Annotated in this window: 418 protein-coding genes, 9 tRNA genes, 1 other RNA gene and 2 riboswitches (2 of these 430 running past the window's edge); of the genes, 236 read left to right on the top strand and 192 right to left on the bottom strand. The window is 49.5% G+C overall.

Translation table 11 applies throughout. The features are described 5' to 3' along the window. The 7 genes from NDA01_RS02380 to NDA01_RS02350 all read left to right on the top strand — a co-directional run. Positions 1-163, top strand: the 3' portion of a protein-coding gene (locus tag NDA01_RS02380) for an ATP phosphoribosyltransferase regulatory subunit (protein WP_348226730.1). 1,067 nt of this gene lie to the left of the window's left edge; only the last 163 of its 1,230 coding nucleotides appear in the window; its start codon lies beyond the left edge, outside the window; its stop codon occupies positions 161-163. Positions 164-250: 87 nt separating this feature from the next. After that, complete coding sequence (locus NDA01_RS02375; RefSeq protein ID WP_190414753.1) at positions 251-475, top strand: 4Fe-4S dicluster domain-containing protein; 225 nt, start codon at positions 251-253, stop codon at positions 473-475. A 169-nt stretch (positions 476-644) separates the two neighbouring features. Continuing rightward, a complete protein-coding gene (locus NDA01_RS02370; RefSeq protein ID WP_190554696.1) occupies positions 645-1,376 on the top strand; it encodes an ABC transporter ATP-binding protein in 732 nt (243 codons plus the stop codon). 81 nt (positions 1,377-1,457) lie between these two features. Continuing rightward, positions 1,458-1,937, top strand: coding sequence for a M67 family metallopeptidase (locus NDA01_RS02365; RefSeq protein WP_348226729.1), 480 nt, complete (start codon positions 1,458-1,460; stop codon positions 1,935-1,937). A gap of 50 nt (positions 1,938-1,987) precedes the next feature. After that, positions 1,988-3,160, top strand: a complete 1,173-nt coding sequence (gene moeB / locus NDA01_RS02360) for a molybdopterin-synthase adenylyltransferase MoeB (protein ID WP_348226728.1) — start codon at positions 1,988-1,990, stop codon at positions 3,158-3,160. A gap of 939 nt (positions 3,161-4,099) precedes the next feature. Next, positions 4,100-5,125, top strand: coding sequence for a zinc-dependent alcohol dehydrogenase (locus NDA01_RS02355; RefSeq protein WP_348226727.1), 1,026 nt, complete (start codon positions 4,100-4,102; stop codon positions 5,123-5,125). An 88-nt stretch (positions 5,126-5,213) separates the two neighbouring features. Continuing rightward, positions 5,214-5,804 (top strand): hypothetical protein, encoded by a 591-nt coding sequence (locus NDA01_RS02350; protein WP_190433770.1) that lies wholly within the window; start codon positions 5,214-5,216, stop codon positions 5,802-5,804. 20 nt (positions 5,805-5,824) lie between these two features. Here the strand turns inward: NDA01_RS02350 and NDA01_RS02345 are convergent, their stop codons facing one another. After that, complete coding sequence (locus NDA01_RS02345; RefSeq protein WP_348226726.1) at positions 5,825-6,169, bottom strand: Dethiobiotin synthetase; 345 nt, start codon at positions 6,167-6,169, stop codon at positions 5,825-5,827. 426 nt (positions 6,170-6,595) lie between these two features. Between NDA01_RS02345 and NDA01_RS02340 the strand changes: the two genes are divergently transcribed. From NDA01_RS02340 to glmU, 7 genes are all read left to right on the top strand, one after another. Further along, the gene (locus NDA01_RS02340; protein WP_348226725.1) at positions 6,596-7,783 is read left to right on the top strand and encodes a DegT/DnrJ/EryC1/StrS family aminotransferase; all 1,188 of its coding nucleotides are present in this window, start codon (positions 6,596-6,598) and stop codon (positions 7,781-7,783) included. 4 nt (positions 7,784-7,787) lie between these two features. Next, entirely contained in the window at positions 7,788-8,687 is a 900-nt protein-coding gene (gene crtB, locus NDA01_RS02335) for a cyanoexosortase B (RefSeq protein WP_348226724.1), read from the top strand. Positions 8,688-8,718: 31 nt separating this feature from the next. After that, on the top strand, positions 8,719-9,561 hold the full coding sequence (locus NDA01_RS02330) for a cyanoexosortase B system-associated protein (protein WP_348226723.1): 843 nt from the start codon (positions 8,719-8,721) through the stop codon (positions 9,559-9,561). A 180-nt stretch (positions 9,562-9,741) separates the two neighbouring features. Next, on the top strand, positions 9,742-11,013 hold the full coding sequence (locus NDA01_RS02325; protein WP_190554687.1) for a polysaccharide biosynthesis/export family protein: 1,272 nt from the start codon (positions 9,742-9,744) through the stop codon (positions 11,011-11,013). 107 nt (positions 11,014-11,120) lie between these two features. Beyond that, positions 11,121-13,316: a GumC family protein gene (locus NDA01_RS02320; protein ID WP_190433775.1), complete on the top strand. Its 2,196-nt coding sequence runs from the start codon at positions 11,121-11,123 to the stop codon at positions 13,314-13,316. A 418-nt stretch (positions 13,317-13,734) separates the two neighbouring features. Continuing rightward, positions 13,735-14,769: an HD domain-containing phosphohydrolase gene (locus NDA01_RS02315; protein WP_190433776.1), complete on the top strand. Its 1,035-nt coding sequence runs from the start codon at positions 13,735-13,737 to the stop codon at positions 14,767-14,769. Positions 14,770-14,819: 50 nt separating this feature from the next. Continuing rightward, entirely contained in the window at positions 14,820-16,187 is a 1,368-nt protein-coding gene (gene glmU / locus NDA01_RS02310) for a bifunctional UDP-N-acetylglucosamine diphosphorylase/glucosamine-1-phosphate N-acetyltransferase GlmU (protein WP_348226722.1), read from the top strand. A gap of 73 nt (positions 16,188-16,260) precedes the next feature. Here the strand turns inward: glmU and NDA01_RS02305 are convergent, their stop codons facing one another. After that, entirely contained in the window at positions 16,261-17,208 is a 948-nt protein-coding gene (locus NDA01_RS02305) for an isoaspartyl peptidase/L-asparaginase (RefSeq protein WP_348226721.1), read from the bottom strand. 90 nt (positions 17,209-17,298) lie between these two features. Then, the gene (locus tag NDA01_RS02300; RefSeq protein ID WP_348226720.1) at positions 17,299-17,463 is read right to left on the bottom strand and encodes a DUF2256 domain-containing protein; all 165 of its coding nucleotides are present in this window, start codon (positions 17,461-17,463) and stop codon (positions 17,299-17,301) included. Positions 17,464-17,596: 133 nt separating this feature from the next. Here NDA01_RS02300 and NDA01_RS02295 point away from each other — a divergent pair, with 133 nt between their 5' ends. After that, entirely contained in the window at positions 17,597-18,451 is an 855-nt protein-coding gene (locus tag NDA01_RS02295) for an RNA methyltransferase (RefSeq protein WP_348226719.1), read from the top strand. A 236-nt stretch (positions 18,452-18,687) separates the two neighbouring features. Beyond that, the gene (locus tag NDA01_RS02290) at positions 18,688-20,517 is read left to right on the top strand and encodes a serine hydrolase (RefSeq protein ID WP_348226718.1); all 1,830 of its coding nucleotides are present in this window, start codon (positions 18,688-18,690) and stop codon (positions 20,515-20,517) included. Here the strand turns inward: NDA01_RS02290 and obgE are convergent. The 4 genes from obgE to NDA01_RS02270 form a co-directional block, all read right to left on the bottom strand. Next, positions 20,504-21,604, bottom strand: coding sequence for a GTPase ObgE (gene obgE / locus NDA01_RS02285; protein WP_348226717.1), 1,101 nt, complete (start codon positions 21,602-21,604; stop codon positions 20,504-20,506). The genes NDA01_RS02290 and obgE overlap by 14 nt on opposite strands. Positions 21,605-21,759: 155 nt before the next feature. Then, entirely contained in the window at positions 21,760-22,020 is a 261-nt protein-coding gene (locus NDA01_RS02280; protein WP_190433782.1) for a hypothetical protein, read from the bottom strand. A gap of 114 nt (positions 22,021-22,134) precedes the next feature. Beyond that, on the bottom strand, positions 22,135-23,763 hold the full coding sequence (locus NDA01_RS02275) for a C39 family peptidase (protein WP_431193295.1): 1,629 nt from the start codon (positions 23,761-23,763) through the stop codon (positions 22,135-22,137). A gap of 357 nt (positions 23,764-24,120) precedes the next feature. Beyond that, the gene (locus NDA01_RS02270) at positions 24,121-24,558 is read right to left on the bottom strand and encodes a peroxiredoxin (RefSeq protein ID WP_190433784.1); all 438 of its coding nucleotides are present in this window, start codon (positions 24,556-24,558) and stop codon (positions 24,121-24,123) included. Positions 24,559-24,871: 313 nt separating this feature from the next. On the opposite strand from NDA01_RS02270, the gene NDA01_RS02265 reads away from it, so the two are divergent. Beyond that, complete coding sequence (locus tag NDA01_RS02265; protein WP_190433785.1) at positions 24,872-25,123, top strand: hypothetical protein; 252 nt, start codon at positions 24,872-24,874, stop codon at positions 25,121-25,123. 77 nt (positions 25,124-25,200) lie between these two features. Here NDA01_RS02265 and hypB read toward each other — a convergent pair whose 3' ends face one another. Genes hypB through NDA01_RS02250 form a run of 3 tightly spaced genes read right to left on the bottom strand, consistent with a single transcriptional unit; the run spans position 25,201 to position 27,564 of the window. Further along, positions 25,201-25,923, bottom strand: coding sequence for a hydrogenase nickel incorporation protein HypB (gene hypB / locus NDA01_RS02260; protein WP_348226716.1), 723 nt, complete (start codon positions 25,921-25,923; stop codon positions 25,201-25,203). 51 nt (positions 25,924-25,974) lie between these two features. Beyond that, positions 25,975-26,364, bottom strand: coding sequence for a hydrogenase maturation nickel metallochaperone HypA (gene hypA, locus NDA01_RS02255; protein ID WP_348226715.1), 390 nt, complete (start codon positions 26,362-26,364; stop codon positions 25,975-25,977). Positions 26,365-26,367: 3 nt separating this feature from the next. Continuing rightward, positions 26,368-27,564: an agmatinase family protein gene (locus NDA01_RS02250; protein ID WP_348226714.1), complete on the bottom strand. Its 1,197-nt coding sequence runs from the start codon at positions 27,562-27,564 to the stop codon at positions 26,368-26,370. Positions 27,565-27,652: 88 nt separating this feature from the next. Then, a riboswitch (guanidine-I (ykkC/yxkD leader) is annotated at positions 27,653-27,789 on the bottom strand. A 212-nt stretch (positions 27,790-28,001) separates the two neighbouring features. Between NDA01_RS02250 and NDA01_RS02245 the strand changes: the two genes are divergently transcribed. The 4 genes from NDA01_RS02245 to NDA01_RS02230 all read left to right on the top strand — a co-directional run bounded on the left by NDA01_RS02245 (position 28,002) and on the right by NDA01_RS02230 (position 30,892). Further along, complete coding sequence (locus NDA01_RS02245) at positions 28,002-28,412, top strand: Npun_F0494 family protein (RefSeq protein WP_348226713.1); 411 nt, start codon at positions 28,002-28,004, stop codon at positions 28,410-28,412. Between the two features lie 47 nt (positions 28,413-28,459). Continuing rightward, positions 28,460-29,929, top strand: a complete 1,470-nt coding sequence (cobQ, locus tag NDA01_RS02240; protein WP_348226712.1) for a cobyric acid synthase CobQ — start codon at positions 28,460-28,462, stop codon at positions 29,927-29,929. Between the two features lie 176 nt (positions 29,930-30,105). After that, complete coding sequence (locus NDA01_RS02235) at positions 30,106-30,345, top strand: 2Fe-2S iron-sulfur cluster-binding protein (protein WP_190433797.1); 240 nt, start codon at positions 30,106-30,108, stop codon at positions 30,343-30,345. Positions 30,346-30,478: 133 nt separating this feature from the next. Then, positions 30,479-30,892, top strand: coding sequence for a hypothetical protein (locus tag NDA01_RS02230; RefSeq protein ID WP_348226711.1), 414 nt, complete (start codon positions 30,479-30,481; stop codon positions 30,890-30,892). 145 nt (positions 30,893-31,037) lie between these two features. On the opposite strand, the gene NDA01_RS31815 is transcribed toward NDA01_RS02230, so the two are convergent. Beyond that, entirely contained in the window at positions 31,038-31,247 is a 210-nt protein-coding gene (locus tag NDA01_RS31815) for a hypothetical protein (RefSeq protein ID WP_431193294.1), read from the bottom strand. A gap of 39 nt (positions 31,248-31,286) precedes the next feature. On the opposite strand from NDA01_RS31815, the gene NDA01_RS31810 reads away from it, so the two are divergent. Continuing rightward, positions 31,287-31,472, top strand: a complete 186-nt coding sequence (locus tag NDA01_RS31810; protein WP_431193293.1) for a hypothetical protein — start codon at positions 31,287-31,289, stop codon at positions 31,470-31,472. A 23-nt stretch (positions 31,473-31,495) separates the two neighbouring features. Here NDA01_RS31810 and NDA01_RS02220 read toward each other — a convergent pair whose 3' ends face one another. The 3 genes from NDA01_RS02220 to NDA01_RS02210 are packed head-to-tail and all read right to left on the bottom strand — an operon-like array spanning position 31,496 to position 32,696. Next, positions 31,496-32,134, bottom strand: coding sequence for a hypothetical protein (locus NDA01_RS02220; RefSeq protein WP_348226710.1), 639 nt, complete (start codon positions 32,132-32,134; stop codon positions 31,496-31,498). Positions 32,135-32,139: 5 nt separating this feature from the next. Continuing rightward, the gene (locus NDA01_RS02215; protein ID WP_348226709.1) at positions 32,140-32,466 is read right to left on the bottom strand and encodes a hypothetical protein; all 327 of its coding nucleotides are present in this window, start codon (positions 32,464-32,466) and stop codon (positions 32,140-32,142) included. After that, positions 32,442-32,696, bottom strand: a complete 255-nt coding sequence (locus NDA01_RS02210) for a hypothetical protein (protein WP_348226708.1) — start codon at positions 32,694-32,696, stop codon at positions 32,442-32,444. Before NDA01_RS02210 ends, NDA01_RS02215 begins: the two co-directional genes overlap by 25 nt. 238 nt (positions 32,697-32,934) lie before the next feature. On the opposite strand from NDA01_RS02210, the gene NDA01_RS02205 reads away from it, so the two are divergent. The 4 genes from NDA01_RS02205 (at position 32,935) to darG (ending at position 35,903) form a co-directional block, all read left to right on the top strand. Continuing rightward, complete coding sequence (locus tag NDA01_RS02205; RefSeq protein ID WP_348226707.1) at positions 32,935-33,309, top strand: helix-turn-helix domain-containing protein; 375 nt, start codon at positions 32,935-32,937, stop codon at positions 33,307-33,309. A gap of 35 nt (positions 33,310-33,344) precedes the next feature. Continuing rightward, the gene (locus NDA01_RS02200) at positions 33,345-34,217 is read left to right on the top strand and encodes an ImmA/IrrE family metallo-endopeptidase (protein ID WP_348226706.1); all 873 of its coding nucleotides are present in this window, start codon (positions 33,345-33,347) and stop codon (positions 34,215-34,217) included. 84 nt (positions 34,218-34,301) lie between these two features. Further along, entirely contained in the window at positions 34,302-34,877 is a 576-nt protein-coding gene (locus NDA01_RS02195) for a DarT ssDNA thymidine ADP-ribosyltransferase family protein (protein ID WP_348226705.1), read from the top strand. A 3-nt stretch (positions 34,878-34,880) separates the two neighbouring features. Further along, positions 34,881-35,903 carry a type II toxin-antitoxin system antitoxin DNA ADP-ribosyl glycohydrolase DarG gene (darG, locus tag NDA01_RS02190; protein ID WP_348226704.1) on the top strand — a complete coding sequence of 341 codons (1,023 nt, stop codon included), beginning with the start codon at positions 34,881-34,883 and terminating at the stop codon, positions 35,901-35,903. A gap of 117 nt (positions 35,904-36,020) precedes the next feature. Here the strand turns inward: darG and NDA01_RS02185 are convergent, their stop codons facing one another. From NDA01_RS02185 to NDA01_RS02175, 3 genes are all read right to left on the bottom strand, one after another. Further along, entirely contained in the window at positions 36,021-36,464 is a 444-nt protein-coding gene (locus tag NDA01_RS02185) for an SRPBCC family protein (protein ID WP_348226703.1), read from the bottom strand. 66 nt (positions 36,465-36,530) lie between these two features. Further along, positions 36,531-38,006 carry a 9,9'-di-cis-zeta-carotene desaturase gene (gene zds / locus NDA01_RS02180; protein WP_348226702.1) on the bottom strand — a complete coding sequence of 492 codons (1,476 nt, stop codon included), beginning with the start codon at positions 38,004-38,006 and terminating at the stop codon, positions 36,531-36,533. A 56-nt stretch (positions 38,007-38,062) separates the two neighbouring features. Then, positions 38,063-39,691 (bottom strand): DUF6930 domain-containing protein, encoded by a 1,629-nt coding sequence (locus NDA01_RS02175; RefSeq protein WP_348226701.1) that lies wholly within the window; start codon positions 39,689-39,691, stop codon positions 38,063-38,065. Positions 39,692-40,139: 448 nt separating this feature from the next. On the opposite strand from NDA01_RS02175, the gene NDA01_RS02170 reads away from it, so the two are divergent. From NDA01_RS02170 to NDA01_RS02150, 5 genes are all read left to right on the top strand, one after another. Beyond that, positions 40,140-40,493, top strand: coding sequence for a HesB/IscA family protein (locus NDA01_RS02170; RefSeq protein WP_190433816.1), 354 nt, complete (start codon positions 40,140-40,142; stop codon positions 40,491-40,493). A gap of 118 nt (positions 40,494-40,611) precedes the next feature. Beyond that, complete coding sequence (locus tag NDA01_RS02165) at positions 40,612-41,034, top strand: tetratricopeptide repeat protein (protein WP_348226700.1); 423 nt, start codon at positions 40,612-40,614, stop codon at positions 41,032-41,034. Between the two features lie 192 nt (positions 41,035-41,226). After that, entirely contained in the window at positions 41,227-41,421 is a 195-nt protein-coding gene (locus NDA01_RS02160; RefSeq protein WP_190554661.1) for a hypothetical protein, read from the top strand. A 126-nt stretch (positions 41,422-41,547) separates the two neighbouring features. Continuing rightward, positions 41,548-41,793 carry a DUF8620 family protein gene (locus tag NDA01_RS02155; protein ID WP_348226699.1) on the top strand — a complete coding sequence of 82 codons (246 nt, stop codon included), beginning with the start codon at positions 41,548-41,550 and terminating at the stop codon, positions 41,791-41,793. An 86-nt stretch (positions 41,794-41,879) separates the two neighbouring features. Further along, the gene (locus tag NDA01_RS02150) at positions 41,880-42,620 is read left to right on the top strand and encodes an SIMPL domain-containing protein (protein WP_348226698.1); all 741 of its coding nucleotides are present in this window, start codon (positions 41,880-41,882) and stop codon (positions 42,618-42,620) included. An 89-nt stretch (positions 42,621-42,709) separates the two neighbouring features. On the opposite strand, the gene metK is transcribed toward NDA01_RS02150, so the two are convergent. The 6 genes from metK to psbB form a co-directional block, all read right to left on the bottom strand. Beyond that, on the bottom strand, positions 42,710-43,966 hold the full coding sequence (gene metK / locus NDA01_RS02145; protein ID WP_199298975.1) for a methionine adenosyltransferase: 1,257 nt from the start codon (positions 43,964-43,966) through the stop codon (positions 42,710-42,712). A 149-nt stretch (positions 43,967-44,115) separates the two neighbouring features. Next, complete coding sequence (locus tag NDA01_RS02140; protein WP_348226697.1) at positions 44,116-44,862, bottom strand: HAD family hydrolase; 747 nt, start codon at positions 44,860-44,862, stop codon at positions 44,116-44,118. A gap of 169 nt (positions 44,863-45,031) precedes the next feature. Beyond that, positions 45,032-46,048, bottom strand: a complete 1,017-nt coding sequence (locus NDA01_RS02135; protein ID WP_348226696.1) for a 30S ribosomal protein S1 — start codon at positions 46,046-46,048, stop codon at positions 45,032-45,034. A gap of 225 nt (positions 46,049-46,273) precedes the next feature. Continuing rightward, entirely contained in the window at positions 46,274-46,837 is a 564-nt protein-coding gene (gene nrdR / locus NDA01_RS02130; RefSeq protein WP_348226695.1) for a transcriptional regulator NrdR, read from the bottom strand. A 188-nt stretch (positions 46,838-47,025) separates the two neighbouring features. Next, the gene (locus NDA01_RS02125; RefSeq protein ID WP_190433832.1) at positions 47,026-47,121 is read right to left on the bottom strand and encodes a photosystem II reaction center protein T; all 96 of its coding nucleotides are present in this window, start codon (positions 47,119-47,121) and stop codon (positions 47,026-47,028) included. A 125-nt stretch (positions 47,122-47,246) separates the two neighbouring features. Continuing rightward, the gene (gene psbB, locus NDA01_RS02120) at positions 47,247-48,776 is read right to left on the bottom strand and encodes a photosystem II chlorophyll-binding protein CP47 (protein WP_190433834.1); all 1,530 of its coding nucleotides are present in this window, start codon (positions 48,774-48,776) and stop codon (positions 47,247-47,249) included. A 525-nt stretch (positions 48,777-49,301) separates the two neighbouring features. Between psbB and NDA01_RS02115 the strand changes: the two genes are divergently transcribed. Beyond that, a complete protein-coding gene (locus tag NDA01_RS02115) occupies positions 49,302-49,607 on the top strand; it encodes a 2Fe-2S iron-sulfur cluster-binding protein (RefSeq protein ID WP_190433836.1) in 306 nt (101 codons plus the stop codon). Positions 49,608-49,780: 173 nt separating this feature from the next. Next, on the top strand, positions 49,781-49,900 hold the full coding sequence (psbM, locus tag NDA01_RS02110) for a photosystem II reaction center protein PsbM (RefSeq protein WP_190433838.1): 120 nt from the start codon (positions 49,781-49,783) through the stop codon (positions 49,898-49,900). 156 nt (positions 49,901-50,056) lie between these two features. Here the strand turns inward: psbM and NDA01_RS02105 are convergent, their stop codons facing one another. Continuing rightward, positions 50,057-51,019 carry a DNA-methyltransferase gene (locus NDA01_RS02105; protein WP_348226694.1) on the bottom strand — a complete coding sequence of 321 codons (963 nt, stop codon included), beginning with the start codon at positions 51,017-51,019 and terminating at the stop codon, positions 50,057-50,059. A 148-nt stretch (positions 51,020-51,167) separates the two neighbouring features. Further along, positions 51,168-52,013, bottom strand: a complete 846-nt coding sequence (locus NDA01_RS02100; RefSeq protein ID WP_190433841.1) for a universal stress protein — start codon at positions 52,011-52,013, stop codon at positions 51,168-51,170. A gap of 414 nt (positions 52,014-52,427) precedes the next feature. On the opposite strand from NDA01_RS02100, the gene NDA01_RS02095 reads away from it, so the two are divergent. Next, positions 52,428-52,922 carry an acyl-CoA thioesterase gene (locus NDA01_RS02095; protein ID WP_348226693.1) on the top strand — a complete coding sequence of 165 codons (495 nt, stop codon included), beginning with the start codon at positions 52,428-52,430 and terminating at the stop codon, positions 52,920-52,922. An 11-nt stretch (positions 52,923-52,933) separates the two neighbouring features. Here NDA01_RS02095 and NDA01_RS02090 read toward each other — a convergent pair whose 3' ends face one another. The 4 genes from NDA01_RS02090 to NDA01_RS02075 all read right to left on the bottom strand — a co-directional run bounded on the left by NDA01_RS02090 (position 52,934) and on the right by NDA01_RS02075 (position 56,268). Beyond that, the gene (locus NDA01_RS02090; RefSeq protein ID WP_348226692.1) at positions 52,934-53,185 is read right to left on the bottom strand and encodes a hypothetical protein; all 252 of its coding nucleotides are present in this window, start codon (positions 53,183-53,185) and stop codon (positions 52,934-52,936) included. A gap of 56 nt (positions 53,186-53,241) precedes the next feature. Continuing rightward, on the bottom strand, positions 53,242-54,438 hold the full coding sequence (dxr, locus tag NDA01_RS02085; protein ID WP_348226691.1) for a 1-deoxy-D-xylulose-5-phosphate reductoisomerase: 1,197 nt from the start codon (positions 54,436-54,438) through the stop codon (positions 53,242-53,244). A gap of 116 nt (positions 54,439-54,554) precedes the next feature. Then, a complete protein-coding gene (locus NDA01_RS02080) occupies positions 54,555-55,043 on the bottom strand; it encodes a DinB family protein (RefSeq protein WP_348226690.1) in 489 nt (162 codons plus the stop codon). 145 nt (positions 55,044-55,188) lie between these two features. Continuing rightward, on the bottom strand, positions 55,189-56,268 hold the full coding sequence (locus NDA01_RS02075; RefSeq protein WP_348226689.1) for a DUF8606 domain-containing protein: 1,080 nt from the start codon (positions 56,266-56,268) through the stop codon (positions 55,189-55,191). A gap of 133 nt (positions 56,269-56,401) precedes the next feature. Here NDA01_RS02075 and NDA01_RS02070 point away from each other — a divergent pair, with 133 nt between their 5' ends. The 11 genes from NDA01_RS02070 to NDA01_RS02020 all read left to right on the top strand — a co-directional run bounded on the left by NDA01_RS02070 (position 56,402) and on the right by NDA01_RS02020 (position 65,056). After that, positions 56,402-56,614, top strand: a complete 213-nt coding sequence (locus NDA01_RS02070; RefSeq protein WP_348226688.1) for a hypothetical protein — start codon at positions 56,402-56,404, stop codon at positions 56,612-56,614. 5 nt (positions 56,615-56,619) lie between these two features. Further along, positions 56,620-57,543 (top strand): ABC transporter ATP-binding protein, encoded by a 924-nt coding sequence (locus tag NDA01_RS02065; protein ID WP_348226687.1) that lies wholly within the window; start codon positions 56,620-56,622, stop codon positions 57,541-57,543. Further along, complete coding sequence (locus NDA01_RS02060) at positions 57,536-58,309, top strand: ABC transporter permease (RefSeq protein WP_348226686.1); 774 nt, start codon at positions 57,536-57,538, stop codon at positions 58,307-58,309. Before NDA01_RS02065 ends, NDA01_RS02060 begins: the two co-directional genes overlap by 8 nt. A 99-nt stretch (positions 58,310-58,408) precedes the next feature. Beyond that, complete coding sequence (locus tag NDA01_RS02055) at positions 58,409-59,065, top strand: class I SAM-dependent methyltransferase (protein ID WP_348226685.1); 657 nt, start codon at positions 58,409-58,411, stop codon at positions 59,063-59,065. Between the two features lie 165 nt (positions 59,066-59,230). After that, complete coding sequence (locus NDA01_RS02050) at positions 59,231-60,169, top strand: alpha/beta fold hydrolase (RefSeq protein WP_348226684.1); 939 nt, start codon at positions 59,231-59,233, stop codon at positions 60,167-60,169. A gap of 159 nt (positions 60,170-60,328) precedes the next feature. Then, entirely contained in the window at positions 60,329-60,550 is a 222-nt protein-coding gene (locus NDA01_RS02045) for a DUF3285 domain-containing protein (protein WP_348226683.1), read from the top strand. A gap of 43 nt (positions 60,551-60,593) precedes the next feature. Further along, complete coding sequence (gene ybeY, locus NDA01_RS02040; RefSeq protein ID WP_348226682.1) at positions 60,594-61,187, top strand: rRNA maturation RNase YbeY; 594 nt, start codon at positions 60,594-60,596, stop codon at positions 61,185-61,187. 24 nt (positions 61,188-61,211) lie between these two features. Next, a complete protein-coding gene (locus NDA01_RS02035; protein WP_431193292.1) occupies positions 61,212-61,709 on the top strand; it encodes a diacylglycerol kinase family protein in 498 nt (165 codons plus the stop codon). Between the two features lie 67 nt (positions 61,710-61,776). Continuing rightward, positions 61,777-62,391, top strand: a complete 615-nt coding sequence (locus NDA01_RS02030) for an anthranilate synthase component II (RefSeq protein WP_348226681.1) — start codon at positions 61,777-61,779, stop codon at positions 62,389-62,391. Between the two features lie 176 nt (positions 62,392-62,567). Continuing rightward, positions 62,568-63,344 carry an MBL fold metallo-hydrolase gene (locus NDA01_RS02025; protein ID WP_190561539.1) on the top strand — a complete coding sequence of 259 codons (777 nt, stop codon included), beginning with the start codon at positions 62,568-62,570 and terminating at the stop codon, positions 63,342-63,344. 104 nt (positions 63,345-63,448) lie between these two features. Next, the gene (locus NDA01_RS02020) at positions 63,449-65,056 is read left to right on the top strand and encodes a peptide ligase PGM1-related protein (protein WP_348226680.1); all 1,608 of its coding nucleotides are present in this window, start codon (positions 63,449-63,451) and stop codon (positions 65,054-65,056) included. A 65-nt stretch (positions 65,057-65,121) separates the two neighbouring features. On the opposite strand, the gene NDA01_RS02015 is transcribed toward NDA01_RS02020, so the two are convergent. After that, a complete protein-coding gene (locus tag NDA01_RS02015) occupies positions 65,122-66,501 on the bottom strand; it encodes a S1C family serine protease (RefSeq protein WP_348226679.1) in 1,380 nt (459 codons plus the stop codon). A gap of 503 nt (positions 66,502-67,004) precedes the next feature. Continuing rightward, positions 67,005-67,101, top strand: a riboswitch (TPP riboswitch). 6 nt (positions 67,102-67,107) lie between these two features. Between NDA01_RS02015 and thiC the strand changes: the two genes are divergently transcribed. Then, positions 67,108-68,481, top strand: a complete 1,374-nt coding sequence (gene thiC / locus NDA01_RS02010; RefSeq protein WP_190433867.1) for a phosphomethylpyrimidine synthase — start codon at positions 67,108-67,110, stop codon at positions 68,479-68,481. Positions 68,482-68,591: 110 nt separating this feature from the next. On the opposite strand, the gene pyrE is transcribed toward thiC, so the two are convergent. Continuing rightward, positions 68,592-69,212 carry an orotate phosphoribosyltransferase gene (gene pyrE / locus NDA01_RS02005; protein ID WP_348226678.1) on the bottom strand — a complete coding sequence of 207 codons (621 nt, stop codon included), beginning with the start codon at positions 69,210-69,212 and terminating at the stop codon, positions 68,592-68,594. Positions 69,213-69,330: 118 nt separating this feature from the next. Between pyrE and NDA01_RS02000 the strand changes: the two genes are divergently transcribed. Further along, positions 69,331-69,795, top strand: a complete 465-nt coding sequence (locus NDA01_RS02000) for a hypothetical protein (RefSeq protein ID WP_348226677.1) — start codon at positions 69,331-69,333, stop codon at positions 69,793-69,795. 137 nt (positions 69,796-69,932) lie between these two features. Here the strand turns inward: NDA01_RS02000 and NDA01_RS01995 are convergent. Continuing rightward, a tRNA-Ile gene (locus NDA01_RS01995) sits at positions 69,933-70,005 on the bottom strand. Positions 70,006-70,179: 174 nt separating this feature from the next. On the opposite strand from NDA01_RS01995, the gene NDA01_RS01990 reads away from it, so the two are divergent. Both NDA01_RS01990 and NDA01_RS01985 read left to right on the top strand, forming a co-directional pair. Then, positions 70,180-70,872 carry a hypothetical protein gene (locus NDA01_RS01990; protein ID WP_190561529.1) on the top strand — a complete coding sequence of 231 codons (693 nt, stop codon included), beginning with the start codon at positions 70,180-70,182 and terminating at the stop codon, positions 70,870-70,872. Between the two features lie 39 nt (positions 70,873-70,911). Continuing rightward, positions 70,912-72,435 carry a hemolysin family protein gene (locus tag NDA01_RS01985; protein WP_348226676.1) on the top strand — a complete coding sequence of 508 codons (1,524 nt, stop codon included), beginning with the start codon at positions 70,912-70,914 and terminating at the stop codon, positions 72,433-72,435. On the opposite strand, the gene queC is transcribed toward NDA01_RS01985, so the two are convergent. Further along, positions 72,423-73,109 (bottom strand): 7-cyano-7-deazaguanine synthase QueC, encoded by a 687-nt coding sequence (gene queC, locus NDA01_RS01980; protein ID WP_348226675.1) that lies wholly within the window; start codon positions 73,107-73,109, stop codon positions 72,423-72,425. The genes NDA01_RS01985 and queC overlap by 13 nt on opposite strands. A gap of 130 nt (positions 73,110-73,239) precedes the next feature. Further along, positions 73,240-74,649 carry a hypothetical protein gene (locus NDA01_RS01975; protein ID WP_348226674.1) on the bottom strand — a complete coding sequence of 470 codons (1,410 nt, stop codon included), beginning with the start codon at positions 74,647-74,649 and terminating at the stop codon, positions 73,240-73,242. 220 nt (positions 74,650-74,869) lie between these two features. On the opposite strand from NDA01_RS01975, the gene NDA01_RS01970 reads away from it, so the two are divergent. Further along, a complete protein-coding gene (locus tag NDA01_RS01970; RefSeq protein ID WP_190433877.1) occupies positions 74,870-75,937 on the top strand; it encodes a Gfo/Idh/MocA family protein in 1,068 nt (355 codons plus the stop codon). A gap of 62 nt (positions 75,938-75,999) precedes the next feature. Here the strand turns inward: NDA01_RS01970 and NDA01_RS01965 are convergent, their stop codons facing one another. Then, positions 76,000-77,025, bottom strand: coding sequence for an SGNH/GDSL hydrolase family protein (locus tag NDA01_RS01965; RefSeq protein WP_431193291.1), 1,026 nt, complete (start codon positions 77,023-77,025; stop codon positions 76,000-76,002). Positions 77,026-77,340: 315 nt separating this feature from the next. Here NDA01_RS01965 and NDA01_RS01960 point away from each other — a divergent pair, with 315 nt between their 5' ends. From NDA01_RS01960 to NDA01_RS01945, 4 genes are all read left to right on the top strand, one after another. After that, complete coding sequence (locus NDA01_RS01960; RefSeq protein ID WP_348226673.1) at positions 77,341-79,155, top strand: ABC transporter ATP-binding protein; 1,815 nt, start codon at positions 77,341-77,343, stop codon at positions 79,153-79,155. Positions 79,156-79,322: 167 nt separating this feature from the next. After that, positions 79,323-80,444 (top strand): hemolysin family protein, encoded by a 1,122-nt coding sequence (locus NDA01_RS01955; RefSeq protein WP_348226672.1) that lies wholly within the window; start codon positions 79,323-79,325, stop codon positions 80,442-80,444. 135 nt (positions 80,445-80,579) lie between these two features. Next, positions 80,580-80,661 (top strand) — tRNA-Tyr (locus NDA01_RS01950). 47 nt (positions 80,662-80,708) lie between these two features. After that, positions 80,709-80,780: transfer RNA gene (locus NDA01_RS01945), tRNA-Thr, on the top strand. Between the two features lie 331 nt (positions 80,781-81,111). Here NDA01_RS01945 and NDA01_RS01940 read toward each other — a convergent pair. Continuing rightward, positions 81,112-81,184 (bottom strand) — tRNA-Arg (locus tag NDA01_RS01940). Positions 81,185-81,675: 491 nt separating this feature from the next. On the opposite strand from NDA01_RS01940, the gene NDA01_RS01935 reads away from it, so the two are divergent. The 3 genes from NDA01_RS01935 (at position 81,676) to NDA01_RS01925 (ending at position 84,999) form a co-directional block, all read left to right on the top strand. Beyond that, the gene (locus NDA01_RS01935) at positions 81,676-82,341 is read left to right on the top strand and encodes an Npun_F0813 family protein (protein ID WP_190554630.1); all 666 of its coding nucleotides are present in this window, start codon (positions 81,676-81,678) and stop codon (positions 82,339-82,341) included. A 118-nt stretch (positions 82,342-82,459) separates the two neighbouring features. Beyond that, positions 82,460-83,506 carry a hypothetical protein gene (locus NDA01_RS01930; protein WP_348226671.1) on the top strand — a complete coding sequence of 349 codons (1,047 nt, stop codon included), beginning with the start codon at positions 82,460-82,462 and terminating at the stop codon, positions 83,504-83,506. Positions 83,507-83,766: 260 nt separating this feature from the next. After that, positions 83,767-84,999: a transposase gene (locus NDA01_RS01925; protein WP_348226670.1), complete on the top strand. Its 1,233-nt coding sequence runs from the start codon at positions 83,767-83,769 to the stop codon at positions 84,997-84,999. A 55-nt stretch (positions 85,000-85,054) separates the two neighbouring features. On the opposite strand, the gene NDA01_RS01920 is transcribed toward NDA01_RS01925, so the two are convergent. Next, entirely contained in the window at positions 85,055-85,558 is a 504-nt protein-coding gene (locus NDA01_RS01920; protein ID WP_431193290.1) for an SRPBCC family protein, read from the bottom strand. Between the two features lie 463 nt (positions 85,559-86,021). Here NDA01_RS01920 and NDA01_RS01915 point away from each other — a divergent pair, with 463 nt between their 5' ends. Continuing rightward, a complete protein-coding gene (locus NDA01_RS01915; protein ID WP_348226669.1) occupies positions 86,022-87,812 on the top strand; it encodes a mechanosensitive ion channel in 1,791 nt (596 codons plus the stop codon). 83 nt (positions 87,813-87,895) lie between these two features. On the opposite strand, the gene NDA01_RS01910 is transcribed toward NDA01_RS01915, so the two are convergent. Both NDA01_RS01910 and NDA01_RS01905 read right to left on the bottom strand, forming a co-directional pair. Beyond that, positions 87,896-88,975, bottom strand: a complete 1,080-nt coding sequence (locus NDA01_RS01910) for an ATP-dependent 6-phosphofructokinase (RefSeq protein WP_348226944.1) — start codon at positions 88,973-88,975, stop codon at positions 87,896-87,898. Between the two features lie 108 nt (positions 88,976-89,083). Beyond that, positions 89,084-89,236 carry a hypothetical protein gene (locus NDA01_RS01905; RefSeq protein ID WP_348226668.1) on the bottom strand — a complete coding sequence of 51 codons (153 nt, stop codon included), beginning with the start codon at positions 89,234-89,236 and terminating at the stop codon, positions 89,084-89,086. A gap of 4 nt (positions 89,237-89,240) precedes the next feature. On the opposite strand from NDA01_RS01905, the gene era reads away from it, so the two are divergent. After that, positions 89,241-90,176, top strand: a complete 936-nt coding sequence (gene era, locus NDA01_RS01900) for a GTPase Era (protein WP_190433894.1) — start codon at positions 89,241-89,243, stop codon at positions 90,174-90,176. Next, positions 90,176-91,108 (top strand): ADP-ribosylglycohydrolase family protein, encoded by a 933-nt coding sequence (locus tag NDA01_RS01895; protein WP_348226667.1) that lies wholly within the window; start codon positions 90,176-90,178, stop codon positions 91,106-91,108. The genes era and NDA01_RS01895 overlap by 1 nt, the downstream gene beginning before the upstream one ends. A 107-nt stretch (positions 91,109-91,215) precedes the next feature. On the opposite strand, the gene hisC is transcribed toward NDA01_RS01895, so the two are convergent. Both hisC and aroB read right to left on the bottom strand, forming a co-directional pair. Continuing rightward, positions 91,216-92,265: a histidinol-phosphate transaminase gene (hisC, locus tag NDA01_RS01890; protein WP_348226666.1), complete on the bottom strand. Its 1,050-nt coding sequence runs from the start codon at positions 92,263-92,265 to the stop codon at positions 91,216-91,218. 159 nt (positions 92,266-92,424) lie between these two features. Continuing rightward, positions 92,425-93,534, bottom strand: coding sequence for a 3-dehydroquinate synthase (gene aroB / locus NDA01_RS01885; RefSeq protein ID WP_348226665.1), 1,110 nt, complete (start codon positions 93,532-93,534; stop codon positions 92,425-92,427). Positions 93,535-93,702: 168 nt separating this feature from the next. On the opposite strand from aroB, the gene petL reads away from it, so the two are divergent. Next, a complete protein-coding gene (gene petL, locus NDA01_RS01880) occupies positions 93,703-93,798 on the top strand; it encodes a cytochrome b6-f complex subunit PetL (RefSeq protein ID WP_190433902.1) in 96 nt (31 codons plus the stop codon). Between the two features lie 199 nt (positions 93,799-93,997). On the opposite strand, the gene NDA01_RS01875 is transcribed toward petL, so the two are convergent. The 6 genes from NDA01_RS01875 to hemE all read right to left on the bottom strand — a co-directional run bounded on the left by NDA01_RS01875 (position 93,998) and on the right by hemE (position 101,740). After that, positions 93,998-94,837: a carbohydrate ABC transporter permease gene (locus NDA01_RS01875; RefSeq protein ID WP_190554619.1), complete on the bottom strand. Its 840-nt coding sequence runs from the start codon at positions 94,835-94,837 to the stop codon at positions 93,998-94,000. 1 nt (position 94,838) lies between these two features. Next, positions 94,839-95,639, bottom strand: a complete 801-nt coding sequence (locus NDA01_RS01870) for a class I SAM-dependent methyltransferase (RefSeq protein ID WP_348226664.1) — start codon at positions 95,637-95,639, stop codon at positions 94,839-94,841. A gap of 140 nt (positions 95,640-95,779) precedes the next feature. Then, a complete protein-coding gene (locus tag NDA01_RS01865; protein WP_348226663.1) occupies positions 95,780-97,369 on the bottom strand; it encodes a B12-binding domain-containing radical SAM protein in 1,590 nt (529 codons plus the stop codon). A 130-nt stretch (positions 97,370-97,499) separates the two neighbouring features. Beyond that, positions 97,500-99,104 (bottom strand): B12-binding domain-containing radical SAM protein, encoded by a 1,605-nt coding sequence (locus NDA01_RS01860; protein ID WP_348226662.1) that lies wholly within the window; start codon positions 99,102-99,104, stop codon positions 97,500-97,502. 443 nt (positions 99,105-99,547) lie between these two features. After that, positions 99,548-100,549: an NAD-dependent epimerase/dehydratase family protein gene (locus tag NDA01_RS01855; protein WP_348226661.1), complete on the bottom strand. Its 1,002-nt coding sequence runs from the start codon at positions 100,547-100,549 to the stop codon at positions 99,548-99,550. Between the two features lie 126 nt (positions 100,550-100,675). Beyond that, on the bottom strand, positions 100,676-101,740 hold the full coding sequence (hemE, locus tag NDA01_RS01850; RefSeq protein WP_348226660.1) for a uroporphyrinogen decarboxylase: 1,065 nt from the start codon (positions 101,738-101,740) through the stop codon (positions 100,676-100,678). 167 nt (positions 101,741-101,907) lie between these two features. On the opposite strand from hemE, the gene NDA01_RS01845 reads away from it, so the two are divergent. After that, complete coding sequence (locus tag NDA01_RS01845; protein WP_348226659.1) at positions 101,908-102,936, top strand: hypothetical protein; 1,029 nt, start codon at positions 101,908-101,910, stop codon at positions 102,934-102,936. A 141-nt stretch (positions 102,937-103,077) separates the two neighbouring features. Next, positions 103,078-103,638, top strand: a complete 561-nt coding sequence (locus tag NDA01_RS01840) for a phycobiliprotein lyase (RefSeq protein WP_190433917.1) — start codon at positions 103,078-103,080, stop codon at positions 103,636-103,638. A gap of 75 nt (positions 103,639-103,713) precedes the next feature. Here the strand turns inward: NDA01_RS01840 and NDA01_RS31805 are convergent, their stop codons facing one another. From NDA01_RS31805 to NDA01_RS01820, 4 genes are all read right to left on the bottom strand, one after another. Next, a complete protein-coding gene (locus NDA01_RS31805; protein ID WP_431193289.1) occupies positions 103,714-104,724 on the bottom strand; it encodes a hypothetical protein in 1,011 nt (336 codons plus the stop codon). A 203-nt stretch (positions 104,725-104,927) separates the two neighbouring features. Then, entirely contained in the window at positions 104,928-107,804 is a 2,877-nt protein-coding gene (locus NDA01_RS01830; protein WP_348226658.1) for a DUF3769 domain-containing protein, read from the bottom strand. A gap of 95 nt (positions 107,805-107,899) precedes the next feature. Beyond that, the gene (locus NDA01_RS01825; RefSeq protein ID WP_190433921.1) at positions 107,900-108,016 is read right to left on the bottom strand and encodes a photosystem II reaction center protein I; all 117 of its coding nucleotides are present in this window, start codon (positions 108,014-108,016) and stop codon (positions 107,900-107,902) included. A gap of 246 nt (positions 108,017-108,262) precedes the next feature. Then, positions 108,263-110,098: a hypothetical protein gene (locus NDA01_RS01820; RefSeq protein ID WP_348226657.1), complete on the bottom strand. Its 1,836-nt coding sequence runs from the start codon at positions 110,096-110,098 to the stop codon at positions 108,263-108,265. A gap of 114 nt (positions 110,099-110,212) precedes the next feature. On the opposite strand from NDA01_RS01820, the gene NDA01_RS01815 reads away from it, so the two are divergent. From NDA01_RS01815 to NDA01_RS01805, 3 genes are all read left to right on the top strand, one after another. Continuing rightward, on the top strand, positions 110,213-113,407 hold the full coding sequence (locus NDA01_RS01815) for an alpha-mannosidase (protein ID WP_348226656.1): 3,195 nt from the start codon (positions 110,213-110,215) through the stop codon (positions 113,405-113,407). Positions 113,408-113,447: 40 nt separating this feature from the next. Beyond that, positions 113,448-114,869 carry an S-layer homology domain-containing protein gene (locus tag NDA01_RS01810; RefSeq protein ID WP_348226655.1) on the top strand — a complete coding sequence of 474 codons (1,422 nt, stop codon included), beginning with the start codon at positions 113,448-113,450 and terminating at the stop codon, positions 114,867-114,869. Between the two features lie 140 nt (positions 114,870-115,009). Beyond that, the gene (locus NDA01_RS01805) at positions 115,010-116,713 is read left to right on the top strand and encodes a potassium channel family protein (RefSeq protein ID WP_348226654.1); all 1,704 of its coding nucleotides are present in this window, start codon (positions 115,010-115,012) and stop codon (positions 116,711-116,713) included. On the opposite strand, the gene NDA01_RS01800 is transcribed toward NDA01_RS01805, so the two are convergent. After that, on the bottom strand, positions 116,710-117,582 hold the full coding sequence (locus NDA01_RS01800; RefSeq protein ID WP_348226653.1) for an MBL fold metallo-hydrolase: 873 nt from the start codon (positions 117,580-117,582) through the stop codon (positions 116,710-116,712). The genes NDA01_RS01805 and NDA01_RS01800 overlap by 4 nt on opposite strands. A 390-nt stretch (positions 117,583-117,972) precedes the next feature. Between NDA01_RS01800 and NDA01_RS01795 the strand changes: the two genes are divergently transcribed. Both NDA01_RS01795 and ftsH4 read left to right on the top strand, forming a co-directional pair. Continuing rightward, positions 117,973-118,164 carry a DUF2949 domain-containing protein gene (locus tag NDA01_RS01795; protein WP_190433933.1) on the top strand — a complete coding sequence of 64 codons (192 nt, stop codon included), beginning with the start codon at positions 117,973-117,975 and terminating at the stop codon, positions 118,162-118,164. A 92-nt stretch (positions 118,165-118,256) separates the two neighbouring features. Next, positions 118,257-120,140, top strand: a complete 1,884-nt coding sequence (gene ftsH4, locus NDA01_RS01790; RefSeq protein ID WP_190561476.1) for an ATP-dependent zinc metalloprotease FtsH4 — start codon at positions 118,257-118,259, stop codon at positions 120,138-120,140. Between the two features lie 89 nt (positions 120,141-120,229). On the opposite strand, the gene NDA01_RS01785 is transcribed toward ftsH4, so the two are convergent. Continuing rightward, positions 120,230-120,664 (bottom strand): hypothetical protein, encoded by a 435-nt coding sequence (locus NDA01_RS01785; protein ID WP_348226652.1) that lies wholly within the window; start codon positions 120,662-120,664, stop codon positions 120,230-120,232. A 173-nt stretch (positions 120,665-120,837) separates the two neighbouring features. Here NDA01_RS01785 and NDA01_RS01780 point away from each other — a divergent pair, with 173 nt between their 5' ends. Beyond that, the gene (locus NDA01_RS01780) at positions 120,838-121,215 is read left to right on the top strand and encodes a histidine kinase (RefSeq protein ID WP_190433938.1); all 378 of its coding nucleotides are present in this window, start codon (positions 120,838-120,840) and stop codon (positions 121,213-121,215) included. A gap of 109 nt (positions 121,216-121,324) precedes the next feature. After that, positions 121,325-121,564 (top strand): hypothetical protein, encoded by a 240-nt coding sequence (locus NDA01_RS01775; RefSeq protein WP_348226651.1) that lies wholly within the window; start codon positions 121,325-121,327, stop codon positions 121,562-121,564. A 32-nt stretch (positions 121,565-121,596) separates the two neighbouring features. Here NDA01_RS01775 and NDA01_RS01770 read toward each other — a convergent pair whose 3' ends face one another. Together NDA01_RS01770 and NDA01_RS01765 are read right to left on the bottom strand one after the other, a co-directional pair. Beyond that, positions 121,597-124,218, bottom strand: coding sequence for an ATP-binding protein (locus NDA01_RS01770; RefSeq protein WP_348226650.1), 2,622 nt, complete (start codon positions 124,216-124,218; stop codon positions 121,597-121,599). Continuing rightward, the gene (locus NDA01_RS01765) at positions 124,218-125,273 is read right to left on the bottom strand and encodes an ABC transporter substrate-binding protein (protein ID WP_348226649.1); all 1,056 of its coding nucleotides are present in this window, start codon (positions 125,271-125,273) and stop codon (positions 124,218-124,220) included. The genes NDA01_RS01770 and NDA01_RS01765 overlap by 1 nt, the downstream gene beginning before the upstream one ends. Before the next feature lie 346 nt (positions 125,274-125,619). On the opposite strand from NDA01_RS01765, the gene ffh reads away from it, so the two are divergent. The 6 genes from ffh (at position 125,620) to NDA01_RS01735 (ending at position 130,338) form a co-directional block, all read left to right on the top strand. After that, positions 125,620-127,074: a signal recognition particle protein gene (gene ffh / locus NDA01_RS01760; protein WP_348226648.1), complete on the top strand. Its 1,455-nt coding sequence runs from the start codon at positions 125,620-125,622 to the stop codon at positions 127,072-127,074. 236 nt (positions 127,075-127,310) lie between these two features. Beyond that, positions 127,311-127,559, top strand: coding sequence for a 30S ribosomal protein S16 (rpsP, locus tag NDA01_RS01755; protein WP_190433947.1), 249 nt, complete (start codon positions 127,311-127,313; stop codon positions 127,557-127,559). Then, the gene (locus NDA01_RS01750) at positions 127,552-127,962 is read left to right on the top strand and encodes a KH domain-containing protein (RefSeq protein ID WP_348226647.1); all 411 of its coding nucleotides are present in this window, start codon (positions 127,552-127,554) and stop codon (positions 127,960-127,962) included. Before rpsP ends, NDA01_RS01750 begins: the two co-directional genes overlap by 8 nt. 106 nt (positions 127,963-128,068) lie before the next feature. Next, positions 128,069-128,242 (top strand): 30S ribosomal protein S21, encoded by a 174-nt coding sequence (gene rpsU, locus NDA01_RS01745; protein ID WP_190433951.1) that lies wholly within the window; start codon positions 128,069-128,071, stop codon positions 128,240-128,242. A 219-nt stretch (positions 128,243-128,461) separates the two neighbouring features. Beyond that, complete coding sequence (locus NDA01_RS01740; protein ID WP_190433953.1) at positions 128,462-129,415, top strand: PhoH family protein; 954 nt, start codon at positions 128,462-128,464, stop codon at positions 129,413-129,415. A 53-nt stretch (positions 129,416-129,468) separates the two neighbouring features. Continuing rightward, a complete protein-coding gene (locus NDA01_RS01735; protein WP_431193288.1) occupies positions 129,469-130,338 on the top strand; it encodes a DUF6816 family protein in 870 nt (289 codons plus the stop codon). Here the strand turns inward: NDA01_RS01735 and NDA01_RS01730 are convergent. Together NDA01_RS01730 and NDA01_RS01725 are read right to left on the bottom strand one after the other, a co-directional pair. Beyond that, positions 130,263-133,238: a PAS domain S-box protein gene (locus NDA01_RS01730; protein WP_348226646.1), complete on the bottom strand. Its 2,976-nt coding sequence runs from the start codon at positions 133,236-133,238 to the stop codon at positions 130,263-130,265. The genes NDA01_RS01735 and NDA01_RS01730 overlap by 76 nt on opposite strands. Before the next feature lie 290 nt (positions 133,239-133,528). Then, the gene (locus tag NDA01_RS01725) at positions 133,529-133,963 is read right to left on the bottom strand and encodes an SRPBCC domain-containing protein (protein WP_348226645.1); all 435 of its coding nucleotides are present in this window, start codon (positions 133,961-133,963) and stop codon (positions 133,529-133,531) included. A gap of 142 nt (positions 133,964-134,105) precedes the next feature. On the opposite strand from NDA01_RS01725, the gene NDA01_RS01720 reads away from it, so the two are divergent. Beyond that, the gene (locus NDA01_RS01720) at positions 134,106-135,497 is read left to right on the top strand and encodes a malic enzyme-like NAD(P)-binding protein (RefSeq protein ID WP_348226644.1); all 1,392 of its coding nucleotides are present in this window, start codon (positions 134,106-134,108) and stop codon (positions 135,495-135,497) included. An 87-nt stretch (positions 135,498-135,584) separates the two neighbouring features. Here the strand turns inward: NDA01_RS01720 and NDA01_RS01715 are convergent, their stop codons facing one another. Further along, positions 135,585-135,998, bottom strand: a complete 414-nt coding sequence (locus NDA01_RS01715; RefSeq protein WP_190433961.1) for a hypothetical protein — start codon at positions 135,996-135,998, stop codon at positions 135,585-135,587. A gap of 444 nt (positions 135,999-136,442) precedes the next feature. Here NDA01_RS01715 and NDA01_RS01710 point away from each other — a divergent pair, with 444 nt between their 5' ends. Further along, entirely contained in the window at positions 136,443-137,330 is an 888-nt protein-coding gene (locus tag NDA01_RS01710; RefSeq protein WP_348226643.1) for an SDH family Clp fold serine proteinase, read from the top strand. Positions 137,331-137,429: 99 nt separating this feature from the next. Here the strand turns inward: NDA01_RS01710 and NDA01_RS01705 are convergent, their stop codons facing one another. The 3 genes from NDA01_RS01705 to NDA01_RS01695 all read right to left on the bottom strand — a co-directional run bounded on the left by NDA01_RS01705 (position 137,430) and on the right by NDA01_RS01695 (position 141,857). After that, on the bottom strand, positions 137,430-138,398 hold the full coding sequence (locus NDA01_RS01705) for a glycosyltransferase family 2 protein (protein ID WP_190433964.1): 969 nt from the start codon (positions 138,396-138,398) through the stop codon (positions 137,430-137,432). Positions 138,399-138,777: 379 nt separating this feature from the next. Further along, a complete protein-coding gene (locus NDA01_RS01700) occupies positions 138,778-140,310 on the bottom strand; it encodes a carotenoid oxygenase family protein (protein WP_348226642.1) in 1,533 nt (510 codons plus the stop codon). Between the two features lie 56 nt (positions 140,311-140,366). Continuing rightward, positions 140,367-141,857: a folate/biopterin family MFS transporter gene (locus tag NDA01_RS01695; RefSeq protein ID WP_431193287.1), complete on the bottom strand. Its 1,491-nt coding sequence runs from the start codon at positions 141,855-141,857 to the stop codon at positions 140,367-140,369. 125 nt (positions 141,858-141,982) lie between these two features. Here NDA01_RS01695 and NDA01_RS01690 point away from each other — a divergent pair, with 125 nt between their 5' ends. Then, positions 141,983-142,966: a putative 2-dehydropantoate 2-reductase gene (locus tag NDA01_RS01690; RefSeq protein WP_348226641.1), complete on the top strand. Its 984-nt coding sequence runs from the start codon at positions 141,983-141,985 to the stop codon at positions 142,964-142,966. Here the strand turns inward: NDA01_RS01690 and hisB are convergent. Next, positions 142,933-143,610: an imidazoleglycerol-phosphate dehydratase HisB gene (gene hisB, locus NDA01_RS01685; protein WP_190554594.1), complete on the bottom strand. Its 678-nt coding sequence runs from the start codon at positions 143,608-143,610 to the stop codon at positions 142,933-142,935. The two genes, NDA01_RS01690 and hisB, sit on opposite strands and share 34 nt — an antisense overlap. Before the next feature lie 109 nt (positions 143,611-143,719). After that, positions 143,720-144,535, bottom strand: coding sequence for an enoyl-ACP reductase FabI (gene fabI, locus NDA01_RS01680; protein WP_431193286.1), 816 nt, complete (start codon positions 144,533-144,535; stop codon positions 143,720-143,722). A gap of 350 nt (positions 144,536-144,885) precedes the next feature. Here fabI and ntcA point away from each other — a divergent pair, with 350 nt between their 5' ends. From ntcA to NDA01_RS01665, 3 genes are all read left to right on the top strand, one after another. Next, complete coding sequence (gene ntcA / locus NDA01_RS01675) at positions 144,886-145,551, top strand: global nitrogen regulator NtcA (RefSeq protein ID WP_431193285.1); 666 nt, start codon at positions 144,886-144,888, stop codon at positions 145,549-145,551. Positions 145,552-145,813: 262 nt separating this feature from the next. Continuing rightward, positions 145,814-147,433: a DUF3084 family protein gene (locus NDA01_RS01670; RefSeq protein ID WP_348226640.1), complete on the top strand. Its 1,620-nt coding sequence runs from the start codon at positions 145,814-145,816 to the stop codon at positions 147,431-147,433. A gap of 81 nt (positions 147,434-147,514) precedes the next feature. Further along, positions 147,515-147,958, top strand: coding sequence for a pre-16S rRNA-processing nuclease YqgF (locus NDA01_RS01665; protein ID WP_190433971.1), 444 nt, complete (start codon positions 147,515-147,517; stop codon positions 147,956-147,958). Between the two features lie 8 nt (positions 147,959-147,966). On the opposite strand, the gene NDA01_RS01660 is transcribed toward NDA01_RS01665, so the two are convergent. From NDA01_RS01660 to psbH, 5 genes are all read right to left on the bottom strand, one after another. Further along, on the bottom strand, positions 147,967-148,230 hold the full coding sequence (locus NDA01_RS01660; RefSeq protein WP_348226639.1) for a DUF3146 family protein: 264 nt from the start codon (positions 148,228-148,230) through the stop codon (positions 147,967-147,969). A gap of 9 nt (positions 148,231-148,239) precedes the next feature. After that, complete coding sequence (locus NDA01_RS01655) at positions 148,240-148,551, bottom strand: hypothetical protein (protein ID WP_348226638.1); 312 nt, start codon at positions 148,549-148,551, stop codon at positions 148,240-148,242. A 188-nt stretch (positions 148,552-148,739) separates the two neighbouring features. After that, complete coding sequence (gene pth, locus NDA01_RS01650) at positions 148,740-149,378, bottom strand: aminoacyl-tRNA hydrolase (RefSeq protein ID WP_348226637.1); 639 nt, start codon at positions 149,376-149,378, stop codon at positions 148,740-148,742. A 53-nt stretch (positions 149,379-149,431) separates the two neighbouring features. Then, entirely contained in the window at positions 149,432-149,752 is a 321-nt protein-coding gene (locus tag NDA01_RS01645; RefSeq protein WP_190554591.1) for a TatA/E family twin arginine-targeting protein translocase, read from the bottom strand. A gap of 152 nt (positions 149,753-149,904) precedes the next feature. Then, entirely contained in the window at positions 149,905-150,108 is a 204-nt protein-coding gene (gene psbH / locus NDA01_RS01640; protein WP_190433979.1) for a photosystem II reaction center phosphoprotein PsbH, read from the bottom strand. 84 nt (positions 150,109-150,192) lie between these two features. Here psbH and psbN point away from each other — a divergent pair, with 84 nt between their 5' ends. Both psbN and NDA01_RS01630 read left to right on the top strand, forming a co-directional pair. Further along, complete coding sequence (gene psbN, locus NDA01_RS01635; protein ID WP_190433980.1) at positions 150,193-150,324, top strand: photosystem II reaction center protein PsbN; 132 nt, start codon at positions 150,193-150,195, stop codon at positions 150,322-150,324. Between the two features lie 412 nt (positions 150,325-150,736). After that, complete coding sequence (locus NDA01_RS01630; protein WP_348226636.1) at positions 150,737-151,753, top strand: tetratricopeptide repeat protein; 1,017 nt, start codon at positions 150,737-150,739, stop codon at positions 151,751-151,753. Between the two features lie 9 nt (positions 151,754-151,762). Here the strand turns inward: NDA01_RS01630 and NDA01_RS01625 are convergent, their stop codons facing one another. From NDA01_RS01625 to NDA01_RS01615, 3 genes are all read right to left on the bottom strand, one after another. After that, on the bottom strand, positions 151,763-152,734 hold the full coding sequence (locus NDA01_RS01625; protein WP_348226635.1) for an Npun_F2552 family protein: 972 nt from the start codon (positions 152,732-152,734) through the stop codon (positions 151,763-151,765). Positions 152,735-152,874: 140 nt separating this feature from the next. Continuing rightward, complete coding sequence (locus NDA01_RS01620) at positions 152,875-153,177, bottom strand: hypothetical protein (RefSeq protein WP_190433987.1); 303 nt, start codon at positions 153,175-153,177, stop codon at positions 152,875-152,877. Between the two features lie 154 nt (positions 153,178-153,331). Next, on the bottom strand, positions 153,332-154,756 hold the full coding sequence (locus NDA01_RS01615) for an aspartate ammonia-lyase (RefSeq protein ID WP_431193284.1): 1,425 nt from the start codon (positions 154,754-154,756) through the stop codon (positions 153,332-153,334). Between the two features lie 279 nt (positions 154,757-155,035). On the opposite strand from NDA01_RS01615, the gene NDA01_RS01610 reads away from it, so the two are divergent. From NDA01_RS01610 to NDA01_RS01590, 5 genes are all read left to right on the top strand, one after another. Beyond that, positions 155,036-155,752 carry a methyl-accepting chemotaxis protein gene (locus NDA01_RS01610; protein ID WP_348226634.1) on the top strand — a complete coding sequence of 239 codons (717 nt, stop codon included), beginning with the start codon at positions 155,036-155,038 and terminating at the stop codon, positions 155,750-155,752. A gap of 192 nt (positions 155,753-155,944) precedes the next feature. Next, positions 155,945-156,766, top strand: coding sequence for a tetratricopeptide repeat protein (locus NDA01_RS01605; protein WP_348226633.1), 822 nt, complete (start codon positions 155,945-155,947; stop codon positions 156,764-156,766). 63 nt (positions 156,767-156,829) lie between these two features. Beyond that, complete coding sequence (locus NDA01_RS01600) at positions 156,830-157,636, top strand: tetratricopeptide repeat protein (RefSeq protein ID WP_190433993.1); 807 nt, start codon at positions 156,830-156,832, stop codon at positions 157,634-157,636. Positions 157,637-158,136: 500 nt separating this feature from the next. Next, the gene (locus tag NDA01_RS01595) at positions 158,137-159,231 is read left to right on the top strand and encodes a tetratricopeptide repeat protein (protein ID WP_348226632.1); all 1,095 of its coding nucleotides are present in this window, start codon (positions 158,137-158,139) and stop codon (positions 159,229-159,231) included. A gap of 603 nt (positions 159,232-159,834) precedes the next feature. Further along, positions 159,835-162,258 carry a sucrose synthase gene (locus NDA01_RS01590; RefSeq protein ID WP_348226631.1) on the top strand — a complete coding sequence of 808 codons (2,424 nt, stop codon included), beginning with the start codon at positions 159,835-159,837 and terminating at the stop codon, positions 162,256-162,258. Between the two features lie 94 nt (positions 162,259-162,352). Here NDA01_RS01590 and NDA01_RS01585 read toward each other — a convergent pair whose 3' ends face one another. Both NDA01_RS01585 and cax read right to left on the bottom strand, forming a co-directional pair. After that, the gene (locus tag NDA01_RS01585; RefSeq protein ID WP_348226630.1) at positions 162,353-163,507 is read right to left on the bottom strand and encodes a WD40 repeat domain-containing protein; all 1,155 of its coding nucleotides are present in this window, start codon (positions 163,505-163,507) and stop codon (positions 162,353-162,355) included. A gap of 419 nt (positions 163,508-163,926) precedes the next feature. Then, the gene (gene cax / locus NDA01_RS01580) at positions 163,927-165,045 is read right to left on the bottom strand and encodes a calcium/proton exchanger (protein WP_190434003.1); all 1,119 of its coding nucleotides are present in this window, start codon (positions 165,043-165,045) and stop codon (positions 163,927-163,929) included. A gap of 618 nt (positions 165,046-165,663) precedes the next feature. Between cax and NDA01_RS01575 the strand changes: the two genes are divergently transcribed. Continuing rightward, positions 165,664-168,402: a DUF3536 domain-containing protein gene (locus NDA01_RS01575; RefSeq protein WP_431193283.1), complete on the top strand. Its 2,739-nt coding sequence runs from the start codon at positions 165,664-165,666 to the stop codon at positions 168,400-168,402. A gap of 66 nt (positions 168,403-168,468) precedes the next feature. On the opposite strand, the gene NDA01_RS01570 is transcribed toward NDA01_RS01575, so the two are convergent. The 4 genes from NDA01_RS01570 to yidD all read right to left on the bottom strand — a co-directional run bounded on the left by NDA01_RS01570 (position 168,469) and on the right by yidD (position 173,134). Beyond that, on the bottom strand, positions 168,469-169,419 hold the full coding sequence (locus NDA01_RS01570; protein WP_348226629.1) for an RsmB/NOP family class I SAM-dependent RNA methyltransferase: 951 nt from the start codon (positions 169,417-169,419) through the stop codon (positions 168,469-168,471). 95 nt (positions 169,420-169,514) lie between these two features. Continuing rightward, the gene (gene mnmH / locus NDA01_RS01565; protein WP_348226628.1) at positions 169,515-170,573 is read right to left on the bottom strand and encodes a tRNA 2-selenouridine(34) synthase MnmH; all 1,059 of its coding nucleotides are present in this window, start codon (positions 170,571-170,573) and stop codon (positions 169,515-169,517) included. 25 nt (positions 170,574-170,598) lie between these two features. Next, the gene (selD, locus tag NDA01_RS01560; RefSeq protein WP_431193282.1) at positions 170,599-172,902 is read right to left on the bottom strand and encodes a selenide, water dikinase SelD; all 2,304 of its coding nucleotides are present in this window, start codon (positions 172,900-172,902) and stop codon (positions 170,599-170,601) included. Beyond that, a complete protein-coding gene (yidD, locus tag NDA01_RS01555; protein WP_348226627.1) occupies positions 172,883-173,134 on the bottom strand; it encodes a membrane protein insertion efficiency factor YidD in 252 nt (83 codons plus the stop codon). Before yidD ends, selD begins: the two co-directional genes overlap by 20 nt. Positions 173,135-173,297: 163 nt before the next feature. On the opposite strand from yidD, the gene rpsD reads away from it, so the two are divergent. Continuing rightward, positions 173,298-173,906: a 30S ribosomal protein S4 gene (gene rpsD / locus NDA01_RS01550; protein ID WP_190434012.1), complete on the top strand. Its 609-nt coding sequence runs from the start codon at positions 173,298-173,300 to the stop codon at positions 173,904-173,906. Between the two features lie 123 nt (positions 173,907-174,029). Here rpsD and moaA read toward each other — a convergent pair whose 3' ends face one another. The 3 genes from moaA to NDA01_RS01535 form a co-directional block, all read right to left on the bottom strand. Next, positions 174,030-175,019 (bottom strand): GTP 3',8-cyclase MoaA, encoded by a 990-nt coding sequence (gene moaA, locus NDA01_RS01545; protein ID WP_348226626.1) that lies wholly within the window; start codon positions 175,017-175,019, stop codon positions 174,030-174,032. A gap of 60 nt (positions 175,020-175,079) precedes the next feature. Continuing rightward, complete coding sequence (locus tag NDA01_RS01540) at positions 175,080-176,612, bottom strand: MFS transporter (protein WP_348226625.1); 1,533 nt, start codon at positions 176,610-176,612, stop codon at positions 175,080-175,082. 213 nt (positions 176,613-176,825) lie between these two features. Beyond that, positions 176,826-177,374, bottom strand: a complete 549-nt coding sequence (locus tag NDA01_RS01535) for an STAS domain-containing protein (protein ID WP_348226624.1) — start codon at positions 177,372-177,374, stop codon at positions 176,826-176,828. 192 nt (positions 177,375-177,566) lie between these two features. Between NDA01_RS01535 and cbiD the strand changes: the two genes are divergently transcribed. Beyond that, positions 177,567-178,694: a cobalt-precorrin-5B (C(1))-methyltransferase CbiD gene (gene cbiD, locus NDA01_RS01530; protein ID WP_348226623.1), complete on the top strand. Its 1,128-nt coding sequence runs from the start codon at positions 177,567-177,569 to the stop codon at positions 178,692-178,694. Between the two features lie 137 nt (positions 178,695-178,831). Next, positions 178,832-180,439: a glutamine-hydrolyzing GMP synthase gene (gene guaA / locus NDA01_RS01525; RefSeq protein WP_190554577.1), complete on the top strand. Its 1,608-nt coding sequence runs from the start codon at positions 178,832-178,834 to the stop codon at positions 180,437-180,439. 332 nt (positions 180,440-180,771) lie between these two features. Here the strand turns inward: guaA and cdf31 are convergent, their stop codons facing one another. After that, entirely contained in the window at positions 180,772-181,677 is a 906-nt protein-coding gene (cdf31, locus tag NDA01_RS01520; RefSeq protein ID WP_348226622.1) for a CDF family zinc efflux transporter Cdf31, read from the bottom strand. Positions 181,678-181,810: 133 nt separating this feature from the next. Between cdf31 and NDA01_RS01515 the strand changes: the two genes are divergently transcribed. Both NDA01_RS01515 and NDA01_RS01510 read left to right on the top strand, forming a co-directional pair. Continuing rightward, complete coding sequence (locus NDA01_RS01515) at positions 181,811-182,161, top strand: hypothetical protein (protein WP_348226621.1); 351 nt, start codon at positions 181,811-181,813, stop codon at positions 182,159-182,161. A gap of 58 nt (positions 182,162-182,219) precedes the next feature. Continuing rightward, positions 182,220-182,618 carry a hypothetical protein gene (locus NDA01_RS01510; RefSeq protein ID WP_190561403.1) on the top strand — a complete coding sequence of 133 codons (399 nt, stop codon included), beginning with the start codon at positions 182,220-182,222 and terminating at the stop codon, positions 182,616-182,618. Between the two features lie 109 nt (positions 182,619-182,727). Here the strand turns inward: NDA01_RS01510 and NDA01_RS01505 are convergent, their stop codons facing one another. Together NDA01_RS01505 and pdxA are read right to left on the bottom strand one after the other, a co-directional pair. Continuing rightward, positions 182,728-182,949, bottom strand: a complete 222-nt coding sequence (locus NDA01_RS01505) for a DUF4327 family protein (protein WP_190434031.1) — start codon at positions 182,947-182,949, stop codon at positions 182,728-182,730. Positions 182,950-183,382: 433 nt separating this feature from the next. After that, entirely contained in the window at positions 183,383-184,498 is a 1,116-nt protein-coding gene (gene pdxA, locus NDA01_RS01500; RefSeq protein ID WP_348226620.1) for a 4-hydroxythreonine-4-phosphate dehydrogenase PdxA, read from the bottom strand. A gap of 93 nt (positions 184,499-184,591) precedes the next feature. Here pdxA and petM point away from each other — a divergent pair, with 93 nt between their 5' ends. Further along, positions 184,592-184,696 (top strand): cytochrome b6-f complex subunit PetM, encoded by a 105-nt coding sequence (gene petM / locus NDA01_RS01495; RefSeq protein WP_190434035.1) that lies wholly within the window; start codon positions 184,592-184,594, stop codon positions 184,694-184,696. 58 nt (positions 184,697-184,754) lie between these two features. Here petM and NDA01_RS01490 read toward each other — a convergent pair whose 3' ends face one another. Continuing rightward, positions 184,755-185,174, bottom strand: a complete 420-nt coding sequence (locus NDA01_RS01490) for an ArsR/SmtB family transcription factor (protein ID WP_348226619.1) — start codon at positions 185,172-185,174, stop codon at positions 184,755-184,757. Between the two features lie 107 nt (positions 185,175-185,281). After that, positions 185,282-185,455 (bottom strand): hypothetical protein, encoded by a 174-nt coding sequence (locus tag NDA01_RS01485; protein ID WP_348226618.1) that lies wholly within the window; start codon positions 185,453-185,455, stop codon positions 185,282-185,284. A gap of 152 nt (positions 185,456-185,607) precedes the next feature. Between NDA01_RS01485 and NDA01_RS01480 the strand changes: the two genes are divergently transcribed. The 5 genes from NDA01_RS01480 (at position 185,608) to NDA01_RS01460 (ending at position 190,348) form a co-directional block, all read left to right on the top strand. Then, complete coding sequence (locus NDA01_RS01480; RefSeq protein WP_348226617.1) at positions 185,608-186,597, top strand: SDR family oxidoreductase; 990 nt, start codon at positions 185,608-185,610, stop codon at positions 186,595-186,597. Positions 186,598-186,999: 402 nt separating this feature from the next. Further along, positions 187,000-187,917, top strand: coding sequence for an NAD(+) kinase (locus NDA01_RS01475; protein ID WP_348226616.1), 918 nt, complete (start codon positions 187,000-187,002; stop codon positions 187,915-187,917). Positions 187,918-188,209: 292 nt separating this feature from the next. Continuing rightward, complete coding sequence (gene nblR, locus NDA01_RS01470; protein ID WP_190434045.1) at positions 188,210-188,905, top strand: response regulator transcription factor NblR; 696 nt, start codon at positions 188,210-188,212, stop codon at positions 188,903-188,905. Next, entirely contained in the window at positions 188,886-189,572 is a 687-nt protein-coding gene (locus NDA01_RS01465) for a DUF192 domain-containing protein (protein WP_431193281.1), read from the top strand. The genes nblR and NDA01_RS01465 overlap by 20 nt, the downstream gene beginning before the upstream one ends. Positions 189,573-190,156: 584 nt before the next feature. Continuing rightward, entirely contained in the window at positions 190,157-190,348 is a 192-nt protein-coding gene (locus NDA01_RS01460; RefSeq protein WP_190434047.1) for a DUF2949 domain-containing protein, read from the top strand. Between the two features lie 220 nt (positions 190,349-190,568). Here the strand turns inward: NDA01_RS01460 and NDA01_RS01455 are convergent, their stop codons facing one another. From NDA01_RS01455 to lpdA, 4 genes are all read right to left on the bottom strand, one after another. Then, positions 190,569-191,798 carry a coiled-coil domain-containing protein gene (locus NDA01_RS01455; RefSeq protein WP_348226615.1) on the bottom strand — a complete coding sequence of 410 codons (1,230 nt, stop codon included), beginning with the start codon at positions 191,796-191,798 and terminating at the stop codon, positions 190,569-190,571. A gap of 177 nt (positions 191,799-191,975) precedes the next feature. Then, positions 191,976-192,227: a DUF5340 domain-containing protein gene (locus tag NDA01_RS01450; protein WP_190434051.1), complete on the bottom strand. Its 252-nt coding sequence runs from the start codon at positions 192,225-192,227 to the stop codon at positions 191,976-191,978. Between the two features lie 163 nt (positions 192,228-192,390). After that, a complete protein-coding gene (gene trpC, locus NDA01_RS01445) occupies positions 192,391-193,308 on the bottom strand; it encodes an indole-3-glycerol phosphate synthase TrpC (protein ID WP_348226614.1) in 918 nt (305 codons plus the stop codon). A gap of 92 nt (positions 193,309-193,400) precedes the next feature. Further along, positions 193,401-194,834 carry a dihydrolipoyl dehydrogenase gene (lpdA, locus tag NDA01_RS01440; protein ID WP_348226613.1) on the bottom strand — a complete coding sequence of 478 codons (1,434 nt, stop codon included), beginning with the start codon at positions 194,832-194,834 and terminating at the stop codon, positions 193,401-193,403. A gap of 386 nt (positions 194,835-195,220) precedes the next feature. On the opposite strand from lpdA, the gene NDA01_RS01435 reads away from it, so the two are divergent. Further along, entirely contained in the window at positions 195,221-195,466 is a 246-nt protein-coding gene (locus NDA01_RS01435) for a hypothetical protein (RefSeq protein ID WP_348226612.1), read from the top strand. A 30-nt stretch (positions 195,467-195,496) separates the two neighbouring features. Here NDA01_RS01435 and NDA01_RS01430 read toward each other — a convergent pair whose 3' ends face one another. After that, the gene (locus NDA01_RS01430) at positions 195,497-196,300 is read right to left on the bottom strand and encodes a TrmH family RNA methyltransferase (RefSeq protein ID WP_348226611.1); all 804 of its coding nucleotides are present in this window, start codon (positions 196,298-196,300) and stop codon (positions 195,497-195,499) included. A gap of 330 nt (positions 196,301-196,630) precedes the next feature. Beyond that, positions 196,631-196,714 (bottom strand) — tRNA-Leu (locus NDA01_RS01425). Positions 196,715-196,909: 195 nt separating this feature from the next. Between NDA01_RS01425 and murA the strand changes: the two genes are divergently transcribed. The 3 genes from murA to NDA01_RS01410 all read left to right on the top strand — a co-directional run bounded on the left by murA (position 196,910) and on the right by NDA01_RS01410 (position 199,434). Then, positions 196,910-198,301 carry a UDP-N-acetylglucosamine 1-carboxyvinyltransferase gene (gene murA / locus NDA01_RS01420; RefSeq protein WP_431193306.1) on the top strand — a complete coding sequence of 464 codons (1,392 nt, stop codon included), beginning with the start codon at positions 196,910-196,912 and terminating at the stop codon, positions 198,299-198,301. Between the two features lie 197 nt (positions 198,302-198,498). Further along, a complete protein-coding gene (locus NDA01_RS01415; protein WP_348226610.1) occupies positions 198,499-199,374 on the top strand; it encodes a M48 family metallopeptidase in 876 nt (291 codons plus the stop codon). Next, a tRNA-Leu gene (locus tag NDA01_RS01410) sits at positions 199,353-199,434 on the top strand. Before NDA01_RS01415 ends, NDA01_RS01410 begins: the two co-directional genes overlap by 22 nt. A 257-nt stretch (positions 199,435-199,691) precedes the next feature. Here the strand turns inward: NDA01_RS01410 and NDA01_RS01405 are convergent. The 3 genes from NDA01_RS01405 to NDA01_RS01395 all read right to left on the bottom strand — a co-directional run bounded on the left by NDA01_RS01405 (position 199,692) and on the right by NDA01_RS01395 (position 201,938). Further along, positions 199,692-200,981, bottom strand: a complete 1,290-nt coding sequence (locus NDA01_RS01405; RefSeq protein WP_348226609.1) for a WD40 repeat domain-containing protein — start codon at positions 200,979-200,981, stop codon at positions 199,692-199,694. Between the two features lie 184 nt (positions 200,982-201,165). Beyond that, complete coding sequence (locus tag NDA01_RS01400; RefSeq protein WP_348226608.1) at positions 201,166-201,462, bottom strand: hypothetical protein; 297 nt, start codon at positions 201,460-201,462, stop codon at positions 201,166-201,168. A gap of 305 nt (positions 201,463-201,767) precedes the next feature. Then, positions 201,768-201,938: a hypothetical protein gene (locus NDA01_RS01395; protein ID WP_348226607.1), complete on the bottom strand. Its 171-nt coding sequence runs from the start codon at positions 201,936-201,938 to the stop codon at positions 201,768-201,770. Positions 201,939-202,224: 286 nt separating this feature from the next. Between NDA01_RS01395 and ald the strand changes: the two genes are divergently transcribed. Further along, a complete protein-coding gene (gene ald, locus NDA01_RS01390; protein WP_348226606.1) occupies positions 202,225-203,313 on the top strand; it encodes an alanine dehydrogenase in 1,089 nt (362 codons plus the stop codon). Between the two features lie 68 nt (positions 203,314-203,381). On the opposite strand, the gene topA is transcribed toward ald, so the two are convergent. Then, a complete protein-coding gene (gene topA / locus NDA01_RS01385; protein WP_348226605.1) occupies positions 203,382-206,105 on the bottom strand; it encodes a type I DNA topoisomerase in 2,724 nt (907 codons plus the stop codon). Positions 206,106-206,754: 649 nt separating this feature from the next. Between topA and NDA01_RS01380 the strand changes: the two genes are divergently transcribed. Together NDA01_RS01380 and cobJ are read left to right on the top strand one after the other, a co-directional pair. Continuing rightward, the gene (locus NDA01_RS01380) at positions 206,755-208,359 is read left to right on the top strand and encodes an NAD(P)H-quinone oxidoreductase subunit N (protein ID WP_348226604.1); all 1,605 of its coding nucleotides are present in this window, start codon (positions 206,755-206,757) and stop codon (positions 208,357-208,359) included. Between the two features lie 108 nt (positions 208,360-208,467). Then, positions 208,468-210,447 carry a precorrin-3B C(17)-methyltransferase gene (gene cobJ / locus NDA01_RS01375; RefSeq protein WP_348226603.1) on the top strand — a complete coding sequence of 660 codons (1,980 nt, stop codon included), beginning with the start codon at positions 208,468-208,470 and terminating at the stop codon, positions 210,445-210,447. Here cobJ and NDA01_RS01370 read toward each other — a convergent pair. Continuing rightward, positions 210,431-210,778: a phage holin family protein gene (locus NDA01_RS01370; protein ID WP_190434076.1), complete on the bottom strand. Its 348-nt coding sequence runs from the start codon at positions 210,776-210,778 to the stop codon at positions 210,431-210,433. The two genes, cobJ and NDA01_RS01370, sit on opposite strands and share 17 nt — an antisense overlap. Positions 210,779-210,844: 66 nt before the next feature. Between NDA01_RS01370 and NDA01_RS01365 the strand changes: the two genes are divergently transcribed. Then, positions 210,845-211,339 (top strand): pentapeptide repeat-containing protein, encoded by a 495-nt coding sequence (locus NDA01_RS01365; protein ID WP_348226602.1) that lies wholly within the window; start codon positions 210,845-210,847, stop codon positions 211,337-211,339. A gap of 91 nt (positions 211,340-211,430) precedes the next feature. Here NDA01_RS01365 and NDA01_RS01360 read toward each other — a convergent pair whose 3' ends face one another. Further along, a complete protein-coding gene (locus tag NDA01_RS01360) occupies positions 211,431-212,291 on the bottom strand; it encodes an FkbM family methyltransferase (RefSeq protein ID WP_348226601.1) in 861 nt (286 codons plus the stop codon). Between the two features lie 130 nt (positions 212,292-212,421). Here NDA01_RS01360 and NDA01_RS01355 point away from each other — a divergent pair, with 130 nt between their 5' ends. The 4 genes from NDA01_RS01355 to NDA01_RS01340 all read left to right on the top strand — a co-directional run bounded on the left by NDA01_RS01355 (position 212,422) and on the right by NDA01_RS01340 (position 216,768). Continuing rightward, on the top strand, positions 212,422-213,642 hold the full coding sequence (locus NDA01_RS01355; RefSeq protein WP_431193280.1) for a 5-(carboxyamino)imidazole ribonucleotide synthase: 1,221 nt from the start codon (positions 212,422-212,424) through the stop codon (positions 213,640-213,642). Positions 213,643-213,706: 64 nt separating this feature from the next. Then, positions 213,707-213,894: non-coding RNA, 6S RNA (gene ssrS / locus NDA01_RS01350), on the top strand. Positions 213,895-214,063: 169 nt separating this feature from the next. Then, complete coding sequence (locus NDA01_RS01345; RefSeq protein WP_190434082.1) at positions 214,064-215,332, top strand: insulinase family protein; 1,269 nt, start codon at positions 214,064-214,066, stop codon at positions 215,330-215,332. A gap of 116 nt (positions 215,333-215,448) precedes the next feature. Beyond that, positions 215,449-216,768, top strand: a complete 1,320-nt coding sequence (locus NDA01_RS01340) for a M16 family metallopeptidase (protein WP_431193279.1) — start codon at positions 215,449-215,451, stop codon at positions 216,766-216,768. A gap of 63 nt (positions 216,769-216,831) precedes the next feature. Here NDA01_RS01340 and sipA read toward each other — a convergent pair whose 3' ends face one another. The 7 genes from sipA to NDA01_RS01305 all read right to left on the bottom strand — a co-directional run bounded on the left by sipA (position 216,832) and on the right by NDA01_RS01305 (position 222,345). Beyond that, entirely contained in the window at positions 216,832-217,131 is a 300-nt protein-coding gene (gene sipA, locus NDA01_RS01335) for a regulatory protein SipA (protein WP_348226600.1), read from the bottom strand. 38 nt (positions 217,132-217,169) lie between these two features. Further along, a complete protein-coding gene (locus tag NDA01_RS01330) occupies positions 217,170-217,784 on the bottom strand; it encodes a hypothetical protein (RefSeq protein WP_348226599.1) in 615 nt (204 codons plus the stop codon). Next, positions 217,785-219,068 carry a glycoside hydrolase family 10-like protein gene (locus NDA01_RS01325; protein WP_348226598.1) on the bottom strand — a complete coding sequence of 428 codons (1,284 nt, stop codon included), beginning with the start codon at positions 219,066-219,068 and terminating at the stop codon, positions 217,785-217,787. A 61-nt stretch (positions 219,069-219,129) separates the two neighbouring features. Continuing rightward, the gene (locus tag NDA01_RS01320; protein ID WP_348226597.1) at positions 219,130-220,191 is read right to left on the bottom strand and encodes a sirohydrochlorin chelatase; all 1,062 of its coding nucleotides are present in this window, start codon (positions 220,189-220,191) and stop codon (positions 219,130-219,132) included. A gap of 508 nt (positions 220,192-220,699) precedes the next feature. Further along, positions 220,700-221,125, bottom strand: a complete 426-nt coding sequence (locus NDA01_RS01315) for a peptidylprolyl isomerase (protein ID WP_190554550.1) — start codon at positions 221,123-221,125, stop codon at positions 220,700-220,702. Positions 221,126-221,268: 143 nt separating this feature from the next. Beyond that, positions 221,269-221,742 carry a TspO/MBR family protein gene (locus NDA01_RS01310; protein WP_348226596.1) on the bottom strand — a complete coding sequence of 158 codons (474 nt, stop codon included), beginning with the start codon at positions 221,740-221,742 and terminating at the stop codon, positions 221,269-221,271. A gap of 126 nt (positions 221,743-221,868) precedes the next feature. Beyond that, positions 221,869-222,345, bottom strand: a complete 477-nt coding sequence (locus NDA01_RS01305) for a TspO/MBR family protein (protein ID WP_348226595.1) — start codon at positions 222,343-222,345, stop codon at positions 221,869-221,871. On the opposite strand from NDA01_RS01305, the gene NDA01_RS01300 reads away from it, so the two are divergent. After that, complete coding sequence (locus NDA01_RS01300) at positions 222,344-222,469, top strand: hypothetical protein (RefSeq protein ID WP_348226594.1); 126 nt, start codon at positions 222,344-222,346, stop codon at positions 222,467-222,469. The genes NDA01_RS01305 and NDA01_RS01300 overlap by 2 nt on opposite strands. Before the next feature lie 99 nt (positions 222,470-222,568). Here NDA01_RS01300 and NDA01_RS01295 read toward each other — a convergent pair whose 3' ends face one another. The 3 genes from NDA01_RS01295 to NDA01_RS01285 form a co-directional block, all read right to left on the bottom strand. Then, on the bottom strand, positions 222,569-223,558 hold the full coding sequence (locus tag NDA01_RS01295; RefSeq protein WP_190561358.1) for a cysteine synthase A: 990 nt from the start codon (positions 223,556-223,558) through the stop codon (positions 222,569-222,571). A 149-nt stretch (positions 223,559-223,707) separates the two neighbouring features. Next, on the bottom strand, positions 223,708-224,343 hold the full coding sequence (locus NDA01_RS01290; protein WP_190434103.1) for a peroxiredoxin: 636 nt from the start codon (positions 224,341-224,343) through the stop codon (positions 223,708-223,710). Between the two features lie 102 nt (positions 224,344-224,445). Further along, positions 224,446-225,399 carry a DMT family transporter gene (locus NDA01_RS01285; RefSeq protein ID WP_348226593.1) on the bottom strand — a complete coding sequence of 318 codons (954 nt, stop codon included), beginning with the start codon at positions 225,397-225,399 and terminating at the stop codon, positions 224,446-224,448. A gap of 203 nt (positions 225,400-225,602) precedes the next feature. Here NDA01_RS01285 and NDA01_RS01280 point away from each other — a divergent pair, with 203 nt between their 5' ends. From NDA01_RS01280 to NDA01_RS01270, 3 genes are all read left to right on the top strand, one after another. Further along, a complete protein-coding gene (locus NDA01_RS01280) occupies positions 225,603-225,923 on the top strand; it encodes a hypothetical protein (protein WP_348226592.1) in 321 nt (106 codons plus the stop codon). Positions 225,924-226,029: 106 nt separating this feature from the next. Next, positions 226,030-226,389: a cupin domain-containing protein gene (locus NDA01_RS01275; RefSeq protein ID WP_190554545.1), complete on the top strand. Its 360-nt coding sequence runs from the start codon at positions 226,030-226,032 to the stop codon at positions 226,387-226,389. Between the two features lie 40 nt (positions 226,390-226,429). Next, positions 226,430-227,539: an S-(hydroxymethyl)glutathione dehydrogenase/class III alcohol dehydrogenase gene (locus tag NDA01_RS01270; RefSeq protein ID WP_348226591.1), complete on the top strand. Its 1,110-nt coding sequence runs from the start codon at positions 226,430-226,432 to the stop codon at positions 227,537-227,539. 4 nt (positions 227,540-227,543) lie between these two features. Here the strand turns inward: NDA01_RS01270 and NDA01_RS01265 are convergent, their stop codons facing one another. Beyond that, positions 227,544-229,082 carry a GTP-binding protein gene (locus NDA01_RS01265; RefSeq protein ID WP_431193278.1) on the bottom strand — a complete coding sequence of 513 codons (1,539 nt, stop codon included), beginning with the start codon at positions 229,080-229,082 and terminating at the stop codon, positions 227,544-227,546. 263 nt (positions 229,083-229,345) lie between these two features. Here NDA01_RS01265 and NDA01_RS01260 point away from each other — a divergent pair, with 263 nt between their 5' ends. Then, positions 229,346-229,915 (top strand): peroxiredoxin, encoded by a 570-nt coding sequence (locus NDA01_RS01260; protein WP_348226590.1) that lies wholly within the window; start codon positions 229,346-229,348, stop codon positions 229,913-229,915. A gap of 69 nt (positions 229,916-229,984) precedes the next feature. Then, the gene (locus NDA01_RS01255; protein ID WP_348226589.1) at positions 229,985-230,434 is read left to right on the top strand and encodes a hypothetical protein; all 450 of its coding nucleotides are present in this window, start codon (positions 229,985-229,987) and stop codon (positions 230,432-230,434) included. A gap of 16 nt (positions 230,435-230,450) precedes the next feature. Here NDA01_RS01255 and NDA01_RS01250 read toward each other — a convergent pair whose 3' ends face one another. Further along, positions 230,451-231,290: a prephenate/arogenate dehydrogenase gene (locus NDA01_RS01250; RefSeq protein WP_348226588.1), complete on the bottom strand. Its 840-nt coding sequence runs from the start codon at positions 231,288-231,290 to the stop codon at positions 230,451-230,453. Between the two features lie 120 nt (positions 231,291-231,410). On the opposite strand from NDA01_RS01250, the gene NDA01_RS01245 reads away from it, so the two are divergent. The 8 genes from NDA01_RS01245 (at position 231,411) to NDA01_RS01210 (ending at position 239,862) form a co-directional block, all read left to right on the top strand. Then, positions 231,411-233,000, top strand: coding sequence for a pentapeptide repeat-containing protein (locus tag NDA01_RS01245; RefSeq protein ID WP_348226587.1), 1,590 nt, complete (start codon positions 231,411-231,413; stop codon positions 232,998-233,000). A 201-nt stretch (positions 233,001-233,201) separates the two neighbouring features. Then, complete coding sequence (locus NDA01_RS01240; RefSeq protein ID WP_190434124.1) at positions 233,202-233,801, top strand: DUF1517 domain-containing protein; 600 nt, start codon at positions 233,202-233,204, stop codon at positions 233,799-233,801. Between the two features lie 105 nt (positions 233,802-233,906). Next, positions 233,907-234,788 (top strand): hypothetical protein, encoded by an 882-nt coding sequence (locus NDA01_RS01235; protein ID WP_348226586.1) that lies wholly within the window; start codon positions 233,907-233,909, stop codon positions 234,786-234,788. A 166-nt stretch (positions 234,789-234,954) separates the two neighbouring features. Next, positions 234,955-236,562 carry an ATP-dependent DNA helicase gene (locus NDA01_RS01230; RefSeq protein WP_348226585.1) on the top strand — a complete coding sequence of 536 codons (1,608 nt, stop codon included), beginning with the start codon at positions 234,955-234,957 and terminating at the stop codon, positions 236,560-236,562. 120 nt (positions 236,563-236,682) lie between these two features. Continuing rightward, a complete protein-coding gene (locus tag NDA01_RS01225; protein ID WP_190434128.1) occupies positions 236,683-236,895 on the top strand; it encodes a DUF2839 domain-containing protein in 213 nt (70 codons plus the stop codon). Between the two features lie 429 nt (positions 236,896-237,324). Further along, positions 237,325-237,669: a DUF1815 family protein gene (locus NDA01_RS01220; protein ID WP_190434131.1), complete on the top strand. Its 345-nt coding sequence runs from the start codon at positions 237,325-237,327 to the stop codon at positions 237,667-237,669. Between the two features lie 154 nt (positions 237,670-237,823). Then, positions 237,824-238,699 (top strand): alpha/beta fold hydrolase, encoded by an 876-nt coding sequence (locus NDA01_RS01215; RefSeq protein ID WP_348226584.1) that lies wholly within the window; start codon positions 237,824-237,826, stop codon positions 238,697-238,699. 353 nt (positions 238,700-239,052) lie between these two features. Further along, complete coding sequence (locus NDA01_RS01210) at positions 239,053-239,862, top strand: FHA domain-containing protein (protein ID WP_348226583.1); 810 nt, start codon at positions 239,053-239,055, stop codon at positions 239,860-239,862. 40 nt (positions 239,863-239,902) lie between these two features. Here NDA01_RS01210 and NDA01_RS01205 read toward each other — a convergent pair whose 3' ends face one another. Continuing rightward, positions 239,903-240,505 (bottom strand): thioredoxin family protein, encoded by a 603-nt coding sequence (locus tag NDA01_RS01205; protein WP_348226582.1) that lies wholly within the window; start codon positions 240,503-240,505, stop codon positions 239,903-239,905. Positions 240,506-240,803: 298 nt separating this feature from the next. Between NDA01_RS01205 and NDA01_RS01200 the strand changes: the two genes are divergently transcribed. Next, positions 240,804-241,211: a hypothetical protein gene (locus tag NDA01_RS01200; protein ID WP_190434138.1), complete on the top strand. Its 408-nt coding sequence runs from the start codon at positions 240,804-240,806 to the stop codon at positions 241,209-241,211. A 29-nt stretch (positions 241,212-241,240) separates the two neighbouring features. Here the strand turns inward: NDA01_RS01200 and NDA01_RS01195 are convergent, their stop codons facing one another. Together NDA01_RS01195 and NDA01_RS01190 are read right to left on the bottom strand one after the other, a co-directional pair. Then, positions 241,241-241,564, bottom strand: coding sequence for a DUF2973 domain-containing protein (locus NDA01_RS01195; protein WP_348226581.1), 324 nt, complete (start codon positions 241,562-241,564; stop codon positions 241,241-241,243). 145 nt (positions 241,565-241,709) lie between these two features. Next, positions 241,710-242,045 (bottom strand): DUF2605 domain-containing protein, encoded by a 336-nt coding sequence (locus NDA01_RS01190; RefSeq protein WP_348226580.1) that lies wholly within the window; start codon positions 242,043-242,045, stop codon positions 241,710-241,712. Positions 242,046-242,249: 204 nt separating this feature from the next. Between NDA01_RS01190 and thrS the strand changes: the two genes are divergently transcribed. Both thrS and thrB read left to right on the top strand, forming a co-directional pair. Then, positions 242,250-244,073, top strand: a complete 1,824-nt coding sequence (thrS, locus tag NDA01_RS01185; RefSeq protein WP_431193277.1) for a threonine--tRNA ligase — start codon at positions 242,250-242,252, stop codon at positions 244,071-244,073. Between the two features lie 199 nt (positions 244,074-244,272). After that, positions 244,273-245,205, top strand: coding sequence for a homoserine kinase (thrB, locus tag NDA01_RS01180; protein WP_348226578.1), 933 nt, complete (start codon positions 244,273-244,275; stop codon positions 245,203-245,205). A gap of 33 nt (positions 245,206-245,238) precedes the next feature. On the opposite strand, the gene NDA01_RS01175 is transcribed toward thrB, so the two are convergent. From NDA01_RS01175 to psbO, 3 genes are all read right to left on the bottom strand, one after another. Continuing rightward, on the bottom strand, positions 245,239-247,731 hold the full coding sequence (locus tag NDA01_RS01175; RefSeq protein ID WP_348226577.1) for an HD family phosphohydrolase: 2,493 nt from the start codon (positions 247,729-247,731) through the stop codon (positions 245,239-245,241). A gap of 221 nt (positions 247,732-247,952) precedes the next feature. Next, a complete protein-coding gene (locus NDA01_RS01170; RefSeq protein ID WP_348226576.1) occupies positions 247,953-249,044 on the bottom strand; it encodes an ADP-ribosylglycohydrolase family protein in 1,092 nt (363 codons plus the stop codon). Positions 249,045-249,279: 235 nt separating this feature from the next. Further along, positions 249,280-250,119, bottom strand: a complete 840-nt coding sequence (psbO, locus tag NDA01_RS01165) for a photosystem II manganese-stabilizing polypeptide (RefSeq protein ID WP_190434151.1) — start codon at positions 250,117-250,119, stop codon at positions 249,280-249,282. 454 nt (positions 250,120-250,573) lie between these two features. Between psbO and NDA01_RS01160 the strand changes: the two genes are divergently transcribed. Continuing rightward, positions 250,574-250,939, top strand: a complete 366-nt coding sequence (locus NDA01_RS01160) for a hypothetical protein (protein WP_348226575.1) — start codon at positions 250,574-250,576, stop codon at positions 250,937-250,939. A gap of 270 nt (positions 250,940-251,209) precedes the next feature. Continuing rightward, positions 251,210-252,274 carry a GGDEF domain-containing protein gene (locus NDA01_RS01155; protein ID WP_348226574.1) on the top strand — a complete coding sequence of 355 codons (1,065 nt, stop codon included), beginning with the start codon at positions 251,210-251,212 and terminating at the stop codon, positions 252,272-252,274. Between the two features lie 16 nt (positions 252,275-252,290). Here the strand turns inward: NDA01_RS01155 and NDA01_RS01150 are convergent. Together NDA01_RS01150 and NDA01_RS01145 are read right to left on the bottom strand one after the other, a co-directional pair. Next, positions 252,291-252,361: transfer RNA gene (locus tag NDA01_RS01150), tRNA-Gly, on the bottom strand. Positions 252,362-252,457: 96 nt separating this feature from the next. Continuing rightward, on the bottom strand, positions 252,458-253,675 hold the full coding sequence (locus NDA01_RS01145) for a TonB family protein (protein ID WP_348226573.1): 1,218 nt from the start codon (positions 253,673-253,675) through the stop codon (positions 252,458-252,460). 98 nt (positions 253,676-253,773) lie between these two features. Here NDA01_RS01145 and NDA01_RS01140 point away from each other — a divergent pair, with 98 nt between their 5' ends. Beyond that, positions 253,774-254,571, top strand: a complete 798-nt coding sequence (locus tag NDA01_RS01140) for a glycoside hydrolase family 19 protein (RefSeq protein WP_348226572.1) — start codon at positions 253,774-253,776, stop codon at positions 254,569-254,571. Positions 254,572-254,606: 35 nt separating this feature from the next. On the opposite strand, the gene NDA01_RS01135 is transcribed toward NDA01_RS01140, so the two are convergent. Further along, positions 254,607-258,305, bottom strand: coding sequence for a response regulator (locus NDA01_RS01135; protein WP_348226571.1), 3,699 nt, complete (start codon positions 258,303-258,305; stop codon positions 254,607-254,609). After that, positions 258,302-258,565 (bottom strand): hypothetical protein, encoded by a 264-nt coding sequence (locus NDA01_RS01130; protein WP_348226570.1) that lies wholly within the window; start codon positions 258,563-258,565, stop codon positions 258,302-258,304. Before NDA01_RS01130 ends, NDA01_RS01135 begins: the two co-directional genes overlap by 4 nt. Positions 258,566-259,059: 494 nt before the next feature. Here NDA01_RS01130 and NDA01_RS01125 point away from each other — a divergent pair, with 494 nt between their 5' ends. Together NDA01_RS01125 and NDA01_RS01120 are read left to right on the top strand one after the other, a co-directional pair. Then, complete coding sequence (locus NDA01_RS01125) at positions 259,060-259,683, top strand: GNAT family N-acetyltransferase (RefSeq protein ID WP_190434166.1); 624 nt, start codon at positions 259,060-259,062, stop codon at positions 259,681-259,683. A 559-nt stretch (positions 259,684-260,242) separates the two neighbouring features. Next, positions 260,243-260,848, top strand: a complete 606-nt coding sequence (locus NDA01_RS01120) for a hypothetical protein (protein ID WP_190555023.1) — start codon at positions 260,243-260,245, stop codon at positions 260,846-260,848. Here the strand turns inward: NDA01_RS01120 and NDA01_RS01115 are convergent. Further along, the gene (locus tag NDA01_RS01115; RefSeq protein WP_348226569.1) at positions 260,845-261,498 is read right to left on the bottom strand and encodes a YqiA/YcfP family alpha/beta fold hydrolase; all 654 of its coding nucleotides are present in this window, start codon (positions 261,496-261,498) and stop codon (positions 260,845-260,847) included. The two genes, NDA01_RS01120 and NDA01_RS01115, sit on opposite strands and share 4 nt — an antisense overlap. 168 nt (positions 261,499-261,666) lie before the next feature. Here NDA01_RS01115 and NDA01_RS01110 point away from each other — a divergent pair, with 168 nt between their 5' ends. From NDA01_RS01110 to NDA01_RS01100, 3 genes are all read left to right on the top strand, one after another. Next, entirely contained in the window at positions 261,667-262,575 is a 909-nt protein-coding gene (locus tag NDA01_RS01110) for an SDR family oxidoreductase (protein ID WP_348226568.1), read from the top strand. 119 nt (positions 262,576-262,694) lie between these two features. Continuing rightward, positions 262,695-263,876 carry an ATP-grasp domain-containing protein gene (locus NDA01_RS01105; RefSeq protein WP_348226567.1) on the top strand — a complete coding sequence of 394 codons (1,182 nt, stop codon included), beginning with the start codon at positions 262,695-262,697 and terminating at the stop codon, positions 263,874-263,876. A 127-nt stretch (positions 263,877-264,003) separates the two neighbouring features. Next, a complete protein-coding gene (locus NDA01_RS01100) occupies positions 264,004-264,894 on the top strand; it encodes a succinate--CoA ligase subunit alpha (RefSeq protein WP_190555028.1) in 891 nt (296 codons plus the stop codon). A 12-nt stretch (positions 264,895-264,906) separates the two neighbouring features. Here NDA01_RS01100 and NDA01_RS01095 read toward each other — a convergent pair whose 3' ends face one another. The 4 genes from NDA01_RS01095 to NDA01_RS01080 form a co-directional block, all read right to left on the bottom strand. Continuing rightward, entirely contained in the window at positions 264,907-266,733 is a 1,827-nt protein-coding gene (locus NDA01_RS01095) for an ABC transporter permease (protein WP_348226566.1), read from the bottom strand. Continuing rightward, complete coding sequence (locus NDA01_RS01090) at positions 266,723-268,309, bottom strand: ABC transporter permease (protein WP_348226565.1); 1,587 nt, start codon at positions 268,307-268,309, stop codon at positions 266,723-266,725. Before NDA01_RS01090 ends, NDA01_RS01095 begins: the two co-directional genes overlap by 11 nt. Before the next feature lie 80 nt (positions 268,310-268,389). After that, complete coding sequence (locus NDA01_RS01085; RefSeq protein ID WP_348226564.1) at positions 268,390-269,340, bottom strand: ABC transporter ATP-binding protein; 951 nt, start codon at positions 269,338-269,340, stop codon at positions 268,390-268,392. A 162-nt stretch (positions 269,341-269,502) separates the two neighbouring features. After that, positions 269,503-270,750: a DUF2252 domain-containing protein gene (locus NDA01_RS01080; protein ID WP_348226563.1), complete on the bottom strand. Its 1,248-nt coding sequence runs from the start codon at positions 270,748-270,750 to the stop codon at positions 269,503-269,505. 436 nt (positions 270,751-271,186) lie between these two features. On the opposite strand from NDA01_RS01080, the gene NDA01_RS01075 reads away from it, so the two are divergent. The 10 genes from NDA01_RS01075 to NDA01_RS01030 all read left to right on the top strand — a co-directional run bounded on the left by NDA01_RS01075 (position 271,187) and on the right by NDA01_RS01030 (position 278,380). Further along, entirely contained in the window at positions 271,187-271,585 is a 399-nt protein-coding gene (locus NDA01_RS01075) for a hypothetical protein (protein WP_348226562.1), read from the top strand. 156 nt (positions 271,586-271,741) lie between these two features. Beyond that, positions 271,742-272,833, top strand: coding sequence for a 3-isopropylmalate dehydrogenase (gene leuB / locus NDA01_RS01070; protein WP_348226561.1), 1,092 nt, complete (start codon positions 271,742-271,744; stop codon positions 272,831-272,833). Positions 272,834-273,003: 170 nt separating this feature from the next. Continuing rightward, on the top strand, positions 273,004-273,267 hold the full coding sequence (locus NDA01_RS01065; protein WP_190434193.1) for a hypothetical protein: 264 nt from the start codon (positions 273,004-273,006) through the stop codon (positions 273,265-273,267). A 109-nt stretch (positions 273,268-273,376) separates the two neighbouring features. Next, positions 273,377-274,198: a prepilin peptidase gene (locus tag NDA01_RS01060; protein ID WP_348226560.1), complete on the top strand. Its 822-nt coding sequence runs from the start codon at positions 273,377-273,379 to the stop codon at positions 274,196-274,198. 81 nt (positions 274,199-274,279) lie between these two features. After that, positions 274,280-274,498 carry a hypothetical protein gene (locus NDA01_RS01055; RefSeq protein WP_348226559.1) on the top strand — a complete coding sequence of 73 codons (219 nt, stop codon included), beginning with the start codon at positions 274,280-274,282 and terminating at the stop codon, positions 274,496-274,498. A gap of 224 nt (positions 274,499-274,722) precedes the next feature. After that, a complete protein-coding gene (gene accD, locus NDA01_RS01050) occupies positions 274,723-275,646 on the top strand; it encodes an acetyl-CoA carboxylase, carboxyltransferase subunit beta (RefSeq protein WP_190561286.1) in 924 nt (307 codons plus the stop codon). 213 nt (positions 275,647-275,859) lie between these two features. After that, positions 275,860-276,348: a photosystem II cytochrome c-550 gene (gene psbV, locus NDA01_RS01045; protein WP_190434201.1), complete on the top strand. Its 489-nt coding sequence runs from the start codon at positions 275,860-275,862 to the stop codon at positions 276,346-276,348. Between the two features lie 141 nt (positions 276,349-276,489). Beyond that, the gene (psbV2, locus tag NDA01_RS01040) at positions 276,490-276,984 is read left to right on the top strand and encodes a photosystem II cytochrome PsbV2 (protein ID WP_348226558.1); all 495 of its coding nucleotides are present in this window, start codon (positions 276,490-276,492) and stop codon (positions 276,982-276,984) included. A 143-nt stretch (positions 276,985-277,127) separates the two neighbouring features. After that, positions 277,128-277,463, top strand: a complete 336-nt coding sequence (gene petJ / locus NDA01_RS01035) for a cytochrome c6 PetJ (protein WP_370527470.1) — start codon at positions 277,128-277,130, stop codon at positions 277,461-277,463. A 203-nt stretch (positions 277,464-277,666) separates the two neighbouring features. Further along, positions 277,667-278,380, top strand: a complete 714-nt coding sequence (locus NDA01_RS01030) for a rhomboid family intramembrane serine protease (protein WP_190434205.1) — start codon at positions 277,667-277,669, stop codon at positions 278,378-278,380. 101 nt (positions 278,381-278,481) lie between these two features. On the opposite strand, the gene NDA01_RS01025 is transcribed toward NDA01_RS01030, so the two are convergent. Together NDA01_RS01025 and glgP are read right to left on the bottom strand one after the other, a co-directional pair. Then, the gene (locus NDA01_RS01025) at positions 278,482-279,339 is read right to left on the bottom strand and encodes a Tab2/Atab2 family RNA-binding protein (protein ID WP_431193276.1); all 858 of its coding nucleotides are present in this window, start codon (positions 279,337-279,339) and stop codon (positions 278,482-278,484) included. A gap of 259 nt (positions 279,340-279,598) precedes the next feature. Then, positions 279,599-281,812 carry an alpha-glucan family phosphorylase gene (gene glgP / locus NDA01_RS01020; RefSeq protein WP_348226557.1) on the bottom strand — a complete coding sequence of 738 codons (2,214 nt, stop codon included), beginning with the start codon at positions 281,810-281,812 and terminating at the stop codon, positions 279,599-279,601. Positions 281,813-282,196: 384 nt separating this feature from the next. Between glgP and NDA01_RS01015 the strand changes: the two genes are divergently transcribed. Together NDA01_RS01015 and rimM are read left to right on the top strand one after the other, a co-directional pair. Then, a complete protein-coding gene (locus tag NDA01_RS01015; protein WP_348226556.1) occupies positions 282,197-283,480 on the top strand; it encodes a valine--pyruvate transaminase in 1,284 nt (427 codons plus the stop codon). 9 nt (positions 283,481-283,489) lie between these two features. Beyond that, a complete protein-coding gene (rimM, locus tag NDA01_RS01010; protein WP_348226555.1) occupies positions 283,490-284,110 on the top strand; it encodes a ribosome maturation factor RimM in 621 nt (206 codons plus the stop codon). A gap of 9 nt (positions 284,111-284,119) precedes the next feature. On the opposite strand, the gene NDA01_RS01005 is transcribed toward rimM, so the two are convergent. The 6 genes from NDA01_RS01005 to NDA01_RS00980 all read right to left on the bottom strand — a co-directional run bounded on the left by NDA01_RS01005 (position 284,120) and on the right by NDA01_RS00980 (position 290,193). Further along, positions 284,120-285,490, bottom strand: coding sequence for a sensor histidine kinase (locus NDA01_RS01005; RefSeq protein WP_431193275.1), 1,371 nt, complete (start codon positions 285,488-285,490; stop codon positions 284,120-284,122). Between the two features lie 411 nt (positions 285,491-285,901). After that, on the bottom strand, positions 285,902-287,287 hold the full coding sequence (locus NDA01_RS01000) for a sensor histidine kinase (RefSeq protein WP_348226554.1): 1,386 nt from the start codon (positions 287,285-287,287) through the stop codon (positions 285,902-285,904). A gap of 374 nt (positions 287,288-287,661) precedes the next feature. Continuing rightward, positions 287,662-288,039: a low temperature-induced protein gene (locus NDA01_RS00995; protein ID WP_190555044.1), complete on the bottom strand. Its 378-nt coding sequence runs from the start codon at positions 288,037-288,039 to the stop codon at positions 287,662-287,664. 178 nt (positions 288,040-288,217) lie between these two features. Continuing rightward, entirely contained in the window at positions 288,218-288,514 is a 297-nt protein-coding gene (locus NDA01_RS00990) for a hypothetical protein (protein WP_348226553.1), read from the bottom strand. 63 nt (positions 288,515-288,577) lie between these two features. Further along, positions 288,578-289,669, bottom strand: a complete 1,092-nt coding sequence (locus NDA01_RS00985) for an ABC transporter permease (RefSeq protein WP_348226552.1) — start codon at positions 289,667-289,669, stop codon at positions 288,578-288,580. Positions 289,670-289,680: 11 nt separating this feature from the next. Then, positions 289,681-290,193, bottom strand: a complete 513-nt coding sequence (locus NDA01_RS00980; protein ID WP_190434225.1) for an adenine phosphoribosyltransferase — start codon at positions 290,191-290,193, stop codon at positions 289,681-289,683. A 330-nt stretch (positions 290,194-290,523) separates the two neighbouring features. Here NDA01_RS00980 and NDA01_RS00975 point away from each other — a divergent pair, with 330 nt between their 5' ends. Both NDA01_RS00975 and NDA01_RS00970 read left to right on the top strand, forming a co-directional pair. Then, a complete protein-coding gene (locus tag NDA01_RS00975) occupies positions 290,524-291,129 on the top strand; it encodes a DUF3038 domain-containing protein (protein ID WP_206755423.1) in 606 nt (201 codons plus the stop codon). Further along, positions 291,126-292,616, top strand: a complete 1,491-nt coding sequence (locus tag NDA01_RS00970) for a DUF4335 domain-containing protein (RefSeq protein WP_348226551.1) — start codon at positions 291,126-291,128, stop codon at positions 292,614-292,616. The genes NDA01_RS00975 and NDA01_RS00970 overlap by 4 nt, the downstream gene beginning before the upstream one ends. A gap of 34 nt (positions 292,617-292,650) precedes the next feature. Here NDA01_RS00970 and NDA01_RS00965 read toward each other — a convergent pair whose 3' ends face one another. Then, positions 292,651-293,346, bottom strand: coding sequence for a hypothetical protein (locus tag NDA01_RS00965; RefSeq protein ID WP_348226550.1), 696 nt, complete (start codon positions 293,344-293,346; stop codon positions 292,651-292,653). A 377-nt stretch (positions 293,347-293,723) separates the two neighbouring features. On the opposite strand from NDA01_RS00965, the gene NDA01_RS00960 reads away from it, so the two are divergent. Further along, positions 293,724-294,629, top strand: coding sequence for an OmpA family protein (locus tag NDA01_RS00960; protein ID WP_348226549.1), 906 nt, complete (start codon positions 293,724-293,726; stop codon positions 294,627-294,629). A 33-nt stretch (positions 294,630-294,662) separates the two neighbouring features. Next, positions 294,663-295,673, top strand: coding sequence for a methionyl-tRNA formyltransferase (gene fmt, locus NDA01_RS00955; RefSeq protein ID WP_348226548.1), 1,011 nt, complete (start codon positions 294,663-294,665; stop codon positions 295,671-295,673). A gap of 2 nt (positions 295,674-295,675) precedes the next feature. Here the strand turns inward: fmt and NDA01_RS00950 are convergent, their stop codons facing one another. From NDA01_RS00950 to NDA01_RS00940, 3 genes are all read right to left on the bottom strand, one after another. Then, the gene (locus NDA01_RS00950; RefSeq protein WP_348226547.1) at positions 295,676-296,032 is read right to left on the bottom strand and encodes a DUF6464 family protein; all 357 of its coding nucleotides are present in this window, start codon (positions 296,030-296,032) and stop codon (positions 295,676-295,678) included. A 130-nt stretch (positions 296,033-296,162) separates the two neighbouring features. Beyond that, positions 296,163-297,254 carry a sensor histidine kinase gene (locus NDA01_RS00945; RefSeq protein ID WP_348226546.1) on the bottom strand — a complete coding sequence of 364 codons (1,092 nt, stop codon included), beginning with the start codon at positions 297,252-297,254 and terminating at the stop codon, positions 296,163-296,165. Between the two features lie 162 nt (positions 297,255-297,416). Continuing rightward, a complete protein-coding gene (locus NDA01_RS00940) occupies positions 297,417-297,998 on the bottom strand; it encodes a hypothetical protein (RefSeq protein ID WP_431193274.1) in 582 nt (193 codons plus the stop codon). A 77-nt stretch (positions 297,999-298,075) separates the two neighbouring features. Here NDA01_RS00940 and NDA01_RS00935 point away from each other — a divergent pair, with 77 nt between their 5' ends. From NDA01_RS00935 to NDA01_RS00900, 8 genes are all read left to right on the top strand, one after another. Continuing rightward, complete coding sequence (locus NDA01_RS00935; protein WP_348226545.1) at positions 298,076-299,119, top strand: hypothetical protein; 1,044 nt, start codon at positions 298,076-298,078, stop codon at positions 299,117-299,119. Positions 299,120-299,196: 77 nt separating this feature from the next. Next, the gene (locus NDA01_RS00930; RefSeq protein WP_348226544.1) at positions 299,197-300,666 is read left to right on the top strand and encodes a hypothetical protein; all 1,470 of its coding nucleotides are present in this window, start codon (positions 299,197-299,199) and stop codon (positions 300,664-300,666) included. A gap of 378 nt (positions 300,667-301,044) precedes the next feature. Further along, positions 301,045-301,506, top strand: coding sequence for a ribosome maturation factor RimP (gene rimP, locus NDA01_RS00925; protein ID WP_190434242.1), 462 nt, complete (start codon positions 301,045-301,047; stop codon positions 301,504-301,506). Positions 301,507-301,678: 172 nt separating this feature from the next. Beyond that, positions 301,679-303,016 carry a transcription termination factor NusA gene (gene nusA, locus NDA01_RS00920; protein ID WP_348226543.1) on the top strand — a complete coding sequence of 446 codons (1,338 nt, stop codon included), beginning with the start codon at positions 301,679-301,681 and terminating at the stop codon, positions 303,014-303,016. A 93-nt stretch (positions 303,017-303,109) separates the two neighbouring features. Further along, complete coding sequence (locus NDA01_RS00915) at positions 303,110-303,400, top strand: YlxR family protein (RefSeq protein WP_348226542.1); 291 nt, start codon at positions 303,110-303,112, stop codon at positions 303,398-303,400. 497 nt (positions 303,401-303,897) lie between these two features. Further along, a complete protein-coding gene (gene infB / locus NDA01_RS00910; protein WP_348226541.1) occupies positions 303,898-307,071 on the top strand; it encodes a translation initiation factor IF-2 in 3,174 nt (1,057 codons plus the stop codon). Between the two features lie 179 nt (positions 307,072-307,250). Then, complete coding sequence (locus NDA01_RS00905; protein WP_348226540.1) at positions 307,251-307,856, top strand: low-complexity tail membrane protein; 606 nt, start codon at positions 307,251-307,253, stop codon at positions 307,854-307,856. 224 nt (positions 307,857-308,080) lie between these two features. Continuing rightward, complete coding sequence (locus NDA01_RS00900; RefSeq protein ID WP_199300162.1) at positions 308,081-308,323, top strand: hypothetical protein; 243 nt, start codon at positions 308,081-308,083, stop codon at positions 308,321-308,323. Between the two features lie 4 nt (positions 308,324-308,327). On the opposite strand, the gene NDA01_RS00895 is transcribed toward NDA01_RS00900, so the two are convergent. Next, positions 308,328-308,876: an alpha/beta hydrolase gene (locus tag NDA01_RS00895; RefSeq protein ID WP_348226539.1), complete on the bottom strand. Its 549-nt coding sequence runs from the start codon at positions 308,874-308,876 to the stop codon at positions 308,328-308,330. A gap of 500 nt (positions 308,877-309,376) precedes the next feature. Here NDA01_RS00895 and NDA01_RS00890 point away from each other — a divergent pair, with 500 nt between their 5' ends. Next, positions 309,377-311,080, top strand: coding sequence for a DUF1565 domain-containing protein (locus tag NDA01_RS00890; protein ID WP_431193273.1), 1,704 nt, complete (start codon positions 309,377-309,379; stop codon positions 311,078-311,080). A 320-nt stretch (positions 311,081-311,400) separates the two neighbouring features. Here the strand turns inward: NDA01_RS00890 and NDA01_RS00885 are convergent, their stop codons facing one another. Continuing rightward, the gene (locus tag NDA01_RS00885; protein WP_348226538.1) at positions 311,401-311,697 is read right to left on the bottom strand and encodes a DUF3493 domain-containing protein; all 297 of its coding nucleotides are present in this window, start codon (positions 311,695-311,697) and stop codon (positions 311,401-311,403) included. 116 nt (positions 311,698-311,813) lie between these two features. Here NDA01_RS00885 and NDA01_RS00880 point away from each other — a divergent pair. The 9 genes from NDA01_RS00880 to NDA01_RS00840 all read left to right on the top strand — a co-directional run bounded on the left by NDA01_RS00880 (position 311,814) and on the right by NDA01_RS00840 (position 319,600). Continuing rightward, positions 311,814-311,885, top strand: a tRNA-Thr gene (locus NDA01_RS00880). A 323-nt stretch (positions 311,886-312,208) separates the two neighbouring features. Next, positions 312,209-312,439: a hypothetical protein gene (locus tag NDA01_RS00875; protein ID WP_348226537.1), complete on the top strand. Its 231-nt coding sequence runs from the start codon at positions 312,209-312,211 to the stop codon at positions 312,437-312,439. Positions 312,440-312,605: 166 nt separating this feature from the next. After that, entirely contained in the window at positions 312,606-312,884 is a 279-nt protein-coding gene (locus NDA01_RS00870; RefSeq protein ID WP_348226536.1) for a hypothetical protein, read from the top strand. A gap of 96 nt (positions 312,885-312,980) precedes the next feature. Next, positions 312,981-313,160, top strand: coding sequence for a hypothetical protein (locus tag NDA01_RS00865; protein ID WP_348226535.1), 180 nt, complete (start codon positions 312,981-312,983; stop codon positions 313,158-313,160). Between the two features lie 453 nt (positions 313,161-313,613). Continuing rightward, complete coding sequence (locus NDA01_RS00860) at positions 313,614-314,387, top strand: ABC transporter permease (protein ID WP_348226534.1); 774 nt, start codon at positions 313,614-313,616, stop codon at positions 314,385-314,387. A gap of 5 nt (positions 314,388-314,392) precedes the next feature. Further along, positions 314,393-315,334 (top strand): ABC transporter ATP-binding protein, encoded by a 942-nt coding sequence (locus NDA01_RS00855; protein ID WP_348226533.1) that lies wholly within the window; start codon positions 314,393-314,395, stop codon positions 315,332-315,334. 223 nt (positions 315,335-315,557) lie between these two features. Next, entirely contained in the window at positions 315,558-317,393 is a 1,836-nt protein-coding gene (locus NDA01_RS00850) for an ATP-binding protein (RefSeq protein WP_348226532.1), read from the top strand. A gap of 92 nt (positions 317,394-317,485) precedes the next feature. Next, entirely contained in the window at positions 317,486-319,057 is a 1,572-nt protein-coding gene (locus tag NDA01_RS00845; RefSeq protein WP_348226531.1) for a bifunctional metallophosphatase/5'-nucleotidase, read from the top strand. Positions 319,058-319,120: 63 nt separating this feature from the next. Then, positions 319,121-319,600: an ureidoglycolate lyase gene (locus NDA01_RS00840; protein WP_431193272.1), complete on the top strand. Its 480-nt coding sequence runs from the start codon at positions 319,121-319,123 to the stop codon at positions 319,598-319,600. Here the strand turns inward: NDA01_RS00840 and NDA01_RS00835 are convergent. Next, complete coding sequence (locus NDA01_RS00835; protein WP_348226529.1) at positions 319,597-320,154, bottom strand: GNAT family N-acetyltransferase; 558 nt, start codon at positions 320,152-320,154, stop codon at positions 319,597-319,599. The two genes, NDA01_RS00840 and NDA01_RS00835, sit on opposite strands and share 4 nt — an antisense overlap. A 112-nt stretch (positions 320,155-320,266) precedes the next feature. Here NDA01_RS00835 and NDA01_RS00830 point away from each other — a divergent pair, with 112 nt between their 5' ends. Beyond that, on the top strand, positions 320,267-320,953 hold the full coding sequence (locus NDA01_RS00830) for an HAD family hydrolase (RefSeq protein WP_348226528.1): 687 nt from the start codon (positions 320,267-320,269) through the stop codon (positions 320,951-320,953). Positions 320,954-321,257: 304 nt separating this feature from the next. On the opposite strand, the gene NDA01_RS00825 is transcribed toward NDA01_RS00830, so the two are convergent. Beyond that, positions 321,258-321,629 carry a hypothetical protein gene (locus NDA01_RS00825; protein WP_190561219.1) on the bottom strand — a complete coding sequence of 124 codons (372 nt, stop codon included), beginning with the start codon at positions 321,627-321,629 and terminating at the stop codon, positions 321,258-321,260. A 222-nt stretch (positions 321,630-321,851) separates the two neighbouring features. On the opposite strand from NDA01_RS00825, the gene NDA01_RS00820 reads away from it, so the two are divergent. After that, positions 321,852-322,382, top strand: a complete 531-nt coding sequence (locus NDA01_RS00820; protein ID WP_190555065.1) for an orange carotenoid protein N-terminal domain-containing protein — start codon at positions 321,852-321,854, stop codon at positions 322,380-322,382. 60 nt (positions 322,383-322,442) lie between these two features. Here NDA01_RS00820 and NDA01_RS00815 read toward each other — a convergent pair whose 3' ends face one another. Continuing rightward, entirely contained in the window at positions 322,443-322,748 is a 306-nt protein-coding gene (locus NDA01_RS00815; protein WP_348226527.1) for a (2Fe-2S) ferredoxin domain-containing protein, read from the bottom strand. Between the two features lie 65 nt (positions 322,749-322,813). Continuing rightward, positions 322,814-323,182 carry a cyclic nucleotide-binding domain-containing protein gene (locus tag NDA01_RS00810; protein WP_190434277.1) on the bottom strand — a complete coding sequence of 123 codons (369 nt, stop codon included), beginning with the start codon at positions 323,180-323,182 and terminating at the stop codon, positions 322,814-322,816. A 402-nt stretch (positions 323,183-323,584) separates the two neighbouring features. Here NDA01_RS00810 and NDA01_RS00805 point away from each other — a divergent pair, with 402 nt between their 5' ends. Beyond that, positions 323,585-323,842 (top strand): ribbon-helix-helix domain-containing protein, encoded by a 258-nt coding sequence (locus tag NDA01_RS00805; RefSeq protein WP_190434279.1) that lies wholly within the window; start codon positions 323,585-323,587, stop codon positions 323,840-323,842. Between the two features lie 84 nt (positions 323,843-323,926). Here the strand turns inward: NDA01_RS00805 and NDA01_RS00800 are convergent, their stop codons facing one another. Beyond that, a complete protein-coding gene (locus NDA01_RS00800) occupies positions 323,927-324,601 on the bottom strand; it encodes a histidine phosphatase family protein (RefSeq protein ID WP_431193271.1) in 675 nt (224 codons plus the stop codon). A gap of 180 nt (positions 324,602-324,781) precedes the next feature. Between NDA01_RS00800 and NDA01_RS00795 the strand changes: the two genes are divergently transcribed. Beyond that, a complete protein-coding gene (locus NDA01_RS00795) occupies positions 324,782-324,976 on the top strand; it encodes a hypothetical protein (protein ID WP_190434281.1) in 195 nt (64 codons plus the stop codon). Positions 324,977-325,058: 82 nt separating this feature from the next. Here the strand turns inward: NDA01_RS00795 and NDA01_RS00790 are convergent, their stop codons facing one another. Both NDA01_RS00790 and sufR read right to left on the bottom strand, forming a co-directional pair. After that, a complete protein-coding gene (locus NDA01_RS00790; protein ID WP_190434282.1) occupies positions 325,059-325,316 on the bottom strand; it encodes a hypothetical protein in 258 nt (85 codons plus the stop codon). A 135-nt stretch (positions 325,317-325,451) separates the two neighbouring features. Beyond that, on the bottom strand, positions 325,452-326,138 hold the full coding sequence (gene sufR / locus NDA01_RS00785) for an iron-sulfur cluster biosynthesis transcriptional regulator SufR (RefSeq protein ID WP_190434284.1): 687 nt from the start codon (positions 326,136-326,138) through the stop codon (positions 325,452-325,454). A gap of 163 nt (positions 326,139-326,301) precedes the next feature. On the opposite strand from sufR, the gene NDA01_RS00780 reads away from it, so the two are divergent. From NDA01_RS00780 to NDA01_RS00760, 5 genes are all read left to right on the top strand, one after another. Next, positions 326,302-326,667, top strand: a complete 366-nt coding sequence (locus NDA01_RS00780; RefSeq protein ID WP_348226526.1) for a ferredoxin thioredoxin reductase catalytic beta subunit — start codon at positions 326,302-326,304, stop codon at positions 326,665-326,667. 142 nt (positions 326,668-326,809) lie between these two features. Beyond that, complete coding sequence (gene sufB / locus NDA01_RS00775; RefSeq protein ID WP_190561213.1) at positions 326,810-328,246, top strand: Fe-S cluster assembly protein SufB; 1,437 nt, start codon at positions 326,810-326,812, stop codon at positions 328,244-328,246. Between the two features lie 118 nt (positions 328,247-328,364). Next, the gene (gene sufC / locus NDA01_RS00770; RefSeq protein ID WP_348226525.1) at positions 328,365-329,156 is read left to right on the top strand and encodes a Fe-S cluster assembly ATPase SufC; all 792 of its coding nucleotides are present in this window, start codon (positions 328,365-328,367) and stop codon (positions 329,154-329,156) included. Next, the gene (gene sufD, locus NDA01_RS00765; protein ID WP_348226524.1) at positions 329,153-330,496 is read left to right on the top strand and encodes a Fe-S cluster assembly protein SufD; all 1,344 of its coding nucleotides are present in this window, start codon (positions 329,153-329,155) and stop codon (positions 330,494-330,496) included. The genes sufC and sufD overlap by 4 nt, the downstream gene beginning before the upstream one ends. Before the next feature lie 4 nt (positions 330,497-330,500). Beyond that, a complete protein-coding gene (locus NDA01_RS00760; protein WP_348226523.1) occupies positions 330,501-331,763 on the top strand; it encodes a SufS family cysteine desulfurase in 1,263 nt (420 codons plus the stop codon). 47 nt (positions 331,764-331,810) lie between these two features. On the opposite strand, the gene NDA01_RS00755 is transcribed toward NDA01_RS00760, so the two are convergent. Then, the gene (locus tag NDA01_RS00755; protein WP_348226522.1) at positions 331,811-332,602 is read right to left on the bottom strand and encodes a tetratricopeptide repeat protein; all 792 of its coding nucleotides are present in this window, start codon (positions 332,600-332,602) and stop codon (positions 331,811-331,813) included. A gap of 394 nt (positions 332,603-332,996) precedes the next feature. Here NDA01_RS00755 and fghA point away from each other — a divergent pair, with 394 nt between their 5' ends. Next, the gene (fghA, locus tag NDA01_RS00750) at positions 332,997-333,845 is read left to right on the top strand and encodes an S-formylglutathione hydrolase (RefSeq protein ID WP_348226521.1); all 849 of its coding nucleotides are present in this window, start codon (positions 332,997-332,999) and stop codon (positions 333,843-333,845) included. Between the two features lie 157 nt (positions 333,846-334,002). Here fghA and NDA01_RS00745 read toward each other — a convergent pair whose 3' ends face one another. Continuing rightward, positions 334,003-334,182, bottom strand: coding sequence for a DUF4177 domain-containing protein (locus tag NDA01_RS00745; protein WP_190561201.1), 180 nt, complete (start codon positions 334,180-334,182; stop codon positions 334,003-334,005). A gap of 161 nt (positions 334,183-334,343) precedes the next feature. On the opposite strand from NDA01_RS00745, the gene NDA01_RS00740 reads away from it, so the two are divergent. Then, positions 334,344-335,216: a ChaN family lipoprotein gene (locus NDA01_RS00740; RefSeq protein WP_348226520.1), complete on the top strand. Its 873-nt coding sequence runs from the start codon at positions 334,344-334,346 to the stop codon at positions 335,214-335,216. Positions 335,217-335,532: 316 nt separating this feature from the next. Here the strand turns inward: NDA01_RS00740 and NDA01_RS00735 are convergent, their stop codons facing one another. Together NDA01_RS00735 and NDA01_RS00730 are read right to left on the bottom strand one after the other, a co-directional pair. After that, complete coding sequence (locus NDA01_RS00735; RefSeq protein ID WP_348226519.1) at positions 335,533-336,342, bottom strand: inositol monophosphatase family protein; 810 nt, start codon at positions 336,340-336,342, stop codon at positions 335,533-335,535. Further along, a complete protein-coding gene (locus tag NDA01_RS00730; protein WP_348226518.1) occupies positions 336,342-337,778 on the bottom strand; it encodes a BCD family MFS transporter in 1,437 nt (478 codons plus the stop codon). The genes NDA01_RS00735 and NDA01_RS00730 overlap by 1 nt, the downstream gene beginning before the upstream one ends. A gap of 256 nt (positions 337,779-338,034) precedes the next feature. Between NDA01_RS00730 and NDA01_RS00725 the strand changes: the two genes are divergently transcribed. Then, the gene (locus NDA01_RS00725) at positions 338,035-338,985 is read left to right on the top strand and encodes an aldo/keto reductase (RefSeq protein ID WP_348226517.1); all 951 of its coding nucleotides are present in this window, start codon (positions 338,035-338,037) and stop codon (positions 338,983-338,985) included. 103 nt (positions 338,986-339,088) lie between these two features. Here the strand turns inward: NDA01_RS00725 and NDA01_RS00720 are convergent, their stop codons facing one another. Beyond that, on the bottom strand, positions 339,089-340,381 hold the full coding sequence (locus NDA01_RS00720) for a hypothetical protein (RefSeq protein WP_431193270.1): 1,293 nt from the start codon (positions 340,379-340,381) through the stop codon (positions 339,089-339,091). A gap of 505 nt (positions 340,382-340,886) precedes the next feature. On the opposite strand from NDA01_RS00720, the gene NDA01_RS00715 reads away from it, so the two are divergent. After that, a complete protein-coding gene (locus tag NDA01_RS00715; RefSeq protein ID WP_348226516.1) occupies positions 340,887-342,278 on the top strand; it encodes a UDP-N-acetylmuramoyl-tripeptide--D-alanyl-D-alanine ligase in 1,392 nt (463 codons plus the stop codon). 220 nt (positions 342,279-342,498) lie between these two features. Here NDA01_RS00715 and mutL read toward each other — a convergent pair whose 3' ends face one another. Then, complete coding sequence (mutL, locus tag NDA01_RS00710; protein WP_348226515.1) at positions 342,499-344,235, bottom strand: DNA mismatch repair endonuclease MutL; 1,737 nt, start codon at positions 344,233-344,235, stop codon at positions 342,499-342,501. 194 nt (positions 344,236-344,429) lie between these two features. On the opposite strand from mutL, the gene NDA01_RS00705 reads away from it, so the two are divergent. Next, positions 344,430-344,981, top strand: a complete 552-nt coding sequence (locus NDA01_RS00705) for a rhodanese-like domain-containing protein (RefSeq protein ID WP_348226514.1) — start codon at positions 344,430-344,432, stop codon at positions 344,979-344,981. 222 nt (positions 344,982-345,203) lie between these two features. Continuing rightward, positions 345,204-345,584 (top strand): rhodanese-like domain-containing protein, encoded by a 381-nt coding sequence (locus tag NDA01_RS00700; RefSeq protein ID WP_190561185.1) that lies wholly within the window; start codon positions 345,204-345,206, stop codon positions 345,582-345,584. A gap of 19 nt (positions 345,585-345,603) precedes the next feature. On the opposite strand, the gene NDA01_RS00695 is transcribed toward NDA01_RS00700, so the two are convergent. From NDA01_RS00695 to trpB, 3 genes are all read right to left on the bottom strand, one after another. Further along, entirely contained in the window at positions 345,604-346,233 is a 630-nt protein-coding gene (locus NDA01_RS00695) for a ribonuclease H-like domain-containing protein (RefSeq protein WP_348226513.1), read from the bottom strand. A 90-nt stretch (positions 346,234-346,323) separates the two neighbouring features. Next, entirely contained in the window at positions 346,324-346,893 is a 570-nt protein-coding gene (locus NDA01_RS00690; protein WP_348226512.1) for a CAP domain-containing protein, read from the bottom strand. Positions 346,894-347,180: 287 nt separating this feature from the next. Beyond that, positions 347,181-348,464 carry a tryptophan synthase subunit beta gene (gene trpB / locus NDA01_RS00685; RefSeq protein WP_431193269.1) on the bottom strand — a complete coding sequence of 428 codons (1,284 nt, stop codon included), beginning with the start codon at positions 348,462-348,464 and terminating at the stop codon, positions 347,181-347,183. Between the two features lie 398 nt (positions 348,465-348,862). On the opposite strand from trpB, the gene NDA01_RS00680 reads away from it, so the two are divergent. The 4 genes from NDA01_RS00680 to NDA01_RS00665 all read left to right on the top strand — a co-directional run bounded on the left by NDA01_RS00680 (position 348,863) and on the right by NDA01_RS00665 (position 353,844). Continuing rightward, entirely contained in the window at positions 348,863-350,980 is a 2,118-nt protein-coding gene (locus NDA01_RS00680; protein ID WP_348226511.1) for an FAD-dependent oxidoreductase, read from the top strand. A gap of 82 nt (positions 350,981-351,062) precedes the next feature. Continuing rightward, the gene (locus tag NDA01_RS00675) at positions 351,063-351,416 is read left to right on the top strand and encodes a hypothetical protein (RefSeq protein ID WP_348226510.1); all 354 of its coding nucleotides are present in this window, start codon (positions 351,063-351,065) and stop codon (positions 351,414-351,416) included. A gap of 13 nt (positions 351,417-351,429) precedes the next feature. Then, the gene (locus NDA01_RS00670) at positions 351,430-351,792 is read left to right on the top strand and encodes a translation initiation factor (protein WP_348226509.1); all 363 of its coding nucleotides are present in this window, start codon (positions 351,430-351,432) and stop codon (positions 351,790-351,792) included. A gap of 192 nt (positions 351,793-351,984) precedes the next feature. After that, positions 351,985-353,844, top strand: a complete 1,860-nt coding sequence (locus tag NDA01_RS00665) for a glycoside hydrolase family 10-like protein (RefSeq protein WP_348226508.1) — start codon at positions 351,985-351,987, stop codon at positions 353,842-353,844. 180 nt (positions 353,845-354,024) lie between these two features. Here NDA01_RS00665 and NDA01_RS00660 read toward each other — a convergent pair whose 3' ends face one another. The 3 genes from NDA01_RS00660 to NDA01_RS00650 all read right to left on the bottom strand — a co-directional run bounded on the left by NDA01_RS00660 (position 354,025) and on the right by NDA01_RS00650 (position 358,402). Continuing rightward, positions 354,025-354,822, bottom strand: a complete 798-nt coding sequence (locus NDA01_RS00660; RefSeq protein WP_348226507.1) for a dienelactone hydrolase family protein — start codon at positions 354,820-354,822, stop codon at positions 354,025-354,027. 103 nt (positions 354,823-354,925) lie between these two features. After that, positions 354,926-356,533, bottom strand: a complete 1,608-nt coding sequence (locus tag NDA01_RS00655) for an NAD(P)H-quinone oxidoreductase subunit 4 (RefSeq protein ID WP_348226506.1) — start codon at positions 356,531-356,533, stop codon at positions 354,926-354,928. A 723-nt stretch (positions 356,534-357,256) separates the two neighbouring features. Continuing rightward, complete coding sequence (locus NDA01_RS00650) at positions 357,257-358,402, bottom strand: tetratricopeptide repeat protein (RefSeq protein ID WP_199296205.1); 1,146 nt, start codon at positions 358,400-358,402, stop codon at positions 357,257-357,259. Positions 358,403-358,654: 252 nt separating this feature from the next. On the opposite strand from NDA01_RS00650, the gene NDA01_RS00645 reads away from it, so the two are divergent. From NDA01_RS00645 to NDA01_RS00635, 3 genes are all read left to right on the top strand, one after another. Continuing rightward, entirely contained in the window at positions 358,655-358,981 is a 327-nt protein-coding gene (locus NDA01_RS00645; protein ID WP_190432100.1) for a YbjQ family protein, read from the top strand. 613 nt (positions 358,982-359,594) lie between these two features. Beyond that, positions 359,595-360,248: a hypothetical protein gene (locus NDA01_RS00640; protein ID WP_348226505.1), complete on the top strand. Its 654-nt coding sequence runs from the start codon at positions 359,595-359,597 to the stop codon at positions 360,246-360,248. Positions 360,249-360,467: 219 nt separating this feature from the next. Next, the gene (locus NDA01_RS00635) at positions 360,468-361,118 is read left to right on the top strand and encodes a thylakoid membrane photosystem I accumulation factor (RefSeq protein WP_348226504.1); all 651 of its coding nucleotides are present in this window, start codon (positions 360,468-360,470) and stop codon (positions 361,116-361,118) included. Positions 361,119-361,217: 99 nt separating this feature from the next. Here NDA01_RS00635 and egtD read toward each other — a convergent pair whose 3' ends face one another. The 3 genes from egtD to egtC form a co-directional block, all read right to left on the bottom strand. Further along, positions 361,218-362,273, bottom strand: a complete 1,056-nt coding sequence (egtD, locus tag NDA01_RS00630) for an L-histidine N(alpha)-methyltransferase (protein ID WP_348226503.1) — start codon at positions 362,271-362,273, stop codon at positions 361,218-361,220. A 217-nt stretch (positions 362,274-362,490) separates the two neighbouring features. After that, positions 362,491-363,807, bottom strand: a complete 1,317-nt coding sequence (gene egtB, locus NDA01_RS00625) for an ergothioneine biosynthesis protein EgtB (protein WP_348226502.1) — start codon at positions 363,805-363,807, stop codon at positions 362,491-362,493. Beyond that, positions 363,776-364,564, bottom strand: coding sequence for an ergothioneine biosynthesis protein EgtC (gene egtC / locus NDA01_RS00620; protein WP_348226501.1), 789 nt, complete (start codon positions 364,562-364,564; stop codon positions 363,776-363,778). Before egtC ends, egtB begins: the two co-directional genes overlap by 32 nt. 232 nt (positions 364,565-364,796) lie before the next feature. Between egtC and NDA01_RS00615 the strand changes: the two genes are divergently transcribed. Next, positions 364,797-365,249: a hypothetical protein gene (locus NDA01_RS00615; RefSeq protein ID WP_348226500.1), complete on the top strand. Its 453-nt coding sequence runs from the start codon at positions 364,797-364,799 to the stop codon at positions 365,247-365,249. A gap of 124 nt (positions 365,250-365,373) precedes the next feature. Beyond that, positions 365,374-366,336, top strand: coding sequence for a pentapeptide repeat-containing protein (locus NDA01_RS00610; protein WP_348226499.1), 963 nt, complete (start codon positions 365,374-365,376; stop codon positions 366,334-366,336). Positions 366,337-366,397: 61 nt separating this feature from the next. On the opposite strand, the gene NDA01_RS00605 is transcribed toward NDA01_RS00610, so the two are convergent. Next, entirely contained in the window at positions 366,398-367,087 is a 690-nt protein-coding gene (locus NDA01_RS00605; RefSeq protein ID WP_348226498.1) for a DUF2834 domain-containing protein, read from the bottom strand. 323 nt (positions 367,088-367,410) lie between these two features. Between NDA01_RS00605 and NDA01_RS00600 the strand changes: the two genes are divergently transcribed. After that, the gene (locus NDA01_RS00600) at positions 367,411-368,325 is read left to right on the top strand and encodes a pentapeptide repeat-containing protein (RefSeq protein ID WP_348226497.1); all 915 of its coding nucleotides are present in this window, start codon (positions 367,411-367,413) and stop codon (positions 368,323-368,325) included. Here the strand turns inward: NDA01_RS00600 and NDA01_RS00595 are convergent. Continuing rightward, positions 368,322-373,217 carry a translocation/assembly module TamB domain-containing protein gene (locus NDA01_RS00595; protein WP_348226496.1) on the bottom strand — a complete coding sequence of 1,632 codons (4,896 nt, stop codon included), beginning with the start codon at positions 373,215-373,217 and terminating at the stop codon, positions 368,322-368,324. The genes NDA01_RS00600 and NDA01_RS00595 overlap by 4 nt on opposite strands. Positions 373,218-373,528: 311 nt before the next feature. On the opposite strand from NDA01_RS00595, the gene NDA01_RS00590 reads away from it, so the two are divergent. The 5 genes from NDA01_RS00590 (at position 373,529) to NDA01_RS00570 (ending at position 379,160) form a co-directional block, all read left to right on the top strand. Then, the gene (locus tag NDA01_RS00590) at positions 373,529-373,909 is read left to right on the top strand and encodes a DUF3110 domain-containing protein (protein ID WP_190432112.1); all 381 of its coding nucleotides are present in this window, start codon (positions 373,529-373,531) and stop codon (positions 373,907-373,909) included. A 5-nt stretch (positions 373,910-373,914) separates the two neighbouring features. Then, entirely contained in the window at positions 373,915-374,892 is a 978-nt protein-coding gene (gene murQ / locus NDA01_RS00585) for an N-acetylmuramic acid 6-phosphate etherase (protein ID WP_348226495.1), read from the top strand. Between the two features lie 175 nt (positions 374,893-375,067). Further along, positions 375,068-376,594 (top strand): site-2 protease family protein, encoded by a 1,527-nt coding sequence (locus NDA01_RS00580; RefSeq protein ID WP_348226494.1) that lies wholly within the window; start codon positions 375,068-375,070, stop codon positions 376,592-376,594. A gap of 116 nt (positions 376,595-376,710) precedes the next feature. Beyond that, positions 376,711-377,517, top strand: a complete 807-nt coding sequence (locus tag NDA01_RS00575; protein ID WP_190432116.1) for a PIN domain-containing protein — start codon at positions 376,711-376,713, stop codon at positions 377,515-377,517. A 155-nt stretch (positions 377,518-377,672) separates the two neighbouring features. Beyond that, entirely contained in the window at positions 377,673-379,160 is a 1,488-nt protein-coding gene (locus tag NDA01_RS00570) for a DUF8738 domain-containing protein (RefSeq protein ID WP_348226493.1), read from the top strand. Here the strand turns inward: NDA01_RS00570 and NDA01_RS00565 are convergent. Genes NDA01_RS00565 through NDA01_RS00550 form a run of 4 tightly spaced genes read right to left on the bottom strand, consistent with a single transcriptional unit; the run spans position 379,113 to position 382,654 of the window. Beyond that, positions 379,113-380,057 carry an alkaline phosphatase family protein gene (locus NDA01_RS00565; protein ID WP_348226492.1) on the bottom strand — a complete coding sequence of 315 codons (945 nt, stop codon included), beginning with the start codon at positions 380,055-380,057 and terminating at the stop codon, positions 379,113-379,115. The two genes, NDA01_RS00570 and NDA01_RS00565, sit on opposite strands and share 48 nt — an antisense overlap. Positions 380,058-380,062: 5 nt before the next feature. Beyond that, complete coding sequence (locus NDA01_RS00560) at positions 380,063-380,875, bottom strand: ABC transporter permease (RefSeq protein WP_431193268.1); 813 nt, start codon at positions 380,873-380,875, stop codon at positions 380,063-380,065. Positions 380,876-380,885: 10 nt separating this feature from the next. After that, entirely contained in the window at positions 380,886-381,674 is a 789-nt protein-coding gene (locus NDA01_RS00555; protein WP_348226491.1) for an ABC transporter permease, read from the bottom strand. Then, on the bottom strand, positions 381,671-382,654 hold the full coding sequence (locus tag NDA01_RS00550) for an ABC transporter ATP-binding protein (RefSeq protein WP_190432121.1): 984 nt from the start codon (positions 382,652-382,654) through the stop codon (positions 381,671-381,673). Before NDA01_RS00550 ends, NDA01_RS00555 begins: the two co-directional genes overlap by 4 nt. Positions 382,655-382,833: 179 nt before the next feature. On the opposite strand from NDA01_RS00550, the gene NDA01_RS00545 reads away from it, so the two are divergent. Beyond that, positions 382,834-383,421 (top strand): DUF2135 domain-containing protein, encoded by a 588-nt coding sequence (locus tag NDA01_RS00545; RefSeq protein ID WP_190553851.1) that lies wholly within the window; start codon positions 382,834-382,836, stop codon positions 383,419-383,421. Positions 383,422-383,443: 22 nt separating this feature from the next. On the opposite strand, the gene NDA01_RS00540 is transcribed toward NDA01_RS00545, so the two are convergent. From NDA01_RS00540 to NDA01_RS00525, 4 genes are all read right to left on the bottom strand, one after another. Further along, positions 383,444-385,315, bottom strand: a complete 1,872-nt coding sequence (locus NDA01_RS00540) for a putative bifunctional diguanylate cyclase/phosphodiesterase (protein WP_348226490.1) — start codon at positions 385,313-385,315, stop codon at positions 383,444-383,446. Positions 385,316-385,460: 145 nt separating this feature from the next. Beyond that, a complete protein-coding gene (locus tag NDA01_RS00535) occupies positions 385,461-386,333 on the bottom strand; it encodes an aldo/keto reductase (protein WP_348226489.1) in 873 nt (290 codons plus the stop codon). Positions 386,334-386,500: 167 nt separating this feature from the next. Further along, on the bottom strand, positions 386,501-386,782 hold the full coding sequence (locus NDA01_RS00530; RefSeq protein WP_348226488.1) for a TIGR02450 family Trp-rich protein: 282 nt from the start codon (positions 386,780-386,782) through the stop codon (positions 386,501-386,503). Positions 386,783-386,893: 111 nt separating this feature from the next. Further along, a complete protein-coding gene (locus NDA01_RS00525; RefSeq protein WP_348226487.1) occupies positions 386,894-387,751 on the bottom strand; it encodes a class I SAM-dependent methyltransferase in 858 nt (285 codons plus the stop codon). A gap of 141 nt (positions 387,752-387,892) precedes the next feature. Between NDA01_RS00525 and ndhN the strand changes: the two genes are divergently transcribed. From ndhN to NDA01_RS00500, 5 genes are all read left to right on the top strand, one after another. Further along, positions 387,893-388,348: an NAD(P)H-quinone oxidoreductase subunit N gene (gene ndhN, locus NDA01_RS00520; protein WP_190432127.1), complete on the top strand. Its 456-nt coding sequence runs from the start codon at positions 387,893-387,895 to the stop codon at positions 388,346-388,348. A gap of 176 nt (positions 388,349-388,524) precedes the next feature. Beyond that, positions 388,525-389,127, top strand: a complete 603-nt coding sequence (locus tag NDA01_RS00515; RefSeq protein ID WP_190432128.1) for a VWA domain-containing protein — start codon at positions 388,525-388,527, stop codon at positions 389,125-389,127. A 14-nt stretch (positions 389,128-389,141) separates the two neighbouring features. Continuing rightward, positions 389,142-389,552 carry a salt stress protein, Slr1339 family gene (locus NDA01_RS00510; RefSeq protein ID WP_348226486.1) on the top strand — a complete coding sequence of 137 codons (411 nt, stop codon included), beginning with the start codon at positions 389,142-389,144 and terminating at the stop codon, positions 389,550-389,552. Between the two features lie 245 nt (positions 389,553-389,797). Then, positions 389,798-390,979: a circadian clock protein LdpA gene (gene ldpA / locus NDA01_RS00505; RefSeq protein ID WP_348226485.1), complete on the top strand. Its 1,182-nt coding sequence runs from the start codon at positions 389,798-389,800 to the stop codon at positions 390,977-390,979. Between the two features lie 33 nt (positions 390,980-391,012). After that, positions 391,013-392,980 (top strand): R3H domain-containing nucleic acid-binding protein, encoded by a 1,968-nt coding sequence (locus tag NDA01_RS00500; RefSeq protein ID WP_370527438.1) that lies wholly within the window; start codon positions 391,013-391,015, stop codon positions 392,978-392,980. Between the two features lie 11 nt (positions 392,981-392,991). Here NDA01_RS00500 and NDA01_RS00495 read toward each other — a convergent pair whose 3' ends face one another. The 6 genes from NDA01_RS00495 to NDA01_RS00470 form a co-directional block, all read right to left on the bottom strand. Continuing rightward, positions 392,992-393,477: a chemotaxis protein CheW gene (locus NDA01_RS00495; protein WP_348226484.1), complete on the bottom strand. Its 486-nt coding sequence runs from the start codon at positions 393,475-393,477 to the stop codon at positions 392,992-392,994. Between the two features lie 15 nt (positions 393,478-393,492). After that, the gene (locus NDA01_RS00490; protein WP_348226483.1) at positions 393,493-396,426 is read right to left on the bottom strand and encodes a hybrid sensor histidine kinase/response regulator; all 2,934 of its coding nucleotides are present in this window, start codon (positions 396,424-396,426) and stop codon (positions 393,493-393,495) included. Positions 396,427-396,490: 64 nt separating this feature from the next. Continuing rightward, complete coding sequence (locus tag NDA01_RS00485) at positions 396,491-399,277, bottom strand: PAS domain S-box protein (RefSeq protein ID WP_348226482.1); 2,787 nt, start codon at positions 399,275-399,277, stop codon at positions 396,491-396,493. Between the two features lie 80 nt (positions 399,278-399,357). Further along, positions 399,358-399,855, bottom strand: coding sequence for a chemotaxis protein CheW (locus NDA01_RS00480; RefSeq protein ID WP_348226481.1), 498 nt, complete (start codon positions 399,853-399,855; stop codon positions 399,358-399,360). Between the two features lie 100 nt (positions 399,856-399,955). Then, complete coding sequence (locus NDA01_RS00475) at positions 399,956-400,318, bottom strand: response regulator transcription factor (RefSeq protein WP_348226480.1); 363 nt, start codon at positions 400,316-400,318, stop codon at positions 399,956-399,958. A 127-nt stretch (positions 400,319-400,445) separates the two neighbouring features. Continuing rightward, entirely contained in the window at positions 400,446-400,934 is a 489-nt protein-coding gene (locus NDA01_RS00470) for a response regulator transcription factor (protein ID WP_431193267.1), read from the bottom strand. Positions 400,935-401,714: 780 nt separating this feature from the next. Here NDA01_RS00470 and NDA01_RS00465 point away from each other — a divergent pair. From NDA01_RS00465 to NDA01_RS00435, 7 genes are all read left to right on the top strand, one after another. Then, positions 401,715-406,523, top strand: coding sequence for a PAS domain S-box protein (locus NDA01_RS00465; RefSeq protein WP_348226479.1), 4,809 nt, complete (start codon positions 401,715-401,717; stop codon positions 406,521-406,523). A 194-nt stretch (positions 406,524-406,717) separates the two neighbouring features. Then, a complete protein-coding gene (locus NDA01_RS00460; protein WP_348226478.1) occupies positions 406,718-408,319 on the top strand; it encodes a CheR family methyltransferase in 1,602 nt (533 codons plus the stop codon). A gap of 61 nt (positions 408,320-408,380) precedes the next feature. Then, a complete protein-coding gene (locus tag NDA01_RS00455; RefSeq protein ID WP_348226477.1) occupies positions 408,381-409,412 on the top strand; it encodes a chemotaxis protein CheW in 1,032 nt (343 codons plus the stop codon). A 419-nt stretch (positions 409,413-409,831) separates the two neighbouring features. Then, positions 409,832-411,244, top strand: coding sequence for a CHASE3 domain-containing protein (locus NDA01_RS00450; protein ID WP_348226476.1), 1,413 nt, complete (start codon positions 409,832-409,834; stop codon positions 411,242-411,244). A 141-nt stretch (positions 411,245-411,385) separates the two neighbouring features. After that, on the top strand, positions 411,386-413,986 hold the full coding sequence (locus NDA01_RS00445; RefSeq protein WP_431193266.1) for a hybrid sensor histidine kinase/response regulator: 2,601 nt from the start codon (positions 411,386-411,388) through the stop codon (positions 413,984-413,986). Then, positions 413,987-415,075, top strand: coding sequence for a chemotaxis-specific protein-glutamate methyltransferase CheB (cheB, locus tag NDA01_RS00440; RefSeq protein ID WP_348226475.1), 1,089 nt, complete (start codon positions 413,987-413,989; stop codon positions 415,073-415,075). A gap of 187 nt (positions 415,076-415,262) precedes the next feature. Continuing rightward, positions 415,263-416,051, top strand: a complete 789-nt coding sequence (locus tag NDA01_RS00435) for a response regulator (protein ID WP_348226474.1) — start codon at positions 415,263-415,265, stop codon at positions 416,049-416,051. Positions 416,052-416,166: 115 nt separating this feature from the next. On the opposite strand, the gene NDA01_RS00430 is transcribed toward NDA01_RS00435, so the two are convergent. Beyond that, a complete protein-coding gene (locus NDA01_RS00430) occupies positions 416,167-416,571 on the bottom strand; it encodes a response regulator (protein ID WP_190432155.1) in 405 nt (134 codons plus the stop codon). Positions 416,572-416,894: 323 nt separating this feature from the next. Here NDA01_RS00430 and NDA01_RS00425 point away from each other — a divergent pair. The 3 genes from NDA01_RS00425 (at position 416,895) to NDA01_RS00415 (ending at position 419,090) form a co-directional block, all read left to right on the top strand. After that, positions 416,895-416,966: transfer RNA gene (locus NDA01_RS00425), tRNA-Gln, on the top strand. 92 nt (positions 416,967-417,058) lie between these two features. Then, positions 417,059-417,865 carry an HAD family hydrolase gene (locus NDA01_RS00420; RefSeq protein WP_348226473.1) on the top strand — a complete coding sequence of 269 codons (807 nt, stop codon included), beginning with the start codon at positions 417,059-417,061 and terminating at the stop codon, positions 417,863-417,865. A gap of 10 nt (positions 417,866-417,875) precedes the next feature. Next, positions 417,876-419,090 (top strand): DNA double-strand break repair nuclease NurA, encoded by a 1,215-nt coding sequence (locus NDA01_RS00415; protein WP_348226472.1) that lies wholly within the window; start codon positions 417,876-417,878, stop codon positions 419,088-419,090. Positions 419,091-419,182: 92 nt separating this feature from the next. Here the strand turns inward: NDA01_RS00415 and xseB are convergent, their stop codons facing one another. Together xseB and xseA are read right to left on the bottom strand one after the other, a co-directional pair. After that, positions 419,183-419,476, bottom strand: coding sequence for an exodeoxyribonuclease VII small subunit (xseB, locus tag NDA01_RS00410; RefSeq protein WP_348226471.1), 294 nt, complete (start codon positions 419,474-419,476; stop codon positions 419,183-419,185). Further along, positions 419,473-420,741 carry an exodeoxyribonuclease VII large subunit gene (gene xseA, locus NDA01_RS00405; RefSeq protein ID WP_348226470.1) on the bottom strand — a complete coding sequence of 423 codons (1,269 nt, stop codon included), beginning with the start codon at positions 420,739-420,741 and terminating at the stop codon, positions 419,473-419,475. Before xseA ends, xseB begins: the two co-directional genes overlap by 4 nt. 305 nt (positions 420,742-421,046) lie before the next feature. Between xseA and recA the strand changes: the two genes are divergently transcribed. After that, complete coding sequence (recA, locus tag NDA01_RS00400) at positions 421,047-422,120, top strand: recombinase RecA (RefSeq protein ID WP_190432165.1); 1,074 nt, start codon at positions 421,047-421,049, stop codon at positions 422,118-422,120. A gap of 78 nt (positions 422,121-422,198) precedes the next feature. Here the strand turns inward: recA and murG are convergent, their stop codons facing one another. Next, a complete protein-coding gene (murG, locus tag NDA01_RS00395) occupies positions 422,199-423,293 on the bottom strand; it encodes an undecaprenyldiphospho-muramoylpentapeptide beta-N-acetylglucosaminyltransferase (RefSeq protein ID WP_348226469.1) in 1,095 nt (364 codons plus the stop codon). A 150-nt stretch (positions 423,294-423,443) separates the two neighbouring features. Between murG and NDA01_RS00390 the strand changes: the two genes are divergently transcribed. Then, positions 423,444-424,349: a DUF8623 domain-containing protein gene (locus NDA01_RS00390; protein WP_348226468.1), complete on the top strand. Its 906-nt coding sequence runs from the start codon at positions 423,444-423,446 to the stop codon at positions 424,347-424,349. Between the two features lie 38 nt (positions 424,350-424,387). Further along, positions 424,388-425,164 (top strand): SDR family oxidoreductase, encoded by a 777-nt coding sequence (locus tag NDA01_RS00385; RefSeq protein WP_431193265.1) that lies wholly within the window; start codon positions 424,388-424,390, stop codon positions 425,162-425,164. 186 nt (positions 425,165-425,350) lie between these two features. Here NDA01_RS00385 and NDA01_RS00380 read toward each other — a convergent pair whose 3' ends face one another. Further along, positions 425,351-426,967, bottom strand: coding sequence for a 2-isopropylmalate synthase (locus NDA01_RS00380; protein ID WP_431193264.1), 1,617 nt, complete (start codon positions 426,965-426,967; stop codon positions 425,351-425,353). An 81-nt stretch (positions 426,968-427,048) separates the two neighbouring features. Then, positions 427,049-427,573 carry a LabA-like NYN domain-containing protein gene (locus NDA01_RS00375; protein WP_190432173.1) on the bottom strand — a complete coding sequence of 175 codons (525 nt, stop codon included), beginning with the start codon at positions 427,571-427,573 and terminating at the stop codon, positions 427,049-427,051. Between the two features lie 794 nt (positions 427,574-428,367). On the opposite strand from NDA01_RS00375, the gene NDA01_RS00370 reads away from it, so the two are divergent. Further along, a complete protein-coding gene (locus NDA01_RS00370) occupies positions 428,368-430,797 on the top strand; it encodes a CHASE2 domain-containing protein (protein WP_348226467.1) in 2,430 nt (809 codons plus the stop codon). Between the two features lie 19 nt (positions 430,798-430,816). Here NDA01_RS00370 and NDA01_RS00365 read toward each other — a convergent pair whose 3' ends face one another. Continuing rightward, complete coding sequence (locus NDA01_RS00365) at positions 430,817-432,676, bottom strand: FecR domain-containing protein (protein ID WP_348226466.1); 1,860 nt, start codon at positions 432,674-432,676, stop codon at positions 430,817-430,819. A gap of 316 nt (positions 432,677-432,992) precedes the next feature. Here NDA01_RS00365 and NDA01_RS00360 point away from each other — a divergent pair, with 316 nt between their 5' ends. Next, positions 432,993-434,423, top strand: a complete 1,431-nt coding sequence (locus NDA01_RS00360; protein ID WP_348226465.1) for a hypothetical protein — start codon at positions 432,993-432,995, stop codon at positions 434,421-434,423. 25 nt (positions 434,424-434,448) lie between these two features. Here NDA01_RS00360 and NDA01_RS00355 read toward each other — a convergent pair whose 3' ends face one another. The 3 genes from NDA01_RS00355 to NDA01_RS00345 form a co-directional block, all read right to left on the bottom strand. Next, positions 434,449-435,294, bottom strand: coding sequence for a sulfurtransferase (locus tag NDA01_RS00355; RefSeq protein ID WP_348226464.1), 846 nt, complete (start codon positions 435,292-435,294; stop codon positions 434,449-434,451). A gap of 32 nt (positions 435,295-435,326) precedes the next feature. Beyond that, positions 435,327-436,490: an SGNH/GDSL hydrolase family protein gene (locus NDA01_RS00350; RefSeq protein WP_348226463.1), complete on the bottom strand. Its 1,164-nt coding sequence runs from the start codon at positions 436,488-436,490 to the stop codon at positions 435,327-435,329. 137 nt (positions 436,491-436,627) lie between these two features. Then, on the bottom strand, positions 436,628-436,963 hold the full coding sequence (locus NDA01_RS00345) for a DUF4870 domain-containing protein (protein WP_190432180.1): 336 nt from the start codon (positions 436,961-436,963) through the stop codon (positions 436,628-436,630). A 265-nt stretch (positions 436,964-437,228) separates the two neighbouring features. On the opposite strand from NDA01_RS00345, the gene prfC reads away from it, so the two are divergent. The 3 genes from prfC (at position 437,229) to NDA01_RS00330 (ending at position 442,556) form a co-directional block, all read left to right on the top strand. Beyond that, a complete protein-coding gene (gene prfC / locus NDA01_RS00340; RefSeq protein ID WP_348226462.1) occupies positions 437,229-438,893 on the top strand; it encodes a peptide chain release factor 3 in 1,665 nt (554 codons plus the stop codon). Positions 438,894-438,929: 36 nt separating this feature from the next. Then, a complete protein-coding gene (locus NDA01_RS00335) occupies positions 438,930-441,389 on the top strand; it encodes a M48 family metalloprotease (RefSeq protein WP_348226461.1) in 2,460 nt (819 codons plus the stop codon). 675 nt (positions 441,390-442,064) lie between these two features. Then, positions 442,065-442,556, top strand: coding sequence for an RNA recognition motif domain-containing protein (locus NDA01_RS00330; protein WP_348226460.1), 492 nt, complete (start codon positions 442,065-442,067; stop codon positions 442,554-442,556). Positions 442,557-442,713: 157 nt separating this feature from the next. On the opposite strand, the gene NDA01_RS00325 is transcribed toward NDA01_RS00330, so the two are convergent. Beyond that, a complete protein-coding gene (locus tag NDA01_RS00325) occupies positions 442,714-443,229 on the bottom strand; it encodes a hypothetical protein (protein ID WP_348226459.1) in 516 nt (171 codons plus the stop codon). A 78-nt stretch (positions 443,230-443,307) separates the two neighbouring features. Between NDA01_RS00325 and NDA01_RS00320 the strand changes: the two genes are divergently transcribed. From NDA01_RS00320 to NDA01_RS00310, 3 genes are all read left to right on the top strand, one after another. Then, entirely contained in the window at positions 443,308-444,225 is a 918-nt protein-coding gene (locus NDA01_RS00320) for a histone deacetylase family protein (RefSeq protein WP_348226458.1), read from the top strand. A 153-nt stretch (positions 444,226-444,378) separates the two neighbouring features. After that, positions 444,379-445,293: an RnfABCDGE type electron transport complex subunit D gene (locus tag NDA01_RS00315; protein ID WP_348226457.1), complete on the top strand. Its 915-nt coding sequence runs from the start codon at positions 444,379-444,381 to the stop codon at positions 445,291-445,293. Positions 445,294-445,338: 45 nt separating this feature from the next. Next, positions 445,339-446,655 carry a DUF2330 domain-containing protein gene (locus tag NDA01_RS00310; RefSeq protein WP_431193263.1) on the top strand — a complete coding sequence of 439 codons (1,317 nt, stop codon included), beginning with the start codon at positions 445,339-445,341 and terminating at the stop codon, positions 446,653-446,655. A gap of 176 nt (positions 446,656-446,831) precedes the next feature. On the opposite strand, the gene hpsE is transcribed toward NDA01_RS00310, so the two are convergent. Both hpsE and uvrB read right to left on the bottom strand, forming a co-directional pair. After that, a complete protein-coding gene (gene hpsE, locus NDA01_RS00305) occupies positions 446,832-447,803 on the bottom strand; it encodes a hormogonium polysaccharide biosynthesis glycosyltransferase HpsE (RefSeq protein WP_348226456.1) in 972 nt (323 codons plus the stop codon). Between the two features lie 802 nt (positions 447,804-448,605). Next, positions 448,606-450,603 carry an excinuclease ABC subunit UvrB gene (uvrB, locus tag NDA01_RS00300; protein WP_348226455.1) on the bottom strand — a complete coding sequence of 666 codons (1,998 nt, stop codon included), beginning with the start codon at positions 450,601-450,603 and terminating at the stop codon, positions 448,606-448,608. Between the two features lie 668 nt (positions 450,604-451,271). Between uvrB and NDA01_RS00295 the strand changes: the two genes are divergently transcribed. From NDA01_RS00295 to NDA01_RS00285, 3 genes are all read left to right on the top strand, one after another. Beyond that, positions 451,272-451,454 (top strand): CsbD family protein, encoded by a 183-nt coding sequence (locus NDA01_RS00295; protein WP_190432190.1) that lies wholly within the window; start codon positions 451,272-451,274, stop codon positions 451,452-451,454. A 289-nt stretch (positions 451,455-451,743) separates the two neighbouring features. Continuing rightward, positions 451,744-452,181 carry a hypothetical protein gene (locus NDA01_RS00290; protein ID WP_348226454.1) on the top strand — a complete coding sequence of 146 codons (438 nt, stop codon included), beginning with the start codon at positions 451,744-451,746 and terminating at the stop codon, positions 452,179-452,181. A 118-nt stretch (positions 452,182-452,299) separates the two neighbouring features. Next, positions 452,300-452,818, top strand: a complete 519-nt coding sequence (locus NDA01_RS00285; RefSeq protein WP_190432194.1) for a hypothetical protein — start codon at positions 452,300-452,302, stop codon at positions 452,816-452,818. A gap of 312 nt (positions 452,819-453,130) precedes the next feature. Here the strand turns inward: NDA01_RS00285 and rpe are convergent, their stop codons facing one another. Then, positions 453,131-453,832, bottom strand: coding sequence for a ribulose-phosphate 3-epimerase (gene rpe, locus NDA01_RS00280; protein ID WP_190432196.1), 702 nt, complete (start codon positions 453,830-453,832; stop codon positions 453,131-453,133). A gap of 130 nt (positions 453,833-453,962) precedes the next feature. On the opposite strand from rpe, the gene NDA01_RS00275 reads away from it, so the two are divergent. The 3 genes from NDA01_RS00275 to NDA01_RS00265 all read left to right on the top strand — a co-directional run bounded on the left by NDA01_RS00275 (position 453,963) and on the right by NDA01_RS00265 (position 457,766). Continuing rightward, positions 453,963-455,579, top strand: a complete 1,617-nt coding sequence (locus NDA01_RS00275) for a S8 family serine peptidase (RefSeq protein WP_431193262.1) — start codon at positions 453,963-453,965, stop codon at positions 455,577-455,579. Continuing rightward, on the top strand, positions 455,555-456,307 hold the full coding sequence (locus tag NDA01_RS00270) for a hypothetical protein (RefSeq protein WP_348226453.1): 753 nt from the start codon (positions 455,555-455,557) through the stop codon (positions 456,305-456,307). The genes NDA01_RS00275 and NDA01_RS00270 overlap by 25 nt, the downstream gene beginning before the upstream one ends. 169 nt (positions 456,308-456,476) lie before the next feature. After that, on the top strand, positions 456,477-457,766 hold the full coding sequence (locus NDA01_RS00265; RefSeq protein WP_348226452.1) for a serpin family protein: 1,290 nt from the start codon (positions 456,477-456,479) through the stop codon (positions 457,764-457,766). Between the two features lie 19 nt (positions 457,767-457,785). On the opposite strand, the gene NDA01_RS00260 is transcribed toward NDA01_RS00265, so the two are convergent. Continuing rightward, positions 457,786-459,027, bottom strand: a complete 1,242-nt coding sequence (locus NDA01_RS00260; protein WP_348226451.1) for an AI-2E family transporter — start codon at positions 459,025-459,027, stop codon at positions 457,786-457,788. 166 nt (positions 459,028-459,193) lie between these two features. Here NDA01_RS00260 and NDA01_RS00255 point away from each other — a divergent pair, with 166 nt between their 5' ends. Continuing rightward, positions 459,194-459,871 (top strand): SOS response-associated peptidase, encoded by a 678-nt coding sequence (locus tag NDA01_RS00255; RefSeq protein ID WP_348226450.1) that lies wholly within the window; start codon positions 459,194-459,196, stop codon positions 459,869-459,871. Here NDA01_RS00255 and NDA01_RS00250 read toward each other — a convergent pair. Continuing rightward, positions 459,858-461,373, bottom strand: the 3' end of a protein-coding gene (locus NDA01_RS00250; RefSeq protein WP_348226449.1) for a response regulator. Its footprint extends 1,931 nt past the window's final position; 1,516 of the gene's 3,447 nt are visible here — the last part of the coding sequence; the start codon falls outside the window, past its right edge — the gene reads right to left on this strand; it ends in the stop codon at positions 459,858-459,860. The genes NDA01_RS00255 and NDA01_RS00250 overlap by 14 nt on opposite strands.

The following is a 461,373-nucleotide window of genomic DNA, read 5'->3' as shown; positions in this document are numbered from 1 at the left end:
TGCCCAAAAGTTGCGGGAGTCGGCTGAGTTGGTGCGGGTTGAGGTAGATTTGGGCGATCGCCACTCCCCAGAAGCGGTGCGGGAATATGCGCGCGATCGCCGGATTGCCCAGGTGGTTTGGATTAAGGTGGATGGTTCTGCTGAGGTAGAGTCACTCACCTAATCTCGTCCTGAATCTTTAGGTTGATCCTGATAGCTTAGAAGAAGCAATCAGATTGATTTGTTTTGCGTTTTTGAGAGAGAGAACACTGTGCCACATACGATTGTTACGAATACTTGTGAAGGCGTTGCCGATTGTGTAGATGCTTGCCCAGTGGCCTGTATTCATGAGGGTCCTGGTAAGAACACGAAAGGGACTGATTGGTATTGGATCGATTTTTCTACCTGTATTGACTGCGGGATTTGTTTGCAGGTTTGTCCGGTGGAGGGGGCGATCGTGCCGGAGGAACGGCCTGATTTGCAGAAGACGCCTTAATTGTTAGTTCCTGACTTGAGGAAGCCGAACCCTTGGGGGCGCTTGCCCCCAAACCCCCGCTGAGGGACGGTTGCGTCCCCCAGGCCCCCTCCAAAAGGGGTTTAATTTAGCTGACAACCTCTAACTTTCTACTCTCTAATCCCTATCCCCTAACTCCTAACGCCTACCCATGACCCATTCTGCTCCTTTGCTTGAAGTTGAAGATGTCTATGCAGGTTATGTGAAGGATCTGAATATTCTGCAAGGCGTGAATATGCGGGTGTATCCGGGGGAATTGGTGGCGGTGATTGGGCCAAATGGGGCGGGTAAGTCTACCCTAGCGAAAACGGTTTTTGGGTTGTTGACGCCAAATAGTGGCAAGATTACGTTCCAGGGGGAGAGTATTGCGGGTCTGAAGTCGAACCAGATTGTGCAGCGGGGCATGTGCTATGTGCCGCAAATTTCTAATGTGTTTCGATCGCTGAGTGTGGATGAAAACTTGGAGATGGGGGCTTTTATCCGCAATGAGCCGTTGGATGCAACCAAGGATCGCATTTACACCATGTTTCCTGACTTGGCAGGGCGGCGGCGGCAGCGGGCGGGCACTCTGTCGGGTGGTCAGCGGCAAATGCTGGCGATGGGGCGAGCGTTGATGCTGCAACCGAGTTTGATGCTGTTGGATGAGCCTTCGGCGGCGCTATCACCGATTTTGGTGAACAACGTGCTGGAGCAAATTAAGCAAATTAACCAGAACGGTACGGCAATCGTGCTGGTGGAGCAAAATGCTCGTAAGGCGCTGGAGATGGCCGATCGCGGTTATGTATTAGAGGCAGGGCGCGATCGCTTTGAAGGTCCAGGACGTGACTTGCTTTATGACCCGAAAGTGGGTGAGCTGTATTTAGGGGCAGGCAAAGCGCACTAAATCTCACTTCATCGCTCAGGTGGGTTGATTCTGACTTAGAATAAATAATCTAGCTCAGCAAAAATTTTTGACGACTGGTTCGTGATTCTGCAACTCGACCCTCATCACATTCAAGCGATCGCGGCTCACGCTGAGCGCACTTACCCGGAGGAGTGCTGCGGTTTGCTGTTGGGGAAATTGGGTTCAGGCTCTAGCGAATCCAGAATGGTGGTCGAAGTTCGTGCCACTGAGAATATTTGGACTCAGGATTTAGGGGACGCGATCGAGTTACCCAGTGATTGGGATGTGACCCAACACAAGCATTTTTGGATTGATCCCCGCGAGATGTTGCAAGTGCAGCGGGAAGCCCGCGATCGCCACCTCGACATTATTGGTGTGTATCACTCCCATCCCGATCATCCTGCCACACCTTCGGAGATGGACCGAATGTGCGCCTGGGCGCACTACTCGTATATTATTGTTTCCGTTCAACACGGTAAAGTTATAGATCTGCGTAGCTGGAGCCTGACCGAAGACCATCGGTTCCAGTCAGAAGATATTTGGATTGCTGAGGCTGCTTAGTTTTAGCCTCTCCCAACTCGCCTATCCCATCTCTCCTTGCATTCATTGCTATGCTCAATCCCAATTTGGATGAGATCCAACTCACAAAAGACGAATACGAACGGTATTCCCGTCACCTGATCCTGCCAGAAGTCAGTCTAGAAGGCCAAAAGCGCCTAAAAGCTGCCAGCGTTCTCTGCATTGGTACGGGTGGTTTGGGTGCGCCGCTGCTACTCTATTTAGCCGCAGCAGGAATTGGCCGCATTGGTATTGTGGACTTTGACGTGGTGGACCACTCAAACCTCCAGCGTCAAGTGATTCACGGTACTTCCTGGGTCGGTAAGCCCAAGATTGAATCAGCCAAGAACCGGATTCTCGAAATCAACCCCAACTGCCAAGTTGATTTGTATGAGACTCGCTTAAGTTCCGAGAACGCCCTCGATATCGTTGCGCCTTACGACATTGTGGTGGATGGCACCGATAACTTCCCCACTCGTTACTTGGTCAACGATGCTTGCGTGTTGCTGAACAAGCCCAACGTCTACGGCTCCATCTATCGCTTTGAAGGCCAAGCGACGGTCTTCAACTACGAAGGTGGCCCCAACTACCGCGACCTCTATCCCGAACCCCCACCGCCAGGACTTGTACCCTCCTGCGCTGAGGGCGGCGTTCTAGGAATTCTGCCTGGAATCATTGGCGTAATTCAAGCCACCGAAACGGTCAAAATCATTCTAGGTAAAGGGACAACGTTGAGCGGTCGTTTGCTGCTTTACAACGCCTTGGAGATGAAATTCCGGGAGTTGAAGCTGCGGCCCAATCCGGTGCGACCCGTAATCGAGAAGCTGGTAGATTACGAAGAGTTCTGTGGCATTCCCCAAGCTAAGGCAGCGGAAGCCCAGCAACAAGCGGAAATCCCTGAAATGACGGTGCAAGACCTGAAGCAACTGCTCGACAGCGGTGCTGATGACTTCGTGCTGATCGATGTCCGCAACCCGAATGAGTACGAAATTGCTCAGATTCCTGGCGCGATTTTGGTGCCTCTCCCCGACATTGAAAGCGGCGAAGGCGTGATTAAAGTCAAAGAAGCCCTGAATGGTCATCGTTTGATCGCTCATTGCAAAATGGGCGGGCGATCGGCTAAGGCTCTCGGCATCCTGAAGCAAGCAGGCATCACTGGAACCAATGTGAAGGGTGGTATTCAAGCTTGGAGTCGGGAAATCGATCCTTCTGTGCCTGAATATTAAACGCCTGAGTTCTCAACTCTTCGCAATTTACTAAATCATCGCCTCCTCACTTCCGCTGCAATCCTTTCTTAGAGTTTGGATTAGCCGAGGTAGAGGGGGCGATCGCTTTTTTGCTAACTCGTTTTCCCGAATCTGTCTGCTAGTGACGATCGTTACTTTCCTAGCACCAAACTCGTGCATTAATGTTAATTGTCCATTGTGATTAGCTTTCTAGAGCTGAAACTCAACTAACGCTACATTGAGTGCAATGGACCTTGATTTATCTATCTGGGGATCAATCTCTACACTGGATACTTAAACCAGGTTTCTGAAATTTGTCCCGACTGTAAAAAACAAAAATTTTGTGCTAAAAAATGCCGTTTCACGACTGACAATTTAATTTGTCTCCCAAGATGGATGGCGGGGATCGCCCAGTAGCTCTACCTTAGAGTTCAGAGAACCTAAGTTTTTAGCTTTTGCTTCAGACATCCTTAAATCCCAGGCCAGGGGTAACAGACCGAATAGCTAAGACTAATTGAATGAACCAATTAAGCTCAGCCCTTGTATTTCTTTAATTAACAATTTTTAAACTGTTTGGAGAGCTAAGTGCCATGAATAGCGATGTTAATAAGTGCCCTTATTGCGATAGTCCTTTGCTACGGCACGCGCGTCAAAAAGGAGTCTATTGGTTCTGCACCTCCTGCTGGCAAGAAGTCCCTTCCCTATCTAGTGCAGTTCTGCGAAGTGAGACTCCTATGACTGCTTTAACCCCGAACAAAGCAACCTCTGCTTATCGCTCTGGACAATAAAAGAGATTTTTAGGCAGACCGAGTTTGAGTCGCATAGAGCCATTAGCCCTGTCTTTAGTATTAAGGCAGGGTTTTCTGTTGAGCCAGCAGGCAGATTGCTGGAACCCAATCTTGTAAGATTGAGAGAAATCAAGGGTTTTAGGCAATTCCTGTGCTAGCAGCTCTCCTCTACGGTCAAGAAGATTTACGGTTAGAACAAGTCCCCGATCCCACGCCCGCACCTGGAGAAGTGGTGATTCAAGTGGCAGCCGCAACCACTTGTGGCACAGACCTCAAAGTCTGGCGACGGGGAGGTCATGCCCGAATGCTGCGTCCTCCAACTCTATTTGGCCATGAAGCTGCTGGGGAGATTGTGGCCATTGGGTTAGGGGTGACAGGCTGGAAGATTGGCGATCGCGTAGTGGCCAATAACTCCGCCCCTTGCCTCAACTGCTTTTTCTGCCACCGTCAAGAATATTCGCTTTGCCCCAACTTAACGTTTAACAACGGCACCTTTGCGCAGTACCTCAAAATTCCCGCGCCGATTGTCCAGCAAAACTTACTGCCGATTCCGGAAGATTTGCCAGCAGAGTTGGCTGCGATGACCGAGCCTCTAGCTTGTGTTTTGCATGGCGTGGCCCGCTCTAACGTTAAACCTGGCGATCGCGTGGCTTTGCTAGGAGATGGCGCGATCGGACTGATGTTTGTGGCAGCTTTGGCGAACCAAGGCGCAGAAGTGTTTTTGTTTGGGGGTAGTGACTCACGCCTGCAAGTTGGCTCCAAGTTTGGCGCTGCCCAAACTTTCAACTATCGACAAGTGACTGACCTGCCGACAACCGTGCGGGAACTAACCGATGGCTGGGGTGCGGATGTGGTGATTGAAGCGACAGGAGTGCCTGCAGCTTGGGAAACGGCGATCGCCTGTGCTCGTCCAGGAGCGACCGTGAATCTGTTTGGCGGCTGTCCCCGTGATACCACCATTACCGTCAATACCGAGCAGCTTCACTACAGCGAACTAACGCTAAAAGGTGTTTTTCACAATACGCCTCATTATGTCCGGGCGGCTTTGTCCCTGCTAGCTAGTCGCACCGTACCGTTTGAATTATTGATTAGCGATCGCCAACCCCTTGAACAACTTGAACAAGTGTTTCAAGACATGAAAGATCGCAAAGTGATTAAAGTCGCGATCGCAAACTGATATATTTAGGGCGCAAATCGCCAATACTAGGGCATTACCCATTCCCAATTACCTGGGGCGGTTGTCATGTGTCAACAAGAGGCTTGTGATGAGTAGAGTGCAACTGGGAGCTGTTCTGTCTTTTGGATTGATGCTAGTGCTAGGAGGCGGGCGAGCGGAGGCGCTACCTGGGCAAACGACTGAAGAAGTTGGAGCTTGGATTCAAGCTCACCCGACTCTGCGGCCTGCCAGTGGGGAAAAGCTACTGGTGCGTAAGAACGATAGCGCCGCTCAACGGTTTACGTTTCAAGCTTCTGTGCTTGCTCCTGGTAAAGTAATTCCGGCTGGAGACCCCAGTATCATTCGCTCTGAGCGTCTGTCCATCTTTGACATGATCAATGGCGTGACTCGCAATCGCCTAGACGAATCACTGCGAGTGATTTATGGCCTAGATGTGTATCAAGACTACGAGCGTGCCAATCTGGTGTACAGCTATCCCGGAGAAGCCACCGCGTACCAAGCTCGCCGCCGTGCTACCCCTCTGATGTCAGCTTTGCAGGGAGAACTCCGCACGGGCAATCGTTATGCCTATTGGACCGAAATCGCTCAAACGCGAAATGGAAGTGCCTACGCAGGTCACGTTGTGGTTTTTCTTAAGAGTGACCTCAACAAACTAGAAACTGAACTGCGAAATCGCTAGGTTGATCGCCGATGCCTGAGCTAGGCTGATTTCCACTCATCTGAAAAAATATTTTTTACGGCAGTTGAAATTCGCGTAACGTCTTCATCGAGCAGGGGTGGCCAAACCACTCCTAATTTGCGCTGAGAATCGTACTGTCGTCGGCTTTCTAGTGCCAATATATGCAAGGTATAAATTAATTCTCGGTCTAGGCTCGGGGCGGCTCGCAGTGCCTCAAATACCACTTTCAGGGCGAGTAATATGGACGTGACTTGCCCTGGGATTGGCGGTTTTCCTTGCTGGAGACGAGATAAAAACGTATCTTGATTTGGGTTAAGCAATCGCGCTTGATTGATTAAAAAACTACGAGCGGTTTCGTAATCCATGCCGTTCAAAAAATGATAGAGCTTGTCACTGAATTTGCTGATTTAAGGAGTTGGACTTCGATTAAACATCGCTTCTGCCAGGAATGCTGTTTAAGAGTGCCCACCTAAAAACTGCAAAGCAGCGGAATTGCTGTAAAGCTATCGTATCTGGCGATCAATGCCAAGTTCTCAGCAAAACCTGTTACTTAAAAAATCAATAAAGTTAGTTTGAAATTAACATGATCTTCCGGAGCTTTCACCTTAATTGCAGCGGTGCGATCGCGGAAGTTATTGGAAGTTCATTGATTACCTAGGGACATTCATAGACTCTTCACCGTTTCACTATGTTCAAAATTCAGTAATTCGCCCATAACTAGAGTAGACCTGTACTGATTCAGCTCAGTTTCTAGATTTCGTCCCTACTCTCCCTCTTGAATATTGCCGTTTATGAATATCGCCGCTGCAACCATTCCATTTGTCGATCTCACCCTTCAGCACCAACCCATTCAAACTCAGATTGAACAAGCGATCCAAGCAGTAGTGCGGCAGGGAGATTATGTGTTGGGTCAAGCACTGACAGAGTTTGAATTGGCCTTTGCCACTGCTTGTGGCGCTGAGCATGGAATTGGAGTTGCTTGTGGTACCGATGCGATCGCCTTGGGTCTACAGGCCTGTGGCGTTGGGCCAGGTGACGAGGTGATTCTACCAGCCAATACCTTTGTTGCCACGTTGATTGGAGTTTTACGGGCAGGGGCAACTCCAGTCCTGGTGGACTGTGAACTAGAAACAGGGCTGATGGATTTAGCTGCTGCTGCCAAAGCGATCACGCCGAAAACCAAGGTGCTGCTGCCAGTACATCTCTACGGTCAGATGGTGTCGCCTCGGCAGCTTTTAGACTTGGCTGATGCCCATAATTTGCTAATTTTTGAGGACGCCGCTCAAGCTCACCTAGCAGAGCGGGATGGTTACCGAGCTGGCTCTGTGGGCATTGCCGCAGCCTTTAGCTTCTACCCTAGTAAGAACCTAGGAGCCGTAGGAGATGGTGGCATGGTCGTGACGCAAGATGCGAGTGTGGCCCAAACCATGCGATCGCTGCGCAACTACGGAGCACCCCGCAAATATTTTCATACGGAATATGGCACCAACAGCCGCCTAGACACCTTGCAAGCGGCTGTGCTCAATGTGAAGTTGCCTCACTTGGCTGAGTGGAACCGCGATCGCAATCAGATTGCTCAGTACTATGATGCTTTGTTGCAGCCGCTCCACTCAATGGGTTTAGTTCCGGTCACGAATCAAAGTAGCAGTGGTCATGTGTACCACCTCTACGTCCTGCGTGTGCAAGACTGCCCCCTGACTCGTGAGTTAATTCAAGAAGAACTTTCAGCCCAAAATATTCAGACAGGCATTCACTACCCGATTCCCTGCCACTTACAACCTGCTTTTCAAAACTTAGGTTATAAAATGGGTGACTTTCCTCAAGCAGAGCAGCTCTGCCAAGAAATTCTTTCCCTGCCTATGTATCCTGGTTTGACTCCAGCTCAAGTAGAGCGAGTCGTGGCTACCTTGAAAGATTTACTCCAAGCGTATCCTCCGGCGGCCAACACCCAGTTATGTACTCCAGTAATGGCAAACTAAAACCATGCTAATCAGGCGTAAAGTTCCCATTGCGATCGAGCGCTATGTCCTCAATGGCGCAATTCTAGGTCTACTGGCGTTGCTCTACGCTCCCTTACTGTGGCATTGGGTAGATGGCTGGCTCAACAAAAGTATCAGCACTGAACATGAATACTTTAGTCATGGGCTGATTGGCTTACCCTTTGCTGCCTACATTGCCTGGAACCAACAAAACGAGTGGCGGCGCTTACCCGAAGCCAACCATCCGCTCGGAATTGCCTTCTTGAGTTTAGGAGCCGTTTTCTACCTCAGTGGTCTCTCAGATCTAGTCAATTTATCCTTACCTGCCATCTTGGTGGGGTTGTGCTTGTGGCTAAAAGGCATGCCAGGCTTGAAGCTGCAAGGTTTCCCATTGATCTTAGTCCTGCTTGCCACCCCCACTGAGTTACCTTACCTAATTGCGCCCTACACCTTGCCGCTACAACACTTCATTGCCGCGATCGCCGGGTTTATTCTCAATCAGTTTGGGATGGACGTAACGGTTGAGCAGATTTATCTATATGTAGGCGATCGCATTGTGGAAGTAGCGCCCTACTGCGCTGGCTTAAAGATGCTGTTTACCAGCCTCTATGTTGGCCTGATGCTAGTTTACTGGACAGGCACTTGGACATCACGAACCAAAACTAGCTTGTTTTTCCTTGGCACCGTGGTCATTAGTGTCAGCGCCAATATTTTGCGCAACACACTTTTGACCTTTTTTCATGGCACTAGCCAAGAAAAAGCATTTGAGTGGTTGCATGCAGGCTGGGGCGGTGACTTGTATTCTGCCTGTATGCTAGGGCTGACTGTCCTGCTCTTGACCAAAATTGATCAGTTTTTCTCCAGCAACCCTGAAAGTGATGGTGCTGAGGGCGTTGCTGAGTAACACTGTATTCCTACCTTGAGTAATTGCAAAAGTGACTCATTCCCCGGCCATCATGCGGTTCTTACCTAAATCCTTCCAGCAGATGCAGTTACCCAAACTTGCTCTATTACTGCTGTTGTTATTGCTGCTAGGAATTGGAGCCGCCCCCAGCTACTTGACTGGTCACTGGCGGTGGGCTCACCCGCCTAAGGATGCAGCCTTTAAACAACTACGGAATCTAGAGAACACAGAATTAAACTTACCTGGCTGGAAGACCCGGAAGCGACAAACAGTACCCATCGGCGGGCATGAATGGCTAGCTCAAGAGATTGAAGCTGAATCCCTGGTGCTATCACCGCCTCAATCGCTTAATAGTACAGCGAGCCGCTTATCCGCCCCTGAGCCTGCAAGAGCAGTATTACTACTCACCGCTCCTAGAAGTGAAAAAAACCAACCGGAAGTCGAGTGGATGGACATCAATGGGTTTCAGCGCTGGACCACAGACTCAGCTCGGCTGTCCCGATTTACCGTAGACGTAGAAAATTCTGCTGCCGTTAAGTTGGGTTCAGATAGTAAAACTTCAGCAAAGTCTCCCATTCCCGTGAAAGCCCGGTTTTTACGCGGCTGGAATCAACAACAAACCTTTGCGGTTTTGCAATGGTATGCTTGGCCCGCAGGTGGCAGTCCAGCTCCGAGTGATTGGTTTTGGGCTGATCGAGCTGCCCAACTACGGAATGCTCGCCAACCTTGGGTCGCTGTCTGTCTACTGATTCCTATTGAACCTCTCGGTGAGATTGATACTGTTTGGCCTATGGCGGAATCACTCGCTCAAACGGTGCAAGCTGCCTTAATCAAAGGCCCCCTCACGGCTGAGCCGCGATCGCCAGGTAAGTAGTAATAAATACTCTAGGTATGGGAACCGAAAAAATCTCACTTCGTCGTCCTCTCCTAAACTAGGTCAAGTCTCCACTAGACGACCAGCCAAACTCAAAGTTCAATTCTTGCTTTGCCCTAACGTTTTTAGTGACCTCGCTCCAATCGCAATATAAGAACGCTCGCAACTCTTTCAAGCCCTATGTCCCAAGCCTGTTTTCGGATACGTCAGTTTCGTGCCTTCACCCTAACCGGTCTGTACTCCGTCGCAACTACGGCATCGTTTACAGCTCTCTTGTGGGCGGCCAATGCTAGATTTTTGCCAGAGGCAGCAATTGGGCAGACCAATCAACCAGCCAGCGATCGCCAAACTTTACCTACGGTTGTCCCAACAGTTCCGGTTAACCCAGTTGTACAACCGCTGCCTAACTCGTTTCCCCCACCCCCACTATCCAACACCTTCCCAGCCACGCCACCCAACGCCAGAACCCAGTTCGACTTATATCGCTTAGGGCCTGGAGATGGAATTGCTGTAAACGTCAATCGGTTTCCAGATTTGAGTTTCACGGCCAACGTCAACCCCGAAGGTAATATCACCGCACCCTTGCTAGGTACGATTTCTGTCAGGGGTCTCACTTTAGAAGAAGTTCAGGAACGGCTACGGGTTGGCTTTAATCGGTATGTGATCGATCCAATGGTGATCGTCACTTTAGGAAATCAACGCCCGGTGCAAGTAACCATCCTAGGAGAAGTTACCAAGCCAGGTTTCTACCCAGTAGCTGGAGCCCAGCCCCGGATCTCGAACGCCCTACTCGCTGCGGGGGGAGCTACGAATCGAGCCGATTTAAGGGAAGTGCAAGTGCGTCGGACCTTGATTGACGGCACAGTTATTGAACAAAGAGTTGATTTGTTTACTCCCATCGCCAATGGCGGACAACTGCCAGATCTGCGCCTGGAAGACGGAGATGCGATCGTGATCCCTAGACTGGATGTGGGTGAGGACAAGGATTACGACCGTAGCTTGGTCGCTCGTTCTACCCTTGCCAAACAACAAATTACGGTGCGAGTTCTAAGTTATGCCGGTAATGGCATCGGCAACATTAATCTACCCAATGGCAGTACCTTTTTAGATGCTTTAACTGCCATTAGCCCTAATTTGCAGAACGCCAGACTCAAGAAAATTGCTTTGATCCGCTTCGATCAAGAGCAAGGGAAGGCGATCGCCAAAGAATTAAATGGCAAGAAAGCCTTGATGGGTGATGTTTCGCAAAATGTTCCACTTCAAGATAACGATGTCATTATTGTGGGTCGTAATTTGGTGGCTCGAATTACCTACGCTCTCAATACATTTACTCAACCGTTCCGCGATGTCTTAGGATTTCTATTGTTCTTTAGCGAAATCTCCGATAGTGCCAGCGACCTTTTCGGCCCGGGTTCTAACGATGATGACAATAATGACGATGATGATGATTAGGTAACAAAGCGTAGCAAAAGCTGCAATTCACCGGAAATGCTAAGTTACCTTATAAGCTAACCTGCTGTTTCAGCGCCCCCTTCCCATCTACGCGTTTTCCTGCTGCTATGACTCCCCCCTTTGTTAAACGTTATCTCATTGCTCTGGATCGACATAAATGGGCTGGACTTGCGGGTTTTGCCCTGATTATGGGTGCCTCTGTATTGGTGGCAGCCCAACCAGAAGAACCACCGACTTACGTGGCCCAAGGAACGCTAGCGAACAATCGCCCGCCTGTAACCTTTTCTGAGACAGGCACTCAGATCCAAGCTGAGGGACAGGTCCTGAGTCCAGAAATCTTACTAGCAGATAACGTGGTTGAGGCCGCTGCTAAGCAGGTTGATGCTGAGCCAGACGAGGTGCGACGCAATGCAACAGTAGAAGAACCCAAGAAGGAGAAGGGCAAAAACGATAATGCAGGTGCCGGTTCGTTCATCATCACCTATCGTGACGGAAACGATCCTAAGCGGGCGGCTGAAACGGCTAAGGTGCTGATGGATGGCATGGTGGAGCAGAGCCGCCTCATTAATACAGCACGCTTACGGGCGATCATTCAGGAACTGAATCAGCGTCTACCCCAAGCAACTAAAGACCTCAGAACCGCGGAACAGCAGCTAGAGCAGTACGACCGGAGAGAAGGTCCTGCCCTAGTAGCGGCTCAGAATGGCAATGTGATTACAGCGATTCAAAATGCCGAGGAGCAGCAACGGCAACTCCGCTTGGCAATGGAAGGAACGATGGCTCAAATGCGGAGCCTACAACAAAGATTAGGGCTGAATCCTGAGCAGGCCTATGCCTCTTCTGCCCTCAGTGCCGATCCAATCATTGCCAATTTGCGATCGCAGCTTTATCAAAACGAATCCCAGATAGCGCTGCTTAGTCAGTCATTGCGGCCCGAACACCCAACGATGATCGAGTTGCGAAATCAGCAACAAGCCTATGAAACATTGTTGCAACAACGCGCCGGTGAAGTCGTAGGTGGCAACCAAGTTGCAGCTCCCTTAGTCGGTGGCAACCAAATTCGCAGAGATAGTAGCTTGGACCCAGCTAGGCAGCAGCTAGCCAACCAACTTACTAATTTGCAAACTCAACTAGATACAATGCGGCAGCAGATGGCGTCGGCAGCTCGCACCGAGCAAGAAATGCGCCGTGAATATGCAGTTCTACCAAACAAACAGCTAGAGCGCACTCGCCTAGAACAACAAACAATTCTAAAGCGCACCTTTTACGACCGGATGCAGGCTGCTTTGGTAGATGCCAAGGCCGCTGAAGCAGAAACCGCTAGTAGCTTGACGATCGCGAAAGCGCCAGAGGTGTCTCAGGATGCCAAACCTGCGAAAAATGCTCCTTTAACGCTCGGCATTGGGGCGCTAGTCGGGTTGATCGTGGGTGGTGGATTAATCTTGCTGCTGGATTCCCTGGAAGGCAAGTTCTACACCCTCGAAGACGTGCGAGAAGCATTGCGTCAGCGAGAAATTGCGATTTTGGGTGTCTTGCCGCTACTACCCAACCTTGATCCTTATAGCGACGACATTCCCGTTGTGGTCGATCCTGAGTCTCCTTATGCGGACTTTTATGAGCGGCTGCGAAGTAATCTACGCCGTGCCGAAGGTAAGACGTTAAAGGTCATTTTAGTGACGAGTGTGGTAGGTCAAGAAGGCAAGACTTTGAGTGCTTATAACTTAGCGATCGCCTCCGCTAGAGCTGGCAGACGAACTCTACTAGTAGAAGCAGATTTGCGGTCACCTTCCCAAGCCAAGTCTCTCAAAGTCGCTCCTGACCCAGACAGCGCGATCGAGCCACTACGCTACTACGGACAATTCGGTGACTGCATCCGCTTGGTTCCCGATGTCGAAAACCTCTATATCGTTCCTAGCCCTGGCCCCCAGCGTCAAGCCGCTGCCATTTTGGAGTCAAGCGAAATTCGTCGCCTCCTAGAGGATGTGCGGGGTCGCTTCGATATGGTGATTCTCGACACCCCTTCACTCAGCCTCTGCAATGATGCCCTCCTTCTAGAACCCTATAGCGATGGCATGCTATTGGTGACTCGGCCAGGTTATACCGAAGACAGCCTGCTAGCTGAAGCTACTGACCAGTTAGCGGAGTCAGATTTCCGGCTGCTTGGAGCCATCATCAATGGGGTAGACATCCCTGTACAGTCAGTTGAACCCTTACTCGATGAGGAATTGACTGCTCATGCACTTGGCGAGGACATGGCTGAAGACTTAGGAGAAGTAGCCACTAGCACCAGAGACTACCGCTAGTTCTTGCTAACTTTCAAGAATTTAGAGCTTTTTTGAAACCTCTGTAGCTTTTAGGACTCTCCATCCTGCTACAGAGGTAAGCTATTAGTTGAGGTAGTTGAAGCAAAATCAGTAAGAACTTTGACCTTAGAGTGGTCGGTTATCGGCAAGAACTCTACTGCACTGCTCAACTCACTAAACTCGTTAAATCTTAATTTAATCTCCGTAAAAAGCCCGATTTCCCGATCGGGACAATTGCACATACTGATAAGCATGGCACTCCACCCGATCAATTTATAAACTCTTCACAAGCGGATAGACATCTAATTTCGGTAGGGTTCAGCACAGGAATTGAATCCCAGATATTAAGCTGACCCCTAAATGCTCACCCGCTTAACTTGACTGGGTTTATCTACCCCCCTTTAACATGAGGTTTCCAGTGAACGGTCTTGACCTAGAACGACCTAAAATTCTGGTCGTAGATGACCACCCAGCAAGTCGGATGACTGCTGTGGCCCTGCTCTCAGTGGAAGGATATGACGTTTTAGAAGCAGACAGTGGCCCAGCAGCTTTGACTTGTGTCACTGAGGGCAATCCTGACTTGATTCTCCTGGATGTAATGATGCCAGGAATGGATGGCTTTGAAGTCTGTCGTCGCTTAAAACAAGATGAGCAAACCCGACTCACCCCAGTTATTTTTATTACCGCCCTAAACGATCGACGAGCTCGTTTAAAAGGGATTGAGGCAGGGGGGGATGATTTTCTCACGAAGCCATTTGACCAATTAGAACTATCGGCTCGTGTGAAATCTTTGGTGGGTCAGAAGCGCCTGAACGAAGACTTAGACCACGCAGAGCAAGTCCTTTTTTCCATTGCTCGCACTGTAGAGAGCCGCGACCCTAACACTGGCGACCACTGCGAACGGCTAGTGATGCGGGTTAAAGCCTTTGGAGAATACCTAAATCTATCTCGGAGTGAGGTGCGAGACCTGATGTGGGGCGGGTACCTGCACGACATCGGAAAAGTTGGAATTCCAGATGCCGTCTTGCTCAAAACAGCGGGCTTTACCTCCGAAGAATGGGAAGTGATGAAGCAGCATGTGCTGATTGGAGAACGAATCTGTCAGCCACTGAGAACGATGCGGGGTGTGTTGCCAATTATTCGTAATCACCATGAGCGCTGGAACGGCTCAGGCTACCCAGATGGGCTGGTGGGTGACGACATTCCCTTGCTGGTGCAGGTCTTTCAATTGATTGATATCTACGATGCCCTGACTCACGAGCGACCTTACAAGCGAGCTTATACCCCAGAAGAAGCTCTCGCTATTTTGCTGGAGGAGAGAGATAGAGGCTGGCGGAATCCTAAGTTAGTGCAGCAGTTTCAGGACTTTATCCATCAAAGTGAGATTAAGCCGTTGCTCTCAGTGCCTCGAACTGAAGTGGTTGCTCACCCTGTAGAATCACCTGTGAGTTAATCGTGTAGAACCGCGGTATACTCCGGTGGAACAGATGGAATCTGAAGGGAATGGTAGCGGTAGCAATCTTAGCGGCTGGACGTGGAACACGCATGAAGTCGAACCTACCCAAGGTTTTGCATGGTCTGGGTGGGCGATCGCTGGTGGAACGGGTTCTGAATAGTTTGTCTGATATTGAGCCATCTCGACGAATCATTATCGTCGGCTATCAAGGGCATCTTGTCCAGGAAGCTTTAGCATCTTTTAGCGATGTCGAGTTTGTGGAACAGGCAGAGCAAAAGGGCACAGGGCATGCAATTCAGCAGCTGTTGCCTCATCTAGCAGGGTTCCAAGATGACTTGCTGGTGCTGAATGGAGATGTGCCACTTCTGCGGCCAGAAACATTGCAACAGTTGTTAAAAACACATCAGCAGCACCAAAATGCCGCCACAATTTTGACGGCTCAACTGCCCAATCCTAAAGGATATGGGCGGGTTTTCTGCGATAGCCAAAACATTGTGAAGCAAATTGTAGAAGACCGAGACTGTAGTCCTGCCCAGAAGCAAAATCATCGCATCAATGCGGGAGTCTACTGCTTCCGGTGGCCTGACCTAGAGCGGATACTGCCCCAGCTCAAAGCAAACAACGACCAACAAGAGTACTACCTGACAGACACCGTAAGCTTCCTAGAGCCAGTCATGTCGGTAGATGTAGAAGATTATCAAGAAATTTTGGGCATCAATGATCGTAAGCAGTTGGCGGGCGCTTATGAGATTTTGCAGGCCAGGGTAAAAGACGATTGGATGGCTGCCGGAGTCACATTGGTAGATCCAGACAGCATCACCATCGATGAAACCGTACAGATTGAACCGGATGTAGTGATTGAACCCCAAACCCACTTGCGCGGCAAAACCACCATTCGTGCAGGCGCTCGTATTGGCCCTGGTAGCTTGATTGAGAACAGCGAGATTGGTGAGAATGTAACAGCGCTCTACTCAGTCGTGACGGACAGCACCGTGAAATCTGGGGCTCGGATTGGTCCTTATGCTCATCTCCGGGGCCATGTGGAAGTAGGCTCTGGCTGCCGTATTGGTAACTTTGTCGAGATCAAGAGCAGTACTGTGGGCGATCGCACCAACGTAGCTCACCTGTCTTACATCGGTAACGCGACGCTAGGTGAACGAGTGAATATTGGTGCGGGAACGATTACCGCCAACTACGACGGAGTGAACAAGCATCCGACCGTGATTGGCGATCGCACCAAGACAGGCTCCAATAGCGTACTAGTAGCTCCCGTCACCTTGGGGGCAGATGTCACTGTGGCAGCAGGTTCCGTCGTGACCAAAGATGTCTCCGATGATTCGCTGGTGATTGCCCGTGCCCGTCAGGTAACGAGAGCAGGTTGGCGGATGAAACCGCAGGCTGAAAGTGAGGAGTAAGGAGTGAGGGGTAAGGAGTCTGAAGTCTTGACTTCCTTCATCTTTCCCCCCACTCCTTACTCCCCGCCTCTCTTCACGTCGTACCTACCACCATTCCAGACGCTAATTCTAAGGTATCTCCGATGCGATCGCCGTTGTGATAGGCAGCCAAAAGTACGTCACTGGTTTTGCCCCAAGCGATCGCACCATTGGCATCAATTCCAATGGCACCCAAGTCGCGCTGATTTTGTTGAGACTCAGTAAAGGAGCGCTCAAAGGCAGCTTGTAGGGGTAAGCCGTCGGTAACCCGCACGACAATCCGCGCGGCGAGGCACTCGTCAATAATGTCTTCCCCAATGCCAGTACAGCTAATGGCTGCATGAGTGGTGGCGTAGTTGCCCGCAGGCATGGCAGAATCGCTGACTCGGCCCACCCGCTCGAAACCTTTGCCCCCGGTTGAGGTGCCAGCTACTAGATGACCTTGGTTGTCGAGCGCGACCACTCCAATCGTGCCGCGCCCCGCATTGCTATCGGCAACAAGTTCCTCTGCGACGACACCCGCCATTGTTTTGGAAAAGTTGCCTTGCCGCTCCTGAATCCACTCTTGTAGCCGTAGCTCCGTTAAAGGCTCATGAGGAGGAATTTGCAGTTCGCGTAGTAATTCAGCAGCTCCATAATCAGAAAGCACGCGATCGGCAGCGCTTTGTAAGGTTTCAGCCAGATTGATTGGATTTTTTACCCGAGAAACGTTAATCACACCACTAAAGCGTTGAGTTGCGCCATCCATGAGCGCTGCACTCATGCGAATTTGACCATCGGATTGCAGCACCGAGCCAGTGCCAGCATTAAAACGGGGATGGTTTTCTAGAAGCTGACAACCCCGAACCACAGCAGTTTGGGCGCTGGCTCCTTGATTGAGGAGGCCATAAACTTCTTCCACGATGCCGTAAAGAATTTGTCGTAATGCGTCTGCTCCTCCCTTACCTTTCAAGGAGCTACCTGCTCCTCCATGAATAATTAGCTTTGGCTGCACCCGTGACATAACTAGCACCTTTATTAAATTAGATAAGACTCAACTGGCTCAAACTGGCGAAACTGGCGCGATCGCTAGCCCACCCGACAACTCCACGATCTATGAATCTAGCGACTGAGCTTGACTACGACGACGGCGACACCGCTCTGAACAGTATTTGACTTCATCCCAGCAGCCTTCCCACTTCTTTCTCCAGGTAAAGGGACGTTGGCAAACCGGACAAATTTTAGTCGGTAAATCGGACTTAGAGCGAGCACGTCCCATAGTTAAAGCATCTAGAAATCAAACGGTGAGCCGTAGGGTACGGTTGTAGATTAGGCTGTTTTAGGAAATAACCTATAACTCCAGGCTTAGTCTACTAAAACCTTGGCTACTTACCCTCTATTCCTGGTTTTACATGTCTGAAAGTGCCTTAACCAAAGTCCGAATTGTCTTGGTGGAACCCGCAGGTCCGCTCAACATAGGTGCGATCGCCCGTGTGATGAAAAATATGGGTCTGCAACAGTTGGTGTTAGTTAATCCGCATTGCGATTCCCTAGGACCAGAAGCACGCCAGATGGCCGTTCATGCAGTAGATCTTCTCACCACAGCTCACGTAGTCCCAAATTTGCCGACTGCTCTCCAAGGATGCCAGCGGGCGATCGCAACCACAGCCCGGAGTCGCACCTTAGAAACTGAGTTGGAGCATCCCCGAACCGCTCTCCCTTGGCTATTACCCGGAGCTAGGGAAGTTGAAGAAGCAGAGCCGGAAAATAGCTCACATGCAACACCAAGGGATACTTGGCAATCAGCCTTAATTTTTGGGCCAGAAGATCGCGGGTTGAGTAATGAGGAACTGAACTACGCACAGCGCTTCATTCGCATTCCCTCCAGCCCAACTTATCCGTCGCTGAACTTAGCTCAAGCAGTAGCAGTTTGTTGTTATGAGCTATATCAATCTATTCAGATCAGCGCAGAACTCAGTGGAATCCCGCCAATCGCCCCCAAACCAACCGCCCTAGCAACGCCTGAACCCGCAAACACCCCAGTGATGGCTCCCCTAGAATCCTTAGAAGGGTATTACCAACAGTTAGAAACTTTGCTCTTGAAAATTGGTTATCTTTACCCGCATACTGCAACCAGTCGCATGGAGAAGTTTAGGCGATTATTTAATCGAGCTGAGCTTTCGGCTGCTGAAGTAGCGATGTTGCGGGGTATTCTCAGTCAAATGGAATGGGCGCTCAAGCAAAGTCAGAAGTACGAAGAAGTATAAGCCGAAGGCTCTCTTGGAGTCCTCTCAACATAGGCACAACCTAGACAAGAGGGAGCGATCGCGAGTCATGAGGTGCAGTTGCAGCCGAACAAGGTTAAAATTCATCCAAATTTGTGCAATTAACCGCAAATACGATTAACCTAACGGCAGCGTTGCTCAACGCCCGCAATGAGAAATGAGGGGATTGGTGTGGCTAGAGGTTTACAGTTTAATGTGTTGTGTCGGGAGGCTCGCTAATGACAGATCAAGGTAGCACTATGAGCCGTCGGCACCGTCGTCGCCAAATGTTGCAGGCATCGCAGCAACAAGAAGTTGCGAAAAGACTGCCTAGCCAACCCGAAAATTTGCTTTCCGCTCAGGGCACCATGCCTAAGGCTCCTACGCAATCGCAGCAGCGGGCTAGCCATCGAGCGGGATCTCAGTCACACTTACGTCTCAACTTAAAGCAACTGTTGTCAGGCCAACCAGAGCGGCGTTTACTGCCCCCCGCTAGGACAAACGGGCAACTGGTCGTATCGCCATCAAGAAGTAGCGCGATCGCACCTACAACCCGACGTTCAGCCAGAGAAAGCGGTTTACGCACGTCTAACAATGCTCAGCGTCTCCCCGGACCGCGAGATTCTAACTCAATCGACGATAGTCTTTGGCGCGATCGCTTACTGCCACTCACCCCCAAAGCAGCAACCAGAGAAGCAGCTAGAGGAATAGGCGCAAAAAATTCCCCCCTCTCGGAGCGACAAACTCAAGTCAGCAGCCCCATTCCAGGCAATTCATCGGGTTCCAGAACTCGATCAGGCAAGCGCACTCGACAACGCAGTCCTAAACTGCACCGCTCCCAACCCACAGCTCAGTCAATTGCTGAGTTGAAGCGCAAGGCAGCTCAGCGATCGCAGCTTCGGCGGTCAGTATCTCCTTTGCTGTATGGCACTCGCCTGTTGATTTTGGGCTTAGGCATTGGGGTAATTGCTGGCACTTTGCTCTCTACTCTAGACCCTAGCCGCTTTATGGCTGGAGCCTCTCAAACGGCTATCAACGCTAAGAGCCAGACTGAACAACAGGCAAAAGTGGGTAACTCAGCTAAACTTCCGATGCCGTTGAAGTTAAGCCAAGAAGCTGCCCCTCTGAAAGCTGAGATTCAAGGGTTAACCAGACAAACCTCCGGTTTAACCCCAGGCGTGTTTCTGATCGATTTAGATACGACGACCTATGTAGACCTGAATGGAACTGCCGTCTTTCCAGCAGCTAGCACAATCAAAGTTCCAGTCTTAGTAGCCTTCTTTCAAGATGTGGATGCTGGCAAAATTCGCCTAGACGAGCTTCTGACGATGAAGCCTGAGTTGATTGGCTCTGGGTCAGGCGATATGCAGTATCAACCTCCAGGGACAAAATTTAGTGCCCTAGACACCGCATCCCGAATGATCACGATTAGCGACAATACAGCAACCAACATGCTAATTGCTCGCTTGGGTGGGGTTGCTGCGCTCAATCGACGCTTTCAATCTTGGGGCCTCACAGCGACGGTAATTAACAACCCCCTACCTGACTTACAAGGCACTAATACAACCAGCCCTAGGGATTTAACCACCTTGATGGCCTGGGTAAATCAAGGGGATTTGGTGTCGATGCGATCGCGCGATCGCATGCTTGACATTATGCGGCGCACCGTAACCGATACCTTGCTGCCCCGCGGTTTAGGAGAAGGTGCCACCATTGCCCATAAAACTGGAGATATTGGTTCGCTGATTGGAGATGTCGGTTTAATTGACATGCCCAACGGTAAGCGATACGTCATTACCGCTTTGGTCAAACGTCCCTTCAACGACGGGCAAGCTTCAGAGTTAATTCGCCAAATTTCCCGCGTCACCTACAACAATCTCAGCCAATTGGGGGGAGCTGCGAACACTCTGCCGGGGTCCACTATGACTCCGGGGCCCGGAGTGGGTATGCCTAGCCCAGCAGGAAATATGCCACTGGGCAATCCCGCCAATGTCCCAGGTCAAGGCCGTCCCATGGCTCCTGCTGCTCCCAGCACTTTTAACCAACCACCAGGGTTTAATCAGCAATAAGACTTTCCGAGAGGCTTTGGGAAAGATCTTCAGCCAGCTCCGGGGGGAGATCCTCCAAGAGACTTGCTGCTTCCTCCGCTGCCATTTGGTCTAGAGTCTGCCAAATCTCTTGCAGCAGAGGCTCTAGACCGATGCGCGCTACGGCTGAAATCAGAAAAACCGGAACTTGACTCAGTTCTCTTAAGTGGGCTGCAACAGCCTCCAAGGTTTGTGCAGCTTCCTCCTGATTCTGGATGGCATCCATCTTATTGAGGGCAATAATCTGCGGGCGATCGCTGAGCCCCCGACCGTAAGCTTGCAACTCATCTTGAATGACGTGATAAGTCGCGATCGGATCTTCAGTAGTTGCGTCAATGAGGTGGAGTAAAAGTCGAGTCCGCTCAATGTGGCGCAGGAAGTCGTGGCCCAAACCTGTACCCAAGTGCGCTCCTTCAATTAAGCCAGGAATATCGGCAAACACTGTGCCATCTCCCGTTGGTTTACGCACCACGCCTAAGTTGGGCACCAAGGTCGTAAAGGGATAGTCGGCAATTTTGGGTCGGGCAGCAGATAACACCGAAATCAAAGTAGACTTGCCCGCATTGGGTAAGCCAATAATCCCTACTTCCGCCAACAATTTTAACTCCAGTCGCAGCAAGCGGGACTCCCCAGGTAAGCCAGGCAAGGCTCTTTCTGGAGCGCGGTTATGGTTGCTGAGGAAGTGCTTATTACCCAGCCCGCCTTTGCCACCTTGAGCAATGCAAAAGGTTTGCCCAGGTGTAATCAAGTCGCCCACTATTTCATCCGTCACGGCATCATAAATCATTGTGCCGCAAGGAACTTCAATGATTCTGTCATCCCCTGATGCCCCTGTGCGGTTGTTGGGTCCACCTCGCTCGCCATCTTCCGCCTTAAAGATGTGTGCGTATCTAAAATCAAGCAGGGTTTGCAAGTTCGAGTCTGCCTTCAGAATCACGGAGCCGCCTCTACCACCGTTGCCACCAGAAGGCCCCCCTGCGGGTACATACTTTTCACGCCGGAAGGCGACTAAGCCATCACCGCCGTTACCCGCCTGAACTTGAATTTCTGCTTGATCAATGAATTGCATGGGGATGAAAACTGAAGCGTTTATCTATCCATCATAGGTAACTACTTCTCCCTTGAGTTGACTTAATTTCAGCTCGAATTGTCTGTACCATGACTGTCTCTCCTGAGCGTAACAATCTCAGCGGTGATGGCGATCGTCTCTTCAGGCTAGATCACTTAGCCATGTTCGTTGACCTGTTGTTGTAGCCACCCATCTACAGGTTGACCGTCGCGCCGCTTCAGCTCAATTTCGACCACTAAGACTTCCTGGGAACCTGGAGGGGCAGGCTTTTGATGAAACAAAATCTCGTAGGCAGCAGGATCTTCGTTGCGCTCCCGTAGCCAGTCTTGCACCTTCATTGTGGCAAAGAGCGATTGACCCTGCTCAAACATGCGCGTAATTTGCATTTGCAGGGTGTAGGGGTTGTACCGAGGCATCGCTGACTCCGATCGCTGAACAGTACCCAGATTTTAGCTTGGGGAGCGATGGCGGTTATGGAGTAGCAGTTAGCCAAATTCAACCGCTAACAAACAACCACCAATCGCTATAAATTACCGAGCAATGAAGTGCGCCCAAACATTGCCATCTGGACCTGCGACTCGATCCATGTAGCTGTAGGGGTAAAGCAGCTTACGGCCTTCGGTGTCGTAGTAACCAGACAGAGCATCGCCCCAGGGGTCGTTTACGATGAAGCCTTGCGCCGTGTAACCTACCACGCAAACAATATGGCCAGTCGCTGTGAAGTCTCCCCCCATGACCACTGGGCGACCATTGATCAGTTCATCCTTTACGGCTGCCCAGTTGCGGGTAGTGCTAAAGCTGGTTTTGAAGCCATAGGCCTTAATCATTTCTGAGAGAACCGCATTATCGGTTTGCGATCCTTGCCCGTAGCGGTTGAGACACCATTGCAAGAGTTCATCCTCTAATTGGCCGCCTTGCGATCGCCGTCCGTAATAGTAAAAAATCATCGCGATCGAGGTGACGTTGCAAGTCGCCCAGGAATAGCGGGGGTTGTCTCGCTGGGAAAAGTAAGGAACATTCAGTTCCACCTGGGGAGGCATCGGGTTGAAAGGCTTGGTGCCCCGCTTCATCTGGATAAAGTCAGGGAAGAGATAACCCGTGTTGCCAAACTGAGGCAACTCTTCGGTGAGGGAGGCTTTGATATGGCCATCGGCGATCGCGTAACCTGCCACCCCGTAAACACTGCCTGCCGTTAGCGCGAACTTTTCTGAAGCTTGCAGACTGGCGGAATCAACCGGACGTTTTTTGAACACAGTGGTTTTGAGCACCGTGGCTGTGAGGGCGTCTGGGTCAAAAGACACAACTTTATTGTTGTGCTTGATCTGAATGTGCTCCCAATAGATATAGCCCGTTTGACCCAAACCCTGAATTGGAGTAGCCAGAGACACCCGGAAGTGACCTTTGATCGCAGCGTATCCAGTAATTTGTAAAGTTTGGCCCTGTAACAACTCAGCTTTTTGGTTGGCTGCTAATGAGGCAGAATCAGCAGGCTGAGCCTTAATTAAGGTGGTTTGCGTAACCAGAACCTGAGCGCTTAAAGGTGTGTTAGGAACATCGCTAATATTAAACTTGAAAACCTGTGCTCCCTTGCTGAGCTGCACATGCTCCTCAAAGAAATAGCCAAATTCTCCAATCGGGGCAATGGGCGGGTCAAGCACCACTTTGAGATGTCCATCCACTGACCCATAGCGACTAACCTTGAAAGTTTGGCCTGCCTTTACAGCTACCTTCTGCTGAGCGTTGAGGCGAGCTGAGTCGATGGCACGAAACTTAAATAAGGTATCTCGCAAGACTTTTAAGGTTAGCGACTGGCCTACCGTCATCGGGTCGGTGCTGACAGTCAGGTAAATCACTTCATCGTCAACCAGCTTGCCAGCGCTGTCGGTGCCTTTGAGTTTTAACCAGCGAGAGCCTGCCGCCTTAAAGCCTTGGTTTAAGTTCACCTGCCAAGTGCGCTTTTGAGCATCCACCGTCACTTCCAAGGGATACTTGTCTTCTGCGGCTAGTGAGACTTTGGCAATTCGCAACGGGTCGTAGGTTCCCTTCAAAACTACGGCTTGATTGATTAAAACCTCTCTGGGGCCACTATAGGTAAGTGCGGGTGGGGCAGAAGCAACGGCTGGAGTACTGGGGGGATTCTGGGCTTGGGGGTTGGTCATAGTGTCCTCAGTCGGTGGATGACTCTTTCTTCTAGTCTTCTGTCTAGAGTGGCGACTTCATCCTATGGAAGTGGCACCCTTCAACTTGAATTCTGAATAGCTATGCTTCTGATTGCTCACTCGAGGCAGGGGCAGAGGCAAAGCACTTAGGGCAACTACAGTTGGAATGGAATACTTTCCGACACATGCCAAAAATTAGGTCAGGCACTCCTAGCGCTAAGCTACTTGTTGCTGCTCTGACACCCATCTGGCAGAAGGCTGAAAAGAAAAGTCCCAAGATGATGGCAACCTTGGGACTTAACAACATAAATGAAATTAAACAGTACTAATCAAAAATCACTAACGCAGTGCTAGGGGCTATACACCCAAGTCAGCCAAAATATCAGTTGCATGGGTGTCGGTCTTCACAGTGGTGTAGACATTGCTGATGGTGCCGTTGCTGCCGATGACGTAGGTGACACGCTTGGCATAACCACCCCCATCGACATCGTAAGCTTTCGTGATGGCACCGTTGACATCGGCGAGGAGAGGGAAGGGGAGATTAAACTTCTCTGTAAACTTCTGGTGAGAGGTTTCGTCATCAATGCTGACACCCAGCACCACAATGTCTTTGCCTTGATACTGGCTGTAGTTGTCTCGGAAGCTGCAAGCTTGTTTGGTGCAACCGGGCGTATCGTCTTTGGGGTAGAAGTACAGCACAACCGCCTTGCCTGCAAAGTCAGACAGCGAAACAGTATTACCGTTGGTGTCTTTGGCTGTAAATGCGGGGGCAGTATCGCCAACAGATAAAGGCATAGATTTGGCTTCCTTCTGGTTTCTAGGTTCAGTTCCAGATTGTAACTTACCGAGCTTTTTACAGCCCTAGCGGGAGTGATTCCAAAAGGGGGCGATCGCTGCCTATTCCTTGAGGTTGAACCGTAAAACGTAAAGTTATACTTCAGGCGCTTGATCAAGTACTTTGATATTCTGTAGTCTTTGTTACAGAAATATTTTTTAGTTCTTAGCGGGAAAGTCGCTTAGCTGATAGCAATTTGCCAGTTGATTTAGCAGTTGCTACTCAATCTCAGACTAAAGCCCAGGTTAAGACTCAAATTAAGGAAACTGACTTATGAAAGCTCAAATGCAATATTCCCAAACTGCTTTTGCTCAGACTGCTAACTTTTGCTGGCTCCCTGGTCTGGCTCCTGCCCCTACCGAAGCCGAAGCTTCTACTTGGGTGCATTTGCTCCAGCCTCCCAGCACTTTTAGCTATGACGAAGCTTTGCTAATTTGTCAGCAGTCTGAAGATGAGTGGCTAGCTTGGGTACCTGAGCATGGTGAAGTAGTGTTACACGTAAACCAGTTTTATCGCGCTGCTTAACTCGTTCAGGCTCCACAGGAATTGCCTACAGTCGACTTGAAGCGACGCGATCGCCTCATCCAAGGCTAAATTCGATGCTAATGAGTAGCAGCTAGCTCTACATTTTCCGAATCACTGACACTGGGTTTAGGGAGCGCAACTTGGGTGCGTACCCACTCAAACCAGGCCTCCAAGCCTTCCCCAGTTTTGGTGGAAACCGGAATGATTGTGGCGTGAGGATTCATCTGCCGTACATTTGCCACAATTTGCTGAATATCCACTTCCAAGTAGGGCGCTAAATCCATCTTGGTAATCAGCAAGCAGTCAGCTTCTTGGAACATCACCGGATATTTCAGTGGCTTATCTTCACCTTCGGTGAGGCTGAGCAACGCGACCTTGGCATGTTCTCCCACTTCAAACTCGGCTGGGCAAACTAGATTCCCCACGTTTTCCACCAAAACCAAATCGAACTCATTGGGGTTGTATTGGTGAGAAAACTGATGCAAACCGCCTGCTACCATCTTGGAGTCGAGGTGGCACGAGCGCCCTGTGTTGATGGCAATGACTGGAACGCCATACTGCCGCAAGCGATCGGCATCTAGTTCGGTGGTCATGTCACCTTCAATCACTGCAATTTTTAGCTCACTGGTTAAAGCGGCTAGAGCCCGTTCTAGTAGGGCTGTTTTGCCAGCACCGGGACTGCTCATGAGGTTGAAACAGGTGATGCCCCACTGATCAAAATGAGCCCGATTGTGGTCGGCTCCAGCTTGGTTGGCGTGGAGTAGGTTAATGCCGAGGGCAGCGTCGAAGGTTTGGTGCATGAGTTTCAGTGAGAGGTAATGGGGTGAGGAGTGAGAGGTCAGAAGGAAGGGTTAGGCGATCGCTACATCAGCCGGGTCAGAATCAGCCGTATCGGAAGAGTATTCGATGCGGTCAATTTTGAGTTCGCGGCCAGAGCGGATGTCTTCCATTGGGGATTGGCATTGGGGGCAGGCATATTGCAGGCCAATTTCGGGGGCGTATTCCGCCTGGCAACGGTGACAGAAAGCAATCAGGGGTATCTCTGCGATCGCCAGTTCTGCGCCTTCAAGAAAGGTGTTACGAGTCTGCACTTCAAAGGCAAATTGCAGACTGACAGGTTCCACACAAGTGCATTTGCCCACAGTTAGGTGAACTCGGCTTACCTTAGGTTGTTCTGGCTGCGCTTCCCACCAGTCCTTAACTGTGAGAATTAGCGCCTTGGTCATATCAGTTTCGTGCATACCTTAGCTCCACTCCGCGACCAATTCTGGGGTTGCCTCGGGATGAATGAAACTAGCCTTTTCTTTGCGGGGTAGCTGCCCGGACAGGACCAAATGAGCCATTGTGTCGCAAATGACGCGAGTCGCCATGAGAGAGGTGATGTCGCTGATATCGTAGGGAGGCGAAACTTCTACGATTTCAAGGCCGCAAACGGGGGCACGCTGGACAATTTTGCCTAGAAGATAGAGGGCTTCGCGCGGCATGAGGCCACCGGGTTCGGGCCAGCCTGTACCAGGGACGAATCCAGCATCAATGCAGTCAATGTCAAAGCTAATGTACACGCAGTCAGTGCCATCCATAGCCCGCTCTAGAGCAAACTCTACGGCTGCATCTAGGCCCATTTCCATAATGTCTGTGACAGTCAAGATGTTGGTGTTCCGCTCGCGGCAAACTTTCACGCCTTGCCGAGGCACTTGCCAGCCTCCAATGCCTAACTGCACCAAGTTTTTAGGGGGTGCATTCTTGATGTTATTGGCATGAAACCAAGGGCAGGTATGCATGCGCTCGTCTAGGTCAGTCTCTTGGGTATCCACATGGCGATCGAAGTGAATAATGCCGACTTTCTTGTCTCCCAAGTGACGACAAATTCCGCGAACAGTGGGATAACCAATTGAATGATCGCCGCCCATAATGATGGGAAAAGCGCCCGAGCTAAAAACGTGGGCAATCCCCTTGGAAATCTGATCGAATGATTTCTCGTTATTCGCAGGGATGGTGAAAATATCCCCTACATCACAGAGTGTAATTTGCTCTCTGAGGTCAATGCCCAGTTCAAAGTTGTAAGGAGTATAGAGCGCTGAAATTCGGCGAATTCCTTGGGGGCCAAAGCGAGTTCCGGGGCGATAGGTCGTACCCGAATCATGGGGCACTCCTACGATCGCAACATCATATTCTCCGACTCTTCTCACATCTTCTAAATAAGGCGCTTTGAGAAAAGTATTGATGCCTGCATAGTGCGGCAATTCTCCGCGAGAGAAAGTGGGGATGGTGCGATCGCGAATACTTTCGGCAGCTTCTAAACCATACTCCAAGCCTCTAGAGACTTCTTGTTGCCAGCCAGTCAGGGGCAACTGTGTCTCTAGTTCCAGGGCACGATTGGCTTCAGTTTGGCGCTGCGGTGAGTCGCCATTAGGACTTCGAAAAAGTGAATCTTCAGTCATGGTTTGTGGCGATGCGAGTGGACTAAAAAACAGAGAAAACTGCAACACAAAAGCCCAGGAGAGCCATAGCAGTTCAACGCTGCTACGTACCTCCCGGGCTTTTTTCCCGCCGTGTGACCAGCTAGTGTTTCTACAAAATTGCCGAAATACTAAAGACTGGTTGCCTCTCTCGGACCAGACGTTTGAGCCATCAAAACTAAAACCGGAACCCTAGAAGCAATTAAATTGTTGTGATAGTTCTAGCAACAGCACAAAAGCAATTGTGTATTGGAAAATACAAAGTTTTGCGATCGCGAAACCTGAAGGCAATCTGACAGACCTTCCGGACTGGTGGCGATATCGCTGAGAATCTAAGATTAGGAGATAATGCAAGCAACTGTAATTTCAGCTAGCTGCGTTACAGCTTGATCTTTGACTCAACATCCTTGTGCTTCTCAATGACTGTAGTCAATCCCAACCGTTCTAGAACCATTCACTATCCCAGCCGAACCATCAAGCGGGCTAAGCAGGCCATGCGTTGTGCTCCATTTCGGGGCTACTTGTTTGTCACCATGCACCAGCAAAGCGTCTCCCTACAGGCGATCGCGGGGTCCACTGGAGTACAGCAGCAATATACACGCCAGCCACTATCAGAATTGAAGACTGAGAGTGCTTTGCTATGGTTAATCCAAGTGGGAGTGCTACGGCGAGAAGTAGATGGGCAGGGTTTGACGGATAGTTTTCGGCTCACGCCCCTCGGTCGGCAAATCGTAGAGCAGTGGCAACTGCAAGGAGGAAATTGGCCTAGTGCAACGCTATGGGACCACCTCTATAACGCCTTGAACCGTTGGGCAAGACTACCTATTTAGTCGGTGCTGATGAATGATTGAAATGGGATAGCCAGCGAGGACCTCGGATGAAAGCCATTATGATCGTGGGCACTACGTCCCACGCTGGAAAATCGCTACTGACTGCGGCTTTGTGCCGAATTCTGAGCCGTCGCGGTTGGCGGGTTACTCCTTTTAAGGGCCAGAACATGGCTCTTAACGCTTACGTAACCTCAAGCGGAGGGGAGATTGGCTACGCTCAAGCCGTACAAGCTTGGGCCGCAGGGGTCAGCCCTCGCATTGAGATGAACCCAATTTTGCTCAAGCCTCAGGGAGATATGACTTCCCAGGTGATTCTCAAAGGCAGAGCGGTAGGCAAAGTTAGTGCAGCCGACTATTACGAGCATTACTTTGAACCAGGTTGGCAGGCGATTGAAGAATCGTTGCGACGGCTGGGCGAAGAATTTGACTTAGTGGTGTGCGAAGGAGCAGGCAGTCCTGCCGAGATCAACCTCAAGCACCGCGACTTGACTAATATGCGGGTGGCAAAACATTTGAATGCGTCCACCATTTTAGTTGTGGATATCGATCGCGGTGGCGCTTTTGCCCATATCATCGGCACTTTAGAACTCCTAGACCCTGATGAGCGCGCTTTAATTCGTGGCATTGTCATCAATAAGTTTCGCGGTCAGCGATCGCTCCTGCAATCCGGGATCGATTGGCTGCAGGAGCGCACAGGCATTCCTGTCATCGGTGTGATTCCGTGGATGGAAGACTCTGGTTTCCCAGCCGAAGATTCACTAGATTTGTTCGAGCGTCGTACCAGCCAGAGCAATCGTGATCTAACAATCGCCGTGGTCCGCCTGCCTCGGATTTCTAACTTTACTGACTTTGACCCACTGGAGTCAGAATCAACCGTCACCGTGAAGTACGTGGGTCCAAAAGATTCTTTAGGCTATCCAGATGCGGTGATTATTCCTGGCTCTAAAGCCACGATCGCTGACTTGCTGACTCTGCAAAAAACTGGCATGGCCGAAGAAATTCAGAACTATGCTGCAGCCGGTGGCACCGTCCTCGGAGTCTGCGGTGGCTTCCAAATGCTGGGTAAAATTTTGGCAGACCCCGAAGGGCTGGAGGGGCATGAAGGTCGCTATAAGGGCCTGGGGCTGTTACCCCTCAAAACCGTGATTACAGGGCAAAAAGTAGCTCGCCAGCGTCTAGTCAGTTCCAACTTTCCTCAAACTGGACTGCCTGTTTCAGGTTATGAAATCCATCAAGGCCGAACCCAGGTGATGGAAGGGGAAGGGGTACAGTTGTTATTTGAAGATGCCAATTTGGGAGTAGTGGACAAGAGCTTGTCTGTATGGGGCACCTATCTGCATGGCTTGTTCGACAATGGCCCCTGGCGGCGAGCTTGGCTAAATCGCCTCCGACAGCAGCGCGGTCTGAAGTCTTTGCCAACCGGAATTTCCAATTACCGAGAACAACGAGAAGCCCTTTTAGATGCTCTGGCTACTCAGGTTGAATCACACTTGGATTTAGGCCCCATTCTTCCCTAGAGAGGCACAGTCAGCCTTTCTCTGAGCAAGCTAAAAAAATAAGCGCACCCTCTATTCAAGGTGCGCTAAATGTCCCTAACCCTTTGGGTGCAACGTACCCATTTGTCCTTAAGCTATACAGTAAAGGCTGGCTCGTCAGAATGCCGTTAGATTTAGCTTTATTTTAGGGTTTTGTCATGAGTGTTTGCATTCGCTTTCTACCAGACGATGTCACGATTGAGGCAGAGCCAGGAGAATCATTACTGGAAGTGGCTGACAGAGCGGGCGTTGACATTCCCACGGGGTGCCTGATGGGGTCTTGCCACGCCTGTGAGGTAGAAATTGAAGGCGGAGAAACGATACGGAGCTGTATCTCAGCAGTCCCACCAGGGCGATCGCAACTCACCATTCAACTATTCTCCGATCCTAGCTGGTAAATTCTTTTTGCAGAGAAAGTATCTCCTTGGGGAGATGCCAAACTAACAATCACTTGCCTCTCCTGAGAGACGTAGGAATATTCTTTGCTGCTTACCCTAATTGGTAACAGTACTAATCAGGAGATCAAGAATCATGATTCCCAGGGGTTTCGCCATTTTGGGAGCAAGTTTACTCACCCTAAGCTTCTTGCCTGCGGCTTCTGCCCAACCTCCTAGGCAAGTGGCGACTAGTAACTTTACGCTCTCCGGAGAATCACTACGCGGTGTTCAAGGTCGTAGCATCAGCCAAGATTTCCCCGTTGGGCGATCGCCTCGACCGTTAGTTTCATCCACTGGCTCCAACACTAATACCACTTCTAGCCCCCAAGCAGATCTAGCGCTAGAACCACTACCGAGAAATTGGACCGTAGGCGATCGCGTGGACGTGATTCTCGATCGCTCGTCCGGTGCGGTAGTTGAAACCACGCCTCTGCTGGTTCAGGATGCACCCGCTACCGAGTCACCAGAGTTGCGAGTGCAGTATCAACTGTTGCAAGAAGATCAATAACCTACGTTTGGACGGCAAATGCTTCTAGATCAATACCCCAACTGACCCATTAAATCACTGAGTGACGCAGGGTTATGAAGCGGGAAACTGGCTAGAGAGCGATCGCAAACAACGGAGCAACAGCGTATAGAACGTTGAGGTGTGGTTACTTGTTCTTGGTCTGAGTCTTTGCTTGCTCAATCGCGATTTCGCGCATGGCTTGGAAGGAACTGACATTTGCTGCGCCTTCAATCGCTTTGACTGCCAAATCCTGAACCTGTTTGAGGGCAGCGCTAAGCTGTTGCGAGAGAGCATGAATCCGGGTCTCCTGTAGGGATTGGATGCGTAATTCATAGTTGCGCTTGTTCCCTTCCATGTCTTTGGCATACAAATCTGCTTTGACCTTGGCTTGGTGATGAGCAATGCCCTTGCCTTCTTCCTTGGCGCGTTAGATCGCCGCCTCCAACTCTTTGGGGAAGCCTTCCACCTTTTCCTTCAACTCGGCAAATTGTTTCTTATATTCAGCGATCGCCATTTCTTGCTCGGTCCGCTGTTTTTCGTGCGATCGCTGACGTCATTTCTTGCGCTTACGGCTCTGTGAAGTGTGAGTTTCCAACCAATTTGTCAAATCAGCCTCACTATTGAAATCCAGAGAGCTGTGTCTAAACTCCAAAGTACGTTGGTAGAAAGGCGAGAAACTTGCTGTTCTAAGGCTGGTTCCAGGCTTCCGAGTTGATGTTGTAACCGTTGCAGAACTCGATGGCGTTGGTATTCTGCTTCAGTTGTGAAATGATGAATTTCTGGCTCAATAACTTTGTAATCTAGCGTCACGATCGCCTCTGTGATTCCAGAAATCTTTGCGTCTGGATCGTCCCACCAGGGAGGCTCAAACATCACGAGAAAGTAGTAATACTTTTCACCATTTCTCAGCACTTGAGAGGAAAGCTCTAGTTTTTGAAATTTAGGTTTTTGGTGGCTCATTCGATGAATGTAGGCAGATGCTACGTCAATCACAGCATCAATGCGAACATCTAAAGGAGATTGACCATTCCAGGCATAAGTTCGGTGTTCATCGCTGACATAAAAGGTATGTTCCACGATCGCCTCATTGCGATGTGAGGTATGACCGCAAAGTAATTGCTTCATGAATTGCACCAAGATCGATGGCTTATGGAGAAATCTTTGTAGGGGCGAAGCATTCGATAGCAGCATTAACTCAACGACCAAAGAATTGTGGTCGAATGCTTCGCCCCTACGGTGCATAATATTTAGGCACTCATGCGATTGAAGGAGCTTTCAAAGGCACGCATGGCCAGGTCTTGAGCCTGACGCATTGCAGCTTGAAGTTGATTTGAAATTTCGGTGATTTGCTCCGTTTGTCTTTGGCTTTTAGCTTCGAGAGATTGGATTTGCAGTTCGTAGGATTGCTTGGTGGCTTCCCATTCTTTCTCGAACAAATCCGCTTTGACCTTCGCGTCTTGCTTAACTTCGCGAATACCTTCTTCTCTAGATTTCTTAATCGCTTCCTCCAGTTCTGTGGGGAAAGATTCGGCTTTTTGGCGATAAGTTTCTAGCTGCGTTTGGTTCGCTGGCAAAATCCGCTCCCGCTCTGACCAATTTTTTTCTTTGGCCTGAGCTGTTTCGTGCAGTTCTCGCTCAATCTGGCGTTTCTTGGCTTCGTAATCGTCGGTGGCAATGGTGCGCGATCGCTCAACTTCTTCTTCCTTGGTGGTGACCTTGGACTCACGGTTTGCCGCTCCGCCAAAATCTGTTGAAATACTTCTAAAATCTTGGCTTTGCTATCTTCGACGGCACCTGAGGTCATGAAACATCTCCTAGAACTAGAACTTGAATCACTGAATCTGGAAAGAACTTGTTTTGAACTAACTCAAACTCGCGGCGGGAAATGTTTCGGAGGGATTTCTGTTAAAGTGAAATCAGGATTGCAAACTGTGGTTTACATTTCCTGAACACTATTATGGCATTTACTTCGAAAAATGTAAAGCCAGTAGACTAAATTTGCAAACTATAGTTGTCAAAACCTTGTCCTAACTGTCAATGCAATGGAAACTGATGACTTTGGTAAGAAGGTGCGCGATCGCCGCCGAGAAGAAAAACTCAGCCAGGAAGAATTGGCACAGCGAGTAGGAATTTCCCGCAACTACCTGTCGCAAATTGAGCGCGGGCAGGCCACCAATCTGTCCTGGCAAGTGATGGAACGCCTCACCTCGATGCTAGGGCTGAAACAGGAGCAAACGGGAACCTTGGAGGCAATGGCAGATTTGCCGTCGAGCTTGGCGGAGTTTGCCCAAACCGCAGACCTCCCCCCGGATGATGTGTTAATGTTGGCGCGGCTCAAGTATCGAGGCCAGCAACCCACCACCCCAGAAAAATGGGAACTGCTCTATAACGTGATTAAAATGACCGTTGGTAAGTAGCGCCAGTAATCCAGTGAGTGAGGCAAAACGGTTCCATGCAGTACAGGCATCCTGGAAAAGCTTTCCTGTCCCGTCATGGGCTGTTGCAAACTGAGCAGGATGTGTTCCGCTATGTCGAATTTCTGCGGCAATCAGCAGGGTTGAGCGACGAACCACCGATCGATCTCTTACGCATCTATCAAGGATTTGGCATGCCTACACCTCTGCGGGCACCGTTAGCTGATCAGCAAGGCATTTTGGTAGATAGTAATGCAGGCTTGATTCTGATCAAAGAAGATGACCCTCTGGTACGGCAGCGCTTCACCGAAGGTCATGAGCTAATGGAGTTGTTGTTTGATGCTCAGGAGCGGTTATTGCAAGGCATCAACACTCAACTACCCTGGCAGGCTGAGCAAAAAGAGCAGTTGTGCGATCGCGGAGCCGCCGAGTTGTTGATGCCTACCTCTTCGTTTTTGCCCCAACTCCGTAGTCTCGGGTTTTCCCTCCGCACCGGACAAATTCTGGCAAATCTCTACCAAACCTCGCTGCTCGCCACTTTACTCCGCATGGTGCAACACGAATCTGGAGCTTACGCGGTAGTAATGTGGCACCGGGCTCTACGCCGTCGGGAAGCAGAAGGTTGCCTCCCCACGAAACCACAACCCAAAAAGAAACTGCGCGTGTGGTGGCGGGCCAAGGCTCAAGGTTGGAGCAGCGGCTTCATTCCCAAAAACAAGTCAATCCGCCACGACTCCCTCATTGCTGAAGCGTTTCACAGTGGACAGCCTCAGGCAGGATCTGAAACTTTAGATCTGGGAGATGGGCTAATTCATTGTTACGTAGAAGCGATACCTATACAGTTAGGGAAGAAGCTGTGCGTTTTATCCTTATTACATTTACTTAATAGTTTTGATTCTGAAATAATCTAGAAGTATAGGCTAAAAGGATTCTACGATTCAAGTAATGAATTAGTTTAATTAATTAAAAACAAGAAAAATTCTTTTTACTTGGTTATGTCCATCAAATCCAAAAAACTCCTATATCACTTAACTTCACTCGATAATCTTTTATCTATATTAGAAAATGGTTTATTGGCGCGCAATGAACTTGAGAAATTTGATGATGTAGCCGATCCAGACTTGATTGACTTTAGTGCAGAACATGGATTAACGAAGTATATCCGCTTTCATTTCTTTAGCCAAAACCCTTTTGATGGAGATGTTCAAAAAAGAAATCCAGAGAAAGAGTTTATTTACATCTGTATTCATCGTGAATTCGCAAAGAAAAGCAATTTTAAAATCATCCCCAGGCATCCTAAGTCAATGAATGTTTTAACCCTTTATGACTACACAGAAGGCATTGATTTAATAGAGTGGGATATAATGGATCAAAGGGATTATTTAGATAGAAATTGCAGAAATATATGTATGGCAGAATGCATATCTCCAGTATCAATTATGCCAACTGAATTTCACTCTATCTATGTTAGAGACGATGATTTAGAAGAATATGTGAGAGATATGGCTAATGAGATTATAGGTGCCATTCCATTTCACATAAATGTCAACCCCTGCATGTTTTTGGACTAAGGTATGTTGCAATTCACCACTGGCAACATTTTAGAATCCACAGCGGAATGTTTAGTTAATACAGTTAACTGCGAGGGCTATATGGGTAAAGGAATAGCCTACCAGTTTAAGTTGAGATTTCCTAAAAATAATAGTGAATATATTAAGGCATGCAAGAGTGGAGAGCTCAGAATAGGTAAAATTCATTATTACTGTGAAGACAATAAGCTAATTTTAAATTTTCCTACCAAGAACAAATGGAGGGAAAAATCTAAGCATGAATACATTCATCAAGGATTGTCAGAGTTAATAGATTTAATTGACAGTTTGAGTATCAAATCCATTGCCATCCCACCATTAGGATGTGGCAATGGCGGACTGAACTGGTCCGATATTAGGCCAGTCATACTTGAATATCTTGAACCCCTTTCCAACTCAGTTGATGTTTTTATTTATGAACCATCTACTTACTTTAAGGCTAGAGGTGTAGAGGCTCCGAAGTTAAATGTGTCCCATGTAGTTCTAATGAAGTTCAAATTAAAACTAAAACGTTTTAACAAGCTAAGACTTCAGAAGACTGCTTATTTTATGAATATCTTCTTGGGAAAAAATTACTTCAAGTTTTACAAACATAAATATGGACCTTACGCCCACTCTATTGATATTTTGACTAAAGACATTAAAGAGTTTCAGGATTTTTACCAAATACCTACTGAAGAAGCACTCAAGCTAGTACTAAATATAGTTACTAGCAAAGCTACAGATCAAAAGATGAAAGACTTTGGTGAGCCGATTGAACAAGCCACTGATTTCGTTAATGAGATTTCTACTGATAAACAGTTAGAACTTATTGCAACAATCTGCTCATTGTTAGAGCCAGATAAAGAGCTGACATTCAATAATATTATTAAAGAAATCAAGGCCTGGTCAGACGAAAAAGCTAACAAGTTTAATGAGGCAGAAGTTTTAGAAGCGCTCGAATTCTTGATGGTTAAAAATATTGTTCAATTAAACCTGATGGGTCTTTATAACCTAGTTAGACCATAGTTGGACTTCGGTAAGATAAGGTTATTTTTTAGGCGCTCCAGCCACAAATATTAAATTCTTCAAAAGTAAGTCGAGAATCTACTACTTCACTCTAGATCAACACAATTAGGCTTCTATCTATGTTTTAGCTTGCAGTAGTGCGTATTGCTTGAAACGCTCTAGATCGGCTTGAATGGTAGATTCCACCACTCTTCCCAAGAATAGATTGTCCATCAATTTGCCAATGATGCCAGGGATAGCGTAGGAAACGCTGAGTTTGACGATGCTGCTGTTACCGCGATCGTAAAAGCGAATCGCGCCTCGGTTGGGCAAGCCATCCACCGATTCCCACTGAATAATTTGCTGCGGCACAATTTTGACGATGCGCGATTGCCAACTAAACGTCCAACCGCCTGTGGCTAGCTTCCAGCGAGACAGATCTGGGTTGTCCTCCTGCACTTTCACCGAGTCAATCCACTTCATCCAGCGGGGCATTTGCTCCAGATCAGACCAGAGGCTCCAGGCCAACTCAATGGGGACATCGACTTCAACTTGGACGCTATGTTCTAGCCAATCAGACATGCTCGGATCTCGCTGATGAAGGTGAGTTAGATCCCCCCAACCCCCCTTATTAAGGGGGCTAGTGAGTTAAGCGTTAACTGCGATAGGTTGGCGGTTCTCAGCCACTTGAGAAAAACTAGCCAAAATTGCTTTAGCGGCTTGTCCCCCGGACAGTGTGGCTCCTTCCATGCTGTCGATGTAGTCTTGCTGGGTGTAGCTCCCTGCCAGGAAGAAGTTGGCGATCGCAGTTTTTTGAGGTGGACGGTAGGGATCCATGCCTGGGGCTTCGCGGTACAGCGATTGTGCCAATTTGACGACACTATACCAGGTCATGTTCAGTTCTCGCGAGGAGGGGAACAGATCATGCACTTGCTTGAGGACGTGCTGAGCGATCGCCTCGTTACTCTGTTTAATAAACGGATCGCCCGGAGTCAACACCAACTGCAACAATGACCCTTGCCCCGGACGGTAGTAATCGGCAGGACTAGACAGCGCCAAATCGGAGAAGCAAGAAAAGTCTGCATCAGCCGTGTAGAGCAGGTTATCAATTCCGGCGGCGTGCTCTAATTGTTTACGAGCTTGGGGGTCTTGTAGTTCCGTCACCCAACCATCAAACCGCAGTTGAACCGTCGCTACAGGAACCGCATCGAGCTTGTAGATATTGTCGAACTCGGACCATTGCCGCCATTCGGAAGGTAGGAGGCGTTGCACCCCCGGTACATCGCAGGCGCAGAGATAAGCATCAGCGGTAACAGTTTCTTCGTTATCACCGTTGGCGATCACTAACCCAGTGACTTTGGTTTGATCGCCTGCGTCTTCAAACAGGACTTTGCGGACACCCCGGCGGGTATGAATTTTGGTGCCGCGCGATTCCAAGTAATTCACAATCGGCTTGAGCAAATACTCGTGGGGAGAACCTTTCAGCATATTCAGCTTGGAGGCTTTAGTTTTGGTTGCAAACATCTGGAAGATCGTCAGCATGCAGCGAGCCGAGATATTTTCCGTGTCGATGAAACCCAGAGCGTAGGCGATCGGGTTCCACATCCGCTTCAGACTGCCATTCGAGCCACCATGACTACGGAACCACTGGGCAAAACTGACGCGATCGAGTGCCCGAATTTGTTTCATGCCGCCTTCGTAATCGACCAAGCCACGAATCATCGGGCTGGTGCCGAGGGCGATCGCATTTTGCAGCTTATCGAGAAGCGACAACTGTCCGGTGGTGAAAAAGGCTTTCAGGCCATTAAAAGGTGCGCCAATTGGGAAGCGGAAATCAAGGTTTTTGACAATACCGCCGCGATTGACGAAGGTATGCGTGTGTTGCTTGGGTAGCAGGTTCTCAAATGCGCCAACCTTTTTCATCAACGCAAACAGATTGGCGTAGTTAAAGAAGAACACATGCAGGCCCATCTCGATGTGGTTGCCGTCAGCATCTACCCAACTGCCAACTTTGCCACCGACAAACGGACGAGACTCAAAAATCTCTACTTCATGCCCTGCATCGACTAAATCGACGGCTGCGGCCATGCCAGCAAGCCCCGCCCCAACGATCGCAACTCGCATTCTGCCTTTCCTGATAATTGCTTTACATATTTTAAGACAGAGTGAGCAAGTGAGGTTCAGACCCAATCGATCTCTAACTTCAGCTCCATTGGGCCAATGCCTAGTTCTTCGGCGGAGAGCGATCGCGCTTCCATCAACGCCAGCATGTCTTTGACGGGTGGTTGGCCACGGGAAGCCCCAGTTACTCCTTTAGCAATCACTAAGCCGCAATAGCCTTTCGTTTTTTTACAAACTCGCTCCCATTTCTTGCGGGCGGCTGTGTAAGCAGCATTTTCCTCAATAAACTCTTCAAATAGGTGCAATTCTCCGTTGTTAGTTTGCAGAACCCCTAAGTCGTAGGTTGTCCCCGCGAACGGATCTTCACCAGGGTTAAAACAAATAGCGTTCAGGCCACCTGCCGCTTCTAGGCCTTGGATTAAAGCTTTGGCTTTAGGCTGCGAGGTTTGAATGAAGACGACAGGGAGACCTTCACCTACTGCTTCAACGCGGGTATCAGCGAGCTGATAAAAGCCTGAGTCTTTTCTCAAAAGTTCGACGGTTTCCCAAGGCAAGATTTCTAACCAGCGTAGACAATCCTTGGGCACCAAATCGTCGCGCAGCACTGGAAAGTCTAAATCCTCGTCTTCGTCATCTGTCAATGCCGCTAATTCAGCAGCAACATCGGGCAAGGTAGAAACTTGGACGGAAATCTGTGATTGCTTGGATTTTATGCCTAGTTCAGCCAACGGAATGCGGTAGCGGCTACTAATAGCCGGGAAGTGATCGAGCGATAGTTTTTTGCCATGCTGACGAAAAAAGCGATGGAGCGCTTCTGCGGCAATTGAACAGGCGATCGCTTCTTCCTCATACAAATACGATCGCATGCGCTCCAGTGGGTGCAAATTGCCAAAGCTAGGTTGTACTTCCGAAGGTGGCAATTCTGACAAATCAAGCGTTTCGTCGTCAGTTTCATCTTCCGTCTGCTCGAAGGTGATAAACATGCAATCTTGCTTTAGGAACGCAGATTCCATGTGATCGCTTGAGTCTTGGTTTAGGATCTGTTGACGAAATTGCTTCAGGGAATCCAGCGAACGATAGAGCAGAATGCCATATTCCATGCCCATCATGCCCATGACGCAAGCATAGAGCGTTTCTACATCCCATTGATTAATCTCAATCGCTAGAATTTGGTGCTCGCCTAAAATTTCCCAAGGCTCACCGTCCCAAAGCTCATAAGCTTTTTCAGTCAAAGCTTTGGCATAGGCTGGAGGCAGTTGAGGAGGGCGGACGCTAGCAGCTTCTTGAAAGCCCTTAAAGATTTCATCAATCAGGGGTAGGTCTGGCACATAATCAATCACAATGTCCAGATTTTGGAGAACACCCCGGAGGAAAAACTGAAGTTCGCGATCGCGCACCACAATCTTTTGCGGACGACCTGGTAAGGCAGGGCTATGAGGATGCTCCATTGCTTGCAAAAGGGCTCGAACCACCGCCTCTGCACCTGTTTCTAAGGGCACAATATCCATCGCTCGCACCACTGCCTGCGAACCGTCTACCCAGAGAATGCACTCCCCTTCCCCTTTCAGCTCTGCCCCAACACTTGCCGCTGCGCTATCAGTCAATGGACGGCGATCGCCCTCCCAAACACTAGGAATTTGTTGCAAGTTTTGCAGGCGACGACAGGTGGGGGGAGTCAGAGTAGTCATAGACCGAACCAGTGATTATAGAAGGCTAGGACAAAGGGGAAAGCTCAATGGTAGCCATATTAAAGCTGAAACGTGGGGCTCATCGGGCAGAGCTGAGAAGCAAGCAAAATTCAGGGGTTGTTGCCCAGTCAGCCTTGCAGCGCCAATGGCAATGCCAGCGACCTATGCAAAAAACTTCTACTAGAGAATTTATCGTACTAAATCTGACTTAACCTAAGCCATTAAGGGCACAACGGAAAAGCACAGCAGACATGGCTAGTTTGCAATCGCTCAGGTGCGATCGCGTTCGAGCAATCGGCTATCGAGGTTAAGATCTAGAGTAGAACCATCACACCGAGTTTGAGGGGTTTGGCTGGTACAACCAATTTAGCTGAAATACCCTTCAGAAAATAGACTGAAAAGCTGAAGCAATCTACGTTTTAAGAAGCATAAGGAGTCACACCAAGCAATGACACAAGCAACTCAGTCTCAACAAGGAATTTTGCTAACGGAAAATGGCCTCCGCCAAGTGCTTGCGCTACGAGAAAAGCAAGGTAAGGATCTGTGCCTGCGGGTAGGAGTCCGGAATGGCGGTTGTTCTGGTATGTCTTACCTGATGGATTTTGCTGACCCCAAGGATATTCGTGAAGACGATGACGTGTTTGACTATGACGGTTTCAAAGTCATCTGCGATCGCAAGAGTTTGCTCTACTTATATGGTTTAGTGCTGGACTACAATGATGCCTTAATTGGCGGTGGCTTCCAATTCACCAATCCCAACGCTTCTCAGACTTGTGGTTGCGGGAAGTCATTCTCAGCTTAATTAGCCAGCTTTGAGTTTAGAACCGTAGCCCAAAATTAGTCCAAAACTACGAACCATGCTCCCCTCAGCATGGTTTAATTTATTGCTGCCATCTCAACCATTCAAGTTTTGAACTGATATGACTCAGACCATTGAAGATCTTTTTGATGCAAGCATTGAACGCTACAAGGCAGGAGAAGGCCCAGACACCTTAATTCCTGTGTTCAAAGACATTTGCGAGCGGGCCCGCAAAAGTAGCCCTGCTTGGACTTGCTTGGCTTGGCTGTATCTCTTAGATAACAAACATACCCAGGCTTACAATGCAGCGCAAAAAGCAGTCAAACTCAATCCGCAAGATCCGCAAGCCCAAGTGAATTTAGCGATCGCCATGCTGGAAACCTCCAAAAAAGGCGTCCGTGATCATATCGAGTTAGCTCAACAGATCATGATGGTGGCTAAAGAATTAGAGGACGAAGTTAAAGAAAATCTTGAAGAAGGATTAAGCAGAAAACCCGATTGGAAGAGTTTGCAGCGAGTTCAGCAGTGGCTATTCGAGGCCTAGGAGCTTCATGTGGTAATGAATTGAGCGTTTAGAGATATAAAACTCTCTGTCTATTTATATCGCTCAACAATTACTCAAACAACTTAACGATAAATCCGAAAATCTAATGATAAGATTTTATGAACTAAGCGATAAGCTGAGCTTTTAGCTTTATCGCTGGTTCATTTTTAACATTCACGGAGTTAGGCCGCCATGATCATTGAGAATGTCGCTGTTAAGCCAGAAACTCGGAATCACAAAGGATTTTTTGTCCAAGAAACTTCTTACAGGCTGGTTGGGATGGATCAATCAGGCTGGGCTTTGATTTGTATTGATGATGCAGTTTGCCACTATGTAGATCCAGATGATCTGAGCATTCCCGGAGAAGCAATGAATGATCTGGACTAAGCAGACTTTTTAGATAGTTAATTTCAAAATTATCAATTCTGCTTCTACAATTGTGGCTGTACTCATTGCAAGTACGGCCATCTTTTTTTGTAATCTATTTTTTGTGGCTCTCAGCCTAAACAATTGATGAAAGACAACCTTTTAAAGTGGATTAATCTAGCGCTTGTTGCTGATTTATTTTTAGTTTTATTTAGCTTTTTCTGGCTCGCGATCGCAGTGATAGGCCGTTCTGCGGGCGTTCCTCTAGGCTTAGATTTGTGGTACAAGCTCTGGGACCCTGTGTTTACCCCAGCGCTAGGAATTCTGATGGCAGGAGCTTTAGTCAGTGGAGCCACTAGCTGGATTTCGCAAAAACTGAACCCCAAGATCTGAGGTTTCCAAAACTGTAACTTGCCACCCTGCCCAAGGACGCCAGTGACACAGTAGACATATTCGCTCGATTCAAGTGTTGAGGATATATGAACTGTGCCCCTCTCAGTCGTTCTAGAGCCAGAAATCATTACTTAAAAGCTGCATTCCTGTTACTGGGTGTCATCGGATTAAGCGCTTGTCAAGCCCCATCAAACACCAGCCCACTCACCAGAACCTTAATGGTTTCAGGTAAAGGTGAAGTCAATATTCCAACCACCCTCACCCAAGTACAACTGGGAGTAGAAGTCCAGAATCAGACGGCTGAGGCTGTGCAACAACAAGTGGCGCAGCGATCGCAAGCTGTGGTTAAGCTCCTCCAGTCTCGCCAAGTCGAAAAGCTAGAAACCACTGGCATTCGGCTCAGTCCTCAATACAGCTATAAAGATGGAGAACAGAGCATCAAAGGCTATTCGGGGGCAAACATGGTCAGCTTCCGGATGCCAACAGACAAAGTTGGCACCTTACTAGATGATGCCGTCAAAGCAGGCGCAACCCGGATTGATAGCGTTTCCTTTGCTGCCTCCGATGAAGCGATCGCCACAGCGCAACAGGATGCAATTCGGAAAGCCACTGCCAAAGCTAAAACTCAAGTGAGTGCAGCTTTAGGTGCTTTAGATCTCCAACAACGAGAAATCGTCAACGTTCAGGTAACAGGGGATAACCAAATGCCCCCGCCCATGCCAATGGCGATCGCCGGAGAATTAACTCAAAACAGTAAAGTACCTACGCCCATAATCGGCGGAGAGCAGGAAGTTGCGGCAATTGTGACGCTACAAGTCCGTTATTAGCAGCCTTAACACTGAAAACCTGAATGCTGAAAAGACAAAGCGATCGCGACCCGATGAAGAGTGGCGATCGCTTTGTAACAAGTTCAAGATTAGGCTAAAGCACTAGAAAGGGTAAGAGCTTCCTTTAGTAGATCTGCCTTATCGGTTTTCTCCCAAGGCAACTCTAGGTCAGTGCGGCCCAAATGACCATAAGCAGCCACATCTTGATAGAAGCGACCACCCCGCTCAGCTGGAAGCTTTTGCAAATTAAAAGCTTTGATGATGCCTGCTGGACGCAACTCAAAGTGCTGTTGCACTAGCTCTAGGAGTTTCTCATCATCTACCTTGCCCGTACCAAAAGTCTCCAGCATGATGCTGACCGGGCGAGCCACACCAATGGCATAGCTCAACTGCACTTCACACTTCTCCGCTAGTCCAGCCGCCACGATGTTTTTAGCGACATAACGGCAAGCATAAGCAGCACTACGGTCTACTTTGGTGGGATCTTTACCCGAGAAAGCGCCGCCACCGTGACGAGAGTAACCACCGTAGGTATCTACAATAATTTTGCGTCCCGTCAGACCAGAGTCACCCTGAGGGCCACCAATGACAAACTTGCCTGTAGGATTTACGAGGAAGCGCGTGTTCTCATCGGGTTCCACAGAAATATCTGCAAAGATCGGTTCTACGACCAAAGACCAGAGATCTTCCTTGATCTTGGCTTGCACCGCAACCTCATCAGTGATGTCACCGATGGTAGCTGTATGCTGCGTAGAGATCAAAATAGTATCGATGCCAACCGGACGGCCATCTTCGTAAGCGACCGTGACTTGAGTTTTACCGTCTGGGCGTAAGTAAGACAGTTGTCCAGTTTTTCTAACGCTTGCTAAGCGGCGGGCAATTCGGTGAGCCAGACTGATCGGCAAGGGCATCAGTTCTGGTGTTTCGTTGCAAGCAAAACCAAACATAATGCCTTGGTCGCCTGCTCCGGTGACATCCAGGTCTTCTGTACTGGACTCTTCACGGCGCTCCTGTGCCGCATTCACACCCTGAGCGATGTCGGGGGATTGCCGATCTAAAGCTACTAAGACGGAGCAACTATTGGAACAGAAGCCGTTCTCGGCACCTGTGTAGCCAATCTCGGCAATTTTCTGGCGAGCTAGCTCAATGTAGTTGACGTTGGCTCTGGAAGTAATTTCGCCAGTAATCAAAACCAAACCTGTATTGACAACCACTTCAGCCGCAACTCGGCTAGTGGGATCTTGAGCCAAGAGGGCATCTAAGATAGTGTCCGAGATTTGGTCGCAAATCTTATCGGGGTGGCCTTCGGTAACTGATTCAGATGTAAAAAGGTAGCGACGAGACAAGGAAATATCCTCTCTTTAGCTAAACGGACTAGCGCTCAGGGGTTAAGTTCCGGAATTATACCACTTGTGGTCATGCTCGTAGCCCCCCGACCTAGGCTCCCATAACCAAAGTGCTTCTCTGACTGAGATCAATGGTTTGCAAGCAGTTTTTATTCTGCGCTCAATACTTCAATTTCTTCCCACCGCGCGATCGCTACATCTGCATCTGGTAAATCGAAGGACTCAGCCCATCCCCAGGTTGCCCCAATCCCACCTGCTGCTCCCGCTGCTTTCGCCATCACCAAATCCGCACTGGAATCACCCACCACCAGCGTTGCCGCAGGCTCTACCTCCAACGCTGCGCAAGCCTGCTGAAGCAATCTGGGGTCAGGTTTCGTGAGCCCTAATTCAGTGCCCATTAGTAGATCAAAATACGGCTCTAACTCATACCTTTGAGCAAAATCTTCGACATTATCGGTGCTATCTGAGGAAAGAATAGCCGTCTTCACGCTAAAGGTTTTGAGCGATCGCAAGCAAGGCAATGCATCTGGATAAACGGCTGTGTAGTCAGCCTTACGCTGAAAATGCTGATCTGCTGCTTTGAAGGCTGTCTGAGCGATCGCCAACGACTGCACCCAATCTCGACCCGTGGCCGCAACATAAGCGGCGGCAGCAATTTCATTCTCGCGGCGACTGCCCACGGCTAAAGCGCCCGCAGGGTTGAGGTGACCGCCTACTAACCCAAACATTGGCAACAGCGATGCTTCTATGCCTGCGACTTCTAGATTTAGCAGGTGCGATCGCATCTGACCTAACTTGATCAAAAAAGATTCTGAATTCGCCAGCGTCCCATCCTTGTCGAAAATCACCGCTTCAATATTGGTGAAGGTTAAGTGCTGGCAGCGAACAATTGCCAAATCTATCCCTCCTGCAAACTCGTTAAAACAATAGAACTAAGACAATAAAAATGAAGAGGAGTCAACCCCCTCTTCATTCAAAAACACTTAGATAATTGATTGCTAGCTCACAGAGGAAAACAATCTGTAGCAGCACTAGCCCTGTAACTGAAATCTAGTCGTTGAAAGTCTAGATTTCTACAGCTGAAGGTTGCTCTTCTACGACTTCCTCAGGAACTGCTGCTTCTACCACTTCTTCCTCAGCTTCCTCAACTGCGGCAGGAACCTCTTCGATGGTCACGCCCTCTTGCTGCGCTCGGAGTTGCTCACGATACTTAGCGGCCATTTCCTCTGCCTTTTCATAGACAACCTGAGGATTCTTTACCATGTCGCCGGGTTCTGGTTCCAACTGCTTAGTGGAAAGGGAAATCCGACCACGCTCAGCATCCAAGTCAATGATCATGACCTTCACTTCATCATTGACGTTGAAAACACTGTGGGGGGTGTCAATGTGATCGTGAGAAATTTCAGAGATGTGCAACAGACCGCTCACACCACCGATATCGATAAATGCACCATAAGGCTTAATACCGCGCACAGTACCAATGACCACCTCACCAACTTCCAGGCGGTTCATCTTACGCTCAACCAGCGCCCGACGATGACTGAGGACTAGGCGGTTACGATCTTCGTCTACTTCTAAGAATTTTAAGGGTAGCTCTTCGCCAACCAGCTCTTCTTTAGGCTTACGAGTACTGATGTGAGAACCAGGAATAAAGCCGCGCAATCCTTCAATTCTGACCAGCGCGCCACCCCGGTTGGTCGCAAATACGCTAGAACGAACCGTCGCATCTTCTGCTTGCAACTGACGGACCCGCTCCCAAGCTCGCATGTATTCAATTCGACGAATAGACAGAGTCAACTGTCCATCTTCATTCTCATCCGTCAAAATGAAAAATTCGCGAGTTTCGTTCGACTGCAATACTTCTTCGGGAGCGTCAATTCGGTTAATTGACATTTCCTGAATGGGAATATAAGCAGCCGTCTTAGCACCGATGTCAATCAGAGCGCCCCTCGGTTCCAAGCTGAATACTGTGCCGGCGACCACATCGCCAGGGCTGAAATGATAATCGTATTTGTCGAGTAGGGCTGCAAAATCGTCGTGTGTAAAGCCAATGTCCTTAGCCGTTGTTTCCTGATTGACCATGCTAATTGTTTCCCAGTGTCTAATCTATTTGGTAGTTTCGTCTCCTATCGATGTACACGCACGTTTACTAATGTGCAGCCTACACCTGTATCCCCCCCAAGCACTATTGTAGGAGATCTGCTCTAGATGGTTTGTGGGTTCAGAAGAACTATCATAACGCAATAGCTTCCCCCGCTAATATCTTTAGAGGGGTTTTTATGAATTTCTATAACAGTTTTATAATTCTTAGGAATGGGTCATAAAGGCAGCGGGTGTTTCTTGTTCAGATCCTGCCTCAGCACCAGCTACAACATCAATGCTGCTCTCAGCAGCCTCACTAGTCCCCTCTCCTTGATTGAGACATCCTTGCAGGTGATTGAGCGTATCAATGAAGTCTCGAATCCCTCGAAATTGGCGATAGACCGAGGCAAATCGAATATAAGCAACTTCACTCAAAAACTGTAGACGCTGTAGTACCAACTCACCAATCTCAGTGCTCGGCACTTCGCGGACTGCTCTTTGCTGTATTTCAGCTTCGATTTCATCGACCAAGGCTTCTAAGCGGGCTGAACCAACGCCTGTTTTTTCGCAAGCTCGTACAATCCCTCTGAGCAGTTTGGAACGGTCAAATGATTCGCGATCGCCATCTCGCTTGATGATTGCGATCGGCACGTACTCAATGCGCTCGTAAGTCGTAAAACGGCGACCACACTTCAAGCATTCCCGCCGCCGCCGCACACTTTGACTCGCCTCCGCAGAGCGAGACTCAAGAACGCGATTATCGGGGTGCTGGCAGAAGGGACACCGCATACTTACCCAATCCTTTGAGCAGGAAAAGAATCAAAGGTGAAAACCTGAGCCGCTTCAACTGCAAGCTGTTCAGAGGAAGAGAAGTAAAACTCTTTAAGAACAGCGCCGAGGCTCAGGTCATCAAAAACTTTGAATTGTTGCTTCTGGGAGAATTTTACATCAGTAATGTAATTTTACTGAATCTGAAGCTATTTACCGATCCGGGGTGGCTCGCGGAAAGCGATCGCAAAGAACAGCACTCCGATCGCCAAAGTCAAAATCAAAATGTAAGCAACGGCTTCCATGTCAAAAATTCCTGAGCAATCTAGCTAACTATTAGTTTATCAACAGAAGGAGAAGAACGGCCTAACGAATTAACCTCTATAGGTTGAGACGTCGTTAGACCATTCTCAGCAATTTCTCCAGAGTCTTAGACAGCTTCCTTCCGGCGGGTACTCTTGTCACCCACTTTCTGGAACAGACCCCACTCAACTTGCTCCTCAAGGTCAGCCTCAACCCCAGCAAACACGTCGCGGAACAGAGTCCGCGAACCGTGCCAGATGTGACCGAAGAAGAACAAGAGCGCAAAGACGGCATGTCCAAAGGTGAACCAACCACGAGGGCTAGTCCGGAATACCCCGTCAGAGTTTAGAGTTTCGCGATCGAACTGGAAGGGCTCACCCAATTGAGCCGCACGAGCATAACGCTTCACAGTCGCAGGATCATTGAATGTTTGACCATCCAATTCACCACCGTAGAAGCTGACAGTTACACCAGTCTGCTCAAAGCTGTATTTAGATTCAGCCCGACGGAATGGGATATCTGCCCGAACTACACCTTCGCTGTCAGTCAAGACAACTGGGAAGTTCTCAAAGAAGTTAGGGATACGGCGCACAAACAGCTCGCGACCTTCAGAGTCGGTGAAGACAGGGTGGCCTAGCCAAGTCTGAGCGATTCCATCACCTTTGTTCATCGGACCTGTACGGAACAAACCACCCTTCGCAGGGTTGTTGCCCACATAGTCGTAGAACGCTAGCTTCTCAGGAATCTCTGACCAAGCTGTTTCGAGACTGCCGCCTCCAGCAACAGTGGCTTCAACACGACGGTTGATTTCTTGGTGGAAGTAACCTTGGTCCCACTGATAACGAGTTGGCCCAAACAGCTCAATGGGGGTGGCAGCATTGCCATACCACATCGTACCTGCAACCACAAAGGCAGCAAAGAAAACAGCCGCAATACTGCTAGAGAGTACAGTCTCGATGTTACCCATCCGCAGCGCTCGGTAGAGCCGCTCTGGAGGACGAACACTGAGGTGGAATAAACCAGCAATAATTCCAACCGTTCCAGCAGCAATGTGGTGAGCCACAATACCACCAGGGTTAAAGGGGTTAAATCCAGCAGGTCCCCACTCTGGAGCTACAGGCTGGACACTGCCTGTTAAGCCATAGGGGTCGGAAACCCACATTCCGGGTCCAAACAAGCCTGACAAATGGAATGCACCAAAGCCAAAGCAGAGTAAACCCGACAAGAACAAATGAATGCCAAACATTTTTGGCAAGTCGAGGGCAGGTTCACCAGTCCGAGGATCTCTGAACAGTTCTAGATCCCAATAAACCCAGTGCCAGCAGGCAGCGAGGAATAGCAGACCGGAAAGGATAATGTGAGCAGCTGCAACACCTTCAAATGACCAGATACCAGGATTGGCTGCCGCTTCACCTGCAATGCTCCAGCCACCCCAGGATTGAGTGACACCCAAACGAGCCATAAAGGGTAGAACAAACATGCCCTGACGCCACATGGGGTTCAGGACAGCATCGCTAGGATCGAAAATAGCCAGTTCATATAACGCCATTGAACCGGCCCAGCCTGCCACAAGTGCAGTATGCATTAGGTGTACAGAAATCAGTCGCCCTGGGTCATTCAGAACGACTGTGTGTACTCGGTACCAGGGTAGTCCCATTGACTACGCTCCTCCTCTAGATATTCCTACTTCAACGCTTCTTTCAGCATTTTGTTAAGGTGCCGGATACTGATAAACCTACCAGATCTAGAACCGCTGTAACTCTTTTGCCGTTTAGCACTGTCTACCAAAATTGCCTCTAAACAAGACAGCTTAAGCAGTTTGACAATGCGCTTATAAAGATGAAATGTATAAAGAAGTGTAACCAGTGTTAGAGCCTAATGCAAGCAAAGTTGATGGTTCCGCAATAGTCCTTCGTGACTTGTAACAGCCTTCAAGATCCTGACATCTTCCGGTTTCTAACTAAGAGCTGGCAGAAGGGGCCTCCTGGATCAGGTCAGCAGCAAGTCATTTGTTAGCTTAGAAACGGGCAGCTTTGATTCTGAGAAAGAATTTGCATTTCTTGAACCTTGAATGGCTAAGCTGATACATTTTTGCTGCAATGCCCATGCCACTTGGATAGAGCAGCTTTTGTGATGATGGGTGAATGTAACGAAGGGACAAAGAGGGAAACGGGTATCGGGTATGGGAAATATTAAATTCATCAAAGAGAATAAAGAGATCATCGCAGCGGATGGAGCCAACCTGAGATTTAAGGCGATCGAGAATGGGATCGATATTTATACCTTCATTGGTAAGATGACGAACTGCGGCGGGTATGGCCAATGTGGTACCTGTATCGTCGAGGTTGTGGAAGGGCTAGATCATCTCTCTCCTCGCACTGAGGTGGAAGATCGCAAACTCAAAAAGAAGCCTGATAACTATCGACTAGCTTGCCAAGCCCTCGTAAATGGGCCTGTGAGCGTGAACACTAAGCCTAAAAGCTCTTAAGGAGAGATTGAGGGTAGGTGTTGGCAGGCAACCCATCTGTGATACAAGATAGACAGAGCACTGAAGGCTCTTTCAAAGCCCAGTTCTAACAACAGCATTGCCAGTGGCGGCAACTTGTTTACTTGAGTGAGCTGGGCCTGTTAGTAACTTTGAAATGAATTTGAGGCTGGGTAATGGAAGTTAATGAATTAGGCTTTGTCGCAAGTATTCTGTTTGTGTTGGTTCCAGCAGTCTTTTTGCTGATTCTCTATATCCAAACTGCCAGCCGACAATCAGCAGACCAAGACAAATAGTTTGCTGGAGAGATCGAGGGACGTTGGGTTGTGCTTTTACTTTCCTCTCGACGGCTGCAAAACTTGGGTTAATTTACGTTTCCGATCAACTGAATTGGATTGATACTGCTAAGCGCCTACTTGTTATGGAGTGTGGCGCTTTTGCTATGGCTGCGATCAAACTCTCCTTTTGAGAAAAGTTCTTTGGTGGGGTAGGCTATTGCGCTCCCAGAAGACACGATCGCAGTAGCCCTGAATGTGGCGATCGCTTTCTGCTAGAGCCAAACGTTTAGCTGCCAAGCAAGCATAGTACTCGTCTAGTTCAATTCCGACAAACTGCCGCTCCAGCTTTTTCGCGACCACAGAAGTCGTTCCAGAGCCAAGAAATGGATCGAGAACCACAGCACCCACGGGTGAGCTAGCCAAGATAATTTTGGCAATTAGCTTCTCTGGTTTTTGGGTGGGATGGTCGGTGTTTTCCGGCATGGACCAGAAGGGCACGGTCATATCGGTCCAGAGGTTGGAGGCTGCGGTCAACCGAAAGTTTCCCTCTGAGGTATTTTGCCAATCTTTGGGTTGCCCTGACCCATCTGTGTAAGGAGCGCGAACTTGACGCTTCAGTTGCACTGCCTCAGCATCGAAGTAGTAGTGTTTTGAGACGGTACAAAACCAGATATCTTCGGCACAGTTTTTCCAATTGGCTTTGGCTCCCCGACCTTTTTCGCGCTCCCAAGTGATGCGATTGCGAACTGTGAGATAGCGCGAGGCGATCGCATAAAGGGCGAGAGAAGATTGCCAGTCGCCACAAAGATAAACCGAAGCTGTGGGCTTCAGCACCCGCACTAGGCGAGACAACCAGCTATCTACCCAATCACTGTAGTCTTCTAGCGATCGCTGCTTCACCCATTGCTGATTAAATTGCTTGGTGAGGTTGTAGGGAGGATCAACCACCAATAAATCCACAAATTGCTCTGGCAACCAGTCCAAAACTTGGAATAAGTCTTGGCAGATGGTTTGGTTAAGGACTGCATCAGCGGTAACTGGACCACTTAACTGCAACAGTTGGGATTGGTAATGCGATCGCTCCGCTTCTGTCAACGTCAGGGTACGATTTCGAGCGGCTCTGACTCTCTCTGCCACGTTTCACCCTCTAAAACAGGCTTGGCTCTAGAGTAGCGTCTGAAAAACCGCTCAGAAGTTTTGCTTCACAAAGCAACAACCTGGACTAGATCTCAGGAGTGACTGCCTCTAGCCCAGGTTGGTTGACTCAACTCAATTAACTGCAAACTTAACCGACTGTACGCTCTAGCAGCACCGGGCAATTGGCATAAACCCGCACGTAATCAGATAGGGAGCCGCCTAGCAGGCGATCGAGATCAGGCAAGCCTTTGCCAATTGCAGGACGGCGATCGGGAGAGCCTAACATCAACAGGTCAACGCTCATCTCTTCGGCTAAGCGACAAATTTCTTCTCCGGGCTTACCGCTGGTGGAAATGCAACGGTAGGCAATGCCCCACTTTTTCGCCGCTGCTACAGCAGGAGCCAAGACAGGATCTTGCTCTGGATTGTGCATGGTCACACCGGATCTTTCTTTCTTGGGATTAACGTGAGTTAGGAGCAATTGTCCTCCCTTCACATCGCGCAACAAGAAGGTCGCTAAGTCAAGTGACTTTTTAGCCGAGTCAGAGTTATCCATCGCCACCATGACACGATGGATTTGCTTCACATAAATGTCGTCCTTGACGAACAACATGGGACGAGAAGAAGCTTGGAACACATACTGGCTGACAGAATCTTCTAAAATTGCCTCTAGGCGCTTGAGGCCACGGGAACCCATAATCACGAGATCGGCATCAATCTCGTCAGCGACGCGGCAGACTTCATCCTTAGGATTGCCTTCCCGTAGAATCGTCGTAACATGGCCCGAATCAAGGTGCAGGGATTGCACAGCCGCCTCTAGGAGCTGTTGGCCTTGCTCCCGCTTTGCAGCCATTGCTTCAGCCGTAATTTGGGGCTGCACTACGTGGAGAACTGTAACGGATGCCCGTTGCATGGACGGAATGGCCATTAAAGCCTTGAGCATCTCTTCAGAGTGTCCATTTCCGGAGTCAGCTAGCAGAATTCTCTCAATCATGGTTTCGCCTCGTGCCCAACAAAATTGTCTAGTTTCTTAAATTGATGCCTGAACAGTTCAGTGATTGGTAACACCTTTTAATCATTCATTAAGTTGAATGATCGAATGGCTCAAAAACTTTAGCCTTCTTCTTACAAGATCATCATATCTACCGATAGTGAATGGTTCTATTCTCTTAAAGATTTGTGATTCCAACTTCTTGTTAAGAAGTGTCACGATTATTAGGTCAAAAGTATCTGTGTAAAGGATTTGTAGTGATCAAACTCAGTTTTCATTCTGGGAGGGAAGTAAAAATCGACAGTTTGAATTGATTCAGCAAAATTAGGCCTAGGCGAACTTAAATAATCTGAACAATTAGTGTAAAAATTAGTTTAGAAATTAATGTAAAACTTAGATTTTTTAGGCAATCGCAACGTGTCGGAAAGTAAACAAATACAACCTCAAGTTCCTGCTTCGGGAGCAATTCAAAGCCCACCGTTGTTCGCATCGGGAAGTTGGTTTGAGTACCCGGTGCGGGTTCATCCTAACCATACTGACTATGCTGGAGCCGTTTGGCACGGTGCCTATGTAGCTTGGATGGAAGAAGCTCGGATTGAATGCCTACGCGCAATCGGCATTGATTATGCTGACTTGGTCGCGCTGGGTTGTGACTTGCCTGTAGTGGATCTGTCAGTGCGCTATCATCGCTCCCTCCGCCTGGGGATGTCGGCGCTCGTGAAAGCTCGGATGGCCGATGTGGATGGAGTGCGAATCAACTGGGATTATCAGATTCAATCTCCGGACGGGGCGGAACTGTACCTGACAGCGCGGGTGATCTTGGTAGCGGTTGATCGGGAAAAAGGCAAAATTATGCGGAGACTGCCGCCCGCTGTCAAAGATGCCTTGGCTCGATTGGTAGGTGTGAGCTAACGAGCTTGCAATTAGCTGTCAAACAGGAACTGCCAAACAGCCTGAACGATTTGGAGAACTTGATTCCATACTTCTTGGAAACCAATACCAAAGAGCAGTTGCAGCGCCAAAATCACTAAAGCGACCAAGATGGCCGTTTTGACTGTGGTTTTGACCAGGTTGATTAAAGCCGTAAAAACCAGTGCCGCCACGATGAGGGCAGCGAGGATCAGGATCAGTTCTCCACCCATCATGTCACCTCCAATTTCCAAGCGATCGTCCAAACTTAGATTCAGCCTAAGCTTGCCTGTGGCTAATGAATGACTGGAATGAGTCGATGTTAGCGCAGAGAGATCAGGCGATCGCCTTGGTTCAGTTCCTCAGTAGCTTGCAGAACGGCTTGTCTAGCCCATTGGTCAGCGGCCACAATGTTTTCTAAGGTTGGAGTCGCTGAGTTTTGGGTTTGGTAGCGATCGCAAGCGGTTTCGATTAGGCGAGGGATATCTAAGAAGCGAACCTTTTCGTCGAGGAACAGGGCTACTGCTTGCTCATTTGCAGCGTTGAGAACCGCTGGCATCGAGCCACCCGCACGACCCGCAGCATAAGCCAACTGCATACAAGGATACTTCTGGTGATCAGGAGCGCGGAAGGTGAGGTCGCCTGCTTTCACCAAGTCGAAGCGTTCCCAGTTGGTGTAGATGCGATCGGGCCAAGAGAGAGCGTAGAGTAGAGGTAGGCGCATATCGGGCCAACCAAGCTGGGCCAAGACAGACGTATCTTGCAGTTCAATCAGCGAGTGAATAATGCTTTGGGGATGGATGACGATCTCGATGTCGTCGTAGTCCATGTCGAAAAGGTAGTGCGCTTCAATGACTTCCAAGCCCTTGTTCATCAAGGTGGCAGAGTCTACCGTAATCTTCCGCCCCATTGACCAGTTGGGGTGCTTGAGTGCATCGGCTACCGTCACCTGGGGCAGTTTCTCGACGGGCCAATCCCGGAAAGCTCCACCGGAAGCAGTCAACAAAATCCGTCGCAGTCCACCCTTGGGAACCCCTTGTAAACATTGAAAAATGGCGGAGTGTTCCGAGTCGGCAGGCAAGAGCTTAATGCCATGCTTCTCGACTAAGGGCAGCACAACTGGGCCACCTGCAATCAGAGTTTCTTTGTTAGCGAGGGCAATATCTTTTCCGGCTTCAATAGCCGCGATCGTGGGTAGCAAACCTGCACAACCAACAATTCCAGTGACTACGGCTTCTGAGTCGCCATAGCGTGCGACTTCCACAATTCCTGCATCCCCGGTGAGCAGGATCGGTTGAGGGTTGAGGTCTGCGATCGCCTCTTTCAGCTCTTGGAGTTTCTCCTCGTCACACAGGGCCACAATTTCTGGCTTAAATTGCCGAATCTGTTGCGCCAGTAGTTCGACATTCCGTCCCGCCGCTAACCCAACAATCCGAAATTGATCGGGATATTGAGCTACGATGTCTAGCGTTTGCGTACCAATCGAGCCAGTGGAGCCGAGGAGAGTAATTGCTTTCACAATCGCTTAAGAATTGACTGCAATTCCACTATAAATGGCGATGGACACGTTCTAACCAACCAGAAGCTGGGTTTATTTCTGCTCAACTCATGCTGGCTTTATGTAGGGCGATCGCGCTACGAACCCTTAGCCTCTCGGAGCATCATTAAAAGGTCAAGGGATGTGGGTTCAGCAACACCGAGGATGGTGAGGATGGTATGAGCTTGACCACGATGGTGAGTCTGGTGATTAAAGAAGTGAGAGAGAATTTCGCCCAGAGGTTGACGGTGAGCTGCTCCGTCGAGCGTGTGATAGCTCAACTCTTGATTAAGCTCTGCTTCAGTTAATCCTTCAATAAATTGCAGAATGCGATCGTCTTCGGCTTCTCTGGCGGCTTGGAGGGAAGGCAAGTCATCAAAGGCGATCGCGTTCAACTTGTCAGGATGCTCTCCGGTTCCAGTCATGCGCCGCATCCAAATGCGATCGGCAGTGAGGATGTGGTTGAGAGTTCCTTGTAAGCTGCCAAAATACGCGCCCACGTTTTTACGATAGGCTTCATCGGGCAATTCACGAGCCATTTTGTAGAGTCTGGCATTCACCCAAGCATTGTATTTCGCGATCATCATAAAATGCGATTTTAGATTCACAAATCTCCTATGAAATAGAAGCTTTTCTTGAGATTGTAGACAAACTCCTGAAAAGAAATTACTTGGCATCGAAACTGTACTTTAAGGTTCAAGCGTCAATTCAAGCTTTTCACTTTTCCACAGGCTAATCATCTAAACCGAAATGCTTTGACAGCTTTTCTATCGTAAAGCTGCTAGTTAATCGACATGCTGTATGTTGAATAGCAAACAGTCCTTTTTCCCAATGGGCCTCATTTTTTGGCAAGGTTTTAATCCATTCAACCCGAACAATATACTCACATAAATCCAAATCATCAGCCTTCGCTCCCATATTTAAAGCTTTAAGAGGAACATTCAGAATTGGAAGTTCTTGGTTATCAACAACCACCTTAAAATCCTTGACAGGGAGAGGACTATCTTTCACTGTTCCAACACCGACGTAGCCTGCTTTGGGTATATTCACAAATACCCTAGCACCGGGAAACAAAAGCTTTAAGGTTTGGCTGTACCACTTGCCCTGTCCACCTGAGATAAAGCCATACTTTTGGCAATCATCCCAAGTCCTGTGGTCACCTTCTCCAAGACTGATATAGAAATCTCGACCATTCCAAGATTCGCTGCTCTTCCTGCTTTTTGATTGACTAGCCTTCCGTTCAGCCTCTTTAGGATCAATCAGCCAAGTTCGGGCTAAATAATCACGATCATCATCTCGGAAAAAGCGAAAAAATACTGCATTGACTGGCACACCATAATTGTCTGCAAGGTAGCCGATAATTCGTTCTGTACTGGTATCCAGCTCTGATGCAACCACCACCAACTCATGTCTTTGATTTATCTGCTCTGGCAAACTTATACCAAAAGTCTCATCAAACCCCTCTTCTAATTTTTTGCCATTATTTTGATCTGAATAAATTTTAGACACCTCATCATAGGAAAGTGCTTGCACCCAAGAAGCGTAGTCAAGTAGTTGAGCTATTACTTCACGAGGGGTTCGATCTTTTTTTAGCTCAATGATAGATAGGTTTCCTGACATATCCATTGCGAGAATATCAATAAACCCTCCATATAGGGTTCTAATCTGTCTGCCAATCAGCATTAGTTGTGGAGATAAAATTGATAGATCCTTGGTGAGAGCATCTTCAAGCCTTATCTCAGAGTCAATGGCGGACATAACAACTTTCTCTGGCTTATCTCCTAATCGCCAAATTCCAACTTCAATAGGCATCTTTTCTCCTTATAAAATCTAGCTACAGAAATTATGTCCTAATCTATCCTCAGTAAGCTGACTTAGAGAGGCGTTTTGGGTTGATATAGTAACAAAGCGGGTCGCAACCCTAATCCTTATTGGCTTCTCGACCATGTCCTCGGTGGATTCTTCACAGCAGACCATTTCTGTCACCTTAGATACAGCATTAGTGCAACAGGTAGATCAACTGACCAGCGATCGCGATCGCGCTATTGCAGAAGGCTTGCGTTGGTGGTGCGAAAAGCAATCCGCTCAACAACGGCTAGCGTTTGCACAAGCTCGACACGAACGCCATGAACGCGACGAAACTGGGTGGCTAGTGTAAGCGACATGATTGCACTCGAAGCCGACAACCTGAGCAAAACCTATCGCGATCGCGGCAAACAGATTCAAGCCGTGCGCGACGTTTCCTTAACCATCAAACCCGGAGAAGTTCTCGCGTTTTTAGGGCCAAACGGAGCAGGCAAAACCACCACCATCAAGATGATTGCAGGCTTGATTCGGCCTGACACTGGCTTTGTCAAAATTGCTGGCAGCGACCCCCACCGCGACCCTCGCGCCTTAAAGCTGCTCGGTGCAGTATTAGAAGGCAACCGTAATGTTTACTGGCGACTCAGCCCAGAAGAAAATCTGGAATACTTTGGCATGTTGCGAGGGTTGGATCAACGTCAGGCGAAACGATATGGGCGATCGCTGCTAGAACGCTTTGGCTTGATGGATAAACGTCGGAGTCCAGTGCAAGCGTTGTCACGAGGAATGCAACAGAAACTAGCGATCGCCGTGGCTTTGGTGCATCAACCGCAGCTTTTACTATTAGATGAACCCACCCTCGGCCTCGACGTAGAAGCCACAGAAAACGTCAAAGCTTTGGTGCGCGAGATTGCTCAAGAGGGACGGGCCATTCTGCTCACCACCCACCAACTCGACGTTGCCGAACAGCTTTCCGATCGCGTGGCGATTATTCAAGCAGGTGAAATTATTGCTGAGGAACCTACCCGTGAGTTAATTCGGCAATTCTCTGGGTCTGCTTACACCATTGAACTCGAAAGCCCATTGGATGCCAAGCAGAGTCAGGCGATCGCAGCCTTGGGTGCAGTCGTTAAAACTGAACAAACCGTATATGTTCAGGGTGCTGAAACGTTGTATCAGGTGTTTGCTATTTTGCAGCCCTTGCCGATTCTGCGGGTGAAGAAAGACCAAGCTGATTTGACAGGCATCTTTTTGAAACTGGTGCGGGAGGGGCGAGATGCTTAATTTATTTTGGGCCGAGTTACGGCGGAGTTGGATTCAGTTCATTCGTTACCCTGCCGACGCGATCGCCGGACTCTTGATCACCACATTGGTCTTCTACGGGCTATTTGCCAGTGCCCGTTACATTGCTGGGCCTACCGTCCAGTTTGGCGATCGCTTAGATGCGATAGTCATTGGATATGTGCTGTGGACGCTGTTGATCTTCATCATGAACGACATCGCCGTTGGTTTACAGGCAGAAGCCCAAACCGGGACGCTAGAGCAGTTATTCCTATCTCCCTTCGGAGCCTCACGAGTCTTCTTGATGCGGGCGATCGCAAGTCTCACTCTCCGCTTATTCCTGACTCTCGTAGGGCTGCTGATCATCATGGCAATTACAGGTAGTCGGCTCAATTTCAGCTTCAGTTTATTTTTACCGCTCAGCACCATTCTGCTTGGAGCCTACGGTTTATCTTTTGCGCTCGGAGCCTTGGCGTTGCTGCTCAAGCGGGTACAGCAAGTGTTAGGCATTTTTCAATTTGCCCTATTGTTCCTAATTTCAACCCCCACTGAAGATTGGACAGGTTCACTGCAAATGTTATCAAGAATCTTACCGATGACCGCTGGGGCAGGTGTACTGAGAGAACTAATGGCAGAAGGGCAAGCCCTAGATTGGAACGAGTTGGCGATCGCCTTTATAAATGGAGCCGTGTATTTGGTGGTAGGAGTATTGCTATTTTGGCAAGCCGAACGCCAAGCTAAGCAACGAGGTCTGCTAAGCGGATATTGACAGTCTAAAATATTAGCTCTGGCGGCTGAATCTCGCTTATTATTAACAAACAAATTCTACCTGTTAGAACTATCCTTATCATCTTCTCGTGAGGACAAAATGAATCTCTGGCAAGATTTTCTAACTAACGACCAAAAGATCATTCATAAATGGGTGCATTACTTTCCCATTTACGAGCGTCATTTTTCTGGCTGGAGGAATAAATCTCTTACTTTTCTTGAAATTGGTGTTTCACGAGGTGGTTCCCTGCAAATGTGGCAACGTTTTTTTGGCCCACTTGCAAAGATTGTGGGAATTGACCTGAATCCGGAATGTCAAGAGCACGAATCACCAGGGATTTTCGTCCGCATTGGCGATCAATCAGATCACTCTTTTCTTCAAAGTGTAGTTGATGAGTTTGGCATTCCAGATATTGTGTTAGATGACGGAAGCCATCAAATGAATCATATTACAAGTTCATTTCAGTTCTTTTATCCAAAAATGCCTAAGAATGCAATCTATATGGTTGAAGATCTACATACTGCCTATTGGGAAGAATATGGGGGAGGATTAGAAAAACCTAATACTTTTATCAATATTGCTAAGGATTACATCGATAGACTGAATGCAGACCATACACGAGGAAAAGTTACGCCAGATTTGATTACGAGAGAAACATTTGGTATCAGTTTTTATGACAGCATCGTGTGTCTTGAAAAAGGAGAAGTTTTCTGGAAGCAAGCTCCTATGATTGGAGGTCAGTCTGAATTTGTTTAGCGCTAATTTGTCAAGCTAATCTTAATCACCTAACCACCTGAAAGAGCTCTCTAGCAACGCCCTTGTGTATTGGCTGTCGTCTTTTTTGTCTATGACAAGCCTATACGTATGAACCGTCGTATCTTTAGCGTGGAGAGGGCTTCAAGACCCTATCCATAAACTGTTATGCAACCTCAAACTACCTCGACTACCGCACAAACTATTTTACCCACGCAGTTCTACACCTGGAAAGGATATCGTTGTGCTTACGAGGTACAAACTCCTACCGCTCCATCCCCAGGAACTAAAACGCCTCTGTTGTTGATTCATCCGATTGGAGTGGGGTTGTCACGGCATTTTTGGCAGCGCTTTGGGAGAGAGTGGTATCAAGCGGAGCATCGTAACCCTATCTACAACCCTGATCTGCTGGGCTGTGGCAACAGTGATATGCCTCACGTGACTTATACCCCCGAAGATTGGGCGGAGCAGTTGCAGTACTTTTTGCAAACAGTGATTCAGCAGCCTGTAATTCTGGTGGTGCAGGGAGCTTTATTTCCAGTTGCGATCGCCCTTACCCAACTGCAAAAAGAGACAAATTTAATTCGTGGGTTAGTGCTATCTGGTCCTCCCGCTTGGCCTGTGATGACTAAAGCTTCTAAGTCTTGGCAGCGACGACTCTCCTGGAATCTCTTTGACTCTCCCCTGGGGGCAGCCTTCTTCCGATATGCCCGTCGCCCCCAATTTTTGCGATCCTTCTCTACCAAACAGCTGTTCGATCGCGCCGAAGCGGTGGATCAAGAATGGGTAGATATGCTGGTACGGGGCGCTCAAGATCCCGCCAGTCGTCATGCGGTGTTTGCTTTCCTCGCGGGCTTTTGGCGGCAAAATTACGAGCAGGCGATCGCCTCAACTCAACAACCCACTCTGGTAGTGGTTGGGGAAACTGCCTCCAGCATTAGCCGCTCTGGCAAACAGGAAACTCCCGATCAACGCATTGCTGACTACCTCGCCCATCTTCCTCAAGGCCGTAGCCTCAAGATGACAGGTCGCAATGTCATGCCCTACGAAACAACCACCGAATTTGTCCAAGCGATCGCGCCCTTTGTGCAGGAATTGTCCCAGTAGAGGCAAAGTGCTTAGTTAGGAGTTGTTGCCTGAGCAACAATGATTGTGATCAATCTGCAAACAAATTGTTACATTTAGGCAATAGGCTGGTGGCTGTTTTACAGGTCACCCCTAGTTTTACAGTCACTTGAACTGGCACACATTGCTTTGACGAGCCCTATGAATTCAGATTCTTTGCCTGCCGAACCTAGTATTCCGCCCGCTACTGATGCTGGAATTGACAACGCATCACCGGAAGCGGAAACTTCTCCGAAGCCTAGTTACGTCAAATTAGCCATGCGTAACATGGTGCGCAAACGGGGTAAGTCCTTGTGGCACTTCACCTTGACCACCGTTGGTTTATTCACCGTTCTGATTGGTTTGGCTTATCTGACCCGCTAAAGAATTTTTATCCACTGATTGGGATTGATGGGGAGACTCAAGCGTGCAAGTTGAAGTGAGTGTTCAGGATTGCTTCTACTCATCTCCTGAGCCTGAAAGTGCCGAGCTAGAGTCCAAATTGCCAGAACTGGATCATCCAGAAGCGAATCAAACTGGGGCGATCGCCAATAGCCCCATTGCGATTGAAAAGTGGGACATTTGGTTTCAGAGTTGGCTGGAAGCTTTGAGTCAGGTAGATCAAGCAGATCAAATTCCGCTGGAGCTAGACCAAGCTTATGAATTGAGTTTGAGATTGACTGATGATGCTGAAATCCAAACTCTGAATGCTCAGTATCGCCAAATCGATCGGCCAACCGATGTGCTAGCATTTGCCGCCCTAGAAGTAGACAGCCCGCAGTCGGAGGAGATGCGATCGCTACCTCTGTATCTAGGAGACATTGTAATTTCTGTAGATACTGCTCAGCGCCAAGCAGAACAACAAGGGCATGAGGTGACTTACGAGTTAGCGTGGCTAGCCGCTCATGGCTTATTGCATCTCTTAGGCTGGGACCATCCTGACGATGACAGTTTGGTGCGAATGTTAAGTCAGCAAGAAACTCTGTTGCAAGTGGTTGGTTTTGCTACTAGAACAGGATAGACTGCTACTCCAAAGGAGAGCCTGTTGCCCAACTCCACTAACACCTGTGCTTCCCTGCCTATGTCCCCAGATCTCTCAACTCAAACCTCTAACAAAGTGAGTGATAAGGTAATTGCCAAACCGAATCGGGATCTATCCTGGCGGGTTGCTGCTAATTTGTGGATTAGTTTCAAATATGCTTGGGCGGGTTTGAGCTACGCCTTCCGCACCCAACGCAACTTTAGAATCCATGTCATCGTCGGCAGTCTAGCGATCGGCTTGGGTGCTTTTTTACGGCTGAGTGCAGTAGAGATGTCAATCATTAGCTTGACGATCGGAGCTGTACTGGCGATGGAACTGCTCAATACAGCCCTAGAGTCAGTGGTTGACCTAACGGTGAAGCAGTCCTACCATGAACTCGCTAAAATTGCCAAAGACTGTGCGGCAGGTGCAGTACTGATTTCGGCGATCGCTGCCATTTTGGTCGCAAGTTCCCTGCTGTTGCCGCCACTCCTAACCTTGCTGCAATCTACTTTACGCTAGAGATCGGCAAAACCAGCGGCAGTTGGTTAGCTAATGCATCCCTAGTTCTTACTCCTAGGAGTCAATCTTGATTCTTGTTATTGATAACTACGACAGTTTTACCTACAACTTGGTGCAGTACCTAGGTGAACTTGGTGCCGAATTACCTGTCGCGGCTGAAGTCCAAGTCTATCGCAACGACAAAATTTCCCTAGAGCAAGTGCAGCAACTCCAACCTGATGCAGTGGTGATTTCTCCAGGGCCAGGTCGCCCAGAGGATGCAGGCGTTTCGCTAGAGCTGATTCGTCAGTTAGGCCCCACCCTACCTATTTTGGGAGTTTGCTTAGGCCATCAAAGTATTGGTCAAGTGTTTGGCGGCAATATTGTCCGCGCTCCAGAGTTGATGCACGGCAAAACCTCGCAAGTTCATCACATAGGGCTAGGAGTTTTTCGGGACTTAGAAAATCCCTTGACGGCAACCCGATATCATAGCTTGGTGATTGAGCCACAAACCTGCCCAGACACGCTAGAAGTCACAGCCTGGGTGGATGACGGCACGATTATGGGGGTGCGACATCGGAACTATCCTCACATCGAGGGCGTCCAGTTTCATCCAGAGAGTATTCTGACTAATTCGGGTAAGCAGTTATTGCGGAACTTTCTGTTGTCGGTTGGCGATCGCCAATTAGCGCTTAGCCACTAACGCTTAGCAGTTAAGGCCAGAAAATCTTGTAGCCTATTTACGGAGGCGAATTGAGGAGCACTAATCCTTAATCCTGCTCCAGCGATGGCGCTAAGCTTACCCACGAATCGCTAACAGCTATTAACTAATTGCAAATTGGCGATTTAGATGCACACACAGGGGACGTGAGGAGAAAGATGAAACGGCGACAGTTCATGCGCTACGCGCAGGCGGGTTTGTTGGCTGCTGGAGGCCTGGGTTTAGCTTCTGGTTTTGAAGCTTATCAAGCCCAAACCAGCAATGGCTTGTCAATTAAGTGGCTAGGGCATACCGCATTTTTATTTACAGGTAGCGGCCAGCGCATCCTGACTAATCCGTTTCGACAACTAGGTTGCACAGCAGGCTATCGCAGCCCAAAAGTGAGTGCGGATTTAGTGTTGATCAGCAGTCAACTTTTGGATGAAGGAGCCGTTGAGGAACTTTCCGGTAACCCCAAGCTGTTGTATCAACCAGGGGCTTATCAGGTAGCGGGTCTTCAGCTCCAGGGCATTAGCATTGACCACGATCGCCGGGGAGGAAAGCGCTTTGGTACTAATGTGGCTTGGCGCTGGCAGCAAGGCGGCATCACTGTTATGCATCTTGGTGGAGCAGCGGCTCCCATTTCCATTGAGCAAAAAATTCTGATGGGTCGGCCTGATGTGTTGCTGATTCCAGTCGGGGGTGGCCCTAAAGCTTACAATCCACAGGAAGCTAAGCAGGCAGTGCAGATTTTGAATCCGAAGGTAATTATTCCGACTCATTACCGTACGGCTGCTGCCGATGGCGCAAGCTGCGACTTAACTTCTGTAGATGAGTTTCTGGCCTTGATGGAGGGCGCTAATATTCGCCAAGTGCAAAATGATGCCATCACCATCAAACCGGGTGATCTGCCCCCAGAAGGTTCTGTCGTCCGGGTTCTGAGCTATAAATTTTAGCGTTTCATCACTTCTGCCAGTCGATTGATAGAGGTGTAATTTGCCTTATCCAGCTAAAATCGCAGGTGTAAGAATCGCTGAGGCAGGGCAAGCCTTAGAAGCTCATGCAAACTCTTGATTTTTCCTCCTCCGAGCAGGCAGAGCAGTTTCGTCATCTACAGGCTTTGTTGTCCGATCGCTGGCAGGCGATAGAATCGTTTGATCCCAGCGATGCGGATATTATTGTCATTCCCTCCCTCAGCTTAGATCAGCGAGAGTTGCTAAAGATTCAAGGGGTACACCACTACGAAGAGCGGTTGTTGTTCTCACTAATTCGGCTGCGTAACCCCCGGACTCGTTTGATCTATGTCACGTCGCAGCCGCTGCATCCCAGCATTATTGATTACTATCTACAACTGCTGCCTGGGATTCCCTTCTCCCATGCTCGCGATCGCCTGTTGCTGTTTTCGACCTACGATTCTGCGTCCACTTCGCTGACTCAGAAGATTTTGGAGCGTCCGCGCTTGATGGAGCGGATTCGGCAGGCGTTGCGGCCCGACAAGACCTTTATGATCTGCTACAACTCCAGCCCCTTGGAGCGGGATTTGTCTTGTCAGCTTAATGTACCCCTGTATGCCCTTGATCCAGATTTGTTGTACTGGGGGACAAAAAGCGGCAGCCGCCAAATCTTTGCGGAATCTGGGGTTCCTTGCCCAGATGGCAGCAAGTTAGTACGGAGCGTGGATGAACTAGCCGCGGTGGCGGCAGAGTTGTGGGAGCGCCAACCTCTCTTAAAGCGGATGGTAATCAAGCTGAATGAGGGTTTTTCAGGTGAAGGCAATGCCCTGCTAGATCTCCGTCCCATTCTTAGCTTGGCTCCGGGACAGGCAACTCACGCCGAAAGAGTGAGTGCTATCCGCGATCGCTTTGAGGGCATGAGCTTTCAAGCAAAGTCTGAAGTCTGGAGCAACTTTAGTAGCCGCATTCCAGAACTAGGAGCGATCGCTGAAGCATTTATTGAAGGAGAGGAAAAGCGATCGCCCAGCGTACAAGGTCGCATTACTCCCACGGGCGAGGTGGAAATTCTCTCGACCCATGACCAAATTCTCGGTGGCCCTGATGGACAAATTTATCTAGGTTGCAGCTTTCCCGCCGATGAGTCTTACCGCTTAAAACTGCAAGAGTTAGGACGGCAAGTAGGCAAGAATCTAGCGGCCAAAGGGGTTCTAGAACGATTCGGGGTTGATTTTCTCGCGGTGCCACATCACGACCCCAAAACCGAACAAACCCAATGGGATTTGCAGGCGATCGAGATCAATCTGCGTAAAGGGGGAACGACTCACCCTTTCATGACCCTCAAGTTTCTTACCAACGGTCGTTATGACCTCTCTAGTGGCTTGTTCTACAGCCAACAAGGGCGACCTAAGTATTACATGGCCACCGACAACCTGCAAAAAGAACGCTATCGTGGGTTGCTCCCCAACGACCTGATGGACATCATCGCTCACCATCAGCTGCACTTTGACAGCAGCACCGAAACGGGAACTGTATTCCACCTCATGGGAGCGTTGTCTGAGTTTGGCAAAGTGGGAGTCACCAGCATCGGCAACTCGCTTCAGCAAGCCGAAGACATCTACAACCGAGTGGTCAAAGTTTTAGACGAAGAAACCCAAACCAGACCCTCTGCCAATTGGCCCTCTCAACCTCACGTGCCGATCACTTGGCAGCGATAAAAAGGCAGCCATAGGGTAGCGATAGGGCAGCGATCGCGCTCAGCTAGATTACTCAGCCACAGCCCCTACATCGCCATAGAACCTACAGATCTCGATGGTTTCACAAACACATCTAAATTCTGCAAGGATTCGCTGATCGGGAGGGCAAAGCCTAGTCCTTCAATGCCTCGACTCACCATTTTTTCGGTCACAATCCCGATCACCGCTCCCTGTTGGTTGAGGAGCGGACCGCCACTGTTGCCAGGGTTGATAGCAACATCGGTTTGAATCAGGTCTCGGCTACCGATAGTCCGAATGCCACTAACAATGCCTTTGGTAACGGTGTTGGAATAAGCGATAGGATTGCCGATCGCCACTACTTCCTCCCCTACCTTGACCGCACTAAGATCGGCGATCGGCAAGGCGGGAATATGGCTAACGTCCCCTTCAAGTTTAACCAACGCGACATCAAAGGCTGCGTTGCGCTTCAGCACTCGTCCCGTTTGGGTGGAGCCATCGTACAGCTTTACTTTGACTGAGAACGAGGAACCTACGACATGTTGATTGGTCAAAATCAAACCCGATGAGTCAATCACAAAACCTGTACCGCGTCCCGTTGGCGTGCGAATCCAAACCACAGAAGGAATTGTATGGCTAGCAATTTGCTCTGTAGAAAGCGGTAGTTGCGAGCTAGGCAGAGCCGCAATTTGGTAAGTTTTGGCGGAAGTTGGGGCTAAATCTCGTCCCACAGCCTGCTGGAGTGAGGTTGTGAAACTGGGTTGAGCGAGGAGGGTCTTAAAGCTGGCTCGAATTGCTTCATAGGTGGCCGCAGGATTATCAATGCCCTCAGCTTCAGCTTGACCTGTGGTTGCCTGTCGCACAATCACTTTGTTGGTGTCGCGATCGAAGATTTCCCACTGAATCGTTCTTTGGTCTGCCGTTCTACTGTTGAAGAAAGAACTGTAAGAATTCAGTTCTACTTTGGTAATCTTGCCACCCACCAGAAATCTAACTGGTTCAGACTCCTCCATCAGTTGCTCATCAAACACCGAATGCTGCTCTGATCTACCCACGTTGTAGCCAGCATCCACCAGTTCATCCTCGATCGCTTGTAAAGCTGCATCTTCTAGCTGTTCATCCAACTGCCCAGAAGCGGTATAGCGTTGTTGCAGAATTTTGAGAACGCCTTCGTGATGTCCCCCAATGACAACACCGGGGAGAATGCCAGAGCGAATTCGAGCTACGCCAATGCGAGGCAAAACTTCAGGATTGATGCTAATAGCTGCTGCCAATGGTTCTGAAGCGATCGGACTTTGGAGCTGTCTAGGACAATTGCTCTGAGCAAGACTCTCAGAGGTGCTGCCTTGAGCTTGACTCAGCACCGCAGTTGGAGATGCAAAGGTTGGTAACGAAAATGACCAAAGTAGGAGTAGCGCAAGTAGCAGGCTCCAAAGTCCTTTCTTCATTGTGATTTTGGCTTACAGGTAGCTGGAGTTGTCCTCTAGCGATCGCGCTGACTCTGGTACTGATCCGCTCTCGGTTGCAACGACTAAAAAGCAAATATCACTTCATGCGGTTTCAGGGGGTAGCAATCACGCAGAAGTGGCTTTCAGGGGCCGAGGGCAAATAGACGCTATGAGGGTCGCGATCGCGCTAGAGGTCTAGAGCGATTCCAAAACTTTTTACACTTAGAAAATCTGGAATGTACTGAGAATAACAAATATTTATGTTTTTGATCTCACAGCTTTCACGAAATCATCTACCCGTAGGTAGAGATGACTACCGCTTTATACAACATGCCAAAAATAAATTTAGTAAAAGATTATACTTAACCTCAAATAAGCCGTAGAGGCTCAACCAAAATAGGTTGACAAAAAATGAGTGGCGATCGCACTTGATTACAAAACACTGAGGTTTTCGTAGATTTGAGAACTCGGCGATCCGTCCCAGACCCAGGTGATACAATCGTTAACCAAGCTAGGGGTGCCTGGAGCGACAGGCTGAGATCAGACCCTTAGAACCTGAACCTGGGTAATACCAGCGGAGGGAAGCTGTTTATCGAGGAACTTAATATGCGGACAGAATGGGTCGCGAAGCGTCGCGGGCAGAGCAATGTGTCTCAAATGCACTTTGCCCGTCAGGGAATGATCACGGAAGAAATGAACTACGTCGCCCAGCGCGAAAATCTTCCAGCAGACCTAATTCGGGATGAAGTGGCACGGGGTCGGATGATTATTCCGGCGAACATCAACCACACCAACCTCGAACCAATGGCGATCGGCATTGCCTCCAAGTGCAAAGTCAACGCCAATATTGGTGCATCGCCCAACTCCTCCAACATGGACGAAGAAGTTGCCAAGCTGCACCTAGCAGTGAAATATGGCGCTGATACCGTCATGGACTTGTCCACCGGAGGCGGCAACTTAGATCAGATTCGCACCGCCATTATCAATGCTTCGCCCGTACCCATTGGTACCGTTCCCATCTACCAAGCATTGGAATCGGTCCACGGCAATATTGAGCAGCTCACCCCCGATGATTTCCTGCACATCATCGAGAAGCACGCCCAGCAGGGTGTGGACTACATGACGATTCACGCCGGAATTCTGATTGAGCACTTGCCTTTGGTGAGAAATCGGATTACGGGAATTGTGTCGCGCGGTGGCGGTATCTTGGCTCGGTGGATGTTGGCGCACCACAAGCAGAATCCCCTCTACACCCACTTCGACGACATCATTGAGATCTTCAAGCGATACGATGTCTCCTTTAGCTTGGGCGACTCGCTGCGTCCCGGTTGCGCCCACGATGCCTCCGATGAAGCACAGCTAGCTGAGCTCAAAACCCTAGGCCAACTGACTCGGAAAGCTTGGGAGCATGATGTCCAGGTGATGGTAGAAGGTCCTGGTCACGTACCGATGGATCAAATCGAGTTCAACGTCCGCAAACAAATGGAAGAGTGCTCAGAAGCGCCCTTCTATGTACTTGGCCCTCTCGTTACCGATATTGCCCCTGGTTACGACCACATCACCTCCGCAATTGGAGCCGCAATGGCGGGTTGGTACGGCACAGCCATGCTTTGCTACGTCACCCCCAAAGAGCATTTGGGCTTGCCCAACGCTGAAGATGTGCGGAATGGCTTGATTGCTTACAAAATTGCAGCGCACGCAGCGGATATTGCTCGTCATCGTCCAGGTGCCCGCGATCGCGACGATGAACTCTCTAAAGCTCGCTACAACTTCGACTGGAACCGCCAGTTCGAGTTGTCGCTTGACCCCGAGCGAGCCAAAGAGTACCACGACGAAACTCTCCCCGCCGACATTTACAAAACTGCTGAGTTCTGCTCCATGTGTGGGCCTAAGTTCTGCCCCATGCAGACCAAGGTCGATGCGGACGCGCTCACCGAGCTAGAGAAGTTTCTCGCCAAAGAACCCGTGACTCAAGGCTAATTAGCCTGTTCAATACATTACGTCTCACGTAGGGGCAGGTCTCGTGCCTGCCCTTTTTCTTTGCAGCAATATTGATGTGAAGAGGGTACCTACAAGGAGCACCCCTACGGTTATGCCTGCAATTGTTTCCAGTGGACTTGGAGGTCTTGGATTGTAAATACCGCCTGGAACTTTAAGCCTTCGCGCTCGTATAGCTCCCCTCCCCCCTGCTGGCGATCGACCAGAGAGATTACTTCTTCAACGACATAGCCCGCATCACGTAGCCGCTCCACAGCTTTCATGGCCGAGCCACCCGTCGTCACTACATCTTCTAAAACTACGACAGAACTATTAGCAGGTAGGGTTAAGCCTTCAATATAAGCTTGAGTGCCATGCCCTTTGGCCTCCTTACGAATAATCAGCGGCGCGATCGCCCGTCCCTCGTAGGCTGCGACCACACTCACTGCGGTCACAATTGGGTCTGCTCCTAGCGTTAATCCAGCGACAGCTTGGGTATCCTCTGGGAGCAATGAAAGTAAAATTCGACCCACGCCAACCGCTCCATAAGGGTGAAGCGTCACCTGCTTGCCATTGATGTAATAAGAACTCTGCTGCCCTGAAGAAAGGGTGAAATTGCCTTCTTTGTAAGCAACTTCACATAGGATGTCTAACAACTGCTGACGCACTTGGGGTAAATCAGCAGTGACTAGTGAAGAAAACTCGCGAGTTTGCACTAAAATTCCGTCAGTCATGGTATGAGCAGGTAAAGTTGAAGAACCGTAAGATGCAGCAGATCACCAAGGTCTGTAGCTAATGATCTTAAACTCAAGGGTGAGTTAGTATTTAACCGAAAAATTGAGGAGTAGTGCTATGGGTATGAGGTTTAAAGGTCTAGTTAGTCTATTAGTGCTTGCTACAGCGTCCACAGTCTTTACCTCTGCCGCAGTGGCGCAAGAGCAGGTAACAGTTAGCGATCGCATTAGCACAGAAAAGCTTAACGATGCTTTTAATCGAGTTCTTTACACCAATTCAGGTAACTTTTTTAGAGAGCAAGGATTACTCAACCAGACGAATACGATTCTAGGTCAAGGGTCAATTGTTCGTAACTCTTTTGCCGAAAATCGGATTGCCCGGGACGCCCGACTCGTTAATATTCTGTATCGGGATGCGTTAGAGCAACAAGCTTCTGACGGCCCTTTGATTCGCACTCCAGACTTACCAAATCCGTACACTACATCGGTACTGGTCAACCCGACTATCTACGTCAACCGCCTGACTTCTGATGCTCTTCCTCAGGGTGGCGAGTTGCAGTTTGAAACACTGCCTCCTCGCTAAGCTATAGGGTTTGGCAAGGGAGATTCGGCAATGACACAGACGTTGATGCTGAATCTTCCTCTGAAAGGCTGCAACCTCAACCCATTAGAAATCCATACCCAAGCAGTTGCAGTGGGTTTAGAAATAGGATTTATTAATCCAGGGTGCAGGGGTCGAACCTGCCTATCGCGAATTATGAGTTCGCTGCCTCAACCGCTCGGCCAACCCTGGTTAAGCTTTTTGATTGTATCCTGATACCTAACCTTCTGTACCGAAGCCTTTGGTATCTTCTATCCATATTATGTTATGAAATAATCTTTCTCTCAATTCGCATCTTGTTTTACTTCTTCTAACGTATTTTTTCAGTGGCATCCATCTTGTAATCACATACCCCCATCATTAGCAATGAAATTAAATGCAAATGTGGCACTTACCTTAGTTCTGCTAACTTTGATGTTTGGAGCAGGCTTAGTTAGTGCTGCTTGGGGATTTGCGCTTGGTCGTCAAGCCCTCAGGGGAATTACTCAACCCGATGTCCGACCAACAAGCAAGTTGGTGGGTCGAGATAAAAATAAGCCACTGCGCCGGGAAGAGGTGATGATTCTCAAAGAAGAAGACATCTTGAAACGGGTTAAAGGTCGCATTGAGGGCAAGGATAAGGCGGAGGATGCCCCTGCTAACAAAGACCGCAGTAAAGCGTTGAGTGATGGAGCTAGCTCTGATTCAGGCTCTAAGACTGCGATCGCCCAGCCTGGATTCCCAGTTGTGGGTCGAGATCAAGATGTCAGCTTAGAAGTCGATACCGTACAGAAACAAGGTGGTTCTTTGCTGCTAAACGTCAAGATGCGGAACGAGGGCAAGCAAAACGTGCGGTTTCTTTACAGCTTTTTGAATATAACGGATCAGCGGGGACGAGCTTTGAGTGCTACCGCTGAAGGGTTGCCAGAAGAGTTACCACCCGCTAGTGGTCCATTTTCTGGTACTGTAAGTGTCCCCATGTCTTTGTTAGACGGAGCTGACAAGCTCTCGATGACTTTAACTGACTACCCAGAGCAAAAACTACAGCTGAAGCTATCTAGTATTCCAATTACCAGGTAAGTTTTGGAGTCGCTATAGCCCGTTGGTCCGGTTTTACAGATGATTGCCCCTATTGTCTTTGCGCTGGCGACGAGTAATCCCCTACCTGTCACAGGGCGAGAGGCCCTGCTACGCTTGTTGGCAGTTTTGTTGCTAATTGCGATTAATGGCTTTTTTGTTACGGCTGAGTTTTCGATTGTCTCTGTCCGGAGATCGCGCATCAATCAACTGGTAGGTGCAGGGGATGTGCAGGCTAAGACGGTCCAGGATCTGCAAAGAAGTATCGATCGCCTACTCTCCACTACCCAACTCGGCATTACGTTGTCTAGCTTGGCCTTAGGTTGGATTGGTGAGAGCACAATGGCCGTTTTAATGGCAGATTGGTTAACTCAATTACCTGTCCCTGTAGCCCTGCGCCAAACGCTAGCTCATTCTTTTGCGGTGCCAGTGGCTTTTCTACTGATTGCTTATCTGCAAATCGTATTGGGAGAGTTGTGTCCGAAGTCGGTAGCGTTGCTTTATTCGGAGCAACTTGCTCGATTTCTAGGTCCACCAAGCTTGGCGATCGCGCGCTTCTTTAATCCTTTTATCTGGGTTCTCAATCAATCGACTCGTTGGCTACTGAAGCTTGTAGGGATTCAATACACTGGACAAGGTTGGTATAACCAAGTCACCCCAGAGGAGTTGCAACTGATCATTGCTACTTCGTCAGAGTCAACGGGGTTAGAGGCTGAGGAACGGGAACTGCTCAACAATGTGTTTGAGTTTGGTGAAGTCTTGGCGGAAGAAGCAATGGTGCCTCGAACCAGCATTGCCGCTATTTCCTGCGATGCCACCTTTCAAGCAGTTCTAGAAGAAGTCGCTGCATCCAGGCATTCTTATTATCCGGTCATGGGAGAGTCCTTAGATGACATTCGCGGCATTCTTTCCTTCAAGGAATTAGCCGAACCGATGGCTCAAGGATTGCTTACTCCTGAAACTAAGATTGAGCCTTGGATTCATCCGGCGCGATTTGTCCCCGAGTACATGCTGTTGAGCGAGCTGTTGACCATGATGCAGCGATCGCGGCAAATGATGGTGATGGTGGTGGATGAGTTTGGTGGTACCTCTGGTCTGGTCACCTTAACCGATTTGGTGGCTGAGATTATTGGTGAAACGCCTGAATCTGAGAGCAGTGAAGACTTAACGGTGCAAATCTTAGAAGACCAGACGTTTTTAGTCCAGGCTCAGATGGATCTCGAAGAAGTAAATGAACTTCTGAATCTGAGCTTGCCGCTCACAGATGATTACCAAACCTTGGGCGGCTTTTTGATTGATCAAATGCAGAAAATTCCTACGGAAGGTGAGGTGCTGCTGTACAAAGGCTTGGAGTTGTCTGTGGTCTCGGCTGAAGGCCCTCGCCTGGACCAAATTCGGATTCGGCGGTTAGAAGAACCGGAAACGGAGCAATTCTTGGAAGAGCTGAATGAAGCGATCGCGGCTTCAGAGACGGCAGCAGACGAAACGCCCCGTTCCAGTCGTCAGGTAGATAGACCAAACTCAGATGCTTCCGGTCAAGAGTTTGGTTTCGATCAAGACAATTGAGCTTTGTAAGGAAGTGGATCAGCTTGTCCCAGCTCGGAAAAAGCCGCTAAACGCAAGCGGCAAGAATCGCAGATGCCACAAGCTACTGCTTCACCCGTGTAACAAGACCAAGTTTTTTCCCAAGGCACTCCCAAGCGATCGCCTAACTGGATAATTTCAGTCTTTTTTAGCTCAATCAGGGGTGAGACAATTTGAATCGGTTGTCCTTCGCGCCCCTGCTTCGTGCCTAAACGAAAAACTTCTTGCATAGCTTGAATATAGTCGGGGCGGCAATCTGGATAGCCAGAATAATCCAGGCTGTTCACCCCGATGTAAACTCGTTCTGCCTCTATAGCTTCGGCATAAGCCAGGGCAAAGCTCAAGAAAATGGTGTTGCGGGCAGGCACGTAGGTGACAGGAATGTGAGAGGCCATCTCTACTAAGGAGCGATCGCTCGGTACCGCAATGCTGTCATCCGTGAGAGCAGAGCCGCCCCAAAGACGCAGATCAAAACTCACTACCTGATGCTGGATTGCGCCTGCAACCTGGGCGATCGCAGCAGCCGATTCCAGTTCTCGGCGATGTCGTTGTTGGTAATCAAAGGAAATGGCATGACAATCGCAGCCATCGGCTTTGGCTTGATACAGCACAGTGGAGGAGTCTAACCCTCCCGACAACAAAATTACAGCTTTCACAGTCAATCTCTGCACCTCGCATTCAACCATCTCAACTATGATTCAGCATCAGTAGCTCTGGCGGAAGTAATTTTTGAGGGTTATGACAAGTTGTGGCAATCTCTAGATGCAGATGGCTAGATGAAGGAAATCATCTCCTCGTCTTGGGGCTGGTACTTTCGTTGACCACTACGGCGATCGCTGCGGTTGAGGAGATTTGCGTGGTATCAGGAACCTCAACCACGATCATATAACCGGAGAAGTTTTTGCCGCCTGTTGCGGTTAGGGCAGCCAAAATCTTGGGCATATCAGCTTGTCGCAGACGACCAGACTCGTCATAGGTCTCTAAAGCAGATAAGCAACCAATCGTTGGGTTCCAATCAGCACTCGCAGGATAGCGTTCCTTGCCGCTGAAGAAATTAGTCGCTTCCCCACTGCCATGAATGCGGAACAGCGATCGCCCTGCTTTCCCAGCCCAGTAAGTTTGCTGAATGGGAAAATAGTTACGCCAAGCAGGTGGCAGTAAAGCTTGATAAGCAGCTAACGTACCCGTGAATCGTCCTTTCTGACCAGGAAGAAACGACCGCACGCCTGACTCAAAAGGCACGAATAGTTTTACTAAAGCAAACTGACCATAAGCGCCGAAAAAATCAAAATCTGGTTGCGGCACCACGCCTTCAATCCGGTAAATCCCTTGTGGCGTTTCCCCGCGTTCAAAGTTCCAAGCTAAATCGTGGAGCGATCGCGACAACAGAGGCACCGACCAAAGCTGACCAGACTGCTGCACAAATTGCCCCGATTGATCTTTCAAAACGGCCCGACAGAGTAAGCCGCGATCGCGAGGACAGAGCACATACAGATGAGGTTGTTGGGACGCGATCGTCCATTGCAATAAATCTCGTAACGGCGGCATAGCAGGAGGATTAACGCGCTCCGCCACGTCTCGTAAAGTAGTTTGCAGCCACACATCCTGCGACCACCGAGGAAAACGTTGCCGCACGCGATCGCTGAGTGATTGCAATTCTTCTGGAGCTAAGTCTCCCTGAGCCAGAGCAGATAGCGCCATTGCTACCCACTGCGGGTCAGGGCTGCGCTCAATTGTTTGGCGAAATGCCGACTCTAAACTACCGTACCGAGCCGGGAAGTGCAGATACATCTGCGTTCCTACCTGCATAGCCATATCTACGGTACGCATTTGTGGCTGTGAGAGCTTGGGGCGACTGGTTAGAGCCAAAATTCCCTGCAACGCTTGGGCTACCTGGGCTGGTTGCGGTTCTCTCAGCGCCATAGCCCAAAGCACTGTGCGCCAATGCCGCTCATTCGCATCGGTGACGGGGTAGCGGTTGAGGTCGTAGTTTTCTGGCTGGACTAAGCGGACCTGCTTTTGCCGTTGCTCTACTCTGGCAGTGGCAGTGGCTTTCGGAACTGGGTTGGTAGTAGCGATATGAGTAGTAGCGATCGCGCCAACTCCAGGCAGCAAGCTCAAAAACATAGCCCAGACTACGAGGAGCGAGCGTTGCTTCACTGGATACAGCCACTTTGACCGAAGAAAAGCGTGCATTCGTGCCTTTAAAGATAGCCAGGGATTGCCAAATTCTACTATGCACGATAGAAAAGCACGATTTGAGCAAAACTTTACCTGAGTTTCAGGAACCTAGATTAAACTTTGGAATTCTTCATAAAGAGAGCCGCTGTGCTACTATCTGGATGGTTTGAGGCGGCTCAGTGTAGCCAATCTGCTTGATCCCTGTGGTGGTGGAGGTATAGGAGTGCAGAACAACATGTCATCGACGCATTCGAATGTCGGTTCGCAACGCAACCAGCCAGAACCCATTCGTGTGGGGGTGATTGGGGTTGGCAACATGGGACAGCATCACACCCGCGTCTTGAGTTTGCTAAAAGATGTAGAACTGATCGGTGTGTCTGATGTCAACGTGGAGCGAGGCTTAGACACAGCCAGTAAATACCGAGTAAGGTTTTTCGAGGACTACCACGACTTGCTCCAGCACGTAGATGCAGTTTGTGTGGCTGTGCCCACCCGACTCCACCATGCCGTGGGCATGGCCTGTTTACAGGCAGGCGTGCATGTGCTGATCGAAAAGCCGATCGCGGCCAGTATTGCAGAAGCTGAGTCTTTAGTGAATGCGGCAGCAGACTCTCATTGCATCTTGCAAGTAGGGCATATTGAGCGGTTTAACCCAGCCTTCCAAGAACTCAGCAAGGTGCTCAAAACCGAGGAGCTGCTGGCCCTAGAAGCACACCGCATGAGTCCTTACTCAAACCGCGCCAATGACGTGTCCGTAGTGCTGGACTTGATGATCCATGACATCGACTTGCTGCTTGAGTTGGCAGGTTCTCCAGTAACTAAGCTGACGGCGAGTGGCAGTCGCGCCTCTGACTCTGGCTACCTCGATTACGTCACAGCCACACTAGGTTTTGCTAACGGCATCGTCGCAACTTTAACCTCTAGCAAAGTCACCCACCGCAAAATTCGGCGAATTGCTGCCCATTGCAAAAACTCGCTCACCGAAGCAGATTTCCTCAGCAACGATATTTCCATTCACCGCCAGACCACCGCTGACTACATGACCGATTACGGTCAGGTGCTGTACCGCCAAGATGGTTTAATAGAGAAGGTATACACCAGCAATATCGAGCCGCTACATGCTGAGTTGGAGCACTTTGTTGCTTGCGTCCGGGGCGGCAACCAACCTTCTGTCGGAGGCGAGCAAGCCCTAAAAGCCTTGCGTTTAGCGAGCTTGATTGAGCAAATGGCTTTAGATGGTCAAGTTTGGCAAACCCAGGAGTTAGAACTAGAGCTTTCCCCCTCCTCCGCTGTGCCTGTTTAGTTGCAACTCCTGTAGAGGAGTCACATAGTACGGGCAGTAGAACTAGAGACGATCGCGGGTTTTTACGATTCTGGGTCGCTGTAAGTTTGGGAAGTTGAGCGGTCCAGAATTGTTTGTTGGAGCGATCGCTGCATCGTTTCACTCACCAGTTGATTTCCGGTTGGGCTGAGGTGAATGTGATCTCGGTAGAGCGTTTCTGGTTGGGCTACAGCATTAAAGCTGGGTAAGAAATCAACGTAGATAATCTGTTCACGCTCAGTGAAGTCTAAGAAGCGCTGCCGAGCCTTTTGTTCGTAATCACGGGGACCACCTTTGGCGGTGGTTTCTCTCAATAAAGGTGTCATAGCTAGCAATAATTGCCCGCCCTGGCTTTGGACTAAGCTGTGAATCTGTTGAATCGCAGTTAAGTTAAAGCCCACGCGATCGCCAGATTCTGCTTGCACAGCTTTGAACTTCGCTTTGAAATCTGGATTGGGCGCAGGTGGAAAGAGGTAGCGCCGCAAGACTTCTGCCAAGGCTAAAGGCGGTTTACGGTCTGGGTAATTGATATCATTACCCACTTGCAGTGAACTGGGAGCTGTAGCAAACAGATCATCCGTGTTCAGCAACAGCACAACGACTTGAGCCTCAAAGCTGCCAAAGCGTTGGAGGTAAGCCAATTCATTGCGCGGTCCCCAAGAGTTAGCCGAAGCATTCAACACTTCTACCTGCTGCCAACGGGTGCCCTGCAAGTCTGACTGTAGTTGCTGCTGCAAAATTTCGGAAATGATCTTGGTTTGGTCAGTCCACCAACCACCATTGGCCACGGAATCACCTAAGAGCAAGATTCGCAGCGTGGAGGGTGCAGCACTTGGCGCGATCGCGGGACTCCGCATGGAATATTGGTTAATGGCGATGCGATTGCCAAAGCGACGAGTTTGTTGGTTCGGCGTTAGCAGATAACCAATGTCTGGATCGGCGAGATAAATCAAGGGCTTACCAAAGCCAAAGAGTAAGCGCAAGCCAAGTTCCAATAGAATGATCAGCCCCACGAGCCCTGCCAAAAGCAGTCCTGCAATGTTCACGGTGGAAAGTTCTATTTGCAACACGAATGATTGTAAGTGAGCCAAGTTTAAACAGACCCAGCATAGACCAGAAAATTCTGAGATGCCTGAATCTCTACTTGAATGACCACGAGTTGCGATCGCCTCTAGGGATTACAACATACTACATATCATGCTACAATCCGTAGGCTCAAGTGAATCATCTCATCGTCGCGCTGCTTATTTGCCCTCACAGTTTTTTAGCCTTTGGACTAAGTAGCTGAGTAAATCATTGCTCAGCTTATTCGTACGACTTTTTCAGAGCTTGTTCATAAAATTAAGGCTCTGAAAAATCATTTTGCAGTTTCTCTAGGAAAAGTCATGGCCACCTTCCGGGATGTCCTCGGCTATTACCGTCGCTATTGGCCTACAGCCGCCTTTAGTATCACTGCCTCCAGTGCCTTCGAAATTATTGATCTTGGAGTGCCCTACGCGATCGGCCAAATTTTGAATGTGCTCTCGCAGGAACCGCTAGATCCCTTTATGCAAGATCTGGTGGCGCTTGTCGCCAGCTTAGTGCGCCTACCTGACCAGCGCTTCCTAGAGTTAGCAGTGCTGTTGGGTGTCATCTTCATCATTACAGTGGTACGAGCACCCATCCAGCCCTGGATTGGTAGTTGGTTTCATTGGGATATTGCGCTCCGTAGCCGCCGCGATCACTCTAGGGGGGTGCTGGAAAAAATTCTGACCCTGCCGTTAGAGTTTTATGACGAAAACAATCCAGGCCGCATTGCGGGTCGGGTGGCAAGAGGCTTAGCAAACCATACCTGGAGCTACCCAGAAATCGCTGGGCAACTAATTCCTAAGTTGTTTCGGGTGCTGGGCATCTTTGTAGTCATTTGGTTGATTGAGTGGCGCATTGCGATCGCCTTCTTGGTCTCGTTTATTTTTATTCTGAGCTTCACGTTTGCTCATCTAGAACGACTGATTCAGCGAGAAGAAATTCTCGATCGCTACCAGGAGAACACAGAAAGCCGAACTTCAGAAGTAATCACCAACATCAAAACGGTGAAGGCATTTGCTACAGAAGCAACCGAGCTAAAGCGACAGTCGCAACGCCTAGACCGAGAGCTAAAAGTGGTAGAGTACCGCATTCACGAGGGTTATACCCGTTTGGGAACTTGGCAGCGCCTAGTAGTGCAAAGCTGCGTGTTCTTTATTCTGGCTTTTACGCTAGTGGCAACGGTGGGCGGCAAAATTTCTCTAGGGCACTTTGTCACTCTGCTAACCGTTTCTAGCATGGCTTACTCAGAGCTAGAACCGATTAGTAACTTGGCCGAGACCTTTGCGCGGCGCTATGCCTCCATGCTGCGATTCCATGAGTTTATGCAGTTACCCGTTGGGTCTGATGCAGGCAGTTTGCAGCCCCCGTCCGAGCAAGATGCGGCTTACTCATTTACAGGCAAAGTGGAGTTTTCCCATCTCACCTTTGGCTATCATCGCGATCGCCCTGTGCTGCAAGACATTAACTTGTTGATCGAGCCTTACCAAACCGTGGCGCTAGTCGGTCGCTCTGGTTCTGGTAAATCCACTTTGGTCAAGCTGCTCTTTCGCTACTTCGAGCCGAGCCAAGGCTCTGTGTTGATGGATGGGGAGAACATCAGCACATTGGATGTGACTCAGTACCGAAAACGGTTGGCGATCGTGCATCAAGAAGTAGATGTTTTTAATGGCACCTTGCTCGACAATCTGCTTTACGGCAATCACCAAGCCAGTTTTGAACAAGTACAAGAAGCTTGTCGCATCGCTCAGTGCGAAGAATTTATCCAGCAATTACCGCAGCGTTACAAAACAATCGTGGGAGAGCGAGGCATGCGGCTCTCTGGCGGTCAGCGACAGCGCTTAGGCATTGCCCGTGCCCTCTTGGCTGAACCAGATGTCTTGGTCTTTGACGAAGCTACCTCTAGCCTCGACTACGAATCGGAGCGAGCCATTCAACTGGCTATGCGATCGATTCTCGGCACCCGCACCACCATCATCATTGCTCACCGTCTGAGCACAGTGCGAGAGGCAGACAAAATTGTAGTCCTCGATCAAGGCTGCATTGTGGAAATGGGTAGCCATGATGAACTTCTGCAACAAGCAGGAATTTATCGCCGTTTGCACTCCTTGCAAGAAACCGGAGAGCTAATTTAGCCAAGGGTCAGTTAAGCACAAACTAGACAAGAACCGCTAGAAGCGATCGCCCAGGCTCATCGCGCCATTTTAATGAAAGGGAGAGAAAGGAGGAGGTTATCATCAACTAAATAGCCTCCACCTTTGCTTTAAAAATCTTTGATTCATACTTCGCCTTAGGGCAACTTGTGATTGTTTTGTTTGCTCCAACTCATCCCTTGGCGATCGCCGAACCTGGTCCCCTCTTAGGGAATGTGCAATTCGACCTGGCCATTTTGGTAGTCATGCTGCTGTTATCAGCCTGCTTTTCTGGCTCTGAAACAGCGATTACTGCCCTTGATAACTTGAAGCTACGAGCTTTGATCAAAGAGCAAGGCGACCCCGATCGCCTTTTTCGCTTAGTTCTGGAGAAGCGGGCTCGCTTTATTACCACCCTGCTGGTGGGCAATAACTTAGTTAACAACTTCTCTGCAATTCTCACCAGCAATCTATTTGCCATTTGGCTAGGGAATGCTGGGATTGGGGTCGCTACCGCTGTTGTCACTTTCCTGGTACTAATTTTTGGCGAGATTACGCCAAAATCCATCGCTATTAATAATGTGATGCCAGTATTCATCTTGGCCGTTCGGCCTATTTACTGGCTCTCAGTGATTTTGCTGCCCATCATTTATTTTTTTGAGGCGATCGCTCAAAGCGTGGTGCGCTTGTTCCAGGAAAGTTCCGCCCAGCAAGGCGAGTCACTTCAAGATTTGCAACTGATGATCGAGATCTTGGGCGGCAAAGGTCAACTCGATCTCCACAAACATCAACTCCTCAATAAAGCTTTGATGCTCGATCGCGTCACGGCACGAGACGTAGTTAAGCCGCGAGTAGACATGCAAACGATTTCTCAAGCAGCCACGCTACAAGACTTGGTGAATTTTTGCCTAGAAACGGGCTATTCACGCATCCCAGTCCAAGAAGAGTCGAAAGATGAAATTGTTGGCATTGTGCATCTAAAGCGGGCTCTGCAACAGTTGAAACAACTGCGAAAAGCAGGGCAGGATAATGGCCTAGTTACAGAAGCGATGGACCCGCCTGTTTACATTCCTGAGAGCAAGCGAGTCACCGACCTGCTGAAAGAGATGCTGCAACAACAGTTTCACATTGCCATTGTGGTTGACGAGTATGGCGGCACAGTAGGCTTAGTAACCTTGGAAGATATTCTGGAGCAGTTGGTAGGGGAAATTTACGACGAAAGCGACTTTCCCGCCCGCTCTAAGGCAGCTAAAAGGCTAGGTCTCCTTTCCGGCAACCGTTCTAGTTCTTAGAGCAATGGCAGAGAATGAATAACGCCCATCTCGATGAACTCTAGGCATTCCAGTTCGGCTACAGTCTACGGAATTTTTTTAAGAAGTACTTGATTTCCCAAATCGTTGTGTTAATATAGGTTTCCGTGGGTGAACGGGTCGGTGCCCGAGTGGTTAATGGGGGCGGACTGTAAATCCGCTGGCTACGCCTACGCTGGTTCAAATCCAGCCCGGCCCATCCACGGAACGCACAAACCAAGTTCTTGATCTTGTGCGTTTACTAATGCCCGTGTGGCTCAGTGGTAGAGCACACCCTTGGTAAGGGTGAGGTCACGAGTTCAATCCTCGTCACGGGCTCTTTAGCTAAATATCAAAAAGTTGCGGCAGAGCAAATTTGTTTCTGCCGCAACTTTTTGCTGGCTGATAGTTTTTTGTACGTCGCGCAGGCATCTCGCTTTATGGTTTAGACCAATTCCTAAAAATCGGGCTACAAATGATTGGCTGTAGGGGCGAACGGCCGTTCGCCCCTACGAATATCTGTAAATAGAATTTAGAGAATTGGTATCAGATGCTTATAGCTATGTGAGCAAGCTAATTAAGCTAGAAAACCGCATCAGAGGCGCAAAAGGCGATCGCCCACTGTGGCCTTTTGCACTTTCGTACAAGATGCAAAGAACTTTACTAAAAGCGCCCCAGGTAGGATTCGAACCTACGACCATCTGCTTAGAAGGCAGATGCTCTATCCACTGAGCTACTGGAGCTAGCAACAATCAAGTTTGGCATTCGCCACAACATCAGACTGCAAGTTTCTGACAGCCCTAAAGTAATAGTATCAGAAGGAGTCACAGTTAGGTCGTGGGACAACTCGTGAACCTTAATTTAGATGCTCAGCTAATCGTTCATGACAAAGCTTGATCTAAATACACCAGCTCACGTAAATTTTATCTGTATTTTAAGGGAAAGCTAGAGTCGAGCAGCTTAACCGCTCGATGGGGTAGCACCTAGAACGGATTGATAGTAAATGTACGCTAAAAACCAGATAATGAAGCGTTGACTGAGGTAGTGTGTTAAGCAACGCGATCGCCACCTATGACCTTGGCCGCTATGACATTGGCATAGTAGGATGTCGTGACTAAGAAATGCATCGCCTGTAAGCCATCATTTCTGCACTAGCATGCTGTATATCAAAAGAGTTGCTCGGTTATTCCCCGCACAGCATCCCCGACCCGGATAGGAGTCAATTGGCAGCGTCATGTTTATTCTAAAAAGGCAGGATGTTGAAATATCAAGCGTTCAGCATCCCAAGCGGGATCAACAGATTCTGATTCTCCATTATCAGGGGCAAACCTTTCGCTTGATTAGTGTCTTTAATGCCAGTCAAGAAGAAGAGGCAAAAGCCTTTTGGCGAGACCTCACTGACAACCGTGGCAAAGCTTGTGTGCTGCTAGAAGAACCAGAGCGATATAGTGTCTGGGGCAAAGTTCGCATAGAACAGTTGGCAAGCGAGGGCGCTATTGCGGGAGATGCGACCGCCTCTTTCTTTACTCAAGCAGGCCTGCTAATTTTGCAAGCTCTCTACATTGACATTGAAGACTTGCTAGGGAGCCGACAAGCAGGCCTATTCCAAAAAGATATTACGGAAGTTTTGCGCCAGTGGCGGTTCCCCCAAGCAGAATCCCCAGAAGCAATCAATTATTTGCTGACTATGGACCCTGTGAGTGCCTTGCAACTACCACCTTGGCAAGAGCATCATCTCAATACACTGATGCAGGAGCTGCATCGCCTTGGCAAAGCCTATTTCGGTAATGCTACGTTTGCAGAGCGGGCTTTAGAGGCTTTGCAGGATATGTCTGCTGGAGACCGTGGTCAATTTCTGCAATGGCTGGGCCAGTCTCCGGTAGGGAAATTGTGGCAATAGCCTTAAGAATGTTTGATCACAGCCCCATAACCGACAGGGATGTGCGACGCTTGCAGACAATCTCGGTATTGCTGCCCTTTCCATTATTCAATTGCCAGTTACCCGGTTTTGACCTTCCATGAGCAGCCCTTCAAATAAGTCCGTTAGCCCTAAATCCCTCCTGTCAGTCCAAACGATTGTTCTCAGTGCGGTGAGTTGGGCTGTGCTAGCCCTCCTCTTCTTCTTACTGTTCAGCACTTCAGCACCCGGAGAAGAGCGCCCAGCTTGGTATGCCATTGGGACTTATATTTTTGAAGAGGTGGCCTATCTGGGAGCGGCGGTACTGTGCCTGAGAAATTGGCGCAGTCCCCAAATCGTGAGTGGTCGCAATGTCTGGCTAGGGATTGGCCTAGGGATGCTGTCTTATTTTCTGGGAAACTTGGTGTTGGGCTATTGGGAACTGGGCCTGAAGCAAGATCCTACGGTGTCGCCCGGTGACTTATTTTTTGTAGCGACTTATCTCTTCCTTGGTTGGGGCATGCTGTTAGCGGTGCTCTCCAGACGCTTGAACTTAGAGAATTGGCAGTGGATAGTCGTTGGCGCGATCGCAGTTATTGGTGGATTGTTGGCTTGGCTGATCGCTGCACCTACCCAAACGGCTCAATCATTCCTGATGCCGCCTGCGATCGCGCAAACCGCCCCAGCCCCAAAAACTGCTGCACCACCCAAAGCGGTGAAGGCACCTGCGCTAAAGCCAGGTCAATCCGCAGCCCCAGCGTCAACGCCTGCTCCAGCCACTTCGTCAACGCCAGCCACAACCGATCAGAAGGATGTACCTGCTTGGGTGACGAGCGTAGAGGAGACGTTAGCTCCTTTAGAAACTATCTTGGGCTGGTTCTATGTCGTCAGTGACTTGGCTTTGCTGATCATTGCCACTGTTTTGCTACTGGCGTTTTGGGGTGGGCGTTTTTCGCAATCTTGGCGCATGATTGCAGCTGCAGCCTTCTCGCTTTACATTGCTGATATTTGGCTCGGATATGCTCAAAAACACATCCCCAATTACCAAACAGGTAGCTTGCCGGAAGTATTTTGGGTGTTTAGCGGGGTGCTATTTGGCATTGGGGCAGCGCTAGAACATGACTTATCTACCCGATCGCGGCGAACCGGAGGCCGAAGACGAGCTTAACCACAGCTCCTAATCAATCCGGACGTAAAATGGTGGCGATCGCATCTAGAATTTATCTCCCTCTGTCGTCAAGGTACGACATAGAATAGATGAAGCTAGTTCTGTCATGAACAGCACACTCAGCTTTGCTAGGTTGGCACCGAGAAGGTGCATCTTTTCTAGCTAAGCGAGCGCTCCGTTGGAGAGCAAAATATTCCTTCCTCTTTTAATGTTGATGGCTAAACAATTTAGCCAGTGATTTTTCTTTCTGAAGCGGTGGCATGACTCCAAGAAAACTGTCTGAGTCGGATAAACAAAACATCTTGCATCTGTATCGGCATCCAGGAGAGACAACTTCGACCCTGGCAGAGCGCTATGGAGTCAGCAACACGACAATTAGCCGTGTTTTAAAGAGTCTGTTGCCTGAGCATGAATATGAAGCACTCGTGCAACAAAAGCGAGCGGCCCGTCCTCAAGCAGGCTTTGCAGAATTTGCTGCGGAACTAGCCTTTGAGGAATTTGAAACAGCGCCTGTAGAAGAGCCTGTTCAAGAGCCTATAGAGGTGAGTGAAGCTGCGATCGCTCAACCAGACATTTCAGTAAAAGCCGTAGAAGTAACCACAGAAGTAGAAGTAGCTGTAGAAGAGTTTATAGAGGTAAGTGAAGCCGCGATCGCTCAGCCTAAAATCTCGGTAGAAGCTGTAGAAGTAGCCGCAGAAGTAGCCGCAGAAGTAGTGCCTGTGGAAACGGTAGAAGCAGTTGCCACTTCAACGCCAAAGCCAGCGATCGCACCACCGATTACGCGACGACAGCGTAAACGTTCCGGTGCTGTTGATGAAATATCAGCAAACGAGTCTGAGCCTACTTCTGAACCACCGGAAGTAGTAGAGGCGCAGCTACAGCTTTTAGAAGTTCCTTCGGTTGCGCCGGAAGTTGAGAAAAAACCAACGAAAGCGCCACCCATAAAAGTCGCGGCAGCGCCAATAGAAGCTGAGCCGAATCTAGGGTTTACAGAAGCAAGCTTGTCGGCAGATCTGCAAGCGCAGGCCGCTGAGTTGGTTGACTTAGACGACGATGATGATCTTGACGACGACGACCTCGATGACGATGACCTCGATGATCTTGATGACGAGGATGAAGACGACGATGACGATGATTTAGATGATGCTGATGCCTTCATGGGAGGGCAGCTTCAAACTCAAGCGTTTGTACGAGTTTTGCCGTTAGCGGATGCCTCGATTCCCAAAACTTTCTACTTAGTTGTAGATCGAATGGCGGAATTGATTACTCGACCCCTCCGGGAGTTTGGAGATTTAGGACAGATTCCTAGCGAAGATGTTCAAGCGAAAACCTTGCCCATCTTTGACAATCACCGAATTGCTCGTCGCTTTTCTAAACGCAATCAGCGAGTCATCAAAGTTCCTGATGGCAGAGTGCTACCGAAAGTTAGCGTCTATTTGCAAGCGAAGGGCATTACTCGCCTGCTGATTGATGGCCAGGTGTACTCGCTCTAATAGATTACTGAGTTAATCGTTTAGTCAGGCACGGTCTAGTTCCACTGGATCTCACCTAAGTATGCAATTTTTGGTGCAGCTCTTCTGCGACCCGTTTTAGGCGTCGGAGTTGCGCCTGCATGTCTTCTTGAGTCCAGGTGGCGGCAAAGGTGTTGAAGCCGAATCGCACGAAGGCGTTAGGGATTTCGAACTCAAAACGATTGAGCAAATAGGTACCCCGGTCATTCGGATTACACTCCCAGCGATCGCGGCCATGAAAAAAACCGTCGAACTCCCAAACTACTAAACCAGGTTCGCGAGCAGCAACTACGCTACTCAAACTAGGCTGTAGGAAAGGAATCTGAATCACAAAACGGCTACGGCTACCAACGTCCGTACTCCACTCGCCTACGGGTTCGCAGCGCAGAGCAGGATTGAGCCAACGGTGCATCAAGCTGAGATCTGTAATGCATCGCTCTACAGCGGTGGCACTGGCGTTGATTTGAACAGACTGCTCGAAACTTTGCTGAAATGGCATTCGGCGCTGATTGGTCTTTTTCAGGGTGGGAATAGAACGCATCCTACCGCTATTACTAAACGACTTAAACATTCAGAAGAAGCAAGCCACCGATTGGCTCCAGCAACTGTTGACTCGTCTACTCTAGCGAGAACCCACCTGCTTCAGCACGCACGACCATTTCATCGAACTAGTTCACTAAATAAGTTCACAGTTGGTTGTTATCTGCGTAAAGATTGTCAATCAAACTCACCTTTGCCTAAGGTTTTTGGGCTAAGTCTTGAATAATCGTTAAAAATCAACGAATCCTAGCTTTTTACGTCTTAATTCTCCATATAGATAGATGAAAAAGCCAGAATTGGAGCTTACTTTATCAATGTTTAGTTCTACGTCGCCCAGCTTGTACTTTGCTAGCCGGATGACAGTAGAAACGTGGGGTGCTACGTAAGCTAATTCTCACAAATGAATCTATCGTGCAAAAGTCGTGTTCTTACTGGACTGAGGGGCTAAAGCTAGCTCAGGAATTATGATTAGAACTTGGCAAGAATTTACACAAATCGTCAACACATCTGTACCAATACCGCAACTTAACCTCCTATTGGCACAGGCTCCAGCGACTTCTCCCCCAGCGACAACTACAGCACCACAAGCGGACCCAGGGGCTTACCCCACGGGTGCAGACAGTTTCCTCCAGGGAATTGGCCTGAGTTTGGGCACTTCAATTCCAGCTTTAATCAAAGCTCTGCTGATTTTGGTAGTGGGGCTGCTCATTGCAGCGCTGGTCGCAGCCGTGGTTCGGGGCTTATTGAACCGCACCGATATAGACAATAAATTAGCCGCGCGTGTCATCCGCCACCAACCAGGAGCGCGACCACCCAACGTAGAAAAATGGGTAGGAGACGCTGTTTTTTGGCTAATCGTCGTGTTTACGGTTGTGGCCTTTTTACAGGCGCTCAACCTAACCGCTGTTTCTCAGCCTTTAAACACCTTCCTCGACCAAATTTTGCGCTTCCTGCCTAAGCTGGCAGGGGCTGGGATTTTGCTGGCGATCGCTTGGGCGCTGGCAACGGTGGTCAAGCTGATTGTGACGCAGGGACTCCATGCATTTGGCTTAGATCAACGGTTGGGTGAACAAATCAATGAACCACCCGCTAACCCAGATGCCCCGGATGCACCTGGTGCCACTCGACCGATTGCACCGCCGCCGTCTGATCCGCCATTTTCGTTGAGCGAAACGATTGGCAACGCGTTGTACTGGTTTATCTTTCTGCTGTTTCTCCCAGCGATCTTAAATACGCTGGAGTTGCAGGGGACGTTGCAACCTGTACAACAACTGTTGAATGAGATTTTGGCGATCCTGCCCAATATCTTGGCCGCAGTTCTGATTGGAGCAGCGGGTTGGCTGATTGCTCAGGTAGTTCGCCGGATCGTGACGAATCTGCTGGCAGCGGCCGGAACCGATCGCATTGGGACGCGCTTTGGGTTGAGAGGCACGACTGGGACTGGTGGCCAATCGCTGTCTTGGATTATCGGCACGATTGTCTATGTTTTAATCTTGATCCCAACGGCGATCGCGGCTCTGAATGCGCTGCGGATTGATGCGATTTCTCAGCCAGCCATTTCGATGCTGACTCAGATCCTCAATGCCATCCCCCAGATCTTCACGGCAGCCTTGATTCTGGCGATCGCTTATGTGATTGGGAAGTTTGTAGCTGATCTGGTCACTAATATCCTGACCAGCCTCGGCTTCAACAACATCTTCTACTGGCTAGGGCTACAACCAACTCCCTACTCAGCACCTCCAGTTCGTCCGACAGATGAATCCCCTGTGATTCAAGAGTTGGGTCAAGTTAGCCCCACTACTCCTAGAACTCGGACTCCTTCGGAAGTGGTTGGGATTGTAACGTTGGTTGGCATTTTGTTGTTTGCCACGGTGGCAGCGACAAATGTCCTCAACTTTGCAGGTCTCACCCTGATTGTGACTGGGTTACTAGTGGTCTTTGGCCGCATCTTGTCTGGTTTGGTGGTGTTCGCCATTGGTCTTTACTTAGCGAACTTGGCCTTCAACTTGATCGCAAGCTCTGGCAACGCTCAAGCTAGAGTTTTGGCGCAAACCGCTCGGATTGCCATTATTGCTTTTATTTCGGCCATGGCTCTACAACAAATGGGTATTGCGCCGAATATTGTCAACTTGGCGTTTGGTCTGTTGCTAGGAGCCGTTGCCGTGGCGATCGCACTGGCCTTTGGTCTGGGTGGTCGAGACATTGCGGCTCAACAAACCAGAGAGTGGTTAGATTCGTTCAAGTCGAAACGCTAACGATTACCTAACCCCCAACTCCTTCCCTATACGGAAGGGGTGCTAAATGAAAGCCCCTTTCCACACGGAGAGGGGTTTGCTATTTAGTCACCCAGGTAAATGCCTAAGCCCCGAGCGGTTTTGACTAAGGTGCCGCTAGGATCGACGGCTTGGTATTGGGCGATCGCCTCAGGAATGGGGACACTGACGACCTGGCGATTTTGCCAAGTGACCATGTGATCATATTTCTCCTCAGCGATCAGATCGACCGCAGCCACGCCAAAGGCTGACGCGACCAGGCGATCGAGCGGTGAAGGCGTTCCACCCCGTTGCACATGCCCCAGCACCGTCACGCGAGTTTCAGCGCCACTACAGTCACAGATGCGATCGGCTAAGTAGTCGCCAATTCCCCCATAGCGACATTGGCCTAGGCGATTGGTGATCACCACTGGGTCTCCTGCCTCCGTCCGCACCGCTTCCGACACGATCACCAGCAAATAGTTTTTCCCTTGTTCTTGGCGTTCTTTGATTTTGTGGCAGATGTTGGCGATGGTGTAGGAAATTTCGGGGATTAGGATCACATCAGCACCCCCAGCAATACCTGCGGTAATGGCAATATGGCCTGCATCGCGCCCCATCACTTCTAGAATCATGACGCGGCTGTGGCTAGCGGCGGTAAAATGCAGGCGATCGAGGGCTTCGGTTGCGGTATTAACGGCGGTATCAAAACCAATGGAGTGCTCTGTTACCCCGACATCGTTGTCAATCGTTTTGGGGATCGCCACTAGATTCAGGTTGCCTTGTTCGGCAATGCGTCGCAGAATTGCCATGCTGCCATCACCTCCGATGCCGATGATCGCATCCAGACCCAGTTGATGGTAGCCAGCAATAATGTCTTCTGAGCGATCGCAACGGGTGCCGTCAGGCATAGGAAAAGCAAAGGGATCACCTTGGTTAGTCGTGCCGAGCATGGTGCCACCCGCAACCCGCAGAGAGTCAACATTTTCCAGTTCTAAGCGAATTGCCTGGGGTGGGCTGTGCATGAGTCCTTGGGTCGCTTGCCGAATTCCCAGCACTTCCCAATCGTAGGTACCCACCGCTCGACACACCACCGCTCGGATGGCAGCATTGAGTCCAGCACAATCGCCTCCACTGGTCAGAATCCCAATCCGCTTTTGTCCCATATCGCCCACCGTCGCCTCAACGACAAATAAGGTCAGGCTGTACAGTACTGCTAAGCGGTGGCGTTTCTAAAGAATTCCAGGTTGGCTTTAGGTTTGCTTACATCTACTTCACCCTTTGATGTACAAGCTGCATGGTTGCTTGGGATATAGCGATCGCTCGGTCGCATTCAGGCGAATAGGACTAGCGCTGGCAACGCTACTATGGCAATATTGCGCTTCTCGGCAAATCAGCAAACGGTGAACAGGCGCAGGCAAAATCATACTTATGTCAGACCTATCAGATCAGTGGAGCATTCCAGTTGCGCCAGAAGGCTTTAAATCAGGCTTTGTGGGCATCATTGGCCGTCCTAACGTCGGCAAGTCAACCTTGATGAATTATTTAGTAGGGCAGAAGATTGCCATTACGTCGCCTGTGGCTCAAACCACGCGCAATCGGCTCTTGGGCATTCTGACCACACCAGATACACAGTTTATTTTTGTGGATACTCCTGGCATTCACAAACCCCACCATCAACTCGGCGAAGTGTTGGTCAAAAATGCTCAAATTGCCATTCACTCGGTCGATGTCGTGCTGTTTGTGGTCGATAGCTCGGTCGATGCGGGTGGGGGCGATCGCTACATTGCCGAGCTAATGAGCAAAACCGAAACTCCAGTGATTTTGGGCCTGAACAAAAGTGATCAACAACCCGCCGAAACAGAAGCACTAGACGCTAGCTATCGGGCCTTGGCAGAACCTTACGGTTGGCCGATCGCGAAATTTTCAGCACTGACCGGGGAAGGGTTAGAACCGCTGCAAACTTTGTTGGGCGATCGCCTGGAACCTGGCCCTTACTACTACCCACCAGATCTCGTCACAGACCAGCCAGAACGCTTCATCATGGGGGAACTGATCCGCGAGCAAATTTTGCTGCTGACTCGCGAAGAAGTGCCGCACTCGGTGGCAATCTCCATTGATCGAGTTGAAGAAGAACCAACGATCACCCGCTTGCTGGCAACGATTCATGTCGAACGCCAATCACAAAAAGGCATCGTCATAGGTAAAGGCGGCAGTATGCTGAAGGCGATCGGCAGTGCCGCCCGTGAGCAAATGCAGAAGTTAATCGCCGGAAAAGTGTACCTAGAGTTGTTTGTGAAAGTCCAACCGAAGTGGCGGCAATCACGCACTCGCCTCGCAGAATTGGGTTATCGGGTGGAGGAATAGTGGAACTCATTGAGCGCTATCGCGGAGCCTTGCTAGGACTGGCAACGGGGGATGCAGTTGGCACGAGTCTAGAATTTGAGCCACCGGGTTCCTTTGCCCGCATCACGGATATGGTTGGTGGTGGCCCCTTCAACCTCCAGCCCGGACAGTGGACCGACGACACCTCAATGGCGCTTTGCTTAGCTGAAAGCCTGATCGAGTGCCAAGGCTTTGATCCCAAACATCAACTAGAAAAATATAACCGTTGGTATCGCGAAGGCTATCTCAGCAGCACCGGACGCTGTTTCGACATTGGCAACGCCACCCGCGCCGCCCTAGAAGAATTTGTCACCACAGGAAATTCATACTGCGGTTCTACTAATCCTCGCGCTGGGGGCAATGGCTCAATTATGCGGTTAGCTCCGGTGCCATTGTTTTATGCCACGCAGCCAGAGGAGGCGATCGCTAAATCTGCTGAAAGTTCTCGCACCACCCATGCCGCCCCCACGACGATTGATGCTTGCCGTTATTTAGGCGCACTAATTGTCGGTGCGGTTCAAGGAGCCAGCAAAGAAGAATTGCTGGCAGACCATTACAGCCCGATTTCAGGTTCCTGGGAGGCTAATTCGCTCGTCCCTGAAATTGCTGAAATTGCCAGTGGCTCTTTCAAGCAGCGACACCCACCGGAAATTCAAGGCTCTGGTTATGTGGTGAAATCTTTGGAAGCAGCGCTGTGGGCGTTCTACAATAGCGATTCTTTCCAGGAAGGTTGTTTGCTGGCAGTGAATTTGGGCGATGATGCCGACACTACTGGAGCTGTTTATGGGCAACTGGCTGGTGCTTTTTATGGAGAGGCAGGAATTCCGGCGGAGTGGCGATCGCGCTTGGCATACCGAGAATTGATTGAATCCCTGGCTGAGAAACTATTGGCTCTCTCGCGAGCATTTTTGTGAGTATCGTCGAATAAAAGCAGACCTCTCCCCAAACCCCTCTTCTAAGAGGCGAGGGACTTTGAATTTGTCTCCCCTTCCCTACCAGGGAAGGGGCAGGGGTTAGGTTCCTAAGCCAATAACTCTGTCAATGCAGAAATGAGGGCTTGGTTTTGTTCCTCGGTGCCCACGGTAATTCGCAATTTGTCGTCGAGGCGGGGTTGCTTAAAGTAGCGCACCAAAATGCCCCGTTCCTTCAGGGCTTGATAGAGAGCGCCAGCCTTGTTATCGGGAGCTTGAGCCAGAACGAAATTGGCTTGTGAAGGACCGACGTTAAAGCCAAGTTGAGTCAGGTCAGCGGTGAGCTTGGCGCGAGAAGCCTTAACCCTCTCGGCGCCGGCGTTTTTGTGTGCTTGGTCTGCGATCGCCGCAGCTCCCACTGCACAAGCCACCGCATCCACGTTGTAGCTATCCTTAACTTTAATCAGCCCCGACAATAATTTTGGATTGGCAACGCCAAAGCCTAATCGTAAACCTGCCAAGGAATAGCCCTTAGAGAAAGTGCGGAGGACAATCACGTTGTTGTGCTCTTTCACCAGTTCCAAAGCGCTGTAATCGGCAAAATCAACATAGGCTTCATCGATCGCTAGCACTCCAGACAAATGGCTGGCTAACTTACTGAGCACATCTAAAGGAACTAGCGTTCCAGAAGGACTGTTGGGAGTAGCAATGAAGGTGATCGCTCCATTCGCGGCAATCAGTTGCTCGACGGGGAGGTTGTAGTCGTCATCGTAGGGAACCTCAACTACTTTCGTGTCTTGAATTTCCGCCAACGTTTCGTAGAGGACGTAAGTGGGGGTAGGATAGACGATTTTGCGATCGCCTTCCGTACAAGCCCGCACCAGCAAATTTAGAATGTCATCACTGCCATTACCCGCCAAAATCCAATCATGGGGAATGCCTAAAACCTGGCTCGCAGCGTGACGGAACGAATCGGCCATCGGATGAGGGTAACGCCGCAACAGTTCGCCATCGAAGCCACGCAGGACTTGCAGGGCCGCCTCCGAGGGAGGGTAGGGGTTTTCGTTGGTGTTGAGCTTAATGACTTTGACGCCTGGGGCTGGCTGTTCACCGGGTTGGTAGCCAGTCATCGCATCAACGCTAGGACGGAAGTAACTCATCGTTCTGCTTCAAGAATGAAATGTTGAGATTAGTGCGTGGTCAATATTCTTGCTAACCCCTCGCCAACTCCTCCCCGACGCAGAGAGGAGCTTTCAAGCCTTTAACTTCCCTCTTCCCTCGAAGGGAAGGGGGTTAGGGAGTTAGGTCTCAGGTTAGCTCTATTGCATAGTGTGAAGCACTTGCCGAATCGTATCCGCTGGAACTTCATCGGTAATGGTGACGGTGCCAATTTGGGTGGGTAGGATGAATCGGACTCGACCGTCTTTGACTTTTTTATCGGTTAGTAAGCTAGCTGCGATCGCCTCAATATCCAATCCTCCGGGCAACTTAGTGGGGAGGCCAGTTTTCTCAAGTAGGGCAAGCTGGCGATCGCTGGAAGCTTGCTCCCACATGCCTAAAGCTACTGCGATTTGCCCCGCTGCTACCATGCCGATCGCCACTGCTTCGCCGTGATTGACTACTTTGTATTTAGTCTCACTCTCGACAGCGTGACCAATCGTGTGCCCGTAGTTAAGGATGGCTCTTAGCCCTGATTCTTTTTCATCTTTGCTGACGACATGAGCCTTGGCTTGGCAGGAACGGGTTAGGATTTCTTGAAGCAGGTCGTCGCTAAGATAGCGCAGTTGGTCAAGTCGCTGGCTTTGCTCTAGTTTTTCAAAGAGTTCCGCGTCCCAAATGATGCCGTATTTGATCACCTCGGCCATGCCTGCCCGAAATTCTCTGGCTGGCAAGGTTTTTAGAGTTTGAGGATCGATCAAGACTAGCTTGGGTTGATGAAATGCCCCGATCAAGTTTTTGCCTTGAGGATGGTTAACCCCTGTTTTGCCACCAATCGAGGCATCGACCATTGCGAGCAGAGTAGTGGGGACTTGCACGAAGTTGATGCCCCGCAGCCATGTGGCAGCGGCAAAGCCTGCCATATCGCCAATGACGCCACCGCCTAATGCCAGAATCGTGGAGGAGCGTTCTAGACGGTTTTCTAGAGCTACATCGTAGATTTTTTGTAGGGAGGCAGGAGTTTTGTAGCGTTCTCCGGCGGGCAGAATGCACTGAGCGACGGTAAAGCCTGCTTGCTCTAGAGAGGCGATCGCTTGAGTTCCGTAATGCTTAAAAATCGGGGGACTGGAAACAAGGAGAATTTTTTTGCCGAGTTTGAGTGGCTGTGAGCCATGTCCGATGAGCCAGTTTCCTAGCTGCTCCAAACCACCGGATGCGATCGCAATATCATAAGACTGTTGTGGTAATTCGACAGGAATTACAGACTTCATTGGTTTCGTGCTGCCGCGATTAACAAATGCCCGTGGGCTGTATTCTACTACTTCACCACATCGGATGGTGGGGCTGGCGCAGCCTGCCTAGCCCATAAAACCAATGTGGTGGAATACTACTCCACTAAATGATTCAATAGTTTTGTTGGGCTTTGTGGAGAATTGTCAATGTCTGGTGTAATTACTTACGTGTTAGTGCTCGGTTCGTTCTATGCTGCGGCTCTTGGTTTGTTTTTTGGCCTGCGGGCTGCCAAGTTGATTTAGAACTGAGCCTTTGGGAGTCAGGTGTCCTCACCCATTTAGGTTTCAACCAAGCACGTCTTTACTAAGGTTCCAGCTTCTGCTCCCCAAGCAGGTAAGAGGCTAGAACATTGAGAATCCTATTCATTGAGTACAGACTTCACTTAGAAACCTACATGGGTGCGGGGCAGGTACTCGGCAGGTACCCTTAAGGGGTTTGATTCTACCCCTTCATCCCACTCCCCGCCTCAGTCGGCACAATATAATGCTGCATCACCAAAAAGAAGAATAAAATCGGCGCGATCGAAATGACAGAACCCGCCGCAATCAAGCGCCAATCCAGGGAAAACGTTCCTGCTAGCGTTGCGACTCCCAGCGGCAACGTATAGTACTCCGGGCGATCGAGCACGATTAAAGGCCAGAGGAAATCGCTCCAGGAACCGATAAATACAAAAATTGCTAGCGTCACCAGCGCCGGGCGAATTGAGGGTAGCATCACATGCCACCACAACCCCAGTTCTGAGCAGCCATCCATGCGGGCGGCTTCTTCCAACTCTTTAGGCACACTCTGAAACGCTTGCCGTAACAAGAAGATGCCAAAGGCCGAGGCGATCGCGGGAAAAATTAGTCCTAGATAGGTGTTTCGTAGCCCCAACTGTACGGTCAAGATGTACAGCGGAATCATCACGATTTGAAAAGGAATCATGATCGTTGAGACGACGAGGGTGAAAATCGCATCTCGGCCCCGAAAATTTAGCCGCGCTAATGGATAAGCTGCCAACGAACAAAACAGCAAGTTCAGCGTAACTGTCAGTATGGCCACCAGGGTGCTGTTGAACAGGTAGCGACCAAAGGGATTAGTTTGCCACACTCGAACGAAATTTTGCCAAGTGGGTTGGCTCGGCCAAAGTTGCGGTGGAAACTGAAAAATGTTCTCGGTTGGAGACTTGAGCGAGGTACTGACCAGCCACATCAAGGGCAACAGCATTATCAGCGCGATCGCTCCTAGCAAGCTGTACATGCCAGCTCGTTGCCATAAAGCCCGCCGCTTAGAACTATTCATGTTATTTAGTCGCTACTACTGCAATATTCCAAGCAAATCGCTTCATTAGGGGCAATTTCTTCAAGCTTTGGTCTGCTTTTTCCAACTTCAAATAAGTTGGTCTCAAGCGTTCATGCTCTAGAATAATTTTTTTCCAATATCGCTCTTTGTTCGGATCAACTTTTTCTACTAAGTAAAAGCGTAGAAAAATCCAAAGAGTAGCTAACCAAAAGGTGTCATATTCCGTTTTTGTAAATACAGATTGGACAAAGTTGACAATATTAATATCGAGGGGAGTTTCGTCCTCAGTCCGTACCTTAGTCGCAATGCGGCGGTACACATTAATCACTGGATTGTGTTTCAGCGGGTCCCAAAAACAAGCTTTACCACCTGGTTTCAGGACTCGATACATTTCCCGGATAACTGTTTTTGGCTGAGGAATATGGTGCAGTAAATTAGAGGCGTAGATAATGTCAAAAGTGTTGTCGGGAAACTCAATTTCCATCGCATTAATAGTGCGGCCTTCCACTGCAACATGGTTGCTGGCTGCTAGCTTGAGCGCGACATCTACCATGCCTGGGGAGTAATCAGCGGCAACACAGCGTGCCCCTTTGGTCGCAAAATAAACGCTGTTTTCCCCAGCCCCACAACCTAGGTCGAGTAGATATTTCCCTTTGACATCTCCTAAGTGCTTGAGGATAAAGCGATTCTCTGGAGCAGTGCAGGCTTCAAAATAATCTCGAACTTGAATTCCTTCGATGTCAATGGCCGCAGCCCACAGGTCGTGAAATTCGCGTTCGCGCTTGAGGAGGTCGTCTTGCATGACAGTTGTACTGACTGGAATTCCAGCATTATGCCAACTGGGAGATTGTTGGGCAATCCTATCGCGCTATAGAAACTCTTCGCTCCTCGCTTCCGGCTTCTGCTCCCTCCTCTTTCCTTCTGAGCCTGCGTCCTGCTTTTTTAGCTAGCGATCGCTTCAACATTCGCTGTACTAGCAGCCTGCACAGTTTTTTGCACCTCTGCTTCGGCGGTTAGGTATTCGGTAAGTTGCGCTTCGATTTCGTCACAGACGATTTGGCGATATTCGCTAAAGTGCTCGTTGTGGGCACAGACGGTCAGGTAGCGATCCCAGACTTTGGGGTTGTGCTTGAAGATGTTCCAAAGGTTACGCCAGAACTGGAAGCGGGTACTCCGAACCACGCCTTGCCGCCAGCAGACAGTAAGTAAGGCGCGGATATCAACCCAGGCTGGCATTTTTCCAGGGGCTTTGAACTTGGGTGATCCCATGATCAGGTGGTGGCGGTACACGCGATCGAGGAATTTTTCAGGGTCGTAAAGCTCGGAGAAGGCGCGCATGTATTCGCGGGCGATTTCTTCCAAGGGGCGGGTGGGGACGAAGTTCATCAAGGTAGTTTGGTTGATGTTGCCTGCTTCGCCGCGTAAGCGCCCTTCTTTTTTCAGGCGGTGCCAAAGGCCAGTGTCGGGAAGGACTTGCAACATGCTGAAGAGGGCGGTGGGGATCGCGGTTTTCTCAACGAATTGCACAATGCGATCGCCTGCACCCGGTTTTTCGTTGTCAAAGCCAATAATGAATCCCGCCATGACGCGCAGACCCACTTTAGTGATGGATTCCACGGCCTCGCTGAGAGAGTCGCGGGTGTTTTGAAACTTTTGGGTGAGGGCTAGGCTGTCTTCGTCTGGGGTTTCAATGCCTAAGAAGACGGCAGTAAAGTTGCACTCCACCATCAACTCCATCATTTCTGGGTCTTGGGCCAAGTCTACTGAAGCTTCGGTGAAGAAGGAGAAGGGATACTGGTGGTCTTCCATCCAGGTTTTGAGTTCTTTGAGGAACAACTTCACGTTGCGTTTGTTGCCGATGAAGTTGTCGTCCACCATGAAGATGCTACGATCCCAGCCGAGTTCGTAGAGGTAGTTCAGCTCGGCTAAGAGTTGTTGCGGAGCCTTAGTGCGGGGTTTGCGTCCGTACAGAACGATAATGTCGCAGAATTCGCACTGGAACGGGCAACCGCGTGAGAACTGCACCGCCATGCTGTCATAAGCGCTAAAGTCGAGCAGTTCGAAGCGGGGGATGGGTGTGGTGGTAACGTCTGGCTTCACCCCATTGGAACGAAAGACTCCCTGGGTTTCGCCACGCGCGATCGCTTCAATAAAGAGCGGCAAAGTGATCTCGCCCTCATCCAAAATCATGTAGTCAGCCGCTTGAGCTTCTTCCGGTAATGCGGTGGGGTAAGGGCCACCCACTGCTACGGGTTTACCTCGGCGCTTGGCTTCCTGAATCTGGGCCAAGAAATCCTCTTTCTGCACAATCATGGCAGAAAGAATTACCAAGTCAGCCCAAGCCCACTCGTCTTCTGTGACAGCGCGGACATTGCGATCGACCAGCTTATATTCCCATTCCTGAGGCAGAATGGCCGCCACGGTAACCAAACCTAAAGGTGGCAGTAAGACTTTGCGATCGACCAGTTCTAGAGTTTTTTCAAATGACCAAAAGCTTTTAGGAAACAGGGGGTAGAGGAGTAAAACTCGCATTTAAATTTAGCCTCACAGGTTAAGAGCCCGGTCAAAAAAAGCTTGGGCGAACTGCTGGATGGTTATTCACTTTTCCCGGAGAAGCTTCCACAAACCGGGCAAAAGTGGAGAATTCAGTTTAGCTCGCGATTTAGCTGGCGATCGCGTTCATGTTAGCGGTGACGGCTGATTTTGCAGTTTGAGCCTGCAACTTTGACTCAGCAGCTAAGTACTCTGCTAATTGAGCCTCGATTTCGTCCCGCACCGTTTGACGGTACTCCAAGAAATGCTCACTCAAAGCACAATTGCTCATATAAGGCACAAAGACGCTAGGATTGTGCCGCAGAATCGCAAAGAGCTGCCGCCAAAACTGCCAACGAGTGCTGCGTTTAATGCCCTGCCTCCAGAAAATGGTGAACACAGCCCGAAGTTCTACCAGTTCTAACATCCGAAATGGCACTTTGTGAGGCGATGGCTTTTGCTGGATGAAGTTGCGATAGACCCGTGATAAATAGCGACTGGGTTCGTACAACTCCCAAAAACAGCTTAGGTACTCACGGGCCAACTCTTCTACCGGACGGGTGGGGATAAAGTTGGTCAGCGCCATCTGGTGGCCCTGCGTTTCTTTGTTGGCCTCTAGCATCCGACCTTCTTTTTCTAGTCGGTTCCAGAGCGCCGTGTTGGGCAGTGCCTGGAGTAAACCAAACATCGCCTTGGGAATCGAGGTAGCTTCGACAAAATCGATGATGCGTTGACCCGCTCCTGGTTTCTCGCCATCGAAGCCCAGGATAAAGCCAGCCATCACATTCAGGCCCGCTCGATTAATCGTTTGCACCGACTCCACTAACGAGGTGCGGGTGTTTTGAAATTTGTGAGTCAGCGCCAAACTATCGGTATCAGGAGTTTCAATACCGATAAACACAGAACCAAAGTTGGCATCAATCATCAAGTCCAGCAGTTCTTGATCTTGGGCCAGATCAATCGAGGCTTCGGTAGCGAGGCGGAAGGGATAGTTATGAGCTGCCATCCAGGGGCCAAGTTCACGCAGCAACAGCTTGACATTACGCTTGTTGCCAATAAAGTTGTCATCGACCATAAAGATCGATCGCCGCCAGCCTAAGTCATAAAGGGTTTGCACTTCAGCAATGAGCTGAGCTGGAGTTTTGGTGCGAGGCTTCCGCCCATAAAGCACAATAATGTCGCAAAACTCGCACTGGAATGGACATCCGCGCGAGAATTGCACCGACATCTCGTTATAAGCCTTGAAATCTAGCAAGTCGTAGCGCGGAATTGGAGAAGTAGTGACATCTGGCTTTACCTCCCCAGCCCGGAGGACGCCCGAAGTTTTGCCTTCAGCGATCGCCTCAACCAGCATGGGAAGAGTAATTTCACCCTCATCCAATACCAGGAAATCAGCTCCAGCTTCCTGAGCTGCATCTGGGACAGAGGTGACATAAGGGCCACCCACTGCAACTAACTTGCCACGTTGCTTAGCCTGCTGAATCAAATTCAACATATCTGGCTTTTGGACAATCATGCCAGAGATAATCACCAACTCTGCCCAATCCCAGTCAGCTTCCGTCTCCAGCCGCACATTACGGTCCACCAGGCGAAACTCCCACTCTTGAGGCAGGATCGCAGCAACCGTAATCATTCCCAGCGGAGGCAGCGAAACCTTGCGCCCAATCAGTTCTAGAGCCTTGTCAAAAGACCAAAATGACCGAGGAAAAAGGGGGTAGAGAAGTAAAACTCGCATTAATTGTTAGCCTCTTATCTAAATGACGGCCTGTTCTCAGATATATTGATATGTCTATCTATCCTGAAAACTCTCACGATAAAAGCTTTCAGTCAATGAACAACGATTGACCAAATCAACTCGACGCGAAACAAGCCAATCCTCGCAATAAAAAGTGTATTCCTTCGAGCAAAGATCAAGGAACTTCCTATATCACTTGTACTGGAGTTTAACAGACGCAACTCAAAAACGTATGCTTTGAGCGATTCCAGGAGCAGCAAGTAGCACTAAAGACCAAAAAACTAGCTGTAGCAAGAGAAAAGCCAAAGTATCGAAACACCCACCCTCAGATTCTTCTGGAGGGAGCCTGAGGGACGTAGCCGTCCCTTAGCGGGGGTTTGAGGGCGAGTGCCCCCAATGGTTCGGTTCTTGTTTCAACAGATGTGATGCAGCCGAAATATGGGTTATTCAGCGATCGCCCGTTCTTTAGCTTCAACAGCCCTCACCCCACCCTGCCCAGGCACCCCACTAACTTTCAACACATCTCGAAATGTGGCGCAATAAGTCGGCAAATTGAACGTAGCTGGATTCACCACATTCTCGTAAGTGAAATGCCGATACTTCAAACAGAAACGGTCCCAAGCTGCCATCTGAATCCGAAATACTGCAATCAGCACATCAGCCAACACAGGCAACAGCGGAATCTGAAACTGAATTTTCTTCCCTAGATAATCACAAACTGTCTCTATCGCTTCGTTCACCGTCACCCGAGCATTTCCCAGCACCAACTGCCGTGGTTGGCCTAGTTCTGGCGGATGCTCTACTAGATGCTGCACCACTTGGGCAATATCACGCCCGTGAACGAAATGGAAACTACCATCAGCTTTGAGGAAGCGAATTAAATTAATCCACTTGACGACCTCTGGAATCCCAGATGTTACGGCTGAGGAAGGCTTATGCTCATCCCCACCAAACACCAAGGTAGGGAACAAAGTAGTAACTTTAGGAGCGATCGCCAGCTTTGATAACTGCTGAAAACAAGAGTACTTCGAGCTAATGTAGTCGGTTCCCAGTTGCCCTGCTTCTTTGAGCAAGTGGTTTTTGCGATCGAGAATACTGGCAGTTGAGAAGTAAACTACTTGTTCGCAGCGCTCTGGATCGAGCAAGCTCATCAACCGCAACGTCTTTAAAACGTTTACATCATAGGTTTCTTGAGCATTCCCCCAAGCAGTAGCCACCAAAATCGCCACATCCATTGATGCCAATAAGTCTTCCATGCGGTCAACATCCCGCATATTAGCCTTAATGATGTGAATCCCAGGACGAGCTTGGTAGTCAAACTTCAGCTTTGCAGGGTCTCTAACCAGCAGATGTAATTCATGCTCAGTGGACTGAATCAAAGCTTCCGCGATGTAGTGACCAATGCAGCCACTGGCACCCGTCATGAAAATTCGCTTGGGGAGCATGGAGGTATGAATGAATAGAGAGTTAAGGAGTGGAGCCGAGACCCCAGCTCCCATTACGCATGGGTAGTTCTAGACAGGTAATAATTTTGAGTAGTACACCACTCAAAATTATTACCTGTCTACCACCTACGCATGAACCGCTAGAAGTTTGTCAACTTGCTTTGCAGTTTCAAAGAAGTGAGCCACATTCTCCTCAAGAGTGCCTTGCAGCACCCCATGACCGAGGTTGAGAATGTGGCGACGATTGCCCGCTTTGCGCACTGTATCTAGAATGCGATCGCGGATGAAGTCTTTGGAGCCAAACAGCACACAGGGGTCAATATTCCCTTGCACACCAATGTTAGCGCCGAGACGCTGACGAGCTTCGGCTAGATCGACTGTCCAGTCCACACTGACGAAATCAGCGCCAGTTTGTGCCATCCGCTCCAGCACTCCAGCACTGCCATTGATGTAGAGAATCAGGGGCACATCAGGATGCGCTGCCTTAATCTTGGCAAATACCTGCTTTTGGTAAGGGACAGCAAAGGCATCAAAGTCTTGGGGGCTAAGCTGACCTGCCCAAGAATCAAACATTTGGATTACCTGCGCCCCACATTCAATTTGGTAGCACGCATAGGTAGCGATCGCGTCTGCAATCTTAGCCAGAAACTTATGCAGCATTTCTGGCTCGCTGAACGCCATACCCTTGATGATGGTGTAATCTTTAGAGCTTTTCCCTTCGATCGAGTAAGCGGCCAAGGTCCAAGGTGCGCCGACAAATCCGAGCACCGCTGCTTCATTGCCAACTTCTTGGCGCAGGGTTTGCAGAATCGTGCGAATAAAGGGCATCGACGCTTCTGGGTCGATCTCATGCAGATTGTTGATCTGCTCTAGGCTACGAATTGGCGGATCGATAATTGGTCCCCGGCTCTCCACGATGTCGAACGGAATGCCAATACCGGGTAGCGGCGTCAAAATATCAGAAAACAGAATCACGCCATCGGGCCGAAATGCCCGGAAAGGTTGCAAGGAAATTTCAATTGCCAGATCAGGATTCTCGGAGCGCTCCCGGAAGGAGGGATATTTGTCGCGCAAGTCTCGATACACCTTCATGTAGCGACCCGCTTGTCGCATCATCCACACGGGTGGCCGATCTAGAACTTCTCCACGAGCAGCCCGCAACAGATAAGGAATTTGGGTCGATCCGGCCATTGAAGCTTCACCATTCATTTCTTAAATGCATTTGTTAGCTTATCATTCCCCGATCCCCCTTTCTCGCTGTGAGTTTGAGAAAGCGACGGAATTAACCAGGTAATGGTGACAAGATCGGGCAGGATGGTGTCAATGCTTGTTTTGCTTGGCTTACCGTTACAAAACTTATGCAATTTGACCCTAGCTCATCAGTCCCTCCAGCACTAGCCCCACCCGCGCCGCAGCCTTTTCTAATTCCACCTGCTAAGCGACTAAGTTTTATTTGCGGGTTGACGCTAGCAACTGTCCTGGCTGGTTTGGTAGAGCTGGCTTTTAAGCGTGGCGTTGCGGGGGCGATCGCGGTAGACACACTCAGCGATTTTGCTGCCGCAATTTGGCGGTATATAGATTGGGCCATATCCAGCTTTGTCTTGGGGCTGGCTCAGTGGGTGATTTTACGCCAATATGGACTGACTCATCTCTGGATCGTAGCGACGGGCGTGGGTGGCCTCATCGCCCAAGCGGTAGGATTCGGGTGGCAAGCTAAGCTAGGGCTTGTCCTGAGCCGCCTAGGCTATGTTTGGTTGGGGTTAGCGCAAGGGTTTGTCTTACGACGTGATGCCAGGTCTGCTTGGCTTTGGCTATTCGTTCCTCCGGTTACGTTTGTGCTCTCTAACTTGCTGTTTTTGGTCATGCTAGGGCAGACCCCGACAGGAATTGCCGTAGGATTGCCAGGACCGTCCTATGTAGCATTAATTCCAGCCTTAACCCTTCAAGGATTGCTGCCCGCGATCGCACTCTGTGGCCTCCGACAAAAAGGTACTTCTGCCCATCGTCAGTCTAGTGATGCTGCGTTCCAGGCCACAGCAGAAATCACTGACTTAACCCAATTGCGATCGCTGGCTCAACAGCTACAGGCCCAGTTGCATCAAACGACTATTGCTGAGATGGCTGGGGATCAAGATCTGATTTACCTCGTAGATGTGACCGAAGATGGCGCGATCGCGATGTATCAGCCTGTAAACCAAGCCGCATTTGACTACGCAGATCAAACCCCACTCCCAGCTTTAGCTGAGGCAGAGCTAGCAGGGCAGGCAAGTCAGGCAAGCCGAGAAAAGTATGGGTTTGAGGCAGCCACCTTAGTGCGGTTTCAAGTGATTTTTCAGGCCACGGGTGACATCACGATTCGGTCCTCAAATGGGGAACCGTTGAGCTAAGCGAGGTCTCGTGGCAACAGTGGTAGGTGCACTAACCGCACTACAGCAATCAAGTGGTGGTTGATAAAATTTCTTCGTTTTGCACCTTAAACTTAGTAAAGATGACGATTAGAAATTGTGGGCAATAGGATCGTTTAATTCATGAATATTGTGGAGTTTTTCCAGCAGAGTGCTGGCAAGTGGTTTTCCCAGCGCACCAGTCACCACTTGGCTTTTAAGCAATCAGAAAGTGGCAAATCAGATATTGTGATTGAGATGTTGCCCAGCGATAACCCCGAAGTGGTAAAGCTGTGCGAACAATATGAAATTGATCCCACGCTGGCTCTCTGTGGTGCTCGCGTCACCTGGAACGGCACGATGGAATGGGACGAAGAAAAACACACTGGCTCCACAGTGTTGGTTCCGATCGCTGATCCAGAAAACCCCAAGGAAGGCAAGTTGTTGCGCGAAATGGGCTATGCCGAAAAGGCTCCTGTCGCCGGTCGTTACAAAATGGGCGACGACGAAGCCCTAACGCTGATTACCGAGTATGAATCTATGTACTCTGAAGAGCGCCTGTGGTTCGCTAGTCCCAACTTACGCTTGCGTAACAGCATCCTAAAACGCTTTGGTGGTTTCAGCATGGCCACCTTCTGCTCAGAAATTCGCATGGGTGGCACGCAACCTCAGGCCGAAGCTGCCAGCTCTACCACTAATACCTAGTAGGTTAAGGGTGATCGCGGGTTAATTAGTAAATGCCCTCATCTAGGCATGATGTAGGGCAAGCTCAAACATTTTTCAGGCCCGCTGACTCTTGGTTTCGCTAGGACTCAAGGGTTCGGATAGAACGAGGGAGTTTTCTTGGGGTTGAGCCACAGCCTTGAGCTTGCTATAGAACTCAGAGGATTCCGGCGGGGGTACAAACTGATGAATCGGTTCGGGTTTAGCTTGGCCTGCTTGAGCCATTTCTGAGCTAGAAGCTTCGCTGCCTGCGATTGATAAGTCAGAGAGCAGGCGATCGGCTTCTTCTAGAACAGATTCTAGGGCTCCATCCGAAGCCATGTCTGACTCAACTGCCATTTCAGCAAGGTAGGAGCTGGAGGTGAGAGGCAATGTCGGGTTAGATAGAGCGTTGGATTCTGCAACAACTTCAGACTCATCGATGCTCGGCCCTAGTGCCATTGATATCGGCTCTGCGGCCACAGCATCCATTGGGGCATAGCTTAAGTTGGAACCTGACGCGGCCACGGTTGGTTCGGAAGCGTTTTCTAACCTAGTAGCCCCAACCTGGTCTGGTTGCTCCTCCCCAGCGACAGACGCAAGGTTTAGTCCTTCATTTTGGAGCGGTGGCGAGGAGATTGCAATGGAGGGCAACTCGGTCGCCGCTACCTTAACCGGAGCCGTAGATAGGTTGTCAGTCTGGGTGACCGCTGCGGGCAGCAAGTAGCGCCAGTGAGACTGGGGCGGAAACTTGGGGGGTGGCAAAGCCACAATTTCCCTTGCAGTAGCAGGTTTGGGCACTAGCACCTGCGGGAATTTACTGCAAACAATGCGTTCAAATTCATGGTTGAAATGATAAAGCGGTTGCCCTCGACGTAGCCACAACGCCAAGATTTGCTCAACCGAAATCCCCTTGTAACGCCCTTGATACAAGGCTTCAATGACGGCTGAGCGTATCCAAAGCGGTTGGTAGATACCTGTCCAAGCAGCCACTAATTCATCAGCAGTGTAGCCATTGAGGTCAAAGCTGTAGTGAATCAGCAGAGCCGCTGCATTTGCGCTCACAGAGTCTTTTACTGATTCTGTCATCTCAATTGTTTACTGCATCCCCCTTTCAAATTAGCTTAGGCAAACTGCGATCGCTTTTCGCAGGAGGGTGGGACCTAGGTCTAAGCTGATTGACAACGGATCTTCGGCCCCAACGCAGTCTACAAAAGTTAGCAGACTGGAGTAGCGACGGATTTTGCCATTAAACCGCAAATCGCCCTTAGATTCAAATGACTTAAGGAGGATTAGTCGTTGGTGGGCCGCACCACACCCCCCTCTACGGGGCGGATACCAGTGCCCGCAAAGGGTTCTGTTCCGCCGCTCCAGTTGAAGTCACTGATGCGTAAGCCAATGGAACCAATCGATAAAACTGGGTTGTAGCGTGCCGTCACTCCATAGGTGCGGCGGCTGTATTCTAAGATGTAATCCGTACTAATTTCATTGCCTGTATCCACATTGATTGCAGTCTGAAATCCGAGGCGGAATGGGCCGTAAATTTGCTGCAAAATCCCAGCGGAGACGACTTTATCATCCACGACTCGATCGAATAAGAAGGGAGATTGACCGCCGATCGCACTTTGCGAGTAGCTGAGATTGAAACCTGTGTAGTCAAAGAAGCGCCGAGAAAAATGACCTACCTGTCCTTGCAACCCAATGGTGCCAGTTAGAGTCGTTTGGCTGTCGCCACTGGTATAGCCGTTGGCAACCCCTCTGACTCCAGTAAATAGTTGCAAATAAGGCACTACCGGAGCGGGAGTATATCGTAGACCTTCGGTAGCAGTGGGCGGTAAAGCTTTGCCTTGCCAAAGGGAGAATCCTTTATTCAGAGCAGCGCTGGCCTCAAAACGTCCCAAGCTCAACCGATTGTTACTGCGATTGACATCAAGTAAATCCAGGCGATCGCTGTCAGCCGTGACAAATTGGGCTCCCGCTTGGTAGCTCAGGCTGATTCCGGTATTTCCTAAAGGCACCACCGGAGAAATCAAGAAGGCACCCAAGCTACTCTGCACATCCTGATAACCCAAAGAGCCATTGAAGAGGCGATCGCGGTAGCTATAGTCAAGCGCTAAGGTGTGGTTGCCTGCGACTTGGAGTTGACGCAAACGCACATTCGCTCGTGCTTCTTCATCAAAATCGCTGGGATCTAAGCTGTTCAGTGTTACGGAGCTGGTCAGCGTGGTGCGAGGGCTGAGATTAGCCGTCAACTTGGTTTTTAAGCCATACACAGAAGGATCAAAGATGGCCCCATTACTATCTGTCAGGGCTTTTTGAATAAAGAACTGAGGCGTGACGCTAAAGCGAATCTTCTCGTTAGAAATCGGCTCAAACGTACTTTGGACAAACAAGCCGCCCCGATCTTCCTCGTCGTAGCCAAACTGTAGTAGAGCAGGATCGCGTTCCCGGCGATCGAGTATCACCCGCGATCGCAGCAGCGGTAGAGAGAAGCGTTGGTCAAACACTAGCCGAGGCCGTTTGGCTCTCACTTCATCCCGGAGTGGAGAAAGGTTAGTCAGTGTCGCCTCATCCGCACGTAACTCTAGTTCGGGGGGCGAGAACGGGTCATTGGTAATTCGGACATTCTGGGCTTGCCAACCTCTCGGGTTGAAGGCGATTTGCCCCGCCTCAAACCGCAGCCGCCGCACAGAGCCTCCCTGAACCGCAGTGGGTGCATCTTGACCCACACCTGTTCCTACATTGATTCCCCCAGGGCTAGAAACATTTTGAGTCGGCTGAGCTGCGGTAACGCGATCGCTCAACGGGCGGTCATAGGTGACGCCAGCACTCACATCCGTTGGCAATGTGGGGGCAAAATCGGTGCTTGCCGACGGCAAGAAAATCTCACCCTTCGCACCTGCAATCGTGCCTGTGTTTTGCACAAAGTTGTACTCAAAGCGATCGCCGCGTAGAACTTGCTCGCCACGAGTGAGCGCTACGTTACCTTCAGCGACTGCTAGACGATTCGGAATATTGACTTGGAGGCGCTCGGTATCGAGGACGGCTCCTCGAAATCGCATCAAAACGTTGCCTTCAGCCGTGAAGACCCGCCGTTGTTCGTCATATTCCTGGCGATCGGCACTGAGTTCGATCACGCCACTGGTGGCAGGGTCAGCGCTGGGCTGCGTACCAGGGTTGGGAGGCGTGACCACAGGTGCCGATTGGGGTGGCACGGCTGGCGGTCTGGATTCTGGTATGACTAAGGTCGGCGTATCCGATGGAGAAACAGTAGGCTGAGGGCGAGCAGGCGGAGTGGCTGGGGTGCTTGGAGCAGTCGCAGGAGTAACCTCAGGAGCCGTTTCTAGAGCTGGCTGAGGAGTAGGTCGCTCTTTGACAGGTTGAACGGGAGGCTGCTCAGCGGGGGTGACTGGAGGAGGTGTTGGTTTTGCCGGACTCAAGGAGGGCAGCTTGGGGCCAGAACTCGGCTTGCTATTGCTCGCAGGAGGCGTAGCCACAATCGACCAACCGGATGGCGCAGGCGGAGCGAGCGCCACAGTAGATGGGGTTGGGCTAGAAACTGGAGTCTTGAGCGGGGGAGTGGGTGCGATCGCCGCAGAGCCGGACCTAGCCGTAGAACGGGGACTAGATGAAGCCGTAGGGCTAGGGGTGAAGGTTGCGATCGCCGTAGGTTGCTTGACTGCAACGCTGTTAGTGTAGCGAGGCGGCAGCGCTGGAGCTGTAGCGTTGATGTGAACGTCAGAGTGGCGATGGTTAGCAGATTGGGCAGGCTCAGTGAATGAATTGGTCTCTGAAGCTGCAACCGATGTATCTCCAATCTCAACAACTTGAGGCGAGCCTAAGGCCGCAGCCGACTCAGCATGACTTTCCGCAGCAGGCGGGAGAGCTTGAGGAGCTGCTATCTCAAGTTCGGCTGCTAATACCGCAGGCAAAGCAAGCTCATCGGAAGGCTGATCAGCGGCAGAATTTTCAGGAGCAAAAGTTTCTGGTGGGGTAGGGGCGCTTAAGGTCCCTACCACGACAGACTGAGCAGCTTCAGAAACATTTTCCGATGCATGGAATGCAGGCTCAAGTACCGTCGCTGCAACCGTCACTGAGGATTTGTGTTCCTCAGGCGGCAAGGAATTGATAATAGCGGGCGGCTCAGGGGGTAGGACCGGGTAGGGCATACTTTAGCAGAATGATTCCGACAAGACAGCCCGGACACGTTACCTCAACCGTCTCAGAGGCAATTCTATGGCCTGAGGAATGAATCAGTAGCTGCTTATTCCAAATCCCGCCGACCAGGGTTGCGAGTAGGATCGCTGGATAGAAATCCAAACACAAATAAGCAGATAAAGAGTGTAACGACGATATAGACCACAATCTTGAGGGTTGCCATACCAGGACCTTGAGAGACAAGTCTCTCTAATCATATCGGAATGCTGCCTCAATTTTGAGTCTACTCAGCCGTCTTAGTAATCCTCAGTCTGGCTCCAGGCTTCAGTCAGCTTTGACGCCATTCCTGACTAGACGTTCCCAGCGGTTGAGACTAACCGATTTACAGCAGGGACTGCTTGGTTACATTAAGTCTTTTTGGGGCCTTCCTACAACTAGGTAAATGTAATTACTTTCATCAAAACCAAGACTACTTGCACCACAACTGTTGTAACCATTGCCCAGCTAAGAGCATGACTTCTTCAAACCAAAGCATGGCGCGATCGAGCCAGCCGAGAATCCGCTCTAGAGGATGCTTGACGTAACCAAGCGTAGTGGCTTCTGCCTCAATCCAGGTATTGCTAAGTTCGCCGTAATCTTCAGAACGAGCCGCTAGCTCTGCACCGGACATGGCTAAGTTACTAGCGGTGAGCTGATCCCTGGTTGCAGTTGTGACAGAGCTTACATGGGGCAATCCTGTTGCCGTAGGGGTGCTGTGAGTCGCCCTAGCCCTACGGCTCTGCAACGGAGTCACAGCACTTGTCTGAGCAGATTGAGGAACTAAATCCTGGGATGAGCCGAGAGTTGCCACGATCGCGCCACCATCAGCTCGTGCATCACGATGCCAAAATCGGTTCATCAACCCAGCCCATAAATTCTTGGCTGTCGTCATGGGCACTTGCAGCGCTGGCGACAGAGGAGCGGGGGAAACGATCGCCTGTTCGGGTAAAGCTTCTAATAAAGCATTCGGGGCAGCCGGGGGGCGATCGCGCTTAGCTCTTAGAGTCTGACCGAAAACATCCTCATAACTCAACCAAGGATCGGGGTGCCAGTCATAGTCGCCCGTCAACAAGCGATCGCGGGTGGCCTGATCCCCAATCATTTGGGTTGGGTGAGATGGATTGCCTGTTCCTGACAAGCCTAGATGGCGATCGCCAAAGAAATAGTCAACTGCCGCCCGCAGCAAACTTTGTAGTGGCATGGGTGCCGCTGCAACTTGGGGAGCCATCTCAGGGTCCACAGTAGAGCGATTGAGGGTGGGGAGCGAGGCTAGCTTGGCTCGTACCGTGCTGAGTAACCCTTGCCCTCGTTGCACTAACCCATCAGTCAGTGTCAGCACTGGCGGTAAGGAGTGAGCCTCTAGCTGAGCGATCGCTTGGTCGAGAGGCGCTAGCGCTTCGTAGGGAATGGGTGGAATAGGCAAGATTCCAGCCGTGAAAGTCGCAGAACTACTAAAGTATGGCTCCTCTAAGTGGATGGGCTGGGCTACCGCAGTCGATTCTTGAAACCAGTTGAGCGCGATCGCCACAGGCCCAGTTTGTACCCAAGCCATCATCTGCCGCACCAACCGCATTGGCGGTAAAACTTTGGAGTCGTCGCTGGGAAGCGGGAGCGGGGAACGCGATCGCTGGCGAACCAATATCTGTAAGTAGCGTTGATAGTGGCTGACTTCCCAAACAATGCGTTGGTAGAGCTGTTGTTGTTGCTCCAGCGTCAAAATATTCAGAATCTGGTTTTGGCAGGTGACTAAAACCAAGGTTCGAGTTTCTAGAGCTGTAGCCACCCCTTGAATTGCGATCGCTGACTGCTGACCTAGTGCAACTGAAGTCTTGGTCGCACTGAGAGTTGCAGCAGCGGATGATTGGCTGGAGCGCACCACAGCCTGGTCCCGAGAAACCGCTAAACTGCCATTAGCTGCGATTGGGGGTATTACAACTTCCGGTAAGGCAAACGTTTCGACCACCTGTAAGACGTTACAAACTACCTGGTTCGCCGAAGGTGGTCCTGAGCTTGCATTGCTTGCCGCTGCCTGGGCTGCATCTAGAAAGGGTCGTTCCATCTCAACCGAGGTTTGAATCTGCTTACCCACCAAGCGGGTGGCTTGAAACATAGCGTAGATCGGGTAAAGCAAAATTTGCGCTCCCCAAACCGTCGCGACTTTGGCATGTCGGAAGGCGCGATCGCACTGATCTACAAGCTCACGCGATTGCCGAGAGAAAAAGTTGAACAACCGACTTTGATAGCGACCAGAAGAGGCGGAGGACATGGCAGTTGTCAGCGGGGCGGCTGCTGTAAAGTGAGGATGGTGTACAGGCTGCCACGGCGTAGCGACTTCAGCGTGAATCAGGCTGTACAGCTAGTGACCTGATTCTATCTAAAGATGGCTGACCCAGCGAAACTCCAAGCCCAAATCTCTGAGGCAATTACTCAACTTCGGCAACTCACGCAGCTTAACGTCCAGACAGGCTGGCATCTGTGCGGGGAGGATTTAGCGATCGCTGAGGCCAATCAACCGCAGCGCTGGCAGTCTTGGCCTTTGGTAACTCTCAATGCCAGAGAGCATGTTGCTTGGTCCGAGGGACGACAGGTCTTGTGGCTAGGTCAGAGCTTGGTGATTCCTGTTGACTTGCAAGGCTACCCACTGGAGGGGCTAGTTTTGCGTTTGGCCCTAACTTGGTGGGCTGAATCTGCCCAGATTTTTGTCAATGGGCAGTTGGTGCAAGAAGGTGATTTGTTTGACTGCTCGGCCCGGATTTTGTTAAGTGCTGCGGCCCAACCTGGAGAAACCATCACCGTAGCTCTGCGCTTAGTTAGTCCTGGGCATGACGATGGAGCCTTGGTGCGCTCGCTTTGCGTCTATGAGGTGGCATCTGGCTCAGCAGCCTCAAGTTCCGCAGTCTTGGGCGATCGCGTGGAACCAAGCTTCGTCGCTGATGAACTGATGGTTCTCCAGCAGTATCTCACCGCTTTTGCGCCAGAGAAATTAGTAGATTTGGCAGCGGCGATCGCAGAGCTGGATTGGACCGCTCTTAGCCAGAGCGATCGCTCACCCAGCCAGTTTGACCAATCTTTGCAGCAACTCCGCCAAACCTTGCAGCCGTATAGTGATTGGATCAAGCAACGCCAAATTTGCTTGTTGGGTCATGCACACCTCGATTTGGCTTGGTTGTGGCCTGTGAGCGACACTTGGGAAGCCGCTGAGCGCACCTTCAAGTCGGTGCTGCAACTCCAGCAAGACTTTCCAGAACTGATTTTCTGTCATTCCACTCCGGCGCTCTACGCCTGGATCGAGACCAACCGCCCTGCGCTGTTTGCTGCTATTCAAGCGCAAGTAGCAGCGGGACGATGGGAAATTGTGGGTGGCTTATGGGTGGAACCAGAACTCAATGTGGTCAGTGGGGAATCGATTGTGCGTCAAGTGCTGTACGGACAGCGCTACACCCAAGAAAAGTTCGGTCAAACTAGCCCAGTGGCTTGGCTACCCGACACCTTTGGCTTCTGTTGGCAGTTGCCCCAAATCTTAAAGCAAGGCGGAATTGAGTCCTTCGTCACCCAAAAGCTGCGTTGGAACGACACCACACAATTCCCCTATGAAGCCTTTTGGTGGCGATCGCCGGACGGCACCGAAATTTTTAGCTTGATGTCCGCTGCCATTGGCGAAAGCATAGACCCCATCAAAATGACCCAGCACGCCTCAATGTGGGAAGCCAAAACAGGCAATCTCGAAACGCTGTGGCTACCAGGAGTGGGAGATCATGGCGGTGGCCCCACGCGAGACATGCTAGAAATGGCCCGACGCTGGCAAACCTCGCCGTTCTTGCCGCAGTTGAAATTTGCCACAGCAGAGGAGTATTTGGAGAAGGTGAGGAGTGAGGGGAGAGGGGAGAGGAGCCCCACCTGGAACGACGAACTTTACCTCGAATTCCACCGAGGCTGCTACACGACACACGCAGAGCAGAAACGCTGGAATCGTCGCTGTGAACAGTTGCTTTACCAAGCAGAATTGTTTGCCTCATTGGCAACGCTGACGGCTGGCATTGCGTACCCCAAAGCAGAGCTAGAGGTGGCGTGGAAGAAAATGCTATTTAACCAATTTCATGACATTCTGCCAGGGTCGTCGATTCCAGAAGTATTTGTCGATGCTAATCAGCTTTGGCAGGAAGCAGAGCAGACGGGACAGGATGTATTACAGGAAAGTTTGCAAGCGATCGCCGCTTCCATTCAACTACCCGAACCGCCGATTCCTGATGCCCGACCAATTGTGGTGTTTAATTCCTTGAATTGGTCGCGATCGCAAGTGGTTTCGATTCCAATTCCATCGGGCATCGAATCAGGCTGGCAAGTACACAACTCAGCGGGTGCAGTGGTGCCTTGCCAGGTCACAACCTATAACGAGCAAGGCGAATCAAACCCCACCCTACTGTTCTGGGCAGAACAAGTTCCTAGCGTGGGATATTGCGTTTTCTACTTAAGTCCGCAAGCCATCGCCGAACCCTCTATAGCTGCTTTGCCCGCTGGTGAATGGGTTTTAGAGAATGCAGCTTTGCGCGTGACCGTTGATCCAGAAACAGGCGATCTAAAGAGTGTTTGGGACAAAGTCCAGCAGCGAGAAGTGTTGAATGGCGCAGGCAATCAACTCCAGGCTTTTCAGGACCAAGGGCAATACTGGGATGCTTGGAATATTGACCCCAACTATACCCAACACCTATTACCACCCACCAAGCTGCAATCAATTCAGTGGCTCGATCGCGGCATATTGTTACAGCGAGTGCGAGTGATACGGCAACTGGGCCAGTCGGAATTTTGCCAAGATTATGTGTTGCCAGCCGACGCTTCGGTACTCAAGATTGCTACCCAGGTTGACTGGCAAGAACGGCATGTGATGGTGAAAGCCGCCTTTCCCTTGACCGTGGCATCAGAGCAGGCCACTTACGAAATCCCTTATGGCGCGATCGCCCGTCCCACCAACCCCACAGAACCGAGAGATAAGGCCAAGTGGGAAGTACCCGCTCTCCACTGGGCTGATTTGAGTACTAATGACTATGGGGTGAGCCTGCTGAATGATTGCAAATACGGCTACGATGCTCAACCGAATCAGCTCCGCCTTACCCTGCTACGTGGGGCTACTTGGCCCGATCCGGAAGCCGATTGCGGCCAGCATCAGTTTACCTATGCCCTCTACCCTCATGCAGGAACTTGGCAAACCGCCCAAACCGTTCGCCAGGGTTATGAGCTAAACATTCCTTTGCAAGCGATTTGGTTAGAAACTGAGCGATCGCTAAATTCCTCAATAACCACACTGCCTGCTGAAGGCCAGTTTTTAGATCTGCAATCTGAAAACCTGATTTTGAGCGCTTTCAAGCAATCCGAAGATCATCCGCAACGGTGGATCTTGCGGTGCTACGAGTGCCACGGCCAACCCGCCGAGTTAAGGCTAAAAAGTGATTTAGGCTTAGCGATCGCTCATCCCGTCAATCTTTTGGAGCAAGCGATCGAACCGGAGAACTCATCAGGAACGCTGCAATCCACCCAGATTGCTCCCTGGAAAATTGCTACTTTCAAAGTCTCTACCTAACCTAGAATACCTGTGTGACTAGCTTGGCAAGGAGATTGGTGTGGTTGTTGCACGCAGAAGGCCAGTAGGGTTGAGTTTAGTTGCTGCTTTAGGGGTAGCAGTAAATGCGATCGCGCCATTTAGTGGCCTGTCTAGTGCGATCGCCCAAACAACTGGTTTTAGTGATGTACAGCCAAACAATTGGGCTGCTGCTTGCATTGGAGAATTAGCGCAACGGCAGATCATTAAGGGATATCCAGATGGTCGGTTTCGTCCGGCTGATCCAGTAACACGAGCAGAGTTTGCGGCGCTATTGCGGCAAGGTTTTCCGAATCAACCGCAAGTCAGAGAGGCCATCGGGTTTGTGGATGTCCCAAGCAACTATTGGGCTGCCGCTGCCATTCAGGAAGCTTATCGCCGGGGGTTTCTTTCCGGATATCCTGATCGCAAGTTTATCCCGACTCAATCAATTCCCCGTGTCCAGGCTCTCGTGGCGCTAGCGAGTGGCCTAAAGTATGCAGCAACACAGCCAACAACAACAGTTCTAAATGCGGCTTATGCGGATGCGGGAGCGATTCCAGCCTATGCACGCAATGCCGTAGCAGCCGCCACCGAGAAGAATTTGGTTGTTAATTATCCTAAAATTCAACAGCTAGAGCCTACCCGCTTCGCTAGTCGGGCGGAAATAGCCACATTTTTATGTCAAGCGCTTCAGCCTGGATTGGTGCCAACGCAATATATTGCCAACACTCAGCAATTTTCGACGGAGACCAAGACTGCTGAGGAGGGAAATGTCCGGGTACAACTGACCTATCGACCCCGTGAGCCTTTAGCTGACAATTTTCGGATTCAAATTAGTCGCAGCGGTCAGACAGTTCTAGAAGCAGCGATACCAGTGGAAGAAGGATTACAGCGCTTTTCTAATCTGGAAGTGCGGGATCTGGATGGCGATCAGGAACCGGAAGTCGTGGTGGATTTATTCAGTGGTGGCGCTTACTGTTGCACGTCTTCTTATATTTATGGCTACAATGCCACCCAAAACGCCTATCGGAACGTCAAGCAATTTTGGGGCAGTCCCAGCTACAGGCTAGAAGATTTAGATCAAGATAATTTGCCTGAATTTGTCAGTGGTGACCCTCGCTTTGATGCTCAATTTACCGCTCACGCGGCTTCCGGGCTGCCGATTCAGATTTGGCAATATCGGCGATCGCAAATGCAGAACGTAACGCGCAATTATCCTAAATTGATCTACGAAGATGCCGTGCAACATTGGCAAAACTACACCTTTAGCAAAGACCTTGGAGCCAGCGCCACTCGGGGGTTTTTAGCGGCTTATTTGGCCGATAAGCACTTGCTCGGTCAAGGACAAGAGGGGTGGCAGTTGGTGCAGCAGGCTTATCCATACGACGATCGCCGCCAATATTTCATTGACTTAAGAGATTTCCTGCAAAAGAACGGCTACATCACTACCACGTCTCAGTAAAGCGTGCCAAGACGAAGCATTCCAAGCCTCAAGAGCTGGCAAATCAACATTTTGTAAACCCGTACTTTCAGCTACAGTCTTACGCCTGGTCCTAGCCAAGAATAGGAACTCAGACAGCTCTGCCAAGCTCCGGGTTCGCTATGGAATCTCGCATTATTGTTTGTAGTCTGGGTCGAACTGGCTATCAAATTTTCTCTTTGTTGCGGCAACAGGGCATCCCAGTGGTTGGGATTCATGATCAACCCCTGAGCTTCGCCGACCCAGATGTGATTGTCGGGGACTTAAAGGCCACGCCAACTCTGATGGCTGCGGGCATTGAACAGGCGCATACGCTAGTGATTGCCAGCTCAGATGATGCTTTGAATCTGGCCATTTTGATGCAGGCTAGAATCTTGAATCCTCAAATTCGCGTGATCAATCGCTTGTTCAACACTAGTTTGGGCGATCGCCTTGACCACACGCTCACGCATCATGTCAGCCTCAGTGTGGCAGCTTTAGCGGCTCCTGTGTTTGCCTTTGCCGCGTTGGGCAGCCGAGCGATCGGGCAGTTGCGATTGTTTAACCAGACTTGGCCGATTCACGAAGAATACATTGATGAATACCATCCTTGGCAAGGCCGCAAACTCAGCGAGCTGTGGGATGAGCGATCGCGCATGTTGATCTATTACCTGCCTGCCGACAAACGGATGGACTTAGTCTCTGCGGTCATTCGAGGACAAGTTTTGCAAGTCGGCGATCGCTTAATTATTGGCAGTCAGCCGAATGCTAGCGTTCAAGCGGTGCGACGATCCTGGCGACAGCGTGGCACTAAGCTGGTGAATAACTTACGCCAATTTCAGCGCTACGGTCAGTCAATGGTTGTCGTCACCTTGGTTTTGCTAGTGACGATTTTGATTGCCACACTCACCTATGTTTGTTTCAATCGCCATACCTCCATCATTGATGCCCTCTACTTCTCCGTCGGCATGATTACAGGGGCAGGCGGTGAAGAGCAAGTTATAGAGCAGGCTCCTAACAGCATTAAAGTTTTTACCGCGTTAATGATGTTATTAGGAGCGGGAGTGATTGGGATTTGCTATGCCCTACTTAATGACTTTGTGTTGGGCACTCGCTTTCGCCAGTTTTGGGATACGGTGCAAGTTCCGGCTCATCATCACTACATTGTCTGTGGTTTAGGCGGAGTTGGAATTCAGATTGTGCAGCACTTGCGGAGTTGTGGCTATGACGTAGTGGCGATCGAGCAAGATGCCAACTGTCGGTTCTTAAGCATTGCTAGAGCCTTGAAAGTGCCAGTTATTTTAGGCGATGCCAGTTTACCGACTACGCTCAAAGCAGCAAACCTGGCTCATGCCTCTGCCTTACTAGCCGTGACTAGCAACGATACTGCCAATTTAGAAATTGCCCTCACTGCTAAGGGTCTAACTCCCAAAAGTACTGCGATCGTGCGTTACCAAGATCCTACCTTTGCCCGGATGGCCCATCAAGTATTTGCCTTTGAAGCCGTCCTCAGTCCCACAGAACTGGTAGCTCCCACCTTTGCCGCTGCGGCCCTGGGAGGCAGAATTCTAGGCAACGGCATGACAGGGCATAGTCTGTGGGTAGCGTTGTCAACCTTGATTACGGCTGGACATCCTTTTTGCCACCGAGTTGTTAAAGATGCCGCTATGGATGCGGATTTCGTCCCGCTGTATCTGGAAACCGGGCAACGCAGAGTGCATGGTTGGGACTTACTCAACACCTGCCTTCAAGCGGGAGATGTTCTGTACTTAACGATGCCTGCCACTCATCTCGACCAGTTATGTTCTGTCCCAGCCCCAGAAATGTCAGAAATGATGGTGTATTAGACCGCATCCATCCAAGCTAAACATTTTTGCATCTGCTGCTGCATGGTGGCGCGATCGCTGTGGTAGCGACGACCATGCCCAGGCAACACCCACTCAAAGTCATATTTAGCTAACTTGTGCATCGATTTCACCAGTTCTGGCCAGGAGTACCAGCACACATCCCTAAAAGCCACTAACTGCTGCCGGGACTCAGACCAAGCTAGATGATCGCCTGTGAACAGGAACCTATGGTCATAGAGCAGAACGGTATGACCTTTCGTATGCCCTGGCACAGCAATAATCAGCAAATCAGGAGCTAGTTGCACAGGTTCCGCACCTTTGAGCTGGATTTCTACATCCTGCGTCCCATGATTAATTTCATCTTGGTGCAAGATGCGATCGCAGCCAAAGTGGTCATGAAACTTACGATGGTCGGCCACATCATCTCGATGGGTTAGGTAGAGATAACGCACACCACCAAGTTCTTCCAGTCGCTTTACCAATGGCGGCGCAAACCGGGGAGAGTCTACTAACACGTTGCCTTCGGGTCGCTGAATTAAGTAACTAGCAGCCCCATAGGAGCTTTCTGCGTGGTAGCCACAGTGGTAGACATTGGCTTCTAACTGGATTGGCAAGCTATGCTGAGCGGTTTTAATATCTGTGGGCTTCTCTACGGTGCCAATGGATGAGGTGGGGCAAGAGAGCAGGGCTTGCATGGCCCGCAATCGCTCAGTTTCATCAACAGGCTGGTGATAGACTACTGACTGCTCATCTTCGCGATGAAACACTTCCGGGGTCATCCAACGGCAGGTATCGCAGTCAATACAAGTTGTATCAACATAAAAATCACCGTTGATATTTTGGGGGTGGCGCTGCTGCAAATGAGCCATAATGGCACCTCACCGGGTCGGGTTATCTCTAGGCTAGATGGTGGAGTGAAGTTTGCGCTCCTGACTTCTGACTCCTCACTTCTCTCCCCTCACTCCTCACTAATGAAAAATGAGAGACCTGTTTACAAATTAGATACAGGAACCTTAATTTCTCAGTTCTGTCTCTTGGATGGGAATAGGACTGATCTAGAGGAAGAGTCGAGGGCTATTGCTGCTACAGTACATTGCAGTTCAAGCAGTTAGCGGAGCTGAAGTACGGAGATCCCCTCTACCTTTGTGCTCCTGAAAGGCAACTGTTTCTTGTATAATTCAGCCATCAATTCTGAAAAATACTTTTCAATACTTAATATTTTTCTTCACATCCTTTAACAAAAAATCGTAAAAACCGTTATGGAAACTAGAAGATTGGCCCGATTGATTAAATTTCTGCGAGAGGAGTTGGCAGTACCCGCCGCTGCGATCGCGATTGGGTTACGCCATCGGGAGCAAGATATGAGTCAGCTACCGATGATTCTTTGGCAGTACGGGTTGATTACCCTTGACCAGCTCAATCGCGTATTCGACTGGATGGAAACGGTATAGCGGATAACCACCCCTTCAGCAGGTTTACCCGGACGCTCTTTGACTTCTAGAATTCAAGCAATTGCTTTAAGAGAATTCAAGAGCTTTCAGAAATGCCAATTAAAAAAGATCAGCCTCAAGCTCCCCGTTCTCGCCAAATTGGCAATATCTTGCTATTGCTATCAGGCTTATTTTTGTTGGTAAATCTATTTTTCCCAACTTTATTTGCCTCCCAAGTACCTCGAGTTCCATACAGCTTGTTCATTCATCAAGTTGATGAACAAGAAGTCGCTAGAGCTTCCGTAGGCCAAAACGAAATTCGCTATCAGTTGAAAGGAGAAGGTGACCAACAGGGTCAAGTTCTCAGCACTACGCCCATCTTTGACCTCAACTTACCTAAGCTTTTAGAAGAAAAAGGAGTTGAGTTTGGTGCGACTCCACCACCTAAGAATGGCTGGATCGGTACCCTCGTCAGTTGGGTGATTCCCCCGCTGATCTTCATCGGCATCTGGCAGTTCTTTATTGCCCGGAGTGGTGGTGGTTCTCAAGGCGGCGTCCTCTCCATTGGCAAGAGCAAAGCCAAAGTTTATGTGGAAGGTGAGTCTGCCAAAATCACATTTGCGGATGTGGCAGGCGTAGAAGAAGCCAAAACTGAACTGGTTGAGATTGTGGACTTCCTCAAGACTCCCGATCGCTTCCTGCAAATTGGCGCTCGCATTCCCAAAGGTGTGTTGCTCGTCGGCCCTCCCGGTACAGGTAAGACTCTGCTGGCTAAAGCAGTTGCAGGTGAAGCTGGAGTGCCTTTCTTCAGCATCTCTGGCTCTGAGTTTGTCGAAATGTTTGTGGGTGTCGGTTCTTCCCGTGTCCGTGACTTGTTTGAGCAAGCCAAGAAACAAGCACCTTGCATCATCTTTATTGATGAATTAGACGCGATCGGTAAGTCCCGCGCCTCCGGCGGTTTCTACGGTGGCAACGACGAGCGCGAACAAACCCTCAACCAGTTGCTCACTGAAATGGATGGCTTTGCGGCGGGTGGCGCGACTGTGATCGTTCTAGCTGCCACTAACCGTCCTGAGAGCCTAGATCCAGCGTTGCTACGCCCAGGCCGTTTCGACCGTCAAGTGTTGGTCGATCGCCCAGACTTATCGGGTCGTGAAGAAATCCTCAGTATTCACGCCAAGAAAGTGAAGCTAGGTCCAGATGTGAATTTGCGAGCGATCGCCACTCGGACTCCTGGCTTTGCGGGTGCTGACTTGGCCAACTTGGTCAACGAAGCTGCTCTCCTCGCCGCTCGTCAAAATCGTCAAGCTGTAGCGCAAGAAGATTTTGCAGAAGCGATCGAGCGGGTGGTAGCAGGCTTAGAGAAAAAGAGCCGCGTCCTCAACGAAAAAGAGAAAAAGATTGTGGCCTACCACGAAGTCGGTCACGCTTTAGTTGGTGCTCTTATTCCTGGCAGTGGTCGCGTGGAAAAAATCTCGATTATTCCACGCGGTATGGCAGCGCTGGGTTACACCTTGCAGCTCCCTACTGAAGATCGGTTCTTGATGGATGAAGGAGAACTGCGCGGTCAAATTGCCACGTTGCTGGGAGGTCGCTCCGCTGAAGAGATTATCTTTGGCAGCATTACCACAGGCGCTTCCAATGACCTTCAACGCGCTACCGATTTGGCAGAGCGTATGGTCACAACCTACGGTATGAGCAAAGTACTTGGGCCGCTCGCCTATGACAAAGGTCAGCAAGGCATGTTCCTAGGGGGCGAGGGCATGAATCCTCGCCGCATGGTGAGCGAAAAAGTGGCCGAAGAGATCGATCGCGAAGTTAAGGACATTGTCGAAACGGCTCATCAACATGCCCTCGACATCTTGAACCAAAACCGAGACTTATTGGAGGCGATCGCCACTCAACTCCTCGAAACAGAAGTGATTGAAGGCGAAACGCTGCACAAGCTTTTAAGTCAAGTCAAGTCAGCCGACAGAATCCCTGCTGGTGTTGCTTAAGGCTTTTCTAGTTAGCTAAACCTAATAACTGATCCGAGGCTGAACTACCAAGAATTAGGTAGTTCAGCCTTTTTCTGTAACCACCAGTTCTAGCTGGAATAGTTGGAATAGTTGAACAGCTCTAAGATCTCGCGGCAAAATCCTTTTAGTTCTTGAGCAATTTCGGGCACAGGCTGAGTCGTTCCTTCAAACGCCCAGTTTTCTATCGTCGAAAGCCGCCACTGTTTACCTTTATGGTCGAACCCGACTGCTTCCACCCCGATCGCTCGCCGGATTTTCGTCAGCGGGTCTTGATACAACCGGATTTGCACCAAAATACTGCGACTTTGAAACAAACGACTGCGCCCCGGAAAGTGAAACCCAATGTCAATTGAGTCCGGGTCTACTAAGTCCCTGGTATCGGAATCATTCGCCCAAGGCTTGAGATCAGCTCTGGCATCAGGAAACTTTAGCTTAAATAAATTAACCACCGTTGCGATTTTGCTGGCGGTTTCAAGGTCGAGGGCCTGTTCGGCTGCGTTCACCTGAACCACTCCTTCCGACATACCAAAGGGACGAGAAACAATAGGAACTTGGTAAGTAATAGTGCCAATTGTTCATCAATGGGCAGACTGAACTTGGCAAAACTGCGATGCTAGGTTCATTTGCAGCTCTGTATATAAGCAGTTCAACGCCGAACTATCAGGAGTTCAACCACATGGCTACACCCTGTCACATCATCGTAGAAGGTAATCCAGCAATCATCTACGCCAGTAGAGAAGGAACTCCCACGAAAATTTTGCCTCGGCTTCAGCCTTTCTTAGCAAAATTTTGGCAGGAAAGAGACAGCTCTGGAGAATACTGTGATACGCCAGAGTGTTTAGTGGCTCAGTTGGTCGTGAGATTTGGGTATGAAATGTGTGAGGATGACTTCTCCCATCTACGCGTAGGACTCACCTATCGCCCAGAAGTTGATTACCTTTACTACATTGCTACCAACCGCACTGTACGTATCTGGGTTCCTAGCGCGGCTTATCGCAGCACTCCCAGCTTAGGGCTCCAAGGCTGCGAGCTGCTAGTCAATGAATTTTGTTAACTACTAAAAATAATTCTGTCAGCATAGCCTTCTGAGTGCTCTTTATGACCAAAGGGGCAGGGCTCTAGATCAGTAGCAAGTTTACATTTAAAAATAAAACTTACTTACTATGTTTTCTGAGTCCCCTTCAGTCAAAAAACTCTACGAGCGTCTTTCCCAGAAAATCAAAGTTGTTTCTCAAAATATTGACGACAAAGTTCAGAGCGCCATTGCAGATCGGGTTAGCGCTCCCTCTAATAATTTGAATCCACCCACTTACTTGGATGAAATGCTCATCCTACAAACCCTCAAGACCATTGAGAGTAAAGCCAAGGACCAGATAGAGCAGTCTGACAACTCTTGGTCGTAGTATCGCGATCGCCCACAACCCAAAAGCCATGCCTAGGTTTGGCGCAAAGGAATTTCAATCAAAAACTCGGTGCCTTTTCCTGGGGCAGAATTACAGTGCAGTACTCCCCCATGTTTATCAGTCACAATCTGGTAACTAATTGACAACCCCAACCCTGTTCCTTTGCCGATAGGTTTGGTCGTAAAGAAGGGGTCAAATAATCGCCGTTGATCGGCTTTAGCAATGCCAGGACCATTGTCAGCAATCCGAATTTCAACGGATTGGGAGCCTAGCTGGCGGGTGTGAATTACAATCGTGGGGGTTTGCGGAGGTTCAGAAGCTGGAGTTTGGCCATCCTCTAAAGCATCGATCGCATTGCTGAGCAAGTTCATAAAGACTTGGTTGAGTTGCCCCGCATAACACTCGACGAGCGGCAGATTTCCGTAATCTTTGACCAATGCAATCTCAGGGCGATCGCTCTTGGCTTTGAGCCGATTTTGCAAAATCATTAAGGTGCTATCAATCCCTTCGTGGATGTCCACCGCTTTCATCTCGGCTTCGTCCATGCGGGAGAAGTTCCGCAGAGACAAGACAATCTTTTGAATCCGGTCTGCGCCTACTTTCATGGAAGCGAGAAGTTTGGGCAAGTCTGCTAGCAAGAAATCAAGGTCAATTGCTTCTATTTCCTCAGCAATTTCAGGAGTAGGGTGCGGGAACTGTCGCTGATAAAGCTTCAATACCCCAGTCAGGTCTTGAATGTACTCTCCAGCGTAGTTGAGGTTGCCGTAGATGAAATTCACGGGGTTGTTAATTTCATGAGCTATGCCTGCCACAAGCTGGCCTAGGCTGGACATTTTCTCGCTTTGTACCACCTGAGCTTGGGTTTGTTGCAGTTCACGCAGCGTCTGTTCTAGCTCTTGCGCCTTCTCTTGCAGTTCTGCGCTAGTCTTTTGCACTTCCGCAAACAAGCGGGCATTATCCAGAGCAGTGGCAATTTGGCCAGCCAAGGTATTGAAGGTTTCTAAATCCATTGGGCTGAAGCGATCGCTCTGCTTATCCTCAATGTTGAGCACGCCTAGCAAAGAGCCGCGCGTCACCAAAGGCACTACCACTTCGGAACCTAAAGTTGCTGAGTAGACACCTTTTACCTCAGGGTTGGAATTCGCCTGATCCACACAAATAATCTTTTGGGTGCGAGCGGCAGTGGCAATCAAGCTTTCGTCATCATCTAAAGCAATTCGAGTTGGTTGCCCTAGTCTCGTAATATCTTCCTGGCTAGACTCAACTTCCTTATACAAAACTTGTTTATCAGGGTTGAGCAAGTAGATTTGGATGTAGTGCAGGTTGAAACGACTTTGCATCAGAGCGATCGCTTCTCGTAACAAGCGTTTGGGGTCCAAGACTACCCGCGACAGCTCGGTGACAGCCCCCGTCACTTGTTGGCTCACTTCTAGCTCTTGTGTTCGTTCCTCTAAATTTTGCAGCAGCTTACCTACTTGCTCGGCCATTTGGTTGAAGCTACCTGCTAGCACCCCAATTTCATCTTCGGTCTGGATGGTACTACGAGCTTTCAGGTCACCCGCTGTAAAGCTGGTAACGATGCTAGTCAGCCCAATTAGGGGTTTTGTGAGCAATTCGCTGAGGGTAATGGCAGCAGCTGCGACTAAAACTGCGATCGCGATCGCCAACAACAGGGTTGCCCGGATTTGAGCTTGGATAGGCCCTAGAAACAAACTCTGTGATTCAACAAAGACGACCGACCAAGGCTGAGTTTTTAACTTCGTCACCGCTGCTGAATTTAACTCATCACTATTAACGGCTAAAGGAGTTGTAAAAAAAGCAGATTGATTAGTATTCTTAAGTCCCTGCTCAAACGCTGGCAAGTTAGTCGCTAGCTCTGCTGGAGTTCCCTGCGGTAATCGTCCTGCTGCTTGTAGCGCTTTAACTTGTGCCGCAGGCAGCGGCGTAACCGACTTAAAAACCAACTCCGGAGCATACCCTTGCGCCAAACGAATCTGGTTCTCGTCTAATAAAATTGCAAACGAGCCTTTGCCGCCCGCCACTAGGGCACTGTTTTGCGCGACTAATCTTTGAATGGCATTGGCGTTGTAACGCACTCGTAAAATGCCGATCGTCTTGCCCAATGCATCACGGATGGGACTCGTGAAATATAAGCTAGCTACTCTATCACTGGCTGAATATTGGATGGGCGAAACGTAAGGCAAACCAGTTTTGAATGGTTGCTGGAAGTAGGGACGGTCCGTTTCGCTATTGCCTATATTGACTGTGTAAGTATCAATTACATTTTGCCCTTGTGCGTCAAGTAAGGCATAGGACAGGATGTTGAGCGTATCTTTACGACCTAAAGCTAGCAAGGTAGTTTCCACCTCAGTTCTCATGGCCGTTCTTTGTACAGCAGGCAGACTCAGATACTTAGCTAGAATAGGGAGCTGGGCTTCAACTCGGACTGCATCAAGATTGGTTTTGATGAACGAATCTAGGCTCAGGGCCGTTTGGGAAGCAGCGCCCAAGAGAGCCAAGTTAGCATTATTAGTTAGAGCTTTTTGGGTCGATCGCTGGTTCAGCAGGGCCAAGATTAAGATCGGCAATAGTGCGACACCCAAAAGCGAAAAAATGAGTTTGCTACGCAGTGTGGAGAATTTGAGGAAGTTCATTATGGCTGTTCCTGACTGAGCGCCTGCACAAATGAGGGAACAATTAACTTCTCAACTTCGGGGGCAGTACTCAATCCACCAGTACGAATAAAGAAGTCAGCATACAACTGAGCTGTGTAGTAAAGAGACTCGGTGGTGGTACCGGGGGTCAGTGCTTTGAGATTTTTGGGTAGCGTCATCAACTGCACCCCTGCGGTGGAGACATCTGCTGTCTTGAGTTTGAGCGCTTGGGCAATTAAGGCCGCTCCTTCTTGAGGATGCGTTAGCCAGTAGTCCTGAGCCTGAAACCAAGCCTTCATAAAGGCTTTTAGCTCTTGGGGGCGATCGCGAATCACTGAGCTGTGAAACACAATGCCACTGGGAATCAAGCCTGGTGTTTCCTTGCTAGTAAACAGAGTATGAGCACCCGTTCGGACGGCTTGGGTGGCATAAGGGTCCCAGGTGTGTCCTGCTTGAATATCGCCGCTTTGCAGTCGAGCTGGTACTGACTCCCCTTCCATATTCACCAGAGTAAAATCATCGGATGTCAGGTTGTGAGCTTCCATTAACTGCCTGACAAACAACTCGCCAAAATCCCCCAACTTGGCTCCAATTCGCTTGCCCTTCAGGTCTTTTGCACCAGTAATTTCAGGCTGAACCACTAAAGCATCAGAACCCGCAGACTGATCGGTGAGCATGACCATTTGAATATCTGGGTTCTGCCCAATGATGCCCATTAAGCTACCCATTGCCAGTGTCACCCCATCGGTTTGGCCTGCACTAAAGTTAGAGATCGGTTCTAAATAGTTTTCAGAATAAACAGGTTCAACGTTCACGCCTTGCTCAGCAAAAAACCCTTTCTCTTGGGCAATTACCATCGGGAAGTACCCAGGCCACAGACTATAACCCACTTTTAGGGGCGGTTGATTCGACTGTGGTGTGACTGAAGTAGAGCTGTGGCAAGCAACGCACAGCAGCATACTTAATAGAAATAAACTTAGAAGCTTGAGAAAGTGGGCTTGAACTTGACGCAAGGAGATCACCTGAATAAACCGTAGGGCCACCAAGCTGCTCATGCTCGGTTAGAGCATCACTGGCGATCGCTGAGTTCTCCCGTAAACCCACCAGCTTTTTAGTGACCTAATATCTAGTTTTTCCCATTTAATTCAGGGCTATAAGCCCGGAGTCAAGGATATTTATCAGCCATGTTGCTGATCCTGCCAAATTAAGCCCGCGATCGCGGTTGTAGAGCCCCGCATGCAAAGATGAAAATTGCAGGTCTAAAGCATGGCAATAGTATTTCCGACGAATTCTCCACCCGACCTGGAGCGAAAACGATTAATCTGGATAAGTGGGAAAGCAGCAGTTTGCTTCCAAACGCACCTCTGGATTGAAGACTCATTATCTGACAGTCATTAAGTTATGTTTGACGCGCTCGCTGAACGCTTAGAATCTGCCTGGAAAACCCTGCGGGGTCAAGACAAAATTTCTGAATCGAACGTTCAGGAAGCCCTGCGGGAAGTTCGTCGCGCTCTCTTGGAGGCGGATGTCAACCTCCAAGTGGTGAAAGATTTTGTTGCAGAGGTGCAGACCAAAGCCCTAGGCGAAGAGGTAGTTGCTGGCGTTCGGCCTGACCAGCAGTTCATCAAACTGGTTTACGACGAGTTGGTATCCGTGATGGGGGAAACCAATATTCCCCTGGCAGAAGCTAGCCCAACGCCCACCGTGATTTTGATGGCAGGTCTGCAAGGAACGGGGAAAACCACTGCGACCGCTAAACTGGCTTTGCATCTGCGTAAAGAGAATCGCAGCACTCTTTTAGTGGCTACCGACGTTTACCGCCCTGCCGCGATCGACCAGCTCGTCACCTTGGGTAAACAGATCGAAGTGCCCGTGTTTGAACTGGGCAAAGATGCTGACCCTGTTGAAATTGCTCGCCAAGGGGTAGAACGAGCTAGGGCAGAAGGAATTAATACTGTCATTATCGACACTGCGGGTCGTCTGCAAATCGACCAAAACATGATGTCGGAGTTGGCTCGCATCAAAGAAACCATTCAGCCTCATGAGACGCTGCTGGTCGTAGATGCCATGACAGGGCAAGAAGCCGCCAGCTTGACTCGCACGTTCCACGACCAAATTGGCATTACTGGAGCGATTCTCACCAAGATGGATGGCGACACCCGGGGTGGGGCGGCCCTCTCAGTTCGCCGCATCTCTGGTCAGCCCATCAAGTTTATTGGGGTGGGGGAAAAAGTTGATGCGCTGCAACCCTTCTATCCAGATCGGATGGCTTCCCGAATTCTGGGCATGGGAGACGTGCTGACCCTGGTAGAAAAAGCCCAGGAAGCCGTGGATCTGGCCGATGCCGAGAAAATGCAGGAGAAAATCCTCTCGGCCAAATTCGACTTCACTGACTTCCTCAAGCAAACTCGCTTGTTGAAAAACATGGGTTCCTTGGGTGGCATCATGAAGCTGATCCCAGGCATGAACAAGCTGAGCAGCGAGCAACTCCAGCAAGGAGAAACCCAACTGAAGCGGGCTGAGTCGATGATCAACTCCATGACGCCTGAGGAGCGCAAAGACCCTGATTTGTTGGCAGGTTCTCCTGGCCGCCGTCGTCGTATTGCTCGTGGTGCGGGTTATGCCGAATCGGATGTAGCCAAGTTGGTAGCTGATTTCCAGAAGATGCGATCGCTGATGCAACAGCTGGGACAGGGCCAACTTCCCATGCCTGGGATGTTTGGTGGGGGACCGTTCGGTGGCGGACCTGGCTATGGTGGCAACCAACCCCCACAACCCGGTTGGCGTGGCTATCCTGGGGGAGCTCCTACCAAGAAAAAGAAGGAGAAAAAGAAAAAAGGCTTTGGCAATCTGTAGCAATTAGCATTGGGCAACTAACTACGAGCGATCAGCCTTTCGCGCGTTAGCACTTAAATCACCCAGCCATCCTTAACAGTCTCAAATAATTTGAGCGTAGTAGCGGGTGAGTCCAGGCAAATGGTATGATGATCAATTCAGTAGTGCTTATTGTGTAAAGCCTGATAGGCGATCGCTAAAAGCCCATAGCTATTAGCTTTAAAACTTGTAATTTCCTAGGAGCAAACCCTTCAAGCATGATCAAACTGCGGTTGAAGCGATACGGCAAAAAGCGTGAAGTCAGTTACCGGATTGTGGCAATGCATAGCACCACTCGCCGGGATGGTCGTCCCCTGGAAGAGTTGGGCTTTTATAATCCCAGAACGGATGAAGTGCGTCTAAAAGTTGACGCGATCGTCAAACGGCTCCAAGAAGGAGCTCAGCCTACCGAAACGGTACGCAGCATTCTTAGAAAGGCCAATGTCTTCGAACAGGTCAATGCCTGAGTCATCCAGTCGAGAGGGGTTGGGTCACTCAACTCCGCCTCGCTCTGCTTGCCCCAACTATGTTGAATTGGTGCGGTTCCTAATTCAACCTTTTCTGGAGTCGCCGGAGTCCTTAAAAGTAGACTGTGAGCTATCTGCTAGCCGACCCAAAATTTGGATTCGGTTAGCTTTTGATAGCTCGGATAAAGGGCGTGTATTTGGTCGCGGTGGACGTAACATCCAGGCCATTCGAACTGTCTTAGAAGCTGCGGCTCAATCTTCGGGCCAAGCCATCTACTTAGATGTTTTTGGTGGTGACCCAGTAGGCAACCGAGACGAAGCAGCGGAGCCAGAGTCTAGCTCAAAGTCTCAGCCTCCTCGCTCTGCACCCCCCAAATCTGCTCCTAAACTACGGACTCAATAAGGTATAAATTAGGAACGTGAGCAGGACTTCCGCCTGCTTAAAGTGCGGTTGCGTTTAAAACACAGCCCTATCCTACAAATCCAAAGCAAGGAGGTGAGCACAGCGAGTGGCAGAAGTGCGTCTAGGTGAAAATGAATCCATTGAATCAGCGTTAAGACGCTTCAAGAAGAAGATTCAGAAAGCAGGAATTTTATCTGAAGTTAAACGTCGCGAACGTTACGAGAAGCCTAGTCTTCGTCGTAAGCACAAGTCCGAAGCTTCCCGTAAGCGTCGCCCTTAAGTGCATGAGATGTCAATTAAACCCCGATGTAGATAGCAAATACACGCTTTTACAGTGGTTTCCAGGGGTAGCAAAATATTAAAGTGAGTAGACGCCTGCCAACCAAGATTGCATTCGGTTCAGGCGTCTTTTTGTGATTCAAAAACGATTTTTTATAACACTTTGGTTCACGATTAAGCAAGCTGGCGCAAAAACCTTTTTAGGAGCACCGATATTCGCATGGTAGAGGCTGCATCCATTCAGTTACCCACGGCTGAGAGTGCGATCGCCCTGGCTGGTTTACAAGAAGAAAATCTTAAAACCCTAGCTCGCCAAACTGGAGCCACGATTGTTCTCCGGGGACAGGAGCTATTGATCTCTGGAACCGCAACTCAAGTTGATTTGAGTTGTAAAGTGGTGCGATCGCTCGAAGACCTTTGGAGCAAAGGTAAAAGTATTTCTAGAGCCGACATTCTCACCGCTCGTCAAGCCTTGGACACCCATCGCCAAGATGAGTTCAACGAAATGCAGCATGACGTTTTAGCGCGGACTCGTCGAGGGGAAGATATTCGAGCTAAAACGTTTCGGCAACGGCAATACATTCAGGCAGTCCGCACCCACGATCTCACTTTCTGTATTGGCCCAGCGGGGACGGGTAAAACCTTTTTAGCGGCGGTGTTAGCGGTACAAGCGTTACTTTCTAATCAGTGCGAACGCTTAATTTTGACTCGTCCGGCGGTAGAGGCGGGTGAGAAGTTGGGGTTCTTGCCAGGAGACTTGCAGCAGAAGGTTAACCCTTATTTGCGGCCCCTCTACGATGCTTTGTATGAGTTCATTGACCCGGAGAAGATTCCGAATTTAATGGAGCGGGGGGTGATTGAAGTCGCTCCGATCGCCTATATGCGAGGCCGCACTCTCAGCAACGCTTTTGTGATTTTGGATGAAGCGCAGAATACAACTCCGGCTCAAATGAAAATGATTTTGACTCGGCTGGGGTTCAAATCGCGCATGGTAGTCACGGGCGATTTGACTCAGACGGACTTGCCGACTCAACAGACTTCGGGTTTGGCGGTGGCTCAGAAAATTCTGCAACATGTCGAAGGCATTGCTTTCTGCCACTTCTCTCAAGCCGATGTGGTGCGCCATCCTTTAGTCCAGCGAATTGTTGCTGCTTACGAACAGTACGAACAATAATTGATTGGTTCAACTTAGCCATTAGCGTAGGGAAGTTTAGGAGCCGATCGCAGTTGAAGCAATGGAGTTTTGATTGGCGCAATCTGCTTTGGTGTTGTCTCAGCATCTTGATCATGCTGTGGCAACCGATCGCGCAAGCAGGGCCTTTAGGCGATCGCATCGCAGCTTTTCCGCAGTGGCAGGAACAACCCCCCGTTCAAGCGGCTAAGGGAGATCTGGTTTACCCGGAATGGTTGGCGGGCAACTGGGATGTGACTAGCACACTGGTAGATTTAGTGGCACCTTTAGCTCCAGAGGTAATCACCCCAGGTTTTGAGAGCAATCGTCAGTATTTGCAACAACCCGTGCAATTTCGGGTGCGATTTGCGCCAGCAGCAACATCCAATAAACCTAAGTCTTTGCTCCTGCCTACGACCAGACCTGAAAATGGAGTTGAAGTGGTGGCCGATCGCGCCTTTAATGGCTTGAATATTGCTAAAGCTTATTTGGGCGATCGCGCTGTCTTAGCAGTCAAAGTGGACCCTCATTCTCCTAATCGTCAAATCACCTTGTTACGGGGCGATCGCCAATTGATTTCGATTGTGACTGGACGAGCGACTGAAACTCCCCAGGCTGATCAATTTATTACGACTGAGGTGTTTCAACAGCAATTTCGCGGGGCACCGCAGCTTTACTTCAATCAAGTCGAGACAACTACCTCTTATCAAAAATCTGCTCAAAAATCTGCCGCTGCTGAAAACCCAGCGATCGTAGCTGACCAGATCACCGCTGTTTATCTTTCTCCCCAAGACCCTGATTACTTCAAGGCTGGAGGATTAAGCAATCGTCGTCCCGTTGCGTTATATCGTTATCGATTAGACTTCTTTCCGGCTAGCTCCGCCGCGAGCGTCATAGGCACTTCAACGGTAAAGACAGTGCGGTGATTAGTGCTCTCTACATAGACCTGACCTTGCAGATGCCTAGCTAGTTTTTGCACCAAGGCTAAGCCTAAGCCAGTGCCACCTTGCTTCCAGGGGTCCGCACTAGGAACCCGATAAAACTTGTCAAAAATTCGTGTCAGTTCATGAGCGGGAATTTCTGTTCCCAGATTAATTACCTGAAACCGTATCCGCTCGGCTTGGGCTTGCACCTTCACGGAAATGCGATCGCCCGGTGGTGTGTACTTGCAAGCATTATTTAGTAGTTCGCCAAGAATGCGCTCCAAGCCTAACAAGTCAGAAACCACAGGAGGCAGCTCAGGCGCGATCTCTACTTGTAAAGTTTGCTGCCTAGCTCGCATCCGCTCTTCAAAAGGTTTTACCAACTGCTCGACCCAGGTATATAAATCAATTGTGGTCAAAGTGAGCGGTTGAACTCCTACTTCTAAGCGCTGCAAGTCGAGCAAGTCATTGATTAAGCTGATTTCCCGTTCACACTCATCCTGCAAAATCCGCAGATAGCGCTCAGACTTTTGGGGCTGGTTGCTGGTGGGGACTTCTTGCTTCAGCGCCAACTCCAACATCCGAATTGACATTTTCATATTGGCGACTGGAGTCCGCAACTCGTGAGAGACCGTGCTGAGAAAGTCATCTTTGAGTTGGTTCAGTCTTTCTAGGGCTTCGACTTGCGCTTGAGCGGCTTGATACAGTCGAGCTTGGCGAAGCGCGATCGCCCCCTGATTGGCAATCTGCTGCACTAGGCGAATCTCTTGCTCCGTAAAGATGTACTCTGGCCGATGCCGCAACCATAAGTCACCCAACACCCCTTGGTCATCTAGGACCGGACAAGCCAGCAGGGCCGCTTGGTCTTGGCGAGAGGAGGACATAATGGAGCAAAATTGCACACACTGACCTTGCAACAAAGGTTGATAAATTTCTGGAAAGGATTCTAGGTGCAGACGTCGGCCTTGGAAAGCAAAGGTTGAGGTGGTGTACTCATAACAAACGTCTGCCGTCCCTTGCTCCAGGTCATAAAGCGCCGCGTTACAACTATCTGCCTGTAGCACAAGTGCCAGTTCTCGGACGGCAGTTTGCAGGATGTGGCCCTCATCTAAGCTATCCCGCACCTTATCAGTGATCCGTTTTAGTACTGCCTCAAAGTTGAGCGCTTGCTGCAACTGTTGCATCCGTTCTTGGACTTGGTGTTCCAAGTTGGAGTTGAGTTGCTGGACCTGTTGGTAGAGCTGGGATTGTTGGATGGCGATCGCTAACTGAGCCGCTAGCTGTTTTAGCAGATCAATTTCTAAAGCTTGCCATTCATGCGCTGAAGCACAATGGTGAACAACCAATAAGCCCCACAGTTCCTCGCCTTGCAAAATTGGGATGACCAAGTCTGCTCGGATTTGGAACTGCGTTAACAAATTCAGGCAATCTGGTTCTAGGGGAGTTGCATAAATATCTGACAGTGAGGATACTTGGCCTGCCCGGTATAGCTGCACCAAAGCTTCCTCCAAGGGGGGAACCACCGTGCCTTGAAGGGAAGTCCACTCTGGAGCGACCGACTCTACAACAACAACTCCACTCTGATCAGCCTGAAACTCATAGATGATCACTCGATCGGTTTGTAGGAACTGTCGCACCTCAGCAACTGCTGTGTTGAGGATCTCTTCTAGATTGAGAGACTGGCGTAATCGCTGAGCGATCGCCCCAATCAAGCGTTCTCGGTCGGTTTGCTGCTGCAAGGCCAGTTCTGTCTGCTTCCGCTCAGTCACATCCATGTTAGTGCCCAGCATCCGCACAACTTCGCCTTGATCGTTCAAAAGCAGCTTGCCTGCTCCTGCAATCCAGTGAATAGAACCATCGGGCCAGGTGACCCGGAACTCCTGAGCGTAATCTTTTTTGGTCTCCAGTGCCTTAGCTACCGCTTGGACAACTTGGTCGCGATCGCCAGGATGAACAGCTTCTAGAAAAGTTTCGTAAGTTTTGCTAAAAGTGCCTGGAATCAAACCTAATAATTGTTCGGTTTTACTGGACCAACTTACAGTTCCGGTGGGCAAATTCCAATCCCAAATTCCTGCTTGAGAAGCATCCAGTGCCAAGCGTAATTGCTCCTCACTTCGCTGTAGAGCAGCTTCTGACTGCTGACGTTCAGCTTCGGCACGCTGGCGATCGCTGATGTCGCGGACCAGTTTCGAGAAGCCACGCAGTTCTCCTGCTTCATCCCATAAAGCAGTCATTAGGAGATGAGACCAAAATCGAGAACCATCTTTGCGAACCCGCCACCCCTCTTCCTCAAAGCGCTCTTGGGCGATCGCTGCCGCTATGACTCGTTCTGGCTTCCCTTGGGCCACATCTTCTGGAGGGCAAAAACGGGAGAAGTGTTGGCCGATGATCTCTTCGGCCCGATACCCTTCGATCCGCTCAGCTCCCGCGTTCCAACTCATCACATAGCCTTGAGCATCTAGCAGATAAATGGCGCAGTCTTTAACCCCATCGACCAGAAGCCGATACTGCTCTTCGCTAGAGCGCAAAGCCTTTAGAGTGGCTTCACTGCCTCTGCGCGATTGGTGCAGAACTTCATTTACCCAGCTCAAGCCAATCCCAGCTACGAGAAACAGCCCTAATAGAATCAGGTTTCGAAACCCCACTACGTCTGTACCATTTGACCGTAGCCAAAAGTAATGAATGATCCCGGCGCTCAGGCCAGTCGATAGCAAACCTGGCCGCAAACCGCCATACCAGGCACTAAATAGTACAGCTAAGATAAATGGCAAGAATGGTGCTGCATTGCCCAACAACGGGTTGAGCAGTAATCGCACTACAGTTGCCGCTACAACCACTAATACGGCCACACCATATCGCAACCATCGGAAGTGCTTTAAAGCCCATCCGTCTTTATAGTTCATAGTCACTGATGAACCAGATAATCGGAACTGAATCGTTGGTGGAGGGGATACAACAATTGAGGAGGCTCACTGAAATTACGATACAAACTGAGTGCTAAAGGAATAGATAGTCGCTGGCTTCAAGCAACCTCTAAGCCTTCTTTCCCAACTAACAAGCCGGATCAGCTCTAAACCAGAATTTTCTCTCGCGCCTGATTGATACTGGTAACCCATTTATTATGAGTTCAGTATGCCCACTTAGAGAAGGCGGATACTAAATTCTGACTGTATTTTAATGAAGCCTCAGCGATTCAACGGTATTCCACATATTGTTTTAGCTCTCGTGCCATTCGTTTCAAGCCCTGCTGCTCGTCAGCCCGAATAAACGGCCAAAATATGCGAGCCAGCCAACCTGAAAAAGCTTCTCGATGAATATACTTAGTGCGCTCTCGATCAATTTCCTGAAGTTCAAACACATGCTCGTTTTGCAAGCCTGGAATCGCCGAGAACCACTTCAAACAAACTTCTGGTTGAATCAAAGTAACTAAAGGTTCAAATTCGGTTTCTTCTTCGCCTGGAATTCGTCGTAGAGAAAGTAGCACTTCCTGACCTTGCTTGAAGGGGCGCGACGCATCACAGTCGTACAAAAACGTATTCCAGTACATCCACTGATCTTTTTGCATGAGCGCTTGCCACACTTTTAGTTTGGGGGCATCAATTTCAATTTCAGCGTAAAGGCTTGGCATAGCTGCAATTCAAACCTATCAGTGTGACTCAGTACAATCGTGGGTCTTTAATTTCTTTAAGCTAAAAATGACCACAAGACTTTTGCCTCTCTCCCACTCCATCTAACAACGTCCTTGAGCCAGCAGAGGAAACGACAGCATTATGGTGAATTTAACTCCTAATCCTAGTTTTAGCCTAACGATTCGTTTCCAACTGCCTAACCGGGCGGGCATGTTGGCTAGCGTCACCCAAGCGATCGCCGGGGCTGGAGGCAACCTGGGCCACATTGATTTGATCGAGCAGACCCGCCAGTTTTCTTTGCGCGATATTACCGTTGATGCAGCCAGCACTGAGCATGCGGAAACCATTGTTCAAGCAGTCAAAGATTTGCCAGACATCAAGTTCATCAACGTTTACGATCGCACCTTTAACTTGCACCGAGGCGGCAAAATTCGGGTAGAAAGCAAAATCTCGCTCAAAAACCAGGGAGATTTGGCGATGGCCTATACCCCAGGGGTAGGTCGTATTTGTCATGCGATCGCCCAAGACCCAGAGCAAGCTTATAACCTAACCATTAAGCAAAACACAATCGCCGTGGTGACAGATGGCAGCGCCATTTTAGGGTTGGGCAACCTTGGGCCTGAAGCGGCTTTACCTGTGATGGAAGGTAAGGCGATGCTGTTCAAAGAATTTGCTGGAATTGATGCCTTCCCGATCTGCTTAGCAACCCAAGATACGGATGCGATCGTTGAAACCGTGAAGAATATCGCGCCTGTGTTTGGCGGGATCAATCTAGAAGATATTTCGGCTCCTCGTTGCTTTGAGATTGAAGATCGCCTGCGGCGTGAACTCGATATTCCGGTTTTTCATGATGATCAGCATGGCACTGCCATTGTCACCCTGGCAGCACTGACCAACGCTCTAAAGTTGGTCCACAAACCCCTAGACCAAGTGCGCATTGTGATTAATGGCGCGGGGGCGGCAGGAGTGGCGATCGCACGTCTGTTATGTAAAGCCGGGGCGACCAGGATTTATATGTGCGACTCTAGAGGTTTGCTTTGCCTGGACCGCCTTGACTTGACACCAGAGAAACGAGAATTTGTCGTTACCCAAAGTGGCACCCTAGCCGATGCTTTAGTTGGGGCAGATGTCTTTTTAGGCGTTAGTGCTCCTGGCGTTTTAACGCCTGAAATGGTGCGATCGATGGCAAGCGATCCGATTGTGTTTGCTATGGCAAATCCAATTCCAGAGATTCAACCCGAGTTAGTCGTGAATGATGTTGCGGTGATGGCGACGGGCCGCAGCGACTACCCCAACCAAATTAATAACGTCTTGGCATTTCCCGGTATCTTTCGAGGTGCCCTAGATTGTCGAGCTGCCGCCTTAACTACCAGCATGTATCTAGAAGCCGCAGCAGCGATCGCCTCGTTGGTTAAGCCTTCTGACCTAGATCGAGAACATGTAATTCCGTCTGTCTTTGATGAGCGAGTCGCAACTTCTGTAGCGGCAGCAGTGCAACGGGCGGCTCGCCAAGATGGAGTTGCCCGCAGTTAAACCAGCTAAACAGCAAACAAAAAAAGGGGTGTAGCTTTACACCCCCGCCCTCTCTTGAGCGTTTTCTTTCAAGCCTGAGCCGTAGGTTTAGATCATGCCAGGGCCTTTGCCACGACTGTCATGTTCCATTGACAGTTGACCGTCCTTGTCTTGATTGGCTTCGTTGATTTCTCCCGTACGCTCAGCTTTTAGCTGTGCTTCTTTTTCTCTTAAATCTCCTGGTTCATCCACATACATTTCTGGCTCAATCGCGTAGTTATTAATTAAGCCTTCTTTGTCGGAGGTGTAACCTTCAGTTGTTTTGATGCTGTTGCTATCGGTTTCATCATCATTTCTAGCCTGCTGCTGGCTAGCTTCAGTTGGGTGTTGCTTAAATGCACTACCTTCTCTTTCTTTACGGGCAGCTGTTTCGGCGGGCACAATGCCGCGATCGTAGGTATCTACTTCAGCACGACCTTGACTATCAACAGCGGGTGAATTTTTATCTGTTTTATTATCCATAAATCTATCCTCAAACAAGATTAAAAGTGTTGACTGATACAAGTTCAGCTTAATCGACGCAATCAGTCGAAAACTATTAACCCAAGGACAGAGAAAAAATTATACCCTCGCTCCAAAGTGGTAAACAAATCGACAGAATTCTTCAACTTAGATGAAATCTTCAAGCTGAATTCAGGCATGTAACCCTGCTATAGTGCGCGCTCTAAAGAACCTGCATCTAAAGATAGATTCGCTTGAATAAGATAAAAATAAAAGTCAGAAACTAGAGGTGAATCTATTTAGTATTAGTTTGAAAATTTTTATAGCTTTTATAGATTGAATAGAGCGATCGCCCCATTGGTCGCTAGAAAGCTATTTTAATGCTTTCGATAGACTCAACCTCTCATCGCGATTGAAATAATAAAAGGGCTTCACGCTAAGTTCTATTGATGAGTAATTTTTCAAATGACCTTTAGTTTTCTAGATCTATTTTGGGTTTTTCTATTAGTTTCTTCGCTACAACCGATGTGGCAGCGTCGCCGCATTGAATCCTCTCGCCTGCAAGCTTTGCGGGGGCTAGAGCAACAACATAACAGTCGAGTAATTCTCTTAATTCACCGTCAAGAATCAATCAATTTATTAGGAATTCCTTTATCTCGTTACATCACGATTGAGGATTCCGAGCAAATCCTACGAGCGATTCGCCTCACTCCACCCGATATGCCCATTGACCTTGTTTTGCATACTCCTGGTGGTCTGGTGCTGGCGACAGAACAAATTGCTAGAGCCTTGATTCGTCACCCTGCCAAAGTGACAGTTTTTGTGCCTCACTACGCCATGAGTGGCGGCACCATGCTAGCTTTAGCTGCGGATGAAATTGTCATGGATGCCAATGCAGTACTCGGTCCAGTAGATCCGCAGTTGGGTAACTTTCCAGCCGCTAGTGTCCTAAAGGTGGTCGAAGAAAAACCAATTAGTGACATTGATGATCAAACTTTGATCATGGCTGATTTGTCTCGCAAGGCGATTCAGCAAGTGCAAAAATTTGTCAGAACCCTGCTCAAAGACAATGTGCCTCAGCAGAAAATTGCAGATGACAAAATTGAATTGATTATTGACACCTTAACCACTGGCAAAGTCACTCACGATTACCCAGTTACCGTGGAAGAAGCAACTGAGTTAGGTTTACCGATAACCGTAGGTTTACCCACCTCGATCTACAACTTGATGGAGCTTTATCCTCAACCTCAAGGCGGCAGACCTACCGTTCAATACATTCCTACGCCTTATGAACGGCGGCCAGCTTTGCCAGAACCCAAGGGCAGACCCCTGCCAGAAGGAGCCCGGATCTAGCCTCTCAAGTGTCTTTAAATCGATAAAAGCAGGGGTGGTTCAAAGATACCCCTGCTTTTTAAGGTGCTTTTTAATGGCCTTGAAATTAGAAACGCGAATCTAAGAATTCATCAGCATTGCTGCTGGCGCAGAGGAGCGAACATCCAGTAAGACCAACTTGCGAACAGCTGGGTTTGGTTGATGTCCTTTGCGAGCTCCTAACAACAATTTCCAAGCAGCAGGAGATGCCGTAGCGGGTAGCACCATCTGAAGACCATTCACAATTTTCTTTTGCTTCAAGGCGACTAAGCCCCAATGCAGGCAGAGATAATGACGGATATCTTGAATGGCTGGAATCGCTGAGCGATATTTTTCATTCACCAACGCATGAATTCTTTCCTTCATCAGGATGTTTGTATTCATGCGAGTTTCTAGGGCAATCTTTTGGTCGTATCCACCTGGCCAAACGGTCCGGTAGGTCAAACACTGATTGATGAAAATGGCATCGCCATATTTGGCAATTCTGATCCACGAATCAATATCGTCACAGCTCGTTAAGCTGGTATCCCAACCCCCAGATTCTAAAAATGCGTCTCTCCGGAAGGCAACCTGAATCGGGGTACCGAAGGGAACTTGCTCCAGCAACATCCCATAATGAATGTCTTCTTGCGGGATGTAGAAGGCCTGCCCTGGCCCCACCTGTCGCGTTCGGCTCAGTTCAACTCCGTTGTCATCGACTTGAGCTGCTTGGCAAGAACAGATGGCAGCTTGGGGGCGCAGAGCGATCGCCTTGGCCATTTCTTCAATGCAGTTAGGTGCTAGATAGTCATCGTCATCTACGGGTTTAATCCAAGTACCCTTGGCAACTTTGACTCCAGTATTCACTGCTCCAGAATGACCCAAGTTGGCGGAATTGCGATGATAAACAACCTGGTTGCCTAAACTGCGCACATACGCTTCAGTGCCGTCTGAGGAGCAATTATCGACAACGACAACCTCGCAAGGCACCGTTTGGTCTAGGGCTGAAGCAATCGCTCGCTTCAACAGAGACAAGCGGTTGTAAGTTGTGATCACAATGCTGAATCTCATAGCGGCAACCTGAGGGATTTCAATCAGTACGAAAGGACAGGGTTGGACCTTAGCTTGAGCTTGGCTAAATCAGCGAGGCAGAGTTTCGTAACACTGTCTTAACACATCTTCAGCTCACTCGTTCTAGGAGCAGCCCCTATGGCGCTGAAACCCTGCTAGCAGCAAGTAGTTATCTTCTAATCTTGCTTTAGCTACAAATACCTAAGTATCTATACGGGCTTTTCTGTCCCATCTTCATCCAAGTGCCGAGAATCAGCCATAGCTGGCACACAAAGTTCATCAAGTCTTTAAGATAAGCAATCAGTGCTAATGAACTTGAGGTGGTGCCAGCTAGGCGATCGCAACTGGGTAGAAACCAGCGCGTGTGAGGCATTCCAGGCTAGCGATCGCGTCCAAAGTAGGCAGGGGTGAAGGTACCATGCAAGCCGTAGGGCACATGATGCTTCAGATGCAACCGCGCGACGGGTCCTTGGTTGAGGTCGCGAGCATCCAGAATCACGACATCCGATCGCTCCCGCTTCGAGTCATAAACCAAGGTCAACACCCAACCGTCATCTTCTTCCCCGGTCATCTCAGCCTGCGGTAATCCTTGCTCGTTATAACCCGAGCGGGGCACAAACACGGGTTCACCGACATAGCCTTGGGGCGCTGCACTCCAAAGTTGGCGATCGCTCGACTCCAAATCTACTTTCAGGATCGCTTGCAAAGGTGCATTCCCAGTTGCTGCATGGGCCGCGCCTAAATAGGCATAACGGTAGGGACGGCCTGCTTTGGATGGATGCACAAAGGGAAACTCGCAACAACGGCTTTCTATAAGTTGTCGCTCAACTTGCTTGCCTGCGAGATCTAGGTGGAACCGCCACAGATGCCCCGGCGCTAAGCTGGCAAAATCGACTTCTCGGAAATCCGAGCCAGGTTCTACTTCTGGAAAAGCTTCGTAGCAAACCGAATCAACGTAGATCGACCCATCTTGCTCAAAGGCATTGGCATGGTGGAAGACAAATCCCGATTTGGTTTCTAAGATCTGCATCGACTCTGAAGTGCGTCGAGGAATTACCAAGATTCGGGTCGGTTGCTCTGGTTGGAAAGTGATGCACTCTGCGGCTCCGCGTAACCCCAAGGCAAAGGGCAAGGGATTAAAGTGCACCGGATTTTGGAAAAACACACAATAGTTTGGTGTAATCGCAAAATCGTGAATGAAGGCAAATCCAGGCACTGAGTGGACCGATTGCCGCACGACTTTACCGTCTGGATTCAGCTCATAGACCGTAATGTTGGTCGATAGCCCAGGTTTAATCGCGAAGTTAACTAAACAGGGAGCGCCATTCTCTTGAGCACAGCCCGGATCAATCCACGGGTGAGCAGCAAACGCTGACCCCGGAGACAAGACGCCATCCAAATATTCTCGGCCTAAAGTCTCTAGCGTCTGTGGATCAAGCCGATGTGGTTCGGCTGCTTCCCATAGCGCCAACAGCTTGCCACCCCAGTAAATCACTTGCGTGTTGGCAATATTTTTGAGGTTGAAGTCAAAGGCATTCGCCAGTGGTCCCCCTGGCCTTTGGGTGCCAAATACGCCGCGATGGAGGATTTTGCCAGCTTTTTGTTCTTTCTGGAAGCCTTCGGTACGAACAAAGCGATTGCGGAAATGGGCTTGACCGTCCTTAAAGGCGATCGCGCAGATCATGCCATCGCCATCAAAAGGGTGGTGCAACAACTGACCATTGACGTCAAGCAATCCTGGGCCGTTACGGAACAAAGTACCTTGGAGCTCGGGAGGAATTTCGCCCTCCACCTCATCAATGCGGTAGTCGTACTCCTTAGGTAAGGAACGATAGCCTTTTTGCCAATCCTGAGGATTGTAAGGATCAATTGGGACAGTTGTGGCACGCTCTTGGAGCTGAAAACTCTGCATAGTCCGTAATCAGCGAAGTTTAATTAAAACGAGTTCAAAACTTGCAAACCAAATGATTAATCAATGGTTTCTTCCACAGGCTCCCGCATCGACTGCGGTACCCATTCCGACATCAAATCTGGCAAAAATGGCTGACCTAATTGCTTGGTAGTCGATAGGTCTCGCTCAATAGCGGGTGTGGCTTGCAAACTGGCAGTCCCAGACTCTGTCTTCGGGTCAGCTCCTGGCAGCCAACCTAAAAATGGTAGTGGCAACAAGGTACTGAGATTGGTAATTAGCACCAGCAACCAGAGAGAGCTGAAATTGGTTTCGGTAATCTCTAACCAGTGCATCAACACAGCTCCCAGTTCGTAGGACACCAGCCCTGCTAGATTTGTAATTGACATTAGCAAGGCAAACAGAGTCGCTTCTACCCCCGCAGGACAGAGACGTGCCGCTAACACTAAGACGGGCATGTAGGCAATCTGGCCCATCACCGTCAGAATTAAGCTGTCGCCCAAGCTAAACCAATGGTCATCAATTCCTAAAGCTCGGTTGGCGTGGGTTACAAGCAGCAGCATACTCATGCCCAACACAGCCGAGAGCAATGTCGTCCAGCCGAAAAAGGCGCGAAACGGTACTTCTTTGAAAAAACGCTGAAATAGCCAGATTCCTACCAAAGACGCCAAACTCGTGACCAACCGTACCCGCCCTAAGAACTCGGGTTGAAATCCCAGCTCATTGGTTGTGAAGTAGAAAAAAGCAGAATCAGCAGTGGGGGTGGCTTGCCAAAGAAAGAGAAAAGCTGTGGGTAACCAAATTGCCTTCTGCGTCACTGCTTGGCGCAACTGACCTAATTGATGACTCACCACTGACCAGTTGGGCCTGGCACTGACGCGGGACTCAGCGATCAGGCCAGCTACGGCTGAGACAATGAGAGGAAAGGAAGCGGTAATAGCGAAGATGGTATGAGCATCAAAGCGCTGTAGCAAGGAGCCACTAAAGTAAGCAGTCAACAGCCCCCCTAGCGCCGAAGAGCCCCAACACAAAGATTGCAGCGACCCCGCAGTACTCACCGACTCCTCGCGGGCTCGCTCTACCACCAGCGAGTCCACAATCACGTCGCTAACCGCTACAGACAGCGAACCAAGGGCGATCGCGAGTGTAGCAGCCCAAGCCGTATGCACCACCGTAGCCAGAGCAATCCAGGAGCTTGCTCCTAGCACGCCCGACAAAATTAGGTAAGGGCGGCGACGATAGCCAAAAATGGGCAACCCATCGGAAACAAAGCCAAAGACAGGCTTAATCATCCAGGGCAGCGCCGCAATCCCCATCAAAGCTGATACTTGCGCTGGACCAATCCCTAACTCATCTTTGAGAAAGAAGCTAATGGCTAAGCGAGCCAAGCCGAGAATGCCTTGCACAAAGTAAACCAACAAAATCGCTGTTAACTCTGCGCTTGGCTCCTGCCCAAAGAAAACTTTTTCTGTGAAAGATGACTTGATTTTGGACCAACCCGATTCAGAAACAATCATTGATAATTGTTCATAAATATCAATGCCTACCATGATAGCCGTCTGTTCTCTAGGCTGTCCCTAAATCCGCCTTGCGACCCATAAAGCTCTAGTCAGCCTAGGGCCACATCCCCTCATTACAGTATGTTTGAACAGGAGCAAGCAGGGAGTTAGGAGCAATGGGGGCCTCTTTGGGTGCTGCGCCCAATCGTCGTTATGCAATTTTAGGTACAGGAGCATTAGGGGGCTTTTATGGAGCCCGACTTCAGCAAGCAGGCACAGAAGTTCATTTCTTGCTCAGAAGTGACTACGAACAGGTGCAGCAGCAAGGATTAATGATCGAGTCACCTGAGGGAAATTTCACGCTGCCTCAGGTCTTTGCTTACCGTCGAGTCGAGGAGATGCCTCGCTGCGATGTAGTGGTGGTGGCACTCAAAAGTACCCACAATCACTTGTTGCCAGCCCTACTTCCTCGGGTGCTCAAAGAAGATGGTGTTGTCTTAGTGCTGCAAAATGGCTTGGGCTTAGAAGCGGAAGTAGCTCAAGTTGTTGGTGCGGAGCGCGTCATGGGTGGACTGTGCTTTATTTGTTCCAACAAAGTGGGTCCTGGCCACATTCGCCACCTTGACTACGGAGCCATTACCTTAGGTGAGTACGCAGCAAACTATCAGGCGGGTGGTGTCACAGAGCGCATGTCTCAGATCGCTCAAGACTTTATCCAGGCGAGCATCTCGATCCAGTTGGCGGCAGACCTACTCCTAGCCCGCTGGCGCAAGCTGGTTTGGAATATTCCCTTCAACGGCTTGTCAGTGGTACTCAACGCCACAACTGATGCGCTGATGGCCGATCGCTACACTTATACTTTGGCAGAGCAATTGATGCGAGAAGTTGCCTTAGGAGCAAAAGTGCAGAGTCGCGCGATCGCCGATGATTTTATTCAAAAGATGCTGGATGACACGATAAAGATGAAGCCCTACCGCACCAGCATGAAAATTGACTATGACGAAGGCAGATCTCTGGAAGTTGAGGCAATTTTTGGCAACCCACTACGAGCTGCCCAAGCCGCAGGAGTGGAGCTTCCGCAGATTGCCATGCTCTACCAACAGTTAAAGTTTTTGAGCAGTAGAACTTACAAGACGCCTTTAGAGCTAGGAATAGTGTGAGCCCGACGGGGATCGGTTTCTGTAGCAACGCGCAAAGCACGGGCAAAGGCTTTGAAAGTAGCCTCAATAATATGGTGTGAGTTGATGCCATCTAGCTGACGGATGTGCAGCGTCATCTGGCTGTGATTCACCACTGCCACAAAGAATTCCCGTACTAGTTGCGTGTCGTAAGTGCCGACTCGTTCGGTAGGGATTTGCAGGCCATAGCTAATGTGAGGCCGACCAGACAAATCTAGAGCTACCTGGATTAGAGCTTCGTCCAAGGGCGCGAGGAAATTGCCAAACCGGACAATGCCTTTGCGATCGCCCAAGGCTTTAGCTAGAGCTTGACCCAGGGTAATGCCCACATCTTCGTTGGTGTGATGGTCATCAATTTCTAAGTCACCCGTCGCTCGCACCTCTAGGTCAAACAGCCCATGCGAAGCAATCTGATGCAACATGTGGTCGAGAAATGGAATACCTGTGGCGGCTACACAGCGACCCTGTCCATCCAAATTAATGGTGACATGCACATCTGTCTCACCCGTTTTGCGACTGACTGAGGCCACTCGTCCTGAAAATACGGGTTCTAATGATGCTCCGTTGGCCTGCTCGAAGGCTGTGCGGTTCTCTTGGGAAGACGCTTCATGAATGCTAGTCTGCATAGGCCCTACTCAATAGTGGGAAGTAAAAACTGAGAAGTAGAAACAGGAAGTAAGAAACTTTGAGCCTGCACAGGCAGGCCAAACGGTTGTAGTCACTGAATGGCAACCACTACATCCCCATGATCTCATAGCCAGAATCAACATAGAGGATTTGCCCTGTCATACCGCTGGACAAATCACTGCATAGGAACGCCGCTGTATTGCCAACTTCTAGTTGAGTCACAGTGCGCCGCAGGGGTGCCACTTCTTCCACATGATGAATCATGTCCAGAATTCCCCCAACCGCAGAGGAGGCGAGAGTTCTAATTGGGCCCGCAGAAATGCCATTGACTCGAATATTGTGGGGGCCTAGTTCTGCCGCCAAGTATTTAACGCTCATTTCTAAGCCCGCTTTGGCAATGCCCATAACGTTATAGTTGGGCACCACACGCACCCCGCCCAAATAAGTCAGAGTGACAATGCTGCCGCCTTCTGTCATCAGGGGTTTAGCGGCACCACTGAGCTGAATTAAGGAATAAGTGCTGATGTCTAAGGCTGTGGTAAATCCTGGCCGCGAGGTGTTGCTAAAGTGGCCAGATAAGTCATCTTTGTTGGCAAAGGCCAGACAGTGAACCAAGATATCTAGCTTGCCCCACTTCTCCTTCACAGTCTCAAAGGTGGACTGAATCTGAGCATCATCTTGCACATTGCAAGGCACAAACAAGCTGGGTTGTAGCGGTTCAACCAATTCTGCTACTTTTTTTTCCATCTTGCCCCGCTCATCGGGCAGATAGGTAATCCCTAGGTTGGCACCCGCTTTATGGAGTTGTTGGGCAATTCCCCAAGCAATTGAGCGATTGTTAGCAATGCCTGTGACTAAGGCATTTTTTCCGGTCAGATCCAGCATGGCAATCTCTTCGTTAAGGGCAATTACGAGAATACTCAAAGATGGGGGCTTAAAGATATTGACATCGACTGTTGCTGGTAGGGTGATACGCTGCCTTGAGTCCTATCACGAGATATCTGTCTTTAGGGGGAGTAAGATAGGGTCTAAATAGGCCGCTGACAGCCAAGATCCGTTCGTTTGTGGTCCTCGAAACAGCAGTTAAATTCTTCAGCCATTGGCGATCGCTGGCAGATTGTGTATCAAATAGAACAAAAAATGACTCTAGAGTAAGTTTAAGTGTTCTAAAGTCATCAATTGCTTACAGTTGGCTCACCTTCGTAAGGTTCATCTCCAGACGAGCGGCCCATGAAGGTTGGAGAAGGGCATCGAAAAGGTAAAAGGATATGGTAATGACGCAGGATAGGCCGTTAGCATCTGTGTTTCGTCAACTGGGAGGCGGAGCATTTCCTCCCGTGATCGAAACGTTTGATCGAGGCAAGACGATTTTCTTCCCCGGTGATCCAGCGGAGCGTGTCTACTTTTTGGTCCGAGGTGCGGTCAAACTGTCTCGCGTTTATGAAGCGGGCGAAGAAATCACCGTAGCTTTGCTGCGAGAAAATAGTGTTTTTGGGGTTCTCTCGCTGATTACGGGCAATCGTTCCGATCGCTTTTATCACGCAGTTGCTTTTACTCCGGCGGAATTACTGTCGGTGCCCATTGAACAAGTGGAAAAAGCTCTCAAGGATAACCCAGAGCTGTCGATGCTGATGTTGCAAGGGTTGTCTTCGCGCATCTTGCAAACTGAGATGATGATCGAAACCTTAGCCCACCGGGATATGGGATCACGCTTGGTCAGCTTCTTGCTCATCCTCTGTCGTGACTTCGGCGTTCCTGGCCCTGACGGGATCACAATTGACTTGAAATTGTCGCATCAGGCGATCGCAGAAGCGATTGGTTCCACCCGCGTCACAGTCACGCGCCTACTTGGAGATCTGCGACAGGAGAAGATGATTTCCATCCATAAGAAAAAAATTACGGTTCATAATCCCGTCGCTCTCAGTCAACAGTTCAGTTGATCTGCTATGGTTAACCTCTAGTAATAACAAGCGCTTACAGCGACTTGAATACAGCTCTCTGGCCGAGGAAGGTGCTTCATGGCACTCCTGCGAGGAAACAAAGAGAGCCGTGATGCTCTCCTGACGCTGAGGCAAGGCAGCAACTTTTGCTATCTGGGTCTGCTTGTTGTCGTCCTACAGGTGTGATGGCACACAAAACTTCCAGGGCATGAGATAGGCTGTATCTGAGTTGGGTGTGAGCCAAATGGCTTCCTGAGGGTAGATGACCAGCGGGTACATCTTAATTGTGGCAATCTTGGTGTTGGGGGGTGTGATCGCAACGGTGGGCGATCGCATCGGTACGCGCGTAGGCAAGGCTCGCCTCAGCTTGTTTAACTTGCGTCCCCGCAAAACCGCAGTCTTGGTGACGATTGTCACGGGTGGCATCATTTCCGCTTCTACACTCGCCATTTTGTTTGCTGTGAGTGATCAACTCCGGACTGGCGTTTTTGAATTGGGCAAAATTCAGAAAAACCTCTCTAGAGCGCGAGAAGATTTAGCAAAGACGAGAGTTCAAAAAAATCAAGTTGAGCAAGAGCTGACCCAAGCCCGCGCCGAGCAAGTTTCGGCTCAACAACGGCTGGATCGAATTAATTTGTTTCTTAAGGCCGCGATCGCCAAGCAAGCGACGACAGAAGCACAGCTAAATCGTACCCAAACCCAGCTAGGCCGAGTCGAGACTGAAAGAGCCCGCACCGAAGCTCAGCTCGATCAAACTCAGAGCCAACTGAGCCGCGCGGAAGCAGAAAAGGATCGGATTGAAGATGCCAAAGACCGCACCGAAGCAGAACTAAACCGAACTCAAACGCAACTAAGCACTGTTTCTCAGCAAGCAACGGGACTCCGCTCCGAGATCGACCGACTGGATAACGAGCGCCAAAACTTGATTAAAGAAACTAAAGATTTAGAGGTTCAACAGGCCAATCTAGAGAAAGCTGTCCAAACCTTGCAGCGGTACTACCAGTACTATCAAGCGCAGTATGAAACCCTACGCCAAGGCAACGTCGCTCTCTTCCGAGGACAAGTGTTGTCAGCAGGCGTCGTGCGGATCGTTTCTCCCACGGGCGCTCAGCAAGCAGTAGACCAATTACTGCGAGAAGCAAATCGTAACGCTATCAAGTTGACCCGTCCTGGTGCTGGTCAAGTCAGCGAACAGATTATTCAAATCACCAGACCGGAAGTAGAACAACTGGTTGACCAAATTGAAGATGGTCGCGATTACGTCATTAGAATTCTCTCAGCGGGTAACTATGTCCTAGGAGAAAAGAGCGTTCAGGTGGTGGCGAGCGCTACGTTCAACCAAGTGGCATTTCTGTCTGGTGATGTCATTGCTGCCGCTTCAGTTGATCCATCTACCCTAACTGAAGCCGACATTCAAAAGCGGATCGAACTGCTGCTAGCCGCCACGGAGTTTCGAGCCAGAGGCGCGGGAGTACTCACGGAAGGAGTACAGATCGCTGCGAATGGTCCTAGCGTCACGGCAATTTTGAGCTTTGCTGAGCAGTTGAAGCAATATCGCCAGCCGCTCGATTTAAAGGTTGTCACTACGGGTGTGATCTACACAGCAGGCCCACTGAAGGTGGAGTTGTTAGCGATTCAGAATGGCCAAGTGGTGCTGAGTACTAGTCGGGACATTCCTCAACCCAATCGTCCTCAACCCAACAGCAGTCCATCTCCTCAACCCAACAATGCCACTCCTAATCCAAACAATCCAAACAACAGCGTGACTCAAGAAGACGCTAATTTTGAGTTTCAACATTCAGACCCTTACCCTGGAAAGGCCCCCAATTCCAAGCCGTCCGATTCCTCTCCCAGTCCCTTCGTCAGTCCTGACGATTTGTAACGGCAGGTCGTTACAATGAAGCAGAGTAACGCTGACAAGTTAGATCGTTTCTTCGTTCTGCTGGCAAATGATTAGAATTTCATGGTCTTGAATCCTCCCCCCAATCCTGATCAGCCGATCATCTTAGGCTTCGATCCTGGTCGCCACAAATGTGGTTTAGCTGCGATGGGAGTAGACCGGACGCTACATTACCACCAAGTTATTGCAGCGGATGAAGTGGTAGCTACGATTCAACAGCTCCAAAAACAGCTACCCATCTCGATCGTAGTGATGGGGGATCAAACGACTGCGAAAACTTGGAAACAAAAGCTAAGTGATGATTTACCCGATCCGCTCCGGGTCGTCTTGGTAGACGAGCGCTACAGCAGCTTAGAAGCTCGCGATCGCTACTGGAAGATGTACCCCCCTAAAGGCTTGTATCGTTTGATCCCTCAAGGGATGCGAACCCCACCGCGATCGCTCGATGATATTGTGGCAATTCTATTGATTGAGCGTTACTTAGAACGCCTAGTCGCATCTGCTTAAACTTAAGCTTAGAACTGGGCGCGAATCGTGAACGAGTAGTCACCACCCGGTTCTAGTTGATAGTCACATTTCTCTAAAAAGCGCCCTAGAGGTTCTTGGATCAAAGCTCTACCGAGAGAAGGCTGCACTAATAAGCTGCCTTGCTTAAAACACCACTGAAACTGCCACTCAAATTGATTAGCTCTGACTTCCCCCTCAATTTTGCCCTGATTCCACGACTGATGCGTGATCCGGACATGAGCAATGGTTTCAGGTAGACGGTTAGCACTCACAGTCTCTACTTATCTCACTACAGGCTTACTAGCCAACTGGGCCTCCGCTTCCAGCACCCACAATACCAAACCTTTCGCTACCTGAGTAAAGACAACCGCATTACCTTTGGTAAGCAAACGTCCAGCCGCCCTTTGAGCTGTTTCCAGTGAGGGAAAAAACCGAACATAACTATAAAAGCACCCTTGATAACAAATGGCGCTCATCGGATTAGGCATGTCAGGCAGCTGAATATGGCACCGTTTCACCAGCCTTTGATCTAAAATCGCCAGTGATGTAGCAGCGCTCTCAGCCATGAAGAGAGGGTCGGAACTATCCAGCATAAAGGCTTCTCCTGCAATGGTGGCAAAACCAAAGACCTGATTTGATCTGCCTTTGGTACGAATTGAACTAACCCCTATCTGAGGCTAGTTCGACTTAGTGGGGCCATCCAGTAAATGCCAATGTACCGGAGTTCAGTTTATTCAGCCAACAGTTAAAACACAGATTCAGCGTCTAATACAGAAGTCGTTCAAACTTTGGTACTTACAACAGAACGACCGTTGTAGAGGCTCATGGCTTTTTCAAAGCCTTGCTTGAGACTTAGTTCTACAGCGTCTACGGTCATCTCTAAAACTTGAGTGATGACTTGGGCCTCGGTAGGCGCAAACCGACCTAAGACGTGAGATACGGCATCTTGAGTAGCCGTATTTTCGTCCTTGGGACTACCAATGCCAATTCGCAAACGAGGGAAATTCTGGGTACCTAAGTGAGCGATCGCTGACTTCATCCCATTTTGCCCACCCGCCGAGCCAGACAGACGCAACCGGATTTTACCCACAGGCAAATCCATATCGTCATAGATCACCAGCACTGACTCTGGGGGCAACTTATACCAATCCAACACAGCTCGAATCGACTGTCCTGAAAGATTCATGTAAGTCAGCGGCTTGAGCAAGCGAATTTTACTGCCTTGCAGACCTGGCCCTTCGCCAAATACACCTTGGAACTTACGATTTTCCGATAGCGAAATGTGCCAGGTGCGGGCTAAAGCATCAATAGCAGCAAAACCAATATTATGGCGGGTTTGCTCGTACTTAGCGCCCGGATTTCCTAACCCCACAATTAATTGCGGCACCACCAGTTTGGGCGTCGAAGCAGGCTCTGTCATTGGCTTTCAATTACTAATCTACAGGCAGTAAATCTTGACGCTAACAATTCAGGCTAGCTCTTTACTTCGTCTGGAGAAACTGCTGCCACGACCTCATCCGTCTCTGCTTGAGCGGTAGTTTCGGTAACCGCAGGAGAGAGCACAGGCTGAGACGGAGGTTCTAGCTTGGCCTCCATTGGCTCAGTGACAATTTGCTCTAGTCGTTCGGCTTCTCGCTTAAATTCATTTTCAAACTCCTTAGAGGCGTCTTGAAAACCGCGAATCGCCTTTCCTAAACTCCGACCGATTTCTGGCAGCTTCTTTGGCCCAAAAATTAGCAGAGCCAAAACCATAATCAGTGCCATCTCCGGTAGGCCGATGCCAAAAATATTCACGCAAATTCCTCCTAGTCAAATCCCGGACGGCTCAGTTTCTCTGTGGAGCATTGCTCAGTTTGGCCTTCTTTATAGTATAAAGCCAACAAAAAACCCGGTCGAAGCCGGGAACATCTAGATACTGAACTTTAAGCTCTAGGCATTCAATAGCCCTAGCCGCCTAAGCTTCTCCAGTCCACATCGACGTTTTCAATCAATAGCGAGGAGTTGTAAACCTGCAAGATGATCAACAAGAAGACAAAAAATAGCAGCATAAAAACGCCCATCAATGGCGTGGTACCCCAGCCGGGCGCGACCTTACCATATTCAGAATTCAAAGGTTTGAGAACATCTCCCAACCAAGTGCGTTGAGCCATGGGTCACCTGTATGTGGATCTCGACAGAACTTTTTAATGCTTCGTAATATTATAGAGGGAGAGTCCTCATAATCGATCGAACCTATGGAACCCGCAACAGTTCTTAGCATTTCCGTTTGTGCCATTGTCATTGCCATTACAGGGCTTTCAATCTATACCTCTTTTGGTCCGCCTTCAAAGGAATTGAGCGATCCCTTTGAAGATCACGAAGACTAGAGTTTGTCGGAGGAGCCAGACAGGTGCTGAGTTCTCACTTAGACCGAATTAGAGCCAACTAGCCTGCCCTTGCAGGCTTATTTTTCGAGTTTTCTAAGATTCATTTACAAGACTACTTAAATTTTTACTCATAGCTTTGAGTGCACTTTATATTGGCAAGTGCTTCACACTTACAGACTTCCTGTATTGCCCCACTGGCGATCGCGCTCTAAGTTATAAGTACAGCGAGGATCGCAACCTCAGGGGCCAAAAACTAAGTTTTCAGTATAAATACTAGCGATTTGACAAATACTTGATGATCAAGCCTGAGGATGGTACTGAGTTCTAGGCTTCATCCGACGCGTTACGCTCTGAGTATAAGTTATGCTCCGGGTATAAATAGTGCTACTACTAACCAAGGCGCTAGATGCTAATGGGTGATCTTGTGAGAGATGATCAAGGAACTCTGACAGCAACCGAGTCGAATGAGGGGATTCAGACCATTGGAGATAACCCTCAACAGCTAGTTGCCAACAATTTACTCAGGCAGGGAGCCGAACGACTCCAGGTAAATCAGCCTGGTATAGCTTTGCAATTTTGCCACGAAGCTTTGATCCTCTACCAAGATTTGAAAGATCTAAGAGGGATCGGACAAGCCCTAGGTAGCCTTAGCAATATTCATTACGACTTGGGCGAATATGGCAAAACGGTTGAGTATGCTCAGCAAAGGTTAGCGATCGCCCGTCAACTTCAAGACTGCCGCGCCGAAGGCCAAGCACTAGGTCATCTCGGTAATGCTTACCGCCACGTGAAAGATCACTCCAAAGCGATCGAATATTCTCAGCAAAGCTTACGAGTGGCTCAAGGAATTCAAGACCGTCGCGCCGAAGTGGCAGCTCTCAACAATTTAGGCTTGGCTTACAAGGCTTTAGGAGATTGCAGTAAAGCCATTGAATACCAGCAGAAAAGCTTACAGATCGCACGAGACCTCCAAGATGGACAAATTGAGGGCCAAGTGTTGCGCAACCTGGGCAATGCTTACTACGCCCTTGGTGATTACAGCAAAGCCATCGTCTACTACGAACAGCGCTTAGCGATCGCTCAAACCAGGCAAGACCAGAAGGCTGAGGGACAAGTTTTAAGGAATCTTGGGAGTGCCTACTCTGCATTAGAGAACTACCCTAAGGCGATCGAATATCTGCAAAAGCGACTGGCGCTCGTTCAAGCAGCCAAAGACCATCGGGGCGCAGAACAAGCGCTGGGTAGTTTGGGGGTTGCCCACGAATCCCTCGGCAACTATGCCAAAGCGGTGGAATATTATGAGCAACGCTTAGCGATCGCCAGACAACTCTGCGACTCTAAGGCAGAGCGTCAAGCCCTTGGCAGCTTAAAAATAGCCTGCTATGCCTTGGGAGATTACGCGAAAGCGGTGGAGTATTCCATCAATTAGCGCTCAGATTTAGCGTCCAGCATACGCACTCATTGGCTCCTTGATGAAGCGAATGTAGAAATGCCTAAACGTAGACTTGAGCACGCGAGGCATGGCAAAATCGATCGCCATCATGCGGGTGGGTAGCTGCCAATCCAGAATTTTAAGGTCTTCGGGGCGCAAATGCGGAAACTGCATATCTGCTGGCTCTACGTTTAGCCCTAACCGTTGAGCTGCCGCTGTGATAGGTACTGTGGCAGGGTCAACATTGAGAATTTCGAGCAAGGCGCGATCGAGGGCGAAGACGTTGGTGGAGGCCCCAATCACACCCAGATGGCGAGGTTCACCACCACTAGGGCCGTTGCCTTCGTGACCAATAATGCCATCAACGATCGTGAGGTCAGGGGCGATCGCTCGTGCCGTCTCGACCAACATTTCACCAAAGCGCTGGCTATCTTTGCCTGCTTCCATGTGCCACCAAGCTTTCATCTTGCCAGGGACACAGCCAAACAAATTCTTGACTGCGAGTGTCAAAGTCAGTTGGACGTGGGATTTCACCTTTGGCAGGTTGATCACCACATCCGCATCCATCACTTCCTTAGACAGCAACAAATGATTGAAGTTTTCACTCACGGTTTCGTACCGTTTGCCACTGAATTCTACAATCGGCAAATTCAGCTCTTCAATCAAGGGCAAATAGCCATTAGCTACTGCGACTCCTCTGGCACTACCAAAGGCAGGGCTATCTCCTAAAAATGGCTGACCGCCCGCCGCTTGAACCATTTGAGCGACACAGTAAACCAATTCAGCGCGAGTAATACATTCTTTGCCAGGACGCGCACCTGTCAGTAAGTTTGGCTTCAGCAGGACGCGATCGCCCGGTTTGATAAAGGCACTCATCCCGCCCAAAGGCTCTAGTAATTGCTCCAAACTGGCTCGAAGTTGACTCAGTTCGTAAGAGTCAGCTCGCAGCAAGCTCACACAAGGTTGTAATGATGTCATAGTCAAGCGGAATGATGGGTGAAACACAGAAGGTGAATCGAGAAGCAGCCAGGGCCTGCGGATGCTAGCCTCTATCAGTTGCGATTAAAGGCATAGAACCTACCTAAAATTCAGCCCTGTTGCATCTGGGAAGTCAATCTCTATCGAGGCCGATTTAGGGCGGTCACCCACTGAGCTTCTGAGAGCACTCCTTCTCCTTCTAGCGAGGTGATCGGTGGCTTCATCTCGATTTTCACTACCTGGCTGGCATTGATGAAGAGGGTTTCGTCTGGTAGTTTGACGACCCACCACCCTTCACTCAGAAACCGCCGAATTTCTTGCCGAATGTCTTGTCGCGTCACTCCAGGCTCAGTCAAGTGATGAATGTTGAATGAGTCTGACTGACCGTTCAAGTAGTGAAAGGTAATGTAAGTCGGGGTTGGCTCGGATTCCTGGCTATACATAAGCCCTCTTACTAGTGTTTGCAATCCAGAAATGATTCATCTTAAGTTGAACCGCTCAGAGATGGGAATTTCTGTACCTTTTCTTTGAAAATTGCGGGCATTTTCAACCGCAACGCTTCAAGTCTCTAAGCTAGTTTGGCAGGGGCGATCGCCATCATGCACTCTCTGGCTTAGGCATCGCGCTCATTTGCTCTAGATCTAGAACTTTAGCTATTTCTTCAGGGTTCATCAAACCTTGCTCTAGTACGATCTGGCGCAGGGATTTGCCTGTTTCTAAAGATTCTTTGGCGACAGCGGCGGCGTTGAGATAACCGATGTGAGGATTCAAAGCGGTCACCAAGGCGAGGCTACCTTCGGCGTAGTAAGCGCAGCGATCGCGATTGGCTGTAATGCCGTTGATGCAACGTTCTGTCAAAGCTGCCAATGTGTTGCCTAGAATTTCGATGCTGTGGATCAGGTTGTAAGCAATCAACGGCATCATCACGTTGAGTTCCAGTTGCCCTGCTTGAGCCGCCAGCGCGATCGCTGCGTCGTAACCCATGACCTGAAAGCAAACCATTGAGGTCATCTCAGCCATTACCGGATTGTACTTCCCAGGCATGATCGAGGAACCAGGCTGCACTGGGGGAAGTTGAATTTCCTTCAGGCCAGTCTTAGGGCCAGAGTCCATCAAGCGCAAGTCGTGAGAGATTTTGACGCAATCTTGAGCCAAATTCCGCAGTGCTCCCGACACGTTCACAAACGGAGCCATGCTCTGCATCGCCGCCATCAAGTGAGGTGCAGGACGCAGCGGTTGATCGAGCAACTGGGACAAAATTTGGGCTACGCGATCGCAATATTGCGGATGGGTATTCAGCCCCGTTCCCGCAGCACTGCCACCCAAGCCCAACACCATCAAATCTTGGGAAGCAGTTTCTAGGCGAGTCAAATGGTCCGTGAGGATCTGCGCCCAAGCTCGGAAATTTTCACCCAAGCGCACCGGAACCGCATCTTGTAAGTGGGTGCGACCCGATCGCACAATATCTTGGAACTCCTCGGCTTTAGTATCCAGTGCCGCGATCGCCCCAGACAAAGCAGGATACAGAGTATGCTCTAGTGCCAGCAATCCACCAATCCGAATAGCAGTGGGGATGACATCATTGGTTGATTGGCCATAGTTGACGTGGTCGTTAGGGTTGACCCGCTTATAATTGCCTTTCTCGTCACCCAAAAGCTCCAAGGCTCGGTTCGCCAAGACTTCATTCACATTCATGTGGTGCGAGGTGCCTGCGCCTGCTTGATACACATCCACCACAAACTGATCGCGCAACTTCCCAGACAGCACTTCATCGGCTGCTTGAACAATCGCCTGAGCGACTTCTGGCGTAATGCAACCTAGCTCACCGTTAGCGATCGCGGTTGCCTTTTTAATCAGTACGCAAGCATCAACATAAGTTGGTAAGGGTTTGAGACCACTAATGGGAAAGTTCTCGATCGCTCGTAGAGTTTGAATTCCATAATAAGTTTCTGCTGGAATCTGTCGCTCTCCCATCGAGTCGCGCTCAACTCGAAAGGACATATTCCCTAGTGCATTCATCATGACTTCCCCATTCAATCCTGGTGTAAGCAGCAGCCAAAGCTTAAAATCCGCAAAATGCCTGAGACAGTTGAGACATTTGTCTGATTAGTTTATCTGTCTCCGCCTGCACTATAGAAGTACCCAAGCTGTATCTAAAATTTCAGGCTCAATCAGGTGTGAGCTTTAGGCCCGAGCTGGAGTTATGGGCCTGGTGTTAAAGCACCTACCTGTAATCTCTAGAAGGCTACAGACAGAGCCGATTTGATAGGACTAAATAGGTTTGGCAAAGAACTGCGGAGCATGATTATTCAAATGGTAAGAACAGCAGAGCAAATTAATCCTGCCGCAGGCGAGCATGAATCTGTTACCCTTCAGCTCACTCAAGTTGCAGCGAGACAGACCGCAGAGCTTGCTCAAGCCCTCAATGCTGGGGAACAAATCACACAATCTGTTCAAGCAGTAGCCGTCAACGCTCAGCAAGCTACCGAAATTGCAACGTCGACTGGGCTGCAAGGAACAGCCATAGATAAAACTGTCAAGCGCCTCCTCAAACTGCGCGAAACGGTGGCTCATACAGCGAAGAAAGCGCAGCAACTCGATGAGTCTTCTCAGAAAATCTCGCAAGTCGTTTCGTTGATTCATCAAATTGCGCTACAAACCTCCTCATTGAGCATCAACCCTAATTTGGAGACAGCACCACCTCAAGCTGGAGTTCTGGAACTGCATCCTGCATCAAGAGAGCTAGACATGGAATCAATGAACTTAATGAGGGGTATCCAGATGGAAGATGCCCAGCGCAGCAGCATAGAACAGATTTTGGAGGCATCTCACCAGGTTGACCAATTAATGCAAACGATTGCTAAAGCAACGCTCTCTCATACTCAAACTGCTCAAACAGTTGCTCAATTGATCCAAGCGATCGCCTTAGCCCCAAAACCTAACCCTGAAACAGCTCAGATCGCTTCGGGCTCCCTTCCTCCATTCTCTAGCCCGATGAATTGTTGGCAGAACCTGTAAATACACGCAGCGAGCCTGCAAGCTCTAAGCAAGGTATAAGTTCTGTTGGATACTCATATAAGTTGGGTAGCTTAAGCTTATAAGCCCCATCACTAAACTGATATAACCTAGGCTAAATTTGAAGTCTAGCTTTCGGTCACCAACAAACATTCTTATGATTAAGGCAGGCTCTACCTCATGCTGCGGTGCAATATGAGTCCAGATCAAGACTCTCGTGCCTGGTATAACCACGGAAACACCCTTTATGGGTTAGGCCGCTATGAAGGGGCTATCACTAGATATGACCGAGTGCTAGAGAAGCAACCGGATGATTTTGAGGCTTGGAGTTATCGCGGGTATGCTTTGTCCCACTTGCGGCGTTATGTAGATGCGATCGCCAGTTTTAGCCAAGCCATTGCTCTGCAACCAGATTTTGTCCTGGCTTGGCATGGCAAGGGCATTGCTCAAGCTCAAAGTCATCAATATGAAGGTGCAATCGAGAGCTTTGCTAAAGCTTTAGAGCTAGAACCAGAAGATCCGAAAGCCTGGTATAACCACGGCAATGCTTTAGTGCGCTTGCGCCGACATGCCGAAGCCATCCTCAGCTTTGATCGCACGCTACATCTCAAGCCTGATTACTACAGAGCTTGGTATCACCGAGGAACCGCTTTAGCCGAGCTGACTTTTTATGAAGATGCGATTAGCAATTTCGACCGGGCTCTCATGATTAAAGCGAATTGCTACTACGCTTGGAACTACCGAGGTATTGCCTTAGCGAAATTAAAACGTTACAGCGAAGCGATTGATAGCTTTGACCAATCACTCGCGGCGAAGTCGCATAATCCAGGAGCTTGGTACAGCATGGCCCGCTGTTACATTGCCCAGGAAAATCTCAATCAAGCGTTTAAATGTTTACAGAAGGCAATCGAGCAAAGCCCGAATGTATACCGAACAATGGCTAAGATAGACGCTTGTTTTAAGCCAATCCGCCAAAGTCTAGACTTCCAAATTTTAGTGTTAGGAAGAAATAATTAATCCGGAAGGGATAATGTTATACAGGAATTGACTCAGTAATGTTTTAATTCCAATCTCGGTGATATGGACCAGAGTCAAGGGTCTCAGACTTGGTATAGTCAAGGGCATGTTTTGAGTGAACTCGGACGCTATGAAGGCGCGATCGATCGATACGATCGCGTGTTGGAGCTAAAACCAGACAATTATCAGGCTTGGTGCGATCGCGGCTATGCTTTAGAACATTTAGAGCGCTACGAAGAAGCACTTGTAAGTTTTGAGCGAGCTATTTCCTTAGCCCCTAAATTTGCTCCAGCCTGGCATGGCAAAGGCATTTCCCTAGGTAGACTGAACCGTTACGAAGAAGCGGTGGTTTGCTTCGATCGCATTATTAAATGGAGTCGCGATGACTACCGAGCTTGGTACAACAAAGGCAATGCTCTCAGTCATCTTTGCCAATATAAAGAAGCGATCGCGGCTTTTGACAAAGTTTTAGAATTTAAGCCTGACAAGTACCAGGCATGGTACAAGCGCGGTGTAGCGTTGGCATATCTAGGGCGCTACTCGGATGCACTCACCAGCCTTGAAAATGCCGTGACGATCAAACCCCGTTGTCACTATGCTTGGAACTACCGGGGCATTGTGCTAATCAAGCTAGAACGTTGCCAAGAGGCTCTAGCTAGCTTCGAGCACTCTCTAAACAGTGAATCCTCCAATCCAAATGCCTGGTATGGCAAAGCCTGTTGCTACGCTTTGTTAGGGGATGTAGAGTTAACTATCAACAATCTGTATCGAGCTTTTGACCTTAGCCCCAACCTGCATCGACTGATGGCTAAAACAGAGCCCATTTTTAACGAGATGCAGCAATATGCGGAGTATCAAGCGCTATTTTGAGGCTTGCAAGTTTGTAGCACGAGCTGCTGATCAGTTACTTGAGTAGGCTAGGCCCGGCAATGAGTCAGAATTCTTTGCTGGTCAACTCTAGTTATCGGCCAGATTATTCAACTTTTAGGTTGCTTAGTTTAAAGAAGTGTTTTATTGGTTAGCTCTAAGTATTTTTTTAGATCCAAAACTCAACTATTGCTAAGTTTTCCTGTTAAAGCAGTCACTCAGCGACTATAGCAGTCTTAAAATGATTTATAAAATTGGTGGGCTGTGAAAGGCACATCCCATTTGAAATCGCGATCGCTATATAAATTAATGTATTTGTGACAGTCAAAGCAGTGACCTAAGGCAGAGACAGTAGTCTCCAGGTTTACTTATACTGGTAAAGACGTAAAAGCCCTAGCAAGTTTTGCTTCTGTCAGGATTAACTTCCTTTGATAGAAATTTGTCCCATCTGAGCCTTACTGCCCTATTAGCATTCAGCTCAGATTTACTGAATAATTCAAGCCATGCTTGACACAGGTCAACTTCCCCTCAGTGGCGAACCTCTACTCTGGTTTCAGCAGGGTCTTCTCTCTGCAACCCAAAAAGAGTACGAGCAAGCGGTTGTGAGTTATGACTGCGTTCTTAGAGTCAGACCAGATTGCTTTGATGTCTGGTATGAACGTGGTTTGGCATTAGAAAACTTAGGTACTTACAACGATGCGATCGCCAGCTACGATAGAGCACTACAACTACAACCCCCCAAAGATGTAGCTTGCGTAATTTGGCAAAATCGCGGCGATGCTCAACAATATGGTTTGGGGCAGTATGCCGACGCGATCGCCAGCTATGACAGAGCATTACAAGTTAATTCAGGACATTACCAAGCTTGGCAAAATCGCGGCAATGCTCTCTTGTATGGGTTCAATCAATATGTCGAGGCGATCGCCAGCTATGACAGAGCGTTACAGCTCAAGCCAGATTATTACTTAGCTTGGCGCAATCGAGGCAATGCTTTGATTGAACTTACTAGGTATAGTGAGGCGATCGCCAGCTATGATCGAGCGCTAGAAATTGAACCTAACGACCAAGCGGCTAGTTATGGTCGTAGCTGTGCTCTAGAGCGATCGGGTCTAGCTTACAAGCAACCAACCACCAATCCTGTTTGGTATGGTCGGGGCTATTCAGAGTTAAACCCCTTAGACGAAGCTGCGATCGAAGCAAATGAAACATCCGTTTTTATTGCTCATCCAGGGACCAACGATACCCAGCAGCAACCAATTTTTGTTCTAGAAGATGAGCAGGGAACTAGGGAAATCACCCTTGGGAAATCTTCCTACTCCATTGGTCGCGACCCTAAAAGTGATATTTGCCTACACTCCCAGTTTGTGTCTCGGCAACATGCAACTTTGCTCAAGATTCTTCGAGATGACGGTACCTATATTTACCAGATTGTAGATGGTGCTTTAGGGGGTAAGCGCAGCACAAATGGCCTAATGATTAACGGTCGTAAGCATCGAGCGTGGGATTTAGCTCATGACGATGTTGTGGTATTCGGACCTCAAGTCCGAGCTTTGTACTTTACTTCACCGCAACCACCACCGGATTCTAGCCCGGATTAATACTCACAGGTGGCTGTTCTTCGTGGTTTCTTTATCGGAAGCCCATCCTTTTATTAGTAGCTTTACGGATTAAACCAGCAATCTGTGAGATGTTGGACTTACGCAACCAGAGCCTGAACTTGCTCAATTCATCGCTTTGCGTCCTAGTAGGTCACCTTTCACTTCAGGGTCGCTGTAATACTTCAGGCGACGACTCGCCTAGTCCTCAATCGTTTTGAATTCGAACTTTAGAGGGAGGGTGGTTTATTCGCTCTAGAGTTACAAAGCAAGGCGTGTCGCCTTATTTTTGGTCTAGGCGCAGGGTTCATCTCTCATAGAAAAGGTAAGCCACCCCCAAAAACACTGATCTCAGACTCGAGTCTGGGTGACTCCTGCAAGATACTTCTTGTAGTGTTCTACTGCCAGGGTTGGGAACTAAACCTAATTAGGACTTGGTTGAGTCGTAATATCAGCTATCTATTTTGCTGATCAAGGGATGTGCTGTCGCTGATGCGAGGCTGGAGACTCTCAAGCTTTCTCAGACAACATCTAGCTAAAAATTACTTCAGCGAAACATCAACACATATTTATTGACACTGATACAAGTGAGTAAAGGGAGTTGACATGTCAGAACTGATTCAGGCCGTTCTAGACAACAATGAGAAGACGGATCTGCGCCAATTTCTTAGGGACCTACGCCAGCAAGAGCAGCGCTACCTATTACGCAACGAGATTTTGAATGCATTTTCGGCTTATTGTAGCCATCATGAAAAACCTGAACAGTTTTGTCATGGTTCTCATCTCGGTAAGCTGATTGCTTACACGCAAGAAATTATTTTGGATGAGGGCAGCTTCTGTTTCATTGTTCGTCCCAAAATTGCCAGCCAAGAAGTTTTTCGCCTCTCTGAAGATGACCTCACCGTTGATGTGATGACGGTACAGGAGTTGTTAGATATTCGTGACCTCTTGGTTAATCGCTTCCATCCCAACGAAGGGGATGTCTTAGAGCTAGATTTCCAACCTTTTTACGACTACTCGCCAAGCATTCGCGATCCCAAGAATATTGGTAAAGGCGTTCAGTTTCTCAACCGCTTTCTATCCAGTAAGTTGTTTCAAGACCCACAGGAATGGTTAGAAGCGCTATTTAAGTTTTTGAGTCTCCACCGTCACAACGGAACCCAACTCTTAATTAACGAACGCATCAAAAGTCAGGGTGAGCTTTCTTCCCAGGTCAAAAAGGCTCTGCAATTTGTCAGTGGGCGTCCAGATACGGCTGCGTACGAAACCTTTCGCTTTGATTTTCAATCAATGGGTTTTGAACCCGGTTGGGGGAACACCGCGGGTCGGGTTAAGGAAACCCTAGAGCTTTTAGACGAACTAGTTGATTCCCCAGACCACCAAACTTTGGAAGCTTTCATCTCTCGGATTCCAATGGTGTTCCGAGTGGTTTTAGTGTCTCCTCACGGTTGGTTTGGTCAAGAAGGCGTATTGGGACGACCAGACACAGGCGGTCAAGTTGTCTACGTGCTCGACCAAGCCAAGAGTTTAGAGAAGCAACTCCAAGAGGATTTGTGTCTGGCTGGATTGGATGTGACAAAGGTAAAACCTAAGGTCATTATTCTCAGTCGGTTAATCCCCAATAGTGATGGCACTCGTTGTAATCAGCGTTTAGAAAAAGTCCACGGTACGGATAATGCGTGGATTTTGCGAGTTCCTTTCCGGGATTTCAATCCAAATCTGACTCAAAGCTGGATTTCCCGCTTTGAAATCTGGCCTTATTTGGAAACCTACGCGATCGATTCTGAGAGAGAGCTTCTGGCAGAGTTTGAAGGCCGACCTGACTTGATTGTAGGCAACTATTCAGACGGCAATTTAGTGGCCTTTTTGTTAGCCCGTCGTCTGAAAGTCACGCAATGTAATGTTGCCCATGCTTTGGAAAAGTCAAAGTACCTGTTCAGCAACCTCTACTGGCAAGATTCCGAGGAGCAATACCACTTCTCGCTCCAGTTCACGGCAGACTTGATTGCCATGAACGCTGCGAATTTCATTATCAGCAGCACTTATCAGGAAATTGTAGGGACACCTGACAGCATTGGTCAGTATGAGTCTTACAAGTGCTTTACTATGCCAGAGCTTTACCATGTGGTGAATGGTGTGGAGCTGTTTAGCCCTAAGTTTAATGTGGTCCCGCCAGGAGTAAATGAAGCGGTTTACTTCCCCTATACCCGCAGCGAAGATCGCTTACCTGACGATCGCGATCGCTTAGAGGATTTGCTTTTCACGCTGGATGACCCAGAGCAGGTCTATGGAAAGCTTGATGATCCGAGCAAACAGCCCTTGTTTTCCATGGCGAGACTCGATCGCATTAAAAACTTGACTGGGTTAGCCGAGTGTTTTGGTCGCAGTCCAGAACTGCAAGAGCGCTGCAATCTGATTTTGGTGGCAGGTAAGTTGCGGGTAGAGGATACAGCAGATCGCGAAGAAGCTAGCGAGATGGAAAAGCTCTATCGCATCATTGATGAATACAATCTTCACGGCAAGATTCGTTGGTTGGGGGTGCGTTTGCCCAAGACTGATTCCGGTGAAATTTATCGCGTCATTGCGGATCACCAAGGCATCTTTGTGCAGCCAGCACTGTTTGAAGCGTTCGGCTTGACGATTCTAGAAGCCATGATTTCTGGTATACCCACGTTTGCCACTCAGTTTGGTGGACCCTTAGAAATTATTCAGGATCGGGTGAATGGCTTCTACATCAACCCGACAAAACTAGACGAAATGGCTGAGAAGATTCTGGAGTTTGTTTCTAAGTGTGAGCAAAATCCAGACTACTGGCAAGAAATCTCTATCCGAGGCGTAGAGCGGGTTTACAGTACTTACACTTGGAGAATCCATACCACGCGCTTGTTGTCGCTGGCTAAGATTTATGGCTTCTGGAATTACACTTCTCAGGAAGACCGAGAAGATATGCTCCGCTATTTAGAGTCTTTGTTCTACCTACTCTTTAAACCTAGAGCTAAGCAATTGTTAGAACAGCACATGCATCGTTAACGGTTTAACTGAACGCAAAGTTTTTAACAGTAAGCGATCGCCTCCTGCAACGTAACTCCAACGTAAACAGTGGGCGATCGCTTTGTTTTACCACTTATTTAGTACAGCTCCAGATTTTGATGCTGCCGTCGGTACAACCGCTGGCTAAAGAACAACCATCCGGGCTAAAGCTAACTGTACTCACCCATTTGGCATGACCAGGCAGTAGACGGTTCCAGGACTTACCGAAGGTTCGAAGTAATCTGCCAGTTAGAGGGCACCAAAGCTTCACGGTTTCATCGGCACTACCACTAGCTACGATTTGTCCATCAGGGCTAAAGGCTACGGCTAAAACATCACCTGCGTGTCCATTCAGAATTATTTGCAGTTCACCACTGGCCCAGTTCCACAGCCTGATTGTTTTATCCTCACTAGCACTCGCCAAGATAGAACCGTCGGGGCTAAAAGCCAGAGAAGTAATTCGATGGGAATGACCAACTAACGTACTTAAGAGTTCGCCTGTCTTAAGATCCCAAAGCTTGATGGTTTGGTCATAGCTGCAACTTGCTAGCACTTGGCCTTGGGGATCGAACGCGACGCCACTGACTGTATCCGTATGGCCCAAGAAAGTTTGCTGCAACGTGCCTGTAGAGAGAGCCCAGAGTTTAACGCTATTGTCATAGCTGCCACTAGCTGCTATTTGGCCATCGGAAGCGATCGCGACAGTCTTAACTCCAGCCATATGGTCTCTTAGGGTGTGTAATAGAGTTCTGCTTCGTAGATCCCAAACTTTAATGGCGTCCTCATCAGCACTACTACTAACTAAGTAGGGATGGACTTCTTGGGCAGTTTCTAGCTGGTCATCTGGAGCGGTGCCAATACTGGCTAGCTTAGCGTTTATAGCTATAGAGCTAACAGCGATGGAACTGACAGAACCAATATGACTCGGAAAGCTATTAAGAAGTTTTCGGGTTTGTCGGTGCCACACTTTAATGGTGTGACCAGGTTGCCCACCCCAAGCAGAATGACCACAAATTAAGGTCTGTCCATCTGCACTAAAAGCAACAGATGACACCAAGGCTGGATAGACCGAGAAAGTAGACTGGAGCTGAGCCTGCCGCCAAGCTGAGCCTACTTGGTTTCCAACCACTGAGACGTTGCCTTTTAGGGCATCCAGAACGGCTTGAGTCATTCCTGACTTTAGTTTTGAAGCAGTCCAAGCCGTTAAATCTACCAGACCACTCTTTTGAGAAATTTGCTTACCAGTCATTCAGGCTTGTTACTCCAATCAGTCAAGGGTGAGGAAGACAGACTTTCAAAGAAATGCCCTGAGCCACTCACTAGTCAGAAGTAGATTGGGTGCCTGAACAATGAGTATCCGGTTTTACTCAGCGATCGCATTTGAGCGCTCAGCTAAGATTTACACGCTTCAGAGCTTTTCTAAAGGTTCAGCCAGGTTCTTATCAGAAACACACCTGGCAAACTATATGTATGTTTCCCAACTAATTAGTAAAATCTGCTACCTAAATTTTTTACTACTGACTTAATAAAGTACTAAGCAACTCAGTGTCAGACTCATGACTTTGTCCTTGTGAGACATTGCTCTTAAAAATTAGGAGGCAAAGACATTAAGTTGCGTCTTTACCTCCAGAAATAGATTGAGAAGCTATAGCTCGTCTGGTAATTTCGCTAGATCAGACCCTCGACTACAGGGTGAAAGTAAAAAGCAAATCCTAGAACTAAGTAAGCAGCTAGGAGCAAAGTCCCCTCTAGCCAATTAGAGCGACCATCCGAACTAATCGAGTTGGCAATTAGAACAGCAACGGCAACGGCAACTAGCTCAAAAGGATTGAAGTTTAGATCCATCGGCTGGTCCATCAGCCATCCTGCTAAAACCAACACCGGAGCCACAAATAAAGCAATTTGCAAGCTAGAACCGACCGCTACTGATACGGAAAGATCCATTTTGTTTTTCATGGCCACGGTCACAGCCGTTGCATGTTCTGCAGCATTACCGACAATGGGTAATAAAATCACTCCTGTAAAGAGAGAAGTCAGGCCGAGGCGAGTTGTAGCGACTTCTAGGGTGTCCACTAGCAACTCTGATTCCACTGCAACTAAAAGCGTGGCACCTAACAAAACTCCGATCCACAAGGGTAGATTGACTTTATGCTCAGAGCCATCCGGGGCTAAGTTTGCCTCGGCAAGTTCTTCGGGGGCCAGTTCTGCCAGTCCCACATCATAGAGATAAGTGTGGGTCCGCATGGAGAACAAGAGAGTCAGGCCATAAACCACAATTAAAACTAGAGCTACAGCGATCGATAGCTTCTGAATAGTGATGGGGCTGATCCCGGTTGAGGTGACATTCACTGCGGTGGGTAGCAGCAGAGCAATCACGGCTAGGTTCATCGAAGACGCGTTTACACGCGCCACAATAGGTTGAAATTCCTGCTCTTTGTAACGCAACCCGCCCAGCAGCATCGAGAGGCCCATGACGAGGAGTAAGTTGCCAATGATTGATCCCGTGATGCTGGCTTTGACAACATCAATCAATCCTGCCCGCAAGGCGACTAAAGCAATAATCAGTTCTGTGGCATTGCCAAAGGTAGCATTGAGCAACCCACCCAAAGAAGGCCCAGCCACAACCGCAATTTCTTCGGTCGCAGTGCCCATCCAAGCGGCTAGGGGTAGAATTGCTAACCCAGCGGTGATAAAAACCACTAGCGATCCCCAGTCCAACAAATGAGCGGCGATCGAAATGGGCACAAAGATCAGTAATCCAGTAAAAACTATGTCTTTAATTGTCATTAAGGTTGAACGCTATAGATTTGCAGTTAGGTGAACGAATCTCGACTCTAGAATACCCAACACCGCACCGGGTGCTAATTTCGGCTCATTATCTTCCCAAAAGCTACTATTTCAAGACCAAATTAAGTAACAAAACCTTGCTTTTGGTGTTTTACGTGCAATTCCTATTGCGAATCCTTAACTGACTGTTAAATTTATCTGGCCTTTGCGGTTCAATCGGGCTATGTTACCTAGCAATGTTTTGCTAACTTTCGTGCCTTGCATCGCTGTCTGGTCTTTGATCCCCAAAAAACCTAATTCTCAAGGCTCAGTTTCAGGACGCTTAGATTGTGCTTTTAGTCAGATTGTTTAGTCGTTTACTCTTAGATAGAGTGCTACCTGAATCTCCGAACAGCCTTGGTGCGATCGCAGCTTACCTGTCGTTCTCTGTGCGTTACCTTCTCCAGAAACCACTGGTCAAGCCAGGCTGACGCCCATTAATTATTCCTTTCACATCCCACAGGATCACATCTCACAAGGCTTGTTGCTATTGCTAACTCCTGCCATAACACCGTGGTTCCGTGGTGGCTAGGTAAGTTATTTCTGTCTCGCTCCCTTCTTTATTTGGATAGACCTAAGATGACTTCACACTCCGATGCTTTCACCTCAGAGTATGAGGAATCTGGGCTGATGGATTTAGCTGAGTTCTCACCATCTCGTAAGGGTGAAGCCACTCATTCTGGCTCCGTTGCTGCTCAGGTGTCTCCTGGAAATGATCCCCTGCAAACGGCATTGGGAGTCTACGTGACAGTTCATGGTCATTTTTACCAGCCGCCCAGAGAAAACCCTTACCTAGATGCGATCGAGCGCCAGCCGAGTGCGGGGCCGTTTCACGACTGGAATGAGCGGATTCATCATGAATGCTACCGTCCCAACGCCTTTGCCAGAGTGCTAAATGACCAAGGTGAAGTGACTGGGATCGTCAACAACTATGAGTATTTGAGTTTTAACATTGGCCCCACGTTGATGAACTGGATAGAGCGTCATGACGTGGAGGTGTATCAACGGATTGTGGAAGCAGACCGCAAAAGTTGCGATCGCCTGAATGGTCACGGTAATGCGATCGCTCAGGTCTACAACCACATCATCATGCCTTTGGCGAATGAGCGAGACAAATACACCCAAATTCGGTGGGGCAAAGCAGATTTTCGTTCTCACTTCGGTCGTGATCCCGAAGGCATGTGGCTGGCAGAAGCAGCAGTAGATTACCCAACTGTTGAGGCTTTGATTGCCGAAGGGATTCGCTTCATTGTGTTGGCTCCTTCCCAAGCAGAACGTTGCCGCCCCTTCCCGCGTGAACATCAACCGCACCCACAATGGCATGAAGTGGGAGGCGGTCAGATTGATTCCACCCGTCCCTATCGCTGCTTCTTACCGGGGGGCAATCCCAATTACGATTACATCGACATCTTCTTTTACGACGGCCCCATCTCACGGGATATGGGCTTTAGCGACGTGCTCTACAACTCGAACCATTTTGTGGGGCGGATTGGTCAAGCCGTACGTGGGGATCAACGGCCTGCTCAAGTCCTTTCGGTTGCGACCGATGGCGAAACCTTTGGTCACCACAAAGGCGGCACAGAGAAAACCTTGGCTTACGCCTTCTTGAAAGAATTCGCCAATCGCGGTTGGACTGTTACTAACTTTGCCCACTACCTCAGCATCCATCCCCCCACCTGGGAAGTAGAACTCAAGCCTGTGACCGCTTGGAGCTGTGCCCACGGAGTCGATCGCTGGCAAGACGACTGTGGCTGCGGCGGTGAAGGTGGGGTTTGGCACCAAAAATGGCGGCGACCTTTGCGCGATGCTTTGGATTGGCTACGGGAGCAGTTGATTAAGGTCTACGAGGACAGCGGCAAAAAGTTTTTCCGTGACCCCTGGCTTGCCAGAGATGAATACATTCAGGTGATGCGCGATCGCAGTGCCAGCAATATTGAGTGCTTTATGGTTCGCCATCGGACTCGCAAGCTAAGCGCTGCGGATCAGGTGGATGCTTTGCGGTTACTGGAGATGCAGCGTCATGCCCTCTTGATGTATACCAGTTGCGGCTGGTTCTTTGAAGAGTTGTCTCGACCGGAAGGAGTGCAAATTCTCCGCTATGCGGCGAGGGCCCTAGAGTTGGCAGGTGATGTCGCAGGTGTTCAGCTTGAGAAAGGATTTATCAAGCGCTTAGGCACAGCACCTAGCAATATTGAGTATTTCCGGCATGGATCTGGGGTGTACCGCCATTTGGTAACCACCGCGCAAATTACCCTAGAGCAGGTGGCAGCCCACTATGCCATTAGCTCTCTATTCACCACTTACCCGCCAGAGCACCGAGTTTACTGCTACACCGCTCATCAACTCGACTACCAATTGCAGCGCATGGGATCGCTGACTTTAGCCGTTGGGCAGGTACAACTCGTTTCTGAAATCACCTGGGAAAGCACTCACCTGACCTTTGCGGTGCTGCATCTAGGCGGATGGGACTTCCACTGCTGCATTCAAAACTTTTCGGGACGGCGGGACTACAGTCGGCTCAAAGACAGTTTGTTTGCTGCTTTGAAACAGGCCAGCGCTGCCCAGACTATTTTGGCGATGAATCGCATTTTTGGGGATCAGTCCTACAACTTACAGAACCTGTTTGAGGAAGAGCGCCACCGGATTATGCAGTTGCTGACCCAAGAAACTCTGCTCCGTCTCGATCAGCTTTACACGCAGGTTTACCGAGATAACTACGGCGTATTGATGGCCTTCCATCGCGACAAATTGCAGGTACCGCAAGAATTGCAAGTTGCCGCAGAGATTGCCTTGACGAACCGAGCGATCGCGTCGTTGCAAGCTCTGGAACAGGAGATGAGCGATCCTACCACTGCACCGCCCCCTTGCCTCAGTCACATCGCTGAGCTAGAAGCGATCGCCACTGAAGCGAACCATTTGCACTGCCACTTGAACCTGAGCGTAGGCAAAGAAATTCTGGAGCGCTTAATCTTGCGATCGCTTTGGAACCTGTTGCACAACTTCAGGCCAGAAGCGATCGCAGATGAGATGAAGCAACTACAACGCTTGCTAACAACTGGGAAGCAACTGAAACTGGCCCTCTCAATCGACCGGGCTCAAGAGCTTTATTTCTCATTTTTGCAAAGTCACATTTTGCCTGTCTGTGTCGATTTACTACAGCGACAGGCTCAGGGGCAGAGCAGAGATAAACTCCAGTTCCATCTCAAAGATTCTGCAACCCCTATTAATTTAAATGGCCTACAGCAACTACTCCAACTCGGACCCGTTCTGCTGGTGGATACCAGCGATTGGCTAGCTCAGTTAGCAGCCCTGAGTTAGCTAATCACTGGTTGGCAAGCTGGGGAAAACTATGAGGCAGTCCCAAAGGACTGCCTCAGCGAGTGGCTAAAGATAAATAAAGTCAGAGCGCTCTAAAAATTCGGTAGGAAGCTCACTCATGGAGCCTTCTTCCATGTTCTTGAACAGAATTGTAAAGGCTCCTGCCCCTAAACCTGAATGGGGCCACATGCGATAGCAAGGAATGTCTGTTAAGTGGGATTGAGCTGCAACCAAATGGGGTACGACCAAAGCTTGAAACTGAGGAAATTTAGCTAAAAACCACTCACTCACCTGCTCATTTTCCTCGGGTGAATAAGCACAAGTCATATAAGCTAAATAGCCTTGAGGCGCGACCAACTTTGCTGAGTTTGCCAGAATTCGTTTTTGTCGATTGGCATTTTTATTAATCAAAATTGGATGGAAGCAACCTGGGGCTTTACTACCTTTTGCCAATAAAGACTGACCTGTACAAGGAGCATCTACCAAGACTAGTTGAGCAGTATTAGGAATTAGCTCAGCCAGTACTTGCGAATCTAAACTAAGGGCGATCGCAGGGCTAATATGACAGCGTTTTAGGTTAGAAATCAAAGCTCCCTTGCGCTTGCCAATTACCTCATTACTAATCAGCAACCGAGGTTGTAGTGCGGTCCAAGCAAAGACACTCTTACCTCCCGGTGAGGCACACATATCCAAAATCAGATCAACAGGTTGCTCGATGGTCAATAAAGTAGAAGCAGCAAAAATTGAAGAAAAATCTAGGCAATAGAAATTCCCGGCATCGTGGAGAGGATGCTTGCCTGGCTTTTCATCTAAGACCAGTCGTTCAATAAAATTTGGTTGCCAAAGCGTCGGTGGCGCTAATTTAAATGGTGATATCTCAGGCTGTGCTTGACACCACAAAATAGCTGGATTGAAGGGCTGAGGATTTACCAAAGCATTGATAAATTTCTCTTGATAAACTTCATCTTTGAATAAGCGCTGGCTAAATTTAACCAACAGATTAGAAGGCTTTTCCATAACACCCTATATAGCCAAATCACTATAGCTAAATCAATAAGAAAGAGAGAAGCGCAACTCCGGAGGTAGATTGTGGACTTTAACGTCTGAGGTCATTAAGTGGCAGTAATACTGATAGGCATTGGTTGAGAAGTTATTAGCCAATCCTGAGATTTTTCCATTAATAACGCAGCGCTAGCAGTTGGCGAAGCATCGGCAATGTCGATTGAGTGAATCGGGACACCTCGCCGTTGCAAATCATGGGTATAGGTTTTGTCGTAGTAGTCCAAAACTAAATCAATTGCAGTAGTCAAGTCACCTTGATGAATCGCTTCGACGGCTTGTTGAGTCCGCAAGCCACCTAGCTTTTTTCGTAAACGTTCCGTGGCTTCTATGAGTTGTTCTGATTTGACCGAACCATAGACCTGGCGCAAAATCTCAATTCGTTTAGGGCGCGATCGCAGAATTTGCAACACAGGGGCTTGGAGCATTTGCTGAAAGATTTCGTCTGGAATCCGACACAGCCCAATCCGCCGACTTTCCGCCTCAATCCACACAGGCCGTTGGTGATTAAATTGGCTCCAAACCAAAGCAATGTGGTTCTCAAATTGCTCGGTCGTGGGTTGCGCGGGTAACCCCAAACTGCCGTAGCTACTGCCCCGGTGGTTCGCTAAGTTTTCTAAGTCCAGAACTTGCTCTCCCTGTTCTGCCAGGGCCGCTAAGATTTCTGTCTTGCCAGTGCCTGTCATCCCTCCCAAAATTGCCAAAGTTTTTGGAGTAGCCAAGGTGGAGCGCACCCAATGACGAAAGTTTTTGTAGCCACCGCGCAGCAGAGTGACTTGAAATCCTGCCGTTTCCAAGAGCCAAGCCATACTGTTGCTCCGCATCCCGCCTCGCCAGCAGTGCAATCGCACCCGACAATCAGGGGCTAGGGCTTTGGCTTGAGTCACAAAACCAGCGAGTTTGGGACCGACGATCGCCAGCCCTAATTCAATCGCTGTTTCTTGTCCCTGCCGTTTGTAGCACGTACCCACCTCGGCCCGTTCGTCATTACTAAACAACGGGAAACTCTGCGCACCCGGAATGTGCCCCTGAAAAAATTCTCCTGGGCTGCGAACATCCAGAATCAGGCTAGGGCAATGCAAAAACTCAGCAACATCAACGATTTGGGGCATGAATCAAACCAAACAGCAAGCAACCCTACAGTTCGATCGTAATCGGCTCAGAGGATGAAGTGGAGGGTAGAACACCGCCGATCGCCCGACTTTGCTGATAATCCAATGACTGGAGAGCGCTAACACAATCGCTAGCTCGCTCTGCGGGAACAGCAGCAAGCAGACCACCAGAAGTTTGGGGATCAAATAGCAAAGAGGCTTCTGGGCGATCGCTAATCTCCGACCAATTTTGTACTTTTAACGCGGCCCGTAAGTTTTGGGGTTGCAGCGAACTCACAATGCCTTGTTCTACAACCGTTCTGGCCCCTGCCAACAGTGGGATCGCTGCCAGCTTTAGTTCCACCGCAACTTGAGAAGCTTGGGTCATCTCAGCCAAGTGTCCTAACAGCCCAAACCCCGTAATATCTGTGCAAGCACTGGCTTGGTGCTGCATCAGACACTCAGACGCCGCTTGATTCGACCGCAACATCGACTCGACGGCGGCATCAATCCAACGACCTTTCGCTTGGCGCTGCATATCTGCCGCAAACAAGGCTCCCGTCCCCAACGCTTTTGTCAGAATCAGAGCTTGTCCGGGCTGCATTCCCGTTTTTCTCAAAAGGCGATCGCGCTCAGCCAAACCGTTGCAAGTTAGGCCAAAAGCCAATTCTGCTCCTTCTGTCGTGTGACCACCAATTAAAGCTGCACCTGCCTGATGCAAAGCTTTGAGTGCTCCAGAGAGCAGTTGGTAGAGCGTTTCTTCTACCTTGGCTTCTAAAGCGTAGGGAACCGTGGCGATCGCTAAAGCACTTTGAGGCATGGCTCCCATCGCAAAAATATCGCTGAGGCAGTGGTTGGCACTAATTTGACCAAACACAAACGGGTCGTTGATTAGGGAGCGGAAGTAATCGATGGTTTGCACCAAAACGCGATCAGCAGGTATTTGCAAGACGGCTGCATCATCCGGGGCATCTAACCCGATGAGAATATCGGCGCGATCGCTAGGCTGGGGATATTCTTGCTGAATGCGCTGGAGGACTCGCTCTAAAACGCTGCTACCAACCTTGGCCCCACAGCCACCACACCGCATGAGATTTTGAATTTTACTATTAGATTCTGGCTGTAACTGTGCAGCAAGAGTTGAGGCGGGCTGCTGCATCATCTCTGGCAGTTGGCTGAAGCGCTCCATAAACCGCCGATCGATCGCGTCTTTGAGTTGCCACAACCAAGGAGCCTCGTACCCCAACGATCCCCATGAGGCGATCGCTGCATTGTGTTGATTGGAGTCAGAATCTTCGCTGGTGCCGATTAAGCTGAGATAACGCTTCTGGGGAATGTAGGGCTTGAGCCGCTGCCCCTGCAAGGTTCGGCGCAAATTCTCAAACAGTGGCTTGCCTTGACGCACTGCAAACACCCCTGCTTTGGGTCGGGGATGGTTTTTGATGGTGGCGATGTCGCCTGCCGCAAACACAAAGGGATGAGAGAGCGATCGCAGATTTTCATCTACTCCAATAAAGCCTTGAGCATCAGTGGCTAAGCCAGATGCTTTTACCCAATTTGGTGCTGTAGCCTGCGTGACCCAAAAAGTATGGTTACAAGCGACCGTCAAACCCGATTCACACCTGACTTGATGCGCTTGGATTTCAGTAACCGTTTCTCCGAGATGGAGGTAAATGCCTCGCTGCGTCAGGATTCTGTGGAAGCGATCGCCTACCCAACGGCTATACCCTGGCATCAAAACGGTTCCACGCTGAAATAGATGTATGGTTAGATTTTCTGTGGCTTGTTGCGATTGCCTCAAAACTTTGTGCAAATTCCGCTGGACTGCTAGCGATAGTTCTACGCCACCCGCACCACCTCCGATAATTCCGATGCAGATTGGTTGCTCAGGATTTTCTGCTACCTGCTCAATCAGCTGATCCCAATGTTCTAGAAAGCGACGAATCGGTTTTACAGGGATACTTGACTCCACAGTCCTAGCAATGTCTGGAACCGTTGGGGTGCTGCCAATATCAATAGAAACGACATCAAAAGCCACAGGCGGACGATGGGCACAAATCACTCGCTTGTTTGGTAAGTCCAAGCCCACCACGCGATCGAGATACAGTTGCGCTTGAGCAAACTGAGCGAGTGGGCGCAGGTCGATATGGCATTCATCGTGGCTATAAAAGCCCGCAATATGTCCAGGCAGCATCCCCGAATAGGGAGTATCTGAGGCTTCTGTGAGGAGCGTAATCCGCACCCCAGAGAGAGGCTGCATCCCCAACATGCGTAAGGCGATCGCATGGCTATGACCTCCACCTACTAGTACCAAGTCTTTGACGATCGGCTCAGAGACTGGGTTCATCATCAGCATCAGTAGCAGGCATTACAGGAGGGACAGGATCATAGCCACCGGGATGGAAAGGGTGACAGCGAGCAATTCGGCGCAGCGCTAACCCACCACCTCGCCAGGGGCCAAAACGCTCTACCGCTTCCAACGCATACTGAGAGCAAGTCGGGTAAAAGCGGCAGGCAGGCAGCAGCAGTGGTGAAACTAAAATCTGATAACCTCGGATCGAGCCGATGACTAAGCGCTTCATAAATTCCATTTTAAGTCGCTTGGTTTTGTCTGTATTTCTCGCTGGCAGTCCTGAACGATGGCACAACAGGCAGCTTCAGACTAATTTGACGTAGCCTCTTTCTTGTTCTTAAAACAGGGTCTATACTGGGATCTTTGGGTAAATTTTAGTTTGAGGAAGCTACATGTCGCGATATAGAGGCGCTCGCCTCAGAGTTGTGCGTCGTTTGGGTGACCTACCTGGCTTGACTCGGAAGTCTCCCAGAAAGGCGTATCCACCTGGACAGCACGGTCAAGAACGCAAGAAGAAATCTGAATACGGTGTCCGTCTAGAAGAAAAGCAAAAGCTGCGCTTCAACTACGGTATCACCGAGAGACAGCTGCTTCGCTATGTGCGGAAAGCTCGTCGGGCTGCGGGTTCTACCGGACAAACCCTGTTGCAGTTGCTAGAAATGCGCCTGGACAATACCGTTTTTCGTCTCGGTATGGCTCCTACGATTCCTGCTGCGCGTCAGTTGGTCAACCACGGTCACATCACTGTGAATGGTCGTCCCGTAGATATTGCTAGCTACCAGTGCCGTCCCGGCGAAGTCATTGGTGTTAGAGACCGCGATCGCTCTCGTCAGTTGATTGAACAAAATCTACAGTATCCTGGCCTCGCTCACCTGCCTAGCCACTTAGAGTTCGATAAAGGCAAGCTCACTGGCAAGGTGAATGGTGTGATTGAGCGGGAATGGATCGCACTCCAAGTCAACGAACTGCTTGTGGTTGAGTACTACTCTCGCCAAGCTTAATCGTTCAGAACTCTTTTCAGCATTCTTGTGTTACCGCGGCATTGAAATATTTGATCAGCAGCTCCCGAACCGTCATTTGGGAGCTTTTGATTTTTTAAACCTTAGTTTTTGGATTATTTTGGCTTAGCCACCAATTTGCGACATCGTGCGACTATAAGCGCCCGATTGAGTTCCAGAGTCGCGTTGCTTGAAGTTGATTTCAGGCTTTAGTTGCAGAAGTTTTCTGACTTGGGCGCGTAACTGAGCAGTAGGGACCCCAGAACGCAAAGCAGTTTTTAAGTCAATTTGCTCATCTTCATTCAGCAGGCAGGGGCGGAGCCAACCGTCGGCAGAGAGCCGCATGCGATTGCAGCGATCGCAAAAGCACTCGGACATTTGACTAATAAAGCCCAGGGTTCCCTTCGCGCCAGGAATGCGGAATACATCGGCAGGGCCGTTGCCTCGCACTTCGCCTTCCGTCAGACCCCAGCGATCGCGAATCTGCTGTCTTAATTCCTCTGAAGCAATCCAACCGCGATCGCCAAACAGCGAAGCATTGCCAATCGGCATAAATTCAATAAACCGGATGTGCCACTCGCGATCGAGGCTCAGAGCCGCCAAGTCTAAAACTTCTTGGTCATTTACGCCCGGAATCACCACGACATTCAGCTTCAGCGGGTTAAACCCAACTCGATAAGCCGCTTGAATACCGTCCCAAACTTGCTGCCAGCGCGATCGCCCCCGATGACCAATAATTTTGTCGAAGGTTTCTGGCTCCAGAGAATCCAAACTAATATTGATTCGTCGCAAACCCGCATCGTAAAGCTCCTGCGCCAGGTCTGCCAACAAAAAACCATTGGTGGTCATGGATAGATCTTGAGTTTCTGGCAAAGCCGCGATCGCCCTAACAATATCCACCACCCCTGGACGAATCAAGGGTTCGCCTCCGGTCAAGCGAAACCGAGTAAACCCAACTGGAACAAACACTTCGTTGATTAAAGTGAGCAACTCAGCATGAGTTAGCAAGTTTTGCTGAAGTGCGTACTCTAAGTCTGTACCCTCCGGCATGCAGTAAAGGCACCGGAAGTTGCAGCGATCGATCAAGCTGATGCGAAGGTAATCTACCTGATTCATCTACAACTGGTATCCCCAGACAACCTATTCTATTGAGTCAGGAATAGGTAATGGATGTCTTTATTGTGCCTGATCTGGGAAGGTCGTGGCTTCTACTGCTACAGCTTGCGGTTTGAGGAGCAAGGGCGATCGCCTTGGTATTCTCAAGGCGTTACTCAAACCCTGTGCGAGAGCTTGCACCGCCTGGCGAACTGAACGTGGACGTTGCTCCCGAACAAACAGCAAGGGCAAAATTGCCGCTAAGCGAATGACGCTGGAGAGGGCAAACAGTCCCAAGATGCCACCAGAGTTGGTGAACTCGATCAGAAATCCTCCTGCGGTTGTTCCTAAGGCTCCGCTGACTCCTGCTACGGCTCCGGCGATCGCGAAATAGGTAGCCTGATGCTGGACGGGTGCAACTCCTAGCTGAATGTTATTGATGCACAGATCGATCGCGGCCCAAGTGCCCCCCGCCAAAATATGCAGCAGTGGAAACCAAACGAGTAGGGATGTTAAATCCGTCCCTGTCCCTAGCCACAGCAAGGGAGTAACCGCAACTAAAATGCCCACTAATACAAGGATGGGTCGATTCCCAATGCGATCGGCTAATCTGCCCCACAGCACCAGCATGAGTAAATTAGCTCCCGCTCCCAGGCTCGTATAAGTAGTCACCCAATTGACATCTAAGGACAGGGTATCCAACAGATAAATGTTAAAAAAAGGAGCGCTTAAGTTGACTGAGAAACTCCACAAGGCAAAGTAGAGCAAGAACATCAAGAAGTTTCTGTCTTGCCAAAAGCTTTTACTCTTAGAAGTCTCAGCTGCAACTGCATCCAAATCAGCAGATTCCTGGGCCAATGACTCAGCATGTTCCTGTTGCTGCGCTTGAGGATTGACATCCACCATCCAGTACTGAAACCCGATGCTAACCAGCCCGACAATCACGCCCAAGAATAGCAACACTCCATATCCCTGGATACTACCTCCTGGCCAAGCCGTCACCGCCAGCCCCACTAAAGGGACACTAAGCAGGTTAGTCAAGCTAATGGCACTATTGCGAATGCCAAAATAGCGACCGCGCAATTGCCGAGGCACTAGAGCTGCCACCCAACTGAACCAAGAGGCTCCCCCCAGAGCCCCTAAGAAATGAGTCAGCACGACGATCGCCAAAGCCCATTGCACTAAAAGATGGGGAGGAGTTGGCTGAAGACTGGCGACTCCAATGCCCAGGACAAGAATTAACCAGAGCAATCTAGCCGGAGCATAAATCCACAAACCGTAGCGGTGGCGACTGGTAGTGCGGTTGGCTAAGTAAGCTCCCAAAGGTTGCAGCAGATTTGCTAGCAGTGGAATTGAGGCCAACATTCCTAGCTCGACAGGGCTGGCATCCAGCTCTACCAAGAAGTTGCTGAGTAAAACCCCACCTGCCACATTCGAGAAGATGGTCGCAAAAACACCATCTAGGGTGGAGGCTCTAAGGCTGGTTCGAATTGCTTGCTTAGAAGGTTTGCGAGAGACCGTTATAGGTTCCGGATCGGCAACCGGATCTAAAATCTCAGACACAGGAACCGCTGCCACCTCAACAGTTGTCAAATCCACTGCTTGTCTCAGCATGCTGAAGCTAGAAATCTTGATTTGTTAAATATTTTTACTAAGTTTGTAGGCGCAATACCATCAGCCTGTGGTTAAGGCTGCTCAATTCTTTTGACAGTATTTTGGGCGATCGCTCCTAAACACCATCCAGGCGAAAGATATCTTTCTCAAACTATTGCAATAATTCCTAGACCTCTCAGCCGCTTGCCCAAAGGTTCTAGGCTGTACATGGTCCTAAGCAGTCTGCTGCGTTCGCATTTCTAGGTCAGTATTACCAGTTACATAACTCATGCGTCGCGGAACAGGGATGTTTACCGGGATTTTAGCCGCCGATTTAGCCGCTACTGCTTGAGCTGCCACTGATTGTTTCCGAGCCCAACTGTTGGTACGCAAAAATAGCTCAAATTCCTGCTTGCACAAGTCGCTCCAAGTTCCTAAAGTCACGGCACGCTGACGGCCCCACTCCGTTTCCAAGGCCACCCGCGTCACCCGGCTCATGGACCAGATAGATAGAGATTTGTTCAAGCTCGTCGCCAGCTTAATTCCTGCTAACAGGACGCTCACTCCTGCTGGCTCTACTGCCTCTACATGCAACAAATCTACAATCACTGCACTCGCTGCCCCTGCCAGTGCCTGCTCTAGCTCCTGTTGAAATCCTGGACTACTAGCCGTGTCCAAACAACCCTGCGGTTGCAGCACAACAGTAGGAGTCGTTGCCTCCTCTTCTACGCCGATTTCATCGGAGTTAAGAGTATTCGTAGTCGAGTTTATGACGGTTTTCATTGGGGTCTCCAGGAAACGTCACAAGAGAGGCGGCATTGAGGCTGGACGTTGAAACCCCAACTGCCAGAGGACAGACTCCTCCATATCCAATCTGAACCTAAAATTCTTATAAAGAAACTGTGATCAATCACTTACTTTTCGTGATTTTTGTCACAAAAGTATATTCACGGAGTTGGACTGAGGATTTTTTACTTGACCGAATTACGAACTGGATACACGCTGCCTGTCTTTGCTGCCGCTGCCGCGATCGCTGCCTTACGATGGCTCCACCAAGGCCCCCAAAGCATCCCTTCCGTTGACCTAGATTTAGTCGAGCCTGCTGAAACGGTGACAATTCCCATTGCTCAGGTGGCTGGACTCACGTCCAACTCGGCTCTAGCGATCGCCCATAGTGACCCCGGCGATAACTTAGACCTGACTCGCGATACCCCTATTTGGGCTTTAGTCGAGCGGGGAGAGCCAAATCAGTCAGAGGCAGTCGTGCTCCAAGGGGGAGAAGGGGTGGGGCGACAGATTAATGCTGAAAATCATGAGAATCAGGCGGCGATCTATGCCTACGCTCAGCGGCTCTTACGAACTAACTTGGAGCGGCAGTTAACGTCAGGTGAAAAAATTCGAGTCACGATTATTTTGCCAGAAGGACGGACTTTGGCAGAACGCACTTCTAACGCGGCTTTTGGGGTTGTGGAAGGATTATCTCTTCTTGGCACCACAGGTATTTCCCAGCCCTTGAGCGCTCCCGGACAACTTGAAGCCTTTCGGGAAGCGCTACACGCCAAGCAATCTTATTTCGATGGTTTGGTCTTTTGCGTGGGCGAAAATGGCTTGGACTTAGCCACTCAGATAGGCATTAATCGGAATCGCTTGGTTAAAACTGCGAATTGGATTGGCCCCATGCTAGTTGAAGCAGGCTTAGCAGGAGTGCAAGCGGTGTTGTTATTTGGCTACCACGGCAAGTTGATCAAGTTGGCTGGCGGCATTTTTCACACGCATCACCACGTTGCTGACGGACGACTAGAAATCTTGACCGCTCACTGCGCTAATCTAGGCCTACCCAGTCAAACTCTACCCACCATATTTGCCAGCGCTACGGCTGAAGCTGCCTTAAACCATTTGCGATCGCTCGATTCCACTTCCGGTACTACCTGGGTTCAACAGGTTTATGGCGCGATCGCCCAACAAATTGATCAACGCTGTCAAGCCTACATCTACACCCACAGCGAACGCGCAGTCCAAGTTGGCTCGATTTTGTTCGATCGCGATCGCCAGATTTTAGTGCGAAGCGAAATCGCGCAGAAATTATTGTCCCAAGTCTGTTAATCTAGCTTAAATGGGCTTACACTTGATTTAAAAGTAAAGAAATTTTTAGGATTCGTTTTTGGCATTGCTTTTGTGCTTAGGCACGCCATAGCAAGGGTTTATCTCTACATCTACCCCAACTGCATCAGGATACGTCCGTGACTCTACAGACTGAACCAGTGATTCAAGCTGAAGATTTAAAACAGCTGGATCGGCAAATTATTGTTATTTTAGACTTCGGCTCTCAGTACTCAGAGCTAATTGCTCGTCGGATTCGCGAAACTCAGGTTTACTCTGAGGTGATCTCTTATCGCACCACGGCAGAACAGCTACGGCAGCTCAACCCCAAAGGCATTATTCTCTCTGGTGGTCCTAGCTCGGTCTATGACCAGGGCGCTCCTCACTGTGACCCAGAGATTTGGCAGTTAGGCATCCCAGTTCTAGGCGTCTGCTATGGCATGCAGTTGATGGTGCAACAGCTCGGTGGCGAAGTGGAGCGGGCCGAGCGCGGGGAATATGGCAAAGCAGCCCTCGTGATTGATGATCCCACGGACTTGCTGACCAATGTGGACGATGGCACCACGATGTGGATGAGTCATGGTGACTCGGTAGCCAAGTTACCAGATGGCTTTGAGTTGCTGGCGCACACAGATAATACTCCCTGTGCGGCGATCGCTCACCACGAGAGGAAGCTGTATGGCGTGCAATTCCACCCAGAAGTGGTGCATTCCCTCGGCGGCATGCCGCTGATTCGCAACTTTGTTTATCACATCTGCCAAGCCGAACCGACTTGGACCACGGCTGCTTTCGTTGAGCAATCGATTCGGGAAATTCGGGCCAAAGTTGGTGATAAGCGAGTGTTGCTGGCTCTCTCTGGCGGCGTTGACTCTTCGACGTTAGCCTTCTTGATGCACCGAGCCATCGGCGATCAGCTCACTTGTATGTTTATCGATCAAGGTTTCATGCGGAAGTATGAGCCAGAACGATTGGTGAAGCTGTTTGAGGAGCAATTCCACATCAATGTTGCCTACGTCAATGCCCGCGAGCGCTTCTTAGCCGCAGTGGATGGAATTACCGATCCCGAAGAAAAGCGCAAGCGGATTGGCCATGAATTCATCCGCGTATTTGAAGAAGAATCCAGACGGTTAGGGCCTTTCGACTACTTAGCTCAGGGTACTCTCTACCCGGATGTGATTGAGTCTGCGGATACTAATGTTGATCCAAAGACAGGCGAACGGGTAGCAGTCAAAATCAAGAGTCATCACAACGTCGGTGGCTTACCTAAAGACTTGTGCTTCAAGCTGGTTGAACCCCTCCGCAAATTGTTTAAGGATGAAGTACGGAAGCTGGGCCGCTCCGTTGGTTTACCTGAAGAAATCGTGCAGCGGCATCCCTTTCCTGGGCCTGGTCTCGCCATCCGCATCCTAGGAGAAATCACCGAAGAGCGCTTAGAAATTCTCCGTGACGCAGATTTAATTGTGCGTCAAGAAATTAATCGGCGCGGCATTTACCATGATTTCTGGCAAGCCTTTGCTGTATTGCTGCCAGTTCGCAGTGTGGGTGTCATGGGTGACCAAAGAACCTACGCTTACCCTATTGTCCTGCGATTGGTTTCCAGCGAAGATGGCATGACCGCAGACTGGTCCCGCGTTCCCTACGATCTGCTAGAAACCATTTCCAATCGGATTGTGAACGAGGTACCCGGCGTCAATCGGGTAGTTTATGACATTACCTCTAAGCCCCCCGGCACAATTGAGTGGGAATAGATGCGCTCTAGCTTCTACTAGTTCACTTACTGCGATGCCGAGATGACCGGAGATAGCTAATTCTGCTTATCAGCTAGGTTCTACTCTACTGATCCATCTCGCTAATCACTGCTAATAAATAGGGTGCTGCTATTAAAGAAATAAATAGCGGCACCATAACTCTTATAAATTTTTTGTGGAAAACAGGGCTAAATCTGTGGAAAAACCCCTTGATCTGTGGAAAACTATAGTCTTTATTAACTGTTTATTAAAAATTAATTAAAAGCTTCATAGGAAATCTAACCCTTTCCTCATGAGATGCAGATTTTTGTTTCTAAGCACCAAGTCGGTAACTAAGACAAATCATTTTCGTAACTAATTTGGTTAGACATGTAGGCAGGAGGCTCTACATGAATATTAATTCGCGCTGGGCCATATCGTTCTTCGAGTCGTGCTTCTAGGGCTTCGGTAATTTGGTGAGCTGTTTCAACATCCGTAGCATCTACAATCAAATGCATTTCGATGAAGACCTGCCGACCTAAGACCCCTCTTGAAGCAATACTGTGACAGTTGATCACGCCAGGAACTTGGGCTGCGATCGCATGAATGGCTTCCGGAGCGATCGCCATTTCATCCACTAGCCAAGGCAAGTTAGACCGCAACACTGACCAACCACTACTAAATACCAGAATCGCTACTGGAAACGACAACGCCAAGTCTAGCCATTGCAGATTCCAAGCCCAAATCCCGACCAAACCAGCCAGTACACTAATCGTTACCCAAACATCGCTCATGGTGTGTTGCGCATCAGCAATCAGAATGGGGCTGTTGACTCGTTGCCCGACTGCCCGCTCATAAAAAGTGACAAAAATATTAATCCCCAATACCGCCAGCAAGAGCCACAACTCGGAGGCTGAGATGTTGACGGGTTGACTACCTTGGAGTAATCGTTCGACCGTTCCTTGCAAAATCTCGAAGCAAGCGATCCCCAAAAAAGCTGCAATTCCTAAAGCACCTACAGCTTCAAATTTCTGATGACCATAGGGATGATCACGATCGGGTTCGGGAGAGGAAAAACGACTAGCTACTAATCCCAAAACATTGTTGACGCTGTCTGTGACGCTATGCAAAGCATCAGCCAGCAAGCTCAGTGAACCTGTTGACCATCCCACCAATGCTTTTAAGAGCATCACAAATAGATTGAGCACCAAGGTAATGAGCAATACCTTGCGAACTTGTGAACGGTTGTCAACGACCATGATCGAACTCTCCTGAACCCGGATCAGAGTTCTCTGGCCTTCAGTCTAAACGAGATATCTGTTCAGATCACTAGTATTGCGCAGGCCGTTTCCCCGGTACGATAAACACTCAGACTCTCAAAATAGACCGCTTATGGCTGCGACTCCACTCACTCTCAATTTGGGCGAAGGCTCTGTTGCTTTTAGCTTTACAGCTCAGGCGGCTCAAGAGCTAAAAGCTGCTTTAACAGGACTGTTAGAAAGCTTGAAAGCGGTTGCAGCAACTACTACTCCAGGTGGCAGACCTAATCCACAGAAATCAGTTGAGTATCGTTACACCGGGGACGTGTTTTTAGAAATCTTTTGTAATCCCAACATTTGGCCCACTCCCTTTGCTGCCAAAGTGCTGGTCACGTTACGCGACGATCGCATTCGGTTAACGACTGAAACAGAACTAACGCGTTTAGTCGAAGACGTAAATCAGTACCTAGAGCAGGTTGCCTAATCGTGACTTACAGTAAAATCGAGGCAACCAATCACCATTAGCACATAAATTTCTACCAATGGATTCTAATAATCTGACTTACTTACTGCAAAAAGGATTACGGGTCACCCTCGGGGCAACTACTTCCTTGATTGAAGTGTTGCAAGATCCCCAAAAGCGGGAGCAAAACTTGAGCCAGCTAAGAACTGACCTCAGTCAGTTGGCAGAGGAATGGGATGCTAAGGGCGCTATGACCGAGCAAGAAGCCCGCAACTTTGTTGATACGATCTTAGAGCAGCGTCAGCGTCAACAAGCTCAGCCGCCTTACGATGCTACGACTCAAGCTCAGACAAACACTGCTACAGCTACCCCGGCTGCCCCTCCAGATGTGCAGCTTGAGTTGCAAGAATTAACTGCCCAAATTGCCGCAATTCGAACTGAATTGGAGAAACTCAGAAGCCAAAACCCAACTGAATAGTAGGGTTGTAGCGATCGCCTTTTCAAATTAACTGGCTCATCTCACAGGAGAAATATAGCGAGTGAGGCGTCTTCGGATCAGACGTCTAGACTTGATATTTAGGGATTATTTAGTCGTTTTCCCAACTTTCGCAGCTAATCAGATCTCCAATGCGGTCTCTGAGCAAGAAATTGCTGCGCTCTAGTTCGCATTCCACCAAGGCCCATTCACGGGCTGGAATGTATTTGCACAGGGCATAAATCGGCTGCTGACGACTTACAACGCCTTGCTGCACCAGGTGCAACGCTTCATCTTGAATCAAGTTAATAGAGTATTGAATGGACTGAATCATATTTACCCTTTTGAGCGCAACTGGAAAACTACAAAGGATCCAAACAAAATAACGTAGTTAGAAAATTTGTAGCTCAGATAACTTTGTAATCAGCTATACTGAATGTTTTTTATTTTCACGCTAGTTTTTACTCGATTATATTAATAAACATTGCAAAAGTCATTAAAGGTTGATGTTTTCTGCATGTTTATTTTCGCAATTACACTGTCTTGAGACAGATTTAGTTTGATTGGAGCAAGTTTGCAGCTTCAGATTCATGAGTCTTATGGGTCTAGGATGACCTCAAGTTCCAAAAACTTAGCGCCGACTTAACATATCTACACCATACGCAATCTGTTTTAACAAATGGCAGGGCGATCGCTGCACTGGATCGAGCTAGCACTGCCATCATTGTCTGGGCTTCATTAGCAATACCCAGATCAGGTGCGTTTATTTAGGTTGATGGAAAAGACTTCATTCTGCGCCCCGCTAATTCCGCTGCCAATTGCACCGCAGCTTTCATACTGTTAGCGTTGGCAACTCCTCGACCCGCAATATCAAAAGCAGTACCGTGATCGGGAGACGTGCGGACAAAGGGCAGACCAATCGTTGTGTTAATAGCTCGGTCAAAAGCTAGCAACTTGACAGGAATTAAGCCTTGGTCGTGATACAGCGCTAAGTAAGCATCATGAGCCGAGGAATCTGCACCAGCGGCACCATACCAAGCTTGTCCAGGCTTCACCCAAAGCGTATCGGGAGGGACTGGACCTTCGAGCTGTAACTGCGGCCACTGACAGCGGGCTTGCTCCAACCACGGAATCAGCCACTCCTGCTCTTCTCGACCTAACTGGCCTTGCTCACCGCTATGAGGATTCAGACCGGCGATCGCAATTCGAGGGGTACTGAGACCAAAATCCTGTTGTAAGCAGGCTGCTAATAGCTCTAACTTAGCCGTCATCAACTCTGGCGTTAGAACGTCAGGCACTTGACGCAGCGGAATGTGAGTAGTTGCAAGCAGTGTTCGCAGGGTCCAATTGCTGTGAGGCGATCGCGCTACGAACAACATACCGAAGCGTTGAGTTTCAGAGCGCTCTGCCAGCAATTCTGTCTGCCCAGGATATTCATGCCCTGCTGCTTTCCAGGCCGACTTGGCAATGGGAGCCGTGACGATACCATCAAACTCTCCTGCCAAAGTACGGGCGATCGCCGTTTCTAAATAAGCAAAACTTGCAGCTCCACTAGCAGCATTGCCAGCCCCTACCGTGATCTGGGATTCGGTTGCTTGATTCAGAAGCAAATCTAAAATCAAAAGTTGCTCTGGATCTGCTAGGGGTTCAGCTTCGCGATCGCCCAAACTCTGTTGCCGCTTCAATTGCAGATAAGCTTGGCGTAGTAATCTTTGGCTGCCTACCACCGTGACCTCGCAGGTTGAAGTCAGTCTAGGTTCAGCCAATGCTTTCAAAACAACCTCGGGACCAATTCCCGCCGGATCACCTAACGTTACAGCCAACCGAGGACGCTGTGGCAACGCTGTTGTAGGCAGAACAATTGGAGTAGATTGAATCCTCATAGAACCTGGGAGCTTGCCGATACTCAGAGCAAGGATTAGGGGTCAAACTGTTCTAAAATACTGACTGCGGGTTTAACAAGGAGCATTAAAGCGATGAATGGTGAAATTCTCAATGCAGCTGTTTTGTCCTTTACCTTGATCTTGGTCGGATTGGGCATGGGTTTCCTACTGCTCAAAATCCAAGGCGGCGAAGAGTAGGTCTGGCCCTCTAAGATAGCTCACTGCTCTTTACAAGACGGTGATAGTGGAGCTTAATTTAGTCTTCCGGTTCATCCAAATGATCAGCCACCTCTCGATATAAGTTCAGCACGTGGCTATCTTTGAGGCAATAAAAAACATTGCGACCTTGCTTTCGATAACCCACCAAGCGCATAGTCCGCAAAGCCCGCAACTGGTGCGATACCGCTGACTCACTCATTTTGACAGCAGCAGCGAGATCGCACACACATAACTCTTGGACTGCCAAAGCCGATACAATTCGCAGGCGGTTAGCATCTCCTAATAACCCAAAAAATTCTGCCATGCGTTGGGCTTTATCCACGCTTAGAATATCTCGATGTAGTTGCCGCACATGGCTCAGATTCACCGGGTGCTGGTCTTTGCAATTGAGATCGTCTGCCACTGGTGCTGTAGTAGTTGGGGCGGAGCAAACAGACAGAGACTCAAAATTAGACATAGCGGGTTAAAAACTCAGTCGTGGATTGATTGTAGAGCTCGAAGAATAGCCCTTTGCAACGCTAAAGCTTGCAGAAAAAGCTCAGTTTTTATTTGTTTTCTGCTGTTTCAGGGACCAGTAGGAACCAGCAGTTCTGTCCAGTCTAACGTTATCGCAGGAAGCCAACGAATCGTGCTGGCTCTATTTACACCAGCACTGCGATCGCAGGCTAAGCTGCCATAAAACTCCGCACCAAACTCTACAAGCTGAATTAACAGCGATCGCCTGTTATATCCTCTCATTTTTCATCCTTATTGGCTCTTGATCCCTGAAGAGGGCTTCATACGTTAAGGGTAGACGATGCCGTTGAGATAGCGAATTGTAATCGCTGTCAAGAAACCAACAATTTCTGATAATATCTTATAAAAAGTTAACAAACTATCATTCACCCTTCATGCAGTTATTAGTTGTCGGTGCCACTGGTACCTTGGGAAGGCAAGTAGCTCGTCGGGCCCTTGATGAGGGACACCAAGTTCGTTGCTTGGTTCGCAGTCTCAGGAAGGCAGCTTTCTTGAAGGAGTGGGGAGCAGAACTCATCCAAGCAGACTTGTGTGAACCGGAGAGCCTCATCCCAGCGCTTAAAGACGTTACAGCCGTTATTGATGCAGCCACTAGTCGTCCTACCGATTCTCTGAGTATCAAGCAAGTCGATTGGGAAGGAAAAGTAGCCTTAATTCAGGCGGCTCAAGCAGCGGGCGTCCAGCGTTTTATCTTTTTCTCAATTTTGAATGCTGACCAGTACCCAGATGTACCATTGATGGAAATCAAGCGGTGCACCGAGCTATTTCTAGCTGAATCTGGTTTAAACTACACAATTTTGCGGCCTTGCGGATTTTTGCAAGGATTAATTGGGCAGTACGCCATTCCAATCTTGGAAAAGCAGGCGGTTTGGGTGACTGGAGAAGACACGCCCATTGCCTATATGGACACTCAAGATATTGCCAAATTTGCGATCCGAGCCCTCTCCGCTCCGGAAACCGAAAAGAAGGCGTTTCCCATAGTAGGTTCACGGGCTTGGGGCAGCTACGAAATTATTCGGCTTTGCGAACGCCTGTCTGGAAAAGAAGCAAAAATTACTCGGATGCCGATGGGTCTGTTGCGCTCGGTACGCCGGAGCGCTCGTTTCTTCCAGTGGAGCTGGAACTTAGCCGATCGCTTAGCCTTTACAGAAGTTTTGGCAACTGGAAAACCACTCAAAGCTTCGATGGACGAGACCTACAGTGCTTTTGGAATCGATCCTCAAGAGACAACAACCCTAGAAGTTTATTTGCAAGATTATTTCAGTCGCATCTTGAAAAAGCTAAAGGAATTGGACTACGAGCAAAACCAAGCTACTAAACAAACCAATAAAAAGACAGCTTTCAAGTCTGGCTTTTTCAAATAACTGGCATCAGGGCAGCAGTGCCTATTGCCCTTAGTCCGTTATTTGGACTATAAAAAAATGTATGAAAACCGCAACCAATCATTGTTCTAGCCATTGCTATGGACTTAACTGGTTATTCCGATTCGGTGGCTTACTTGAGAGGTCTACTTCCTACGGTGACCAACCTGGTACCATTAGAGCTATTGGAAAACTCAAAAGCTTAGCCCCTCCGTCATTAAAGATCGAGTTTTAGCTTTGCCTATTAGCTCTTAAAGCTGCCGCTTGCAACATCTTGATTTGTAAAAGATCACAGGTTCCATTCACCGCCCTGCAATGGATTGAGTCTCTCACTAGTCATAGATAACGGTTGCAGTTGAGTTTCTTCCTAACCCCTTAAATTGACTTATAAGCTGGATTTTAAGCGTGCCCAAAGTCGGCATTATCTACAACGACATCAAACCTATTGCTTGTCGCATGGCTGAGGAGCTAGAGGACAAGCTCACCGCAACTGGGTGGGAGGTTTGCTCAACTACTGGTGCTGGTGGAATTCTTGGATGCTCTGGACCAGAAGGGCCGATCTGTCATACCCCGATTGAGCATCTGATTCCAGATGGGTTTGATGAAACGATGGACTTTGCCATTGTCTTGGGAGGCGATGGTACAGTGCTCTCAGCTTTTCGACAAATTGCTCCTTGTCATACCCCCTTACTGACCGTTAACACCGGACACATGGGGTTTCTCACTGAAACCTACTTAAATTATTTGCCACAAGCCTTAGAGCTGGTTTTAGCGGGTGACTATGAAGTAGAAGAGCGGGTGATGCTCTCGGTTCAAGTCTTTCGCAGCGATCGCTTGTTGTGGGAAGCTCTGTGCCTGAATGAAATGGTCATGCATCGAGAACCCTTGACCAGTATGTGCCACTTTGAAATCGAAATTGGTCGGCACGCCCCGGTAGATATTGCCGCAGACGGCATCATTGTTTCCACACCCACCGGATCTACAGCTTATTCTCTTTCAGCGGGCGGTCCTGTCATTACCCCAGGTGTCCCGGTTTTGCAGTTAGTTCCTATTTGTCCCCATTCTTTGGCTTCTAGGGCCCTCGTTTTTGCAGATAGCGAACCTGTGACTATTTTTCCTGCCAACCCGAATCGGTTAGTGATGGTGGTGGATGGCAACGCAGGATGTTATATCTTGCCAGAGGACCGGGTCCGGATGGTGCGATCGCAGTATTCAGCCCGTTTCATCCGCTTGCAACAGCCAGAGTTCTTCCATTTACTCAGAGAAAAGCTCGGTTGGGGGCTACCTCACATCGCCAAACCCACCTCGGTTGAACTGCCTTAATCGTCGGTTCTAACCACATAGTGGAGAGTCGATACCTGACGGACGTGCTACAACAAGGGAAGCACGTTAAAAGTATTAATACTCACTCCTTCGCAGGTTGCCCTGGCATTTTGTATTCCTTCTGCTGATTGAGTAGGTACTTGTAGAAGTTGGGCAAAGCCTATTTCATCTATCAGCTTCATCTATCAGCTTCATCTATCAGCAAACCTAGTGAGTGTATTGATTGCTAGTTGAAGCCCCTAGGGGTACGAAGACCAAAGCTCTCTACTTCACTTCTCTCTCATCAGGTGTCATGAGTACTCTTAATTCTGACCGCAGTCCTTGCATTTTGCTAGTTGAGCCAGATGAAGCTTTAGCTCAACATGTCATGATTGATTTAAAGGAATCTGGCTATGAAGCTGTGGTTGTTCATGACGCTACCAGCGGCCTGCATCAAGCCCATGCATTGCAACCCGCTCTTGTTGTGATCGATCGCATGCTGGCAGGAGAATCAGGTTTAAAGCTATGCAATCATCTCCGGAATACAGGGGCTAGGGTGCCAGTCCTAATGTTGATGGCGCGTGATGCGGTAGATGACCGCGTGGCCTGCTTAGAGGCAGGAGCAGACGATTACTTCCTTAAGCCTTACCGTACAGAAGAATTTTTAAAGTTAGTGCGGCTTTACCTCCAGCCTGACACGCATAGCACTGAGCAGCTACGGTTTGGTGAATTAGTCTTAGATTTAGCTACTCGTAGAGCCCTTCGTAATGGTCGAGCCATTGAACTCACCATGAAGGAATTTGAATTGCTCAAATATTTAATGGAGCACCCGCGAGAAGTTTTGACCCGTGAACAAATTTTAGAGAATGTCTGGGGTTACGACTTTTTGGGAGAATCTAACGTCATTGAAGTCTACATCCGCTACCTACGGCTGAAGATCGAGGATGAGGGTGAAAAGCGTTTGATTCAGACTGTGAGAGGTGTTGGCTATGTTCTTCGAGAAGCGTAAGGCAAACGAGTTAAAGCTATGTATGGGACTGCCGCACCTCACAAGCCTTCAGCTAGAACGAACAACATTTCCCTCTCATGAGTTCCCGCAGGAATACAGCGCCGTGAAGTTTGGGTCGAAGTTGATATTTATCGGTTTAAGCAGTTTGTTGTTAGCCTGTGCAGCACCCTCTTCTACAGTTGCACCCACAAGCCAAGCTCAGCGTCAGCCTACTATTCAGCCAACCGTAGGTCAAGTTAAGCAGAATAGGGGCCAGCAATTGCCGATCGCCGCTCAAACCAAAATTAAAGGGCAGGTCATTCAGTTAGAGGTGGCTCAAACTCGCCAGCAGCAAGCGATGGGTTTGATGTATCGGACGGCATTGGCCGCAAATCGCGGGATGCTATTCCCCTTCAATCCACCCCGATCGGTAGGTTTTTGGATGAAAAATACCTTGATTCCGTTGGATATGGTTTTTTTGCGTAATGGTGAGGTAAAAGCAATTCGGGCTCAAGTTCCACCCTGCAAGGCTGATCCTTGCCCTTCCTACGGTCCTGGCCCTAACATCATCATTGACCAAGTGATTGAGCTACGGGGTGGTCGAGCGGCTCAGCTGGGTCTGAAGGTAGGCGATCGCATCAACCTACAATTTCTGCCTGGGTATACCCGTTCAACCACGCAATCCTAGATCAGGATTGTGACAAAAATTCTCTCAATTCAATCATCATTGAAGTTTCATTACATCAAGAGATAATACGCTATACAAAGTTTGAGGAATTTGTTATTTTTGCTCTTCTAGCCTGATGAAGTAAAAAATACTTGTCTCAAAGTTCATGGGTTCTATATGAGTTCTTTACTCTTTACCTAGCAACAATCAAGTATTTTTTAGGTACTCTCTCAGAGGGCGATGTAGGTGTGAGAGAAGCAAGTTGAAGCTGTTTAAGGGCTAAGCGCTTAGGCTAAGAAGCTTAAAGTCACAAACCTTCCTGCTCCTTTAGATTGCTGGAGATTTCAGTAATCCTATCGAGCCAAGCTGTTGATCAGCTTAGTTAGCTATTCACCCTGGCTGGGGATCGTAAAGGCAACTCCACCCAGCAAAGATTGGTTTCAAGGTACAGCACAACCCTTGGAGCTAATTTGGTTCGTGTAGCAATTTGGTCTCCTTTCTAAAAAGTCCCTGCTTAGGGAATGGACAGATTAAAGAGTGACTACTCGTTTTCAAAAACTTTATTTCTCACCATACAAAATTGGATTTAACAAATTGAGGTCACTATGGCACCCGCAACGTATTCACGCTTTATTCGCTTCCTCCAAGAGGATTTATCGATATCTGCTGCTTCGATCGCGATCGCCCTCCGTCACCGAGAGCAAGATCCAGGACCTTTGCCGATGATTCTTTGGCAGTATGGCTTAGTCACCTTAGAACAACTGGAGCGCATTTTCGATTGGATGGAGGCTGCTTAAAGTCTTGCCGCAACACAACCCCTGTAGGTTGTGTGAGTGAAGGTTCAGCAAAAATCCCCTACTCCTGAAATGATGCTGTATCAACCAACTTCCTGGCGAGACTGTTTAGCCCAAGTGATAATTTCTACTTTGAATAACACTAAAAAAGCGGGTTCACGAACTCGCTTTTTTAATCGATATTACGAAATGAAGGCTTACGAAGCTTAGATCAAAAAGTTTTTTAGCTCCGCCGTCGAGCCAAGAAAGCAGGTAGGTCCACCTTCAAACCGCGACCAAATTGAGAGGAAGTGGTTGGGTTGGAAATCATCGGCTCTGACGTTTCAGCTAATTCTGGCTCTGCCATGAGTAGCTCTGATAAATCTTCTGGGGAATTTTCTGAGCGCTTTGCTAGCTGTTCTTTTAGTTGTAGCGCCTGACGTTGGCTCCCGGCACACCGATCTTTCCAATGCTGAACAGCAGTCTCGTATTCATTGGCTTGCCGAGCCTGTTTGAGAATTTGTTCTTGCATTTCGGCAGCTTGTTGTTCTAAGCCTAAGACCCGTGATTGATAGCGATCGCGCTCTGCCTCCAGTTCTTGGCCTGCCTGTTGCAGCTTAGCTTGCAACATGACCTGTTTAGCCATCTGAGTTTCTAGTTCTTCGATCTTGCCGTGAGCTGTGACTAAATCTTGTTGTAATGTGGCAATGGTTGTGTGCTGCTCGGCCAAGAGGGCTTGAGCCTGCTGCATCTGATGCAGCAATAGTTGATGCTCCTCCAAAGCTAAATGCGCTTGATCTAACTGCATCTCTAACTCAGAAAAAGCTGTCTGACGCTGACTTAGGTTGGCATATAGGCTTTCGATTTGCTGTTGCGCTTCAGCTAGTTTCACCTCTAGACTTGCTGCCAGAGTGCGGGCCGCTAATGCCTGAGTTTCCATTTCTAAAACATGCTGCTGTTGGCCTTGTGAGGCTCCTTGCAAATCGCAGAGTTGCTTCTCTAAACGTTTTTGCTGTACCTGCATTTCAGAGCGGTCTTGCACAATTTGGACTCGCAATCGCTCTAATTCTGCTTGCTGAGTTTGGGCGATTGCCTCAGTTGCTGCTAAGAGTTCCTGAAAGGTCTGGTTTTGAGCCTGAGCCTCGGCAATACGAGCTTCCAGGATTTGCTCTTGCTGCGTTAACTGGAGCTTGAGCTTAGTAATCGCCTGCTGCTGCACATGGGAAAATTCTTCTGTGGTCGCTAACTGGTCTTCTAAGACTTGTTGGTCCCTCATTTGCAACGTGAGGTCGTTCAAAGACGTTAGCGCTTGGTCGAGCGCTTGCTCTAGCAGGGAAATCCGCTCTAAGCGATTGTGCTCTAGCGATCGCAGTTGCTCCAACTCAGCCAGTAGAATTTGGCGCTCTTGCTCCCACTGAGGCTGAAGTTCTTCAGGGATTGACTCATGACCAGCAGCTAAGTCCGGTTCCGACACTCAGGACCTCCCCAGCATTAATAACTGTCCCACAGACTCAGCAAGACAAACTAGCCAATAGAATAACCTTTACAGCAATAAGGCACCATAGGTCTCCAGAAACAAAGCAGGATCGGCTTTAAAAAACTCTATTTCGCGTCAACGGCTAATTGCCTTTGGTCCTGCGATCGCTTGAGACTATTCAGATGGAGCCGTTTTTTCTGCTTCTATATTATTGAGAGACCAGCGATATTCAATCGGCTGGTTAGCACGTTGACAGTTTTCTTCCAATCGCTTTTGCTGGGACAGTGCTTTACGCAGAGTGCTAATGAGTTCGTGGACTTGATCACTTTGAAGTGACCTTTGCTTGACAGCAAACATCGTTTGCCTTTCTAGCAGCTGTAGTAGCAACTCATAATGAACGTGGGAAGGAAGAGGAATCGGCTCCATGTAGGCTGATCTACCTTAAAGTAATGGGTTACTCTACTTACCTAGTCAGGCAAATAGGGCTGGAGAATACTGTGAGAACACTCTTCTTAGATTCAGCCACTAAATCAGAAGTTTTTGTCATCGATTCCAGACCGAAACGATTGCTTCTGATTTAGCCGATGGTTTATACAGCTGCTTCTGGGGTTGGCACAGCTGCGGATGATGCTAACATCTGCCGTAAAGCCTGCGCTGGATCGCTTTGCTTGACTAAAGATTCGCCAATTAGAACTGCTTGTGCCCCCGCTTCAGCAACCAAGCTTAGATCAGCAGGCTGATGCAGTCCCGACTCACTCACCACTAGAATACCTTGCTCTTGAAGTTGCTGTTTGCGAGCTGTAAGGATTTGACAGGTGGTTTGCAAGTCAACGGAGAAGTTTTCCAAGTTGCGGTTGTTAATGCCGACTAAGGTGACACCTGTTAATCCCAGAACTCGATCCAGCTCTTCTAAGGTATGCACTTCAATTAAAGCGGTCATGTTCAAGGCGTTTGTAATTTTGACGAAGTACTGTAAATCTTTGTCCGAAAGAATCGAGGCAATGAGTAGCACCGCATCTGCACCGTGGCACCGAGCTAGGTAGATTTGGTACGGGTAGATAATAAAGTCCTTGCAGAGTAGAGGCAGGTCAATTGCAGCGCGGACCTTGGCAAGATTGGCAAAACTGCCTTGGAAAAATTTTTGGTCGGTTAGAACCGAGACGCAAGTTGCGCCACCCTCTTTGTAGGATTGGGCGATCGCCACTGGATCGAAATCTTCCCGCAACACGCCCTTACTCGGAGATGCTTTCTTGACTTCTGCAATCACTGCGGGTTGAGTAGTACTTTGGCGTATTGCTTCCACAAAATTGAGGGCAGGAGCAACGCTTAGAACCTGCTTTTGCAGCTCCAGTAAAGGCTGCTTTTCTCGCATTTGATCTACTTCAACTTCCTTATGCCAAACAATTTCTTCCAAAATGTGGCGCGGCGTAGCGTCTGGCAAAACAACCTGATAGCGCAATTCTTGAACAGCAATTGCAGGATTCGGTGAACGACGACGAATTTGCATAAGAAATTAATTTAAGAACAACCAAATACTAGAAACACAAAAAAGCGAGTTCCCCTTCCTGGCAAGGAAGGGGCTGGGGATTAGGTCACCGTTTAGTGAGCCGCTACCGCTCGCTTGAAGGCTTCATCCAACACTTCGGAAAGTGTGGGATGAGTATGCACCATGTGAGCCAGATCTTTGACAGAGTGGCGCTGAGCGATCGCGTTGGCGGCTTCTTGAATCAGGTCAGAAGCATGCAGGCCAAAGATATGTACACCTAGAACTTCGCCTGTGTCTTGGCGGTAAATGACCTTGGCAACGCCTTCTGTTTCGCCTTCTGCCAGGGCTTTGGAGTTGCCCTTAAAGTAGGTCTTAGAAGTTGCTACTTTGAACCCTTCTGCTTCTCCCAAGGCTTTCGCTGTAGGTTCTGTCATGCCGACAAAGCTAATTTCAGGATGGGTAAAGGCAGCCGCAGGAATGCTGTGGTAGTCCACCTGGCGATCGCGACCACAAATATTTTCAACCGCGACAACTCCCTGAGCCGAAGCTGCATGGGCTAGTTGCATCTTGCCTGTAGCATCGCCGATCGCCCATAAATGAGCGACAGGTTGGCCATCCACTAGCACTGCCATCCGGTCATCCACGGGAATAAAGCCACGGCGATCGATTTCTACGCCAACTGCCTCTAAACCTAAATTCTGCGTTGCAGGGATGCGTCCAGTCGCCACCAAGCAAGCATCTACTTCCAACACTTCGACCACTTCCTTGGTTTTGGCATCGGCCAGCTCAATTACCACTGGCGAACCAGGAATCACTCGCTTCGCCAGCATGCCAACTTTGGTTTCAATGTCGCGGGGAGCAATCAGCACCCGTTGCGCCAGTTTGGCAATATCTGGATCAAACCCAGGCATTAGTTGATCCAACGCCTCAATCAGAGTAATTTCTGCGCCTAGAGCTGAGTAAACGTCAGAAAACTCTAAGCCAATGTAGCCGCTGCCAATAATGGCAACCCAAGGTGGCAAGGATTCCAGTCTGACCGCGTCATCGCTGGTAAACACGGTCTTGCCATCCACTTCTACCCCAGGCGGAACCCAAGGCACAGAGCCAGGAGCCAAAATCACATCTTGAGCCGTGACTACCCTTTCACCAGTCGAAGTTTCAATCGAGACTTTCTGTGGGCCTGCTACTTTACCCCAACCTTGAATCACATCTACGCCCAAGCGCTTGAGGCTGTTGGTGAGGTCGCCTCGAATTTTGCTGACCAAGTTGTTGGCATGGTCGGCGATCGCTTGGCGATCAAACTCAACCTCACCGACTTGAATCCCCATTGCCTTGAGGTGATGAGCATTGCGCAAGTCCCGTACCCGCCCCGAAGCTGCCAGAAGAGCTTTGGAGGGGATGCAACCACGATTGACACAGGTGCCGCCCATATCAGCCGCTTCGACGATGGCAGTCTTCAAGCCACAGCTCACTGCATGCAGTGCCGCTCCATGTCCTCCAACTCCTGCGCCGAGAATAATTAAATCGTAATCAAATCCCTGACTCACTTTGCTCTCCTGGAAAGGCAAACCTTCCTACCATACCGCAATGCCCGAAGCCCAAAAAGTTAAAGGCTTGGTTTTAGCGTTTTGTCTTTATCCTTAATTCAATTTTCAACTAGATTTGGTTGATTAGACAACACCCACTCAAAGCCGCACAGCAAGCTCAACCATAAATCAGGATCATGCTGCGATCGCAACGAAATTGGGCACCCTGATAGCAGCCAGCTTCTAGAGTCTTGGTCGCTTGACCTCAGTTAAATTACAAATAGAACGCTGGCTCAGCCATATTTAATATCTTTTCTACGTCTTTTAACGCTTGACCCCCTGCCGTTTTAAAAGCCAGGATGGCAAGCAGTCTGAGTCCTAGATTCTGAATTTTTGGAGTCCAGCTAATGGAGCAGCATCAGAACGAGCTTCGTCGCGCCGCCGCCCAAGCCTTTGCTGAATCACTTGATCAGTTGCAAAAAACCTTGCAAGCCGAGGGCAGACCACCCACAACGGCTCAGCCTCAGCCAGAAAAGGCGGCTCCGGTGTCTAATGGCAACTCTAAGGCGACTCCAACTCGGCCCGCTCTGGCTGATTGGGAAGCTGCAGTCGCTGATATCGAACAGTTTATCGAGGCGCGACGCTCGAGCTAAAGCAGCTCGTTGGGCCTCCTTCTCATCTGCTTAACTGGAAAGGGCTTCAGGATTAAAGCCTCGTTGTCGTTGGGCTTCATATAGCATTAGGGCAGCAGCGATCGCCACGTTCAACGACTCTACCCCCGGATAGAGAGGAATTTTGACCCGTTGGTCTGCTAGAGCTGCTACTTCTTTAGATAGTCCTGCGCCTTCATTACCCAGCAAGATTAAAGTAGGTTGCCGCAGATCAGCTTCCCAGTAGGTTAGAGCTGCATCTGGCAGAGTGGCTACAATCTGCATGCCTTGGGCTTGGTAATCAGCAATGACCGTTTTCAAATCTGCGCTAACAGCCATCGGCAGACGGAACCATTGTCCGGCGCTGGCTCGCAGTACCTTAGGGTGATCAAGATCTACACTGTCAGCACTGAGCCACAAACCTTCTGCTCCTGCGGCGGCAGTAGCCCGAATCATAGTGCCCAAATTGCCTGGATCTTGAATGGTTTCTAACACTAGACCTAGGCTGGTAATTTCGCTTAGTTGAGTCTGCTCTGGATTACGTGGTGCCGTCACAATTACACCGTCAGGCTCTACGGTTGTCGCGATCGCCTTCAATACCTCAGGACTAACCAGTTCTACGCGCTGGGCGATTTGACTAACTTGCTGCCATAACTGTTCATGATTGGCTTGCCACTCTGGAGTACAACAAAGGGTTGCCAGCGGATAATTCACGGCACAAGCCTCTTCTAGTAAGTGCGTACCTTCCAGCAAAAACAATTGCTGCTCCCGGCGATCTCTAGCCCGGTGTAACTTACGAAGTTGCTTAACGAGAGGATTTTGCAGACTGGTCAACATAATTCTGTGCCACAGAATAACGTAGCGTTGAAGCAGCTTCACTCTACTGCTGAGCGGACAAAACTCCAAGATCCCGCACTGTCTTCAGGACGGCTTTCTTGTTTCGCGCCTAGATTTCGAACCTTGAATTAGAATCTGTAATTCTCCGGTTATTTAAATATTCTTACAATCAGCAAAGGAACCATAAGTAGATCTGACCAAAGCCTCAGTTACCCAAAGCAGCTTCGGGGAAGAATAAAAAAGCAAACCGCTTGATTTCTCATGAGGTTTGCTCTTAAAAATTATGTAGATTGAAGTAACCCTTTCAGGCCGAGATACCTGGCTTTTAGATGCGGAACCCGGGACTTGAACCCGGAAGTCTTTGCAGACACTAGAACCTGAATCTAGCGCGTCTACCAATTCCGCCAGTTCCGCTTATGGTGCAGCTACGGACTGCGATTTACCAATGTAGTGAAATCCAGAAGCTTTGTCAACTTTCTCAGAGCCAATCTCTTTTAGGTTAAAGTGCTCGTTCAAGCTAAACTGTTTCATCGCTTGAGATCGGAGTTCTGGACATCTGGAATCTTTCCGGTAGAATCGAAACCAAATTTGTAAGTTCTAAAAGTATAAATTGACTCGGAGGATAGGCCCATAACTCCCTCTCACGGACTGCCAGAAACCCATTCTTCACCTGAAGAAGATAAGTCAGTACTTCAGATTTGGGGTAAATCTTCGCTCAAAGGACATGTCACTATTAGCGGTGCCAAAAACTCCGCCCTCGTTGTGATGGCGGGTGCCCTGCTCTGTCCCCAAGACTGCCGTCTTCGTAACGTTCCCTCTCTGGCAGATGTCTCTCGGATGGGGGAGATTTTGGCATCCTTGGGTGTCAAGCTGACAAGACAGGGCGATGTTCTTGATATCAATGCGAGCTACATTGGCCAATCAACTGCTCCTTATGAGCTGGTTAGCCAACTGAGAGCTAGCTTCTTCGTCATTGGCCCCGTTCTAGCTCGCTTAGGCGTGGCCCGTGTTCCTTTGCCCGGTGGCTGCGCGATCGGTGCTCGTCCAGTAGACCTGCATGTCCGAGGTCTGCAAGCGATGGGAGCGGATGTCCATATCGAGCATGGCACAGTCAATGCTTACGTCAAAGGCCCCAGCCGCCGCCTCAAGGGAGCCAAAATCTATTTAGATTATCCCAGCGTTGGCGCAACCGAAACGCTGATGATGGCGGCTACCCTAGCTGATGGGGAAACCATCCTAGAAAATGCCGCTCAAGAACCTGAAGTGATCGACTTGGCCAACTTCTGCCGCGCTATGGGAGCCAAGATCCAAGGCGCAGGTACGAAAACCATCGTAATCTCAGGGGTGCCAAGTCTGCACTCAGCCGACTACGCCATTATTCCAGATCGCGTTGAGGCGGCTACTTTTCTAGTAGCAGGAGCTATCACACAATCTGAAATTAGCCTCTCTCCGGTTATTCCTGACCATTTGACGGCTGCCATTGCCAAGTTGCGGGCGATCGGTGCTTTGATCACCCCAGAGTCACCTAACTGTTTGCGGATCAGTCCGGGGCATGGCTTGACCGCTACTGATATTGAGACCCTACCCTATCCAGGTTTTCCTACGGATATGCAAGCTCAATTTATGGCTTTGCTGACCGTCAGTGAGGGCGACAGCATCGTCACAGAAACGGTGTTTGAAAACCGCCTGCGCCATGTGGCTGAGCTGAATCGGATGGGAGCTGATATTCGGGTGAAGGGCAATCACGCCGTGATTCGGGGAGTCCCGACGCTCTCTGGGGCTCCTGTGGTCGCAACCGATTTAAGAGCATCAGCTGCTTTGGTTGTGGCTGCTTTGGCCGCAGAAGGTAAAACCACGATTCAAGGATTACACCACTTGGATCGCGGCTATGAAAACCTCGACACGAAGCTCCAAAAACTAGGGGTGAAATTGCAGCGCCTTCAAGGAGACTCTACTACAGAGGTGGAGACAGCTCCACTGACACCGATCGCGCCCAACTAATTTCCAGTCACAGTCGCACTGAGTGAGACTTGATCCTGATTGCTCTTAGCTTGTACCCGCAGGCCAAGAGCAATCTCGTTATACTAGCTATGTATCGGTGATAAGCATCGGTGGTAAGCGATCGCCACGCAACTCGTGTTTGCAATGCGATTTGCCTCGATGCTTGTCTTGACCTCACTTCTCATGGCTGCCCCAGCATGTCTCCTGCAAAGACTCCTTTAATTGGCTTGAAGGCGGATCAATTTCGTCATCCTCTCGATTTAGAAGCAACCCAAGCCCTCAAGCAGTTGCCTGGGCTGGACTTGATGATTCGGAGTTTGCTAGGGCCACTAGCCGAACAAGTTTTTTACCTTGACAATATTGCCTCCAGCATTTTGGTTAGCGACCAACAACTGCCGCACTTACACCAACTGCTAATCGAAGCTTGCAAAATTCTTGATCTGGAGTTGCCTCAGCTCTACATTCGGCAACACCCTGTCCCCAATGCTTACACATTTGCGATTCGCGGGAGACAGCCTTTCATCGTAGTTCATACCTCTTTGCTAGAACTACTGAACCCCGAAGAAATTCAAGCGGTGATCGCTCACGAACTAGGGCACTTGAAATGTGACCACGGAGTTTACTTAACCCTAGCCAACATTATGGTGCTAGCCGCAGGACAACTGCCTACTTTGGGTGGCATGATTGCTCAAACCTTGCAGTCCCAAATCTTAGAGTGGGTCCGCTGTGCTGAATTTACTTGCGATCGCGCCGCTCTCTTAGTCACGCAAGACCCGAAGGTGGTGGCTTCCCTGCTGATGAAACTGACTGGGGGATCGCCGACCTTGGCATCTAAGTTAAACCTAGACGCTTTTCTATCTCAGGCGCGTTCTTACGATGACGTTAGTAACAGTGATCTGGGTGAGTTGCTGAAGCAGGCTCAAGTTGCACCTCTGACTCATCCGGTCCCTGTAATTCGCGCGCAGGAGATCGATCGCTGGGCTGGAAGTAAAACTTACCAAACCCTGTTGCAAAACGGAAAAAATGAGTATAATAGTGAAGCTTCATCCAAGGGCGGATGGCGGAATTGGTAGACGCACCACACTCAAAATGTGGCGGTTTCGGCCGTGAGAGTTCGAGTCTCTCCCCGCCCATATCATCTCACTAAGTACCAAATAGGCTCAATGTCTGAAACGATGGGAGTCACCGCGCCGTGAAGGTCGGAACTCCAAGGGTAAAGGCGGTTCGGCTCGTTAGAGACAACGCAAAAAGCAAATGCAAGTGCTGCGGCGAAAGCTCAAAGAGCAAAATGATGCCAAAGAGCAAACTAACCAAAAAAACAGGGAAGAGACATCAACTCTCTTCCCTGTTTTTTTATGTGCCTAAGGACTAGCTTAATGGCTCGTTCTGCCTACTTAACAGGTGGTAAAACTCCATCTTGCCACACTTGAATCAACGTATCAGAGCCACCACTAGCTAGAGTTTGACCATCCGGACTGAAGGCAACAGACTGCACCCAATCTGCATGCTCAGTCAAGGTATTGATTAATTCCCCTGTCTCTAGATTCCAAAGTCTGACCGCATCTCGCCCTGCACTGGCTAAAACTCTACCATTTGGGTTTACTTCAACATCCATGACCCAATTAGTATGACCTGCCAGTGTTTGGAGCAACTCTCCCGTTTCGGAATTCCACACTTTAATCGTGGCATCTCGGCTGGCGCTAACTAGCGAGGTGCCATCAGGTGTAAAGGTTAGAGAATTAACAACCCCTGTATGACCTGGGAGAGTTTGTAGGAGCTGCCCACTAGCTAAGTCCCACAGCTTCACAACGCCGTTGTCTTCCCCACTAGCTAGGTATTGCCCAGAAGGGCTAATCGCTAGGGCATGCACTTCATGTCGCTCGTCTTCGAGCGTGGACAGTGGGCGTTGTCTTTGTAAATCCCAAAGTTTAATGCCATCTAAGCCGCCACTGACTAAAGTTTTACCATCGGGGCTAATAGCTAGTGCCAGAACATGGCTCGTGTGATCTAGGAAAATTCGGCTCGATTGTTTCGTCTTTAGATTCCAGAGATTCAGAATATAGTCAGTGCCACCACTGACCAGCGTTTGACCGTCTGGCGTCATAGCTAGCGCTGCCACCATCGTTTGATGGACTCGCAACGTCATCGCTTCTCGACCGCGCTGGAGATTCCACACTTTAATTCTGGCGTCGTTGTAGCTACCGCCACTAAACAGGGTTCGACCATCAGAAGCAAACAGCAGAGAATCCACAGCTCCTTTATGCCCTTTCAAGGTGCGGACTAGCTGGGGCTGCTTCCAACCACCTGGGGTGGATGAGCCTGTCACAGTAGCGGCTACGTCTACCTTGGTTACAGGGGGTGTAGGCAGCGCTTGGCTCACATGAGCGATTTGTAGAGAGCAAACTACTCCAATACCCACTGCTCCCCAAAATGCCAACCGCTTATGAAGAAATACACGCAGAGGAAAGCTAGGAGATGGATATTTCATAGTTCGACTGAATATTGGGGCAGATTGTTTGAGTGAGGCAATGAGCTGGAGGGTGTCTTCCCAAACGGAAAGAATTCCTGGCGCTTCAACTTTCAAGGTTTTGAGAGTTTCCATTTGTTGAGCGATCGCAGCCAACCCAGTCTGCAAGCACTGCTTGACTTCAACGTAAGGCAGTTGCTCTTGCTCAGGCACGCTCGAAATTTCTTGGATTTCAATTCAGCTCGAACTTTAGGGTTGAGCTCGCTTAATGAAAGCCAAGCGATGAAGCACTGAACGATCAAAAAGACGGTAACTCGCCTCAGAACGTTCCGCAGTTAGCATGAGTAAGCTAAATGGTATGGAATAGCTCTAACTGAGACCTAACCGAGAAATCAATTTAGTGAGGTGGTGGATTCTTCTTAGAAACCGATAGCACGGGCATCTGCGGTCGTGAGGAGCGAGGGGGTAAGTAATATTGCGGTACTTGTTCTGGTTGGTCTTCTTGTTGGCGCTGCATCAACCACCACCGCAGGGCGATCGCAAGCCCCACGGTTCCTAGACCAAAGCTAAATAGAGACCAGCGGCTATCGAGTCCGCCAATCGCTGCATCTACAGCGCCAACCGTAATTACAAAGCTAGAGATGGGCTCCTTACGATAAGCTGCCCTTAAAAACCGAGGCCACACAGCATTCATCACAGTATCTCTCTGACTCAACGTATCAAGAATTTTAGAGTTTTAAAGAAACAAAACACTTAGAAAGTTACGTAATCCGTATCGGTTTAATGGGACTGCTTATTTCTAATTTAGACTCATCCCACAAATTATGGAGAACTATAGAAAAAACACATCTAGGCCTTAGGTACTTACACTACCCTTCATCATCTCTTCACGCTAAACTCTCCAGTTCTTCCTCATCCGAGCGAACATTTTTTGATCTCTGTGGCGTTGTCTATTCAGTCAGCGGCAAACGCCCCGGAAGAACTGGCAAAGTTTTGGTTTTATCTCAGCCCTAGCCAAGTTAAGACGCCTTGTCCAGTCACGTACTCGATGGCAACGGCGATCGCGAACCCCAGCATGGCAGCTCGGCCATTCAGACGCTCGGCATATTCTGTAAAGCCGACTTTAGGTTCAGCTAATTTAGGCGTTGTGGTGGGTTGTATTTGGGTCATTGCTTTAGAAAAATTGACGACAGTTCTATTAATTCAGACAAAGGGTAAAGCAGCACTAAGAAAATCTCACTCAAGAGGTATGTCTTAAGTTAGGACTTTTGGGTTCTATTGATGACATTTACAATTCTTTATCTCTTTCATCTATTTTAAGGAGGACTGTCTCTGCGTCAACTCATCCTTTTGGATGGCCAGCTAAGGGCGATCGCTCAACTTCCTTAGGGCTTTGCTCTCTAGCTACTTTTACAACCAGCTTAAGCTAGAAGCATAGGGCATTCAGAGGTTTCGTATGGAAATCGGCGTTCCCAAGGAAACAAAAGACCAAGAGTTCCGAGTGGGGTTGAGTCCGAGCAGTGCTCGCGTTCTAGTAGACAACGGGCATAGCGTTTTTGTCGAGACCCAAGCTGGTATCGGCGCAGGCTTTAGCGATGCTGATTATGTTCAAGTAGGAGCAAAAATTGCTCCCAATGCAGAGGCTGCTTGGAATCGGGAGTTGGTGATTAAGGTCAAAGAGCCGCTAGCACCGGAATATCAGTTTTTGCAAAAAGGCCAACTCCTGTTTACTTACCTGCATTTGGCTGCTGATCGCGAACTAACTGAGCATTTGATTAGCTCTGGAGTGACCGCGATCGCCTATGAAACGGTAGAACTGCCAGATAAAAGACTCCCTCTCTTGACCCCCATGAGCATTATTGCTGGGCGGCTATCGGTGCAGTTTGGCTCTCGATTTTTAGAGCGTCAACAAGGGGGACGGGGCGTACTTTTAGGTGGCGTGCCTGGAGTGCAACCTGGCAAAGTGGTGATATTAGGCGGTGGAGTGGTAGGCACAGAAGCAGCCCGGATTGCCGTCGGGATGGGGGCTCAAGTCCAAATTTTAGATTTGAATGTAGACCGTTTAGCTTATTTAGAAACTTTATTTGGTTCCCGCGTGGAACTGCTCTACAGCAACTCCTTACAAATTGAGACTGTTGTCCCAGAAGCCGACCTGCTGATTGGAGCCGTGTTAGTACCTGGTCGCCGAGCCCCGATTTTGGTGGGTCAGTCTTTAGTTGCCAAAATGCGGCCTGGTTCAGTGATCGTGGATGTGGCGGTCGATCAAGGTGGCTGTATTGAAACGATGCGACCCACATCCCATAGTCACCCTACCTATGTCGAGGCAGGTGTGGTACATTACGGCGTGCCGAATATGCCTGGAGCAGTGCCCTGGACAGCGACCCAAGCTCTCAATAACAGCACCTTACCCTACGTCCTGAAGCTAGCCAATTACGGTCTATCTGCTTTGGACTCCGATGCAGTTTTAGCCAAGGGAGTTAGTGTGCAAAATCAGCGGTTAGTACATCCCGCTGTACAGGAAGTATTTCCTGACTTAGCTCACTGAAAAATTGACGAGGAATAGGAGGGCAATCGCTTTCCTGCTTCCTCAATTCCCGTCTACGGTCCAGTCTCCTAACTCTCGAGAGTTGAGGTTTTCTTCTTAGTGCTACTGGTACCTGATTTTTTCGTAGTGGTCTTGCGAGGTTTTGTTTTACTCGTGGTGGCCTCGCTCTTAGCAGCTGTCGCCTTGGTCGTTGACTTCTTCGTGCCACTGGTGGACTTGGCGGATTTGCGACCCGATTTGCTGGTTGACTCTTTTGTGCCCAATAACTCTAGAGCCGCCTCTAGCGTGATGGACTCCACCGCTTGGTCTTCGGGCACCGAGACATTGATTTTGCCATGCTTGATGTAAGGACCGTAGGGGCCATCGTAAATATTGATTGGCTCTTCATCAGCAGGGTGGGCACCGAGCGATCGCAATGGCTCTTTCGATTTGCTCCGAGCGCCTCGACGACCTGCCTTTGGTTCTGCCAGCAACTCCAAAGCGCGGTCTAGCTCAACAGCCAGCACATCGTCTCCCGCTTTCAAGGAACGATACTCTTTCCCTTCCTTGCCTTGGTCATGCAGTACATAGGGACCAAAGCGTCCTAGCCCTGCCTGGATTTTGCCATTTGTTTCAGGGTGAACGCCCAAGGTTCGGGGCAGAGACAGCAGTCCCACGGCCATTTCTAGCGTGACATCATCCATGCCTACACCTTTAGGCAGCGAAGCCCGCTTCGGCTCGACATTGGTCTCCCCTAAATCTCCCAGTTGGACATAGGGACCAAATGGTCCAATCCGTAAATAAATCGGTTCTCCCGTGTCTGGGTGCAGCCCTAGCTTATCGGGGCCTTCGGTTTTTTGGCGCAGCAGCACTTCCACCTGAGCAGGGTCAAGGTCCGCCGGAGTCAAGTCCTGAGGAATGGTGGCTTTAACGATGGCATCGTCTTTTTCAGTTTCTAAATAAGCTCCGTAACGACCAATGCGAATTTTGGCAGCTAGATCTTCTAGCTCAATCGTGCGGGCTTCAGTGGGATCAATTTGGCTTTCCCGTTCCTTGACTTGGGTTTCTAAACCCGCTTTCCCTAAATAAAACTCCTTGAGGTAGGGCAACCACTTCACCTCACCTGTAGAAATTTCATCTAAGGTTTGCTCCATGCGAGCCGTGAAGCTGGTATCAACCAAATCGGGGAAGTGATTTTCCAATAAAGTGGTCACAGCGAAGGCGGTAAATGTCGGCACCAGGGCATTGCTGACCATTTGGGCATAGCCTCGGTCAATGATGGTGCCGATAATGCTGGCGTAGGTACTGGGCCGCCCGATCCCTTCGCTTTCTAAGGTTTTCACCAAAGAAGCTTCGGTATAACGAGCAGGAGGTTGAGTTTCGTGACCGATCGCCTCTAAAGCCTTGCACGCTGGCTTGTCACCCACCTTGAGCGCAGGCAGAATCACTTCCCGATCCTCGATCGCCGCATCGGGGTCATCAGACCCTTCCACATAAGCGCGGAAGAAACCAGGAAAGTCAATGCGCTTACCGCTAGCTCGAAATCCTGCTTCTTCGACTTGGATTTGCACCGTGATATGGGTCTGCCGCGCTTCAGCCATTTGGGTGGCAACGGTACGCTTCCAGATCAAGTCATACAGCTGAAATTCTGCTCCTTTTAACCCTGTTTCTTGAGGAGTGCGGAAGCTGCTGCCAGCGGGACGAATGGCTTCGTGGGCTTCCTGGGCACCTTTGCTCTTGGTGGAGTACTTGCGAGGTTCGGAGCTGAGATAAGCTGCGCCATACATGTTCTCTACACAAGTCCGAGCTGCCTCAATTGCCTGCTGCGACAAATTCACCGAGTCGGTTCGCATGTAAGTGATAAAGCCTTGCTCGTAAAGGCTTTGGGCCACGCGCATTGTATCTCTCGCCGAGAGGCGGAGTTTGCGGTTGGATTCTTGTTGCAGCGTCGAAGTAGTAAAAGGTGGTGCAGGCTTGCGAGTGACAGGCCGTTCTTCGATATTAGAAACGGTCCAAGCCTTATTAGTGATTTGCTCTTGCAGCGCTCTGGCTTCCGCTTCATTCAGCAGGAGGACATTGCGACCCGCCGCAATTTGCCCCGTTGCCTCGTCAAAGTCACTGCCTGTCGCCAAACGCTGACCTCGCAGCGTTACCAGGCGGGCTTCAAACGCACTTTTATCTTTTTCTAGGGTGGCTTTGAGATCCCAGTAAGTACCTTGATGGAAAGCCCGACGCTGCCGCTCCCGTCGTACGAGTAGCCGCACTGCTACAGACTGAACCCGTCCAGCTGACAAGCCCCAGGCAATTTTCTTCCACAGCAGCGGCGAGAGGGTATAGCCCACCAAGCGATCTAAAATACGTCGTGTTTCTTGCGCCCGAACTAGCTTCTCATCTACAGTGCGACAGTTTTTCAGCGCTTCTTTGATCGCTTCTTGGGTGATCTCATGGAACACCATGCGCTTGATCGGAACTTTAGGCTGCAAAAGTTGCAGCAGATGCCAGCTAATGCTTTCTCCTTCGCGGTCTTCGTCTGTGGCCAGTATTAACTCGTCAGCATCTTTGAGCGCATCTTTGAGCGCCTTGACTATTTTTTTCTTGTCTTTGGGCACTACATAAAGCGGCTCAAATTCTGATTCAATATTCACCCCTAGCTTTGCCCATTTTTCTTCCTTGACGTTCGCAGGGATTTCGCTCGCCGATTGCGGCAGATCGCGCACATGTCCCATTGACGCCTCCACTCGGTAGCCTGCGGGCAGGTAGTTGCGAATGGTGCGTGCTTTGGTAGGAGATTCGACAATGACCAGGGTTGACATGGGATCGTTTAACTTCAGGCAAAGTGGTAGCGAGCTAGGCAGTCTTAGACATGGAAGATTTTGACAGGGATGTCAAGACTAGGTAGCAAAATTGATGGCAAAAACTTGGGAGACTAGCTAGACAAATTAACGTAACTGCACTGCGATCGCTTCATCCTAAAAGAAGACTCCCTTAAAAAGAAAATCAAGGAGAGGAGACATTCAGCATGCCTTGATCTCTACTTATAACCAATATGGGTGGAATCCTCAGTTTTGACAAAATTTTTTGCAGTTATCCCTCTGAGCCAGACACAAGCAAAGTTGAGTCGGGAAGTTAGCCGGATCAGAAGGCAGACGAGCTAGAAAGCCAACCTAGTCTTACATTCACCCTTTGGCAACAGGGCCAGCTAAGGGCAAAAATTCTGGTGTCTTTTTAGTTTATGAACAAATGTTAAAACTTTAACTGCGATCGCTCTGAGCTGGTAGCCGTTGGTCTAGGAACAAATACTGATTCAAAATAAGCGTAAGCGTTAAGATAGCGCGATAAGATCACAGGTTAAAGGCCCAAATTACTGCTTGAGGGTGGTTCAACTGCTGGAAAGCATCAATGGATGACTCACTGGCCTGACTTTTTATTGTTCTTTAGTGCTGTTTAGTCTGTCGAACCCCTATGGATTTTGCTAATCTTGCAGCCCAGTTGAATGCGGGGACGATCGTACCAGAGGGTATTGTCATCGTGACGCTGCTCTCGGTGCTGGTCGGTGACTTGATTGCTGGACGTGCTGCCTCCCGCTGGACTCCTTATTTAGCGATCGCGGGGCTGCTCAGTGCTACGGCTGCTCTCTATTTTCAATGGGAAATCACCGATCCGATTTCTTTCTTGGGCGGTTTTAACGGCGATGCCCTGAGTGTCGTCTTCCGAGGCATCATTGCGCTGTCTGCCGCCGTGACCATCCTGATGTCGATCCGCTATGTGGAGCAATCGGGCACCTCTCTAGCAGAATTTATTACCATTCTGCTCACCGCAACCGTGGGAGGCATGTTCCTCTCTGGTGCAGACGAGTTGGTGATGGTATTTGTCTCCCTAGAAACGCTCAGTATCGCTTCCTATCTGCTCACTGGGTACATGAAGCGCGATCCCCGCTCTAACGAAGCGGCCCTAAAATATTTGCTGATTGGTGCTTCTAGCTCGGCAATTTTCCTGTACGGCGTGTCATTGCTGTATGGGTTGTCGGGGGGTGAAACTCGCCTAACTGAGATCGCGGCTCATATCGTGACTGATCCCACAGGTCAGTCGATCGGTCTGGTGATTGCTTTGGTGTTTGCGATCGCCGGGATCGCCTTCAAAATTGCGGCGGTGCCCTTCCACCAATGGACTCCCGACGTTTACGAAGGTTCACCTACTCCAGTGGTGGCCTTTCTGTCGGTAGGCTCTAAGGCGGCTGGCTTTGCCTTGGCAATTCGGCTCTTGGTAACGGCTTTCCCAATGCTGACCCACGAGTGGAAGTTTGTCTTCACCGCGCTCGCCATCCTTAGTATGGTCTTAGGCAACGTCGTAGCCTTGGCGCAAACCAGCATGAAGCGGATGCTCGCCTACTCCTCCATTGGGCAAGCAGGCTTCGTCATGATCGGCTTGGTTTCCGGGACTGATGCGGGCTACGCCAGTATGGTGTTCTACCTGCTGGTCTACCTGTTCATGAACTTGGGAGCTTTCACCTGCGTGATTCTGTTCTCCCTCCGTACGGGCACCGACCAAATCAGCGAATACTCTGGTTTGTACCAAAAAGATCCGTTACTCACTTTGGGGCTGAGTGTCTGCCTGCTATCGTTGGGTGGCATTCCTCCCTTGGCTGGCTTCTTTGGTAAGCTCTACCTGTTCTGGGCAGGCTGGCGCGCTGGGGCTTACGGATTAGTTTTGGCCGGATTGGTTACGACTGTAATCTCGATCTACTACTACATTCGCGTGGTGCGGATGATGGTGGTGAAAGAACCTCAGGAAATGTCGGATGTGGTCAAGAACTATCCTGCAATTACCTGGAACTTGCCTGGAATGCGGCCTCTGCAAGTGGGTCTAGTATTGTCCTTGGTTGCCACTTCTTTAGCTGGAATCCTCTCCAATCCTCTGTTTACGCTAGCCAATGACTCGGTCACCCATTCTCAAATTCTGCAATCGGCCATTTCTAATACTCCTGGCAGCACCCAAGGTGTGACAGGCTACATCAAACCTGTCCTGTCAAGTCAGGTGCCTGTCGCAAAAACTAACACTGGTCTTTAATCTGGCAGACTCGGCGCTAGACAGCGCTTCGGTTTGTTGCAATCACCGCCTGACTTTGTCGTTGGGCGGTTTTTATTCCCTTAAATTTTTGCCATTTCCTTCTTGATTTTGACTACGACTAACAACACTTTGAGTTCTTTACTGTTTCAAGACTTTCAATCGTTGGCCGCGATCGCCACGACTCCCGCTGGCCTCAAAAAACTAGCGGCCCTGTGCCAAGCTCATCCCATCACTCTCTGGGTGCCAGAATCTTTAGCCGAATTAGCTCAAGCCCAAAACCTTAACTCGAAGATTTATTCCGGTTCGCTCAAAGAACAGGTGGCTCAGTTGTGGCCGCAGTACCAAGGGTTTGTGTTTTGTCTAGCCACAGGTGCGGTGGTGCGCTTGATTGCGCCTTTGTTGCAGCACAAGTCTACTGATCCAGCCGTGGTGGTGGTAGACGAAGCGGGGCAATTTGTCATCAGCTTATGCAGTGGGCATCAAGGAGGAGCCGATCGCCTGACCCAAGCGATCGCCCTACAACTCAATGCCACCCCAGTTCTAACGGGCGCTGCAAACCGTTTACAGCTACCGGGAATCGATGTTTTAGGCGTGCCGTTTGGTTGGCAGAAAGGGGAAGGAGATTGGACAGGCGTGAGTGCCGCGATCGCTCGTCAAGACTCGGTGCAAGTGATTCAAGAAGCGGGAACAACGCTTTGGCAACATCACTTACCCTCGGAGCATCCATTTCAATTCAATGAGTCGGAAGAGACTGCGACGGCTCCAATTCAACCAGCTACTCCGAAAGCTAGGGTTTGGATTAGTCCGCTAGCACGACGATTATCTCCAGACTCCGGCATTCCAGAAGTTCAATGGCATCCGAAAGTTTTATGGGTGGGGATTGGCTGTGAACGAGGCACCTCTCGTCATTTGATAGAAAGCGCGATTCAGCAAGCCTGCCAAGCTCACCAGTTGGCCGAAGCCGCGATCGCTGGAATCGCAACCCTAGACCTGAAAGCCGATGAAGTGGGTTTGGTCGAGCTATGTCGTGACCGCCATTGGCCCCTGCGTTGCTTCTCTGCCGAGCAACTCAAATCAGTGCCAGTTCCGACTCCCTCCGAAGTAGTTGCTGCCGAAGTGGGCACCCCTAGCGTCGCTGAAGCCGCCGCCCTCGTAGGGGCAGGTCTTGTGCCTGCCCTCTCTGCACCTGACCTAGAAACAGAGCAGCAAGCGGTGTCCCTACGGGTTACTAAACAAATTATTCGGGCAGCAGATCAACCAGGAGCAGTGACGATCGCGATCGCCCAAGCTGAGCAAGAATACACAGGCCGCAGCGGAAAACTGTGGCTAGTCGGCACCGGCCCCGGACAACTAGAGCAAATTACCCCTGCCGCCCAAACTGCGATCGCTCAAGCGGATGTGGTGATTGGTTACTCGCTGTATGTAGACCTCGTCAAGCCGTTGCTACGTCCAGGGCAAATTGTAGAAGCTTTGCCGATTACTCAAGAGCGCCAAAGAGCTAAACGCGCGATCGAGTTGGCGAACTGGGGCTTAACCGTTGCCGTAATTTCGTCGGGAGATTCTGGCATTTATGGCATGGCAGGCTTAGTGCTAGAGGAGCTGCGAGCCCAAAGTTGGGACGGCAAAACCCCAGCAGTGCGAGTGTTTCCAGGCATTACCGCTCTCCAAGCAGCGGCTTCACGGGTAGGCACACCCTTAATGCACGATTTTTGCGCTATCAGTCTCAGCGACTTGTTAACGCCTTGGCCCGTGATTGAAAAGCGTCTAAATGCTGCTGCTCAAGCAGACTTTGTTACCGCTCTCTATAACCCGCGCTCCAAAACCCGCACCGAGCAGATTGCGATCGCCCAACAAATTTTCTTGCAGCACCGTGATCCTAGTACCCCAGTCGCTTTGGTGCGATCGGCCTACCGCGAAGATGAGCAAATTACGCTCACAACGCTAGGCGAATTGCTAGAAGCACCGATTGATATGCTGACCACAGTTTTAATTGGCAATGCCAGCACTCGCACCTATGCCGACTGGATGATTACCCCACGTGGCTACTTAGGGTTTACACCCGATGCAGAACCTAATCAATCGCTCTAGCAAACCAACCCAATACAGTGGTGGCGATCGTCAGGACAATGGAGCCGAACAGCGCGGGAATAAAACCAGTGATGTCAAAACCGGGAGTCAAAGCAGCCACGATCCAGATGGAGAGAGCATTGACCACAAACAAAAACAACCCCAGCGTCAAAATCGTCAATGGCAAGGTGAAGAATAGCAAAATCGGTCGCACGATCGCATTGACTAAGCCCAAAACCACCGCCGCGATCGCCGCTGCCACAAACCCTGTCAACACAAAACCGGGGACGAAATAAGCTGTCACTAGCAGCGCTAAGGCTGTCACCAACCAAGTTAAGAGAAATTGGGGCATAAACTTGCCTGAATGCGACTACTCTACTAACTATAGGTTTGACATTGATGTGACATCGAAATTTTTATGATCTTTCGGTATCTCGCTGCATTTGTATTGGCGTTTCTGGTTTGGAGCGGGCAGCTAAGCGCGATCGCCCTCAGCCAATATGCCCCACCTCCGTCCTACAGCAATGCGGAGTTGCGTGGACGAGATTTTTCGGGCCAAAACTTGCAGGTGGCCGAATTTTCCAACACCAATCTCACGACTGCTAACTTTGTGAATGCCAACTTGCGGGGTGCGGTATTTAGTGCCTCGGTAATGACTGAAACTAATTTGCAAAATGCTAACTTGAGCAGCGCCATGATGGATCAAATCACTTTCAAGCGGGCTAGCCTCAAAGATGCAGTTTTGACAGATGCCATTTTGTTCCGCTCTACTTTTGAGGACACCGATATTACTGGAGCCGATTTTAGTAATGCTTTGCTGGATGGCGCTCAGGTCAAAAAATTGTGTGAACGAGCTAGTGGTGTGAACCCAACCACAGGCACAGCCACTCGCGACTCCTTAGGTTGCAAATAGATCGGTAGCATGGGTTAGGCGTAGCCGTAACACATGAATTCACAGGCATCAATGCACACAAATTTTTGCTCAATGCAGTGCGTGATGCTGGCTAATTCAATCGCTCTAGACGGTGCCTTTGGGTAGGATGAATTGCAACTGAATTCGCAGGGTAAGGCCCATCCAAGGAAATTGAGGTATAAGGTTCTCTAGGGCCAACAATCACATAACCCAAGCTGGTTAAAAACTCATAAATTGTGCGAATACTGTAGGGCTTGTTGACGAAGAAACCAGGCAGTGTTTCAAAGTAAATAATTGGGTAATAAATCGTCAAAACTGTTTTGCTGCCCAGCAGTACGTCATACTCCATCCCCTCAACATCTAGTTTAATTACATCTATTTTTTTCGGTTTTTCTTGCGCCACCCATTCATCCAAAGGTAAAACTTCTACAGTGGTTCCTTGGTCGTTCTGAAATAACCCACCATTGCCCCGATAAGTTTGGTCTTCAAAATAGGAAAGCTGACATCGCTGCTGACCTAAACCTAGCGGCACAACCTGCACGATATCCTTCAGGCTAGAGTTCAGATCTAGATTGGATTGAAGGCGCGATCGAATGATTGGACCTGGTTCAAAAGCATAGATTTTACCTGTTTCAATGATGCTAGCGGCGACTAACGTAATGGCACCACAGTTCGCGCCAATATCGAGAAAAACATCATCTACTCGGAGTACTTGTTGTAGGAATCGAGTGGTAGTAGGGTCATAAGTACTTGCTAACCAAACCGATGCCTCAATAGGGTAGGTCGTATCTACCTGCAACTGGAAATTTCTCGCGTAGTTTTTGACTAAATGCTGCTGAGATTTCGGTAGAAATCGAACGAATTTTCCGCCACCTCTACCCGTCAACTTGACAAATAATTTGACCAATATTTGGAGTGATTGACTATAGAGAAGAATCAGAATTTGTGGCATGGGACATCGTTGCGTTATAGAACCGAGGAAGCCAGGTTTAACTATCTTGAATTGAGTGACTGTAGTTGACGCTAAGAGTGGCTGATTTTAGCGTAATATAGCGGATTGCTACCTTAAACTCGGCACGCTCATGGTTTCACCGCCCACCCCTGACTCCTTATCTTCTAACGCTTCAGAAACAATGTCTGCTTATCAGTCGGGATCTCAGCCAGTGCAACGAGTGGGCGTGATTGGTGGAGGCCAGCTGGCTTGGATGATGGCAGGAGCCGCCAAGAAATTAGGGGTACAGTTAGTGGTCCAAACCCCTCATGACACTGACCCTGCTGTAGCGATCGCAGCTGATACCGTTTTGGCTGCGGTGGCCGATGCAAACGCCACCGGAGAGTTAGCAACTCGTTGCGATGTAATTACCTTTGAGAACGAGTTTGTCGATTTAGAAGCATTGGCCCAGTTGGAAGCCCAAGGAACCCGCTTTCGGCCTCGGTTGACGACTTTGGTGCCGCTGCTAGACAAATATCATCAGCGCTCTTACCTGCGTAATTTGGGCTTGCCAACCCCTGAGTTTTTGGCGTTGGAAAACGAACTTAATCCCACCGATTTAGAACAGTTGGGATTTCCGCTGGTTCTGAAGGCACGTCGTCATGGGTATGACGGGCAGGGGACGTTTATTCTTCGCAGTCAAGCAGAGCTAGAAGATATCTGGCAAAAGTTAGACCACTCCCCCGCCCTGCTGGAAGCCTTTGTGCCTTTCGAGCGCGAACTGGCAGTGATTGCTGCCCGCAGCACCAGCGGTGAAGTATCGGTTTATCCAGTGGTGGAGACTCAACAAGAAAATCAAGTTTGTCGGCGCGTCCTGGCTCCTGCCGATATTCCTGAAAGCGTGCAAGTTGAGGCTGAAGCGATCGCCCGTACCTTACTCAACAGTTTGCAAGCGATTGGAGTTTTTGGCATTGAGCTGTTTCTCACTGCGGACGGCCAAGTATTGGTGAACGAAATTGCTCCTCGCACGCACAACTCTGGTCATTTCAGCTTGGATGCTTGCGTCACTTCCCAGTTCGAGCAACATCTACGAGCCGTTTGTGGTCTAGCACTGGGCAACCCTAGCTTAAGCAGCGATGGGGCTGTGATGGTGAATTTGTTGGGCTACGAGCAGTCCCATAGTGATTATTTAGAGAAACGTCAGCAAATCGAGAAAATTCCTCAGGCCCACGTACATTGGTACGGCAAAACTGAATCTCGTCCAGGCCGCAAATTAGGTCATGTCACTGTGTTGTTATCCGCTCAGACGGCACCTAGAGAGCAGGCTCTGGCGATCGCTCAAGAAGTTGAAGCCATTTGGTATCAGCGTTAAGGTTTCTAGATACGTTTGTTAAAACTTGGTCGTTCTCGCCCAAGGCCGCTAAAATAGGTGAGAGGTTCTACTGCGGCGTTGGTGACTGCCAATAATGTTTTATGATCTATGCTTCGCTAATACGGGAACTGATTTAAGCGTCTAGTGGCAGTAGACCGGGCACGTACCCGGAAACTTAAAACTAGAGCTAAGGTACCCACCTGGATTTATTCCAGGTCAAAAACTGAGGTAAGACGGCGTTGCGGGGAGCCCAACTAAATATTTGAAAAAATTCCCTTGTCTCTTTAGGCAGGGGAATTTTTATTGCTTGTGCCTGGTTGGGCTAGGGCAAATTTGTATCAAGCTTTTCGAAACTAGGGAGCATGAAGCGCTACGATGGTCTAATTCGAATTCACTTCGAGTTTGATTTAAGTAAGCAAGGTTGTCACAGCTTTTGGTCGGTTCAAACTTTCCCGCCAATGTTTTTCAGCTGGACAATGGGTTGACGGTAATTCACCAAGAAATTGCTGCCACGCCTGTTGCCGTCGTAGATGTCTGGGTCCAAGCAGGGGCGATCGCGGAGCCAGAACCCTGGTCTGGGATGGCGCACTTTCTAGAACACATGATTTTTAAGGGCACCGATCGCCTCGCTCCAGGTCACTTTGACCACGCAATAGAAAGTCGAGGTGGGGTGAGTAATGCCGCGACCAGCCATGATTACGCTCACTATTTCATTACTACCGCTGCCGAACATCTGCCTGATACACTGCCCCACCTAGCTGAATTGGTGCTGCATGCCGCGATTCCTGACGAGGAGTTTGACCGTGAACGCGATGTGGTGCTAGAAGAAATTCGCCAAGCCTACGACGACCCTGATTGGATTGGTTTCCAAGCCCTGATGGAGAGCGTGTATCAACGCCACCCCTATGGCCGCTCAGTTTTGGGCACAGAAGACCATCTATTGCAAAACTCACCTGAAGCGATGCGCCGCTTCCACCGTAACCACTATCAGCCCGAAAATATGACGGTGGCGATCGTTGGGGGTTTGGATGTAACTGCCGCCACAGAGCTGGTCAGCCAAGCCTTTGGGGAATTTAGCGATCGCACCGAATGCCCCATTGGTGAAATTGAAGCAGAACCGCCGATTGTGGGGATTCGTCGTCAAGAGTTGGGCTTACCTCGCCTAGAGCAAAGCCGCTTGATGATGGCTTGGATTGGCCCCGGTGTCGATCAACTTCAGCATGCCTACGGATTGGATTTATTGTCGGTTTTGCTCGCTGATGGTCGCTCCTCGCGTTTAGTGCGGGAGCTACGAGAAGAACGTAATTTAGTGCAAGCCATTCAAAGCGGTTTTTCGCTGCAACGGGAGTCCAGTCTATTCACGATTAACGTCTGGTTAGACACAGAAAATTTGGAGCGAGTGGAAGCGATTATTTGCGATCGCCTCTCCGAACTATTAACCACTCCGGTTCGGGATCAGGAACTGGCTCGCTGTAAGCGCTTGTTGTGTAATGACTATGCCTTCTCTACCGAAACGCCAGGGCAATTAGCAGGGCTTTACGGCTACTACAACACGATCGCTAAAGCTCAAGTTGCGGTCACCTATCCCCAAAGGATTCAAGCCTTTCAGCCAGAAGAGTTGCAACATCTTGCCAGCCAATATCTCTCTCCTTATCACTATGCAGCCACTATCCTGCGACCGCTAGACTAGCAGAAGCAAATCCGTAACGTTTTGTTGAGATACTAGATGGGGCGATTTACGCGGTTTAGCCAGAATCAAAACAGCCAAAACTTAGTCAAACCAGCATAGTAAGGATCAGTTTGCTCGTGGATCAAAGTGTGACCCCTTTCCTGCAAAACCGCCAAGTTCATCGCACAGTGCTAGAGAATGGCATGGTTGTCCTCGCTGTAGAGAATCCTGCCGCCGATATTATTGCTGCTCGGATCTTCATTCGAGCCGGAAGTATTTGGGAGCGTCCTGAGCAAGCTGGGTTATCTCACTTGGTCGCTTCCGTCCTAACGAAAGGTACCGATCAGCTGTCTTCTTTAGAAATTGCCGAGCGCGTGGAGTCGGTGGGTGCAGGCCTCAGCACGGATGCAGCCACTGACTACTTCTTGATGAGCTTGAAGACCGTTTCCAGTGACTTCGTGGAAATATTGGAGTTAGCAGGGCAACTGTTGCGATCGCCCACCTTCCCTGAGTCCGAGGTAGAGCTGGAGCGTCGCCTCACCTTGCAAAGCATCCGCTCTCAGCAAGAACAGCCTTTTGCCGTGGCAATGGAGCAACTGCGGCAAGCGATGTACCAGGACCACCCCTACGCCTTGTCCGCCATCGGCACCGCAACGAGCGTCGCGCAACTTAGCCGCAGCGACTTGCAGCAATATCACCAAACTTATTTTCGTCCTGACAATATCGTGATTAGCTTGGTCGGACGCATCACGCCAGAAGCCGCGATCGCTCAGATTCAGGAAGTCTTTGGAGATTGGCAAGCCCCAGACAGCTCTATTCCTGCCCTGACGCTACCTGTGGTGCCCGTAGAGCCGCAGCAGGTCGTTACAGCCCAAGAAACCCAGCAATCCATTATTATGCTGGGCTACCTCGCTCCCGCTGCCAAGAGCCAAGCCAGCACAGAAGAAGCGGCCCTCGACTACATTGCCTTGAAGCTGCTCAACACTTATTTGGGCAACGGTCTCTCCAGTCGCCTGTTTGTGGAGCTACGGGAAAAACGTGGTTTAGCCTATGAAGTGTCTGCTTTCTACCCCACGCGCTTAGGCCAATCCCAATTTGTTACTTACATGGGCACCGCTCCCGACAATACGGCTACTGCCCTAGAAGGATTGCAGTACGAAGTTCAGCGCCTCTGCGACTCTCCGCTGAGTGAAGCAGAATTGCAAACTGCTAAGAATAAATTGTTGGGGCAATACGCTCTCGGCAAGCAAACCAACTCCCAAATTGCTCAGGTTTTAGGTTGGTACGAAACCTTAGGGCTGGGTGTAGAGTTTGATGCTCAGTTCCAGAAAGCGATCGCCACAGTCACACCAGAAGCCGCACAACAAGCTGCTTGTCGCCACTTCACTCAGCCTTACGTTTCTTTAGTGGGGCCAGCCGCCTCAGTCAATGCGATCGCGGTTCCGGTGACACTTTAAAGCCTAACCCCCAGCCCCTTCCCTCTAGGGAAGGGGAGCTAGATTCAAAGCGCTCCTGTTGATTTATTCAGTAGTGGGAGGCAGGGTTTCTGTGTGCGATGACTCAATCACTTCGGCTTCTAGTGCTTCAGCGTTGCCAGCAGTTGCATCAGCAGATTCAAGGTACTGACTATCGAGCAGAAACTTACCGCCGCTAAAGTGGATGCTCCAGTAACCGCCGGGGCGACGGTCCAAAATTGTGCCTTCTTCCCCAAGCTGAATGACATTGGGGGGCCGCAACATCGGCATGGGGTCAGCTGTCTTGACATAGGGTGGCATCATCACAACCCGGACGCGATCGCCAACAGCAAATTCTTTAGACATAACTTCTTCTAGTCCTGGTGATTCCCCAATGGGTTAGGTTACTTGATTGCTGCATCTCGGAGCAACTGAGCCAAGCCCACTCCAGTCATCAGCGCCATCAGTAGCCAAACTAAGGCTAACCCAACCACCTCCCCTAAAAACAAACCTGTGATCGTGTGCAGCCAGCCACCGATCACCCAACCACTACCAAGCGCGATCGCCCAAGCTAAGACACTGACGCATATCCAGACTTTTGCATCCGCAAAACATTGCCGCAACACCAGCCATTGGCCCACTCCGAGTATGGCTCCCATCTTCATGCCATCCACCAGCCCGTAGAACAATCGCAACAAATCTGAGTGGGTTTGCGGCACGACCCAGCCCAAAGCCCCTAATTTGCTAGCTCCTAAAACAGTCCAGCAGAGGGTACTAGACAAGATCCACCAGCCTGCTTGAGGACACCAGCGTCGCAACACTAGCCACTGCGCTAAACCAATTACAGTACCGCCGATCGCGCCTTCCAAGCCTTGCAAAGCGGCTCTTTCGCCCACTTCTAACCAATAAAGGCTAATCAAAAATCCTAAAATATTGCCGCCTATCCATTGCAGGCAAAAGCGGTAGGCCAACCTTTGTCCAGGCTGGGCTAAAAATAGAGCGGGAGTTGAATAACCCATCTAGCGATTTGTCCTGGGGGGTTGAGCGGGCGCAACAAACAAAGTTTTGAATCCTTGCCGCCGCATCTGAGGCGATTCAGGCGCAATATAGCTCCACAAGCTCTCCCAGTAAAAAAAGGAGACACCATCAAACCCTTGCTCACGCGCAGCCTGGACTTGTTCCTGAATCTGCTGCATGTTGACGGGCTGCCCCCAAGAGCCTGTGTGAATGCCGATCGCCACTGGAATCCGTTGACGCGCGAACTGCACTGCAGGTTGCTTTAGTTCCGCCACAAAAGTAGACAACCTTTGGCGATAGACCTGTAAAACCAGTTCTTCAATCCAGCCCTGCCGCACCCAGGTTTGCCAATCTTGCAGGTAGGTTCTGTAGGAAAACCCTTGAGAGTTTGGGGATAGCGTGATTAAGCAGTAGGGCCGCACCACTTTCACGGCGCGAAAAATCTGCTCCATCAAAGCGGTAATTTTATTTGCTCGCCAGCGCATCCATTCCGCGTCTAGCGGGTCCTCAGGAGGCGGTTTACCCCCATGTTCTTGCTGGTAAAGCTTGACTGTAAAAGCGTCGTAACCAAAATCTACTGGCAACCCAAAGTGGTCATCTAATTGAATCCCAGCGACATCGTAGCGAGTCACGACTTCTACAATCAGATCTACCATTAGGGCTTGTACCTCTGGGTGCAGCGGGTTCAGCCAAACTCGACTGATGCCAAACGGCTGCCGCAGTTTCTGCTGAGCTAATTCTAGCCAGGATGGCGATCGCGACTTTGTAGCATTGGGTAAAGCTAATTGCTCCCAATCTGAGCGAATGGCTGTGGTGCCATCTTGACGGCTAGTGAGCCAATCGGGGTGCTGCTGCATTAACGCCGAGCCAACGGGAGCCATAAAGCCGTACTCAAACCAAGGAATGATCCTGAGTCCCTGTTGATGGCCCTGCTGAACCATCTCCGCTAAGACATCTTTGCCTAAACGCAAACTCGTTAGCATGGGGTCTTGCGATCGCCCAATGCTCCGCTTGAGCACAAAGCTGGGATACAGGGTATGCCCCCGATTCCAGACGACGGGGTAAACCGTATTGAAGTGGAGCTGAGATAGCTGCTTGAAGGCTCGCTGAACTCCCCCAGGCCGAAACAGGACCGCACTTGCCACGTTGGTGAGCCAGACTCCGCGTAACTCGGTTAATGCTGGGGCCGCTGGTGGCTTAGGTCGCTGTGCTGGCACAACCAAAAGCACAACCACCAACATCAAAGAGAGTAAGCAGACTAGTCCAGTCTGAAACTTCTTGTCCATCCCCTTGCATTAACCAACCTTCTAGAGTCTAGCTGGCGATCGCTTTAGTGGCTCTAGGTCTTTAGGGAACTTGCCAAATTCTCTCGTGATATTGAGCGGGTTCGGCGTAGGGGTCAACGGTAGGATGATCGTGACCATGCCCGTGGCCGTGCTCATGTCCGTGAGCCTGCTCATGATTATGACCGTGATCGTGACCATGCCCATGATCATGCCCGTGGCCATGACTGCCACCATTAGCAACAGCCGCTAAGCGAAACTTACACATCTCGCAGTTCATCTGCACTTGGCCCAGTTGGGTTTCAATTTCTCGCTCCCGCAAAATGGAGAAGAGTTGCGGATGCAAGCCCATTTCTGGCAAGCAGGTCATGGAGATGTCGGGGTGCAGGTCTTGTTGCTGCGTGGTGATGTCAAAGATTTTCTTCATCAGCAACCCAGTAAACAAGAAGTAAGGCAGGACGATAATCCGCTTTGGTTCATACAGGCGGGCGCGACGGAAGCCTTCTTCTAAGCGGGGATGGGTGATGCCAATAAAGCAGGTTTCGACGGTGCTATAGCCGCTGCCTTCCCAGAGAATCCGAGCCATTTTGTAAACATCACCGTTGGCATCTGGGTCGCTGGCTCCACGCCCCACAAACAGCAGGACGGTATCTTTGCGCTCGATGCCTTGGGGGTTCCATTGAGGTTGGTCGAGTTCGGCTAGGCGCGATCGCCACAGGTCTAGAATGCCGGGAGTGATGCCAAAGTGCCGACCGTAGTGGAACTTAACTTGGGGATGCCGCTGACGAGCGCGATCGAGTTCGTTGGTGACATCAAATTTGTTGTGGCGGGCGGCAAAGAGCAAAATTGGCAAAACGGAAAATTCGGTGTAGCCTTGCTCGACGCACTGATCAACGCCTTCTTGAATAGACGGGGCGGTAAGTTCGAGGAAGCAAGGAACTGCGGGGCGGGAGGTATCTAGAGCTTGGTACGCTGCGGCAAATTCGAGAAAGCTCCGCCGTCCATCTTCATCCCGACTGCCATGCCCAATCAGCAGTAAAGGTCGCTGCATGGGCAGAGGCGGTAGTTGTGCCGCCGGGGCAGCAGCATCGATTGTATTCAACAGGGTTGAATTGGTAGTTAACATGAGTCAAATCCTCTTTCCCGTGCGACGCAGGAAGTGAGTGAAGTGGTAACAGATAGGCGTTCTGGCTGAGGAGAGCTGACACTCTACTAAATCCGAATTTTCAGCTCCATTGACAGCTGCGGCACAGCACCGGACTCGCACCGGATTTTCCCTATCTGGCTACTGTTCACGTGTGCTTCGTTATCTTATCCCATCTGTTCTTGGGACTGTATGCGGGGGAGGGGGTTGAGGGCGATCGCTCGATGATCTTTTGGTTGGGTGTGCAGGCACATTTACTAGAACCAAACCCTTGGGGGCGCTTGCCCCCAAACCCCCGCTGAAGGACGGCTGCGTCCTCCAGACCTCCTCCAGAAATTGGTTTTAGGACACGGTTGAGTTTAACTATTCGAGTAGCTATTAGTGGCTATTAGATGGGGGATTAGGTATTCGCGAATTGCTTGGAACTTGGGCGATCGCTCCTTGGATGAGCCATGAGGCGATCGCGACACTACTTCTACCTAAGATTTACCTAGGATTCGATCCTGACGGACAGGATTTTGTCGTCTTTACGAATCGCATTCACGACATCCATATTTTCCGTTTTGCCAAACACAGTGTGCTTGCCATCGAGGTGAGGCTGAGGCGAGTGGCAAATAAAGAATTGACTTCCCCCAGTATCTTTGCCAGCGTGAGCCATCGACAGGCTGCCTGCTTGGTGCTTGTTGGGGTTGCCAGCCGTTTCGCAGTTGATTTTGTATCCTGGACCTCCGGTGCCTGTGCCTTGAGGACAGCCACCCTGAATCATGAAGTCAGAAATTACGCGGTGAAAGGTCAGCCCGTCGTAAAACCCTTTATTCGCAAGATCGACAAAATTCTTCACCGTGTTAGGCGCATCCTGCTCAAACAGCTCTAGGTTGATGGTGCCTTTGGCAGTTTTCATTATGGCGCGAGTCATGGTCTCTCCTTAATAAGCCGAGGCTGATTGCGTCTGCCAGCCAATTCATCTCATCCAGCTTAGAACAAAAGTCGCGATCGCTACATTTCGACCCAACCGCAATGGCTCAAACTGCCCTTTGACTGGCTTATCTAAGCACAAGTTTAAGCAGATTCTGGATTCAGCTTTGCCAACTCCCAAGTCGCATAGGTACCAATCGGGCTCCAGATTAAATAGGGAATGAGGAGGGCAGCGGCAGTAGCCGAAACGGGTGCAACCACCGCTGCCAGAATCCAACCTAGAACCGCTCCAGTACCACCAATGAATGTGCCGATGGTGAGGTTACGCAGCCACAACGTCAGAGGTTGGTAGACAATTGTCACGATTTCTAATAGCAGATAGAAACCCATGAGAAACCAGGTTTTCGAGCTGCCGGGGTCTCGTTCCCAAACGTTGTAGGCAGACCATGCGCCACAGACAAAAACCACCGCCCAAATCACTGGAATGGCAGGTTCAAAGGTGAGCCAGCTTGGACGACGTAAGCGCCGAAACCATTTCACATCACGGGGCCGAATTACACTACCACCGATCGCCACTAAAAAGGTTACGGCTGCAATTACCATCCAAGACTTGATCATGCTGTTTGCTTCCTCTGGGCCACACGCTGCACTTTGCCCAAATAAGTTCCGAGGATTCGGAGCAAAGATGAGTATGAAGCGATTGTGTCAGGGCATTAGGTCAACTGGAATCGACCAGCGGAAAGATTAGTGGGCTGCCTCAGGGTTGAGTCGCATCATTTCCAATGTGGCATAGGTGCCAATCGGACTCCAAATCAAGTACGGCAGGAGCAAAAGCACTGCCCAACCAGAAATTGACAAAATCGAGCTAGCGAGGAAAACTCCTAAAACCACACCAATACCGCCTAACACCACCCCGACTTTAATATTTCGCAGCCTGAGAGTAAGCGGAATGTAAGCAACAGTAATTACTTCTAGTAGTAGGTACAGCGCCATGAGGAGCCACATTTGCAAGCTGCCTGGATTCTTTTCCCACACTAAATAGGCAGAAGCAGCCCCACAACTAAACACAAAAGTCCAAATCACCGGAATTAGGGGCTCAAAAAAGAGCCACAAAGGACGCTGTAGCTCTACTGCCCAGACGGTATCGCGGGGTCTGATCCAAGCTGCCCCTAAAGCCACCAAAAAGGTGATGCCACCAATAATCATCCAAGATTCCACCATGTCTCTGCCTCCTATGCTGACCCGCGCCACTGACTCAATCCGTCAGCTTGTGTTTATGGTCGCAAGTCCAAGCGAAAGCTTACTCAGTCGTGGGTGGGAACCTGATGGCACATCCCACCCATAAATATTTGTGGCGAATATATCTCTAGCCAATATGGCTGTTGCTATAGCTTGGGAGAAGGTGGCGCATCGAACTGCTAGGGGGCGGCTGATAGGAGATAGTTTAGGCAGTGGCGATCGCTTCTGGAGATAGCCCCTTCTCAGCTAACCAATCTAGATTGAACAGCCGCGACTGATACCGGGAGCCGCTATCACACAAAATAGTCACAATGGTATGTCCGGGCCCCATTTGTTTTGCCAGTGCCACTGACGCAGCGACGTTAATCCCACTGGAGCCGCCCAAAAATAAGCCTTCTTCTCGCAGCAGGCGATACACAACTTCTACACACTCTTGGTCATGAATGCGAATGGCATCATCGGCGGGTGCACCTTCCATATTGGCTGTAACGCGGCTGTTGCCAATACCTTCAGTAATGGAACTCCCTTCCGAGCTGATTTCGCCTGTCTTGACATAGCTGTAAAGACCGCTACCCATTGGGTCAGCTAATACTGCTCTGATGTTGGGGTTCTTTTCCTTGAGAAACATTGCCACCCCAGCATAAGTTCCACCTGTGCCAGTCGAGGTAATCCAAGCATCGACTTTGCCCTCAGTTTGCGCCCAGATTTCTGGCCCAGTCGTGTGGTAATGAGCCAGCCGATTCGCTAAGTTATCGAACTGGTTTGCCCAAATGGCATTCTCCATCTCTTCTGCAATGCGGCCAGAAAGCCTGACGTAGTTGTTGGGGTCTTTGTAAGGTACGGCAGGCACAGGACGCACCTCAGCGCCTAAAGTTCGTAGCGTGTCAATTTTTTCTTGGGATTGGGTGTCAGGGATGATGATCAGGCACTTGTAACCCTTGGCATTACAAATATGCGCCAAACCAATACCTGTATTGCCTGCGGTGCCTTCTACTACGGTGCCACCAGGCTTGAGCAACCCTTTGCGTTCGGCATCTTCAATCATGTATAGCGCGGCCCGGTCTTTCACAGAGCCACCTGGGTTCAGGAACTCGGCCTTGCCTAAAATTTCGCACCCTGTTTCTTCGCTGAAGCTGTGCAACCGAATTAAGGGGGTGTTGCCGACGCTGCCGACAAATCCGTTTTTAATATCCATGCTCAATTTACCTATTGCTTCCCTTTAAAAATTTTGACTCATAGATGTGACAGGATTGCGGTTTTAGGGGGCGATCGCCTTAGCCAAAATTCCCCAAAAAATAAGGTGGGCATTGCCCACCTACAGAAATTAACTTGACCGCAAGCCGCTTATTTGTCGGGTTGGGGGGTCATGCGGAGGTAAGGTCTGATTTCGGTCACACCTTTGGGGAACTTCTGCTTTGCTTCTTCGGTGGGGATAGAAGGTACGACTACAACATCATCGCCATCTTTCCAGTTCACAGGAGTGGCAACGCTGTAGTTGTCGGTCAGTTGCAGAGAGTCGATGACCCGCAAGATTTCTTGGAAGTTACGACCAGTGCTGGGGGGATAGGTGATCGTCAAACGCAGTTTTCTTTGAGGATCGATCACGAATACGGTGCGAACCGTCAACTTGGCATTGGCATTGGGGTGAATCATGCCGTACAGATCAGACACCTTCTTGTCGTCGTCTGCCAAGATTGGGTAGTTAACCGTGGTGTTCTGAATTTCGTTGATGTCACCGATCCAGCCTTTGTGGGACTCAGCATCATCAACACTTAGCGCGATCACTTTAGCGTTGCGCTTGTCGAATTCAGGCTTGAGCTTAGCAACTTCGCCAAGTTCGGTGGTGCAAACTGGCGTGTAGTCAGCAGGGTGAGAGAAGAAAACAACCCAGCTATCGCCAGCCCAGTCATAGAAGTTGATTTCGCCTTCGCTGGATTGCTGCGTAAAGTTGGGAACTACGTCACCAAGTTGGAGAACCATAACCGAGATTTCCTGTGGTCTAAGTATGCGAGTCAGAAGCAAATATTCTAACTTGTGATCATGACATAAAACTCCGGTTTTCCGCTCGGAGTTTAGATCTTTTTATGATTTTACTGCGGATGGGTCTGTCTTTGGCCTTTGACCTAGGGCGATCGCAAAAGACCCTAACACCACAAAAATCGCCCCCACAATCCCTAAAATAGTCAATTGCTCCGGGGCAATTAGGGTCGGCCAGAAGACAGGCAATCCTAACATAGTGCCAATGGTCACAACTGGAGTGAGCGAGAGAACGGCACTAACTCTAGAGGCCTCCCAGTGATCCAGCGCTTCTGCAAAGGCACCATAAGCAATCAAAGTATTTAAAGCGCAAAAGAGCAAGGCAATCCAATGAAATGTATCCAAACTGAGAAGTTTCTGTGGGGCAGCAGTTGGAGTAAACAGAAGCGTCGCCCCACCATAAATCGCCATCATGATTGTGGCTGACGGCAAGGTTTGGAGCAGTTGCTTCTGAGCTAAGGCATAAACCGCCCAAGCGATCGCAGCCAAAACCAACAAACCACTCCCACCCAAGTATTGAGCCGAGCTAGTCACGAGTGCTTGCAGTTGCTCATGAAAAAACAAGGAAAATCCCAGCGTCAGCAGAGCTAAACCTGTCCACTGACGCAAGCTGTAACGCTCCTTAAACATCCATAGAGCCCCTAAACCCATCGAAACGGGAGCCAACTGAATCAGCACTTGGGCATTAGCGGGTGAAGTTTGAGCCAGCCCTTGTAGAAACAGCAAATAGTTGATCGCCAGAAATACAGTCGCGATCGCCAACAGCTTCCATAATCCGGGCGATCGCAGCTTTTCTAGAGTGGGTAATTGTTTGCGGCTTGCCAAATATAGCGCCAGCAGCCCAAAGGAAACCAGGAAACGAAACCAAGTGACGGTGTATACATCCAACACCTGCAACGTCACCATTAGCGCTACTGGCAGCACTCCCCAAAGCAATACGGTCAGCAGGGACAACGCTAAGCCCAATCGCCAACGCCCCGAACTATGGTGCAGTGGCATAAACCCCCAGATAAAAAGCAGATAAAAACAGATGCATCCAACGGCACAGGCTTTCTAGTCTAGCGATTGCTAATTTTGGAATTAAGACAACCCCATCAACCGACACGGCCAGAAGGGGAGATGTCTCAAAAACTTTTACAAACCACTTGCATTTCCTGCGATCGATTGGTAATTAAAACTAATCGGTGGCATCAGTACTTCTTATGTTTGACACCCTCTTGATTAGCCTATTGCAACTGCTGTATTTCCTGATTCAGGTTATCCAGCCAATTCTGATTCCTGTTTGCTTTATTACGGCTTGGGGTCTAGTTGTTTTAGTGAGTTGGAACACTTGGTCAGCCGTGCGAGATGGTGTAACGAGTGCCAAGCGCATGCACCAAATCCCTTGTGCCAACTGTGAATTTTTTACCGGAGACTATCACCTCAAATGCACTGTGCATCCCGCCACAGCCCTTTCTGAAGATGCGATCTACTGCCCTGACTACGAACCTACCTCCCAGCCCCTACCCGTTTCTCATTACTAAGGATTGCTTCTAAAGGTTATGAGAGCGATCGCGGCTTATATTCTAGAGGTTCAATCATGGCACTCGTACTCTACAATCGTTGCCAGCGATCGCGTGAGACTTAGGAATGTTAGTACGAAAACTCTACGACTGCGAAGAATTTGTAGCTGGCGACAGTACCCTACTGCGAGAACTCCTACATCCCGACAAGCAAGCGATCGATTTACGCTACAGCCTCGCCCATGCGATCGTTCCGGTCGGGGAAACCTCCACGCCTCATTCTCTCACTACCTCTGAGGTCTACTACATTCTCAGCGGTCGAGGAGAGATGCACATTGGAGACGAAACCCAAATGGTGGAACCGGGGGATGCCGTTTATATTCCACCCGACGCTAAGCAGTTTATTCGCAACACTGGCAGCGAACCGCTTGTGTTTATCTGTATTGTCGATCCCGCATGGCGCAAAGAAGACGAAACCGTTTATTAAGCCAGACTATGTCTGAGAGAGTGATGTTAGGAGCCGTGTCATGGACGTAAAAGCCGCAGTTGCCTTTGAAGCTGGGAAGCCGTTGACTATTGAAACGGTACAGCTAGAAGGCCCCCAAGCAGGGGAAGTGCTAGTCGAAATCAAAGCGACAGGAGTTTGTCACACTGATGCCTTTACGCTTTCTGGTGCTGACCCAGAAGGCTTGTTTCCAGCCATTTTGGGACACGAAGGTGCTGGTGTGGTGGTGGAAGTTGGCTCAGGAGTCACTTCGGTAAAACCTGGCGATCATGTGATTCCGCTCTACACTCCCGAATGCCGCAATTGCGAGTATTGCCTCAGCCTCAAAACCAACCTGTGCCAAGCCATTCGAGGCACGCAAGGCCGAGGTTTAATGCCCAATGGCACCAGTCGCTTCTCGATCGGCGGCAAGATGATTCACCACTACATGGGCACCTCTACCTTCGCCAACTACACGGTGCTGCCTGAGATTGCCGTCGCCAAGATTCGTGAAGATGCTCCCTTCGACAAAGTTTGCTACATCGGCTGTGGTGTCACCACCGGGATTGGTGCCGTGCTCTACACCGCTAAGGTAGAACCAGGAGCCAATGTCGTGGTGTTTGGCTTGGGTGGTATTGGCCTCAATGTAATCCAGGGTGCCCGGATGGTAGGGGCCAACATGATTGTGGGTGTGGACCTCAACCCCCAGAAACGCGCCTTGGCCGAAAAATTGGGCATGACCCACTTCGTCAACCCTAAAGAAGTGGAGGGCGATCTGGTAGCTCACCTAGTAGAGCTGACCAAAGGCGGAGCAGATTACAGCTTTGAGTGCATCGGCAATGTCAACGTGATGCGGCAAGCCCTAGAGTGCTGTCACAAAGGCTGGGGCGTCAGCGTCATCATCGGGGTGGCAGGTGCAGGTCAGGAGATCAGCACAAGACCGTTTCAACTGGTAACTGGCCGCGTCTGGAAAGGCTCTGCGTTTGGGGGAGCGAGAGGCCGTACCGATGTACCTAAGATTGTGGATTGGTACATGGACGGCAAAATCAACATTGATGATCTAATCACTAATGTGGTGCCAGTCGAGCAAATCAACGAAGCCTTCGACCTGATGCACAAAGGTGAGGCAATTCGGACTGTCGTGACGTTTTAGCGATTTAAACTTGCTCTTCTGAAGAATTGGCCTTGGCTTGCGCCCGCTTGGTAGATAGATCCAGCTTGGCCCGCAGTTCATCTTTAATGCGACCCAAAATTGATTCTTCGTCCAGAGAAGCCAAAATCCGGGTCACGACTGCTTTTGGGCCTTCTGGTCCCCAGGTGGCTCCGTTGGCAAGGTAGGCTTTGGTGATATGACCAATCCCATAAGTAGAAACGCCTGCTACACCCGCCTGGGTAATGGCAACGGATAGGTAAGGCGCGATCGCCAGTCCTCCGGTGGCTGGAACCGAAGCACCCAACAGCCCTTTCAGAGAACTCAATCCAAACGTCACCAGAAGCTCACTGGCACTGATGCCACCCATTGTCAGCGCAATTTTTTGCAACAAACTAATGGCGTTTTTTTGAGTCATAGAGATGCCGTAAAGCTTCGATAGCGTCAGAATCAACGCTACATCAATGGCGGCACTTCCCAAGACATCGATCACTGTGATGGGGTTGAGGGCGATCGCTACCGCTTTGGTCATGACTCCATTCCAAATAATTTGGTTGGCACTGCGATCGCGGATTTCCATCTTCCGCTGCACCAGTTGCTCGTTGACATCATCGGCATAGAGCATGGTGTTCAGGGCCACCAAAGATTTGCCTTCTCGGTGCAGAATCTCCAGAATTTTGAGCTTCAACTCGCCAACTTCCGGAATGCCTCGGCTCAGTTGAGCGGTCATTTTGCCATCTGGGTGACGTACAGCTTTGGCAATTAGAGGAGAAGCCGCTGCCATGACAATCTCTTCAGGAGAGAGCAACTCTTTAACTCGTTCGTCTCGAATTTTCTGATAAATTGCCGTGCGGTCGGCGTCAGGATATTGGTCAATCTTGTTAAATACCAACAGAATTGGCTTGCTGGCTTCCCGCAATTCTGACAGCGCTTCGTACTCCACTTTAGTCATGTCACCCGCGACTAAAAACAGAATCAAATCTGCCTGTTTTGCCACTTGACGCGCCAAAGCTTCGCGCTTTTCACCATCCACTTCATCAATACCAGGCGTATCAATCAGCTCAATCCGAGAATCGCCTACTCCTGGCAACGCTACCCGAATAATATCGCGATCGCTTCCTGCTACAGCCTCCCGTCGCAGGCTCCAGTCTGCGCTCTGAATCACTTGCGTCACCCCATGAATAGGGCCAACCTCAAAGAGGTCTTGACCGAGCAGCGCATTCAGTAAAGAAGACTTACCCCGCCCCACCATGCCAAACACAGCAATATGCACCACAGAACGGTCTAGCTTATCCAGCATGCGCTCTAGACCTTGAATTTCTGGCTCTAGGCCAGCGCGTTCTTGCGGTGTTAAATCCAGATGACCCACAATCTCGCGTAGGGCATCTTGGGCTTGCTTGTAATTGAGTTCTGCCTGAATGTCTTCAAAGCTAAAGATGGCATTTTCCAGTTCTGCGTCCAAGTTGGTCTGCTGCCAATCCCCACTGGTTTGGTCAGCGGCAACTAAATTGGCATCAGGATCAAATTGAGGCCGAGAACTATCCAAAGTGAACCTCCAGGAAAATCAGCGCTTTCTTTAAAGACAATAAACGCCTAATTTCATCGTAGCCAGTTCTGTTAAGTGTCGAGCAGGGCGAACAGAGAGTTATCCGTTTAGACCAATCCAGATGTAGGCACTTTAAAGAGCGTTCTAGCAATGAGGAAGCGATCGCGAACTTTTTGTGAAGATCCTGGGACTACCTCTAAACAGAGGCTAAGATACCTGAGAAATATGTAAACTTGTGTTAAGTACAGTCCTACATCTTGACCATGACCTCTCGTCGTACGTTGCTCGGTGCTCTCTTCGCTTACGTTCTCGCCATATTGGCGGTCTTTAATCTAGTACCAGCAGCCCATGCGCTCGGCGGCAAGTTGCCAGAACTCAACCGACCTGCGCCAGAATTTACCTTGCCGACCAATACGGGAGATGGAGCAATTTCGCTCGCTGACTATCGAGGTAAGTGGGTGGTTGTCTACTTCTATCCCAAGGACTTTACCTCTGGTTGCACCTTGGAAGCTCGTCGCTTCCAGCAGGATCTACCAAAGTACTCAGCCAAAAATACCGAAATTTTGGGGGTGAGCGCTGATTCTGTCGATTCTCACGCAGAGTTCTGTGACTCAGAAGGCTTAAAGTTTCCGCTCTTGGCGGATGCAGATGGCAGTGTGAGCAAAGCTTACGGCTCTTGGTTAGGTTTCCTCTCAGCGCGGCATACCTTCATTGTTGATCCGCAAGGAGTTTTGCGGGAGCGCTTCACAGGTGTGAATCCTGTTGTCCATAGCAGCGAAGTGCTCGCTCGCCTAAATGAACTGCAAGCCACGACAGTTTCATCGGCCACGTAAGTTAGGGCAGGAAAATAGGTTGAGTATCCTAGGATAGAAGCAACCTTGTTTCCTGCAAGAAAACGCTCCATGAGCTTGGAATCTCAACCCACGTCTGCTTCTTCACAAAAATTCTGGGACTTTGCTGAGCCGCCAGAGTTTGCTGAGCCACTGCTACCGCAAACGATTGATCTGCTACCCCCCCTAGAGCTAGCTCCTGCCTCACCCAGCTTAGAAATTGCCGCTGACTCACCCACAGCGATCGCCTCAGACCCCATTACTGCTGAACCAACGGCTCGTCCGTGGAGCTTACCAAGTGCAACAGAGCTACAACCTGCTCGTCTACGGGTAGGGCTATTTTTTGTCGGCTCTGGTGCTACATCCTTGGCGTTGCTTTGGCTCTACATTAAGTGGGTTTGCCCAGAGTTTGGCCCTGCTGAACAAATGACCTACTATTGGCAGCCTTACATCTGGTTTGTGGGCTTAGGAGTGGCAGGGCTATTTATGCTGGGTCGAGAGGTGATGCGAGGGAAGCCTTAACTTCTCACTTTACGTCTCACTTCACAAAGCGCGATCGCCCTTGCTGAGTTTGCTTCAGTTTGTCTACCAAACCATCCCAGTTCTCTTGCTCCACAGCTGCCATGATTTGATCGAGTTGGTTCCGGTAGGCAGCAAGCGATCGCAACAGAGCAGAGCGATTATAGCGGGCCATCATCAGTCCCAGCTCTGGATTTCCTCCCCCAACGCGGCTTGTATCCTTGAAGCCAGAGCTGGCTAAAGCTTCGGCAAGTTCTAGGGTGGTAGGGTCTGTCTCACTCATGCAAGCTGCGATTAAGCTAGAGCTGACCATCACAGGTAAATGAGAGATCCAAGCCACAGCCCGATCATGATCCTCAGGCCGACAGTGGTAGAGGTGAGCACCCAGCGATCGCACTAGCAGTTCCAGCGTTTCAATCGCCACGGGTGGGGTGCTGGCTGTCGGCGTTAGGACGTAGGGTTTTCCAGCAAACAAGTCGGATTGGGCTGCCTCAATGCCATTCTCTGCGGTCCCTGCCATCGGGTGCCCACCAACAAAGTTGGGCCAGCGTGAAGTGATGCTATCCACCACGGAGGTTTTGACCGAGCCAACATCCGTTAGAATCGTGGTCGCAGCCAGGTGTGGGATCAGCTGGATGACGGTTGCTTCGATCGCGGAGAGAGGAGTACAAATAAAGACCACATCGGCAGCAGCCAAGAGCGTTAAGTTGACACTGGCATCATCGACGGCTCCCCTGGCGATGGCTCGCTGGCAAGTGTGCTCTTGACGACTCACCCCCAAAACCTGGTATCCGCGCGATCGCAAGTCTAGCCCCAACGAGCCCCCGATTAAGCCCAGTCCAACAATCCCAATATTCATCTGCTATCCTGCCAATATTCAGTGCTTACTGACTCAACCAGCTACTTAGGCTCACGTAGCTCAACCATGACTAGATGCCGCCTATCTCCATCATTTTTGGATCTCTAAAAGGAAATCTTGATGAACGCAGAGGAACTCCTAAAAAAATACGGAGCGGGAACTAGAGAATTTATAGCGGCTGACTTACGTGAGGCTAATCTCAGTGGCGTCAACCTGAGCAAAGCGAACTTGAGTCAAGCGAACTTGAGTGTATCAAATCTCAGTGGCGCGAATTTAAGTGAAGCTAACCTGAGTCGAACCAAACTGAATGTGGCAAGACTCAGTGGCGCGAATTTGACCAAGGCTGACTTGAGCGGCGCTAACCTCAACGTCGCCAATTTAATTCGGGCTGACTTAAGCGGGGCCAACTTAACGCAAGCAGCGCTGGTGCGGGCAGAGTTGGTGTTAGCAGACCTGAGTGGTGTGAACTTAAGTCGAGCAAATCTGAGTGAGGCGAATTTACGCGAAGCTAAATTGCGTCAGGCCACATTGCTCCGGGCCAATCTCAGCTCAGCTGATTTAAGAAGTGCTTCTCTCACAGGCGCTACTTTAGAACAAGCAAACTTACAAGGTGCAGATCTAAGTAAGGCAGACCTGAGTGGTGCCAATCTAAGTGGAGCGGAGCTGCGGCAGGCTAACCTGAATCAGGCCAATCTCAGTGGTGCTGACCTCAGCGGTGCAAACCTACGCTGGGCTGACCTCAGTGGCGCTAAATTGCATGGAGCCGACTTGAGCGGGGCCAAGCTCAGTGGCGCTGATCTGAGTCGGGCGGATCTGAGCAACACCAATTTGATGAACACCAGCTTGGTCTACGCAGACCTGAGCCAAGTGAACTTAATTCGAGCTGATTGGATCGGCGCGGACTTAACGGGTGCGACTCTAACCGGAGCCAGAGTGCATGCAGTATCCCGTTTTGGCATTAAAACCGAAGGAATTACCTGTGAGTGGATTGACCTGAGCCCAACAGGTGACCAAAGCCAAATTCATCGCTTTGCCGCTGAAGAACACAAGAAATTTTTCAAATCGACCCCGCCTACGGTGCAGGTGGTCATCGACGCGCCACTAAGCTCAGCAGGGCACTTGGCATTGGCTGCGGCCTATCACCAAATTTCACAGCACTGCAAAACGTTAGGCTCGCCTCCCAGCATTGATGTCGGTCGGCGGCGCACTACGCTTACCTTTGGCCTCAACGGTGATGAACAGTTGTTTGCGATCGCCTATGTGGCAATTTTGCCGTTTCAAGACGCCAAGACAGTGCGACAGCAAATCCTGGGGCTGCTAAATATGGTGCGATCGCAAGGCACTCAAGAGTTAAGCGTCAAAGAATTAGAGCGGCTAGAGCAGCTCAGTGCCGCCTTGACCCAAATCAGCCAGCAAACCGAAAAGATTCGGATTTCGCCACCTTTACCCAGCCACGAACCAACGCCTGCTGAAAAGCCAGCCTTAGAGAGAGAAATCAACTTTTTTGCTGCGCCTACTCAAACCATTCTGACTAATTCCAGCGATCGCACCCTTACCGCCTACTACCACCCAATGTTTGGCAAACGCTTCATGAGTCCTTCTAGCTTCGCTAAAGCTGGGTTGCAGAGCGCCACTGCCAATAAGCCAACTCTACTGCCCGTAAGTGTTGTGATCGATTTTCTCCGAGGATTCTATTACCTGGATCGTTAGCTGCCTGCTAGAAATGGATCTCTGAATGCGGGTCTGTAGGGACGGATTTCTGGGGTAGAGCTTTGGGGCTAAACCTTGCTAGAAAATAGGAATGCTGCCCACGTTTACCCTAAGGTAGAGAGTCTGAAAACTGATGACTACTAAAGTAAGCGATAGGCAGGCGGTAACCTGTACTAGTTGTCTTTAGCAGCGAGGTCAACCATGAGTTCTTGGCGCGATCGCTTTAGCCAAATGAGTGGACGCACTCGGTTTGTTGTTTGTCGGCTCATGCTGCATTTAGCAGGGCAAGAAGTTGCCCCGGTCCTAGGTGTGCTCAATCGAGCCGCTCGGCAGGCAATGGACTCGGATGGTGATTTGCAAGTCCTGGGAGAAGGGTTGGTCGAAGTTTGCCAAACTTTGTTGCAAAACGACCTCTACTGGCAAACTGCCGCTAACGAAGGGGATGTGTTTTGGAATGAAGGAGAAGCGGGAGACTTTGTCACTGACTTGTTCACAGATTCAGCCCAGCGGTACCTCAGCGAGCCAGATCTAAGCCAATCTCCAGAAGTGGAGCCATTAACCTTACCTGTCACGCGCAACCTGGTGGTGATGATCACGGTCGCTTTTACAGGGGAAGTCCCTGAATTGGAAACCGATCTCGCTAGTATGGAAGCAATGACAGCAGCCTTAAAAGCGCTGATTAATCTACATTACCAGGGCAATCTGCGAGCCATCCAGGTGCATTTCTCACCTGCTCAACTTGGTGATGAACTGACCTCAGATCAACTATTACTCAACTTCGCAGAGTTAGTCCCCCTCTAGGGACCATGAGTAATGACTACCAGTTGCAAGAGATGGCTTCACCCGCTAAATCCATCCCATGCCATTTAGCCACGATGCTGGATGGTTCATAAAATCAATCTTGAAATGAATACAGTAATTCACCCACCTATGTTTCGTCGATTTGTAATTCTAGTTACGGCTGTGGCGTTGTGTTGGACCACACTAGCTTGTGGTGAAACTCCATCAGTTCAGTCTCCAGCTCCCAGCGTGAGTGCTTCGACCGCACCCACTCGCATACCCAGTGGTCAGTATCCTGTACAGCAGGCAACCTATAACGACGCTAACGGCGAATATAGCTTGGTCTTGCTCAATACACAGCCCGGAGTACCTGCCGTTTTTCGGACCCCCGATTTGCAGATGGCTCGCCTCACCGAGGCTGAGGTTTCCTCCAAACAGCAAAACTATCTAAAAGTTGATGGGGGCAAAGCGTCCCTCCATGTGGCAGAAGATTTCAAAATTGAGTACGTTCACAACGTGGTCGAGAATCAAACCGATCCTCAGACTGGCAGACAAGAAACAGTGGTTGTGCGTCAGCAATCGAGTTTCTGGACGCCTTTTGCAGGAGCTTTGGCAGGACAGGTCGTTGGCAATCTCTTGTTCACCCCACGCTACTATGTGCCACCTGTCTACCAACCAGGCGGTTTAAGGGGATTCGGTGGATATGGCGATACTTACGGCCAAGCTGTGAACAGCTACCAATCGCGTTATCAAGCGCCACCTCCCGCTGTGCGCAACCGTCAAACTTTGCGGACTACCGGCCGTTTGAGAACTCCTACTTCTGGTCAACCCAGTACGGTACGGCGACCTTCTACCGCTGGCAATCGCTCTACTGGGTCTGGATATGGTTCCAGTACGCTCCGCCAATCTGGGCGATCGCAGCCTAGAGTCAACCGGGGTTCTGGTGGTTTTGGCAGCAGTCGCTCTACTGGAGTACGGCGATCGCGCTCAGGTAGCCGACGGCGCTAATCCGGGTTCAAACAAACCTGCCTAAAAGCCCCTGTCTTGGCTAACAGTTGTCATAATTGATCAAGCATCATGTTGCAAAAATCCCTGCGGTGACTTTAGAACCAGCAGGGATTTTTAGCGCCTATGTCAGAATAAAGGTCACGCGGTAATCAAACGCTCCTGGCTTGTGATTGAAGTAGAAGTCCACCAGCAACTCCGTGCTTTCCTCCGAGAACAAGGTGAGCCCTACTGGCCCCATCACTTGACGATGGGACGTTTGGTGGCGCGAGCGTTAAGACTTGGTCGTAGTGCCTTGATCCAAGCAGGCGCTCCTTCCGGTAGCCACGGACGCTACCGCCTAAGTTATTTGGTGCCCTTACTCATTTGGCCAGGTTCAGCCGTATTGGCGGTGCCGGAAGAAGTACAGCAACGCCTACTCATGGTCGAGATCCCACGACTTCGGCAGTGGATTCAAACCCATAAGCCAATTTTGACGGGCGATCGCTGGCCTGGGCCAGAGTTTCAAGGATTACTCTTAACGACACCCGAAGAGTGGCTCAGCGATCGCTTAACCGATCAAAGTCGCTTTCCTCAAGGCATTCCTACCATCGTGGATGGCGTAGATGATCTAGAAGCTTGGGCGCAGAGCCAATTGACAGCCCGCCTAGAGCCGAGTCACTGGAACGACCTAATGCTGGCCCGCCCTGAACGAGCAGAAGCCATTCGAGATGTGCGAGTTCAGCTAACGAGAGCGATCTTTCAGCACCCCGCCAATCCCTACGAATGCTACTTGGTTGAGTCAGAAGAACGAGAAATATTGCACGATCTCTTCAGGCAACTCAATGCAGGGCAAGCTCCAGTTCAGGAGACAGAGGCATCTGGTGAGCCATCTAGTCTCGTTACCGAACTGAATCCTCCTCTACCTTCACCGACTCTGCCTGACGCTTGGAGCTATTTTTGGCAGCGATTGCAAAGTCCTGAGCAGCTTGTCTGGGCGACGATCGCACGGCAGCACGGGCAATTTTCCTTGCACTGTGGCCCAGTTGATGTTGCCCCCGTCTTAGAGAAAATTTGGCCTCAACAGCCTGTAGTCTTAATTGGCGGTGCGCTCGATTTAGAGGCAGAGGCAACAATTTACCGCCAACGGCTGGGTCTGAAAGATTTAACCTGTCTGAAATTTGCTCCCGATCGCCAGAGTGAGTTAGTCCAGCTTTATTTACCAGATGGGCTTCCGATGCCCAACACACCTCAATTTCAGACAGCGTTGCTCCAGGAAGTGCGAGCTTTGTTGAATATTAGCCTCACTGCTCCAGGCCTAACAGTGCTGCTAGTGGGGGATGTACCTCTAAAGGCCCAAATCGGCTCGGTGTTAGCAGGAGAGTTTGGCTCCAGAGTTCAGGTGGAGAAGACTTGTCTGGATGACAACGGCATCTTAGTCACAGGCTGGGAATTTTGGCGGCAGTACCAGCATGTTTTACCTGCACCGCATCTTTTGGTGATCGCAACCCTACCCATTCCCTCTCTAGAACACCCGCTGGTGGCAGGCCGAGTAGCTTACTACAAACGCCTGCGGCAAGATTGGTTTCGGCTCTACCTCTTGCCCACGGCGCTGAGTGAATTGCAGCGGGCGATCGCGCCTGTGAGGGAGTGTCAGGGGGTGGTTGCGCTGCTAGATAATCGAGTTTTACATCGCAGCTATGGTCATCAAGTCCTTGCTGCCCTCAGCCCTTTAGCTCGGATCAACTATCTCGATCCAGGCTTGTTTAACCAATCTGACTATTCGGTTTTGGACTAATCCTTTACCCATTTGGGGTAAGAAGATTTGTAGATGCCTCAGCTTTGAAACGCCAACTGGGTCGTATCCTGAGTGTAAAGACTACGATCAAATTATTCGTCAATATTTACCTCTAGAGTCATGGGTGATTCAAAGCGTCGCAAAGAAGCATTGGGAGAAAAATACGGTCAAGAACCGAGTATCCTCTCTAAATTCTCATTTACAAAAAAGCAATCCGAACAATTCGTCAAATGGAGTTCTCAAGGCGCTTGGGTGGGGATTGGACTGCTAGTTGCCTACTGGATAACGGTTCGTTTTATTGGGCCTAGCTTGGGATGGTGGCAAGTTAACTAAGCAATCTTAGTTAGTTCAAACCACGTAATTAATGTGTTTTCAAGCACAATCTTTGTCCATTGATACAGATTGCAAATCAGGACTATATGAATCTCAAATCAATGATTGAGATTGTGTTCAAATTGCAAGCTTTGTATACATTCCGCCTTAAAACTACTTGTAATTTAAGTCAGTCCAAAGGCGGAATCTTATTGTTTGAGCTTGATTCACTATGAAAGAGTTCATCTAACTGTTGTACTGGATACTTCCTCAAATGAAGCCGTCCGTTAACCTGAGCAGGTGATGTTGGGAGCGTAAACTTTACTAAAAGAACTGGGCATTCTGAACAGTAGAGATCCCAACACCTGAAGATTGACTTCTTAGGAAAATCAAAATTCTTAAGAAAGTATAAAAAGGTCTAGAATGAGGTGTGGTGATTGGAGGACGAACGTGTTTCTAAGACTTGCAGAACAACACCGTCAATTTGTCCAGGACTTGGTTATGAGCTTACAAGCCCTGGCTACTGTACTCGAAAATCGAGGCTACCTAGCTTCTTGCTACACCTGCGGTGGGCAAATGAATAGTGCCTCCTTCATGGTGAGCTTGAGAGATAATCATTTAATCCGATTTTTGGTTTCTGACTACGGGATTACCTGGACCGAAATGCGGGACGACCGGGAATTGATGAAGCTAGAGGGTGCTGAAGCCATTAGTCAGTTGCAAGAGTTGGCTAATCTAGTGAAATATCAAATCAAGCCAGCAGAATACCGTCCGACTGTGGCTCAAGAAGTCTAGGACTGCGCGATCGCTTGAGACTTGAGCACAGGAATCACTAGCCTTAACCTTGCAGTCATCGATCAACTGCCAAGCCAAATTAGAGGCATAATTCAGAGTGGCTTCCTACCCCAAGGTTAGCCATGCTGGTATGCAGAAAAGGTGCTGATTTGACATGACAGTTGAAGACTCTGGTTGGCATCATCAATTTGTAGAGACAAACCGCATCCGACTCCATTGTGTGATGCAAGGAGAAGGGGACCTTGTAGTTTTGCTGCACGGTTTTCCAGAGTTTTGGTACTCTTGGCGGTACCAAATTCCTGTGTTAGCTCGTCACTTCAAAGTTGTCGTACCTGATCTCAGAGGCTATAACGATTCTGATAAGCCAGAGCATGGCTATGACCTCGATACCCTGAGCGCTGACATCCGGGGGTTGATAGAGAATTTAGGTTATGCCCGGGCTCATGTTGTGGGCCATGATTGGGGCGGAGTAATTGCTTGGCATTTGGCGCAACGTTTTCCTCACTATCTCGATCGCCTAGCAATTTTGAATGCACCTCATCCGCAACGCTTTATCCAAGAGTTAGCGAGTAACTTGGATCAAATGCGACGCAGCTGGTATTTTTTCGCCTTTCAAGTGCCTGGTTTACCAGAGTGGGTAATTCAGCAAAATCTGAAAAATTTTGTGCAGGATTTTTTCCGAGGGCAGGCCATCCGCAAGGGAGCCTTCACAGCGGAAGATACCCAAATGTATGAAGCAGCTTTAAGCAAACCTGGCGTACTGGCAGCTGCCCTAAAATATCATCGTCAGCTCTTTTCCTGGCAAAGTTTGTTGCGTAGTTGGCGATCGCCTGAGCTAATCACGGTGCCTACCTTGATCTTGTGGGGCGAAGAAGATGCATTATTGGGTCCAAAGCTGAGTGAAGGGCTAGAGGCGTTTATGGCAGGACCCTTCAAGCTGAAGTTCGTTCCTCACTGTGGACATTGGATTCAACAAGAAGCACCCCAAACTGTGAACCGGGAGCTTTTAAGCTTTCTGCAACAGTCTTAAGCTTTTTAAGCAAGATGTCTCCGTAAAACTAAGTCTTCCAGAGTTTTCTCTAAAGCCGTGACTAATGAGAACTAAGTAATACTGCGGTTATCTCGGGCTCTTAGGCGTTCTAATCTAGAGACTAAGGTGTAATTTTTACTAAGGGCTGATTCAGCCACGAGGACAATTTTACTAAGCGCGTCTTTAATGCAAAATTCTACTGCTGTGAGAATCAGCACTAAATAGTTAGACCTGATCTGACATGAATTTTGCAGCCTGCCTACATTTCGGCTGGTTATATTTCGAACGTCACCTTGTAACTTCTATAAGGCGACAGGTTACGTTGTGCGCTGTCTAAATTTCTACAGCCAACTATGATTGATCCACGCTCTTGGGCTGCACAATCCTTGGGAATGATGACCCCTTTCACCGAGGCAGAGTTAGAACAACGTTTAGGCTTGTATCGGGTTTTTCTCAAGCTTTATGAGCATCATCGTGATTTGCTCAATGAGATTTTAGAACTGGAGAACTCTGGTAAGAGCCATCCCTATCAAGTCACGCTCCAATATGTTCAAGGGGTGGTGAGTGATGATCAGGTTCATTTAGTAACAAACTTAATTCAAGGAAATACCCAAGCCTTACTTCAGCCACAACAGCTTTGGATTATTGGACGCGATCGCCATGCCGCAATCTCGATTCGAGATGAGCGCTTATCTCGGCGTCATGCTGTCATTCAATATGTGGCAGGCCAAGGGTTCTATTTAATCGATCTCGATAGTACTAATGGTTCTTTCATCAATGGGGAACGCATCTGGCACTGTGCCTTGCTCAAAGAAGGCGATCGCGTCCGTCTGGGCAGTTTGACGTTTACATTCTTTATCTGTCATGCGTCTCAGACCTTAGGCTCTGTGCCATCGCAGGTTCTAGAGCAGCTAGCGACACGTTGTACTCACGATGGTGAAGCTAAGATTACAAAGACCGAACCAGAAGCAGAGATTCACTCAGAAAACTGGGAAAAGCCTTTGCCGCCCGAAGTACACGAAACCTCCCGCTTTCTGCAATCCCATTGGTCTGACTACGAACCAACAGAGGTTGTTACAGAGCCTATACAAAATCCACCCCAGCCTGCCAGCCTGCTAGAGCAGTTGCTCAGCCAAAAGCCAAAGCTCAGCGACTGCAACTAGAGGCTGCCAAGCGAGATTCTAGGAATATGCGCTAAATCAGTTAGTTTACAACTTGACTGCCATGACTGCGAGGATCATCACCAGCAGGTTTAGTTGGTTTGACTGCTGTGCTAAAAGCTGAAACTTGACCGCTAGCCTGAGCATAGGGCAGTGAAGAGCCCGCAACTAGAGCTTCTAAGTTAGCTGCCATGATCGTACGAGGTTGCTCTCCAATGGCGTTGGCAATGGCTTGGCCATCCTGGTTGAGGAACACGAAATGAGGAATGCCATCTACCCGATAGTGCAAGACTTCTGGCAGCCACTTCGTGTTGTCTACGTTGAGCATGACAAAGTTAACTTGGCCTTGATATTGCTGCTCTAGAGCATTAATTTCTGGAGCCATCGCCTGGCAACTCGTGCACCAATTGGCGTAGAACTCCATTAAGGTTGGCTTGCCATTTTTGAGGGCTATTTCTAGGGGAGTTGCTTCCTCGGCCAAGCTATTGAGTGAAACTGAGGTGGTTTGAGTTTGCAACCCAAAGAAAACAGCAACGCTCAAGGCGATCGCGACTAGAACAATGAGTAAATTTCGAATGCGGGTACCGACTGTGGAGTTCGGTTTTGCTGGGGAAGTACCAGTGGGATTAGGTAAATTCGCCGCCATTGCAGGATATGTAAGGATTGCTAGATGCTCTTAGTGTAACTGAAGCACGCAAGGCAACTGATTGATTAAAAATTTAGGCAGGCTCACCGAACTGCTACAGTGTCAGAATTGGAAGTGAGCAATTTTACGGTCGTCTCAACAGAGCCAAATTTTGTAACCTAAGCTTAGGCGCGAAGTGCAGAGGTAGTTCGCCGCGCTTGCAAGCCTACCGTTACAACTCAATTAAGGGGCATCCTGAAATTGTTGCTGTTGATTTTGTCTTTCAGTTTCAGTCACCGATCGCCCAAGTGAGCTCACTATGTCTTCCAATCCTGCATCTGGAGCCAAGCCTACCCCCCCGGATCAAGATGAATATGCTGCTTACAGTAACAGTATTGTTGGGGCGGCAATTTTTGACTTGAACGGTCTACCCAAGGAATATTTTACGGCTGGAGAGAGCAGCAATATGAGTTGGGTGCAGACTATTTTTCAAGCCCTTGGTTTGCGATCGCTGCTGATGTCTTCGCTCCAGCTAGAAGGATTCCATCATGCGGTCATTCAAGGGCCTGACTGTTGTGCCGTTGTGGTGAAGCAGCCAGCTCGCTACATGGCTTTGTTAATTCAGCAAGCAGAACCTACCAGCACTATGACGGAGTCCTTTGTGCAGTGGGTACAGCGATTTGAACCAAGCGTTTTGAAAACCCATCCTCGCTTTAGGGCTGCCTAAAAAAGCTGAGGTAGGGTTGCTCCTAGCTTCTAACTCTCTTCCCGAGTTTCGCCACTATTGCTATTGCCAGGGGAAGAATCATAAAGTGCATCTAAATGCTCACGGGCATCTTCTACAGACATAGAACGCATGACCAGCAGCGGCTCGTTGATCACGTTGCCCGCATCATCTAGAAACTCTGGGTGTGGTACAGGTCGAGGCCGTGAAGTCGCTGCACCATTGCCAGCAGACCATCCGGCAGGAGCATAACTCCGTTGAGATTCCATTCCTAGGGTCAGCATGTTGCGAATTAGATTCGCAATCGCCAAAAACGCCAGAATGGTAAAAGCAATAACGTAAAGCAGGTGCAACATAATTTTGGTCCTCCCAGCCGAATAGCTCACCAGCAAGTTCACAAATTTTGCTCGAAATGGAACCAAGCTGGAAAGTGGAGCAGACAGCGTTGGTCCCAGGCAATGTTGAGCTTCATTGCCAATAGTTTCTCAGATTTTTTGCAGCTTAATCTACTCCTTCGTAGCCCGCAGAGCGTTCCAAACGGAAACGGATGGTGGTTTGCCAGCATTCGGTGACAAGCTGATGCCACGGCATCAAGACTGTTGTTTCTACGCCCACCTGACCACCTGTCACCTGAAGCAACATTTGAGTCGTGCGAACTTCCTGTTGCGCCTGTTTGACTCGTGCTAGCAAATCAGCTTGCTTCTCTACGCCTAAAAATCGAATTTCCTCTGTTTCGAGCAGCACTTGCGATCGCTCAAACCAGTATTGAAAGTCTTCCAATAGCGGTTGTAGAACAGTTTTTAATAAATTCGGTTCAGGCAAGTTGGAACTAAACATGTATGAAAAGAGATTTCTATCTTATTAACCATAATAATCTTAATTTCATTTACGTTTTGTAATAGTTTCGGAATTTCTTTCGCTTGCTTGGGGTGACGAGGAGGTAAGGGCGATCGGTAAGATAGAGGCTATAGGGGATGATTTCCCTCTGATCCCAATCGAACCCTTGCAAGTCAAGATATTTCTCGAATGATTCAGCAGCAGATGCCTTCTTCAGAAGCTCCTTCTTCAGGACTAGCCGAAAAAATACATTTACCTCGCACCAGCGAATCTGAAGCCTTGAAGAAGATTCGTCATACCACGTCCCATGTGATGGCAATGGCGGTGCAGAAGCTGTTTCCCAAAGCGCAAGTCACGATTGGTCCTTGGATTGACAACGGGTTCTATTACGACTTTGATAGTCCCGAACCTTTTACCGAGAAAGACCTCAAAGCCATCAAAAAAGAGATGGTGAAAATCATTAATCGCAAATTGCCTGTGGTGCGCGAAGAAGTCAGCCGCGAAGAAGCAGAGCAGCGCATCAAAGCAATTAACGAACCCTACAAATTAGAAATTCTGGAAGGTCTAAAAGCCCCAATCACGATCTACCACTTGGGTGAGCATTGGTGGGATTTGTGCGCGGGTCCGCACCTTGAAAACACTGGAGAACTGAAGCCCGACGCGATCGAACTAGAAAGCGTAGCGGGGGCTTATTGGCGCGGTGACGAAACCAAAGCTCAACTGCAACGCATTTATGGCACTGCTTGGGAATCTCCAGAGCAGTTAACCGAGTACAAACGCCGCAAAGAAGAAGCTCTCAGACGCGACCACCGCAAGCTAGGTAAAGAGCTTGGTCTGTTTATCTTCTCCGATATTGTCGGTCCTGGTTTACCTTTGTGGACTCCCAAGGGCACGCTCTTGCGGTTTACCCTAGAGGATTTTCTCAAGCAGGAGCAACTGAAACGGGGCTATTTGCCCGTTGTGACTCCGCACATCGCTAGAGTGGATTTGTTCAAAACTTCGGGGCACTGGCAGAAATACAAGGAAGACATGTTCCCGATGATGGCTGACAATGAGCAAGCGGAAGCTGAAGAGCAAGGCTTCGTGCTCAAGCCAATGAACTGTCCTTTCCACATCCAACTCTATAAGAGCGAATTGCGCTCCTACCGCACCTTACCGATGCGTTTGGCTGAGTTTGGCACGGTCTACCGCTATGAGCAATCGGGTGAGTTAGGCGGATTGACTCGTGTGCGCGGCTTTACAGTAGATGATTCGCACCTATTCGTCACCCCTGAACAACTGGATGCAGAATTCTTGAGTGTGGTGGATTTGATTCTGTCTGTGTTCAAGAGTTTGAAGCTACAAAACTTTAAAGCTCGGCTCAGTTTCCGTGACCCTTCATCTGACAAGTATATGGGTTCGGATGAGGTGTGGGATAAAGCCGAAGGAGCAATTCGGCGAGCTGTCGAAACCTTGGGGATGAACTACTTCGAGGGAATTGGAGAAGCCGCTTTCTATGGGCCAAAACTCGACTTCATTTTCCAAGATGCGCTCGATCGCGAATGGCAACTCGGAACCGTCCAAGTAGACTACAACTTGCCGGAGCGCTTTGACCTGGAATATGTGGCAGAAGACGGCACTCGTCAGCGTCCAGTGATGATCCACCGGGCTCCATTTGGTTCCTTAGAGCGCTTGATCGGGATTTTGATTGAGGAATATGCTGGTGACTTCCCGCTGTGGCTCGCGCCGGAGCAAGTTCGTTTGTTGCCTGTGAGCCAAGATCAGGTGGAGTTTTCTCAGAATGTAGTCAACCAGATGCGATCGCTCGGCATTCGGGCAGAGGTGGACCTGAGCGGTGAGCGACTGGGCAAGCTGATTCGCAATGCTGAGAAGGAGAAAATCCCGGTGATGGCGGTGATTGGAGCTAAGGAAGTGGAGGCGAATAGTCTCAGTATTCGGACAAGGACCAATGGGGAGCTGGGTTCGATTCCGGTATCTGAGGTGTTGGAGAAGTTGAAGGTGGCTTTGGCGAATCATGACAATTTCTAACTTTCGGAAGTAAAACCAAGAGCTTGGGGGCAAGCGCCCCCAAGCTCTTGCTGAGGGACGGTTGCGTCCCCCAGACCCCCTCCAAAAAGGGTTTTATTGCTCTTGTAGTCCTTTGCCTGGAAATTAAGGTGCCTCAACGGCTTTATGATCAGGTTTGCGAGAAATAATGTTTCGCGATCGCTGCTAATAGGTATTTGTAATGTCGTTGAGTTCTACGGTTACTGTTACGGTTCCAGCTACTACTGCCAACATTGGGCCAGGGTTTGATTGTTTGGGTGCCGCTTTAACGGTTTACAACCAATTCCAATTTGCTCAACTGCGAACCAATACAGAGCAGCAGGTCGATATTACGGTGGAAGGGTTAGAAGCCGATCGCGTGAATCGAGACGAGAGCAATCTGGCTTACCAAGCTTTTGTGAAACTCTACGAACACTTGGGCCAAACGCCGCCACCTGTGGAAATCAATATTCAACTGGGAGTACCGTTGGCTCGTGGTTTGGGCAGTTCGGCAACGGCGATTGTAGGTGGATTGGTTGGAGCAAATGCTTTCGCAGGTTCGCCTCTTTCCGCAGCCGAAGTCATGCAACTAGCGATCGCAATGGAAGGCCACCCAGATAATGTGGTGCCTGCCTTGATCGGTGGCTGTCGCCTTGCCGCTACCACCTCGGAAGGCAAATGGGAAATCTGTGAGATTCCTTGGCACAGCAATATCGTGCCTGTCGTTGCCATTCCTAATTTTGAACTTTCCACCGCTGAAGCTCGCCGCGTTTTACCCAGCGACTATAGCCGCGCTGATGCCATCTTTAATACCGCTCATCTCGGCTTACTCGTCCGAGCCCTAGAAACTGGCAACGGTAAATGGTTGCGAGCCGCCTTGCAAGACCGCATCCACCAACCCTATCGCCAAACCCTCATTCCTGGATACACCGCTGTTCAAGACACTGCGATCGCGGCGGGAGCTTACGGCCTTGTGATCAGCGGGGCAGGTCCCACCCTACTGGCCCTCACGAGTAGCCAAGAAGCTGCCAATGTAGAAGCCGCGATCGCCAACACCTGGATCGAGCAAGGCGTCACCCCTTTAGTTAAAGCGCTGAAAATCGACTCCACTGGGGCAACTACCAAAGAGGCATGAGGAGAGGACTAAGGGTAGGGTGCCGACGCAATACTACTTTGCTGATAAAACGGCTTTGGGGTAGGCGATGCGTTGGTGATTGAATTGTTGCCAAACCTGGACAAAGACTTCGGCGATTTGGTTCATTTCTTCCCGGCTCAGACCCGAGTGAACTAGCTGATTGTCTTGCCAGCGGGCTCGCAGGATTTTGTTAATCATGGAGAGGGCTTCTTCCGAGCTAGCATCTTTGAGCGATCGCAAGGCGGCTTCGCAAGAGTCTGCCAGCATGACGATGCCTGTTTCGCGGGATTGGGGCACAGGGCCGTCGTAGCGGAAGTCGCACTCATCAACGGTGCAAGTAGATTCTTGTTTGGCTTGCTGCTGCGCTTGGTGATAGAAATAGGCGATTAACATCGTGCCTTGATGTTCTGGAATAAAAGCTTGGATAGCTTTGGGAAGACGGCATTTGCGCGCCATGACCAACCCCGCACTCACATGCTTCTTAATCAGTTGAGCACTTTTCCAAGGGTCGTTGATGGTGTCGTGCTTATTCGGACCACCCATTTGGTTTTCAATGAAACCCAAGGGATCGTGCATCTTGCCAATATCGTGATACAAGGTTCCAGCCCGCACCAGTTCCACATTGCAGCTCAAGGCTCTGGCCGCAGCTTCGGCTAAGGTGGATACAAACAAGGTATGCTGAAAGGTTCCGGGCGCATCAGAAGCTAACCGTTTCAACAAAGGACGATTTGGGTTAGAGAGTTCAGCTAGACGAATGGGGGTAACGAGATCAAACAAGTGTTCCAAGTAGGGGCTGAGTCCTAGCGCCACTACACTCCAAGCCACCCCAGCTAAGCCATGCAGCATGGCTCCACTAAGTACGAGGTACCAGACAGGGCCAGAAGCTGCATTCAGAATTAAAGTCAGAATTAGGTAGGCGACACCTTGGGTCAGACCGACCACACCGCCTAAAAGGGCGAGTTCTTCCCGCGATCGCAATCTTCCCGCAATCAAGCCGCCTAGTAGACCGCCAACAGTGCTAGCTAACCAATAGCTCCAACTCACTTCCAATCCTAGTGGCACTAGCGCTGCCAGTAAGCCGACAACTGCCACGCTCAAGGCAGAACCGTAGAAACTACCCACTAACAAGCCAATCGCGGGCAAGCTGGTCGAAGAAATGCCGAAAATTCCTAAAAGAGGCGCACTTAAAGTTAGAACTAGGAGCAAGAGATGGTCTCGCTGCCGCAACCCTGGGTGAAATCGTCGCTCTACCACCCAGACAAGACCTACCGCCCCAGTCATTAGCCCACCGAAACCCAGCAGGCCGAGCCAATTAATTTCTCGACGGCTCAAGCGGAAGTAGTCTAGCAAGACAAAGTTGGCTTGGGTAATCACCTGTCCTTCTTTCACAATTACTTCGTCTTGCTGAACGGTGACGAAAACAGGTTTAACTTCTTGGGCTGCTTGCTCGGCGCGGAGCTTAGTTTGCTCCGGATCGCGAGTGAGATTAGGTTCTAAAACTTTGGGCAAAAGATTGATTGCGATCGCCACTGCTGGCTCTGGAACGACTCCCCTCACTTGCACTTTTACCGCGTTTTGCAAAATGGCTTTAGGTAAGCCTGGGGAGATGCCTTGGGCCAAAATGCGTGTCACAACTTGGCGAATGTTCGCTTGAGCGCTCTCCCATTCTGCATCCGATAAGTTAAATAGGGTGGCGTTGTAAAGAGCCTCCGAATCTGAGGTGATTGTGTTGGACAAGGCGGCTAGAGCAATCGGGTAACTCCAACGACTTTTAGCAATGACTTCCACGAAAGCAGTAAAGTCTTCAGTAGGTATAGTTTGGCGATAACTACGCAACTCAGCGATCGCTTGCTGCTGAGCTGCATTCAGGGGAGGATTGCTTGGGTTTAGCCATTCATTCAAGCTTGGGTCAGTACTACTCTCCAGCCCTGAGTTATTAACAGTAGGAGGCTCTACAGCTTCTAAAACCGCGCGCCACTCCCACTCTTCAGCTTGGCGTAAGTAGATTTGCGTAGGCAAAGATAGGCTAATGGTAGGAACAAACGGAAAAGTTCCAGCCATGCGCCGCAGTTCAGTGCCCTGCTTTAAAGCTTGATCTAAAGCCTGCTGCACTCGTTGATTCACCGCCACATCTAGCGCTAACACTGGAACCGCGCCAGTTCGAGCTTCTCGACGCTTTTCCTCTGTGGTTTTAGGATCTTCTACACTGGCATTAAAGGGCGCTCGAATGGTCTGGGGCGCTGCTGTACCGACGTCTAGCTTCGGTTCGTTATAGAAACGGTACCCAATGGTGCTCGTCAAGGAAAGAACAGCCACGAAGACCATAGCCGGAGGGCGATGACGGTGATGGTTGGGCGATCGCGGACCTACTGCGGCACTAGTGAGGGGTTGCCGATTCCAGGTTTGGCTCAAAGCATGACCGAACGTCCTACGCGAGACGTCTGCCACGTACACACGCCACCCTTCATTTCGATAGCGTCTGTGCAGCCGCTCTGCCCGCTGCATCAACAATTGAATCGCTCTCATAGTAGTTAGGATCTACCAGCGAGAGGGTGAGGTGGAATGCAAACGAGCAGGTAAGAAATTTATTGTGTGCATGAACTGGTTTCCCTGGTTAGAAGCTGTCTGTAAAGTTTGTGACAGCACCCGCTTGGTTTATTTATTCATGCTACTCGGTTCATAGAGGAAGGTGAGTGGGGGACACCATCACAATCGAGGCGATGAACAATAGAGGTGAATGGGTAAAGTTAACGGGGCCGAATGACACGAGGAGCTGCGATCGCCGGAACTTGACAGCGCTTAACTGGAAACTTTTGTGTATCATAAGTGCCCGACCAGGTAGCTAGCAAGTGAGTCGCTAATTCAATCACCTCTTCCTCGGACTCGACCACCTGCCAAATTGATTTAAGCGGAGAAATTCCAGAGTGTTGGCGATCGAGGGCTAGCCGCCAAACCACCGGAATGCCAGCCAAGCTGTTGTAAGCCCCAGCCAAAGCACCTGTGAGGGTTGCCACTAACTGTGGCGAAATTTTCATCTGCAAGGAGCGTAAAACAGCCAAATGCCAATCCTGGGGTGTCGCCAGGCAACAATAAAGTGCTGCCATCATCGGTGAAACGAATTGAGCGTTTGGCAAAGCTGTAGCTTGCAGAGGCTGGCATAACTGCGATCGCGCCATTTCTAAACTGGCATTCTGCTGTATTAAGGTTTGCACTTGAGCCAGTTGCTGCATCAATACAGCGATAGTCTCTGAGTCGGCAATCGGATCAGCGGATTGGGCCTCTAAGCGAGTTAAGGCATTAATGATTTGGGGAATTAACTCTTGGGGCTGCAACTGATTCTGTAAAGCCTGAGCGATCGCCAAACTCAGCACGAAGCTAGGCAGAACAGCACTGTTCAGAATCGAACCGGGAGGCAGGGAAGCGCACTGGTAAAGCTGGCTTAGCTTTCGATAGAGTTTGGTTTCATCCTCATGAAAAAATAAGGCGATCGGTAGACTGGCGATCGCTATTCCTTCCGCTCCTAACTCGTCTGGATGACCAAGCTCAACATCTGACTGGAAGCGCTGCTGCCAATCTGCTAAATCCAACTCTCCTCGCTCCACCAGACTCCGAGCCCCTAGTACCGTTAGGCGGCCCCATGCTGGGGCTGAGAGGCTAAGGGGTTCGGAAGCCAGCAGTTGCTGAGCTTGGCGCTCAGGATGACCCAAAAAAAGTTGAGGCTGGGCTAGCTCACTTTGGTCTTGTTGAGACAAGTGAGTCGCCCAAGCTACGCCTAAAAGTTCACCTATGGCTGCGCCTACGAGTACTCCTTGAAATTGACTCAAGAGTGAGTATCGCATTCATTTTCTTCCTGGTTGAGTGCAATCGATGGCAGAGGCAAGCGTGGCTTGAGCTGTCCTTCCCTACTCACCATCCCAGCCAATTCTGCCTACTTTCATAGTCCTTGCTGCATAACAAAAGAGGGGTGTTTCACCCCTCTTTCTGTCAATATTATGCCAATGTAGTTTGGTGCTGGTTGAGTACCAAAGCGTCAATCTACTTTAGTGGTACAGCTACAGAACAGCGATCGCTGCCTTAGGCTTGGCCTGGCTCCAGACGAGCATAGAAGATGCCCCGGATCTTAACTTCTACAGGTTCACGAGAACCCATGTCAGTTTCCGAAGGCTGCTCACTTTCAAAGGTGCCAGCAATCTCGCCACTGGTATTATCTACCTTAGCGACTTGGAGAGAAATCTTACCTTTACCAACATCAAAGCTCTTCACGTTCTCGCGCCGTAGTTCATCACTATCAGCTTGAGCGGGTAGCGCAACAGCGTTGTCATAACCTGTTGCTAAACCACGGCCCTTGGGGTCTAGGAAGTTAGCGGTCCGGTAGGATGGGACTTTGAATTTACCTTCGAAGTCAGTAGAGGTGTTGATCACACCATTCAAACCCGGCTGGGTCTGCGCGACTAACCCTTTGATGGTGAATAGGAAAGGCACCCGCTCACCACCAGCCAATTGCACGGTAATGGCTTGGAAGTCGAGACCATCTTCTTCCTTAAAGGTGAAGCTGCCATCAGCATTGGGTTCAAGTGCGCCGCTGACGGCTTCAATAGAAGAAGTTTGACGGGTCACTAGCTTCGCAGGCTTATAGGCAGCCTGGGAGCGCTTGCTAACACCTTCTTCCTTCACAAAGAAGTCAACTGGCTGTAAGCACAGGCTGTTTAGGGTGTAAGACTTACCCGTATCTACAGTGATGGACCCACGTGAGGTCTCATCTAATTGGGGACAAGTGTTTGCCAAACCAGTTCCTCTGATCTGCTCGTAGGTGAGAAGATCTCGGTTCACGGTAGTACTTGGCCCACTGCTACAAGCAGTCAGCACACCCAAGCACAAAGCCAGGAGTGAAACGATTAAAGCACGATACCTCATAGTCAACCTCAATACCAATGTTATAAATCCCTGCCAGGGCAATCTAAAATTTGGGCTTCAGGCACTCAAGCGAGTAGGGTGATGGCCCGCAACCAACCTGAGGCAAAACGGCCACACTTCATAAACGCCTGCGCTCTGTTTTGGGCGTGCTGCCGCAACCACCAGGAGAATTTTGAACCACTGCCAGGTTTAGCTGGATTCTTATGATTTTCGCAATGGTCCGGCCAAGACCTAATACAGCATTTTACACGTCCTTGGATCGCCTTTCGCTTGAGGTGGTAAGCAAATCACAATTGTTTGAGTGAATGGGGATCAAGCTGAGTTATTTTCACCTGGAGTGCCGGAGTACTTTTTGAGTAGTACATTCTAATTCAGCTTGGGATAAAGACTCCTGTAAAGTTGGGTTGACCCAATTGCGATTGATTGAAACGCAGCCCACAAGGATTAAATGGTGATGGATGACAATATTCAGGTGGCATCGGAGCTAAGGCCCGACTTTGCCGCGATCGCTCAGGTGGTACGAACTTCGGCTCAGAGCCATGAGGGTGACTGTTTAACTCTCTTAGCTCTCCTGCGACTGCTGGAAAGCTTGCACCGAGAAATCAGTGACAGTTTTTTTCAAGATTCGTTACCGACCAATCGCCAAGCGCTCTATGCATTGTTACGGGACATAGAAGCTGAGGGAGGTTGGCCCTATATTCATCGCATGAAGCTACAGGGACTTTTAGTGAATTTGCCACCAGAAGATCCAGGTGAGGTATCTTCAGAAGTAGTATCCATGACAGCTGAACCTGGAGTTGAGTCTGAGGATTACGGTTGAAGGCAACCATCGTTCACTCTATCGTTAACTATTGAGCTTCAGGTCAGCAAAAGGGCCTAGACCTGAAAGCTCTTAACTACGGTTCAGTTTCAGTTGTCAGGACTAGGGTGTAACGAAGCTAGAAAAGTTAAGCTTAAATTCAGCTCAAGCTCGCAGCATTCAAGCTTTACTAAAGCAGTAGCTGACGCATCTCCTTAGGCTTAGGCGCGTCTTACATAGACAAGCAGATCTTAGTATCTTCCCTAATTCCAGGAACTTTTACTGATCCTTATGTCTAGTGCCTCCCACTCCCGATTGCTTCCCCTGTTGTCAGACATTTGTGGGCGAAATCTGAAGCTGGAGTCAACTTTGGCAGAATTAACCCTATATGACTTTGCAGTTGAGCCTCATCAGCCGGGACAAGAGGTAGCGCAAGCGTTCCATCAGAATCCTTTGCTACCAGGGGTGATTCTGATGGAAGCAGGGCGCTTTGTCGGGATGATTTCTCGGCGGCGCTTCTTGGAACATCTCAGTCGGCCCTATGGGTCGGAACTGTTTTTAAGGCGACCCCTAAGAGCGTTGTATCGCTTTACGGGAGAAGATTTTTTAATCTTTCCGAGTGACGTTGCCATTGTGGTAGCAGCCCGTCAAGCCTTGCAGCGATCGCCCGAACTTTTAGCAGAACCAATTTTGGTGCAATTTCAGCCGCACACTTACAAGTTGCTGGATGTACATCAATTGCTCGTGGCGCAGTCTCAAATTCATGAACTCGCTACTCAGATGTTAAATAAGCTTTATCAAAGACTAGAAGTTACCAACCAAGAGCTATATCGCCTCGTAGTCTTAGATAGCGTCACTCAAGTGGCTAATCGGCGGCACTTTGATGAATATCTGGCGCAGGAATGGTGGCGAATGGCCCGTGAGCGATCGCCTCTTTCATTAATCCTCTGTGATATTGACTGCTTCAAAGCCTATAACGATACTTATGGCCATTGCGAGGGCGATCGCTGTCTCTGGCAAGTAGCTCAAGCCTTGAGTCAAGCGGTCAAGCGTCCTGCCGATCTGGTTGCTCGCTATGGCGGGGAAGAGTTTGTGGTAGTTTTGCCCAATACAGAAGCGGAAGGGGCAGTTCGGGTAGCTGAAGCGATTCGCTTAAGTATTAAAGATTTAGAAATTCCTCACGTTAATTCTTTGATTGGCGATCGCTTGACGCTTAGCTTGGGCGTTTCTAGTACGATTCCCAATCCAGAGATTTCTCCTGAGGAATTAGTGGTGGCTGCTGATAAGGCTCTTTACCATGCCAAAACTGCCGGACGCGATCGCACTATTCTCAATTTGTCTCTGGGTGAGATCTAAAATTCCTGATTTGATAAGCGGGTGGCGAGAATCGAACTCGCATCAATAGCTTGGAAGGCTATGGTTTTACCACTAAACTACACCCGCACTTGAATTTTGCCTGCTTGCCAGTCTTAGACATCGCTGGTAATCAAGCCTAAGCTAGGATAGCACAACTATTAAAAACTTCAAACTAAAAATTGTTCAATTAATCGATTTGATGGTGACAAACACATCTAGGTTACTGGAAACTCTAGACTCAACATTATTGATCCGGTCAAAAGCTGGGTTAAATTCCCAAGAGGCAATCACACAGGTGGCTAACTGATCAAAGGATTCACTCCCACTAGACTGTCTAACCACTGTAGCGTCGTCTAAAACACGGCCTTGCTCATCGATCGCGATTCTTAGTTCTACTGATTGGCCAAAGTACTGCACACTTTCAGGGACAAGTACGCAGCCAGAGACAGAAGTAGGATCTGAAGGAAAGGTTTTGCTAGTGGCTTTAGGTGTAGCAAGTTGATCGTGAAAATCTACTGCACCCGGACCTCCGGGTTCGGTGACGCTTAGACTGGCTTGGAACTCAGCCGGAACTGGATCTTGCGAAACAGGCACTTGACCGATCGCCTCACCCAAACCGCCATCAGTCGGAGCGGGCGCTGAGTCTGGAACTGTGGGTCCTGGAGGTAAAGAGTTTGATTCAGTTTCCGATTCTTCTGAAGCACTGTCAGGATTCCCCAACGGAGCTTCGCTACCTTCCTGAGTAGTTCCTGTTTGGCCTTCAGGTGCTGGTAAAGCCCCAGTATCCTCCGAGGTTTGTTCGGGTGGGATATTAGATTCTGTCGGTGTCTCACTCCCATTGTCCGGCGCTACAGGTGCCTGATTATTATCAGCTGGCGGGGGTACTACATTTGCTTCTGGCTCTGGATCGCGTCTGGGTTCGGGACTGGCTTGGGGGTTGGGTAAGACAGGTGGAGTAAACGGTAAAGACGCTGGTGGAGTGGCAGAGGATGGTTGCGGTGGCTGTGATATAGGAGGCGAAGGGCTAGGAGATGGGGCCGTAGCCTCTACAGATTCTGGGAGGATGGCAGTTACCCCAGGTTCCAAGACGGCAACTCCGTCATCGGCTTGAGGTGGTGCTGAATCAGTCACAGGGTCTTGAGCGATTGGGGCGGTTGGGGCGGCAGCTTCAGCTTCTATAGACGCTGTTTCAGGGGCAATATCTACCACCTCAATGGGTGCAGAACTGGCGTTTGAAGGTTGAGCGATCGCGACTCGAATGGACCACCGCAGCGTCAACGCCAAGAGCACATGGATCACGATGGAGCCAGAGAGGACAGCCAGCCAAAGGTTGGGCGGATCAGCATGGCGACGCCAATCAGCAGACTGGTTTTGAGCGCTGGGATCGATTAAAGGGGTCATGGTCAAACGAGATAAAGGCTAGGCGATAAAAATTCTAACGATTCTCAATCTGAATTTGCTTTTTCGAGATAATCGGAGCAAAGCTGGGAAAATGTTTAATGCGGTTACAAGATATTTGCAATGGACCTGCTACCTTAACCTTGAATCAGGTCGCGCATGATGCAGATTTAGTGAAGCAGATTCAAGTTCGTTTGCGCGATTTACAAATGCCCATTGGTGAACCTGATGGTCGGTGTGGGCCTTTAACTGCCGCAGCGATCGCGCGTTTTTGTAAAGCGTTTAACGCGGCAAATGACGACCTCACTCCAGAGATTGCTAAGCAGCTAATTCAAGCAAAAACGATTCCTAACTGCAACCCGTTGCTGGAGATGCTGAGTCCAGGCCAAGTGGCTGAGATTTTGGACTGCTCTCTGAGTGATGTGAAGGCTTACTTACTGGGAGTTTTGCAAGCGTTTCATCAGCGTCAGTTGCTCAATCGCCCTACCTTAATTGCCGCGATCGCCACCATCGGCGTTGAAACAGGAGGTTTCCGCCCAATCCATGAGTGGGGAGACGACGATTATTTCACCCGCATGTACGAATATCGGGATGATTTAGGCAACACTCAACCCGGCGACGGAGCCCGCTACCACGGACGTGGTTTTGTGCAAATCACGGGACGAGCGAATTATCGAGAATATGGTCAAAAGCTAGGATGCCAGCTAGAAGAGAATCCAGACCTGGCCCTCGACCCCAAAACTGCTGCCGAAATCTTAGCGTTGTATTTTTACGATCGCGGAGTCGATCAGGCCGCCCAAAAATCTGATTGGGAACAAGTTAGACGACTGGTTAATGGTGGCCTCAATGGTTGGGATGAGTTCATCAACTTCGTCAAACGGGCTCAAAAAATGCTGTAACAGTACGTTGCTGCTTTTTGCTGCGTGTTTCGTCACTACTCCTGCGACTTCGCTTCTGGGTTAAGGGCAAAAGTCAATACCGTTTCATCCACTCCTTTTAACTTGAGCGGGCTGAACTTGGTGATTTCTTCTTCTTCCAAATAATCCGCTACTGCGGCAGAAACCAGAATGCAATTAGGTTCCGCCGCCTCTTGGATGCGCGAAGCAATATTGACACTGGGGCCAATGGCTGTGTAGTCAGCGCGGTCAGCACTACCAAACATACCCACCACAGCGGTTCCTTGATGGATACCACAGCGGAACTGAACTTGACTAATCCCTTGCTCCTGCCAACGCTGGTTGAGTTGATCGAGCGAGCGATACATCTGCCGAGCCGCTGCGATCGCCCGCCGCACTTGCTCGTTGGGGGTTAGTTCCTCAGGAGCCCCAAACAAAGCCAGAATCGCATCTCCCATAAACTTATCTACCGTACCGCCATTGTCAAAAATGGCCTGGGTCATTTCTGCCAGGTACTCGTTGAGCAATTCTGCCACGCGGCGCGATCGCAACGTATTCGACAGTTGGGTAAAGCCAATGATGTCGCTAAATAAAACTGTTATAAGGCGCGGTTCAGGCCGTAAATCTAGGGACAAATCACCTGCTGCGGCTTTTTGCACCATTGTTGGTGGCAAGAACCGTCGTAGGACAGACTCTGTTAGGTAAGTATTCAGCTCTGCGACCCGTCGCTCATTCGCTTTCAACGCGAGCAAGTTCCGCACTTCTGCCAACAACTCTCGATCATTAAAAGGTTTAGACAGATACGCATCTGCGCCCCGCTCCGCTCCCTCAATTCGGGTGTCTTCATCGACCTTCGCAGTCAGCAGAATAATTGGAGTGCCACGCAAAGTCTCAGAAGCCCGCAGCATTTGGATCATGTCGAGTCCAGACACCAGCGGCATCATCAGATCGGTCACAATCAAGTCTGGGTGCTGCGCCTGAGCCGCCTTAAAGCCCTCACCTCCATTGCGAGCAGTCAACACTTGGTAGCCCGCTTGCCGCAATACCCTGGAAACATAAGTTCGTAAGTCTGGATTGTCATCTACAACCAGAACCTTACTGAGTGAGGCTACCGCAGTGGCAGTTTTCTCCTGTCCGGGTCTGGCAATTTTACCGACAACCGTATCTACTCCAGTGAGTCCTGATTCTGTTGTAAGTAACGCTTTCTCATCTTTTTCATACCGTTCAGCTTCAATATCAGCCAGTTCGACAGCAGCACGACTCATCTGGGCTTCTGTCGCGACTTCAATCACTTGCTCTGCTGGCAAGTGCGCCAAACCCGTCTGGAGCCACACGGTAAAAGTCGTGCCTTCGCCATACACAGACTCAACTGAGATCTGTCCTCCGTGCAGCTCAACTAACTCTTTCACCAAGGCAAGGCCCAAACCGCTTCCTTCATAGCTCCGATTCGCAGAGCCCTCAGCTTGTCGGAAGCGCTCAAACAAGTGCGGAATTTGATCGGTACGAATGCCGATCCCGGTATCTTTGACCTGCAATAGGCAATGATCGCCAGCCAATTGCATCGATACTGTGATTCTCCCGCCGGCTGCCGTAAACTTCATGGCATTAGACAAGAGGTTGTAGAGTACCTTGTCAAATTTTTCTAGGTCAAGGTAAATGGCAGGGCAGTCTTTTAGCTCAGTTAGCAGTGTAATTTCTTTCTTGTCGCAGTAAGGCTGAAACGACTCCACCACCTGACTAACAAACTCTGTCAGGTCGCAGGGTCGGAAGCTCGGCTGCATTCGCCCAGCATCGAGTCGCTGCAAATCAAGCAATTGATTGACCAACCGCAACAGGCGGCGCGAGTTTCGCAAAGCGATTACTGATTGGTCAGCAGCCAACCCTTCCTTCTGAGCAACTGCCGATTCTAAAGGACCAATCATCAACGTGAGCGGGGTACGAAACTCGTGAGAAATATTTTGAAAGAATTCAGTTTTTTGGCGGTCTAACTCTATGAGCTGCTCCGCTTGCTGCCGAGTTTTTTGGTAAAGGCGGGATTGTTGCACAGCGATCGCGGCTTGTGCTGCCACAGCTTGAGCCAAATCAATCTCTGAAGCTTTCCAGCGGCGAGAATGACGCACTTGGCGCAGAGAAATGCTGCCAATGATCTTGCCATCGGACAGCAAAGGCACTACCAACAAAGCGCGGGCGGGCGATCGCAAAGGTAAATCAACTACATTCAACTCTGGATGCTGACTCAGATCCTCAGTGGCTACCGGTTTTTGAGTAGTCAACAGATGCTGTAATACTGGATTCCCCTTGATCGGCACCCGGGACTGGGGCAGATGCCGCAGAGTCACTCCCGCATCTTCTAATCCATCCAGCGATGTTCCACTCCGACGAGTGTTTATTTGAGGATGACCCGTTGAAGGTAATTGGGTGGTTTCCAGAAATAAGTGTGAATTCAGTGACGAATTGGTACCAACTGTAGGAGTCGGCAGCAAGCTAACCAAATCTTCGCCTATTGATTCACTCGTCTGCGAGCTGGAGTCATGCAAGCCCACACATTGCACATATTCATCATCTTCCGTCCACAGCGACAGCGCACAACCATCCACATGCAGGGCTTGGCCTAACTGTTGAGTAATCGCAGCAAAAATATCCTGTGGATCTAAGCTAGAACGAATTGCCGAGGTAATCGTATTCACCAACGCCTCTCGCTGAGCCAAAGCCTGGACCTGCTCGTAAGCGCGGGCTTGGGATAAAGCTAGGGCTGCTTGATCCGCCACCACAATTACTAATTGAATTTCATCATCCTGCCAGACTCGGGGTTCGCCACTTTGGTGCAACGCTAGCACCGCCATCAACTCTTGGCGGCAGATCAAAGGTACAACCAGGCTAGAACGGATATCCGCATCACGATAAATCTGCTGACGCAGCTTAAAATCTGGAATCTCCGATTCAGAGTCGCTCAGCGTAGCAATATCGTCTAGGATTTTGACTTCCTGAGTTTTCCAGACAGTCTGAGCTAGGTGGCTCCAATCATTAGTACTTGGCTGTGCAGCATCATTGGGCACAGAGATCAGTGTGCCTGCACTACTCTCAGCACCATTATTCTCTAGAGCGTGGTGATTTGAGTGGGTGTCGCCATAAGAACGAGCTGCATAAACAAACCACTCATCCTCCATGCGATCGTCTTGAAAGGGGCGTAGAACGCAGCAACTCACTTCAAACATTTGCCCCATCGTATCGACAATCGTCTGCATGATTTGTCGATAATTGAGAGCGCTGCGAATTGTATTCGTAACAGCGTTTAGCAAAGATTCTTGACGCAGCGTCCGACACAATTCTCGGGTGCGAGCTTTAAGCACATTGTGAGTATCAACTGCTTGCCGCACTACACCTTTAAGCTCCTCATCATCCCAAGGCTTAGTGACATATTTAAAGACTTTGCCAGAGTTAATAGCCTCTACCAAATCTTCCACATCCGTATAACCCGTCAAAATGATCCGGATAATATCTGGATATTGCGTAGCTGTGAGGCTCAGAAACTCTGTACCACTCATCAAGGGCATGCGCTGGTCTGAAATGATGACCGCGATATCCCCTTCATTGGCTAGAATATCCAGCGCCAGAGGTGCACTTTCAGCTCTAAGTACCTTGAACTCCCGGTGGAAAGTTCGGTAGAGCAAATCCAAGTTGTCTGGTTCATCATCGACAACCAGAATTTTGGGTTTCTTATTTTCTGGTGGTTTCATGCACCGCTCTCCTGCTGTAGAGGCAGTTGGTTCAACAATCGTCGCGCTGGATATGAGTTACTTAAACAGGAAAAACCGAGCTGTGCCAGACTAGCGGCACACCTGAGCGCTCCATCAGTGAGTTGATCGACACCAAGTTGCTGCACTACAGTTAAAGCGATAATTCGTATTTGTCCCGCGCAAACTCTTGGTAGAGATTGCAGACTTGAAGGTTGCTGACGAGACACCCCCATCAAAGGCAGCAGCGCAAAGACCCGCATCACAAACCTAGGTTGCGGTCCTTTGCTACCAGTTCTGAAGAAAAGAGATGTGACGACAGTCCCGATACTCAAAGACGAGAAAATCCAGTTGCTAATCTGTACTGATTTACTAATTCCGTCTGAAATAGGACTCCTCAGAAAAAATCGTGACAATTTTAAGGAGCAAACCTCGATCATGATGGTAGTTAGTACGCGAACGCTCTGCTGTACAACTTGTGCAATCAGAGCTGAGTCTTGCAAGACTATCTAAATATCTAAAGTTAAGGTGCCCAATCTAATTGAGGATTTAGCCAGGCTTAGCTCAAGGTTAATGCACTCCTCATACAATCCTAATACAGTTCCAAAATTGCAAAAATTAACAAGCTAGCTATGGTGCGGAGGGCTCTAGTCTGAATTGCAGCCTTGATAGAACCCTGACCTCGTCTCGGCAAATAATTTAGGATCTTTACTGGCTATGTATCCTGAAAACAGTGAGTTTTCCTTTTTATTCCTCAATGTCTGATGAGCGAACCTCTTCTGAACGACTACTAGACTCGGCCAACTTCAGCATTCGTGTGGCTCAGTTGACAGATTTAGGTGGTCTAGCTGACGTTCTGGCCGATAGTTTCCATCCTCGGTCTGGCCTTATGCATTGGTTGTACCCGCTGCTCCGCCTAGGCATTTATGAAGATTTGCGGAATCGCCTCCGGTCTGCAGTTCCGGATTATGTTTGTCTAGTGGCTGTGCAAACTTCGACCGAGCAGGACTTGTCCGCTTCAGCGCCGAGTGATGCCTTAATGGGAACGGTGGAGATGGCGCTACGCCCTGCGCACCTGTTCCAGTTTCATCAAACTAAATATCTCTATCTTTCCAATTTAGCGGTTCGCTCAGAGTACCGTCGGCAAGGGGTGGCTCATCACTTGTTAACTGCTTGTGAGAGCATTGCCCTGAGTTGGGGCTTTCAAGATATTTATCTCCATGTTTTGGAAAATAATCATCAAGCCAGACGGCTTTATCTCAAAACAGGCTACAAACTGCAACAAGCCGATCCAGGCTGGAGTGCTTGGTTACTAAGGCAGCCACGACGCCTGTTTTTACACAAGCGCCTGACCCCTATGTCAGCAGCACAGCTCACATAGGCATGTACTGTTAGTAATGCACCAAACTAGATTTGCGAGATTGCTTAGTTAGAGCTAGCCACGTTCGAGCGCCCAAGACAACCCTAACTAGCAAAATAAACGTAGTGAATAATAAAAGCATGCAGAACTTGCCTGTTTATTCTGCATTGCTTCTGTAGTTATAAGCAGTCAGCATAATTTTTGCTAAGACAGATTAAATTCCCTAACAAAAGCTGATTTTCTACGACAAGCCATTCAAGTTTGTCAGGAAACTTTACTCTTTCTTGATTTAACTTCTGTTTATCTTTATATGCCCTTTAAACTATGACCCATCAAACAACTTTTGAGCATCAAGCTACTCCTAAGGATTGATTAGTCTAGGGTTGATTGCATGCCATAGAATATGGGTATGAAGCCAGCATTTGACTCCTAAATGCAAATTAGACAAAATTAACGTCAAGTTATAGCCGACTAACCAAGATTATTTTTAATCGCCATACTTGCCATACTTATGGTTAGTTAGCTAGTCTGTGCTGGGTTCGGGTGCATGCCCACAGGAAGTTACTAGGAGTAAGTCTTGATGGATAGCGAAAGTCAGCAGCGCTACCAGACTGCCTCTTTCGAGGTTGATGTTCCCGTCAACCGTACCTGTGCTGTAGGCAAACACGCAGAAGCTCAAAACATTCAAAGGATGAATATTCCAGATCCCAACCCTTGCCGAGCTGTTGTTGAGCACCCAAGTTCACCTGAATTTATCACTCAACTAAACAGCGGACGGTTGTTGATGGTGAATAGCCGCCGCAGAAATGGTTTAGTTATTTACAAACAATTTCATGCCGAGTTCGCTGGCCCTGGTGCGGCTGTAGGCGGATTCTTTGATGTTAATTGTACAAAAGCAATTGCAGTTGGAGATTTGTCGCTCATAGACCCTAACGCTCATGAAGAACGACAAAAAGCTTATTTAATTCGCCGGCAATGGATTCGGCTGACTCAACAATTTACGGATAATGCGGTGCCCCTCCAGCGGGCACAGATGATTTTGAATCAGTTTGACAATTATTTTGACCCAGATACAGTAGCTCAGTTACCAGATGAAGCATTTGCGCTTTTGGTAGGGGTGCTGCCTCAAACGATTCGGATGGTGCGTCAAGGCTCCACTAATCTCAATGCCAAAACTCGACGCTAGGGCTTGAGTTGGCAAAACCTTTGAATAGTGATCCATATCTGCTCGCTGACGTTGATAAGGGCATGATCGCTCTCTAGCTCTATCATCTCAACCCACGATCGCTGGGCTGCAAACTGTTGACTAGCTTGGATCGGGATCACATCATCGGCACGGCCATGTAAGACCAACGTAGGAATAGGGCGTCGCAGTTGGGCTGTTGGGTATCGGGCCGCATCGCGAATGAATTCATAGTTGAGGGGTAGCGATCGCTCTTCGCCATAGTGGTAGACCGATAAATACTGCTCAGCTTGCCAGCGTTGCACTTGATCTTCGCCTAGGCGTGGTAGCCAATGATCCAAAAACTGAAACGCTGGAGCGAATAAAACCAAGCGTTGAATCTGAGGTTGCCCCTCAGCGGCCCAAGCTGCTGTTAAACCTCCGAAACTAGAGCCAATTAAGGTGACAGGGGTAGAATCTGCCGGAAGTAACGCTGAGACCTGTTGCAGTTGTCTGGTCAGAGTTAAATCGGTAAAGTCTGGTTGATTCAAGTCGGGGATTATTAGCTCAATGCCTAGCGCTTGGAAGCGATCGCGGAGATCTTGGGCTTTCGTAGAACGAGGGCTGGAGGCAAAGCCATGCAGGTAAATGTAATGAGGCGACGCAGCAATCATGCTAGGAAACCATAGAAGTCTAGCTAAGGTCAGACCTGAGTATGCCAAAATCCCACGTCTGCTAGAGACAAATTTCAGTCAAACATTGCAAAATGGGGCGGCAATCCATTAGACAGCAGCATGGCTGAGCGATCGCCTGCAACCTTTACACCTTGACTGGAGTTGGTCATGTCTTATCCTTGTCCGCTTGCCGAACAAGTCGTTCTGATTACCGGGGCTTCCACCGGAATTGGCGCGGCTTTGGCACGAGTTTTAGCTGCAAAGTTTTTCGGTATTCGACTGGTGTTAGCCGCTCGCAGCGCCGAAAAACTAGAAACTGTCGCTACGGAGTGCCGCAAAGCTGGAGCCGAGGTTTTGGCGGTTCCCACGGATATTGCTCAAATTGAACAAGGACAGGCATTGGCCCAAACAGCGATCGACAAGTTTGGCCGAGTGGATGCTCTAGTGAATAATGCTGGCTATGGTCAGATGGGGCCTCTTGAGATGGTTCCTGTCCTCGCCACTCGTCGCCAGTTTGAGGTCAATTTGCTCGGTCCTTTGGCCTTAACCCAAGCCCTAATTCCGGTCATGCGGCATCAAGGCGGGGGCCGCATCATCAACATTAGCTCTCTCGGCGGGCGATTGGCGTTTCCGTTTGGCGGTCTCTATAGCGCTTCCAAGTTCGCCCTAGAAGGGTTGAGTGATGCTCTCCGGATGGAACTGGAGCCGTTCAATATTCAAGTCAGTGTGGTGGAGCCTGGACCTGTCAGCACTGACTTTTTTGGCGTGGTGGCGACGGCAGTAGAGGAAGCAGTTCCCGATCCCCAGAACACGCCTTACCGTGCGGCTTTCGAGAAGCTGGAAAAGCTAGAGCAACAAACCAGTAGCCGCGCTTGGAGTGCAGAGCGAGTGGCTGACGTAATTATTCAAGCACTGAGCGATCGCCGTCCTCGGCCTCGTTACCTGGCGGCTACGGGTGGGGGCATTTTGCTGTTTCTCATGACTAAACTTTTACCGACTTGGGCTGTCGATAAATTCTGGCAGCGTTTCTATGGCATTGACCGTGTGGCGAAAGACTGGCAGAGTCGGCAGAAATAAGCGAAACTAGCCTTTACCGAGCTGTGTGAAGTAACGAGTCTGCCAGCTCCAGCTCAAACCGAAGTTGCTTCACGCTTTTTAGTGTTTTTCTCCACCGATTACAGGCATTCTCGGCTCTCATGGATTTGCTAGAGTACCAAGCGAAGGAATTATTTCGGGAGATGGGCATCCCTGTGCTGTCTTCCCAACGGATTGACCACCCCAAGGATCTGAAGGGCCTGAAAATTCCTTATCCTGTTGTGCTCAAGTCGCAAGTGCGGGCTGGCGGACGAGGCAAAGCTGGGGGCATCAAGTTCGTGGAAAACACCATTGATGCGATCGCAGCAGCTCAGACCATCTTTAACCTGCCGATCATGGGGGAATACCCTGAAGTTCTGCTGGCCGAAGCTAAATATGATGCCAATCAAGAATTTTATTTAGCAGTCGCCATCGACCCCTCCGCTCGCCGTCCGGTGCTGCTGGGCTCTCAGCATGGCGGGGTGCAACTGGAAGCATCCCTGGAGAAAATGCAGCAGGTGATGGTCGATCAAGAATTCTCGCCGTTCTATGCTCGTCGCTTAGCGCTGAAGATGGGACTCCAGGGAGCACTGATTCAATCAATTAGTGCCGTAGTCGAGAAAATGTATCGGCTGTTTGTCCAGAAAGATTTAGATTTGGTAGAAATCAATCCGTTGGGAATCAGCATTAAAGGCGAGGTCATGGCCCTAGATGGCAAAGTCACGGCCAATGATGATGCTCTGCATCGCCATCCCGATCTAGCTCAGCTAGCCGTCAAACGCAGTCAGCGCATGAAGGAGACAGCAGCGCAGTCAGCGGGCCAGTACCGTCGCTTTGCCAAGCTACCCTTTTTGATCGAGATGGAAGGCAATATTGGCATTCTCTGCAATGGTGCAGGACTGACCATGACAACTTTGGACTTGGTGCATCAAGCCGGAGGTAAGCCCGCCAATTTACTCAACATTGGTCGAGATTTCTATAGCGATCGCATGCCCGCCGCTTTGCCAGAACGCATCGAGCAAGGATTAGAGCTGATCCTGCGAGACAAAAGCGCCAGAGTAGTTTTGGTCAATCTACTAGGCAATATTGTTTCCTGTGACGAAATTGCTCAAACCATCACGACTTACATGCAGAACAAAAACTGGGCGGGGCGGATACCACGGTTGATTGTGCGCTTGGTTGGGTCAGATTTTGAAACTGCGAAAGAACGATTGGCCGCTCAACAAATTACCCTCACAGAGAGCCTAGACGAGGCGATCGCTCAGGTCGTCTCCTCATCTAGGTCTAATGCTAAACAAGCCTAAGCTCCCTTTAACCAATTGCTAATTGAATGTAACTGCTGGTCTTCTGACCCCATACAATCAAAGTAGATCAGCACTTGGAACAGGTGCCATATCTGGGGATCAGCTTCGTTCCGGTAGGTAGAAAGATATGAACTTTAATCCAGACAGCAAAGTCCTGGTTCAAGGCATTACAGAACCACTGGGCAAGCTATACACCCCTCTGATGAAGGCTTACGGCACCAACATTGTGGCGGGAATCAGCCCTGGCTATGGCGGACAGCAGCTTGAGGACATCCCCATTTTTAATATGGTGGAGCAGGCGCTACCCACAGTCGGGCCAGTCGATACCACCATTTTGTTTGTCTCGCCCTATCTCATCCTAGACGCAGCTCTAGAAGCGATCGCTGCTGGCATTCGACAGATCATTATTGTGACTGAGGGGATGCCACCCCTAGATATGGTGCATCTGACTCGCAAGGCAGAAGCGACAGACACTCTGATTGTGGGCCCGAATTGCCCTGGCATTATCGTACCGGGGCAGAATGTGTTGCTAGGAACTCATCCAGCGGAATTCTACACCCCTGGGCCAGTCGGTCTGATTAGTCGCAGCGGCACGCTCACTTATGAAATTGCCTTAGAACTCACCCGCTCAGGTTTGGGGCAATCTATTGGCGTGGGCATTGGAGGAGATAGCATTGTCGGCTCCTCGTTTCCCCAATGGCTGCAAAGCTTGGATGAGGACGACACGACCGAAGTTATTGTTTTGGTGGGAGAGATTGGGGGAGACAGCGAGGAAGTTGCCGCTCGTTATATTGCGGAAGTGATTGATAAACCAGTGATTGCTTACCTTGCGGGCCGCACTGTTCCTAAGGGCAAACACATGGGACATGCGGGAGCGATTATTGCAGCCCAAGTAGCTGAGTTGGGCACCGAAATCGGGACAGCTGAGAGTAAGATTGCCGCCTTTAAGCGGGCCAATATTCCCGTTGCAGAGCGCCCTTCTCAAATTCCAGCTTTGGTGAAAAAGGCGCTCCGCTAGGGATAATTTTAGTTAGGTTCTTCCAGACAAGCGGGGGCGATCCAGAGGGCGATCGCTCAGTAAAGCCTTGGAAGCCGACTCCCCAATCTGTCGCACTTGCCGCGTCAAGTTCAAACTCAATAAGCTCACAATGCTTAACTGGCCTAGCCAACTCAGCACAATTTCATGAGCGGCTGCCTCATGGATAGCAGCAAAGGGAACCGCCGAGAACAGCCACAGCCCAGCCGCTTTGTCAGGACCAAGGGACAAAATGGCAAGGACTAGAACTGGTAATACTACTGCCGCACTCACTGACCCAAAAGCCCAGAAACCCCGCTTGGGGCTAGGCAGGAGTAGTAAGACTTGTGCTAGCACTGCGTAGACGGCCAGCACGCTAAAACCCAGCACTAGTCCTGCGATCGCTCGTTCTTGAGTTGCGACCGGAGGCCAAGAAAGTACCCAAAGCAGCAGCATGATAGAGGCAATGCCTAGATTAGTGGCGATCGCCACTACCGCAGGACTTTTCTCATTCCACAGTAAGTCGGCAATCAGAGCCCTGGACCAAAAATGTTTACGACTTGTAACTCGCTCATGCCGATACCTGGCCCAATCCTGAACTGCTTGGCGATGGGGCAGCAAAGCAGCGATCAGGCCCAGAAAAAACACCAGATTTAGCAATAGGGCAAAATCTAAGTTTTGCGATAGCAAGTGTAGAAAATGCTGGAATGAAGCTGACTCTTGACCCGCAGGAACAATCTCGTTTGGCATTTGTTCCAGAGATTTCTGAGTCTGGACTGCCAAACCTAGAACCAAAGTTTCAAAGCAAAGCGTTAGACCATAACTTTGCTGTTTGCTGAAAAGAGGAATATTAGAGTTACGAAAGCGGCGACCTAGGGCTTGCCAAGCCCAAAAACTGTAGAACCCATAATTTAGCAATGTAAAGCCCAGAGCTGCAAACAAACTGCTGCCTACAGGCAAGTGGAACCATTGTAGGTGCTGGAGCCTTTCCTGATACAAAAGGGATTTCTCTAAAAGCTTCATAGGCATTATTTGCTCTAATACCAAAGCAGGCGTGAGCCCCCTTAGTAAATCGCTCGGAGAGTTGTTAACCCTTTGACTGAGAGAACAAACAAGTAGGAACAGTAGACCTCCGCTACCTAACCAAGCTTGAAAACCACCTAACCAAGTCCCTGTCAAGCCAATCAGTAGCGCGACACTATAAAAACAAACACAGCTGGCTAAGACTACTCCATAAAATACGAACATGGCAGTTAGGGAAATTCCCGCTGCATTACCCAACCACAGATGTAATGGCACTGCTAGCAGAGTAGCCCAATACAGCAAAATTGGTACTCCCAGCATCTTACCGACTAGTAGACCGCCCGCCGACTGAGGGGTCAAACGCAGAAAGTTAAGGGTACCCCGTCGCTCCTCGCGATCGAGATCGCTTACTAGCAGATAAGTACCCACTACGGGTAGCATCACCATGCCAATCATGCTTAGGGTGATAAAGGCATCCAGGGACCATAGGGGCCAATCGACTAAAATATGGCCCAAGGTATTAGTTAGGCAACGACGTGCATGATCTGATCCACCCCCCGTACAGTATTGATGACTAGAAGTTAGGGTTGGCAGCTGTCCCCACACGTACAGCAGAAAAACTAGTTGTACCCCGACCGAAATCACGATCGCGAGTAGTGAATTGCGCGGCGTTAAGCGACCCTTGAGTTCTCGAAATAGTTGCGGGTTCCAATCCCCCAGACGGTCCAAGCCAACTTGTAGCATGGCGATTTTCTCCTGGTAATGATTTTGGTCATCAAAGCTCAGCGAAGGGCGATCGCTAATCTGGCTAATCTGCACCTCGTGGTCTCACCCGGAAAGCGGTATCTCTTCCAGGGAGCAAAGCTTTTGTTTCAGAGGCACCCAGTTGTGTCAGTCTTTGCGTGAAGCGGAAGGTCAGCAGCCCCAGCACACCCAACTGTCCTAACAAACTTAAGGCGATCGCAATTGCAGAAACATTGTCTAAGACCAGCCAGAGCAAAGGAGAAAAGAGCATGAGTTCTTTGGCATGGGTAGGTTCTCCTTGAGCGGCCAAAATCAAGATCAGTGGCGGCAATAAAGCAACTCCACCAATGGCTACTGCAACTTGCAACGTATGTTGTCGTGACTTGGCTAAAGTGGCAAACTGGGCGATCGCGACGTAGATGGCCAGCAAGGTAAAACTGAGGAGCAAGCCTGCCAGCAATCGCAGTTTTGGTGCCTCGCCAGACGCCACAAAGACCCAAGTACCTAAGATTGCCGCCACAAGGCCGAAGTTGAGCAACATCGCCACCAGCACAGGACTTTTGTCACCCCAAATCAAATCTGCGATCAGAGAACGTTGTCTTGCCCCAGAAGCCATGTCAGTCATGGCGTGGCGATAGCGAGCCCAATCTAGCAAGGCTTGCCGCTGAGGCGAGAGGAGGAGCATTAAGACTCCAAACCAAATCAGGTTGATCAGGCTGAAGCAGAGTAGAACGCTAAACCAGTCAGATGTAGCGTTTAAGGAAATGGAACTTTGAACCAAAAATCCTAGTAGCAACAGCTCCACATGAGCAGTCATTAAATAGCTGTAGCGCTTGCTTAGCAAAGCCGACGTGGGAGAACGAAAACAGCGGTTGAGGATATGCCAAACCCAGTAAATCCCTAAGCCCGCATTGAGCAAGGTAAAGCTATGGGCGATCGCTGGACTGCCTCCAATCGGCAAAAAGAACCATTGCAAGTCATTAACACCCCCTGTATCCAGCCCTGACAGCCAGACACTCCAGACGGTGAGCTGATTCCAATTCATGTAGATCGGCAAAAAGGCTAGCCCCACCAACAAGGCAGTTACCAGAGCTGAAGTACTGCCCAAAGAGTTTGTCTGTCCTGCCGAAAATCGCCCGATAAAGGCAGACAACAGCGCCAAGCTAAAGATGAAAGCGCAAGCAACCCCTAAAAGACCATAGAAACTAACCAGAAAGCTGAGAGACACGTTGGCCGCTAAGGTAGACCAAATATGCATCGGTACTAGCAATGCTGCACCGAGGTACACCAGAACGGGTACTCCCAGCAACTTGCCTAGCAGAATACTCTGGCTAGTTTGCGGACTTAAGCGAATAAAATTCAACGTGCCTCGTCGTTCTTCTTGCTCTAAATCGGTCATCAGCAAGACAGTACCCAGGACAAATAGCATCATGGGTAGCAGCCAATTGAGAATACGGAAGACAGGAACAGGATCGCTCCCACTCTCAAACACCAAACTCCCTAGCAAGAACTGCAATAGTAGAGCTGCCAAAGTGACTAAGAAAGCGCTTTGCCGCGTTAAACGGCCTTTCAGTTCTCGAAACAGTTGTGGATTCCAATCCCCCACCCGATCCAACCATTGAGCGGTCATTAATCCCTGTCCTCCTTTCATCTCTTTTCTTCCTCCTACCCTGCGGGAACGCCAAAGGCGTATATCCTACGCTTCGCGAATGGCAAAGCCGAACATCCTTTCTAAGACGCTTGCTTGTGTCCCAATTTGAGGAAAATCGTTTCTAGGTCTTCCTGTGTGCAATGAAATTCGGTGAGGGGAATTCCGGCGGCGACCAGTGATCGCAACAGCACAGCACTCTCTTCAGCCCCACCCGAAAACTGCACTCGTACTTGCTGAGTTCCGGGTACGATTTCGTAACCTTCTACCGAGGAGTGATTTCTCAACTCCGCCTGCAACGCATCTAAACTGCCCAGCGTCGCTACCACAATTTGCTGCCGACTGAGGCGACGATATAGGTCTTTGAGAGAAGCGCTTTCGACCAAATAGCCCAGCTCCATGATGCCGACCGAGGTGCAAAGCTCGGCCAAGTCGCTGAGGACGTGTGACGAAATCAAAATTGTCATACCCGCTTCGCGCAAAACCTTGATAATTTCGCGAAACTGCATCCGGGCGATCGGGTCGAGACCTGACACAGGTTCATCCAAGAGCAGCAGAATTGGCTCATGAATAATCGTGCGTGCGAGACTGAGTCGCTGCTTCATGCCGCGAGACAGGGTGGCGATCGCACTATTTCTTTTGTGGCTCAGTTGCACCAGTTCCAGCACATCTCGCAAACGCCGAGTCCGCCGGGGTTCTTGTAAGCGGTAGAGCCGCGCAAAGTAGTCTAGGTAGTCCCAAACGGTGAGGTCATCGTAGAGAGGAAAGTCGTCGGGTAAGTAACCCAGCCGCCGCTTCAGATTGGGGTTGCTGTGGTCTCGCAACAAGCGATCGCCGTTGATAAAAATCTCGCCTGTGGTTGGTTCTTCTGCTGCCGCCAACATGCGAATTAACGTAGTTTTTCCCGCCCCATTAGGGCCAATCAGTCCGTAAACTTCCCCCGCTGCAATTTCTAAATCTAAATCATGAACCGCAAGGTGACGGTCGAACTGCTTAGTCAGCCCACGAGTCCGAACTGCTAATTCTTGTGCCATAGGTGCTGAGGAGCGATGCAAGTTAACAGCAAGGCTAGCCTTTCACCTATTGCTTTGGCATCTGGTTTATAGAATTGAAACAACTGGCACAATCAATTTCTTGCTAGTGCCTAATAGCAGCATTATTTTTATGGTTAAAAAATATTCAGTTGCGATAATAAATCAGGTGGATACAGAAGCGACTGGCACTGCTTCTGAGTGGGGTTGCTCGACTGAACCATCCTTGAGGGCTTCGCGAAATTCACGCCAATCTCTCTCCACCTGCTGACTGTAATTTTGGGCATAGTCCACCGCTGTGGCCTGCCAAGTTGCTTGTTGGGCAAAGTCGATCAGCTCATCCGCGATCGCTGAACCCTGCCGCCCGCCGCTGCGCAACTGCGCCCAAGCAACCACCTCGCCCATCGTCGCGATTACCTTTTCTAAACGCTTCAGTCTGCCGCGATTGGCTTCTAAGTTGACTCGGCTTTCAAAAGGTTGCAGTTCGGTCAAAACAAAGGATTTATTGTCCTGAGTCACCGCTTTGAGCAGGGCGGGCGGACAAGCCTGAACTCGTTTGTGAACAGCCACGATCCGCTCTGCTTCGTTGGGCCATTGCGGTTGAGCCACTGTCAGGTAAGGTTGCAAGGCGGAGGAGTGAGCTTGCTTGAGATCGAGCAGGTAGTTGCCGTTAGGCGAGCCATGCCCTACCACTAACAAGATGTAGCGCTCAATCCCTAAGCTGCCAGTGCCCGCTGCTCGCTGAGCCACATCCAGCAGCTTAAAAAACTTAGGTTTGGTTTGCTGCGCTCTAAATTTCTCAATCAAAGCGGTGATTTTTTTGCGCTCAGCAGCTTCAATTGGCAAGGCTCGTTTGCCATCTAAGCGAATGCGGCGAGTATTGCCCTTGATCTCAGTGCGGTTATTCAAAAAATCTGGACGTTGGCGCTGCTTGAGCTGACTCAAAAGTTCTTGGACTAAGCCAGTGGCGGTGCTGCGTTCAATCCAGCCTGCTTTGCCTGTCGCAAGCGCCTGCTTGTAGTGGGCGAGAAAAGATTGGGCCAAAGCGATCGCGTCTGTGTGGCCCAAACCTAGGGTGTTGGCTCCGACAAAAATGCTAGTGAGAAACCGAGTGACATCCCAAGTACAGGGAGCCAGCACAGCTTCATCAAAATCGTTCAGGTCAAAGTAGGTTAAGCGGTTATCACCCTTGAACGTGCCAAAGTTTTCTAGATGTAGATCGCCACAAATCCAACTCAGAGGCGCTTGATTCAAAGCCGATGTACTGGGCCAATCTTGATAAAACAGATGGCAAGTTCCGCGCAAAAAGACAAACGGAGTTCGTTGCATCGCCTTGTATTTGCGGTGCAGCAGTTGGGGGTCGCGACCTTGATTAAATTGCTGAATGCGCTCGACTAGGGGGGCACGGGTCATAGGCGATCGCTGCAAGCCATTGCCGTACTTTACAGCGTCATCCTAACAACAAATCAGCAGAAATCCTAAAACATTGGGTGGTTCGTTGATGGCTGAATTAGCGGGAAAGACTGGCGATTTCAACTGGAACTCATCCCAGGTTCAGATAGCCACAGCGCTTCATCGGGACTTATGAAACACTCGCATCCTAGACCAATTAGCCCTCCGAGTACTCCAATCGGAACCGCCGAGAGAAATGCGAGCTGAACATGATGGTGGACAAGAGAATTTTCCTGTATCTCTACAGCAGGCCTGTTGAAGCTCTTCATTAATTGCGGCTCTGGTCCTTCAAATCCTGTTCTAAGCAGGTTATCACCCGTGTTTTAACCATTGGCTTATCCCTTACGAAAGAGGGTTAGACGCAGAATTTTCGATAGGTTGAAGTCGTCATATTTTCGTGGCAAAAACAAATTTTTTAGAGGAGATTGAAGTGAATTTACTTCAGCAAATTCGTCGAGTTCTAACCGCTGTTGTCTTAGGATTGGTGCTGACCTTGGCTAATGTAGCCTTGGCTCAGCCTAGCTTGGCTGCTTCTAGCCAGGGTGGTAATGATGTAGGCCAAGAAGTAACAGGATTTGTCCAAAGCCTACAGGGCAAAACCCAGGAAATTAAAGGTAATTTGACAGGCGATCGCGAAGACCAAATTCGTGGCAAAGTTCGCCAAGCCGAAGGTAATATCCGCTTGAGCCAACCTAATTCTGATGTAGGGGCTAAAACTCAAAAAGCTGAGCAAGATATCCGCGCTCGTCAAGCTCGTCCTGAATCCGCAGGCAATTTGCACAACGTCGTGCAGTAGTCGCTAATTCTTGATTTAGCCTTGTTACCCGTAAAGACTAGTGTTGACCCTAGTTTTTGCGGGTTTTCTGTTTACGATGCGCCCTACTGGTTGGTGCCCTTGCCAGGTATGATAAATACCCTGTGAGTACTTCCACCGTTCCCTTTGAGTTGACCTATGGCACAGCAGTACCGAATTACCCTTCTACCTGGCGATGGCATTGGCCCTGAAATCATGGCAGTGTCGGTAGACGTGCTGAAAGTTGTAGGCCAGCAACTCAATCTAGAATTCGATTTTCAATCGGCATTGATTGGGGGAGCCGCGATCGATGCTACAGGTGAACCGCTGCCTCAAGAAACTCTAGAAACCTGCCGTAACAGCGATGCTGTCTTGTTAGCCGCGATCGGGGGTTATAAATGGGACACATTACCCCGGCACCTGCGCCCTGAAACTGGTCTACTGGGGCTCCGCTCAGGTCTGGAACTCTTTGCTAACTTACGTCCTGCCAAAATTTTGCCTCAATTGATTGATGCTTCCAGCCTGAAGCGCGAAGTCGTGGAAGGCATTGACATCATGGTGGTGCGAGAGCTAACGGGTGGTGTTTATTTTGGTCAGCCCAAAGGCATCTTCGCAACGGAATCCGGTGAGAAGCGGGGTGTCAACACAATGGCTTACACCGAATCAGAAATCGATCGCATTGCCAAAGTCGGCTTTGAGACAGCTCAAAAGCGGGGCAAGAAACTGTGCTCTGTCGATAAAGCCAATGTGCTGGATGTGTCGCAGTTGTGGCGCGATCGCGTGACCCAGTTGTCTGCCGAATACTCAGACGTAGAGCTGTCTCACATGTATGTAGACAACGCGGCAATGCAATTAGTGCGTTGGCCCAAGCAGTTTGACACCATTCTCACCAGTAATCTGTTTGGTGATATTTTGTCCGACGCTGCTGCTATGCTGACCGGGAGTATCGGCATGCTCCCCTCGGCTAGCTTGGGAGCTTCTGGCCCTGGTGTTTATGAGCCAGTTCATGGCTCCGCACCCGATATTGCGGGGCAAGACAAAGCTAACCCGATCGCGCAAGTGCTCAGTGCAGCTATGATGCTACGCTACGGACTGAATCAACCGGAGGCAGGCGATCGCATTGAGCAAGCGGTGATGCAGGTGCTCGACCAAGGCTACCGCACCGGAGACATCATGTCTGAAGGCAACACTCTAGTCGGTTGCCGAGCGATGGGAGATGCTTTGATTCAAGCACTGGAGAAGGCTCAGTAGTGGTGGTTAGCAATTAGCGATTAGCAGTGGGTAATTAGCCAAAAACTAATCGCTAAAAGTTAAAGCTAAAAACCGATCGCTAATCGCCAAAAACCAACAATTTTCTCTTCCACTCTTGCTGTAATCACCCAAATCGACTAAAGTCGAGCGTAAAAATTAGGGATAGGTTTGTGGTATACGTTTCCCAACAACGACCCGAAAATAGGATAGAAGATGTGGAGTTTCCCGTCTTTGTGGACCCAGCAATTATTAGAGCCGCGCGGCAAATTTATCGGACTTACTACGAAGTACACCCCGAACTGACGCAACCTCCTCTCGGAGTCGCGATCGATCGCTACACCCATCGGGGCAAACTAATCTTCTCTGGCAGGCCCGTCTTACTTCCCCAAGAGTGTTTCGTGCCGTTCAATCAAATTGAGTCAGAACTTTATTAACGCTGAATGAGTGCTGGCAGTTTGGAGCCACTAGAGCCTCTAAGTGCCCTAATGTTCAGTAACCTGACCATAACCGTTCGGCCACTACTGCCAAACTAAAGCCTTGGTTATGGACACCCTGTTTACCATTCTCACCGCTCTGATTGCCTTTACCCTCGGTGCCTCTATCGGCAGTTTTCTGAATGTCGTGGTCTATCGCTTACCCGCAGGCTTATCCGTTCTTTGGCCACCTTCACGCTGCCCCCAATGTTCGCACCGCTTAGGTAAGCAAGACAATGTCCCGGTTTTAGGCTGGCTGTGGCTACGGGGACGTTGCCGTTATTGCAAAAGCCCTATCTCTATTCGGTACCCGTTGGTAGAAGCCGCAACGGGTGCTCTTTTTGTGCTGGTTTTTCTAATTTTTGGTTTTTCCGTCCAAACTTTGGGTTACTGGACCTTTGTCAGTTGGTTGCTAGCCCTATCCTTGATTGATCTAGATACCATGACCCTGCCAGAACCGCTGACTCGATCCGGTTTGTTGGTGGGCTTAGGTTTCCAAGTTGCTGTTGGTTCGGTGCTGAGTTTTAGCGTCACTCCAGTCGTCAGCCAACTAATGGTGGGGGTGATTGGTGCCGTTTTGGGTCTGTGGTTACTCAACCTCATCACTCTGGCTGGTTCGATCGCCTTGGGACAAGAGGCAATGGGAGCAGGCGATGCCAAACTAGCTGCCATGATGGGCGCTTGGCTCGGTTGGAAATATTTGCTGCTAGCAGGGTTTGTCGCCTGTGGAGTCGGTGCTTTCGTGGGAGGCGGGGCGATCGCTTTTGGCTGGCTGGGTCGGCGTCAACAAATGCCGTTTGGACCCTTCCTGGCGTTAGGAGCTATAATTGCGGCGTTATGGGGCGAAGCCATTATCTCAGGCTACTTACAGCTATTTTTTCCGGCTCTATAAGTAGCGATCGCCGATAAGCCCTAAACTCTTCACTTCCTTAATCTTTTGATAAAATTCCCATATTTTTGATACAATCCCTCCGTGTCATGGATCACATTACGAACGACGAGTACCCGTTGGGAAGCGGAAATTATGCAGCAGGTTTTGGCTGCTCATCAAATTCCAGCTCGGGTGCTTGACTTAGGTGTAGCGCCTTATTTGGGGCTAGGAAGTCCTGCTGCTCTACAAGTGCGTGTCGAAGACCAATGGACAGCTCTACTCCTCATTAGCCCTATGGAAGAAGAGCAAACAGAGGGATAACAAAAGCGGGTGAACCAAATTCACATCAACTCGTTAGCAACTCACAAGAAAACTTTCGGTCTACAGTAATTGCTGTAGCAAAATTTTTACTGGAGTATCAAAGCTGTTTTGATCGAGACTGACTAGGCCATTCTGGCTAGGTCATTAAAGCTTAAATTCAGGATTTTGCCTGCTTGGGGCTGATTGGAATAGAAATAACAAAATAAAAGGAATCAATCGCTTTCATGTCTCTATTTGATTGGTTTGCAAATCGACGAAAGGCAGAGCCGACCAGCAAGGAACGGCAAGAACGAGAAATTGCAGATGGTCTATGGACTAAGTGTGAGTCGTGCGGCGCTCTGACCTACACCAAAGACCTGCGGGCAAATCAGATGGTTTGCTTAGAGTGCAATCACCACATTCGAGTCTTCAGTGACGAGCGCGTCCGCCAGCTCATTGATGCCAACACTTGGCTAGCTTTGGACACGGCGATTCGTCCGATCGACCCGCTGAAGTTTCGCGATCGCAAGGGCTACGGCGATCGCATTCGAGAAATGCAGGACAAAACAGGCTTGCCCGACGGTGTCCAAACAGGGCTGGGCCAACTAGAAGGCTTGCCCGTCGCGTTGGGGGTCATGGACTTCCGGTTTATGGGTGGCAGCATGGGTTCAGTCGTGGGCGAGAAATTTACCCGCCTCATTGAACGAGCGACTCGTGAGCGGTTGCCAGTCATGCTTGTGTGCGCCTCTGGCGGAGCCCGGATGCAAGAGGGCATGCTCAGCTTGATGCAGATGGCTAAGATCTCTGGAGCTTTAGAACGGCATCGAGAGGCGCGGCTCCTTTACATTCCCATCTTGACCCACCCGACCACAGGTGGAGTGACTGCTAGCTTTGCCATGCTCGGTGACATTATTCTGGCAGAGCCAAAAGCCACCATTGGTTTTGCGGGTAGACGGGTGGTTGAGCAAACGCTGCGAGAGAAACTACCTGAGAACTTCCAAACCGCTGAATATCTGCTGGAACATGGCTTTGTAGATGCGATCGTTCCTCGAACGCAACTGAAGAAGACCCTAGCGCAACTGATTCGCTTGCACCAGCCTGTCCCGGCGGCCTCGCACTTTGTACATTTGCCGGAAACTGTTTCTCTCAGTCCTGCAAACCCCTTGTAGAAACTCAACGAGTCGTTCTATTGGGAAAGGGCCCCCTCAGTGGCATGATATTGATATTAGAAAGGCTCAATCCTGACCTTTGCAGGACCTCACTTCCAGGGCTGTTTTTGGGCCTTGACATGAGGATGGGTTCCCAAAAATGAGGAGCAATGGGTTGAGCCAACCTGTGTTGAGGATTGAATATCTGCTAACTGAGCCACATTAAGGAGAACCATGCTTAAAAGATACATCTGGCTTGCTGTGGCCACTGTATTTTTCGCCTTCCAAACCTTTATCGGCAGTGCTAATGCAGTTGAACTAGATGCAGCTACCCGCACTGTCCCAAGTAGCGAAGGTCAAAATGTTGTTTTGAGCTTAAAGCAAGTTCAAGAAGGCAAACGCTTATTTAACTACGCTTGTGGCCAATGTCACGTAGGCGGTGGCACCAAGACTGACCCTAACGTGGGTCTGGAGCCAGAAGCTCTAGCTTTAGCAACTCCACCTCGTACCAACATTGAGGCGCTGGTGGATTACATGCACAATCCCACCACCTATGATGGGGCTGAGTCTATTGCTGAGTTGCATCCCAGCACTCAAAGCACCGACATCTTCCCCAAGATGAGAAACCTAACCGAAGAGGATCTCGTGGCGATCGCAGGTCATATTCTGCTACAGCCTAAGATCGTTGGCCAGAAGTGGGGCGGCGGCAAAATTTATTATTAAGGCCTGCCAAATTAAGGAAATCGTCTTTGGCAGAAACTGGAGCCTTTCCACTTGAGCCCAACTCGCTACTAACGATTTTGAGCTAAAGAGTTTCTGCCATCTGCTGATTCACTTGCTGACCCACTAAAGGTTGCTCAAGTCATGCGACGCCTACGCTTTTCAGTTCCCCCTTTACTCGCAATTTTGGTTGTTTGGCTAGGTATGCTGTTATTCAGTAGCCCCGCGCAAGCAGCCACCGAGCCTTATATCACTCAGTATTTGCGAGTAACTGAGCCTGTAGCTGTGGAGTTGGATGGGCAAGGTCAAACACGTTGGTTTGCACCAGACGACTTTGTAGTGGGCAAGCATTTATTTGAAAACAATTGTAAGAACTGTCATTTGGGCGGCACTACCCTGCCTAATCCTCCGGTGTCCTTATCACTAGCTGCTTTGCAGGGAGCAGTTCCCCATCGAGATAACATCAATAATTTGGTTGATTATTTGCGCCAACCAATGACCTATGATGGCACCGAGGAAAATTACGTCTGTCGCCAGGTACCCGAAAGCTGGTTACCTCAAGAACAGGTCGAAAAATTGGCTGCGTTTGTTCTCAGAGCGGCTCAAAAAGCGCCCGGTTGGGGTACTAGTGATTTTTGAGTAAAATTCAAACGCTTTGCGAATCTGCCAGCTATGAATGGGTAGATGTCCGTCCTCACTAAAAAACGCCTTGTAGAAGCGTAGAATAGTCTAAGCAAGGCGTTCTTGTGGTTTGCTGTGTATTGATTGAGTAGAGGAGAACTGTGTTGAGAAAGCTATTGTCTATCGTCTTGGTGGCGATCGCGATGTTTGCTGTTGGTTTCGGTCGTCCTGCCCTCGCAGGTGATGCAGCGAATGGTGCCAAGGTGTTTAGTGCTAACTGTGCTGCCTGCCATATGGGCGGTAACAACGTCATTATGGCTAACAAGACCCTGAAGAAGGACGCTCTAGCCCAATTTGGCATGAACTCTGTGGAAGCCATTACCAACCAAGTGAAAAATGGTAAGAATGCCATGCCCGCTTTTGGTGGCCGCCTCAGCGATCAGCAAATTGACGATGTAGCAACCTACGTTCTAGAGCAATCTGAAAAAGGTTGGTAAGCTTCTAGCAAACTGACATCTGCTGACAAAACTATTTTCTATAGATTTAGTGATCTAGTTTTTGCAAGAACCCCTCCAGTACGTGAGGGGTTTTTTGCTGATCCCAACGGAAAACTTTGTGAAGAAATCTATCTCGAGATCAACAGACAGCCTTAAATTAAATCAGTTATCTTCCAGCTAGTAGATACTTAGGAAAAACGCCTGTGGTTCCTCTCCGTGATGATAATCCGACTACAATCACGCCCTTTGTTACCTACGGCCTTATTGTTGCAAATATATTAGTTTTTCTAGTTGAATTGAGTTTGGCTCCCGGCCAATTGGAGAAGTTCTTTTACACTTGGGCCGTTGTTCCTAGAGAATTAACAGCTAGTTTTGCGGGGCAAGCCGTTAGTGCTGGACCCACCGAATGGCTCACTTTATTTAGTTCGCAGTTTCTGCATGGTGGCTTCTTACATATTGCAGGCAACATGCTGTTTCTCTGGATTTTTGGCAACAATGTAGAGGATCGCCTTGGTCATGTTAAATATTTAATTTTTTATCTAGCCTGTGGTGCTTTAGCAGCCCTGACTCAGTGGTTTTTCTCGCCTAATTCCGCTATTCCCTCCTTAGGGGCAAGTGGGGCGATCGCAGGCGTGATGGGAGCCTATATCTTGAAATATCCTAAAGCGTCTGTCTTAACGCTGCTACCTCTAGGCTTCTTTATCACTACTGTCCGTATTCCAGCGTTTTTCTTCTTGGGCTGGTGGTTTGTCCAACAAGCTTTCTACGGCGCAGCTAGCCTGAATGCCCCCACAAATATTGGTATGGAAGGCGGCGGTGTGGCTTACTGGGCTCATGCGGGTGGCTTTGTCTTTGGTGCCATCCTAGGACCGTTACTGGGTCTCTTTTCCTCTGACTCAGAAGCTAGCGTCCTTTAAATCCGTTAAATTGTTCTCTCCCAAACAGGTTGTCTAACCGCTGAAACTCTGTAGCAATACAACTTCAGCGGCTTTTTTGTACTAAGTTGAATGACACTCAACTAATCCACGGGATGCAACAGCCAGAAGCCACTATAGGTCATTCCAGAGTCATCAGGTTGCACCAGTAAGAAGTGCAGCCCCTGAGTCCCTTGTTTTCGTTGTTCATAGGCTTGCGCCGCAGCTTTCACTTCTAGATCTTCAAAGGTGGCCATGACCCAACGCTCGGCTAAACCAGCTTCCAAAATTAAGCCGTCTGGGCTCCCAGCCATGTAGTTTAAGGCAACAGGATGAACTTGCTGCAACCACTGAGCCAACTTCATAGAGCGGCGGCCCGCGTCAATAATTACTCCAGGTACGGGCAAATCAGAAGCCAATCCCAAACTGAGGGGTAAGAGAATTTCGGGCATCTCCAAAATCGGGATGGGGCGGTCTTGGAAAGCATCGACGAGTTGACCTGCGGCGATCGCGGCAAATCGCCACTGTTCCCCTTGAAGATTTTCGGCAATGGGGGTCGGTGGCGGCTTATCTAAAGCTAGGGGCGAATAAGGCTGCTGGGCGTAGCTGCTGGCCTGAGAATACTGCTGGGCTTTCTCGCGTAGTAGCTGCTTTAGAGCAAAGGTCCGGCGAGTCGGTTCCACCGTTATTCCTAGCTCTTTCCCTGCCAACTCAAGCAACCCTAGGGCTTGAGGCCGAAAAACCTGCAAGCGCTCTGGGAAGTGCTGTTGCGTTTTTGCTGCTGCCTGTAGCTGGCTCACGACCCAAGTAGCATTGGCTTCTGGTTGGGGGCACAGAGCACTAAATTCCCAGGTTCGGGTGCGATCGCAAAGCAACAACTCCCAAAGGGGATGCCCCTGCTCATCCTGCAAGGGACGACGATAAAAATCAGCTTCCCAAATCAGCATATTGTGGTGGTCCAAGGTTAATTCCCGTTTGTTGAGTTCGTGCGTTATAGCTGTGCCTCACAGATGCTACGGTCGCGGTTGATTGGGCCAGCTTTAGCCAATTCATTCTCAGGCTATCAGCTAGCGCTGGATCAATGGCACAAGCTCGGCAAATCACCTGGCAACATTGCACTCAATACAAAAAGCTGCCGCAGAAACATCATCTACGACAGCTTTCGATCGCTAAACTAAGTTAACTGTTTGTGCTTTTATCTGGACTTAACAGCCAAAACACTTACGCCAGAGCACTCGCCAGAATCGGTTCAGCGTTGACGACTGCACCAGGAGCATACATTTGCCTCACGTAGTCGGCCACCATGCGATCGGTGTTAAAAGCAACGGAGTTGGTTTTGATCGAAGCCTTCATTTTTTGAATCCAACCGTGGGGAATGCCATTGGCATCTTGGTCGTAGTAGAGGGGAACAATTTCCTCGGTTAGGAGCCGATACAACGATTCAGAGTCAATGCGGTCTTGCAGTTCTTGGTCGCTGGTGTTGGCATCTTCACCGATCGCCCAACCGTTCAGACCTTTGCCGTCGGGTCCAACTTGGTAGCCTTCGCACCACCAACCATCTAAGACACTACAGTTGAGGCCGCCATTAAAGCAGACCTTTTGGCCGCTGGTCCCAGAAGCTTCTAAAGGACGACGAGGATTGTTCAGCCACACATCAACCCCTTGAATCAGCTTTTGAGCAGTATAGATGTCGTAGTCTTCAATGAACGCCACGCGATCGCGAATGGCATGATGACGACACCACTCCATTAAGCGCTGAATAATCCGCTTGCCTTCCTCATCGGCAGGGTGAGCCTTACCTGCAAAGATGATCTGCACAGGGCGATCAGAGTTACCGAAAATTTGCAGTGCTAGCTCCGCATTTCGCAGCAGTAACGCCCCACGCTTATAGGGGCTGAAACGACGAGCAAAGCCAATCGTCAGAATGTTGGGATCGAGCAGGTGATCCGCCGCATGAATTTGATCTGGCTCTTCACCTCGTCCTTGCCGCGATGCCTTAACCTTAAACCGGGTATGAGCAACTAACCGCTCCTTCAAGATTTGGTGGCGCGACCACAGTTCCTCATTCGGAATTTGGTCTACTCCTGCCCACATCTGGGGATCAACCACTCGCGCAGACCAGTTCTCGCCGAGATATTGCGCGTATAAATCGCTTAGCAGGGGAGCTGTCCAGGTGCGGGCATGCACACCGTTGGTGATGTGGCTAATCGGTACTTTGTCTTCTGGGCGATCTGGGTACAGAATGCTCCACATCTTGCGGGACACTTGACCATGCAGCTCACTGACCCCATTGGCACCACGGCACAAGCGTAAGGCTAAAACTGTCATGCCAAACGGTTCCCAAGGATCACCGAGGCGACGGGCACCCAAGGAGAGAAACTGCTCTCGTGACAGCCCTAACTCTGGCCAGAAACTGGCAAAGTAGGAATCCATCAGATCAGCCGAGAAAACGTCGTGGCCTGCGGGTACAGGGGTGTGAGTCGTGAATACACAGCGATCGCGCACTGAGGCTTCAATATCGTAGAAAGACTTGCTCGTCCGTTGCACTTCCAATCGCGACAACTCTAGAAGGCAAAACGCCGCATGACCTTCATTTAGATGGTAGACCGTAGGCTCAATTCCTAAAGCTTGTACTGCTTTAACGCCACCGATCCCCAAGACAACTTCTTGGGCGATCCGGGTTTCCTGGTTGCCGCCATACAAGTGTCCTGTCAACCAGCGATCGATCGGATCATTGTCTTCCCGGTCTGTATCCAGCAGGTAGAGCTTCACCCGCCCTACTTGCACCCGCCAAATTTGAATTTTGACCATGCGCTGGCGGATTTGTAGCTGAACCGTAATCGGTTCTCCCTCGGCATTGGTCATTAGTTCCAAGGGCATCTGCTCAAAAGGATTGTCTGTATAGTAATCCTCTTGCCAACCATTGCGGTTGAGACGTTGGTGAAAATATCCTTGGCGGTAGAGTAAACCGATCCCAATCATTGGCACGCCTAGATCGGAAGCGGACTTGAGGTGATCCCCAGCCAAAATCCCCAAACCACCGGAGTAAACGGGGAGCGATTCGTGGATGCCAAACTCAGCACAGAAATAGGCGACAGGATGCTCTTGAGACAGTTGTGGAGCTACTCGGCTTGCCCAAGTATCTGTTTCTTGCATGTAGCGATCGAATTGGGTCGCTAAACCTTGCAAGCGCTTGAGATACAAGGGATCTTCTGCTAGCTGAGTTAAACGTTCGTAAGAGGCGGACTCCAAGAGAGCCACAGGATTATGCCCAGAGCGCTGCCATTCGTCCGGGTTAATGTTTTGAAATAGAGAAACATGGCCATTGGCCCAGCTCCACCAGTAGTTGTAAGCTAAGTCTGCTAGTCGTTTCAGCGGAAGGGGTAGCTTCGCACTCAGCTTAGCAGCAGGTGTCATAACGGCAGTATTCGTCATAGGATTTAAGGCTCTCGTTCTTCACTAAAATCTCAGCTCAGGCTTATCCAATGGCATTACTCCAGATGAAGCCTGAATCAGGGGTCCAACGTGCTTAGCGGGGTTCGATCGACGGCTGGACAAATACAAATCTTTTCGAATCAGCTCTCTACAAGCGACGCAACGTAACGGGACTGGGTTCTAGCTTGACAGGACTTAGAGAGGTAGGGGCAATTATTTCATACTCTCTAAAGCTTCGTTACCAAAGTTGCAAGTAGAGCTAAAGAAATTTTTTGCCAAGTTAAGTTTTGAAAGCTACCTCAGCGTTTAACAAGCTTCTATCGCGCCCCTCTAACGGTTAGCATTGATCAGCATCCTCAAGTAGCACTGGTCCCAAGTTCTTCTATGAACCCTGTCTTGACTCAATTCGGCGCTCAAATGTCCCAGTTAACTGGGGTGCGAGCCATTATGAAAGACATTATTGAAACGCTGCGAGCCGGAGATGGTCAAGAGTTCATTAATTTAAGTGCTGGAAATCCGGTGATTTTGCCCGAAGTAGAACAACTGTGGCGAGATTGCACCGCAGAACTCCTAGCCAGCAATGAATATGGAGAAGTGGTTTGCCGTTATGGGTCAAGCCAAGGCTACCAACCGCTGATTCAGGCGATCGCCCAAGATTTTAATCAGCGCTATGGGCTCAAATTGAGCGATCGCAACATCCTGATTACACCAGGTAGCCAAGCCCTGTACTTCTATGCTGCAAATGCTTTTGGCGGCTATACCACTAGCGGCAACCTAAAGCAAATTGTCCTGCCTCTTAGCCCTGATTACACAGGCTATGGCGGCGTTACCTTAATTCCCGAAGCCTTAGTTGCTTATAAGCCAGCACTAGATATTGACGCTAGCGCTCACCGCTTCAAGTATCGCCCCGACTTCAGTCAACTAGAAATTAACGAAACTACAGGGTTTGTGTTGTTTTCGCGGCCTTGCAACCCGACGGGTAACGTCCTCACCGACGAAGAGGTGCAAAAAATTGCCGCCCTTGCTACTCCTCACAATGTTCCGGTTTTGATTGACTCCGCTTATGCGTCACCCTTCCCAGCCTTGAACTTTACAGACATGACTCCGGCATTTGGCGACAATATCGTTCACTGCATGAGCTTATCTAAAGCAGGGCTACCGGGAGAACGGGTGGGGATTGCGATCGGAGATGAGCAAGTGATTCGAGTGTTGGAGTCATTCCAAACCAATCTTTGCATTCACTCTTCTCGTTACGGCCAAGCGATTGCTGCCCAGGCGATCGCTTCAGGAGCCTTAGCAGAAATCTCAACTCAAGTGATTCGCCCTTACTACCAAGAAAAATTCACCGTCGTGGAGACGAGCCTTGATCAAGCGATGCCCCAGGAAATTCCTTGGCTGCTCCATCGCGGAGAAGGTGCTATTTTTGCTTGGCTGTGGCTCCAAGACTTGCCCCTCACAGATTGGGAGTTTTACCAGCGACTCAAACAGGTGGGTGTTATTGTGGTCCCCGGCAGCTCGTTTTTTCCAGGCTTGCGTGAAGATTGGCCCCACAAGCAGCAGTGCATTCGCATTAGCCTCACCGCTAGCAACGAAGAAATTGCCATAGGCATGCAACGTTTAGCCAAAGTGGTTGCAGAAGTTTATCAATTGGCAGCCGCAAGTGAATGAGTTTCTTCCATGATCCGCGAGAACCCCATGCCTGAGAGCCGTAAAACTAATCCTTCCCGGACCAATACCACCCCGCCAAGTTTGGCCACAGTTCCTGAAGGTTGGCTACAAATTGGTAAAATTGTCGCCGCTCAAGGCTTGAAAGGCGAAGTGCGGGTTTACCCAGACTCCGACTTTCCAGAACGCTTTGAGCAGCCGGGAACCCGTTGGCTATTGCCCACCGATGCGACTGAACCCCAACCGATTGAGTTGATCAAGGGCCGCTATTTGCATGGCAAAAACATGTATATCTTGCAGTTGGCAGGCATTAGCGATCGCGACCAAGCTGAGGCGCTAAAAGGCTGCAAGTTATTAGTGCCAGAAAGTGATCGCCCCCAATTAGAAGAAGGGGAATTCCATGTCATTGACTTGATCGGCTTAGACGTGTTTGATCAAGCGACGCAAGCGCTGCTAGGTACAGTCACAGATGTGATTCCTGCTGGAAACGATTTGCTAGAAGTCAAACTGGTCGCTCCTTCAAATCCTAAGCAACCCACGGTTTTAGTTCCATTCGTCAAGGAGATTGTCCCTGTGGTAGACCTAGCGGCCCGGAGAGTGGAACTGACTCCGCCAGTGGGATTAATCGAATAGGTCAGACGATTACACCAACGGTAGGAGAATCGTAAACTCCGTCCCAACCCCTAGTTGCGATCGCAGTTCAAATTTGCCTCCATGTCTAGCTGTCACAATTTGATAACTCATAGACAAACTAGTTTCCTTCGCAGCCCGTTTCTCTACGGAAAACGATTCCAAAATGCGTTGATGTTGTTCTGGAGCCAAACCGGGACCATTGTCGGCGATTTTTACGGAAACCCAACGAGTTCCGGAAGCGACGCTGAGTAGCTTAGCAGGACAAACTTGAGTGGTAATTTCAATCTGAGGCTTTTGGGGCAGAGCCAGGATACCTGGACTGCAATACTCAATGGCTAGCTCTTGTCGAACCGCTTGATCAATTAAGGCATCGACCGCGTTCGTCAAAATATTCATAAAAACTTGACTTAGCTGCCCGGAAAAACATGAAACTGGTGGGAGCTGACCATAGTTTCTAATAATCTGAATTTCCCCAGTCAAGCGGCTTTTCAAGAGTAACAAAATGTTGTCGAGGCACTCATGCAAATCGGCTGGCTTCGGATAAACCTCATCAATATGACAAAAGTTTTGCAAGCTGGTTGCTAGTTTTGATAACCGTTCTGCTCCGGAGCGAATACTAGCAATGGTATGGGGGAGATCCTTGATCACATACTCCAATTCCAAGTCTTCTTGTAAATTGAGAATCTCTTCTGGGGGTTCTGACAGACAAGCTTGATAGGCAGCAATTAACTCCAGCAAGTTCTGGCTATAGCTGGAAACATGGGTTAAATTGCCCCAAATAAAACTGACTGGATCTAAGATTTCGTGGGCGATACCATCTACTAAGCGCCCCAAACTGGCCATTTTCTCAGTCTGAATCATTTGGGCTTGGGCTCGTTCGTACCTCACCTGCGTCTCAATGCCACGAATTTGCCAGTAAGCAATGTTTAACTCGTGCATGTTGAGCAGTTGATAGGTTTGGGGTTCTGTGTAAACTACAATCGGCTCCCCTAGCAACTCGCGCGATCGCCGTAGAGCTTGCTGAGCTGCTGTCACAATGGGGGTGCTGGCAGGCAAAACTAGCGGCTTGGTTCGGGCATAACTGTACAGCACACTCAAAGGTTGGTTGAGAAATAATTCTAGCCCTTGAGGACGTAGCAAATATTCCAAAAATTGCTGCCGAGAAATCATCCCGACAAACTCACCTTGCTCTAGCAAAATTACCCCTGGCAGCAAGGGGTTTTTTTCAAAAACCTGAGCAATTTCTGACCCTAAATGGCTGAGTTCAACTTGAAAGCTATAGAGCCGTAGGTCCTGTAGTGGAGACTCTAAACTGAGGGCTAGCCCATTTCCTTCTGAGAGAGAGGGTGGAATAAAGTGAGAACTGGATTGATTTAGCACAAGCACTCAACTCTCCCAGACACCCTAAACTACATCCCTTGAAATAGAACCAGCCCCAGCTTTTGTCATCAAGTCTATCTACGCCTCAGACCCATCAGCCCTAGTCAAGTTAGCCTTTACAATACCTTGGCCTCGGCAATATCGGCTTCTGCCTTTCAATATAGGTGCTATGGAAATTCCAAATGGGGTGCGGCCCTCACAACCTACCAACCTGATCAATCATTTAGGACGGCGATCGCAGTATAGAGATTCAGAAGCGGTAAATCGCCCGCAAAACTATCAGGACTAACTCAGTTCTAATGCCTTCAGCTCAACTTACTCCGTAATTTCTGATAGTTGAATCCGTGGAAGAATAGGCTACATCTCTCAAATCTTGCCAACTTCGATCGCTAACCCGCTAAGTCTCTGACATTAGGGTGTAAAGACAATGGGCAGCCGAATTTCAAATTCAGTCCCGACTCCAGGTTGCGATCGCAAGCTCAGCTGCCCTTGGTGCTTTTCAGTCACGATCTGATGACTAATAGCTAACCCAAGCCCGGTACCTTGGCCCACTGGCTTGGTCGTAAAGAAATTTTCAAAAATTCTTGCTTGAATCTCACTGGGTATGCCGCAACCATTATCAGCAATCTCAATCACAACCCACTCATCAGATTTTGAGGATGCTGATGATTCAATCCTAAAAACTGTGGTTGAAATTTTAATTTGCGGCTGCCAAGAATTTGTTGTTGTAACTAGCTGTTTTGCTAAAACTCCATTTAGCCTCTGCTCATTAGTGTTATTGTCTGTTTTCTCAGTTAATGCATCAATGGCATTGCTAATCAGATTCATAAACACTTGGCTGAGCTGACCGGGATAGCAATTAATTAGAGGTAAATCTCCATAATTTTTCACTACCTCGACGCCGTACTTCAGGCGATTACCCAAAATCAGCAAGGTGTTATCAATACATTCATGCACATCTGTTGCTCGAAGCTTTGCTTCATCCATGTGTGAGAAGCTGCGCAGGCCCCCCACAATTCTTTTAAGGCGTTCTGCGCCCATTCGCATGCTGTCAATTACCTGCGGCAAATCTTGAAGTAAAAAATCAAATTCAATTTCTGCTTTTTCTTGCTGGACTAGGGTGCTATCAAGAGAAACTTGAGCTATTTCCTGGTCATAAGTTGACACCAGTCTAATCAAGTCCTGACTGTATCTAGATAAATATCCTAAATTTCCCCAAATAAAATTTACAGGATTTAGAATCTCATGAGCCACACCTGCCACCATTCGACCTAGACTCGCCATTTTCTCTGTCTGGATCATTTGAGCTTGAGTTTGCTCATGGAGTAACTGAGTGGTCAACTCATGAATTTTAGCTTGGGCTACTAATAGTTGATGTACATCTAATAAACGGTAAACTGAAGGCTCTATTTGTACAATAATCGGCTCATAAATCAGCTCTAGCGATCGCGCTAACGATTGCCGAGCCGCAGCCACAATTGAAGTACCACCTAGTAAAATTAAGGTTTCATTTTTAGTGAAGTTATAGAGTACCTTTAGAGGCCGTTTAGAAAATAGCTCCACCCCATACGGACGGCTCATTTGCTCTAGAAACCTACGACGTGAAATAGCACCAATCAGCTCTCCACAGTCAACTAAAATGACACCAGGTAGCAAAGGGTTCTGTTCAAATACTTGGGAAACCTCTGAGCCAAGACAATTAGAGTTAACTTGAAAGTTGTGTAGCTGTAATTCTTGCAGAGTGGACTCCAAAGACAAGGTAGGCTCTAAGAAGTCCAAATGAGATTCAGTCATCATAGCCATTGGTGAGTATATCAACAGGGTGGTAACTAATTAATCAAGCACACAACTGAATATCCCTATTTTGCATGACACTAGGCTTGTCTCAAATCCATTAAAGACAATCTAGATTTAACTCAAAATTAACCTTTTGAGTGCTTAACTATGTTGAGCAATTAAATTAGTTACGCCTGGCACAGACTTTAACTCACTTCTTAAAAGAAAAACCTTATCAACTAATTCATCGCCCATCCCTTAACTATTTTCATAAAAAAAGGGCAGGTTACAGGAACCTACCCTAGAGTTTGAAACCTCTAAAACAGAGGTGAGATTGGCTGAAAGAATGTCAGTAGTGACAATAGGTGAGCTTTAGGACTCCCTAGCGACTCAAGCTATTTACCTTGAAGCTTTTCAAGGTTCTTCTTGATGGTTTGTTCAACCGAAGGAGCCGCATCCTGAGAATTGGAAGGACGATACATCTTGTCAATATCAGCGTCGCCCTGAGCCGCATTTAAGCCTTTACCTTGGGTTTCAACTTCTTCTTTTTCTATTCCATACGGATCGTTTGCTTCGATCGCCTGGTAAGACTTCTCTTCAATACCTTTGAGCTGAGCTTCACCCTTGGTGGGGCTGCTGCTGCCCGAATACATAGAAGAAGCAGCAAAAGCAGGAGCGGCTTGCGTTACCAACAGTAATGCACAAGTAAAAGCAATTACTAAAAAGCGCACGGGACGTAGAAGAGCAGATAAGTTGATGCGAATAGATTGCATATAGAGCTTCTCCGAGTAACAGTTATTATGTGTTGTTAAGCAGGAATTTTGTGATTAACTTCCTGAATGACCTGCACTTAATTTGCTGGAATCTGTGACTCTGCTGCATCTATACCCGGATAGATTCTGGAGAAATAAATTCGAAGCGAGAAGCCACAATCGTTTGAAAACCCAACTGTTACGAGACTGAAGATAGAAACTCTACCTGAGGTAAGAGTGGATCTTGGACAATACCAACTCCTGCAAACCCCCAACGCTTCATTAAACCAGTGATTTGCGTGCCCGGAATCGATTCCACGGCAAAGCGATCGCTTAGATCCGAGGCATGAGTGTTTAAATAACTTAAGGCTTCGAAGTCCTCACGAAACATTAATAAGTAACTAGATTTAGTACCGCTAGAACCTTGACTAAAATTCGCAGTTAGGTAATTGCCATCGAGTCTAGAGCGAATAATGTAATAAACCTGAGAAAGCATAGTCACCTCAGGGAGAAGATTAGGAGTAACTATCTACTAAGTTGCTTAAGTTGCTGGCGTTTGCTACTTCAAATTTTCCAAACGAATCCGGGGGTCCACTGCTTTGAGCAACAGATCAGCTAATAGATTACCGATGATTAACATCACAGCCCCCATCATCAAGCTAGCCATCACTACGTAAAGATCTTGAGCAATCACCGCTTGCAAAATCAATCGACCTAACCCAGGCCAGTTAAAGAAAAATTCTGCAATAAAGGCACCACTCAGCAGACCCGCAAATTCAAACCCTAGCAGCGTAATTAAAGGGTTGATCGCATTGCGGAGGGCATGCACGTAAATGACTTTGTTTTCTGGCAAACCTTTAGCCCGTGCCGTCTGGATGTAGTCTTGCCGCAAAACATCCAGCAGTTCTCCTCGCATGATGCGCTGTAAGCCAGCAAAACTCGTGACGCTCAAGGCTAAAGTGGGCAAAATCATGTGCCAACCCACATCTAAGATTTTGCCAATGGGGGAGAGATCATCATGGTTGATGCTGGTCATATCTCCCACGGGAAAGAGCGGCGAGGTATTTTGGGCCAAAATCAACAACAGCAGCGCTGTGATGAAACTGGGAAACCCTTGGCCCACGTAACTAATGACTTGTAGCACTCGATCCGCTGTCCGGTTTTGATTCACAGCGCTGACAATCCCTAGAGGAATCGCGATCGCCCAAGTAATCACCAACGAGGAAATCGCCAACAACAGCGTATTGCCGACTCGCTCCCATAACAGAGCAGCCACCGATCGCTGATAGACAAAGCTAGTGCCAAAATTCCCTTGGGGCAAAATCAGGGGAATTGGCCCCACCTTAACCACATGAGGCTTGAGGATCTGCCAAAGCCAGCGTCCGTATTGCTCCAGCATTGGCTTATCCAAACCAAACTGTTGCTGCAACTCTTGGATTCTCTCCGGCGAAATCTTAGGATTCTGCCGCAAAGTATCGAGGTAATCTCCAGGTGCCAGTTGAATAATCGCGAAACTCAAGGCCGATGCCAGCAGTAAAGTCAGCAGTGCCTGTAATAGTCGCTTAACGACATAGACAGCCGTTTCGCTGGTAACTGAGGAGATTACCCGTTGCCCAAAAGAGTCTAGCCCACCACGCTCAGAAAGAGTCATTCAACCTAGTATTAATAATCAACCAAGGTCACAATCGGAACTTCGGGCAACCGTTCACGGCCTTTGAGGTCCCGTAGCTCGATGATAAATCCAAAGCCTACGAGGTGACAGCCTGATTGTTGCACTAACTTGGCCGTTGCCTGAGCGGTGCCACCTGTAGCAATTAAGTCATCTACAATCAAAATCCGACAGCCCGACTGAAAGGCATCTTGATGCACTTCCAAGCGATCCATGCCGTACTCCAGCTCATACTCAATCGCGTGAACTGGACCAGGCAACTTCCCAGGCTTGCGGACGGGGATGAAACCAGCTCCCAATTTGTAAGCCAGAGGAGCCCCAAAGATAAATCCTCGTGATTCCATGCCAACTACATAGTCCGCACCCAAATCGGCACACTTATCCGCTAGGGTGTCAATGGTGTAACGCAGCCCTTCTGGATCGCGCAGTAAGGTTGTAATATCTCGGAACAGAATTCCTGGCTTAGGAAAATCGGGAATCTCACGAATGAGGGATTTCAGATCCATAAAATTGCGAGTAAGAATTGAGGGTGCAGTTGGCAACTATTGTCTAATTGAACCTGAAATTGGCTGCGATCGCTTGAATAAGCTTTTTAGAGCGTCAATCATTTAGTTGCCTCAGAAATCGTACAATGGAAGTTTGTAAAGTTTTGGCTGATTCTAAACATTTGGAGTTGTTATTCGCTGGGTTCGAATAATCTAAGTAGAGTTGGGGAATGATAGAAATTGGCACATCCCCGATGCTCTGAGTGCAAAATTCTAAACTATCGGTAGGTTGCTGCTGATATCTCACCCCCTAAGGTCTAGCAAGCTGGAATGAATGTGTCTGTGAGCGTAATGCCGTCAACGAGTCTATCCGCCCCGTCAGCTCCTTTATTCTTGGAGAATCTACCCGATCCAGACTTAAGCGCTGGCGTTTGTCCCCGTCGAGCTCGCTTAGAAATTGACCTAATGCTTTTGGCAATTGAAGCGCTGGACTTAGGGGGCTCTGAAGCGATTTTGTCGGTGGCAAAGGAGTTGGAACTCCAGGGGATCATTAAGAATCGGGTCGCTTTGTGGCGCATACGCAGCACCAACCCACTTCGTCGCTATAGCCAGCGCCAACCCCTGACCTTAGTAGAAGCTAAGGCCCTCGTCGCGATCGCCTGTCACTTAGCTCGTCGCCTGACCGTGGTGATTCGCCAGTTATTGCTCGCCTATCAGCAACTCACAGAAAAGCAACTTTCAGTAGAGCATCACTTCCGTTTGTATGACTACCTAGAGCGCTTCCGGGCGCACTTCCGGGCCAGAATGAACCCCCGACGCGCTGGGGTTCTAGCCTACAGCTCCGATGAGAAATTGAATGAATTGGCGCTGAGTTTACTAGGCAAATTACTCTTCTGCACTGGCACCTTTGGTATGCAACGGTTTTGGATTAGTTTGTTTGATGGAGAGGTAGAATGACGATTCAACGTCAATACAGCTTGCCTAACTGCACGCTGGTTTTAGAAGGATTAAGCGATCCGACTGCCTCCATGAATCCTGCTGAAATGCGGCCTTTGATGTCGATTTTGATCAACGCCGAGTGTCGGATTTCTGGACGAGAGCAACCCATCTCCGGTGGACGTGACTTTTTTGTCGCTTTAGTAGCTGCCGTCAGCCGCTATGCCCAAGAGTTTCTGAGCGGCATCCACCTACCTGTCTCCTCCTCAGCTGTTCAAATACAGGGGGTGGATCGGAAGCAACATCGCTTAGTTGTGCAGCCTCCAGAAGACGCAGCCAAAGAGACAACGCGTCCCACCCAGGTCGATTTAAACACGGTGCAGCTATTCGATCTGGTGGATGCGATAGATCAATTTTTTGCCGACGCCCAAACCTTGCCCGACCTGACCCTACAGTTAGCCCCTGTCTCGAAGCGCTATACTGCGGCTCGTCAGATTACAGCGGAACGAGTAGTGCCCGCTGCCATAGGGGTATCCAGCTTGGCTCTTACTGCTGTAGCTCTTTTCTTCATTCCCATTCCTGAAGTTCAGAAGCCTAAAGATCCAACTCCTCAGTCAAATACTAGTCAGTCGCAAGAACCCTCACCCACAGGTGCCGCTAGCCCTTCCCCTCAGACAGCCGCAGCCCTACAAACTAGTCCTACTACTTCTCCTACTACTTCGCCAGCAGCTGCTACAACACCTAGTCCTGCTAGTACAACTCAGCCCAACCTAGAGGACGTGCAAGCGGCTCTGGCTGCTGCACCAGAGATCACCGACCCAACTCAACTCGATAGTTTGAGCAAAAAGGTATACGACCAGATTGACCAATCTTGGAAGCAAGAGCCAGAGTTCGAGCAGGAACTAGTGTATCGAGTCAGTGTTGCCCAAGATGGGGCGATCCTGGGTTACAGAGAAGCTGAGAATACACCTACTGGAGCGGCTCAGCAAACTCCTTTGCTCGACCTTCTGTACATTCCTGCCAATGGTGGCAGCCTTGCGCAAGAGCCAGTTGGTCAGTTCCGAGTGGTCTTCCGGCCCAATGGCGTGTTGCAAGTCAGCCCTTGGGGTGGTTATAGCGCTCCACCTAGCCCTAATTCAGAAATTACTGACTCATCGGCGATTGAAGATTTGACTGGTAAGCTCTACGACCAAATCGACAGGAATTGGAAAGAGAAGCCTACCTTTGAGCGGGAGTTAGTTTACCGGGTGAATGTCGCACCGGATGGTTCGATCGCCAATTATGAGCCAGTCAATCAGCCTGGTTCTGACTATGTAGAAGATACGCCTTTGCCCACCTTGCTCAAGTCTGATGCTGCCCCTGCTCAGAATGACTCTGCTCAGAACAACTCTGCCCAGAATAATTCTGCTCAGAATAACTCTGCTAACCAAGCTTCCTTAGCCCCTTTTAAGGTGGTATTTAAGCCCAATGGGGTGCTGCAAGTCAGTCCTTGGCGCGGCTACCAGTAATTGCATTGCGAGATTGCCCTAACGCTTATTTGGCCTACAGATGTGACTGGGGGCCTGTCCAAATGCTATTGACCGAGCGACCAAACACTTGGGGGCGATCGCAGGGGGCGGCAGTAGTCTGACCTGCGAGATCCACGGTCCACAAGGGCCAAGAAGACTCACCCATGTTGCCCGCTTGGAATAAGGTTTGTTCCGGGTGAGCTTGGCTCCATCCGAGCAGGACCGCATTGGTATATTGAATCCGAGTCGGTGCCACTGTGCTGGTACGGTTCAATTGGCGATCCCAAATGACGGCGTAGTCCGAAGCAATATCTGATCCAAAAATAGACTCAAACTCCCTTGCTAAGATGCGATCGCCTGTTGCAGACCAAGCAATAGGAACCAGAATCGCGATCGTGCCTGCCGCTGCCTCCGCTGAATTAACTTCCGTTGGCTGACCAGACATGGAGAGCGGCGAAGAAGCAGTGATTGTTCTTAAATCTCCAGTTCTCAAGTTCTCCAGAAACAAAACGCTGCTGACCCAACTTTGAGCGAAGTCTGGGTGAACCTGCATTTGAATTCGGCTGTAGGCTGCGTACTGTCCATCGGGAGAAATGAGAGACTGACTCCGGTAATACTGCCTATGAGCAGCTTCACTGCCTTCGGTTATCGTCAGGTTGGCTAGAACCCAATTCCAGGGAATGGGGTGGGGGCTATTGAGGGGATCAAGTTGAACTGAAGATGAGCGCATGGGAAAAACAGTCTCAGGAAACGCAATACCAGCATCAGTAGCGCATCAGTAGCTAAGAGCGAATGCCCGGCCAAGCTGGATGTAATATGAGTTGAAGCATTAAACCAATCAAGCTGGCGTGTTCGATTGTCTGGGGCAACGCCTATGAGCTGGGGCCAATCCTTTTAACTATGTATAACAACCAGAGGTGGAGGAGGTTTTACAGTTCATCAAAGTTTTCATGCACCGTAACGTTTCTTAGCCCAACCTCGAAAACTCCCGAAGAAATTCTAATTTGCTCAATTGGTTCCCGGAGTTGAGATAGCATCACAAGTGAATTGTTTTTAGATTGATTAGTTAGCGTGACTCCCGTTTCCAAAGCAAACTCTTCTACGACAATGCCACCAAGGCAAAATTGGCCGCTTTTGGTATTTATTTTTAGACTCCTGCTCTTGCTGGTGGGAGGGGGATTTGCTTGGCTGGCTGGGGTAGTAGTCGCTACTTTCTATCCGCTTGCCAATCCAGAAGTGCCTTTTTTTGAAAAGGTGTTGCGCCGTTCCAGCGACTGGGTGACTCAGGTCAAACAGTTGCCCGAAGTTTGGACCCAACCGAGTGCTTCGCCTCAGTCTAATGCTGCGCCTGTTGCTCCTAGCCCTACGGTGGAAGTGAGCCCTTTACCTTCGCTCACCCCCACCCAACAAGAGCAAGTCCAGACAGAGGTGGCTCAGCTAGAAGCGAGTGTGCAAACGTTAAGCGATCGCCTCACCAGCTTGGAAACCCAACTAGGAACAAACCGAGGTTCGGAACCTTTAGAAAACCGTCTGGCTATCTTGACTCAACAGCTAGCAGCAGCATCTGGCCAAGAATTGCCGAGTCCTGCTCCTACCACGGCTGCCGCTCCCGCGATCACTCCCGTCGCAAACGCGATTAATAGCACTGGTACTTATCCAGGCGATCGCTTAACAGTCACGCTACCCAGTGATTTGCTGTTTAGACAAGGCCAAGCGGGATTAAATCCGCAGACGCGCAATCTGCTGGATAGCATAGTTGGAGACTTACGCAATTACCCAAGAGCCTCAGTCCAAGTAGCGGCTCACACGGATAATGCAGGTAAAACAGAGGTCGTTCCAGATGCCTCGTTTCAGCAGGCACAAATGGTCCAGCAATATCTTGCCAGTACCCTAGGCAACGACTATCACTGGGTGGTAGTTGGTTATGGTGCCGCCTATCCCTTAGCAGAAAACAACAGTGCTCCTAATCGTCAGCGGAATCGGCGGATTGAAATCGTGATTGATCCCCGATAAAGTGTGGATTCTGAATAAAATTTGCCACAAAGCATGAGAGTTGTTTTCTTCGGTACGCCCCAATTTGCGGTTCCCAGTTTGGAGCAGCTGCTCAATCATCCTGAGTTTGAAGTGGTAGCAGTCATTAGCCAACCCGATAAACGTCGCGGGCGGGGTAATCAGCTGACTGCTTCACCCGTTAAAACAGTGGCTTTGGCGCACCAGCTACCCGTTTGGCAACCCCAGCGGATTAAAAAAGATCCTGAAACACTAGAGCAACTAGCAGCTTTGCAAGCCGATGCCTTTGTAGTGGTAGCTTATGGGCAAATTCTCTCTCAGCGGATTTTGGATATGCCCCGACTGGGATGTGTAAATGGGCATGGGTCCATTTTGCCTCGATACCGTGGGGCAGCTCCGATTCAGTGGTGCCTCTATCACGGTGAAGCTGAGACGGGCATTACCACCATGCTGATGGATGCGGGCATGGATACGGGGCCAATGCTACTCAAGGCTACGACTCCAATTGGGTTACTCGATACAGCCCAAACGCTAGCTACTCAGTTAGCAAAGTTGAGCGCGGATTTGTTAGTGGAAACCTTGCTGAAGCTAGAGCGCCAAGAAGTTGAACCCACCCCACAGGATGCCGAGGCTGCAACTTACGCTCCCCTGATTCAGAAGCAAGATTACTGGTTAGATTGGTCGCGATCGGCGATCGCCCTCCACAATCAGATTCGCAGTTTCTTTCCCAACTGTGTGGCAAACTTCCGGGATACTGCCCTCAAGATTGAATCAACCCTGCCCTTAGGACCTGCCTACTGGGACCTGCTGCCCGCTGAATTCCAGGCCTTGGAAGCCGAGTGGTCGGAGCTAAGTGCCCAGCAACTTTCTCCAGGGTCAGTTGTGCAGATTGCTAAAGGCTTGGGGCCGATTGTGCAAACGGGGGATGGTTTATTGTTGCTGCGAGACGTGAAATTAGCGGGAAAGCGATCGCAATCAGGCTGGGATTTTGCCAATGGTGCTCGCTTAGAAGCGGGGGAAGTCTTAGGCAACGGCCAAGAGTTTTGAGACTAAACCGACTGCTCGTAGAACTGACAAGCTTTACAAGGGCCTTCAGGATTGACCGCACAACGAATCAGTTCAGACTGAGCATTGAAGCGACAACTGGCATCGCCCAGAACCCAGCGCCCTGCCACTAAACTTCTCTCTAGAGGGCGTGGCGCAGATTGGACATAAAGGGCGATTTTATGCAGTTGGTAACGGCCAGCTCTAAGCTGATAGCGATGATGACGCTCTAAAACCGCATAGGTTTTGCCGTCCAAATCTAAGTAAGAACCAGGCTGAGGAGACCAGTCAAGCTGGATATTGCCAATGGTTTGTTGTGGGTGGGTGAGAATCACCTCGGTGGATAAAGTAGGTTGCTCCATGAGTGTTGCTGTAATTCGACTGGGCTCCGGCTGACATTAGTAGAGATGCTAACGCATTTATCCCCAGCCACCTTTTGCAGTCTAAATTCCAGAGAGCACTTCAAAAAAAAGCTAGCTCACCAAAGAAAAACTAAATTTTCGGTAACTTGACGCTAAAACTGGTTCCTTGGCCTTCACTACTTTGGACCTCAATCGTCCCTCGATGGGCTTCAACAATACTCTTGGCCAGAAATAATCCTAATCCCCATCCTGTTTTATCCTCTGCAGAGACGGTTCGACGAAATTGTTGAAATAGGATGGATTGAGCCTCTGGGGCAATCGGATTACCTTCATTGTGCAAGGTAAGGGTGATCAGCGTTTCACTTTGTTGGAGCGTGAGTGTAATCGGTGTGTTAGGGGCTCCATATTTCACCGCGTTAATTGCTAAGTTTTCAATCACTCGCCGGATTTCTTTAGGGCTACATTGGGTCCTGACACCAGAATCCGAGACCACAACAAATCGATTGCCATAAGTGAAGTTCAAATCCTCCACTACGTCCTGGACTAGAATCTCTAAATCGCATTCTTCGAATGCAAAGTTCAAACTCTGCCCTGCCCGTAACCGACTGGCATCGAGGAGATTTTGAATCATTGCGTCGAGGCGATCGATCGCAGTGATCATTCTCGCTGCCACATCAATGTGGGCGTCCCCCCGTTCCAGGCGGCGCAGAATCAACTGGGTTCCCATCTTGATGACATTGATGGGATTTTTGAGGTCGTGAGTTAGCGTCACCATAAACAGCTCTTGAACATCTCGTAGCGTCTGGGAAAATTGAGTCGCAGCGTCATTAACAGCTTGCTCAATAGAGCCAATAATGATGTCTCGTTCCCGCACACCTAGAGGTGCTTCTGCTTCTAAAACTTGAAAGATAACTTGACGGAGGATGTGATACTCAAGAATTAGCTGGCTCATGGAGTAGTCTGCGTACCCCGCCCGCTCGTGCCCATGCAGCTTGCCGATCCGAGTGCTCTCTACTTCGTCGGATGCAATGCGGTCAGGAGTTCTGTGGATTATGGTTGAGAGTTCATCAATCAGTTGGTCTAAGTAAAGGGGTAGCGAATTTCGCAAGACCAAAGAGTTTTGATGCATGGAGGCACTGACTTCATCACGCGCCCGCTTCTCCCATATCTGCATGATGCGTGCGGCATTTTGCTTAAGCTGTTCAGAGGCTTGGTTAGACATCGTTTTTGAGGCTTAGCAGGAGTGGAAGTAGAGACAAATTTCTAAAACGTGGACGTGAGCTGTGTTCCCCTAGATTTATTGCTTAGCTTCTAATGCTAAAACCCTTAATCTAAAAAAGTAATACGGACAGCGCGCCGCGATCGCTTGGTTGAGCCATGCCGTTTACTGAGTTACCTGGACGAGAAATTGCTCGAAGGTCTGGACAGAACGCAGGGCTATTTGAACTAGCGGCCAACCAACTAAGCAAATTAATCCTGCCCAGCGCAAGCTGATATCTAAGCCTTGACGAACAGCCAGAATCACAGTCAGCAAGCTCCAGAGGGCAAGGACAAATTCTATGGGTGAGCCTAGCAAAGGAATCAGCGTCAAAAAGTTAAACGCTTGAGGCGCATAGGCAAAGCCGATCGGAATCAACAATTCGCGGTAAGTCGGCTGGCTAGAGCGCAACCACTGACCAAGCTGCCAAATTGTAGCCGTCCAAAAATAGTAACCTGCGACCACTGCGAGACCATCAATTAAGAGAGCGATGCCCAGAATTGGGATTGAGGCGCGATTTGTGATCAAAATAACGGCGCTGCCCAGCATGTGCGACAAAGCCGCCAAAATCACGATCGCGCGAGCGATACTACGATTTCGGGATGTGTTTAAGGCGTTTTCATAGAACTCAGCATTCAAAGCGATCGCGTTCCAAAGAGTTTGAACCAATGTCGCCTTGGTTTCTCGGTCCCTTATGTGTTCACTCACAATGGCTCCTATTACTAGTGATGCTACTACTGGTGATGGATGACAGCCTTGAGTAGGATACGGTACAAAATCAACTCATGTTCAACTTTGTAGGACGTCTACTTCTGTGGCTGCGGGGTGGTAGCCTCAAGCTTCTGGCCTTGGCAGGTATTATCCTGCTGGTCTGGGGCACAGTTTCGCCTGTGGGAACTCTGATTTGGTGGCTGAATGAAAGTGCAGAGACTTTAGGTCTTAGGAAAAGCTCGGCCAAGCGCTTAGTTCCTAGCGATCGCGCTCAAGTGGCTTCTGGCAAGCCCATCAACTGCTACATCGTCTTTTTGACTGGGGTCGGAGACTTTTCCGCCAACCAGCTCACGCCTGGAGAAGAATATTTTCTCAATCAGCTAGATCAAGCACATCCTGATTGCGTCACGGTACGAGACGTATTTCCTTACTCTGCCGCCAACGAAAGTTTGGGTGGCCGACGGCTCTTAGCTCCTGTCTGGCGCTTTGCTGACAATGCTGATGGTTGGCTAAGAGCCGCTAGTATGTTGATCCAAATTCGCAATTTGTGGCGCTTTGCCATCTCCGCAGACGATCGCTATGGCCCGCTGTACAACCAAGGCATTGCTACTGCCATCATCGATCGCATGAATGCGGCTCATCCCATCACCCCAGCAACTCAGCGACCCTTGAAAATAATTTTGATGAGTACGAGTGGTGGCACCCAGGTTTCCTTGGGAGCGGCTGAGTATCTGGACCAGTGGCTAGACACAAAAGTTTTGGTGGTTTCCGTGGGTGGCGTATTTTCGGGAACCGATGGCTTCGGGGCGGCGGAGCGAGTGTATCACCTGCAAGGCCAGCGAGACTGGGTTGAAGACATCGGCCAAGTTGTATTTCCCTCACGTTGGCCTTGGACAGTCGGTTCTCCATTTCACCAAGCCCAATGGCAAGGCCGCTACAGTGTCCATGACACCGGGCCTCACGACCATGATGGTCCCAAGGGTTACTTTGGAGAGGCGATCGCCCTACCAGAGCAAACCCAAAAGGCAGGGCAAACCAAATATGTGGATTTAACGCTACAGGTGGTAAATCAACTACCGATCTGGACGGACTCTCCAACTGACCAAAGCGCTCCGTAACAGGACTTTAATATCGATTGCGAAATTCTGGACTGGCTTTCATACTCAGGGAGAAGTCAATTCAAAATTCTGCTGCCATGTCATCACCACAGAAAATAGCCAGGCGGCGCTTAGCTGCTCGTCGCAACCTCTGGTTTGAACGAGTGATGGCAATTTTGGCGTCTGCTAATCTGCTGCTAGTGGTATTTGACGTGAGTTACATACCGCTGCGAGATTTTTACCTGTTGCGCTTGCCTCGCCTGATTCCTCCTGCCGGAAACCTAACCAAGCTATATGACCCTATAAAAGGGATTGAACCGCATCGGGACACCCAAAATTACTTGCAGGCCGTCGCTGATTTGGAAGCGCAAGTGGAGAAAACGGGGATCAGTTCTCCGGAGGTCGAGCCTTACCTAGAGCAGTTGCGTAATCTCAGCACTGAAATGGTTGATACCGATCCCTTCCGAGTCGCTGACAAGAGTGGCACTCTGGAGAAAATCAAAAATCGGATGCGGGAGCACATCTACGATCAGCGCCGCCGCGTTTCTTCTCGCCAATCCTTTAATCGTTTTTGGAGTCAAGACCATTTACTGCAAGCAGGATGGCGCGGTGAAATTGACTTCTTTAATCAAGAAATTCGTCCTTTAATTGCAACCAACTATTTTCGGCCCCTGGGGGAAACGGGAGATTTCGTCAGTTATTTTTGGCGCATTGATCTGCCTTTCGCGATCGTTTTCGGCGTGGAATTCTTAGCTCGGACTTTTTATATCAGCCGCCGCCATAAAGGTGTCAGTTGGCTCGATGCTATGTTGTGGCGCTGGTATGACGTGTTTTTATGGTTGCCTTTTTGGTTCTGGTTGCCCTCTTGGCGGTTGCTGCGGATTATTCCTGTGACTATTCGCCTGCATCAAGCCAAACTGATTGACTTAGACTTTGTGATCGCTCAGATCAATCGTGGGTTCGTAGCCAACTTCGCCGAAGAATTAACTGAAGTGGTAGTGATCCGTGTGATTAACCAAATCCAGGGATCAGTTCAGCGCGGCGAGGTGACACGCTGGCTATTTCGTTCACCCAGCGCCCGTGGTTACATCGACATCAACAACACGAATGAAGTAGAAGCGATCGCCACTCTGCTAGTCAAGCTGGTGGTGTATGAGGTGCTGCCGAAGATTCAACCTGACCTCGAAGCTATTCTGCGCCACAGCGTGGAGAGCGGACTCCGACAGTTACCTCTCTACCAAGGCTTGCAACAAGTGCCGGGGGTGCGGGATTTGCCAACCCAACTTGCCGATCAAGTGGTTACCAATGTGACTCAAACCGCTTACCAAGCTTTAGTCGCTGCTTTAGAAGACCCAGTTGGAGCGCAACTCTCTAGCCAGCTTGTACAACATTTCGCCGAAGCCCTAGGCTCAGAAGTGCAAAGCCAGCAGACTCTGCATAAAATTCAAGGGCTGCTCTCCGACCTCCTAGAGGAAGTGAAAGTGAACTACGTTCAGCGCCTCTCGGAAGAAGATATGGAGGGTGTTCTAGAGCAAACCCATCAGCTCCATCAAATTGTTAAAAAGTAAAGGCTAAGAAATCATGCTTCAAAGTGCAATTTCCTAACAAAGTAGGTCCATCAATCTGCCTCAATGCAGACTTTCCAGGGTTGATCTAGGCCCATCTGCCTATTCCAAAATGGGTGCGCTAAACTATAATCATGTGGGTTTGGGGCTACCCAAATCCAAGCGGTGATTTCATGAAAGTAACTATTTCATGGGGAGTGGGTCGTTACCCACTTTTTTTATTGATAGGGTCTGTGATAAATCTCTACGAACTTGAGAATTTGTCAAAGTGGACCATTGTGTAGCTCCGCTTCCACATCACCCCTGATAGTCCCACTTTATAAAGTATGGATGTACAGCAAGCCGAAATAGTCGTTGGAGCTTGACGAAGGAGATAAGACAATGGCTCACCCGTTGATCCCACAAATTATTGACATTGCAACGCCCGTTGCCGCAACTTTGGGATTAGATGTGGTTGGGGCTGTATTTCACACAAATCAAAGCCCTCCGATTTTGCGCGTAGACATCCGCAACCTCCAGGAAGACACTGGACTGGAGGACTGTGAAAGGATGAGCCGTGCCCTAGAAGCGGCTTTAGATCTAGCTGATATTATTCCCGATACCTATGTACTGGAAATTTCCAGTCCTGGTATTTCTCGGTCGCTTACTAGCGATCGCGAATTCATTTCATTTAAAGGGTTTGCTGTGGTTGTCAGCACTTCAGAGCCTTACGAAGGAAAAAAAGAGTGGCAAGGACTACTGGTGCGGCGCGATGACACGGCTGTTTACATCAACCAAAAAGGGCGAGCGATCGCTATTCCTCAAGCTTTGGTGACTAGAGTGCAACTCGATGAGCAACGTTAGCCCTGGCTACTAGTGATGGGTTCATCGACAAACCAACACGAGCTAATTAGCGTAGTAAGCGGTTTCTAACTTGAGCAAATTGCCAGATGAGGCCATCCCTATCTAGCCAGCGTTAATTCCTGACGACTCACTGCTTCATTTAATCTTTCAAAACTATGGAGGTGTTACTGATATGTCAATGGTTCCTCTGCCTGGACTCAAAGTCATGATTGATAGTATTAGCCAGGAGCGTAATCTGCCGAAGCATGCGGTGCAAGCAGCATTGCGTGAAGCGCTCCTCAAAGGCTATGAGCGCTATCGACGGACTCAGCGCCTCGATCACGTCAATTTTGATGAAGAATACTTTGACAATTTTGAGGTAGAGCTTGATCCCGAAGAAGAAGGATTTCGCATTTTATCTACCAAGACGATTGTCGAAGCAGTGAATAATGCCGACCACCAAATTGCTTTAGAAGAAGTGCAAGAAGTGGCTGCCGAAGCGCAACTGGGTGACACCGTGATTTTAGATGTCACCCCTGACCAAGGAGAGTTTGGTCGGATGGCTGCCATTCAAACCAAGCAAGTATTGGCCCAAAAACTGCGGGATCAACAGCGTAAGTTAGTTCAAGAAGAGTTTCAAGAATTAGAGAGCACAGTACTCCAAGCTAGAGTGCTACGGTTCGAGCGTCAATCTGTGATCATGGCCGTCAGCAGTGGGTTTGGTCAGCCAGAGGTAGAAGCTGAATTACCCAAGCGAGAGCAATTGCCCAACGATAACTATCGGGCTAACGCCACATTCAAGGTTTACCTGAAGCGAGTTTCTGAAGGCTCGCATCGGGGGCCGCAACTGCTCGTATCTAGAGCTGATGCAGGCTTAGTGGTGTATCTGTTTGCTAACGAAGTCCCAGAAATTGAAGATGAAGTCGTACGCATTGTTGCCGTAGCCAGAGAAGCTAATCCACCTTCTCGCTATGTTGGCCCGCGTACCAAAATTGCCGTCGACACCTTAGAGCGTGATGTAGACCCAGTAGGGGCTTGCATTGGGGCTAGAGGCTCCCGGATCCAAGTCGTGGTGAACGAGCTACGTGGCGAAAAAATTGATGTAATTCGCTGGTCTCCTGACCCATCAACTTACATTGCCAATGCTCTTAGCCCTGCCCGCGTGGATGAAGTGTGCTTAGTTGATCCCGAAGAGCGCCAAGCTCACGTTCTAGTAGCCGAAGACCAGCTCAGTCTTGCTATCGGTAAGGAAGGGCAAAACGTGCGTTTAGCAGCACGTCTGACAGGTTGGAAAATTGACATCAAAGATATTGCCAAGTACGACTACGAAGCTGAAAACCGCAAGATTGAGGCTTTAGCAGAAGCACGGCAGCGCTCTAGGCCAGTTGAGTATGAGGAAGAGTACGACGAAGAGTACGACGAAGAGTATTTGGAAGAAGATTATGCAAACTCTTCTGTCGAAGTGGAAGCCGATGAGGATGAGGACTTAGCAACTTCTGAGACAGATGAAGCCCAGCCTGTTACTGAATAGCTTTGTCATCAAGTAGTTCCTAATTAGGTAACTACGCCAGCCAAGGATGAGGGCATCAATAACCATCAATAACAATGACTGGTGAATGACACAATGAAGCCTAACTACCGTCGGTGCGCTAGTTGTCGGAAGCTGGCTCCCAAAGAGGATTTCTGGCGCATTGTGCGGGTGCATTCCTCGCAAACGGTACAATTAGATCAGGGCATGGGGCGCTCTGCTTACCTGTGTCCTGAGGTTAGTTGCTTGCAAGCCGCCCAGAAGAAAAATCGATTAGGGCGATCGCTGAAAGCTTCAGTACCACCCATTTTGTACCAAGCCTTAGAGCAGCGTTTGGCAAAAGCAAGGGCAGTCGATGGACTAAAACCAGATCGCGCTCTAGAATGAGAGAGTGGCAAATCCTCACTCTCCGAATAGGATTTAGCATGAATGTTGAGCTTGTAGGAGCATAATGACGGTATATTCTGGAATTGACAATCAAAATACAGGGGTAAAAAACTCTTGTCAGCAGCTAGGTGATCACCAAACGCAGGTTGTAGTCTACCTGCTGAGTTTGGTTCGGGAAAGTTAACACCAGGCGAGGATTAGTCAAAACCAGTATTTACAGGTTAATGAGGTTGCCCAGAAAGCAGCACTAAGTGGCATCTCAACCGCCTGCAAACCTACAAAGATTCATGCAAGACTTTAAACAAGAAATCTGGTTACAGGCTAGAAATAGCTGTTTGTCTTCTGGAAAACACTCTCACAGCAGAGTGCAACTTTTCTCGTTTAAAGTTAAAAGAGGAAACGACGTTTAAGATTCTAATGCGTCAGCAGATCAACCACTTGTAGTTAGTTTGCAAAACAGTAGGCCACTATGTAACACATTCAAGAGGGAAGAGTGGATGAATAACGGCAAAGTCAGAATTTACGAGCTATCAAAGGAACTAAATTTGGATAACAGGGATATACTAGCCGTTTGCGAACAGCTAAATATTTCAGTTAAGAGCCATAGCAGCACGATTACAGAAGGTGAGGCTGAGCGCATCCGTGCTGCTGCCGAGAAATATACAGCGACCCACTCCTCTCCTCCAAAGCCAGCGGTAGTCAGTCACGGTACGGGTGCCCAAGCCCGCGAAGCTGCCCAAGCTGCTGGCAGGAAGCCACAGATTTTAGAAATTCGTAGACCCAAAACGATTAGTCCCAACCAGCAGTCTGCCGACGATGGGAACGAACCCATCCCTCAAGCAGCTAAACCTAATCCTCAACCTCCTATTAATCAACCCTTGCAAACTCCTGTCAAACCAGCGGCCCCGAGTCGTCCAGCTCGCTCTGCACCCTCTGCAACTGAAAGTGCAGCTCCTGCTGTTTCTATTCCCAATTCTCCTAGTTCCGAGACTCCTGTTGAAGTAGCTTCACCTGCTAGTGAGCCCGAAAAGCCTCAAGTTAAGCGGCCTCCTAGCATCACGGAAGAACCTGCTCCTCGCCCCAGAGTGAGTCACCAACCCACTATTCAGCCACAACAATTGGTGGCACCGCCCTCTAGACCCGCTCCTCCTACGGCAAACCGCGCTCAAGCGAATCCTGCTAATCGCGTCGTCTTAAAGCGCGATCGCCCTGAGCGCCCTGAAGGAGGTACAGCATCCCCAAGTAGCCCTTCAGAGCCTAGAGTTGGCCAACCGCCCTCCGAAAGACGTTTCGACGCTCCGGCACGCCAGCGAGATCGCCCCGCTGCTGGCTCGGACAGTGATGAGCGGCGTCCTCAGCCTGTGACTGAGCTGAGACGTCCTGCCAGCCCTGCTAGACCTGTACGTCCCACTGCTCCCCGCGAAGGCCAGCCTGGTACTTCCGGCGATCGCGCTGGTGGCCACCAGGGGGAACGCTCAGAAGCGGCTGTGGGAGCAGGCCCAATCGATGAGCTGCGCCGACCCACCCTACCGCGCAATCTGAAGAAAGGCAAAAGTTGGGAAGAAGAAGAAGAGGAAAACGCAGAAAACGCGAAGGCTAAGGCTGGTCCGAAAGCTAAGCGGCGGCTTCAGCCTGTTCTCGATGACGAGGACATTGAAATTGAAGACCTCGACATTGACAGCATTGATGAAGAAGAGGAATTTGATGACGGCGAGGACGCTCCTGTTCAAGTGAGCCTCTCTCTAGCGCGTCCTGCTAAGCCTAAATCTCGTCCAGGCCAAGCTAGACCTGTTGCTGCTGCCCCAGCTGCTCCGAAGAGTAGAAAGTCAAACAGCCCTCGCGATCGCCGGGAGCGTCGGGAGCAGGAAGCAAAGGTCGAGCGCCCCACCAAGATTACTTTGACCACAGGGTTGACAGTGCAAGAGCTGGCTTCCCTCCTAGCAGTCCCAGAAACAGAAATTATCCGGGCTCTTTTCTTCAAAGGAATTGCTGCCAATATCAACCAAACCCTTGACGTCCCCACCGCGAGCATGATTGCTCAAGAGATGGAAGTGGAAGTCGAAATGGCGGAGAAAGAGGCAGAAGCTCGGAAAGTTACCGAGATGCTAGATGCAGCAGATTTGGAGCTTTTGCAGCGTCGTCCTCCAGTGGTCACGATCATGGGTCACGTAGACCACGGGAAAACCACCCTACTCGACTCGATCCGCAAAACCAAAGTGGCTCAGGGAGAGGCAGGAGGCATTACCCAACATATTGGTGCCTACCACGTTGACGTTCCCCACGAAGGCGATGTGCAGCAGGTTGTCTTCTTAGATACGCCAGGTCACGAAGCCTTTACCGCAATGCGAGCACGGGGTACGAGAGTCACTGATATTGCCATTCTAGTAGTCGCTGCGGACGATGGTGTTCGACCTCAAACGATTGAGGCTATTAGCCACGCCAAGGCGGCAGAAGTGCCTATTATCGTAGCCATCAACAAGATTGACAAAGAAGGCGCTCAGCTCGATCGCGTCAAGAACGAGTTGATGAACTATAACCTCGTACCAGAAGAGTACGGTGGTGACACCATCATGGTCCCAGTCAGTGCGATTAAAGGGGAAAATCTAGACACCTTGCTAGAGATGATTCTGCTGGTGTCAGAAGTAGAAGATCTCTACGCAAACCCAGATCGACCTGCTAAGGGAACAGTTATCGAAGCTCACCTCGACAAAGCTCGTGGTCCTGTGGCTTCTATGTTGGTCCAGAACGGTACCCTCCGAGTGGGCGATACCATCGTCGCAGGCTCAGCCTTGGGCAAAGTACGAGCAATGGTGGACGATCGCGGTCAGCGAGTTGAGGCAGCGGGTCCATCCTTTGCAGTGGAAATTCTAGGTTTAGGCGACGTTCCCGCTGCCGGTGATGAATTTGAAGTCTTCCAAGATGAGAAAGAAGCAAGGGCGGTGGCTTCGGCTAAGACCGATCAGCAACGTCAATCTCGTCTACAGCAGCAAGCGCTTGGTGCTCGTCGGATCACCCTCAACTCCTTGTCAGCTAAGGCTCAAGAAGGCGAACTGAAGGAACTCAACCTGATTCTAAAGGCGGATGTGCAAGGGTCTGTAGAAGCAATTCTCGGTTCACTGCAACAACTGCCTCAAAATGAAGTGCAGGTCCGGGTGCTGTTGTCTGCGCCGGGAGAGGTCACAGAGACTGACGTTGATCTGGCGTCAGCTAGCTCTGCCGTGATTATTGGGTTCAACACTACCCTGGCTAGCGGTGCGAGACAAGCTGCCGATGCAGCGGGTGTTGATATTCGTGAATACAACATCATTTATAAGCTCTTGGATGACATTCAAGGAGCAATGGAAGGTCTCCTAGAACCAGAAATGGTCGAAGAACCGCTGGGTCAGGTAGAAGTTCGGGCTGTCTTCCCAGTGGGTCGAGGCGCAGTAGCAGGTTGCTATGTCCTCTCTGGTAAGGCAATTCGTAACTGTAATGCGCGGGTTCGCCGAGGCAGCAACGTCATTCACGAGGGCATCCTAGACTCGCTCAAGCGGATGAAGGAAGACGCCAAGGAAGTCAATGCTGGCTATGAGTGCGGTGTTGGCATGAGCAGCTTCCATGATTGGGTTGAAGGGGACATCATTGAAACCTTCCGAATGGTAACGAAGCGCCGGACCTTGTCAGCTAGCTAAAAATCGAACTAGATAGATTTGTCGGTTTCCCCCAAGGCACCACAACTCTATCTAACTTATCTAATGGAATGAGAGGAGAGCGTTCTAGGTGTTTCCTCTCATTTTTTTATGGTTTCTCGAGATTGAAGAATCTCTCCCTTATACTGAGGCTGGATTATGCACTATTTCAGCTAACTGCTATGCGCTCTTTTTGGTCAGAGCCTTATTTGTGGGTTCATGCTGCTGGAGCGGCAGTCTTGCCTATTTTTTTGGAACTTTGCCTACTGGGATATGCCGTTGGAGATCCCATCCTGCCTGCTGGGCTCGAAGTTGGCTTAGTTGCAGTTATTGGCATTGCTCCCCTGCTGTGGATGCAGTTGTTCCGCCCGTTCTACATTTTCAGTCTTATGGTATTTGCGCTGAAACCAGAGAGCTTAACTGTGGAGCAGCGCCGAATTCTCAGCTTATTTAAGATGCAAGAAAGCCGAGTTCTGGCAGCAGTCACGCCAGTGTTCTTGGTAGGTGTCCTATGGCAACTCTATCGAGTCGCACCTGTAGCCGCCACTGTTGCACCGTTTCCGGCAGGATGGCGAGTGTTAGGTTTACTGACAGCTGCGATCGCCTTTCTGGCTTGCAACCTCTTTTTACAGGTATCAGTTAGCGTTGCTCGGATACTGCTACTCAGTAATGCCGAGTTCGCCGCTACCGAACCCTTTCCTGCTGACAAAATCCGACAAAATTTTACGATTCCTGGCATCCAGGTTAATCAAATTTTGCCCCCTGTTTTGCCAGAAACTGGGTCCTAAGTGAATGCAGTAGGTGTTACAACTACTATGCCTATAGCAGAATCAGCAGGGTTCCAATTCTAGCTCTACAGAAGGAAATGAGGTTTAAGACCCTCAAGTGAGGGGAGATAGTGTTGTTTGCAGCACACCTCTAGGAGGTGACTTCGCTATCCTAAGAAAAGGGCGGAGATCAAAGCTCTATTCGTCTAAGTTCTGCTGTGTTTATAGCTTTTTTTGAGGTATTTATGGCTAATTCTGCCTTTTCCTTTGGCGACCTGTCCGGTCCAAGCGCGGCTGCTAATAGTCTCTCTAGCCACTTCTCTCCAGATCCAGAAATTTGGTCGAATCTGAAGCAAGCGATCGCCACTAGCTCCGGGTTTCAGCGTTGGCAGCTAGAAGGCAAGACCGATGAAAACCTAGACGCTCTGAGCCTAGACCATCGAGTTCAGCGTTATCTACGCGAAACCTTAGAAACGTTAGCTTACTAAATGCTTAAAAAAAGCGGCCTCGATTTAGCAAGTTTTCGAGGCGATCACTGAGACGGCTCAGTTGACGGTAGGCTCCCACTAGGCGATCGCCTTCGACTTCAACTTCTTGAGTTGGATAATTTTGCAGCACTTCCATCAATGTCAGCTTGCCATCAGGACTAGCAGAGAGAGTCAGGGCGGCCCGAAGCGCTTGCCGATTTGCTTGATTGGAAGGAGTATGAATTGCTGGGCTAATCTGATCAAGCACAGCATTGCCTGCCCAACTGTTTAATACTCGATCGAGTAGTCGGGGATTGACCTTAACTACTTGAGTTAAAGGCTGACGAATGTCTTCTGGACTTTTTCCGGCTAACTTCAAATAAGTAGCTAAAGCCGGTGAGGGAGTGCCTGTCTCTGTCAGCCTCGTTAATTCTTGAACAGAAATTTTTTCTCTTAAAATCTTATACTTCAGCACTACTTGTTCGGCGGCGATCGCGTTAGAGCTACTGAGCAACATTCCAGCGGTGATACCCACTGCTAGCGCCCGTCGCAACTTTAGAATGGGTGATTTCATGAGGAATCTCAGTATGTCTATGGGCTTCTACGTAAAATGACAGTGAATTAGGCCAATTAGTTTCGATTAAAGCCATAAAAATTCTATATTTTGTAATAGTAATTCGTTAATCTAAATTTTATTAGAGAATTACGTTTACTTAACTTCACAATATACTGATTAGCCGCTAAATTGAGGGCGTTTCAGCTTAGCTCAAGGGCTGATGCAAATAATAATTTTCTATAGGGCATTCAGTTAATTCCACCCTCCGGATGTGGCGCAAAGGAGGGAACTCTAGTGAAGAACTGCTTGTCGTTTAGTACAATCGACCGATTTTAATCCTAAAATTTTGAGGAATTTCCTCAACTGACAGGTATCTTTTTGGAGGAGTTAGAGGCGGCTGGCAAGTTCCAGAGCACTTTGCTGCCCTTTAAAGCTCTATTTAATAGAGTCAGGTTTACCTTTGCTCCGTGTCCTTACCCATCTTCCCTTACCCACAGTGAGATCGTTTGAGAGCGACAATGATGACACATCAGGGGTCTCTGATTCAGCAACCTATTATCAGTAAGATGTATACCACCGCAAAAGCGATCGCCCCCCTCCAGGTTGGCCTCACGGCTTTGTTGCTGTGGGTTGGCGGTACAGTAATTCTGCCCGCCGGAGCCAACAACGCTACTCCTTCGAGCCATACCACCACAACGGCGCTGCAAGTTGCCCAAATTCCTGCCGGAGCCACTGTTCTATACGTCAATTCTGCCTTGGGAACGGATGATGCGGGTGCAGGTAGTAGCGAAGGGGCACCTTACCGCAGCATTACTTACGCTCTGAAACAAGCTAAGTCCAATACTGTCATTCAGCTAGCGCCCGGTAGCTATACCAAAGATACAGGGGAAGTTTTTCCCCTGGTCGTGAAACCAGACGTCATCTTGCGAGGAGATGAAGCCAATAAGGGACAAACTGTGCTTGTGATTGGCAGCGGTCCTTACGTCAGTCCTACTTTTGCCTCCCAAAACGTTACGATTCGGGCTGATAAGGAAAGTGAAGTTCGCGGCCTCACCGTGACTAATCCTATGACTCGGGGAACGGCGCTTTGGGTAGAATCCAGCAATCCTGAGATCAGAAATAATACCTTCTCCAATAGCCTCCGGGATGGCATTTTTGTCACAGGTACTGGAGCGCCCACGATTGCAGACAATGTTTTTACCCAAAATAAAGGTAACGGCGTTTCTCTAGCCCGCGCTGCTCAGGGTGAAATTCGAGGTAACCTGTTCCAAGCTACAGGATTTGGCATTGCGATCGGTGGCACCTCTGCTCCGACCCTAGAGGGCAACCAAGTGATTCAAAACACAGACGGCATCGTCGTTTCGGATTCTGCTCGGCCTGTGTTACGAGATAACGTGATTGAGAACAACACCAGAGATGGTGTGGTTGCCATTACCAATGCTCAGCCCAACCTCGGTACCGCAGAGAATCCCGGTAACAACACCATTCAGAATAACGGTCGCTACGATTTGTACAATGCCACTCGTGGCAACACAATTGTGGCTGTAGGTAATCAAATTAATCCACAGCGGATTTCTGGCCCTGTAGATTTTGTTGCGGCTGATGTTACCCCTCCAGGCGGGTCAACAGTTTCACAATTTAAAGATGTGCAAGGCCACTGGGCTCAAGCTTTTATTGAAGCGCTAGCGGCACGAAATATTATTAGTGGCTTCCCGGATGGTACTTATCGGCCATCTACGCCAGTCACACGCGCTCAGTTTGCCGCCATCATTAACAAAGCTTTTACCCCCTCTGCTCAGCGCTCTAGCATCAACTTTGTAGATGTGGGTCAAAGTTTCTGGGGCTACCAAGCGATTCAAACCGCTTATCGGGGTGGATTTTTGGCAGGTTACCCAGGGGGTGTATTCTTGCCAGACCAACAGATCCCTAGAGTGCAAGTTCTGGTCTCTTTAGCAAATGGGCTAGGATACAGCGCTACTAACACCAGCGCTTTAACTCGGTATTACACGGATGCTGCTCAAATTCCTAGCTATGCGATCGCACCTGTAACAGCGGCGACCCAACGCAGCATCGTCATCAACTACCCAACGCTCAATCAGTTGAGTCCCAATCGGGAAGCGACACGAGCTGAAGTTGCGGCTTTTGTCTATCAAGCCCTTGTAAATGCAGGCAAAGTTGATCCTATTACTTCTCCTTATGTGGTGAGTGGGTCTCAACCGTAATAGCTGCAAAACTAAGTTTCAAGCATAAAGTGCCAGTTCTCTTATGGGCAGAGCTGGCACTTTATACATTTATTCACGGGGATTTATGGTTAGGGTCTCTATATCGGCTGACCCCATTTCAACATCCTCATTTTGACAGATATTTTCAGAGAATCTTAATTTCGTAATGTTTTCTTTGTATTTCTGTTGCTCAGGATTTGTGAACTTTAATTAACGAAAAACTCATACATTTTGCATTCTTTTAAGGCTCAGACAAGAAATTTGTAGTCTGTTGAAGGTAGATTTTAACAATTGAAAATTTCAAACCATTCGCTGGCATCTCAGGGTTTTCGGCTAGCTCTTTGCTCTAGGCGGAACAACCCAACCATGAGAGCGATGACAACAAGCTGAACGGCCAAGTTGGGTAAAGCTGCTTCTATATCTCGTCCTGCCAGAAGTTGTAGGAAGAAGATAAAGGCTCCGATCGCGCCAGAAGCTCCAAACGTAACGTAAATAAACTGTCTGACGCCTCGGTAAGGTGTTTTGAGTTCCGCTCTCAAGCGAGCATATTTCTCGGGACTCAGTTTCCGAGGATTACTATTCTGGTTACTGCGCTTTTCAGAAGCGGGTTCTCTCATGATTTTTGTCTGACACAACCAGATTTAATCTTGACACGGTTGGAATCATGTCTGCTTGGGAGTAAAGTAAGCTATACAGGTTTACGTTGAACCTGCTATAATGATCAACTGTTCATGCCGATGTGGCTCAGTGGTAGAGCACTCGATTCGTAATCGAGCGGTCGCGGGTTCAAATCCCGCCATCGGCTTTTGTAGGTTCGCATCCATACGACAGTAGAACGGAGTGCTTAAGATTTAGCGATCGCCGCAACTTAGCACCAACACAGTTCCTCAGCTAGCAGGGTGCCAAGCTGTATCCGCTAACACCTCCAAGGAACATTGCCCTGAGTTCATGAGAGGGCTGGGACAAAAATCCCAAACATGTAACGCGGAGGATTGCAGAGGATTTACGGCCCTTGAGTATAGATCTTTACGGACTAAGTCTTTTTCTTACATACTGAAACGTAATTCGTAGCAATACTGACCAGTTTGCTAGTTTGAATGTGTAGTCCCGTCTTGAGTGATCGCTACTATGTTGCTAGATGCGGATGATTCCAGTGAAGGAATTAGCAGGTTAGAGCTAGAGCGCTTTTGGGGTAAAGAGTTGACAGGGCTAACGATCGCCCAGCGCAAAGTCGTGATCGAGCTTTACCGGAAGTCTAAGTACCAAGTATTTTCCGCGATTGAAATTGAAGCACAAATGAATCAAGCTTCGTCCGCTCAGCCTGAACCGATTGAGGCAGCGGCCTCAAAGCTGGCCTAACTCCCGATCCTTCCTGGTAAGCGCTTGCAGAGATGCAACCTATAAGTAAATATGTCAGCAGACCCAAGAAAAAATAATCTCTGCCTAAGAATTATTTGTGTTTTAGACTACAGCCCATTTAAAAACTTTAAACAAAGATAAATATTAAGTGTTTTTCGGATAACTCATGCTGCCTCTAGTCCTTTCCCATGAGCTAGTGCATCCCTTTAAGTTTTGGTACAACAACGAACTTCGCGACGGAATGTGTTCAGGGAAAGAGTTGTACCAACTAGTGGAAAAATTTGGAGCTGATGGCCGACAAAAAGCCTTTGGTTTAGCAGTGCGTTTAGCAGAGCAGGGTAACCAAGTTAGTGTGACTTGTATGCGGGCTGAATACTGCGTGTGGATTAGCCTCAGAAGTGCCAGACCACAGACCCAGAGAACTCAACTTGCCGTAGCAGCTTAGTTTAACGACTTAAATAAGCTGGTTCCTCTCAGGAAGGTGTAACCAACGTTAGAGGCTATGACTGATTGAGCTGTTTAGGCTGAAGAGAGTAGCTTGATGACGGAACTAACGATGCGAAGAAACTCTATAACCACGGTTTTGGTGTTGGGCTTGTTGTTGGTAACTTTATTTGCTCCGTTTTCGGCCTTAGCTTTATTAATGTTGTTTATCTTTGTCTCTGTCGTAGGGTCGATGGTCTGGACCCTGGTGAGAACTCTGGTGCAAGGAGACGCCTAAGCGATCGCCCTGTTTAAGAACTTGCCTTACCTGCAAGCTTTAAACCTATAGGAATCAATGTCAGCTCAGTGCTTACCAGTTATGAGTCTGGTGGTGCAGGGGTAGAATTTTTTGCTGTTTCGCTTCAGCACAGCAACTAGGATCTATTAAGCTGAACGAACAATATTGAGCGGTTTTCGTCTCAAGTCGTAGAGCCAGGAGATTGCAGAGGTGCCTTGCTCGAATGTAAACTTTTGTCTAGGGCCTTGGTGTCTGTTACGACAGTTGCACTACAGATCTAGCGATCGCTCATTTACTTCTGCCTTAGGTTGAATTCTGAATTAATTGACTGCTTGTGAGGAGCATTCTGTCCTTAAACTTTGGCTCGCTTCAGGGTTTCAAACGACAGAGTGAACGAAGGCTGTTGGACTAAAGCGATCAGCTCAGAACTTTCTTGGAAATAGTTGATTATTCATGAAGTATTGGCGGGAAACACTGGCAGTTGCCCAGCGGATTGTGCTGGAACTGGTGCGGCGACAACGCAGCTTAATTTGCTGGAGTATCTTTCCAGTCTCAATTTTGCTAATCAACGGTTTAATCTTAGCGGAACGCACCCAGCTCTCCAATGCTCAGGCATTCGAAGCCGCTGCCCCTTTAACTTTGGTGGGAGCTGCGTTATTTTTTAGCTGCTTAGGCGGAAGCATTGCTACTGTCGTTGCCGAGCGAGAGCAACAAACTCTTAAGCGTTTGGCTATTTCTCCCCTCAGCGGCACTTCCTATTTTCTAGGAATTTTCTTGGCTTACAGTTTAATTGGCCTTGGTCAGACTCTGTTGGTCTATTTCGTGGCAGCTTTTGCGGGCGCTCAGTTTCAAGGGTCGCTCTGGTTGGGTGGGCTAATTATTCTGCTCAGCATCATGACTTATGTTGGGGGTGGGTTCTGCCTAGGGACTCAGTTTGCCCGCCGCACCGAAGATGTGAATGCCCTTGTGTCTGCCTTTGGCGTGCCTTTGCTGATTCTGGGCGGTGCCTTTATCCCCATTAGTTTTTTCCCAGAAATATTGCTAGATATCGCCCAATTCAATCCGATTTACCACATGAATGAGGCGCTGTTTGGAGTAGCGGCGGATGGCAAGGGTTTAGAGGCGATCGCCCCCCACTTTCGCGTGTTAGTGGCTTGTGCGGGAGTCATGGTAGTTGGTGGGTGGCTCTCCTACCGACGCATGTTGCAGACGGAAAGGAGACTGTAACGCCAGTGTTGCAAATTGACAACCTTACCAAACAATACGGTCAGCGGCAGGTGCTACAGGGTTTGAGCCTGCATATCCGACCGGGAGAAATTTACGGCTTGCTTGGTCCTAACGGAGCAGGCAAAACCACAACGATCAATATTCTGTGCAACTTGCTCAGAGCCGACAGCGGGACGATTCGGGTTAGTGGTCATCTAGTTTCAGAAGCCACGAAGCCATTGATTGGCGTGGCTCCGCAAGAGAGTTTGCTGTACAAGAGCTTAACTTGCGAGGAAAATCTCAAGTTCTTTGCTCAAATCTATGGCTTGTCAGGCAAAATGCGATCGCAACGGGTGCAGCATTGTTTGGCAGCTGTTGGCTTGGCCGATCGCGCCAAAAGTCCCGCAGAAACTTTGAGCGGTGGAATGCAACGACGGCTGAGTATGGCGATCGCCTTAGTTCATCAACCTAAATTAGTTGTACTAGACGAACCCACCACTGGGCTAGATATTGAAGCTCGCTACGAAATTTGGGATTTGATTCGGCAGTTGCAAACGCAGGGCATCACAGTGCTACTGACGACACATCTGCTCGATGAGGCGGAGCGCCTTTGTCAGCGCATCGGTATTCTGAAGCAAGGCCGTTTGTTGGCTGAAGGCAGCTTAAGCGAGCTACGGCAATTGATTCCAGCGCAAGAAATTGTGTTGGTACAAACTCCAGAAGAGGAGTTGGCGATCGCACGAGCCGCACAACTCGGTTTTACCAAGCGTCGTTATGGTCGAGACTTGGCTTTCTGGTTGCCGCAAGCGCTAGAGCTGAAAGAAATTTTGGCCCACTTTGATGGCATTCCCCTCGACTCGATCGCCCGTCAGCCAGTGCGTTTAGAGCATATTTATGTGGAAGTGACGCAAAACCAAGCACAAGGACTGCCTGAAGTGCCACAACCCAATCTATTAATTCAAGCCTAAACGGCTCAAATGCGATCGCGCTCAGCCCTTCATGCACTAGAGGTGGCACGAAACCGCCTCAAGATTTCCGTTTAATCACTCACCTGACGGAAAAACTAAGGTATGTAAAATTAAGGGGAGCTAAGCCAGTCCCCCCTTTGAACTTGATACGTTTGAACTGACTAGCGCATCAGCTCAGTTCCAGACACCTATCCTTTCAGACCTCTGGCTATAAGCACAATCTATGAACTCTGAGCTTGACCCTAAATCGTCTCAGTTGGCAGCCCAGCCTCAAACTTCACCGCTGATGGTGAAGCAGGGATGGCTTAGAAGAGTCAGTAGGCGTCTGAGCATTGGCCAAAAAATCAGCTACGGATATGCGATCGCGTTGGGGGTCGCAGTAATCGGGACTACCGCTGGTTTTGTCGTTGGCGATCGCTTCCAGCATGCTGCTTTAGAACGTCACAATCGGGCCGAAGAAGAAGTTCGGCTGCTCCACCGCCTGCAAGCCAGTATCCTTCAAGCTCGGACTCACCAACAGCAATTAATCCCTTTAACCGAAGATTTGCCTGCACTGCGGGATGAATATGAGCACTTTCTGGTTCACGCGGCTGAAATCAATCGCCTCTGGGCTAGTGTAGCAACTCATGCTCAGCAGCTCGAATATCAAGCTGATGGCCATCAAGAAGGAATTCCAGAACTATTAGAAACTTATCAAGGCGTACCAGAAGCTTATTTTCAACAAGCGAATCAGCTACTAGAACCAACGACTCAAGCCAATGTCGCACCAGCACAGCTTCAAGCTTTGCAGCAACAGCTTTTGAGCTTTACTAATAGCGCGATCGCCTTACGGTTTGATGGAGTCTCCGACGACTTAGTGGACATCATCAACACCTCTTATGAAGAAGCAAGTCAGGCGAAAGCAACTCTGCTTTCCTGGGAAACTATTCGCATTCAGATTATTGCTGCCAGCATCCTTCTGTCTAGTTTGATTGGGGGTCTGCTGGCCTTCTATACCAGTCGAGCGATTACTAAGCCCATTAAATGGGTGACAACCGTAGCACAGCGGACGGTCCAAACCTCTAACTTCGACCTCCAAGCTCCCGTTACCACTGAGGATGAAATTGGCATTCTCGCAGCTTCCTTCAATCAACTCACACAAAGAGTAAAAATGTTGTTGGAAGAACAGCAGGCAGCGGCGTTGCAACAGCAGCAAATGCAAGAGACGCAACTGATTCAGAGTGAAAAGATGTCGAGCTTGGGCCGTATGGTGGCGGGGGTAGCCCATGAGATTAATAATCCAGTTAACTTTATCTATGGCAACTTAGAGCACGCCAACACTTATGTAGATGATCTGCTGGCACTAATCGACACCTATCAACGTGAAGTGCCGCAGCCGCCTTCAGCTGTGCAAGCTCAGACCGAGGAGATTGACTTAGAGTTTTTGCAAGAAGATCTGCCCAAGCTGCTGCAATCGATGAAGATGGGGTCTGACCGAGTGCGGCAAATCGTCCTAAGCCTGAAAAACTTTTCTCGCTTGGATGAGTCAGAAGTGCATGCGGTGGATCTGCACGCCTGTCTGGACAGCACGCTATTGATCTTGGGTAGCCGCATCAAAAAGGGAATTACCGTCACGCGCAACTACGGAGCAGTACCCAACATTGAAGGTTACAGCGGCCTCCTCTACCAAGTATTCATGAATCTGCTGAGTAATGCGATCGATGCTTTGGAAGAGCAAACTGACACAAATAGCCCCAAACAGCTAATCATTACAACCGAGCAAACTGACCCCCAATGGGTCGTCATTCGCTTTCAAGATAACGGCTCTGGTATGGACACTGACACCCAACATAAAATCTTTGAGGCCTTCTTTACGACTAAGCCGCGTGGTATAGGCACCGGGCTAGGACTCTCGATCAGCCGCCAAATTGTGGAAGAAAAACATCACGGCCAGTTGACCTGTTGTTCGGAGATGGGACAGGGGACAACCTTTGTGATCACGTTACCTGTAAAGCTCAGTAATTCTTTGCCTAAGACGACAGCAAAAAGCGATCGCCCCAAACCCGCATTCTTAACTTAAAACCTCAAATTAGTCCTCAAACTAAAAATTCATGTAGCCTAAATTTGAACAACTGCGCTGAGTTACTAGCCAGTTCCCAGCAGTTTGTGGCCATGAATGAGATGAGACCTATGCAGCAACGATGGAAATGGTACGGCTTGGCTTTGCAACTATTAGCTCTGAGCCTCACTCGTCCTGTCTGGGCAGAAACAGTTAACCTTACCTTGCTGCATCTCAACGATGTCTATGAGATCACGCCAGTTGAAGGAGGGAAGCGAGGGGGCTTAGCGAGAGTAGCGGCTTTGCGCCAGCAGCTATTGCGCCAGAACCGTAATACTTACACCGTTTTAGCAGGTGATTTCTTCAGCCCTTCTGCCTTGGGTACCGCTAAAGTCAATGGGCAACGCTTGGCAGGGCAGCAAATGGTAGCCGTGTTGAATGTGATGGGTTTGGACTACGCTACCTTCGGCAACCACGAGTTCGACTTGTCCGAGGAGTTGTTTCGGCAGCGATTGCGAGAGTCGAAGTTTCGTTGGTTTTCGGGTAACGTTACCGACGCATCAGGTAAGGCGTTTCCCGGTGTAGCTCAATCCCAGATTCTGACGGCAAAAGGCAAGCAAGGAGAGGTCGTCCAAGTTGGCTTAATCGGGGTGACTCTGGATAGTAACCAGAAAGACTACGTGCGCTATCGAGACGCGATCGCCACGGCTCAGGAGCAAGTCAAAACGCTGCAAGGCAAAACTGATGTGATTGTAGCGCTGACTCATCTCTCCCTAGAACAAGACCAACAACTCGCCGCTACCACTCCTGAGATCGACTTAATTTTGGGTGGGCACGAACATGAGAATATGCAACAGTGGCGAGTCGTTGGGGAAACCAACAAAGCTCGGAAATGCAACGCAGGTTTAACGCCGATCTTTAAGGCAGATGCCAACGCCCGCACCGTTTACATCCATGATTTGCAGTACGACACCCAAACTCGCTGTCTACGAATCAACTCTCGTTTGCAGCCCATCACAGATGCTATGCCAGAGGATGCCCGCACTGCGAAAGTGGTGCAGCAATGGGTCGATCGCGCCTTTGCAGGATTTCGGGCCGACGGATTTAACCCAGAGCAGGCGATCGCAACTACTCGTGAAACTTTAGATGGGCTGGAATCCAGTGTTCGCAACTCTCCCACTAACCTGACGAAACTTGTGGCTCAGGCGATGCTGCGGGAAGTGGAGGGAGCTGAATTGGCAATTTTTAATAGTGGCTCGATTCGTATTGACGATCGCATTCCCGCAGGGCCGATCACGCAATACGATGTGATTCGGATTCTGCCGTTTGGCGGTAAGGTGCTGTCGGTAGAGATGAAGGGTGAGGTTCTTCAGCGCGCTCTCACTCAAGGACGAGATAATCGAGGAGCGGGCGGTTACTTGCAAACTGCAAATGTGGATTGGAACGCCAATACAAATCGTTGGTTAATTCAAGGTCAGCCTCTGCAACCAAATCGGATGTACCGTGTTGCTATTAATGACTTTTTAATGACAGGTCAAGAAAGCAATTTAGGCTTTTTGACGTTCCAATCGCCTGACATCAAGCTAGTAGAAGAGAAACGAGACATTCGTTTTGCGGTGATTAACCAACTCCAAACCCAGCAGGGTGCCGCTACAAAACCACAGCTACCCGTTGCAAAACCCTAGGCATAAGTGCGATCGCTCCGTAGCTTAGGAAAACATCAAAGTTCGGTCATGAGGACATGTATTTTGGAACGATTACCAGCGCAGCCGATTACACGAGAAAACTTTCAACCTTACGGCCAAGTGATTGCTGCCAGTACGGATGGGAAGCTGTTCGACTCGGAGGATGCTCAACTGGTGCTCGATCGCGGTACGCCTCGCTTCTACATCATGCGGCTGCACAGCAAAGGTCGGAAGTTCCACAACATCACTCGCCACGTTCAATGCACCCAATGTTTGGGGTCGCTCGAAGGGAAGGAATGGTTACTGGCTGTAGCGCCCCCTTCTCCAGGTTCACAGCCTGACCTAGATAAGATTGCTGCGTTCCAAATCCCTGGTGACTGCTTCATCAAGCTTAACCTCGGCACCTGGCACGCTGGCCCCTATTTCGACGCTGATTTTGTGGATTTCTATAATTTGGAACTGAGCGACACCAACCTCAACGATCACGAAACTTGTAACTTACTGGAGGCTTATGGTGTGGAGTTTGCGATCGCCACTCCTTAACCAGCGAATCTGAGCCGATAGAACGAACCATCTGACTGATAATCTTCGCGGTTGAGGGAGTAGTAAGCCACCTCAAGATTGTAATAGTGGGCTTGTTTTTCGTACTTCAGCCCTGCTTTTTGCATCACTCGTTGCGAGGCGATGTTGTGGGTAAGAGCGATCGCGACAATGCGCTGAAGTTGCAGTGTTTCAAAACCAAAGCGCACACTAGCTCTGGCAGCTTCTGTCGTAAGTCCTTTGTTCCAGTAATCGTGGGCGATCGCGTAAGCCAGCTCTACTTCGGGCGTGTTTTGCAACCACTGCAATCCGCAGTGACCAATTAGTTCCCCATGTTGCTTCTCCACCATTGCCCACAGCCCAAAGCCATGATGTCGCCAATGGTCTATAAAGTTAGTCAAAACCGCTTGGCCTCGTTCCCAAGTTAGAGGCCGAGACGAAGGCAGCGTTTTCATCACGTACGGATTGGCAGTAATTTGCCGATGGTGAGCTTCCAAGTCGGCGATCGCTAGGAGCCGAAGCTGTAGCCGCTCCGTTTCAATTTCGTATCCCGTCATGACGTGGCAAAACTTTCTGGAGTGTTGAAAAGGTAAAGCTTTGTTTCGGTATCCTACAAGGGAAGCAGATTAGTTTTCTTCCTTTGCTAGATGTCCCTTAACTCCTCATATCATGCTGGCAGCAATTTTATTTGACTTGGATGGCACCCTCACCAACACTGACCCCATTCACTTCCGAGCTTGGCAAGAACACCTCAGCGAACACGGCTTAGAGATTGACGAGACATTTTACAAAACCCAGATTAGCGGTAAAACCAACCCTGTGATTATTGAAGAGATTTTGCCAAATTTGTCTATGGAGGCAGGACAACAACTTGCAGATGCTAAAGAATTACGCTTCCGGGAATTAGCGACACAAGAAATTACAGCTATGGCAGGGCTGACCCAAATTCTAGATTGGGCGCAGCAACAGCAGTTACCTTTAGCCGTTGTAACGAATGCCCCACCCGAAAATGCCTACTTCATGCTGGAAACTCTGAAATTAAATGCTCATTTTCAGACAATAGTGATCTCAGATGAAATTGGCGTGGGAAAACCAGATCCTGCCCCCTACAACATTGCATTGGAGCGACTAAATGTAGCCCCAGAAGCCGCGATCGCCTTTGAAGATTCCCCCTCAGGGATTCGCTCAGCAGTCGCAGCGGGAATTCCTACCATTGGTATTGCTTCTACTCACAATCCCCAAGTGCTTTACGATTTAGGCGCGATGTTAGTGATTCCCGATTTCACCGATGAACAACTTTGGGCCTTACTAAAATCTCCGGGCAAAGTTGATGAGCCGAAATTATTAGTGAATTAGCGATTCATTAGCGATCGCTCGAACTAATCAACAACTCCTCATCTCACTAAAAACTGCTGTTCTTAAACACAAAAAAGCTGGAATTACACTTATAAATTCCAGCCTACAAATATTGGGTTTAGTTTAGTTATAGAGGATTAGCTTAGAGTTAGATAAGGGGTAAGTATAACCTTCTTAAAAAAAGAAGCTTTTTGTTTCGCTGGCACCAATTCAAAAGATTTTTAGTTATGGATTAATCTATGTGAACTGGCGGTTAAATCAGCGGTGAACAGCGCTCAGGCTGAGCAATCTTGAGATTTTTGGCCTATTGACCAGGCTGTCCTTTTTCAAAAGCTTTTTGCATCAAATCATGGCTGTCGCCAGCATTCGCTGCATCAGGGCGTAAGTCTTGAGCCATTGCCCGGAAGTCACTGGGATCGCCTGTAGGTTCTGCTTCAAACTTGGTTTCTTCTGCTGCATGAAGTTCGTGTTCGGGTGCAGTAGCTGCTGCTGCCGCTTCTGCGCCTTGGCTGCTGCGATCAACGTCGCTGACGCTATATTCTTTAGAAGCTTCGTAGTCAGCATCTATGTTTACTTTAGGAGCTTTTTGTTCACCCGCAGAAATCTCTTCTGTCGCTTGTAGAGCATCAAAATTTTGACCTTCACCTGGGGTTAAATCGGTAGTTGCGTCAGCCATATTGAACTCCTAACTTTCGTTTTTTAACTTCATGCCCTGACTTTAACAAAGCTGGCTCTGCTTTCCTCAACCCCCCAGGATAGATTCCCAACCTCCCCCTGTGGAGAGATTCGCCAAAGCAAGTTAAGTAATCGAAACTCTCCCTCCTGAGGGGCGATCGCGCTCCAAAAATTGTGATAACTCTAACCTGGAGTAGCTTAATATTCTCTAGGAGAAAAGTTTATGACTTCTGACCATGAAAGCGGTAGATCCCAGCTTCTAAATGAAGATACTACAAAAGCAGTTGAAGCATTTAACAAGCTCGGGACAGATGAGAAATTAGCTTATTTCTACTACGTTTACGAGAAGATGGGTGAGTCAATTACCCCTGCGGCTCCAGCTGCAACAGAGCCAAATTTAGCCCCTAAATTAATGGGTGATTTTTACGAATTATCTGACGACGAACAACTGGCAATTATGCGCCAGATTGTGAATCGTGAAGACACAGAATATTCACGGGCTTATGGCTCTTTAAAGGAAAATAATCAACTAATGGTTTGGTTCGCTTGGGCGCAAGCAATGGGCGAAACAGTAGTTGATTTGCCTGGAGACTACAACGCGGCTGAAGGTATCAATAACCTCCTTTCTCAAACCGAACACCTAGGTTTTGAGCATCAAATTTCCATGTTCCGAGAAATTGCTGCCAACATGGGCTACACCGATGTTCAGCCGATTCCGACTCAAGCTGAAACAGGTAAGACTTCTAGTTTCTAGACTGGAGCTAAGATTGCAATAAGTTGTAGAGACGTGCCGATCGCGTCTCTATTATTTTGGCTATTTTGACTGTTTTGGCTGATCAGCTGGATGAAACTTGCGATAAAGCATGCCCTTCACGGGGTTTCCCTGCTTTAAGTGGCGTTCGGCGATCGCACCTACTTCATCAGGCTGTACCCGACAATACCAGACTTCCTCTGGCAACACGAGCATCATGGGGCCATTGCCACATTGTCCCAAGCAACTACTGGCTTCAACTTGTACGTCAGAAGTAGTTTGGGTTTGCAATGCTGCTAAAACTTTTGTCGCGCCTTGCTTTTGACAACTTTTGTTTTGACAAACGAGAACACGTCTAGGAACTGACAAGCACCTACACTCAAAACTGCTTCTCTATCCTAGACTCCTGATTATGTGAAGTAGATTCAGCTTGCTTAAAGTAGCTGCAACAGACGGCTGAGTCTCTCGGAGTAGCTTTTCATCACTTCTAGGGCAAAGATGGGAGTTTCTTGGACGGCGAAGAGAAACCGCTTTTGATCCAGAAACGCTAGTTGGCAATCGGTTTCGGCCACAGCCGTATAATTTCTGGTTTTTGCACCAATCAACGCGCCGACCCCAAACACTTCACCTCGCTCCAACGTTTCTACCACTCGGTTATTGATCACTAAGCCAACCGTCCCTGAAAGAATGCCATACATTAATTCAGCGGGTTGCCCGGTTTCAAAGATGACTTGATCGGTTGAGAAGTGCTGTGGCTCTGGCTGCCTTTGGAAGATGCTGAGGGTTGTAACTGGGTCTAACATGACTCGGCAATTCCAATAAGTTAAAAGTGGTGTTTTTCGGGAGGGAATTAAAGACTTGGTTCGCTCCAGCAAGATGAAACCAGCTTTAGACGCTCGAATTCTACTGTTTTGGGTCCAGCGACGCGGGATTCTAAAGAATAATTTCTAGATTAACGGGCGATCGCGCCTAGATCGAAGTGCATACATAAAACCCAATACTAATTAGCTTTAACTCAAGAGTAGTAGGGTTTATGGCTGTCTTTAGGTAAAGTCTAGTTGTAGCGCAATCCCTCTTAAGACGTAGGAAGTACAACCTCAAGACAGAGGAAGTATAACCATGAGTCGGAAAAAATAAGGCAGTATTGATGGCTTTAATCAGTTTTGCCACAACTCTGATGGCGATGCACATGGAGGCAATGGCTAATGTCTACTCTGAATATTTCGCTACCTGAAGCAGTTCACCAATTTGTTGAGGAGCAAGTTACTTTTGGCGGCTACGATACGAGCAGCGAGTACATCCAGCACTTAATTCACCAAGATCAAGAACGAGTTAACAAAAGACAGTTAGAAACGTTGTTAACCGAAACCTTAGAGAGTGATGAATTAGGCTACATGACTGACGAATGGTGGCAAGAAAAGCGCACTCAGATTCTGCAAAAACTCCGCTCTGAGCAGAAGTAATCTAGCAGTATCACGATCGCTAGTCACGCACTACAGGCTGAAATCGTTTGCTACAGCTTCGCCCAAATAAGCTTTTGTTCTACGTTAGGTGCCGGGGAGCGATCGCAATTCTTCACTTAAATGGGTGCGATCGGCTAAGGCTTTGAGTAGCGGCCCATGCGCACTAAACTCAACGATGCTCACCGAGCCCACTGGGCAACCCAAACGGTAGCGGAAACGGCCTACATCAATGCCCAGCAGGGCACAAAGTGTAATCCGAATTGTGGCTTTGTGCGCCACGATCAAGACATTACCGTCATTAAACCGTTCTTTGATTTCTTCGATGACTTGTAAGGCTCGGGTCGCGATCGCCACCGCTGGTTCTCCCTCCGTGGGTGGGTACCAAGCAGGGTCAGCCGACCACCGTAAGTAATCATCGTGAAATTCCTGGCTCACTGTCGCTACTGTATTGCCTTCCCACTTGCCATAATTAATTTCTTTCAGCCCGTCTCGCAGTTCTGGTTGCAAGCCTGTCGCCTCACAAAGCGGCTGCACTGTGGCGATCGTCCGCTTCATGGGGCTAGAAAAAATTGCTGTCCAGGGTATGGCTTTATAGGCGACAGCAAAGGCCTGAGCCATTGCCAAACCGTCAGGGGTGAGTTCAGGGTCGATCACGCCACAAAAGAGGTTTTCGCGGCTGCAAGTGGTTTGACCGTGGCGGAGAAAGTAAAGCGTGAGGCTCAAGGTTGTCAGCTCCAATACAGGGGTGCAAATCACCATTGCCAGTGTAGACAATCTTGACTGACAACCCGCCAATTTCGTAAGTCCTTTAGGACTGGTGTATCACCAGCAAGCCAGAGAAAATTCTAACGATAGGAACAACTGCGTAAAGACACCGTCTTTTGATCAAGAATTCATTTCAACCCTATCTTTCTACCAGTAAATTTACAGGGTGTCCTCATGCTGCTGATTCGTGAAATTGTCCAACAGGCGTTCACATCCGGTTGTTTGACAGTGGAAGCAGAAGAGCAACTCCGGAAGTTATTGGCCAAAAAGTACGATGCCCAAGACTTACGGGCTTTCATGAAACTGCAACAGGCCACTATGTCCGGTGTGGTCAAGCAAGAGTCTCGCGAGTTGCTGTATTCGCGCTAATCTACCGATTTCCTCTGTTCTCCCAAGCGATCGCTCTTTGTAAAGAGGAAAAGGAGCGATCGCTTTTTTCTGGCTTAACCTGCTACCACTTAAGGAACGCAGCTTCTGAGCCGTGTTCGCGGCGAACCCTACCATCTTCCTCAAACCAGGCAATTACTTGCTCTGGGGTCAATTCTTCGATCGCTACTCCTGCATTTTGGGCAATGTGTTTCAGCAACTGTAGAGAAGAAATGGTGAGGCGAGTCAGGAATTTTTCATGAGACGACAGCAACGCCGCATCTACAGCAGCAGACTCTTCCAAGCTAAGAAACTGGGTCGTAGGTTGTTGGGGTTGAGTCATAGTCAACAATTAATCATGGCAGTTTGCAGTGGACAGCCAGCGGCTACATCAAAGGCGATCGCTACTAGCTTAGAGACGATGAATCCAGACTAAACCTTTCTAGAGAATTATTCTGCCCGACTACCCCGATCAGCGCTAGTTGCCAACTGCCGCTTTAGTCTGGATCAAATAGCCACAGCGATGTTCGCCATTCACAATCCAGTGAGTCCGCTCTACAGTGCAACCAGGCAGGGCCGCCGCAAACATTTCTAATTCATGACCACACACACTAGGGAATGACTCCGCAATATGCGAAATGGCGCAGTTATACTCTGTTACTACATAGCGCTCAGCCTGATCTGATTGAGTCGAAACGGATTGCGCCTCAGTAGCAGCCACAGAGTGCCACTCAGCCATGTAGCCTTCAGCCCGTCGTAGCTCAACTAAATTAGCCACTCGCTCTTGCAACGATCCTGAACCAACGCGATCGCGGTATTCTGCCGCCTTGCGTTCCCACTGCTTTTGGAGTAGTACTCCCACCTGCTCACGGCCCACTGTTTCGGTCAGCGTATCTAAAAGCGAAAGGGCAAATTCTTCGTAACGGTCCGGGAAGCGATCGCGACCTTGACGGCTGAGCTTATAGACGTGATTGGGACGCCCCATACTGACATGCACAACTTCGTGCAAAATCAACCCCTCCGCCTCTAAGTCTTTCAAGTGACGGCGAATTGCTTGAGGACTAAGCTTCAAGTGTTCCGCCAGTTCTTGGGCAGTCGCTTGGCCCTGCTTCAATAAATGATGCAGGATGTCCTGTTTCGTAGAAGGTTGCTGTGTCGTTGCCATCCTTGTCTCAAAACCAGCTAAAGCGAACGGCAAAAATTGCGCGAACAGACTTTGACAACTAAATTGTTTCTAAAGTACCCTAAAATAGAAATTAAGCAACGAAAGTGTTGTTTTAATTATTTAATTATAGATTGTAGTTCAGTTTGTCCTGCCATCCTGCCTCATGAATTCAACGACCCCTGAAAGCCAGCAAGCAACAGAAAAAAGCCTCGAAGCCATGAGGCACTTTTCAGAAACTTATGCCAAACGGACAGGAACCTACTTCTGTATGGACCCCGGTGTCACCGCCGTTGTGATCGAAGGGCTAGCCAAACACAAGGACGAACTGGGTGCTCCCCTCTGCCCTTGCCGTCACTACGAAGACAAAGAAGCAGAAGTAGCCGCTGCTTTCTGGAACTGCCCTTGCGTCCCCATGCGCGAGCGCAAAGAGTGTCACTGCATGCTCTTCCTCACCGAAGACAACGAGTTTAGGGGGAACAAGCAGGAAATCAGCTTTGAAGAAGTTAGAGCTGTGACCAATCAATATTAATTTCTAGCCTTTTGCCTGCGGCTGACTCGATTCCTTTTCCTAGAGAACACACTTTCCTCGTTTGCTGACCTAGCGTCTCATTTCGCCCCAGGTTTGCTGTTCAGCCGCCTCCGATCCCAAGAGTCCTGAGAGAACACTACCAATGACTGCAAGCGTTAAGACACTCGTCAATCAGCCCTACAAGTACGGGTTTGTGACGGACATCGAGTCAGAAACCGTACCCCGTGGATTAAGCGAAGATACCGTTCGCCTGATTTCGGCCAAGAAAGAAGAGCCAGAATTCATGCTGGAGTTTCGCCTCAAGGCGTATCGCCAGTGGCTCAAGATGACTGAGCCAACTTGGCCTCATGTCACCTATCCCCCGATCAACTACCAAGACATCATTTACTACTCCGCACCCAAGCAGAAGCAGAAGAAGCAGAGCTTGGACGAAGTAGACCCCATTCTGCTAGAAACCTTCGAGAAGCTGGGCATTCCGCTGACTGAGCAGAAGCGCCTTGCCAACGTTGCTGTTGATGCCATTTTCGATAGCGTTTCCGTTGCCACCACCTTCCGCGAGAAGCTAGCTGAGAAGGGCGTGATTTTCTGCTCGATTTCGGAAGCGCTGCGTGAGTATCCAGAGTTGGTGCAGAAGTACCTCGGTAGCGTTGTGCCTGTTGCCGATAACTATTTTGCGGCCCTCAACGCGGCGGTGTTTAGCGACGGTTCCTTCGTTTACATTCCCAAAAACACCAAGTGCCCGATGGAGTTGTCCACCTACTTCCGGATCAACAGTGGTGACACGGGGCAGTTTGAGCGAACCCTGATTGTGGCCGAGGAAGGCAGCTCGGTCAGCTACCTCGAAGGCTGTACTGCACCCATGTACGACACCAATCAGCTCCACGCCGCTGTAGTGGAATTGGTAGCGATGGACAATGCCGAGATTAAGTACTCCACTGTCCAGAACTGGTATGCAGGCGACGAGAACGGCAAGGGTGGTATTTACAACTTCGTCACCAAGCGCGGTCTCTGCCAAGGCGTGAACTCCAAGATTTCTTGGACCCAAGTGGAAACAGGTTCGGCCATCACCTGGAAGTACCCCAGTTGCGTGCTGGTCGGTGATAACTCCGTGGGTGAGTTCTACTCTGTGGCACTGACCAACCACATGCAGCAGGCCGACACGGGCACCAAGATGGTTCACATCGGCAAGAACACCCGCAGCACCATCATCTCCAAGGGGATTTCGGCGGGCAACTCTAAGAACAGCTATCGCGGTTTGGTGAAGATTAGCCCGAAAGCGGAGGGCGCACGCAACTACTCGCAGTGTGACTCGATGCTGATTGGTGACAATGCCCAAGCTAATACCTTCCCTTACATCCAAGTGCAGAACAACACGGGCAAGGTGGAGCACGAAGCCTCAACTTCCAAGATTGGCGAAGACCAGCTTTTCTTCTTCACCCAGCGCGGCATCTCGATGGAAGACGCGATCTCGATGATGATCAGCGGTTTCTGTAAGGATGTGTTCAGTCAGTTGCCAATGGAGTTTGCAGTCGAAGCCGATCGCCTGTTAGCCCTGAAGCTAGAAGGCAGCGTGGGTTAAGACCTCTCCCCCAGCCCCTCTCCTCATAGGAGAGGGGAGAAACCAAGAAGCGATCGCACCCTCTTCAACTTGCTCGAATCCCTAATCCTCAAGCATTCCAGAGTTTTAATCAGTTGCAATGATCATTGAAAACAGCGAAGTTATTTTATCCGTCCGGGATCTAACCGCGAATGTGGACGGTACCCAAATCCTCAAAGGCTTGAACCTGGAAGTCAAGGCTGGAGAAATTCACGCCATCATGGGGCCAAACGGTTCTGGTAAGAGCACTTTTTCCAAGATTTTGGCAGGGCATCCCGCTTACGAAGTCACAGGTGGCGAAGTGATTTTCTTGGGCGAAAACTTACTGGATAAGGAACCCGAAGAACGGGCGCGATCGGGTGTGTTTTTGGCATTCCAATATCCGCTGGAAATTCCAGGAGTTAGCAACATCGACTTTCTGCGTGTGGCTTACAACTCGCGCCGCAAACATCAAGGTCTGGAAGAACTCGACGCTTTTGACTTTGATGATTTGGTGCGACAGAAGCTGGATGTGGTCAAGATGGACCCCGCGTTTCTAAACCGCAGCGTGAATGAAGGGTTCTCTGGTGGCGAGAAAAAGCGCAACGAAATTCTGCAAATGGCGCTGCTCGAACCTAAGCTAGCTATTCTAGACGAAACCGATTCTGGCTTGGATATTGATGCGCTCAAGATTGTGTCTGGCGGCGTCAACCAGATTGCCAATCTTCAAAATGCCACGATTCTGATCACCCACTACCAGCGCTTGCTCAACTACATCACCCCTGATTTTGTGCATGTGATGGAAGGTGGTCGCATTCTGACTACAGGCGATAAGGAACTGGCTCTGGAACTCGAAGAGCGCGGTTATGAATGGGTCCGGGAAGAAGACGCGGCTGAGGTGGCAGCACGATGACGATTCAGGTTTCCCCCGAACAAACTGCGAGCTCCCAGGCAGCAAACAACCGGGAAGCTTACTTGGCTGGGTTACTGAAGTTGGCTCAAAGCACTGAGGTGAAAGTCAGCGATCGCCTGCTAGAACTCAGATCCCAGGCTGCGGCTTTGCTGCAAGAGCAAACCTTCCCCACGACTCGCAATGAAGAATGGCGCTACACCGACTTGTCGCCTCTGTTACACGTAGAGTTGGCAGTTGGCGATCGCTCATTAGCAGTTAGTGCTGAAGCCTTTCAAGCCTTCGCGTTGCCAGAAGCGGCTGAGAGTCGGTTGGTGTTTGTGAATGGCGTTTATGCGCCGGAACTTTCGGCGATCGCCAATCTCCCTGGCACTATCTTCGTTGGCAATCTGGCTACTTTACCGGAGGAGTTGAAAGCGCGATCGCAGAACTACTTGGCAAAGCAACCCGGTGCGGAAGAAGTCTTTACCGCACTCAACACCGCAGGTCTGAGTGATGCTGCCATCGTTTGGATTCCGAAGAATCAGGAAGTTGAAACGCCGATTCATTTGCTGTTTGTCTCTACTGCCAGCGATCGCCCGATTCTCTCTCAGCCTCGCTGCTTGGTGGTAGCCGAGATGGGTAGCAGCGTAACGCTGGTGGAAGATTATGTCACGGTGGGTGAGGGTGCATATTTCACCAATCCCGTGACGGAAATCTGGGTCGAACAAAATGCTCAGGTGAGTCACACTAGAATTCAGCGGGACAACCAAACCGCTTTCCACATTGGCAAAACTGCGGTGAGCCAAGCGCGAGATAGTCGCTACACCTGCAATGCCGTCAGCTTCGGCGCTAAACTGTCGCGGCACAACTTAGAAGTCTTTCAAACTGGAGAGCAGACCGAAACCAATCTCAATGGCTTGACGCTCGTGGGCGGGGGCCAACTCGGCGATACTCACAGCACGATCGCCTATACCCAACCTCACGGCAGCAGTCGCCAACTCCACAAAACCATTGTGGATGGCCAAGCACGAGCGGTATTCAACGGCAAAGTGTTTGTGCCTAAACTGGCACAACTCACCGACGCAGGACAGCTCAACCGCAACCTACTCCTCTCCCCCAAAGCCCGTGTAGATACAAAGCCGCAGCTAGAAATCACGGCGGATAACGTCAAGTGTAGCCACGGCGCGACGGTGGGGCAGATTGATCCCGATGAAATCTTCTATCTACAAAGTCGTGGTCTGGATCAGGCCAGTGCCCGTCAGCTTTTGGTTTACGCCTTCGCGATCGAGATTATTGACCAAATTCCCGTAGCCTCCGTGCGCGATCGCCTGTCTCAGCTAGTGAAACAACGAGCTTTTTAGAACTATGACTATTGCTCAGGAAAGAACTCTCGCCGCTCAGGTCCGCGCTGACTTCCCGATTTTAGATCAGGAAATCAACGGCAAACCGCTGGTTTATCTGGATAACGCGGCTACCTCGCAAAAACCCCGAGCCGTGTTGCAAGCGTTGCAGCACTACTACGAGCACGACAACGCCAACGTTCACCGGGGCGTGCATACCCTCAGTTCGCGGGCAACCGATGCTTACGAAGGCGCAAGAGATAAGGTCGCGAAGTTTGTCAATGCGGCGTCTCGGCAAGAAATCATCTACACCCGCAACGCCAGCGAAGCGATCAACTTGGTGTCGAACGCTTGGGGCTTGAGCACGCTGAAGCAGGGCGACGAGATCATCCTGAGCGTGATGGAGCACCACAGCAACCTGATTCCTTGGCAGTTAGTGGCGCAGAAAACGGGCGCGGTGCTCAAATTTGTGGAGCTAACCGAAACTGAAGAATTCAACTTAGAGCAGTTCAAGTCGCTGATTTCCGACAAGACCAAGCTCGTCTCGGTGGTACATGTTTCTAACACCTTGGGCTGCATCAACCCTGTTAAAGAGATTTGCGCGATCGCTCACCAACATGGCGCGAAAGTCTTGATCGATGCCTGCCAAAGCTTGCCCCACATGCCAGTTGATGTGCAGGACATTGATTGCGATTGGTTGGTCGGCTCTGGTCATAAGATGTGTGCGGCGACTGGCATTGGTTTCCTCTACGGCAAGTTATCTCTGCTGCGCTCCATGCCCCCGTTCTTGGGTGGCGGTGAGATGATCGCCGATGTGTTTCTCGATCACTCCACCTACGCTGACCTGCCCCACAAATTTGAAGCGGGCACACCTGCCATTGCCGAAGCGATCGCCCTTGGTGCTGCGGTCGATTACCTAATGGGCCTCGGCATGGATAGAATCCACGCCTACGAGGAAGAACTGACGGCTTACCTATATCAGCGCTTATCCGAGTTGCCCGAAGTTCGCACTTATGGTCCCAAACCGACTGAAGATGGCAAAGGCCGTGCTGCTCTCGCTGCTTTCACGGTGGGCGCAGTTCACCCCCACGACCTCTCGACCATTTTGGATCAAGCAGGAGTGGCGATCCGAGCGGGACACCACTGCACGCAACCACTACACCGCCATTTAGGGGCACAATCCACAGCACGGGCGAGTTTGTATTTCTACAACACCCGCGAAGAAATTGATGTCTTCATCGAGTCTCTCAAAGAGGCGATCGAATTCTTCGGCAGCATCTTTGGTTAATTGTTAATCACAACTTTTCTTGTAAGTGAGGTGGGCGAGCGCTCACCTTATTTTTTATAATTTACGCCTTGAGAACTTTGTAGCTTCTCTAATTGATCGAGCGTTTGCTTATACATACTTAAATCATTCCGCTGGAGAAAAAATTCGGAAGCTTTTTTAAAGTTTTCTAGAGCTATATCGTTTTCTTGAAGTAGCTGATGAGCCTTAGCCTTGTTGTAATAGAGTGAGGCATCAGTAGGATTGATTCGTGTGGCTTGGCTATAGTCTCTAGCGGCTTGTCTATAATTACCCGTTTTATAGTGGCTATTACCTCGGCCTTTATATGCTCTACTAAATCCGGGATCAATCCGAATTGCTTGAGTAAAATCTTGAATGGAACCGTGGTTATCCCCCAACTTGTATCGAGCAAGGCCGCGCTTGAAATAAGCATCAGCACTTACTTGAATGATTCGGCTGAACTCTTCAATAGCTTCCATATAATTTTGTCTATCAATTTTTTTCAATCCTTGCCGAAGAAGGTTTTTGGATTTGCATACAGGACAATCATTTTCACCGCCCTCTAGCCTTCCAGGATGAATTTTGTTATCCAATGTTGGCCGATACGTATGAAACAAGGCGCACTCATACCAATAAGCCTCATGCAGAGTGTTGCAGTGCATAAAGGTGTAATAGGCATAACCACGGTTCCGAATCCGCTCTCTTAAATTGCCAGACCTCCCTACATAGACAACAGGGCCGTCCGTAGAATGAAAAAATAAGTAAACTCCAGGTTTAGACTCTACATCTAGGTGATAGTTGAGTTCGCTTAGCTGCCTAATTACACCATAGTGAAATTGCATTCAGGCTTTTCATAGCAATGCGTATGTGTCTTTACTATCATTCCCTAATGTTCAGAGAAGCTGTAATGCCTAAATTTCACTAGCTTGGTGTGTGGATAGTACTCATAGATTCTATGGGTTGCAACAAGCGATCGCTAAAACATAAAGCAATCGGGTTGTAGAAGGACAGCTATTGATAGGTTACACCCCGAAACAACTGCAATCCTTAGGATGCTGAGAGCGATCGCCTCCCAATACCCACATTTGCAGCAGAGTTGCAATTAACAGTCGGACAGATGATGGGATGGCTGAAAGTCAAATGAATTGAGTTGCAATCCATCAGAACTGAGCGTGGTGTATAGGCGAGAGAACGTGGATTGATTAGAATGCCAGTGCTGTGAACTCCCATTTCGCCATGCCTGCATCTCCTCAAGTCATCAATCAATACCACTGCTTTGACGGCACCGTCGGCTTTTACAGTCACCCGTCTTCTACTTGTAACGGTGAGATGAAATTTGCGGTATACCAGCCGCCCCAAGCCAAGACAGAACCCGTGCCTGTGTTGTATTTCCTCTCTGGGCTGACTTGCACCGAAGAAAACTTCATTACGAAGGCAGGAGCGCAACAGTTTGCCGCCAAGCACGGGGTGATGCTCGTGGCACCGGATACGAGTCCACGCAATACAGGTATTCCTGGTGAAGATGAAGATTGGGATTTTGGTACAGGCGCTGGATTCTATGTCGATGCCACCCAGAAGCCGTGGAGCCAACATTACCGGATGTATAGCTACATCACCGAAGAACTGCCAGCCCTGATCGCAGAGCATTTTCCGGTGAAGCGCGATCGCCAAGGTATCTTTGGGCATTCAATGGGCGGTCATGGAGCGCTGGTTTGTGCGCTGAGAAATCGCGATCGCTATCTTTCGGTATCTGCCTTTGCACCAATTGTGGCTCCCATGCATTGCGCTTGGGGACAAAAAGCCTTCAGTAACTATTTGGGTGCAGACCAAGAACAGTGGCGAGCTTATGATGCTAGTGAGTTGATTCCTACCGCTGATTGGCAGCGTCCTATTCTGATTGACCAAGGCACGGCGGATAACTTCTTAGAAAATCAACTGAAACCGCAGTTATTTGAGCAAGCCTGTGCCCGGGTAGGACAATCACTCACCTTGCGAATGCAGTCAGGCTATGACCATAGCTATTACTTCATCGCTACATTCATGGAAGACCACATTCGGCATCATGCTGAGGCGTTGTGGGCATAAAAAAAATCCCCAGCGCAAGGCCAGGGATTAAATTCAGGGTGCATCTACCATTCCTTTCTTCTAGGAAGGGGTGGGTAGCTCCGGAAAAAGTTGAACAACTTTGGTGGAAATGAAGAGTTAAAAGCTGCGATCGCTCTGCTAGCTTGATTCCATTCGTTTAACTACACTGCTGAGGTCGCTTAAAGAAGGCAACCATATCCTTAGCTGCGTCACTCACCACTGAAACTAATTCCCAGCCTTGCTCACCTAATTCTTTCATGTTTCTCCAGCTACCATTAGCTGCCTGATAAGACCCAGAAGCATTGACGTAAACCGTTATGTACTCAAAACGCTGCATAGTGTTTGGCTCAATGGCAAGGTTTCTAGCTGGCTCAAAGACAGCTTAAATTTGTCAGCTCACCTGTGGCCTGCTGCAAATGCTATCAGCATGCCCTTTCCCAAAGCATTATTCGTTATGGTGAAAAAAGTTTGGTACAGCAATAAGGGCAGTTGGAAAGCATGAGCAAAGGTCAGCTAATAAAACTTTGGGCGTGGTCGCTTGGCCTTTTTCTGTGTTTTACCTCACCTGCCCCCGCCCAAACTATTTTTAGCCCGATGCAGCAGCGCTTGAGTCCCCAAACTGTCCTCCGCCAGCTAGCCGCCGCCGATGTGATTTACCTAGGCGAAACTCACGATAGCCCAGCCGATCATCGAGCACAACTCAGAATTATTCAAGCGCTTCACCAAAAACAGCCTCAAGTGGCGATCGCGCTAGAAATGTTTCAGCGCCCCTATCAACCTGCGCTCGATCGCTATCTGGCAGGGCAAATTACCGAAGCAGAGCTGCGTCAACAAAGCCAATTTGATCAACGTTGGGGCTATGACTGGGAGTACTACGCCCCGATTTTGCGCTTTGCCAAAGCCAAACGTCTACCTCTGATCGCCCTTAACACCCCTACCGAAATCACCCGCAAAGTCGCTCGACAAGGCTTAGACAGTTTGACGGCCAGCGATCGCCAATTTATTCCGCCCGCTTCAGAAATCCGCACTGACAACGCTGCCTATCGCCAACGCATCCAGAAAATCTACGAAGAGATGCATCAAGGCCACAGCTCCAGCAACAACTTCGAGCAGTTCTTTCAAGCTCAAGTATTGTGGGACGAAACAATGGCCGAGCGCATCGCTCAATTTGCCACCACTCATCCCAATTCCCAAATTGTCGTACTGGCTGGACAAGGCCACATCATCTACGGAGACGGCATACCCAGCCGAGTCGCCCGCCGCCTCAAAAACACCCCTAACTTCGTGCAGCGCTTAGTCTTACTCAACCCAGAAAATATAGAAAACGGAGGTAGAGCGATCGCGGATTACCTATGGAAGGAGGAAGAGTGAAGGATGAGGAATGAAGGATGAAGGTGTATTTTAAGCGAGGAAGATTGGGGCGATCGCCCCTAGTAAGCTCTATAAACAACTTCTTACAAAGCGCAAATGGAAAACACTGCTGGACTGGATTGGATTTTAGGAGGGCTTGCGATCGCCATCCTCGCCGGAGCCTTACTGATGCTATTTAGCGGCGTTCTCGCCATGAACAAAAAGTAGAACCCCACACCACAAAACCACTTTTGGAGGGGGTCTGGGGGACGCAACCGTTCCTCAGTGGGAGTTTGAGGGCAGGTGCCCTCAAGTTCTTGGTTTGCTCAAGCAACCCTTATTTTTCCAAGAACCCCACATACGGCCTAAAAAACGGCACCAACTCCCCCCGACTCACCACCAAAGTCGGAAACGATCGCTCCCCATAATCCTGCCCCACCCGCAGCGGGAAAATCGGCTCCGATTCCAACGGCACCCAAGTCGCTCCACCCGCCTGCGCGATCGCCCATACTGCCGCAATATCCCAAATTTTCGGAGTTGCCTCTACTGCCCCCAACGTCGAGCCCAGCGCCACCGTCAGCAGATTGTAAGTCGCCACCCCTAACATGCGAATCTTGCAAGGAAAGCGATTTTGCATCACCGTTGTACTGCGGGCGCACAAACTGAAAAAGTGATTGTGCGAAGGCTCATCCACACTGCTGTGAATTGGCTGGCGATTGAGAAACGCCCCAGTAGGCCCACTCAATCCAGAATCGCCGTACCAAAACCCATGAAACGACTGGCCCAACGTCGGCAAATGCACATACCCAAACACAGGCGTACCGCGATACAGCAACCCTAGAGAGATTCCCCAAAGCGGAATGCCGCGGGCAAAATTGGTTGTGCCATCTATCGGGTCAATAATCCAGCACCATTCCGTCCCCGGAAAAATGTGCTCCACCTCCTCGCTCAGCACCCCATGCTCCGGGAAAGCCGCCGCGATCGCCTCTCGCAATTCCTGGTCGGCCCACTGGTCGGATTGGGTAACTAAGCTGCCATCTGCTTTTTCTGCTGCTTGCGCTTGACCAAAATCCGCCAGTAACTGCTTACCGACTCTAGCCGTCGTCGCCTCAGCAAAATCAAGAATCGTCGTCCAAAAATCAGTCATTAATCCAGATCACCTTCTAGCACAGCCGCGATCGCCTGTTTGTTATTGCTGCGAAATTCTTGCACATTTACCCGCCCTAAAAACCAAACTGCTAACACCATCCCGACAGCTTGCAGCGCAAACACTAAGCCGTAAGCAAAGACTAAGTTGCTGAACAGTTTCTTGCCAATATCGAGTACCGCTCCGCCAGTCACAGTTGCTAGCGCTCTAGCCATTGCCTGGGATAAACCCCAAGCACCAATAAAAGTGCCTGCTGTTTCTGCTGCCGTGAGATCGAGCATCAAACTGATCGCCCCGGTCGTGGTGATCCCAGAAGCCAAGCCAAACAAGAACAAAGCACCTTGGAGCAATTTGGCATTTTGACTAAAGCCCGACGAAATAATCAAAAGAAAACTCAATGCCACCAAGAAGCAGCCCCAACGAGTCGTCTTCTGCTTACCCAAGCGGGGTACTACCAAAAAGCCAGTGGAGCTAATGCCCATCAGCGTTCCCATGCCCCAAAAAGCATTCAGCCTCGTTGTTTCTGAGATCTGCATCTGAAAAACCTGCGCCCCGTAAGGCTCCAGCACAGGTTCTTGCATAAACAAGCTAATCGTCATCACCAAGAGAAAAGTGAAAAATAACCCAGTCTGCCGATTAGCGGTCAGAATCTTGAGGGCACGTCCAAAAGTGATGCTATCTTCGCGATCGGCCAGGCTAGAGCGAGAAGCATAGCAGGAATACTTCTTCTCTACCCCAACCGTCGCCAGCAGCGCCAGACCAAACACAGCCGCCGGAATAATCATGAACACGCGATTGATCGATGCTTGCACAGCCGCGATCGGCGCATCTAAGGCCAATGGTTTCAGCACCACACTAATGATGATGGCTCCAATCACAATGCCGACCATCAGCATTGACCAGACAATGCCTACTAGCTTCGAGCGGTTACTTTCATCTGAGACATCTACCAGCAAGGCGGCAAAGGGGGTTGAGCTAGAGCTAAGCGCCAATCCATAAATGGCAAAAACTAACCCTAGTAGCCCTACCCATCCATAGGTTTGAGCAGTCCAGCCTTGAGTTTGCAAGTTACTCCCCAATTGCCACATCACTTGTACCGCGAGGAAAGAGGCAATCGCAAACAAAGCAGCGCCTACCCAAACATAGCCTGTGCGGTGATGGCCCAAAAACGGCTTGGAGTCTGACATCTGGCCAAACCAAACTCGCGCTGGAGCGACAAACTGATGCATCGCGATCGCCCCGGCCGTCACCAAAGCTGGAACTTTCAGCTCATCAATCATCACGCGGTTGAGAACGCCCAAGGTGAGCAGAGACATAATGCCTAAGCCCATCTGAAACAACCCTAACCGAAACATGGTCAACAAGTTAATCCGAGAAATCGCTGCTGTACTAGCTGACGGCTCTAAATTTTCGTTTGAAAAGTCATCCGTTTCCATATCTACTAAAAAGTTGATTAGAACAATATTGATCAGCTGGTTGATGTCGCTTTATTTCTTACGATAGAGGCTTCAAGGAAGCTCTAGAGAGATGAAGCCTAAAGTCATGCGTTCTTATTGCGAAGCAACTCTATCCTCAGGCGTAATCCAAACTCTATAAAAATCCTGGAACGCTTAACTCAAAGCCTCTCCAGCCTTTTGTAGAACGTTACACTCTAAGCACATAACGAAAAGTAAAGAGGTTAGAGGTCACAGTATGCAAACAATAAAGCTCGGCCCCACGGGTCCGGTTGTGCCTGCTTTAGGCATTGGTACGTGGGCTTGGGGCGATAAGCTGTTTTGGAACTACGGCAGTCATTATGGCTCAACCGAAGTTGAATCTGCTTTCCGAGCCACCTTAGAAGCTGGAGTCAACTTCTTTGATACTGCGGAAGTCTACGGATTTGGTGAGTCGGAAAAGCTGCTGGGGCAGTTTATGAAGCAAGCTCAACAACCTGTACAAATCGCCACTAAATACGGTCCTGCTCCTTGGCGCTTTGGCGGGCAATCTGTCACTGACGCTCTTACGGAAAGCCTGAAGCGATTGCAAATAGACCAAATTGCCCTCTACCAAGTTCACTGGCCCTTCACCTTCCTTATGAACCAGTCAACCTTGATGAATGCTTTGGCCGATGAAGTGCAGCGAGGCAGAATTGCTGCTATCGGCGTGAGCAACTACTCGGCGGACCAAATGCGAGAAGCCCACAAAATTCTAGCTGAGCGGGGTGTGCCTTTAGCAGTGAATCAAGTTCGTTACTCCCTGATCACTCGGCAGATTGAAGCCAATGGCATTCTAGACATGGCGCGGCAATTAGGAGTCACGATTTTGGCCTACAGCCCCTTAGCTCAAGGCTTACTAACTGGCAAATACACAGTAGAAAATTACCAGGAACCTACTGGAGCCCGCCAATGGGATTCTCGCTTTAGCCGCGACGGTCTCCAGAAACTTGCGCCTGTGCTCCATCTACTTCAAGATTTGGGCACCAAGTATGGTCGGACGCCTGCTCAAGTTGCCCTGAATTGGTTGATTGCTCAAGGTGGAGTCATCCCGATTCCAGGTGCTAAGAACGCCAAACAAGCCCAACAAAATGCGGGGGCTTTAGGCTGGACGCTCAGCGATGAAGATGTGATGCAACTCAATAAAGTGAGTCATTCTTGGCGCAGTTAGCAGCACAGTTAAGTGGAGGCTGGCGATCGCACCTCACCAAACCTAAGGAGGAGAGCGGTCGCCCCAATTCATTCAAAGCTTGGTATCAATTGATACTTTGGATTTATTGAACGACTTGATGAATGTAGGAGAGGTCTACCACGCCAAAGTTAGTGCTAAGGGCCACATTTAGGTTTTCCAAAGCTTGAATTAGCCAATGCACCCCTTCACGAGCGCAAGCTTCATAGTGATTGAACAAAATAGAAAAGCGCTTTTCTAGATAGGGCTTCACTTTACGGCAAAGCAACACAATCTTCAGCAACAACCCGGTTGCGGCAGTAGCTCCCAAGTTGGTAATCAGATCGACAAAAACAAAGTGGTTAGGGCGCTGAGCACTTTCTACGACTAAGAAGTTGAGTAGATAAGCGCAAGTTCTAATCAGCAGAAACTCATTCAACCGCTGGTCATGATTATCTGGCAGGGTATTGCGCAGATGCAGGTAAAGCTGATTGTTGAATTGTCGCTTACCGTACTCTGGATCAACCGCAGCCACAATGTATTCATACAAGTCATCCTTAAACGTCGCATAGGATGGCGTGTACTTTGCGTTGAGCAAAAAGCGTTGGGCTAAATCTCGATAAGAAGCATCTCCATCTACTCGCCCCGCAAATTGCTGCAAAGCCTGGTAGAGTTCGTCATCACTCAACAGCGTCGGATTCTTCACCGCTTGAAGTTGGCGAGCTTCTATCAAGGTCGGTGACAAGCGTACGGTTTGAGACTGCCGCACTCGATAGGTGACGTACTGCGATAGATCCACTTCAAATTGTCGCTGAACCTGAGTTTGGATTTGACGGATTGTTTGCTGATGCTCGTAAGAACTGTCTTCGCTCAGCAAGCAGTGGTCATAAAGATAGGGATAGCGCCGAATCAGCGTTCCAAGAGAGCGGTTATCCTGCTGCTGCGCTTCATTAGTTTGAATAATGACTCGCGCTAAACGTCGCAGGGTAGCACAGTACTCACTTTGGCAAAACAAGACAACCAGTTCCCGCAAGCGCCTGACTGATTTGCTGCGAGACACCTCAGTAATCGGGCGGGCAGAAGGAGCCTCGAACAGCGCCACCAATTCCAAAATTGGCTGCTGCAACTGCGATCGCGTCTGCCAACGGTTGATTAAAATGTGACAGCAACGATTTAAGACAAACTTGAATTCTTGCTCGGCAAACTTAGAAGCAATGAGCTGATCGAGCGCAACGGTAATTTCGCGTTCTGGATAGCCAATGCCATCAATAAACAGTGACCGAAAGCGGCCAATTAGCTGCTGAGGCGACTCATGTTCGACGCAGAAGAGCAAGTGATCATAAAGCTTCTGCTCCTCTGGTGTAATCTCTCGATTGTACTGACCCATCCAAGTAGTCACGTTAGTTTGCGCTCCCACACTGGGGAAAGGAGGCTAAGCGAAAATTTTGTAAGGCTTGATTTATTAGCAACAAATAAAAGATTGACGTAAATACTTAGGAGAAAACTCGGTTTACAAGAAAAGCTTGTAAACTTCAATACTGACTCGATCCTAGTACTCTCCCATCGTACTGGGTGAGATCACTGGTCAATGTGACTGAAGTCACCGATCGTTTAAAGATTCGGTGAAGTTTTCAACCCTCTGAAGTCTACAAGTTAACTGCTTTTTTGACTAGCTTCCTGTTTGGCATGTGGAGTACAGGACAGTCAATCAAGCGCTGAAAAGCTTGTAGACACAGGAACAGAAATTTATTCCATTGAGTAATACAACTACAGTTCAGCCCTTTCCGGAAGGATCGGCATAAATTCATTAAAAATTTTTCAGGTTGGCTTAGGGGCACATTATCCGTGGGTAGGAGCAGGCAGCGGTATGATCACAGCTAGTTTGTTTCAATCACTGCCGTCTTATGCCTTGTCGTGCCACCTTATCCCAGCTCGTAGAGATTCTGCACGCTATACCCCTTAACCTCTCTAGCGCGGATTTAGCGCAGCAAGCAATCGGCATTGGCACTGATACTCGGAGTCTTCGACCTGGAGAAGTGTTTGTCGCTTTGCGGGGTGAAAAGTTTGACGGGCATGGATTTGTCGGTGCCGCTCTAGACCAAGGAGCGATCGCGGCGATCGTGGATCAAGCTTATGAAGAAACTCCACCACGGGAAAATACTGGGGCTTTTCCTCTGCTGCAAGTGACAGATACGTTGCAGGCATACCAAGCGATCGCGCGGTGGTGGCGAGATCAGTGTGGGATTCCGGTGGTGGCGGTGACAGGATCGGTGGGCAAGACCACTACGAAAGAATTAATTAGTGCGGTGCTGGCAACCCAGGGACGAGTGTTGAAAACCCAAGCCAACTACAACAACGAAGTTGGGGTGCCAAAAACTCTATTAGAACTAGAGCCAGACCATGACTATGCCGTGATTGAAATGGGCATGCGAGGTCCGGGAGAGATTGCTTTGCTGACGCAAATTGCGCGGCCTGACATTGCGGTGATTACGAATGTGGGGACGGCACACATTGGACGGTTGGGTTCTGAGGAGGCGATCGCGCAGGCCAAGTGTGAGTTGTTGGCGGAAATGGCTCCCACAGGAACCGCAATTCTCAACCACGACAGTCCCCTGTTGTTACCCACTGCGGCAACGGTCTGGTCAGGAAAGACCATCAGTTATGGTTTAGCAGGCGGGGACTTCCAAGGACAGTTATTAGATGCCACCACTTTAAGTTTAGAGGGGATGCAGTTTCCCTTACCTCTACCGGGACAGCACAATGCTCTCAATTACTTGGCTGCTCTGGCGGTTGCCAAAAGCTTGAATATTAGCTGGGAGCCCTTGCAGGCGGGCTTGGCGGTGGACTTACCTAGTGGTCGCGCCAAGCGCCATGAGCTACCCAATGATGTAGTGATTTTGGACGAAACTTACAATGCTGGGCTGGAGTCGATGATTGCGGCTTTGCAGTTGCTAGCCCAAACGCCGGGTCAGCGTCGTATTGCGGTTCTGGGCACGATGAAGGAGTTGGGGGAGCGATCGCCGGAGTTTCACCAACAGGTGGGAGCGATGGCAGCTCAATTACGTTTAGATCATTTGTTGATTTTGGCTGATCCAGCGGAAAGTGCGGCGATGGCGGCTGGAGCGGTGGGGATTGCGACGGAGGAGTTTGATGGGTCTGAGGCGGTGGTGGAGCGCTTAAAGCAATTGGTGCAGCCGGGCGATCGCTTGTTGTTTAAGGCATCGAGGGCGGTGGCGTTGGATCAAGTGGTGGATAGTTTTTATCAGGAATTTAGTGCGGGTAGTTTGTCGCAGTAAGCTTGGGCTTGGTGGTCTGAGTTGGGGTTTTGCAATCCGAGCCTTGAGGGCGCTTGCCCTCAAACTCCCGCTGAGGGACGGTTGCGTCCCCCAGACTCTCTCCAAAGGTAACTTTGGTGTCTCTCGCGAAGAACTTTTGTCCTCTAATTTCTGGCTCCTGACTCCTAACTTTTCATCCCTCATCCTTCCCCTCACCCCTCTCTTCTCACTCCTCACTCTCCTAAATCCCATGACTCTTCCCAATCACCCAATGGCGACGGAAGAAGCGGGATAGGGCGGTTTCTTCTAGGGATAGGTAGATGGGGCGACCGTGGGGGCAGGTATGGGGACGGTGGGTTTGTTGCCATTGGTCGAGGAGGGTTTGCATTTCTGGCAAGGTGAGGGGGGTGCCGTTGCGGATGGCGCTGCGGCAGGCGGTGGCAACGAGGGCGGATTCTAAGTCGCCGCCCAAGCTGAGTTCCCAGAGGGCGGCGGGGCAGTCTTCGCGTTGGCCTAGGAGGTCGGGGGCGGTGCGGATGGCCCAGAGTTTTTCGCCAAAGGGTTCAACTTCTAGTCCTAGGCGTTGCAGTTGTTTGCGCTGGGGGGCAGAGAGGTTGTTGAGGATGACGGGGGGTTCTAGGGGGACTAGATGCCAGCGATCGCACAGTTGCTCATACAGGACGCGCTCATGGGCAATGTGCTGCTCTACCAACCACATGCCCGCAGGATGCTCGGCGACGATATAGGTATTGCTGACTTGGGCGACGGCTCTTAGTTCTAGAAGATTGGTGACAGTCGGGTTGATTGAGTCATCAGTTGTAACAGTGGTTTCGGTTTCTACGGGAATGGTGCGGCTGACTTGATACACACCATCGGCTTCGGCGACTTTCAAGAGTTGTCCCACTCTTTCGGAATGGTAGGACTCGGTGAGTTGGGTTGGACTGAAGTGCAGGGCTTGGGCGATCGCTTGAGTGACGGCTTCTTGCCAATCGCTTAAGTGATGCAGATACACCTCGGCTTTGGCGGGATGGCGGTTCCAGTCGATGTGGTTGGGGGGAACCTGCAAGTGGGCAAAGCAAACAGGGTAGCGATCGCGGGGGAGGGTGCGGCGAAAGGCGGCCAGAATAGTTTGTTCTAGTTCTGGGGCTTTGACGATGCGGCCATTGATGGCAACTCGCACCCAGTCGGGACGACGACGATGGCAACGGTCTGGCAAGCCTAGGACTAGTTGCAGCTTTTCTGGGTTGGAAGTGTCAGGGTTGGGAATTTCTGGGATAGTGGCGGTTCTGGGGCTAGCGATCGCTAAAGCATGTAGGTCACTGAGATGGCTGCTTCGTAGAATCTGGGCTAAAACTGGCTTGGCATCTTCTCCAGACCAAATCGAGAACCAAGGGCGATCGCTTTGCTCGACTTGCCAGGTGACGTGGGGGTGACAGAGGGCGATCTGGTGAATGGTGAGCTGAATCGCGCGTAACTGCTGCGCAGGGGAGGGCAGTCCTTCTCGGCGAGCGGGCCAGATGCCAAACAAGTTGCTGGCAGTGACGACGGTACCAGGGGCGATCGCGACAGGTTCAACTCGCGCTGGCTCTCCTTGGGTGTTGTAGCTAACTTGCCAACCTGCTTGATTACTATGGAGCCGACTTAATACTTCCAGCTCTGCCAACTGAGCCAAGCTGTGTAGCGCTTCCCCCCGAAATCCTAAGCTGGTAATCTTCCACAGGTCTTCGCTCGCTTGGATTTTGCTGGTGCTGTGGGGTGTGGCGGCTTGTTTCAAATCTGCCAAGTCCATACCAGCGCCGTTATCGGCCACTCGGACTCGCCATTGCTCTGGACAAACTGCGATCGCAATGCGGGTTGCCCCTGCGTCTAGGGCATTTTCGACTAATTCCCGCACAACTGCCGCCAGAGAATCAATCACTTCTCCAGCCGCAATTAAATGGACTACCTCTAGCGGTAGGGTCTGAATTCTGGGTGCCATAGATCCAGTTTAGAGGACAGATCTGCTGGAGCGGGGCTAGGTTTCGAGTGCGATCGCCTTGCTTTTGAACGCACTTGAAAGGTATGCGATCTCTCCAAAGGGAGAACTTTTTGACCTTACTACTCAGGGGGGATCGATTGCCTTTGGGCTTGCGATTACAGTTCAGATGATGTGATTCGATTAATAAGCTCGTTATGGAAAATATGCAAGATAAAGCTAGAAGTGCCGTAAATAATGCTGCTCACGCTGCGGATAACGCAACCCATAAGGTCGCAGATGCAATTGAACATGCTAAAGAAGCTTTGCCCAATGTCACTCCTACCCCTCCTGGCCTGAAGGCTCAATCTTCGGTGCATGACCTCAAGTCTCGTTTGGAGTGGGGTGAGCCTGCGCTGACAATTCTAGATGCTCGCGATCGCGACAGCTTCAATGCTAGCCACATCACTGGAGCCATGTCCATGCCAATGGATGAGTTGGTGTCTTGGGCGCAGTCCAGCCTAGAACCCAGCCGCGACATTTATGTGTATGGTGGCAACGAGCAAGAAACGGCTCAAGCAGCCCAAACCCTCCGGGGCGCTGGTTTCTTCAATGTGGCTGAGCTAAAGGGTGGCTTGGAAGCGTGGAAAGCAATAGATGGAGCCACTGACGGGGCTGAGGACTCTCAAAGACCTCCTGGACCTGAAGGATACAACGTGATCTCTGCGCTCGCCAATCACACTCAAAAGCAAGAAATTGATTTCCAATAGTTAATCATTGAACCCTTGCTGCGTCTGGTGTCTTGCTTTTAAGCGCTAGATTGATTTCGGGGCCACCTTGAGGTGATGCCCCATTTTTAATCTTTAGCTGATCAGTTGTCGCTTTAAACGAGGCACCAAATCAGGGTTCATAAGTCAAGGTTTCTACATAAAATTTTGCAGCTCGCAAAATCAGTTGTTAGATTGCAAGCAAAGCTACTTGGCATTCTCCACATGGACGCGTTCTTTAGCCTTCTCCCTCGGCCCCCAGCGCTACGGTCCAAGTCTCGCGTTTACGACCTCAAAGCTCGCTTAGATTGGGGTGAACCCGCACTGACAATCATTGATGTGCGCGATCGCAGCCAATTCAACCTCAGCCACATCACGGGGGCGATTTCCATGCCTCTGCCCGAGCTTCCTGCTCGCACCCTAGATTCCCTAGAGTTCGATCGCGATTTGTACATCTACGGCGATATTGACGAAGAAGCCGCCGAAGCCGCTGCTAAACTGCGAGCCGCCGGATATCGCCAGGTATCAGAGTTACGAGGTGGCTTGCCTGCGTGGAAAGCCGTGGGCTACCCGATTGAAGCAACGCTGACCGCTTTTCAACGCTAAAAGGGTGCTTTTTGTAGGCTTAGTGCTCAAACAAATCTTTGTATTGCAGCAAGTCCAGCGCCACCAGGGTCGGTAGACAATTAAAGCATTGCTGGGCAAGATCCCATCGCTCCTCTCGCTGCAACATGGTTATAAGTTTCTGGCGCACGCTCAAAAGATAGCGCACATCATTAGCGGCGTAGCGCAATTGCTCGTCTGATAAATTGGCTGCGTTGCCCCAGTCCGAGCTTTGAGCACTTTTATCCAGCTCTACTCGCTCCAACTCTTGCACCACATCTTTTAGGCCGTGGCGTGGAGTATACGTGCGGGCTAGTTTACTGGCGATTTTGGTACAGAAGATGGGTGCGGTCTGAATACTCAAATTGTGCTTCAGCGTGGCGATGTCAAAACGGGCAAAGTGAAACACCTTTGTCGCTGTCGGCGCTTCTAACAATTCCTGGAGATGGGGAGCCTCCGTTTGGCCACGCTCAATCCGCACCACGGCTCCTCGGCCTTGAGGATCGCAGAGTTGCACTAAACAAAGGCGATCGCGGTGGGGTAGTAAACCCATTGTTTCTGTATCAACCGCGATCGCTTCGGCGGGTAAGTATTGCTGTAATGCTGCTTCAGGTAAGTCGCGATCGTAAACCTGAAAGTCTTCAAAATCCATCGCTCAACCGCTCATAAACAAAGTGCCCGAAACCGCCACAGCAGCAGGGCACCTCTTATTGTATGGGCTACAAGAGCCTGAGACTATCCGTTATCGCGAACGAATAAAGACCTGAGTGAAGTAATATTCGCCTTTGGCGTTTTTGGCGACACCGATGCCGCTGACGTTGTAGTTGCCTTCGATGTTGGTGCGGTGTCCCGTGCTTTTAATCCAGCCTTGCACTGCCTTAGTCGCAGGATCACTAAAGCCTTGGTTATAAGCAACGTTTTCAGCCGCCCCTCTGTACGCTATTGTTTTGGCGATCGCGGTCACTCGTTGCTGAAAGCCATCGTGGCTGAATGGCACTTTGCCGCTGGCCATGTTTTGGCTGTGAATCCGGGATTGCTCCGCGATCGCTGCGTTCCAAGTTAATGCAGGTAGGCGCTTGGAAGCACGGTACTTATTAATCTGATCAAAAGCAGATTTTTCAATAGCGGTGAGTGAACTAGCCGTTGTTGGGGTTTGAGCGAGTAGTTGTGTGTGTGAGTGAGCAGGCTGAGCCGTTGGGCTAATAGATTTGGTGATGGCAGGGGCAGGATTTTGGTGAGTGAAAACTCCCACCAATCCACCCGTCATCACAACAGCACTGCAAGCAATCCCAGTCAGAAGGGGTCGCATCATGAAACATGGCTCCTATTTGATCTAGAGCAAGTCAGAAATGGTAGATGAGGTGCATGCAACCCTAAGTCAGTCAAGTTTTGAGGAGAGAAAAATTTCTCAAGCTAACACCCGATCTATTCGGACTTGCAACTAGAACAATGGTTCCCTAATTTGCGATCGCTTGCGAGGGCGTAGCCCTTATCGCGCTTCTCAAAGTAAGGGCGAAGCATTCGGTTGAGAGTCTTTGTAGTTGCCCAAAGTACTATTGCCGAATGCTTCGCCCCTACGAAAAGCAAAAGGTGGAATTCCTAGGAATTCTGCTCGTCCAGCTTCAGGTATTTGATTACGCTCTGCACGTCCTTGTCGCCACGGCCAGAGCAGTTGATCACAATGCGGGGGCTACCTTCAAGTTGAGGGCAAAGGTAATCTAAGTAGGCGATCGCATGAGACGTTTCCAAAGCGGGAATAATTCCTTCCAACTTAGAAATCAACTGGAAGCCATCTAGCGCTTCTGCGTCCGTGATGCTGTAGTACTCCGCCCGACCGCTATCTTTGAGGTAGCTGTGCTCAGGGCCAACGCCAGGGTAGTCTAGGCCCGCACTAATCGAGTGTGGCTCAACTACCTGGCCGTCTTGGTCTTGCAATAGATAGCTCATCGCCCCATGCAACACACCCACACGACCACGAGTTAACGTCGCTGCGTGCTTCTCCGTGTCTACGCCTTCTCCAGCCGCTTCAATGCCGATCATGCGAACACTCGGTTCATTCACAAATTCGTGGAACAAGCCCATCGCATTTGAGCCACCGCCCACGCAAGCCAGCAGGATATCAGGTAAACCACCCCACTTTTCTTGACACTGCGCCCTGGTTTCCTGACCAATCACCGCTTGGAAGTCGCGCACAATCATGGGGTAAGGATGCGGACCTGCAACCGAACCGAGAATGTAGTGAGTCGTTTCCACATTCGTCACCCAGTCTCGAATCGCCTCCGAAGTTGCATCCTTGAGCGTGCCCGTCCCAGAAGCCACCGGACGCACCTCCGCGCCCATCAGCCGCATCCGAAACACGTTTAGAGCTTGCCGCTCCATATCATGCACACCCATATAGATGATGCAATCCAAACCGAAACGAGCACAGACCGTTGCCGTCGCCACGCCATGCTGTCCCGCGCCCGTTTCCGCAATAATCCGCTGCTTACCCATCCGCTTCGCCAGCAGCGCCTGAGCCAAAGAATTATTGATTTTGTGAGCGCCTGTGTGGTTTAAATCTTCACGCTTCAGATAAATCTGCGGACCACTCCCATCCGGGCGAGCATACCGAGTCGTCAGCCGCTCGGCAAAATAAAGCGGGCTGGGCCGTCCCACATAGTCCCGCATCAGGCCTTGTAGCTCCTGCTGAAACTCTGGATCGTTGCAGTACTGATGAAACGCAGTCTCCAACTCACTCAGCGCTGGCATCAGCGTTTCTGGCACATACTTACCACCAAACTGACCAAACCGCCCTAGCGCATCAGGCCGCTGAGCCGAGGTAATCACTTCAGCAAGATTATCGATCGCAGATTGATGGGTAGAAGAAAGAGGAGTACGTGTCACAGACCTGACGCAGTGAGGGGACAGGTTCATTATAAGAAATCCCACTAGTTCTGAAACAGCGATCGCGAGAAAAGGAGGGAACAGGGAAGGATGAAAGAGGAGGGCTGAAGGATGAAAAAGGGAGGAGCCCCAAGTCAGGAGTCGGGAGTTGGGAGAGTGAAGCATTACAAAGTGCCGAAAACAAAGTACCAAAACACCCACACTTAGACTCGTCTGGAGGGGGTCTGGGGGATGCAGCCGTCCCTCAGCGGGAGTTTGAGGGCAGGTGCCCTCAAGTCTTGATTTTGCCCAGAACTTAAATCAAGCTGTGGCAAACCAAGCTAAACCCCTAACCCTGCTTAAAATCCATAAATCAGGCTTTTCCGCATCCCACCATTCTCAACCGCCAGATTAAAGCCATGCCGACACCACAGCCAGTCCGCCAGCAAGGGGGAATATTCGACCCCAACACCTTCACAAGGCCAGAGAATGGGCGATCGCTGTCTTACCCAATTCTGATTGTGGGAGGTTCCACAGCCGCCTATGCTGCCACCCTTGCAGCCCTACGCAGTGGCATCACCGTTTGTCTCGTCCAACCCCAAGCCGTAGTTGGCGGACAATTCACCGCCCAAGCCCTCCCCGCTTCCGATGATGGCGATCTCCTGCGCCAAGCTGCCACCCCCTTTCAAGTCGAAGGCGAGCGGTTTGCCATTTCTAAAACCCAACGCAGCTTCCGCGATCGCCAACGGGAATTACAAAAGCTCAACGGTAGAAAAGTTGCCAATCCGGGCGGAGGTTGGGTCAGCCCCCTAGCTACTACCCCTGTAGTCGCCGCCACCGCAATGAACGAAGCGATCGCCCCTTACCTCGCCCAAGGCAAGCTCATCCTGATTCCTTTTGCTGAACCGATCAGAGTCGTGACCAGCGACAATCCAGGCCAGCGTCGGCGCGTGACGGGAATTGTGTTTCAAGATCGCCAGAACAATCACACCTTTACGATCAACAGCAGAGTCATCCTAGAAGCGACAGAGTTGGGAGACTTGCTAGAACTAGGCAATATTGAATCTCGCGTCGGTCAGGAAGCCCGGAGTGAAACCGGAGAGCAAGCCTTGCCCGAACGAGCCTTGCCCCAATGTCAGCAATCTTTTACCTTTGGCGCTGTTGTCGAACGGACGGCTCCGGGACGTGGGGTGGCGATCGGGGCTCCTCCTGGATATAACAGCAGTCCTTGGCTAAATGCGGCAGAGTTTCAAAGCGCCTTTTGGCACAAAAGCCGTGGACAGTGGGAACCCCAACCCCGTGAGTTTTTCAATCCTTTTGGCATCTTTCGCTATCGACGAATTTCCCGAGCAGCCGAAAATGAGAAAACAATTAACCCTGGAGATGTCACCGTCCTAAACTGGGGCCAACATCAACATGGGGAAAACGGGCCTTGGTGCTGTGGCAATGACTATCGAGTCGGGGTTCTGGTAGGTGTGAGCCGAGAAGAACGGCAGCGCCATATTCAGCAAGCCCGCGATCGCGCCCGTGCTTACGTTCACTATTTGCAAACCAACGGAGTCCCAGACCTAAAGCCACGCGGCGACCTCACTTGGACTCGGGATGGTATTGCCATAGAGCCTTACATTCGCGAAGCTAGACGCGGCATTGCAGCCACCACGATTCGCCATGAAGATGTCGCCAAACCCTTTTTCCCTGGGCAGGCAAGAGCAAAAAGCTTTGAGGATAGTGTCGGCATTGGGCAGTACCACTATCTTGATTTGCATGGCAACGATGAGCCAGGTCATGCCAGCTTGCCAGGGGAAAACGTGATTGCGTTGCCCTTTACCTTGCCGCTCGGTGCTTTGATTCCGATTAACACCGATGGCTTGATCCTGTCGGCCAAAAGCATCGGCACCACCCACATTACCAATGCGGCTTATCGGATGCACCCCGTAGAGTGGGCGATCGGAGAAGCGGGAGGTTATTTAGCCGCTCTAGCCGTCAATGCAGGAGTAGAAGTTCGCGATATTGCCACCAACGAAACGCTTAAACGCAAGCTGCAAGGCACCCTGACTCGCAATGGCATCCCGCTCTTTTGGTTTGATGATATTGCTCACGACGATCCAGACTTTGAAGCGATTCAAGTTTTAGCCGCCGCAGGCATTATTCGCAGTGAGAACTACACCGATTTGCATTTTCGCCCCTCAGCCAGCGTCAATCGAGCTGTGGTCGCGACCGCATTGGTCAAGCTGTTGGGCTTTGAACTGGTTTCGCCTGCCACGCCAACCTTCGTGGATGTGTTACCCAACTACCGCTGGGCTTACCCGATGATTGAAACATTAGTCGCGAAGCAAATTGCCGCTGGTGTGGGCGATCGCCGTTTTGCCCCAGAACGCCCGATTACTCGCGAGCAACTCTCGTTCTTAGTCAAAAAAGCACTGCCTGCTGCATACGATCGCGCTTTTGCGAGAACTCCTGCCGACAAACAAGTGCTACAACGGCGAGAACTATCGCGGGTTTTATATGAAGTAATGCGGATGAAGCTCGGCATTTAGGGGTTGCCTGAGTTATGAAATTGGGCAACAGCCAAAACGATCGCGCTACCTTGGAGAAACAGTTCGCACGTTCAATCCTCGTATGCTGCAAAAAATTCTGGCCCGTCCTTTAGGATGGCTCTTGGTTTTAGGAACTTTGACTGGAAGCGCGATCGTCGTTCATCCTGCTCAAGCTCAAACGCCTGATCTCACACCTACTGAATCTCCATCGCAACCGACGCAAGTAGATCCGACTCTAAACGAGGGTTATCCGATTCGCCGTCAGGATGCGCCGCTGCCAATCCCTCAGGTTTACGAAACCCCAATTGAGCAATTTGAGCCACCTTTCTCCGACGTACCGCGTGAGCATTGGGCCTATGAAGCAGTGACCCGGTTGTTTTACATTGGGGGAGTGAAGGGAGAACCTACAACTCCTACGAATTCAACTCAGCAATAAGCAGTTTCTGACTATGGCTTCTTCTAAGCGTAAGCCGACTGATAAGAGCGATCGCGTTGTCTACTCTGAATTTGGTAACTCTGCCAATCCTGATGCGTTTGCGCGTGGAGTGCCCGATTTACCGCCAAATCAACAAAACTTGAAGGTGCAGGCAACCCGAAAAGGCAAGGGTGGCAAAACGGTGACTGAAATTACTGGGTTCCAAGCCAAGGCAGAAACATTGGCCGATTTGTTGAAAAAGCTAAAAGCCCAGTGCGGAGCGGGTGGCACCGTGAAAGAAAACGCGATTGAGATTCAGGGTGACCACACACAGAAGCTCGTAGAAATTTTGATCAAACTAGGCTACAAAGCCAAGGCGAGTGGTAAGTCGGGTTGAGGTAAGGAGCGATCGCCTTGTAACATTACTGGCGCGATCGGCACCGTGACATCACTTTTAGAGTCGTGGATTAAGTGGACTAGATGAGGCCCACTTTTTTTGACGGAATTTAGGGCAACTTAATTGGATTAAAAGAGATAAGCCGCCATCCATTCGTCTTTGCCTGTCACCTTGGCCTTACAGAACTTTTCCATGCATAAGATCTACCGACCCCGCTCACCGCTGACCTTCCTCACCACCTTTTTGACTGCGATCGCGATGGTGATTGCAGCGGGTTTGATGACCCCCACCACCGCACAAACGAGCCCAAATAAATTTAAGGACGTTCAAGGTCACTGGGCACAGAACTGTATTGAAAATTTGGCTGATCAGAAAATCATTAGTGGCTATCCTGATGGTAGCTTCCGCCCCAGTGCCCCCGTCACCCGCGCTGAATTCGCCGCAATGGTGATGAAAGTGAAAGACTTTGCTTCCAACCCTCTTCCTGCTCGTCCCGCTACTTGGTTAGGAATTTCATTTGTCGATGTTCCTGTAAGCCACTGGGCATCTGCATCGATTTTCCAGGCTTCTGATGCTGGGTTTTTGTCAGGTTATCCAGGCCGCATCTTTAAGCCCAGTCAGAACATTCCACGAGCGCAAGTGTTGGTAGCGTTGGCCAATGGTTTAGGTTACAAACCTGCTCAACCCGTTGCAACAACTCTGAACGCTACCTTTAATGATGCTCAAGCAATTCCTGACTATGCCCGTAACGCGATCGCGGCGGCGACTGAAAAGCAAATTGTCGTCAACTATCCCAATGCCAAAGCCCTCAATCCCAACCAAGTTGCGACTCGCGCTGATGTAGCTGCGGCCATTTGTCAGAGCCGAGCAGGCAGCAATCAACTCGCCCTGATTCCTACTCAATACATCGCTAGCAACAAACCCCAATCTCAGCCTCAAAGTACCAATAAAACCAGTGAAATTCGGGGCGTGTGGCTTACCAATGTCGATAGCGAGATCTTGTTTAGTCGCGATCGCCTCAAGAATGACTTGCAAGATCTGGCGAACATCAAGTTCAACACCATTTACCCAACGGTTTGGAACTGGGGCCATACACTCTACCCTAGCCAAATCGCCAAAAAAGTGATTGGTACCGAGGTAGACCCAACACCCGGTCTGCAAGGGCGAGACATGCTCGCGGAAGCAGTCGAAGAAGGCCACCGTAATAATCTGGCTGTGATTCCTTGGTTTGAGTTTGGTTTCATGGCTCCTGCCGAGTCAGATTTAGTGGCGCGTCATCCTGACTGGCTTACCACTCGACAAGACGGTTCCACGATTTGGGCAGAAGGCAAGCACAGTCGCGTTTGGCTCAATCCTTTTCAGCCAGAAGTGCAGCAGTTCATGATCGATTTGGTCACCGAAATTGTCACCAAATACGACATTGATGGCATTCAGTTTGATGACCACTTTGGGCTACCTGCTCAGTTTGGCTACGACCCCATCACCGTCAAGCTTTATCAGCAAGAACATCAAGGCCAGAGCCCACCCAGCGATCCCAAAGATGCCGAGTGGACTCGTTGGCGTGCTGACAAAATTACCGCTGTGTTCGCTCGCACGTTTGAGGCAATTAAGGCTCGTAAACCCAAGGCGATCGTTTCCCTCTCTCCCAATCCCCAAAAGTTCTCCTACGAGGAATTTTTGGCCGATTGGGCCACGTGGGAACGCCGTGGTTTGGTAGAAGAACTGTTGCTCCAGATTTATCGCACTGACTTAAACACCTTTATTTCAGAACTCGATCAGCCCGAAGTTCGAGCTGCAAAACAACATATTCCTGTTGCGATCGGGATTCTGGCAGGCTTAAAAGACCGTTTGATGCCAACTCCACAAATTCAAGCCCAAGTGCAAGCAGTACGCGATCGCGACTTCAAGGGCGTGTCTTTCTTCTACTACGAAACCATGTGGAACTTTGACACCAACAACGTCGCCCGCCGCAAAACGGCCTTCCAAAACCTGTTTGCCTCGAATGTGACCCGCCCCAACCTTGTGCAAGAACAGGCAGCTAGCAATCCCTAGGAGTGAGAAGTGAGGAGATACAGCCACTTTCAATTAACATAGATAGCAGTTGTAGGGGCACCTCTTGTGGGTGCTCTGTAAAGGCAGTGGGCAGGCACAAGACTTGCCCCTACAGAAATAGTGTCGTTTAGTCAATTGAAAATCGCTAGAACAATTCTGGCTCCTCACCTCTGTTCTCAACTACCTTCTATTGCCAAAAATCTCCGTAAAAAACTGCTTCATATCTTCCCAAGAGCGGCGATCGGCGGTGCGGTTGTAAGCCACCCCTGTAGAGACATCATTGCCTGCTTCGGCATTTGTGAAACTGTGGACGGCACCGCCATAGCTCACCAGTTCCCAATTGACCTTACCTTGGCGCATCTCCTGCTTAAAAGACTGCACCTGCTCATCAGGTACTAGAGGGTCATCACCTCCATGTAACACCAAAACTTTAGCTTTAATGTTTTTGGCATCGGCTGGGTTGGGGGTGTCTAAATTACCGTGAAAACTAACCACCCCTGCAAGATCAGCGCCACTACGCGCCAGTTCTAGGACTGTGCCACCGCCAAAGCAGTACCCGATCGCCGCAATTCGCTTGGGGTCTACCTGAGTTTGTTGACGCAAAACATTGAGACCAGCCTGAGCGCGATCGCGTAACAACGCCCGATTAGAGCGATACTTGGTCGCTTCGGCTCCTGCTGCTTTCGGATTGCTGGGCCGAATGCCCTTGCCATAAATATCAGGTGCAAAAGCGACATAACCCATTTTTGCTAGTTGATTGGTGCGGCGCTTCACATAAGGCCCGATACCTGTCCACTCATGCACTACCAATACACCGGGCCGCTTGCCAGTTACTGCATCGTCGTAAGCCAAATATCCTTCTAAAACTGTGTTTCCTTGCTTATACTCCACAACTTTGGTGCGTAGAGCTGCTTGGACGCTTGCTGACCAGACTAAAGCAACCACCGGAGCCAGAAGTACAGAAGTCCAAACTTTCATAGTCTCAATCCTTGCAATCAACAAAAACCCCTGAAATCATACTGCTGACTTCAGGGGTAAGGACAACAATCAATGCTGTCCGTTGAGTTAATGGGGCAGAAATCTACTTCAACACACCCAGCAGCTCACTCGGTTTCGGAGTTTGTAGTTGAGGTGCGCTCAAGACGCGAGAGAACAAGCGAGAGGGAGGTTGCTCTGCGATTAGAGGTAGGGAGTTTCTGGCTTGAGAGGCGATCGCGACGGTCTTCACATCGTAGGTTTGGGTTGCCAGCTTAGGATACAAACCAATTCCGATGATGGGCACAATCAGGCAAGCCGTGATGAACACTTCTCTAGGCTTTGCATCCCAGAATTTGACCTGAGCCATTTCCGGGCTAGCTGTACCGTAGAACACTTCCCGCAGCATCGAGAGCAAGTAGATGGGAGTCACAATCAAGCCCACCGCCGACAGCAACACCACCACGACTTTGAAGGGGTCGCTGTAAGCTTCGCTGCTGGTAAAGCCGAGGAATACGCTCAATTCACTGACAAAACCGCTCATTCCGGGTAGCGCCAGCGAGGCCATCGAACCCATGGTAAACAAAGCAAACACAATCGGCATTTGCTTCGCCATGCCGCCCATCTTGTCCATCATCAAGGTGTGAGTCCGTTCGTAAGCCACCCCAGACAGGAAGAATAGAGCCGCTGCAATTAAACCGTGGGAGATCATTTGCAGCATCGCCCCACTCAATCCAACCTCTGTAAAGGAGGCAATCCCAATCAGCACGAAGCCCATGTGGGAGATAGAAGAGTAGGCCATGCGGCGCTTCAAGTTGGTCTGAGCAAACGCTGTCAAACCTGCATAAATAATGTTGACTACACCGAGCAGAGCCAACACAGGCGCAAAGTAAACGTGAGCGTTTGGCAGCATTTCCACGTTCATCCGGATTAGGGCATAGCCGCCCATCTTCAGCATCACACCCGCCAGCAGCATGGACACAGGCGCGGGCGCTTCACTGTGAGCATCCGGTAGCCAAGTGTGTAGGGGGAACATGGGGAGCTTGACCCCGTAGGCAACCAGAAAGGCTGCGTAGACAATCAACTCGAAAGTTAGAGAGTAGTCCTTAAGGGCCAGCTCTCGCATATCGAAGGTGACGTTGTCGCCATAGAAGGCCATTGCAAAAGCAGCAACGAGAATAAACAGCGAACCAACCGCCGTGTAGAGAATGAATTTGGTTGCTGCATAGAGGCGTTTTTGACCGCCCCAGACCGAAATCAGCAAATAGATGGGAACCAGTTCCAGTTCCCACATCAGGAAGAACATCAGCAAGTCTTGAGCTGCGAATACTCCAATCTGGGCGCTGTACATGGCCAGCATCAAGAAGTAGAACAGGCGCGGCTTGTGGGTGATAGGCCAAGCTGCCATGATGCCGAGGGTCGTGACCAAAGCCGTTAGAAGCACCAGAGGCATCGATAAACCATCAACGCCGACTGACCAGTTAAGACCTATCTGGGAAATCCAGGTATAGCTTTCAACGAGCTGTAGCTCAGGGTTTTGTAAATCGTAGTGCTGCCAGAAGGTGAAGAGAGTTAGGACTAGATCTACTAAACCCACCCCTAGGGCGTACCAGCGGACAACTTTGTTGTCTTTACCAGGTAAGAAGGGGATGGGCAGGGATGCCACGAGAGGCAGCAAGATGATGGTGGTGAGCCAAGGAAAATGGGTACTCATGTCAAGACCTAATAATTCGGTCGTTTCGTTACGAAGGGCATTCAGGGTGCTGAATCAATCCGTCTCGATTGGATAGGAGGTCTACCGATTGAAGGGAGGTCAGACCAGATGGTGCTAGGCGCTCTCGAAATCGATGATTGAATAATTGGGATAGCAGCTTAACCAGTAGCCCAAGCTAGAGGGAATTTGCTTCTCCCACCGCTCCTGTATAAGGTTTCCTTGACAGACTGAGTCAACACGATCAGGACAAATAAGAATATATACTCAACTGAGGATATATACCTAAATACATACTATTGCATTTTGTTAATAAATGTAAACTGCACTGTTTGAATTTATGGTGAAGATTGCTCTCGGTAGTTGAGCGCCCTGTGAGGTTGTCAAGAGCTTAGAGAAGTTTTCCCAGATTTATAGTTCTTGTTACAGCTTCATCTTTCTTTTTGAATTTACGTAAATCAGGAAATCGAGTTTCGCTGATGCAGGTTTAGCTCGGAGATGATTCTGAAATCTTTCATTCCAGAGTTTTGGGGGTGGGGAGACCGCTGAAGCACGGTTTAGTGATGACTCAGTCTTTATAACCACTCGTAACCAAGAATTGAGCAGGCTCACCTTTTGCAGCCTAAAGCTGAGGCTAAGAGTACCTACTCTCAGACTCTGGCCGTGAGATTGGGTCTTCCCCAACCTTGGTTATTTGCAAGAACTTGTAGCTTCGGAAAGTTGATTTCAGTCCTTAAAACTGCGTAAGGCGGATTCGGCTTTTTCCTCTCCTGCTTTGTCGCCTTGGCGCTTGAATAAGTCGCGGGCTTTTTTGAAGGTGTCTTCGGCTTCGTCTAGGCGATCGCGGCCTCTGAGAGCCACAGCCAGGTTGTAAACGGTCCTGGCATCATCGGGGCTAGCTTCCAAGGCTTCGCGATAAGCTACGATCGCCCGCAGGAAATTTTGGTCCTCCAAATACAAATCACCAATCGCAGCATGGGCCTCCGTCAAACTAGGCTTGATCGCAACGGCGCGTTGATAAGCTTGCAAAGATCCAGGGCGATCGCCTTGGTCTTGCAAAATTTTGCCAATCTGCAAGTGAATATCAGCATTACGGGGTTCCATTTGGGCGGCTCGTTCCAGGGCGGTAATGCCGCCACGGGTGTCGCCCTGATTCAGGAAAGCAACGCCCAAATTAATTTGAGTGCTGGCCCGATTGGGGGCTAGTTGAGCCGCCTTCTGTAAAGTAGCGATCGCTTCTCGATAGCGCTTTTGCTGGAGCAATAGTGATCCAAGCGCTTCATAGGGTTTGGCGCTCTTGGGGTTGATGGTAATGACTTTTTGATAAGCGTCGATCGCCCCGTCGTTATTACCTTGGCGAGCTAAGACGATCCCCAATCCTAGGTAGGCTTCTATATTTTTGCCATCTAACTGAGTAGCTCGTTGATAGGCGGCAGCAGCTCCCGGATTATCTCCAGAGTTGGCCAGACTATAGCCAAGGGCGTACTGAAAATCGGCATTTTTCTGATCCAACGCCACGGCTTGACGGTAGGCTGCAGCAGCAGCGGGGAAATTGCCTTGTCGAGCTTGCAGATAACCAATTCCAGAGAAGATCTTGGCATTCTTACCATCCAAATTGGCAGCTCGCTCATAGAGTGCTAAGGCACCAGGGAAGTTGCCAGAATCAACCAACTTCCGTCCTTCCTTCAGCAGTCGGCTTAGTTCTTCGCTGTTGGACCCGCTGGCTTGAGCAATTAAGCCGCTCGCGATCGCTGATTGATGGCGGTTGGTTGCTGGGGTCTGTTTTGCTTCATAGGCTTGAGTTACGGGTGCAGCTAGACCTAAGCCTGCTAAGCACAGCACACTAAAGGCCAAAAGAGATTGTCTATACACGGCCAATTTTCCTAGACGACGTTTGCAATGATTAACGGCTACAGCGACCCTGAAAAAGGATCAGGAAGGAGACTGCTGCTACCAACAACAAGTTCCATTTGCAGTGAAGTTCGATCGCTGCCGTTCGTTGTACCCAAGCTGATAACACTTGGATTCTAAACTTGAGATACGTTGAGAGTGCTATCAGGTATGGCTTCACTAACTTGAGGTGAGGCAGTTAACTGTTTAAGTATTGTTGCGTGAGGACAACCGATGATTTTATCAACAACTGATGTCATTCAAGGAGCCACTGTCGAAGCTTATTTAGGCATCGTGACCGCTGAGGTAGTCTACGGCAGTAATGCGCTGCGAGATTTTTTTGCGGGAATTCGAGACATTATTGGCGGGCGGACAGCCAGCTACGAGCGCGTTTTTGAGCAAGGGCAACGAGATGCACTCGCAGAGCTAGAGAAGCGAGCAGAGCGTTTAGGAGCAAATGCTGTCATTGGCATTGAGATCGACACTGGAACGATCAGCCTGGATCAGTCTGGAGTGTTGTTGCTCATCACTGCGACTGGAACTGCAATTCGGCTGCGTTAAGGCTTGAGGCAACCTACTTCTAAAGGGTTATGTGCCACTCATTAAACAATGGTTTTTGTGGCTAAGCTGCCCATTTACTACGCCTAAAGGAGTAGGTATTTTGCAAGTAACTGAGTTGTAGAGCCTCTACTAACTTAAGTGAGCAGAAGTATAAGTTTTAATATCTGTGAAGAGCGACTCAGACATAATAGTTATTCATGTAAGCAGGAATACCTTCTGGACTGAATTGGTTAAGAGTGTTACAAAGTCCCAGACTTTAATAAGTCAAGCAATATTATGTAAATTCAGTCAATGTATTTTTAACCGCGATCGCCTGAAACCCTTTCATGAAAGGAGTAGATTCAAGTTGGCTTAGTTTTCATGATAAGAACTGAGTTAGAACTTCTCGAATGTTTGGGATGAGTAACTTGACAAAAACTTAACTAATTCACGCCTCTTAGTTTAGAAAAAAACAAATTTTAATTTCTGTGTCTGAGAGTATGAAAGGAGCTGAATCTTATTCCCGCCGGTAGATGTAGTCACTGTAGAGTCAGCTTAAAGTAGAGCTCAAATGTAGAAATTGCTAAAGCAAATTCTTTAAGAACCTATACAGTGGGAGGGGGTAGATTAGGCTATGGCATATACAAATCGGCCAGCAGATAATGTAGTTGAAAGAACAGCTTACGGTCCAGTTACTGAATATCATGATCGGGTCCGTTGGGGTCCCATTTTGGCAGGTTTGCTCACAGCTTTGGCAACCCAATTAGTATTAAGCGCTTTGGGTGCTGCGATCGGACTATCTAGCATTGCGGGGTCCGGTGCTCCCCGATCCGATGCTGGAGATGTTGGTACTGCTGTTGGCATCTGGAGCATTATTAGTTTATTTATTTCTCTGTTTATTGGTGGTTGGATTACAAGCCGTACTTGTGGTCCGATGAACCGCAGTACTGCCCTGTTAAATGGGGCGATCCTTTGGGCAACCACCTTGGCTATTAGTTCTTGGCTGTTGGCAAGTGGTGTATCTGGTACTTTTGGTTTGTTAGTGAATAGTGCTGCCGATGCTGCCTCTGCTGCAGCCCAACCGGGTGGCGTCGATATTCCCAACCCAGGTGCTATCCCTAGCCCTCCTAATATCTCAGCTCAAGGCACCCGTGATTTGGCTGGCAATGCCGCGAAAGCAGGTTGGTCCTTCACCTTTGGTTCTCTACTCGGCTTAGTAGCTTCTATGGTTGGCGCTTCTGTGGGAGCCCGCAGCCCTCGCACCAATGGCAATCATCAGCACAGCTAGAGATAGCTAAAGATTGAGAGCTAGAAATAGCAAGAAATCTTCTTACATCCTGACGCAAAGTTAAATCCATACCCTGTAGCACTTTCTCAAGCTTGAGGAGGTGCTATTTTTTTGCGATCGCCTCTCCCCTAATAATGGGAAAATGACATACGGTAGAATCGTCAAGCCTTAGTATTGAGTTTTAGAATGTCTCCCTGGTGGAAGTTGCCCATTGTGTCTATGACTAGTGCTAGTAAATATTTGACTACTGGTGAACTGTCCTCACAGGTAGGAGCACCCAAGCAGCGTCGGTCATGGCGACAACAGACTTTCGCTGTGCTGCTGGTGTTAATGGTCGCGATCGCTGGTTTCTGGTCGGTCGGAGCTTCTCCTGCACTCGCAGGCATAGACGACGATCGCTTTGATGGCAATATTTTTGCGCTCTATGCGGGCAATGGCGCGTTGGTCCCGCCTAGAACCACCTTGGCAGATTCAATCCAACGTCATAAGCCTGCGTTGCTGGTGTTTTTTGTCGATGACAGCAAGGATTGCAAGCAGTTCTCTCCAGTTGTCTCCCAGCTCCAAGGCTTTTATGGCAAGGTTGTAGACTTCATTCCCATCAACGTGGATGCCATTCCAATCAAATCTAGCTACAGCCCAACTGAACCCGGTTACTACTATGCTGGCATCGTGCCTCAAACGGTAGTGATCAACCAAGAGGGTAAAGTGGCGCTGAATGCCAAGGGTAAAGTCCCCTTTGAAGCGGTGGATGATACTTTCCGAGAGGTATTTAACCTCTTGCCCCGTTCCGAATCTGTACCTCTAAGACGGCGCATGTTTAATGAGTTCAGCTCTGAGCTAACTGAACAAGCAGCTCCGAAGTCTAAGTAAGCAATGGATCACAAGTTCTTAATATCTGAATAACAGCGAGGGTAGGGGTACAGACTATTGTGCCCCTACTTTTTTGGGTGTACTAAGGGTTAAACGAGACTAAACCTGGCACAAGACGAGACCAAACCACTGTTTAGCGTCCGTCCAAGCTTGAATGGGGTTTAAGCCTTTAGCTTGGAGGTCTTGCTGCATGGATGCCAGATTGAACTTGCGCGAGATTTCGGTATGAATTGTTTCGCCCGCAGCAAACTCAAGCGCCAAGTTGAGCGATCGCAGGTGAACCGTTTGCGATCGCAAGCTCTTTAAGTAAATCTCAATCTGATGCAGCGACTCATTGTAGAAAGCGACATGCTGGAACTGAGACACATCAAAGTCGCCTTGGAAACGCCAATTCAAATGGTGCAGCATATTGAGATTAAATTCTGCTGTCACCCCTCGGCTGTCATCGTAGGCAGCTTCCAGAATATCGGGTGATTTTTGCAAGTCAAACCCCAGCAGGAAATATTCGCCAGGCTTTAGGGCTGCTTTTACCTGAGCAAAGAAAACCTCACATGCAGCAGGAGTGAGATTCCCCAGGGAACTGCCGAGGAAACAAATCATCCGGGTAGGGAGTTGCGCTGGCTCTAGTTTGGCGAGGGCTAGCTCATAGGTGCTAACTAAGCCATGGACTTGCAAGGTCGGATAGTCTACGAGCAAATCCCGCGCACTACTTTCCAGGATGCCAGCACTGACATCAATTGGCATGTAGTGCAGAGGCTGCTCTAGGGAAGCATAAGCATCTAGCAAAATCCGAGTTTTGACAGCACTACCACTGCCAAGCTCGACTAGCTCACAAGGACCTGTAATTTGGGCGATCGCGGCTGCATACTGTTGCAGAATGGCTGTCTCGGTCCGAGTTAAGTAGTACTCTGGCAACTCACAGATTTGCTCAAATAGCTGAGAGCCGCGATCGTCGTAGAAATAATGCGGGGGCAATGACTTGGGCGCTTGGGCTAAACCATCAACCACATCCTTACCCGCTGTAAGCTCCGTGGCTAAAGGATTACTAGGGCTAATCAGATGTTCAATCTGCAAGCGCTTTTCCAGGGGCTGAGCAACGCCTTGGTCCGGGGGGTGAGACACAAGATTGCTGCCCACTGCTTTAAAAATCGACATCCTACCTCCGTAAGTGTGATGGAAGCGAGATTGTTACTACTCGCAGCAAGTTAGCGCATCCATGTAAAACCGTTAGATTGACGCTGCGAAGCTTCTTAAATAGAGAACCACACAGCGAATCTTAGCCAAATCGAACTCAGGTGAGATTTTTTGGCTAATCGCTTGTATTTTCTCATTAAGGTTGCTGAGCAAAACTCAAGAAATCCTTAGCATCTGGCTAAGCGGCAGGAGGCTCCGCATCCCGCACACAGCGAAAGCCAGCCAAAATTTGCCGAGTTCCCGGCTCATACCAGTTACGAAAAGCACAGCGCAACCCCCAAGGTCGTGTCACCCAACTGCCACCCCGCAACACGCGATGCTGCCCATCAAAATACACTTGTGAGTAGCCACGATAGGGATAGAACTCAAACCCGTCGTAGCCATCAAACCAGGAAGCTGTCCACTCCCAAACGTTGCCTAGCATGTCGTAGCAACCGTAGAAGCTTTGCCCCTTTGGATAAGCATCAACCGGTGTTGTTAGCCCCTCCAAATGGTCGTGGTTGCAGCGTCCAATCCCAGATTCAGCGCTAGGAAAGGCTTCGCCCCAAGGGTAGGTTTGGCGTTGCTGTTTCTGCGGATGCCAACTTGCAGCTTTTTCCCACTCGGCTTCTGTAGGTAGGCGCTTCTGCACAAAGCGAGCATAGGCTTCGGCTTCATAGCAACTAACGCCACAGACTGGATGATCTGCCCAGGCTGGATCATTTGGCCAATAGAGCGGTTGAATAATGCTATTTGCTTGTCGCCATTGCCAACCCGATTCTGACCACCAATGGGGGTTTTGGTAGCCTCCAGCCGCGATAAATTTGCGGTACTGGCCATTGGTAACAGGGTAGCGATCGATCCAGTAGGTATCGAGATCAACCGAATGTACCGGGCGCTCGTTGTCGATCGCGTCTAGAGAATCATTACCTTGCTGAAATGCCCCGGTGGGAATGCAGACCATTTCCTCAAAGTCGCTCGAATCTGAGTGCTGCTGGGGTTGGCCTAGCCTGCTTGAAGGTTCCAAATCGGCAGTCCACCGCTGCAATTGCAGCAAAAAGCTAATCGTTTCGCAATGCTGACTCTCGTGCTGCAATAGCCAGTGCCAGAGGCGTTCTTGCGAGTCAAGTGGTGCAACTTTCAGATATTGCAGCACCTGGGTTCTCACGGTATCGAGGTAAGTGTAAGTATCAGCCAGGTTAGGCAAGTTGCAGCGCTCTGCTTTAGGCAAGCCATCGGCGGCAAACAAGCGGCGGTATTGGGCCAGCAGAGGAGCTTGACCCGCACAGTGTTCAAGAATCCATAGCCCCTCGGTAAAAGCAATATGGCCTAAGTGCCAACCGATGGGACTAAATTCGGGATGGATTTGTTGGCAAAACGTGGTGGAATCAACTGCTTGAAACAGGGCCAGAGTACCGGTGCGGCATTCTTCCAACGCTTGCTGAATCTGCTGCCGACGCAACTCTAGATCGCGGAGCTGTGGGTCAGATGGGGCGAATCTGGATGTCAAGGTCATCTTCTACGGTCAGAATGCTACTTTCTGGGCAGGTGGTCCAATCTCCAGCGAACAAAGGCTCAGAAGCCACAATCACGGCATTTGGTAGTGTAGGGTCGTCCCGGAGCCAGTGGAGAGAGGGGTTGGGGCTGTGACTGGCAAAGCGAGAAGCAATCAACCGTTTGCCGTTGCTAATCAAGATATTGGCCGAAAACTCTAACTGTTGGCTCTCTGCTAGCTCAGAGAGAGTGGTCAGAGTTTGGTGCAGCGCCTCTTCCAGAGGTTTTTCTGGAGCTTGGTACCAGTAGTGTAGCAACAGCGCGAAGATGTGCTCGGAGTCGGTTGTACCTCGAATCACCTGATGAGAAGTATCATCGAGGCGATCGCAAATGGCTTTACGCAATGTCTGCCGGAAGTTTTTGATGAAGCCATTATGCATGAACAAGATGCGATCTTGCTGAAAAGGCTGACAATTGCTCACATCAACGCCTAACCCTGGAGTCGCGCTACGAACGTTAGCTAAGACGCAACCTGATTCGATGTAGCGGCTAAGGCTAGAGAGGTTGGGGTCGTTCCAGATAGGCAGGATGTTTTTGTAAGTGAAGGGAGGTGTCTCTTGTTGCGAGTGGTACCAACCAACGCCAAACCCATCGGCATTTAGTAGGCCCGCTGTCATTTCACGGGGTTGGTAGCTTTGAACAATGAGTGAGTGCTCAGGCTTGTCGAGCAGGCGATCAAGCGAAATGGATGGCCCTAAGTAGCCCATTAAACGGCACATCTAAAAGATTGACTCCTGCGAAGGTAAAAGATTGTGAAGTGTTTCAGTCTTTATTGAGTCTAATGAGGATTCCTGAAAACAGCCGTAGCGGGTTTCTCGTTAGCCAGGGAAATAGGGCCAGAGTGATTTCAGCAGTCTCTTTAGTCAACTGCTCTGCGGAGAAGGGCTGAAGTTGAGTGTTTCTACCAATACGCTCCACGTTCAACGCCCCCTATCCAAGGAAATTCTTGCTATGAAAAGCCCGATGGCTCTCGGTGTCACTCTTTTAGTCCTGGCTTTGCCAACTGCCCTTAGTTCCAATGCAATCGCTAACAAGTCAACGCCTACCCAACCCCAGCAGACTCAAGCAGCGATCGTTTGGGAGCGTTCTGGAGGCATTGCAGGTATCTGTCAGCGTCTAACTTTGCGCTCCAGTGCTGCCTATGTTTTGGAAGACTGCCGCAAGCAAACGGTTGTGAGCCGAGGTAACTTGCCGGAGAGCGATCGCGTGCAGCTCAAAAAATTGTTGTTAAAGCAATATGGTCAGTTTCAGTGGCAAAGCTCGAATCAAGGTGCGGATATGTTTAGCGATCGCTACACCTTGAATGGTCGAGGTTCGCAAAAACCTACTTTGTCAGAACAAGCAGCTTTGAATAAATATTTGACGCAATTAGCGGGTCAGTTGGCCTCGCAAGCACAAAGCTAGACCTTAGTTAGGTCTGTAAATATTGTCTGGAAATATTACTGGCGAAGTGGCATCCGCTAAGTTGCCTAATTACACCTGTGGGGAATCCTAGGCCTAAGGACTTTCTGGTGAGACTAGGGTGCATATGGCAAATCCGGAACACCTTGCTTTGCTGGAGCGAGGAGTAACTGGCTGGAATCAGTGGTGGACGACCCAAGCTACAAGTAGTCCACGTTTAGAGGGTGCCTCTATAGGCATGATCAACCTCAGAAATGCCAACCTGAGTCAGGCGAATTTGAGTGGCATCAACTTAGAAGCAGCCGACCTTTGCTTAGCCAACTTTGAGACAGCGAATCTCCATCGGGCCAAGCTGATGGGAGCTAGCCTTTACACAGCCAACTTATACCAAGCGAAGCTGAGAGAAGCCAACTTAAGCAAGGCTGACTTACGAGAGGTAAACCTCCGACACGCTGACCTCTGTATGGCAAACTTGACCGAAGCAAATCTCAGTCAAGCAGATTTGGAAGGTGCAACCCTCTACACAACCACGCTCTGTAAAGCCAATTTGCGGGAAGCCAATCTTTACAAGGCAGACTTACGGGAAGCAGACTTAAGTGTGGCAAAGCTGCGGGAAGCCAATCTCAGCCGCGCTAATCTGGGCATGGCCAACCTTTGTATGGCTGACTTTATCGGCGCTACTCTTCACGAAGCTAACCTGACAATGGCCAATCTGAGTATGGCTAACTTCTGCATGGCGAATTTGATGGGCACCACTCTTTACAAAGCGATGCTGATTGGAGCCAACTGTATTGGCACTAACCTCTACAAAGCCAACCTGAGCCGAGCTAATCTGAGCAAAGCTGATTTGCGTGAGGCTACTTTAAGCCAAGCTAACTTGAGCCAAGCTGATCTGAGCAACGCTAACTTGTGTATGACTAATCTACGCGATGCCAACCTCCAAGGAGCTTGTCTAGTAGGTGCGAATCTCAACTGTGCCACCCTAGAAGGAACCAATTTAGCAGGCGCAAATCTCAACCAAGCCACGCTAGAAGGGGCTTGCCTCCGAGGAGCGATCATGCCTGACGGATTTAGCCTCACTTCAATTTAGCGATCGCCCCATTTGATCAACCCTTGCATACCACCGAATTTTGGATGCTTAGGGTGACGCTTTAGGATTGGCCCGTTACCGTCGGTTGTTGGCTCAGACCTTTAGCCTCGGTTGCGGCAGAACTGCTCAGAGGTGGTCGAAAAGCAAGGTAAAGCGCTGACCCTAACAAGGGTAGAGAGGCAGCCCAGAAAATGCGAGCATCTTGCAATCCTCGCCGGGCCATGTCATCCCCCAACACTGTCGGAAAGAGCAGACACAGCAAGCAAAAATCCAAACTCATGACGTGGATAAAGCGGTTCGTTTGCCATTGCGCTACGAAATCACTCCAATCACCTGCGATCGCCCCATAGCCGACTAAAGCGATCGTGCCTAACGCCAGAACTGCCCCTGTCCAACGGGAGTCGAGCAGCTTCAGCAAAGATGTTTTAGGCCCACTAAAGTCCGAGTTAGGGTGGCGGAGTGCTAAGTAAGGCAACAAGGCAAACGCTCCCAGGCCAAAAGAGCCCGCTACAAAAGGCCAAGCAGGAATTTTTTGGGTTCTGCCATCTATCAACAACAAGGCACTGTAGATCATCGGCCAGACGCCCATGATGTTAAACAAAGCAATAATCAGGGGATTAATCCCCTCCCAATCGCCTGTAGATAGCTTTTGGATCAGAGTGAGAGTATCTGGTTGGTTAGGGGGAGCTAGCAGAAAGGCATACGCGATCGCCCCAACCCAAAGCAGCCAAAGTCCAAGTTTTCTACCCATGCTCGCCTAAAAAATCTAATAACGTTAAACCCTTTGGTTCAGGTCATTCCAGCCTGAAGCATCTTTAATAATTACGCATTATTAAGTTAATCAATTTTAAGGGTAGCCCTGAGATGCTGCCTCTATTCCTAGTATGGAAAAGCAAGATAAAAGGATAGTGTTTCTAAAGTTTTCAAAGCCGTTAAACAACGTAACAGCTCGTGCGTCAAGAACCGAAAAGCGCTTGGGCAAGTTAAGAACACAAGCCCAAGCTTCAATCTGGGTCAGCCCTGTAGATCGACGTTGCCCACCCCTAAGCTAGCCGCAACTAGAGGCATCAAGACATGGACGTTAGTTACTTGCTCAAATGCTACGAAATGGGAAGCCGAGACTTCGCTGGCGTTGACCTCAGAGGAGCTGACCTAAGTGGAGCAACCTTGATTGACATCAACCTAGAAGGTGCCAATCTAACCGGGGCCAACTTAAGTCGCGCCTTTTTAACCAAAGCAAATCTCAATGGTGTCTTTCTTAATTGGGCCAATTTAAGCTTTGCCAAACTGAGTGAAAGTTGTTTAGTCGATTCCGACTTAACAAAGGCGAATTTGAACGGAGCTTTCCTCGTCAAAGCCGATTTAGCAAAAGCCAAACTCAGCGCGGCTAATCTGAGCAATGCCAATCTGCGGAACGCCAACTTACAACGAGCTAATCTCTGCGGCACCACCCTACAAAGTGTGAATCTACGGAATGCTCACCTTAAAGGAGCCAACCTCAATTGGGCCAATCTCAAAGGAGCGAGATTGAGTGGGGCTGTGCTGCAAGGGGCTTTCCTCAATGGGGTGAACTTGGCGGGAGCTTTCCTCAACGGCGTTGATCTCAGGGGCGTAGACCTCAGTGGGGTGAACTTGAGTGAGGCCAAGTTGAGTGGAGCTGATTTGCAGGAGGCCAATTTGTCCACCGCAAATTTTACTGAAGCCAAGCTTCGGGGCGTTAATTTAATCGGAGCCGACTTGAGTGGAGCGAATCTCAACCGAGCCTACCTCGGTCGGGCCGAACTAGATTGGAGCAATCTGAGCCGAGCAGATCTAAGCCAAGCTGATTTGAGCGATGCCAGCGTTCTAGGCGTCAAGATTGAAGGGGCAGAATTTAGTGGTGTCACCCTGCCCGAAATGACGCGCCGGTACCTCTGCTTGGTGGCCAGTGGGCATACCGCTTGGAGTCAAAAACAAACTCAAGAAACTTTGAACTGTGAGAAAAGTTAGAAGCGAGTTTCATACTCCAGCACAGCTCGGCTGTCTCCCGAAAGGTCTGTCGAACCGCGCAACAGAAATTCCTCATTCAGGCGATAGCGCAAACCAAACTGAGTTGGCTGATCTGCTGTTAACACCCGCAGCACAGAGGCAGAAACGTTTTGCGTGATGTCAACACTCGCCTCCGCTGCCAAGCCGAGAGTCGAGGAACGCGATTCTTCGGAAGTAACAATTGTGGGGAATAGACGAAATTCGCTCAGGCCTAAAGCATTACCGATCGCCCCTTGAATATTGGTCAGTAAGGCTGAACCTGCCAAGTTAGCTAGCCCCAGAGTGCTATCGCCGCGTCCGAGTGTATTGATGAAGCCACCCCCCAATAGCCCAACGATTTCATTGCGGCTCCGGGAGGGACTACTCTTCAGTTCTAAGTTGTCGAACAGTTGACTTGCAGGTCCTGTCGCGGTAGCTTCGATGCGCACTGTTTGCAGTGCCCCCAAACTCGTAGCTGGCACATCTTCCACTTCCGAGGGAGACAAGGTAGAAACTGTGCGGCTGCGGGTGACTTCGGGCACAGAGGTAATTAACTGGATATCTAAAATTGGGTCTAAGCCCCGTTCGGGAGTAAATACTGCCGTTTGAGGATAACCCCGCGCTAAGGTGAAGCGAGTGGTGAATAGGTTGACTTGGCCTGTACGGAGGCGAATGGTGCCATTAGGCCGCAGGTTTTCTAAGGTGCCATTGAGGGTAATATCGCCGACAGCAAGGAAGTTTAAGATCGGCTGACGGACGATTTGCAGGCCATCCCCTAGCGTGAGTCGCAAATCGTTGAATCGAGGCGTAGTAGCCGTAGCACCGGATTGGCTATCGCTGGTGCTGGCATTCGTCGCCGTTGCAGGAGCGCTACTAGTGTCAGGCAGTTGAACTTGGCCATTCGCAAGTTTGATTTCACCGCCGATTCTTGGTTCTAGAGCGGTGCCAGTCACCATTACCTGGCCTTCTACACCGCCCCGGTATAGCCCTTTGAGGTTGAGCGAAATTTTGTCGAGGTTAACCGTGAGGGGAGTGGCAGCATCTGGGTTGCCTGGGCGGAAGCTGGTAAAGATCGGCAAAATGCCTTGAGCGTTGACTTGTCCCTGGCTAAATTGGCCTTGGATACCTTCTACAAGGATGCGATCGCGATCAAAGCGAATGGTGCCATTGACATTGGTCAAGCGTTCAGGTAGGGCTTGAGCCTCAAAGGTGGCATTTTGGAAAGTAGCGATGCCATTGGCAATCGGCTGCTCTAAAGTCCCTCGGACTTGAAGGTTGACTTGGCCTTGACCATCCACCCAAGCGGCCTGAGGCGTGAGCACATTTAAGAGCGCCAAACCCTCATTTTTAACATCTACATCTAAACTAATCTCGTTGCTGGCGGGGGGCGCACTGAAAGGAAGTGCCGCCGGAAAACTGCCAGCCACGGTTAACGGTTCTGGGCCATTGACAATTACAGTACTGCCAAAGTTCAGGCGAGCATTGTTGTAGTTAAAACTGCCTCTAGCGGTTTGCACTGCCGTATCGTTCAGCGTGCCATCGACTAAGCTGAGTTCTCCCACCGCTTGCGGATTGACCAAACTGCCTGCCAATGTGGCTGTAGCATTCAACTTACCGCTGATATCGACGGGTAAAGCGACAAAGCGATCGAGCGTTTCTAAAGATAAGTTCTCGATTTGCAATTGGCCTGACTGAGTTTTGCCACCGATTTGCCCGGAGAACGCCACTAAGGTATCTGCGGATTGGAAGCGCAATGGTAACAAAGTCAGAACGCCGTTCTCAAAGCTGCCGTTTAGCACGACTTGGTCAGCGGTGTACTCGTCCCACTGCCAGTCTTGCCCTTGAATATCAAAATTGAGCGATACTCCAGTTTCTGGAGAGCCTGCGAAGCGAATGCCACCCGTGAAGTTGCCTTCGAGATCTGCTAAATCAGGCAGGGGAGAAGCGGCCTCACGGCGAGCCACTTGCTGACTCAATAAGGTCTCGATTTCGGAGAAACGACGGAGTTGGGTTTGTAGGGGTGTTTCCGGTACGCCCACGGCCACGGTTTGCACATCGGCTGCCCTAGCATAGGTTGGTGCTCCCAACCCACGGGTGATGTCTTGCAGCTCAAACCATTGCAGCGTCGCCAATATATCTTGCAGCGACCCTTGCGCAACATCTACCTGCCCCTTAAATTGCGGCCCTGCTGCGGTTTGCAGGAAGTTGCCTGCTAAGAGGTACTGGCTCTGGCCGATGCGGAGTTCGCCGCCTGTCAAAGCAGCGATGCCATTGGCGTAACGGAAGCGGCCCCGGAACTCATCGCCCGCAATGGTGCCGATCGCGGGTCTGGCGATCGCGACTTCACCTACCACAGAGGATTGCTTCAAGTTCACATCGAAGTTGCCGCTGAGCAGTCCAGCCACATTCCCTAAGCCGAACTGAGCACCGGGAGCCAGATTCAACGCGGCCAGTGGGAAGCTCTGGACATTCACCAACAATTGATCACCTTGGGCCTTACCCTGAGCGATCGCCTCATCTCGCTGGATCAAGAAAGCTCTGGGTTGATTGCTAGGGTCGAGGGCTAGGTCGATGCGGTCGCGATCGCCTGCCACCGCCAGATTTAACCCTTGTCCAGTGGCTACCTTGAGGTTGCCTGCCAAAACGGGTTCAAAAGGGACGCCATTCAGGGCAAATTGATTCAGCCGCAAGTTGCCTGCGACATTGGGAGCCGTGGGCGTGCCCGTTAAGCGGCCCGTAAAATCGGCTCGGCCTGCCAGTTGAAAAGTGCTAGGCACCGCAAAGGGGAGAGCGTTGAGGGCGTAGTCCCGGGCTTGTACATTTAAGTTGAGGTTGGTAACTTCTGGCGCATTCTTGCCTTCGGTACGCACGGCGACGATGCCATTGGCACTCAAGTTAGGAGCGGTCGCTTCTTGCACCAGTAAGTTTTGTCCTGTCCAACGCACCGAGGCAGTCAGGGGTTGCTGCACGATCGCCAACCCTTCCGAGAGCCGCACCCGACCCGCTGCTTGAATTGCACTCAGGTCAAAGGCTTCAGTCGTACCTGCCAACTGTAAAGCGCCACTCAGCTGTCCACGTAAGTCCGGTGAAAGGCGTTTCAATTGAATTTGGGATAAATCTGCCAACGCTTGCCAGCGGCCTTGGTTCAAACTGATGTTGCTCAGGGCAACAGTGCCCCCCACGACATTCAGGAAAGCTTTGCCTGCCGCTTGAACCGCATTCGTCTGTGGATTATCAGTGGTGCCTGCCAAGGCAATTTCGCCACTGAGTTGACCGCGAAACTGGGCTGGGACTTGCTCAAACCGGCTGAGCTGAATTTGCTGCGCCTTGACCAGGGCTTGCCAGCGACCTTCGGCTAACCGAGCTCTGGCGCTGACGATGCCACCTGCGGCATTGGGGGCCTGCGCCTGTACAACTGTTTGCAAATTGCCACCCAAAGGCCCATAAATTTGGGCTCTACCACTAACTAAGCCAATGCTGGTGGGCAATTCAGTGCCGTAGGTTTGAGCGATCGCGTCTCCCGGCAAGTTCTGTCCCGCAAAATCTAAAACGAGACCGCCTGCTTCGCCAAATTTGATGCCACCGCTACCCGTGACCGTACCACCCACCTCTGGGGTCGCCTTAATTTGATCGAAAATAACTTTCGACTCTGCTGTGACCAGGGCAAAGTTAGTGCTGATGCGGCTGAAATCAACTTTATCGACCCGAGCGGTTTTGGTGGTGACGACGGTGCCTGCCAGGACAGGCTTGGCGATCGGCCCCCGCAGTAAAAAGGCTCCCCGGACTTCTCCTGCGGTGGCAAAGGGTAACTCTTCAACCTTGAGGGTGTCGAGCAAATTAGCCACACTGACTGGGGCTAAGCGTCCCCGCAGATCGTAGTTGGACTGGGTGTTGAGCACTCCTGCCACTTGGATCGGCAATTTGCCGTAAAACGTGCTGATGTTTTCCAGCCCAATTAGCTGCCCTTGGAAGCGCACAAAGCCTTTGGCCTGCCGGAAGGGTTGCGGGACTTGCCTCACTTGCGCTGTAACAGTTTTTAGTTCCGCGCGCCCCTCTAGCTTCACAGGTTCATCCGGGTGGGACCGCACAGCCAGCGTGCCATCCACGCGCCCCCCCTGGAAATCAAGCGGCAGGTCAATAATCCGACTCACATCCGAGGCTAGGAGATCTTGGGCTCGAATTTGTAAGTTTGTCTGCTGGCTTTTTAGTTGGGATTCGCCCTTCAGCCGCAGATTGCCTCCCCGCAAAGGTTTACCACTGACCTCAAAGGCAATTCGTTGGTTTTGGTCAAAAAAGTTGGCCGCACCATTGACTTGATTAAACGCGATCGCCACTCGTTTGCTCCGAGGATCGGGATAGGGAATCAGCACAATGCCCGCATCGCGAAAGCGAATCACATCTAGGTCCGTTTTGATCAGCCCCGCCTGTTCTTGAGCTTTAACTCGCGTAGAAATCCATTCGCCGCTTTTGGCTTGCTCTACATAAATGGTGGATTTGACTAAAGTAATGCTGGGCTTCAGCGTCCGGGTAAACAATAGCTGCAACGGATTAAACTCGACCTCTACCGCAGCCACAGCAAGGCGATCGGGATCAGTGGGTGTCGCAGGCACCGCAGAAGCCCCAAAGCGAATGCTATTGAGATCAAATCGCTCCACCTCTCCTAGCTCTACCGGGCGGCTTAAAGTTTGACTGAGGTTCTTCTCAATCAGTGGGGCGAGGTCGTTACGCACAAAATTCCAAGCCCACCAAGCACCGCCAGTGATGCCAGCAAGCAAAACAACTCCAACCACAGCACTGGTACGGCTCAACAGGAGCAGCCACAGGCGTCGGCTAGGAGGGGTGGGTTCGTTACCCGGAGGAGAAGACTGGGTCATCGCATTTGCAACAATAGCAAGCTGGGGAACGCCAATAAGAATCTATCCCACGATGCTCAAATTCCCAAGCTGAAACCATCGTTGGGTTACAAAAACCAATACATTCTTCTGGAAGTATTTTTGGATGGTGGTTCAGTCGGTTTCAGTAGCTTCGGGTGAATCAATAGCATTCCACCCAGAGCTTGACTCCGATTTGGAGTTGCAAGTTTCAGGTAGCGATGGATCGAAGTTGAGAATGAGCTTAGCGCATGCACTCGTCGCGATCGCCTCTAAGATAGGAAAGAACTGTGGTCACAAGATGCCTAAAACCCATGCGTGTGTTCGTTCTACTTTTTAATGCCCGAACTGAAAACGAAGGAATTCACACGATTCAAATTCAAGACCCGGAGCGGGGAGAACGCAATGTGGTGCTGATGTTTGAGTCGGAAGATGATGCCACTCGGTTTGGTTTGTTGTTGGAAGCTCAGGACTTCCCAACCCCATCGGTGGAAGTATTTGAACTAGAAGAAATTGAAGAATTTTGCCAAGGTGCTGACTACGACTGCAACTTGGTTCCAGAAGACACCCTGGCAATGCCTCCAGAATCCAATGTAGAAGAAACCGATTGGCGCGAAGAAGGGGCAGAACCCGAAGCAGAAGCTCCAGACTCGGAGATCGACCGCATTCGTCGTCGTTTGGAAGGACTTCTATAAGTAACATGCCTCAAGACCCTCACCCCCCTAGCGCTGTCAATGGCGAACAGCTCCCCCAGCCTTTTCCTGATGAGCGCGGCTACTTGCTGACGGAGCAAGTGAACCCCAACAGTCAGAATCTCGATCAACTCAGTGCTCTAGAGTTGGTGGAGTTATTTAACCGGGAAGACGCCCAAACCATTGCCGCGATCGCAGCAGCTCGACAAGAACTAGCTCAGGCGATCGAACGGACGGCTGTGTCACTGCGCCAAGGGGGACGGCTGTTTTACATCGGTGCAGGCACCAGTGGGCGCTTGGGAGTCTTGGATGCCGCCGAATGTCCTCCCACTTTTTGTACGCCACCTGAGTTAGTCCAAGGCATTATTGCTGGAGGCGCGGGCGCATTGGTGCGGAGTTCCGAGGACTTGGAAGACCGCGCTGAGGATGGAGCAGAGGCCATTGCGCATCGTCACATCACAGAACTAGATGTCGTGGTGGGCATTACGGCTGGGGGCACCACCCCCTATGTTCACGGAGCGTTGCAAGCCGCACGGCAACGGGGAGCTACGACGATTTTTATCGCCTGCGTGCCAGCGGAGCAAGTTCCCGTCAAAGCAGACATTGATATTCGCTTGATTGTCGGGCCAGAAGTACTCGCAGGCTCTACCCGCCTCAAGTCTGGTACGGTCACCAAATTAGCGCTGAATATTTTGTCCACAGGAGCGATGGTGCAACTGGGCAAGGTGTACGGCAACCGCATGATCGATGTTTCTGTCACCAACAAAAAACTGCACGATCGCGCCCTGCGGATTTTGCAAGATTTAACCGACCTCAACCGCGAAGAAGCAGGTTGGTTGCTGGAGCGCAGCGGTCGCTCAGTGAAGCTAGCGCTGTTGATGCATTGGACGGGTTTATCGCGAGAAGAAAGCGATCGCCTTTTAACTCAACACCAAGGAAACTTGCGCCAAGCCGTGCTGAGCTATCCGCCACCTCCCAACCGATGATTGGGCCTTTGTGATTGGGGGTACAGCCTCAGCTACAGTAGTATTTATACGTACCTGCTCCGTTGGCGAAACATTCTTAACTCAACCGAGGATGACTCTCGTTCGTTGCAGCAGGAGCAGCAAATCAGCGACTACCTGACTTTGTCGGGTTCTGTTTCAGGAGCACACCATAACCATGATTACGGCTGCGTCAGAAGCCTCTGCCATCACTTTAATGGTCCTAGTTACCCTAGGAATTTTGGGCTGGGGATTTTACCGAGCTAAATCTTTTGGCAAGCTAGGGATTCTGGCTTGGCTACAGTCCGTGGTATTGATGCTACCTTGGCTGCTGTTTTTCGGGCTATTCGCCGCTGGCATTTATCTCAACTTAGTCGGCATTCTGTTCCTAGTAGTTGGGTCCACTGCTCTCTATGTTTTCTTAGGCAATCAATTGCGATCGGCTAGTCAAGACACAGTGTTGCAAGAACGAGCAACTGCCATGCTGAAGGCACGGCAAGCAGTGAATGCTGAACCCGCCAACCAGAAAGCTGAGGGTGAACTTGGGTCATCCGGAACTGAATCAACTGCTTCTGTTGGGGAAGGCGAAGGCATACCCATTCCTGCCACAGATTTGCAGGCCATTCAAGGCATTTTTGGGATTGATACCTTCTTCGCTACTGAAACCATTCCTTACCAAGATGGAGCCATTTTTAAGGGCAACCTGCGAGGAGATGTAGAGGCTGCCTATAGCCGTCTGGCGGGTAGCTTGGAAGAGCGATTGGGCGATCGCTATCGCTTGTTTTTGGTAGAAAACCAGGATGGCAGGCCAGTCGTAATTGTGCTGCCGAGTCGCAACGACCCCAAGCCCACCACGCTGCCACAGAAGCTCTTGGCTTTGTCACTGGCGATCGCGACGGTGGCAACTTGCTTAGAAACAGGCGGCATTCTCTTAGGTTTCGATTTCTTCAGTGCTCCAGAACGGTTCCGAGAAGTTTTACCGATTGGGGGCGGAATTTTGGCCGTGTTGGCAGCTCACGAAATCGGTCATCGAGTTCTGGCCCGCCGTCATCAAGTGCGCCTTAGCCCACCTTTCTTCTTCCCGACCTCTCAACTGGGTTCGTTCGGAGCTTTGACTCGCTTCGAGTCGATTGTGCCCAACCGCACCGTGCTCTTTGATGTGGCGTTTGCGGGACCAGCCGCAGGAGGCTTAATTTCCTTACTGATGCTGGTAACGGGGCTAGTCTTGTCTCATCCCGGCAGTTTGTTCCAGGTGCCAGCGGACTTCTTCAAAGGTTCGATTCTGGTCGGCACTTTGGCGAAAGTGGTGTTGGGGTCTGCTTTGCAAAACTCGCTGGTCGATGTGCATCCCCTGACTGTGATTGGTTGGTTGGGCTTAGTGGTGAGCGCGTTGAACCTCATGCCTGCTGGCCAATTGGATGGTGGGCGGATCGTGCAAGCCATTTATGGCCGCAAAACGGCTGGCAGAACCACGGTAGCGACTTTAATTCTTTTGGCGATCGCGGCTTTTGCTAATGCCTTGGCCTTGTATTGGGCGATCATCATTCTGTTTTTACAGCGAGATTTAGAGCGGCCTAGTCTTAATGAACTCTCCGAACCCAATGATGCCCGCGCTGGCTTAGGATTGCTGGCTCTGTTCTTAATGATTGCCACCCTCCTGCCCCTTACCCCTAGCTTGGCAGGCCGCTTAGGAATTGGTGGCTAACTTCACCAGAAAGTCTGCTATTTTAGCGGCCATCATCCATAATTTGAATAGGGTGCTCCTCAATTCATTCTTTCATCTACATTACTCAGCATTACAAGGTGTGACACCGAATCGCTATGGCTGCACCAGCTCCGATTTTAGTGGTTTTGGATTTAAGCGCTCTGGAAGTAGGAAAAACTAGAGAGTGGCAGGAATTCTCTCGTGTAGGCGAGTGCTTTATTCCCCAGGTTGTTTTTGACGAAATCCGTTATCTCCATGACCGAGCGCCAGAGGCGAGCTTGGAGCAGACGGCTAGAGAGTTCATGCGCTTCTACCCTGATAGTGGCTGGCATATGACGGCCATCAGTGCGCCCCATGCTTCTCTCAAACCTGCGAGCGGAGAATCTTTTAGCAAAAAAGCTAGGCTATCCTTAGCTGTAGCCCAAGCCGCTTACGGGCTGGCACGTAACCATCCCGGTTCGTTGGTGGTTTTAGTGACGACCGATCAGTCTTTGTTGCAGCGGGTCCAAGGAGTAGAAGCACCTAATCTCTGTGGCATTACTGCGGCTGCTCTACGCCAGTGGTGTCGCACCGAACGGCAACCCTTAGCTGTAACCCAGCAGTTGCGCCAAATGGAAACTGCCCCTGTGGTGGGTGCAGGCAAAGTCGGTACTGTATCTAGCAAAACTGCTGCGACTGCTAACGCTTCCAGACCTCGCTCCACAGTGGTCAGGACAACGCCGACGCCATCTCTATCGCATCGACGTTCTTCTAATGCTCCAGGCGCGATCGCCCAAGTGTTTTCTACCCTGTTGATGTTAGGAGCGTTGGTTCTCGCGGGCTCAACCGCTTGGTATCTCATCCAACCGGCGGGCTTTAATCAGTTTTTGCAGAAAGCAGGGTTGCCCACTCTGCCCAATCAAATCACTCCTCCTAAGCAATAGAAACCCTCACGGAACTCATCTGTAAGCGATCGCCGTCTGAAGTTTTGTCAGGCTGGCATAAATTGTTGTAGCAGCGTCTTAAAATTGCCGAGTCAATCATGCTCATTGGCGCTGCATCATCAGCTTGAGTTTAGTGAGTTCTTGTGAGGTTTTCTATGCGACCCCCGACCCAATATCGTTCTGCAACCATTGCTGCCTCATCAATATCGCCTCGCTTCGTAGTTGTGTTGTTGACAGGAATTTTGTCGGTTGGTTCTAGTTTGGGTTGGCTAAGTGCCGCGATCGCGGCCACCACGACTCATGCTTCTCCCTTGGCTCCACAGGCAGTGCTTGGTCAGCCAGAACAGGCAACTTTACTGGCCCAGCAAGGTCGCCGGGGGCGAGATAGAAGTACTGGCTCTTCAACCAACAATTCATTCCCAGCCTCTGTAGAGAACTTGGTTCGACAAGATTTAGCTCGCCGCATCAATGTTCCACCTGGTAGGTTGCGAGTCACTTTAGCCGAGTCAAGAATTTGGAATAACGGCTGCTTAGAGTTAGCTGCTACCAATGAAATTTGTACTCAAGCTCAAGTTCCAGGATGGCGAGTGGTACTCTCCGCTGGACAGCAGTCATGGGTTTACCACACTGACCAAACTGGCCAAAGCTTACGTCTAGCAGTCGATGCTTCCAAGGCCGATTTACCCCAGGCGATCGCGGCTAGCGTGACTCGAGCAGCGGCTCAGCAATTGGGAATTGCAGCGACTCAAGTCCAGATTGCCAAGTTTGCCAAGCAAACCTGGAGTAATGGTTGCTTAGGGTTGGCGACCTCTGGTGAGTTTTGCACTCAAGCCGAAACTCCGGGTTGGCAAGTTACAGTCGCAGGGCGATCGCAGCAGTTGGTTTATCGCACCAATGAATCTGGCTCACTGATCAAGTTAGACACAGCAGCCAGCGGGCTTTACCCAGCGGGCTTACCCAAAAACGTTTCTAGAACCGTCTTGCAGGCTGCGGCTCAGCAATTTCGGGTACCTACTACTCAGTTGCAAATTGTGCAATCAGAAAAAACCACCTGGCCTGATGCTTGCTTAGGCTTAGCGGAACCGGGAGTGTTTTGTGCTGCTGTTATCGTTCCCGGTTGGCTCGTCACTGTAGAAAGTGGGGGGCAGCGCTTAGCCTATCGCACCAATGATTCTGGTTCCTTGGTGAAGTTCGATCGCCAAGCCAGTAATGTGAGTAGCGCGACAGGCTTGAAGCCAAACTTGATTGGTGGCAGTGAATTGATTCCGCCCCTAACCACAGGAGTTATCTTTCGAGTAGTCACCAGTGGCGGCATTGCAGGACAAACTTCCGCGATCGCTTTGCAAGCAAATGGTCAGCTGATTCAAGGTCAACTACAACCCAATGGTGTTGTCACTCCTGTGAAAGTGGTGCAAGTATCTCCGGCTGAGGTGCAACGCTTTCGGCAATTACTCGAACAGCAAAACTTTGCTCAATTCAATCGCCATAGCTACCCTGCTCCTCAGGGAGCCGCCGACTATTTCACCGTGACGCTGTCTGGCCCTAATGTAACGGCTCGTTATGCGGATATGGTGCAAAGTCAATTGCCAGCAGAGTTACAAAACGTGGTACAAGCTTGGAGCCGTATTGCTGCCAACTTGTAACAACTCCACGATTTTGGGTGTAATGCCTGTAATGTCTTGCACAGACTGAAACGCGATCGCCTGAGGGCCAATCACAATCAGCGGCACCGGATTGGCGGTGTGATGCGGATGGAATAAGTCCTCGATATTGCCGTGGTCACTGCTAATCACCAGGTTAACTCCAGGTTGGAGATGCGCCACGACACTCTCAACAAACGCATCTACTAGCCGCAAAACCTGAACGATTTGGGCTTTGTCCTGACTATGACCTGCGTAATCGGGGAGATAACACTCAAACAGGGTGAGATGGTGCTGGCTCCCAATCGTAGCCAGTCTTTGCCCTGCGGCAGCGGGTGTCAGGGGTGGAACATTGCCGCCCCGCTGATTCACATACTCGCCAGTAATATCCCAGGAAATCGCAGTTTGGCACTCGCCTCCTCCCCCCATGCGAAAAGGCACCCCAGCGGTCAGGGTCACAAGCGTTCCTACTGAATAACGCCGTCGCCGTTGCGCGATCGCCTCAAAGTAAGCGGGAGAATAGAGATTGGCATGGGTTACAGAGCCGCCCAAGCTCAGCACCTGCTTAAACATGCCGTGGGCTTCAATCAAAGTTCGCAAAGAGCCATTGGCAAAAGCGCTGAGATGGCGTCCCATAAAAGCAGGCGCATTACAGCCTGTAAATAATGAGGTTTGGCCCGTGGCGCTCTGGGGTAGCCCTGGCACGCCAAGGATGGCATCAATCGGTTGCAATAACAGCCCTGCTCGGCAAGCCGTTCGTCCAGCTATCAGTGGCCCGTCCAGAAGCTGCGTTAAAAATGGCATGGCCGCGATCGCCGCTAAAGGGTTAGTTGCTTGCGCTTCTCCCAATCCCACCCCATCTAAGAACAGAAAAATAAATCGCGCTGCTGAGTCATCCATGCTGCTCAACTGGACGCACTTGTATAAAAGCGCAGAGCAAACTGCCAAAACATCCGCGAGACTAAGAACAAAGCTAAGGCTAACAAGCCTGCTCCCAACAACCAAACGAGTTCTACTCGGCCTAGTAGGGCTTCGGAAGGAATGGTGGTCAGAAACGCCACAGGCACGATAAAGGTAAAGAAAAATCGGTAAGCGACGGGATAAGCCACCATTGGATAACGGCCCGCTTCTAATAAACCGCGCAAAACTTCGGTGACGTTATAGATTTTAACGAACCAGATACTCGTGGCTCCCAACATAAACCACAAGCTGTAGAGGCTGATAAACCCGAAGCACAATGGCACGGCACCGAGTAGATAAGCAGGAGCCTCAATTCCCAACTGCCGCCCCGCATAGCCAATGACTAAGCAACCAAAAAAGATATCCGGTAAGCCCCAAGGAGAAATAGTACGGGTCGAGAGCCAAAACTGACTATTAATCGGTTTCAACAGGACGAAATCCAACGTGCCTTGCTGCACATGCTGCACAATGTGGTTTAAGTTGGGGCCGAGAAAGGTACTAGAAAAGCCCTGAAGCACCGTGAACACGCCCAACACCACCAAGGCTTCGTCCCAAGACCAACCTTCAAAGGTGTAGTCTGTGCGGTAAAACAAAAACAGCCCAAACAAACTGCCAATCAAGTTGCCCAAACTCGTAAAAGCCGACAGCACAAAATTCAGCCGATACTCCATCTCCGCCGCGATCGCCGTTCCCCAAAACAACCGCAACACCCGCCCATAACGCTGTATCCCTTTCTCTCTCCTCTCTTCTTTTTTCATCCTTCCTCCCTCACGCTCCCATTCCCGAATACTGCTTCAGCCCTTGTCTCCAGAGCCAACGATTCAGCCCTAAAAACAGCAAACCCCAGCCTGCCATGACTAAACATCCTTGGCCGAAATTCACTGGAAGTCCCACGAGTAAACTGGCAGGAAAGTGAACCATGTAAGGAAACGGCGTCCACAGAACCACGTTGCGAACTGCGGGTGGAAACATCTCTAGCGGTGCTACCAAACCGGATAAAAAGAGATAAAGCAAAAACCAGAACTGCTCGATCGCACTGGCTCGTTCGATCCAAAAGGCAAATAAAGCGAAGGTATGCTGAATCAGAAAACGCAGAGCAAAGGCGATCGCAGTTGCTAAGCTAAACAACAAAATATTGCTTAGAGGTGGAATCCAGGCGGCTTGCGGATAGAGCAGAAAAAACAAAATAATTAGCCCACCGACAAAGGGCAAACGTGCCAATCTTTCGGATACGTGAGAAGTGACGTGATGCCAAACCGGATCGAGCGGTTGTAGGAGTCGCGGGGATAGCTTGCCTTCCACCACTTCCTTTTCAAACTCCCAAATCACCCAAACGACCGTGATCTGCCGCACGATAAACACGGCCAGAAAATAGCGCACAAAATCGATAGGAGACAAGCTCAACTGTCCGCCTTGAGCTGCTTGAATCCAAACTCCCATCAATATCAGGGGCAAGGAACCCGACAAAGCCCACAACAGCAGCTCCGCTCGGTACTCCAACATATAAGCGTAGTAAACCGAGAGCAAAGCTTGAGTAATTTTCCAGGCTCTCCTCATACCGCCACTCCTGCCCGGAACAACTGACCGATCACTTCTTCGATCGGAGGGTCTGTCACCGCTAGATCTACCACCTCTAGTTCCGCGAGAATCCGAGCCACTGTACGGGTTAAAGACTCTTGAGGTACGACAAATCGCACCATGCGGCCATCCACCGCTTCGATGTCCCCGTAACTCAACAACTCCGCTTTGGACTTGGGTTGAGCCAATTCCACTTTGACTTCACGGCATGGGGCAAAGCGTTCCGACAGCCCTTCTAAGCTACCGTCGTAAATCAACTGTCCCTGATGAATCACCAACACCCGCTTACACAGCGCCGTAATATCTGCCATGTAGTGACTGGTCAGCAGCACAGTGGCTCCATAGCGCTGATTATATTCCCGCAAAAAGTCCCGTACACTCACCTGAGCGTTGACATCCAAGCCTAAAGTGGGTTCGTCTAGAAACAAAACTTGGGGATGGTGGAGCAGAGCTGCCAGAAGTTCCGCTTTCATCCGTTCACCCAAAGATAGCTTCCGTACCGGTTGGGTTAGTTTGGCTTGGAGGGACAACATCTCGGCCAACTCGCCAATGCGATACTGAAGTTCTTTGTCGGAGATGCCATAAACCGCAGCATTGATCCGCAGAGAATCCAGCGCTGGCAAGTCCCAGATCAGTTGTTGCTTTTGACCCATGACTAGCGTGATGTTTTGCAGAAAGCTGGCCTCACGCCGAAACGGTACCTGCCCCGCCACCCGCACTTGTCCCGATGAAGGGTGAATCAGCCCGGTGAGCATTTTGAGTGTGGTAGTTTTGCCAGCACCGTTAGCTCCCAAAAAACCAACCACTTCACCCGCTTCTATCTGAAACGAAACTTGCTGTACTGCTTGCACCAAGCGGTAGTTACGCCGCACGAAGTGAAGCAATGTCCCCTTCAGACCTGGCTCTTTGACCGCTACAGGATAGACCTTGCTCAGGTCTTCAGCCACGATGATAGACATACCCGATTCAATACCCGAAGGAACGCCCTTTCCCATTGTGCCTTGGACACGGAAGTGCGATCGCCTTACCTCTGCTCTAACTTCTGGCTTAACCTCTGGCAGCTACCTTCTGATTTTTCCTTCTGGCTAGGGAACTCTATGAGAATCCTCATTCGCCATTTCTCAATCTACCTAGCACCATGTTGCAACTCATTCGCCCAACGGCAGTCTCACTAATTTTGGCTTTAGGGTTTGCTGCTCCTAGCTTTGCGAATCCATCGCCAACCAAGCAATTTGGGTATCCGCTAGCAAAACCTAGTAGGGAACCGAGCTTAGCTTGCTACATGAAGACTGATTCGGGGCGGTTGATCAACTTAGACGTGTTTTGTGTGACGGGAGGCCAAGAACCAGAACTGGGCACTGGCGATATTCAAGCCACGTTGCGCTGGGAAACGGTGGATGACTTAGACTTGGCCGTTACCGACCCCAGTGGTCAGACCGTGTTCTATAAAAATCCTCGTATTCGTTCCGGGGGGCAGCAGGATGTAGATGCCAATGCTGACTGCATCAAGCCTGTCGCCAAACCCGTTGAAAATATTTTTTGGCCCACAGGTGGGTCGCCAGCAGGTAAGTACACAGTTGAGGCGCGGTTATATCGGCGCTGTGCGGCTTCGGGTCCAGTTCCCTTTACCTTAACCGTGCTAGTCCAGGGAGAGACCAAAGAGTTGACCGGCTCTGTCGATGACACGAAGGCTGCTGTGCGGTTCCCGTTTACGGTGGTGCGATAGGAAAACACGATCGCCAAATATCTCAACTAGATTTGCGGGTGACGCGGTAGCAATGAGCTTGAATAAAGGCTGTTGCTGCTTCACCACTCATAGGCTTGGCAAACAAGTAACCTTGTCCCGCTTCACACTTTAAGGCTTTGAGTTGAGCTAACTGCTTGGCTGTTTCCACACCTTCAGCAATTACATCCATCCCTAGGTTCCAGGCTAGGGTAACAATGGTGCGAATGATGGCTAACTTCTCGGCATCTGTATCCACACTCGTTACAAACGAGCGATCGATCTTCAAGGTGTCGATGGGAAAGTGATGCAGATAAGCTAACGAGGAATAACCTGTCCCGAAATCGTCAATTGACAACCGAATTCCTAGGGCTTGCAGCTGTAAAAAGAGGGCTGTGGTCGCCTCAGGATTCTGCATGAGCACGCTCTCGGTAATTTCTAATTTCAAGTTGCGAGGGCTCAAACCCGTTGCCGTCAGAATTTGACGAATCCGTTCTACTAGATCAGGTTGGGCAATTTGCTTCCCAGAGAGATTCACGCTCATTGTCCAAGTCGCTGTCGTGGGAAATTGCAGTTGCCAAGACCGCATCTGCTGGCAAGCGGCTTCTAGTACCCACCATCCGATGGGCACAATTAAATTTGTTTCTTCAGCAACTGGAATAAATTCCGCTGGAGAAATGAGGCCTCTGGTAGCGTGCTGCCAACGGACTAAAGCTTCAAATCCAATCACTTTGCTGTTTCGCAGCGAAACAATTGGTTGGTAATGCACTAAAAATTCTTGCCGCTGAATTGCTCGTCGCAGGTCGTTTTCGAGTTGCAGCAGTGTGACAGCATGATCGTGCATGGCCAAAGTAAAGACTTCGTACCGAGCTTTGCCCAAAGCTTTGGCACGATACATGGCTGTATCCGCATCTCGCAGCAGGTTATCTGGCTTCTCGTAATCAATCGTGCTAAGGGCGATGCCAATACTAATGGTGGTAAACACCTCATGGCCGTTGAGAATAAAGGGCATCTTGATGGCTTCTTGAATCTGCCTTGCTACGCAGGTCGCATCGTTGATGTCTTGAATGTGCTCTAGTAGAATCGCAAACTCATCTCCAGCCAGATGAGCTAGCGTGTCGCCTATACGTAAGCAAGCTTGCAATCGTTGGGCGACTTCAACCAGCAACTGGTCGCCGACTAAATGTCCCAGACTGTCATTCACCACTTTGAAGCGGTCTAGGTCGAGAAAAAGAACGGCAAAGCAACCATCAGATTGGCGGCTGACTTTGGCGGCTGCTTGGTGCAGGCGATCGCTAAAGAAAGCGCGATTGGGCAAACCAGTCAAGCTATCAAAAAAAGCACTTTGCAGCAGTTGCTTCTCAACCTGCGTGCGTTCAGTAATATCCTGCACAAAAGAAATGGCCCCAAGCACCTGCCCTTGTGCGTCTAGTAGCGGCGCATTGAACCACTCACAAATAATCGTTCTGCCATCTTGCGTCACATTCTCGTTGATGCTGCGAGTGCCCCCGCGTTGGTTGATCAAGTCATGCCAAACTTGATTGGCATAAGCCTTGATGTGGCTAGGGACGATTAAAGCTGCTTGCCGACCCATCGCTTCCTGGGGGCTGTAACCAAAGACTTGAGCTGCACTGGGATTCCAGTGGGTGATCTCACCATGTACATTCCAGGCGATCGCGGCGAGAGGAGCTTGCTGAAACGGGTGCCACTCGTCTGGGTGCCACTCGTCTGGAATGGTTGGGGTTTGAGGTGATGGGTTAGTTAGAACACGGGCGATTGCCGTAGCTACCCTAACGCTCAGCCAACGTGCGCTAGCAGCCAAGAAAGTCAACCCAGTCGCAAGAGCAACCAAGCGCCCACCAGACGAGCTGAGCAGGGTCTCAGGGAAATAAAGCATGAATCCAGACGCTAAGCAACTTTAGGAGGTCAGCTCCGCAGCTTTATTACCATCGTTTCACCGCTGCTAGGCTGACAACAACAGCATTTGCTGCGAAATATGGCCGTATTGTGGCTGAAATCAGAGGCTTAGCTGGATAAGAGGCTTAACTAGCTGTGGCGCGATCGATCGCCGTGATCTCTGCTGCTGACAGTTGCACCTCGATCGCTTGTACAGAGTTTTCGATACTAGAAGGTTTGCTTGCGCCAGGAATGGGAACCACACAGGGAGACTTAGCGCGTAACCAAGCCAACACTATGCAGTAAACAGAAGCGTTGTGGGACTGAGCGAGTTGGGCGATCGCCGGAATATCTTGCAATTTCCTAAATCGCCGACTACCGCCTAAAGGACTCCAAGGGATAAAGGTGAGTTGCTCTTGCTCGCAGTATTCCAAAACCCCATCTGTCTCTGGTTGGCGATACCAGGGGTTGTACTGGTTCTGCACCGAAACCACATCCACTACCTGGCGGGCTTGTTTGATTTGCTCGACCGAGAAGTTGGAAACCCCCACGAAACGGATCAAACCTTGCTCCACCGCTTCTTTAACAGGCGTGAGCGATGCTTCAATGGTGTAGTTGGGGTCAGGAGCGTGGTACTGCCAAAGGTCAATCGGTTGCTCACCCCCTAACGCCTCAAAACTGACTCGGATCGTCTCTCGCAGGTGCTCTGGGTTGCCATTGCGAGTCCAAGACCCATTGGGGCGCATCAAGCCACCCTTTGTCGCAACTTTGACGTGACTTTTCTGGCCGCCATACTGCTGGAGCGCTTTGTGAATCAACCGTTCATTATGATGCTTATCGGATTCATCTTTGCAGTAAGAGTCTGCCGTATCGATCAGAGTCATGCCCAGATCTAAGGCGCGATGAATGGTAGCAATGGCTTGCGCTTCAGTCGGGCGATCGCTTAAGGACATCGGCATGCCACCCAAACCGATCGCACTAATCGTGATACCTGTATTGCCCAGCCGTTTGGTTTCCACGCTTCGCTCCTACTATCTACTCCAGCTTTGGCTATCCTGATGGACTACCCTGAAACACTCTGGTTCACAGCAGCGCCTTCCCAACAAAGCCACCTCTCAGCCTAAATAAATTTCCGTGAAGCTGGCTCTGTCTAACGAAGGGAAGACAGGCGGTGATCCGCCCAAAACTAAGTTGGGTAAATTACCGTCTCTAGGGACTCGGTTTCAGTTGCTTCCAAGCCTTGTTCTTGTAGAGACTGCCAGCCCGCCTGCCACATCGCACGATTTTTGAGTTGTTTGGCATTGAGCCAAAAGCGAACATTGGGGTCACAGGCCGCTACCATTTCCGCAAAGACCCATTGACCTTCATTTTTACGATTCACGACTTGAAAATGTCGCCATCCCATCTGGGTTTGTCGGGCTGTCCACTTGGAGCCAACTAGATAAGGAAACTTTTGCTTTTTGGACATAACCGACTTCAAAGCGCTGATATTGCAACTCATCCTCTAAATTCAGTGTGACACCTTGTGAACCTAGAAGCAGAAGGTGCCGTATAGCAATCAAGCGCTAAACCTGACAACTCAGACCTTTCGAGCAATATGGAATGCGGAAAGATAGGAAGTTGGCAAACTACCATCGCAGGTTTCTTCTAGCACTGCCTGTAGATCTGTAAATAAAGCATCCCGCTGCTGTGGTTCCAAAGCAATGTACGGGGATAAGGTACTCAAAAGCATCAGGTAGTTATCAATGCTGTAGGTGACTTCGCAGATTAACTGCTCGGACACTAAGTGCTGAAATTGCCCTGAGCCAACCACCAGTTGAGCAATTTGGTTCAGGTTCTCCGCATGGAATGCATGGTCTTCATAGCCTGCTAGAGACGGAGCATGAATTTGATAAACCGCCTCTAATGCTTGAGAAATTTCGTAGCTAGGCTGAGGAGGTGTGTTCCACAACAAAATCAGAAACCCGCGATCGCACAGCGCAGCAGCAGCCTTGGCATGTCTAATCTCAGGATCAATCCAGTGGAAAGAAGTCGCGGCCAGAACCGCATGGAACTCCTGAGCCTCTAATGGCCATTCTTCAAAGGAGGTATTGTGAACCTCAACGTTTGGGTAGGCTGCACAGTGTTGCTGAGTTAACTGACAAGCGGATGGGCTTGGCTCCAGACAAACCATTGAGTAGCCTTGCTGAGCGAATGGCCTAGTTGCGATGCCAGGACCACACCCCAATTCCAAAATCTTGGCATCAGCGGGAAGTTGCGCCAACTCTACGACTCGCCGAATTAGAGCTTGGGGATACCGTGGCCTGGCTTGGTCGTAAGCCTGGGCGACTCCGCCATACCAACTTTTTCTTTGGGTAAGATCGTTGCGATACCAATCTTGGTGAGGCCAAGGTTGCGAGTTTTCTAGATCTTGCATGGTTTTTGAACTGGGCGGCATAAGTACCTAGCTACAGGATAAAATGAACAAGCAGGTGAGAGATTTAAGCAGTTTCTCTACCAAAGTAAGGGCGCGATCGCAGCCACACATGTGGTGGAGTGAGTCACAATAGGACTTTGAGCGGGGTAAAGCATAAAACTTATGGCACTTATCGCAAATGGCGGCAAACTAATTCGCGATTTAGAAAAGTCAGGCTCTTTGGGGTTCTATGTGCCCTTGGAAGGTGGTTTTGAAGGCCGCTATCAGCGACGTTTACGGGCTGCTGGCTATGTGACGGTGCATATGAGTGCGAAAGGGTTAGGCGACCTGGGAAGTTACCTGACTGGAGTTCATGGTATTCGTCCCCCTCACCTGGGCAAAAAAGATATTCGAGTTTACTTTGCGCCGCCAGTTATCAACTATCACCTAGAAAACCTGCCCACTCATGCCAAAGGTTTGGTGCTGTGGTTGATTGAAGGTCATATTCTGTCACGTCAAGAAGTAGAATTTCTGACCCTGCTGCCAACCCTGGAACCGCGAGTCAAGATAGTCGTAGAGCGCGGCGGCGATCGCGTCTGTCGCTGGCAGCCTTTACAAGAAACCTTGATTCCGGCTTAAGCTGGCTCGGTGTTTAACTCCAGCACCAGTTCATCTACTTGTTTTTAGCAACCAATTTTTAGCAATTAGTTTTTAGCCAACCGACTAATTGCTAATTTTCGCGTCTTTACTCGTGACGCTGCGAGGTTTCATCCTCTAGACTGGACGAAAAACACGGATGCATTGAGGTTTACGTCGTGAAAGATCGGGACTATACGCTCATCGTGGATAAAAGTGGCAGTATGTCCACTCCAGATCAGAGAGGTGGCCGCAGTCGTTGGATGGAAGTACAAGAGTCTACTTTGGCGCTGGCCCGCAAGTGTGAGCAGTTTGACCCGGATGGCATCACGGTTTACCTGTTCTCAGGCCGCTTCAAGCGCTATGACGATGTGACTTCAGCCAAAGTAGAACAGCTCTTTCAAGAGAACGACCCCGCCGGAACCACCAACTTGGCGGCAGTGCTACAAGATGCCACCAATTATTATTTTCAGCGCAAAGCCGCTGGGAAAACAAAGCCCGCTGGCGAAACTATTTTGGTGATCACAGATGGAGAACCGGACGATCGCCGTGCGGTTATGGAGGTGATCGTTGATGCCTCCCGCAAAATGGAGCGAGATGAAGAATTAGCCATTTCGTTCATTCAAATTGGTGCTGATCCCCAAGCCACCAAATTTCTTCAAGCTTTAGACGAGCAACTCGCAGGGGTGGGCGCGAAGTTTGATATTTGTGATGCGATCACCTTTGCCGATATTGAGGAGATGAGTTTGAGCGAAGTGTTGCTCAATGCCATTAATGACTAGAAGTGCAGAACGATATGGACTCGATCGAACGGTTACTCGCACAAGTCAAAGCTCAATACAGCGAAACACCTACACCGCCAGCCGCACCATCCCCGTTACCACCTAGCTCTCCTCCAGCAAAGCCAACTTCTGGGCGGCAGCCAGACCCGCTCGATAGCTTGTTGGCGGAGATCAAAGGCCAGTACGAGGTGCAGGACGCGATCGCACAGGAAGCTCGACAACAGCAATTAGTGGCGGAGCAACAGCGTCAAGCCCAAGCGCAACAAGCCCGTCGAACTGCTTTGGCTCGCACTGCCCAAGATTGGTTAAAGAATTTAGATCCGTTGTCTACGGAAGGGCTTTGGTTTAACCAATTTGCTGAGCAATACCCTTCTAAGCTGGAAGCCGCAATCGATTATTTAGCCGCTTTAGAAGCAGATCAGTAGTTTGTTAACAAACGGTAATCACACCGCATCTGCCTTTGAGGATGCTGGATGGCGATCGCCAGGCCAACAACTACCAGATTTGGCGTGAGTTGGCGGCGAAGTATCTCTTAAAGCAGCAGATGTGGTGAATGAGCAAGAGTCAGGCAATTCCTCACTCGATTGCAAACAGCCCCCAACCTAGCGGCAGGGGATCAAATTTTGTCTAGAGCCTCGTCATTTCTCAGCGAGAGCATTAGCATGAAGGTGTGACTAATTTTGACCATCCCTTACGTTCTCTAAGGGAGGGACGCTGGTTTAAATTAATTTGCGGAGCCAGTTTCCAACATCTCCCTGCCGTCCGAAACTTAACTTTAGCCTACGCGTTGGCTGGTGCTGATTGTATTGATGTTGCCGCAGACCCAGCGGTAATCGCGATCGCCCAAGCAGCTTTAGACACAGCGGACGACATTGCGCTCGCCTCTCAGCATCCCTCTTTAGCTTGGCAGGGCCGCCCGTGGCTGATGGTGAGCCTAAATGACGGTGAAGATCCCCATTTCCGCAAAGCAGAATTTAACCCAACTTTATGTCCTTCTGACTGTCCTCGGCCTTGCGAAACGATTTGCCCCGCGCAAGCAATTGTCTTTGAGCAACCACAGCAAAACCAACCGGAGCAATTTTCTGGAGTTATAGATGCCCGTTGCTATGGTTGCGGACGGTGTTTACCCGTTTGTCCGATTCAGCAAATTACGACTCGCTCCCATGTGTTTACTCCGGAAGCGATCGCCCCTTTAGTACTGCAAGCGGGCGTAGATGCTCTAGAGATTCACACCCAAGTAGGGCGGCTAGCTGATTTCCAGCGACTTTGGCAGGCGATCGCTCCTTGGGCGGGACAACTCAAATTACTAGCGATTAGTTGTCCGGATGGCGATGGCCTAATTGACTACCTCTGGTCAATTTATCAAACGGTTTCGCCGCTAGCCTGTGCTTTAGTTTGGCAAACAGATGGTCGCCCCATGAGTGGTGATATTGGAGACGGTGCGACCCGTGCCGCCGTCAAGTTAGGCCAAAAAGTGTTGGCAGCCAACTTGCCAGGATTTGTGCAGTTAGCAGGAGGAACTAACCGTCATACCGTCGAGAAGCTAAACAGCTTAGGGCTTCTAGCTTCCCCAAGCCTACAGAAATACATTGCTGGAGTGGCCTATGGTAGTTACGCACGAGTGTTGTTGTCTCCAATTTTGGAGCAGCTAGAAAGTTTGTCCCTGCCTATCTCTGGACCATCTTCTGAAGCGATCGCCTTAGCCGAAGCACCACTGCAACCAATTCAATCAGTGCAATCCCTGCCCCTGGAAAGCCAACCGCACCTACTTTGGCCCGCAGTTGATTTAGCGCACTCCTTGGTGAGCCAAATCAAGACACCGTCCGCTCTCAATCAAACTTTGCTTTCCTAAGCGCCTGCTGTTAATTCAACTTTTTTAATCACTATGGTGAGTCTGAACGAGACAAATTCTTTTGACAATCAGGAAAGTTTGCCGGGTCCAGTAGACCCGCTTTTAGCTGCATCGAGCCAACAGAAACAGCAGCCCGCATCAGATCTAGATATGACAGCAGACATGGCAGCGATCGAGCCTGAAAACGTCACGATGAACAACATGCAAATTACAGACGATCTCAGTAAGTTGCTAGATATATTGCCAAGTGAGATCCGCCAGCGCTTAGAGCAGCATCCCGACCAAGAGAGCTTGGTTGAGGTGGTGATGGATATAGGCCGCCGTCCAGAAGCACGTTTTCCAGGCAAAGCAGAGTACTTGTCAGAAACACCCGTCTCGCAAACTGACCTCCAGTACTCGATTGAGCGGGTAGGAAACTTTGGGGGAGACAATCGCGCGGGGATTGAACGAACTCTGCACCGAATTAGCGCCATCCGCAATCGGCGAGGCGAAGTCATTGGTCTGACCTGCCGAGTCGGGCGAGCCATCTTCGGCACCATCGGCATGATTCGAGATTTGGTAGAAAGTGGCCGTTCCATTTTGATGTTGGGGCGACCCGGAGTTGGCAAAACCACTGCACTCCGCGAAATTGCAAGGGTTTTGGCAGATGAACTAGAAAAACGAGTGGTCATCATTGACACCTCGAATGAAATTGCAGGTGATGGAGATGTGCCTCACCCCGCGATCGGACGAGCACGGCGGATGCAAGTAGCTCGACCCGAACTTCAACACCAAGTGATGATTGAGGCGGTGGAAAATCACATGCCAGAAGTCATTGTGATTGATGAAATTGGTACAGAGCTAGAAGCTCTGGCCGCCCGCACAATCGCGGAACGGGGTGTGCAACTGGTGGGCACCGCTCACGGCAACCGGATTGAAAACTTGATTAAAAACCCCACATTGTCTGACCTGGTAGGTGGCATCCAGTCAGTTACATTGGGCGACGAGGAAGCCAGACGGCGAGGCAGCCAGAAAAGTGTTCTAGAGCGAAAAGCGCCACCGACCTTCGACATTGCAGTAGAGATGTTGGAGCGGCAAAAGTGGGTGGTGCATGAACATGTTGCCGAGACGGTGGACAGTTTGCTGCGGGGTCGCCAGCCCAACCCTCAGACCAGAACGGTGAACGAAGCGGGCGCAGTAGTGATTACCCACGAATTGCCTAATGCGATCGCAGAAAGCCCACTGCCCCCCAATCGCTTTGCTGCGGCTGCGAAAGGGGCCGTGGGCTGGCGGGCTTCAGGACAAATGACGCCGCTGCCAAGTCCTAGTTTTGGTGAAAAGAGTTTCTCGGCTAGACGCTCAGCTTTAACCAACCGATTAGACAGTTCTCCAGCGGCCCAGGAGTTTGAGCAATTACTAGATGCTTCTTGGCCTCAAGGCAGCCTTGGTATTAGTAGCAGCAGTTCAGATTTTGTTAGTGAAATCTCCGCTCGCACCACAGGCCCTAATGGTGAAGATCTGCCCTTGCATGTCTATCCCTATGGCATCAGTCGGCATCAACTCGACCAAGTGATTCAAACTCTGAATCTACCTGTAGTGCTGACAAAAGATATTGACAGCGCCGATGCCGTTTTAGCGTTGCGATCGCATGTCAAAAACCATGCCAAGCTGAGAAGTATGGCCAAGAGCCGCCATGTACCGATTCATACAATCAAAGCCAACACGGTGCCGCAGATTGTTCGCTCTCTCCGTCGCCTCTTGGATATGGATGATCCGGCGGTGCCTGAAGCCTCTGATCTGAGTCTGTTTTATCGTGATGGTGATGAAGACGAAATCGAGGCGCTAGAAGAAGCCAGACTTGCAGTTGAGCAAATCGTGATTCCTAAAGGTCAGCCAGTCGAGTTGTTGCCGCGATCGTCCAAAGTGCGCAAGATGCAACATGAGCTGGCAGAGCACTATCATCTCAAGTCTTCTAGCTTTGGAGAGGAACCGAATCGGCGCTTGCGGATCTATCCCGCATAAAACTGATGTGGTTAGTAGGCAGAAATAGGTAACAACCGTTCTACATTGATGTAAAACACCACGCTGCCATCGGGGACTGGAATCAGCTTTTCGATCGCTGGGGATAAACGCCCCTGACGGTAACCCATTGGCAGCGTTTCTAGTTTGCTCAGGTCAGCCTCCAAAATGGTGGGCATTTCGGGAGTGGGAATGCCTAAAAGCTCACCACTATCTAGCAGACAGATAACTAAGAATTGTGAGAGTGCGATCGCTTGCTGGCTCAGGAACAGGGTAGCGCTATCAATTAAGGTGACAATACCCTGATTGTGCATGACCAAACTTTGGCCTGTTTCTAGCGCTCCGTAAGCCGTAAAGTTGTTCAAGACAGACTGAACCTGGCGCATGGGAATGGCATATTGCTCACTGCCAAATCGCAAGGCAATCAGTTTTTCGGTTAAGTTAGGAGCCTGGCTGGGAACCTGCTTCTGGAACCTGCGGTGATAAGGAGTAGGTGGCATAGCAATATCAAGACTTCAAAGGGCTATCCGGCTAGCGGCTAAAAGTTGGGCGAGCACTTCTAGAACCTGGGCTTCGTTGTAGGGTTTAGTGAAGTAGTGAGCCGCGCCTAACTCCTGCGCCAACTTTCTATGTTTGGCTCCGCTGCGAGAAGTCAACATCGCGACAGGAATGTGAGCAAATTGAGAATTGGATTTGAGCGATCGCAATAACTCAAACCCATCCATCCGAGGCATCTCAATATCAGCAATAATGCAATCGCATTGCAGCCCTTGTTGGAGTTGCTCGAGCGCATCTTGGCCATCTTTGGCTTGCGCTACTCGATACCGCGCCCGCGTTAGGGCCAAAGCCAGGAGTTGTCGGATCGTGTAGGAGTCGTCTACCACCAAAATTTGAGGTTGGGTCGCGGGCACCGGGGCTAAAATCTGTGGGCCTTTGTCGCTCATGGCGATCGCTTGGCTGGTTTGGTAGCCGAACTGTTCAACTAGGTCATCGATGTCTAAGATGACAGCTACTTGTCCATTTCCTAAGATGGTGCTGCCCACCACGCCTTTAGGTTTTGAAAGCGGCGCGGGAATTGGTTTAACTACAATTTCTTGCTGCCCCATCAGTCTTTCTACCGCGATCGCTACTACGCCCTCTCCAGCACTCAGGACCAAGATAGGAATCAAGTCTTGGGTCAGTGGATCTGGAGATGGTAAATCTGAGTCAGCCGGATGGTAGTGCAATAGATCTTGCAATCGCACTAACCGGATAAATTCACCACGCCAACGAATCATGGGCTGGTTCCCAGCCATTTGTACCTGATCGCCCTGAATGTGCAGAATCTCCTCAATCGCGTCTAAGGGCACCGCCACTGTGTTGTGATCGATCCGCACCATTAAGGCTTCGGCGATCGAGAGCATAAGTGGCAACTTCAAGATAAAGCTAGTTCCTTGCCCTAGGCGAGAATCAACTTTCACAGTGCCCCGGGCTTGCCGCAGGTTAGAGCGCACAATATCCAGTCCCACCCCTCGCCCAGAAAGACTCGTGACATCTTTGGTAGTGCTAAACCCTGACCAAAATAGAAAGTCGTACAGCTCGGCAAGGGATAAATCCTGAACTTGTTCGGCAGGCACAAGGCCTCTGGCAACAATTTGTTGACGAATGGCTTCCGGATCAATGCCTTTGCCATCATCCGTGACGGTAACAATAGTTTGACCGCCTTGTTGAAAAGCAGAAATTTCAATCTGACCACTAGGTGGCTTCCCGGCATTCACGCGAGCTTCAGGTAGTTCAATGCCGTGGTCAAGGGCATTCCGTAATAACTGAACTAATGGCTCTCGCAACGCATCTAATAAGCTTTCGTCAATTTTGGTGTCTCGGCCCACTAACAGTAAGTTCACTTCTTTGTGATGGGTCAAGCACAGCTCTCGTAGGGCACGGGGTAAGTGATCGACCGCTCGGCTGAAGGGGACTACCCGCAATTGCATGACGCGCGATCGCAGTTGTTCGGTAATGCGGCGGAGTTGATCGGTACTTTGCTCAAAGGTAAAAACCAGAGCATCCAGTTTGTCAGCCGTTTGAGCCACCGTATGGGTAGTCTCAAGCACAGACTGAGCTTTGGAATGAAACTCAGTGTATTGGTCTAGCTCTAAAGCGTCGAATGTCGATGGAGCAGAGCGGCGTGAGTTAGCGGGGCTAGGTGCCAAACCAGACGGCGCGATCGCACTTTGCCAGTCAGCCACACTCAAGCGATCATACTCTTCTCTAAGTTGGCCACCAAACTGGTGTAGCTCTGCCATGCCTCGCCGAATGTGCTTGATTTCTGAGCGTAACTGTACGCCTTGGACTTCCAAATTGGTGCGGTTAATCACCAGTTCTCCCACCAAATTAACCAGTTCCGTCAAGCGGTCCACTTCAATGCGAATCGTCGGACGTTGCCAGCTATTGAATGAAGGAGAGTCTGCACTAGGACTGAGTATGGGGGTAGATGCCTCAGCAAAAACTGGAGTCTCTGGCCCAATGTGGTCCAGGATAGGCACGGTTGGCTGAGCTAAGCGACTTTCCGCCAAGGGAGTTGGCAGTTGAGCTGAGAACTGTGGTTGCTGGGACTGGCTAGGTTCAGTTCCGAACCGCTCGTGTGACAAATTATCGGGTTCAGCACGATGAGAGGTAATGGCGATCGCGGTTGCCTGCGGTAAAACCGTAATCGGTTGTCCATTTAAGATTTGCTGACGAGCAGTCTGGAGATTTTGCGCGATCGCCCAGCCTTGCTGCTGGAATTGCTCAAAGGATAACTCTGGTGAACGGAGCAGCGCCTCCAACGTGTCGGCAACGCGACCAAACTCAGGCAGTTGCAGCATACCTGCCACACCAGAGAGTTGGTAATAAATCTTAGACAGCACCTCCACCGCTGATGGGATCGTTTCAGGTCTAGCTTGAGATAACTCAGCTTCCAACTGATTCAGCACCATCAAAATTTCGTGTTCAAAGATCGCCTTTATCACTTCATAGTTCGCAGGGGCATGCAGCGGCAAAAGAGCTGGATCTGGCACCTTGGGATAGCGTGCTTCAAGCTGAGCTTTGATTTGAGCGATCGCCTGTAATTCAGCTAGAAACTCTGCCTTACCCTGAAAGTTGCTGTTGGTGATGGTTTTGAGACAATCTACCCCTTGTAGCAAAGCTGTGATCGTCGGAGAGTCTAGTTGGGCCAGGTCAACGCGATCGCGCAGAATAGCAAAACAATCTTCCAGGCCGTGCGCTGCGGTGGAGAGACCCTCAAAACCAAACATTAAGGCTGAACCCTTAATAGAATGGGCTGCTCGGAATAGCTCCTTCACGGCTTCTGAACGACGATGGGCTTGAGGATTGCACTCGATCGCTAACAAATTTGTTTCTAGAATCTGGAGAAATTCTTGGGCTTCGGCTATGAAACAACCGATCAACCTGTCTAAATCCTTTGCATTCATCGCCTAATCCCAATGGCTGACATACGAGGCACAACTAGGGCAAACGTGGGTACCCCCTGAGCCATTACTGCGATCGGAAATTAGCGACCGAGCTTTGCAATTTGTTGACGACAACGGCTAATCCATCCAAGGCCACCGTGACGTTCTCTGCTTTTTCGGCAGTATTAGTAGAGATCTCACTCACCTCCTGAATAGTGCCAGAGATATCTTCAGCCGAAGTTATCTGCCGCTGAGCCGCCTTGGTAATGTTCTGCACCAAGCCATTAATTTCTCGACTAACGTCAATAATGGCATTCAGATTAGTTTTAGCTTCGGAGGCTAAGAGGGTTCCGTCTACTACCTGCTGCGTTCCTGCTTCCATGGCTGCCATAACTCGGCTGATTTCGTCTTGGATGGTGCTGACAATGTCAGAAATTTCCTCAGTGGCAGAAGCAGAGCGCTCTGCGAGCTTGCGAACTTCTTCGGCTACGACCGCAAAGCCTTTGCCTTGCTCTCCTGCTCGCGCTGCCTCAATCGTGGCATTGAGGGCTAGGAGGTTGGTCTGGGAAGCAATCTGAGAAATAGAGGTAACAATCTTGCCGATTTGCTGCGAACCTTCTCCCAAGCGTTTCATCATTTTGGAGGTCTCAGAAATCGTGAGGCGGAGGTCATTAATGCCATCGACTGTGCGATCGACCGCTTCACCACCAATTTCTGCAGTTTGAGCAGCTTGTTTAGCCACATGCTCGGCTCGATTTGCCGCTTCAGCAACATCTTGGATAGAGTTCAGCAGTCGCTCAATTTGCCGCAGGGTACTTTCAATTTGAGAAGCTTGGGTCCGGGCTTGCTGGGCTAACTCATTCGTGTTGTTGATCGAGTCTGTAGTCGATTGATTCACCTGAATAGCCGCAGATTGAATATTCAGGACAACCTTGCGCAGCGAGCTGATCAGGTAGTTAAAGGAATCGGCCAGTGCTCCTAAAGAGTCATTGGTGACTTGAGCCTTGACAGTTAAATCCCCCTTCGCAGCGCCTTTAATCTCATTCAGCAGATTGACGACTTGTTGGGTGATCGCATCTGCTTCGAATTTACGCTCTTCCGCTTGTTTTTCCAGACGTTCCTCAGCCTGCTTGCGCTCAGTCACATCGAAGCGAATGCCGATATATTTGACGATTTTGCCGTCAGTATCAAAGATCGGTGCAATCGTGGAGTCAACCCAGTAGAACGCTCCATCTTTGCGCTTATTTTTAATTTCGCCTTTCCAGACTCGACCACTGGAAATCAGGCTCCACATTTCAGTAAAAAAGGGTTTGGCATGATGGCTAGAATTGACAATCCGGTGATTCTGACCTAGTAGTTCTTCGCGACTATAGCCGGAGATCTCACAGAACTTGTCATTGATAAAGGTAATGTTTCCTTTGCGATCGGTTTCGCTCACAATGGCGGCTTCGTCTAAAACATTTTGCCGATTTTTAATTTCTTGAACTAGACTTACCTGTGCTAATGCCAAGGTTTGCAGGCGTTCTTCTGCTTGTTTGCGTTCTGTGATGTCAAAGCGTACCCCAATGTAGCCAGAGATATTACCTTTGCTATCAAACAGGGGCATAAGAGTGGAATCCACCCAATAGAAGGAGCCATCCTTGCGCTTATTTTTAATTTCGCCGCGCCATGTTTTGCCATTGGCAATAGTCGCCCAAAGCGCTGTAAAGAATTCTTTGGAATGCGTTCCAGAATTGACAATCCGATGATTTTGGCCTGACAGTTCTTCCCGGCTGTAACCAGAGATCTCAGAAAATTTTTGATTGGTGTAGGTAATGAGTCCTTGTCGATCGGTCACTGACACGATCGCGGAGGCATCTAAGGCTTTCTGTTGATTGCGTAATTCTGTAATTAATGTTTCTAGCCGAGCGCCCATCGAATTGACTTGATCGCCTAGCTCTTGCAGAAAGTTGGGGGCTTGAACATTAGAGATGCGAGCATCTAGCTTGCCTGCCGCCAAGTTCTGTACGGTCTGAGCGATCGCATGGACCTGTCGTTGCCATTGAGTTTGTTCTTTTTGCTGCCGCTGTGCTTGCTCTTGATTCTGCTGCACCAAGCCTTGGATGCGCTCTGCTAAGTGATTGACCCCAGCTCCCAGTGTGACAATTTCCTGGTTGCCTGCTGCGGGTACACGGGCGCTCAAATCTCCTTGGCTGATTTTTGTGGCGACAGCGGCGGCTGTCAATAAAGGCTGAATTGTTTGCCGAGACAAACTTGTGGCGATCGCGCCCGCGACTGCTGCGATCAGTCCTGTTGCCACCGCTAATGTGATTAAACAGGATGGCTGCCCTGCGGTTGCATCAGGTTGGGTGGTGAAATAAGTAGTTGCTCCGATGGCTAACATTCCCAGCAACAATGTAGGCACAATGCTGAGACTTAGAACGGTAATCATGATTTTTCGGCCAAACGGCGGGGAGCCTAGCGGCTGCTCTGGCGAATGACCGAGCATCACAGATTGAGAGACAGTCGGAGCTGCAACGTAGTTGAGGTTGAGTAATCCTAGTTCGCGGGCCAAAATCAAGCGTTGTTCATCTGCTAGCAGTTCATCTCGGAGTTGGCTGGAATTGATGCCTGAATCTGGAGCAGCGTGAGGTTCTGTCACTTCATCGGCAGGCTCGAAAACAGTCCGAGGCGGAGCCATAGGAATAGCACTATAGGATGTAGCATGCTCAGAGGCATATATTGCCCTCTGGTAAGCACGGGCGAGCCAGTAGTGAAGATTGGCATCTTGCGGATTGTCGGCTTGTACTTGCTCTAGCAATGCGATCGCTTCTTGATAATGACCCGACTGAAGAGCACGAACACCAGCTTCTAAACTTGGATGAACAGACATGAGGGCAGCCTCTAGAAGAAATAAATAACCAGTAGACAGTAAACAGGCAGTCAACAAACAGGCAGTCAATAGGCAAATGCTTACCAGTGCTGGGATTGAGCGATCGCTTCTGCATCTAAAATCATCAAGAAGCGGCCCTCGTAGTCATATAGCCCTTTGAGCACTGGAGCTAGCTCTGGGCTCACGTCCATAGCAGAAACAATTTGATCTGGGTTGAGCGAGACAACTCCTTCAACCTGAGACACCGCTACGCCTACATGTAATGGCAGCAACTGCATATTTTGCGGATCAGGAATTTCTAGAACCAGAATTCGGCTCTGAGCTCGCTGCAATTCCACTGCTCCGATGTTGCTCAAACGACCAAAGTCTGCAACTACTAAAATTTCTCCTCGTAGGTTAGTCAAACCCAAAATAAAAGAGGCAGTATTAGGAACTGAAGCCAGTAATTGATCTTTTAAGAAGAGAACTTCACAGACTTTAGTCAGCTCGATCGCGAAATAGCTGTCTTTTTGACGAAACAAGAGAAACTGCTGAACGGTAGCAGGCGCAGCAATAGCAGGTACAGGAAGAACAGTCATTGCAAATAGCTACTCTGAAGGATATTGAAACAATTAACCAAGCTTCAAAAATACAGAAGTTTCTATAGTGTCCGAGCAAAGATTTACCAAAGCTCGGAATTCACAAAAAGCGTTGCACAATGTTAAGCAATTGCCCTGAATCAAAAGGCTTAGTCACATAAGCATCTGCACCAATCTCCATGCCCCAAATCTTGTCAATGTCAGTATTTTTTTGAGTACATATAATGATCGGGAGCTTCTTAGTTTTTTCGTCTTCGCGCAATTCACGAATTACTTCAAAACCATTAATTCGCGGCATAACCACATCTAAGATTACGAGGTCAGGCAGCTCTTGCTCTTGTAATTTTTTAATGGCTTCTTCACCATCGTGAGCCTGTACTACGTCAATGCCAGCATTCCGCAAAACACTAGAAATTCTCTCTAGTTCGCTATGTAGGTCATCAACCACTAATACTTTGCTCATTCTTCCACCTGTAATACTTCTGCACTGACTCAATTAGATTCAATCAATTCAAAGTCAATAAAATCTATCGTTCACTGATAATTTTCAAACGGAAGTAGCTCTGTTCCTAGGGTTCTGCTACTAGAATTTAATTTTTGAGTGAATTAATCTCAATCAGCCTTTCAATAGTTTGGAGCAACTGACAAGCATTAAAAGGTTTAGTTAAGTATTCAGTTGCACCCGCTAGCCTACCTTGAACCTTGTCAAAGAGACTATCCTTGGCCGTTATCATAATGATAGGTAGCTGATGGAATTGAGGTAAATTTCGAATCGTGCGGCAGAGTTCTAAACCATCAATTTCTGGCATCAAAACATCTAGTAGCAAAATGGAAATTTGCTCATGATAAATTGCTGCCAGCGCATCAACCGCATTACTCAACGCCAGAACTCGATATTTAGGTGATAAAGCTGTCTGGATTAAGTCTCGAATTACAGCACTATCATCTACTACTAGAACAGTATGTATCGAATCTGGAGAAGAGGATGGCATAAGTTCTGCATAACCATCACAATTGATGGGGCGATCGCTGTCAGTGAAATAGTAGTTATATATTAGAAAAGCTGGATTTTCAGCCACAACAAAATCAAAAAAAGACAGAACAGAAACTTAATATTTGCTTAATCTTTGAGTTGTTCAAGCTGATGCCTGATTAGAAAGCTGCAAAATAAGTCAAATCTTAGTTTCTATCCTGTCTTGAGCTTCACTTCAACTAAAGTTATAAATTCCCTATTCAAACTTTAATTATCTTTTGCTTAACATATCTTAAAAATACGGCGACTTGGCTTGCAACTTAGCTTTGCCCTAAGTTGAACTACTGACTAATACTGTAATAGCTGGCCTCTAAGTAGTAAAAACAGCAGTTGACTAAGCAGAAAAATAGAACTTAATTTGCTTAGAATTAGCGATCGCACAAACTCTAAAAACGAATAGCAATCAGAGCTTCAGCTTTCGCTCATATTGCAGCTTATTCAATCAGAGCTTGATTGGTAGAGCACAAGTGCAAATATAAAGACAAATGTAAAGTGGATGTGCTTTTGGTTCTTATTAGTAACTTTCGGGGCATCATAAATCAGAATGAAAGTGCCTTGGGTCTCGTTGCTAGTAAAGGTTAAATGCCTAATCTTTAATAACTGTCTCAGTGTTGATACGGAGGTTAAATCATTGGCTCCAGTTAGTTGCGATCGCAGATGTGTGGCGATGCTAAATCCTTATCCCTAAACACAAACCAACGATCCCTGTTAGTTAGCCCGAAATTTGAATATCAATGTTCTGTGACATCTGTGATGACAGTCAAGCTGCACCGCAGATCAGGCGCTCAGCTAGCACAGGACTCAGCCAGTAGGTAGCAACTAGTTTATGCAAGCACCCATCCCTAGCAACGAATTAATTAGACTAGCGGCTTTGAAACAGTATCAAATCTTGGATACTGCTCCTGAGACTAGTTTTGATGACATCACCCGTTTGGCTGCTCATATTTGCCAAACCCCGATTGCTTTGGTGAGCTTGGTCGATGAAAATCGGCAATGGTTCAAATCTAAAGTTGGGTTGACAGCCTGTGAAACCTCACGAGAAGTTGCCTTCTGCGCCCATGCGATTTTGCAACCGCAGTTGTTCCTGGTTGAGGATGCTTTACTAGACGAGCGCTTCGCGACCAATCCTTTAGTTGTTGATGCTCCCCACATTCGCTTTTACGCAGGCGCACCTTTAGTCACCCAGGCAGGATTTCCTTTGGGGACGCTCTGCGTGATTGATTATGTCCCCCGTATCTTAAGTCCGGAGCAACAAGACGCACTGCTAGCCCTGAGCCGTCAAGTGGTGACGCAATTAGAGTTACGGCTCAATCTCCGAGCTCTTACTCAAGCCGTTAGCGATCGCCAGCAAGCGGAGAAAGCCCTTGAGGAAGAGCGCACTCTCCTCGCTACCGTATTGGATTCCACGGATGACCTAGTTCGCAACTTTGTTTCTACCGTGCTAGAAACAGCTAATGCTCTGGTGGTGGTGCTCAATCCTCAAGGTCAAGTTCTTCGGATCAACGAAGTCTGTACAGCTACAACTGACTACACCTTTGAAGAAGTCAAAGGAGAGTATTTCTGGGACTGGTTTATTGCTCCCGATGAAGGAAAGCAGGTCGAGGCTATTCTCCAGAAATTGCATTGGGGAGATGCAGCCAGTCAGTATGAAAGCCAATGTCTAACCAAGTCAGGACAGCACCGCACGATTGCTTGGTCACACACGGTTTTATTAAATACAGATGAATCTATCAAGCACATTATCTGTACAGGCATCGATATTACAGAGCGGAGAAATGCTGAAGCGGAGCGCGATCGCTTCTTTACGCTCTCGCTCGACATGCTTTCTATTGCTGATTTTGACCACTATTTTAGATATCTCAGCCCAGCTTGGGAAAAGAACCTAGGTTTTACCAATCAAGAGTTATCGGCTCATCCCTGGAGTGAATGGATACATCCAGACGATCAAGAAGCTACCGCAGCAGAACTAGAAAGATTGAAATCAGGTCTAGAAACACTTTGCTTCGAAAACCGCTATCGCTGCAAAGATGGTTCTTATAGATGGCTTTCTTGGAAAGCTACGCCTTTAGTAGAACAGCGATTGATTTATGCGGTCGCTCACGACATCACAGAGCGTAAAGCTTCCGAAGCAGAAATACGGCAGACCCAAATGTTTTTAGACTCGATCGTCGAAAACATTCCGCACATGATCTTTGTGAAAGATGCCAAAGAATTCAAGTTTGTTAAATTCAACAAGTTCGGCGAAGAGCTGACGGGTCTTTCTAGAGCTGAAATGATTGGCAAAGATGATTATGACTTCTTTCCAGAATCAGAAGCCGACTTTTTTAGAGCCAAAGATCTAGAAGTAGTACAGGTTAAACAGTTAGTTAATAGTTCGGAAGAAAAGATTCGCACCAAGCACCGAGGCTCAAGAGTTTTACATACCAAAAAAATTCCTTTACTAGATGCCACTGGAAACCCGCAGTATCTATTAGGGATCTCGGAAGATATTACAGAGCGCAAGCGAGCCGAAGCAGCCCTACAGGAGAGCGAAAGGCAGTACCGCTCTGTGGTCGAGAGTATTAAAGAAGTCATCTTCCAGTTGAGTGTGGATGGTCGCTGGACTTTCCTCAATCCTGCTTGGACAGAAATCACTGGATTCTCTTTGGGAGAATCGATTGGCAGCCCCATTACTGACTACTTGCATCCGGATGAGCGTGAGTCTACCCACGCCCAACTACAAGCGATCGTGAGAGGAGACATAGAAGCTTTTCGGCAGCAACTCCGCTTTTTCACCGAAGCGGGCGAACTTTGCTGGCTAGAAATCTATATGCAACAGATGTGTGCAGCGAATGGCACCGTGATGGGTGCATCTGGCACGCTGAATGATGTGACGGAATGGGTGCAGGCCCAAGCGGCCTTAAAAGAGAGTGAGGCCAACTTCCAAAAGATGGCGATCACGATTCCTGGGATGGTTTACCAGTTTCTCCTGCGCTCCGATGGCTCGTTGGCTTTTCCCTTTATCAGCCCTGGGTCACGCGAATTGCTGGAGTTGGAGCCAGAAGCCATTCAACAGGATGCTGATGCCATTTTTAGCCTAGTCCACTTAGAAGATCGCCCAGGTTTAGATCAATCTATTGCAGTTTCAGCTCAAACCTTAGGGTCGTGGACCTGGGAGGGAAGATTTGTTTTGGCCTCAGGCCAAGTGAAATGGATTCAAGGGGCGTCATGTCCGTCTCGGCAAGCTAACGGAGATCTCCTGTGGAATGGCATCTTGATCGACATCAGCGATCGCAAATGGGCCGAGGAAGAGCTGCAAAAGTCGAACAAGCGCATCATCAATATTTTAGAGAGTGTCACTGATGCGTTTTTTGCGCTCGATCGCGATTGGCGCTTTACTTACGTCAACTCACAAGCTGAGCAGATCTTGTTTAGGGATCGAGCCGAGTTGATTGGTCAGCGGATTTGGGACCAGTTACCGGAGACTGTAGGATCTACATTTCACCGTGAGTATCACAGAGCTGTGAGTGAGCAGGTAACGGTACATTTTGAGGAATTCTACGCACCTCTAGAAACGTGGTTTGAGGTGCAGGCGTATCCTTACCAAGATGGCCTCTCGGTTTATTTCCGAGACGTAACGGCTAGAAAGCAAGCGGAAGTAGCTCTGATTGAGCGATCGCGCCTCTCAACCTTAAGTGCGGAAACTGGGATTGCCTTGGCCCAAGGCGGAGATTTACCAGAGGTGCTGGATCGCTTTGTTAATGCAGTGGCTCAGCAACTCGAAGCCGCCTTTGTACGTATCTGGACCTTCAACGCCGATACCAATTTATTAGAGCTACAGGCGATCGCAGGACAACACAGCCATACAGAAGACTTCCCCAGTTTGATCTCTTTGGGCATCTCCATTGTTGGCTTCATTGCCCAAAATCGTACGCCTTACTTAAGTCATGATGTGTCCAAGGATTTGTGCATTGGAGCTACTGAATGGGTGCAGCAAGAAGGGATGCAGACCTTTGTAGGCTATCCGCTGATTGTGGAAGACCGACTCGTCGGAGTGATGGCGCTCTTTAGTCGCAAGGTAATTACAGACACAGTCCAGAACTTTTTGGGCTGGGTCGCTAACAGCATTGCAGTTGCGATCGACCGAGCTTGGGCGCGAGAAGAGTTGTTGAGTCGGCGCGAAGCTTTAATGTTGCGCTTAGCCAATCAAATTCGTAACTCGCTCGATTTAGACACCATTTTAGAAACGGCTGTCACTGAAATCCGCAGTTTGTTAAAGATCGATCGATGTCATTTCGTTTGGTGCTGGCCACATCCAGAACAACCCACTCTAGCCGTCACTCATGAAGCTCGGCATGCCACTCTCCCTAGTTTGTTAGGAGATTTTCCACCCCAGTACACTGATTTAGTCGTTAGGCAAGTTCTGAGCGCCGATGTCATTCAAATTAATGATGCTAGCAATGAGCAGAACATCGATGTGGATGTGAAAGCTTTGTTATCCCATTTAGGGATGACTTCGCAATTACTGCTTCCCTTAGAAACTCGTTCGGGACAATTTGGAGCCATTGTTTGTAGCCATACGAGTGGCCCTCGGCATTGGACTGAGGTAGAAGTAGAGTTGTTGCGAGCCGTGACCGACCAACTGGCGATCGCGATTGATCAAGCGGAGCTATATGCTCAAACTCGTGCTGCTGCCTTTGCAGCCCAAATGCAAGCAAAACAGTTGACAGAGGCGCTACAACATCTCAAACATACTCAAACTCAACTAATTCAGACCGAAAAGATGTCTAGCTTGGGTCAACTAGTAGCTGGGGTAGCTCATGAAATCAACAATCCGGTGAACTTCATCAGCGGCAATCTCATCTACGCCGACAACTACATCCAAGACCTACTCGAACTACTGCATCTGTACCAAAAATGCTATCCCGAGCCTGTGGAGAGTATTCAGCAGCAGATAGAAGAATTGGATGTTGAGTTTATGACAGAGGATTTATTGAAGCTGCTTTCCTCCATGAAAATGGGGGCAGACCGCATCCGCCAAATCGTGCTGTCGTTGCGCAACTTCTCCCGCTTAGATGAAGCTGAGATGAAACCAGTCAATATTCACGAAGGCATTGATAATACCTTATTAATTTTGCAAAACCGCCTCAAGCCTGCGGGAAGTCATCAAGGCATCGAAGTGGTGAAAGAATACGGAGAACTGCCTTTGGTGGAATGTTACGCAGGCCAGTTAAATCAAGTGTTTATGAATATTCTTGGCAATGCAGTGGATGCGTTAGAAGAACAGCCCCAACTGGGTCAGATTACAATTCGAACCGAACTGCTCACTCCTGAATTAGCCGCAGCTTCAGAACTGTTAGGCTTAGCAACCACTAGTTCTAGTCCGCAAGTTTTGATTCGTATTAAGGATAATGGTCCTGGTGTGAGTGAATCTGTAAGAGGACGTTTATTCGATCCATTCTTCACGACAAAGCCAGTAGGCAAGGGTACAGGTTTAGGGCTTTCCATTAGCTATCAGATCGTTGTAGAAAAGCACGGTGGCACTCTTCAGTGTGTTTCAGAGCCAGAGCAAGGGTCAGAGTTTTGGATTCAAATTCCTATCACTCCTCCTACCGCTCTAAAACCCGTAGAAACCACCACAGTTGATGTCGCCTAAACAAAACTAGACGGCAGTAGTTTCTACATCCACAAATCACATCCACAGAATGACGGCATAAGCTAGCTTAGACTCTACCGCAGCACTTTCTCGTTTATTAGGTAACTAATAGAAGTTAAGCTCAATGCTTTTGAATTTTTCTACTGCTCCTTCCCTAAAAGCAGATAGTGATAACAATCAAGACCTTATAACTTATGCCTCCAATTCAGGATAAATTTCAGCAAGCTCTTACTGAATTGATCGCAGCACGGACAGGATTACAAATTCGTCTGCAAGATCAGCCTAATATTTACAAGAAGATTCTCAGTAGAATGCAGAGCCTTAAAATATCTGAATTGGCTCAATATTATAAGCTCTTAGAAATGCCTACGCCTCAAAGCGATCGCGAATGGCAAGAATTAATTATTCTATTAACCACAGGAGAAAGTTATCTCTTTCGTGACCAAGGACAAATTACTTTACTAAAAAATAAAATACTGCCAGAACTAATTGACTACCAAAAAGATTTAAAAGTCAAGCAAGGAAGATCTAAAGCTTCACTCAAAATTTGGAGTGCTGGGTGTTCTACGGGGGAGGAAGCTTATTCGCTGGCAATCTTGGTGCATGAGTTGTTGCCAAGACAAGATGACTGGAACATCACTATCTTAGGAACTGATATTAATCCTGAAGCCATCAAGAAAGCTAGAAAAGGTAGCTATAGCTCTTGGTCTTTTCGAACATTTGGTGCTGAATTACAGCAACAATACTTTTCTCCTCATCGCTCCGAGTGGGAAATCAACCCAAAAATCCGAGAAATGGTGAAGTTTTATCCAGGGAATTTGATTCAAGATAGACTTCCTAATCCTCTATCTGATATTTGTGACTTAGATTTAATCCTTTGCCGTAATGTATTTATCTATTTTGATGCTGCGGCGATCGCGGTAGTTTTGCAAAAATTTTACAATTGCTTGAGGCCTGGTGGCTATTTAATTACGGGCCACGCGGAGCTGTACAATCAAGAACTGACTCAATTTCAAACCCGAATCTGGCCAGAATCGGTGGCATATCAGCGCCGTATTTCATCCACTGAACCCAATGCTAATCCAGCCAGAAGTCAGACTCATCCGCTAGGCTCCCAAGAATTCAAACTTCAGCGATCGCCCAACCAAGAAATTAGGTCTGTCGGGAAAGAGGCATTCCCAGCAAATTCTCTCCCCAGTCCTGAGGTAGGTTATAAATCCACCTACAAAACAGTTAGTGAGTTAGATACAAACTCGCAGGCTCACTCTAACGCCTCAGCCAAAATCCACTTGGCCCTATATCAAGCATCGCTCACACAAGCCGAAAATTTGTTGAGAGATGGTTTGTGTGTATTAGCTCTCCAAGCAGCAAGCCAAGCTATTAAGTATGACTCAATTAGTTTCGATGCTTATTACTTAATGGCTCAGGCCCATGCTAACTTAGGGCAATATCAGGAGGCAAAGAACTACTGTCAAAGAGCAATTTCCTTAGATATACACTCTATTAAGCCTTATTACTTATTAGCTAAAGTGTTTGAAGAAGAAGGGGACATTGAGTCAGCCAAATCCATCTTAAAAAAGATTATCTATTTAGATCCTAAAGCGATCGCTGCTTATCTGGATTTAGGCGCAATTTATGCAAGAGAAAATGACATCATTAGGTCTACAAAAATGCGTAGTACAGCATTAGATCTCTTGAAGCAGATTTCTCCTGATACAACTGTAGAATACCAAAATCACTCAGCAGCAGGTGATTTACTACTCTACGTCAAGAAGTTATTGAATAAAAATACTTAACTAAAATTACTTGACTATCACTTCTTAAATCTTAAAAAAATTACTCATCTGTTATAAACCAATGTTGCCGACTCCCTATTTAGTCTTCAGTTTACATGGTTCGCTCTATGGGCTAGAAGCTAACCTAATTCAGGAAATCTTTTATCTACCAGAACTCACAACGGCTGTAGAGATGCCGCCAGATTTTATTGGCTTGATTAATCTTCGGGGCAAAGTGCTGCCTGTTATGGATCTGGATCGTCGGTTTGGACGACAACCTCAGGATTATCAGCTTAGCGATAGTATTATCGTGCTGGAGTGGCAGGAGGTAATGATTGGCATTTTGGTCAATCAAGTTGATGAAGTTAAAAATCTCGATCGGGCCAGTATTGAGGTAGCAGTTCCCTATGGTAGAGAGGCAGAAACTACATCGAGGTTCACCGCTGGGATTGCCAAGGTTGATGGCGAAATTATTACTATTCTTAATCAGAAAAATTTAGTGCGGTATCCCTCAGTAAACGAGGTTTTGACTTCCTTAGAGGGGGCAGTAGAGCCAACAAGCCACTCGACATCAGAGTTCTGCCCTCATCTCACCGCAGCCGAAAAAGCCATCTTACGGGAACGAGCCGCAAATTTATTACAGTTACCTCAGAATCAAGATTTTACGGGATTGATCCCACTTGCTGTGGTGGGGCTGAATGGAGAATATTTTGGCCTAGATCTCAAGTTTGTCCGTGAATTTACAGATATCCGCAAAATTACTCCAGTTCCCTGTTGCCCAGATCATATTATTGGCAATATGAACTTGCGTGGTGAAATTGTCACACTCATTGATGTTCGCAGCCTCTTGAATTTAGCGGGCAACCCCAGTCATTCTGGCATGAAAGCCATGATCGTGGATATTGACGGATTAATCGCTGGAATCACTGTAGATGAAGTATTTGATGTGAGTTATCTTCAGCCCGGTGAGCTAAAAGCTGTGCCCACGACTCTGTATTCAGAAGGTAGTAATTTTCTTAAAGGTACAGCTTTCTATCGAGAAAAAATGATGGGAATTTTAGATATGTCAAAAGTTTTAGATCAAGGTAATTTGTTCGTGGAAGAAGAACTATAGATTTCTTGATTAAATTTCAAGTTTCACTTGATTCTAGTTTTAACTCTTATTAAGAGCTGTATTTTCAAGTTTTTATCGCAGCCTATTTCTTTAAAATAAATCTAAAAGAAACTATTTCTAATTTTTAGTATCGTGAAATTTTATCAATAACCTATAGTTTTCAGGCAGGAATGGGGTTTCTTAAAGAAGTCAAGCTTGACTGAATATTGCTTTGTGGTCAGTGAGCCATAAATTCAATGTCTTTTGTTTAAATTAAAAATCAAAAACAGTATAAATACTGAGATTCACTGGAATTTATGAAATCTTTAAAAGTGCTCCGATGTGCAAAATATTAAGTAGTTGTTTTAGGCAAAGCGATCGCCAGAAAAATACAATAATTTGTACTGCAATCATAAAAATGCTGAGCCATAGGAAATAAAATGCTGCACAACAACATGAAGTTGAGTCGAGTTGTACCCATTGGATTTGGGACTATTTTTGCCCTGATGATTGGTGTTGGTTTGGCCTCAAAGCTAAGTATGCAGGTCTTGGCTAACTCAATGGCATCGGTTAACCGCACCTATCAAATTAAAGGAAGTCTTCAAGAGCTAGAAAAGTCTTTGATTAATGCTGAGACCGGCCAACGTGGATTCATTTTTACAGGCAAAGAAGAGTTTCTAGAACCCTATAACGCAGCGACGACCAGCCTTCCGACTGATATTAGTCAGTTGAGAAGTAAACTTAGCAATGAAGAGCAAAAGCGATCGCTGGTTGAGGTCGAAAGATTAACCCAGCAAAAATTAGATGAGCTGGCCCAAACCATTGCACTCAAGCGTCAAGGCAAAGAACAGGAACTCAGAGCTTTAGTTTTGTCTGGCCTAGGCAAAACCGTGATGGACAACATTCGCCGCGAGCTTAACAAGATGCAATCCGTCGAGGATGACCTATTGGTCCAGCGGCGGGCAGCAGCCACACAAGCTGAGCAACTTGCCTCTTTGATCTCCCTAGGGGGAACTTTAGTGGCAATTATTTTAGGCTCCTCAGTAGCGATTTTTATTGCGCGGCGGGTAGTCCAGCCGATTAATCAAGTTGCAACCGCGATCGCTAGCTCTGCTTCAGAAATTGCGGCAGCCGTTGAGCAGCAGGAGCACACGGCTACTCAGCAAGCCGCAGCCGTAAGCGAAACCACAACCACAATGGATGAGTTGAGTGCTTCTTCCCGGCAGTCAGCTCAGCAAGCTGAAGCAGCAGCAAACAGTGCCCAACAAGCGCTTATTTTGGTTGATGGCAATGGTTTAGGTGGGCGGCAATTGGGAGAGCATAATTCTAGCCTGCGCGACAAAGTAGGACAGATTGCTGAGCAAATTCTGCGCTTAAGTGAACAAACAAATCAGATTGGCAGCATCTCCAGCTTGGTTAGCGATCTAGCCAACCAAACTAATATGTTGGCCTTGAATGCGGCTGTAGAAGCAGCTAGGGCGGGAGAACATGGCAGAGGTTTCGCTGTAGTCGCTGCCGAAATTCGCAAGCTGGCTGATCAAAGCCGTAAGTCAGCAGAACGAATTAGTTCGCTTGTTTCTGATGTTCAAAATGCAACGAACTCTACCGTAATGGTGGCCGATGAAGGCACCAAAACTGTGGAGGGAATTGTGACGGCGATGAACAATATCACTGTCAATAACCAACAAATTTCACTGACTGCAAAACAACAAGCGATCGCGATTGAGCAAGTTGTAGATGCAATGATTTCTCTCAATCAGAGAGCCCTAGAAACAGCGAGCGGTATTAGTCAAACCAAGGCCAGTACGCAAAAACTGAACGAAGCTGCCTACGACTTGAAGGTAGTGGTGTAGTGAATTCATTTAAATGGAATTTATTCCATGTCTGAAGGTATGACCCTGCGAATTAAGCTCATTGGTGCATTTCTTTTTAATGAAGCAGCGTCGCATTGGAAAAATTTAATCTAGATATTTCAAGTAGGTTGACCCCTAATTATGATGATCGACGACGATGAACTCCGGAGTATCTTTAAAACTGCCAGCGAAGAACATTTACAGCACCTCGAAGCAGGCTTACTGTATTTGGAGGAACATCCGAGCGATCGCACTAGATTAGAAGATTTACTGCGAGAAGCGCACAGCCTGAAGGGTGATGCCAACATGCTAGGAGTCAGAGATGTCGGCACCTTGGCGCACCAGATCGAAAATGTTCTAGGAACGGTTAAGCGGGGCAACATAAGGCTAGCGGCAGTGAGCGATCGCCTCTACTACGGCTTAGATGCAATCCGTAAATTAGTGCATGAATCAGTCACAGGAGAACCTGCTGACATTAATGCTTTCCACGTCCTCGCTCATTTAATGGGAGCACCGGAATCAGATTCCTCGTCCTCAGCCGTCTCTGCTGATCAATCTGCCAGTACCACGCTTGCCTTACCTACCGCCACAGATCTCCAGGAAATTCCCACTGATACATCTTTAGTAGCGAGCAACAGCGCTAGGGATACCGCTGAAGTAGTAAACGGCCACCTGATACAGCCTGTTGACGCAGAAACTCCACCAGATACTAAAGATGCTAATTCTGCTGATTCAGCCACAACAATTCCCTTGATTGCCACTGAGGGATTACCTCACGAGGGCAGCCATGTGGTTATCGGCGAATTTGTGACTGCTGATCTGGGAGAAAACAGCGGGGACAACGGTTATCATCTCCCCTCAACTCAAGAGCCTCCGACTCTCAACTCCACAGCAACTCCTGCGGCCCTCCCTCAAACTCCAGCAACAAATTTGCCATCAGCGGCTCCAGCGATCGCGGATGCTAACAATTCAGGTGGCTACAAGATTGAAACAATTCGAGTTGAGACGCAAAAACTCGATGCTTTGATGATCCAGACAGGTGAGCTAACCGTGACTAAAATCCGGGTGGCTCATCGCTTAAGTGAGATTGAAGCGATCGCGAGTTTGTGGGAAGAATGGAGTCGCGATACCTTTGTCAATCGGTTTGTCTTCAGTTCTAGCGATCGCCCCGCCACCCAGAGAGACCTCAAACAACTGCAAACGTTTTACCAACGGACAGAAGAACGCCTGGACCGTCTTGGATTGCTCATTAATCGCTTAAAGAGTGATGCCTACGAGGATAATGCCCGCCTAGATATTGTGGCGAGCGAACTGGAAGAAGGCGTTCGGACTCTGCGCCTCTTGCCACTATCCACAATTTTTCAATTGCTGCCGCGCATCGTGCGAGACTTAGCCAAGCAACAAGGCAAAGAAGTCAATTTGATCATTGAGGGTGGCGAAACCCGGGCTGATAAGCGGATACTGGAGGAAATGAAAGACCCCTTGATGCACATGGTTCGCAACGCCATTGATCATGGGATAGAATCTCCCGCAGAACGAGAAAAATTAGCCAAGTCTCGGCAGGCTACGATTCGCCTCAAGGGCTACCAAACCGCCACCAATATCGTCATTGAAATCAGTGATGATGGTCGGGGTTTAGATGTTGAGAGTATTAGGCAGACAGCCCTCAAACGAGAGGTGATTCGAGAAGCAGATTTGGCCGTTATGACTCCCAGCCAAATTCAAGCACTCATCTTTTCGCCCGGATTTTCCACCCGAAACTTTGTTACCGAAATTTCTGGCCGAGGGGTTGGGCTAGATGTGGTCCGCACCAATGTCGAGCGCCTCAAGGGGACCATTCAAGTAGAGTCGCAGTTGGGTCGAGGTTGCACCTTCCGCATCCAAATGGGCACAACCTTAGCCACAGCTCATGTGCTAATTGTAGAAGTGCAGGGGCGGCCTTATGCGATCCCCGTAGAAGCCGTGCATACGACTTTATTAGTGCAACCTCATGAGATTTTTGCCATTGAAGGGCGGGAAACCGTTATCCTGGCAGACCAACCTGTGTCGATTGTGAAATTGGCGGATTTGCTAGAACTAAAATCAAGTCCACCGTCGCGTCCTGCCCAGCCTGGTTTCAGCTCCAAGTTATTACCCTGTATCATCTTGAAGGTGGGCAGCGATCGCGTCGGGCTACTGGTAGAGGCTCTACTCGACGAACAAGATGTGGTCCTCAAACCCCAAAGCAAATTACTCAAGCGAGTCCGGAATGTGGCTGGAGCAACGATTTTAGGAACTGGGGAAGTTTGCATGGTGCTCAATCCCCAAGATCTGCTCAAGTCAGTGCGACAGCGAGCTACCACTTTGGTTCCCAAGGCCTTTGCAGAAGTGCAAGCACCCAAACAAGTAGTTTTGCTCGTAGAAGATTCGATCACCATTCGGACTCAAGAGAAGCGCATTTTGGAGAGTGCTGGTTACGAAGTGGTGACAGCAGTGGATGGCTTAGATGGCTTCAACAAGCTGAGAAATCGTGAATTTGATGCTGTAATTTCTGATGTGCAAATGCCCAACTTGGATGGTTTGGGGTTAACTGCTAAGATTCGTCAGCATAAAGAATATAGCGAGCTGCCAATTATTTTGGTCACGTCTTTAGCAACCGATGAGGATAAGCGCCGAGGAGCAGAAGCGGGAGCCAACGCCTACATTACAAAAGGTACTTTTGACCAGAAGGTGTTACTAGACACCTTGAGGAGACTTGTTTAGATGTCGTCTTTGCCAATTCGGGTTTTTCTGGTAGAAGATTCTCCAGTATCTCTGGTTATCCTGCAACGGATGCTTTCTTCTTCAACAGACATTCAAGTTGTTGGAACCGCCCGGAATGGTATTGAAGCTTTGCAACTGATTCCCCAAGTGGAACCGACCGTCATTTGCACAGATTTCTATATGCCAGGGATGGATGGGCTAGAGTTTACCAAGCAAATCATGGCAGAGTATCCTCGCCCCATCTTGGTAATTAGTGCCTCTGTCCAGCCTGACAACACGCATAATATCTTTCAGCTGCTAGAAGCGGGAGCGGTGGATGTCTTTCCAAAGCCCGGTGCAGGATTGGCTACTGATTACGAGCTAGTTAAGCAGGAATTAATCACTAAGATTAGAGTCCTGTCTGGTGTGACTGTCTTTACGAAGCAGCGTCGCTTCCCGATGACTCAGTCTTCAGGAAGTATACCCAGTAGCAACCATCCAACCTCTACAGGGTCGCGTATAGGCTTGAGTACAGGGCCAAAGCGAGTACTAGCCATTGGAGCATCTACAGGTGGACCCCAAGCACTGCAAGCAGTTTTGAAACCACTACCTGCCAGCTTGCCCTTCCCAGTCTTGTGTGTGCAGCATATCAGCGAAGGATTTTTGCAGGGATTAGTAAATTGGCTCAAGGCTGAATGTCGATTGCATGTCAAAATTGCTCAAGCGGGTGAAGTACCACTCGCAGGAACGGTATATTTTGCTCCGGAGCGATCGCATTTAGAACTCGATCGCCAAGGTAAGTTCCTTTGCTCAGTTTCGCCCTTGGTAGATGGGCATCGCCCCTCAGTCACGGTGACCTTTAACTCTGTGGCCAAGTTTTATGGTAAGGCGGCGATCGGTACCCTGTTGACTGGAATGGGCCGAGACGGCGCTGAGGGCATGCGAGCGATCGCTGAAGCAGGCGGCCTCACCATTGCTCAAGATGAGAAGAGTAGCATCGTGTTTGGTATGCCTAAGGAAGCGATCGCGCTGGGGGCCGCACAGCACGTACTACCCGTCAATGACATCGCCAATTTTATTACTAGCAAAGTCTTGCCCAAAAAGTTGTAGTTGCCAAAAACCAAAAGCAAAAGTTTGTAGGAGCGGCTGAAATCGATACAGACCGTGATCTTACTCACTGCATAACCTGTCGAAATAGGTAATAAACAGAGAAAATATTTAAGTATGCTATTTAACTAAGTGCGTTAACTAAGCAGGATTAGCTCAGTAACTTTCAGAGGAATCTGTACTCGTTTCCATGACAGACCTATCGAAGCTTAAAATTCTGTTAGTAGAAGATAGTCCTGTCAGCCAGAGAGTCGTGGTTAGACAGCTTAAGAACCTAGGTTGCGAACCTGATGTAGCAACTAACGGTCAAGAAGCTTTGGCGCTCATGGCTCAGGCAAATTACACCATCGTCCTGTTAGATTGTCAGATGCCTGTCTTGGATGGCTACGCTACTGTGGCCGCAATCCGTCGCCTAGAAGGGCAAAATCGACAAGCCGTAGTGATTGCGATGACTGCCAATGATGTCCAGGGAGAGCAAGAAAAATGCCTTCATGCGGGCATGAACGACCTTCTCAACAAACCTTTTAACGAAGCTCAACTCGTTGACAAGTTAAAGCGTTGGAGTCACGCTTGGGTGTGTGACGCGATCGCGCCTCCAGAGACGGAGCCAGTTACAGAAACTGCAGGGGTTGTGACGCCTGAATTAGCTACAAGAGTTGGCTTAGACCTCGATCGATTTCAACGCATCACTCGTGGCAATGGCGTATTTCAGCAACAAGTGCTACAGCTATTCCTGCAAGATACTCGGAAAAACGTTTCTCTGGCCAAGGCAGCCGTACTGGCTCAAGACTTTAAGACCCTAGAGCACAAAGCTCATCAAATTAAAGGAGCTAGCGCTAATGTTGGGGTCAAAGTCATTCAAAACCTAGCTGAGCGCATGGAAAAGCAGATTCAACAAAGAAGTTGGGAAGAGATCACAACAGGCATTACTGAAATTGAGCAAGCCTTGAACGAGATTGACAGTCTGATTGCCGCTTAACTTAGCTTGGTTCAGACCGATAAAATACTGGCTCGAAAATAAGTTCTCGCAAAATATAGGCTCTGGTCCTAGATATTCAAGCCAAAGTCTTCCAGAAATAGCCTTGCAGCCAACTTTAGTTGGAGCTGCCCGGAGCCTGAGCGCCAACAAATTTTTGGATTAACTGGCGCAATTGAGTGGCATCAAACGGCTTAGTCAAATATTCTGATGCGCCTGCGAGCCGCCCTTGAACTTTATCAAAAGCGCGATCGCGGGCCGTCAGCATAATGATGGGCAACGCCTCAAACTGAGGTAATTTACGCACTGTGCGGCAAAACTCTAGGCCATCAATGCCTGGCATGGAAACATCTAGAAGTAAAAGCGCTACCTTTTCACGGCCTAGAACTGACAAGGCATCTACAGCGCTATCGGAAACCAAAACCCGATAATCTACCGCCAAAACTCGCTTAATCAGTTCTTGCATGACAACGCTGTCATCTACGGCAAGAATCGTTGCTTGATAACCTAAATCTGAGGACATATTCCTATCTCTAGTCTGCTGACGCAGTCTAAATGAACGCAATGGAGCGAAATAACCCAAGGAGGGCATGCGAACTGAAACTAGAAGCGATGGTTCGGTTGCATATCCTTATTGTCGCCTCCAACCAATCGATTTAACCTGAGAGTGCCCAGTTTTCCCCGCGGACCAACAAGAAACGCGATCGCGAAGACGATGAAAACTTCGTAGCAGTGATGCTTCATCTGAGTTAGCAAGCGGAAGTTTGAAAAAAAGTTAAGTTAGTGGCTGGAAAGTGCTTGACAGACTATGGGATTTTGCTGCTATTATTGTCAATGTGAATCCAATGGGGCGTCGCCAAGTGGTAAGGCAGCGGGTTTTGGTCTCGCCATTCCTAGGTTCGAATCCTAGCGCCCCAGTTGTTAAATCCAAATGATTATACTTTATTCTAAGCAGTTTATTGCCATAGGTGAGATAGTTCTTACCTAAAGCGCAGTTTAGAATCTAAGTTATGTCCCCAAGTGCACCAAGAGTCCTTGCCCTTGACTTTGATGGAGTTCTTTGTGACGGGTTGCTGGAATATTTTCAGACCGCATGGCGAACTTACTGGCACCTTTGGAATAGCCCTCATGCTGTAGCCAATCTAGAAGCTAGTCAAGAAGTGGCTGAGCTGTTTTACCAACTCCGTCCAGTCGTGGAAACAGGTTGGGAAATGCCAGTTCTAATCCAAGCGATATTGCTAGAGATTCCGACTGCTAAAATTTTTCAAGATTGGCCTGCGATCGCCCAAGAAATCTTAACTGAAAGTAACCTACAGGCCGTAGAAGTTGCTGCTGCTCTCGATCAAGGGCGCGATCAATGGATTGCTACCGATTTGAGTAGCTGGTTAGCTCTACATCGCTTTTATCCTGGAGTGATTGCTCGACTTCAGCAATTTCTGTCTACGTCAGGGCAACCTGTGATCGTGACTACGAAGGAAGGGCGGTTTATTGAGCAACTGTTGCAGCAGCAAGGCATTGAGTTAGCTCCCAACCAAATTTTTGGCAAAGAAGTGCAGCGGCCCAAACACCAAATTTTACGAGAGTTGCTGGCGACCCCTAAATATCACCTCACAAATGCTGCTGAGTTGTGGTTTATTGAAGACCGCTTAAAAACCTTACAATCGGTACAAAAGCAGCCTGATTTAACAGAAGTCCAGCTTTACTTAGCAGATTGGGGTTATAACACCGCCACAGACCGCAGCCTGGCTGCTCAAACCTCTCGGATTCAACTGCTCTCTCTCGCTCAATTTAGCCAAGAGTTTGCTGCTTGGCCCTAGGAATTGCCCCATGCTTGATCTGACTAAACTAGCGCAGCAGATGCAGGGAATTAGCCAGCACTTAGCGGACGAAGCAACTGCTTCGCGGCAGCGCTTGGAACTAGCCCAAAAATTACTAACCCAAGCTCAATCTCGGCAAGCAGAACTCGTCTTGCAACGACAAACCTGGAGCGATCGCCTGGGCTTTGCAGCAGCGGAACCTGTAGAACCACTCACCACAAGAGTTAATTTAGGAGTTGCCCCTGCCATTCATACTGCGATCGCCACCGATGGATCGCAAATTGCTCCCAGCCACCACGAGATTGCTTACTGCTACTTGATTAATGTCGGGCGAGTCGTGCTGCATTACGGGCAGAGCTTGCATCCTTTGTTGGATAGCTTGCCAGAAGTGTTCTACCGTCCTGAAGACCTTTACGTTTCCCGCCAATGGGGAATTCGCACTGAGGAATGGATGGGGCATCGCCGTACTGTCTCAGAAGCGACGGTATTGGCAGACTTGGCGTGCCAGGTAAAGGATGAAGTAGAAAGCAAGCAAGATGAGAAACAGGAGGCAGGACAAGTCCCCCTGCTGGCGATGGTAGATGGTTCGCTAATTTATTGGTTTTTGGAAGCGCTGCCGAATGAAGCTCGCGATCGCTTGTTGCCAGAGATTTTACAGGCTTGGGAGCAACTGCGATTAGCCAAAATTCCCCTCATTGGTTATCTCAGTGCTTCTCGGAGTGGTGAAGCCCTCAACTTCTTACGCTTACAAACCTGCCCTCACCCTGCCCCTGACTGCGCCACGCATTGCCCTGGCCAAAGCGATCGCGCTCCTTGTCATGTGTTTGACCCGCTACGAGATATTGCGCTGTGGTCCGCATTTCTCGAACCAGGACAACGTAGCCCGCTTTGGCGCAGTTCGGCTCGGATTTTAGATCTGTATGGTCCTCATAACATCTACTTTTGCTACGTCCACGTGGGCACTGAAATTGCCAGAGTAGAGTTTCCTGCTTGGGTGGCGGAAGATACTACTTTGTTAGAGATGGCCCTCAGCTTAACCCTGGCTCAAGTGCAGAAGGGCTACGGGTATCCAGTCGTGTTGGCGGAGGCCCATAACCAAGCGGTGGTTCGGGGCGGCGATCGCTCTCGCTTTTTTGCACTACTAGAGCAGCAAATGATTCGAGCGGGGCTACGAAATATTGGTACGTCCTACAAGGAAGCGCGCAAACGGGGCAGTATCGCCTAAAGAGCCACGCTATTTAATAACGACGAGAAAAACCGGCGATCGCTTCAACAGAGGTTAGCTTCCGGGGGAGTTAGCTACCAGTGGGGCAAGTCTTAGTAAGATTCAGACTCATCGACTAATTTTTCAATCAGCAAATCCATCTGCTGCTGACGCTGACGCAAAAAAGTTTCGCATTGCCGCAGTTGGTCAATTGCGATCGCAAATTGATCAAAAACCTCAACGAGATCTAGATCGCCTGCCTCAATCTGACCAATAATCGTTTCAATTTGGTCCACCGTTGCTTCATAACTCCAGTCCACCTGGGATAAAGCAGAGGGTGAATTGGCACTGGCTGCGGGGTCAGTTGTCTTAGAAGTGCTTTGATTCAAGCTTGTTAGGTCGTTCATAGTACAGTTGAAGACTCACTGGCATTAGGGTTTGCCGGCAAAATTTCGGTCACTTGAACTTTGAGCTGACCTTGCCCTAGGTTAATCGATAGCTCTTGGCCTAAGTGTAACCCCGTGGTAGAGCGGGTAATGGTGCCATCTCCCTGCCTGACTATGGCATACCCTCGATGCAGAACTGACTGGGGATCAAGATTGGTCAACTTTTGCTGTAAGGTTTGACAGTGATGCGTGGCTTGTTGGGATTGCCGTAGGGCACCTTTAATTAATTCTTGACGCAGCCACGCCAAGTTGCCTACCTCCCGTTGTAATTGCCGCTCTAGTGGCAACCTACGCAGGCGATCGCGCAACTGGCGTAGTTCTTCCTCTACTCGGCCAAACTGATGGTTCGCTGCCTCTTGTAAAGCCATCGCTCGCTTCTGATGTTGCGTGTAAAGGTCAGCTAATTGTGGCACAGCTTGCTCTGCGGCGGCTGTGGGGGTGTGAGCATACACATCTGCGGCTAAATCTGCCAACGACTCATCCCGCTGATGCCCAATGCCAGCAATCACGGGAATGGCACAGTTGGCGATCGCTCGCACCACCCGTTCGTCATTAAAGCAGGCCATATCTTCAGTCGCACCGCCGCCACGGGATAAGATCAGTACCTCAGCTCGTCCATCCCGCTCAACCCGCTCGATCGCATTCACAATTGAGACGGGGGCTTGATCCCCTTGCACTAAGGTGGGTGAAAACAGCACCTTTAAACCGGGATAACGGCGCTTCAGAGTTCGTTGAATATCTCCCCAAGCCGCAGCCCGCGGAGATGTGATGACAGCAACGGTTTGTGGATGTGAGGGGAGCGATCGCTTGCGTTGGGGATCAAACAATCCTTCCGCTTCTAGCCGATGCCGCAACTGGCGGTATCGTAAAGCTCTTAAGCCCTCACCAGCCGGTAGTGCTTGCCAAACAATTAATTGATAGTGCCCCCGTTGAGGATGTAGATGAATCCGCCCTAGAATAATGATCTGTTCGCCTGGGGTGGGTAGGGTTACTACTTTGCCGAGCTGACTGCTCCAAACCACACAGCTGATGGCAGCCTTAGCATCCGGATCTTGTAACGTAAAAAACAACCCACTCCGATAACGGTTAGCACTCGAAACCTCTCCAGTAACCCAAATCTGCTGCAACTGACTGTCTTGCTCTAGCAGGGCTTGAATATAGGCGGTCAGACCTGCCACTGAAAGTGCTGTATCGGGAACTAGGAGATCGGGAAGGTAGAAGGTCATCGTAACATCATCTAGGGGCTATGCCCTCGTCATAGGGGTCTACCGAAGTGCCTGAAAACCTTAATTCTTTTTTAGTACGTTCGTACTGAAAACAAGGTAAAATTTTAGAGGGAGCAATTAGACTGCTTTGCCTGTTTCCAGAGTAACGAGACTTCAGCTAATTGGATAGATAAATTTAACTCTATTACGGTAATTTCGCTGCTGTTGTCACCCTCATATCGGCTCTAAATTTCTAGAATAGAGTCTCACCCCTCTGTCTTGTCCAGCCTGTTACATCCTGCAAAAAATCCTGTCTTGAGGCGTTAATGGCTACCAAAATTACTGATAACCCCGATAAGCAAAAAGCCCTAAGCCTAGTGCTCACTCAAATTGAGCGTAACTTTGGTAAGGGGTCGATCATGCGTTTGGGAGATGCTACCCGGATGCGGGTAGAGACGATTCCCACTGGAGCGTTGACCCTCGACTTGGCCTTGGGTGGGGGGTTACCCAAGGGGCGGGTAATTGAGATTTACGGCCCTGAAAGTTCCGGAAAAACGACCCTAGCGCTGCATGCGATCGCGGAAGTGCAAAAAGCCGGGGGAATCGCCGCCTTTGTAGATGCCGAGCATGCTCTTGACCCATCCTATTCCGCAGCGTTGGGCGTTGATATCGAGAATTTGCTGGTTTCCCAACCCGACACAGGCGAAGCAGGTCTAGAAATTGTTGATCAACTCGTTCGCTCTGCTGCTGTCGATATTGTCGTAATTGACTCGGTAGCAGCCCTTGTACCGCGCGCAGAAATTGAAGGCGACATGGGTGACATCCACGTCGGTCTCCAGGCTCGGTTGATGAGCCAAGCCTTGCGGAAAATCACTGGCAATATTGGTAGATCGGGTTGTACTGTCGTTTTCCTTAACCAGTTGCGTCAGAAAATCGGCGTAACTTATGGCAATCCTGAGACTACAACAGGCGGTAATGCTCTCAAGTTCTACGCCTCGGTTCGCCTCGATATCCGCCGAATTCAAACCTTGAAGAAAGGCACTGAAGAGTTTGGGATTCGGGCTAAAGTGAAGGTCGCTAAAAACAAAGTGGCTCCACCTTTCCGCATTGCTGAATTTGATGTCATTTTTGGCAAAGGAATTTCGACGCTGGGTTGCTTGATTGACCTCGCAGAAGAAATGGGCGTGATCACTCGTAAAGGCGCTTGGTACAGCTACAACGGCGAGAACATCAGCCAAGGCCGTGATAATGGTATCAAGTACATGGAAGAAAACCCCGAAGTTGCTAAAACCGTGGAGCAGCAAGTCCGCCAGAAGCTCGAAATGGGTGCTGTGGTTTCGGCTAACTCCGTAGCTCCCCTAGAGGTTGAGGACGAAGAGGCTTTTGTTGAAGAAGAATAAACCTAACTCCCCACCCCTTCCGTAATAGGGAATGGCAGCAAGATTTAGATAATTTGCCTCCTTGAAAAGGGAGGTTTTTTATTGGCGTTTTTTCTCGATTAATTGCCGTACCAGAACGGCTAATTGCTCGGCGCTGTCGGCGACGGCGAGGGACTCTGTTTTGGTTGCCATCTCTTGCAAGAGATTAGGCGATCGCAGCAGCTCTAGCACTTTTGTTTCTAGTAGTTCTGGGGTCAGGTCTGCTTGGCGATAGACTTGGGCGGCTCCTGCCGCTGCAAAAATACCAGCATTATGCGCTTGGTGATCTTCGGCAGCAAAGGGGTAAGGAATTAGAATCGAGGGGGTGCCTGTAATGGCTAGCTCCGTCAGCGAACCCGCTCCAGCGCGGCTAATCGCTAAAGTAGCTCGTTGAAACAATCCAGCCATGTTGTCATAGAACGGCAAGGCGAAATAATGCGGATGTTGCAAGCTTTGCGCCTCTGGATCACTGTCACCTGTGAGGTGAACTATCCAGGCACCTGCCTCTAGCCAAGCGGGGGCACACTGGCGCACGAGCCGATTGACTGCAAGGGCCCCTTGGCTACCACCAACCACCACAATTAATGGGACATCAGCGGGAATAGGCAGATCTTCCAACGGCTGAGCGGCCGCGGCTCGGAACTGCGATCGCACTGGAGTTCCGACGTAGACGTTGTGAGCTTTAGGCAAATATTGGGCTGCGCTTTCAAATCCCAAGGCTACGGCTGTACACCAAGGGCTAAACCAGCGTGTGACTTTTCCAGGTAGGGCATTGGATTCGTGCAGAATGACGGGTAAGCCAAGCGATCGCGCCGCAATGATGCTCGGTCCCGCAATATAACCGCCTGTCGTGAGTACGCCTTGAAAATTGCCTTGCTTGAGTAAGCGGCGCACCTGTCCAATCGAGCGAATTAAACGGAAAAGAATTTTGAGCGTCCCTAAACCTAGCCGTTGTTGAAAGCCTTCGACCGGGATGGTTCGGAGCGGATACTGAGCGGGAACGAGTTGAGTTTCGAGCCGATTCGGTACACCTAGCCACTCGATTTTGTAGTCAGGGAGTTGCTCTGCTACTGCGATCGCCGGAAACAAGTGACCGCCAGTGCCACTCGCTGCGATGAGTAATCGAAGAGGAGAATTTGCCGCAGGACTATTCATGGGACACAGTTCAACTACTAGGCGATCGCTTAGGGTACTCTACAATGCAGGAAGCAGTTACAGGCTGCGATTGGAGATCAAACTGTCCACATCGCCGACTTCGCATCCAAAACGTTGATCGTTGCTACTCAACTATCCAGGCTATCACTTATGCACAACTCGCTCACGGGTCTATGCCGCAATCTCCAACCTAACTCCCGCCACATCCGGGCAAAAGCAGGGACTTGGCCGCTCCTGGGTCTGCTGACGCTAGGATTGACTGTTTTTGCGGGAGAGGGAGTGCAACCTGTAGCAGTGCAGGCTCAAACTAGACCAGTAGCGCCAGCCACGACAACCCCAGCGGCCCCAGCACCCCTGAAGAATTTACTGGCTCAAATTGATGCGGCTGCCAATAGCCACAATCTTTCGGAAGTCATGAAGTTCTACGGCTCAAACTTCAGTCACTCAGACGGTTTAACGCGCCAAGGAGTTGAAAAAGCCTTAGCGGCGTTGTGGAAGCAGTATCCCCAGATCAACTATCGCACCGAGCTAAAGTCCTGGAAAGCCGAAGGAAGAGGCTTTACGGCGGAAACAGTGACTTACATGAGCGGCGTGCAGCAATTAGGTGAGCGGAACTTAGTTCTGAACACAACTCTGCGATCGCGGCAACGGCTGGAAAACCAGAAAATTGTGCGGCAAGAGGTTCTAGCTGAGGAGACTCAGTTGACCACGGGAGAAGCGCCCCCCCGCGTAGAAATCACGCTGCCAGAACAAGTGCGGCCCAACCAGGAATACAGCTTCGATGCGATCGTGCGAGAACCCTTGGGAGACAGCCTCCTCTTAGGAGCAGCCGTAGAAGAACCGATCAAACCGAACAATTATCTCAACCCCGCTACGTTCAACCTAGAGCTGCTGTCGGCAGGCGGCATTTATAAGGTGGGTCGCGCACCTGCGAGACCAGAAGATCGCTGGATCTCAGCGGTTTTAGTGCGAGAAGATGGCATGACGATTGTGACTCAACGCTTACGAGTCGTAGGTCAACCTGTTGCCGCTCAACCTCCCAAACCTTCACGGTAAGCTGAATCTGATGTGAGTCAGCAAGCTGAGATTGGGGTGTGATTGTGGTTGCGATTAAAGATCAAGTCGTTTTAATTACTGGGGCTAGCAGCGGCATTGGAGCGGCTTGTGCCAGAGCTTTTGCTGAGGCTCGGACCAAGCTGGTGTTGGCGGCTCGTCGGCGCGATCGCTTAGAACAGTTGGCAGATGAGCTAAATCAAGAGTTTGCTAGCGAGATTCATCTGTTGCAGTTGGATGTGCGCGATCGCTCTCAAGTAGAAGCTGCCCTCCAATCGCTGCCCGACTCTTGGGGCAACATTGATATTTTGGTCAACAATGCGGGCCTAAGCCGTGGCTTGGACAAGCTCTACGAGGGCAATGTGCAAGATTGGGAGGAGATGATTGACACCAATATCAAGGGCTTGCTCTATGTGACTCGCTCTGTGGTGCCTGGGATGGTGGCGCGAGGCCGAGGGCATGTGATCAATATTGGTTCGATCGCTGGGCATCAAACCTACCCTAATGGCAATGTTTACTGTGGTACCAAAGCGGCTGTGAGAGCGATTTCGGAAGGGCTAAAGCAAGATTTGTTGGGTACACCTGTGCGAGTCAGTTCTGTTGACCCTGGTTTGGTGGAGACAGAATTTAGTCAGGTGCGATTTCATGGGGATACGGAGCGGGCTGAGAAGGTATATCAGGGGCTAATACCTTTAACAGCTGAGGATGTGGCGGATGTGGTGTTGTTTTGTGCGACTCGTCCGGCGCATGTCAATTTAAGTGAGGTTTTGTTGTTGCCAACGGATCAATCGGGGCCAACGTTGGTGCATCGACGTTAGTTAATCCGAGCCTTGAGGGCACCTGCCCTCAAACTCCCGCTGAGGGACGGTTGCGTCCCCCAGACCTCCTCCAAACGAAGCTATGTGTGAGTGTTTCGAGTTTGGGCGATCAGAAATCTTACTCTCTCACTCCTCACTTTCTAGCTCTTCACTTCTTCATCCCTCATCCTTCCTACTTCATCCTTCTTAGACTTCCGCTCCAATTCTCTCGGCGTGAGGGACGTTGGTGGGGGCGCTAATGGCGGCATAGAGACGGTTGAGGGCGTTGACGTATGCTTGGGCGGAGGCCACGATGATGTCGGTGTTGGCCGCTCGCCCGGAGAAGACGCGATCGCCGTGCCGTAAGCGAATCGTGACTTCACCGATTGCATCGATTCCAGCAGTGACGGATTGCACTGAGAACTCAATCAGTTCGTTGGGCACGTTCACCACGCGGTTGATGGCTCGGTACACAGCATCCACAGGGCCAGTGCCGATCGCGGCATCGGTGAGTTCTTCGCCTTCGGGGGTGCGGAGGCTGACGGTGGCGGTGGGACGGGCGCGATCGCCACAGGAAACCTGCACTAGTTCTAGCCGGAATAGTTCAGGAGCCTGCTGAATTTCGTCGTTGACAATGGCTTCCAAATCCCAATCTGATATTTCTTTCTTCTTATCTGCTAGCTCTTTGAAGCGAACAAAGGCTTTATTCAAGTCTTGATCCGACAGCTCAAAGCCCAATTCTTTTAAGCGAGTGCGGAAGGCGTTGCGACCTGAGTGCTTACCTAAGACGATTTGGTTATCGGTTAGCCCAATGGATTGGGCATCCATGATTTCGTAGGTAAGCTTGTTCTTCAGCACTCCATCTTGGTGAATCCCCGACTCATGAGCAAAGGCATTGGCACCGACGATCGCCTTATTGGGCTGCACCAACATGCCAGTCAAGTTAGAAACCAAGCGGGAGGTCTTGTAGATCTGGCGGGTGTCGATATTGGTCAGAGATGCTTCTGAGTCAGCAGGACGACCGAGGAAGGGGTTAAAGTACTGCCGCCGCACATGCAAAGCCATCACCAATTCTTCTAGAGCGGCATTGCCAGCTCGCTCGCCAATGCCGTTGATGGTGCATTCTAGTTGGCGGGCTCCATGTTTCACGGATTCTAGGAAGTTGGCGACGGCTAAGCCGAGGTCGTTGTGGCCGTGAACGGAAATGATGGCTTGGTCGATATTAGGGACGTTTTCTTTAATGCCGCGAATCAAAGCGCCAAATTCGCTGGGTACGGTGTAGCCAACGGTATCAGGGATATTAATGGTGGTGGCACCTGCGGCGATCGCCCGCTCTAGCACTTGATACAAAAATTCTGGTTCAGAGCGACCTGCATCTTCAGGCGAGAACTCCACGTCATCAATTAAGGATTTGGCATAGCCGACCATTTCTTCCGCGATCGCCAGCACTTCAGAGCGAGACTTCTTCAGTTTGTGCTTGAGGTGAATATCCGAGGTGGCAATAAAGGTGTGAATCCGACCATGAGCCGCTGGCTTGAGGGCTTCTGCTGCGGTCTGGATATCTTGACGAGTCGCTCTAGCCAAACCACAAATCACCGGGCCTTGTTCGATCCCTACAGTCTGAGCGATTTTCTGGACAGCTTCAAAGTCTCCAGGGCTGGCAAAAGGAAATCCTGCTTCGATGACATCAACTCCCAGACGAGCCAGTTGTCGGGCGATGGTCAGCTTCTCCTCCACGTTCAGCGTGGCTCCGGGCGACTGTTCACCATCACGCAAGGTCGTATCGAAAATAATAATTCGGTCTGGTTGGGGTTGAATTTTCATAGCAGATTTAGCCAACTTGAGTGCAAGTGGACAACACTTTTCTTATTCTAAGGAACCCCGCTGACGTTTAAGGTGCAACTTTTAGAACTGAGAATCGAATTTCTCAATTTTGGGCCGAATATCGTTGAGGTCGATATAGCGATCGGTGGCGTTGCGGAGTTCACGAGCAATCATGCCCTCTGTTGATACCACTGTGATATGAGTACTCTTGGAGCGGAGTAGCTCGATCGCCCGCTCGAAATCACCATCCCCACTAAACAAAACCACGCGATCGTACTGCTCAACTGTGTTGAACATATCGATCACAATCTCTATATCCAGATTGGCTTTTTGCGAGTAACGACCCGAATTATCGTCGTAATACTCTTTCAGAATTTTGGTGCGGACGGTATAGCCTAGACTAATTAGAGCGTCACGAAAGCCACGTTGGTCTTGAGGATCTTTAATTCCGGTATACCAAAAAGCATTGACCAACATGACATCCGGATCATTTGTAAAATGTTCCAAGACACGTCTTGGATCAAAAAACCAACCATTTTTTTGTTGCGCATAGAACATATTGTTCCCGTCTACAAAAATAGACAGACGGTTCATTGAGCAAGGCATAGAAGCTTAGACCTAATAAAAATTAGAGAATTAATTTGAAAGTTATGGACTTTATCTACTTGTCTATATAGGTGGTCTACTAGGCAATTGTAGTTAGCCCACATTAGAGCAGTTACTTGTGGATAGAGTCTAGGTGCCTGCGGAATTTATATCTAATCAGTTCTCTATTAGCTGCTATTGTCTCTTGGCTCTACCTCTATCGAGCGAGATAAAGTTGAGCCATCCTAAAGTATGTTTATGAGGGTGCATAATTTTGGGTTGTAGGTTGTTGTAGGTTATTTAATGTAAGTGTACAGAATATAACTCTAGAGGTTGTTATCAGTTCATCTACATTGAGGCGGGTTTGTATATAAGCTTCAGATTTCTGGGGAACTAAGCCCCTTTAGACTGCCATCATTATAGAGACCTACTCTCTAAGATGCATCTGGGGAAAACCTCAAGAACTGACTTAGGGTTCTAGCTTGAGATATGTTTCTATTTTTAGCTTTACGGCTCGGCCTGCTGACCGCAACTACTTATACTAGAGTTCTCTAGTTTCGTTGAATGCCATCAAACAAGAAAGCGGATGGTTCCTCCATAGGCACAGTATTACATAAAGATAACCTGTGCTCTTAGTCAGGGTTTGCTAAGTTGATTAGAAAGAACTCGTCCAGGTTAAGCAAATCTAAAAGCGATTAAATCCTATTCCTGAACATTGATAACTCATCTCCAAACCAACTGAAATTGCTTAACTTCAAACGAGTGACAACGCCATAAGTCTCTGGATGAAACCAGCTAAATCACTGAGACAACCCATGCCAAAAGAACGAAGTTTGCTGCCAGCGCAGAAAAACATTGGTACTACAGTTCGGCCTTTAGTAACTGAAAAGGTAAAGTCAACGAAGCCTGCACAGCGGTTTCTGAATCTGACTAACTTGGGGCACATCCTAACAGGCGTCTGGGCAGCAGCAGCAGCGATCGCGACGGCCACCAATATTCCGCTAGGCCAAATTATGGAGCGGCAAGCTCAGACACTCTTTTTTGAGCTGCGTGGCCCTGTTCCTGCGCCTGAAAACATTGTGATTTTAGCGATCGATGACAGTTCGCTAAAAGTGACTCATTTGGAAGAGTTAAAAGAGGGATTTCCTTGGAAGCGAGTGGCCTATGCTCAAGCCATTGATCGCTTAATGGGTGCGGGAGCTAAAGCGGTGGCTCTGGATGTTGAATTTCCAGGCATCAGCCGTTTTGGCGTTGCAGACGACGAACAGTTTCTCCGCAGCTTAAAGCGCCATGCAGGTCGAGTCGTATTAGCGGCTAAGTATGAGGAAAGCATTAACGACAGTATGGTTGAAGACTCACAAGGCATCACGACACAGTTAGCCTTTCCATACTTTTATCCCCAAGTCCCTTCCCTTGCACTGGGGTCGATTAATTTCTTAATTGAGCCAGATAATAAAATTCATCGTTTAGGTAGTCAATATTCTCGTGTTCTATCCCCAGCTCTATTTCCGCAAGAACCCGAATTTGGACTAAATCAAGGCATTCCTGACTTCGCTGAGGCAACACTTAAGGCAGCCCAAGTTTCAATAAGCACGCCAAAAGGAGATCATATCTTCTTCTACGGCCCCCCAGGTAAGTTTAGGCCAATTCCATTTTGGAAGGTTCTTGACTCTGGGCATTGGAGCGGTTTTGAGCAGAACAAGTTTTTCCAGAACAAAATCGTTCTAATCGGAGCAACGACTAACGTTATGGAAGACTCTTGGCCGACGCCTTTTTCGGCGAATTGGCTGTTTCCTCAAGCGATGCCAGGGGTAGAAATTCATGCCAATGCGATCGCTACTTTAATGGAAGGTCGGGCGATCGCAGACGGGATTCCCGATCGATCGCTACAAGGAGTTTTTTGCTTAGTTGGTAGTATCGGTGTCGGTTTTTTATTGAGCTTCCCCAAGCGACCCTGGCTTCGGTGGCTGTTAATCATTGCCGCTCCTTTGAGCTGGGGGGGCGCTACTTACCTCATCTTTTCCTACGGTGGGTTGATCTTGCCAACGGCCTTACCAATCACCGCGATCGCTTTCAGTGGGCTTTCCTACACATTCGCTAGCTCCACCCTTGAGCATTTCAAGAAGCTAAAGTTATGGCATACCCTTAAAAAATATATTGATTCTCCTATCGTCCAAACCATTATTAGCCAAAGCGACCAGGGAGATATCGGAGATATATTCGAGGAGCGAGTAGGTACGAAACTTGATGGTCGGTATGTAATCACAAAGGTTCTAGGGTCAGGCGGATTCGGCGAAACCTACATTGCTGAAGATACCCGGCGTCCTGGCAATCCTCAGTGTGTTGTGAAGCGACTGAAAACAGCCACCAACAACATCAATCTTTTGGAGATGGCAAAAAGGCTGTTTATCGGAGAGGCCGAAACTCTAGAGCGTCTTGGTAAGCACGATCAAATTCCTCAACTATTGGCGTATTTTGAGGAGAAGGAAGAGTTTTACCTAGTTCAAGAATTTATTCCTGGCCGTCCTTTAAGCCACGAATTAACTTTAGGTAGACAGCTACCCGAAGCTCAAGTTATTGACCTACTTAAAGACTTGTTGCAAGTTCTTGCCTTTGTCCACAGTCAAGGCGTTATCCACCGAGACATCAAGCCTAGCAACATCATTAGACGGTTAACGGATGGCAAGCTAGTCCTGATTGATTTTGGAGCTGTAAAGAGAATTCCTCACCTAGCCGAAAATGACACGCCAGACAGCATCACGGTTGGTATTGGTACTCAGGGATATATGCCCAGCGAACAATATGCTGGTACTCCGCGCTGCAATAGCGATCTGTATGCTCTCGGTATCACAGCCATCCAAGCCCTAACTGGCATCCCCCCCAGTCAGTTCAAAAAAGACCAAGCAACTGAAGAAGTATTGTGGCAGCATAAAACTGAGGTGAGCCATGAACTAGCAATCATACTCAGCAAACTCGTGCGTTATCACTTCAGCCAGCGCTACCAATCTGCCACTGAAGTTTTAGAAGCACTCCGAAAGCTAACAACTACTAATCATTCAACTAGTTTTAGCGCAGCGAATGGGCTTTCCCCTCTAGATATAGCCCATATGGATGTGGATGTCTCTACAGACCCAGTGTCGCTGACAGATGCTGCATTTTCTACAGTTGCTTGGCCCAATACTCTTGAAGGAGAAACAGAATCCACGGAGATCAGTGACCCCGTGGATAGTTCAGTAGATAGCTAAGGCGATCGCCTTAGTCTATTCATTTGTCAATTGGAACCCGGCCAGGAAACTTGCCCTCGGTTGCCCCACCACCTGGGAAGACACCATCATTGGCTTTACCAGGAAATTTACCATCATTGGCTTTACCAGGAAAATCACTACCCGGTGTTCCGCCATTAGATGGCGTATTGCCAGTTGGATTGGTTGGATCTGTAGGTTGACCTCCGCCAGTCGGATTGATTGGATTGGATATAGGGTTAGCAGGCGTTGCTGGAGCTTGGCCAGGGAAATCGCCTCCCGTATTTCCTCCGCCAGGGAAGTTACCTCCGGTGTTTCCTTGGCCAGGGAAATTACCTGGCAAAGTCGGATCAATCGGCACTACTGGCACTCCTGATCCGGGTTCAACCAAGATAGGTGGACTCGGAATGATTACATCCGGTGAGCCGCCTGGGGGAGTATCAGTGAAAGGGCCTGGTAAAGCGTCAATAGGAGGAGTTACGTCGGGCTGGCCAATACCTGGAGCATCTCCTTGAGTTTGACTGGGAAGGCTGGATCCTGGAGTAACAGGAGAATTGGGGTTAGGAAGGGTATCAGGTTGCTTAGGCACCACGGGCAGCTCATCCGTGGGCGAAGGGGGCGTTATGCCTCCTGAAACGCCCCCTTCTACTACGATAGGGGGCGTATTTGACCCTTGGTCAGGGGTGGGTGCTTCGGTGGGGGGAGTGGGTGTAGTGACTACGGGCGGCGTAGGAGTGCTAGGTTGCGAAATTGGAGTTGCTGGCTCTATGCGGCGAGGGTTGAGCAGTCTGGTGTCTGTTGGAGCAACCGTCCTTGGTCTCTGCCCTAAGGAGTCTAGGGGACGGGGAGTTGAAGTGACTGGAGTGGGTTCAGGCGGTGAACTGATAACGGGGTTGTCGCTAGGAAGTGGGTTTTGAGTAGAGGTGACTGGCTCCGGCGGTTGAGTCGCAGGTGGGGTAGTGCCAGCGACAGGTGGAACGCTACCAGAACCAGTCCCAGGTTGTTGAGGTGAGGCTACGGTTTGATCGGATTGAGTTTTCTCTGGGTCGATAGCTCGGCGTACATCCACAGAATTGAAGATGCGATCGAGATTATTATCCGGGAAACCAGCTAACTCAGAGGGCAAACGGACAAAGGTTGGGTTTTCGATGACGTTTGCGTTTTTGAAGGAGGACTGGCCTTGCAAAGCCTCTACTGTCTCAGCTCGAACTGCCGCGATCGCCTCATCTGAGGGACTAGCAGCATCCTTTTGCGTGAGATTCAGCCCTTTGACTAAATCACTGGTTTCATAGAAGGTATTGAGATCAAAGTCGTAGACTTGCTCAATCCGGTTTTTGACTATAACCGCCAACTGGCCAGCTCGTAAGCCTTGGCTTTGAGAAGCATCACGGTTATAAATTACCATTGGCCCTTGCGGGTTATTGGTCAGTGCCCCAACCAAGGTGGTATCTGTGTCAGGAATATAGCGGACAAACAAAGCAGAACCTTTAATGCCCGCCGCTGCATTGGGGGTTCTTACTCCTGTAGGACCACGACCAGGCGGAATGAGGAGTAACATCGTGCCATTAGAGAGCTGAAATGTACGGGCATTAGGCACGAAACGAAAAACGGCTTGCTCACCCACACGAGCTAAAGAACCGTCATTAAAACGTAGCTCTGCTAGAGAAGCACGCGCCGTTGCTAGAGCATCGCCAGGAGCCATTGCATCAGAAACTCGTGCCGATCGAACAGGTCGGCTTTTTTGCATTAACTGCACACGATTCCGGAGTGCCTGAATGACAGCACGAGTCAAGGGAGTTTTGGCATCCGCAGGCTGCGGAAAGCTCCCAATAGTTAGACCCGACAGCATCAGAGCAAGGAACAGAGCTAATTTTTGAGACATAAGCGGTTCCTGGCGGTGCAACATCAAAATTTTATATGAAAGTTTTCCGATTTCCGTATATTTCCCTAAGGAAATATACATACAATCCAAGATTTGAATCTATTGACGAAAATTTTCGTCCGTTCTTTACTAACCAAGATGAACAAATTAGCTGGATTTCGTCTATTCCCTATATTAGGAATCACAACTTATCGGTAGGCATCCATTCAGGCGACGATCAACTTAGTTTGGTAGTTCCCTAAAACAAAAAATTTAAGCTAAAAACCCTGATTTATATTTCGTACCACCCTAGCAACTAAGGAGAATTACTTCTACGATGAGTTTCGGCTGGTTTTTCAGTAAATATACGGTATCCAACTTGCAAGTTTATCTACGCTTGTTTTATCATCCGCACCTCAGACTTTGGCAACACCTAGGTCTATGGCTGAGTCTTGCAGGTAGTTCAGCTTGTGCTACCGCAGCAACTGTTCCAATTCCGGAAGCTACTGTTGAGCCAACAGCCAATCCGGTTGTTTTGCCGCTGCCAAAATTTTTACAACCTGATAATAGCCTAGGAACAAAGCAGGATTCTGTATCCTTAGATGTAGGCTTCAGTTTACCAACCGTTGAAACTGAGATCCTATGGTCAGAGGTGACAGTAGAGCCATCCTTGACCAATCCAGCCTTAGCGAATCAAAACTTGCCGCTGAGATATCTGTCTCAGCTAAACGCGCCTTCTGAGGTTGAGGTGCAATCGCAGCAAGAGCGTCACCTGGAGCAAACATTAGCAGATCCAGAGCTGGGTAATTTGCGGTTGCAAAAACCAGGCGATGCCGCCCAGGAAAGTTCGGGAGAGCCAGAAGAGCCTGGAAAAACTACTGGTAATGAGTCTGATACATCTGATACAACAAATACAAGTAACTCTGAAGCAGAGCCACAAGCTGCTGATCCTGAGTTAGGCAACTTGCGCCTACAGGAGTCTGTAGAGAACAGCAATCAACAACTTGACCCAGAACTCGGTACACTGCGCCTGAGACAACAACCTGTGCAGGCTGTTCGTTCCCAGCGAACTGTTTACTTGCAAGGTCGGGTTGATTTTTTCCAAAGTGACAACATTTTTTCCAGTGTTGACCCCATTAATGACAGCTTGATTCGCACGGGACTGAGCCTGTGGGCAACTCCAGCGATCGGGCCTAAAACCTATTTAATTGGCTCTATCAATGCCAATCTGATCAAATATGCCAACTTGGATGACTTCGACTACAACGAAGTACGGGTTGGGGCATCCATCTATCAACAACTCACTCCCAAAATGTACGGGGAGGTGGGCTTAAGCAATCAACAGTTATTTACGGCTGGAGGCGGCGATCGCTTCCTAAATGACAACTCCATCCGTCTGGGTCTGGGCCGCCGAGATTCTCTTGGCAGCGCGGTAACCATTGATAGCTTCTACCAACTGCGCTATAGCTTTGCTGATCCGAGCGATCGCAGCCGAGTGGTCAATGCCTTGGGCGCATCCCTGAATTACAACCCAACTAGTAAAGTTCAGACAGGGCTGGACTATCAGTACGTACTATCGAGCTTTACGGAGCAAGGACGGGAGGACAACTATCACCAACTACTGGCTCGCCTAAGTTATGACTGGTCTCGCAACAGTCGCATTACGGTATTCGGAGGCTTTGGCTTCGGCAACTCTTCTAATCGCAATGTAAATTTTGACAGCTCTATTCTGGGCGTCAGCTTATCTATTAACCTGCCCCTTTTCTAACTCCCTTACTCCTCACCCCTCACTCCTACAAATAGGAACACCAATCGCTCCAACTGCCAGCGTAGAGTTTGCCTTGATCAATACCTGCCAGTTCTAGGGACAGTAAATTGACGCAGGCTGTCACGCCAGAACCGCAGTAAACCAAAATTTCTTCAGCTGAAGCGACTTCAGTCCAGCGATCGCGTTGCTCTACTGTGGGTCGCAGATAGCCTTGCTCGTTAGTGACTTCTTGCCAAGGGTAATTCACCGCGCCCGGAATATGGCCTGCCACTGGGTCAATCGGTTCGCGTTCCCCTCGGTAGCGATCGCCTTCGCGCGAATCTACCAAAACCACATTTGGTGTATCTTGGCGAGCCTTGACGATATTAATATCAACTACCTGCTCAAGCTGTGGCTGTGGGATAAAGTTGCCTGCTTGCGGTGGTGGTACGTCTACGGTAATGGGATAGCTTGCTGCCTGCCAAGCTGCGAAACCGCCATCTAAAACTGCTACATGGCTGTGCCCGAAGTAGCGCAACAACCACCAAAGGCGAGAGGCGAAGGCTAAGCGTGAGTCGTCATAAGCCACGACTAAAGTTGGCCCATTGGGGCTGTCAGAATTCACCCCGCTCGCTCGTAACTTAGCAGCAAAGTCCTGTGGATCTGGTAGCGGGTGCCGCCCGCCGTGTTGATTCACTAGACTCGACAAGTCGCGATTGAGATCTAAATAGTGAGCGCCTGGAATGTGGCTGGTTTGATACTGCTGCTGCCCCAAATCAGGTTGCATTAAAGCAAAGCGGCAATCTACAACCACAACTTGCGGATCGTTGAGATGGTCGTGCAGCCAAGCAGCGGACACAACAGGATGAGAAACGGTCATGGAGTTCAGCATCACACAGGTTGAAGCTATTCTACATGGCCTAATTACCTCACAGCGGTCCCAGAGACAGCCGCAGCCGTTAAGCGTTGATAGCGAGCGATTTTGAGCTGAGATTCGGTTTGCTGAAGGGCAACTTGCCAAACTTGATAACCACGTGGATTCAAGTGCAAGCCATCAGTGGTCAAGGCTCGATTCAAGGTGTCTTGCGTGTCAGTGAAGTAGGGGTACAGATCTAGAAAACTTACTTTTTCTTGTTGGGCGATCGCGGCAATGCGTTGATTTAAGCCACGAATCCGACTACTGGGAATCGCAGCATAGCGAGTTGGCAAAATCGACTGCACAACAACCTCAGCGCCAGGATGCTTCTGATGGAGCTGTCGCATAATTTGACGCAAATTACTTAAAATCCGTTGGTCGCTATGGCCCCGACGCAGATCGTTAATGCCAGCCATGACGTAAATGGTGTCAGGCCGCGTCTGAGTAAAGGCTGAAAGCCGCTGGAGAATGCCACTTGTGGTGTCGCCCGAAATTCCTTGATTCAGCCACAATTGTCCCTCAGGTAGGCGTTGGGTTGGGAACCAGAGACTAAGCGAGTCTCCCACGACGACCGAGAGACGATTGTCTCCTTGGCCTCGTGCTACAGCTCTGGCTTCTAGCTCTAGTAGTTGTTTCCATTGGCTGTAGCTGGGCTTCGTTGTGGCTTGAGACCAAGCTGAGTAAAAACTATTGCTAGCGATCCGGGTGTAAAGAGTGCCTGCTCTCAGGGCTTCTAGTCTTTGGCGATAGAGCTGGTTACCCGATCGTGGAGCCAAAGCCTGGGCTTGCGGTATATCGCTAAAGTTAGGAATCAAAGCAGGACTAACTTTAGAAACCTGCTGACTACCACGCTGGTCGTCCAGAATTGAGGCGATCAGGTTGTCTTCTTGAGCGTAAATTTCTGTAGCAAGTTGTTGGCTAGGCGCGATCGCCCCCACCTGAGCGGCTCCTATCTGGGCAGCAAGCTGAGGCTGACATCCGGGTTGGCTAAATTCTGGAGCACCAAATTCAACTCCGGTGGTAACCTGGGGTGAAGCTAAAGCAACCGTTTGAGCTTTGGTTAAATCGTCTGCTGCGAATAAGTAGCTAATCTGAGGTATTTCTGGTGCTGCGGTCTTAGCTAACTGACTCTTCACTAAAACATCGGCTACCAGCAGACAAAGATCGCTCATAAAGTAACTCCATCACACCTTCCCTTACCTTTGACAGGGAGAAGTGGATGGAGTCAGGAAATTTCACCAACGATTTATTTCAACCAAAAAATTTGGGAGAGGTGCGCTCTCAAATCCTTAGTAATTGCCAGAGCGCCCTAGACCAATCGGAAAATGAAGGGATAACGGAATGCGTGGTCAGTGTCACTTAGAGAAGTCACGATCGCCCAAATCGCCAATCCCCAATGAGCCAGGAAGTAGAAAGGCACCAAGAGGAGACCAATCAAGATCCAGGACAAGACTCCAATAATGGCTCCCCAGACCCAAATATTAAGGTGAAAGTTAATGGCTTCCTTGGCGTTTTCCTTCACCACAGGGTCATCAGAAACAAACAAAATCGCGATCGGCACACCAATAGATACCAAGGCAGCGCTAAAAAAGATCGAACCATGCGCTACTGCCGATAATAATTTCCGCTTATCCGTGTCGTACATTCCAGTTTCTCTCCATCACGGAGTTAAGGTGTTTGCGATTGCAATCAGGGCAATTGCCTTAATCATATCTAGCTAATCTTTGCCTGAAAGTATGACATAGATAGGGAAATCCGATGCTCTCCGGTAGGTATCTCCTCATCCTCTACCTGAGGAGGATTTCCGCAGGCGCAGCTTTTGTCGCTATCATCAAGTTTAAAGGCAACGTTGAATTTAGCGATTTAGCGTTGATAAGTTGCTTTACAGATTTACCCAGTCAGGTTCCGGCATGTCCACTGATTCCCTTGCCCTTGACCAATCGGTTCAAGACAAATCGCTTCAAGTTGAGTTGGAGACAGAGATTGAACGCCGTCGCAATTTTGCGATTATCTCTCACCCAGACGCGGGTAAAACCACTCTGACCGAAAAGCTCTTGCTGTACGGAGGTGCGATTCACGAGGCGGGAGCAGTCAAGGCACGTCGAGCCCAGCGCAAAGCCACCTCAGACTGGATGGAAATGGAGCAACAGCGGGGGATTTCGATCACCTCGACGGTTTTGCAGTTTGCTTATAAAGACTGTCATATCAACCTGCTGGATACGCCGGGACACCAAGACTTCAGTGAAGACACCTATCGCACCTTAGCTGCCGCTGACAATGCGGTGATGCTAGTCGATGCAGCCAAAGGTTTGGAGCCGCAGACTCGCAAGCTATTTGAAGTTTGCAAGCTGCGATCGCTGCCTATTTTTACCTTTATCAACAAGCTCGATCGTCCAGGGCGTGAACCGCTGGAACTGCTGGATGAAATTGAGCAAGAACTAGGCTTACAAACCTACGCGGTAAACTGGCCGATTGGGATGGGCGATCGCTTTAAAGGCGTGTTTGACCGACGAGAGCAAAAAATTCACCTATTCGAGCGCAGTGCTCACGGTAGCCGCGAAGCAACTGTAACCACTGTAGATTTGGGCGACCCTCGGATCGAAGACTTGCTGGAGCAAGAACTCTACTACCAACTCAAAGAAGATTTGGAAGTGATTGAGGGAGTAGGGCCAGAGCTAGACTTGGAGCTGGTACACCGAGGCAAAATGACGCCCGTGTTCTTTGGCAGCGCCATGACCAACTTTGGGGTAGAGCCGTTCCTCAATGCTTTCCTAGACTACGCCCTTAAGCCTGGGCCTCATCACAGTACGGTGGGTGAGGTGGAGCCTACCTATCCAGAGTTTTCGGGTTTTGTCTTCAAGCTGCAAGCCAACATGGACCCCAGACACCGCGATCGCATTGCCTTTGTGCGGGTGTGCTCCGGTAAGTTTGAAAAAGACATGACCGTAAACCATGCTCGTTCGGGTAAAACGGTGCGCTTGTCTCGCCCACAAAAGCTGTTTGCACAAGAACGCGAATCGATCGAGGCGGCTTACCCCGGTGACGTGATCGGTCTCAACAACCCTGGAGCGTTTGCGATCGGAGACACGATTTATCTGGGCCAGAAGCTAGAGTACGAAGGCATCCCTTGTTTCTCACCCGAACTCTTTGCCTACCTAAAAAACCCCAACCCCTCCAAGTTTAAGCAGTTCCACAAAGGTGTGTCGGAGCTACGGGAAGAAGGGGCAGTCCAGATCATGTTCTCGGCAGATGAAGCCAAGCGAGACCCAATCTTGGCAGCAGTCGGGCAACTGCAATTTGAAGTGGTGCAGTTCCGGTTGCAAAACGAATACAACGTGGAAACCCAGATAGAACTCTTACCTTACAGCGTGGCTCGTTGGGTCACGGGAGGCTGGGACGCTTTGCAAAAAGTGGGTCGCTTGTTTAATACCGTCACGGTGAAAGATTCGTGGGGCCGTCCTGTGCTGCTTTTCCGTAACGAGTGGAACTGCCAGCAAGTAGAGGGGGAGCACCCGGAGTTAAAATTAAGCACGATCGCTCCCGTAGTTTCTGGGCAAGAACCTATCTCCACTTGATGCTATGTTGGAGCGGATTATGGCAGCAGCATCTGTATGTCTAGTTCCGACCCTTCTGCATCTAACCAGCCATCTACCAACGCGACCCTGAAATCAGGCTTAACCGCACTGAAGCAGGGAGATTACCCCACCGCCATCTCTCTGCTAGAGCGTTGTGCCAACTTTTCTCCTAATCAGGTTGCACCGCCTCCACCCAATACTCCAACTAGCTTGCAAGCCCAGATTGGGTTAGTAACCGCTTATGAGCGTCAAGGTCTGGCGGAGCAAGCGATCGCCCTTTGCCAAGCCCTCACCCAAACGCCTAATCCACAGGCGAGAGCTTGGGCCGACAAAACTTTAGCTAGCTTCATCAAACGCTATCCTCAACTGGTGGCATCTACCGAGTTGTACCCGTCCACCCCAACCCCATCCGAGGCTCCATCCACAATATCTAATGCTAGTGAGGCTGGATTCATCCCGCTAGATGCTACCTCCACTCGTAAAACTTCTCGGATTAATAAGACTAATAAGCTGCGTGCCCAAACAGCTTCAGTCAGTCAACCGCGATCGCCTCAGTCGACTACTGACGCCACCTCTGCGCCACCCACAGAAGTTGGGCAGGTTGATCTACCTGAGAGTACAAACCCAGTTTTAGTGGCATCAACAGCGTCAACGGAACCGCACGAGTGGAAACAAGCAGGCCGAGCGCAAAAGTGGCAACCGCTCAGCAAGCTCAAACTCACCCGCTTTTGGCTCTTGCAAGCAGGTAGCGCGATCGCCTTTTTCGCCTTCGCCTTGTTTGTTTTACGCTTCTCTATGCGAGCTACCAACTGGCTGTTGGTCAAGCTTCCTTTTGTCCAGCCGATTCAACTGCTCTACCGCAATCCAACAGTCATTTTTATTGTTGTGGTAGGGCTGATGTTAGCCTCGCTGCCTTGGCTGATGGATGCACTACTCAAGTTTTTGTACGGCTTGAAACCCTTATCAACCGCGACTTTAGCGACCTATAGCCCAGAAGCCACTAAAGTTCTCAATCGTCTGCCTCGGCAGAAGCAGATTCCCACTCCTGCCTTGCGGCTTTTGCCTACAGCGGCACCAATCGCTCTTACCTACGGCTCCCTACCTCGCTTCGCCCGCATTGCCGTCAGCCAAGGACTGCTAGAACAAATGGCAGATGACGAAATTGCTGCCCTCTATGCTGGGGAAATTGCTCACATTGCTCACTGGGATTTTGCGGTGATGTCCCTAGCAGTGCTGCTGCTACAAGTTCCCTACACGCTGTATTGGCAGGTAGCCACTTGGGGCGATCGCTTGGAAGCTCGGAGAAAGCAGGCGCAGCGACAGAATACAGCCTTGTTTTACCTCTTCACGGTGCTGGTCTACATCATTGCTGCCTTTTCCAGTCTCAACTATGGTGTCTATGGGCTGCTCCGCTGGCCACTGTTGTGGCTGTCTCGTCAGCGGCTCTACTACAGCGATCGCTTAGCCGCTGAATTTACTGGCAATCCTAACGGGCTCACCAGAGCCTTACTCAAAACCGCGATCGGGGTAGCTCAAGACGTACAACAGCAGCAACAAACCAGCTATGTCCTCGAAGGCTTCAACTTCCTAGCACCGCTCGATTACAAAACAGCGCTAACCGTCGGTAGCTTCTATCCAGCCGTCTCATTTGAGGCACTTTTGGAATGGGACCGCACCAACCCTCACCGCCATTGGCTCAATCTCAACCAATCTCATTCTTTATTAGGCGATCGCCTGCAACTCCTGAGTTCTTACGCCCGCCACTGGCGACTCGACTCTGAGCTAAACTTTGCCAACTCTGCTCAAGCACCCACGCCCAAACTCACCTGGCATCAGTGGCTCACTCGGCACGGACAACGCCTAGCCCTCCAAGGCGCTCCCTTCTGGGGCTTGGGGTTAGGCGTTGCGATCGGATTAGGGATTTGGTCAATCGCTGCGATCGGTGAGTTCTTAGGGTTGTGGAATTTGTTTTGGTTGGTGGGTGACTGGGCTGTCCTCATCGGTTGTTTACCTTTGGGTCTGAGCTTAGGGATTTTTGTTCGGATCAACCCGTTCTTTCCAGACATCACCCCAGTGACGCTCCGAGCCACATCTCCCCTCCCAACGCTGGTAGCTAATTCTGCACTTCTCCCTATCGACAGCAAACCTGTACAACTCCAAGGCAAAGTACTGGGGCGGACGGGACTGGCTAATTGGCTAAGCCAAAGCTTGATTCTGCAAACTGACACGGGGTTAGTACCGCTTCATCACACTTCAGTTCTAGGGCCGTTGGGGGCGTTTTGGTGGCGATCGCCACAACCCCGTGACTTAGTTCACCAAGCCGTAACTGCTAAAGGCTGGTTCCATCGGGGCGCTACTCCCTGGATCGATTTAGAAACCTTACGAACTTCGAGCGGCAAAACTAGCATTAGTCGCCATCCGATTTGGTCTACCTTGCTAGCTGGGGTAGCAGCCTGCGTTGGCACTTATATCCTGTTATTTATTGGAGGATATTAGTAATATCTACTTATTGATTTTTTTGCCATTGTCAAACCTTTTGTAAAGAAAAGTTGCACTAATTTGGGAATTTATGTTACTTTTCTTTACAGAGAGATCCGATTTACCGAAGACGTGGCTCAGCCCTTAACAATGGCAGTTTCTACAGCAAAACCGTCTTGGTGTCAGGTTTTCTTCCTCCCAACACAGCAAGCTCGACCAGCCGTAGCCATCGGCTGGTTTTTATTGAAACAGTCTAGAAACATACCTGCGTGTTACGTCAATCTATTGGTATATTCGAAGCTTGTTTCGCCAATCTACTAATAAAGATCTGGCTCAAGTCTGAAACTTATGATTTTACCTAGCTGCGTATCTAAGGCCGTGATACCTTAATGAATGGCATAGAAATCCTGGAAAAGCAGTTTAAACAGAAAACGCTCGAACATAAGCCTCCAGTGATCATTAAAAACCTACAACCATGATGAAGTTCAACTTGCTCTTTTCTGGAGTGTAAAGCATTGGATGAAGGGTACTGGACAGCTTTTTTGAGGCGAGGAGCTGTGTTTTCGATGTTAGCGAGGGGAGTACAAGGCGTAGCTATTCGTAGAGTCGTCTATCAAGGCAATCTCTCGCTAACTGCGTGAGGTTAATGCTTTCAAGCAAGTTTATCTGAACCGATGTCTGGAGGTATCTTTCATGTCTATTCGTTTATATGTGGGCAATTTACCCAAAGAAGTGGAGCGCCAAGAGCTAGCAGCAGTATTTGCAGAAGCTGGTGATTCTGTCTCTACCAAGGTTATCACTGACCGCAAAACAGGCAAATGTCGAGGTTTTGGTTTTGTGACTGTCAAAACCGATGAGCAAGCCGATGAAATTATTGAAAAATACAACGGCTTTGTGCTCAAAGACTGCGCTCTAAAAATTGAGAAAGCGTTGCCTCGCGCCAAAGGTAAGGAAGAACAGGGTGCAGAGGGTGCAGAGGGTGCAGAGGGCGTCAGCAGCAGTCCTAGCCCCAGTGCTCCTTCTACGGGTAGCCGTCGTAGCAAGGGCAATAGCAACAATAACAATAAGTCTCGACGAGTTGCGGCTAGCACTTCTACTGATAGCGATGCGGTTCAGCCTGATCCACGTTGGGCTCAAGACCTAGAAAAGTTAAAGCAACTGTTGGCAGCTCAAGCAACTAACTAAAGCTGCGTACAGCAGAACTTCCATCTCACAGTCATCGTGTTTCATGATTAACGACAGGTGCAGTTTACGACTCACCCGTCACAACTAAAAAGCTACCGAGGCAAAGGCTGGAAAGCTCTAGTCTTGCTTCGGTAGTTGTGTTGTATTTGGGCAGTTTCTAAGGCAATTGTTGTTTGAGTTGGCTCATTTGAGTTGAGTCAAAGGTGGCTTGCACTACGACTTTCTGGCGATCGTCTCGTAGTGTCAGTAAGTAGGTATCTCCGTTGGGAGCAACTTGCCACTGGGGATTTTTCATGACCACTGTCTGGAGCGCAACCTGCGGCAACTCCACCCGAATTACCACTTCCTTTTGTGACTGCGGAAAAATGTAGAGTTGCTGATGCAGTTGGTCTAGCTCCAGCTTGTGGACTGTGGTACTTCGCTCTTGCGATGAATCAGGCTTCTGCCAGTAGAGGGTGATGCCACGAATAGTAGGGTTTACTACTAAAAACTTTTCATCAAAACGCTGGGGTTCCCAGTTGAGGTTGGTGGCCTCCGCAGTTGCAGGCATCAACCGTTGTTGCCACAGAATCTCTTTGCCGTTGAGGTTGTGCCACCATTGGCTAATTGTGGCAAAGTGATTACTGTTTTCAGAACTATTGCTGCCATATTGCCAAACGCTTCTTAGTTCCATGATCAGCCTCGCTGAAGGGGTGAAGCAATTTCTAGAGAAATCGCTGTTGAGGATTCTGTCTCCAGTGTAAGAAAGTCGATGGACTTACCCTTGGTTTATAACCCAGTTTATGTTGCGCCTCTGCCAGCAGGACATCGGTTCCCGATGGCGAAGTTTAAACTGTTGTACGAGATGCTAATAGCAGAGGGGGTGGCGCATCTAGAGCAATTTTTTACACCTGAGCCGCCTGCCCAATCAGTTCTAGAACTTGTCCATACAAGGGATTATGTGCAAGCTTATTGTGAGGGCACCCTAGACCCTAAGGCCCAGCGCCGCATTGGATTGCCTTGGAGCCCAGCTTTGGTCGATCGCACCTGTACTGCGGTCGGAGGCACGATTCTCACGGCACAGCTAGCTCTACAGCAGGGTCTTGCTTGTAATACGGCAGGCGGAACTCACCATGCTTTCCCCAGTTATGGCTCTGGATTTTGTATTTTCAACGATTTAGCGATCGCGGCTCGGGCTCTACAAAAGTTGGGCTTGGTGGAGAAAGTTCTGATTGTTGACCTAGATGTACATCAAGGCGATGGTACAGCCCTAATCTTCCAGGATGATCCGAGTGTCTTCACGTTCTCAATGCACTGTGAAGTTAACTTTCCAGGTACTAAGCAACAAAGTGATTTGGATGTGCCTTTACCTGTAGGCATGGAAGACGATGCTTATCTACAAACCCTAGCCGCCTATTTACCCGATTTACTCACTGAGGTACGTCCAGATCTAGTCCTCTACGATGCAGGAGTTGATCCACATCTAGGCGATCGCTTGGGTAAACTGGCGCTCACCGATACAGGTTTATTCCGTCGAGAAATGCAAGTTTTGAGTACCTGTGTGGCGTCGGGCTACCCTGTTGCTTGCGTGATCGGGGGTGGCTATGCGGATGATTTGCAGGCTTTAGTGTATCGACACTCACTTTTACATCGTGCTGCGAGTGATGTATATCGGCAATACCGACTTTAAAGCCGCTCTCTCACCCTGGGAAGAGGGGCGGGGTGAGGTTTGGCTTTTATTTGGCAAAAGTACGGAGACAGCTTGTAACAATTTCTGTAACAGCAGAACCGTTTAAGAGTAGGCTCGTCTAGATTGGGGACGACCCTCTCCTGTGCTCTAGCCATGCTGCTACAGGACGCGCGTGATTATCAGATTTTGTTTCTCTCACTGTTTCTCATCCTGGGCTTAGGCACGAGAGACTGGACGGTTCGACCCGAATTCATTGCCGTGACGATTGCGACTTGCCTCACGGCTCAATGGGCTATGTCTGCTTTACAGGAATGGTGGCAGCGCCGGAACTCACAGCGATCGCTCACTTCACAAACCACCCAGACAGAAATTTCTACTCCTTCGACTCCCGTCAAGAAGCAGGGGCGATCGCTACGGAGTGCCCTGATCACGTCTTTAGGGCTGTGTTTACTGCTCAGAGCGGATCATGCCAGCACAATGGCTTTAGCCAGCAGCTTAGCGGTTCTGAGTAAGTTTGTGTTTCAAGTACAAGGCAAGCATTTCTTTAATCCGGCTAACTTCGGCATCATCGCTGTGCTAATGCTTACTCAAGATGCCTGGGTTTCTCCAGGGCAATGGGGCGATGAGTGGTGGTACGGGCTGCTCTTTCTGGGGGCTGGGGGTCTGGTGCTACAGCGCGTCGGGCGTTGGGATACCTCAGCCGCTTTCCTAGGCACCTACGCTGGCCTAGAAGCCTATCGCAATTTCTGGCTGGGTTGGACTTGGGATGTCTACTGGCACCGATTGATGAGTGGGTCTCTATTGCTGTTTGCCTTGTTTATGATTACTGACCCTCGCTCCATTCCCAATGCTCGGATCGGGCGATTGGTTTGGTCTGTCGCCATTGCCGCTGTCACGTTTGTGCTCCGCAATCAGTTCTTCATCTCGACTGCTGTGTTTTGGGCCTTATTTGCGCTGGCTCCGCTCACCTTGCTAATAGACCTGATCTGGTCCGCGCCTCGCTTTACTTGGTCTTGGCCTGCTCCTGAATCTGGTGAACCTATCAGTCCCACTGCCGTTGAAGTATAAGAGCAACATTCCTCAGCCTTCTTATTCATGCACCTGGAGAAAATTATGATGAAGCCGTTACGGATATTGTTGGGCTTGCTTTTGGCACTGGTTATTCTAATTGGGTATGTACCTAATGCCTGGGCTTTTTGTGGCTTCTACGTCGCTAAAGCAGACACCAAACTCTATAACAAAGCTTCTCAGGTTGCGATCGCCAGAGATGGAGAACGCACTGTCCTGACGATGGCCAATGACTTCCAGGGTGATGTCAAAGATTTTGCGATCGTCGTGCCTGTGCCTGTGGTGCTAAAGCAGGAGCAAGTTCATGTCGGCGATCCTAAAGTTTTAGAACGGCTGGATGCCTTTAGTGCCCCTCGTCTGGTGGAATATTTCGACTCCAATCCTTGTGAAACTCAAACTTTTAATGAAAGGGTAATGGCTCCGTCTGCGGCAATGGCTGGTGCGCCTACAGAAGCTGCGAGCGACAATGCCCTGGGAATCAAAGTTGAAGCTCGCTTTACCGTGGGTGAATATGACATTGTGATTCTGAGCGCTAAGGAATCCGGCGGTTTGGAAACTTGGTTGAACCGCAGTGGTTACCGCCTTCCTAGAGGAGCGAAGCAACTACTGCAACCCTACATCCGCCAAAACCTAAAGTTTTTCGTCGCCAAGGTGAATCTAGCGGAATTTGAAAAAGCGGGCTATCAATTTCTCCGCCCAATTCAGATGGCTTACGAATCACCCAAGTTCATGCTGCCGATCCGTTTGGGCATGATTAATGCTGCCACCGAGCAAGACTTAATCGTTTACCTGTTGTCTCCTCAAGGCCAAGCTGAAGTCACTAACTACCGAACCGTGCAAGTGCCCTCAGATGCTGAAATTCCAGTTTTTGTCAAAAACGAGTTTGGCGACTTCTACAAATCTATGTTCCAGACAGCCTACACTCGTGAAGGTAAAAAGGTAGCTTTTTTGGAATATGCCTGGGATATGGGCAACTGCGACCCTTGCTCAGCTGAACCTCTCAACCCTGAGGAACTGCGTCAGGCGGGTGTTTTTTGGCTCAACGACAACGCCTCCTCCAATGTTTTTCTGACCCGGATTCATGTCCGCTATACCCGTGACAAGTTTCCTGAGGATCTAATGTTCCAGGAAACCTCGAATCGACAGTCCTTCCAAGGGCGCTATGTTTTGCGCCATGCCTTTACAGGTGAGACGAACTGCGTGGCTGGACGACAGTATAAGAGAGCTTTACCCGCCCGCTTTGAACAAGAAGCTCAAACCCTGGCTAAGCTAACGGGTTGGAATATCCAGGATATCCGTCAGAAGTTGCCTGCAATTTCTAGCCAAACCGCTCCTTGGTGGCGCAATCTCTGGCCCAAATAACGCACGCTAATAAAGCGCGATCGCGCTACTCATCCACTTCTTACCTTTTAATTGGCAGGGATTCTATCTTAGAATCTCCGTCGCAAGCGCTCCAGAATCAGCGGCAGGCGATCGGCACCGTTGTAGGTAGGAATTGCGATCGTTACATCCATAGAGAGATTAAAACTTATGCTCTCTTAGTTTTTCAGGGTTTTCTTCCAGTGGTGGAAGGGACTCAGAAAACTATTGCGGAACAGCTCCATTTCGCAAGTAGCTACCAAATCTTGAGGGATGACCGTTCTATATTTCAGCCAGTGCCGGAGGATTTTACGCATATCGTTCAGGATATAGGCCAGAGCTGCCAATGGACGCTGCCAAGGTTTAACACTGAGCATGCGAGTGTGGTAGCGACTCAGACCAATCCCTCGAAACATGGCGAGTAAATAATCTCGCTCAAAACGCCAGTGAGGGATTTTGTGGTGCATTTCCATGTCTGGGTTATACCAAATTTCCCAACCTGCATTCTGAATATGCAGAAGCAGTTCTAGATCTTCTCCCGGTTCGCTGGCCGCGATCGCTTGTCCTTGAGACTGTCCGACTCTCCCTCTCAAGGTAAAAGTTTGAGGTACATAGCGGCTCCAAACACTTTTACGCACCACTAAGCCTGCTGAGGGAGGCAGCAGCTTTTTGCCAGGGTCGTACAGCAATGGCTGAGGACCGCGCTCAGTAATCGCCAAAAAACCAGCAATTCTTTTGAAGTTTTGCGGAGGTGCAGCTTCAAAGTCACCGTGAATTTGACTCGCGTAAGCTCCTGCTCTAGGGTGACTTTGAGCAAAGGCATAAGCTGCTGCCACCCAATCTAGGGCTGGAATGTTGTCATCATCTAAAAAACCAATCAGCTCGCTTTCGGCTGCTTGCACTGCTCGCTGCCTCGCATAAGCAGAACCTTGGCGACCTTCAAACAAGTACCGGATGGAATACTGGTTGGGCCAATCTGCCTGGAAGGTCCGAATGACCTCAGCAGTCTGGTCTGTACTGTTGTTATCAACTATTAGGATTTCCCAGCGGAAATGCTCTGTATTTACCTGCGATCGCAGGCGTTCTAACAACTCAGGCAAACGGTGCTCACCGTTGTAGGTCGGGATGGCAACCGTAAATTCAGGAGCCAAGGGTTTGGAGGCAAGAATAGGGCTTCTACTAGGAAATGTCTGAGAGAAGGACATTGAAGAGTAGGGCATTTGAGTTAAGAGTTTAAGTGAGTAAGGTATTGTTTCGGTCAACCTTGTCATGGCGATCGCCAACAAGGACTTGAAGCACTTAACTGTTGCAATAGAGCCACTGAAGTAGACTCACCGTTGCAAATTGCCTGATTCTTAACTTTAGGTAGACCCCTGATTTGCCGCCGAGTGTCGTATTCCTAATAGCAGCTATTAGTTAAACCAGTCGCTTTAGGAGTTTTGCAACTTTATTCAGTAGCTTTCTAGGTTAGAAGCCGACTACCTAAAATTCCTGTAGTGCTAACAAGAATCTTGCCCAACTCTTAAGTTCAGCAAACAAGTTTTCAACAAATAGTGATCAGGCAATAACTTACCCAGCGATCGCTTTGCTGCGATCTCACTCCCTTAAGGCGGAGTTTCTCCAACTTCTGCCATGACATTAAAATCCAGCATGGGCATAAAGAGGTAAATGCTGCCCCGATTCGCGTAGCGATATGCTTGCAATCGGTTATGTTGCTTCACTATCAAGCTCCCAGCTAGACATCTATCCAGGTAGCTCACTCATCTCTTATGAAATGCGCTCTGCTCTGCTAATCAGAAGGCCACAAATCTTAAGACGAGTAAGCCTCCATATTCTCGCTTTCAGTAACCGCTTCTAAACATCTGGCTTAAGAGAGATTTCGCAGCCAAATTTAAAGCAATGATGAGAGTTTCATCAAGCAGAGGCAAAGTTTGAGAGATAATACGGAGGTGCTTAATGGCCCAATAGCTTGTCGCGCAAGTGTTTGATGCGATCGCGATACTTAGCGGCCTCTTCAAATTCTAATTTCTTCGACGCTTCCTTCATTTGAGCTTCTAGCTGACCGATCAGCTGCGGAATGTTTTCTAGAGGGAGATCACTGACTTGCTCATAGACTTGATCTAGTTCTTGGGCGTTGAGACGGCGCGATACCTCTAAAAACGACAAAATGGCGTTACTCGATTTTTTGATGATTGGCTGTGGCGTGAGGCCGTGCTTGGTGTTGTACTCCATTTGCACCGCTCGCCGCCGCTCGGTTTCGCTAATGGCCTTGGCCATACTGTCAGTCAGGTTGTCGGCGTAGAGAATGGCCTGACCTCGAATGTGACGCGCTGCCCGACCAATAGTTTGAATCAGCGATCGCGCCGCTCGTAGGAAACCTTCTTTATCCGCGTCTAGGATCGCGACCAGAGATACTTCTGGTAAGTCCAAGCCTTCCCGTAATAAGTTCACACCAATCAAGACATCAAAGGTGCCTTCCCGTAAATCCTGCAAAATCTCAATCCGCTCGATAGAGTGAATCTCAGAGTGCAAATAGCGGACCCGAACGCTGCGCTCCTGCAAGTACTCGGTCAAGTCCTCAGCCATCCGCTTAGTCAGTGTTGTGATCAGCACCCGTTCCTGAAGCTGCACCCGCTCTTGAATTTCGCCGAACAAATCATCAATTTGGCCTGTAGTGGGACGGACGAAAATTTCCGGGTCAAGCACTGCGGTAGGCCGAATCACTTGCTCTACGACTCGACCTTCCGAAATTTCCATCTCCCAGTCTCCAGGAGTGGCAGAAACAAAAATGCACTGTTTTGCCTTGCCCCAAAACTCCTCGGACTTGAGGGGGCGGTTGTCGGCGGCGCTGGGTAAACGAAATCCGTGCTCAATCAGCACTTGTTTGCGGGCTTGGTCGCCATTGTACATACCCCGAATCTGCGGCACAGTGACGTGAGATTCATCAACGACTAGGAGCCAATCTTGGGGGAAATAATCGATTAAGCATTCGGGGGGATCTCCCGCTTGCCGCCCAGCGAGATGGCGCGAGTAGTTTTCCACACCGTTGCAGTAGCCCACTTCTCGTAGCAGCTCTAGGTCGTAGCGGGTGCGCTGCTCTAGGCGTTGGGCTTCTAGGAGCTTGTTGTTTTGCTCTAAAATTTCTAGGCGATCGCGCAGCTCTTGTTCGATGGCGTTGCAGGCTCCCTCTAAGCGGTCTTCGGGAGTAACGAAGTGACGGGCAGGGTAAATATTCACCCCCTCCATGCTTTGCAGCGTTACGCCAGTTACGGGATCGATGTAGCGAATCGCGTCGATCTCATCGCCGAAAAACTCCACTCGAATGATGCGGTCTTCGTAAGCTGGGCCAATTTCCAGCACATCCCCTTTGACTCGAAAGCGCCCGCGCCCCATTTCTAGATCGTTGCGGGAATACTGCACAGAAGCTAAATCGCGCAGAATTTGGCGTTGGTCGGCTTCCATCCCCACGCGCAAGGGCACAGCCGCATTCAGATATTCGGAGGGAATACCTAAGCCATAGATGCAGCTAATAGAAGCGACCACAATCACATCGCGCCGTTCGAACAGCGATCGCGTGGCCGAGTGCCGCAACATATCAATCTCTTCGTTGATCGAAGCTGTCTTTTCAATGTAAGTATCGGTCACCGGAATATAAGCTTCCGGTTGATAGTAGTCGTAATAACTAATGAAATACTCGACGGCGTTGTTAGGAAAAAACTCTCGCAACTCGTTGCAAAGCTGGGCGGCTAAGGTTTTGTTATGAGCCAAGACTAAAGTGGGCCTCCCCACGTTTTCAATCACCGAAGCGATCGTAAATGTTTTACCAGTACCCGTTGCCCCCAACAATGTCTGGAAGCGTTCACCTGACTGCACACTCTGAGTCAGTTGCTGGATCGCCTTAGGTTGATCGCCAGTAGGCTGAAAGGGAGCTTGAATCTGGAATTGCGCCATAATCTCGACTCAATAAAAGCACAAATTTGCTAGAGTTTCGACTCTTGCACCTAGTAACTTGAGAGCAATCTGGGGTCACTCGGAGTCAACTAGGCACTCCTCTAGTGTAGCGATCTTAAGTAGTACATTTGGTCGCCTAGAACACGGTGAAATTCGCGATCGCCCGTTGAAATCACGATGAAACCCGCTAAAGCAACCCAGGATATCTCAACACTTCAATCTGAACTGCGAATTACAACCATTAGTGACTCTCAATATAACTGTAGCGGATAGAACTGTGAGCTGAGGACTGATTAGAATCTAGGTCTTTATATTGAAATATTGAACAGTCAAATATCTAACTAGTAAATCAATTAGTGATTGGGCACAATCCTAGGAAACTCTTGAGACAGCCAAAGATAAGGCAACATTTTTTACCTTTCTCAGCTCACATTTACTGAATTAAGAATCAAATTCAAGAGATTAATAAATAAGAAATTTCTTAATTCACAAACCGTAATCCTTAAAGGTTAAATCAAAAGGTGCAATCTAGAGTAAGGCTAATGCAACTTCTGGCAGATGGCTCAGATCGTAGTTGTCGCTACATTAGGAATTGTCAAGTGGAATAGATTTTCACTTTTCAACTTGATATTTGAATTTAGAGTTTTGAAAATTACGGAGTACATAAAATGAGTGCAGAAGATAGAGCTAAAGCAGCTGGCAAAAATATTGAAGGCAAAGCTCAAGAAGCTTGGGGAAATATAACGGGCGATCCCAAAGACCAAGCAGAAGGACAAGCCAAGCAAGTTGAGTCTCAAGCTCAGCACGCTAAAGAAGACATCAAAGATAACATCAAGAAAGCAATTGACTAGTCATAACTAGTTCTAATGTGAGCGCTGGGTAGCTTGCGAGCTACCCAGATTACCTGGGTACTTATATTTCTTGAGTTTTCTGCATTTGAGTTAGTTACGAGTAATTACAAAACCGCTATTAGCTCCGAAGGTCTCACCTACTTTCAAAAAATACTGTTTTCAACTAACTCAAATCTAGTTGCCATCTGTAGTAGGCTCACCATTTGCTAAATAACTTCCAAATCCTACTTTTAACAGTAGAAAGTTATAGCAATTCAAATGATTAACTAATTTTGCGAGGAGACCTTTCGTGAATTTACTTCAACATAGTCGTAAGTTTTTCACGGCTTTAGCTTTGGTTTTGGTACTTACCATTACAACCGCTTGTGGTGGGCCATCCTCAACCACTCAAGCGGTGAACCAGCCGACTCAAATTGAGAATCGTGCAGGCTATAGCCAACTGGAACGAGGTAACACAGCTGCAGGTGGCAATCTTGCTAACTGGGTTGTGCAGACAGCTCATGGTTTAGTGCAGGATGCTTATGTTCGGGATAACAACAAGCTGGGAGTAGTAATTTCCAAGCAAGTTAAGCCTAACGAAGTGCGGCCCTTAGCCAAGTCTTTGGTACAAGGCTTCCGGCAGAGTGCGCCTAACCGTGATCTGACGGTCTTGATGTATGCCCCCGACAAACAGTTGATTTTGACTGCTCGCTACGATGCTGGCTCTAAGCAAGTTGAGTATCAGTAAGGTGTAGACCAACAAGACGTAGACCAGCGATCGCTATTCTACCGAGCAGCTTTCAAATAGCTTTTTTTATAACTTCAGATGTTGCCAAAACTCTGATGATTAGTAGGAGATTAATACTGTGACTAGCAGCGAAGATTACAAGCGTCAAATCATGAATGATTTGGCTCATGGCAGTACCGAGCAACTCGACGATAACTCATCTCTGGAGAACTATCAAAGTTTTGACGATTTTGCTCAGCGTTCTTCTAAAGATGAGCGCCGTCATTTGTTTGGTCGTTCCTTCCATCCAGAAAAGATCCCTTCTGCTCAAATGGAGCCTGAGCTACAGAAAGCGATCGCCCAAATCAAACCCAATGAGCGGGATGATGTAGCTCGTGAGTTTTTCAAGCACTTCAAAGAACGTGGGTTGAGCGATCGCGATTTGGAGCGGCAGTTGAGTCTCTCTACTCATCACCCCAGCCGCATGAATGCAGATGATGTGACTAAGCTGGCGAGCTTTGCTTATCACAATCATCCTGATCTGTTCCGCGATGTTTTAGCTGAGCAACCAGGTATTGTTAAATTCTTTAGCAATCCTATGGTGGGTGCTGCGTTTGGGCTAGTGGCTGCTAGATGGCTCTCTAACCGCAACAAGTAATCCTGAGCTTTAGTGAATCAGCACTATTCGAGTCAAGGTTAATTGAAAATCTTCACTTTAATGGTGCTCATGATTTAGACAGTTCAAACTGTAAAAACTTTTCAACCCAAAGGTACCTGTAATTAGCTGCCTTTGGGTTTTCAATTATTTAATGGAGCCAGCTCAGCCCAAAGGCCAAAATCCTCTGGAGGTTTGCCATTTTTAACGTCCACTGTTTTTTATCAAAGACCAATAAAAAAGCAAGCTACCAGGAACTAGTAACTTGCCATTGCATTATCCAAGGAAAAGTTTTAAGTAACTGCGAGATTATGATTAGACCGTAGCTAGCTCAGGACGCTTGCTGTTGCGGATACCTTCGATCGCAGTTGCATAATCGGGTGCATTGAAGACTGCAGAACCCGCCACGACCGCGTTAGCACCTGCTTCTAAGACTTGCCAAGTATTGTTAGCCTTGAGGCCACCATCAACTTCAATCCAAGGATCGAGACCCCGCTCATCACAGATTTGACGCAGCTTGCGAATCTTGGGTAGGACCGCAGGAATAAAGCTTTGACCACCAAAGCCAGGGTTGACACTCATGATCAAGATGAGGTCACAAACTTCTAAAACGTAGTCAATCAATTCCAAAGGGGTTGAGGGATTGAGGACTACGCCAGCTTTCTTACCGAGTTCTCTAATTTGACAGAGGGTGCGATGCAGGTGGGGAGAAGCATTGTGCTCGCAATGTACAGAGATAATATCGGCTCCAGCCTTAGCAAAACCTTCTACATACTTCTCTGGCTCCACAATCATCAGGTGGACATCCAAAGGCTTCTGAGTCACGGGGCGAATCGCTTCTACAATCAGCGGACCAATCGTGATGTTAGGAACAAAGCGGCCATCCATCACATCTACGTGAATCCAGTCTGCTCCTGCTGCATCTACTGCACGGATTTCGTCTCCCAAACGGCTAAAGTCGGCTGATAGGATGGATGGAGCGATAACTATCTGTTTCTCGGATTGCGGCTGCGTCATGGCGAACGATTTCTCCCGTGTCCTCTGTCGTATCCAGTTTAACAAAATGTTTAAAAAATATTTAATTAGAAGGTTGTCATTTGATCCTCAAATCCCCCTTGGCTTGTAAAGATTTCGTGGAGGAGAGGCTGTGACTCAGCCGTGGATGTTGAACAGCTTAGCAGGGTTATGGGGAGGACTCAGTGTTACCGTTCTGCCTGCCTCCTTCCAGGTTGCTGGAAGTTCGCTGGGTGAAGCGGGCATTGATGTCTATCGGCTGCAAGCTCCCCCCTACAACCTTACGGGCAACAAAGTTGCGATTGGTCAGGTAGAAATCGGTCGTCCGGGTAAGTTTGGTGTCGATAAGGCCGTTAATCAAAGCTGGGCGATCGCGCTATTGCGGGTTTTCTTTCGAGATGGCCCTGCGAAAGGCAACACCCACGTTGATGGTCACGCTCAAAATGTGGCCAGCATCATGGTTAGCGCTGATCCAACCATGCGGGGCGTAGCACCTAAAGCGCGGCTTTATGCGTCTGCGGTTGGCTTATTGCAGCGTAACGGCCAACCAGAAGAATGTTTGTCGGCTCAGCATGTGGCGCAGCAAAATGGGGGAGACATCCGAGCCATTAACTTCAGCTTTGGGGAATCGCTACAACAAGACCCGCGCCCTAAAGCCCGTCTTGATGGCAATGCCCTACTCACCCAATGTCTAGATTGGTCCACTCGCGCCCATGACGTTTTGTATGTTGTCGCTGGTAATCAGGGGAGAGGAGGCATTTCTATTCCCACAGACAACTTTAATGGGGTGAATGTCGCTTTTACTCGTCGTTTAACCAGTAATGGGCCTTTTGCTCTGGTAGATGCAGCTAACTTAGGTGATGAGGTTATTTCCCCATCCCAGCGATCGCTTGGTCTGGAGAGCAACGTGGGGCCTCGTCGCGCTATTAGCTTGGTGGCTCCTGGCAGTAACATCGTGGCGCTGAACCCAGATGGCAAAACCACTAGAGTCACTGGCACCAGTTTTGCAGCACCCCACGTCACCGCTAGCGTGGCTTTGTTACAAGAATTTGGCGATGCCGCGATGCGCCGAAAAAGCAATCAGTGGGGGTTGGATGCTCGACGCCATGAAGTGATGAAAGCAGTTTTGCTCAACTCAGCGGATAAAGTCCGAGATCGCGGCGACGGCTGGACTTTAGGCATGAGTCGCACCATTTTGGATCGCAATCAGCAAGACTGGTTTGCTTCAGATGCCTACCGCGATCGCACGATTCCCCTCAACCTGCATATGGGCACGGGACAACTCAACACGTTTCGCGCCTACCAACAATTTCAACCAGGCCAATGGAACCCCACTGCACCAGTCCCTCCGATTGGTTGGGATTACAGAACTGTGGCGGCGCAAGCGAAGAGTTCGTTTCAGGACTATGTGCTGGAGCAGCCTCTACAACAAGGCAGCTTTGTCTCTGTCACCTTGGCTTGGGCTCGGCGAGTGGAGTTACAAGACCAAAATCGCAATGGTGAGTATGATATCAACGAGAACTTTAGCGATCGCGGCCTGAATAATCTAGATCTGTATTTGATGCGAGCTGAGGATAATGACCCAGCGGATAGCATCTGGGCCTCGGTTAGTGAAGTTGATAGCGTTGAGCATATTTTTTACGCGATTCCTACGACGGGGCGGTATAAAATCCGGGTTCTGTATCGCCAGCAGATGAATCAAGCAACTCAACCCTATGGGCTGGCTTGGTGGACTGTTCCGGCTCGTTAAACCAGATTGTGCCTGTGGTTTGGATACTTGTTTGGGCCATTGTTTGGGCAGTCGGGGGCGGATTATTAGGCGCGGTGGGGGGTGCCATCTGGGGGCCTGTGAATGCCGCGATCGCGGCTACGATCCTGACTTCAATTGGCAGTGTGACTAGTGCAGCGCTGTTCTGGGGAGTTTGCTGGCTGCTGCCTGAGGCTATCGTGCCGCTACAAGCGAATCTGCCTCATTTTGAGTCGATTGGCGCGGTGATCGTGGTGATCATGGGTGGGGCTTTAAGCAATTCCTTATTTAGTGCTCGATTTAGTGCTCGGCCCCAAATCCCAAATGTGATTTTTTGGAGCGTTTATGGCACTTGCTTAGGGGGCATCGTCGGTAGCCTCGGAAGTCTGATTAGCCTCCTAGTTACCAGTATTACCCCAGAAGTCCTAATGGCTGCGATCGCCGCAGGTTCAGGTTATGCGGGCTATGGAGCGAGTCTTGGGGTGATAGGTGGTTTGCTCAATACGCTCTTGGCGTCTCAGCTGAGCTTTTTCTTTCAGCCAACTTTGGGTTCCATGTCGGGGGCTTTGTGGTCAGGAGCGCTAGGAGCAGTCCTAGGTACTATTGTTGGAGCCATGATTGGGGCGGCGATCGGCTTTATTTTTGTCCCTTGGGTGGCGACAGCGATCGCGCTCTGTACCGTGATGCTGGTGAGCAGTGTTCTGTGGATGTTGAGCTGGAGCTACAAATAAAGCCACATAGAATCAACATGCCTAGCAGCTTCTTGATTACACAGTTGCTAAGCGTTAGTGACTAACCGTAATGAGATGTTGCGGAAAAGGTAACTACCCGGTGCTTTTATCCCGACCAGACTAATCTAGGGAAGGAAAGTTTTTCATCCCTGAGCCGCAGAGCAGCCTCATGAATTCACGGTCATTGCAACGAGTTGGCACGATTACCGCTAGCACCCTGTTACTGCTTAGCTTGGTCGGTGGCTGGCAACTGGTGACGCTAAGCGCTGCCCAGGCACGGCCTAATGCTTCTGTGCGGCCTCAGGCTCAGGCAACCACTTCGCAGTCAGAGACCCTTGATCGTCAACTTGTGACTGCCAACACCACCTTTGGCTTCAAGCTATTTGCACAAGCTCTGAAAGCTGATGCTGGCAAGAATGTGTTTATCTCACCCTCTAGTGTTGCGATCGCCTTAGCGATGACCTACAACGGAGCCAAGGGAGAGACGCAGCAAGCAATGGCTAAAGCGCTGGAACTGCAAGGCTTAAGCTTAGCGGACGTGAACCGCAGCAATGCAGCCCTGATCTCAGGATTGCAAAAGGCAGACCCAGCGGTAGAAGTGGCGATCGCCAACTCGTTGTGGACCCAAAAAGGTGCGGGATTCCAGCGAGAATTTTTGCAGCGCAACCAACAGTTCTACAAAGCCCAGATCACAGAACTGGATTTCACCCAGCCTCAGGCAGCTAGCCAGATCAACCGTTGGGTGCAGCAGAAGACCCGAGGTAAAATCAGCCAGATTGTGGACCAAGTACAACCGAATTTGGTGCTGTTGCTGCTCAATGCGGTCTACTTCAATGGCAAGTGGAGCGAAGCCTTCGACGCAGCAGCTACGGTAGAGCGTCCTTTTATGCTGGCGAATGGTACCCGCAAGCAGCACCCCCTGATGACCCAAACCGGGGAATACGACTATTACGAAACTAGTAAGTTTCAAGCGGTAAGCCTGCCTTATGGAGAAGGGCGCTTGAGCTTGTATCTGTTTTTGCCTAAATCTAAATCTAATCTACCGTCCTTTTACCGCGATTTAACCGCCGCTAATTGGGAGCAATGGATGAAGGAGTTCCGAAATCGCCCCGGTTCCATTCAAATTCCCAAGTTCAAGCTAGAGTATGACCTCAATCTCAACAACGCGTTGAAAACGTTGGGCATGGGCCTTGCTTTCAATGGCAGCAAGGCGGATTTCTCGGGAATGAGTCAGGCAGATTTGGCGATCGATCAGGTGCGACACAAAACCTTTGTGGAAGTCAACGAAGTCGGCACTGAAGCAACAGCAGCAACTTCGGTAGAGATGATCGTCACCTCAACTCAATTTCCACCAACGCCATTCAAGCTAGTGGCCGATCGCCCCTTCTTTTACGCAATCCGAGACAATCAAACAGGTAGCTTGCTGTTCATGGGTTCGATGGTAAATCCTCAGACCTAGGCTCGAATTGGGTGGAGCGCTAAGCTTCTGGTACCTCTTTGAGCGTGGGGTCTTCTGGCGGGTGCAGGGGGGCTGTTTCCACAATCGTACGTGGAGCGCTGAGACTCGGCCCTTCCGTCACAAAATTGTGGCTTGCGGCTTGGCCGAGGTTGGGCGATCGCAAGGCCATTAAAGCAGTTTTGATCACAACTGCTGTGGGCACCGCCACAATTACACCGAGCAATCCACCGACCCGTGCCCCTGCCAAAATAGAGATTAGGACCCAGACTGGGTTTAGGCCTGTCATGCTGCCCAAGATTCGAGGGGCAATCAAGTTTTCCAGAATCTGCTGGACAATGACCGAGGCAATCAAAACTCGCAGCCCTAGCCACACGTTTTGCAAAGTTACCAGTAGCGTCACGAGGGCAATGCCGACGGTACCGCCAAAGGGCACCAAAGCCATCAAACCAATGGTCAAGCCGAACAACAAGCCAAAAGGCACCTTTAGCCACAAAAATGTGGGAATCAAGGCGGAGGCCATGCAGGTGGCAAGAATCAACTGCCCAATGAAAAAGTTCTGAAAGCTCAGTCGCAACGTCTGGGTGAAAGGCTGACGCACGGGAGCAGGTAGCCACTCGACCACGCTGAACCAAAGGCGATCGCTGTGTTGCAGCAAGTAAAACGACAGCACAATGGTCAATAGACCATCTAGCAAACTTGTAACTGTAATTACCGCCAAGTTGAGCGCTTGCCCTGCAATTCCTTGTAATTGTCCCTTCAAGCGATCGTTGATTTGCACCACCAACGCATCAAAATTAACGGGCAAATTCAACGCTTCGGCCCGCTCATTCAACATCAGCAATTGCCGCCGCCCAGAGTCAATCCAGTCGGGCAAGCGACTGACTAATTGTTGAGCTTGGCTGAACACCAAAGGCACTAGCGTCACGCCCAAGGCCAACAACACCGACAAAGCCAACAAAAATACCAAAATTGCTGCTTGCTGCCGTTGTGCGCCATGTCGCTCCAACCAACTGACTGGGTAGTTGAGTAGAAAGGCGATCAAAGACGCGCCAATCAAAATCACAATCAGGGAGTGGAAGTACTCGAACATTAACGCCAGCGCCCAAGCATTCAGCACGAGGAGGGGTGCTGCCAGCGCGATCGCCAAAAAGCGAGGAAACGGCTTGAGAGATTGCCACCAATTTAACAGCCGCCGAGCTTGTGTAGGCCGCTGGACAGGGGGTTCAGATTGAGTTTTTAGTTGCAACCGATCATCAGCCACGGAGGTCAAGCCCAATCTAGTAAATAAACTCTAGTAAGAGTATTACCAAGGATGAATATTCTTCGCTAGACAGAGCAAGCCTGGTTCGGCCTAGCTCTACATTCAATGTAAGAGAATCTGCTCAGAAAAAAAGCTATCCCAGGTTTGAGAGGCGAAGGATTTAGGCATGTGTGGACGATTTACTCAGAGCCAATCCGCAGCAACCATTGCTGCCACATTTCACTTGGCGGCAGTACCTGATCTCGCACCCCGGTACAATATTGCGCCGACGCAGCCGATCATGGCAATTCTCGCGACCGCAGAACCCGCAGAACCGCCCCAGAGACAATTGCGTCAGTTGCGCTGGGGACTGATTCCCAGTTGGGCTAAAGACATGAGTATGGGATCTCGGTTGATTAATGCTCGCTCGGAAACAGTGGCGGAGAAGCCTGCTTTTAGAGCAGCATTTCGGCAAAGACGTTGCCTGATTGTGGCAGATGGTTTTTATGAGTGGCAGCGCTTAGAGAAGAAAAAGCAACCCTTCTACTTCCGACTGCAAGATCAGCAACCGTTTGCCTTCGCAGGGCTGTGGGAGCATTGGCAAACCCCAGAGGGCGATCGCCTTGATTCCTGCACCATTCTCACTACCCAAGCCAATGCGTTACTCAGCTCAATTCACGATCGCATGCCAGTGATTTTGCCTCCCGAAAGTCACGACTTGTGGCTTGATCCCACTGTGCGCGAGCCTGAGCAGTTGCAACCCTGGCTCCAGCCTTATGCAGCCGAGGTTATGACTGCTTACCCGGTTAGCACCAAAGTCAACAGTCCTGCCTATGACCATGCTGAATGTATCAACAGTCTTTAACTTGCTGGAGCACCGTTCTCACCTTTCTGTATTCCAGGTCTAAGCGGGGCAGCAAAACCACGGCTTCTTCCAGCGTTGCCTGACACGCGATCGCTTCCAGTTCTTGGCAAAGCTCAGCTAGTGGCAAAGCCCCGACTATCACACTCAAAGATTTCCATGTTTGGGCGGCTTGATGTAAGGCGGCTGGATCGTGATTCGTCACCGCTAGCGCGATCGCCTGCATCAAATCAGCGGCTTCTTCTAAATAACGGTCAATCGCCTGGTAGAAGCTACTGGCAGCTAGGTCTTCGCCCTGTTGCAAAGACTGCAAGATTTCCAAATCAATTACAGTCTCTAGCGCTCCAAAGGCAAAAGTACTAGCTTTTTGGGCTGTTATAGCCTGACCCTCTCGCAGCACCCGCATTAATTCTTCGACTCGAATCGGCTTGCTGATATAGTCATCCATCCCTGCTTGCAGACAAACTTCTCGGTCTCCTTGCATGGCGTTGGCAGTCATGGCAACAATGCGAGGCCGCTCAGTCACCGACCAAGCCTGACAAATCTGTTTTGTTGCCGTCAAGCCATCCATTTCGGGCATCTGCATGTCCATCAGAATCAGGTCATAACGCTGGCGGCGCAGAGCAACTAATACTTCCAAGCCATTACCTGCCACATCAGCGCGGTAGCCCATCCGTTGCAACAAATGCAAGGCTACTTTTTGGTTCACCACATTGTCTTCAGCTAGCAAAATTCGTAAAGGATGTTGCGCCGCCAGCCAAGGAATCTCAGCTTTGACTTCCGAAGCCCGCAGGCTAGCAGATGAAGCAGAACCTGCCTCTGGTCCCCAAACTTGCATCAGGAGTTCATAGAAATGCGACTGCTTAATCGGTTTACTCAGGATTGCAACAATCTTGATCGGGCTTAGCTCGGTCTGGGCTTTGGAATTGCCTACAGAGCTCAGCAGGACGAGGGGGACGGTTTGACCTTGCGGCTGTTGGCGAATCGCTGTAGCCAAGCTCAAGCCATCAAAGCCTGGAACCTGCGGGTCCAGCATCACTAAATCGAAGGCGGGAGTTTGCGTAATTTGCTCCAAGGCTGCCTGGCTAGAACCGACGGCTTCAGCCGTGACGCCCCACATCTGAGCTTGTTGAACCAAGATTTGGCGAATTGTCACATTGCCTTCCACGATCAGCAGTCGTTTTCCAGCAAACTGGGGCGATCGCATTGATAACTCGCTCTCTACAGCGTTAGGTGTCGCCTCAACCACAATGGAAAAATAGAAAGTAGAGCCTACCCCGACTTCACTCTCCACCCAAATGCGGCCTCCCATCAATTCGCTTAATCGCTGACTAATGGCCAACCCTAACCCAGTACCGCCATACTGACGGCTAGTGGAAGCGTCAATTTGACTAAAGGGATGAAACAGACGGTGAAGGCGATCGCTAGGAATGCCAATTCCGGTATCTTTCACCGCCACACGAATCGAATATTTCGCTGCCCCAGAACTGGCGGAAGCGTGGGTC

It is taken from the genome of Trichocoleus desertorum AS-A10, assembly GCF_039962155.1.
GTDB lineage: Bacteria > Cyanobacteriota > Cyanobacteriia > FACHB-46 > FACHB-46 > Trichocoleus.
Note: the sequence above shows the minus strand (reverse complement) of the source record. Positions and strands in the feature narration are given on the sequence as shown.

What these genes read in the sequence shown, in the direction of transcription:
- NDA01_RS02370 (WP_190554696.1), top strand. Translation starts at nt 645, where the DNA reads ATGACCCATTCTGCTCCTTTGCTTGAAGTTGAAGATGTCTATGCAGGT.
- moeB (WP_348226728.1), top strand. Translation starts at nt 1,988, where the DNA reads ATGCTCAATCCCAATTTGGATGAGATCCAACTCACAAAAGACGAATAC.
- NDA01_RS02350 (WP_190433770.1), top strand. Translation starts at nt 5,214, where the DNA reads ATGAGTAGAGTGCAACTGGGAGCTGTTCTGTCTTTTGGATTGATGCTA.
- NDA01_RS02345 (WP_348226726.1), bottom strand. Translation starts at nt 6,169, where the DNA reads ATGGATTACGAAACCGCTCGTAGTTTTTTAATCAATCAAGCGCGATTG.
- NDA01_RS02340 (WP_348226725.1), top strand. Translation starts at nt 6,596, where the DNA reads ATGAATATCGCCGCTGCAACCATTCCATTTGTCGATCTCACCCTTCAG.
- crtB (WP_348226724.1), top strand. Translation starts at nt 7,788, where the DNA reads ATGCTAATCAGGCGTAAAGTTCCCATTGCGATCGAGCGCTATGTCCTC.
- NDA01_RS02325 (WP_190554687.1), top strand. Translation starts at nt 9,742, where the DNA reads ATGTCCCAAGCCTGTTTTCGGATACGTCAGTTTCGTGCCTTCACCCTA.
- NDA01_RS02320 (WP_190433775.1), top strand. Translation starts at nt 11,121, where the DNA reads ATGACTCCCCCCTTTGTTAAACGTTATCTCATTGCTCTGGATCGACAT.
- glmU (WP_348226722.1), top strand. Translation starts at nt 14,820, where the DNA reads ATGGTAGCGGTAGCAATCTTAGCGGCTGGACGTGGAACACGCATGAAG.
- NDA01_RS02305 (WP_348226721.1), bottom strand. Translation starts at nt 17,208, where the DNA reads ATGTCACGGGTGCAGCCAAAGCTAATTATTCATGGAGGAGCAGGTAGC.
- NDA01_RS02300 (WP_348226720.1), bottom strand. Translation starts at nt 17,463, where the DNA reads ATGGGACGTGCTCGCTCTAAGTCCGATTTACCGACTAAAATTTGTCCG.
- NDA01_RS02295 (WP_348226719.1), top strand. Translation starts at nt 17,597, where the DNA reads ATGTCTGAAAGTGCCTTAACCAAAGTCCGAATTGTCTTGGTGGAACCC.
- NDA01_RS02290 (WP_348226718.1), top strand. Translation starts at nt 18,688, where the DNA reads ATGACAGATCAAGGTAGCACTATGAGCCGTCGGCACCGTCGTCGCCAA.
- obgE (WP_348226717.1), bottom strand. Translation starts at nt 21,604, where the DNA reads ATGCAATTCATTGATCAAGCAGAAATTCAAGTTCAGGCGGGTAACGGC.
- NDA01_RS02280 (WP_190433782.1), bottom strand. Translation starts at nt 22,020, where the DNA reads ATGCCTCGGTACAACCCCTACACCCTGCAAATGCAAATTACGCGCATG.
- NDA01_RS02275 (WP_431193295.1), bottom strand. Translation starts at nt 23,763, where the DNA reads ATGACCAACCCCCAAGCCCAGAATCCCCCCAGTACTCCAGCCGTTGCT.
- NDA01_RS02270 (WP_190433784.1), bottom strand. Translation starts at nt 24,558, where the DNA reads ATGCCTTTATCTGTTGGCGATACTGCCCCCGCATTTACAGCCAAAGAC.
- NDA01_RS02265 (WP_190433785.1), top strand. Translation starts at nt 24,872, where the DNA reads ATGAAAGCTCAAATGCAATATTCCCAAACTGCTTTTGCTCAGACTGCT.
- hypB (WP_348226716.1), bottom strand. Translation starts at nt 25,923, where the DNA reads ATGCACCAAACCTTCGACGCTGCCCTCGGCATTAACCTACTCCACGCC.
- hypA (WP_348226715.1), bottom strand. Translation starts at nt 26,364, where the DNA reads ATGCACGAAACTGATATGACCAAGGCGCTAATTCTCACAGTTAAGGAC.
- NDA01_RS02250 (WP_348226714.1), bottom strand. Translation starts at nt 27,564, where the DNA reads ATGACTGAAGATTCACTTTTTCGAAGTCCTAATGGCGACTCACCGCAG.
- NDA01_RS02245 (WP_348226713.1), top strand. Translation starts at nt 28,002, where the DNA reads ATGACTGTAGTCAATCCCAACCGTTCTAGAACCATTCACTATCCCAGC.
- cobQ (WP_348226712.1), top strand. Translation starts at nt 28,460, where the DNA reads ATGAAAGCCATTATGATCGTGGGCACTACGTCCCACGCTGGAAAATCG.
- NDA01_RS02235 (WP_190433797.1), top strand. Translation starts at nt 30,106, where the DNA reads ATGAGTGTTTGCATTCGCTTTCTACCAGACGATGTCACGATTGAGGCA.
- NDA01_RS02230 (WP_348226711.1), top strand. Translation starts at nt 30,479, where the DNA reads ATGATTCCCAGGGGTTTCGCCATTTTGGGAGCAAGTTTACTCACCCTA.
- NDA01_RS31815 (WP_431193294.1), bottom strand. Translation starts at nt 31,247, where the DNA reads ATGGAAGGGAACAAGCGCAACTATGAATTACGCATCCAATCCCTACAG.
- NDA01_RS31810 (WP_431193293.1), top strand. Translation starts at nt 31,287, where the DNA reads ATGAGCAATGCCCTTGCCTTCTTCCTTGGCGCGTTAGATCGCCGCCTC.
- NDA01_RS02220 (WP_348226710.1), bottom strand. Translation starts at nt 32,134, where the DNA reads ATGCACCGTAGGGGCGAAGCATTCGACCACAATTCTTTGGTCGTTGAG.
- NDA01_RS02210 (WP_348226708.1), bottom strand. Translation starts at nt 32,696, where the DNA reads ATGACCTCAGGTGCCGTCGAAGATAGCAAAGCCAAGATTTTAGAAGTA.
- NDA01_RS02205 (WP_348226707.1), top strand. Translation starts at nt 32,935, where the DNA reads ATGGAAACTGATGACTTTGGTAAGAAGGTGCGCGATCGCCGCCGAGAA.
- NDA01_RS02200 (WP_348226706.1), top strand. Translation starts at nt 33,345, where the DNA reads ATGCAGTACAGGCATCCTGGAAAAGCTTTCCTGTCCCGTCATGGGCTG.
- NDA01_RS02195 (WP_348226705.1), top strand. Translation starts at nt 34,302, where the DNA reads ATGTCCATCAAATCCAAAAAACTCCTATATCACTTAACTTCACTCGAT.
- darG (WP_348226704.1), top strand. Translation starts at nt 34,881, where the DNA reads ATGTTGCAATTCACCACTGGCAACATTTTAGAATCCACAGCGGAATGT.
- NDA01_RS02185 (WP_348226703.1), bottom strand. Translation starts at nt 36,464, where the DNA reads ATGTCTGATTGGCTAGAACATAGCGTCCAAGTTGAAGTCGATGTCCCC.
- zds (WP_348226702.1), bottom strand. Translation starts at nt 38,006, where the DNA reads ATGCGAGTTGCGATCGTTGGGGCGGGGCTTGCTGGCATGGCCGCAGCC.
- NDA01_RS02175 (WP_348226701.1), bottom strand. Translation starts at nt 39,691, where the DNA reads ATGACTACTCTGACTCCCCCCACCTGTCGTCGCCTGCAAAACTTGCAA.
- NDA01_RS02170 (WP_190433816.1), top strand. Translation starts at nt 40,140, where the DNA reads ATGACACAAGCAACTCAGTCTCAACAAGGAATTTTGCTAACGGAAAAT.
- NDA01_RS02165 (WP_348226700.1), top strand. Translation starts at nt 40,612, where the DNA reads ATGACTCAGACCATTGAAGATCTTTTTGATGCAAGCATTGAACGCTAC.
- NDA01_RS02160 (WP_190554661.1), top strand. Translation starts at nt 41,227, where the DNA reads ATGATCATTGAGAATGTCGCTGTTAAGCCAGAAACTCGGAATCACAAA.
- NDA01_RS02155 (WP_348226699.1), top strand. Translation starts at nt 41,548, where the DNA reads ATGAAAGACAACCTTTTAAAGTGGATTAATCTAGCGCTTGTTGCTGAT.
- NDA01_RS02150 (WP_348226698.1), top strand. Translation starts at nt 41,880, where the DNA reads ATGAACTGTGCCCCTCTCAGTCGTTCTAGAGCCAGAAATCATTACTTA.
- NDA01_RS02135 (WP_348226696.1), bottom strand. Translation starts at nt 46,048, where the DNA reads ATGGTCAATCAGGAAACAACGGCTAAGGACATTGGCTTTACACACGAC.
- nrdR (WP_348226695.1), bottom strand. Translation starts at nt 46,837, where the DNA reads ATGCGGTGTCCCTTCTGCCAGCACCCCGATAATCGCGTTCTTGAGTCT.
- NDA01_RS02125 (WP_190433832.1), bottom strand. Translation starts at nt 47,121, where the DNA reads ATGGAAGCCGTTGCTTACATTTTGATTTTGACTTTGGCGATCGGAGTG.
- psbB (WP_190433834.1), bottom strand. Translation starts at nt 48,776, where the DNA reads ATGGGACTACCCTGGTACCGAGTACACACAGTCGTTCTGAATGACCCA.
- NDA01_RS02115 (WP_190433836.1), top strand. Translation starts at nt 49,302, where the DNA reads ATGGGAAATATTAAATTCATCAAAGAGAATAAAGAGATCATCGCAGCG.
- psbM (WP_190433838.1), top strand. Translation starts at nt 49,781, where the DNA reads ATGGAAGTTAATGAATTAGGCTTTGTCGCAAGTATTCTGTTTGTGTTG.
- NDA01_RS02100 (WP_190433841.1), bottom strand. Translation starts at nt 52,013, where the DNA reads ATGATTGAGAGAATTCTGCTAGCTGACTCCGGAAATGGACACTCTGAA.
- NDA01_RS02080 (WP_348226690.1), bottom strand. Translation starts at nt 55,043, where the DNA reads ATGATGATCGCGAAATACAATGCTTGGGTGAATGCCAGACTCTACAAA.
- NDA01_RS02075 (WP_348226689.1), bottom strand. Translation starts at nt 56,268, where the DNA reads ATGCCTATTGAAGTTGGAATTTGGCGATTAGGAGATAAGCCAGAGAAA.
- NDA01_RS02070 (WP_348226688.1), top strand. Translation starts at nt 56,402, where the DNA reads ATGTCCTCGGTGGATTCTTCACAGCAGACCATTTCTGTCACCTTAGAT.
- NDA01_RS02065 (WP_348226687.1), top strand. Translation starts at nt 56,620, where the DNA reads ATGATTGCACTCGAAGCCGACAACCTGAGCAAAACCTATCGCGATCGC.
- NDA01_RS02060 (WP_348226686.1), top strand. Translation starts at nt 57,536, where the DNA reads ATGCTTAATTTATTTTGGGCCGAGTTACGGCGGAGTTGGATTCAGTTC.
- NDA01_RS02055 (WP_348226685.1), top strand. Translation starts at nt 58,409, where the DNA reads ATGAATCTCTGGCAAGATTTTCTAACTAACGACCAAAAGATCATTCAT.
- NDA01_RS02050 (WP_348226684.1), top strand. Translation starts at nt 59,231, where the DNA reads ATGCAACCTCAAACTACCTCGACTACCGCACAAACTATTTTACCCACG.
- NDA01_RS02045 (WP_348226683.1), top strand. Translation starts at nt 60,329, where the DNA reads ATGAATTCAGATTCTTTGCCTGCCGAACCTAGTATTCCGCCCGCTACT.
- NDA01_RS02025 (WP_190561539.1), top strand. Translation starts at nt 62,568, where the DNA reads ATGAAACGGCGACAGTTCATGCGCTACGCGCAGGCGGGTTTGTTGGCT.
- NDA01_RS02020 (WP_348226680.1), top strand. Translation starts at nt 63,449, where the DNA reads ATGCAAACTCTTGATTTTTCCTCCTCCGAGCAGGCAGAGCAGTTTCGT.
- NDA01_RS02015 (WP_348226679.1), bottom strand. Translation starts at nt 66,501, where the DNA reads ATGAAGAAAGGACTTTGGAGCCTGCTACTTGCGCTACTCCTACTTTGG.
- thiC (WP_190433867.1), top strand. Translation starts at nt 67,108, where the DNA reads ATGCGGACAGAATGGGTCGCGAAGCGTCGCGGGCAGAGCAATGTGTCT.
- pyrE (WP_348226678.1), bottom strand. Translation starts at nt 69,212, where the DNA reads ATGACTGACGGAATTTTAGTGCAAACTCGCGAGTTTTCTTCACTAGTC.
- NDA01_RS02000 (WP_348226677.1), top strand. Translation starts at nt 69,331, where the DNA reads ATGGGTATGAGGTTTAAAGGTCTAGTTAGTCTATTAGTGCTTGCTACA.
- NDA01_RS01990 (WP_190561529.1), top strand. Translation starts at nt 70,180, where the DNA reads ATGAAATTAAATGCAAATGTGGCACTTACCTTAGTTCTGCTAACTTTG.
- NDA01_RS01985 (WP_348226676.1), top strand. Translation starts at nt 70,912, where the DNA reads ATGATTGCCCCTATTGTCTTTGCGCTGGCGACGAGTAATCCCCTACCT.
- NDA01_RS01975 (WP_348226674.1), bottom strand. Translation starts at nt 74,649, where the DNA reads ATGCACGCTTTTCTTCGGTCAAAGTGGCTGTATCCAGTGAAGCAACGC.
- NDA01_RS01970 (WP_190433877.1), top strand. Translation starts at nt 74,870, where the DNA reads ATGTCATCGACGCATTCGAATGTCGGTTCGCAACGCAACCAGCCAGAA.
- NDA01_RS01960 (WP_348226673.1), top strand. Translation starts at nt 77,341, where the DNA reads ATGGCCACCTTCCGGGATGTCCTCGGCTATTACCGTCGCTATTGGCCT.
- NDA01_RS01935 (WP_190554630.1), top strand. Translation starts at nt 81,676, where the DNA reads ATGTTTATTCTAAAAAGGCAGGATGTTGAAATATCAAGCGTTCAGCAT.
- NDA01_RS01930 (WP_348226671.1), top strand. Translation starts at nt 82,460, where the DNA reads ATGAGCAGCCCTTCAAATAAGTCCGTTAGCCCTAAATCCCTCCTGTCA.
- NDA01_RS01925 (WP_348226670.1), top strand. Translation starts at nt 83,767, where the DNA reads ATGACTCCAAGAAAACTGTCTGAGTCGGATAAACAAAACATCTTGCAT.
- NDA01_RS01920 (WP_431193290.1), bottom strand. Translation starts at nt 85,558, where the DNA reads ATGCGTTCTATTCCCACCCTGAAAAAGACCAATCAGCGCCGAATGCCA.
- NDA01_RS01915 (WP_348226669.1), top strand. Translation starts at nt 86,022, where the DNA reads ATGATTAGAACTTGGCAAGAATTTACACAAATCGTCAACACATCTGTA.
- NDA01_RS01910 (WP_348226944.1), bottom strand. Translation starts at nt 88,975, where the DNA reads ATGGGACAAAAGCGGATTGGGATTCTGACCAGTGGAGGCGATTGTGCT.
- NDA01_RS01905 (WP_348226668.1), bottom strand. Translation starts at nt 89,236, where the DNA reads ATGATTTTGCCTGCGCCTGTTCACCGTTTGCTGATTTGCCGAGAAGCG.
- era (WP_190433894.1), top strand. Translation starts at nt 89,241, where the DNA reads ATGTCAGACCTATCAGATCAGTGGAGCATTCCAGTTGCGCCAGAAGGC.
- hisC (WP_348226666.1), bottom strand. Translation starts at nt 92,265, where the DNA reads ATGAGTTACTTCCGTCCTAGCGTTGATGCGATGACTGGCTACCAACCC.
- aroB (WP_348226665.1), bottom strand. Translation starts at nt 93,534, where the DNA reads ATGAAGTCTGTAATTCCTGTCGAATTACCACAACAGTCTTATGATATT.
- petL (WP_190433902.1), top strand. Translation starts at nt 93,703, where the DNA reads ATGTCTGGTGTAATTACTTACGTGTTAGTGCTCGGTTCGTTCTATGCT.
- NDA01_RS01875 (WP_190554619.1), bottom strand. Translation starts at nt 94,837, where the DNA reads ATGAATAGTTCTAAGCGGCGGGCTTTATGGCAACGAGCTGGCATGTAC.
- NDA01_RS01870 (WP_348226664.1), bottom strand. Translation starts at nt 95,639, where the DNA reads ATGCAAGACGACCTCCTCAAGCGCGAACGCGAATTTCACGACCTGTGG.
- NDA01_RS01865 (WP_348226663.1), bottom strand. Translation starts at nt 97,369, where the DNA reads ATGCGAGTTTTACTCCTCTACCCCCTGTTTCCTAAAAGCTTTTGGTCA.
- NDA01_RS01860 (WP_348226662.1), bottom strand. Translation starts at nt 99,104, where the DNA reads ATGCGAGTTTTACTTCTCTACCCCCTTTTTCCTCGGTCATTTTGGTCT.
- NDA01_RS01855 (WP_348226661.1), bottom strand. Translation starts at nt 100,549, where the DNA reads ATGCTCCCCAAGCGAATTTTCATGACGGGTGCCAGTGGCTGCATTGGT.
- hemE (WP_348226660.1), bottom strand. Translation starts at nt 101,740, where the DNA reads ATGGCCGGATCGACCCAAATTCCTTATCTGTTGCGGGCTGCTCGTGGA.
- NDA01_RS01845 (WP_348226659.1), top strand. Translation starts at nt 101,908, where the DNA reads ATGCAATTTGACCCTAGCTCATCAGTCCCTCCAGCACTAGCCCCACCC.
- NDA01_RS01840 (WP_190433917.1), top strand. Translation starts at nt 103,078, where the DNA reads ATGAATATTGTGGAGTTTTTCCAGCAGAGTGCTGGCAAGTGGTTTTCC.
- NDA01_RS31805 (WP_431193289.1), bottom strand. Translation starts at nt 104,724, where the DNA reads ATGACAGAATCAGTAAAAGACTCTGTGAGCGCAAATGCAGCGGCTCTG.
- NDA01_RS01830 (WP_348226658.1), bottom strand. Translation starts at nt 107,804, where the DNA reads ATGCCCTACCCGGTCCTACCCCCTGAGCCGCCCGCTATTATCAATTCC.
- NDA01_RS01825 (WP_190433921.1), bottom strand. Translation starts at nt 108,016, where the DNA reads ATGGCAACCCTCAAGATTGTGGTCTATATCGTCGTTACACTCTTTATC.
- NDA01_RS01820 (WP_348226657.1), bottom strand. Translation starts at nt 110,098, where the DNA reads ATGTCCTCCGCCTCTTCTGGTCGCTATCAAAGTCGGTTGTTCAACTTT.
- NDA01_RS01815 (WP_348226656.1), top strand. Translation starts at nt 110,213, where the DNA reads ATGGCTGACCCAGCGAAACTCCAAGCCCAAATCTCTGAGGCAATTACT.
- NDA01_RS01805 (WP_348226654.1), top strand. Translation starts at nt 115,010, where the DNA reads ATGGAATCTCGCATTATTGTTTGTAGTCTGGGTCGAACTGGCTATCAA.
- NDA01_RS01800 (WP_348226653.1), bottom strand. Translation starts at nt 117,582, where the DNA reads ATGGCTCATTTGCAGCAGCGCCACCCCCAAAATATCAACGGTGATTTT.
- NDA01_RS01795 (WP_190433933.1), top strand. Translation starts at nt 117,973, where the DNA reads ATGGAAACTAGAAGATTGGCCCGATTGATTAAATTTCTGCGAGAGGAG.
- ftsH4 (WP_190561476.1), top strand. Translation starts at nt 118,257, where the DNA reads ATGCCAATTAAAAAAGATCAGCCTCAAGCTCCCCGTTCTCGCCAAATT.
- NDA01_RS01780 (WP_190433938.1), top strand. Translation starts at nt 120,838, where the DNA reads ATGGCTACACCCTGTCACATCATCGTAGAAGGTAATCCAGCAATCATC.
- NDA01_RS01775 (WP_348226651.1), top strand. Translation starts at nt 121,325, where the DNA reads ATGTTTTCTGAGTCCCCTTCAGTCAAAAAACTCTACGAGCGTCTTTCC.
- NDA01_RS01770 (WP_348226650.1), bottom strand. Translation starts at nt 124,218, where the DNA reads ATGAACTTCCTCAAATTCTCCACACTGCGTAGCAAACTCATTTTTTCG.
- NDA01_RS01765 (WP_348226649.1), bottom strand. Translation starts at nt 125,273, where the DNA reads ATGAGCAGCTTGGTGGCCCTACGGTTTATTCAGGTGATCTCCTTGCGT.
- ffh (WP_348226648.1), top strand. Translation starts at nt 125,620, where the DNA reads ATGTTTGACGCGCTCGCTGAACGCTTAGAATCTGCCTGGAAAACCCTG.
- rpsP (WP_190433947.1), top strand. Translation starts at nt 127,311, where the DNA reads ATGATCAAACTGCGGTTGAAGCGATACGGCAAAAAGCGTGAAGTCAGT.
- NDA01_RS01750 (WP_348226647.1), top strand. Translation starts at nt 127,552, where the DNA reads ATGCCTGAGTCATCCAGTCGAGAGGGGTTGGGTCACTCAACTCCGCCT.
- NDA01_RS01740 (WP_190433953.1), top strand. Translation starts at nt 128,462, where the DNA reads ATGGTAGAGGCTGCATCCATTCAGTTACCCACGGCTGAGAGTGCGATC.
- NDA01_RS01730 (WP_348226646.1), bottom strand. Translation starts at nt 133,238, where the DNA reads ATGAACTATAAAGACGGATGGGCTTTAAAGCACTTCCGATGGTTGCGA.
- NDA01_RS01725 (WP_348226645.1), bottom strand. Translation starts at nt 133,963, where the DNA reads ATGCCAAGCCTTTACGCTGAAATTGAAATTGATGCCCCCAAACTAAAA.
- NDA01_RS01720 (WP_348226644.1), top strand. Translation starts at nt 134,106, where the DNA reads ATGGTGAATTTAACTCCTAATCCTAGTTTTAGCCTAACGATTCGTTTC.
- NDA01_RS01715 (WP_190433961.1), bottom strand. Translation starts at nt 135,998, where the DNA reads ATGGATAATAAAACAGATAAAAATTCACCCGCTGTTGATAGTCAAGGT.
- NDA01_RS01710 (WP_348226643.1), top strand. Translation starts at nt 136,443, where the DNA reads ATGACCTTTAGTTTTCTAGATCTATTTTGGGTTTTTCTATTAGTTTCT.
- NDA01_RS01705 (WP_190433964.1), bottom strand. Translation starts at nt 138,398, where the DNA reads ATGAGATTCAGCATTGTGATCACAACTTACAACCGCTTGTCTCTGTTG.
- NDA01_RS01700 (WP_348226642.1), bottom strand. Translation starts at nt 140,310, where the DNA reads ATGCAGAGTTTTCAGCTCCAAGAGCGTGCCACAACTGTCCCAATTGAT.
- NDA01_RS01695 (WP_431193287.1), bottom strand. Translation starts at nt 141,857, where the DNA reads ATGGTAGGCATTGATATTTATGAACAATTATCAATGATTGTTTCTGAA.
- NDA01_RS01690 (WP_348226641.1), top strand. Translation starts at nt 141,983, where the DNA reads ATGGGGGCCTCTTTGGGTGCTGCGCCCAATCGTCGTTATGCAATTTTA.
- hisB (WP_190554594.1), bottom strand. Translation starts at nt 143,610, where the DNA reads ATGCAGACTAGCATTCATGAAGCGTCTTCCCAAGAGAACCGCACAGCC.
- ntcA (WP_431193285.1), top strand. Translation starts at nt 144,886, where the DNA reads ATGACGCAGGATAGGCCGTTAGCATCTGTGTTTCGTCAACTGGGAGGC.
- NDA01_RS01670 (WP_348226640.1), top strand. Translation starts at nt 145,814, where the DNA reads ATGACCAGCGGGTACATCTTAATTGTGGCAATCTTGGTGTTGGGGGGT.
- NDA01_RS01665 (WP_190433971.1), top strand. Translation starts at nt 147,515, where the DNA reads ATGGTCTTGAATCCTCCCCCCAATCCTGATCAGCCGATCATCTTAGGC.
- NDA01_RS01655 (WP_348226638.1), bottom strand. Translation starts at nt 148,551, where the DNA reads ATGCTGGATAGTTCCGACCCTCTCTTCATGGCTGAGAGCGCTGCTACA.
- pth (WP_348226637.1), bottom strand. Translation starts at nt 149,378, where the DNA reads ATGACAGAGCCTGCTTCGACGCCCAAACTGGTGGTGCCGCAATTAATT.
- psbH (WP_190433979.1), bottom strand. Translation starts at nt 150,108, where the DNA reads ATGGCTCAACGCACTTGGTTGGGAGATGTTCTCAAACCTTTGAATTCT.
- psbN (WP_190433980.1), top strand. Translation starts at nt 150,193, where the DNA reads ATGGAACCCGCAACAGTTCTTAGCATTTCCGTTTGTGCCATTGTCATT.
- NDA01_RS01630 (WP_348226636.1), top strand. Translation starts at nt 150,737, where the DNA reads ATGGGTGATCTTGTGAGAGATGATCAAGGAACTCTGACAGCAACCGAG.
- NDA01_RS01625 (WP_348226635.1), bottom strand. Translation starts at nt 152,734, where the DNA reads ATGACATCATTACAACCTTGTGTGAGCTTGCTGCGAGCTGACTCTTAC.
- NDA01_RS01620 (WP_190433987.1), bottom strand. Translation starts at nt 153,177, where the DNA reads ATGTATAGCCAGGAATCCGAGCCAACCCCGACTTACATTACCTTTCAC.
- NDA01_RS01615 (WP_431193284.1), bottom strand. Translation starts at nt 154,756, where the DNA reads ATGATGAATGCACTAGGGAATATGTCCTTTCGAGTTGAGCGCGACTCG.
- NDA01_RS01610 (WP_348226634.1), top strand. Translation starts at nt 155,036, where the DNA reads ATGATTATTCAAATGGTAAGAACAGCAGAGCAAATTAATCCTGCCGCA.
- NDA01_RS01605 (WP_348226633.1), top strand. Translation starts at nt 155,945, where the DNA reads ATGAGTCCAGATCAAGACTCTCGTGCCTGGTATAACCACGGAAACACC.
- NDA01_RS01600 (WP_190433993.1), top strand. Translation starts at nt 156,830, where the DNA reads ATGGACCAGAGTCAAGGGTCTCAGACTTGGTATAGTCAAGGGCATGTT.
- NDA01_RS01595 (WP_348226632.1), top strand. Translation starts at nt 158,137, where the DNA reads ATGCTTGACACAGGTCAACTTCCCCTCAGTGGCGAACCTCTACTCTGG.
- NDA01_RS01590 (WP_348226631.1), top strand. Translation starts at nt 159,835, where the DNA reads ATGTCAGAACTGATTCAGGCCGTTCTAGACAACAATGAGAAGACGGAT.
- NDA01_RS01585 (WP_348226630.1), bottom strand. Translation starts at nt 163,507, where the DNA reads ATGACTGGTAAGCAAATTTCTCAAAAGAGTGGTCTGGTAGATTTAACG.
- cax (WP_190434003.1), bottom strand. Translation starts at nt 165,045, where the DNA reads ATGACAATTAAAGACATAGTTTTTACTGGATTACTGATCTTTGTGCCC.
- NDA01_RS01575 (WP_431193283.1), top strand. Translation starts at nt 165,664, where the DNA reads ATGACTTCACACTCCGATGCTTTCACCTCAGAGTATGAGGAATCTGGG.
- NDA01_RS01570 (WP_348226629.1), bottom strand. Translation starts at nt 169,419, where the DNA reads ATGGAAAAGCCTTCTAATCTGTTGGTTAAATTTAGCCAGCGCTTATTC.
- mnmH (WP_348226628.1), bottom strand. Translation starts at nt 170,573, where the DNA reads ATGCCCCAAATCGTTGATGTTGCTGAGTTTTTGCATTGCCCTAGCCTG.
- selD (WP_431193282.1), bottom strand. Translation starts at nt 172,902, where the DNA reads ATGATGAACCCAGTCTCTGAGCCGATCGTCAAAGACTTGGTACTAGTA.
- yidD (WP_348226627.1), bottom strand. Translation starts at nt 173,134, where the DNA reads ATGAAGCGCTTAGTCATCGGCTCGATCCGAGGTTATCAGATTTTAGTT.
- rpsD (WP_190434012.1), top strand. Translation starts at nt 173,298, where the DNA reads ATGTCGCGATATAGAGGCGCTCGCCTCAGAGTTGTGCGTCGTTTGGGT.
- moaA (WP_348226626.1), bottom strand. Translation starts at nt 175,019, where the DNA reads ATGAATCAGGTAGATTACCTTCGCATCAGCTTGATCGATCGCTGCAAC.
- NDA01_RS01540 (WP_348226625.1), bottom strand. Translation starts at nt 176,612, where the DNA reads ATGCTGAGACAAGCAGTGGATTTGACAACTGTTGAGGTGGCAGCGGTT.
- NDA01_RS01535 (WP_348226624.1), bottom strand. Translation starts at nt 177,374, where the DNA reads ATGAAAACCGTCATAAACTCGACTACGAATACTCTTAACTCCGATGAA.
- cdf31 (WP_348226622.1), bottom strand. Translation starts at nt 181,677, where the DNA reads ATGGTCGTTGACAACCGTTCACAAGTTCGCAAGGTATTGCTCATTACC.
- NDA01_RS01515 (WP_348226621.1), top strand. Translation starts at nt 181,811, where the DNA reads ATGGCTGCGACTCCACTCACTCTCAATTTGGGCGAAGGCTCTGTTGCT.
- NDA01_RS01510 (WP_190561403.1), top strand. Translation starts at nt 182,220, where the DNA reads ATGGATTCTAATAATCTGACTTACTTACTGCAAAAAGGATTACGGGTC.
- NDA01_RS01505 (WP_190434031.1), bottom strand. Translation starts at nt 182,949, where the DNA reads ATGATTCAGTCCATTCAATACTCTATTAACTTGATTCAAGATGAAGCG.
- pdxA (WP_348226620.1), bottom strand. Translation starts at nt 184,498, where the DNA reads ATGAGGATTCAATCTACTCCAATTGTTCTGCCTACAACAGCGTTGCCA.
- petM (WP_190434035.1), top strand. Translation starts at nt 184,592, where the DNA reads ATGAATGGTGAAATTCTCAATGCAGCTGTTTTGTCCTTTACCTTGATC.
- NDA01_RS01490 (WP_348226619.1), bottom strand. Translation starts at nt 185,174, where the DNA reads ATGTCTAATTTTGAGTCTCTGTCTGTTTGCTCCGCCCCAACTACTACA.
- NDA01_RS01485 (WP_348226618.1), bottom strand. Translation starts at nt 185,455, where the DNA reads ATGAGAGGATATAACAGGCGATCGCTGTTAATTCAGCTTGTAGAGTTT.
- NDA01_RS01480 (WP_348226617.1), top strand. Translation starts at nt 185,608, where the DNA reads ATGCAGTTATTAGTTGTCGGTGCCACTGGTACCTTGGGAAGGCAAGTA.
- nblR (WP_190434045.1), top strand. Translation starts at nt 188,210, where the DNA reads ATGAGTACTCTTAATTCTGACCGCAGTCCTTGCATTTTGCTAGTTGAG.
- NDA01_RS01465 (WP_431193281.1), top strand. Translation starts at nt 188,886, where the DNA reads ATGTTCTTCGAGAAGCGTAAGGCAAACGAGTTAAAGCTATGTATGGGA.
- NDA01_RS01460 (WP_190434047.1), top strand. Translation starts at nt 190,157, where the DNA reads ATGGCACCCGCAACGTATTCACGCTTTATTCGCTTCCTCCAAGAGGAT.
- NDA01_RS01450 (WP_190434051.1), bottom strand. Translation starts at nt 192,227, where the DNA reads ATGGAGCCGATTCCTCTTCCTTCCCACGTTCATTATGAGTTGCTACTA.
- trpC (WP_348226614.1), bottom strand. Translation starts at nt 193,308, where the DNA reads ATGCAAATTCGTCGTCGTTCACCGAATCCTGCAATTGCTGTTCAAGAA.
- NDA01_RS01435 (WP_348226612.1), top strand. Translation starts at nt 195,221, where the DNA reads ATGGAGCAGCATCAGAACGAGCTTCGTCGCGCCGCCGCCCAAGCCTTT.
- NDA01_RS01430 (WP_348226611.1), bottom strand. Translation starts at nt 196,300, where the DNA reads ATGTTGACCAGTCTGCAAAATCCTCTCGTTAAGCAACTTCGTAAGTTA.
- NDA01_RS01415 (WP_348226610.1), top strand. Translation starts at nt 198,499, where the DNA reads ATGTCTCCTGCAAAGACTCCTTTAATTGGCTTGAAGGCGGATCAATTT.
- NDA01_RS01400 (WP_348226608.1), bottom strand. Translation starts at nt 201,462, where the DNA reads ATGAATGCTGTGTGGCCTCGGTTTTTAAGGGCAGCTTATCGTAAGGAG.
- NDA01_RS01395 (WP_348226607.1), bottom strand. Translation starts at nt 201,938, where the DNA reads ATGACCCAAATACAACCCACCACAACGCCTAAATTAGCTGAACCTAAA.
- ald (WP_348226606.1), top strand. Translation starts at nt 202,225, where the DNA reads ATGGAAATCGGCGTTCCCAAGGAAACAAAAGACCAAGAGTTCCGAGTG.
- topA (WP_348226605.1), bottom strand. Translation starts at nt 206,105, where the DNA reads ATGTCAACCCTGGTCATTGTCGAATCTCCTACCAAAGCACGCACCATT.
- NDA01_RS01380 (WP_348226604.1), top strand. Translation starts at nt 206,755, where the DNA reads ATGGATTTTGCTAATCTTGCAGCCCAGTTGAATGCGGGGACGATCGTA.
- NDA01_RS01370 (WP_190434076.1), bottom strand. Translation starts at nt 210,778, where the DNA reads ATGCCCCAATTTCTCTTAACTTGGTTGGTGACAGCCTTAGCGCTGCTA.
- NDA01_RS01365 (WP_348226602.1), top strand. Translation starts at nt 210,845, where the DNA reads ATGATCTTTCGGTATCTCGCTGCATTTGTATTGGCGTTTCTGGTTTGG.
- NDA01_RS01360 (WP_348226601.1), bottom strand. Translation starts at nt 212,291, where the DNA reads ATGCCACAAATTCTGATTCTTCTCTATAGTCAATCACTCCAAATATTG.
- NDA01_RS01355 (WP_431193280.1), top strand. Translation starts at nt 212,422, where the DNA reads ATGGTTTCACCGCCCACCCCTGACTCCTTATCTTCTAACGCTTCAGAA.
- sipA (WP_348226600.1), bottom strand. Translation starts at nt 217,131, where the DNA reads ATGTCTAAAGAATTTGCTGTTGGCGATCGCGTCCGGGTTGTGATGATG.
- NDA01_RS01330 (WP_348226599.1), bottom strand. Translation starts at nt 217,784, where the DNA reads ATGGGTTATTCAACTCCCGCTCTATTTTTAGCCCAGCCTGGACAAAGG.
- NDA01_RS01325 (WP_348226598.1), bottom strand. Translation starts at nt 219,068, where the DNA reads ATGGACAAGAAGTTTCAGACTGGACTAGTCTGCTTACTCTCTTTGATG.
- NDA01_RS01320 (WP_348226597.1), bottom strand. Translation starts at nt 220,191, where the DNA reads ATGTTAACTACCAATTCAACCCTGTTGAATACAATCGATGCTGCTGCC.
- NDA01_RS01315 (WP_190554550.1), bottom strand. Translation starts at nt 221,125, where the DNA reads ATGACTCGCGCCATAATGAAAACTGCCAAAGGCACCATCAACCTAGAG.
- NDA01_RS01310 (WP_348226596.1), bottom strand. Translation starts at nt 221,742, where the DNA reads ATGATCAAGTCTTGGATGGTAATTGCAGCCGTAACCTTTTTAGTGGCG.
- NDA01_RS01300 (WP_348226594.1), top strand. Translation starts at nt 222,344, where the DNA reads ATGTCTCTGCCTCCTATGCTGACCCGCGCCACTGACTCAATCCGTCAG.
- NDA01_RS01305 (WP_348226595.1), bottom strand. Translation starts at nt 222,345, where the DNA reads ATGGTGGAATCTTGGATGATTATTGGTGGCATCACCTTTTTGGTGGCT.
- NDA01_RS01295 (WP_190561358.1), bottom strand. Translation starts at nt 223,558, where the DNA reads ATGGATATTAAAAACGGATTTGTCGGCAGCGTCGGCAACACCCCCTTA.
- NDA01_RS01290 (WP_190434103.1), bottom strand. Translation starts at nt 224,343, where the DNA reads ATGGTTCTCCAACTTGGTGACGTAGTTCCCAACTTTACGCAGCAATCC.
- NDA01_RS01285 (WP_348226593.1), bottom strand. Translation starts at nt 225,399, where the DNA reads ATGCCACTGCACCATAGTTCGGGGCGTTGGCGATTGGGCTTAGCGTTG.
- NDA01_RS01280 (WP_348226592.1), top strand. Translation starts at nt 225,603, where the DNA reads ATGTTTGACACCCTCTTGATTAGCCTATTGCAACTGCTGTATTTCCTG.
- NDA01_RS01275 (WP_190554545.1), top strand. Translation starts at nt 226,030, where the DNA reads ATGTTAGTACGAAAACTCTACGACTGCGAAGAATTTGTAGCTGGCGAC.
- NDA01_RS01270 (WP_348226591.1), top strand. Translation starts at nt 226,430, where the DNA reads ATGGACGTAAAAGCCGCAGTTGCCTTTGAAGCTGGGAAGCCGTTGACT.
- NDA01_RS01260 (WP_348226590.1), top strand. Translation starts at nt 229,346, where the DNA reads ATGACCTCTCGTCGTACGTTGCTCGGTGCTCTCTTCGCTTACGTTCTC.
- NDA01_RS01255 (WP_348226589.1), top strand. Translation starts at nt 229,985, where the DNA reads ATGAGCTTGGAATCTCAACCCACGTCTGCTTCTTCACAAAAATTCTGG.
- NDA01_RS01250 (WP_348226588.1), bottom strand. Translation starts at nt 231,290, where the DNA reads ATGAATATTGGGATTGTTGGACTGGGCTTAATCGGGGGCTCGTTGGGG.
- NDA01_RS01245 (WP_348226587.1), top strand. Translation starts at nt 231,411, where the DNA reads ATGAACGCAGAGGAACTCCTAAAAAAATACGGAGCGGGAACTAGAGAA.
- NDA01_RS01240 (WP_190434124.1), top strand. Translation starts at nt 233,202, where the DNA reads ATGAGTTCTTGGCGCGATCGCTTTAGCCAAATGAGTGGACGCACTCGG.
- NDA01_RS01235 (WP_348226586.1), top strand. Translation starts at nt 233,907, where the DNA reads ATGAATACAGTAATTCACCCACCTATGTTTCGTCGATTTGTAATTCTA.
- NDA01_RS01225 (WP_190434128.1), top strand. Translation starts at nt 236,683, where the DNA reads ATGGGTGATTCAAAGCGTCGCAAAGAAGCATTGGGAGAAAAATACGGT.
- NDA01_RS01215 (WP_348226584.1), top strand. Translation starts at nt 237,824, where the DNA reads ATGACAGTTGAAGACTCTGGTTGGCATCATCAATTTGTAGAGACAAAC.
- NDA01_RS01210 (WP_348226583.1), top strand. Translation starts at nt 239,053, where the DNA reads ATGATTGATCCACGCTCTTGGGCTGCACAATCCTTGGGAATGATGACC.
- NDA01_RS01205 (WP_348226582.1), bottom strand. Translation starts at nt 240,505, where the DNA reads ATGGCGGCGAATTTACCTAATCCCACTGGTACTTCCCCAGCAAAACCG.
- NDA01_RS01200 (WP_190434138.1), top strand. Translation starts at nt 240,804, where the DNA reads ATGTCTTCCAATCCTGCATCTGGAGCCAAGCCTACCCCCCCGGATCAA.
- NDA01_RS01195 (WP_348226581.1), bottom strand. Translation starts at nt 241,564, where the DNA reads ATGTTGCACCTGCTTTACGTTATTGCTTTTACCATTCTGGCGTTTTTG.
- NDA01_RS01190 (WP_348226580.1), bottom strand. Translation starts at nt 242,045, where the DNA reads ATGTTTAGTTCCAACTTGCCTGAACCGAATTTATTAAAAACTGTTCTA.
- thrS (WP_431193277.1), top strand. Translation starts at nt 242,250, where the DNA reads ATGCCTTCTTCAGAAGCTCCTTCTTCAGGACTAGCCGAAAAAATACAT.
- thrB (WP_348226578.1), top strand. Translation starts at nt 244,273, where the DNA reads ATGTCGTTGAGTTCTACGGTTACTGTTACGGTTCCAGCTACTACTGCC.
- NDA01_RS01175 (WP_348226577.1), bottom strand. Translation starts at nt 247,731, where the DNA reads ATGAGAGCGATTCAATTGTTGATGCAGCGGGCAGAGCGGCTGCACAGA.
- NDA01_RS01170 (WP_348226576.1), bottom strand. Translation starts at nt 249,044, where the DNA reads ATGCGATACTCACTCTTGAGTCAATTTCAAGGAGTACTCGTAGGCGCA.
- psbO (WP_190434151.1), bottom strand. Translation starts at nt 250,119, where the DNA reads ATGAGGTATCGTGCTTTAATCGTTTCACTCCTGGCTTTGTGCTTGGGT.
- NDA01_RS01160 (WP_348226575.1), top strand. Translation starts at nt 250,574, where the DNA reads ATGGATGACAATATTCAGGTGGCATCGGAGCTAAGGCCCGACTTTGCC.
- NDA01_RS01155 (WP_348226574.1), top strand. Translation starts at nt 251,210, where the DNA reads ATGTCTAGTGCCTCCCACTCCCGATTGCTTCCCCTGTTGTCAGACATT.
- NDA01_RS01145 (WP_348226573.1), bottom strand. Translation starts at nt 253,675, where the DNA reads ATGACCCCTTTAATCGATCCCAGCGCTCAAAACCAGTCTGCTGATTGG.
- NDA01_RS01140 (WP_348226572.1), top strand. Translation starts at nt 253,774, where the DNA reads ATGCGGTTACAAGATATTTGCAATGGACCTGCTACCTTAACCTTGAAT.
- NDA01_RS01135 (WP_348226571.1), bottom strand. Translation starts at nt 258,305, where the DNA reads ATGAAACCACCAGAAAATAAGAAACCCAAAATTCTGGTTGTCGATGAT.
- NDA01_RS01130 (WP_348226570.1), bottom strand. Translation starts at nt 258,565, where the DNA reads ATGCGGGTCTTTGCGCTGCTGCCTTTGATGGGGGTGTCTCGTCAGCAA.
- NDA01_RS01125 (WP_190434166.1), top strand. Translation starts at nt 259,060, where the DNA reads ATGTCTGATGAGCGAACCTCTTCTGAACGACTACTAGACTCGGCCAAC.
- NDA01_RS01120 (WP_190555023.1), top strand. Translation starts at nt 260,243, where the DNA reads ATGGATAGCGAAAGTCAGCAGCGCTACCAGACTGCCTCTTTCGAGGTT.
- NDA01_RS01115 (WP_348226569.1), bottom strand. Translation starts at nt 261,498, where the DNA reads ATGATTGCTGCGTCGCCTCATTACATTTACCTGCATGGCTTTGCCTCC.
- NDA01_RS01110 (WP_348226568.1), top strand. Translation starts at nt 261,667, where the DNA reads ATGTCTTATCCTTGTCCGCTTGCCGAACAAGTCGTTCTGATTACCGGG.
- NDA01_RS01105 (WP_348226567.1), top strand. Translation starts at nt 262,695, where the DNA reads ATGGATTTGCTAGAGTACCAAGCGAAGGAATTATTTCGGGAGATGGGC.
- NDA01_RS01100 (WP_190555028.1), top strand. Translation starts at nt 264,004, where the DNA reads ATGAACTTTAATCCAGACAGCAAAGTCCTGGTTCAAGGCATTACAGAA.
- NDA01_RS01090 (WP_348226565.1), bottom strand. Translation starts at nt 268,309, where the DNA reads ATGAAAGGAGGACAGGGATTAATGACCGCTCAATGGTTGGATCGGGTG.
- NDA01_RS01085 (WP_348226564.1), bottom strand. Translation starts at nt 269,340, where the DNA reads ATGGCACAAGAATTAGCAGTTCGGACTCGTGGGCTGACTAAGCAGTTC.
- NDA01_RS01080 (WP_348226563.1), bottom strand. Translation starts at nt 270,750, where the DNA reads ATGACCCGTGCCCCCCTAGTCGAGCGCATTCAGCAATTTAATCAAGGT.
- leuB (WP_348226561.1), top strand. Translation starts at nt 271,742, where the DNA reads ATGGCACAGCAGTACCGAATTACCCTTCTACCTGGCGATGGCATTGGC.
- NDA01_RS01060 (WP_348226560.1), top strand. Translation starts at nt 273,377, where the DNA reads ATGGACACCCTGTTTACCATTCTCACCGCTCTGATTGCCTTTACCCTC.
- accD (WP_190561286.1), top strand. Translation starts at nt 274,723, where the DNA reads ATGTCTCTATTTGATTGGTTTGCAAATCGACGAAAGGCAGAGCCGACC.
- psbV (WP_190434201.1), top strand. Translation starts at nt 275,860, where the DNA reads ATGCTTAAAAGATACATCTGGCTTGCTGTGGCCACTGTATTTTTCGCC.
- psbV2 (WP_348226558.1), top strand. Translation starts at nt 276,490, where the DNA reads ATGCGACGCCTACGCTTTTCAGTTCCCCCTTTACTCGCAATTTTGGTT.
- glgP (WP_348226557.1), bottom strand. Translation starts at nt 281,812, where the DNA reads ATGACGAATACTGCCGTTATGACACCTGCTGCTAAGCTGAGTGCGAAG.
- NDA01_RS01015 (WP_348226556.1), top strand. Translation starts at nt 282,197, where the DNA reads ATGAACCCTGTCTTGACTCAATTCGGCGCTCAAATGTCCCAGTTAACT.
- rimM (WP_348226555.1), top strand. Translation starts at nt 283,490, where the DNA reads ATGATCCGCGAGAACCCCATGCCTGAGAGCCGTAAAACTAATCCTTCC.
- NDA01_RS01000 (WP_348226554.1), bottom strand. Translation starts at nt 287,287, where the DNA reads ATGATGACTGAATCTCATTTGGACTTCTTAGAGCCTACCTTGTCTTTG.
- NDA01_RS00995 (WP_190555044.1), bottom strand. Translation starts at nt 288,039, where the DNA reads ATGCAATCTATTCGCATCAACTTATCTGCTCTTCTACGTCCCGTGCGC.
- NDA01_RS00990 (WP_348226553.1), bottom strand. Translation starts at nt 288,514, where the DNA reads ATGCTTTCTCAGGTTTATTACATTATTCGCTCTAGACTCGATGGCAAT.
- NDA01_RS00985 (WP_348226552.1), bottom strand. Translation starts at nt 289,669, where the DNA reads ATGACTCTTTCTGAGCGTGGTGGGCTAGACTCTTTTGGGCAACGGGTA.
- NDA01_RS00980 (WP_190434225.1), bottom strand. Translation starts at nt 290,193, where the DNA reads ATGGATCTGAAATCCCTCATTCGTGAGATTCCCGATTTTCCTAAGCCA.
- NDA01_RS00975 (WP_206755423.1), top strand. Translation starts at nt 290,524, where the DNA reads ATGCCGTCAACGAGTCTATCCGCCCCGTCAGCTCCTTTATTCTTGGAG.
- NDA01_RS00970 (WP_348226551.1), top strand. Translation starts at nt 291,126, where the DNA reads ATGACGATTCAACGTCAATACAGCTTGCCTAACTGCACGCTGGTTTTA.
- NDA01_RS00965 (WP_348226550.1), bottom strand. Translation starts at nt 293,346, where the DNA reads ATGCGCTCATCTTCAGTTCAACTTGATCCCCTCAATAGCCCCCACCCC.
- NDA01_RS00960 (WP_348226549.1), top strand. Translation starts at nt 293,724, where the DNA reads ATGCCACCAAGGCAAAATTGGCCGCTTTTGGTATTTATTTTTAGACTC.
- fmt (WP_348226548.1), top strand. Translation starts at nt 294,663, where the DNA reads ATGAGAGTTGTTTTCTTCGGTACGCCCCAATTTGCGGTTCCCAGTTTG.
- NDA01_RS00950 (WP_348226547.1), bottom strand. Translation starts at nt 296,032, where the DNA reads ATGGAGCAACCTACTTTATCCACCGAGGTGATTCTCACCCACCCACAA.
- NDA01_RS00945 (WP_348226546.1), bottom strand. Translation starts at nt 297,254, where the DNA reads ATGTCTAACCAAGCCTCTGAACAGCTTAAGCAAAATGCCGCACGCATC.
- NDA01_RS00935 (WP_348226545.1), top strand. Translation starts at nt 298,076, where the DNA reads ATGTTCAACTTTGTAGGACGTCTACTTCTGTGGCTGCGGGGTGGTAGC.
- NDA01_RS00930 (WP_348226544.1), top strand. Translation starts at nt 299,197, where the DNA reads ATGTCATCACCACAGAAAATAGCCAGGCGGCGCTTAGCTGCTCGTCGC.
- rimP (WP_190434242.1), top strand. Translation starts at nt 301,045, where the DNA reads ATGGCTCACCCGTTGATCCCACAAATTATTGACATTGCAACGCCCGTT.
- nusA (WP_348226543.1), top strand. Translation starts at nt 301,679, where the DNA reads ATGTCAATGGTTCCTCTGCCTGGACTCAAAGTCATGATTGATAGTATT.
- NDA01_RS00915 (WP_348226542.1), top strand. Translation starts at nt 303,110, where the DNA reads ATGAAGCCTAACTACCGTCGGTGCGCTAGTTGTCGGAAGCTGGCTCCC.
- infB (WP_348226541.1), top strand. Translation starts at nt 303,898, where the DNA reads ATGAATAACGGCAAAGTCAGAATTTACGAGCTATCAAAGGAACTAAAT.
- NDA01_RS00905 (WP_348226540.1), top strand. Translation starts at nt 307,251, where the DNA reads ATGCGCTCTTTTTGGTCAGAGCCTTATTTGTGGGTTCATGCTGCTGGA.
- NDA01_RS00900 (WP_199300162.1), top strand. Translation starts at nt 308,081, where the DNA reads ATGGCTAATTCTGCCTTTTCCTTTGGCGACCTGTCCGGTCCAAGCGCG.
- NDA01_RS00895 (WP_348226539.1), bottom strand. Translation starts at nt 308,876, where the DNA reads ATGAAATCACCCATTCTAAAGTTGCGACGGGCGCTAGCAGTGGGTATC.
- NDA01_RS00890 (WP_431193273.1), top strand. Translation starts at nt 309,377, where the DNA reads ATGATGACACATCAGGGGTCTCTGATTCAGCAACCTATTATCAGTAAG.
- NDA01_RS00885 (WP_348226538.1), bottom strand. Translation starts at nt 311,697, where the DNA reads ATGAGAGAACCCGCTTCTGAAAAGCGCAGTAACCAGAATAGTAATCCT.
- NDA01_RS00875 (WP_348226537.1), top strand. Translation starts at nt 312,209, where the DNA reads ATGTTGCTAGATGCGGATGATTCCAGTGAAGGAATTAGCAGGTTAGAG.
- NDA01_RS00870 (WP_348226536.1), top strand. Translation starts at nt 312,606, where the DNA reads ATGCTGCCTCTAGTCCTTTCCCATGAGCTAGTGCATCCCTTTAAGTTT.
- NDA01_RS00865 (WP_348226535.1), top strand. Translation starts at nt 312,981, where the DNA reads ATGACGGAACTAACGATGCGAAGAAACTCTATAACCACGGTTTTGGTG.
- NDA01_RS00860 (WP_348226534.1), top strand. Translation starts at nt 313,614, where the DNA reads ATGAAGTATTGGCGGGAAACACTGGCAGTTGCCCAGCGGATTGTGCTG.
- NDA01_RS00850 (WP_348226532.1), top strand. Translation starts at nt 315,558, where the DNA reads ATGAACTCTGAGCTTGACCCTAAATCGTCTCAGTTGGCAGCCCAGCCT.
- NDA01_RS00845 (WP_348226531.1), top strand. Translation starts at nt 317,486, where the DNA reads ATGAATGAGATGAGACCTATGCAGCAACGATGGAAATGGTACGGCTTG.
- NDA01_RS00835 (WP_348226529.1), bottom strand. Translation starts at nt 320,154, where the DNA reads ATGACGGGATACGAAATTGAAACGGAGCGGCTACAGCTTCGGCTCCTA.
- NDA01_RS00830 (WP_348226528.1), top strand. Translation starts at nt 320,267, where the DNA reads ATGCTGGCAGCAATTTTATTTGACTTGGATGGCACCCTCACCAACACT.
- NDA01_RS00825 (WP_190561219.1), bottom strand. Translation starts at nt 321,629, where the DNA reads ATGGCTGACGCAACTACCGATTTAACCCCAGGTGAAGGTCAAAATTTT.
- NDA01_RS00820 (WP_190555065.1), top strand. Translation starts at nt 321,852, where the DNA reads ATGACTTCTGACCATGAAAGCGGTAGATCCCAGCTTCTAAATGAAGAT.
- NDA01_RS00810 (WP_190434277.1), bottom strand. Translation starts at nt 323,182, where the DNA reads ATGTTAGACCCAGTTACAACCCTCAGCATCTTCCAAAGGCAGCCAGAG.
- NDA01_RS00805 (WP_190434279.1), top strand. Translation starts at nt 323,585, where the DNA reads ATGTCTACTCTGAATATTTCGCTACCTGAAGCAGTTCACCAATTTGTT.
- NDA01_RS00800 (WP_431193271.1), bottom strand. Translation starts at nt 324,601, where the DNA reads ATGGTGATTTGCACCCCTGTATTGGAGCTGACAACCTTGAGCCTCACG.
- NDA01_RS00795 (WP_190434281.1), top strand. Translation starts at nt 324,782, where the DNA reads ATGCTGCTGATTCGTGAAATTGTCCAACAGGCGTTCACATCCGGTTGT.
- NDA01_RS00790 (WP_190434282.1), bottom strand. Translation starts at nt 325,316, where the DNA reads ATGACTCAACCCCAACAACCTACGACCCAGTTTCTTAGCTTGGAAGAG.
- sufR (WP_190434284.1), bottom strand. Translation starts at nt 326,138, where the DNA reads ATGGCAACGACACAGCAACCTTCTACGAAACAGGACATCCTGCATCAT.
- NDA01_RS00780 (WP_348226526.1), top strand. Translation starts at nt 326,302, where the DNA reads ATGAATTCAACGACCCCTGAAAGCCAGCAAGCAACAGAAAAAAGCCTC.
- sufB (WP_190561213.1), top strand. Translation starts at nt 326,810, where the DNA reads ATGACTGCAAGCGTTAAGACACTCGTCAATCAGCCCTACAAGTACGGG.
- sufC (WP_348226525.1), top strand. Translation starts at nt 328,365, where the DNA reads ATGATCATTGAAAACAGCGAAGTTATTTTATCCGTCCGGGATCTAACC.
- sufD (WP_348226524.1), top strand. Translation starts at nt 329,153, where the DNA reads ATGACGATTCAGGTTTCCCCCGAACAAACTGCGAGCTCCCAGGCAGCA.
- NDA01_RS00760 (WP_348226523.1), top strand. Translation starts at nt 330,501, where the DNA reads ATGACTATTGCTCAGGAAAGAACTCTCGCCGCTCAGGTCCGCGCTGAC.
- NDA01_RS00755 (WP_348226522.1), bottom strand. Translation starts at nt 332,602, where the DNA reads ATGCAATTTCACTATGGTGTAATTAGGCAGCTAAGCGAACTCAACTAT.
- fghA (WP_348226521.1), top strand. Translation starts at nt 332,997, where the DNA reads ATGCCTGCATCTCCTCAAGTCATCAATCAATACCACTGCTTTGACGGC.
- NDA01_RS00745 (WP_190561201.1), bottom strand. Translation starts at nt 334,182, where the DNA reads ATGCAGCGTTTTGAGTACATAACGGTTTACGTCAATGCTTCTGGGTCT.
- NDA01_RS00740 (WP_348226520.1), top strand. Translation starts at nt 334,344, where the DNA reads ATGAGCAAAGGTCAGCTAATAAAACTTTGGGCGTGGTCGCTTGGCCTT.
- NDA01_RS00735 (WP_348226519.1), bottom strand. Translation starts at nt 336,342, where the DNA reads ATGACTGATTTTTGGACGACGATTCTTGATTTTGCTGAGGCGACGACG.
- NDA01_RS00730 (WP_348226518.1), bottom strand. Translation starts at nt 337,778, where the DNA reads ATGGAAACGGATGACTTTTCAAACGAAAATTTAGAGCCGTCAGCTAGT.
- NDA01_RS00725 (WP_348226517.1), top strand. Translation starts at nt 338,035, where the DNA reads ATGCAAACAATAAAGCTCGGCCCCACGGGTCCGGTTGTGCCTGCTTTA.
- NDA01_RS00715 (WP_348226516.1), top strand. Translation starts at nt 340,887, where the DNA reads ATGCCTTGTCGTGCCACCTTATCCCAGCTCGTAGAGATTCTGCACGCT.
- mutL (WP_348226515.1), bottom strand. Translation starts at nt 344,235, where the DNA reads ATGGCACCCAGAATTCAGACCCTACCGCTAGAGGTAGTCCATTTAATT.
- NDA01_RS00705 (WP_348226514.1), top strand. Translation starts at nt 344,430, where the DNA reads ATGGAAAATATGCAAGATAAAGCTAGAAGTGCCGTAAATAATGCTGCT.
- NDA01_RS00700 (WP_190561185.1), top strand. Translation starts at nt 345,204, where the DNA reads ATGGACGCGTTCTTTAGCCTTCTCCCTCGGCCCCCAGCGCTACGGTCC.
- NDA01_RS00695 (WP_348226513.1), bottom strand. Translation starts at nt 346,233, where the DNA reads ATGGATTTTGAAGACTTTCAGGTTTACGATCGCGACTTACCTGAAGCA.
- NDA01_RS00690 (WP_348226512.1), bottom strand. Translation starts at nt 346,893, where the DNA reads ATGATGCGACCCCTTCTGACTGGGATTGCTTGCAGTGCTGTTGTGATG.
- NDA01_RS00680 (WP_348226511.1), top strand. Translation starts at nt 348,863, where the DNA reads ATGCCGACACCACAGCCAGTCCGCCAGCAAGGGGGAATATTCGACCCC.
- NDA01_RS00675 (WP_348226510.1), top strand. Translation starts at nt 351,063, where the DNA reads ATGCTGCAAAAAATTCTGGCCCGTCCTTTAGGATGGCTCTTGGTTTTA.
- NDA01_RS00670 (WP_348226509.1), top strand. Translation starts at nt 351,430, where the DNA reads ATGGCTTCTTCTAAGCGTAAGCCGACTGATAAGAGCGATCGCGTTGTC.
- NDA01_RS00665 (WP_348226508.1), top strand. Translation starts at nt 351,985, where the DNA reads ATGCATAAGATCTACCGACCCCGCTCACCGCTGACCTTCCTCACCACC.
- NDA01_RS00660 (WP_348226507.1), bottom strand. Translation starts at nt 354,822, where the DNA reads ATGAAAGTTTGGACTTCTGTACTTCTGGCTCCGGTGGTTGCTTTAGTC.
- NDA01_RS00655 (WP_348226506.1), bottom strand. Translation starts at nt 356,533, where the DNA reads ATGAGTACCCATTTTCCTTGGCTCACCACCATCATCTTGCTGCCTCTC.
- NDA01_RS00645 (WP_190432100.1), top strand. Translation starts at nt 358,655, where the DNA reads ATGATTTTATCAACAACTGATGTCATTCAAGGAGCCACTGTCGAAGCT.
- NDA01_RS00640 (WP_348226505.1), top strand. Translation starts at nt 359,595, where the DNA reads ATGGCATATACAAATCGGCCAGCAGATAATGTAGTTGAAAGAACAGCT.
- NDA01_RS00635 (WP_348226504.1), top strand. Translation starts at nt 360,468, where the DNA reads ATGACTAGTGCTAGTAAATATTTGACTACTGGTGAACTGTCCTCACAG.
- egtD (WP_348226503.1), bottom strand. Translation starts at nt 362,273, where the DNA reads ATGTCGATTTTTAAAGCAGTGGGCAGCAATCTTGTGTCTCACCCCCCG.
- egtB (WP_348226502.1), bottom strand. Translation starts at nt 363,807, where the DNA reads ATGACCTTGACATCCAGATTCGCCCCATCTGACCCACAGCTCCGCGAT.
- egtC (WP_348226501.1), bottom strand. Translation starts at nt 364,564, where the DNA reads ATGTGCCGTTTAATGGGCTACTTAGGGCCATCCATTTCGCTTGATCGC.
- NDA01_RS00615 (WP_348226500.1), top strand. Translation starts at nt 364,797, where the DNA reads ATGAAAAGCCCGATGGCTCTCGGTGTCACTCTTTTAGTCCTGGCTTTG.
- NDA01_RS00610 (WP_348226499.1), top strand. Translation starts at nt 365,374, where the DNA reads ATGGCAAATCCGGAACACCTTGCTTTGCTGGAGCGAGGAGTAACTGGC.
- NDA01_RS00605 (WP_348226498.1), bottom strand. Translation starts at nt 367,087, where the DNA reads ATGGGTAGAAAACTTGGACTTTGGCTGCTTTGGGTTGGGGCGATCGCG.
- NDA01_RS00600 (WP_348226497.1), top strand. Translation starts at nt 367,411, where the DNA reads ATGGACGTTAGTTACTTGCTCAAATGCTACGAAATGGGAAGCCGAGAC.
- NDA01_RS00595 (WP_348226496.1), bottom strand. Translation starts at nt 373,217, where the DNA reads ATGACCCAGTCTTCTCCTCCGGGTAACGAACCCACCCCTCCTAGCCGA.
- NDA01_RS00590 (WP_190432112.1), top strand. Translation starts at nt 373,529, where the DNA reads ATGCGTGTGTTCGTTCTACTTTTTAATGCCCGAACTGAAAACGAAGGA.
- murQ (WP_348226495.1), top strand. Translation starts at nt 373,915, where the DNA reads ATGCCTCAAGACCCTCACCCCCCTAGCGCTGTCAATGGCGAACAGCTC.
- NDA01_RS00580 (WP_348226494.1), top strand. Translation starts at nt 375,068, where the DNA reads ATGATTACGGCTGCGTCAGAAGCCTCTGCCATCACTTTAATGGTCCTA.
- NDA01_RS00575 (WP_190432116.1), top strand. Translation starts at nt 376,711, where the DNA reads ATGGCTGCACCAGCTCCGATTTTAGTGGTTTTGGATTTAAGCGCTCTG.
- NDA01_RS00570 (WP_348226493.1), top strand. Translation starts at nt 377,673, where the DNA reads ATGCGACCCCCGACCCAATATCGTTCTGCAACCATTGCTGCCTCATCA.
- NDA01_RS00565 (WP_348226492.1), bottom strand. Translation starts at nt 380,057, where the DNA reads ATGGATGACTCAGCAGCGCGATTTATTTTTCTGTTCTTAGATGGGGTG.
- NDA01_RS00560 (WP_431193268.1), bottom strand. Translation starts at nt 380,875, where the DNA reads ATGAAAAAAGAAGAGAGGAGAGAGAAAGGGATACAGCGTTATGGGCGG.
- NDA01_RS00555 (WP_348226491.1), bottom strand. Translation starts at nt 381,674, where the DNA reads ATGAGGAGAGCCTGGAAAATTACTCAAGCTTTGCTCTCGGTTTACTAC.
- NDA01_RS00550 (WP_190432121.1), bottom strand. Translation starts at nt 382,654, where the DNA reads ATGTCTATCATCGTGGCTGAAGACCTGAGCAAGGTCTATCCTGTAGCG.
- NDA01_RS00545 (WP_190553851.1), top strand. Translation starts at nt 382,834, where the DNA reads ATGTTGCAACTCATTCGCCCAACGGCAGTCTCACTAATTTTGGCTTTA.
- NDA01_RS00540 (WP_348226490.1), bottom strand. Translation starts at nt 385,315, where the DNA reads ATGCTTTATTTCCCTGAGACCCTGCTCAGCTCGTCTGGTGGGCGCTTG.
- NDA01_RS00530 (WP_348226488.1), bottom strand. Translation starts at nt 386,782, where the DNA reads ATGTCCAAAAAGCAAAAGTTTCCTTATCTAGTTGGCTCCAAGTGGACA.
- NDA01_RS00525 (WP_348226487.1), bottom strand. Translation starts at nt 387,751, where the DNA reads ATGCCGCCCAGTTCAAAAACCATGCAAGATCTAGAAAACTCGCAACCT.
- ndhN (WP_190432127.1), top strand. Translation starts at nt 387,893, where the DNA reads ATGGCACTTATCGCAAATGGCGGCAAACTAATTCGCGATTTAGAAAAG.
- NDA01_RS00510 (WP_348226486.1), top strand. Translation starts at nt 389,142, where the DNA reads ATGGACTCGATCGAACGGTTACTCGCACAAGTCAAAGCTCAATACAGC.
- NDA01_RS00500 (WP_370527438.1), top strand. Translation starts at nt 391,013, where the DNA reads ATGGTGAGTCTGAACGAGACAAATTCTTTTGACAATCAGGAAAGTTTG.
- NDA01_RS00495 (WP_348226484.1), bottom strand. Translation starts at nt 393,477, where the DNA reads ATGCCACCTACTCCTTATCACCGCAGGTTCCAGAAGCAGGTTCCCAGC.
- NDA01_RS00490 (WP_348226483.1), bottom strand. Translation starts at nt 396,426, where the DNA reads ATGAATGCAAAGGATTTAGACAGGTTGATCGGTTGTTTCATAGCCGAA.
- NDA01_RS00485 (WP_348226482.1), bottom strand. Translation starts at nt 399,277, where the DNA reads ATGTCTGTTCATCCAAGTTTAGAAGCTGGTGTTCGTGCTCTTCAGTCG.
- NDA01_RS00480 (WP_348226481.1), bottom strand. Translation starts at nt 399,855, where the DNA reads ATGACTGTTCTTCCTGTACCTGCTATTGCTGCGCCTGCTACCGTTCAG.
- NDA01_RS00475 (WP_348226480.1), bottom strand. Translation starts at nt 400,318, where the DNA reads ATGAGCAAAGTATTAGTGGTTGATGACCTACATAGCGAACTAGAGAGA.
- NDA01_RS00465 (WP_348226479.1), top strand. Translation starts at nt 401,715, where the DNA reads ATGCAAGCACCCATCCCTAGCAACGAATTAATTAGACTAGCGGCTTTG.
- NDA01_RS00460 (WP_348226478.1), top strand. Translation starts at nt 406,718, where the DNA reads ATGCCTCCAATTCAGGATAAATTTCAGCAAGCTCTTACTGAATTGATC.
- NDA01_RS00455 (WP_348226477.1), top strand. Translation starts at nt 408,381, where the DNA reads ATGTTGCCGACTCCCTATTTAGTCTTCAGTTTACATGGTTCGCTCTAT.
- NDA01_RS00450 (WP_348226476.1), top strand. Translation starts at nt 409,832, where the DNA reads ATGCTGCACAACAACATGAAGTTGAGTCGAGTTGTACCCATTGGATTT.
- NDA01_RS00445 (WP_431193266.1), top strand. Translation starts at nt 411,386, where the DNA reads ATGATGATCGACGACGATGAACTCCGGAGTATCTTTAAAACTGCCAGC.
- cheB (WP_348226475.1), top strand. Translation starts at nt 413,987, where the DNA reads ATGTCGTCTTTGCCAATTCGGGTTTTTCTGGTAGAAGATTCTCCAGTA.
- NDA01_RS00435 (WP_348226474.1), top strand. Translation starts at nt 415,263, where the DNA reads ATGACAGACCTATCGAAGCTTAAAATTCTGTTAGTAGAAGATAGTCCT.
- NDA01_RS00430 (WP_190432155.1), bottom strand. Translation starts at nt 416,571, where the DNA reads ATGTCCTCAGATTTAGGTTATCAAGCAACGATTCTTGCCGTAGATGAC.
- NDA01_RS00420 (WP_348226473.1), top strand. Translation starts at nt 417,059, where the DNA reads ATGTCCCCAAGTGCACCAAGAGTCCTTGCCCTTGACTTTGATGGAGTT.
- NDA01_RS00415 (WP_348226472.1), top strand. Translation starts at nt 417,876, where the DNA reads ATGCTTGATCTGACTAAACTAGCGCAGCAGATGCAGGGAATTAGCCAG.
- xseB (WP_348226471.1), bottom strand. Translation starts at nt 419,476, where the DNA reads ATGAACGACCTAACAAGCTTGAATCAAAGCACTTCTAAGACAACTGAC.
- xseA (WP_348226470.1), bottom strand. Translation starts at nt 420,741, where the DNA reads ATGACCTTCTACCTTCCCGATCTCCTAGTTCCCGATACAGCACTTTCA.
- recA (WP_190432165.1), top strand. Translation starts at nt 421,047, where the DNA reads ATGGCTACCAAAATTACTGATAACCCCGATAAGCAAAAAGCCCTAAGC.
- murG (WP_348226469.1), bottom strand. Translation starts at nt 423,293, where the DNA reads ATGAATAGTCCTGCGGCAAATTCTCCTCTTCGATTACTCATCGCAGCG.
- NDA01_RS00390 (WP_348226468.1), top strand. Translation starts at nt 423,444, where the DNA reads ATGCACAACTCGCTCACGGGTCTATGCCGCAATCTCCAACCTAACTCC.
- NDA01_RS00380 (WP_431193264.1), bottom strand. Translation starts at nt 426,967, where the DNA reads ATGAAAATTCAACCCCAACCAGACCGAATTATTATTTTCGATACGACC.
- NDA01_RS00375 (WP_190432173.1), bottom strand. Translation starts at nt 427,573, where the DNA reads ATGCCTTGCTCAATGAACCGTCTGTCTATTTTTGTAGACGGGAACAAT.
- NDA01_RS00370 (WP_348226467.1), top strand. Translation starts at nt 428,368, where the DNA reads ATGCCAAAAGAACGAAGTTTGCTGCCAGCGCAGAAAAACATTGGTACT.
- NDA01_RS00365 (WP_348226466.1), bottom strand. Translation starts at nt 432,676, where the DNA reads ATGTCTCAAAAATTAGCTCTGTTCCTTGCTCTGATGCTGTCGGGTCTA.
- NDA01_RS00360 (WP_348226465.1), top strand. Translation starts at nt 432,993, where the DNA reads ATGAGTTTCGGCTGGTTTTTCAGTAAATATACGGTATCCAACTTGCAA.
- NDA01_RS00355 (WP_348226464.1), bottom strand. Translation starts at nt 435,294, where the DNA reads ATGCTGAACTCCATGACCGTTTCTCATCCTGTTGTGTCCGCTGCTTGG.
- NDA01_RS00350 (WP_348226463.1), bottom strand. Translation starts at nt 436,490, where the DNA reads ATGAGCGATCTTTGTCTGCTGGTAGCCGATGTTTTAGTGAAGAGTCAG.
- NDA01_RS00345 (WP_190432180.1), bottom strand. Translation starts at nt 436,963, where the DNA reads ATGTACGACACGGATAAGCGGAAATTATTATCGGCAGTAGCGCATGGT.
- prfC (WP_348226462.1), top strand. Translation starts at nt 437,229, where the DNA reads ATGTCCACTGATTCCCTTGCCCTTGACCAATCGGTTCAAGACAAATCG.
- NDA01_RS00335 (WP_348226461.1), top strand. Translation starts at nt 438,930, where the DNA reads ATGTCTAGTTCCGACCCTTCTGCATCTAACCAGCCATCTACCAACGCG.
- NDA01_RS00330 (WP_348226460.1), top strand. Translation starts at nt 442,065, where the DNA reads ATGTCTATTCGTTTATATGTGGGCAATTTACCCAAAGAAGTGGAGCGC.
- NDA01_RS00325 (WP_348226459.1), bottom strand. Translation starts at nt 443,229, where the DNA reads ATGGAACTAAGAAGCGTTTGGCAATATGGCAGCAATAGTTCTGAAAAC.
- NDA01_RS00320 (WP_348226458.1), top strand. Translation starts at nt 443,308, where the DNA reads ATGGACTTACCCTTGGTTTATAACCCAGTTTATGTTGCGCCTCTGCCA.
- NDA01_RS00315 (WP_348226457.1), top strand. Translation starts at nt 444,379, where the DNA reads ATGCTGCTACAGGACGCGCGTGATTATCAGATTTTGTTTCTCTCACTG.
- NDA01_RS00310 (WP_431193263.1), top strand. Translation starts at nt 445,339, where the DNA reads ATGATGAAGCCGTTACGGATATTGTTGGGCTTGCTTTTGGCACTGGTT.
- uvrB (WP_348226455.1), bottom strand. Translation starts at nt 450,603, where the DNA reads ATGGCGCAATTCCAGATTCAAGCTCCCTTTCAGCCTACTGGCGATCAA.
- NDA01_RS00295 (WP_190432190.1), top strand. Translation starts at nt 451,272, where the DNA reads ATGAGTGCAGAAGATAGAGCTAAAGCAGCTGGCAAAAATATTGAAGGC.
- rpe (WP_190432196.1), bottom strand. Translation starts at nt 453,832, where the DNA reads ATGACGCAGCCGCAATCCGAGAAACAGATAGTTATCGCTCCATCCATC.
- NDA01_RS00265 (WP_348226452.1), top strand. Translation starts at nt 456,477, where the DNA reads ATGAATTCACGGTCATTGCAACGAGTTGGCACGATTACCGCTAGCACC.
- NDA01_RS00255 (WP_348226450.1), top strand. Translation starts at nt 459,194, where the DNA reads ATGTGTGGACGATTTACTCAGAGCCAATCCGCAGCAACCATTGCTGCC.